Genomic DNA, 457,637 nt, shown 5'->3' on the forward strand with positions numbered 1-457,637 from the left:
GCACGCAGCTGCCGGCGGTCACCGGCCGTGCGGGCCGGGCCGTGCTGCGGCGCAGCCTGAACTACCTGCACTACGGCTCGGGGCACCTGCACCAGATCAACCTGGGGCTGGTCGAGGAACTGGCGCAGGAAGCGCCGCAGGAAACACCAAAGGATGCGCTGCCAGGTGAAAAGCTGCAGGCCGGCGGTCTGGGTGGTGATCTGAGTGGCGGCGGCCTGGACGGCATGCTGCCCGAACCGGTGCGTGAAGTGCACCGGCTCATCGCCGACATCGAGCGCGACGCGCTGCATCGGGAGGTGCTGCGCACGCAGGGCACCTTGGCCACGCGCTACGCGCTGGACGCGCTGGGCCGGCGCACGGGCAGCTGGACACGCTCGGGCGCGGGCCTGCAGGACGCGGCGGGCGAGGACTGGCGCGCGGCATGGCAGCAGCAGGTGGAGGCGCTGGCCCAGCGCGGCCCCTCGGCGGCCGTGGGGCTGCTCAAGCAGTACCGCTACGACGCGGTGGGCGAGCTGCGCGAGAGCGTGCACAGCCACAAGGGGCGCACGAGCTGGCGCTACGACGCCACCGGGCGGGTGGAGCAGGCGCTGCGCGCAGGCCCCGGGGCGCAGCCGGGTGCGGGCGTGCAGGGCCGCTCGGAAGAAGTGTTCCGCTACGACCCGGCAGGCAACCTGCTGGATGCGAGCCTGGCATCGCGCATGGCGGCCAACGACGGGAGCCCCGGTGGACCCGGCACGGGCTCCACGGGCTACCTGCGCGACAACCTGGTGCGGGTGTACGAGGACAAGCGCTTCGCCTACGACGGCTTCGCGCGGCTGCGCGAGAAGCGCATCGGACGGCACACGGTGCAGCGCTTCGAATGGGACGACGAAGACCAGCTGGTGGCCGTGGAGACCACGCGCCAGCCGGGCACGGCCCAGGCCACGCGCCAGCGGGTGGAGTTCCGCTACGACGCGCTGGGCCGGCGCATCGCCAAGCAGGACGCGTTCGGGCGCACGGAGTTCATCTGGGAGGGCATGCGGCTGATCGAGGAGCGGCGCGGCTCCAAGGTGGTGAGCTACGTGTACGAGCCGGGCAGCTATGTGCCGCTGGCGCGCATCGATGCGGACGGGCAGCGGCTGGAGGGCAGCGGGCATGGCGGGCTGGTGGGCGGTGACGGTGCGGGCCAGGCAGGCACCCAAGGCCCTCCAGGCAGCCAAAGCAGCCGCTACGCCGCGCTGAACCCGATGGCTGCGCCCGGCAGCAGCGCGGCAGTGCATGCCGCTTCTGCCTCAGCACAAGTCGCGGCACACGCCCATGCCCAAGCCCAGAACCCGGCCGAATCCCGCCTGCGCGCCAGCGCCCAGGTGAGCTACTTCCACAACGACCCCTCGGGCCTGCCGGAAGAGGTGACGGACGAGGCCGGCGAGGTGCGCTGGCGCGCGAGCTGGCGCACCTGGGGCAGTGCGCTGGAGGAGCGCTGGGAGGCCGTGCGTATCGACGGCAGCGCCATTCCCGCGGTGCAGCAGCGGCACAGGAACGAGGACACGCTGGAGCAGAACCTGCGCCTGCAGGGCCAGTACCTGGACCGCGAGACGGGGCTGCACTACAACACCTTCCGGTACTACGACCCGGATGTGGGGCGGTTCATCAGTCCGGATCCGATCGGGCTGGCGGGTGGACTCAACCTGCAGCGGTATGCGGCCAACCCCATATCGTGGATCGATCCGCTGGGTCACGAAAATTATGTGATTATTGGGGAAGGGCAGGATGCCGTAAATAAATATGCAAAAATCATGTCGGACAACCCAAACCTCAAGGGGCATGAATTCAGAACGATTCAGGATGACTGGAAGCCGATGATGAAAAAGTCCGGAGCAAGCCGCCTGGAGTTCGGCAGCGCGGAATGGGAGCGCAAGGCAATTCAGGCGAATGTTGACTGGATCAAGGACAGACATGCCGAAGGGTATAAATTCATCGACATTGGCGAAGACGGATCTCCAAACAGAAGTTCTTTCTACAAGGCAGAGAAGGACGCGCTCTCTGCGCTGGGTGTAAAACCCATGAAGGGGAACTCCACTCACATCGCAGCAGCCCGGGCAGCTGCGAAACCCAGTGGAAGACCGCCGTCAAAAACAGGATGCTGAAATGCTGGATTTCTCTGAAGATGGTTTTGAGACTTATATTCATGTGCCCATCCACCCGGACCGGGAGCCCATGATGAATAACTATTATCGCCGCGTCCTGGGATTTTCGGGTGAGTACAGTGAATTCTGGGTGCGGGAGGACGGTTCGCTGAGGCTTCAGTTCAAGGACGTCAAAAATATCGATGAAATCAACAGGCTTGGAGCCCCCTCCCTCGCGAGCATCTTCATGCCGGGCGACTTCATTGGCCTTTGCGATCGCTGGGTGCGTGCCGGGGCGAAAATCGAACTGCTCCTCCTCGATCCGGTCGGTTTCACTGCTGTTGTCGTTGATCCTGCAATGAACCGCCTCGAATTCAGAGGCGACAACAATCCCGGAAATTCAGATATCGATATAAGCGCCTGGGATTTTTTCAGAAGTCTCTGATGGCGGGTTGTGCAGGTAAAGCTGTAAACCGGATGACAGGTTCGGAGCGGGGTTGGATTTTTGATGATTTCATCCATTTTTCCCAATCTGTTTTTTCCAGATGCCGGGCTGTTGGTTCGATTCTACGTTGTGGAGCTGTCGCTTTTTGAAGTTTCAATCGATTATGGAATGGACTCATGTTTGATCGTCGCGAAAGGCAATCCGCATTTTGGATTGGTTGTTTCCGAGGGCGATCCAGCTCCTGTTTCTTCCCGGCCCCTGTTCACCATGGGCGTGACAGAAATCGAGACTCTTTTCCACAGGCTGGCGAATTTCAATTTCTCGACAGGGAGCGAATTGCTGACAAAGCGATCCCTCTTCGAGTGGCCTCTGGGCCAGAGCATGACCTTGAAGGATCCCGCGGGCAATATTTTTATTATCGAACGCCCTTACGCTGCCTGATGTGCTGAAGCATCGCCACCGTCACCGCCACGCTGAGTACGCTCAAAATGGCGGTGGCAGGGGATACTGCCACCAGCGGCGAAACCAGCTGATGAATTCCCCGCATCGCCCGTCACCCCACAGCCCAGGAGTTCCTGTCCATGCCGTCATCCATTTCACCGGACCTCATCACCGCCCTGGCGCCCACCGGCCGGCTCCGCGCTTCCATCAACCTGGGCAACCCCCTGCTCGCCCATCGGAAGACCGATGGCGAGCCGGACGGGGTGTCCGTGGACCTCGCCCGTGGATTCGCACGCCAACTGGGCGTGGAGCCTGAGTGGCTGGTGTTCGACAAGGCGGCCGAATCGGTCCAGGCTGTCAGGCAGGGCCAGGCGGACATCGGCTTCTTCGCGGTGGACCCACTGCGCGGCGAGGGCATCGCCTTCACCGCGCCCTACGTGCTGATCGAGGGCGCCTATCTGGTGCGGGACGGCTCGCCCATCACGGACAACGCGCAGGTGGACCAGGCCGGGACGACGGTCGCGGTGGGGCAGGGGAGTGCCTACGACCTTTTCCTGACGCGTGAACTGAAGGCTGCGCAGATCGTGCGCGCAGCCAATTCCCAGGCGGTGGTGGATACTTTCCTGGCGCAATCGCTCGACGTGGCTGCGGGCGTGAGGCAGCAACTGGAGGCCGATGCGCGGCAGCACGCAGGACTTCGCCTGCTGCCAGGGCGGTTCATGGTGATCCAGCAGGCCATGGGCCTGCCCGGGGACCGCCCGGAAACGGCCGTGCGGTACCTGCGGGATTTCGTGGAAGAAATGAAGGCCCGGGGTTTCGTGGCAGAAGCACTGAAGCGGCATGGAGTGCAGGGCGCGTCGGTCGCCCCTGCGGCAGCGGCCACTTGATCCTCTGGCGCCTGCATTCCCGCTGCGATGGGCAGCCGGCCGACATGGGGCTGCTGCCCGTGCCGACAGCCAGGTGTGGCCATGGCGCTGCAGGATGGGCGTTTTGCTTCAAGGAGAACCGCCGTGCGATTCCTGTCGCTCCTTCAACCCGTCCCGTCCCCTCGCCGCGCTCGCCTCGCCCTGGCTGCCATGATGCTGGCCTGTTCGGCGGCCGGGCCCGTCCTGGCCCAGCAGACGGCGCAGCCGTCCCGACCCACATCGGCGCCCTTGCCGGAGAAGAAGACCCAGGGTGCCTTGCGCTACACCTGCGGCGGTATCGGCCTGGACGAGTCCACGGCCATGCGCGCCGCGATGAAGGACCATCCCCTGTCGCTGCTCTTCGCGGCGGGTGGCGGCGACTATCTGGCGGACGTGCAGGTGAAACTGGTTCCGCAGGGCTGGGGCGATGCCGGGGCGCTTGCTTTCACCGCCACCGGCCCGGTCTGCCTGCTGGACCTGCCGGCGGGCAGCTATGAGGTGGAGGCCACTTCCGGCGGCAAGCAGAAGCGCCAGACGGTGATGGTGGACAAGGAGCCGAAAACGCTGGATTTCCGCTTCTGACGCCGAGTCACCGCGCTGCCAGCAGGTGCCGGACGATCTCCTCCCACTCCGCGGGCTCCACCGGGGTGATGGACAGGCGATTCCCGCGCTGCAGCACCCGCATGTCCGCCAGTGCCGGGCGCTCCCGCAGTTCGGCCAGGCCGACCAAGCGGGTTTTGCGCAGCGCCTGCACGTCCAGCAGCAGCCACCGGGGTCGGGCGGGCGTGGACTTGGGGTCGTAGTAGGGCGACGCCGGATCGAATTGCGTCGGGTCGGGCCGTGTGCGCGATGCGATTCGCGCGATGCCGGCGACGCCAGGTTCGGGACAGCTGGAATGGTAGAACAGTACCCCGTCGCCCACGCGCATGGCATCGCGCATGAAGTTGCGGGCCTGGTAATTGCGTACGCCGGTCCAGGGCACCGTGGCGCCGGGCGCGGCCAGCGCATCGTCGATGGAGCATTCCTCCGGCTCGGACTTCATGAGCCAGTAACGGGGCGCGCCGGGTTCGGCGTCGTCGTCGGGGGCAGGGGCGGGCGCTGTCATGGCCCGATTGTGCGCCGCCGGCCCGTACCGCCCCAGCGTGGATCACCATCGTCCGGAATGGCCAGGGGATTGCGCGACGGCTCCGACAAGGGGGCCAGCAGGGCGCGGAGGTCGTCTTCGCCGAATTTGGGCACGCCGGCGGTGTCGTGTCCCAGCACGCCGTCCGCCAGGGCCTGCTTGCGTGCCTGCAGTTCCAGCATGCGCTCCTCGATGCTGCCTTCGGCCACCAGGTGGTGGATGAAGACGGGCTTGTCCTGGCCGATGCGGTGGGCGCGGGCCGACGCCTGCTCCATCACCGCCGGATTCCACCAGGGGTCGAGATGGATCACCGTGTCGGCAGCCGTGAGGTTCAGTCCGGTGCCTCCGGCCTTCAGGCTGGCCAGCAGGATGGGGGCCGAACCTTCTGCGGACGGATCCTGGAACCGGCGCACCACGGATGCGCGCTGGCGTGGCGCGGTGGCGCCTGTCAGCGCCAGCCAGGGCAGGCGCAGCATGTCCAACCGCTGTCCTGCGAGTTCCAGCATGCCCGTGAACTGCGAGAACACCAGCACCCGCCGTCCTTCGGCGACCAGCGGGGGCAGCAATTCGGCCAGCCGGTCCAGCTTGGCGCTTTCCATGCCGGAGGCGTCCGGCAGCCCTTTCACCAGGCGAGGATCGCAGCAGACCTGCCGCAGCTTGAGCAGCGCATCCAGGATGGTGATGAGGCCGCCTTCGAAGCCCTGGCGCTCCAGCACGCGCCGGACCTGCTTGTCCGCGCCGGTGCGCACCGCCTCATAAAGTTCGCGCTGCCGGCCCTGGAGCGCCACGCGCTCGGTGATGGTGGTGCGCGGCGGCAGCTCCGGTGCCACATCGTCCTTGCGGCGACGCAGTATGAAGGGCCGCACGCGCAGCGCCAGCAACTCGGCGCGCAGGGTTTCGCCGTTCTCCTCGATGGGTTTGCGCCAGCGTTGCGCGAAGCTGCGCGCGTTGCCGAGAAAGCCGGGCATGAGGAAGTCGAAATGCGTCCAGAGCTCGCCCAGGTGGTTTTCCAGCGGCGTTCCGGTCAGGCACAGCAGATGGTCCGCGCGCAGCCGGCGCAGCACGCGTGCACCCCGGCTGCCTGCATTCTTGGCCATTTGCGCCTCATCGAGGATGAGCAGGTGCCAGGCCTGCGCCGCCAGGGCATCGGCATCCCGCCAGAGCAGGGGATAGGTGGTGAGGACGAGGTCGCTGGCGGCCGCGCGCGGAAAGTCGCGGGCCCGGTCGGGGCCGTGCAACGCCAGCACGCTCAGGCCGGGTGCCATGCGCGCGGCCTCGGCCTGCCAGTTGAAGAGCAGGGAGGTCGGCACGACCACCAGCGCCGGCCGCCGCAGCCGGCCCGCTTCCTTTTCCGCCAGCACGTGCGCCAGGGCCTGCGCGGTCTTGCCCAGGCCCATGTCGTCCGCGAGGATGCCGCCCAGGCCCTGGGCGCGAAGGTACTGCAGCCAGGCCAGCCCTTCGCGCTGGTAGGGGCGCAGGGTGACGGCCAGGCCGACCGGCTCCGGTACCGGCTGTGGCGTGCCCTCATCCCGCAGCCGCTGCGCGAGTTGGGCGAGTCCTGCGTCGCCCAGCAGTTGCCAGCCGAGATCGTGCCCGGTGTGTGCCTGCCGGCGCGCCACGCGGCCGGACTGGTCCAGGGCCGCACGCAGCGCCTCGATGCGCCGTGCTTCCCATGCGCCGAGCCGAAACGGATCGCCTGGCCGCCGCTGGTGCAGGGCCGGGTCGGTGAGCAGATCCACCATGGCTCCCACGATGGCCTTGAGCGGCGCGGCGGGCGCATCGATGCGGCGGCCACCGGGCGCGCGCAGCTGGACCGTGGAGTGGTCATCGATCGCCGCCAGCGCGCGGGCATCCAGCCATCGGTGATCACGGCGCAACAGATCGGCCACCATGGGCGCCAGATCCAGGGTTTCCCCGTCGATGTCCACACCCAGGCTCAGCAGCCACGCCCCTTCACGCTCCGGCAGCCGCAGCTTCTGCACGGGCCGCGCGCGCGGCGCCACGGTATCGGCCTCCCTTCCGAGCACCTCGCCCGTGGTGGGGTCCAGGATGAGCCGCCAGCGCAATACGGGCGTACTTTCATGGGCGAACCCGGGGGCCACCACCACCGACCACCCGGTGGCCCGCAGGCGCGGTACCACATCGGCCCAGAAGTCGCCGAAAGCCGCTTCCTGCGGCAGTGTCCATGCCGGCCCTGGAGGTATGGCGGCCACCGCAGAGCCGTCTGGCCCAGGGACCTCTTCCGCCAGCGCACTGCCCACGAGGCCCAGTGTGTCGCCCGGCCCGCGCCATTGCAGCCGATCCGCGGGGACCGGCACGAGCCCCGTATCGCGCAGGGCGTCCATGGCATCGGCCTCGGCATGCACATCGCGGTGCAGCCACCCGCTTGCGGCGCCCGGCACCGCCACGCACGCAGGCGGTCGCGTATTGAGGATGCTGGTGGGGGCGGGCACCGTCCACAGGGATCCATCCCCCAGCCGGTAGGTCCAGTCCACCCAGGCCAGCGTCACCTGGCCACCCCGGGGGCCGATGCCGCCATGCGCCCGCATGCCCAGCAGCCCGTCGCCACGGCCCAGCGTGCGCAGGGTGAGCCGGGGCTGGAATGTGGGCCCGCCCTCCAAAGCTTCCGCGCCGAGCGATGCGCCCGGCGCGTCCACCCAGGCCTGCACGGCGGAGTCATCCGGCGCGGTGGAGGATGGAGTGGACGGCAGCGGCGCGCCGGGAGGACGGGGCATGGCCGCATTGTGCAGCCGGGCCAGGGTGCCTGGGCCCCCCCCGGGGCCGCCTCAATGCTCTGGCGGCGCACCCTCGCCGGGGGCGGGCAGCAGCAGTCCTGCAGCCTTGGCCACCTGCACGCAGTCGCGCAGGTGGAGTTCGCCCAGGTAGCGCAGCGTGGCGTAGCCCAGGGCGGCGGATACGGCCTGGCCCGCCAGGGGTACGAACTTGGCTGCCTGCTGGGCCGTCAGGCGCACCCCGATGAGGCGCAAGGCGCGCATCACCAGTTCCCGCGTGACGATGCGGCCGATCAGTGCGGAGCCCACCATGCCCACGGCCTTTTGCACCTGCTCGCGCTTGTGCGGCGTGAGCCGGTCGATCTGTTCGGGCGTGAGGCCGAACTCGGCGTTGATTTCCGGGATGAGGCGGGTGAGCAGGGCCGCGTCCACCGCCCAGTCGAGGCCGGGTACGGGCACGACGCCGGCCGCGGCGGCCATGAGGGCGCGGCGATGGAGGAGCTTCCGGCTTCTCCGCACCGCCGATTCCAGCGCAGGATGGCCGCTGGCCATGGCGCGGGCATCCGGTGCCGGAGCGGGCCCGGCGGCCCGTGTGGAGTCGCGGGAAGTGGAGGGAGACGGACCGGCCATTGTCTGGTGGTGCAGCGGCCGGTTCAGGATTTGCTGCGGATCATGCCGTAGAGCACCAGCAGCACGATGGCGCCGACGATGGAGGCGATCCACCCGGCGGCTTCACCCTGCTGGTACCAGCCCATGGCGACACCCACGTAGGTGGCCAGGAAGGAGCCTGCCACGCCGAGCAGGGACGTCATGATCCAGCCGAGCTTGTCATCTCCCGGCTTGAGGGCACGGGCGAGCAGACCGACGACGAGCCCGACGAGCAGGGTACCGATCAGGGAAAACATGGCGTGTGATCGCTTTCGATGGAAAAAGAGGACGGAAGGAGGGCCCGCACGCGTTGCCGCGTGCCTGCACTTCAATCTACCCGGCCCGGCAGTACCATCGTGTCGGACAAGGCGCATAGCGGCCGATGAAGGCTTTCCGTCGAATTTCGGATGCCCGGATGTGGTGCGGTGTCGGAGCCTTCCCACATCCGAACGGGAGGCCTTCCGGTGGCTGGGGACGGGGCGGCTGTCTATCGTTTGAACCAGTGCAGACCCATGGTCTTCTGCCCAGGCTGAGAAGCCGCAGCAGGGTTCGAGAACGAGGAGTCGAACCGCGGATCGTGGGAAACCGATGCCCTCACCGGGGCGAGGAGATGACCGGATGGCCTGCTGCGCAGCAGAACCAGAACGCCCGGCAGAGCCGGGCGTGGAAAGGCGATCAGTTCAGCGGATTCTGAGCCGACGCGGACGGGGTGGTGGCCGCCTGGTCTTCGCTGAGCACGCGGCGGGCGCCATTGAAGCGGCGCTGCCAGTACGAAGCGCTCATGTCTTCCACGCGGACTTCCGCACCGCTGCGGGGCGAGTGGATGAACTTGCCGTCGCCCAGGTACAGGCCCACATGGCTGTAGGCGCGGCGCATGGTGTTGAAGAAGACGAGGTCTCCGGGCTGGAGATCCTTCTTGTCGATGGTCTCGGTGGCTGCGGCCTGCTCATTGGCCCGGCGGGGAAGGGCGAGGCCGATGGTCTGGCCGTAGATCGCACGGATGAAACCGCTGCAATCGAATCCGCTGTCGGCCGTATTGCCCCCACGGCGGTACGGGACGCCGAGGAAGCCCATCGCGGTGGAGATCAGTTCGCCGGTACGGTCCTGGACGCTGGCCCGCACTTCGCGCAGCTGATTGAGCACCTGGTGCCTGTCGATGAGGAATCGGTCCAGGTCATCAGGCGCCGAAGTGGCTGCGTTGTTGTGGGGAGCGGCATGGGCGGTGGCGCAAACCAGTAACAAAAGGCAAATCCAACGTGACATGGGGCGCGAGGGTATCACGCGTTGGCCTTGTTTTAATTGCAAAAAATGTAGCCGCAGGTCTTTTTTCATGGCCTGGGGCTATCGTCGAGCACGTTTCTGCAGCCTGTTACCCAGTAACACCGGGGCGGTGAAACGGCACCCTGTCCCACACGAGGAAGCGCTTTGGAATCACGAAAAATCGGTGCAATTGCGAAAATTTCGCTGGCGTTCGCCGCATTTTGCTGGGGCTTGACGGCAATGGGCGGGAGTGCCACGGCAGCGGAAACGGCCCTCTCGCCGGTCCGCCCCGTGGAATCGGCCGTGTCTGTCACGGTTGATGACATCACGGATGGGCTGTCCAACCCCTGGGGGCTGGCATTTCTTCCTGATGGCCGTTTCCTCGTGACGGAACGGATCGGCCGCTTGCGGGTGGTGGAAGCCGACGGCAGGAAGGGTGCTCCGCTGCAAGGACTGCCTCCCATCGCTGCGGGTGGCCAGGGCGGGCTGCTCGACGTCGCGACGGATGCGCAATTCGAGCGCAACCGCCGCATCTTCTTCTGCTTCTCCGAGCCGGACGGGCGCAATGGCGACGTCAACGGCACGGCCCTGGCCAGCGCCGTGCTGCCCCCCGGCGAGGAGGGTTTGCAGGATGTGCGCATCATCTTTCGCCAGCAGCCCAAGGTGGCGAGCCGCCTGCATTTCGGATGCCGCATCGCCCAGGCGGGAGATGGGTCGATCTTCCTCACGCTGGGTGAGCGCTGCGAACGCAAGGACGATGCGCAAAAGCTGGACAACCACCTGGGGAAGGTCGTGCATGTCATGCCTGACGGCTCGCCGGCCCCCGGCAATCCGTTCGTCGGTCGTTCCGGGGGGCTGCCCGAGATCTGGAGTTGGGGACACCGCAATTCCCAGGGCGCGGTGATCGGGCCTGATGGCCGGCTGTGGATGCATGAGCACGGCCCGCAAGGCGGCGACGAAATCAACGTGCCGCAGGCCGGCCGCAACCATGGATGGCCCGTGGTCACCTTCGGCGAGAACTACGGCGGCGGAAAGATCGGGGAAGGGCTGACGCAGAAGGCCGGCATGGAGCCGCCGCTGCATTACTGGGTGCCGTCGATCGCTCCTTCGGGCATGGCGTTCCTGACGAGCGATCGCTACGGGCCTGCATGGAAGGGCAGCCTGTTCGTCGGTTCGCTGAAGTTCGCGCGCCTGCACCGACTGGAACTGAAGGACGGCAGGGTGGTGCGCGACGAGTTCCTGCTGTCGGGCCTGGGCCAGCGGATCCGCGATGTGCGGCAGGGGCCCGATGGCTGGCTTTACGTGCTGACGGACAGCCCGCAGGGCCGGCTGCTGCGGCTGCGTCCACCCGGCTCCTGATGGGTACCTTTCCGGGAAGGCCGGCCATATTGCGACAATGCACCTCTCCTTGTTCATGGCTTGCCTTTCCGACCGATGCTGCTTGATGCCCTCGAATCCCAACTCGTGCTGGTGGACTACCAGGAACGCCTGATGCCCGCCATCTCCGACGGCCCGTCCGTGCTGGCCAACGCACGGCTGCTGGCGCAGGTGGCCCGCGCGCTCGAGGTGCCCGTGTGGGGCACCGAACAGAATCCCTCCCGGCTGGGCCCGAACGATGCCGCGCTGCGGTCGCTCTGCCGCAAGACGCTGGCCAAGATGCAGTTCAGCGCGGCGGAAGAAGGCCTGGGCGAATGGCTGCGTCCCCCGGCAAGGCCGCAGCAGGGCGGCAACGCCCGCAGCCTGCCGCGCCACCTGCAGAAACCCGCCCAGCAACAGGCCGCCGCCGACGCGCGCGGCAGCATCGTGATCGCTGGCTGCGAGGCGCATGTGTGCCTTTTGCAGACGGCGCTGGACCTGCTCGAGGACGAGTTCGAGGTCTGGGTGGTGACCGATGCGTGCGGGTCGCGCACCGAGCGCAACCGCGACGCCGCCTTCGACCGGCTGGCGGGGGCGGGGGCGGAGCTGGTCACCACGGAAATGGTGGCGTTCGAATGGCTGCGGGGCTGCGAACACCCGGCGTTCAAGGAAGTGCTGGCACTCGTGAAGTAGCGCGTGGCGGCGCGGCTGTCAGGCTGCCGCAAGCGCAGGGTGAATGATGCTGTCTGCAAGCCCGCGTGCGAACATGCGCGGGCCATAACGACAAGCAGGAGACACCCATGGGCCGCTATGCCGACTTCCACCGCCGCTCCCTGCAGGAGCGCGATGCTTTCTGGGCCGAGCAGGCCCGCCTGATCGACTGGCAGGTGGCGCCCCGGCGCATCTGCAACTACGACCGGCCACCGTTCGCGCGCTGGTTCGAGGGCGGCACCACCAATCTCTGCCACAACGCGGTGGACCGGCACCTCGCGCAGCGCGGCAGCGAAGCGGCGCTGATCGCGATCTCGTCCGAAACCGACTCCGAGCGCATCTACAGCTTCGCCGAGCTGCACGCGGAAGTGCAGCGCATGGCGGCCGCCCTGCGGTCCCTCGGGGTACAGGCGGGGGACCGGGTGCTGATCTACATGCCGATGGTGGCCGAGGCCGCGTTCGCCATGCTGGCCTGCGCCCGCATCGGGGCGCTGCACTCGGTGGTGTTCGGCGGCTTCGCGTCGGGCGCGCTGGCTTCGCGGATCGACGATGCCGAGCCGGTGGCCATCGTCAGCGCGGACGCGGGCTCGCGCGGGGGCAAGGTGGTGCCCTACAAGCCGCTGCTGGACGAGGCGCTGCGGCTGTCTCGCCACCAGCCGGGCGCGGTGCTCCTCGTGGACCGCGGGCTGGCCCCGATGGAGCTGCAGCCGGGACGCGACCACCCCTGGGAGGAGTTGCGGGCGCGGCATCTGGACGCGCGGGTGGACTGCGAATGGCTGGACGCCGCCCATCCGAGCTACACGCTCTACACCAGCGGCACCACCGGCCGGCCCAAGGGCGTGCAGCGGGATACGGGGGGATACGCGGTGGCGCTGGCGGCCAGCATGCGGCATATCTTCGATGCCGGGGCGCAGGGTTCCGGTGGCGCGCAGGCCCCGGGCGTGTTCTTCGCCACAAGCGACATCGGCTGGGTGGTGGGGCACAGCTATATCGTCTATGGCCCGCTCATCGCCGGCATGGCGACGGTAATGTACGAGGGCCTGCCGATCCGTCCGGACGCGGGCGTCTGGTGGCGCATCGTCGAGCGGCACCGCGTGACGCACATGTTCTCGGCGCCCACGGCCGTGCGCGTGCTGAAGAAGCAGGATCCGGAGTGGCTGCGGCGCCATGACCTGTCGAGCCTGAAGGCACTGTGGCTGGCGGGCGAGCCGCTGGACGCGCCCACGGCGCAATGGATCGGCGAGGCGCTGGGCGTGCCCATCGTGGACAACTACTGGCAGACCGAGACCGGCTGGCCGATCCTCACGCTGGCCAACGGGGTGGAGCCGCAGGCGTCCCGTGCGGGCAGCCCGGGCAAGGCCATGTACGGCTACGACGTGAAGCTGATCGACCAGGCCACGGGCGAGGAGCTCACGGAGCCGGACCGCAAGGGCGTGCTCGCCATCGAGGGGCCGCTGCCTCCGGGCTGCATGCAGACCGTGTGGCGCGACGACGAGCGCTTCGTCCAGACGTACTGGAAGAGCATTCCCGGGCGCATGGTGTACAGCACGTTCGACTGGGGCATCCGCGACCGGGACGGCTACTACTTCATCCTGGGGCGCACCGACGACGTGATCAACGTGGCCGGGCACCGGCTGGGCACGCGGGAGATCGAGGAGGCGATCGCCGCCCATCCTCAGGTGGCGGAGGTGGCCGTGGTGGGCGTGGCCGATGCGCTCAAGGGCCAGGTGGCGATGGCCTTCGCGGTGGCGCGCGATCCGGCGGCCGTGGCCGACGCGGCGGACCGCCGGCGGCTGGAAGGGGATGTGATGCAGATCGTGGACCAGCGGCTCGGCGCCGTGGCCCGGCCATCGCGCGTGCATTTCGTGTCGCTGCTGCCCAAGACGCGCAGCGGCAAGCTGCTGCGCCGCGCGCTGCAGGCCGTGGCCGAGCGCCGCGACCCCGGGGATCTCACCACCATGGAAGATCCCTCGGCGCTGCAGCAGGTGAGGGATCTGCTGGCCGGAGCGGCATAGTGCGGCAGGGCGGTGGTGCGGGGCGGTGCATGCTCCTCCGCCCCGCGGTTCATCCGGCGGTGCGCAGCTGCGCGCGCAGGATCTTGCCCACGGGCGACTTCGGCAACTGCGCGCTGAAGACGATCTGCCGGGGCACCTTGTAGGCCGTGAGCTGCGTGCGGCAGTAGCGCTCGACGGCCTCCGCATCCAGCCCGGTGCCGCGGGGCACCACGTAGGCCCGCACGGCTTCTCCGGTGGCGGCATCCGGTACACCGACCACCGCCGCCTCGAGGATGCCGGGATGCGCCGCGAGCACGTCTTCCACTTCATTGGGATAGACGTTGAAGCCCGACACGAGAATCATGTCCTTCTTGCGGTCCACGATGCGCACATGCCCGTCGGCATCCATCTGCGCGATGTCGCCCGTGCGGAGCCAGCCATCCACGATGGCGCTCGCACTGTCCTGCGGCGAATTCAGGTAGCCGGCGGCCACCTGGGGCCCCTGCACGAGCAGTTCGCCGCGTTCGCCAACGCCCAGGTCGTTGCCGTCGGCATCGACGATCCGCACCTGGCACCCGGGCATGGGCAGGCCCACGGTGCCCGTGCGGGGCGCCCCGGTGGGTGGATTGCAGGACACGATGCAGGTGGTTTCCGTCATGCCGTAGCCTTCCAGGATGGGGCAGACCAGGGCCGTCCACGCCTGGGCCGTGGAGGGGCGCAACGCCGTTCCGCCCGAGAAGGCGAAGCGGAGCTTCGGGGGGCGCTCCTGGAACCACGGCTCCGCGAGCAGCCCGGCGTAGAGCGTGTCCACCCCGGACATCCAGTCCACCTCGAAATCCTCGAAGGCGCGGCGCAGGTGGGCGACCGGCCGGGGATTGGGCACGAGCAGGTTTCTCGCGCCGAAGGTGAAGAACACCAGGAAATTCACCATGAAGGCGAAGATATGGTAGAGCGGCAGCACGGTCAGGATGGTCTCGCCGCGGCGTGGGCCGTCGTACGCCTGCAGGAAGTCCCGCGTCATCTGGAGCGTCGCGAGGATGTTCCGGTGGGTGATCACCGCACCCTTGCTGCGCCCCGTGGTGCCGCCCGTGTATTGGTACAGCGCGACCGGGTGGTTTCGCCAGATGGGCTTGCTCAATGATTGCCCTGCCTGCAGGGCGTCCGCCATGCGGGTGGGCGCCGGTGCCGGGCGGCCGGACTCCGGCAGCGCATCGCGGATGGCCGAGGCGACGGGCTCCGCGAAGAAATCCCACGGGCTGGCCGCCATGAGCCGCAGCCCCAGTTCCGCGGCGACGGGCTGCGCCACCTGGAGGAACAGGTCGGAGGCCAGGAGCAGCTTCGCACCGGAGTCCTGCAGCTGCAGTTTCAGCTCCCGCCCGGTGTACAGGGGATTGACGTTCGTCACGATGAGTCCGGCCTTCCAGGCGCCGAAGACCGCGATGGGGTAGTGCAGGCACGTGGGCAGCTGTACCGCAATGACTTCGCCGGCTTCGAATCCCATCTCGTGGACCAGGAACGCCGCGAAGGCGTCGGACAGCGCATCCACTTCCTGGAAACTGTGGAAAGTGCTGGCACCCGTCGGGAGCACGAGCCCGAACGCGGCTTCGGACTGGCAGCGCGCCGCGGCTTCGGTGGCCAGCGTGGCTGCATTCGCGGGCAGGGACGCGAGGTCCACGCGGTAGCCGCGCAGGCTGGGGGGAAAGGAGGCTTCCCAGAGCTCTCGGTGCAGGGCGGTCATGTCTCTTTTGTCTCCATTCTTTTTCTGGTGGGTTCCGGCGTCAGGCACTGGCCTTGAAAGCGGGCATGCTGTCGCCGAGGCGCCTGCCCATTTCCGCTCCCAGGGCCTGCAGGCCGCTCAGCGGGCGCACCATGACCTCGAACTCCACGATCCGCCCCTCGTCGTCGAAGCGGATGAGATCGATGCCCTTGAGGTCCTTGCCGGCGACGCTCGCGCTGAATTCCAGCACCACGTTCAGGCCGTCGCCGCTGACCAGCTGGCGGTGGTAGGTGAAGTTCTCGAAGACCTGGATCACGGTGGTCAGCGCCAGGATGAGCGCCGGGGCGGATGCGTAGGCCGTGTGCGCCATCGGCGAGCGGAACACGGCGTCGGGGTGGACGATGGTGTGCAGGTCGCCGAGATCCTTCCTGGCGATCATGGCGTGCCAGACATCGAGCGATCGGGCGATCTCGGGATGGGCGTGGGGTGGGGATTGCGTCATGGGAATGTCTCCTCGGTGGGGTGGAACGAAGGGGATGGAAGCCGCCCGCGGATCAGATGCGCGCGGCGAGGGTGGTGCCCTGGAGAATGGCGCGCTTGGCGTCCAGCTCGGCGGCCACGTCGGCGCCGCCGATCAGGTGCACGGAGCAGCCCGCGTCGCGCAGCGCATCGTGGAGCTCGCGCAGCGGCTCCTGGCCGGCGCAGACCACGATGTTGTCCACCTCGAGCACCTGCGGCTGGCCGTCCACGGTCATGTGCAGGCCTGCGTCGTCGATGCGTTGGTACGACACTCCCGATGTCATGGCGACGCGCCGTGCCTTGAGGGAGGTCCGGTGGATCCAGCCGGTGGTCTTGCCGAGCTGGTCTCCGACCTTGGTGGCCTTGCGCTGCAGCAGGTGCACCCGGCGCGCGGGCGGCGCGACCTGGGCGCGGCCCAGGCCACCCGGCTGCGCATAGGTGGTGTCGATGCCCCATTCCTCGTAGAACCTGGCGGGGTCGACAGCGCCGCTTTCTCCGGCATGCGTCAGGAATTCGCCCACGTCGAACCCGATGCCGCCCGCGCCGATGACCGCCACGCTATGGCCCACGGGCTTGCCGTCGCGGAGCACGTCCAGGTAATTCAGGACCTTGGGATGCTCCACGCCGTCGATGGCGGGAATGCGCGGCGCGATGCCCGTGGCGAGGACGATCTCGTCGAAGCCCGCGCCGGCCAGTTCCTCTGCGCCGATGCGCGTGCCCAGCTTCACGGTCACGCGGTGCAGTTCGAGCTGGCGCTGGAAGTAGCGCAGCGTTTCATGGAACTCTTCCTTGCCCGGCACCTTCTTCGCGATGTTGAGCTGGCCGCCGATCTCTGCGCCGGCATCGAAGAGGGTCACGTCGTGGCCACGCTGCGCGGCCGTGACCGAGAACGCGAGGCCGGCCGGGCCCGCACCGACCACGGCGATGCGCTTGCGCGCGCGGGCGGGTTCGATCACCAGTTCGGTCTCATGGCAGGCACGGGGGTTGACCAGGCAGGAGGTGATCTTGCCGCCGAAGGTGTGGTCCAGGCAGGCCTGGTTGCAGGCGATGCAGGTGTTGATCTCGTCGGCGCGGCCCTGGCGCGCCTTGCGCACGAAGTCCGCATCGGCCAGCAGCGGGCGGGCCATGGAGACCATGTCCGCATACCCTTCGGCCAGGAGCCGCTCGGCCACTTCGGGCGTGTTGATGCGGTTCGACGTGACGAGCGGGATGCCCACGTGGCCCATGACGCGCTGCGTGACCCAGGCGTAGGCCGCGCGCGGCACCTTGGTGGCGATGGTGGGAATGCGGGCCTCGTGCCAGCCGATGCCCGTGTTGAGGATCGTCGCGCCCGCCGCTTCGATGGCCTTTGCCAGTTCGATGACTTCTTCCAGCGTGGAGCCGCCCTCGACCAGGTCCAGCATGGAAAGCCGGTAGATGATGATGAAGTCCCGGCCGACCCGCTCTCGGGTGCGGCGCACGATCTCGACCGGAAGGCGCATGCGCCGGGCATGGCTGCCGCCCCATTCGTCGCTGCGGTGGTTGGTGCGCGCGGCGATGAACTCGTTGATCAGGTAGCCCTCGGAGCCCATGATCTCCACGCCGTCGTAGCCGGCGTATTGCGCCAGCGCGGCGCACCGCGCGAAGTCCTCGATGGTCTGCTCGACCTCTTCGGAGGCCAGCGCATGCGGCGTGAAGGGATTGATGGGGGCCTGCAGCGCGCTGGGCGCCACGAGCTGGGGGTGGTAGGCATAGCGCCCGAAATGCAGGATCTGCATGGCGATCTTGCCGCCTTCGGCATGAACGGCCCGCGTGACGATGCGGTGGTGCTCCGCCTCGCCTTCGTCCACGAGCATGGCGCCGCCCCGCATGGGCCGGGCCCGTTCGTTGGGGGCAATGCCGCCGGTGACGATGAGCCCGACCTCGCCGCGCGCGCGTTCGGCATAGAAGGCCGCCATGCGCTCGAACCCGTTGGGAGCTTCTTCCAGGCCCACGTGCATGGAGCCCATGAGCACGCGGTTGCGCAGGACGGTGAAGCCCAGATCGAGCGGAGCATGCAGGTGGGGGTAGGGGGATCGTGGGTCCATCGTGGTCTGCTTTTCGAAAGTTATCACCGATAAGATTTGGGCGGGAAAAACACGCCCGGCGCTGGCGCATCGGGACGCGGGCCCATGTTAGGACTTAATCTTACTGATGTAAAGATTCCTGCCTGTGCTAAGTTCCGCCACCCATGAAGACTTCCGCTCCACGCTCCCGAGATACCTACCACGTGGGCAATCTCGCCCCACGCCTGCTGGGGGCGGCGCGCGAGATGCTGGAAGAAGTGGGGCCCACGAAGCTCTCGCTGCGGGCGGTGGCCGAGCGGGTCGGCGTGAGTTCGGCCGCGGCGTACCACCATTACGCCCACCGGGCGGAACTCATCGGGCATTTGGCAGGGCAGGGCTTTCGCGAGCTGGCCCAGGCCCTCGCCGCGCGTGACAGGCGGGCCTCCGGCGTGCGCAAGGTGCGCGACGCCAGCCTGATCTACTTCCGCTTCGCGCGCAGCAATCCGGCCCTGTACCAACTCATGTTCGGCGCGGAGTTCGCCACGGGCGAGATGATTCCCGAATTGCGCTCCGCGCGGGAGCTGGCCTTCGGCGAACTGAGGAGCACGATCGCCGAGGTGCTCGGACAGGATGCGCAGACCCCCGAGGTGCGCCGCGCCGCGCGCGCAGGCTGGTCCTATACGCACGGGCTCACGTCGCTCGTGATCCATGGTGTGTTGCACATCCCGGCAGGCATGACGGAGGAGCGTTTTCTGGACGGCACGCTGCAGGGCCTGGCGCATCTCTTCCAGACGGGAGCCCAGGGCGGCTCCGGGGCGGGCTGACCGCATTGCGTGGCCTGGAGGCGGCCACCGGGCAGCCTCACACCACCACGGGCGGGCGCCAGGTTTCCGGGGCGCGCCACTGTGCCATCCATTCGGGAAATTCCTCGGGCGGCATGGGGCGGGAGATACAGTACCCCTGGGCCAGGTTGCAGCCCAGGCGCATCAGGGTCAGGCCCTGGGCTTCCGTCTCCACGCCCTCGGCCACGATGGAGTAGCCGAAGGAGCGCGCGAGACCGATGACGCCCTGCACGATCGCGTAATCGCCCCGGTCGCTCATCATGCCGTGCACGAAGCTCCGGTCGAGCTTGAGCGTGTCCATGGGCAGCCGGCGCAGGTAGGACAGCGACGAGTAGCCCGTGCCGAAGTCGTCGAGCGACACGGTGATGCCGAGTTCGCGCAACTGCGTCAACTGCGGCGCCACGTGGTCCATGTCGTAGAGTGCCGCGCTTTCGGTGATTTCCAGGTCGAGCAGGCGGTGCGGTATGGCGGGCCGCCGGGCCATGCGGCCTGCCAGCCATTGCGCGAATCCTGCCTGCTGCAGGTGGCGCGCCGAGATGTTCACGCTCACGGGCAGTTCCAGGCCACCTGCGCGCAACTGCTCGATCAGGTCCAGCGCCGAATCGACCACCCATTCACCGAAGGCGGCTTCGAGTTCCGCGCCTTCGATGAGGTGCAGGAAGGCCCCTGGCGCCAGGATGCCCTGGTCGGGGTGCTTCCACCGTGCCAGGGCTTCCGCGCCGACGACCGCGCCGGAGCGCATGTCCACCTTGGGCTGCAGGTAGAGCATGAACTGTCCCCGGGCCAGGGCTTCGCGCATGCGCTCGGCCTGCTCGCGCAGCGTCTGCCGGGCGCGCTCCTGTGCCGCATCGAAAGGTTGCACGCGGTTGCGCCCGCCCTGCTTGGCGCCGTACATCGCATGGTCGGCATGGCGCAGCAGCGTGTCGGCATCGGAGGCATCCTCGGGGTAGAGCGTGTAGCCCACGCTGGCGGTGACCGTGACACGCTCCGTGCCCAGCGTGTAGGGCGCGGCGAGGTTGTCCATGAGGCGGCGCAGCAGCTGTTCGGCATCGGCGCGCGATTGCAGCTCGGGCATCAGCAGCACGAATTCGTCCCCGCCGAGCCGTGCCACGCAATCCACGGGCCGCAGGGCCCGGGTGAGCCGGCCCGCCACGATCACCAGGAGCCGGTCGCCCGCGCTGTGGCCCAGCCGGTCGTTCACCGGCTTGAATCCATCGAGGTCCAGGTAGGCCACGCCCAGCTGCCATCCGCCGGCGCGCGCCTGCGCCATGGCCTGTTCCAGGCGGCGTGCGAGCTGCACCCGGTTGGGCAGGCCCGTGAGCGCGTCGAAGTGGGCCAGTTGCTGGAGCATGTCCTCCTGCACGCGCTGGCTGGTCACGTCGATGGAGACGCCGAGCATGCGCCCGGGGCGGCCCCGCTCGTCGTAGCCCACGATCTTGCCGAGGTTGCGCACCCAGCGGCCCGCGGAAGCTCCCGGAGGGGCGGACGGGCCGGACGCCACCTGCCAGGTCGCATCGAAGTGGGTATCGGGACGGGCGACGTGCCGCTCCAGGGCATCGGTGACGTTCTCGATGTCGGCGGGCGCCATGCCGCTGGTCCAGTGCACCCCTGCGCCCGCCGGCGGCTCGGCGGTGCCCGCCATGCCGTGCAGTTCGCGCCAGCGCGCATCGCCCGTGACCGTGCCCGTGGAGATGTTCCAGTCCCACAGGCCGAGGGAGGCGGCAGACAGGGTGAGCGACAGCAGTGCCTCGCGGTCGCGGATGAGGTCTTCGTTGCGCTTGCGTTCGGTGATGTCGTGCGCGGAGACCAGCCAGACGGGCGTTCCGTCGAGCTCGGCGGCATGCAGGGACTGCAGCAGGGTGCGGTCGCCACCGGTGCGCGGGTGGATCGTGACTTCGAGCGCGTTGTGCACGGTGCGGCCGCTCATGGTGTCGAGCAGCTGCCGGCGCCCCTCTGCCGAAAACAGGCCCAGCTCCACGGCGGTGCGGCCCAGCGCCTGCTCGCGCGGGATGCCGGTCAGCCGCTCCCAGGCTTCGTTGACCATGAGGTAGGCGCCATCCGCGCGCCGCGACATGAGCACGGGGTAGGGCATCAGCTCGAAGATGCGCATGAAGCGGTCTTCGGACTGGCTCAGCCGCTCGGCCGCGCGCTTCCACTCGTCGATGTCCTGCATCACCCCCCGCACGCCGGTGACGGCGCCGGCTTCGAGCACCGGTTCGGCGTGGACGCGCACCCAGACCGCGCGGCCGTCGTCCGCCCTCAGGATCTGCGCCTCGCAGGACCATCCCACGGCATTCTGGTGGCCGCGCCGGAACAGGTCCGCCAGGGTGTTCCTGAACGGCGCGGCGACGAAATCGCGCAGGTATTCGACCGGCCCGGGCAGCAGGGCGCCGCGGGGCAGGCCGTGGATGTCGAAGCACACGTCCGACCAGTACACCAGCCCCTGGCCGTGCCGGTGCTCCCAGACTCCCAGGCCCGCCATGCGGCCGGCCTGCACCAGCAGGCCGTGGGCGGCGGCCAGCTGGTCGTGCGCGCGCTGCGTGGCGGAAATATCCTGGAAAACCGAAACGATGCATTCCTCGCCGCCGATGCCGGCACGGCTGGCCGAAAACAGGCCCGGCACGATCCTCATGCCCGCGACCTGCACCTGGATGGGCATCCTCTGCACGCGGCCTTCGCGACGCAGGATGGCCAGCATGTCCTCCCGTGCCTGCCGTGACGGCCAGAGCCCGAGTTCGAGCGAGGTGCGGCCGACGGCGGCGGCGCGGGGGATGCCGAACAGCACCGAGAAGGCTGGGTTGATGTCGATGCAGCGACCATCTTCCAGGCGGGTGATGCAGGCCGGATCCGGCAATATCTGGTAGACGACGGAGTGCTGCTCTTCGGAGACCCGGACGGTGTCCTGCACCTGCCGCAGGGCCGTCGCGTCCAGGTGGATGCCGGCCATGCGGAGCACCTTCCCCTGGGCGTCGCGCTCGCATACCTGCCCGCGGGAGATGATCCAGCGCCAGCGGCCCTCGGTGTCGCGCATGCGGTATTCCACGCTGAAGGTGGCTTCGAGCCCGGCCACCATGTGCTGGAGCTGCGCCGCGAGCCGTTCGGTGTCGTCCGGATGGCGCAGGGCCGTCCAGCGGTCCACGTGGCAGCCTTCGCCGCCGGGCTCGATGCCGAGTGCTTCATAGACAGGGCCGTGGCAGACGAGGCGCCGCTCCTGGACGAACCATTCCCAGCGCCCCCCGCCGCTGGCGTCCAGCATCGCGTTCAGGTCGGCCTGGTGGCGGCCGAGGGCAGTGACGGCGCGCGCGCGGCCGAGCACCAGTTTCGCGCCTCCCCCCAGGAGCAGCACGCCCGCGAACTCCAGCCAGGGCGCTTGCCCGCCCCATGCGTGTGCCACGAAGGCCAGCATGAGCCCCAGGCCCGCCAGGTCCAGCCACGCCATCCGGGGCGGCAGGCGGCCCTGCGCCATGCGCCATGCGAGGCCCAGCACGCAGGCCGCTGCGAGCAGGCCGGCCGCCTGCGGCGTGGCCGCGGGCAGCAGCACGGCGCTGCCCAGGGCCGCCACCAGGGCACTCACCGCACCGGCCTGCAGGCCGAAGCAGAGTGCCGCGACGGCTGTGGGGACCGTGTCCATCCACGCGGCGTTGGCCAGAGGTCCCCATGAGGCCGTGCCTGCGGCCAGGCCTGCGAGCACGGGAAGGATGCGCCGGGAGGACGCATCGGCGAGAAGGCGCGAAGGCACGGCGGCCAGCAAGCCCACCAGTGCCAGGTGGAGCCAGAAGGAGAGGTCCGCGTCACCCGCCATGGAGCGCCCCCCGTGCAATGCCTGGTCCTCCGGACCGGGCGGCCGGGAGTGCGCGGGCTTGGCGGGCAATGTCGGGCATATGGCCGAGTTTAGGCGCTCGCGGAGCGATCCTGGCGGCAATTGCTGCCGCGGTTCCACAAATTGTCGGGCAGCCGTAGCGCGAGGCGCCGCAGCCTCCGGATCAGCGCCCGCGCGGGCGCACCAGCCCGGTGGAGAGCATGGTTCCGCACACGATGACCGCGCCGCAGCCGACCATCCACGGCGTGACGGATTCGCCCAGGAACAGGGCACCGTAGGCCACCGCGAACACGGGGGCGAGGAAGGTCACTGCGAGCGCCCGGCTCGGTCCGGCATGCGCGATCAACCGGAAATACAGGATGTAGGCGATGCCCGTGCACAGCACGGCGATGGCGATGACTGCAGCCCAGGCCCCGGGGCCCGGAGCCCGCGCCGGCCAGGACCACAGCGCGGGCAGGGCGAGCGCGAGGGTGGCGCCCAGCTGGCTGCCCGTGGCGGTGGCCAGCGGCGGCAGCCCGATCAGGCGCCGCCGGGCATAGCTGGCACCCACCGCGTAGCAGGTGGTGGCCAGCAGGCAGGCGCCGACCGCCCAGATGGCATGGCCCGACTTGAAACCGATCGCCGCGGGCGCGCGCCAGGCCAGCAGTGCCACGCCCGCGAAGCCGATCGCCAGACCGGCCCACCGCAGCCGGCCGATGCGGTCGCCGAGCCATGCCCACGCCACCAGCGCGCCGAACAGCGGCACGGTGGCATTCAGGATGGACGACAGCCCGGTGGTGATGTGCAGAACGGCCCAGGCATAGAGCGCGAACGGGATGGCGGAATTGATGACGCCGCCCAGCAGGATGGGCTTCCAGTGGCGGCGCAGTGCGGGCCACTGGCCCTGGCGCAGCAGGATGGGCCAGAGGAACAGGGTGGCCAGCGACACGCGCAGCCCCGCCGTGGGCAGGGGGCCGAATTCGGACGCGCCCAGGCGCATGAAGAGGAAGGAGGCTCCCCAGAGGGCGGAAAGCAGCAGGAATTCGCCGAGCCAGTGGCGGGCGGGCAGCACGCCAGCCGCCGCGGTCACGCCGCCACCCCGGCGCGCGGGCCGCCGATGCTGCAGCCCGCGGCGTCGCCTTCAGACCAGAGGGGCAGGGTGCGCAGGTGGTCAGGAAGCGCTCCTTCCAGCCTGAGCAGGGCAGTCTTGCGCGGCAGGCCTCCGGCATACCCGGTCAGGGTGCCGTCCGATCCGAGCACGCGGTGGCACGGCACGATCACGCTGACCGGATTGCGTCCAACCGCCGCGCCCACGGCCCGCACGGCGAGCGGGCGGCCCAGCGCGCGGGCCAGGGCCGCATAGCTGGTGACGGCGCCATGCGGTATCTCCACGAGGGCTTGCCAGACATCGCGCTGGAATGCGGTGCCGGCCGTGAGATCGAGCGGGATGTCGAACAGGCTGCGCCGGCCTTCCAGGTATTCGCGCAATTGCGAGGCCGTGGCGACCAGGACAGGATGCGAAGGGTCGTGCGGCCAGGCTCCCGGGCCATCGAGGCGGTCGGTGGGCTGGTGGCGCTGGCCGTCGAACCAGATACCGGCCAGGCCCGAGGCGGAGGCGGCAAGGCGCATGTCGCCGAGCGGGCTGGGGATGCGCATCTGGACGAGGGCAGAGGGGGAAACGGTGGGAAGCGGCATGGCGGGAGTCTGTCGATGGAAAGAAAGGAAGGGGGCGCAGGGCTGCAGCGTGGCGTGCGCTCAGGGGACCGTGCGGGCAGGGGGAGGCGGCCGGGTTTCGGCCGGCTCCGGGCGGCTGGTGCCGGCCCAGGCACGCACGACGGCGTAGCTGCGCCACGGCCGCCATGCCTGGGATGCGTCCTCCGCCGCACGCGAGGGCCGGGGGGCAGACTGCACCGCCAGTGCCTTGTGCAGCGCGACGTCGCCCGCGGGAAAGGCGTCGGGCCACCGCAGTGCGCGCATGGCGATGTACTGCGCCGTCCAGTCGCCGATGCCGGGCAGGGCGCGGAGGGCCGCGATGGTGGCCTCCACATCGGCCGCGGCGTGCAGTGCGAGACGGCCCTCCGCCACCGCCCGGGACAGCGCCAGGATGGCCGCCTGGCGCTGGCGCACGATGCCGAGCCGGCCCAGCGCCTCGCCATTGCAGCCGGCCAGCACCGATGGCGCAGGGAACAGCCGGCTCAGATCCGGCCAGGGCGTGGCGACGGGTTCGCCCCAGCGTTCCACCACGCGCTGCGCCAGCGTGCGTGCCGCGGCGACCGTGACCTGCTGGCCGAGCACGGCACGCACGGCCAGCTCGAAGCCGTCCCACGCGCCAGGAACGCGCAATCCGTCGCCGTGCGGAAAATCGCCGTGCAGCACGGCATTGATCGCCTCGGGGTCCGCGTCCAGGTCCAGCATGCCGCGCACGCGGGCGATGACACCCGGCAGGGCCGGCAGGAGGCTGCTGGAGACGCTCAGCACCACATGCGGCTTCGGCGCACCGCCCCGCGCGGCTGCCGTGCCGCTGTCGAAGCGTGCTGCCAGCCAGCCGATGCACTCGCGTCCTTCCGCGTCAGGCAGCCTGGCGGTGCGGCGCAGTTCGAGACCCGCGGCCGCATCCACGGCTTCCATGCCGTGGATGCGGCGCTGCGCGAAAAAGTCCAGCAGGGCCGCGATGTCCAGCGGCGGCCGGTAAGCCAGGCGTACCGCGCCGGAGGCCGGGCCCGCCGCGGCCTGGCTGCCCGCGCGGCGCAGCGCGGTGGGTTGCAGCCGGTAGTGCCCGGAAAAGGCGGCATTGAACCGCCGGACGCTCCCGAAGCCGCTGGCCAGAGCGACCTGGGTCACGGGCAGGTCGGTATCGGTGAGCAACTGCTTGGCCGTCAGCAGCCGGCGGGTTTGCAGGTACTGGAGCGGCGAGATGCCCAAAGCCGCCTCGAACACCCGGCGCAGGTGCCGGTCGCTCACGCCCAGGCGGGCCGCCAGGCGCTGGACGGGAGCGCTGCCGCCGGTTCCCGCAGCGGCCGCGTCCCATGCGCCTTCCGCATCCAGGAACCGCAGGGCCTCGCGCACCAGGATGCTGCGCGCATCCTGTACGGACCAGGCGGGCACGCGCGGCGCAAGTTCGGGCCGGCAGCGCAGGCAGGGCCGGAAACCGGCGCTTTCCGCCTGGGCGGCCAGTGCAAAAAAGCGGCAGTTCTCGCGGCGCGGCGTGCGGACCGCACAGACGGGCCGGCAATAGATGCCCGTGGACGTGACGCCGGTGAAGAACCGTCCGTCGAAACGCGCGTCGCGTGCCGCGAGGGCCAGATAGCGGCCGTCGTCCAGCGCTTCGGCAGTGGGCGGGGCGGCAGGGGCGTCGGGCGATTGCATGCAGGCCATCATAGGCGCCGGACAGGGCGGCGCTGGCCGTTTCCGGACCTGTGCCTGCCGCTTCAGGGGGCCGGGCCGGCGGGCGCCAAGATGCGGCCTCCGCCTACGCATGGCCCGGCCGCCGGGCGTGTGCGCGACGCCTACAATCCCCGCGAATCCGCAGATGGCGCGCTTCCGTTACCGGGAGCGCGCCGCATCCGCTCCACCGGCCCATGCACAGCCGCGCCGGCGCCATCCGGGCGCCCTGGCCGCATTGCGGGCCTGACAGCAAAGGAACCATCCCGTGCAGCTTCATTCCGCCATCTTCAAGGCCTACGATATCCGCGGCGTCGTGCCGACCACCCTGACCGAAGATGTGGCGCGCGCCCTGGGTCGTGCATTCGGCACGGCGGCCCGGCGCGAAGGCCAGACCACCGTCGCGGTGGGGCGTGACGGGCGGCTGTCCGGCCCGGCGCTGTCCGGCGCGCTGATCGAAGGGCTGGTGGATGCCGGCATCGAGGTGATCGACGTCGGCGCCGTGACCACGCCGATGCTGTACTTCGCGGCCCACACCCTGTGCCAGAGCGGCATCCAGGTGACGGGCAGCCACAATCCCAAGGACTACAACGGCTTCAAGATGGTGCTGGCCGGCCGTGCCATCTACGGCGAGGAAATCCAGGGCCTGCGCCGCACGATGGAAGAAGAAAGCTGGCAGCTGCAGCCCGGGGGATCGGTGCGGCAGGCCGACGTGCTGGCCGCCTATGTGCAGCGCATCACGTCCGATGTGAAGCTCGAGCGCCCCATCAAGATCGTGGTGGACAGCGGCAACGGCATCGCGGGTGCTTCGGCTCCGGGAATCTTCCGCGCGCTGGGCTGCGAGGTGATCGAGCTGTTCTCCCAGGTGGACGGCAATTTCCCCAACCACCATCCGGACCCCAGCAAGCCCGAGAACCTGCGCGACCTGATCCGCGCGCTGCAGGAAAGCGACGCCGAACTGGGCCTGGCCTTCGACGGCGACGGCGACCGGCTGGGCATCGTCACCAAGGACGGGCAGAACATCTTCCCCGATCGCCAGATGATGCTGTTCGCGCGCGACGTGCTGTCGCGCGTGCCGGGCGCTCCCATCCTGTTCGACGTGAAGTGCACCCAGCGCCTGGCGCCGGCCATCGAGGCCGTGGGCGGACAGGCGGTGATGTACAAGACCGGGCATTCGCTCATCAAGGCCCGCATGAAGGAGCTCGATTCCCCTCTGGGCGGCGAGATGAGCGGCCACATTTTCTTCAAGGAGCGCTGGTTCGGCTTCGACGACGGCACCTACGCCGGCTGCCGCCTGCTCGAGATCCTGAGCCGCCATGCCGACCCGAGCGCGGTGCTCAACGACCTGCCCACCAGCCATTCCACGCCCGAGCTGAACGTGGCGTGCGAAGAGGGCGAGCCCCACCGCCTGACGGCCGAGCTGCAGGCGCTGGCGCAGAGCGCCTTCCCGGAGCCTGCGCGCATCAGCACCATCGACGGCCTGCGGGTGGACTGGCCGGACGGCTTCGGCCTGATCCGCGCGAGCAACACCACGCCCGTGCTGGTGCTGCGCTTCGAGGGGCATACGTCCGAGGCCCTGCATCGCATCGAAGCCGCCATGCTGGAGCTGCTGCAGCGCGTGAAGCCCGGCGCCGCCCCGGGCGCGGCCGCGCATTGAGCACCGCGGCCATGCGCGTCGCGGCGGCCCAGGTCTCGTCGCTGCCCGGCGGGCCGGCAGCGAATACCGGCAATCACCTGCGCTTCGCCGAGGCCGCGGCGGCAGAGGGCGTGCGACTGCTGGTTTTTCCCGAACTGTCGCTGTCCGGCTACGACCTGCCCGGCCTGGCGCAGTCGGCTGTCCAGCCGATGGATGCAGCGCTCGCACCGTTGCGCAGTGCCGCGCGTCGCCATGGCATGGCATTGGTGATCGGTGCGCCGGTTCCCGCCCCGCGGCCCGGCGGCAAGCCGGGCATCGGCGCCATCACCTTCCTGCCGGACGGCGGCGCCAGCGTGTACCGCAAACGCCATCTGCACCCGGGAGAGGAACTCTATGCCGGGCCGGGAACGGAAGAGGCGCAGGTACACCGCTTCGAGGGCCTGCCTGTGGCCATGGCGGTGTGCGCCGACGTCTCCCATGCATCCCATGCCGATGCGGCAGCCCGCGCCGGAGCGGCGCTGTATGCCGCGGGGATGGTGATTTCCCGTGGCGGACATGCGCACGACACGGCATGCGCCCAGGGCCATGCGAAGCGCTGCGGCATGGCGGTGCTGCTGGCCAATCACGGTGCACCGACCGGAGGCTACGACTGCGTGGGCCGCAGCGCATTCTGGGCACCTGGGGGCGAGTGCATGGCCGAAGCTCCAGGCACGGGGGACTGGCTCGTCATCGCGGAACGCACCACGGCGGGCTGGACCGCATCCACGTGCCGCGTGGCGCCGTGAGCTTCTCCCGCACCGTTTACTCCGCGCTCATGTGGTGCGCGCGGCCCCTGCTGCTGCGCAAGCTCCGCCGCCGTGCCGTGGCCGAGCCGGGCTACGGCCATGCGGTGGAGGAGCGCTTCGGGCACTATGGGCCGGCTGCGACCGCGGCAGCGGCAGCGGCAGCGAAAGGGGATGCACCGGCCGGGCCGCTGGTCTGGATCCATGCCGTGTCGCTGGGTGAAACCCGGGCCGCCGCCATTCTGCTGAACGCGCTGCGCACGCAATTGCCCGGCATGCGCCTGCTGCTGACGCACGGCACCGCCACAGGGCGCGCCGAAGGGGCCAAACTGCTGCAGCCCGGTGACTTGCAGGCCTGGCAACCCTGGGACACGCCTGGAGCTGTGGGCCGCTTCCTGGAGCATTTCCGGCCGGCGATGGGCGTGCTCATGGAAACCGAGATCTGGCCCAACCTGGTGGCGGGCTGCCGGCGGCGCGGCATTGCGCTGGTGCTGGCCAATGCGCGGCTCAACGAGAAGTCGCTGGCCGGCGCGCGCCGCTGGGCTTGGCTGGCGCGGCCCGCCTATGCGGGACTGTCGGCGGTCTGGGCCCAGACCGAGGCCGATGCCGAACGCCTGCGCGCGGCCGGTGCCCGGGTGGAGGGCGTCTTCGGCAACCTGAAATTCGACGTGGTGCCCGATGCAGCGCAGCTGGCGCAGGGCAGGGCATGGCGCGACGCCAGCCCGCGCCCGGTGGTATTGCTCGCCAGCAGCCGCGAAGGCGAGGAAGCGCTGTGGCTGGATGCCTTGCAGTCCACCCCTGAAAGCATGGCGAATGACGGCGTGCAGTGGCTGGTCGTTCCGCGCCACCCGCAGCGCGTTGCCGAGGTGCGCCAGCGCATCGAGGCGGCCGGCCTCACCGTCTCCAGCCGCAGCGGCTGGGCCATCACGCCCGGCGTGGCAGACGTGTGGCTGGGCGACTCGCTGGGCGAGATGGCGCTCTACTACGGGCTGGCACACGCGGCGCTGCTGGGCGGCAGCTTCGCTCCGCTGGGTGGGCAGAACCTGATCGAGGCCGCGGCCTGCGGCTGCCCCGTGGTCGCCGGCCCGCACACCTTCAACTTCGCCGAGGCGGCGCGGCTCGCCTGCGAGGCGGGCGCCGCGCTGCGCGTGGCCGACATGGCCGAAGGCGTTGCGGCCGCCCAGGCCCTGGTGCACGATGCCGCCGCGCTCGCCGCCACCCGGGAGCGTGCGCTGGCTTTCACCCAGATGCACCGGGGCGCCGCGCAGGCCACGGCAGCGGCCGTGGTGCAGCAGCTGAAGGGGCGCTGACGCCCGGCCGGTTGCAGTGTGCCGCTGCGCTGCCGTGTGCCGCGGCACCCATCGCCCGGAAGACATCTGCAGGCCTTGCCCCACCGGACACATTGGCGCGTCCATATCAGCACAGCCTGGCAGCGACCGGGTTGCTATCGTGGCCTGAAGCGGCAGGCGCCCTGGTGCGTTCGCCGCCTTCCGCCCCACAGTGGGCGCGCCAACTCTCTCCGATAGGAGCCGCTCCTCCATGAACCAGCACGTCCGGCGAGACCGGCTCTACGTGCAGGGCCGACAGGTTCCGTTCGATGCAAGGCTGACTTCCGACGCTGACCCTGGGCGGCGGTCTCAAGGTAAGCAACGGATTCAAGGACAACGCGCGCATCAACCTGCGGCTGCCGCACGTTTTCTGAAGGCGCGCAGAAAAGGGCGATGGCGCCTTGCCAGAAAGCACTGCCCCGGCATCCGCCCGCCCGGATCGACCCGGATCAGCGGGGCAGGGTGAGAGGACTGTGGGGGAGCGAGTTCTCACCCGAGAGCTTGAACACCGCCACCGCCTGGAGCAGTTGCTGCGCCTGGCTCCTGAGGCCTTCTGCCGCCGCCGCGCTTTCCTCGACCAGGGCGGCGTTCTGCTGCGTCATCAGGTCGATCTGGTGCACCGCATCGACCACCTGCGAGATGCCCACGCTTTGCTCCACGCTCTGCGACGTGATTTCGCCCACGATGGCGTTCACGCGCTGGATGGAGCCGACGATCTCGTCCATGGTCTGCCCCGCCTGGGCCACCAGCTGCGAGCCCTGTTCCACCTTGTCCACGCTGCCGCCGATCAAGGCCTTGATCTCCCTGGCCGCCTCGGCGCTGCGCTGGGCCAGGCTGCGCACTTCGCTGGCCACCACGGCGAAGCCACGGCCCTGTTCGCCCGCCCGCGCGGCTTCCACCGCGGCATTGAGCGCCAAGATATTGGTCTGGAAGGCGATGGAGTCGATCACCCCGATGATGTCGCCGATCTTGCGGCTGCTTTCGGTGATGCCCTGCATGGTGGCGACCACCTGGCCCACGACTTCGCCGCCATGGGCGGCAACGGCGACGGCGCCCTGGGCCAGCTGGTAGGCCTGTTTGGCGCTTCCGGTGTTATTGCCCACGGTGCTGTTCATCTGCGCCATCGTGGCGGCGGTCTGCTGCAGCGCGCCGGCCTGGTTTTCGGTGCGTTCGCTGAGGTCCTTGTTGCCCTGGGCGATCTGCACGGACGCCGTGGCGACACCTTCGGAGTTGCGGCGTACGGCGCCGACGACACTGGCCAGCGATGCCTGCATGGCTGCCAGGGCCCGCAGCAGCGGGCTGAACTCGTCTTTCGCATCGTCTTGGATGCCAGCGGTCAGATCGCCGTCGCGGATGTGGTCCGCCACCGACTGGGCCTGCTTCATGCGCCGCCGCAAGATCCGGCCCGCATACCAGGAGAAGAGCGCCAGCACTGCCGCCACGGTGGCCGTCAGCGCCGCGAGCACGGCACGCAAGGTGCCGGCCTTGTCCTGGATGCGGCCGATCTGATCCAGCAAAAGCCGGCTCTGCACCTCTTTCTCGCCGGCCAGCCCGTCGAGCCAGGTCTGCAGGGCCCGGCTCGTCTTGTCGTTCAGGTAGGCAAAGGCCGCTTCCCTGTCCCCCGCCTGCATCAGCTGGATGTTGGCCTCGGCCGCCGCCCAGAAATCGGTCTTGTAGTTGACGGCGCGGGCGAAGAACTCTTCGCCTTCCGGCGTGGTGATTTCCTTCTTGTAGTCCACGAAGATGGGGCCCAGCGTCTCATTGGCCTTGGCCAGCTGCGCCTGCATGGCGGCCACCGCGTCGGGATTGCGGGTGTCGAGCAAGGTATTGCGCAGTTGCGCCGATATGCGCGTGAGCAGCAGCTCGACGCTGGCGATGCGCTGCAGCTGCTGCACGCGGACGCTGGCGGTCCTTTCCGCCATCGTGGACATCTCCCCCAGCGACTGCCACGCGGCGAGGCACACCCCCATGAGCGCGAGGACCAGCAGGCCGCTGACCAGATTGAGGCGGAAGATGATGCCGAGGCGCATGGGGCGGGCTCCTTGTGAGTCTGTGCGAAGGTCGATGGGAACAGGGGGTGCGTCACGAAAGCAAGGGCTCGCCCAGCCGCTCAGCCGGGATGTGCCTGCGCCGCCTCCTGTCGCCGCAGCAGGAAGCGCTGGATCTTTCCGCTGGGTGTCTTGGGCAGCTCCTGCACGAAGGCGATCTCCCGCGGGTAGGCGTGGGCGGAGAGGCGCTTGCGCACGTGCTGGCGCAGGGCTTCGGCCAGGGTGTCGTCTGCCTGGAAGCCGGCATGCAGCACGACGAAGGCCTTGATCAGTTCGGTGCGCTCGGGGTCGGGCTTGCCGATCACGGCGGCCTCGACGACGGCGGGGTGCTCGATCAGCGCGCTTTCCACGTCGAACGGGCCGACCCGGTAGCCCGAGGTGGTGATGACGTCGTCCGCGCGGCCGACGAAGCTGATGCTGCCGTCGTCGTTGAGCTCCACCGTGTCGCCGCTCAGGTAGTAGTGGCCATGGAACGGCTGGCGCGCCGTGCCCTCGTAGCCGCCGAACCAGAAGAGCGGCGACTGCGACACGTCCACGGCCAGGGTGCCCGGCTGGCCCGGCGGCAGTTCCCGGCCCTCGTCGCCCAGCACCACCACGCGGTGGCCGGGCGAGGCGAAGCCGGCCGCGCCACGCCGTACCGGGTGCGCGAGCGCATGGTGGTTGCACAGCACCATGCCCAGTTCGGTCTGGCCGTAGTGGTCGTGGATGGTGCAATCCAGCCCTTCGGAGAACCAGCGGATGACCTCGGGCGTGAGCGGCTCGCCCGCGCTGCTGACGGCGCGCAGCTGCCCGCGCAGCGCGGGCTCCACCACGTCGCGCGATGCCATGAGCAGGCGGTACGCGGTGGGCGAGCCGGCCAGGTTGGTGATGCCCAGCTCGCGGATGACGCGGAAGGTGCTTTCCACGGTGAAGGGGCCTTCGTAGAACGTGGTGGCCTGCCCCAGGGCCAGCGGCCCGGTCACCGCGTAATAGAGGCCGTAGGCCCAGCCCGGATCGGCCAGGTTCCAGAAGCGGTCTTCGGGCCGCAGGTCCACCGCGTCGCGCATGTAGCCGACGAAGGCGACGATGGCCTTGAGCGGCACGGCCAGGGGCTTGGCCGGGCCGGTGGTGCCGGAGGTGAACATCAGCAGGAACGGATCGTCCGCGCTGCGCAGCACGGGATCGAAGTGGGGCGGGTAGGCATCCAGCAACTGCCAGAAATCGCCGTCCACGGTGAGCACGGGAGGCGCACCGGCCACGTCGTCCATCTTGGGGCGCTGCGCGGTGTCGGTCACCACGAGCTTCGACGCTGCTATCTGCACGCGGTGCTCGATGGCCTTGGGGCCGAAGGCGGTGAAGAGCGGCTGATACACCGCGCCGATCCGCCAGGAGGCCAGAATGGTGACGAGCAGTTCCGGCGTGCGTGGCAGCAGGCCCGAGATGCGGTCTCCCGCCCGGATGCCCTGCGCGTGGAAATGGCCGGCGAGGCGGGCCGAAGCCTGCTGCAGTCGCTCGAAAGTCCATTCGGACCGCTGGCCGTCGCGGCCGATCCAGTGCAGCGCGACCGCACCTGCGCCGGCGTGGCGGTCGCAGCATTCGACGCACGCATTCATCGCCTCGGGGCGGCCCGAGAGCACGTCGCGCGCCATGCGGGCGGCATCGAAGTCACGGATCCGGGTGGCATAGTCCTGCATGAAAAGAGTCTCCTGTTTTGTGTTGGGTTGTGGGGCGCCTGGCGGTGTCTGCGCCATTCAGCCCGGCGCCGGGCGCGCGGCTTCCGGGCTTCGCCCCGGTACTGGATGCCGAAATAGGCCATCACCACCGGTTGCAGGTCGGCCAGCGGACGCGCCACCCACATCGGGAAGGGCGGCTGGTCATCGTCTGCCACGCGCCGCGAGAGCGAGCGGGGGCATTGCAGGCGCGGGGGGATCGCTGATTCCATGTGAAGGCTTCTTGTGGGTACGGGTTTCACGGCCCGGGCCGGTCGCCCGTGTGCTCCTCGCTGCGTTACCGTGGATGTGCCTAAGGTATGTCCGCTGCGGCCGGCGCACTGGACTGGCGAGGACGCACCATTTGTCCGGGAAGGACATTGGGTGCGGCATGCCGCCATGCGGCAGCGGCGCCATGCATTTCAGCAAGGCCTGGCAGGATGTATCGATACGAGGAGGAGCGGCCTGCAACGTGGCGGGCCGCGGTGCAGGCTTGTCAGCCGCGGATCAGCGTGTGCGGCGCGCAGCCGAAGGTCTTGCGGAATGTCCGGCTGAAGTGGGACACGTCGGAGAAGCCGTGGTCGAACGCGGCTTGCGTGACGCTGCGGGAGCGCCCTTCGGCGAGGGCGCGCTGGCTGGCCTCCAGGCGCAGTTGCCAGACGAGGCCCATGGGGGTCTGCGCATGGCGCGCGAACGCCCGGGTGACGGTGCGCGACGATACGCCATGCGCGGCCGCCAGACTGTCCAGGCACAGTTCCGGATCGTCGAAATGGCGCTGGATGTAGGTGACGATGCGGCCATGGAGATCGTGTTCGCCCGGGCGCCCCGCGTCGCCGCCCATCTGCAGCTCGAGTGCCACGGCAACCAGGTCCAGCAGGGTGCTGCCGACCTGGGCGGCTGCATGCGCCCGGGTACGGTCGAAGTCGATGGAGGCCGCCTGCTCGATCATCGTGCGCAGCGGGATGGCCGCGGGCTGGCTGGCGTCGATGACCTGCGCCGTGAAGCGCTCGGCGCCCGGGCAGCGCTGCAGCAGGGCGCGGCGCGGCAGGCGCAGCAGGTGGAGGGAGCGGGTGGAGAGCGTGAAGCCGAAGGGCCGGGCCGCGTCGTACAGCACCATGTCGCCCTGGCCCATGACCGCGCACCGGTCATGCTGCCGAATCCCCGCCTCGCCGTCGGCCATGAGGGCGAGCCACAGGTCGTCGTCCGGGCCGCTGCGCAGGTGGCTGTCTGACCGGGTCCAGTGGTGGAGCGGCGCCGCCATCGAGCTCACGTCCACGGCTCCCAGCGAGCGCACCTGCAGCCGGGCATCGAAGGGACCATGGCCGAGCATCTTGCTCGCGGCGGGGACGCAATGTCGGCAGACAACGTCATTCCAGTAGTCGAAGCGACGTTCGGCCTCGACATTCGATGTGGAATAGTCAAGCACACCCATGGGCTGGCTCAAAAAAGAAGTAGCTGATCGACATCGCGCAACGGCCCCTGCACCAGGATGGCCCTCGCGCTCTGCAGTAGCGTGCCATTAAGCAGAATCCGTGCCTTGCCATCCATCCGGAGTTACCCCGGGAATGCGGCTCCGGCCCTGTGCACGCGTTCTGACACCGCGCAGCCCACAGCGATTCGCGTGGCGCACAATCGACGGCAGACCGTTCCTTGTCCCGCGCCTTCTCCGCGGGGCCGCCGCCCGCCATGCTCGACAAGCACTACCTCACCCCGTTGTTCGCGCCCAGTTCCATCGCCGTGCTGGCGGGGCGCGCGGACGCACCCGAGACCCTCAGCCCCGCCGCGCGCGCGCTGCACGAGGCGCTGCGCGCGCAGCGCTTCACGGGCACGCTGCAGTTCCTCGACATCCATACCAGCGGCACGCTGGCCGATCTGGCGCAGACGCGCGCCGATCTGGCCGTGATCGCCCAGCAGCCGGAGGACACGGCCGCCGCGCTCGAAGTCGCCGGCCGCATCGGCTGCCGTGCCGCGCTGGTGCTGTCGCACGGCGTCGATGCCGACGGAGCGCTGAAGCTCAAGAAGATCGCGCGCCGCGAGGGCGTGCACCTGCTCGGCCCCAACTCGCTGGGCCTGCAGCGGCCGCACCTGCAGCTCAACGCGAGCGCGGCCGGGCCGCTGGCGCGCGAGGGCTCGCTGGCGCTCATCTGCCAGTCCGGCGCGCTCACCGCGTCCATCCTCGACTGGGCGCACAAGAATGCCGTGGGCTTTTCCACCGTGGTGTCGCTGGGGCCGAACACCGACGTGGACATCGCCCAGGTGCTGGATTTCCTCGCCAACGACGGGCGCACGCAGAGCATCGTGGTGTACATGGAAGGCATCGGCAGCGCCCGGCGCTTCATGAGCGCGCTGCGCTCGGCCGCCAATGCCAAGCCGGTGGTGGTGCTCAAGGCCGGCCGCAAGCCCGCCGGCAACGAGGCGGCCCAGACCCACAGCGGCACCATCGTGGGCAGCGACGACGTGTTCGATGCCGCGTTGCGCCGTGCCGGCGCGGTGCGCGTGCGTTCGTTCGTGGAGCTGTTCTCCGCGGCCAAATGCCTGGCGTCGCGCTACCGGCCGGTGGGCCGGCGCCTGGCCCTGATCACCAACGGCGGCGGCCCGGGCGTGCTCGCCGCCGACTGGGTGAACGAGATCCTGCTGGAAATGGGGCGCCTGTCGCCCGACGCCGCGCGCGCGCTGGCGCCGCAGCTGCCACCCCTGGCCTCGCTCGCCGACCTGATCGACCTGTCGGAGGAGGCCGGGCCCGCGCACTACCGCGCCGCCATCGAGGCGGCCGAGAAGGACCGGCAGATCGACGGCGTGCTGGCCATCCACTCGCCCAAGCCGGGCACCGACTCCACGGAAGTCGCGCAGGCGCTGGCCGATGCCAAACGCCTCATGGGCAAGCCGCTGCTCGCCTGCTGGATGGGCGATGCCACCGTGGGGCCGGCGCGCGAGGTGCTGCGCGCCGCCGCCATTCCGAACTTCCGCACGCCGGAAGCCGCGGTGGGGGCGTTCGGCAACATCGCCTCGTTCTACCAGAACCAGCAGTTGCTGCAGCAGACGCCGCCGCCGCTCTCGGCCCTTTCCAAGCCCGACATCGAGGGCGCGCGCCTGATGATCGAAAGCGTGCTGGCCGAGCGCCGCCATGTGCTGACCGAAATGGAGTCCAAGACGCTGCTCGCGGCCTTCCAGGTGCCGGTCACCAAGACGCTGCTCGCGCGCAGCGCGCACGAGGCGATGATGATCGCCACGCAGCTGGGCTTTCCCGTGGCGCTGAAGATCGATTCACCGGACATCGCGCACAAGTCCGACGTGGGCGGGGTGGCCCTGGACATCCATTCGGGCACGGCCGCGCGCGATGCCTACACCGACATGGTGCAGCGGGTGGCCCGCCTGCAGCCCGGCGCCCGCATCAACGGCGTGACGGTGCAGAAGATGGCGCGGGCGCGGCGCGGGCGAGAAATCTGCATCGGCCTGGTGACCGACGACCCGTTCGGGCCGGTCATCACCTTCGGCGCGGGCGGCACCATGATCGAGCTGATCGACGACCGCGCGATGGAGCTGCCGCCGCTCAACCAGTTCCTGGCGCGCAGGCTCATCGAACGCTCGCGCGTGGCCGAAACCCTGGGCGAATGGCGCGGTGCCAGCGCCGTGGACCGGGACGCGCTGGAGCAAACCCTGCTGCGCGTCTCGGAAATGGTGTGCGCGCTGCCGCAGTTGCGCGAAATGGACATCAACCCCCTGATCGTGGATGCCGGCGGCGTGGTCGCGGTGGATGCGCGCATCGTGGTGCGCGACACCGCCCAGGGCGCCACCGGCCGAAGCGAGGGCTACGGGCACCTGGCGATCCTTCCGTACCCGGCGCGCTACGAGCAGGTCTGGCCGATGCGTGGCGGGGGCGAGTTCCTGGTGCGGCCCGTACGGCCCGACGACGCGCAGATGCTGCAGCGGCTGGTGAAGGAACTGTCGCCGGAGAGCCGGTATTTCCGCTACATCTCGCAGATCGCGGAGCTGCCCGCATCCATGCTGGCGCGCTTCACGCTGATCGACTACGACCGGGAGATGGCCCTGGTCGCCGTGCACCGCGAGCGCAGCGCGGGTGAGGACGGGGAGATACGCAACACCGAGCGCATCGTCGGCGTATCGCGCTACGTGACCAATCCGGACCAGACCAGTTGCGAATTCGCGCTGGTGGTGGCCGACGATTTCAACGGTCGCGGACTGGGCTCGCGGCTCATGCTGAGCATCATGGAGGCCGCGCGCGACAAGGGCCTGACCGAAATCCAGGGACTGGTGCTGGCCGGCAACCCGAGCATGCTCAAGCTGATGCGCCGGCTGGGCTTCGAGGTGCGCTCCTATCCGGACGATCCGGACTTCAAGCTGGTGGCGCACCAGTTGTGACGCACCCGGCCCGGAGGCGCTTCGGCGGCGGGTGCGGCGCTTCGGGCGGGGGATGGCGCGGCACTGCCGCCATCGCTGCAATCGGGGCCTCCTTCAGGACACCGCTCCACCACGACCATGGCAGGCCTGCCTCCGCTCTCCATTCCATCAGTACGCCCGGCCCGTGAGGGCGAGGGGTACGCCAATCCGGAGGCGGACCCTCCAGGCCCGCCGCGCCTGCCCGGTCCGCAGTCCCTCGCCCATGTGCCGTTGCTGGCGCGCCGGCGTGGGCTGTTCGGCGAGGGCCCATCGGCAGAAGGCGCGCCGCGGCTCACGCCGCTCGATGCGCTGCGCCGCGCCAGCACTTTCGTCATCCCGCGCTCGCCATCGTCTTTCGACCATGGAGGGCGGTCCGGCGCGCGGCGCGCCGGACCCTCGCACGGTGCGGGCAGCAGCCAGCCGTCCTCGCTGGCATCCCTGCTGGACCCTTCCACGCCGATAGCCCGGGACCGCGACGGTACATGCTGGAGCCCCGTCCGCGCGCTGAGGCGGGAGCGCCGGATGCAGGCGGAATTGCGTGCCTCCTCGGGGGCCGGCGTTCTGAGCCCGCACGTGGTGCATTCCATGGGCAGCCCGCCCGGCTGGGAAGCGCGGCTGGCGGCGCTGAGGTCGGGCGCGGCCGAGGTGAGACAGGGGTTCGAGCGGGTCGATCTCGATGCGGGCTGGGAGGCGCCGGACGCTGCCGGACCGGCGTGGCAGCGTATCGGGGGCGGAGCATCCGGGGAGGTGTACGCCGTCCGGCTGGCGAGGAATTTCATGCAGGGCGGAGAGGACCACGGACGGGACTTCGTGTTCAAGGCGATGCTCTCGCTCGATCCTGCGGACCGGCTGCCCCCGCGCCTGCATGCGCAACCGCAGGAGGACGGCGAGGCGCTGCGCCAGGCCATCGAGGCACACAAGGACCGCATCCACCAGGAGTTCCAGGTGGCCATCGCGCTGCGGGGAACCTCCCAGGTCATGCAGGTGCGCGGGCTCGTCCAGATCGGGAACCGGCTGGGCATCCTGTCGGAGTGGATCGACGGCGCGCCGGCGGGCGAGCTGATCGGCGAGGCCCCGTACGCCCTGGAAGACGGCGACGTCACGGCGCCGGCGCACCTGGAGATGGCGCGCACCATGATCGCGGACGTGCTCATCGCCCTGGCGCGGTTCCACGACGAAGGCGTGGTCCACCAGGACATTTCCCACAACAACGTGATGTACGACCGGCAGCGCGGCATGTTCCGGCTGCTGGACATGGGGCAGGGCGGAGAGTCGGGTGGGCCGAGGGCACAGGGCACCCCGGGCTACATGGACATGCACGCCGCGCGGGCGGACCACCGCAGCGATGTGTATGCAGCAGCCCAGTTGCTGGTGCGCCTGCTCAGGTCGCCCGGCTACCGGCCCGGCATGGTCGGCATGTCCGGATCGCGGACCGTGGAGAGCTTTCCGTTCGCGCCAGCGTTGAGGGCGCTCGCGCCGGACCGGCTGGACGCGGCGGTGCGGTTCATCAACCGCATGATCGGCCAGCAGCTGGACGCACGCGGCACGGCCGAGGAACTGCTGGGCGACCCGTTCCTGCAGGGACTGGAGCCCCGCGTGCAGACGCGCGCCACGGTGGAGCGGGTACTCAACCCCGAAGCGCCGCCGCGCTGAGCGCGGGCCGCCCGCCGGCCTCTGACCCAGGGCGGGTCAACGCGCGGTGATCGCGTCCACGGCCTGCAGGTCGTCGGGCGCCAGCGTGCCCGCGGCCTGGCGCAGCTTGAGCGTGCCCAGCAACACGTTGTAGCGCGCCTGGGCCAGGTCGCGCTTGGTCTGGTAGAGCTGGCTCTGCGCATTGAGCACATCGATGTTCACCCGTACGCCGACCTGGTAGCCCAGCCGGTTGGCGTCCAGCGCGCTCTGGCTCGATGCCTCCGCGGCCTCGAGCGCACGGACCTGGCCCTGGCCGGACTGCACCCCATAGAACGCACTGCGCACGGCCTGCGCCACGGTGCGGCGGGCGTTTTCCAGGTCGGCTCGTGCCTTGTCTTCCAGAGACAGGGTTTCGCGGATGCGGTTCTGCACCGCGAAGCCCGCGAACAGCGGCAGTGTCATCTGCACGCCGACCGTGGCGGCGCGGGCGGTGGAGTGGATGTGCGGGAGCGTGGTGGTGCCATTGGGGTTGCGGACCACGTTGTAGCCTGCCTGCAGGTCCACCGTGGGCAGGTGGCCGGTCTCGGCCTTGCGTGTTTCCAGGCGTGCCACATCCAGAGCGATGGCGGCCTGGCGCAACTGGGGCTGCAGTTCGTCCGCCGTCCGCACCCACGCTTCCGCGTCGGCCGGCGCCACGGCGGGCAACTGCACGGGCTGCGCCAGGGGCAGGGGCGACACGCCCGGACGGCCGACCAGTTGTTCCAGCGCGAGCTGCTTGACGCGCAGGTCGTTGTCCGCCGCGATCTCCTGGGCCTCGACGAGATCGAAGCGTGCCTGGGCCTCGCGCGAGTCGGTGATGGTGGCGTTGCCCACCTCGAAATTGCGCTGCGCCGACGCCCGCTGCTCCGACACCGCGGCTTTCTGGGCCCGCAGGAAGGTGAGGGTGTCCCGGGCCGCCAGCACGTCGAAATAGGCCTGCGCCAGCCGCACGACGAGGTCCTGGCGGGCGGCCTCGACCCGGGCCTGGGCGATGTCCGCGCCGCGCTGCCCCTGCTCGAACGCGATGCGGTTGGCGGGGCGGTAGAGCGGCTGAGAGGCCGTGAGGCCCGCTGCCTGCTGCGGCGTGCCGATATCCAGCGGCGGGCGGTTCACGTCGGTGCGGGTGTAGGAGGTGCCCGCCGAGAGCCCCGCGCTCGGAAGCAGCCCGGCGCGCGCCTGTTCCGCGCGGCTGCCCGCGGCCTGCGCATCGGCCAGCGCCGATTGCAGCGGGGCGTCGTAGCCCTGCGCGATGTCATAGAGCGCCGGCAGGCTCTGGGCGGAGACGGCCCCGGCCGCCGCCGCGAGGACGAAGGCCAGTGCGCCGGCGGCGCGGCGGGAATGCAGTTGCGTGCGTCGGGAAGTCATGGCGGACAAGCGTCTCTTTCCTGGCTGATGAACCGTTGGGCGGACCGTTCGGGCGGCAGGCATCCCGCCCGGCCTCCAGGAGGACGGGCGCGGAGCCGGTACCACGATGTCAGTAGCGGGGCACCCCGGGGTCGCGCTCGTGCGACCAGGCGTCGATGCCGCCGGAGATATTGGCCAGCCGCTGGAATCCGTGCTGTTCGAGGAAAGCCGCCACCCGCAGGCTGCGCACGCCGTGGTGGCACAGGCAGGCGACGGGGCGCTCCGCCTCCAGGTCGTCGAGCCGGGCGGGGATCTCGCCCATGGGAATGGCGGCGATGTCGAAGCCGCCGCCTTCCGGAGCGCGCACGCTCGCGGTCTGCAGTTCCCAGGGCTCGCGCACGTCCAGCACCAGGGGGCGTCCACCGCCGGCCTGGGCGGAGAACCATTCGTCGAGCTGGGCGGGACGTACGTGGTCGATCATGGAGGAGAGGTCCTGAGTCAGAAGGTGAAGCGGGGGCGCTCCGGGAAGTGCAGCAGGCGCGACGCGTTGGTGTCCCATGGGTACGTGGTCGCGAAGCGGTCGCCCGTGCGGTGCACGAAAGTGGCGCGCATCACGGGCTCGTCGCCGATGATCGCTGCCAGGCGGCCGCCTTCGCGCAGCAGCGCCAGCAGGTGCTGCGGCACTTCATGCACCGATCCGCTCAGCACGATGACGTCGAACGGGCCGTCCGGGATGGCGTCGCGCGCGCCGTCGCCCTGGCGCACCGCCACGTTGTCGATGCCGGCACTCAGCAGGTTCTCGCGGGCGAATTCCACCAGGTCGGGCACGATCTCCAGCGTGACCACATGCTCGGCGCGGTGCGCGAGCAGGGCCGCCATGTAGCCGGAGCCGGCGCCGATCTCCAGCACCCGGTCGGTCGGCTTGACCTGCAGGTCCTGCAGCAGGCGGGCTTCCACGCGCGGAGCCAGCATGCACTGGCCCAGGCGCTGGGCTTCCTCGGTGGAGGGGTTGAGCGGAATCTCCATGTCCATGAACGCCATGCCCCGGTAGGCGGGGGGCACGAAATCCTCGCGGCGCACGACGTTCAGCAGATCCAGCACATCGGCGTCGAGCACATTCCACGGGCGGATCTGCTGCTCGATCATGTTGTAGCGGGACAGCGTCACGGGATCGCTGGCGTCGGCGGTCGTGTTGTAGGGAAGGGTCATGGGGGATTTCTCCGGTGCACGGGATCAGGACAAACCGTCGATTTTAGGCGCGCGGGCCGGCGGCTGTGCCTGCGGCACGGCGGCGACCCGGTCCTGCCGCACGCAGAAGCCTGCCAGCAGGTTGTCCACCTGCGCGTCGATGAAGCGCTGCGGCGTCACGTCGCCCGACTCGGGCATGCAGACGCCCGAATGGCGCCACATCATCATGAACACGAGCGGCGCGGCCACCACGTGCACGGCGCAGTCGAGGTCGAGTTCGCGGAACTCGCCCTGCTGCACTCCACGTTCGAGGATGCGGCGGATGAGGCGGTGGCTGGGAAGCACGACCTCGTCGCGGTAGAAAGCCGCGATGTCCGGAAAGTTGTGCGCCTCGCTCAGCACGAGCTTGGAGATGCCGGAGGCCTTGGTGGATCCGATGTGCGTCCACCAGAGTTCGTAGGCATGGTGCAGCAGTTCGGACGTGCTGTGGGGGTAGTGCTCGATCTCCACGTCCCAATCGGCGAAGTGCCGTCCCAGGTTGTGGCGCACGACTTCCTTGAAGAGGTCTTCCTTGCTCGGGAAATACAGGAACAGCGTGCCCTTGGACACCCCGGCCCTCGCCGCCACCTCGTCCACCTTGGTGGCGGCATAGCCGCGCTCCACGAACAGGTCGAGTGCGGACTCGAGCAACTCGCCCGGACGCGCTTCCTTGCGGCGGGCGCGGCGGGGCGATGGCGCGGAAGACAGAGGAGGGGCGGGAGAGCGGGAGGCCATATTAATGACTGACTGGTTAGTAATGTAGCGACCGGCTTCGGCTGCGTCAACCGGTCTCCGGGCATACGCGGCCGAAACAGGCAGGACGACCGCGTCCTACTGCAACCAGGCGTGCCGATCGCTAGCATGGCGGCACACCGCTGGCGTCGGGGATATGCTGCCGCGGTGGTTCCGCCACCCTCCACAGCACAGGAAAACCATGGAAAGCCATAGCAACACTTCATCCGAAACGATCACCCTGGGCGGTGGCTGCTTCTGGTGCACCGAGGCCGTCTTCGACCGCGTGCGCGGCGTCACGGACGTCGAGAGCGGCTATGCCAATGGCCAGGTACCGCATCCGACCTACGAGCAGGTCTGCTCGGGCAGGACGGGCCATGCGGAAGTGGTGCGGCTGACCTTCGACCCCGAAGTCATCGGCCTGCAGGAGATCCTGGAAATCTTCTTCGCCACCCACGATCCGACCACCCTCAACCGGCAGGGCAACGACGTGGGCACCCAGTACCGCAGCGGCATCTACACCACCACGCCCGCGCAGCAGGAACTGGCTGAGGCCATGGTGCGGCAGATGTCGCAGGACCGGCTGTTCGGCGCGCCGATCGTCACCGAAGTGCAGCCGCTGGAGTCGTACTGGCCGGCCGAGGACTACCACCAGGACTACTACCTGAACCATCCGGAGCAGGGCTATTGCGCCTTCGTCGTGGGGCCCAAGGTGGAGAAATTCCGCAAGACGTTCGCGCGCTACCTCAAGCCCGAATAGCCATCCCCGGCCGCTGGCGCGCGGCCTGGGTGCATAATGCAACACGATTGCATTAACAGGCCGCATGCCATGCCGATTCCCGCCGCATCCACGGACCCGTCCGCGCCATCGTCCTCCGCGGCGCAGCGTGCGCTGCCCCAGGGCATGCGCTCCACGCGGGCCGTGCGGGCCGTGCTGGCGCTGATGGAGTCCGATCCTTCGGCCGCGCGCTCGGGCACGGAGGTCGTCGCGGCGCTGGAGCGGCGCGGCGTGCCGGCCAACCGGGTCACGGTCTATCGCCTGCTGGACCGCCTTGCCGTGGCCGGGCTGCTCGATCGCCATGTGGATGCGCAGCGCGTGACACGCTACACGCTGGCGGGCAGTTCCCAGGAGCGCTGGGGCGCGCGCTTCGAATGCGCCGGATGCCACCGCCAATTCCGCATCGCCGACGGGGCGGCTCCGCTGCGCGCTGCCATGCGCCGCGTGCTCCAGGCCCTGGCGGAAGCCGGCCACGCCGAGCTGGCCGCGGATGTCTCCGTGCGCGGCCGGTGCGCGGAATGCGCGCGCACCGGGCCCGGGGAGACCCGCGGATGATCCGGTCGCGCGGGCTGGAATTCACCCATTCCAGCGGCCCCTCCCTGCGTTTTCCCGACGTGGACCTGCCCCAGGGCGGCTGCCTGCTGCTGCGCGGGCCTTCGGGCTCCGGCAAGTCCACCTGGCTGGCGCTGGCCGCCGGCCTGCGCTCCGCATCGGCCGGCACCCTGGTGGTGGCGGACCGAAATCTGGCCGGGGAGGGCCGGCCCGGCCAGTCAGCACGCGACGCGTGGCGCGCGCGCACCGTCGGCTTCCTGCCGCAGGCGCTGCATCTGTCGCCTGCGCTCACCGTCTCCGGGAACCTTGCGCTGGCCTTCTTCGCGGCCGGACTGCCCCGGGACGACGGGGCGATCGCCTCGGTGCTGGACCGGCTGGGTCTCGGCGCGCTGGCCCGGCGCCATCCGCACCAGCTCTCCGGCGGCCAGGCCCAGCGGGTGGCGCTGGCGCGCGCCGTGCTGCTGTCGCCGCGGGTGCTGCTGGCCGACGAGCCCACCGCCAGCCTAGATGACGAGGCCGCCGCCGCTGCCCTGGCGCTGCTGGCCGGCAGCGCTGCCGGCTGCGGGGCCACGCTGGTGGTCGCCACGCACGACCGCCGTGCGATCGACGCGCTCGCGCCCCGGGCCGCCACGGTGTCGCTGGAGCGGGAGGCACGGGCCCCGGCCGTGGGGGCCGGACCATGAGCGCGGCGGCCCGTGCGGGCGAACTCCTGTGGCTGTCGTGGCGCTACCTCTGGTCGCGCCCGCTGGCATCGGCGCTCAACCTGTTGCTGCTGACGCTGGGGCTGGCCGCCGTGGTGCTCGTGCTGCTGGTGTCCGAGCAGGTGGACCGGGGCTTCGAGCGCGATGTCCAGGGGATCGACCTCGTGGTCGGCGCCAAGGGCAGTCCGCTGCAGCTGATCCTGGCAGGCGTGTTCCACATCGATGTGCCGCCCGGCAACATCGCGCTGCAGGATTTCGAGGCGCTGCAGCGCAATCCGCTCGTGGCGCAGGCGATTCCGCTCAGCCTGGGCGACAGCTTCGCCGGCTACCGCATCGTCGGGACGACGCCGGAGTATCCGGCCCACTACGGTGCTGCATGGGCGGCCGGGCGCGTCTGGAGCCGCCCCATGGAGGCCGTGCTGGGTGCCACCGTGGCAGGGGCGATGCGGCGCGCAGCCGGTGATGCCGGACGCACCCTCGGCGGCGGGGCGGGCGGGCTGCTGGGGCAGTCCTTCGTCGGCACGCACGGTCTGGCCCCGGGCGGGGAGGCGCATGGCGACAACCCCTACACCGTGGTGGGCGTGCTGCAGCCGTGCGGCTGCGTGCTCGACCGGCTGGTGCTCACCGCCACGGAATCGGTGTGGAAGGTGCATGAATCCGCGCAGGCCGACGACCCGGACGATCTGGAGGTGCTGCGCCAGGAGCGCGAGGTCACGCTGGCCCTGGTGCGCTACCGCAGCCCATTGGCGGCGGTGACGCTGCCGCGCGCCATCAACAGCGGCACGCCCATGCAGGCCGCATCGCCCGCGGTGGAGATCACCCGGCTCGTGGGACTGCTGGGGGTAGGGGCCGACGTGCTGCGCGCCTTCGGCGGCGTGCTGCTGGGCGTGGCCGCGCTGAGCGTGTTCATCGCGCTCTGGAACGCGGTGCGCGAGCGCCGGGCCGACCTCGCCATGCTGCGCATGCTGGGCGCACCGCCGGCCCGCGTGGGCGGGCTGCTGCTGTGCGAGGCGTTGTGGCTCGCCCTGATCGCCTCGCTGCTGGGCCTGGCCTGTGGGCACCTGCTGGTCGAAGGGGTAGGGCGTTTGCTGGCCGCGCGCAATGCCATGCCCGTGACCGGCTGGGTCTGGCTGCCCGGGGAGTGGGCCGTTCTCGCGCTCGCGGCGGCGCTGGCCGTGCTGGCCGCCTTGCTGCCGGCCCTGCAGGCCTACCGCGTCGATGCGGGCGAACTGCTGGGGCAGCCCTGAACCCCCGATGGTCCGTTTCCACAACCTTTGTTTTTTCCATCTTCGAAAGGAACCTCCATGCACCGCACTTTCCGATCCGCCGCCATTGCCTTCGCCTGCGCGCCGCTGCTGGCCCTGGGCGCTCTGTCCGCCCATGCCCAGGACACCAAGGAGCATGCGCATGGCGACAAGGAGATCCAGGCCGACATCCAGCGCCACCGGGCCATGGCTGCGGCACACGAGGCCGCCGCCAAATGCCTGGAGGCGGGCAAGGGGCACGACCAGTGCGTGAAGGAACTCCAGGCCGCCTGCAAGGGTCTGGCCATCGGCAAGTTCTGCGGGATGAAGCACCAGCATTGAGCACGCCGGTACCGGGCCCGGTGCCGCATGCGATGATCTCCCCGCGAACACCGTGTATCCGATGAAATTCCCGCTTTCGTTCCTCGCCTGTGCCCTGGCCTGCACGGGCACCCTGGCCGCGCAGGAGTCTGCACCGGCCCCCGGTGGCGGGGGCGCGGGCGGCCCTGTGCTGTCGTCGCCGCTCGGAGCGCCCGCGGGCGGCCTTCCCGGCGGCCCGCCCGGTGCCGGGGGGCTGCCTGCCGGCTCGGGGCCCGGCTACCACAGCCCGCAGAGCCCGATCAAGCCACTGCCGCGGCGCGACGATGTCGTGCCGTGGTCCACGCTCACCAACCTCACCAAGAAGACCCTGAAGACGCGCATCGCGCCCGTCTTCAATGCCGAGCAGAAGGCGCTGGATGGCAAGGTGCAGCGCCTGCAGGGGTTCATGGTGCCCATGGACACGCGCCCGCTGCAGCGCCATTTCCTGCTCACTTCCGTGCCGCTGACCTGCGCGTTCTGCATTCCCGGCGGGCCGGAGAGCATGGTGGAGGTGAAGGCCTCCGTGGGCGTGCCCTATTCGCTGGAGCCCATCGTGGTGCAGGGCGAATTCAAGACCCTGGGCAATGACGAGTACGGCCTGTTCTACCGCATGGTCAACGCCGAGCCCGTGAAGTGATCCTGTCCGCCGCCACGCTCCGCCGCTCCATGGGCGCCCCGCCATCGACGGGCTCCCGGTGGAGGCGCGGCCGTGCTTTCGCGCTCTGGATGTGGCTGGCGGCGGCCCTGGTGCTCGCTCCCGTGCTGGGCCGCGTGCACCAGGTGGTGCACGGGCCGGTGGCGGCCATGGCGTCGCAGGCCGCCGGCGCGGCGCCGTCCGATGACGGCCTTGCCGCGTCCCCGGGGCAGGCCCAAGGCGCGGGCCTGCTGGAGGCGCTGTTCTCCCACCATGCGGACAGCGACTGCCATCTGCTGGACCAGTCGCTCTTCGGCGCGGCCCTGCTGCCGGCATTGTTGCCGGTAGTGATGCCGGCGGCGGCGCCGGCACCTGACGACCCGCCCGCCACGGGCGTGGGCGCGCGGCCGCAGCGCGCCTTCCTGGCCCGCGCGCCGCCGCATTCCCGCGCGGCCTGATCCGCCCCCCGCCGCTCGACCCGGCAGGGTGCTGCGGCCTTCCTCCTTTTCAGCATCCGCTGTGTGCCCGCCGTGGCGCCTGCATGCCTGCACCGGGCATGCAGGCATGACGCGCGCGGCGCCGTGTTCCCTTCCTTTTTTCGTCGTCCGCCATGAATTCCAACGCTTTCTCCCTCCCGGGCCGCTCCCGCCGCGCCGCGCTGCATCCGCTCGCCTGTGCCGTGCTGCTGCTGGCGGCCTCCGGTGCCCGTGCGCAAACGGCCGACACCGACAACACCTCCGCCACGCCCCGGGCGCGCCTGCCCGAGGTGACCGTCACCGGCAATCCGCTGGGTACCGACACGGTGGTCGTGCCCGCTGCCCAGCTGTCCGGCGACGATCTCACCCTGCGCACCGAATCCACCCTCGGCCAGACGCTGGACGGCCTGCCGGGCGTGAGCAGCACCTACTTCGGCCCCAACGCCAGCCGGCCCATCATCCGCGGGCTGGACGGCGACCGCATCCGCGTGCTGCAGAACAGCGGCGCCACGCTGGATGCATCGGCGCTCAGCTTCGACCATGCCGTGCCCACCGAGGCCCTGACCACCGAGCGCATCGAGGTGCTGCGCGGCCCGGCCGCATTGCTGTATGGCGGCAGCGCGGTGGGTGGCGTGGTGAACGTCATCGACAACCGCATCCCGCGCGAGCCGCTGAACGGCGTGGACGGCAAGGCCGAAGCCTCGGCCGCCACCGGCAACGGCGAACGCGCGGGCGCGGCGATGGTGGAGGGCGGCAATGACCGCTTCGCGCTGCACGCCGACGTGTTCGACCGCAATACGGACGATGTGCGCGTGCCCATCGACCTGGCCTGCGAGAAGCCCGGCTCTCCCGGCCTGGCGCGGCGCATCTGCAACTCGGCCAGCCACACGCGCGGCGGCGCCGTGGGCGGAACGGCGTTCTTCGACCAGGGCTACCTGGGCCTGTCGGCCAGCACCTACCGCAGCGACTACGGCACGGTGGCCGAGGACGACGTGACGATCGGCATGCGCTCCAACCGCTACGCGCTGGACGGCCTGTGGCGCTTCGGCGCGGGCCCGCTGCAGAGCGTGCGCGTGCAGGCCAGCCACACGGACTACCGCCACACCGAGTACGAGGGCGGCGCTCCCGGCACCACGTTCCGCAACGGTGGCAACGATTTGCGGGTGGAGGCGAAGCACGCGCCCATCGGCCGGCTGCAGGGCGTCATCGGCCTGCAGGCCGAGGCCTCGCGGTTCTCGGCCGAGGGCGAGGAGGCCTTCGCGCCCCGCAGCCGCAGCCGCAGCACCGCGCTCTTCCTGCACGAGGAGCTGGGCATGGACTGGGGCAAGCTGACTTTCGGCGCCCGCGCGGAGCGGGACACGGTCGAATCCTTCGGCAGCCCGGAGGTGGACCGCTTCGCCGTCGGCAAGCACGATTTCCATCCGCACAGCGCCGCCGTGGGCGCGCTGTTCAACCTCACGCCCGCCTGGCAGCTCACGTCCAACCTCTCGTACACCCAGCGCGCGCCGAAGGATTACGAGCTGTTCGCCAATGGCCCGCACGTGGCCACGGGGGCCTGGGAGACGGGCGATCCGGGCCTGGGCCTGGAGAAGGCGACCAGCGTGGACGTGGGCGCTGCGTGGAAGAGTGGCCCGAACCGCTTCGCCGCCACGGCCTTCCTGAGCCAGTTCTCCAACTACATCGGCCTCACGCCCACCGGGCTGCTGCGTTCGGAAGAGGGGGACGTGGTGCCGGCCGGAACGGACGGCGCGCTGCCCGAGTACCGCTACCAGGGCGTGCGCGCGCGCTTCTACGGCCTGGAGGCCAGCGGCAGCGTACGGCTGGTGGGCGAAAGCGGGGTGGTGGCCCCGGCGTCCCGCCTGCTCGGCGACGGCTCCACGCTGGACCTGCAACTGCGTGGCGACATCGTGCGCGCCACCAACCGCGACACCGGCCAGCCGCTGCCGCGCATCGCGCCCCTGCGCCTGGGCAGCACGCTGCTGTGGGCGAGCGGCCCCTGGCGCGCAGGGCTCGGTTTCGACTACCTGGCCGCCCAGGACCGCGTGCCCGACGACGGTACGCGAGCGACCGGCGCCTACACGCTGTGGAACGCCTCGCTTGGTTACCGCACGCAATGGCAGTTCGGCGCCACCCGGAGCACCGCACTCTGGTACGCACGGCTGGACAACATCACCGACAAGCTGGCCTACAGCCCCACCTCGATCCTGACGACCACGGCGTTCCCGAAGGCGCCGCTGCCCGGACGCAGCCTGAAGGTGGGCGTGAAGGTGGACTTCTGACGTAACCCGGTGGGCAGGGGCGCCTGCCCCTGCTCAGGACAGCCTGTCCTTGAGCCGGTACCAGGCGCCGACGAGCGGCAGGAACCAGGGCTTGCCGAAGTGGCCGGGAATGGCCGGCCAGTCGAAGTCCTTCCAGGGGTTGAGGTCGGTGCGGCCGTCCATGACCTCCGCCATGATGGAGCCCATCAGGGTGGACATCTGGGTTCCGTGGCCGCTGTAGCCCATGGAGTAGTAGATGCCGTTGCGCTCTCCGGCGCGCGGCAGCCGGTCCCGCGTCATGTCCACCATGCCGCCCCAGCAATAGTCGATGCGTGCCTGGCCCAGCTCGGGGAAGATGCGGCGCAGCGAGGCCTGCAGGATGGCCCCGCTCTTGCGGTCGGACGTCTCATTGGACACGGCGAAGCGCGCCCGTCCGCCCAGGAGCAGGCGGTTGTCCGGCGTGGCGCGGAAGTAGGTCACCATGTGGTTGGTGTCCACGGCCATCCGGCGCCGGGGCATGATCCGGTCGAGCACCGCGACGGGCAGCGGCTCCGTGACGATCAGGAAGGCCCCCACCGGCACGATCCTGCGGCGTATCCACCCCAGCGGCCCCGTATGGGAGGTACCGCTCGCCAGCAGGACCTGCGCGGCCTGCAGGCGGCCCCGGGGCGTTTCGATCACGTGGCCGCCGCCGGATGCGGGGCTCAGGCCGGTCATCGGCGTGTGCTCGTGCATCTCCGCTCCGCGCCGGGCCGCAGCCTCCGCGAGGCCCCGCACGAAGCGCCCCACGTGCATGCCCGCGCTCTTGCGGTAGAGCAGTCCGCCATGGAAGCTGTCCGAGCCCACTTCGGCTGCCAGGTCCGCACGGGCCACCATCGCGGTGTCGGGATCGACGCTGGCGGCCAGCAGGGCCTGTGCGCGCACCAGCTTGTCGTAATGTTCGGGCTTCGCCGCGAGCTTGATCTTGCCGACGCGCGCGAAGCTGCAGTCGATGTGCTCTTCCGCGACCAGCCGCTCCACCAGATCGACGCCCGCGTCGAAGGCCCGGTAGAGCCGGCTGGCAGCCTCGGGCCCGAGCCGCGCGGACAGCATGCCGTAGTCGTGAGCGCAGCCGTTGTTGCACATGCCGCCGTTGCGTCCCGACGCGGCGTTGCCGATGGTGGAGGCTTCGAGCAGCACCACTTTCGCCCCTTTCCTGGCGAGTGCCAGGGCGGCGGAGGAACCCGTCAGCCCGCCGCCGATGATGGCGACATCGCAGTGGCCCTCGACGGGCCCGGAGGCAGCGCTCCGGAAGGGTTCCGAGGTGTCGAGCCAATAGGATGCGAATCGCATGGCATCTCCGGAAAAAGGGGTGCGCTCAGTGGAAGGACTGGTTGGCGAGCGCGAACAGCTGCTCCGGCCCCGCCGCCGGCTTCCGGGGGCCGAGGACCATGGTGGTGGCGCCGCCGACCCGATGCAGCCCGGTGGTGTCGAGCCAGTCGCCGAGCTGCAGCGCCACGGGGGTGTCGATGCGGACGAAAACGCGCCCCAGGCGGGCGAGCGCCGCCGCCACCAGGGCCCGCGCATCCGCCGCGCCGGGCGCCACCACCGGGCCGATGACGTGTCCCCGGCCGAAAGGGCGCGACAGGGCGTATCCGCAGGCCTGTCCGCCGCGCTCGAGCACGTGGCCATCCGCCACCTGCATGAGCGCTCGCAGCATGTCCGGCCTGTGCCATCCCGTGGCCGCGTGGTCCAGGCGGGCGATGGCGGCGAAATCCGCCGGTCGTATCGGCCGGAGCGCCATGCCGGAGGGCATTTCCGGGATGGCGAGGGGAACGCCCTGGTACTGGGCGATTTCGCCAGTCCGCACGAAGCCGCGCCGCTCGTACAGCGCAAGGCCCTCGGCCGTCGAGTTGAGCGTGATGGTGCGGGGCCCGGCCGCCGCGAGCAGCGCGTCCATCAACCGGGCCCCGTAGCCGTGCCCCTGGGCGGCCCCGGCGACGATGACCATGCCGGCGGACGCATGCGTCTCGCCGTAGGCCCACCAGGCCGCGGTACCCAACACCTCCTGGCCGTGCTGCAGCACGAAGCCCTGGCCCTGGTCGAGCGCAAAGCGCCAGTCTTCCAGCCGGTAGGGCCACGACATTTCCCGGGAGAGCTTCCAGGCGCCCTCCAGGTGCCTGTGCGAGAACACGGCGAGTTCCGGGTGCATGGTCGCCTAGAAATCCGCGACCTTGCCCCACGCCGAGTTCCGGAACCGCTCGGGATCGTAGGGGCGGGGGTCGAAGAGGGGGGTGTCGCCGCTGGCGAGGTCGGCGATCAGGTGGCCGGCCCCCGGCCCGATGCCGAAACCGTGGCCGGAGAAACCGGCAGCGAGGATGAACCCGGGGATGCCCGGCACCTCGCCGATGCCCGGCACGCCGTCGGGCGTGCTGTCCACGTAGCCGGCCCAGGCGTTGGCGATGTGCGCTTCCCGCAGGGCGGGCAGCAGGGCGACGGCCCGGCGGTGGGTTTCCCGCACGGCCGCAGGGTCCGCCTTCGGATCGAGTACGCGCATGCGCTCCATCGGCGTCGGCGCATCGAGGCGCCAGCGGCTCAGCGTTTCGTGGCCGCTCCGGATGCCTTCCAGGCCGCCCGGGAACACATTGCGCCAGCGCTTGGCGAACATCGGGACGAACTGCGGTGCGAAGCGCAGCAGCTGCGGCGTCGGGTCCACCCGGCCACGCCCGCTGATGGCCAGCGTGTAGCTGCCGTCGCTGCGCCGGGTGAGGGACACGCCTGCCGTGTGCAGAGTGTCGGGTAGCGCCTCGGCGATGGCCGAGACGCGCACGATGGACTGGCGGACCGTCGCCTGGGGGAAGCGGATTCCCAGCTGGCGGCAGAACGAGGAGGCCCATGCGCCCCCGGCGTAGATCGCGATGCGCGTGCGGATGGTTCCGGCTTCGGTGACCACGCCGCTGACGCGCCCGCCCTGCAGCTCGATGCCCCGGGCGGCGCAGTTCTGGTGCACGGTGCCGCCGAGCTTCATGAATGCGGAGGCGGCAGCCGGAGCGGCCTTGGCGGGATCGGCCGTGCCGTCGCTGGGGGAGAGCACGCCGCCTTTCCAGGGCCGGCCGGTCGCACTGCCGCGCCGAGTGGCATCCTCGGCGCTCAGCATGTGCGTGACAACGCCGGCGGACTTCGCGAAGACGCCCCAGCGCGCCCAGCGGTCAAGTTCGGCCTCGTCGTTGCTCAAGTAGAACAGGCCGCAGCGCCGGAAGCCCGTGTCCTCCCCGGACTCGGCGGCGAACTGCTCCCAGAGTTCCAGGCTCTTGGTGGCCATGGGCAGTTCCCGGGCGTCGCGGTTCTGCTGCCGGCACCAGCCCCAGTTGCGGCTGGACTGTTCGGCGCCGATCCAGCCCTTTTCGACCAGGGCGACCGACATGCCCCTGCGCGCCAGGTAGTACGCGGTGAAGACGCCGATGATCCCGCCCCCGATCACGACGGCATCGGCGCTGGTGGGCAGGGGGGACGACGTCTCGATGAGGCGCAGCGGCTGTTGCATGGAAGGATCTCGCTTTTCGGTCGGAACGGAACGCAGGGACGGTGCGGGGCGCCGGGGCGGCGATGCGGCGGTCATGCGTCCGGCTCCCCGGCCCAGCCCAGGATGGCCTTGGTTTCCAGGTACTCGTGGAGCCCCTCGACGCCGTACTCGCGCCCGTTGCCCGATTGCTTGTAGCCGCCGAAGGGAGCGTGCGGGCTCCAGGCGGGGTTGTTGATGTGCACCTGCCCGGCACGGATCCGCATCGCGACCGCCCGGGCCGCCACGGGATCGGCGCCCTGCACGTGGGCGCCCAGGCCGTAGATGGTGTCGTTGGCGATGTCCACGGCTTCATCGACCGTGTCGTAGGGAATGAGGACGAGCACCGGTCCGAAGATTTCTTCCTGGGCGATCCGCATCCGCGGATGCACATCGGAGAAGATGGTCGGGCGCGCGTAGAAGCCGCGCTCCAGGCCCGCCGGGCGGCCGGGGCCGCCGCAGACCAGGCGCGCACCTTCCTCGATCCCGGCGGCGATCATCTCCTGCACCCGGTGGAACTGGGCCTGGTTGGCCACCGGGCCGTGCGTGGTCCGCTCCGACCGGGGATCGCCGACCACCATGCGCGACACCGCATCGGCCGCCTGGCGCTCGGCCTCGGCCAGGCGGGCGCGCTCCACGATCATGCGCGTCGGTGCGCTGCAGGACTGGCCCACGTTGCGCATGCCCGCCGCCACGCCGGCCGGCACGGCCACCGAAAGATCGGCATCCGGCAGGATGACATTGGGAGACTTTCCGCCCAGCTCCTGGGCCACGCGCTTGACCGTGGGCGCGGCCGCCTGTGCCACGAGGACGCCGGCCCGCGTGGAGCCGGTGATCGAGACCATGTCCACCTCGGGATGGGACGCCAGCGCGGCACCCACCTCCGGCCCTTCGCCCGCCACGAGGTTGAACACCCCGGCAGGCATCCCGGCGTCCTGCATCGCCTCGGCGAAGAGCATCGCGCTGAACGGGGACAGCTCGCTGGGCTTGAGCACCACGGTGCATCCCGCGGCCAGCGCCGGCCCTACCTTGGCAGTGATCTGGTAGAGCGGCCAGTTCCAGGGCGTGATCAGGCCGCAGACGCCGATGGCCTCGCGCACGATGGCCATGCCGTCCCGATGGGTGACGAACGGGTGGCTGGCCGCCAGGTCGCGGGCCACGCGCAAGTGCTCCGCGGCGATCGGCACCTGCGCGGCGCGCGCCACGGCGATGGCGGACCCCATTTCCAGCGAGATCGCCTGGGCGAACGATTCCGCACGCTCCAGGACCAGGGCATGCAGCCGGCCCAGCAGGGCGGCACGCTGCTGCGGCCTGGTTGCCGACCAGGCAGGAAAGGCGCGCCGCGCCGCGGCGATCGCAGCCGCCGCGTCCCGGGCATCGCCCAGTGCGATCTCCGCCAGTGGCTGCTCGGTGGAAGGGTCGATGACGGTCGCGCGGGACGTTCCCTCCGGCCGCCGCCAGCCGCCATCGACGAAGATCCGGTCCAGGCGGCCGTCGCGGGCCAGGCGTTCGATGAGGGGAGAGGTCATGGGAACGATCGGCGTCATTGCAGGCAATTGCACCATGCGGCGCCCCACGGCCGGTTGGGAAAAGCGGGGCGCATAGCGATGAAGCTGCGGTTTTTGGGGGGCTCGGCGGCATGCCATGCGGCGGGCCGGCACGCGGCCTCCACGCGGGATAATCCTCCGTCGCGCGACGCCCCCTACCTTTCCAGATGACTCCCCCACCGCTCCATTCCGCCTTTGCCTTCGTTCTGGCCCTGTTCGCGTCGGCGCACGCCGCAGCCCAGCCCGCCGGACCGATACCGAAGGAGGAACTGCAGATCCTCGCCAGCGTGTACCGCGAACTGCAGACTTCCCTGGTGGAGAAGCCTGACGACCGCGCACTGCTCGTCGCGGCGACCAAGGGCATGGTGCGTGAGGCGGATCCGGACAGCGGCGAGTACTTCACGGCCGCGGAGCTTGAAGCGCAGCGCCAACCTGCAGCCCCCGACGCAGAGGCCATCGGGGTCCAGCTCCGTTACCGCGACCACCAATACCAACTCGTGCCGCTGGAGGGCAGTCCGGCCGCGCAGGCGGGCATCGCTTCCGGCGACCGGCTGTACGCGGTCGATGGCGCGCGGGTGAAGGGGCTGGAGGGCGCCAGGGTCCGCCAGCTCCTGTCCGGTCCCGCCGGCAGCACGGTGGCGCTGACCGTTTTCCGGGAGTCCTCGCTGTCCGTCCTCACCATTGCGGTCGAGCGACGGGCCTATGCGGCCCCCAGGGTGTCGCTGTCGCGGCCGGCACCGGGCATGGCGCAATTGCGCGTGCCGCACTTCAACGCCTCGGCGCTGCAGGAGGCCGCGGAAGCGATCGCCGGGGCGTGGCAGGTGGAACCGTTCAACGCCATGATCCTGGATCTGCGCGGTTGCCCGGGAGGCCTCGTCGAATCGACGGTGGGCATTGCCTCCATGTTCCTGCCCAGGGATACGGTGGTCATGAAGACCTCCGGCGCGGGGGCGCAGGCCGGCGCCACCTACCTGGCCACCCCCGATGCCTACCGGGGCGCAGGCCGGCAGGATCCGCTGGAGAACCTGCCGCCGCAGATCCGCACGATGGCGCTGGCGGTATTGGTGGATGCCGACACGGCGTCGGGCGCGGAAATCGTCGCGGCCGCCCTGCAGGACCACCGGCGGGCACGGGTCTTCGGCCGGCCCACGGCGGGGCGCGGCAGCATCCAGACCATCCGCCCGATGCAAAAGGGTGCGATCAAGTTCACGACGGCCTACTGGATGTCCCCGGGCGGCCGGAGCATCCAGGGAAACGGCGTGGCGCCGGACCAGATCGTGGCCGATCCCTCTGCGCAGAGCACGCTGCAGGCGGCGATGGCGTCCCTGCAAAAGTGACTCGCATCCGCCTGTGAACTCTCCCGTCTTCGCCTCCCTCGTTCCCGTCATCCTGTGCATCGCCATCGGATTCTTCGCGGCCCGCATCGGCTGGGTGCGGGCCACGGCCATCAAGGACCTCTCCAACATCGTCTTCCTGGTGCTCACGCCGGCACTGCTGTTCCGCACCATGGGCGCGGTGCGGGTCCAGGACCTCAACTTCGAGCCGGTGGCGCTGTATTTCCTGGCGGCGAGCCTGGTGTTCATCGTCACTATGGCCTTCGCGGGCTTTTCCACCCGCGCGGCGGCACGCGGCCTGGCCAACATGTTCAGCAACAACATAATGATCGGCGTGCCGCTGGTCGGGCTGGTGTACGGCAAGGAAGGGCTGGTGACGCTCTTCACCCTGATCTCGCTGCACGCGCTCGTGCTGCTCACGGCTGCCACGGTCGTGTTCGAACTGGCCGAGGCGCGCGAGAGCCAGCGCTCGGGCCGCAGCGCGCCGCGCCCGGTGCTGCACACCGTGCTGCAGGCGGTGCGCAACGGCATCGTGCACCCGGTGCCGCTGCCCATCCTGGCAGGCCTGCTGTTCGGCCAGACAGGATTGGTATTGCCGGAGGTGATCGACAAGCCGCTGCAGGTGCTGGGCACCGCGCTCGGCCCCATGGCGCTGCTGCTGGTGGGGGTGACGCTGGCCTACACCAAGGTCGGCCACCATGCACGGGAGGCGCTGGGCATCGCCGTGGTCAAGAACATCGCCCACCCGCTGCTGCTGTTCGCGCTGGCCTGGGGCATGGGCCTGTCCGGCCTTTCGGTGGCGGTGATGTTCACGGCCGCGGCGCTGCCCGTGGGGGCCAACGTGTTCCTCTTCACCCAGCGCTACGGCACCATGCAGGACGAGGTATCGGCCAGCATCGCGCTCTCGACCGCGCTGGCGCTCGCCACCGTGCCGGTCATGCTGCTGCTGGCCCAGCGGCTCTGGCACTGAAACGCCACGCCACCGGGACGCTCCGGCCGCCGCGCCCTGCCGCTTTCACAGGGCCGTGGAAAGGGTCACGGTGCGAGGCGCTCGCGCATCCAGGTGCCCTGGGTTTCCGCCCGATAGCAAAGGCGATCGTGCAGGCGGCTCTTGCGTCCCTGCCAGAACTCCCAGCGGTCGGGCTGGAGCCTGTAGCCGCCCCAGTGCGGCGGGCGGGGCGGTTGCAGCAGGAACTGCGCACCGTATTTCGCCGCATTGGCCACCAGCACGCCCCGGCCGGAGATCACCTCGCTCTGCGGGCTCGCCCAGGCGCCGATGCGCGAATCGAGCGGCCGGCTGGCGAAGTAGGCGTCGCTTTCGGCATCGCTCACTTTTTCGACCCGGCCCTCGATGCGCACCACGCGCTCGAGCTCGATCCAGTGGAACTGCAGGGCCGCGAACGGATTGCCGGCCAGCTGGCGGCCCTTGCGGCTTTCGTAATTGGTGTACCACACGATGCCGCGCTCGTCGTAGCCCTTGATGAGCACCACGCGCGTGCTCGGGCGCAGGTCCGCGCCCACGGTGGCCAACGTCATGGCATTGGGTTCGGGCACCTGGGCGGCCACGGCTTCCTGCAGCCACTGGTCGAACTGCCGCAGTGGATCGGCATGCGAGGCCTCCTCGCCGAGCTCGGCGCGCTCGTAGCTCTTGCGCAGGTCGGCGATGGAGGACGACAACGGGGAGGAGGGGGAAGACATGCCGCGATTGTGCATGCCTTCCGCCCGCCGCCGTGCCGCGCAGGGCCTGCCTGCGTCACACCGGTGCGGAATGGCGGCCCCGTTCTGCCATGCGCTGCATCAGGTCGCGCGTATCCACCTGCTCTCCGGGGCGCTCGTCGGGCACGCCGCGGAGGGCGCCCCAGCAGCGTGCGATCAGGTCGGTCACCCCGTTCATCGTGTTCACGATGGCCCGGCCAGCCGGGAAGGTCAGCGCCATGGCGGGGTGCTCGATGGCGCGCAGCTCTTCCTCGGTGATCTGGATGCTGGAAGTCTGCCCGGGCCGGGCCTGTGCCTGCTCAAGGCGCGCTATCGCCTTGTTGACGATCAGCTCGGTGATGAGGTTGTTTTTCTCTTCATCCGTGGTGAGACCGAAGACCCCCCCGAGGTGGTTGGCGGTCAGGATGCCCGTGCCCATGCTGAGCACCTCGGTGGGCGTGTTGACCATGATGGTGACGATCTTCTGCACCACCGGCTTGAGCACGTGGGTGCGGGACATGGTGTCGAAGGGCACGAAGCCGGCCAACAGGCTGATGACCGAACCGATGCCCATCGAGTTGATGGCCAGCCCGTGGCCGGGCGCCACTTCCAGGGCGCCCTGCGTGTCCGCCATGGCATGGTCTGCCAGCGCGCGCCGGGCCTGGGCCTCGCTGGATCCCGCGGCCAGCGCCACGTCGGGGGGCGGCAGGAAGCCATCGTTCATGCGCTGCAGGACCCCCGCCGCCATTTCGCCATGGGCCTGCGCGACTTCCCGCGGCACCATCGCCCCCGAGGTGGAGGCGGCGATCTGGTTGGTGGCCATGGTGACAGGCTCCATGGCCCATTGCTGCGTCAATTCGGCGACGTTGTTGGGAATCGCCCCGACGGCCGCGATGGATCCGGAGACCGCGGAGTCCTTCAGGTCGTCCATGAATTGCGCGAACGTTTCCGGCAGCAGGGGTTCGCCCTGGTATGTGCCGATCAGCCGCTTGATGATGAGGGAGTCCACGGTTTCCGCGAACAGCGCCGTGAGGGACGCCAGCAGCGCTTCCGTCATCTGGGTGGCGGGGTGGTCCTCGCCGAGCGCGGCGGCTACCTGCGCCTTCACCGCGCCCCAGGCCGCGACGTCCAGCAACAAGGCCAGCCCGCCGGCGCCCACGACGCTCGCCGCCATGCCCCAGCCCAGTGCGGGCGTGAATTGCTTGCGGCTCAGCACGGCATTGACGGCCTGTGCGCCCAGGCGCCCGCGGAGCTCGAGTGTGACGGGATCGCTGGCCCCCAGGCACCGGTTGACCAGCGCCTGCAGGCCCTCGTGGTCCGACTCGGCCCGGTAGCGCACGCCCTGCAGGAAGGCGAACGGGTGCTTTTCCGGGTTGCCCTCCAGCCCGGGAGCCGGAGCGGTGTGCGCGTCCTCGGCTTCGCTGGAAGGGTCCACGTCCTTGACGCTCACCGGGCGCAGCCGGGCGCCCTCGCCGAAGGCCGCCGTCCCTTTCTTGATCGCTTCGCGCGCCACGTAGGTGGAGAGCTGGATGTCGGCTTCCTCCGTTTCGCCGTCGGCGAGGCGGATCTCGCGCACCCGGCAGCCGGCGGAGAACTCCCAGGCGTTCAAAAGGATGTCCGCCTCCAGCGGCAGCCGCAGTTCGGTGAGATCCTGCAGATCCAGACGGGCGGCCTCCTCGGGGTGCTTCGCCTGCACGTAGTTCAGGACGGCCTGGATCACCTTGTTCCGGGATGTCAGGCGCTGGTCCGGCCCGCGGCCGACGATGCCCTCGATCGCCATGGGGTGCTGGAACTGGTCGGTGGAAATCACTTCCTTGAGCCGTGCGACGTAGGTATCCCGCTGCTCGCGGTTCAACTGCGCCTTCAGCACGGCCTGGCGCGCCAGCGTGGTCATGCGAATCTTCGCCTTGGCGGTCTGGAGGTCCTTGCCGGTGCAGCTGCGGTCCGCCGCCTTGAGACGAACATCCCCGAGCGCTGTCTCCCCTGCCAGCAGCCACCGGATCCGCGGCCGGACATGGCTCGAAGACTGGCCAGCCGGGGATGCCGGCTCGCCCGGCTCAGCCCCGGGGCGCTGCCGCAACAGCGGCTCGGTCAGGCCTCCGGGCGCATGCCGGCGGCTGCCGGCGGCCGCGGAGCGGGGCGAGGATGGCGGCGAAACGGAAGAAGGCGAAGCCTCCCCGGCAGGACTGCCCGTGCGGCGGAGAGAGGGAAATTGCAGAAAGGTCATGGTTTTCTTATCGGAAGGATCAGGCTGCGGGGCCGGCCTCTTGCGAGGCGCCGGGGAACGGCCGGACGGGCCGCCACAGCCTTGTTGATTGGCCGTTTGCCGCAATCTATTCCGATAGGTGAAATCTTCCCGCGCCCCGGCGAAGCAATGGTCGCGGGAGCGAACGGCGCCGGTGGCGCAGGCCGGTCAGCCCGGGCTGGAATCCTGCGGGGAAAACCGCAGCAGCCGCGCGAGCGCGCGGTCCTCGATCCCCAGGCGGCGCAGGCCGTCGTAGGTGGCCTGTGCATACTGCAGCGTCGTGCCGTACCGACCGCTCGCTTCCGAGAAGATGCGCCGGTACTCGGCCTCCGACAACTCCCCCGTATGGTTGGGGCTGCTGCGCGAGAGCGTGAACGCCAGCGCCCGCACCGTGCCCAGTGGCGTGGAGCAGGGCAGCCAGCGCGGGTCGTATACGCCCGTGGGCATCTCGCGATGCCAGAGGTTGACCATCACCTGCCGCGCATGCGCCCGCTCCACGCGGAAGACCATGCCCCGGCAGCTGCCGCCGGGGAACATGCCCAGCACCAGGCCCGGGCATTCGGGCGTGCCGCGGTTCACGCGGCTCCACATCTTCAGCGCGCGGTGCCAGCCATGCACGCGCGCGAGGCGCTGTTCGGCGAACTCGAAATCCGGGCGCCAGATGAGCGAGCCGTACCCGAAGATCCAGAGGTCCTGCGTGCCGCCCCATTCGGCGAGGGCGCGTTCCAGCATCGGGGCCGGATCGCGCAGCGGAGAGGGAAGGGCGGCCTGGGCCGCGCCACTACAATTCGCGGTTTCGTCCATCCCACCATTATTCATCTACGGAGTTTCCCATCATGGCCTTCAGTTCTTCCGACGACGACAGCCAGCAACGCTTCGCCCTCGGCTTCCTGTTCGCGATCATCGCCATCGTGGTGTCCGCCGTGGTGGGTACCGTGGTGGTCCAGCGCGGCATCGCCCGCCCGGCGGCGGATCCCGCGCCTGCCGCGGAAGTGGTGGCGCCTGCCGGCACGCTCGACATCGCCGGCAACGAGGTCGCGCGCGTGGTGGTGGCCGGCAGCGTGGTGAAGTTCTACTTCGCCTCCGGCCGCGCCGACCTCACGGCCGATGCCGCCCCGGCCATCGCCGACGTGGTGCGCGCCGTGAAGGACGGCAACCGCCGCGTGGTGATCTCGGGCTTCCACGACGCCACGGGCGACGCCGCTGCCAACGCCGAGCTGGCCAAGCAGCGCGCCCAGGCCGTGCGCGACGCACTGGTGGCTGCCGGCGCGCCCGAGGACCGGATCGAGCTGCGCAAACCCGAACTCGCCCAGGGCGACGGCAATGCCGCCGAAGCCCGCCGCGTGGAAGTGACGCTGGGCTGAGCCGCCGGCCGGTGCAGGAATCCATCGCAATGACCGCCGTCAGGGCCTCGAAGGCGCTGCTGGTGCTGCTGGTGGCGCTGTTCTGCCTGCTCGTCGGCTACAACAACATCGTCGATTACGGGTCGAACTTCGAGTTCACCCGGCACGTCCTGCTCATGGACACGACGTTTCCGGGCAACCGGCTCATGGGGCGCGCGATCTCCTCGCCGCTCCTGCACCATGCCGCCTACTGGCTCATCATCGCAGGGGAACTGGTGACCGGAGCGTTGTGCCTGGCCGGTGCCATCGCACTCTGGCGGCAGCTGCGCGGTGCGCCCCCGGCCTTCGCCCGGGCCAAGGCGCTCGCGGTCTGCGGCCTGACGCTCGGCCTGGTCGTCTGGTTCTTCGGCTTCATGACCGTCGCGGGCGAATGGTTCCTGATGTGGCAATCGACCCAGTGGAACGGCGTCGAATCCGCCTTCCGCTTCATCGTGTGCATTGGCGTGGTGCTCATCTACGTCGCGCAGAGCGAGAACGGCTAGCCGCTCCGCCGGGCTTTTTCGCCGGGCCGTACGCGCCCCATGTCAGGTGCTGCCACGCACGACCAGTTCGTAGTCGAGCGACACGCAGTGCCGTGCAGGCGGCGTACCGTGCATCAGCCCCAGCAGCATCGTGGCGCCCGCCCGCCCGACCTCGCCGCGTGGGGTGCGCACGGTGGTCAGGGGCGGCACCATCTGGTCGCTGCCGGCCAGGTCATTGAAGCCGGCCACGGCCACCCGTTCCGGCACCGGCACGCCGCAGCGGCTGGCGGCCAGCAGCCCGCCCTGCGCGATGTCGTCGTTGCAGAAGAAGATCGCATCCACGTCCGGCGCGCGCCGCAGCGTTTCCTCGAACAGGCGCGCGCCCAGCGCGATGGAAGAGTCTTCGGGGCTCAGCATTTCCAGCTGCGGGTCGTACACCCCGGCCTCGCGCAGCGTGCGGCGGTAGCCCTCGGCGCGCTGCAGCGTGCGCGGGTCGAGCTGGGCGGCGCAGAACGCGATGCGCCGCCGGCCGCGCTCCAGCAGGTGGCGCGTGATGGCAGCGCCCGCTTCCAGCTGGGAGAAGCCCACGCAGTGCACGCCCGGCGCATCGCTGGTTTCCATGAGATGCACGCACGGCACGCCGCTGCGCGCGATCAGCTGGCGGGCGGCCTCGCTGCGGTCGAAACCGGTCACGAGCAGGCCTGCGGGCCGGTGGGGCAGGTAGGTGCGCAGCAGCACCTCTTCCTCGGCCGCATCGTAGTGGGTCACGCCGATCAGTGGCAGAAAGCCCTGCGGGAACAGCGTGCGATGCACGGCTTCCAGCAGATCCACGAACAGCGTGTTCGACAGCATGGGCACCAGCACGAGCACCTGGGTGCTGCGCTGCGAGGCGAGGGCACGCGCCGCCGGATCGGGCACATAGCCCAGTTCCTGCGCGGCTGCCTGCACGCGTTCTGCCAGGGCCGGGTCCACGCTGCGCTCGCGGCGCAGCGCGCGCGAGACCGTGATCGGACTCACGCCCGCCAGCCGGGCCACGTCGTCCAGGGTGACGCGGCCGCTGGCGCGGCGGGTCCGTCGGGGGCGGGGCGGGGCGGAATCGTTCAAGGGTTAATCCGGATCGGTCTGGCGCTTATTGTGGTCTAGGATAGCGCTATCTTGCTCAGGGTTAACGACAGGGCAAGGCGATTGACCTCATCCATTCGACGGAGACGACGCGGCAGGTTCCCAAAAGAGGCCTCCGCGATTTTTATGAACTCAACGGATAGCGCTATCCAAAGCAGGCACCTGCCCGCCGTGGTAGTGATGGGCGTCTCCGGCTGCGGCAAATCCAGTGTCGCGGCCGAGGCTGCCGCGCTGCTGGGCTGGACCCTGCACGAGGGCGATGCCTACCACTCGCCCGAAAGCGTCGCCAAGATGCGCGCGGGCCAGCCGCTCACCGACGAAGACCGGGCCGGCTGGCTGGACCGGCTCGCCCAGCTCCTGGCCCACGCTGTCCACCCCCGCGATGGCGCAGGGCAGGGCGGCATCGTGCTGACCTGCTCGGCGCTGCGCCGCCGCTACCGCGACCACCTGCGCGCCGCCGCGCCCGGGCTGCGCTTCGCCTTCCTGGAGCTCGACTACGACGAAGCGCTTGCGCGCGTCAGCCACCGGCCGGGCCACTTCTTCTCGCCCACGCTGGTCGCCAACCAGTTTGCCACGCTGGAGTCGCCGCGCGGCGAGCCCGGCGTGCTGGCGCTGGACGCCACGCGGTCCATCCACGACCTCGGCAGCGCCATCGCGCACTGGATGCACGGCGACGGCGGCGCGGAGGCTGCCGCGCCATTTTCCCCCGCCCCCGGCGCCCCTTGCGCGCCGGCCTCCTCCGGAGACACCCCATGAACGACCACCCCGGCGCAGGCGCCCCCGCGCGCCGCAAACCCGCGCTCCAGCGCATCGCGGAGCATTTCATGGTGCTGGCCCTGGCCGGCATGGTCGTGGCCGTGTTCGTGAACGTGGTGCTGCGCTACGCGTTCGGCACCAGCATCGTGTCGTACGAGGAGATCTCGCGCCTGCTGTTCGTCTGGCTGGTGGCCGTGGGCGCCATCGTGGCCGCGTTCGAGGGCAAGCACCTGGGCTTCGACATGCTCACCGCGCGCCTTTCGGGTGCGCCGCGCAAGGCGCTGTTCTGGGTGAGCCAGGCCCTGGTGGCGCTCTGCATGGTGCTGCTGCTCAAGGGTTCGTGGGCGCAGGTGGTGGCCGGCATGGAGAGCTACAGCACCGTGCTGGGCTACCCGCTCGCGCTCGGCGCGGCGGCCACGCTGGTACTGGCGGCGGGCCTGCTCGTGGCGCTGGTGCTGGATCTCGTGCGCGGCCGGCCGGCCGGCGACGATGCGGGTGGCGACGCCACCATCGAGTGAAGGAACCGCCATGGTCGTGACCCTCATTTTCCTCGGCGTGCTGATCGGCGGCATGGCCATCGGCATGCCGATCGCCCAGTCGCTGATCCTGACCGGCGTTGCCCTGATGTGGCACCTGGACTTCTTCGATTCCCAGCTGCTGGCGCAGAACCTGCAGGCGGGCTTCGACAACTTCCCGCTGCTGGCGGTGCCGTTCTTCATCCTCGCAGGCGAGCTGATGAACGCGGGCGGGCTCTCGCGCCGCATCATCGACCTGGCGCGCGCCTTCGTCGGCCACATCCGCGGCGGCCTGGGCTTCGTGGCCATCGGCGCGGCGGTGCTGCTCGCATCGATGAGCGGCTCGGCCATCGCCGACACGGCGGCGCTCGCCACCATCCTGCTGCCGATGATGCGCCAGCAGAACTACCCAGCCAGCTACAGCGCCGGCCTGCTGGCCTCGGGCGGCATCATCGCTCCCATCATTCCGCCCTCGATGCCGTTCGTGATCTACGGCGTGACCACCAACACGTCGATCAGCAAGCTGTTCCTGGCAGGCGTGTTCCCCGGGCTGATGATGGGCGTCTTCCTCATCCTCGCCTGGTGGTGGATCGCCCGCAAGCACCAGCTGCCGGCCATGGAGCGCGTGGCCTGGGGCGCGCGGATGCGCGCGCTGCTGCACAGCTTCTGGGCCATGATGATGCCGGTCATCATCCTGGGCGGGCTCAAGGGCGGTATCTTCACGCCCACCGAGGCCGCCGTGGTGGCCGCCGTGTATGCGCTCATCGTCTCGATGTTCGTCTATCGCGAAATGACGTGGGCCCGGCTCTACGAGGTGTTCCTGGCCGCCGGCAAGACCACCGCGGTGGTGATGTTCCTCTGTGGCGCGGCGACCGTCACCGCCTACATGATCACCCTGGCCGACCTGCCCAACCTGCTGGCCGACAGCTTCGCCGGCGTCATGGGCCACCCCATGCTGTTCATGGCGCTCATGATGGTGTTTCTGCTGGTGGTGGGCACGGCCATGGACCTCACGCCCACCATCCTGATCTTCGGCCCCGTGTGCGTGCCGCTCGCCGTCAAGGCCGGCATCGATCCGGTGTACTTCGGCTTCATGTTCATCTACGTGGGCTGCATCGGCCTCATCACGCCGCCCGTGGGCACGGTGCAGAACGTGGTGGCCGGCGTGGGCCGGCTGCGCATGGAGACCGTCATCCGCGGCACCACGCCGTTCCTGCTGGTGTACGTGCTCCTGCTGGTCCTGTTCGTCATCTTCCCGCAGATGATCACCGCGCCGCTGGGCTGGATGCACTGAAACCGCTCGGCCATCCATCCGCCATCGCCACCCCATTTCCCTGTTTTCGCTGCTTCCCGCTTTTTTCAGGAGACAACACCATGCGCATCCGTTTCGCCCTCGCCACCCTCGTGGCCGCCATCGCCGCCAGCGGCGCGTCCGTCGCCCAGGCCCAGGACTTCAAGCCGCGCATCGTGCGCTTCGGCTACGGGCTGGTGGACAACTCCAACCAGGGCCGCGCCGTGCGCTTCTTCGCCCAGGAGGTCGAAAAGGCCACGGGCGGCAAGATGAAGGTGCGGGCCATCGGCAACGCCTCGCTGGGCTCCGACACGCAGATGCAGCAGGCGCTCATCGGCGGGGCTCAGGAAATGATGGTGGGCTCCACCGCGACCCTGGTCGGCATCGTGCCCGAGATGGCCGTGTGGGACACCCCCTTCCTCTTCGCCAACGTGAAGGAAGCCGACACGGTGCTCGACGGCCCCGTGGGCGAGAAGGTGAAGGCCAGGCTCGAACCGAAGGGCATGGTCGGCCTGGTCTATTGGGAGAACGGCTTCCGCAACCTCACCAACAGCAAGCGGCCCGTCACGAAGCTGGAGGATATGGGCGACATCAAGCTGCGCGTGATGCAGAACAACGTGTTCCTCGACAGCTTCAAGGCCCTGGGTGCCAACGCCGTGCCGCTGCCGTTCTCCGAACTGTTCACCGCGCTGGAGACACGCGCCGTGGACGGGCAGGAGAACCCCTTCAACACCGTGGTGTCGAGCAAGTTCTACGAGGTGCAGAAGTACCTCACCGTCACCAACCACGTCTACAGCCCGTGGATCGTCACGGTGAGCAAGAAGTGGTGGGACACCCTCAGCCCGGCCGAGAAGAAGGTGCTGCAGGACGCCGCCGTGAAGAGCCGCGACTTCGAGCGCAAGGACACGCGCGAAGAAGCCGCCAAGGCCCTGGCCGACCTGAAGACCAAGGGCATGCAGGTCAACGAACTGCCCGCCGCCGAAGCCAACCGCATGCGCGAGAAGCTCACCTCGGTGAACGCCGGCATCGCCAAGTCGGTGGGCCAGGAGACCTGGGACGCGGTGCAGGCCGCCGTCAAGCAGGCGCGCGGCGGCCAGTAAGGCGACGGCGCGGGCCGGGCAGGGCGCGCGAACCAGTCAATGCGGCCGGGCCCGGCCGCATGCGGCAGCGGCCCTCGCATCGGCCTACACTCGTGGGTCATGCGAAAGGCGTACGATTCCTGACAGGGAGCCGCGGCCCTCCAGCGGCCTTCCTTCCCTCTACATATCGATCCTGCAAGGCACCGCCCCACACACCGCCATGCCACTCCACGATACCGTCCACTCCGTCACCGAACGCATCCGCGAGCGCAGTGCGCCCACGCGCGCGGCCTACCTCGCCCAGCTCGACTTCCACGCGCAGCGCGACCGCGGAGCCGACCGCCTGGGCTGCGCCAACGTCGCCCATGCCTTCGCAGGCATGCCCGGCAACGACAAGTTCCGCGTCGTCGCCGAGCGAGCGCGCAACATCGGCATCGTCAATGCCTACAACGACATGCTCTCGGCCCATGCGCCGCTGCGCCACTACCCCGACCTGATCAAGGAGGTGGCCCGCCAGCACGGTGCCACGGCCCAGGTGGCGGGCAGCGTGCCGGCCATGTGCGACGGCGTCACGCAGGGCACGCCCGGCATGGAGTTGTCGCTCTTCAGCCGCGACGTGATCGCCATGGCCACCGCCGTATCGCTGTCGCACGACGTCTATGACGCCGCGCTCATGCTCGGCGTGTGCGACAAGATCGTGCCCGGCCTGCTGATCGGCGCACTGCACTTCGGCCACCTGCCCACCGTGTTCGTGCCGGCCGGGCCGATGACCTCGGGCCTCTCGAACAGCGCCAAGGCCAAGGTGCGCGAGCAGGCCGCCCAGGGCCTGGTCGGCCGCGAAGAGCTGCTCGCCGCCGAATCCGCCGCCTACCATGGCGAGGGCACCTGCACCTTCTACGGCACCGCCAACAGCAACCAGATGCTGATGGAAGCGATGGGCCTGCACGTGCCCGGCACCGCCTTCGTGAACCCGGGCGAGGCGCTGCGCACCGAACTCACGCGCGAAGCCGCCCGCACCGTGCTCGGCCAGCCCGGTGCGCCGTGCGCGCCCATCGGCCGCATCGTGGACGAGCGCTGCATCGTCAACGCCATGGCGGCGCTGCTCGCCACCGGCGGCTCCACCAACCACCTGATCCACTGGGTCGCCGTGGCCCGCGCCGCGGGCATCGCCATCGGCTGGGACGATTTCGCGGCGCTCTCGGCCGTGGTGCCGCTGCTCGCACGCGTCTATCCCAACGGCAGCGCCGACGTGAACCAGTTCCAGGCCGCGGGCGGCCCCGGCTACGTCATCCGCGAACTGCTGGACGCCGGCCTCATGCACGAGGATGTGCTCACCGTGCGGCCCGGCGGCCTGCGCGAATACACCCGGCTGCCGGTGGAGGATGCCGCGGCCCCCGGCACGGGCAGGCTTTCCTGGGCCCCCATCGGTGCCAGCGGCGACGACGGTGTGCTGCGCCCGGCGGATGCGCCGTTCAGCCCGATCGGCGGGCTCAAGCTGCTCGAAGGCAACCTGGGCCGCAGCGTGATCAAGATTTCGGCCGTGCCCGAAGACCACCATGTGATCGAGGCACCCGCGCGCGTCTTCGCCTCGCAGGCCGAGTTGCAAAAGGCCTTCCAGGCCGGCGAACTGGACCGGGCCTGCGAGGCCCACCCGTCGCACGGGCTGGTCTGCGTGGTGCGCTGGCAGGGCCCGCGTGCCAACGGCATGCCCGAGCTGCACAAGCTCACGCCGCCGCTGGCCGTGCTGCAAGGCAAGGGCTATCGCGTGGCGCTGGTCACGGACGGCCGCATGAGCGGCGCGTCCGGCAAGGTGCCCGCCGCCATCCATGTCTCGCCCGAGGCGCTGGCAGGCGGGCCGCTGGCGCGCGTGCAGGACGGCGACATCGTGCGGCTGGACGCCGTGGCGGGCACGCTGAATGCATTGGTGGACCCTGCGGAATGGGCGGCCCGTGTGCCTGCCACCCAGCCCGAGGAACTGGCCCGTGCCGATGGCCACGGCTGGGGCCGCGAACTGTTTGCCGGATTCCGGCGCAATGCGCTCAGCGCGGAAGAAGGAGCCTGCACATGGCTGTGAACGAACGCGATGCCTTGACCGCGCAGGAGGTGATGCGCGACGCGCCGGTGATCCCGGTCATCGTGCTGACCGAGGTGGCGCACGCCGTGCCCATGGCGCGCGCGCTGGTGGCGGGCGGCATCCGCATGCTGGAAGTGACGCTGCGCACGCCCCAGGCCCTGGCCTGCATGGAAGCCATCGCCAGGGACGTGCCCGAGGCGGTGGTAGGCGCCGGCACCGTGCGCAGCGCGGCCGATGCCCAGGCCGCCGCCCGCGCGGGCGCGCGCTTCGCCGTGAGCCCGGGCTTCACGCCCGCCGTGGGCCGCGCCTGCCGCGACCTCGGCCTGCCGCTGCTGCCCGGCGTGGCCACCGGCAGCGAGATCATGATGGCGCAGGAAGAGGGTTTCAACGCCCTCAAGTTCTTCCCGGCCGTGCAGGCCGGCGGCCTCGCCATGCTCAAGGCCTGGCAGGGCCCCTTCGGCGACGTGGTGTTCTGTCCCACGGGCGGCATCCAGCCGGGCAATGCGGCGGATTTCCTGGCCCTGGGCAACGTCGCCTGCGTGGGCGGCTCGTGGCTGGTGCCCGGCGACGCGCTGGCATCCGGCGACTGGGCGCGCATCACCGAACTGGCCCGGGCCGCCGCGGCATTGCGTCCGGCACGCTGACGGCAGGAAAGGAAATGTCGCCGGCCCGCTGGGTTGGCGATACTGTCGCCATGAAAACCATCGACGAGATGCTGAACCTCGAGCTGCTCACCCCCGAGCAGCACCACCAGATCGATGCCTGGATCGCCCAGGCCGATTCGCCGGAAGACATCCTGCGCATGCCGGCACCGCTCTGGCAGGCGGTCGAGCGCGCCAGCGAGGCCATGGGGGTCAATGCGGACCTGTTGCGTCCGCCCGCGCTCGACGCAGGCCACGCGCCGTAAGGCGCATCGCCCGGAGCGAAGTCCGCGTCAGCGCAAGCCGGTACCCGCGCCCACGTCGTTCTTGCGCTCGATCAGCTCGATCTTGTAGCCGTCCGGGTCCGTCACGAAGGCGATCACCGTCGTGCCGCCCTTGACCGGGCCGGCCTCGCGCGTGACGTTGCCGCCCGCGGCTTTGATCTTCTCGCAGGCCGCGTAGGCGTCCGGCACGCCCAGGGCGATGTGGCCGTAGGCCGTGCCCATGTCGTAGCTCTCGGTGCCCCAGTTGTAGGTGAGTTCGATCTCGGCCTGGCCCGGGTTCCCGCCGTCGAATCCCAGGAACGCCAGCGAGTACTTGTACTCGGGGTTCTCCGACGTGCGCAGCAATTGCATGCCGAGCACCTGGGTGTAGAAATCAATCGAGCGCTGGAGGTTGCCAACGCGCAGCATCGTGTGGAGGAATCGCATCCGTCGATTGTGCCGCGAGATCGGAAACCCCGGCGGGTGCGCGGCCTGGGCGGCTGCTCGCTGCCGCCGCTCAGCCGCCCACGGGCACCGTGTAATTGAGCGTCATGCGCCCGCCGTCCACCGTGACGATCTCGCCCGTCACGTAGCTGGCGGCATCGCTGGCCAGCCAGGCCACCACGTCGGCGATTTCTGCAGGCTCGCCCAGCCGGCCCATGGGCGTGCGGCTCATGATGCGGGCGCGGGCGTCGTCGCTGGTGAGCACGGCCTGCGCGGCCAGTTCCGTCGCGATGGTGCCCGGCGCCACGGCGTTCACCCGCACCCCGCGCGCAGCCAGCGCCAGGGCCATCACGCGCGTGAGCTGGTTGATGCCGCCCTTGCTCACGTTGTAGCTGGCGATGGTGGGGATGGCGAGCACGCCGTTCACCGAGCTCATGTTCACGATGGCGCCGCGGCCCGCAGCCACCATCGCACGGGCCACCGCCTGGCCCACGAGGAACGAGCCCTTGAGGTTCACGCGCAGCACCGCGTCGAAGTCTTCCTCGCTCACTTCCAGGAAATCCGCCGCCCGGAAGATGCCGGCGTTGTTCACCAGCACGTCGATGCGGCCGCAGGCCTCCAGCACGCGGGCGACCAGCGCATCCACCTGGGCCTTGTCGCCGACGTCGCAGCGCACGTACAGTGCCTGCGGGAGCTCCGCCGCCAGGGCGCTGCCGCGTGCGTCGTCCACGTCGGCGACGACCACCCGTGCGCCTTCGCGGGCGAAGCGCCGCGCGCAGGCTTCGCCGATGCCCTGGGCGCCTCCGGTGACGATGCAGATGCGGTCCGCGTGGCCGAAGCTGACCGCGCCGGGAAGAGAAGAGGGCGTAGGAGAGTGGTGCATGGCCCGATGTTAGCGGTGGTGTCTCAGCCTGCGAACCCGTAGGGTGCGAACCGGCTGTGGTGCTCGTCCACCTCCAGCGCGCGCCCCACGTACGGGAATGCGCGCTGGGGGCAGGCTTCGCGCTCGCACACCTTGCATCCCATGCCGATGGGCGTGGCCGCCTCGGGATCCTGCAGGTCCAGGCCCTTGGCGTACACGAGGCGCGGAGCGTGCCGCACGTCGCAGCCGAGCCCGATGGAAAAGGTCTGGCGCGGAGAGCCATAGCCATGCTGCCCGCGCGAGACGGTGCGCGCGATCCAGAGGTAGCGCCGTCCGTCCGGCATCGCCGAGAGCTGGGCCAGGATGCGCCCCGGCTGGCCGAAAGCCTCGTACACGTTCCACAGCGGGCAGGTGCCGCCCGTGCGGCTGAAGTGGAAGTGCGTGGCCGACTGCCGCTTGGAGATGTTGCCCGCGCGGTCCACGCGCACGAAGAAGAACGGCACGCCCGGCGCGCCCGGCCGCTGCAGGGTGCTCAGGCGGTGGCAGACGGTCTCGAACCCGACCTGGAAGCACTGCTGCAGCAGTTCGATGTCGTAGCGCAGCGCCTCGGCCGCCTCCAGGAAGGCCGTGTAGGGCAGCAGCAGCGCGCCCGCGAAGTAGTTGGCCAGGCCGATGCGGGCCAGCTTGCGCGAGGCGGCATCCCCGGCGAACTGCGGCAGGTCGATCAGCCGCTCGATGGCGCCGGCATGCTCCAGCAGCGCCAGCTGAGTGCCCAACTGGAATGCCCGCTGCGCATCGTCCAGCCCCGGCGCGAGCTGCAGGATCTGGCGCTCGGGAGAAAAGCTGCGCTTGCTGTGCCGCGCATCGTCCGCGCGCTCGACGCGCACGCCCCGTTGTCCGAGCCGCCGTATCAGCCATTCGGCCAGGCTCCCCCCTTCTGCGCGGGCCTCGGCTGCCAGGGATTCGGCGGCACGGTCCAGCGCATCGAAGTGGTTCTGGTGGGCGAAGAAGAAGTCCCGCACGACTTCGAAGGGCATGGCGACGGGCAGGGTGGCGTCCGGGCGTCCGTCCCCCAGCCGCAGCGACAGCATCTCGTTGCGCTCGACCGCCTCGAGGTGGCGGCGATGCAGCGCCAGCACGGCGCGCCCGAGTGCCGGCATCTGTGCCGCGACTTCCTGCAGCTCCGGCAGGGCGATGGGCTCGGCGGCGTCCGCCAGCGCCTGCCGGAGCCCGGCGACGAGCCGCGCCTCTTCGTCCTCGGAGAACTCCTGGATGTCCACCCCGAGCGTGCGGTGAATCTTCAGCAGCACGGAGACGGTGAGCGGCCGCTGGTTCTGCTCGAGCTGGTTCAGGTAGCTCGGAGACAACCCGAGCGCATGCGCCAGAGCGATCTGCGACAGCCCGTGCTCGGCGCGCAGCTTGCGCAGCTTCACGCCCATGAATGTTTTCTTCATCGTATGTGTTCCAGGTATTTCGGCCACGGTTCACAAAATTCGCAACCAGGGCCAACCTGTTCGCAAAAATTCGCTTTTTCAGTCCTGTTCCAGCGTCCAGGTTCTGCGTAAATTGCGAATCATGCCAACACCTCAGGGAACTGTCGAATTGCGGGAACTGGTGCTTCCATCGCTGACGAACCACCACGGCACGCTGTTCGCGGGCCAGGCTCTGCAGCTGTTGGCAAAGTGCGCCTTCCTGGCGGCGCGCAGCCTGGCGCAGCGCGAGGTGGTGATGGCTGGCGTCACCGGCGTCCACTTCCTGGCCCCCGTGGCCGTGGGCCAGCAGCTGCTGTTGCGTGCCTGGGTCGGCCGGGTCGGCCGCAGTTCCATGACGGTGTGCGTGACCGGCCTGGCCGACCTGCCCGGCATACCCGCCGAAGAAGTCCTCAAGGGGGTGTTCGAGATGGTGGCGGTGGACACCGCCGGCCGCCCCGCGCCCATCGACCGTTCCTATCTGAAACCGGAGACACGACCATGAGCATGAGCACCACCACCGCCGCGGAAACCGGCACCGTCGCCGCCTTCAAGCCCAAGAAGTCCGTCGCCCTCTCGGGCGTCACGGCGGGCAGCACCGCGCTGTGCACCGTCGGCAGAACCGGCAACGACCTGCACTACCGCGGCTATGACATCCTGGACATCGCCGAGGTCTGCGAGTTCGAGGAAATAGCGCACCTGCTGGTGCACGGCACGCTGCCCACGCGTTCCGAGCTGAAGGCCTACAAGGCGAAGCTGAAAGCCTTGCGCGGCCTGCCCGACGCCGTGGTCGGCGCGCTGGAAGCCCTTCCCGCGGCGGCCCATCCCATGGACGTGATGCGCACCGGCGTGTCCGTGCTCGGCTGCGTGCTGCCCGAGAAGGACGACCACAACCTGCCAGGCGCCCGCGACATCGCGGACCGGCTCATGGCGTCGCTGGGTTCGATGCTGCTCTACTGGTACCACTTCTCCCACAACGGCAGGCGCATCGACGTGGAGACCGACGACGACTCCATCGGCGGCCACTTCCTGCGCCTGCTGCACGGGCAGCCGCCGGGCGACGGGTGGGTGCGAGCCATGCACACCTCGCTGAACCTGTACGCGGAGCACGAGTTCAACGCATCCACCTTCGCCTCCCGCGTGATTGCCGGCACCGGCAGCGACATGCATTCGGCCATCGCCGGTGCCATCGGCGCGCTGCGCGGCCCGAAGCACGGCGGCGCCAACGAAGTGGCGTTCGAAGTCCAGAAGCGCTACGACACCCCCGACGAAGCCGAAGCGGACATCCGCCGCCGTGTCGAGGCACGCGAGGTGGTGATCGGCTTCGGCCATCCGGTGTACACCGTGAGCGACCCGCGCAACGTCGTCATCAAGGGCGTGGCCCGGCGCCTCTCGCAGGAGGCCGGTTCGACGAAGATGTTCGACATCGCCGAACGGCTGGAGTCCGTGATGTGGGAGGCCAAGCGCATGTTCCCCAACCTGGACTGGTTCAGCGCCGTGAGCTACCACATGATGGGCGTGCCCACCGCGATGTTCACGCCGCTGTTCGTGATCGCTCGCACCAGCGGCTGGGCTGCGCACGTGATCGAGCAGCGCATGGACAACAAGATCATCCGCCCCAGCGCCCACTACACCGGCCCGGAAGACCGCACCTTCGTTCCCATCGAAGCACGCGGCTGAGCACGCCCCATGATGAACACAGCCCATCGCAAGCCCCTGCCGGGCACGGACCTGGAATACTTCGATGCGCGGGAAGCCGTCGACTCCCTCCGGCCGGGCGCCTGGAACAGCCTGCCCTATACCGCGCGCGTGCATGCCGAGAACCTCGTGCGCCGGGCCGATCCGGCGCAACTCGAAGGCTACCTGCGCCAGCTGATCGAGCGCAGGCGCGACACCGACTTCCCCTGGTATCCGGCGCGCGTGGTGTGCCACGACATCCTGGGCCAGACGGCGCTGGTGGACCTGGCCGGCCTGCGCGACGCCATCGCGCAGCAGGGCGGCGACCCGGCGGCGGTGAACCCGGTCGTGCCGGTGCAGTTGATCGTGGACCACTCGCTGGCGGTGGAGTGCGGCGGCTCCGACCCCGACGCCTTCCGCAAGAACCGCGAGATCGAGGACCGCCGCAACGAGGACCGTTTCCATTTCATCGAGTGGACGAAGAAGGCGTTCGCCAACGTCGAGGTCATCCCCGCGGGCAACGGGATCATGCACCAGATCAATCTGGAGAGGATGTCTCCGGTGGTCTGCGTGCAGGAGGACGGGGAAGGGCGCGTGGCCTTCCCCGACACCTGTGTCGGCACCGACAGCCACACTCCGCACGTGGATGCACTGGGCGTGATCGCCGTCGGCGTGGGCGGCCTGGAGGCCGAGAACGTGATGCTCGGCCGCGCCTCGTGGATGCGCCTGCCCGAGATCGTGGGCGTGGCGCTCTCGGGCCGGCGCGCGCCGGGCATCACCGCCACCGACATCGTGCTCGCGCTGACCGAGTTCCTGCGCAACGGCAAGGTGGTGGGGGCCTACGTCGAATTCCACGGCGAGGGGGCCGAGAGCCTGTCGATCGGCGACCGCGCCACCATCTCGAACATGTGCCCCGAATACGGCGCTACCGCCGCGCTGTTCGCCATCGACGCGCAGACGCTGGACTACCTGCGGCTCACCGGCCGCGACGCGCATCACGTCCGGCAGGTCGAAGCCTACGCCCGGGCAGCCGGGCTCTGGGCCGACGACCTGCGCGGCGCGTGCTATGACCGGGTGCTGGAGTTCGATCTGTCGGCGGTCGTGCGCAACATGGCCGGGCCCTCGCACCCGCACCGCCGCCTGCCCACGTCCGCGCTGGCGGAGCGCGGCATCGCCGGCGCGCCGCAGCTGCAGGCGGCCCGCGCGCAGGAGGCGCAGGGACTGATGCCCGACGGCGCGGTCATCATCGCCGCCATCACCAGCTGCACGAACACCAGCAACCCGCGCAACGTGATCGCCGCGGCGCTGCTGGCGCGCAATGCCAACCGCCTGGGCCTGGCGCGCAAGCCCTGGGTCAAGACCTCGCTCGCGCCCGGATCGAAAGCCGTGGAGCTGTACCTGCAGGAAGCCGGGCTGCTGGGCGACCTGGAGGCGCTGGGCTTCGGCATCGTCGCGTTCGCCTGCACGACCTGCAACGGCATGAGCGGCGCGCTCGACCCGAAGATCCAGCAGGAGATCATCGACCGCGACCTCTACGCCACGGCCGTGCTCTCGGGCAACCGCAACTTCGACGGCCGCATCCACCCCTATGCGAAGCAGGCCTTCCTCGCCTCGCCGCCGCTGGTGGTGGCCTACGCGATCGCCGGCACGATGCGCTTCGACATCGAGCGGGACGTGTTCGCCGTGGTGCAGGGCCGGGAAATCCGCCTGGCGGACCTCTGGCCGGCCGACGAGGAAATCGACGCCGTGGTGCGGGCCGCCGTCAAGCCTTCGCAGTACCGCGCCGTGTACGAGCCGATGTTCGCCCTGCATGGCCAGGATGGCGGACGCGTGGCGCCGCAGTACGATTGGCGCCGCATGTCCACCTACATCCGCCGCCCGCCGTACTGGGATACGGAGGGCGTGGGCGCCCTGGCCGCCTTCCCGCGCACGCTCCGGGGCATGCGGCCGCTGGCGCTGCTGCCCGACAACATCACCACCGACCACCTGTCGCCATCGAATGCCATCCTGCCGGACAGCGCGGCGGGCGAATACCTGGCGAAGATGGGCCTGCCGGAAGAGGACTTCAACTCCTATGCCACGCACCGCGGCGACCACCTCACGGCCATGCGCGCGACCTTCGCCAACCCGCAGCTCGTCAACGAGATGGCCGTGGTGGACGGCGCGGTCCGCAGGGGGTCGCTGGCGCGCATCGAGCCCGAGGGCAGGGTGGTGCGCATGTGGGAGGCCATGGAGACCTACCTGGAACGCCGCCAGCCGCTGATCGTCATCGCCGGTGCGGACTACGGCCAGGGCTCCAGCCGCGACTGGGCGGCCAAGGGCGTGCGCCTGGCGGGCGTGGAGGCGGTGGTGGCGGAGGGCTTCGAGCGCATCCACCGCACCAACCTGATCGGCATGGGCGTGCTGCCGCTGGAATTCAAGCCGGGCGTGAACCGCCGCACGCTGGGCCTGGACGGCACCGAGACGTACGACGTGGCTGGCGAACGCACCCCGCGCGCCGACCTCGTGCTGGCCATCCACCGCAGGAACGGCGAAACGCTGCGGGTGCCGGTGACCTGCCGCCTGGACACGGCCGAGGAGGTTTCGGTCTATGAAGCGGGCGGGGTGCTGCAGCGCTTCGCCCAGGACTTTCTCGCCAGCCACGGCACAGGAGCGTGAATGACTTTCGCACCGCAGACCAGGATTGCAGCCACCTACATGCGCGGGGGAACCAGCAAGGGCGTGTTCTTCCGCCTGCAGGACCTGCCCGAATCCGCGCGACAGCCCGGCGCCGCGCGCGACGCGCTGCTGCTGCGCGTGATCGGCAGCCCGGACCCGTACGGCAAGCAGATCGACGGCATGGGCGGGGCAACCTCGTCCACGTCCAAGGTGGTGATCCTCTCACCCTCGGCCCGGCCCGGCCATGACGTGGACTACCTGTTCGGGCAGGTGGCCATCGACAGCGCCTTCGTGGACTGGAGCGGCAACTGCGGCAACCTGTCGGCTGCCGTCGGGCCCTTCGCCATCGCGGGCGGGCTGCTCGCACCGGAGCGCATTCCCGCCAACGGGACCTGCACCGTGCGCATCTGGCAGGCCAACATCGGCAAGACCATCGTGGCGCACGTGCCCATCGCCGGCGGACAGGTGCAGGAGACGGGCGACTTCATGCTCGACGGTGTGGCTTTTCCGGCGGCGGAGGTGGCGCTCGAATTCCTGGACCCGGCGGAGGAGGGCGGGGAGGGCGGCGGGGCGATGTTCCCGACCGGCAACGTGGTGGACGTCCTGGAGGTGCCGGGTGTCGGCAGCTTCCGCGCCACGCTCATCAACGCCGGCATTCCCACGATCTTCCTGGACGCGCGCGACATCGGCTGCACCGGCACCGAACTGCAGGGGGACATCAACGAGGACCCGGCCGCGCTGGCGCGCTTCGAGGCCATCCGGGCCTGGGGCGCCGTGAAGATGGGCCTCATCCGGGACGTGGCCGAGGCGGCCCGGCGCCAGCACACGCCCAAGATCGCCTTCGTCGCGCCGCCTGCGGGCTACGTGGCGTCCAGCGGCAAGGCCGTGGAGGCGGCGGACATCGATCTGCTGGCGCGCGCCCTCTCCATGGGCCGGCTGCACCACGCCATGATGGGCACCGCGGCCGTGGCCATCGGCGTGGCGGCGGCCGTGCCCGGCACGGTCGTCCACCGCGCCGCCGGTGGAGGCACGCGCGATGCGGTCCGCTTCGGCCATCCCTCGGGCATGCTCCGCGTGGGCGCCGAGGCCCGGCAGGAGAACGGCCGGTGGACCGTGGCCAGGGCGCTCATGGGCCGCAGCGCCCGCGTACTCATGGAAGGCTGGGTGCGCGTGCCCGGCGATGCTTTTTGAATCACGGAGGCTACGGCGCATGTCCACCCGCAAACGACTCAAGCAACTCGCCGAGGCCCGCAGCGGCCTCATCGTGCCCGGCGCCTTCAACGCGCTGTCCGCCAGGGTGATCGCCGACCTGGGCTTCCAGGCGATCTACGTCACCGGCGCCGGCGTGACCAACATGTGGTTCGGCATGCCCGACCAGGGCTTCATGGGCCTGGCCGAGATCGCGGACCACACGGCCCGCATCCGCGACGCGGTGGACGTGCCGCTGCTCGTCGATGCGGACACGGGCTTCGGCAACGCGCTGAACGTGGTGCACACCGTGCGCACGCTGGAGCGCGCGGGCGCGGACTGCATCCAGCTCGAGGACCAGGTCGCGCCCAAGCGCTGCGGCCACTTCTCGGGCAAGGAAGTCATCGCGCTCGACGAGGCCGTCGGCAAGATCAAGGCCGCCGTCGATGCGCGCCGCGATCCCGACCTGCTCATCATGGCCCGCACCGACGCCGCCGCCACGCACGGCTTCGAGGCCGCCGTGGAGCGCGCGCAGCACTTCGCCGAGGCGGGCGCGGACATCCTGTTCGTCGAGGCCGTGACCCGAGCCGAGGAGGTGCGCGCGCTGCCGCAGCGCCTCGCCAGGCCGCAACTGATGAACATGGTGATCGGCGGCAGGACGCCGATCTTCAACGCCGAGCAACTGGGCGCCATGGGCTTCGGCATCGTCCTGTACGCCAACGCCGCCCTGCAGGGCGCCGTGGCGGGCATGCAGAGGGCCCTGACGGTGCTGCGCGACGACAGGGAAGTGCAGGAGTCCAGTGGCCTGGTGACGCCCTTCGAGGAGCGCCAGCGCCTGGTCGGCAAGCCCGCATGGGACGCGCTGGAAAAGCGCTACACCTGAACGGCCCCCGCTTCAGCGGCCTCCCCGTGCCAGCTCGATGAAGGCCCGCACGTAGTCGATGGCGGTATCCGCCTCGCGCGCGCCCAGGAAGATCTGCTTGGCGATGCCGCGCGCGCCCAGCCGCACGGGCACGACATCCATCCGGGCCGCGTATTCCTCCACCAGCCACCGCGGCAGGGCGGCCACGCCGCGGCCGCTGGCCACCATCTGCAACATGATGTCGGTGGTCTCGATGGTCTTGTGTCGCCGGGGCGTGACGCCGGCCGGCAGGAGGAACTGGTTGTAGATGTCCAGCCGCTCGATGTCCACGGGGTAGCTGATGAGCACCTCCCCGGTCAGCTGCTGCGGCTTCACGTAGGCCGCCGAAGCCAGGGCATGGTCCCTGGCGACGACGAGCACCTGCTCGTAGTCGAACACGGGCTCGAACTGCAGCCCGGGCTTGTACAGCGGGTCGGGCGTGACCAGGAGGTCGATCTCGTAGCCGAAAAGGGCGCCGATCCCGCCGAACTGGAACTTCTGCTTGACGTCCACATCGACGTCGGGCCACGCGGTCAGGTAGGGCGACACCACCTTGAGCAGCCATTGGTAGCACGGGTGGCATTCCATGCCGATCCGCAGCGCACCGCGCTCGCCCTGCGCGAACTGCCCCAGCCGCTCCTCGGCCAGTTCCAGTTGCGGCAGCACGCGGTTGGCCACGGCCAGCAGGTACTGGCCCGCCTGCGTCAGGCGCAGGCTGCGGCCTTCGCGCAGCCAGACATCGGTGCCCAGTTGCTGCTCGAGCTTCTTCATGCTGTGGCTCAGGGCCGACTGGGTGAGGTTCAGCACGCCCGCGGCGGCGGTCAGCGAACCTTGTTTCTCGACCTGCTGGACGATGCTGAGGTGGATGCGCTCCAGCATTTCAATGAAACCTGCTCATGAATTGTTGAAATAAAACCATTTTACTTCATTGATTCAGGCGCCTACCATCCGCCCGAACCAATGACAGGAAGGAAAGAAATGACACGTCCACTTCGTCTGGCCGCAGTCTCCGGCGGGCTGCAATCTCCCTCCAGGACCGCCGCCCTGGCAGAGCACCTGATGGACCTGGTCGCCCATGCGCTGCCGTGCGAACAGCATCTGGTCGAACTGGGCCGGCTCGCGCCGCAGTTCGCGGGCGCAGTCCGCCGGTCCGAACTGCCCGATGCGGTGGAGCGGGAACTCGCGGCAGTGGAGCAGGCCGATGCCCTGGTGGTGGCGACACCGGTGTACCGCGGCGCCTACAGCGGGCTGTTCAAGCACTTCTTCGATTTCATCCACCAGGACGCCCTCATCGACAAGCCGGTCCTGCTGGCCGCCACCGGCGGCAGCGAACGCCATGCGCTGGTGATCGACCACCAGCTGCGGCCGCTGTTCAGCTTCTTCCAGGCGCGCACGTTGCCGCTCGGCGTCTATGCGACCGACAAGGATGTCGTGGACTACCAGGTTCACGACGAAGCCCTGATCGCGCGGGCCCGGCTGGCCGTCGAAAAGGCATTGCCGTTGCTGGAACTGGCGTGCTTCGCCAGCCCGCGTCCGGCCGAAGCACTGGCCGTGGCCTGAAGCACGGATCCACCCACCTCTCAAGAACCCGGTTACTGGAACTGCGATGCACCAAGAACTCCATTTCACGCTCAAGAGCATCTGTTTCGATGAGGACTACCAGCCATCGGACAGCACGCGCATCACCACCAACTTCGCCAACCTGGCCCGGGGAGCGAACCGGCGGCAGAACCTGCGCAACACGCTGCGGATGATCGACAACCGCTTCAATGACCTCGCGCATTGGGACAACCCGGCGGGCGATCGCTACGCCGTCGCACTGGAGATCGTCTCCGTCGAAATGAACATCGATGCCACCGGCAGCACCGGCACATTCCCGTTGATCGAGATCCTGAAAACCAGCATGTTCGACAGGCAGGCGAACCGGCGCATCGACGGCATCGCGGGGAACAATTTTTCCTCGTACGTCCGCGACTACGACTTCAGCGTCCTGCTGCCGGACTACAACGCCGGCCGCGCGGAATTCGGCACTCCGGACGACTTCGGGGACCTGCACGGAAAGCTGTTCAAGCAGTTCGCCCACTCGGACACCTACCGCGGGCACTTCACGAAGCCGCCCGTCATCTGCATCAGCGTATCGACCAGCAGAACCTACCGGCGGACCGGCAACCGGCATCCCGTGCTGGGGGTGGAGTACCGGCAGGACGAGCTGTCCTCGACCGACCGGTACTTCGCCAAGATGGGGATGCAGGTCCGCTTCTTCATGCCGCCGGGCGGCGTGGCACCGCTGGCGTTCTACTTCCACGGAGACCTGCCGAACGACTACACGAACCTGGAGCTGATCGGCACCATCAGCACCATGGAGACCTTCCAGAAGATCTACCGCCCGGAGATCTACAACGCCAATTCGGCTGCCGGGGCGATCTACCGACCGAGCCTGAGTCACCAGGACTACTCGCTGACGCAGATCGTCTATGACCGGGTCGAACGCAGCCAGCTCGCGGTCCAGCAGGGAAAGTTCGCGGAGGAGCACTTCATCAAGCCCTACAGGAACGTGCTGGACCGATGGGCGGCCGCCTGCCCGCTCTGAACGCAGCCCTGACCATTTCTCTTTATTTGAAAGGATTCCTTCCGATGTTCGAAACCTCCATCGCCGGCAGCCTGCCCAAGCCCGCCTGGCTGGCCGAAACCCACAAGCTCTGGCCCCAGTGGAGGGCCGAGGGCGAGGCGCTGCGCCAGGCCAAGGCCGATGCGACCCTGCTGTGGATCAAGGCCCAGGAAGACGCCGGCCTGGACATCGTGTGCGACGGCGAGCAGTCGCGCCAGCATTTCGTGCACGGCTTCCTCGAGCAGGTCGAGGGCATCGACTTCGAGCACAAGGTGAAGATGGGCATCCGCGACAACCGCTACGACGCGATGGTGCCGCAGGTCGTGTCTGCCCTGCGGCTGAAGGGCCGCGTGCATGCCTTCGAGGCGCAGCTGGCGCGCGCCCACACGAAGAAGAAGCTGAAATTCACCCTGCCGGGCCCGATGACTATCGTCGATACCGTGGCGGACCGCTTCTACGGCGACAAAGTGAAAATGGCTTTCGCGTTCGCGGAACTGCTCAACCAGGAAGCGCTCGCCCTGCAGGCCGATGGCGTGGACATCATCCAGTTCGACGAGCCCGCGTTCAACGTGTACATGAAGGATGCCGCCGACTGGGGCGTGCAGGCGCTCGAGCGCGCGGCGCAGGGCCTGACCTGCACGACGGCAGTGCACATCTGCTACGGCTACGGCATCCAGGCCAATACCGACTGGAAGAGCACCCTGGGCGACGAATGGCGCCAGTACGAAACGGTGTTTCCCGCGCTGGCCCGGAGCAGCATCGACCAGGTGAGCCTGGAATGCATCCACTCCCACGTGCCGCCGGACCTGATGCGGCTGCTGGCCGGCAAGGACGTGATGGTCGGCGTGATCGACGTGGCCACCGACGTGGTCGAGACGCCGGAGGAGGTGGCCGACACCATCGGCCGTGCCCTCGAGTTCGTGCCGAAGGAGCGCCTGTTCCCCTGCACCAATTGCGGACTCGCCCCGATGGGGCGGGACGTGGCATGGCGCAAGCTGCAGGCGCTGGCGGAAGGCACGCGGCTGGCGAAGGAGCGGTTCGCTACGGCGTGAGCCCGTCGCGCCGGGCCAGCGCATCCTGCAGCGCGGCATGGAAGCGCCCGGCCGCCACGTCGAGCGGCCAGGGCTCCCAGGGGGTGTCGCCGTATCGGGCCGCCAGCGGGTCGATGCCCACCACGGGCGCATCGATGCGCAGGATGTCGCGCACCTCGTCGTGCGTCCAGCCCACGCAATGCACGGCCTCGCTGGCTGCGGCGGCCAGATCCGCCGCCTTGTGCAGCCGGTGGCCCTCCGGTGTCCAGTCCGGCAACCCGTAGCGCTGGGCGACCGCCTGCATGAGCCGGTCCGCCACGGCGCGGAAGGGTTCGCCCAGTACCGCCTTGAGCGGCGAGATGCAGTCGAAGCCCAGAAAACCTTCCTCCGCGTCGTGCAGGATTTCCTGCAGTTCTTCCCCGGCACTCAGCGGCCTCGGAGCGGCGGCCTGCCGGAGCTCCAGCACCAGCAGCGAGTGCTGCGCGACCGACAGCGGCAGCGGCCAGGCGGATTCGCCGCCCCAGCGGGCCGTGCGCGACAGGCGCACCGCCAGGTCCCTGTCGGTCCATGCGCCAGGGTCCGGATCGATCAGGTCGAGGTGCGCGCCGGAGGGAAGCCGCATCCAGGCGCGGGGAAGCAGGGGGCCGGAGTTCATGCGTGCATTGTGCGGGGCACTCAGGAACGGCCGGGCGGTGCCTTGGGGTCGAGCAGGTGCGCCGCCTGGCTCGATCCGGTCGAACGGAAGTACCCCATGACGGTCGCCACGCTGCGGTGCCCCGTCATGGCCATCGTGTCGGCCAGGGGGACGTTCTGGGACGCCGCCTCGGTGACGAACCCCGACCGCAGCGAATGCGCGGAGTAGTCGTCGGACAGCCCGGCGGCCCGGGCACGTTCCTTGACGATGTCGCGCACCGCGGCAGGGGACAGCGCACCGGCCGGCTTGCCGCCCTTCAACACCCGCCGGAACACCGGCCCCTCCGTGATGCGCGCGGCCTCCAGCCACGCCTGCAGGGCTTCTCCGGCCATGCCTTCGATGGGTTTGTAGTTTTCCGGCCGGTCCGCCGCGTGCTGGTTGGTCTTGGAGTGGGCCAGCACGAACGTGAACGACGACGCCCCATGGCGCCGCAGGTGCTTCATCTCGGCGCCGGCCACCTCCGAACGGCGCCGCCCACCGCTGGCGAACGCGAAAAGAAGCAGGGCGCGGTCCCGCAGGCCCTTGAGCGTTGACAGATCGCAGGTTTCCACCATGGCCATCAGCGGGTCCTTCGTCAGCGCGTCCTTCTTCCTGGGCAGGTCGCCGCGCTTGCCGTAGGCACGGCGTGTCTTGGCCAGCAGGTCGCGGACTTTCGCGTCCTGGCAGGGGTTCTCGACTTCCTTGAGCTGGTGGGTTTTCGAGAGCACCGCGATGCGGTGCACCAGCGTATTGAGGGCCATGGGGCCGGGCTTGCCCTTGAACCCGGCCTGCACCAGGACCGCATCGATCGCGGGCGGCAGTTCGTGCAGCAGCCCGTCACTGGAGCTGCGCTGGGCGTGGTCCACGATGAACTGCAGCACCACGGCCGAGGGCACGGGAAGCGCGATCGGCTGCCCGTAACGCAGGTTGAACCAGGCCGCCCAGTACCGCAGGGCAGAGCGGTAACTCGCCTGGGTGTTGGCCGATTCGCCTTCGCGCATCAGGTCCTCGACGGCCCGCGCCGTGGCATCGGAGAGCAATTCCGGCTGCAGCGCGGGCACGTTTCCCGGCGTCGGCAGGCGCATGGGCAGGCCAGAAGCGGGTGGTTTGGATTTTTTCATACATACAATGTATTGTTTTATACATTCCATGTCACTTTATTCACGATAAGAACCTCTTATCGTAGATAATTATTGAAAGGGGAGAGGGCGATGCCAGCCAAAATGCTCAGAGGGCCGCGGGGCGTGCAGATGGAAGAGGTCTGGGCCGCAGCCGATGCGGTGCTTGCCCTGGGCGAGCGCCCCACCGTCGAACGGGTGCGGCACCAATTGGGCAGGGGGTCGCCGAACACGGTGGGGCCCATGCTCGACGGCTGGTACGCGACGCTGGCCAGGCGGCTGCAGGCGCCGGCAGATCCGTCGGAGCCAGGGGAAGGCTCCGGGGAAGCCTTGCCCGCACCCGTTGCCAGGGCGGCGAAAGCACTGTGGGGCCGGGCCCTGCAGCAGGCGGACGAATCGGCGGCCGCCCGTCTCGCCCAATCCCGCGCCGAACTGGAGGCACAGGCCGAAGCCCTGCGCCTCGCCCAGGACGAACTGGCGCGGGAAAAGCAACGCCTGGACGACCGCGAGGAGGCCTACGCAGTCGCCCTGCAAGCCCGAGACGCCCAGATTGCCGAGGCGGCGCGGCAAGCCCGGGACCTGCAGCAGCAACTCCTGGCCTGCCAGCAGCAGCTGGACACGGCCCGCTCGGACAACACGCAACTGCGCAAGGCCGCGGATGCGGAACGGAAACGCCAGGAGGCCCGGGAAGCAGACCACTTGGCCGAACGTGCCCGCATCGAAGAACGGGCGCAGGCCCAGGAACGCCGGCTCCACGCCGAGGTGGACCGGGCCCGGCAGGAATCCCGGCGGCTGGCGCTCCAGGCGGAAGCCGAACAGAAGAAATCCGCCAAGGCGCTCTCCGATGCCCAGGACCGGGCGCGGGCACTCGAAACCCGGGTGGGCACGCTGCATGCCGACAACGCCAGGCTCGCGGAGGACCTGCAGGCGGTCCGGGATGAAGCCCGGCAACTGCAGCTCAAGCTCGACGACCGCAGCAGCGAGATGCTGGCCATGCTGAGTGAACTGAGGGACAGGCTGCCGGTCAATTCCCGGAAGAAAAAGATGGCGACGCCGGCAAGGGGCAGGAAGACGAAAGAGTGAAGGGCCTGGAAGGCGGCCTTGCCGGGCTACAGCCAAGCCTTGGCTGACCACTTGCGACTCGCACTGGAACATCCTGTTTTAAGTCTTTGTTCGCAAATGGTTGGCTATTGCGACCTGCAACTTGGGTGCGAAGCCGACTATCACCCGATATCGCTACAAACGAGCCCCTGGGACCAACATTAGCTGCGTCTCGGGTTCCAATCTCACGACAATGCGGTTTCCACCTTGCCGGTGCAGTAGCTCACGCCTCCCACCCGACAAGGCAACAGCCCACCCGCTCTAGCCGGCCCGGTGACAAGCTGACAGCTTGCCCACAGAGTGCTCCCAGCTAACTCCGGAGCGATTCAGTCTCAGGCTAGGCACTCACCAGGAAGGCTGCTCACTTCCGGCCTCGAGGCGCCACATACGAGCCGTGCTCGGTATACCTGCGATTACCGACACCAGCATCAAACCCCGCGTAGAGCATCTTCGAATCCGCCAAGTAGAGCAGCACCAGCACCTCTTCGCCACGTAGGGGCACGCACTGCTCCAGCACTTCGTAGCGGCCGGCATCATCGTTGGCGAACCAGGTGTCCCCGGACTGCTTTCCTAGCGCACGGCATTCCTTGCCACTGAACAGCAGGTCGTAGGCGAAGCTGTCTTCGTCAACCTTGTCCTTCAGGTACCAGCGCCTGGGCACGTGTTTCGCGGCGGCATGCCACCGCAGGCCGTTGCGCGTGTAGCAGGCGATGATGGCCGGCAGCGTATCGACCCCCACCAACCGAAGCGCCGTTGCCGTCAGGCTTGTATCAAAGGCCGCCGCGACATCTCCGAGTTGCTTGAAGTTCGGCTGCCCGTAGGGCCGGATTGCATCATTGAACATGCGAGCGGGCATCAGCAGATGTGAGGCGAAGGTGTCCGCTTCTTTCTCCAGCGAACCTGTCGAAACGAAGTTCTCCTCTAGTTGGTCCACGCGGCAGCGGAACGAACGACCTCGGTGCAGTTTCCAGTGCCCAACCTCATGAGCGATGGAAAAGCGCTCCCGACCGCGGTACGGCGAGGGGTTGATGGTCGCAATCGCATGGTCCCCCACACCGACGAGAGTCGCTTCGCAACCGGTCATGGGCTCATACAGGACCTCAACGCCTGCGTCATAGGCGATGGCTTCTACGTCCAGCTCGGCTATCTGGGTGATGCCGAGGTCCTCAATGATGGCTTCCGCCGCCTGGGCGGGCGTCATTCGTCGCGTCCCTTGCCAGCATCCTCTAAGCGCTTCATCTGGAAGTAGAGCCTGAGCACCTCCTCGTCGGACATCTCCCCCAGTTTGCGTGCCGCCAAGGTATACCTAGAGTCGTTCTGCGCCTCGGCAATAAAACGTCGGGCGTCGGTAGCTGACACTGTCGACAACTGCACGCTTGGAGACGACACCTGCTTTCGCAAGCTGCCGACGCCTGCCTTGGCAGCGGCAAGGCGCCTGCGCCCAGCCTCCGCCCGGGCCGATTTGAGCAAAGTCTGAGCATCGGCCTGAAGCTGTGCCACATCTCGCCCCTCGAGCACCTGTTCATCGGGCATGTCGATGAGTTCCTGTGTCAGGACATCGACAAAATTCTTGAAGTTCGAGGGCTTGGTCATTTCAATCTCCGGTCAGGGTCCAGTGCGTCTAAACGGCGGTTGAGCCGTTTTCGAGCTGCCTCGTACTTCTTCTTGTCCCAGTCCAACTCCTTGGCCGCTTCATCGCCGCGAAGTCCGTCCGCCCAGACCATCACCAGCAATTCCAGTTCCTCTTCGCCGGCGACCACCGCGTAGGCGGCCGCCAACTGCTCCTTACCGGAGAGGTCGTCTTCCGGCGTCAAGGTCGACGCGCCATGTACCCGCCGGCGGGTGTCAGCCGAATCCAGGTCTACCTCTGCAGTGGCCAGCGCGACGGTCTCATCGACCGGGCTCAGGACATTGCGCTTGCGCATGTCACTGGCCAGGCTGCGCATGGCGCTTTTGAACACCACCAGCGGATGCACGCCACGCGGCCAGGCACGCCGGCCCTGGTAGAAGCGCACCACAGCCTCGCTCAGAAGGTCGTCGCCGGTTAACCCGGTGACCCCAGCTGCCAAGGTGGAGGCGATGCTCCGCAGCCGGGCAAAGTCGGCCGGCGAGCCCAGAAGGGCGCGAATCTCCTTGTCGACATCTTCGGCCTGCAACCGTTCATACCCGGTTTCCTGCCCAAAAGGTTCGTCTGGTTCCTCAGTCATGTACGGGAGCTCCCTCCGATATAGACGCCGCTGACCGGCTTCACGGACGCCGACCGAAATATTTCTTGGCGGCGCGTCCGCGGTGACATTTTCGGGCGTCTTAGGGGGTGTGGGACCGGGATTTAGCCCAGCCAACTCCCAACTTCCTCGCCAGAAAGGGGCGAACAGAAATGACGACACAACAACAGTTCTTGGACATGTTGTCCGAAATCGAGCCATCGGACTCGACCGTGGCCGCCTGTTCCAGCGCGCACAACACCCTGCGCGACGCCCTAGCTGAGCACGATGATTTCTCGGAGGTTCACGTCCGGACCTTCCTGTCCGGCTCTTATAAGCGCGATACCGCCATCCGACCGACTCGTGTAGACGGCGTCCTGCAGCGCGCAGACGTGGACATCATCGCGGTCACCAACCACACCTCGGAAGACGACCCGAAGGTCGTCCTGGACGCGGTTCACCAGGCGCTCGTCGACGCCGGCTACAAGAACCTGACCATCAACCGGCGGTCCATCAACGTGAAGCTGGTGACCGTCGACATGGATGTGGTGCCTGTCATCGAAAACGGCGATGCCTACCTCATCCCTGACATCCATCTTGAAGAGTGGCTGGACACGAACCCTGACGCTCATACCGACTGGACGATTGCAACCAATGCCAAGGCCGGCGGTCGGTTCAAGAAGCTTGTCAAGCTCTTCAAGTGGTGGCGCCGCTTGCACATGCCTGCGGACCTCAAGCGGCCGAAGGGCTTCATCCTCGAGTGCTTGGTCGCCAAGCACATGAGCTACACAGAGACCAACTTCGAAACGCTCTTCGTCACGCTGCTGGAGTCCATCCGCGACGCCTACTACCTGACAGTTCTGCTGGGTCAGGTACCGTCCCTCGAAGACCCGGGCGTGGCGGGCAACAATGTTTTCTCAGCGGTGAAGGCTGAAGAATTCAAAACGTTCTACGACAAGCTGTCGGAACACGCGGCGCTTGCTCGCAAGGCGAAGGACGAAGCTGACGACAAGGAGGCGTTGAAGCTCTGGCGGGACGTGCTGGGCTCCTGCTTCCCGGCCTCGGCCAGCCAGCGCTCGGACTCTGAAAAGGCGACGTCGCTGCTGCGTCCGGCGGTCGGCGCAGGGCTCACCTTCCCGGCGACCGCTGTCTACCCGAACAAGCCAGGGGGCTTCGCCTGATGCGGCTGTTAAACGAGCAGGGCGCGCGGATGGCGCTCGAGCGTCGCCTGCTGGAGGAGCACGCCCGCGCGACCGCTGGGCTCACGGTCCAGAGTTGGAGCGCGACGCCGAGCGGCGAGTTGTGCGTGAACTTCGAGCTCAAGCTGGTCAAGGGCGTGTTCGCAGGAGTCTTGGTATACCCGGAGCTCTTTCCCGATGTCCCAGCGTTCGTCCGCCCTCAAAAGTCCGGTGAGTCCTGGAGCGGTCACCAGTACCGGGGCTCTGGCGTCCTTTGCTTGCAGTACGGACCTGACAACTGGCATCGCGATATCACCGGCGTGGACCTGGTCCAAAGCGCCTGCGCGCTCATTTGGGGCGAAATCCTGCACGGGCTCGTTCCAGATTTTGGACCTGTGCCGTCTCGCCATCGAGCATCAGACGCACACCGCCTCAGCGCCAACGATGAGCGGCTCATCGTGACGCGGTCGCTCAGAGAGCTTCTGACCGGCCCTGGCCGGAACACTCCGGTGCAGATTCAGGCTGTGGTCGATTGGCTGAGAGGTGAGTCGGTTGCTGTCGTGCTGCAGGCCGGTGACCCGCTCGTCGCTCTGGGTGATGTGCCGGACGTGCTGTCGCAGGGGCCGGGCATCCAGGTCCCTGGAGTGGCGGTGCCCGTGCCCAGTGCCGGCGTGCTGAACTCGGCCAAAAATGCGCAAGACCTCCAATCCTGTCTTGGCGCTGCATGGCCCTGGGACGAGGGCCTTGCCGAAAAGCTGCAGTTCCTGATTGCACATGACGAAGACGGTCAGCTGTATGCCTTACTGCTCAAAGGGGGCAGCACGCCAATCTTCCAGCGATACCACGTGGCCGACTTTTCCGCGGACGAGCCACAGCGGCTTCCTGAGACCTTCAGCAAGCTGTCTGGCGCTTCCGTCGCCATCGTCGGCATGGGCTCACTGGGAAGCAAGATTGCCGTGTCGCTGGCTCGTGCCGGCGTCCGAAATTTTGTGCTCGTCGACGACGATGTGGTGGGGCCGCACAACCTCGTGCGCAACGAACTCAACTGGCACGACGTCGGCTTCTCTAAGCTAGCGGCGGGCACCCGCGCGCTCAAGCTCGTTGCACCAGGCGCCTTGGTCACCGCCTGGCCGATGAAGATTGCCGAACAGGCCAATCCGTCGGTCTCTGCGATGGTGGCCAACGCGGTGGTGTCCTGCACCTTGGTAGTTGACGCGACGGCCAATCCGAGCGCTTTCCTCGCTCTCGCAGCCATCACGAAGCGGGCAGGGCAGGCAATGGTCTGGGGCGAGGTCTTCGGCGGGGGCGGTGGCGGGCTGATGGCACGCAGCCGTCCGGGCGTGGACACAGATGCGCTGGGCGTGCGCACGCACCTGTACGGCGTGATGAAGGAAATGGCGCCGGCGCCCAAAGGCAGGGAAGCAAACTACGGCATCGAATCGGAAGAGAAGGTCTACGTTGCCTCGGACGCGGACGTGGGGTCTCTTGCCGCGTCAATGACTCAGTTCTGCCTCGACACCTTGTGTGCAGAGCCCTCGGAGTACCCAGCCGCCGCGTACCTCATCGGCTTTCGCAAGTTCTGGGAGTTCCGCTGTCCCTTCGACGTCATTCCTGTCACCTGCCCGGGCGCGGCACCGCAGGAGCCCCAGACGCTGTCCGAGCAGGACCAGCAAGAGGTTGCTGCTATTCGGAGACTCATCGACGAGGGCGCCAGTGCTGCGAATTACAGTGCCTCCTGACATTCAATCCAAGCTGCACGTGGCGCTGCGCGCAGCTGGAGCACGAGAGTGTGGCGGCGTGCTGATGGGCGAGCATGTCGACGTGAACCACTTCGCTGTACGCGCGTTGGACATTCAACGTCCTGGTGCCATCGCATCGTTTATGCGAAGTGTGGCTGGGGCAGCTCGAGCCATCCGCGCGTTTTGCCTCTCGAAAGGCAACGACTATCGGCGCTTCAACTACCTCGGGGAGTGGCACAGCCACCCACTGTTCAGCGTTCAGCCGAGTTCTCGCGACCACGCGACGATGCGGGAGCTTGCGACGGACCCCCGGGTCGGTGCCAACTTCGTCGTCTTGCTCATCTTCCGACTCAACGGCGCGGTGCTCGAAGGCAGCGCCCACACTTACCTGCCGGACGGCAGCGTTCATGGATCCCATCTGGACTTGGAGACAACAATATGACGGCTGGACTGCTAGATAAGGAGTCAACCGGAGGCGCGACCGCTCGCGTGGGCTTTGAATACCAAGACGCGTATGTCCTTCAGAACCTGCCAAGGTGGCTGGCGCAGAGTGCGTTCAGTCACGTAGTCAGCGAGGCATTCGGTGATGTTCAGGTCTGCTACTACGGGCCAGCGGGGGCGGTTCGTCACCTGATGGTTGAGGCGAAGAACCATAGTCTCACTGCACCCAAGTTCTGGGATGAGGTCACTCGCTTCAAGGAGGCCCACGACGCCTCTGCGCTTGAACACGTTCGGTTCGCCCTGGTCTGCCCGGCGTACAACAGTAAGACTAGCCCCTTCGTTGCCATGCTTTCGCGCATCCGCGGCGTCGGTTCTGCATATCAGTCACACTCGTCCATCCTGAAGCGCGACCTTGAAACGGTGCTAGCTTGGGCTGAACAGCAAGACGTGCCGAAAGACCTGGCCGAGTTCGCGCTGCACTACGTCGAATTCGAAACCTACTCGGCTGAGAGCGCTGACGCAGCGTTCGCAGGGGAAGTTGAGCGCCACCTTCCGGGCATCGACCTTACTGGCAAGCAAGCCTCTCGTCTTCGCGACCGGTTCAAGGAGCACATCGCCAACTCTTCCCATGGCCCCGTGCGCCGTGCCGAACTCGAGGCCGACCTCATGGAAGTCTTGGCTGGTGACAGTGGGCGATGGGTCGACACCCCCACAAGTATTGCCCTGAACGGGGAGGGCGCGACCCTGGAGCAACTCGCACTTCCCGCGTATGAGTTCGTTGGTCCCAAGCGCTCTGCGAAGGTCGCATCGGACTGGCAAAGGCTGTCAGTGGCAGCCCAAGACATCGCAGCGTTCCTGGCGAAAACCACCAAACGACGAAGCGTCGCGCTCGACGGACGGCAGGGCATGTCGGCCGCCTGCCTGCTGGGCCATGCCCTTCGCGCAACAAACAACTTCGTTCTGCATGTCGAGCACAACGGGGTGGTGTACCGCACCGACAACTACGAACAGGCAGAAGGCCCCTTCTTCAACTGCTCACTTCAGCCGGGCGAGCCTGCTGCAGCGCAGGGCGCGGTGTCAATCGCGTTCACGACGGAGGTCGGTGCTGACCTGGACTTGGCTCGGGTGGGCATTCCGGGAGGTACCGCCATCTTCTCCCTCCGCGGCAGACCCGTCGCAAGTCATGCCGAGATGAACTTGGCTGTTGCGGAGGCAAAAGCGGCCCTGGTGAAGTTCCGCTCGGAGGCCCGCCTTCAGTTGCTGCATCTGTTCATCAAGGGCCCTGCGGCGTTCGCCATGCTGCTGGGGCATCGCCTCAACGGGGTTTGCACGGTCCAGCTGTACGACTGGGTAGATGGGAGCTACCGGGCCACCGCATCGCTGGATGCGTAGGCTGCCTGCCAACGCCGAGATGCTTGCGGAGAGTCGTGGCGGCGCCGTTTTTCCAAGCCACTGCCAATTGGCAAACGCCTGGAAATTTCTGCCAAAGCGAGTCAGGCTGCTGCTCACGGTGCCAGCTTGTGCCGGAGCATGCTCTGTGAGCGCAGCGACGACATCAGTGATGATGGGCTGGTCACCCGGTTGAATACGCTGAACCCAGTTCGCCGCTCAAGCGCAGTTGGCGTTGCTTCGCGCGATGGATGCGTCCAGTGACTCTGTCGATGTGAGAAGGCCGCTCGCGCCTAGCAATCCGCTCTTGCGAGCGGCGGTCGAAGGCTCGGGGTTCCGAGAGTCCCTCAACCTGGGAGCTAAGCCGGCAGACACCAGCGCCTCCTCTGATGCGAAGGCGACACGCCGGTGGCTCCGACAGACCCGATACAAATGAGGCGCAGGACACCCCTCACTTGAAATCCCGCTTGGTTTTTCCCCGGGGCATCGCTGTGGTGCCTGGCGGCGAAGGTTGCCCATGTTGCAACGGCCAGAGTGGGGGCTGTGCTCGCCCTACTTGCCGACGTGACTGAGCAGCACCGCATCCGAATTTGGACCACCGAACCGTCGACAGTTGCGAGAGCAAAGGAGCAGTTCGAACTGTCGGCTGCAGATGCGAGCGCGCTCCTGCTGCCCTTAGACGCCGCTGACATTGAGCAACGACAGCACATGAGCTTGGGCCTGCGCTGGTGCCCGCAGTGCCTTGAATGCTGGTACCACTGTGTCCACTTCCAGGACCGGCGCATTCGACTGTGCCCATGGCATCGGGCGCGACTCCTCGACGTCTGTCCGCACTGTGCAAGGGCCGTGGACCCGCTGGGCCGGCCATGGCGATGCGACCATTGCGGCAACTCGTTGGCGACGGAGCCTGAACATTGGCTGACGGGGCTCAAGGTCACACCGAGCCATGACGGGCGCTGGCCGCGTCCCGCTCCCAGTGATGTGCTGGCATACGAAGAGCTGGAACGCGGTGTCCGCTACCGGCCCGACGAGGAAGGCGAAAGCCTGCTCCTTCGCGTTCACCGTCGAGGACTTGAGTACTGGGAAATGGTGCAAGTCTATGAGTCAGCGGCAGTTCTCTGGGACACCATACTCGGCGAGCACAGGGACTGCGCACTGCAGGAGAAGTACGGCTACCAGAATCACCACTACTGCCTTGAGTTCGCATGTCCGGTGGCCGCCGCAGGGCTTGCGGTGTTTGGACAGATGGGAATCACCGGGACCTTGTCGGGACGTTGGCCCTCAACGGCACTGCACATGACGGCATACCAAACCTTGCCGCCTCCCGGGACAATCTCTTTGGAGGCACGAAGAGCGTTGCTTCGCGAGCTTCCCCGAGCTTGGGTCGCCGATGCGCTGATGCAGTTCGGAGAAGCAGTCAGGGCAGGGCGCACGCGCGCTCCCAAGGGCTAAAGGCGCCCTACTTGTAACGAAACGGCCTGAAAGTTGGCTGGCTGCCACGGCTGGTTTTAGCTCGGCAGCGTGCCCCAAACCATAAAGCGTTGCAGGTCGACTGGGACCCAACTAAGCTGCTGCTGGCGTAGCCGGAACTCACTGTAGGTTGCTTTAAGCCGCGGAAGGCCTGGCCCCGCGGCTTTGGGCGCTTCAGGTGACACCTACATCAAGGGTCTTTCCACTCATCCGTGCGATATCTCAGCGTTCCCACCCGTACTTGCAGTAGCTCTTTTCTCACGCAGCGGCGGAACAGGAGTTCCGCCGGAAATCAAGGGCTTAGGCGGGAAAGTTCTAGTGCATCCACCCAGCTTCCTGCGAGTTCAAGGTGGTCAGCCAAACCTTCAGCCCGTAGAACACTTGTTATTTGACATAATATACATCGTATCTAGTAAAGTGGCGGCTGGCACTTGCGGCTCGGCGCTGACGCCCGCGCCCAGCTTATCAGGCGTTTCCGGGCCTTGTCCCGTGGCCAGCGCTCGACTTGGAAGATGGACGATGCATCAGGAAACCGAGCGCAAGCACCGACCGGGCCGTTCACTCGCCGGCGGTTGCGGCCCGGGATGCCTGGAACCAGTCCGGCGCGGCTTCGGCGCATGCCGCTGTCAGTTCATCCACTTCGCGGTCGGGTGCATCCTCGACATATTGACGCGCACGGTCCAGGTAAGTCATGCGCTTTTCTTCGCTGGAGGTATTGATCTCCCGCTTGATGTCCATTCGGTGTGCGCGGTTCCTTTCCAGGCGTTGAAGCAGACTCTCATCACTGCGGTTGCCGATCGGCTGGTGCAGTTCCGCAGGCCTGTCCGCGAAAGCTTTCTTGACAGCGCTTATCGACTGGGCATGCTTGAAGAAACCGGGAGGCATGATGGCATGGGCATCGACGATGCGTTGGGACCCCGGGGCGCTTGCGTTGTCCCAATGGTGCGCGTCGAGAAACCCACGCTCGCAAACCATCTTGGAAGCCGCATGCAACGCGAATATGGGGCAGTCAACCTTGTTCTTCTGGGAATCGTGAACGAGCACCTTGATCGATGCATGGGGCGGCAGGTGCCTTGCCATTTCTGCGAGGCTCGTCCGCAACAGCTCCCTCGTTGAAGGATGGTCCACGGGCTCAGGGATAAGTATCGAAGTCGTCTGCCCGAGTGTCTTGATATCTGCCGCCACCACATGTTCTCGGTCCGGCCGTAGCCGGAATATGGCGCGTCCAGCGGTCAATTCGCCGCGACCGATGGCGTCGCAGAACGCATGCAGGTCGGGAAAATGGTGCAATGGCAAGTGCGGATCGCCCGCCATCGCAGCCTTCCGGGCCGAGCGTGCATTTTCAGCCCTGACCGCGATCGGCAGCATGGCCGCGTCCAGCTGGAGGATGTCAATGTGGTCGAGCATGGCTCCCATGGACCGAAAATCGCCCAGGATTGATTTGATATTGTCGAGATCGTCCGCCAATGGCCGCCTTGGTGCGAGCGAACTGGTCTCTGCATTGGGCCGTGCTGAACGACCGGGATTCAGGCCCTCAAGTTCTTCGAGGTGCCCGCCGGCCGCACCTGCCCCATAGACCCGCCCTGCATGACCGGCCAGGTTACTGGTGCCCCCCGCCGCTTCCGTAGCGTGCCGTGACCTACCCGAGCTTCCGCCCAATCCTGAAATGCAGCCCCCCATGTTCGACTCCTTGAATGGAAGCCGATACTCTCCTCAACAGTCACTCGAAACGCCGTCTCGCATGCGAAGCCATGCCCGCTTTCGCGAAGAGCAGGACATCGCCGCGTTCTCGAGCTTGTTCTCAGCAGTTGCCCAGCTCGCATCAGTACCCGTCCCCTACCCTTTACCCCCTTCCCGTCATTGCTTGCCAGATGCCATCAACCCCAGCTCCGCAAGATCCGTGAAAGTGTCGTCCCCATTGTTGGCCGTGATGTTGAACCGGTAGTACCGATAGGCCGCCGGCTGCGCGACCGCATAGGTCTTGACCTCGTAGCGTTCTGCGAATTGCTGGGCGCCCTGCACGTCCAGCGTGGTCCAGGTCGCTCCGTCGTTGGAGCCCTGGAACTGCCAATCCTTCGGGTCTCGGGCCACCTTGTCGAAGGAGCTGGTCACGGTGTAACGCTCCGCGGCACGTGCGCGGTCGAGGTCGTACCGCAGCCAGCCAGTGGTGCTCGGGTGGAACCACTGCGTCGCGGAGTTGTGGTCGAACGCGTTCCCGGCATTGGTGGCGTTGCCCGCGCTGTCCGATGCCGTGCCGCCCACGGAGATGTTCACCACGGACTGGAGATTTACCGGAGTGGCACTGTCCTGGGACGAGTTGCCGCTCGTGCCGGCGGAGTTGGCCGCGGTGACGGTGTAGTAGTAGGTCACGCCATTGCTCACGGAGGTGTCCGTGTACCGGGTACCCGCGACGCTCGGCGCGATGACCTGGTAGGGACCGCTGCTGGAGGTGGCGCGATGGACCGCATAGCGGGTGGCGCCGAAGGATGCCTGCCAGCGCAGCGGCACGGCGCCGTCGCGCCCGGCGAGGCGAGCAGCATGGCGGGGGCTTCCGGGACGGTGGCGGGCGCGCCGCCGTCGCCGCCGGTGATCTGGACATGGCTGAAGGTGGAACGGTTCAGCGTGCCGTTGGCGTTCGAGGACACCACCAGGCCCGCATAGATCGTGTCGGGCACCGGTGCATCGATGCGGCCGACATCCGTGGCGGCCCAGTTGGTGCCGTCGGGAGAGACATAACCGGTGATCATGTTGCCGATGCGCTCGAGCTTCACCCAGTACGACGACGCCCCTTCGGGAAGGTCGTGCGCCTTGTTCGCGTAATACGATCCGCCATAGACGACGAGCTTCGCCATGTTCTGCTCGACCTGCCTGCGGCTGGTGAGCGCCATCCACGCACGGGGCGCGCCCGGCTCGAGGCCGGTGCGCATCATCACGCCCGCCTTGGCCGCGGTGCCGGTGTTCTGCACCGACTCGACCTTGGCGATGATGGTGCCGTCGCCGGAGATGGCCTTGTAGCTGAAATGGCCGCTGTCGCTGTCTGCCCAGATGTCGGAGCCCGCTCCCTGGACCGTCCATCTCCCGCCGGCGTAGGTGGCCGTTCCGGGCGGACTGGCGCCGCCGATGTCGGCGCTGGCGAAGCCTGAAGTGACCGATGCCGTGTCCGGAAAGGCCAGTGCCGGTGCGGACGCTGCCTCGGACGTATCGGCCTCCTTGAGGAACATGAAGCTGGTGCCGTCCACCGGCATCCAGAGGCGCCTGCGGGCGATGAACGGTGCCTGCTGTCCCTTGCGCAGCACATAGGCGGCGTGGATCTGCTCGAGCGTGATATTGCCGCCGTTGCCTCCGCGCCAGCCGTGCCCCGTGGCGTCGGAAGCGTAGTAGCGGTCCGTGGTGCCGAAGGGCAGTGCCGCCGTCGGGACGAGTTCGTTCACCCGTGCGAAATACTCGCCCGCTGCCAGGAGACGGTCGTCCAGGTCGGAATAGATGTCGATGCCCTGCTTCCACAGCGCCTCGGCGAGCATGGTCAGCGACCGCAACTGCCCATAGGCGTGCCCCTGGTCACGAAGGGTGTCGCCGAGCATCCCGATGTCGTTGGAATTGCGAAGGCCGATGTGCGCAAGCGTGCGGGCCTGGTAGACCACCTTGTCCAGGGCTTGCGCATCGTCGTTGAAGATGGACAGCAGCCCCAGGGAAACGAGGGCCAGCGCGCCCTTGTTGGCCGCCCCGAACTGGTTCTCTCCATACGGGTTGGAGGCCGGCATCAGGACATCCTTGAAGTATTTCTTCACCGTGGCGGTGTCGGATTCCCTCCATCCCGGCCAGGTGCCGCGCAGGATGTCCGCGCCACCCACGAACATGTAGGCATAGTCGCCCAGGTCGAGCATCGACTCGCGGCCGGAGAACTCGGTGTGCCGGGTGGCCCAGGCCAGCAGGATCTCGCGAGCCTTCCTCGCATAGTCTTCGTTGCGGGTGAAATACCACATCCGCGACAGGTTCCAGATGGCGACCATGTCATCGCGCCAGGGCCAGAGATTCTCGTTCGGGGCGCGGCTCACCTTGGCGAACGGGCCATGCATGCGGTAGGTCAACTGGGCCTTGCCGTCCTTCGACAGGAGGCCGAAGGCGGATTTCCAGGGCTCCCGGCCCTGATCGACGTGCGACCTGAGCGCCTCGAGATCCGCCCGGGTGAGCGGCGCACCGGGATGGGCGAAAACGCGAGCCTGGACGGTTGGCCCGGCCTGGATGCTCTTCGTCTCCTGCGGGCATTCCGTGCCGGCGGACGGCTCGGCGGCAGTGGCGGCCTCGGCGCCGGCCGAGATGGAGGCGCCCTGCCCTCCACCGCACCCGGCAAGCAGGGACGAGCACAGCAGGAATGACGCTGCGGCAATATGGATTCATCGGATCATGGAATTCCCTTGTTGGAATGATTGTGGAAGTCGCGGGGCCCCTTTCGACCGGGACGGGCGGATTCTGGCATTGGGGGCCGCAATCCATGTCCGGATGGACAAGCAATTTATCTACTGAAAATCCACTTTGATAAATGCCACCAATAATTATCTGCTTGCGCCAATTTGCATGATTTTTATTTATAAATTTAATAATTTCCATTATCGACAGTGACCAGCCCTCGTACCAGGGCGGCGGCCAAATGCCAGGGGCAAGTGCCGAGCAATCGCGACGCCCACAACGGCAAGGCCAAATACAAGGGCAAGAGTTGGCGTGCTGCGGCGCAAGGGGGAATCCCTGCCTGGACGCCTCTTCGCATGTCCCGCTGTCGTTTCGCGCAGCATGAATGGCAAATCACGCTGCCTGGCCAAGAATGTTTTCAGAGCGTGCCTCGGATCCACAGGCATGAATGAACATTCGCCAAAATCACCATGACAACCACCACCACACCGTCTGCCACCAGGGCTGCGCCTGGATTGACCCGCAGGCCTGGCCACGACGCCGATATCCAGGACACACGACATTCGCAATCGAGCAGGGCACCGGCGCTGCCACCAGGCATTCCCCAGCCGCTGGTCAACCTCCGGCCGCTGGGTGGAGTGCTGCCACCGCGCAGCGGGATGTCCCGCATCCACATGCCGCCGGCCCAGGCTCTCCCGCCCCCGGTGTCCTCCCGATCACTGATTTCTGCCTGCCCAGGCCCCGGGCAGGCAGCCTCCAGGTTACCCATCATGATCGGGGCGAGGATGCCTGACCCGATCGACCTGGATCATCCGGAGTGGGAGAAGCTTTCTGCGTTCGCTTATGCACGGGTTACCGCGCGCTTCGATCAGGAAAAATGTTTCAGCACCCATGGAATCGATGGGCAGTCTGCCTGTGTCGGCCTGTCACTCCAGTGGCTGCAGATGATCGACGGCCGGAGGATCACCTCCGGTGGCGCGGAAGAGCGGCTGACCCGATTGGCCTCCTTCGACAACACGGTGCATGCGCGTATCGCCCATGGCCTCTACAGCGCGGAACATCATCACGCTTACGACGAGGCGGTCGACAACGCCGGAGAAATCAGTATCTTGCAGGCTGCGGGAATGAAAGGTTTGCAGTTGGACTGGAAACCTGACACCGGGGGCCGGTCCTCAGAAGACGCAGCCCGCCTGATGGCGACAGCAGGGCGCGGCGTTCTGGTCATGGAATCAGGATCCCAAGCACATGCGATTGCTTTTGCCGATGTCGGGCATGGGCGCATGATTACCTTCGATCCTGCACTGGGAGAATTTGAAGTCGCCCATGGCGAACTGGCACCCATGGTGGATGAAATGGCAAGCCACATGCCATTGACGAAAGTCGAGGTGCTGGCGCTGCGCTAGGCGCGTGCGGCTGCAGCGGACCGGTGGATTCCACCAGTTGTCATTCGCCTGCTGCTGCAGAACCCGGGACCACCCGCGGCATGGCCCGGGTTCCGCCTCGCCGCTCCACCACCCGCCGTGCGCAGGCCACCAGTTCCTGCACGAATGCCAGCCGCGCCGAGGAACGCAGCCACAGCATGCCGAAGCGGCGTGACTGGCTGGCGCCGGGCAGGGGCAGGCGCACGACGCTGCGGCCGTCCGGCCAGTCCAGGGCGGTGTCGGGCACGACGGCCACGCCGAGGCCGCGGTCCACCATCATGGCGATGGCCACGAGCGAGCTGAGTTCGAAGCGCTCCTGCGGCACGATGCCGGCCTCGCGCAGGTAGCGCTCCACCATCTGGCCGCCGCCCAGGCTGCGGTCGTAGCGGATCAGCGGCTGGGTGCGCAGCAGTTCGTGCGCGTCCTGCGCGGCCAGGTGGCGCGGCGCGAGCAGGACGAGGGGCTCTTCGCGCAGCAGGGCCCAGCCGAAGGTCTTGGACAGGGTGAAGCTGGGGTGCAGGCACACGGCGGCGTCCAGCCCGCCCTGCTGCACGGACTGGTAGAGCTGCTGGGTGGTGCCCGACTGCAGGAAGACCCGCACGTGGGGCAGGCGCTGCGAGAAATCCGCCAGGATGTCCGGCAGCAGGCTGTGCAGGGCCGTGTTGATGGTGCCGATCGCGAGTTCGCCGGAAGCGCCGGCATCGTTCACATGCGCCCGGGCCTGGCCCAGTTCGCGCAGCAGGACCGGCGCGCTGCGTGCGAGGCGGTGGCCCGCGGGGGTCGGTGCCACGGTGCGCCCCGCGCGCGCGAGCAGCGGCACCTGGAATTCGCGCTCCAGGCTGTGCATCTGCTGGGCCACGGCGGCGGCGGTGAGGTTCAGCCGGCGCGCGGCTTCGGCCATGGAGCCGGTCTCGACCACCAGCATGAAACTCTGCAAGTAGCTGGTTTCCATAAAGCAATATTTTCTATCTTCTGAAGAAATATTGCATGTGTTTATCTATGCTTTCCACGGCCCAACAATGGGCGCATGAGAAGCAAGCTGTTCGTTCCGGCATCGCGGCCGGAGCTGTTCCCCAAGGCCCTGCGCAGTGCGGCCGACGGCGTGTCGTTCGACCTGGAGGATGCCGTGGCGGAAGCGCGCAAGGACGAGGCGCGCGCCCTGCTCCATGACTTCCTGCAGGCGCTGGCGCCGGATGGCGGCGGCAAGACCGTGATCGTGAGGGTCAACGCCATGGACACGCCGCATTTCGAGGCCGACATCGCCGCGTCGGTACATCCCGGCGTGCACCTGATCAACCTGCCCAAGCCGGCGAGCGCCGCGGCGGTGCAACAGGCGGCCCAGGCCATCGCCGAGGCTGCCCGCAACCGCGGCATGGCGGACGCTCCGGGCCTGCTGCTCAATATCGAGACGCCACGCGCCCTGCGCACTGCTGCGGAGCTGGCCGGCGCGCACCCGAGCGTGCGGGCACTGCAGCTGGGACTGGGCGACCTGTTCGAGCCCTTCGGCGTGGCCCGCCGCTGCCGCGAAGCGATCGCCCAGGCGATGTTCGCCGTGCGCATGGCCGCGGCAGAGGCCGGCATCGATGCCTACGACGGTGCCTTCGCCGACATCCAGGACGCCGCAGGCTTCCAGGCCGAGGCGGAACTCTCCAGAAGCCTCGGGTTCGCGGGCAAGACCTGCATCCATCCCAGCCAGATCGCCATGGCGAACGCGGTGTATGTGCCGTCGGCCGCCGAGCTGGACGCCGCCCGGCAGGTGCTGGAAGCCGCGCAGTCCGCCGATGCCCGGGGTGTCGGCGCCTATGTGGTCAACGGGAAGATGGTGGACAGGCCGTTCGTGCTGCGGGCGCAGCGCACGGTGGAAGCCGCGCGCGCCGCAGGGCTCTGCTGACCTGCCACCCCGCGCCAGGCTCGGCCCTGCTGGACCGCGAACGGCAGGCAACCATTACGACACAAAGAGACAGGAGACACACGACATGGCCGACACGAATTCCCGCCGCGGCGCGCTGCGGCGCACCTGCGCGATGGCGGCAGCCGCCGCGATGGCTGCCGCCGCCCTGCCCGCATGGGCGCAAGGCAGCTACCCCAGCCGCCCCATCACCATGGTCGTGCCCTACCCGCCCGGTGGTTCCAACGACCTGTTCGCCCGGCAGGTGGCCAAGGAGATGGGCGACCTGCTGCGGCAGCCGGTGATCGTGGACAACCGGGCAGGCGCCAGTGGCACCACCGGCACCGCGTTCGTGGCCAAGGCCGCTCCCGACGGCTACACGCTGGTGGCGGTGTCCTCGAGCCTGACGACCAACGCCGCGATGCAGGCCAGCCTGCCGTTCGATCCCGCCAGGGACCTGCAGCCGGTGGCGATGCTGGCCAAGGGGCCGCTGGTGGTGGCGGTCAACAACCAGTTCCCGGCCGGCAACCCGGCCGAACTGCTGCGTACCATCGCGGCCCATCCGGGGAAGTTCAACTACGCGACCTCGGGCACGGGCAGCGTGAACCACTTCGCGGGCGAACTGATGCGCTCCATGGTGCCCGGCATGGACATCGTGCACGTGCCCTACAAGGGCCAGGGGCCCGCCGTGACGGACGTGATCGGCAACCAGGCGCAGATGCTGATCTCCAGCGGTCCGTCGATCCTGCCGATGGTGCGCAGCGGCAAGCTCAAGGCCGTGGGCATCACCAGCCTGGCGCCCAGTCCGATCGCCCCGGAACTGGTGCCGATGTCCACCGCCATTCCCGGCTACCAGTTCGAGCTGTGGTGGGGCCTGCTGGCGCCGGCCGGGGTGCCGCCTGCCACGGTGGCGCTGCTGAACCAGGCCGTGAACCAGGTGCTGGCCAAGCCCGGCATCCAGGCCCAGTTCCTGCGCGAGGGCGCCATCGCCACCCCTTTGTCGCCGCAGCAGTTCGGGGACGTGATCCGGCAGGACCTCGCGCGCTGGAAGCAATTGGCCAAGGCCCGCAACATCGTCGCCGACTGACCGGCTGAACCAGGAGGATGGAATCCATGAGTTTCGTACCAGGCGGGCGCCAGGGCTCCCCGGGCCCGCTGAGCGGCGTGCGCGTGCTCGACCTGAGCGCCTATATCGCCGGCCCCTATGGCTGCTCGCTGCTGGCGGACCAGGGCGCGGAGGTCGTGAAGATCGAGCCGCCGGACGGCGACAACCTGCGCAAGTACCCCTCGACGCTGGAGGCCGAGAGCCGGGCCTTCCTGGGCGTGAACCGCAGCAAGTGGGGGATGGTGCTGGACCTGAAGCAGGAAGCCGACCACGCGACATTCCTGCGCCTGGCCCGCGAGGCCGACGTGCTGGTGCACAACTTCCGCCCGGGCGTGCCCGAGCGGCTGGGCATCGGGTTCGAGCGGCTGGCACAGATCAATCCACGGCTGGTGTATTGCAGCGTGACCGGCTACGGCAGCCGCGGGCCGCTCAAGGCCAAGGCGGGCTACGACCAGGTGCTGCAGACCATGACGGGGATGTGCGCGATGCAGGGCAAGGCCGGCGGGCCGCCGGAGATCCTGTACGGATCGGTCGTGGACTACTACGCGTCGGCGCTGGTGGCCGGCGGCGTGGCCTCGGCGCTGTACGAGCGTGAACGCAGCGGCCTCGGCCAGCACGTGGGCGTGTCGCTGCTGCGGGCCGCGCTCACCATGCAGTCGGCGCGGCTGGTGTGGGCGGACGGAGAGCCGCGCGAGGTGGGGCGGGACATGCGCTCGGGCGGCATCACCGGCCTGCACCCCACGCGCGAGGGCTACCTGTACCTTTCGGCCAATACGCAGCATTTCTGGGCCGCGCTGTGCCGCAAGACGGGCCTGGATGCCCTGGCTGCGGATACGCGCTACGACACGGTGCGCAAGCGCGCCCAGCACAAGGATGAACTGGTGCCCGTGCTGCGGCAGGCCCTGGCCCGGCGCAGCGCGCTCGAATGGGAGGAGTTGTTCGGCGAGGAAGTGCCGTGCGCGGCCGCCCGGGCGGTGGAGGACATGTTCGCGCATCCTCAGGTGGAGGCCGAGGGCATGATCACCCGCTTCGACCATCCGGTGCTGGGAGGCTACCGGGGATTCGCCGGCGCGGTGGAGTTCGGCCGCACGACGGGCCCGCAGGCCTTCGCCGCGCCGACCCTCGGCCAGCACACGGATGCGATCCGCCAGGGGCTGGGCCCGGACGAGACGCCATGAACGGCACGACGGCCCTGCCCGGCCTGCCCGAGGTGCTGGAACTTCCGGCCGGGGCCTGCGATGCCCACCTGCACGTGTTCGACGGCCGCTTTCCCGTGGCAGCGCCCCATGCGATGCAGGCCGCGGCCACGGCCGCGGACTACCTGCGCCTGCGCACGCGCCTGGGGTTGACCCGCGCGGTCGTGGTGCAGCCGCGGGCGCACGGCGTGGACAACCAGGCCACCCTGGACGCGATCCGCGCGCTCGGCCCGGACAGGACCCGGGGCGTGGCCGTCGTGCGGCCGGAGATCACAGACGGGCAACTGGAGGCGCTGCATGCCGGGGGCATCCGCGGGCTGCGCTTTTCGCTGCACTCCGACCGCGACGCCGCGGTGGAGCTGGACATGCTGCGCCCGCTGGCGTCGCGCATCCATGCCCTGGGCTGGCACCTGCAATTGCACTGGCGGGCCGACCAGATCGTGGCGCAGCGCGGCCTGCTGGGCGGCCTGCCCTGCCCCCTGGTGTTCGACCACATGGCGCGCGCGGGCGGGACGGGACGCGAGGCGCAGTCCGCGTTTTCCCTGGTGCGCGACCTGGTGCAGGACGGCCGGGCCTGGGTCAAGCTGTCGGGTCCGTACCTCAACAGCACGCAGGGCCTGGGAGCAGGCTACGCGGATTGCGAGGCGCTGGTACAGGCATGGGTGCGCGAGGTGCCCGGGCGGCTGGTCTGGGGCAGCGACTGGCCCCATGTGACCGAAGGCGAACGGCGCCCCGGCCCGGAACTGCTGCTGCGGCTGCTGGCGCGCTGGCTGCCCGATCCGGCCCTGCGCCGGCAGGTGCTGGTCACCAATGCCTGCGCGCTGTACGGATTCGGCGACTGAGTTTTTCCCATCAAGAAAGGACCGAGGAGATGAAGCAGATGAAGCAGATGAAGCAGATGAAGCAGGCAATCTGGCTGGCGGCCGCAGCCGCCGCGCTGGCCCATGGCGCCGTCCGGGCCGCGACCTACCCCGAGCAGCCCATCACGCTGGTGGTGCCGTTTTCCGCGGGCGGGGGCGCCGACAATGCCGCGCGCATCCTGGCCAAGGGCCTGGGCGAGGTCTCGGGGCAGAGCGTGATCGTGGACAACAAGCCCGGCGCCAGCGGCTCCATCGGCGGCGCGGCCGTGGCGCGGGCCCGGCCCGACGGCTACACGGTGCTGTTCGATGCGTCGTCGTTCGCGATCAACCCGGCGCTGCGCAAGCTGCCGTTCGATCCCGCCAGGGACCTGGTGGCGGTGTCGCAGATCATCAGCGTGCCCAATATTCTCGTGGTGGCGCCCTCCTCTCCCTACAACACGCTGCCGGACTTCGTGGCCGCGGCGCGCGCGAAGCCCGGCAAGCTGACCTACGCCTCCTACGGGCCGGGCAGCCTCGCGCAGATGGCCATGGAACTGCTGCGGATCGACGCGAAGTTCGATGCCGTGCACGTGCCCTACAAGGGCGGCGCGCCGGCCATCATGGACGTGATGGGCGGACAGGTCGATGTGTACTTCGCGAACGCGGCCTCCAGCCTCAGCTACGTCAAGAGCGGCAAGCTCAAGGCCCTGGCCGTTTCCTCCGCCACCCGCATGAAGGAACTGCCCGCGGTGCCCACCGTGCAGGAAGCGGGCATCAAGGGCTACCAGGTGATGGAATGGAACGGCCTGTTCGTGCCCGCGGGCACGCCGCCGGCGGTGATCGCACGCCTGCAGGAGCTGTCGCAGAAGGCCCTGGCGCTGCCGGACGTGCGCAGCAGCCTGGACGCGCTGGGACTCACGCCGGTGGGCAGTTCCGCCGCGGAATTCCAGAACTTCGTGAACGCGGAACGCAAGCGCTGGGACGCGGTGGTGAAGACCAACGGCATCACGGCGAACTGAGCCTGGAGGCGCGCCGCACAGGGCGCGCGGATATGCTGTCCGGATCTCCCTTCTCCGGAGTCCCGGATGCCCTCTTCCACGCCCATGCCGCCGCTCGGACGGCGCACCTGGCTGCTGCTCGCGGCCTCTGCCCTGGCCACTGCCTGCACCACGTCCCCGGATCGCTTCCAGGGTACGTTCCTGCAGCCCTGGAAAAGTTACGAGTCGCTGTCGTCCGAGGAATGGCGCCGCCGCCTGCGGGCCACGCGGGCACTGGGCTGCGACGAGATCGTGCTGCAGTGGAGTGCCACGGAGGGCGGCGCGCACCCCTGGGCGCTGCCGGATGCGCTCATCGCGATGCTGTTCGACGAGGCCGGGCGCGAGGGCATGGGGATCCGCGTGGGCCTGCCCTACGACGAGCGATGGTGGACCGTGCTCGCATCCCGCGATCCCGGCGCGCTGCCGGCCTTCCTCGCGGCCACGCAGGCGCGCTGCCTGCAGTACCTGGCGACAGCGCCCTGGCCCCGCCAGCAGGGATTCCGTGGCTGGTACCTGCCCTATGAACTGGACCAGTACAACTGGGCCACCACCGAGCGCCGGGCACTTCTCGTGCCCTGGCTGCAGGCCATCGCCGCGGGCGCGGGCAGCCACGCGCCGCTGGCGGTGTCCACCTTCTTCAGCAAGCTGCAGACGCCGGGCACCCTGACCGCCCTGTGGACGGACATCCTCGACAAGGTGGCGTTGCGGCCCATGCTGCAGGACGGGGTCGGCGTGGCCGGCATGGGCAACTATGCGGGGCTCGAACCGCTGCGCGCTCTGCTGCGCCAGCGCGGCGTGCCCTTCGACCTGATCATCGAACTGTTCGAGCAGTTGCCGCCGGAACCAGGCACGGGCGACGCCTTCCGCGCGCGTGCCGCGACGGCCGCCCGGGTGCGGGCGCAAATGGATGTCGCCCGGACGTACGGCGCCGAGCGGGTCATCGCCTTCGCAGTCGATCCCTGGATGCTCGGGGACACCCCGGAAGCCCGCCAGCTGTGGCTGGAATGGCAACAGGGACGTTGAGCTGGCGCAAACATGCGGTCCGTCGGCCCGCAGGCTATTGTCTTATCAATAAAAACTATCGAAAATCGATGGAACGCAGAAATTGACAAAACAATGGGCCTCGCAGACACCACCGCCGATGCCGTGCCCGGCGCGCCGGACAGCCCTTCGCCTTGCGCCGTCGCGGCCTCCCACGCAGACGCCGTGGACCGGGAGGGGCGCCTGCCCACTGAGGCGCTGGACAGCCTGCGCTGCCGCGAGTGGCTGGGCCTGCTCGTGCCGCGCCGGCATGGCGGCCCGGAATGGTCCCTGCGCGCGGTGGCGAACCTCTGCCGCGAACTGTCGGAGTCGTGCGCTTCCACCGGCCTGATCTTCGCGATGCACCATTCGCAGGCGGCCGTGGCGGTGCGGCAGGCCGGCGAGAGCGCATGGCACCAGGACCTGCTGGGGCGCATGGCACGGGAACAGTACGTGGTCGCGTCCGCCACCACGGAAGGCGCCACCGGAGGCTCCATCCGCACCAGCGCCTGTTTCCTGGACCGCCGGGGCGACGCCCTCCATCTGGACAAGCAGGGCTCGGTCATTTCCTATGCCCGTGCTGCCGACGTGATCCTGGTGTCCGCGCGGCGCGCGGAAGATGCCGCCCCTTCCGACCAGCAGCTGGTCGCGGTCCTGCGCGAGCAGTTCCGGCTCACGCCCCAGGGCCGCTGGAATCCCATGGGCATGCGCGGTGCCTGTACCGACCGGTTCGACCTCCATGCGGAATGCGGCGCGGAGCAGGTCTTCGACGGCTCCTTTGCCCAGGCGATGTCCGAAGCGATGCTGCCGACCTCCCATATCCTGCTGGGTGCCGTCTGGCTGGGTATCGCCGTGTCCGCGCTGTCGCGCGCCCGGGCCTTCCTGCGCATGCGCAACCGCAGCGGGCAGCCGCAAAACCCCGTCGCCAACCTGCGGCTGGCCGAGGGCGAGAGCCTCGTGCAGCAGTTCCGCGCCCTGCTGGCCGCCAACGTCGCGTTGTACGAGGATGCGGCGGCCCGGGCCACTGCCCACGAACGGCTGGTGAGCTACAACGCATTGAAGGTGGGCGCGTCCGAGCTGGTGGTGCGCATCACCGACATCGCGCTGCGCATCTGCGGCATCCAGGGCTACATGGACGATGCCGGCGAGTTCTATCTCAGCCGGCATATCCGCGATGCCCATTCCGCGATGGTGATGGTCAACGACGACCGCATTCTCGGCAACATCGCCCCGATCGCGCTGGGCGTGCCGCTCGGGCGCGATATCTGAGTCCGCCGCCGTCTTTTCTTCCCGCCTGGTCCACCGATACCGCCCTCCTCCACCATGACCCCCTCCGAAATCGAAGCCCAACTGGCGGACATGATCCAGGCCGCCGTGCTCAAGAAAGTCTCTCCCGATACGCTGCTGCTGGAGTCCGGCCTGCTCGACTCGGTCGCTGCCGTCGATCTCATGCTGGCCATCGAGGGGCGGTTCGGCTGCACGGTGCCGATCACCGAGGTGGAGGAGCACCTGCGCTCGCTGCGCACGCTGTCCACCTACGTCGCGGCCCACTGCTGAACGCAGCCGCCGGCCGCCATGCATTTCGATTTCGACTCCGGGGAATTCCGGGACACCTCCGTGCGGCCCGATGCGCTGGCCGTGATCGCCCACGACCGCAGCCTGAGCTGGCAGGCGCTGCAGGCCGAAGCCGCGGCCTGGTGCGGGCAAGCCCGGGCCCTGGGCCTGGGAGCCGGTGCGCCCATCGTCATCCGCGGCCACAAGGAGGCCGCCTTCATGGTGGCCCTGGCCGGCGCGCTGATGCTGAAGGCCCCGTTCGTGCCGGTCGATGCCGTCTATCCGGCCGAGCGGCTGCGCAGCATCATCGGCACGCTCGATGCCCACCTGATGTTCGATGCCGCCGCCGGCCGCTTCGAGGTGCTCCGCCCCGGCCCCGCCCCGGAACTGGCGGAGAAGGATCTGGGCTACATCATGTTCACCTCGGGCACGACCGGGCAGCCCAAGGGCGTGCAGATCGGGCGCGAGGGGGTGCGGGGCCTGATCGACTGGATGCGGCTGGATTTCGATCTCGGGCCGGCGCCGGTCTTCCTGAACCATACGGTGTTCAGCTTCGACGTGTCGCTCTACGACGTGTTCGGCACGCTGGTGCTGGGGGGCAGCATCCTGATGCTGGACCGCGCACGGGCGGCCTCCTCGCAGGAGGTGTCGGCGCTCATCGCGCGCCACCGGGTGACGACCTGGGTATCCACGCCATCGTTCGCGCAGCAGCAGTTGATCAATCCCGCGTTCTCCCAGGCCGCCCTGCCCTCGCTGCGCACCTTCCTGTTCTGCGGGGAACCGCTGCCGGTGCCGCTGGCGCGCCAGTTGCGCAAGCGCTTTCCCGGCGTGCCGATCCTCAACACCTACGGCCCGACCGAGGCCACCGTGGCCACCACGCTGCTGCGCGTGGACGATGCGCTGCTGGCCACCGACGCGGTGATGCCGATCGGGCATGCCAAGCGCGATTCGCTGGTGTACAGCGATGGCGGCGAGCTCTGCATCGTGGGTCCGCACGTGATGCGGGGCTATATCAACCGGCCGGACCTCAATGCCACCCGCATGTTCGTGCGCGACGGCCAGCGCGGGTTCCGCACGGGCGACCTGGGCACGGAGGCGGAAGGCGGCATGCTGTTCTGCCAGGGCCGCATCGACGACCAGATCAAGCTCAACGGCTACCGGCTGGAGTTGCTGGAAGTGGACGCCGCGCTGGCCACGCTGCCGGGCGCGCGCGCCGGGGCCGCCGTGGCCCTGCGCCGGCCGAACGGCACGGTGGCACGCCTCGTCGCCTTCGTGGAGACCGGCGACGACGGCACGGCCGCCCTGCCGGAGGAACTGGAGGGCTGGAAGGACCTGCTGGCCGCGCGGCTGCCGCACTACATGCTGCCCACCGAGTTGCTGCCCTGCGCGCGCCTGCCGGTGTCGGTCAACTACAAGATCGACCGCGCGAAGCTGTCGGAGATCTACCAGGCGCTCAACGCCTGACGCTGTCCGTGCGGCTGGGCTGCATGGCGAGCACCGGCCGGGCCGCCGGCCCGGTCAGGAACAGGCTGAGGTGGTCGCCGGCCTGCAACGGTGGCAGCGCCCGGGCGGCCGTGGCCGCCGCATCACCGCAGCGTGCCGACAGCCGGGCCTGCACCGGGTTCACCTGCCGCGCGGCCGAGGTGTCCGGGGCCACGTCGCGGAACACCGGCGTGCCTGCGGGCGACAGCACCAGTTGCGCCGTGCCGCAGCCTTGCGCGAGGTTGTAGAAGCGCAGTTCGGCCTTCAGGGCATCCTGCGTGTCCGTCGTATCGTCGATGGGGGTGAAGGCGTATTTGCCGCCCTCGCGGCGCAGCACGAGCGTGCTGAAGCTGCCGGGCCGCACCTCCAGGCTGGCCGCGGGCCGGCCATCCACTACCACCGCGAATGCCTTGCCGCCGCCCACGATGGCGTAGCTGGTGGCAGGTGTTTCTCCGCCGATGCGCTGGGCCTCCCCCTCTGCCACGCGCACCAGCAGCGCGCCGGGCAAGGGGTTGGCCACCCGCACAAAGGCGGCGCCGGCCGGCGGGCGCGCGGCATAGAGCTGCGACAGCACGCCCTCCTGGGCACCCGCACCGGCCGTGGCGAGGACCAGGGACAAGGCAGCGGCCAGTCGGCGAAACAAGAGAGGGAAAGCAGGCATGTGCGGGTCCGTGGATCAGAACTGGAAATAGAGGAAGCGCGTTTCCCGGTGCAGGTTGGCCAGGCACAGGAACAGCACGGCCAGCGTGGCGGCGAGCCACGCGGCGCTCGGCTGCCAGCCCATCCACGCCGGCCGGGCCTCCTGCGGGCGCGCGAGCGCGGGCGAGAAGTGCCCGAGGATCTGGTGCGAATTCGGGGCCAGCCACACGATGGCCAGCAGCAGCGGCAGGTACACCGCCAGGAGGTGCCGGCCCGCAAGCACCCGCCACGGCAGTTCACCGGACCACGCCAGCTCCAGCCCGCTGCCCAGCGGCTCCACGCCCTGCAGGCCGGCCATGCCGCGCAGCAGGTCCAGTGCATCCTGCACATGGGCGGCTCGGAAGAACGCATGCGCCACCATCACGGCCACGAAGGTCAGCAGCACGCAGAAGGCACGCCACAGCCAGCGGCTCCACGCCCTGGAGGGCGCGATGCGCCCACCCGCAACGATGCGCCAGGCGTGGTTCACGCACAGGTAGCTGCCGTGCAGCAGGCCATAGATGAAGAACTGCAGGCCCGCGCCGTGCCAGATGCCGGCCAGGCCCATGGTGTAGAGCGTGGGCACGGCGATCATCATCGCGAAGCCGCCGGGCGTGCGGCTGCCCGCGGAGCCCACCGGCAGGCCGCGCCGGCTGCGCCACCGCGACAGCTGCATGGCCATGGGGTAGTACAGGTACGCGGTGAGATAGCGCGTGAGCGTCATGTGCCAGCGCGACCAGTACTCGATGATGCAGGGTGCCTTGAAAGGTGAATTGAAGTTCAGCGGAAAGCGGATGCCGAACATCTTCGCCAGGCCCAGGGCCATGTCCGAATAGCCCGAGAAGTCGAAATACAGCTGCATGGCATAGGCCAGGCTGGCGCCCCAGGCGCCCCAGAACCCCAGTTGCGCGGGCGCGGCGAACCCTGCATCGGCATGGGGGGCGATGGTGTCGGCAAGCAGCACCTTCTTGGCCAGCCCGATCACGAACAGCGTGCCGCCGATCGACAGGTTTTCCGCCCGGAACCGGTAGTTCTGCGCGTCGGCGAACTGCGGCATCATCTCCTTGTGGTGCAGCACCGGCCCTGCGATCAGGTGGGGAAAAAAGGTGACGAACAGCGTGTGGTTGAGCAGGCTGGGCGACTTGACCATGCCCGCCTTGCAATCCAGCAGGTACCCGATCTGGGTGAACGTGAAGAACGAGATCCCCAGCGGCAGCAGGATGTCCTCCACCGGGCCCTGTCCCACGCCCCACTCCCGCAGCAGGCCGAGCAGCGCGGCGAAGTACTTGTAGTGGAACAGCAGCGCCAGGTTGCAGGCGATGCCGAAGGCCACCGTCCACCACTGCAGGCGGGGCCGGGGTGCGTTGCGCACGATGAGCAGGCTCACCAGGTAGTTGAAGGCGATCGAGGCCGCCAGCAGTAGCACGAAACGCGGGTTCCACCAGCCGTAGAACACGAACGACACCACGCACAGCCACAGGGCCGCCCACCGCAGGCGGACGGCGCCCAGCGCGTAATAGCCCGCCAGCGCCACGGGCAGGAAGAGGAAGAGGAACAGGTAGGAGTTGAACAGCATGGCGGCTCGTTCAGGGCAGCGCGGCCAGCGCGCGCCGCTCCTCGGCGCTCAGCGGCAGCGAGAGCGAGAGTTCGGAGAACTGCCAGACCACCAGCCGGAGGCTGGCGGGCCAGCGTTCCTGCCGCGCGAGCGCCGAGAGCATCGCGCCCGAGAAATAGCCGCCATCCTGGCTCTGGTTCCACACCTCCCGCCCCAGCCGGCGGCCAAGGCGCTCCGCAAAATCGCTGCGCAGGCCGTTGGAGTCGCCCAGCAGCAGCACCTCGGCCTGCGGGCCTTCGTCCAGCAGCCCGCCCGCGTGGACTGGCCGCACGTGTTCTGGGACGACCCGCTCCAGGGGCGGACGCCAGCCGTCCGGCGCATGCTCCAGGCCGGCCAGCACGATGAGGTCGCCCATGCGCGGCTCCGGCGCCGTGCCCCGCTGTGCCTCGAACACCTGGCCGCCCGGCCCTCCCAGGAGCGGCAGCGCGACCTCGGCCGCACGCGCCGCCGCGGCCTCGGCGCCCCGGGGCGCCATGTGGACATCCGTGCGGTAGAAGGCTTGCGGCAGGCTGGACAGCGCCGGGCGCAGGTCTGCGAAGGGAACGCCTCCGGCGGCCAGCGCCTGCTGCCAGGCATCCAGCCGCGCCTGCAGGGGCCGGGACACCTCCAGGCCGCACAGGTGCGCGGATTCGATGCGCGACTTGTCGGGCACGACGGCGACCACGGTGTGGATGCCCGATTGGCCGAGCCGCCCCGTCCAGTGGCGCATGAGCTTCAGGCGCTGCGAGAAGGCATCGCCCTGGCCGGGCTGCGGCTGCAGGCCGTCGCGGTAGAACAGCCAGTCCGGGCAGCCCTCCCGCACCTGGGGCCCCAGGTCGCCCAGGAGCCGGTAGCGCAGCGCAGCGCTCCACAGGTCGATGCGGCCCTGGCCCGGCAGCGTGCCCAGCGCCCGGTTGAGCTGGTTGCCGGCCCGGCCGTCCACCCAGTGGTCCGGCTGCCATTCGGACGGATCGATCTGCATCCGGGCCAGGCGTGCCGCGCTCCAGGCACAGCCCGCGGCCAGCACCAGGGTCACGGCGACGGCGAACCACCGGTGGCCGGCCCAGCGATCGCCGTCCGGGGGCGTCTGCGGTGCGTCCATGGCTCAGCCGCCCAGCGCGGCCTGGAGCCTGCGGTTCCAGTCCGCGTCGCTGATGAGCGCCGGGCCGTCCCAGAGCCCGCGGGCATCGGGCCCCAGGTGGAAGTTGGGCTCGAACAGCTGCCAGACGAGCACCTGCGGCGGCTGCCTGCGGAAGCCTTCCGATTCCAGGTACTCCATCAGGACGGACCAGAAGCCCACGTCACCCGGCTTCCAGTTCACCGACACACGCCGGTCGAGCAGGTTCGAGAGTTTCTGGGCGAAGCCGAAGTACGGCTGCACCATGCTGTTGCCCGTCACGTGCACGGGGGCCGGGATGTCGGCCAGCAGGCTGTCGGCTTCCACCGCGCGGCGCACGGTGAAGGTCTCCCGCCCGACGGCCTTGCGCTGCTCGGGCGAGAGAAAGCGGTCCGCCAGGTCGCCGTAGCGGCGCTCGTTGGAGAGGCTGCCCAGCGGTAGTCCCGTGCCCGGATCGCCGGCCAGCTTCGGCACCAGGCTGCGGATCAGGTCGGCGGTGGCCTGGGCCGTGGCGTCCGCCGCGGGCTGGGCCCAGTGCTGGTCCGTACGGTAATAGACGGGCTGCCCCGCCGCGCGCAACGCGCGCAGGGGCGCTTCGTCGTCGAAGGTGGGAATGTCCGCGGCGCGCATTTTCTCGACGATGCGCGCATAGCGGGTGCGCATCTCGGGGGCCAGGGCCATGCCTTCGGGCAGCTTGTCCTCGTAGATCACCATCTTGTCCGGAAGCACGGGCGCCACCAGCAGGATGCCTTTCGCCGCCAGCCTGCGCCGCACGTCGGCCACGCGGGTGACCGTGGCGTCGATGCCGGCCCAGTCCGGCACGGCCGCATTGCCCCAGCCCGCGAACAGGTAGTTGTCCCTGCCCGTCACGGCCAGCGTCGCAGCCTGCTGCTGGGCGGCGACGGGCAACGCGAGCGCCAGCGGCCAGGCCAGCAGGGAGCGCCGGCGCAAGGAACGGCACGGAGCACATGCCGGGAAAGCGGACGGATTCGTCGTCATGGCGAAGGTTTCAGTAGGAATAGGACAGGTTCATGAACACGCCGCGCGCGCGGCTCGCGTCCCCGCCGCCGAGGTTGGCGCGGTACTGCAGGCTCCAGTCGATATGCGAGCGCTGGGCGGTGTAGCGGTCGCCCGCGAGCCAGTAGCGGAAGTTCACGCCGGGGCCGGCCGCCACCGACCAGGAACGGCCGTTGCCCGCCAGGTCGAAAGAGCCGAAACCTGCCACCGGAACGCCGGAGGCCCGGTTGCGGTTGGAATACCAGTCCGCTGCCACGCTGACGTGCGGGAAGATGACCAGGCGGTCGCTGTAGGGTGTCAGGAAGCTTCGGCCGGCGCGCACCTCCCCGGCGACGAAGCCCTGACCCCGCTTGAGGCGGCCCTCCCCGGTGGCCAGGACATCGCCCGAGGTGTTGCGCACGGCGTAGCGCACGGGCGTGTCCAGCAGGGTGTAGCCGGCCTGCAGGTAGCCTTCCATCGTGAACCAGTCGCTCGCGTCCAGGCGCAGGCCCGTGCCGTCGTAGAAGCCGTAGAGCATGTAGGCCTGCCAGCCACCGGTACCCCGGCTGGACTGGTAGTTGACGGCGCTGGCCTGGTTGTTCAGCTGGCAGCGCACATCGTCCGCCGCGGGGTTGAGGGCGCCGCTGCGGGACGCGCTGCCCAGCAGGAACTGCCGCTCGATGCCGAAGGTCAGGTTGGTGGCCGCCGACGGGGTCAGGCGCGCGCCGATCGCACCGGTGGTGGACGGCAGGCCCGACACGCCGCGGGTGCGGGTCTCGGCGACATCGATCGTGCCGCCGCAGGGATTGCTCACCACCTGGGCTCCGGTCACGTCCGTGCCGCTGCGCAGCGTATTCGACACCCGGCCATAGACATCGAAGGTGGTGTTGCTCGAATTGAGGAATTGCGGCGGCCTCCAGTACACCTCGGCGGTGGAGAAGACCGAATCGCCGGGCACCGACACGGGCTGGCCGACCAGGGCATTGGATGCCGAGCGGGCGCCGCGATAGCCCACCGAAGCGTTCACGCCCCATTCGCGCGAGAAGTTGCCGACGGCGCTGCGGGTGTCGAAGCGCTGCTGTGCGTCCAGTGGCAGCTTGCCGGCGTCCGCGTCGTCGATGGCCTGCCGCAGCATGGCGGCGGCCGCGGGGCGGTTGCCCGTGGCCGCGGTGGCATAGGCTTCGTCCAGCACGTTGGTGGCCGGGGCCTCGCCGGTGCTGCGCGCCGCCACGAAATCCTGCAGCGCCAGCTGCGGCCGGTCTTCGGCGAGGTACAGGTACGCGCGCTGCCGCAGCAGCGTGGCGTCCGCGGGCTGGGCCTGCAGGGCGGCGTCCAGGCGCTGCAGCGCCTCCTGGCGCTCCGCACGGTCGCCCGCGGCCAGCGCGATGGTCAGCAGGTTCTGGTTGGCCGCGTTGGCCGGCTGCTCCGCCACGGCCTTGCGCGCGAGCACGATGGCATCCGCATAGCGCTTCTGCCCGTAGGCCGCGTAGGCACGCGCGGCGGGATTGTCAGTGCCCGGTGCATCCCAGGGTTGCAGTTCGCAGGTGGTGCCGTAAGGCGTTTCGCGGCACATCTGCAGCGGCGCATAGGCCGTGACGTCGCCCGGCACGGCCGACCGGCCCCACCGCGTGGCCTCCCCGGCACGTGCGCGCCGGGCGGCCGCCTGCGCATCGTCCGCGGGCAGCGGGTCGAGCAGCGCGAGCGCCTGCGCGGGCCGGCCCGCGGCCAGGGCGAGGTCTGCGCCGATCAGCCGAGTGTCGCGGCGCTGCGCATCGTCGATCCAGTCGTGCCCGAGCACTGCCTGGATGTCTTCCTGGGCGGCGTCGGAGCGCCCCAGTTGCTGGCGCAGGTAGGCCCGCAGCAACTGCACGGCGGTGTTCTCCTCGTCCACCTGCAGTGCCGCAGTGGCGGCCTGCTCCGCCCCAGCGATGTCCTGGGTGCTCTGCAGGATGCCGATGAGCAGCATCTGGTGGCTGGGCACGTCCGGGGCCAGCCGCGCGGCCTCGCGGGCATCCGCCACGCCCTCGAGCGGCTTGTTGCGGGCGATGGCGTCGTAGGCCTTCTGCGCGTGCCGGTTGGCGATGGCCTGCCGCGCGAGCCGCACGCGGGCCTCGATGTCGTCCCGGTTCGGCGCGCCCAGCGCCATGGCTTCGGCTCCCGCGCGGATGGCATCCTCGTAGCGCTGCCCGTCCTGGAGCGCATCCAGCCACAGCAGCACCCAGGGACCCTGGCTGGGGTCCAGCCGCACCGCCTCCTCGGCCGTGCGCGCCGCCTGGGCGTAGTCGCCCCGGTTGTACTGTTCGTAGGCCTGCGTGGCGACGGGAAAACCGCGCCGGTACGCTTCCGTGGTGACCACGCCTTGCGCCGCAGGCTGGGGCCGCAGGTTGGCCACCGCCGCCTCCAGTTCGGGACTGGAGGCCCCCCGCGCCACCGCCTGCTCCGCGGCGCGCAGCGCATCCTCGTTGCGGCCCAGCTTCTGCAGCGCATAGACGCGCAGCAACTGCAGCCGCGCGACGTCCGGACGCAATTGCAGCGCCGCGTCGGCACGCTGCAGGGCGCGCTCGTAGCGGCCGCGTGCATAGGCCCGGTAGCCTTCGTTGGCCAGGCGCCAGGCCCGGCCGCGCAGCACCGGCCCGCGCGCGGCCTTGCGCTTGCGCAGCACGGAGCGAGCCCCGGCCGGAGAGCCTGCATCGGCGTGCGTCGCGGGCGAGCGCTCGGTCCTTCCCTGCGCACGCCGGGCAGGCTCCACCGGCTCTGCAGGCAGGAAAACCGGCGGCGGCCGGTTCGATACGGCATAGAGGCGGGCCGGCCACCACGGCAGCGGCGGCGGCATATCCACGACGATGTCGGCCTTGCCGGAACGCGGAACATCGGCATCCGCCTCGCGGTCCGCCGGCCCGCGTCCGGCGCCCGGATCGCCGTGCAGCGCCAGCTCCATCCGCATGCGCCGCGCCATGGCGTCGCGCGGATCCAGCAGCGTGTGGGCGGCGTGGACCACCGGTTCCTGCGGCAGGTCGGGCAGGCGGGCCGGGCGCGGCAGGCTGAGGCTGTAGCTCATGGCGAGCCGCAGCGGCGGATCGTTCTGGCCCTCATCCATCGTCGCGGCATGCTGCAGGCCGGCCGTGGCCATGGCGGGCGCAACGGGCCACAGGGCGGCCAGGGAAACCGCCAGGATCGTGCGGTGGCTCAGTCGGTTCATGCGGTTCGGGCCTGCGGGGAGGCGTGGGAAAACTCTGCGGCATGGGCCGACTCTTCGCGCTGGAAGGAAATCGCCTCCTCCAGCGTGCCCTCGTCGAGCCAGCCGTTCTCCAGCAGGATGGTGCCCAGGGGCCGGCCCGAGGCGCTCTGCAATTGCAGCGCCTGGTCCAGGTGGGCCTCGTCGATCGCGCGCCAGGACAGCAGCACCTCGCCCAGGCGCCGGCGGCGCTGCACCAGCTGGTCCGCCGAGGGGAAGTCGTGCATCGTCTTGTCCCAGACCAGACGGGTGCCGAACAGCTTGTTGGACAAAAAGAGCCGCCACGCGCGCGCCGCCGCCATGGCGTTGATGCAGTTGCCCACGATCATGCGCGGCACCGACAGCAGCCCGTGCTCCCAGCCGTACATGCTGGTCACGAAATAGGCGCGCTGCACCACCCGCAGCATCAGTGCGAAGGCGTTGAGGCCCATCACCGTCATGAGCCATCCGCCCGGCGAGAACACCGAGGGGTAATAGACGGTCCACCAGCCCAGCGCATCGGCGATGAAGAAGAGCAGGAAGTTGAACATCAGCAGGTAGCCGAGCATGGCCATGAAGGACGTGACCAGCCCCTTGCGGTCGCGGAAGAGCAGGTATTTGGTCGCCAGCGATCCGCTCCAGCCCACCTGCTCCCAGCCCTGCAGGCCGATGCCCAGCGTCCAGCGCGCCTTTTGCCGGTAGGCCGTGCGGAAGGTGTCGGGGAAGAATTCGCGCACGCCCAGGGGCATCTGGATCGTGCCGGTCTTCTCGCGTCCCAGGCCGAACCAGCCCACGCGGCGCGTGACGTAATCGACGCCGAACTTGCCGAAGATCTGCTTCATTCCCATGCGGCTCAGGCGCGTGCCGATGTCGTAGTCCTCGGTCAGGCTGTCCACATTGAAGGGCTGGTTGTCCATGGTGCGCGACAGTTCCTGCAGCGCACGGTGCGAGAAACACGTGCCCACCCCGGCGGACGGCACCATGCTCGACATGCTCTCGCGCACCACGAGGTCCTTGCTGTGCCACTCCGCGAATTCGTCCATGTAGGTGCCGGCGACGATTTCGAACCAGCTGCGCTCCAGCGAGGTGACCGGCAGCTGGATGAAGTCCATGCGCGGCAGCAGGTAGTTGTAGTACTTGAGCTCCAGCGGGTGGAGCACGTCTTCGCTGTCGTGCAGCACCACCCCGGCGAACGGCTGCGGCATGTGCTGTTCGTGCCGGAAGAGCGCCTGCACGATCCAGTTGAGGCAGTCGGCCTTGCAGGTCGGCCCGTCGTGCGGCACCTCCACGCGCACCAACTGGCGGTAGCGGCGGCGCATGCGCTCCACCTCCGCGATGGTGCGGGCGTCGTTGCGGTAGGTGCCGACGAAGATCGTGTAATCCTTGTATTCCAGCGTGGACACCATATTGCTCAGCATGGGCGCGATCACGTCGTACTCCAGCCAGGCGGGCACCATGATGGCCATCGGCTGCTCGGGCCGGTCGCGCAGCTCCTGAGCGGTCAGGCGCTTGTACCGGCGCCGCACCGTCACGCTGCGATAGGTCTGCCGCGTCCAGTACCACACGTCGATGAACAGGTCATCGATGCTCGACAGCAGGATGACCACGCTCACGACCGCCGTGAGCATCTCCAGGCAGCGGTAGTAGTCCGCGAAGAAGTAAGGCCAGTACAGCGACATGCCGGCTCGGTCCGTGCAGCAAACGGCCTCAGGACGACCTGCGCTGTTCCGCGCGGCGGCGGGCACGGTAGGCGGCCACGAGCACCAGCAGCACCACCAGCAGCACGATGCTCAGCAGCGGCACCCCCCAGGACAGGTAGCGGCGCCATTCGTAGAAGGCGCTCTCCCCTGCGCCCGGCGGCAGGCTGGCCGACGGGTTGCTGCTGTCCACCCAGCTCACCGGGCCGTCCGCGCCGATGAGCGCGATGTCACCGCGATTGAGCACGAAGGCTTTTTGCACTGCAGCCGTCTGCTCGCCCAGCGGCTGCCAGACCAGGCCATGCTGCCCGTTCGAGCGGCTGACCTCCACCGCGGCGAGGCGGGCCAGCCCGTCCACGTCCAGCCACGGCGCCTTGCGCCCGTTGATGCGCAGGTGCGCGTCCTGGATCTGCACTTTGGGCTCCGTGCCCTGCACCGGCACCTGCAGCGCGAGGAATGGCCGGCCGGGCGCGAAGGGTTTGCCCTGCTCCACCACCGCGAACTCGGCGCGCACCGGCGTCACGCCCGCCGCGACGGCGATGCGGATGAGGCGCGCGAGGGACTGCGGAGCGTCCGCCAGGTACGAGGCCGGCACGGCCACCACCGGCGTGCCCGACATCAGGGGCAGCAGGCCGACGAAGGTGCCGTCGGGCTCGGAATCGCCGGCGCGCACGTAGCTCGTGGGCAGCACGTTGACCGGGAAGCCCTGCGGGGTCTCGTTGCAATCGTTGGAGTACGGCTGGCGCTGCACGGACACGCGCACCACGTTGCTCAGGCCCAGGGCATAGCCCGGAACGCGCGCATCGAGCCGCTCGGGCCGGCCGTCGGCCTCCAGGCGCTTGGCAGAGAGCAGCACGTTGTTCCAGAACACCGAGGCCACCGGCCGGGTGGACGAGGCCCCGGGCGCCGCGGCGATGTCGATCACCAGGTCGGACGGCATGCGCCCGTTCACGGCGACGGCGGCCAGCGGCAGCGAGGCCGTCCAGTCACCGCGGGACACGACGTCGAAGCTGGCGTCGCTGCCGAAGCCCGCGAGACGGATCACCGTGCGGTCCTCCGCGTCGGGCGCGTCCGCACGGGCCACCGTGGCCTGGCGCGTCACCAGGATGTTGCGCCAGACCTCCGCGAAAACGCCGGCCGCCTGTGCGCCCGCGTCCTCGGCCACGGCGATCACCGGGCGCGCGCCCAGCGTCGCCAGCCGGATCTGGTGGGAAGCCAGCCCGCCGGGGGCCGCCATGGTCTGCAGGTTGCGCCAGGCGGTGAAGGCACGCGCGCCGTCGGCATCGCCCGCCAGTTGCGTGCCCAGCGCGTCCAGCGCCCTGCCGATCTGCTGCTGCAGTGCGCCATCGGCCACCGCGATGTCGCCGGTGGCGGACACCGCGCCCAGCACGACCAGGGCGCCGATCTCGGCGTCGTCCTTGAGCACGTAGCGGGCATTGCCTGTGGACAGCCCCGCGAACGCGGGCAGGGATGCGAGCCCGGAAGGCACCTGCCAGCCGGTGGTGTCCACCGTGTCGCCCGGCACGGGGAAGGCCTTCACCACCACACGGCGATTGGCCTGCTCCAGTGCCGCGCCGATGCGCCACGCGGTGTCGTAGGATGCCTTGGAAAGATTGCGAGAGGCCACCAGCAGCGTGGGCCGCGCGGGCAGCGTCACCCAGGCATCGGCCAGGCTGGTGAGCGCCCCGCTGCTGAAGCGGTAGTTGAAGCGCGTCTCCGCCGCGACCGACAGGACGTTGCCCGTGGCGCGCTCCACCTCGCAGATGCGGTGGGCCACGTTGTTGAGCCAGTTCACCCCCAGGCGCAGGAAACCGTTGGTGCGCACGCTGGTGTCCACCTTGAGCGTCTGGCTGGCGTCGCCCTCGGGCGATTCGATGCGCCGCGAGAACACCGGACGGCCGTTGACGGACAGCAGCATCGACGTGCGGCCCTCTTCCGCCTTGTAGTAGCGGCCATTGAAGTCGATGCTCGCCTCCGCGAGGGGCAGCGTGCGCGGCACGGGCAGGAAAAACTCCTGCCTCGCGTCGAAGCCGTTGAGCAGCACCGCATCGGTGAATCCCAGGTCGGACAGCGCGAAGCTGCGCGTGACCCAGGTATCGCCCTGCAGGCGCTGCAGCGCATCGCCCGCGGGGCTCGCCATCGCGAGGAGCGGGACACTCAGACCCATCATGCAGATCAGTCTGGAAGCGCGCGGCAGGCGCAGGGGGCTGGGGACCATGGAAATGCTCCGGGGTGACACGGGAAGGGAAAAATGAAGGGCTGCAGGGCCCGGCTCAGGGCGCGAACTCGTCGAACGGGCGCCCGCACAGCGCATCGACGATGCGGCGGCATGCCTGCCCGTCGCCGTAGGGATTGCCGCGCCAGCCGAACTCCGCGTGGAACGCGGAGTCGTCCAGCAGGCGGCGTGCTTCGTGCAGGATGCGCTCGCGCGAGGTGCCCACCAGGCGCACCGTGCCGGCGGCCACGGCCTCGGGGCGCTCGGTGACGTCGCGCATCACCAGCACGGGCTTGCCCAGGTAGGGCGCCTCTTCCTGCACGCCGCCCGAATCGGTCAGGATCAGGTGGGCGCGGCGCATGAACCAGACGAAATCCAGGTAGTCGAGCGGCGGGATCAGGTGGACGGAGGGCAGTCCCGAAAGCGTCTCCGTGACCACATCGCGGACGTTCGGGTTCAGGTGCACGGGATAGACGATCTGCACGTCGTCGCGGCCCGCGAGCTCCGCCAGCGCGGCGCAGATGCTGCGGAATCCGCTGCCGAAGTTCTCCCGCCGGTGCCCGGTGACCAGCACCAGCCTGCGGCCCGCGTCGAGCCATCCATAGCGGCCGGCCACGGCAGCCTCGATGGCGGGGTCGGCGTCGAAGCGCGCGACGGTCGCGGCCAGCGCATCGATCACCGTGTTGCCGGTGACCCATGCGCGGCCCGGCACCTGCTCGCGCGCGAGCGCATCGCGGGCCGCGGGCGTCGGAGCGAACAGCCAGGTGGACATGGAATCCACCACGCGCCGGTTCATCTCCTCCGGGAAAGGCGACTGCAGGTCGCCGCTGCGCAGCCCCGCTTCCACGTGGCCGATCGGTATGCGGCGATGGAACGCCGCCATGGCGCAGGCCGCGGCGGTGGTGGTGTCGCCATGGACCAGCACGCAATCGGGGCGCACCGAGGCGAGCACGTCGTCCACGCTGCCCACGAGCCGGGCGAACAGCCCGTTGAGACCCTGGTCCGGTCGCATCACGTCGAGGTCGTGGTCCGCCTGCAGCCCGAACAGCGACATGACCTGCGCCAGCATTTCCCGGTGCTGGCCCGTGACGCACACGGTGTTCTGCAGCCGGGCCTCCTGGCGCAGTGCAGCCACCAGGGGCGCCATCTTGATGGCCTCGGGCCGGGTTCCGAAAATCGACAGGACGTGCATTCGAGGTGTCAGCAGGAATGCCGGCAAAGGCCTTCCGCGGCTGTCGCGGCGGCGCCTGCACAGGCAAAAAACTGGGAGGCAAGGCGCTTGGTGCGCCCCGGGCGGGACCGATCTGCGTCGTCTGACCCTCGATGCGTGGATGTTAGCAAATGTCTCCTCGGGTCAAACGGTATTTCAATAGATTTAATGCTTTCGATAGTCAAAATTGTTGGCCGGATGCGACTGCGCTCCATTGGTCGGCAATGCGGGTAAATTGGCAGCCGATCTTCTCCCTTGCTCCTCCTGTGACTGATGACGCAGCGCCTGCGCGCGTGCCGCCGCCCATGACTTCCACGACCGCATCCGCATCCGACTTCCATTCTCCCGGCGTGCTCCGGCTCCGCCAGGATCTCGCGCTGGCTTTGCGCGCCGCAGCCCACCATGGCCTCGGCGAAGGCGTCTGCAACCATTTCAGCGTGGAACTGCCCGACCGCTCCGGCCGCTTCCTGCTCAACCCGCGGGGCCTGATGTGGAGCGAGGTGTTCGAGGACGACATCGTGCTCGTGGACGCGCAGGGCGCGGTCCTCGCCGGAAGGCATGCGGTCGAACCGACGGCGATGTTCATCCACGCGGCCCTGCACCAGGTGGGCCGGCATGCCTGCGTGCTGCACACGCACATGCCCTTCGCCACGGCCCTGACGCTGACCGGCTGCGGGGGCCTGGACACCGCGCTGTCGCAGAACGCGATGCGCTTCCACGGCCGGGTGGCGATCGACCGGCAGTACAACGGGCTTGCCCTGGATGCGTCCGAGGGCCGGCGCATCGCGGCGGCCATGGGCGGCTGCGACGTCGGCTTCCTCGGCAACCACGGCGTGGTGGTGTGCGGCGCGCGCATCGACCATGCCTACGACGACCTCTACTACCTGGAGAGGGCCTGCCAGGCCGAGGTGCTCGCCCGCTCCACGGGCATCCCGCTGTGCCCGGTCGCACCATCGCTGGCGGCCGATGTGGCGCGGCAGACGCTGGGCGAGCGGATGCAGTCGGAGCTTTTTTTCGAGGCACTGCGGCGGACGCTGCCGGCGGCTTCCGCTCCCAGGGGCTGACACCGCGACCGGAAGCACAGCGATGTCCCTGCGCGCCGCCTCGCCCGCATTGGCCGCCGCCGTACTGTTCGGCGCCAGCACTCCGTTCGCGAAGCTTCTGGCCGGCGATGTGCCGCCCCTGCTTCTGGCCGGACTGCTCTACCTCGGCAGTGGACTGGGGCTGGGCGCGCTGCTCCTGGCGCGGCGGCTGGCGGGCAGGCGGCAGCACCATCCTCCGGGCGATACGGCGCGAGTGTCCCGCGCGGACCTGCCCTGGCTGGCGGGGGCCGTCTTCTTCGGCGGCATGCTGGGCCCCGCACTGCTCATGGGAGGACTGGCTGGAACGTCGGGCGCGGCGGCGTCGCTCCTGCTCAACCTCGAAGGGGTGTTCACCGCCCTGCTGGCCTGGATCGTCTTCCGGGAAAACGCCGAACGCCGCGTCGTGCTGGGGATGGCCGCGATGGTGCTGGGAGGCGTGCTGCTGTCGTGGGGGCCGGGAGGTTCCGTGTCGCTGCCCCATGCCCTTCTCATCGTGGCCGCATGCCTGTGCTGGGGCGTGGACAACAACCTGACCCGGCAGGCGTCCGCGGGCGATGCCATGGCGATCGCCTGCTGCAAGGGGCTCTGCGCCGGGGCCTGCAACACGGGCCTGGCCCTGTTCCTGGGGGCGCACTGGCCGTCATGGACCTCCGTGGCCGCCTGCATGGCCGTCGGCCTGCTGGGCTACGGACTCAGCCTCACTTTGTTCGTGGTGGCCCTGAGGACCCTGGGCACCGCGCGCACCGGCGCCTATTTCTCGACCGGTCCCTTCTTCGGGGTGCTCCTGTCGCTGGCCCTGTGGCCGGAGGTTCCATCCCTGTTCTTCTGGCCCGCCGCCGCCCTCATGGCCGCCGGGGTCTGGCTGCACCTGGGCGAGCGGCACGAGCACGAGCATGTCCACGAGGCCCTGGAGCACGCGCACAGGCACGTGCACGACGAACATCACCAACACGGCCACGGTCCGGAGTGGGACGGCACCGAACCCCACGTCCATGCCCACCGCCACGAAGCGATGGTCCACCGGCACCCCCATTACCCGGACATCCATCACCGCCACGCGCATTGAGCAGGCCGCCGCGGCCCTTCGTCATTCCGTGCGGACCGGCCAGTCCAGCTGCCGGCCGCTCTCGAACCGGCGCTCGCCGCCCGTGACCGGGTCGGTGAAGGCGATCGCCTGCGCCAGCAACTGCAGCGGCTGCGAGAAATCGCCCTCCGGCGGATCGTTCACCTCGGGATAGAAGGCGTCGCCCCGCAGCGGCAGGCCCAGGGCCGCCATGTGGACGCGCAGCTGGTGGCGCCGCCCCGTCACCGGGGACAGGCGGTAGCGCGCCCAGGCGCCGTCCACGTCCAGCACCTCCATGCGGGTGAGGCTGTTCGCCTCGCCCGGCACCTCGTGCATGCGGAAGAACTGCGGGCTTTCCTCGATCCGGCTGGCCCGCTCCCGGGGAAAGGCCACGTCCGCCCGCCAGGGCGCGACGGCCTCGTAGGTCTTGTCCACCGCCCGGTCGCGGAACAGCGCCTGGTAGCGGCCCCGCGTGGCGCGCTGCACCGAAAACAGCACCAGCCCCGCCGTGTCCCGGTCGATCCGGTGCGCGGGCGACAGCTCGTCCAGGCCCAGGCGGCGCTTGAGCCGTACCAGCAGCGTGTGCTGCAGGTAGCGCCCGGTGGGCACCACGGGCAGGAAGTGCGGCTTGTCGGCCACCACCAGGTGATCGTCCTGGTAGAGCACCGCTTCCTCGAAAGGGATGACCGCCTCGCTCGGCAGCTCCCGGTAGTAATAGATCCGCAGGCCCGGAACGAACGGGCGAACGGCGGTGACCGGGCGCGCGTGCTCGTCCACCACTTCGCCGCGCTCCATGCGCTGCAGCCATTCCGCCCGGTCCACCACGGGCAGCCGTTCGGCCAGGAAGTCGATCAGCAGGCCGCCGCCCTGGCTGGGCGTGACCACGCAACTGGGGCTGACGCCCTCGCGCACGGGCAGAACGCGTGGATCGTGGGAGTTGTGCATGGGCGCGCATTCTAGGCAGGCCCCGCCGTCCGCCATCGCCGTGTAGGACAGGGGCGCGTGGCACATGGGATGCCTGCCGTCGCCGGGGCCGTCCGGCGCACACTAGGATCGGACGCAGGCTCTTGCCATCCCGATCCACGCTCCGCTGCCATCCATGCGCCCTTCCACCCTGCTCCCCTCCCACCGTTTCCGCGCGGCACGCCGGCAGCACGGGCGCGCCCTGAACTGGCTCCTGGGCCTGCTGGGCGCCCTGGTCGCCCTGGCGCTGATCGCCCTCGTGGTCCTGCTCACCTTCGACTGGAACCGGGCCCGCCCCTGGATCAACGAGCGCGTGAGTGCGGCGACCGGGCGGCATTTCGCGATCGAGGGCGACCTCACGGCCCGCTGGCACTGGCCCCAGCCGGTGGACATGGAAACCGGCTGGCGGCGCTGGGTGCCCGGCCTGACCGTGCAGGCGGAACGCATGGTGCTGGGCAACCGCGCGGACTTCGGGCGCTACGGCGCGGTGGGCATGGATGCGGAAAATGCCGACGCCCGGGTGGTGGAACGCCGCGCCGCCGCGGCGTCTGCGGCATCGGCCCCGGCGTCGGCAGCCAGCGCTGCGGCGGCCGCTCCCGCCCCGGAATCCGGCTCCCGGCCTCCATCCATGGCCACGGTGGGCCGTGCCACCGCATCCCTGAAACTGCTGCCCCTGCTGGTGCGGCACGTGTCCATCGGCACCCTGTCCATCCAGGCGCCCGACGTGGCGCTCGCGCGGCGTGCCGACGGCAGCAACAACTGGACCTTCGACCGCCCCGCTCCCGACGGCAGCGCCAGCCCCAACCCCTGGACGGTGAACGTGGCCCGGCTGGTGGTCAACGATGGCCGGCTGGCGCTGGCGGATGCCCAGAAGGACCTGGCCTTCGTCGCGCACCTGGCGACCCAAAGCCGGCCCGGCCCCTACGGCGTGCGCTTCGATGTGCGCGGGCGCTACGCCAAGGCCCGCATCGAAGGCAGCGGCCAGGCGGGCAACGCGCTGTCGCTGCGGCAGCAGGACGTGCAATACCCCCTGCAGTTCAAGGCACGCGCCGGCACGGTGCGGGCCGAGGTGGAAGGCACGCTGGCCAATCCGCTGGCGCTCGCCGGCATGGACCTGCAGGTGCTGCTGCAGGCCGAGAGCATGGCCGACCTGTACCCGCTCACCGGCATCGTGCTGCCGAACACGCCGCCCTTCCGTACCAAGGGCCACCTGGTCGGCAGCCTGGAGCCGGGCCGCGCGGTGTGGGATTACCGGGACTTCACCGGCACGGTGGGCCAGAGCGACCTGCGCGGCCAGCTCACCTACACCTCCGGCCAGCCGCGCCCGCGCCTCACGGGCGAGATGGCTTCGCGGCAACTGCGCCTGGCCGACCTGGGACCGGTGGTCGGCGCGCCGTCCGGCGAGCGTCCGCAGGAGAAAGGCACGTCCAAACGCGCGGGCAAGGTGTTGCCCGACGCTGCCTTCGCCACCGACCGGTGGAACGCGATGGACCTGGACCTGAAGTTCAAGGGCGAGCGCATCGTGCGCGATGAAAGCCTGCCCGTCGAGAACCTGGACGTGCATGCCCGCATGGACAACGCGCAGCTCACGCTCTCGCCCCTGCGCTTCGGCGTGGCACAGGGCAAGATCGATTCCAACGTGGTGCTCGACGGCCGCGACGGACCGCTCAAGGCCCAGTTGCGCGGCAGCGTGGACGGGCTCCGCCTGTCGGCCCTCTTCCCCAAGGTCGAGCTGATGGAAAAGAGCTTCGGCCGGCTCGACGGCGCCATGGCGGTGAACGGCACGGGCAATTCGATCGCGAAGATGCTGGGCACCAGCAACGGCGAGGCGCGCGTCTATATCCGTGACGGCCGGTTCAGCAAGCAGATGCTCGACCTGGCGGCGCTCAACGTGGGCAGCGTCGTGGTGGCCAAGCTCTTCGGCGAGAACAAGGAAGTGCAGCTGCGCTGCGCCGTGGCGGATTTCGGCATCAAGGACGGTATCGCCCAGACCCGCTCGGTCAAGCTCAACACCGAAGAGGCCGTGGTCGAGGCCATGGGCACGATCGACCTGGGCCGCGAGTACATGGACCTCTACATCAAGCCCGAATCACTCAAGTGGAAGTTCTTCTCGCTGCGCACGCCCCTCTACGTGCGCGGGAATTTCGCGGACCCGAAGGTCGGCATCGAAGCCGGCCCGCTGCTGCTGCGCGCGGGCGCCGCCGTCGCGGCCGCGGCCGTGGCCCCGGTGGCGCTGGCGCTGGTGCCGGTCACGGTGCCCGCCGCGGAGGACGACGAGAACTGCGCCACCCTGCTGGCCCATGCCGACCGCAACGTGCAGGCGAGCAAGGCCGGGGCAGCGCCCAAGCCCGCGGCTTCGGCCCCTGCCCGGCGCTGATCTAGTGGAAATCCCGGCTGCCCTCCAGCGCGGGGGCGAGCCGGCCGAGCAGCGGGGTCAGGTCCTTGCAGCGCTGCAGCACCAGGTGGCGCACCACGGCGGCGCCCGGGGCGGCACCATCGGGACGGTGGCACTGCCAGAGGCCCTCCACGGCCAGCAGGCGCGAGCGCAGCAGCGGATTGCGCCAGGTCTCGACGAGCGCAGGCCAGACGATGACGTTCACCGTGCCGGTCTCGTCCTCCAGCGTGACGAACATCGTGCCCTTGGCCGATCCCGGCCGCTGGCGCACGGTGACGATGCCGCAGGCACGCACGCGCCGCCCGTTCGGCACGGCCTGCAGCGCCTGCGCGGCCTGGATGCGCCAGCCGGCCATGCGTTCGCGCAGCAGCGCCATGGGGTGGCGGCGCAGCGTGAGGCCGGTCGCGGCATAGTCGAAGACGATCTCCTCGCCCTCGGGCGCCTCGGGCAGGGCCAGCGGGGCCTCGTGCACCGGGGCCTCCTGCAGCAGCGCCGGCGCGCGCCGCTGCGCGGCCGCATCCCACATCTGCTGGCGCCGGTGCCCCGCCAGGGAGCGTAGCGCATCGGCCGCCGCCAGCGCCTGCAGGTCCTGCCGGTCCTGGCGCGCGCGCAGGGCCAGGTCCTGCACGTCGGCGAAGGGGCTTGCGGCCCGTGCGTGCATGAGCCGGGCCGCCGCCTCGGGCCCGTACCCGGCCACCAGGCGCAGGCCCAGCCGCACCGCGGGCTGCGCCTGCTGCAGGCCGGGCAGCGGCGCGGCCGGCCCTTCGAGGGTGCTGTCCCAGTCGCTGTGCGCGGCATCGGCGGGCAGCACGCGCAGCCCGTGGCGGCGGGCATCCTGCACGAGCTGCGAGGGCGTGTAGAAACCCATGGGCTGCGAATTGAGCAGGGCCACCAGGAAACAGGCGGGCTCGTGGCGCTTGAACCAGCTGCTCGCATAGGCCAGCAGCGCGAAGCTGTAGGCATGGCTTTCGGGAAAGCCGTATTCGCCGAAGCCCAGCATCTGCTGGTAGATGCGCTGGGCGAAATCGTCGGAATACCCGTTCTTGCGCATGCCCTCCATCAGCGCCTGCTCGAAGCGGTGCACGCCGCCTCGCCGCTTCCAGGCGGCCATGGACCGGCGCAGGTCGTCGGCCATGCCGGGCGTGAAATCCGCCGCGATCATCGCGATCTGCATGACCTGCTCCTGGAAGATGGGCACGCCCAGCGTGCGCTCCAGTGCGGGCCCCAGTTTCTTGTGCTCCAGCACGAAACCGTCTCCCCGGGCCACGCTTTCCCTCGCCTGCAGGTACGGATGCACCATGCCTCCCTGGATCGGCCCGGGCCGCACGATGGCCACCTCCACCACGAGGTCGTACAGCTCGCGGGGTTTCAGGCGCGGCAGCATGCTCATCTGCGCGCGGCTCTCGATCTGGAAGACGCCCACGGTGTCGGCGGCGCAGATCATGTCGTAGGTGGCGGGATCCTCGCGCGGGATGTCCGCCAGCTCCCAGGCCTGGCCGCGCAGCGCGGCGCGCAGGTCGAGCGCGCGGCGCAGCGCACTCAGCATCCCCAGTGCCAGCACGTCCACCTTCATGAGGTGCATGTCGTCCAGGTCGTCCTTGTCCCACTGGATGATGGAGCGCCCGTCCATGCTCGCGGGCTCCACGGGCACGAGGCGCGTGAGCTTGCCTTCGGTGAGCACGAAGCCGCCTACGTGCTGGCTCAGGTGGCGCGGGAAGCCGCGCAGCCCGTCGGCCAGCTCCAGCCATAGCGCGGCCGTGTGCGCCGCGATCGGCGCGCCCAGGCCGGCCGCCAGCTCCTGCAGGCGCCCGGCGGCGATGTCCTCGTCGAACCAGTGGTGGTCCTTGGCGAAGGCATCGACCACGGCCGGCGCCACGCCCAGGGCCTTGCCCACGTCGCGCAGCGCGCTGCGCGTGCGGTAGGTGATGACCACGGCCGCGATGGCCGCACGCTCGCGGCCGTACTTGCGGTAGATGTACTGAATGACCTCCTCGCGCCGGTCGTGCTCGAAGTCCACGTCGATGTCCGGCGGCTCGTCGCGCTCCTTGCTGATGAAGCGCTCGAAGAGCAGGCGGGTCTTGGTGGGATCGACCGCCGTGATGCCGAGGCAATAGCACACCGCCGAATTCGCCGCCGAGCCCCGCCCCTGGCAAAGGATGCCCAGCCGGCGCGCCTCCCGCACGATGTCCTGCACCGTGAGGAAGTACATCTCGTAGCGGCAATGGGCGATGAGTTCCAGCTCTTTCGCGATCTGCGCACGCACCTCCGGGGGCACGCCCCGTGGATAGCGCTCCCGCGCACCGGCTTCCGTGTAGGCCGCCAATGCCTCGCCCGGCGTCATTCCATCGGGCACGTTCTCGCGCGGATAGCGGTAGCGGATCTCGTCGAGGCTGAAAGTGCAGCGCGCGGCCACCTCCAGCGTCGCCGCAAGCAGCGCGGGCGGGTAGAAGCCCGCGAGGCGCATGCGTGGCCGCAACCGGCGCTCGCCGTGGGCCTGCAACGCGAAGCCGCATTCGGACACCGGGCGACCCAGCCGTACGGCGGTGATCACGTCCTGCAGTGGCTTGCGCTGCAGCACATGCATGTGGACATCGCCGGCCGCTACCAGGGGCAGGCCCAGCGCCCGGCCCGCGCGCTCCAGCGCCTCGAGCCAGGCGGCATCGTCCGGCGCCGTGTGCAGCTCCACGGCCACCCAGGGGTGGATGCCTTGCGCGCGCAGCGGCGCACAGGCTTGCGCCACCGCGGCCTCCACGCCACCCGGGTCCAGCGCGGACAGCCGGTCCCGGCGCGGGGCGATCAGCACCTCGCAGCCCTGCAGGCGGGCAAAGTCGCTGCCCGCATGGACACGGTAATCACCCTTGGGCGCGATGCGCCGCGCATCGCTGATGAATTCGCACAGGTTGCCCCAGCCGGTCTCGTTCCGCGCCAGGGCCACGAGCCGCACGTCGCCGCACGCGAACTCGCTGCCCACGATGAGCTTGAGGCCGCACCGGCGGGCTGCGGTGTGCGCGCGCACCACGCCGGCCACGGAACATTCGTCCGTCAAAGCCAGCGCCGCATAGCCGAGCTCGGCCGCACGCTCCACGAGTTCGAAGGGGTGCGAGGCCCCCCGCTGGAAGCTGAAATTGCTCAGGCAGTGCAGTTCGGCATAACCGGGCAGTCCGGATGCCGCGCCGCCGCCCTCCGCCGGCTCTGGAAGCGGCTCCGCGCTCATGCATACACCCCGTGCCAGAACCATTGAAGGTGCCCGCTCGAGGCGCCCCCCCGCCATTGCCGGTAGATCCACACCGTGCCCACGGCGGCGTTCGACGCCACGAAATAATCCCGCCGCTCCGTGCAGCCGTCCCACCAGCCGCCTTCGAACCGGTGGGGCCCGGCCAGCAGGCGCAGAGGCCCCTGCAGGCAGGGGCGGTCGCCCTGCAGGGCCAGGGGCCGGGGTGGATGCACCAGCCAGCCCGGCCAGAAGGCGGCATCGGCGGATGTGCCCGCGGCCTCGGCCGGCGCTGCGGCCGGGACAGCGCCCTGGCGGCGATCCGCCGGCGGGCCCTGCGGGCGCCGCGGCAGGTTCTGCGCGGCGGCCTCCCACCGCTGCATGCGCTCGGGCCGGTGATCGGCCTGCAGCACGGGCACGCGCACCTGCCCGGCCCCCCAGCGGGCGGACATCCGCTCCACCCACTGGTGCCAGCCCTCGCCCTCCCCGCCTTCTTCGGGGCCCGGCGGCAGCAGGCTCTCGCTGGCCTGCGGCAAGGCCGCCGTATCGGCCGCGCGCAGCACGAGGCGATTCACCGGCGCCGCCAGGGGCCGGCGCGACAGGTGTTCGGCCAGCAGGCGGCGCAGGTGGGCGAGGTCCTGCGTCGCCTCGGCCGTGCGCACCGCCAGATGGTCGCCCGGCGGAAGATCCTTTCCGTCGAGCCGGCGCAGGTCGTGGCGCCACGACAGCTCCAGTGCGAGCACGCCCCGGTGGCGCGCCTGCAGCCAGTCGCGCAGGGCCCCCAGCAGGCGGTTCGCGGTCCACAGCAGCTGTTCGGCCGATGTGGCCGGCGCGGGCAGCTCGGCCGGGAGCTCGAAGTGCTCGGGCAGTTCCAGCCATGGCAGGGCATGGGGTACGTCGCCCCAGGCCTGGTCCAGCGCCCGCAGCGGCTCGGCGCCGAACCGCCGGGCCGCGCCGTCGCGCGGCAGTGCGCGCACGGCGCCCCACGTGCGGCAGCCCATGCGCTCCAGGCTGGCGGCATGCGGCCGCAGGGCGGTGAGCGTGACGAGCGGCAGGCCGTGCGGCAGCCGGCGGGGCAGTGGCCTGCCCTCCGACTGCAGCCGCAGCAGGGCCAGGGCCTGCAGGGCCGTGGGGGCCTGGGCCATGGGCGCATGCTCATCCACCCAAGGGGGTTCTTCGCCAGGGTCCGGGCCGCCGCCGGCCGATGCACCGCACGGAGTCGATGGTGGAAGGGCCCCCTGTCCCTGCCTCAGCAGGGCCAGCAGGTGGGCACGGCCGCCCCAGAGCCGCTCGGTGCAGGACACCTCCAGCAGCACGGCTTCGTCCAACAGCGCCACGCGGGGCGTGAAGCGCAGTGCCCACCAGCCGGCTGCCGCAGCGGGCATGCCCGGTGGCAGTTCAGCCTGCAGGGACGGCAGTGCGATCCAGTGCATGGCCGGCCTCCGGTCGCTCGCCCCGTGCCCGCAGGCGCGATGGTGCGGTGCGCGCCGCCATCCCTTCCCGCCAGGCGGCCAGGTGCCGCTGCTTCGCACCGCTCGTGGCTGCCAGGGCCATGGCCAGGGCGGGGCCATGCGCGGGCACGGCCACCGGCGACAGCAGCGGCGCGCCGCGGCGCTTGAGCACGTGCACCTGCAAGGCGCACTCGCCCTCCCCCGGCCGTACCCACAGCCGCAGCGGAGCGGGCGATGCCTGCAGCCTCCGGGACTCGGGACGGAAGACCCACAGCAGCGGGCCGCGCTGCGCCGCCGCCAGCTGCAGGCGCCTCAGCATGTCGGCGTGGGCGGCCGGCAGCCAGGCCAGCACGGCCAGCACGTCCCGGCAGCGCAGCGCCTGCTCGCAGGCCCAGGCGGCCGCGGCATCGCGGCCATCCGCGGGCGGTGCCACCCAGCACAGGCGCCCCGCCCGCAGGCCCGCCGCATGCAGCACGGGCGCGAAAGGCTCGAACGGCGGGGCCACCAGCACCACCTGACCGGGGCGCGCCGCCGCACCGGCCAGCGCCGGCAGCAGCAGGGGCCATTCGGGCCGGCCCTGTCCCGCCAGCAGCACCTCCGACATCGCGCCCCGCGGCCAGCCGCCCCCGGGCAGCTGCGCATCCAGCGCGGGATGGCCCGAAGGCTGCACCTGGGCTCCTGCAGCCCCATCGACCGGGCGCAGCGAGTCGCCCCGCCACACGCCCGGCACATCCACCCACGCCTCTCCCGCCCCAGGGCGGGAGAGGACCGGAGAAACCGGCGGGGAGAGCGGGACGGATGCGGCCATGGCGTCTTTTCGAATACTGTTCAAATATACAGCATTCATTCCGAAGCGCCAGCAGGGCAACCACCCTTTCCGTGCCGCAGCATGGCAGGCCGCGTGGGCCGCCGCTGCCTGGGCGCGTCTTCAGGACCGGGCCGTTGTCAGGCGGTGGAAAGCAGCAGCGCGCAGTGCGCGCACCACTCCGCGACCGCCGCGTCCGCCGGATCGGCAGGGGCCTGCATGCTCAGCGCCGGCCAGCGCCGCTGCGTGGCATGCACGATGCTGCCCAGTTGCCAGAGCGCCTCGCCCCGCACCAGCGCCAGTTCCGCCAGCCCCTGGGGATCGCCCTGCAGGTGCTCCCGGATCTCGCCTTCCTGGTCCGGATGGCCGCCGGCTTCCACCAGCGATTGCTGCAGCGCCTGCAGGCGCTGATCGACGAAGGCCGCGGGATGCCGGTCGCCACGGTCCAGCACGGAGGGCGGCAGTTGCGGGCGCAACCGGGCCCAGCGGTCGAATGCACCGCCCAGCGTGTCCAGCATCCGGCCAGCCTCTTCCGGAGGCGGAGACAGGGCCACCGCGGAACCACCGCCATCGGCGAGCAGCGGCAGCAGCAGCGCGGACAGCTCGGGGGGAAATTTCCGGTGGTTGAGCCGCAGGCTCAGCGACAGGCGCTGGGCCGCGAGCGCGCTGTATTTCTCGAAGAAGGCGGCGGCCACTTCCGACAGCATCAGGATCCGCCCCATCGGCGAGATGTCCGGCCCGCGCAGGCCGCGCGGATAACCCGTTCCGTCCATGCGTTCGTGGTGCTCCAGGACGGCCGCCTCCACCGACGCCGGATAGGCCCCCTGGGCGCGCAGCAGCAGCATGGCGGTGATCGGATGGGCCACGAGGTGCTTGCGGTCAGGTCCGGAAACCTTGTGGTCGGGGTCGTTCCACATCGGGTCCATGTGCATCACCCCGATGTCGTGCAGCAGCGCGGCCTCCGCCAGCAGGGCCGTTTCGCGTGCGGCCCATCCGCTGCCCAGGGCGAGGTGGACCGCCAGCACCATCATGCGCACGCTGTGCGCGAACAGCTCCGGCCGCTGCTCGCGCATCACCGTGAGCTTGAAGGCCATGGGCCCGGGCAGCATCATGCCGCGCAGCGGCGCGAGCAGGGGCTCCGGCCCGCCATGCGCCCGCGACAGCAGTTCCACCAGACCGCAGCCTCCATCGGAGCCGCCCCCGCACTGCTGCAGTGCCGCAGCCTCGATGGCGGCCGCGTCCACGGTGCGCTCGGTGCCCAGCAGGCCGTCGATCGGATCGCGCAGCGTGTGGCGCACCAGGCGGTCGTACAGGCGGCTGTCGATGCGCACGCCCTTTTCCACGAGCTTGATGCCGCTGTCGGTGTAGATCGCATCCCGGGTGACCACGGGGCAGCGCTCGGCCATGTCGGTCACGCTGCGCAGATAGTGGGTGCCGTCCCGGGCCAGTTCCTGCGCGGCGGCCAGGGCCTGCTGCGCGGCGGCAGCCGACATCGCGGCGGGCGCGCCGGGACCGCGTCGGTCGTGATCGTTGTCGTTGTTCATGCCCGCCTGAATATACGGTGCCATGGCGGTCCCCCGGGCGCAAAAAAAGCCTGCGGGCGCACAGCCGGCAGGCTTTTCCCGGGGTGCCGGCCGGGTGCCGGCAAGGGGGCGGAGTCATCCTCCGCCCCGGTGCATCAGCCCTGGGCCTTCTGGTAGCTGGCGACGCCGTCGGTGATTTCCTTGTGGGCGGCATCGACGCCTTCCCAGCCGAGCACCTTCACCCACTTGCCCTCTTCCAGGTCCTTGTAGTGCTCGAAGAAGTGGCTGATGGCCTTCAGGCGGACGGGGTTCACGTCGTCCACGGTCTTCCAGCCCTCGTACATCTTGAGGATCTTGGTGGTGGGGACGGCCAGCACCTTGCCGTCCACGCCGGCCTCGTCTTCCATCTTCAGGATGCCCAGCGCGCGGCAGGGCACGACCACGCCGGGATGCAGCGGGTACGGCGTGATCACCAGCACGTCCACCGGATCGCCGTCGCCAGACAGGGTCTGGGGCACGTAGCCGTAGTTGCAGGGGTAGTACATGGCCGTGGTCAGGAAGCGGTCCACGAAGACCGCGCCGGATTCCTTGTCCACTTCGTACTTGATCGGATCGGATTCCGCGGGAATCTCGATGACCACGTTGAAGGTTTCGGGAAGCTTCTTGCCAGGGGTGACGTTGTTGAGGGACATGGTTGGGATGGTGGTGGGAATGCGATGGATACGCTGCCGACTTGACGGCCGCGCAGGGCGGCCGCAGGTGGCGCATTCTAGGGCGAGTCGCCCGATGCTCCCGCGGCGGCCGGCCGCGGCCTGCCTGCCACGGCCCCAAGCCGGGATGCGTGAAACGGGCGGTTTCAATGCCCTGCGGAAACCCGCTTATGCTGGCACGGCCTCCGAGATAATCCCCATGGCCATGGAATTTCGGCCCGGGAGGCGCTGTATAAAAAATTATTTCTGCGTCAAAAGATTATTTTCATGCTTGATTCGACCTTGAAACTCGCGGATCCGGAGGACGTTCCCGGCGCGCTGAAATCGGCGGGTGCGGAAATCATCCGTTTCGTCGCCCTTCCCTCGGGCATCGTGCTGTCCGAGTGGAGCTGCCACAACACCCTGACCGACTACAAGAGCGCTTCCGAGAACGTCCTCAGCATTTACCTCTCCGGCGGGGAAAACTGCAGCCAGATGCGCCAGCAGCAGATCGTGCGCAGCGGTTTCGAAAATGCCACCTGCCTTTTTCCCAAAGGCGGTGGTGAATCGCGGTGGCGGATCACGGGGCGGCTCAATTTCCTGCATATCTATTTCGATCCGGAAAAATTCGGCCCCGCGATGCAGCAGTCGCTGCGGCAGCCCCCCGAGGCCTGCCAGTTCCGCGAGGTCTTCCAGGAGGCCTCGCCCGTGATCGGCTCGGCCGCCCGCAGCATCGCGCTCACCGACTGGAACGACACCGCGCTGTCCACGGGCATCGAAGGGCTCACGAGCTGGATCATCCTCCACGCCATCCGCGACTATGCCGTGCCCGGCCTGGAGAAGACGGAGACCCGCGGCAGGTTCTCGGCGCGACATGCCCGCCTGCTGCGGGATTACCTGGACGCCCACCTCGGCGCATCGGTGCAGCTCGACGACCTGGCCGGGCTGGTCAACCTGAGCCGCTACCACTTCCTGCGCAAGTTCAAGAGCACCTTCGGTCAATCGCCGCACGCCTTCCTCACCGAACTGCGCATGGCGCGCGCCCATGACATGCTGCAGCACACCACGCAGAAGATCGCGGCGGTGGCCTTCGAGTGCGGCTACAGCCAGCAAAGCCATTTCACCGCGGCCTTCCGGCGTTGCTATGGCTACCCACCCAGCGCGGTCCGGCGGCGTTGACACGCCCTATGCCGCCGTCCGGGCAGCCCGGATCGCCTCGGCGACGCCCGGGGCCCTGAGCTTGCGGTGCGACAGGGCCGGCACGCCGAGTTCGGAGGCGAGTGCGCGCACCTGCGCCTTGAAGCCGGCCTTGAGGTTGTCGTGGAAGACGACCGCATCGACCCCTCCCGCGATCGAGCGGGCGCAGGCCAGCATGTCCGGCAGGCGGCCGTCCGCGTCGTAGCCATGCGCCACCAGCCAGTGGTTGGGCAGCACGTGGGACAGGGCCAGGCCTTCGGCGGCCCCGAGTTCGCGCAGCGGCTGGGTGAATCCCGGCTCGAAATGCACGCCCCCGACGCACAGCAGCGACACCGCGGCCTCCTCCCATCCGGATGCGCAGAGCGCCACCAGGGCCCGCGCGAGCACCTCGGCCGCGGCAGGATCGGACCATGCCTCGGGGGTGCTGCCGATCTCCAGGTCGATGACCGAGGGCCTCAGTTCCGAAAGCAGCCTGCCCGGCTGGCCCCGGTAGAGCGGCCCGGACCAGTGCGTGGCCTCCATCCAGGTGGCATAGGCGTCCAGCCCGGCGCGCTGCCGCTCCGCCTCCACGCACAGGAACAGGGCCCGCGTGAGGGCGGGATCGACCGGGCTGAAGCACCCGCTGTCCATGTCCCCGGTCGTCTGCACGGTGAAGATGCGGTCGGGCGCGTTCCGTCCCTCGTGCCAGTTGACGACGACTACCGCGTCCGCGTCGCCGAACCGTTCATTGACGAGGGGCGCGTACCGCAGGTAGTCGTGGCTCAGCACATCTTCGAGCTGCAGCAGGTGGCATCGCGTCTCGCCGATGACCGCGGACAGCACGGGATGCCCATCGACGTGCCCCGCCCCGGCGTCCTGCCAGGGAATGCCGGACGACAGCAGGCGGCCGAGGACGTGCGAAGCGACAGGATCCTTGAGGGGATCGGTACAGAAGGCCAGTACGAGGTGTCTCATGCGTTCGCCTCCCGTGCGGCCGCGGGCCGTGGCAGGGAGAGTTTCCGGAAAGCCTTCCTTCATCGGACGGGCTCCTTGCCGGCGCCGCGCGCTACCGGCCGGCGGCGCCATCCACGGCCCAGGTGGTGGGCCAGTTCGACGAGCGGTCCGCGGTCCCGCATGCGATAGAGCCGGCCCCTGGGCTCCTGCGGAGCGCTGTCCCAGGTGGACACATCGGGCGTGCGGCGCAGGCGGGCGACGAGATGGTCGATGGCCGCCTTCTCCGCCCGCGAGTACAGCGTCTCGGAATTGTCGCCTTCGGCGGGCTGCACACAGTGCCGGCTGACGATGTCGCCGGCATCGAGTCCGGCGGAAACCCGGTGGATGGTCGTGCCGAGCCGGTCGTGGCGCCCTTCGTGGAGCGCGAAGAAGAAGCAGTGGTTGCCCTTGTAGTCCGGCAGGTAGCCGCCGTGGATGTTGAGGATGCGGCCTGCGGGAATGGCAGATAGCACGGCGTCCCCGATCTTCTTCGTGCCCATGACGATATAGGCGTCCGACACCCCGCCGCGCAGGACCTGCCCCACGAGGGGATCGTTGATCGACGGGGTGTCGTGGAACTCCACATCCGGCTCCTGGCTGAGCGCGGTCCAGGTGCGCGGCCCCTCCGTGCGGGCGAAATACCGCTTCCGGTAGGCCTCGTAGCCGAACAGCTTGCGGCGCAGGCCGTGGTAGAGCGTCCAGAGATAGGAGCGGTAGTGGCCGCTTCGGCGCAGCGAGGCGGCCTGGTCGTGTCCGGACTCCACGATGACCCGCAGGCTGCCGAACGCCTTCAGCAGTTCGGCGGCCAGATAGAGGTGGTGCGGACCATCGGAACAGAGCAATGTGACGCGGGGCATCATTGGATCCTCCTGAAGCGGGTGTCGAGTTCGCGGCGGGACGCTTCGAAGCGCGCTGCCGCAGCGAGTTGGCGAATACCGCAGCGGCGCAGCCGGCCGTGCAGTTCGGCGATGGCCTCGCGCGTGGACGAGGCCGCGGGACCGCCGCCGGAGCGCAGGCGGCCGAAGGGCTGCCCGTGGTCCAGTTCGGTCCGCAGTTGCGCGAGCAACCCGGAGGCCCGTGCCGCCAATGGGCCGGAATCCTCCGTGGGCGCCTGCGCGAGAAGGCGGCCCACCGTGGTGTGGGCCTCCCGGAAGGACGCCCGGCCCTCTTGGACCAGGGCCTCGGCGGCGAGCGTGGCATGGGCATCCCCGGCGCCGAGCGCGCGGCGGATGGCGGGCTCGTCGAACCGCATGCCGGCAATGGCATACGTGGCCACGGTGCACATGTCGCCCAGGCTCCCCGCGAGGTCCGCAATGGACTCCACGGCGCAGCGGCTGGCCTGGTAGGAATTGCCGGTGGGCAGGTGAGACAGCGAGGACAGCAGGCCGGCGAACTGCCCGGCATGGCGGTCATGGTGCAGCCGCAGCCATTCCAGGAGGTAGGGGTTGCGCTTCTGCGGCATGTTCGACGAACCGCCGTACATGGCCTCCGGCAGCTGGACGAAGCCCGTTTCCCGCATCGTCCAGAGTTGCAGGTCGGTGGCGAGCCGGTTCAGGTGGCCGCTCAGTTCGATGAACAGGTAGGCGCAGCGCAATGCCGGCGTCTTGTCGCTGATCGCGGCCAGGGAATTGGAGGGCCCGCGCACGCAACCCAGCAGGCGGGCGGTTTCATGGGGGGCCGTGCGGAAGGTGGTGCCGGCACCCGCGCACGCGCCGAGCGGCGAGGTGTCCAGGCCGCCCTGCAGCGACGCCAGCGCCTCCATCGTGCCGAGCAGGACCGTGGCCTGGGCCGCCAGGTAGTGGCCCGCCGTGCCGGGCATCGCCACCTGGTACTGGCTATGGATGGGCCATGTCGTTTCCACCGTGGCTTCGGCGCGCTGCAGCAGGGCTTCGCCGAGTTGCAGCGCGCGGTCCATGGTGCCCGAGATGGCCTGCCGGAGCGCCAGCAGCAGGTGCGTCGCATTGATGTCGTTGCGCGAGCGCGCGGCCTGGACCATGCCGCCCGTGGCTTCTCCGCACCGGTCGATGACGTAGTGCTCGTAGTCGAAGTAATCGCCGCGGCCGGAGGCATGGGCACGCAGCAGTTCCGGCTCCGCCTCGGCCGCCAGCACCGCCTTCCGGAGCGCGCCGAACTGCCCGGCGGACAGGATGCCCTGGCTGCGCAGCATCAGCAGGTGCGCCTTCTCGATCGGGAACAGGCTGCCCGCCAGGCTGCCGGGGCGGAATGCGCTGCGTTCGCCCAGCGCGATGCCGCGGACCGTGGCCGCATCCGGCAGGGGAGCCTCCGGTGGTGCGTAGAGGACCCGCGACCGGGCCCGCAGCGACAGCGCCGCGCGCAACGCCGACGACGCCGTGCGGCCGCCGGCGATCACGTAGCCGGCGCGGTCGGAGAAGTCGAAGCGGCCCTGGTTGGTGCCGCCCTCCCCGAATGCACCGGCATCGGTGGCATCCTCCGGAAAATCGATGCCCAGGTAGCGGCGCCCGGCATCGGGGACGATGAAGGCGACGGCGGCATGGAGGGCGGGCTCCGGCACGGCGAACTGGCAGCGCCCGGCCAAATGGCTGCGCACGTACAGGTCGGCGACGGACCAGCCGAAAGCGAGCTCCAGCAGGCGCGGGATCATGCCGCCCGCGAGCCGGGCATTGATCTCGATCACCGTGGCGACATCGCCCTGGAGCTTGACCTCGGTGTGCGCAGGCCCGAAGGCGTAGCCGACCGCGTCGAGCGCCCGGGTGACGGTCTCCACGATCCTGCGGGCCGCGTCCGGGCCGATGTCCGCCGGGAGCACGTGCGCGAGCTCCAGGAAGTGCGGGGGCCGCGTGAGGTACTTGCGCGTGACCGCCAGCACGTGGTGCCCGGCGGCGTCGCTGAAGGTCTCCACCGAGAACTCGGTGCCTTCCACGAAGCGCTGCGCGATCCAGGGCCCGTCCTGCGCACCGGGCATGCCGCGGGCCTCGGTGACGAGCCGCACGCCGATGCTCCCGGTGCCCTGCCGCGGCTTGACGATCGCGGGGAGCCCGATGCTGTCCATGTCCCCGGCAGAGCGCACCTCCCGCGTCGCCGGATACGGCACGCCACGGAACTGCAGCACCTCCCCCAGCCGCAGCTTGTCGCGGCACAGCGCGATCGCGGCGGAAGGATTGCAGGGCAGGCCCAGCCGCTCCGACAGGCGCGCGGCCATCTCGATGAAGCCGTCGCTCGTGGAGGCGACGTACCGGATGGGACCGATGCCGGACACGGCCTGCACCAGTGCATCGAGCGATTGCGTATCGCAGGCGATGGTGGACAGCCCCGCGGGCAGCCGGCCGGCGAAACCATAGCGGGCCGGGTCCCGGACCAGCCAATAGACCGCGCCGTACCGGCACGAGGTCTCCAGCAGCCGGTGGCCGAAGCCGGTGGTGTTGGACTCGATATAGACGATCGCCATGGCTCAGCCGAACGCGTGGATCTCGGAACGGTTCCATGCCATGCAGGCCCAGTCGCTGCCCGCCCTCTCCGACCGCGGATGCCGGACCTGGACCGGCTGGACCCCGAAGTGGTCCGCGCACGGAGGGTCGCTGGCATAGGTGGAGTCCACGTAGCGCGACCCGTCGTCCGGGCTCACGAAGACGATGGGCGTGGACGGGTACTGCGCCTGCAGGCTTCCCGCCACGGCATAGGCCGCTCCCGTGGTGGGTCCGCGGAAATGGCCTGTGGTCTTGTAGAGGTGGCGGGTGTAGTGGTCGGCCAGGGGGGCGCTGATCCAGTGGACATGGTCGAACATCGAATGCTTCAGGTTGCCCGGCATCACGGTGTTGCCCAGCCCGCGCAGCGGGCGCGGGCCGTCGGGCTGGCCGAACAGGATGCTGTTGAACGTGTCCACCCCGACCAGCGTGCAGTCGGCGCCGGCCGCGCGCAGCGCCCCGGCGAGGCCGCAGCTCGAACCTCCGGAGCCCACGGGCGCCACGAGGACGACCGCGTCGCCGACCAGGTCGCGCAGCTGGCGCCCGATGCCCTCGTAAGCCAGCGAGTTGTCCTCGTTGTCGTACTGCCGGCACCAGAACGATCCGGGTTCGGACTCCAGGATCTCGTGGAGCCTGTCCAGCCGGGCCTTCTGGTAGCCCTGGCAGCCCTTCTTGTCGGTGACGATCTCCACGCGCCCACCCAGCATCTCGAGCTGGCGCCGGTAGCTGTCGTCGATCGCCGGGTCGCTGATCGCGATGAAGCGCGAGTTCATGCGATTGCAGACCATCGCCATGCCGAATGCGAAATTTCCGCTGGAAGTCTCGATGACGCTGCCGCCGGGCTTCAGGTCGCCGCGGGCGATCGCCTTGTGGATGATGAAGTGCGCGGGCACGATCTTCATCGCCTTGAACGCCAGCATGTGCATTCCCTCGTCCAGGGGAAAGACGACGGCGTCGCGCATGGCATCGAGGGGGGATTCGTAACGGAGCATCTGCGATCTAGGCGGTGGTGTAGAGGTGGGTGGAGATGTCGAGGGCCTGCAGCCGCTTCTGGGCATGGAAGGCCTTGGCGGCGCACTCGGGATCGCGCGCGCCGTAGAGCAGCCCGATGTAGGTGCCCGAATGCGCGGCCACCATGCCCAGGGCGCCGGTCTCTTCCTTCAGGGCGCGGAGGTGGCCGATGTGCGGATGGGGGTTGAAGGCCTGCGAGATTTCGCAGCTGCGCGTCGCGACCTCACCGATCCTGCGCAGGTCCACGGCACGGGCGGCGGACTTCATGTCGTCGAGCAGCGCGTGGTACTCGGAGCACAGGGCACTGGAGACCGCGCACCGCGTCCGGTTGAACTCGATCGTGTCGCATTCGCCGCCGCGGTCGGTCCCGACGATCATGAGCTCGGGCGTCTCGCCCAGCTGCTCGTCGAGCTTCACTTCCCGGTGGTAGAAGGAGACGATGCCGTCGTACATGACCCCGTCGGTGGGTTCGATGCCGCGGAGGATGGACTCGATGGTCTCGGCCTCCGGTTCCCGCCCGTGCGCGCGGGCCGTCGCCCGGATGACGGCCACCATGTCGGCGGAGGAGCTCGCGAGCCCCTTGCCCGCCGGGAAGACCGACTGGAAGTGCAGCCGCCCGCCCGGCGGCAGGCCATGCAGGCGCAGGTAGTCCTGCGCGGCGCGGCAGGCCTTCGTGCGGCAGGCGATATTGCAGACCACCGCGGGCCCGTCCGTCACCTGGAATTCGACGATGGACATGAGATTGACCGGCAGGGTCACCAGGAAGTGCCTGCCCCCCGGCAGCACCCCCTGCATGAGCTCGCCGAAGGTGCCCCGGCACTGGCCGGTGGCCCGCAGCGGCGGCCAAGTGGCGGACTGAAGCGCTTCTCCTCGTTCTTGCGGAACCATGTTTCTCCTTGTTGTGCGGGCTCCCAGTCCCTTTGGCCAACAAGGCTAAACGCCGGGAGACGGCGTTTTTTTCCAAAGATTGCTCAGTCCTGTCGAGAAATTGCTGTGCCGCGGCGCTCTTGCAGCCGGCTTCCGGCCGGCGTACATTGGGACGGTTGGCCAATCGTCTCCACCCGCCTTCGCGGGCCGATGGGCGCGAGGAAGCAACGCAGCGGAAACACCGCGATGCGTTGCGTGTTTCCCTTTCGTGCATCCCTTGGAAAGGAGACGACGATCATGGCGACATCCCCCCTCTTCCCCCCTGCCCTCTGGCTGGCATTCCTCTGCGGCGCGGCCGCCGTGGCCTACGGACTCTGGGCACGCCGCTGGATCCTCGCCCAGGACGCCGGCAGCGAGCGCATGCAGGCCATCGCCGCCGCGATCCAGGCCGGCGCGGCCGCCTATCTCGCGCGGCAGTACCGCACCATCGCCGTGGCGGGTGCCGTGCTGGCCGTGCTCATCGGCTTCTTCCTGGACCTGCGCACGGCCGCCGGCTTCGTGCTGGGCGCGGCGCTCTCGGGCGCCTGCGGCTTCATCGGCATGAACATCTCGGTGCGCGCCAACGTGCGAACCGCGCAGGCGGCGGCACGGGGCATCGGTCCGGCGCTGCAGGTGGCGTTCCGCGGCGGAGCCATCACCGGCATGCTGGTGGTGGGCCTCGGGCTGCTGGGCGTGGCCGGCTTCGGTGCCTTCCTGCTGCATGCGGGACCGGCAGCGCCGGCATCCGGCGCGGGGATCGCGGCGCAGCTGCATCCGCTCATCGGCTTCGCCTTCGGTGCGTCGCTGATTTCCATCTTCGCCCGGCTGGGCGGCGGCATCTTCACCAAGGGCGCGGACGTCGGGGCGGACCTCGTGGGCAAGGTGGAAGCCGGCATTCCCGAGGACGACCCGCGCAACCCGGCCGTGATCGCCGACAACGTGGGCGACAACGTCGGCGACTGCGCCGGCATGGCGGCCGACCTGTTCGAGACCTACGCGGTCACCCTGATCGCCGCCATGGTGCTGGGCACGCTGCTGGGCCTGCCGTCCATGCTGGCCGTGGCCTACCCGCTGGCGCTGGGCGGCGTGTCGATCCTGGCCTCGATCGCGGGCTGCGCCGTCGTCAAGGCGTCGCCGGGCATGACCGACGTGATGCCCGCGCTCTACCGGGGCCTGGCCGTGGCCGGAGGGCTGTCGCTGGCGGCTTTCGCGCTGGTCACGTTCTGGCTGTTCCCCGACGCCGCGCTCTTTCCGCAGGCCACCGCCGGGCGGCTCTTCGGCGCCTGCGCCACGGGCCTGGCACTCACCGCCGCGCTGGTCTGGATCACCGAGTACTACACGGGCACCCAGTACGCACCCGTGCGCCACATCGCGCAGGCCTCCACCACCGGGCACGGCACGAACATCATCGCGGGGCTGGGCGTGTCGATGCGCTCCACCGCCTGGCCGGTGGTGTTCGTGTGCGTGGCGATCCTGGTCTCCTACACCCTCGCGGGCATCTACGGCGTGGCGGTGGCCGCGACGGCGATGCTCAGCATGGCCGGCATCGTGGTCGCGCTGGACGCCTACGGCCCCATCACCGACAACGCGGGTGGCATCGCGGAGATGGCCGAACTGCCGGCCAGCGTGCGCGCCGTGACCGATCCGCTCGACGCCGTGGGCAACACCACCAAGGCCGTCACCAAGGGCTACGCCATCGGCTCGGCCGGCCTGGCCGCGCTGGTGCTGTTCGCCGACTACACGCACCAGCTCGGCGTGCAGGGGCAGGCGCTGCGCTTCGACCTGTCGGATCCGCTGGTGATCGTGGGCCTGTTCATCGGCGGCATGGTGCCCTACCTGTTCGGCGCCATGGCCATGGAGGCCGTAGGCCGCGCGGCGGGCGCCGTGGTGGTGGAAGTGCGGCGGCAGTTCTCCACCATCGACGGCATCATGGAAGGCCGCGCGCAACCCGAATACGGCCGTGCGGTGGACATGCTCACGGCCGCTGCGATCCGCGAAATGGTGATACCCAGCCTGCTGCCGGTGGCCGTTCCCATCGCGGTGGGCCTGCTGCTCGGGCCGCGCGCGCTGGGCGGCCTGCTCATGGGCACCATCGTCACGGGCCTGTTCGTGGCCATCAGCATGTGCACCGGCGGCGGCGCCTGGGACAACGCCAAGAAGTACATCGAGGACGGCCACCACGGCGGCAAGGGCAGCGAGGCGCACAAGGCCGCCGTCACCGGCGACACGGTGGGAGACCCCTACAAGGACACCGCCGGCCCGGCCGTGAACCCGCTCATCAAGATCATCAACATCGTGGCGCTGCTCATCGTGCCCCTCGTGGCGCGGCTGCACGGCGGAGGCTGAGCCGACGGCCCGGCGCCGCGCGGCCATAGCGGCCGGCCCTGGGAGCCCGGAGACCATGGGGATGGGCCGCCCGCAGGTGACAAGCCAGGGGCCTGGCCCGGGGTAAGGTGGCCCTCTCCCCGGTCCTCCCAGGAAAGGCTGTCCGATGCCGCTGCACGCATCCCCTCGATCCCTCCCCGCTTTCCGCCAGCCGCCCGCCGGCTGGAAACCCGTCCTGGCGGCCGTGCTGGCGCTCGGCGCGCTCGCCGCCGGCCCGGCCTCCGCCCAGGCCAACGCACCGCAGCCCGGCGCCAGCCCGGCCATGCAGGACACGCTGCAGGCCGTGCGATCGGCCCCGGCGGTGCGGCAGGTGCTGGACGACCTGCGCACCGACCACGACCGCTCCATCGCCGAACTGCGCCAGCTGGTGCAGATCCCGGCGCCACCCTTCAAGGAACAGCGCCGCGCCGAATATGTGGTGAAGCGCTTCCGGGAACTGGGCCTGGCGGACGCCGCCATCGACCGGGAGGGCAATGCCGTGGGCGTCCGCAAGGGCACCGGCAACGGCCCCAGGCTCGTGGTTTCGGCCCATCTCGACACCGTGTTCCCCGAAGGCACCGACCTCACCGTGCGCGAGGAAGGCGGCCGGCTGTACGCCCCCGGCATATCGGACGACACGCGCGGCGTCACCGTGCTGCTCTCCTGGCTCAAGGCGCTCGGCGAACGCCGGCTGCAGACGGTGGGCGACATCGTCTTCGTGGCGAACGTGGGCGAGGAGGAGCTGGGCAACCTGCGCGGCATGAAGGCCCTGTTCCGCGAGCATGCCGATATCGACGGCATGGTCGGCCTGGAACCCGGCGACGGCGACGGCATCCTCAACCAGGGCACGGGCAGCCACCGCTACGAAGTGGCTTTCAAGGGGCCGGGCGGCCACAGCTTCGCGGCGTTCGGGCAGGTGCCAAGCGCCATCCATGCGATGGGCCGCGCGATCGCGCACATCGGCGACGTCCAGGTGCCGGCCGATCCCAAGACCACCTTCACCGTGGGCAAGGTGGGCGGCGGCACCTCCGTGAACACCATCGCGGGCGACGCCACGATGGCCGTGGACATCCGCTCCAACGCCCTGCCCTCGCTGCTGCAGGCGGAGAAAGACATCATGGCCGCCATCCAGCGCGGCGTTCAGGAAGAAAACCGCCGCTGGAACACCGCCGCGCAGATCACGGCCGAGCCGAAGATGATCGGCGACCGCCCGGCCGGTGCCACCGCCGCCGACCAGCCCATCGTGCAGGCCGCCGTGGCCTCGGTCATCGCCTCGGGCGGCAAGCCCACGCTGCGCGCGGCCAGCACCGACGCCAACGTGCCCATGGGGCTGGGCATCCCCGCCATCATCCTGGGCAGCGGCGGCAGGACCGGCGGCTTCCACGCGCTGGGCGAGTGGTTCGACCCGGCCGACGCCTGGAAGGGCGCGCAGACCGGGCTCGCCACGGTGCTCACGCTGGTGGGCGTGCAGGGCGTGAGCGAGCCGGTCCTCGCCCGCCGCCCGCGCCGCTGAGGGACAGGCCCCGGGTCAGGCCCGTGCCGGCCGGCCCGGCCGCTCGTTGAGGCGCACCGGGCCCGAGCGCGCCTCGACCGCCGCCTGCACCTCGCGACGCAGCCCGAGCACGAAGCCGATCTCGGCCGCCACGAAAAGCGGCCCGACGATCAGGCCCACGAGGTCGTCCACGAAGGCGGGCTTGCGGCCCTCGTAATAATGGCCCACGAACTGGATCACCCAGCCGACCACGAACAGGCCAAGGCCCGCGCCCAGCCACAGCGCGGTACCCTGCGCCGCCAGCCACTGGCCCACGGCCAGCATGGCGGCCAGCACCGCGGCCATCGCGAGCCCGTAGCGCGCATCGAGCCGGAAATAGAACAGGCTGGCGGCCAGCGCCGCGACCAGGGCGGGCGATACCGGCAGCAGGCCGGCCGCCGGCCACGCCGGACGCGACAGCAGCACCGTGACGGCCAGCATGATCATGGGCACGCCGGCGAAATGGGTCTGGATATTGCGCGGATCGCGGTGGTAATCCGCGTACTGCGACAGATGGTCGATCAGGGTTTTCATGGAGCGTCTCCTGCGTGGCGGCCCTCTCGGTCGGGGTGCCTGGGGCGAATAATCCGCAGTGGCCGCCGCACCGTCTGTCGGCCAGCCGACACAAACCCGCCGGAGCGGCCGCCCCCGATCCCCCGCATGCCCGACGCACTGACCTCCCCCGCGGACCATCTCGCCACGCTCGCCTCGGGCCGGTGGTTCGCCGCCCTGCCCCCGGAGCTGGCCGGCGCGCTCGCCGGCATGGCACACATGCGCGCGCTGCAGCCCGGACAGGCGCTCTTCCTGCGGGGCGATCCACCGTGCGGGCTGTATGCGGTCGTGCGCGGCGCCATCGACATCTCCGGCGTGGGCGGCCCCGACCCGCAGCCGCGCTCCGCCCTGCTCACGCGGCTGGAGCCACCCGCCTGGTTCGGGGAGATCGCGGTCTTCGACCGCGCTGCGCGCACGCACGACGCGCATGCGGCCGAGCCCGGAACGCTGTTGCTGCACGTGCAGCAGGCGCCCCTGCTGGCCTGGCTGGCGCAGCATCCGGCCCATTGGCACGCCCTGGGCATGCTGCTGGCCGACAAGCTGCGCACGGCCTTCGTCGCGCTGGAAGAGCTCGCGCTGCTGCCCGCGCCCCAGCGCCTCGCGCGGCGGCTGGTGCTCATGGCCGAGGGCTACGGGCAGTGGGCCGGCGAAGGGCGCTCGCGCCGGCTGCTCTCGCTGTCGCAGGAGCAACTGGCGCTGATGCTCGCGCTCTCGCGCCAGACCACCAACCAGATCCTGCGCGACCTGCAGGCCCGTGGCCTGCTGCGCATGCACCGCGGCGGCATCGAGATCCTGGACCTGGCCGGCCTGCGCGCGGCCTGCGGCTGACTGCCGGGGCGTGCGTGTCGCACAATGCCCCGCATGCAATACCACCACATTGCCAATGCCGCGGTGCCCTCCACCGGCGGCCGCACCCTGCCGGTGATCGACCCTTCCGACGGCCAGCCCTACGACGAGATCCAGCGCGGCACGGCCGAGGACATCGACGCGGCCGTGCGTGCCGCGCGAGAGTGCCATGACACCGCCTGGCGCAAGCTCGCACCGGCCGAGCGCGGCCGGCTGCTGATGCGCCTGTCGCAGGTGGTGGCGGACCATGCGGAGGAACTGGCGGACATCGAGCGGCGCGACTGCGGCAAGCCCACCCGGCAGGCACACGCCGATGCCGCCGCGCTGGTGCGCTATTTCGAGTTCTATGCCGGCGCCTGCGACAAGCTCCACGGCGACACCATCCCCTACACGGACGGCTACAGCGTGCTCACCTGGCGCGAGCCGCACGGCGTGACGGGGCACATCGTGCCCTGGAACTACCCCATGCAGATCTTCGGCCGCTGCGTGGGCGGCGCGCTGGCCGCCGGCAACACCTGCGTGGTCAAGCCCTCGGAAGACGCCTGCCTCTCGCTGCTGCGGGTCGCGCAGCTGGCCACCGAGGCGGGGTTTCCGCCGGGCGCGATCAACATCGTGACGGGCTACGGACACGAGGTGGGCGAGGCGCTGGCACGCCACCCCGGCATCGACCACATCAGCTTCACCGGCAGCCCGCGCATCGGCACGCTGATCCAGCAGGCGGCGGCCGAGCGGCATTGCCCGGTCACGCTGGAACTGGGCGGCAAGAGCCCGCAGATCCTCTTCGCGGATGCGGACCTGGACGCTGCCCTGCCCGCCGTCGTCAACGCCATCGTGCAGAACGCGGGCCAGACCTGCTCGGCCGGCTCGCGCGTGCTCATCGATGCCCTCATCTACGAGCGGGTGCTGGAGCGGCTGGCGGGCCTGTTCGAAGCGCTGCGCGTCGGGCCCGCGGCGATGGACCTGGACCTGGGGCCGCTGATCCGCCAGAGCCAGCAGCAGCGCGTGTGGGATTTCCTCTCAGACGCACAGGTGGCGGGCATCCCCGTCATGGCCCAGGGCTCCGTGGTGGACGGCGCACCGCAGACAGGCTTCTACCAGGCGCCCACGCTGCTGCGCGACGTGCCGCCGGACCATCGCCTCGCGCAGGAGGAAATCTTCGGCCCCGTGCTTTCGGCCATGCCCTTCGAGGACGAGGAACATGCCGCGCAGTTGGCCAACGCCACGCGTTTCGGCCTCGTGGCCGGCGTATGGACGCGCGATGGCGGGCGCCAGTTCCGCATGGCACGGCGCATCGCCAGCGGCCAGGTGTTCATCAACAACTACGGCGCCGCCGGGGGTGTGGAACTGCCTTTCGGCGGCGTGAAGTCCAGCGGCCATGGCCGCGAAAAGGGCCTGGAGGCGCTGCACGGTTTCACCACGCTCAAGACCGTGGCCATCCGGCACGGGTGACGCGTCAGCCCAGCGCGGTATCGAGCAGCATCATCAGCACGAAGCCGATCATGAGCCCGCCGGTGGCCCAGGCCTCGTGCCCCTTGCGGTGCGACTCGGGAATGATCTCGTGGCTGATGACGAACAGCATCGCCCCGGCGGCGAAGCCCAGGCCCCAGGGCAGCAGCCCGGCCGACAGGCCGATGACCGAGGCGCCGAGCACCGCCCCCAGCGGCTCCACCAGGCCCGAGGCCATGCCCAGCAGCACGGCCAGCCAGCGCCGGTAGCCTGCCGCGAGCAGCGCCACCGCCACCACCAGCCCCTCCGGCACGTCCTGGATGGCGATGCCGGCCGTGAGCGTGCCGGCCTGCAGCGGGCTGGTGCCTCCGTAGGCCACGCCGATCGCCAGCCCCTCGGGCAGGTTGTGCAGCGCGATCGCGAAGACGAACAGCCAGGTGCGCCGCAGCGTGCGCGGCGAGGGGCCTCCCTCCACCCCCTTGATGAAATGCTCGTGCGGCAGCAAGCGCTCCATGGCGAGCAGCGCCAGGCCGCCCAGCAGGATGGATGCGCCGATGATGCCGCCGGCCGCCCAGGAGCCCGCGCCGTTGGCTTTCGCGGCGTCCAGCCCGGGGATGATGAGCGAGAAGGAGCTGGCCGCCAGCATCACGCCGGCCCCGAAGCCGAAGAGCGTGTCCTGCACGCGCTCCGACAGGCGCTGGGAGAACACCACGGGCAACGTGCCCAGCGCCGTCGCCAGCGCCGCCACGAGACCGCCCTGCCAGGCCTGGGCCACGCGTGGATTCGCCTGCAGGAACTGCGTGAACTGCAGCGCCAGCACCACGGCGCCCGCCACGGCGATGGCCAGGCCCAGCCAGCGGCGGGTGCTCCAGGCGGGGCGGCGCAGGGAAAGCGAGTTCTGGGCGGGCATGGGCGGAGGCTCCGGCTGGGTTTTCACGGTGGAAGATCCCGGTGCATTCGGGGCGGACGGGACTGTGCCGGCGGGATCAGCCGCGCGCCTGCGCATACCGGCGCGCGACCTCGTCCCACCGGATCACACGATAGAACGCGGCGATGTATTCGGGACGCCGGTTCTGGTACTGAAGGTAGTAGGCGTGCTCCCATACATCGAGTCCGAGGATCGGCGTGTGGCCGGACAACAGCCCTGCCATGAGCGGACTGTCCTGGTTGCCGCTGCTCTCGACCGCGAGCCGGCCGGCACCATCGACCACCAGCCAGGCCCAGCCGCTGCCGAAGCGGGTGAGCGCCGCCTTGGTGAAAGCCTCCTTGAACGCATCGAAACCGCCCAGGTCCCGGTCGATGGCCTCGCCGAGCGCGCCGCCCGGCTGCCCGCCGCCGCCCTGCCCTTCAGGGGCCATCACGGTCCAGAACAAGCTGTGGTTCGCATGGCCTCCGCCGTTGTTGCGCACCGCCGTCTGCAGCGATTCCGGCAGCGACTGCAGGGCCGCCACGAGCGCGTCCACCGGGGTATCGGCATGCGGCGTGCCTTCCAGCGCCGCATTCAGGTTGTTGACGTAGGTCTGGTGGTGTCTGGTGTGGTGGATCTCCATGGTGCGCGCATCGATGTGCGGCTCCAGGGCGTCATAGGCATAGGGCAAGGCGGGAAGCGTATGCGGCATGTGGCTCACTTTCGGGCAAATGGACGGAGGAAAGATCAATAGATTTTGAATGATAATTATTCCTATTGTCATTTGCGTCAAGTAGGAAATTGCCCTTCCGTGACAGGCCGGGCTCCCGGCCACTGCCCTGCCGCCGGCCCTGCAGATTGGCAGCAGACCGGCAGGCGGCCTGTGGCTGCCCCCGGCGTCAGGCCAGGGGCGGCAGCAGGTTCATCAGCATCACCATGGCCAGCCCCACCAGGGCCACGATGGACTGCACTACCGAAATCGTCTTGGTGGCCTCGCCCATGTCCATGCCGAACGACTCCTTCACCAGCCAGAAGCCGGCATGGTTGGCATAGTTGAAGAAGAGCGATCCGCAGCCGATGGACAGCGCGAGCAGCGGCTGGTTCACCGCCGTGCCGGAAGCGGCCAGGGGCGCCAGCAGGCCTGCCGCGCCCACGATGCCGACGGTCGCCGAGCCGGTGGAGACGGACAGCAGCATGGAAATCAGCCAGCCCAGCAGCAGCGGGGACACGGGCCACTGCTGGCTCAGGTGGACGATGGCGTCGCCCACGTGCGCGTCGGTCAGCACCTGCTGGAAGGCACCGCCGCCCGCGATGATGAGCAGCACGTTGGCGATCGGCTTGATGCTGTCGCCCAGGGCCTTGCGCACGGCCTCGGGCCGGCCGGGCCGCAGCGCCAGCACGGCGAAGAGAACGCCCAGCAGCATGGCGATGATGGGGTGGCCCACGAAGGCAGCGAAATGCAGCAGGGCAGAACCCTTGGCCAACAGCACCTCGCCCAGCGCGTGCAGCAGCATCAGCAGAGCGGGCGCCAGGGCGGCCAGGATGCCCAGGCCGATGCCTGGCGGGTTCTGGCGCGCGGGCTGCGCCGCAGGGCTCCCCGCATCGGCGGCATCGGGCGCGTACTGGGCGATCAGCGCATCATCAGGGCGCACCTTCAGGCGCCGGGCGATGAACGTGCCATACACCGGGCCTGCCAGCACGATGGCCGGAATGGCAGCGATGAAGCCGTAGATCATGGTGGCGCCGACGCTGGTCTTCAGCGTGGCGATGGCCGTGAGCGGGCCGGGATGCGGCGGCACCATGCCGTGCATGGCCGCCAGCGCGGCGATCACCGGCACCCCGACATACACATAGGCAGAACCGCTGCCCTTGCGTCCGGCCTCCAGCTTGCGGGCCACGCCGAAGATCAGCGGCAGCAGCACGACCAGCCCGACCTCGAAGAACATCGGGATGCCGATGACGAAGGCCACGCCCGCCATGGCCCACGGCAGCATCTTCGTGGAGGCGCGTTCCAGGATGGCGCTCGCCAGGCGGTCGGTGACCCCCGAGTCCGCCAGGATCTTGCCCAGCATCGCCCCCAGCGCCACGACCAGCCCGACCGCGCCCAGCGTCTTGCCCGCTCCTCCGGAAATGGCCCCGACGAGCTTGTCCAGCGGCATGCCGGTGAACAGGCCGGCGGCCACCGAAACGATGAGCAGGGCCAGCAACGGATGCAGCCGGAGCCGGGACACGATGAGTGCGACCAGCCCGAGCACGCTGGCCAGCGCCGTGACCAGCAGTTGAATGTCCTGAGAGTTCATGGAAGAAGCCGGGGTGCGGAAAAAACGCGTGGACGTGCATCGTACCGGCCGGGCCCATCCCTCCGGCCTCCCGGATGACGGCCATGGCAGCGTCGGGTGAAACCCTGGGCCCTGGTTCATGCAAAATCCGCACAATGGAACGGCCACGCCCCGTCGGTTCCGGCGGGTGCGCAGGCGACGACAGACCAACGACGACCGGCCGGCAGCCGGCACGGCCAGCAAGAGAGAGGGTTCCCATGCAAGACAGCACATCTCCCGCCTCCGGAGCGGGTACGGATACGCGCATCGTGCGCGCCGCCATCCACCCCGCCATCGGCATCGCCCGCGTGGGCAACAGCCGGGAGGATTTCTACATCGGCCCGCAGGTCACCCATCCCGCCCCCCGGGAGCCCGGCTTCTACCGAGATCCCACGGGAGCGCTCAAGCGCGAGGCAGCCGAGTTCCGCATCTATGGCTACAACGCCGCGGGCGAGGTGGTCCGCGAACTGTCGTCTCCTGCGGACGACATCACCTGGGAGGTCCACGTCGCCAACCGCAAGGCGGCCTGGTACCAGTGGCAGATCGCCATGGACATCCCGGAGGCGGCCAAGGTCGTCCTGCCCCGCCGCAATGCCAACGTGACGGCGCCCGCGCGCAATACCCTGGCCATCGACGCCGGCGCGCAGCGCATCCAGGGACCGCATGCCGCCGCCGTCGCGTGCACGGGCCACTTCACCGGCGTGGCGGTGCAGATCGGCGAACTGCGCACGGACGGCCAGGGCCGGCTGCTGTTCCTGCCCGGCCACGGCGTCTCCGCCTCGCCCACGGGCAGCCCGATCTTCATCGAGGGGGACGACAACTCCTTCATCAATGCCGACGGCTGGTACGACGACACCTGCGACGGCCCCGTCTCCGCCACGGTGCGCATCGACGGGCAGCCGGTCCCGGTGGAGGGCGCCTGGGTGGTCAGCGCCCCGCCCAATTACGCGCCCCAGGTCAAGGCCGAACGCACGCTGTACGACCTGCTGCACAGTCTCTACGTGCAGGCGGGCTGGCTGCCCTTCCCAAGGGAGATCTCGTTCACGCGCGATGTGTACCCCATCCTGCAGCGGCTCTCCGGGCTGCAGTGGGTCAACCAGGGATTCGCGACGCAGTTCGGCCACAACGGGGTGTTCGACTTCGAGCACCCGGCGTTGATCGAGCGCCTCGCCGCCCTGCCCCCGGACGGCGCCTACGACCCGAATGCGGAAGTGCGCCGGCAGGTGTTCAACAGCTTCCGCCCCCCCGAGCCGGCAGACGGAAACCAGATGCCCTGGCCCTGGATCTATGGCGACGCCATGACCAACCCCGCGGGCCAGAGCCCGCGCCAGAACGCCGCCATCAGCCAGACCCAGAGCGACATCCTGGCCCGCTGGGCGGACGGCCGGTTCACTGCGGACTGGGGCACCGTGCCCGCCCCTGCGGACCACATCGACGCCGTGCCGCTGCAGGAGCAGCCGGCCATGCTCGACCGGGCCGCCCTGGAATTCTGCCTGGCCGATGCCTTCCACCCCGGCTGCGAACTGACCTGGCCGATGCGCCACCTCACCCTCTACAGCGCACCGTTCCGCATCCGCCGCCGGCCGGTGGGCGAAGTGGAGCGGGACTACGGCAACACGCTCGACCAGGCGACCGCGCTCTCGGCGAACGGGCCGCTGTATGCGCAGGGTCCCGGCGACCTCAATCGCTGGATGGGCCTGCCCTGGCAGGCCGACACCGCCTTTTGCCGCGCGGGCTACGACACGCGTTACGACCCGTTCGCTCCCGCCTTCTGGCCGGCCCGCGTGCCCAACCAGGTGCTTGCCGAACAGGACTACGCCATCGTGGTGGACTCCGGCCAGCCGCCAGAGCGCCGCGTGGAGGCGTTCACCAACCGCACCGACTGGAACAAGCCGCTGCCCGGCGACACCGCCGAAGCGATGACGACGATGGTGCGCATCTTCGGATCCATGGGCCTGCTGGAGGTGCGCCCGGGCGTGCAAGGCGATCCGCGTTTTCCCGCCACGATGATGGTGGCGTCCTACGGCCCCGACGTGGCACCCGCCGACGCCCGCAGCACTGCCGGCACGACCGCCGCACCGGCCGGCGATGCGGTGCGGCCCATGGGCCTGCAGGCCGTGGCACCCGCAGGGGGAGCGGCCCGCCCGCTGCCATCCGGCGCCAACTTCCGTTCGCACGACGATGCCCGCAGGGCGCCCCTGCCTGTCCGCAAGGGCCCGCCCCTGGCATGAATGCGGCCGGTGCGGTCTTCGACGCGGCGATCGCCGGTGCAGGCCCCGCGGGCTCGGCCTGCGCGGCGGTGCTGGCGCGCGCGGGCTGGCGCGTGCTCCTGGCGGACACGGAGGGCGAGCGGAACGCGCGCATCGGGGAGAACCTGCCGCCCGCGGTGTTCCACCTGCTGGCGGAACTGGGCCTGAGCGAAGCGGTGCGCGCCGATGGACACCGCCCATGCCTGGGCAGCTGGTCCAGCTGGGGCGAGTCGTCCGGCCGAGCCAGTGACACCCTACGGCAACTGCAGGGCGACGGGGTGCAGCTGGACCGGGCCCGCTTCGACGCGCGCCTGCGGGCGGCCGCCCTTCTGGACGGCGTGCGGTTCTGGCCATCCACCCACCTGCAGATCGACCGGCCCGCGGAAGACGGCCATCCCCACGCGATCCGTGCCCGGGCGACGGGCGGAGGAGACACCGTGCAGGTCGCCACACGCTGGTTCATCGACGCCACCGGGAGGGCGGCCGCCCCGGCCTGCCGGCTCGGAGCCCGGCGCCAGCGCCATGACGCCCTGCTCGCCTTCCACCTGCGCCTGGAGAGCAGCGGCCCCCGTGACCGCGACGGCCGCACATGGATCGAAGCCGTCGAGGACGGCTGGTGGTACAGCGTGCTGCTGCCCGGCGGGGAGCGGGTCGTTTCGTTCCTGGGCGACGCCGATCTCGTCGATCGCCGCGCGCTGCTCTCCAGCGACGGCCTCTGGAGCAAGCTCCAGTCCACGCAGCACCTGCGCGCACTCTGCGCAGGACATGGTTACCGGCCCTGCGCCGCCGTCCAAGGCGCGGACGCCTGCAGCTCCGAACTCGACCAGCCCGCAGGCCATCGCTGGCTGGCCGTGGGCGATGCCGCCCAGGCCTTCGACCCGCTGTCGTCCAAGGGCATCGGCAACGCGCTCCATACCGGGCTGTGTGCTGCCAGGGCGATGCTGGCGGCCGAGAGCGGCGATGCGGGGGCCGTCGGGCGATATGCCGCCCATCTGCGGAACATCCACCGGGTGTACCGGGCGCAACTGGCGACCGTCTATGCCCAGGAACGGCGCTGGGCCGGCGAGCCGTTCTGGGCACGCCGCCATGCACGGGCCGGCACGGCGGCCCAGCCGCCCATGGCCGCTACACTGGCCTGAGCGCCGGGCCATCCCCCGGCCACCCGGCCCCCGAAGGAGTCACAGGCCATGCGCGTTCCAGGCAAATCCACCATCGTCACCGGCGCCGGCGGCGGCATCGGCGAAGGCATCGCGCGGCGGCTCGCGGCCGAAGGCGGCCTCGTGATCGTGAACGACATCCGGCCCGACGCGGCCGAACGCGTGGCGGCCGCCATCCGCGCCGACGGGGGCACCGCCCAGGCCTTCGCGGCGGACGTCACGCGGTCGGACGAGGTGCGGGCCCTGGTGGCCGAGGCCGTATCCCGGCACGGCGGGCTCGACGTGATGGTCAACAATGCCGGCTGGACACACCGCAACCGCCCCATGCTCGAAGTGAGCGAGGAAGAATTCGACCGGGTGTACGCGGTCAACGTCAAAAGCATCTACCTGTCGGCGCTGCACGCGGTGCCGGCGATGCGCGGCAACCCGCAGCGGCGCGGCGGCTGCATCATCAACATCGCATCCACCGCCGGACTGCGGCCGCGGCCCGGGCTGACCTGGTACAACGGATCGAAAGGCGCAGTGATCGTGACCAGCAAGTCCATGGCGGCCGAACTCGGCCCGGACAACATCCGGGTGAACTGCATCAACCCGGTGTTCAATCCCGATACGGGCCTGGCGGCGGAGTTCGCGGGCGGCGAGCTCGACGATGCCCGGCGGGCGAAATTCCTGGCCACGATACCGCTCGGCCGCTTTTCCACGGCGCTGGACGTGGCGAACGCGGCGCTCTACCTGGCGAGCGACGAGGCCGCCTTCGTGAGCGGCACCTGCATCGAGGTGGACGGGGCCCGCTGCGTCTGACGCAGTCAGGCGAAGGTGTTGAGGCGCGTGCCCAGCGTGCCGAACGTCGCCAGGGCCGGTTCGGCGAACGGCAGCGATTGCAGCACGGTGGCCTCCAGCGTGCCGGCGGTGGCCAGCGTGGGGTCCAGGGAAGGCAGCGGGTCCAGCAGGCTGTCTTCCAGCGTCCCGAAGGGCACGAGGGAGGGACCGTTGATGGACTCGGACTGCAGCAGGGCCGACACATCGGACTCCTGCACGGCGAGCGAATTCCGGAGGGCCCCCGCGGCGCTGCCGTTGCGGTCCTGGTAGGCAAAGCTGGCCGTGTTCACGATGGATTGGTAGATGGAGACGTCCATGTCAGCTCCCGATGTCGCCGGTATCCGCATTGTGCCCCCGCCGGCGTGCAGGTGCCAAGGCCTCTGGCGCTTGGAGGCACGGGCCGGCAGGAGGTTCCCCGGGCGCCGGCGGAAATGACGGGCGTCCATATTCCGCCGTCTTCCATACCCCTACTGCGGCCATGCGGCAGAATCCCGCCATGGCCGAACGTGTGATTCCGCTCGTGGACCAGCGCATCGCCGCGCTGCGTCCCCGCATGCCCGACGGCCCCTTCGCCGGACCCGACGGTCGCCTGGCCGACGCGCTGGGCCGGCCCCTGCGCGACCTGCGCATCAGCGTCACCGACCGCTGCAATTTCCGCTGCAGCTACTGCATGCCCAAGGAAGTCTTCGGCAAGGACTATCCCTACCTCTCCCACGGCGACCTGCTCAGCTTCGAGGAGATCACGCGCCTGGCGAGGGTCTTCCTGGCCCATGGCGTGCGCAAGATCCGGCTCACCGGCGGGGAGCCGCTGCTGCGGCGCCACCTGGAGAACCTGGTGGAGCAGCTCGCGGGGCTGCGTACCACGGAGGGGCGCGTGCCCGACCTGACGCTGACCACCAACGGCTCGCTGCTCGCCCGCAAGGCCCGAGCCCTGCGCGATGCGGGCCTGGCGCGGCTCACCGTCAGCCTGGACAGCCTGCAGGACAGCGTTTTCCGCCGCATGAACGACGTGGACTTTCCCGTGGCGGAGGTGCTCGCCGGCATCGAGGCCGCCCAGGCGGCCGGGTTCGAGCACATCAAGGTGAACATGGTGGTCAAGCGCGGCACCAACGACCACGAGATCGTCCCCATGGCGCGCCACTTCCGGGGTACCGGCATCACGCTGCGCTTCATCGAGTACATGGACGTGGGCGCCACGAACGGATGGCGCATGGACGAGGTGCTGCCGTCGGCGCAGGTGATCGACCGGATCCGGCAGGAAATCCCCCTGGTACGGTTGCCGCCTGCGGCCCCCGGGGAGACGGCCGAGCGCTGGGGCTATGCAGACGCCCTGGGCCGGCACGATCCCGCCCTGGGGGAAGTCGGAACGATCAGCAGCGTCACCCGGGCGTTCTGCGGCGATTGCAACCGCGCCCGGCTGTCGATGGAAGGCCGGCTCTACCTCTGCCTCTTCGCCACACAGGGCTGGGACCTGCGCGCGCTGCTGCGCGGCGGGGCCGCCGACCCCGATCTCGCCGCGGCCATCGCCGGCATCTGGCAGGGCCGCACCGACCGCTATTCCGAACTGCGCGGCAGCCTGCCGCCGGCCACCGGCGCCCCGGCCGCGCGGCGCGTCGAGATGAGCTACATCGGCGGATGAGCCGCGGGGTGCCATGGTGATCGCCCGCGCGGACATCGCCGGCCTGGTCCTGGCCGGCGGCCAGGGCTCGCGCATGGGCGGGCTGGACAAGGGGCTGCAGGCATTCCGGGGCCGGCCGCTGGCCGCGGTCGCATTGGAGCGGTTGCGCCCGCAGGCCGCTCCAGGACAACTCGCGGTCAGCGCCAACCGCCACCAGGACCGTTACGCCACGCTCGGCGTTCCCGTACTGGGCGACGCCCTGCCCGGCCATCCAGGCCCCCTGGCCGGCATCCTGGCGGGCCTGCAATGGTGCGGCACGCCGTGGCTGCTGGCGGTGCCCTGCGATACGCCCTGCTTCCCGCCCGACCTCGGCGCCCGGCTGGCCGAGGCCGCCATGGCGGCTGGCACGGACATCGCCATGGCAGCTGCCCCCGAATCCGTGCCCCCATCCCCGCCCACCGGCGGGCCGGTGCCGATGCGCGTGCACCCCGTGGCCTGCCTGCTGCGCGCGGGCCTGCAGGACGACCTGCGGCGCTATCTGGAGGGCGGTGGGCGCAAGGTGCTGGACTGGATGGGCCGCCATGCCCCGGCCACGGCCGCTTTCGACCGGCCCGGGGACGATCCGAACGCCTTCCGCAACGCCAACACCCTGGACGAATTGCACCGACTGGAAGCCGACACTGCATGAGCCACTCCCAGCCATCCCCCGCCGAGCCGACCCCATCGATGCCGCAGGCAACGCCTCCCGGCGCCCCGGTGGCGCACGACCTGCCCGTGGAGGCGGTGCACGCACGGCTCGCCGCACTGGCCGAACCGGTGCGCGGGACCGAACAGGTGGGCATCTTCGCCGCGCTCGACCGCGTGCTGGCCGAGGATGTCGTCTCGCCCATGGACGTGCCGCCGCACGACAACTCCGCCATGGACGGCTTCGCCTTCGACGGCGCGGCCCTGACGGACGGCCGGCCGCTGGCCCTGCAGGTGGCCGGCACCGTGCTCGCCGGCCATCGCTGGGAGGGGCGCCTCGGCCCGGGCCAGTGCCTGCGCATCATGACCGGCGCGGTGATGCCGCAAGGAGCGGACACCGTGGTTCCCCAGGAAGCCGCCCTGCCCGCGTCTCCCGCAGGCGGGCCGGAGAGCATCACCATTCCCCCGGGCGCGGTTCGCCGGGGCGACCACCGGCGGCGCGCGGGCGAGGACCTGGCGCGCGGCCGGACCGCCCTGGCGAAGGGCACACGGCTCACGCCCGCCGCGCTCGGGCTGCTGGCGAGCCTCGGGCAGGCCACGGTGCCCGTCGTCCGCCGCCTGCGGGTGGCGTTCTTCTCCACGGGAGACGAGATCCTCAGCCTGGGAACACCCTGGCGCGAGGGGGCCGTGTACGACAGCAACCGCTACACCCTGTTCGGGCTGCTGGCACGCATGGGCGTGGAGCCCATCGACCTTGGCGCCGTTCCGGACGAGCCGCAGGCCCTGGAAGCCACGCTGCGCGCGGCGGCGGCGCGTGCCGATGCCATCGTCACCAGCGGTGGCGTCAGCGCGGGTGCGGCCGACCACACGCGCACTTTGCTGGACCGCCTCGGCCAGGTGGAGTTCTGGCGCATCGCCATGCGGCCGGGCCGCCCGATGGCCGCGGGCCGCATCCCGCGCCCGCAGGGAGCCGGCGGCGAAGCCGGTGCGGACAGCGCCGCCGTGCTGTTCGCGCTGCCCGGCAATCCGGTGGCGGCGATGGTGGCCTTTCTCGTGTTCGTGCGGCCGGCGCTGTGGCGCATGATGGGCTGCGAGCCCACGGCACCCCCCGCGCTGCGCGCACTCGCGGCCGGGCCGCTGCACAAGCGCCCCGGGCGCACCGAATACCAGCGCGGCATCGTCTTCCAGGATGCGGACGGCACCCTGTGCGTGCGCACCACCGGGCCGCAGGGCTCCGGGCTGCTGAGTTCCATGGTGCAGGCCGACGGACTCATCCTGCTGCCGCATGCCCGCGGCCCCGTCGCCGTGGGCGAGCCGGTGGACGTGCTGCTGTTTGACGGCATGCTCTGACACGGGAAGGCCCGGGCCGGGCGTACCCTTGCAGCCATCCCCCCACCGACCGGAAAACCCCATGCCCTATACCGCCCAGCATCTCGCCGAAGCCCCCGCGCGGGAGGACATCGACCGCCTGCAGGGCGCGTCCGTCCTGGAATTCGGCACGCCCTGGTGCGGCTACTGCCAGCGTGCCCAGCCGCTGATCGAAGCCGCCCTGAAGGACCAGGACCACGTACAGCACATCAAGGTCGAGGACGGCCCGGGCCGGCCGCTCGGCCGCAGCTTCGGCGTGAAGCTCTGGCCCACCCTGGTATTCCTGCGCGACGGCAAGGAAATCGACCGGGTGGTCCGCCCGCAGGACGCGACGGCGCTGCATTCGGGGATGCAGGCCATCGCCCATGCGCCGGCCATCAGCATCGGCCCGGCCTGAAGCGCGGGTGCCGGACGCCCTGCGGCCCTAGCCGCGGCCCAGGGCCTTGTCCACGCCCTTGTTGGCGAGGGCGTCGGCGCGCTCATTGCCGGGATCGCCCGCATGGCCCTTCACCCACTTCCAGTCGATCACGTGGCCGCCGCCGGCTACCAGGTCGTCGAGCCGCTTCCACAGCTCCACGTTCTTCACCGGCTGGCCGGATGCCGTGCGCCAGCCCTTTTTCTTCCACCCCTGGATCCACTCCGTGATGCCCTTGCGCACGTACTGGCTGTCGAGATAGAGCGTGACCGCGCACGGACGCTTGAGCGCGCCCAGGGCCTCGATCACGGCCAGCAGTTCCATGCGGTTGTTGGTGGTGCCCAGTTCCCCCCCGAACAATTCCTTTTCCAGCGCGCCCGAGCGCAACACCACCCCCCAGCCGCCGGGACCCGGATTGCCCTTGCAGGCCCCGTCGGTATAGATCACAACCTGATTCAAAACTCGCTCGCTTCCTTTGTCGTCATTCATAACTTCCGCTTCTTCATCGGCCATCGCGCCGACGCGGCACGCCGCCCGGCCCAGGTCCGGCGCGCTGCGCCACGGGCATCGTGGCGGCACGCGCCTGCGGGGCCTGGCCGGTGCGCCAGGACGGCTCCAGCAGGCGCATGCCATGCACGCGCTTGACGGCCACCACCATGTAGGCGGCCCCGAGTATCGGCCACCAGCGCGCCCCCACGGCATCCAGCCACTCGTACCGGTCGAGCCAGCGCGCGCTGCGCACTGCGGGACGGTAGGCGCCGAAGCTGATGGTCTCGATCTCGAAGTTCAGCAGCCGCAGCCAGTCGCGCAGCCGCCAGTGCCCGATGAACTCGCCCACGTCGGGCAGGTAGAGCTGCCCCCCGGCCCCCAGGCGCTGGTACAGCCGCACGCGGCGCTGGCGCAGGCCCCAGAGGCTCACCGGATTGAGCCCGCTCACCACCAGCCGCCCTTCCGGCATCAGCACCCGGTGCACTTCGCGCAGCGCGGCATGCGGATCCACGCTGAGTTCCAGCGCGTGCGGCAGCAGCACCAGGTCGAGGCTGTTCTCGGGAAACGGCAGTGCCACCGGGTCGGCCAGCAGCGCCGCGCGCACGGGGCCGTCCGCCGGTCCGGGTTCGGACTCTGCCGGTGGCGGCCACAGCAGCGCCTCGGCGGCGCCGAGCGCCAGCCAGCGGTGCGGCATGCGGTTCGCGCGCAGCCCCTGCAGGCCGGGCATGCCGAGCTGCAGCGCATGGAAGCCGAACACGTCGGCCACCATCTCGTCGTAGCGCTCCTGCTCCCACGCCAGCAGGTAGCGGCCGGGCGGTGAGTCGAACCAATGGTGCAAACCTATAATTTCGTCGCTCATGAACTTGCTGCCGCTGCCCGCTTTCACCGACAACTACATCTGGATGCTGCACGACGGCCGCTCGGCCGCCGTGGTCGATCCAGGGGAGGCCGGCCCGGTGCTGCAGGCCCTGCAGCACCATGGCCTGGCACTGCAGGCGATTCTAGTCACGCACCACCACGGCGATCATGTCGGCGGCGTGGCGGCGCTGCGCGAGGCCACCGGCGCGCCGGTGTACGGCCCGGCGCGCGAGTCCATTCCCCAGCCGGCGCAGCCGCTGGCCGATGGCGACACGCTGCAGGTGCTGGGCCTGCGCCTGTCCGTGATCGACGTGCCCGGCCACACCGCGGGGCACATCGCCTACTATGCCGCGGACGCCGCAGGCGGCCCGCTGCTCTTCTGCGGCGACACGCTGTTCTCGGGCGGCTGCGGCCGGCTCTTCGAGGGCACGCCCGCCCAGATGCAGCATTCGCTCGACCGGCTCGGCGCGCTGCCGCCGCAGACGCGGGTGTGCTGCGCCCACGAATACACACTTTCGAACCTCGCTTTCGCGCGGGCCGTGGAACCCGGCAACGCGGCGCTGCTCCAGTACAGCCATGACTGCGAGGCACTCCGCGCCACGGGACAGCCCACCCTGCCCTCGCGGCTCGGCATGGAGCATGCCGTCAACCCCTTCCTGCGGACGCGGGAGCCCGGCGTGGCCCGTGCGGCGCAGGCCTTCGCACCGCGCACCGACACCGGCGACCCGGCCTCGGTGCTGGCGGCGCTGCGCCAGTGGAAAAACGAATTCCGACCGACCTGACCCCATGAAACTCCTGCACATCCTGGGCCTCGCGAGCGTGCTCTGGCTCACCGGCTGCGCGGCGCCCGGCACCCCCGGCAAGGACGCCCCGGCCACCCCCTCCAGCACGGGCGGCACCGCGGCCACCCCGCCCACGGCCGGCTCCCCTCCGCTGCGCCCCATCACCGCCGCGGACGCCAGCCACTTCGGCGTGACCTCGCTGGCCGCGCCCACCGACCTGTGGGACCGCATCCGCCGCGGCTTCGCCATGCCCGATCTCGACCAGGACCTGGTGCGCGACCGCGAGCTCTGGTATGCGACGCGTCCCGACTACATGCAGCGCATGACCGAGCGCTCCAGCAAGTACCTCTTCCACATCGTGGAGGAACTCGAACTGCGCGGCATGCCCACCGAACTGGCGCTGCTGCCCTATATCGAGAGCGCCTTCAATCCCATGGCCGTGTCCAGTGCCAAGGCGGTGGGCATGTGGCAGTTCATGCCCGCCACGGGCAGCGACTACCAGCTCAAGCAGAACGCCTTCCGCGACGACCGGCGCGACGTGCTCGCGTCCACCCGCGCGGCGCTGGACTACCTGCAGCGGCTCTACGGCATGTTCGGCGACTGGCACCTGGCCCTGGCCGCCTACAACTGGGGCGAAGGCAATGTGAGCCGCGCCATCGCCCGCAACCAGAAGATGGGCCTGGGCACCAGCTACACCGAGCTGAACATGCCGGCGGAAACCCGCATGTACGTGCCCAAGCTGCAGGCGGTGAAGAACATCGTCGCGCACCCCGAGCGGTTCAACACCGAGCTGCCGCTGATCGAGAACCACCCCTACTTCCAGACGGTGGACATCACCCGCGACATCGACGTCTCGCTGGTGGCCAGCTTGGCGGGCGTGCGCGAGCAGGACTTCCGCGAACTCAATCCTTCGCTGCACAAGCCCATCATCCTCGCGGCCGGCATGCCGCAGATCCTGCTGCCCTGGGACAACGCGCAGGTCTTCCGCAAGAACCTGGAGGCCTACACCGAGGGCCAGTACGCGAGCTGGACGGTCTGGAGCGTGCCGACCACGATGAGCGTGTCGGCGGCAGCACAGCGCGTCGGCATGAGCGAGGCCGACCTGCGCAACGTGAACAAGATCCCGCCGCGCATGCTCATCAAGGCCGGATCGGCCCTGATGGTGCCCCGCGGCAACGCGACGCAGGCGGACGTGCCCGGACAGCTGGCGGACAACGGCCAGGTCGCCTTCACCCCCGAGATCGTCACCCGCCGCACCACGGTGCGCGCCGGCAAGCGCGATTCGGTGGCCACGATCGCCCGGCGCTACAAGGTGACCACCGCGGACGTCGCGACCTGGAACGACGTGAAGTCCACGGCCTCCTTCAAGGCCGGCGAGGCGGTGGTGGTGTATCTGCCGGTGCGCATGACCTCCGGCGCCTCGGCCAGCAGCGGCAGCCGGAGCAGCCGGCAATCGGCCGCGCCGTCGAAGGGGAGCGCGAAGAAGGCATCGGCGCCCGCGCCCTCCCGCAAGGGCGGGACCCCGTCGCGCGTGAAGAAGCGCTGACGAAGTGCGCTGGCGGAGCGCCGCCCGCGCCCGTCAGATCCTCAGGTTGTGCATGCCCACCAGCCCGAGCACGCCGATGAGGATGAGGTAAAGCGCCACGATGAAGTTGAGCAGGCGCGGCATCACCAGGATGAGGATGCCGGCGATGAGCGCCACGAGCGGGCCGATGCTGAGGTTCAGTGTCATGGGAGAAGTTTCCTCGGGAAACAGGATGGAAGGCTGCATGCAGGCGTCCGCGGTGCGGCCGGCCGGTGCCCGGATGCCGATTGCCGGGCAGTGGCCGGAATCTAACGCCGAGCCGTGGCGCCGCGGTGTCGGACCATGGCGCCACTTGGAGCCCTGCCGGCGTTCTCAGGCGTTGAACTTCGCCTTGGCTTTGCGTGCGTATTCATTGGTGTAGGTGCGTCCCAGATCCACCTTCGAGGCAGCCCATTCCGGCCGCAGCCGGGCCAGCGCGCGCAGGGCCGTGGCGGGGCCGTCGTCGGGCATCATGCCGTCGGGCGAGAAGGTGTCGCGCACCTTGTGGAACGCCGCCATGTAGGCGCCGCGGTCGCCGAGCAGGTCGTCCTGCGGCACCACGCGCATGAGGTCCGTGGCACTGGCCGTCTGCAGCCACTTGAGCGCATGCACCATGGCATGCACGAGCGCCTGCGACACGGCGGCATGCTGCTGCACGAACGCCCGGGGCGCATACAGGCTGGACGCCGGCATGGTGCCGCCGAAGAGCTCCTGCGACGCCTTGAGGGTGCGCGTGTCGCACAGCAGCCGCACTTCACCGTGCTGCTCGAGCACGCTCACCACGGGGTCGGCATGGCACAGCGCATGGATGCGGCCCTGGCGCAACGCGGCCAGTGCACCACGGCCGGAGGCGCCCACGCCGACGAAGGAAATCCCCTCCAGCGATGCACCGTTCTGCGACAGCGCCAGCTGCGCCAGCATGTGCGTGGACGAGCCCGGCGCCGTCACGCCCACCCGCAGGCCCTTGAAGCTCTGCACGCTGCGCACGGGCCAGTTGCGCGCGGAAGCGGCGAACGCCAATTGCGGTGCCCGGCCCTGCAGCACTAGGGCGCAGTAGTCCTGCCCCTGCAATTGCCGGCGCAGCGTATGGTCGTAGCCCCCGCAGCAGACATCCGCCGCGCCCTGCTCCACGGCCTGCAGCGCGAGTGCCCCACCGGCGTAGTCCTGGATCGTCACGTCCAGTCCTTCGGCACGGAAGAAGCCCAGCTGCCACGCCACGGTGAGGGGCAGGTAGTACAGCAGGCCCGCCCCGCCCACGGCCACCCGCACCCGCCCCTGCGATGCCGCGCTGAATGGCGGTACCAGCGCGTGCGCGCCGGCACCTGCCAGGCCGGCCAGCGGCAGGGACAGGGCCATGGCGCCCAGGCGGCGGCGGCTGAAGGACGACGGGATCATGGAACGAGGCGTGATTTATGCTGCACTGCAGCAATCGTGCCCGAAAAGCCTCCCGCCGGCACCGGGGAAAATCCCTGTGAACCGCAAGGAAAAGCAGGGAACCGAAGCCGTACCGGCTTCGCCGCACGGCCATTGCCGCGCGGCGGGCTGCAGGCCCGTCAGCGGTAGCCGAGGAAAAAGATGGCCGCGTTGACCGCGAAGGCGCCCAGCCAGACGGCGCTGCGGATGGTGGGCATGTCGGAGACGTACATCAGCACGTAGAACATCCGCAGCATCACGAAGGCCAGCGCCAGCAGGTCCAGCAGGGTCTGCGCGGCACCCAGCTGGTGCGCGACGATCACCGCGCCGATGAAGAACGGCAGGCATTCGAAGGTATTGGACTGGGCTGCCAGCGCGCGGGCGCGCCAGTCGGTCTGCCGCGCTGCCCAGCCGCGCGGATCGCGGTTGTCCGCGGCCCTGAACCCGCCGCGCTTGGCCAGCATGGCACAGGCGACCGGCATGAGCGCCATCGCGAAAACGCACCAGTACGCCACGGTGAAGCGGGCGATGTGCAGGGAATTCATGTCGATCTTCCAGAAAGCCTGGCGCAGTACGGGCTACCGCCGGTCCACGAGGGCATGGGCGATGGTGCCCAGGTCCACGTATTCCAGCTCGCTGCCCACCGGCACGCCGCGCGCCAGGCGCGTCACGTGCATGCCGCGTGCCTTGAGCGTTTCGCTGAGGGCATGCGCGGTCGCCTCGCCCTCGGCCGTGAAATTGGTGGCGAGGATGACCTCCTGGACCACGCCGTCGCCCGCACGCTCCAGCAGCTTGCCGAAACCGATGTCCTTGGGGCCGATGCCGTCAAGCGGGGACAGCTTGCCCATCAGCACGAAGTACAGCCCGCGGAAGGCCCCGGTGCGCTCGAGCGCGGCCTGGTCCGCGGGGGTCTCCACCACCGCCAGCCGGGAGGCATCGCGCGACGGATCGAGGCAGGTCGAGCAGACCTCGCCCTCGGTGAAGGTATGGCAGCGCGCGCAGTGCCGCACCGATTGCGCGGCGTCGTGCAGCGCGCGCGACAGCACTTCCGCGCCCTGGCGGTCGTGCTGCAGCAGGTGGAACGCCATGCGCTGGGCCGACTTCACGCCCACGCCCGGCAGGCGCCGCAGCGCCTGCACGAGGGCATCGAGGGAATGCATGTCGGAGCCGGATGCCATGGCGCGCACGGTACCGGTCAGAACGGGAACTTCATGCCGGGCGGCATGCCGGGCATGCCGGCGGTCAGCTTGCCCATCTTCTCCTGCGAGGTTTCCTCGGCCTTGCGCACCGCGGCATTGAAGGCGGCGGCCACCAGGTCTTCCAGCATGTCCTTGTCGTCCGACAGCAGGCTCGGGTCGATGGTGACGCGCTTCACGTCGTGCTTGCAGGTCATCAGCACCTTGACGAGGCCGGCGCCGGATTCGCCCTCGACCTCGATCAGGGCGAGTTCGTCCTGGGCCTTCTTCAGGTTGTCCTGCATGGCCTGGGCCTGCTTCATGAGGCCGGCGAGTTGTCCTTTGTTGAACATGGGGTTCCTTTTCTCTGAGGGTCGAAGACGAAAGCGAAAAATCAGGCGGGTCCGGCGGGACGGTGCGCCAGGCCGGTACCCCGGACCGGGCGGTGCGTCATGCGGGCCTTCATGCGGGTTTGATGCTGCCAGGGACGATTCTCGCCCCGAAGTCCCGCACCAGCGCCTGCACATAGGGATCGTTTTCCACGATCTCCTGCGCGCGCCGCTGGCGCTCCGCGGCCGCATGGGCGTTGCGCCGCGCGGGGCTGTCGATGACCGCGCCCACCTCCACGCTGATCTGGCGGGCGAAGCCGGCCGCCTCCAGCGCGGCGCGCAGGCGCTCGCGGGCCGTGGGCTGGTTGAGGGACTCGCGCTCCACGCGCAGCAGCCAGTGGTCGGCGTCGCGGGCCACCAGCTGGGACTGCAGCGCGAGTTCGCGCACCAGGGCATTGATGGCCTCGGCCGCGACGAGCTGCATCACGGTGGCGTGCCAGACATCGCCCTCTTCCGTCGGCGTGTAGCGGGCCGAGGCCGGCAGGGCGCCGGGCGCGGCCGCCGGCTGCAGCCGCATGCCGGGCTCGGGCGCGACCCGCACGGGAATGGCCACGAAATCGGGGGGGCTGGCGGCAGGCGGCGCGGCCTCGGCAGGCCGGTGCGCCTGCAGGTCGGCCGGCGTCCTGACCGGCAGGCGCACGGCCGCCGCCACGGCGGCGTCGGGGGGCGACTCCTGCGCAGAAGCCGGTGCCTCCATGGTGGCGGTGGCCAGAGGTGGGGCATCGTCCGCCCAGGGGTCCTCGCCGGAGGGTGGCTCCTGCGGCGTGGGGGACGGCGGCACGGGCCCGGGCGGATGGGCTTCGGCAGGCCGGGCCTGCGCCTCGGGCAGTGCCGCGGCGGCGGGCTCCACAGGCAGGGGGGCCGCTCCGGGTGCCGGAACGGGAATGGAAGGTGCAGGTTCCGCGGCGGATGCCGTCTCCGGCTCAGGCGCCGGAGGCTGCGCCTGGGGCGGTTTCAGTGTTTTTTTTTCCGCCGGGGGCGTCCCGCCCTCCGCAGCAGGCTTGAAGGCCAGCAACCGCAGCAGCGCCATGGTGAGGGCCGCGTACTCGTCGGGCGCGAGGCCGAGCTCCGTGCGTCCGTGCAGGCAGATGCTGTAGAGCAGCTGCGTCTCGTCGGCGGGCAGCGTGCCGGCCAGCCGCGCGATTTCGGAGACCTCCGGATCGGCAGGGTCCACGGCGTCGGCCATCTGCGGCACGGCCTGGAACACCGCCATGCGCTGCAGCACGGCGCTCATTTCCTCGAGCGTGGAGGCGGCGGACAGCCCATGCATGCGCAGGGATTCGGAAGTCTCCACCACCGTGCGGCCGTCGCCGCGGGCCAGCGCGGCGATGAGGCGGAATACATAGCTGCGGTCCACGCTGCCCAGCATCTGCCGCACGCCGGCTTCCTGTAGCTGGCCGCTGCCGAAGGCGATGGCCTGGTCGGTGAGGGACAGCGCATCGCGCATGGAACCGCGCGCCGCGCGCGCCAGCAGCCGCAGCGCCTGCGGCTCCGCCGGCACGCTTTCCTGGGCGAGCACCCGGGTGAGGTGCTCCAGCACGGTTTCCGGCGCCATGGGCCGCAGGTTGAACTGCAGGCAGCGGCTGAGCACGGTGACCGGCACCTTCTGCGGGTCGGTCGTGGCCAGCACGAACTTCAGGTATTCGGGCGGCTCCTCCAGCGTCTTGAGCATCGCGTTGAACGCGGTGTTCGTGAGCATGTGGACCTCATCGATCATGAAGACCTTGAAGCGGCCCTGCACCGGCTTGTAAACGGCCTGTTCCAGCAGGCCCTGCACTTCGTCCACGCCGCGGTTGGAGGCGGCATCGAGCTCGGTGTAATCCACGAAACGGCCGGCATCGATGTCCCGGCACGCCTGGCACACGCCGCAGGGCGTGGCCGTGATGCCACCCTGCCCGTCCTCGCCCTGGCAGTTGAGCGACTTGGCCAGGATCCGCGACACCGTGGTCTTGCCCACCCCGCGCGTGCCGGTGAACAGGTACGCGTGGTGCAGGCGCTGCTGGATGAGTGCGTTCGAGAGCGCCTGCACCACATGTTCCTGCCCGACCATCTCCGAGAAGGTCTTGGGGCGGTATTTGCGGGCGAGCACGAGATAGGACATCCGCGGGATTCTACGGGGGTCGCCGGCCCCTGCAGGGCGCGCCGCGCCGCTAACATTTCGTGACAAGGGGCCGCCGGGCATTTCCGCATCGGCCACCCGTACCTGAAAAGAGGCCATCATGGACAGAAACACGCCTTGGCTCGCCCGCATGGGCATCGCACGCCGCCTGGGCCTGCTGATCGGCTTCGCCCTGCTGGGTATCGCGCTGATCACCGCCGTACTGCTGGCCTCCGAGCGGAAACTCATCATGGAGGAACGCCAGGCCGGCGTGCGGCAGACGGTGGAAGTCGCCCACAGCCTCGTCGCCCGCTACCACGCCCTCGCCGCGGAGGGCAAGGTCAGCGATGCCCAGGCCCGGCAGATGGCCATGGACGCCCTGCGCGCCATGCGCTACAGCGGCAGCGAGTACCTGTGGATCAACGACATGGGGCCGGTCATGCTCATGCACCCCATCCGCCCCGAGCTGGAAGGCAAAAACCTGGCGGACAACAAGGATCCGACCGGCAAGCACCTGTTCGTGGCTTTCGTGGACATGGTCCGGCAAAGCGGCGCGGGCTTCGTCCCCTACCTGTGGCCCAAGCCCGGCGCCACCGAGCCGGTGCCGAAAATCTCGTACGTCAAGGGCTTCGCCCCCTGGGGCTGGGTGATCGGCTCCGGCGTGTACGTGGACACGGTGGCCTCCACGGTGAATGCGCGCATCCTGCGCTTCGGCCTGGGCGCGCTGGTGCTGGCCGGACTGCTGCTGGCGCTGGGCCTGCTGATCGCGCGCAGCCTGGTGCGCGAACTCGGCGGCGAGCCCGGCGAAGCCCTGCGCATCAGCGAGGCCATCGCGCAGGGCCACCTCGCCCAGCCGATCGCCCTCAAGCCGGGCGACCAGTCCAGCGTGCTGCACGGACTGGAGCGCATGCGCCAGAGCATTGCCCACATCGTGGCCGAGGTGCGGTCCGGCACCCAGTCGATCAACACCGCATCGGCCGAGATCGCGGCCGGCAACAACGACCTGTCCGCCCGCACCGAGCAGCAGGCCGGGGCCCTGCAACAGACGGCCGCCTCGATGGAACAGCTCACCAGCACCGTGCGCCAGAACGCCGACAACGCCCGCCACGCGGCGCAGCTGGCGGGCTCCACGTCCGAGGTGGCGCAGCGCGGAGGCGCGATGGTGGGGCAGATGGTCAGCACCATGGGCGCGGTGACCGATTCCTCCCGGCGCATCGTGGACATCATCGGCGTGATCGACGGCATCGCATTCCAGACCAACATCCTGGCGCTGAACGCCGCCGTGGAAGCGGCCCGGGCCGGCGAGCAGGGCCGCGGCTTCGCGGTGGTCGCCAGCGAGGTGCGCAGCCTGGCCCAGCGCTCGGCCTCGGCCGCGAAGGAGATCAAGCAGCTGATCGACACGTCGGTGCAGCAGGTGGGCGAAAGCTCCCGCCTGGTGAACCAGGCCGGCACGACCATGGGCGAGGTGGTGGAGAGCGTGCAGCAGGTGGCGCGCCTGATCCAGGAGATCGCCTCCGCCAACCAGGAGCAGGCCGCCGGCATCGACCAGGTGAACCAGGCCGTGGCCCACATGGACCAGGCCACCCAGCAGAATGCCGCGCTGGTGGAAGAGGCCACCGCCGCGGCCCAGTCCCTGACCACCCAGGCCTCGCGGCTGGAGCAATTGGTGGGCGTTTTCCGGATCACGGCCACCGCGGACGGGAATTTGCCCGGAGGCGTTGCCGGCATTGGGTACAATCCGACGTGACGGGCCTCCCCGCATGGGGAAGCGGCCAACCGGGTCAGGTGGGGAACCAAGCAGCCCTAACCGTGGAGCCAGTGCCGGGGGTAAGGCTCGTCAACTTCATTTCTCTTCCTGCAGCCATTGCAGAACGCCCTGCCCCGCCACCGCGCCGGTGGCCATGCAGGCGGTGAGCAGGTAGCCACCCGTCGGGGCTTCCCAGTCCAGCATCTCTCCCGCGCAGAACACGCCCGGCCAGGCCGCGAGCATGCCGTGCGCGTCCATCGCCTCGAATGCGACACCCCCGGCCGTGCTGATGGCCTCGTCCAGCGGCCGACAGGCCACCACGGTCACCGGCACGGCCTTGATGGCGTGCGCGAGCGCCCGGGCATCCTGCATGCCTTCCTTGCCCAGCTGTTCATACAGCACCGCGGCCTTGATGCCGTCGAGCCCGAGGCGGCTTTTGAGGTGGCTGCTCAGGCTGCGCGAGCCGCGCGGATGCCGCACTTCCTTCTCCACGCGCTCGGGCGTGTGGTCCGGCAGCAGGTCCAGGTGGAAGGTGGCATGCCCATGGGCGGCGATCTCGTCGCGCAGCAGGGCGGATGCCGCATACACGAGGCTGCCCTCCACGCCGGACGCGGTGGCCACGAACTCGCCGCGGCGGTGGAAAGACCGCCCCCGGCTGTCCGTGAAATGCAGGGCCACCGACTTGAACGGCTGGCCGGCGAAGCGCTCGGCGAAGTGCGGCGTCCATCCCACCGGCGGAGCACCGCGCCCCAGGAGCGCCTGCAGGAAGTCGCGCCGGCTGGCGTCGGCCGGCGCGCCGGGGCCCAGGACATCGAAGCCGCAGTTCGCCGGCCGCAGCGGCGCCACCGCCACGCCCCGGGCCTCCAGCCACGGTACCCAGGCCCCGTCGGAGCCCAGGCGCTGCCAGCTCGCGCCACCCAGTGCCAGCACGGCAGCGCGCGCCTGCACCTGCACCTCGCCCGCCGGGGCCGCGAAGCGCAGCGCGACCGGCCCTGGCGTGTCGTCGCCGCCAGCGGCGGCCTCCGGGGCGACCTCGGAGCCGAGCCAGCGGTGCCGCATGTGGAACTGCACGCCCATGCCGCGCAGCCGGTGCAGCCAGGCCCGCAGCAGCGGCGCGGCCTTCATGTCCACCGGGAAGACGCGGCCGGAGGTGCCGACGAAGGTTTCCACGCCCAGCCCCCGCGCCCACTCGCGCAGAGCGTCGGGACCGAAGGCACGCAGGCCGGCATCCAGGGTGCCGGACCGATCACCATAGCGCTCCAGGAACGGGTCGAACGGTTCGGAGTGCGTGAGGTTGAGCCCGCCCTTGCCCGCCAGCAGGAACTTGCGCCCCACCGAGGGCATCGCGTCGAACACATGCACCGACAGGCCGCGCGCGGCCATCACCTCGGCCGCCATCAGGCCCGACGGCCCGCCGCCGACCACGGCCACATCACAGGTCGGAAGGCCGGAGGCCGGCAGGGAAGATGAAGAAGACGACATGGCAGTGCGAACGGTGGCGTGGGGTGGAGGAAGGAACCGGGCGGGCCGGGCACGCTGCCCGGATCCATGGATCAATCGAACAGCGAGCCCTGCACGGGCTGCGGCCCCGATGGAGGGGCCGCGGCGGCTGCGGGCGATGGGCCGGCCGCCGGGGTGGGCGATGGTAAGGGCGGAACGGGCGCCGGCACGCCCCGGGCGGAAGAGTCCACCTCCACCATGCGGCCATCACCGGTCAGGAAGGCCGCGCGCACGGGCTCTACGGGGAACTGGCCCTGCACGGCCTCGCGGTAGCGCCGCATCTGCTCCACCAGTTCCGCCTGCCGCTCGGGATTCGCCGCGCTCTTGTAGTCCAGCACCCACCATTCTCCGCCGCGGCCGGTGGAGCGCCGCACGAGCCGGTCGATGCGCAGGGTCTGCCCGCGGTGGACGATGGGGGCCTCGTCCATGGCCAGTTCGATTTCGGCGCTGTTCCAGGCCCAGGCGCCCTCGCCCTGCAGGATGCGGGCCGCCATCACGGCGGCGTGCTCGGCCAGTTCGGCAGGCAGCTCGAAATCCCGCGCCAGCTGCAGCAGGCGCGCGCGTGGCCAGCCGGCAGAGCCCCCTGCGGCACTGCCGGGCAGCGCGCCCGCCAGCCCCGCCTGCTCCAGCAGCTGGTGCATGGCCTCGCCCTGCCTGGACACCGGCGTGGAGGGCGCACGGCGCTCCCGGGGAAGTCCGGCAACCGCCGCTTCGGCCTGTGCACCGGCCTGTGTACCGGCCTGTATGTCGGCCGCGGGCGGCAGCCCCATCGGCAGCGGCACGGCGTCCTGCCACCCGGGCAGTTCCGGCAATTGCGCGTCCATCGTGGCGCTCGGCCCGTCCTCCATGCCGCCCATCGGGCCGGATAGGTCCTGCGGCACGTCGGCCGCCAGGGGCGCGACCCGGTTCCACCAGCTGCCCGGCGCGGATTGCGACACACGCACGCACGACAGCGCCAGGCAGTGGCGCGCGCGCGTCATGGCCACGTACAGGGTATTGATCTCCTCGCGCTGGCGCTCCGCCAGTTCGGCGGCCAGCGCATCGGCGGCGCTCGGCGGGGGCGATGCCTCGCTCGCCAGGAACACGAAGCGGCGCGGGGCCGGCAGTTCGCCAGGCCAATCCACCAGCACGCCCATGGTCTCTGCCTTCTGGGCGCGGCCATCGGTGTCCAGCAGCAGCACGGCGTCCGCCTCCAGCCCCTTCGCCCCGTGGATGGTCAGCAGGCGCACGGCATCGGCGTCCACGCGGCCCGGCGCCCGCTGTCCCGGCCGCTTCAGGGCGCGCACGAAGGCATAGGGCGTCAGGTAGCGGCCGCCGTCCTGCTGCAGCGCCGCCGACAGCAGCGCGCGCAGGTTCGCCAGCACGCCGGCCCGCAGCGGCGCGGGGGACGCGGCCGCATACCGGGCCAGCACGTCGCGGTGCCGGTAGATCGCGTCCAGCGCGTCGTGGGGCGGCCATTGCTCCACCCAGTGGCGGTAGAGCCGCAAATCGTGCGACAGCCCGGGCATCTCTGCGTCCAGCAGGGCCCGGTCCGCCAGCAGCTCCATCCATCCCGGCACGCCGCTTTCCTGCGGTCCGCGCTCCGCGTCCCTGCGGGCCACCGCCACGCGCACCAGCAGGGCGTCGTCCACGCCGAACAAGGGGGAGCGCAGGGCACGGGCGAGGGACAAGTCGTGCCCCGGAGAGACCAGCACATCCAGCAGGGCCACCACGTCCTGCACTTCCGGGGCTTCGCACAATTCCACCTTTTCGGGCTGCACGCACGGCAGGTGCAGGTCGCGCAGGGCATCCTGCAGGGCCGACAGGCGGTCGCGCTTGCGCGCCAGCACCATGATCTGCCGCGCCGGCACGCCGGCCGCGATCCGGTCGGCCACCCAGCGGGCGGCCTGCTGGCACTCGCGCATGCGCAGCGTCTCCTCCGCTTCATGGCGGGGCTGGACCAGGCTGTCGCGCCAGGCCAGCGGATCGGGCCGCGCATCCGGCGCCCCGTCCCCATTCTCGTCCTCGTCCGCGGCGTTTTCGATGGGCGGCAGGCGCAGCAGCACGCCCACATCGCGCGATTCGGTCGTATGGTCGCGGAAGCCCGCATAGTCGCCCTGGGCCTGCGCGGCACCCATGACGGCATTGACCGCGGCGATCACTTCCGGGGTATTGCGGCGCGTGTGGTCGCAGGCCAGCAGGTCGCCGCCCAGGCCCTGGCGCACGAAGGCCTGCGCCGCGCGGAACACCTGGGGCTCGGCGCGGCGAAAACGGTAAATGCTCTGCTTGGGGTCGCCCACGATGAACACGCTGGGGGGATGCTGCCCGCCTCCGGTGCCGACATAGCCGGCGAGCCAGGCATGCAGCGCCTGCCATTGCAGCGGGTTGGTGTCCTGGAATTCGTCGATGAGCAGATGGCGCACCCGCGCATCCAGGCGCTCCTGCACCCAGCCGCTGAGCACGGGGTCGGACAGCATCACCAGCGCGGTGCGCTCCACGTCGTTCATGTCCACCCAGCCCCGGTCGCGCTTGAGCGCGCCGAAAGCCGCCACCAGCGCGCGGGTCAGCCGCGCCATGCGCCGCTGGTGCAGCCAGGCCTCGTGCTGGCGCCGCGCCAGGCACAGCGCCTGCAGCTCCCGCTCCGCCTCCTGCGCGGCGGCGAATTTCTCGAGATGGCGGGTGAGCCGGTCCTCCCTGGCGACGAAGAGCGCGCTCCGCAGCGCCTCCAGCCGTTCCTGCAGGTCCGCGGTGTCGCAGAACGCCGTGACGATGGCGTCCGCAGCTTTCTGCGGTGTCTTGCCGGATTCCGCCCCCAGCGCCGCGGCCCAGGCCAGCCAGCGTGCACGGCAATCCTCCGCCGCGAGCGCCTGCGCGGGGTGGTCCAGGTCCGCCCACTGCGGCGACTGCGCATGGAACGGCGGGACCGACGCATCGACCACGCCGCCCTCTTCCGCCAGTTCGAACTCCACGCGCTTGGCCAGAGCCGACTCCAGCGCCTTGCGGGTCTGGGAGCGGCCGTGCAGGGCGACGGACTCGGCGAAATCCGCCCCCAGGCCGGCATCGGCCGCCACCTGCTGCAGGAACAGCGGCCACACCCGGCGCACGGCCTCGGCATCGTCCTCCAGCAGCTCGAAATGCAGCGGCAGCCCGCGCGACTGCAGCACGGCCAGCGGCGCGGTACCGAGCAGCGCGGCGAACCAGCTGTGGAAGGTGCGGATCTGCACCGGCCGGCCCGCACCCAAGACCTGCAGGAACAGGCCTTGCAGGCGCGCACAGGCGTCGTCCGTGGCCTGCTCCGCCGGGATGCCCCGGGCCTGCAGTTCCCCCCGCAGCGCCGGCAGCGGCGTGCGGGAGAAAGCCTCCAGCCATTCCAGCAGGCGCTGCCGCATCTCGCCCGCGGCCTTCTTGGTGAACGTGATCGCCAGGATCTCGTGCGGCTCGCAGCCTTCCAGCAGCGCGCGCAGGATGCGGGACACCAGCATCCACGTCTTGCCCGCGCCCGCGCAGGCCTCCACCGCCACGCTGCGGGCGGGGTCGCAGGCTATGGCGTAGAAAGCCTCCCGCTCCACGGGCCGGCCGTTGTGTTCATAGGCAGCCTGCACGGATTGCCCCAGGGCGTCGGACCTATTCACTCCAGAAATCCTTGCGGCACAGGCCGCGGGCGGCGCAGTAGTCGCACACCGCCCCCTCGCCGAGCGCGGGCAGCGGAGCACCGTCCGCGATGCGGGCGAAGTCGTGCAGCAGGCCCTCGACCAGCTGGTCGCGCAGCGCCACGACATCTTCCTGCTCGAAGCCGCGGGTCTCGCCCCGCTCGCCGACGTTCACGTAGAGCGCGCGCAGGGTGTCGTCGCCCAGCAGCGCGGCATAGAAGGCCAGTTGCGTGTCCTCGGTACCGGCGGCGATGCGGCGCCGGGTCGCGGATTCGCCTTCGGTCTTGTAGTCGATCACCATCACCGTGGGCGGATCGCCAGGTGTCTGGCCGCGCACCGCGTCCACGCGGTCCAGGGTACCGATCAGTTCGAGGGGCCCGAGCGGCTGCACACAGCGCCGCTCCGCCTCGCGGAAACGTGCGCCCCCCACCTCGTGCCCCGCCAGCCAGCGCAGGTAGCCTTCGCGCAGGGCCGGCCAGCCGGCCGAGAACGGCAGGAACTCCCCCGCCGACAGCCGCTGGGCACGGGTCGTGGCCTCGGCCGCGGCATCCAGCAACTGGCGGCGCGTGGCGGCGTCCTCCACCGGCGCATCGCGCAGGCCCTCGTGGAAGCGCTGCAGCACGGCGTGCAGCCAGTTGCCGAAGTCGCGCTTGTCCACCTCCGCGCCCAGTTCGTCCGACTCCTGCAGGCCCAGCAGGCGCAGGGCAAAAAAACGGTAAGGACAGTGCCGCAGGTCCGCATAGGCCGACGAAGACACCCGCGCCAGGGGCAACGCATCGCCGCGCGGCAGCGGGCGGGGCACCGGCGACGGCGCCACGGCACGCAGCTCGCGCGGGTCGGTTCCCGCACGGCGCCCCCCTTCCGCCTGCAGGGCCAGCACCAGCGGACTGGCCAGCAGCGGCTCGCCCCCCTCGTCGCCGATGCGCCACAGCACGTCCACGTGGCCGACCGACAGCGCGTGTGCCCAGGCGGCGCGCTGCGCGGACTCCAGGTCCTGGCGCGTGGGCAGTCCCATTTCCCTGCGCTGCTCCTTCGTCCAGGCACCGGGAGGCTCCGGTGCAGCCTGCAGGCGCTTCTCGTCGCATCCGGCAGCGACCAGGGCCGCGAAGGGCCGCGCCAGCATCTGCGGCAGGGGCACCACCACGGCGTCCGGGGCCCCGTCGCCACCGAATTCGGGGCGGAAGCGTCCCGCCTCCAGCACCTCGTCCGCCCAATGCACGAACTCGGCCAGCGCCATCGGCCGGCCGGAGGCATCCAGCCCGCGCCACTCGCCTTCCTGGGCCAGGTCGAGCCGCAGTTCCGCCAGCACGCGCAGCCCCGCCGCATCCTCCTGCAGCCGTTCCCACTGGCCCGTGGCCTGCAGCAGCGCCCGCAGCGCAGCGAGCCAGCCCGGCAGATCGCGCGGAGCCTGCATCGCAGCGCGCCAGGCCTCCGTGCGCCGCACCAGCGTACGCCAGCCCTCCGCGGCATCGCGACCTGGCGCGTCCGGGCCCTCCGCATCGGTCATGTCCTGCACCGGCCCCGCCGCCAGCCCGACGCCGCGCACGGCCGCCGGCCAGTCGCCCATGCCCGTGCGCCGCAGCCAGCGCTCGACCAGCCGCAGCGCCTCGGCGTCGGCGGCGGGAACATGCTTGAGCCAGTCGAGCACCGCATCGCCGGAGGCATGCGCCATGCAGGCACGCAGGGCCGCCATCACCTGCGCCCCCGCCCGGGTGGTGGACAGGGTCCAGCCGTTCTCGTCGTGCACCCCCACGCCCCGCCCCGCGAGCAGCGCACTGATGCGCCGCGTCAGCGCCCGGTCGATGGCCGCCAGGGCCACCGGCGTGCGGCCTTCGGCCACGTGCCGCAGCACGCACGCGGCCGCCCTCTGGGCCTCGTCCTCCGCGTCCGCCGCGGCATGCAGCGCCACGTTGCCAGCGGCAGCCGATGCATGAGCCACAGCCGTGCCGCCCGCTCCGGGGGCGGGACACAACGGCAGCACGCAGGCGCGATCCGCCCCCCAGAGGGCACACAGTGCATGCGCCAGGGGATCGGGCTGGAACCCGTCCAGCACCACCAGCACCGGTGCGGACGAGCGCACGCGCGGTTCGAACAGCACGTCGGTGGCCTGGCGCGTGGCCAGGGCCCATTCCAGTGCGATGCGGGCGACCGCCGCTTCGTAGCGCAGTGCCGCGCCATCGGCCGCTGGGGGCAGCAGGGGCCGCACCCTGCCGGCCCAGGCCTCGCGGCCCGCGGGAGGCACCGCCGCAACCGCCGGCGCCAGCTGGCAGGCGGCGTCGAGCAGCGGCCCCGCCAGCACGTCGCGCTGCCCGCCCAGTCCCGCACGGTCCAGCAGGGAGCGGGCGGTGAGCGTGTCCCGCGCCGTATCCCGCGCCAGATCGTCGCCCTCGGGCACGAAAGGCGCCAGGCGCGCGGCCCAGTTGCGGGTGGTCTCGAAGCGCGGCGCGAAACCGTCCGGGAAGGCCCTCGCCCAGCGGCGCTGGGCTTCCCCCATGAGCTGGGCATAGGGCACGAGCACCACCGCAGCGCCCGCAGGCTGCCCGGTGCCGCGCACGAAGCTGTCCAGACGGCCGAGCAGCGCCTCCCAGGCATCGTCCCGCGATTCGGTTTTCGCTATGACTGTCATAGCGCCTGAGTCGCTATCCACCACATCGAGCAGGGAATGTCTTTCTGTCACAATCCCAGGACTGTATCCGCACCTTTCCCCACAATCCATTTCTTCGCCTCCACAAGGAACGCGCCATGGCCAGCGAACTGATCAAACACATCTCCGACGCCAGCTTCGAAGCCGACGTGCTGCAACCCGGCACCACGGTACTGGTGGACTACTGGGCCGAATGGTGCGGCCCGTGCAAGATGATCGCCCCCATCCTCGACGAAGTCGCCGATTCCTACCAGGGCAAGCTCACCGTCGCCAAGATGAACGTGGACGAGAACCGTGAAGTGCCCGCCAAGTTCGGCATCCGCGGCATCCCCACGCTCATGCTGTTCAAGGACGGCCAGCTCGCCGCCACGAAGGTCGGCGCGATGAGCAAGGCGCAGCTGACGTCCTTCATCGACCAGCAGCTCGCCTGAGCCGCTTTTCGGCCCCCCGGTGCGCCAGGCCTGCATGCCGCTTGCGCACCGGCCCTCCCCCTTCCGGCAGGCACTCGCCGGCACCCGCGCAGAGACCCTGATGAGCGGGCGTCTTTTCCTGTCATAATCCGCATCGATCACCGGGCCAGCCCAGCAACGGCCCCCGTCGCAGATCCCCCAGACCCGCCTGGACGCCATGAGCAGTCCCCACGGCTTGCGGTCTCCCCCTGAATTCCTATTTACTCCGTTCCGGAGTCACCCCCATGCATCTAAACGAACTCAAGGCACTGCACGTGTCCGAAGTGCTGAAGCAGGCCGAAGAGCTGGAGATCGAGAACACCGGGCGCATGCGCAAGCAGGAGCTGATGTTCGCGATCATCAAGAAGCGCGCGAAGGCGGGCGAGCAGGTCTTCGCCGACGGCGTGCTGGAAATCCTGCCCGACGGCTTCGGCTTCCTGCGCAGCCCGGACACGAGCTACACCGCGAGCACGGACGACATCTACATCTCCCCCAGCCAGGTGCGCCGCTTCAACCTGCACACGGGCGACATGATCGAGGGCGAGGTCCGCACGCCGAAGGACGGCGAGCGCTACTTCGCGCTGACCAAGCTCGACGCCGTGAACGGCGGCCCGCCGGAGCAGAACAAGCACAAGGTCATGTTCGAGAACCTGACCCCGCTGTTCCCCAAGGAGCAGATGAAGCTCGAGCGCGACATGAAGGGCGACGAGAACATCACGGGCCGGATCATCGACATCATCGCTCCCATCGGCCGCGGCCAGCGCGCGCTGATCGTCGCGCCGCCCAAGAGCGGCAAGACGATGATGATGCAGCACATCGCCCACGCCATCACGGCCAACAACCCCGACGTGCACCTCATGGTGCTGCTGGTGGACGAGCGCCCTGAGGAAGTGACCGAGATGCAGCGCACGGTCAAGGGCGAGATCATCGCCTCCACCTTCGACGAGCCGGCCGCCCGCCACGTGCACGTGGCCGAGATGGTGATCGAGCGTGCCAAGCGCCTCGTGGAACTGAAGAAGGACGTGGTGATCCTGCTGGACTCCATCACCCGCCTCGCCCGCGCCTACAACAACGTCGTGCCCTCTTCCGGCAAGGTGCTGTCCGGCGGTGTGGATTCCAATGCGCTGCAGCGTCCCAAGCGCTTCTTCGGCGCCGCGCGCAAGGTGGAAGAAGGCGGCTCGCTCACCATCATCGCCACGGCCCTGGTGGACACCGGCAGCCGCATGGACGAAGTGATCTTCGAAGAATTCAAGGGCACCGGCAACAGCGAAATCCACCTGAACCGCCGCCTCTACGAGAAGCGCGTGTTCCCGGCGATCGAGCTCAACAAGAGCGGCACGCGCCGCGAAGAGCTGCTGCTGCCCCCGGAAATCCTGCAGAAGACGCGCATCCTGCGCCAGTTCCTCTACAACATGGACGAGATCGAAAGCATGGAGCTGATGATCAAGAACATGAAGGCCACCAAGACCAACGTCGATTTCTTCGACATGATGCGCCGCGGCGGCTGATCCGCGCCACGCGCTCCTGCGAAGGGCCTCGGGGCCCCGCCACGGCAACGCGGCGGGGCCCTTTCGTATTCCGGCATGCCGGCGTCAGGTGCCGCCGGCCACGGCGAAGCGCCGCTCCAGCGCGCTGTAGCCCAGGCCCACGCCCTTGCGCACGCGGATCTGCACGGGTATGCGCTCCTTCACGGCTTCCACGTGGCTGATGATGCCGATGGTCTTGCCGCCGGACTGCAGGCTGTCCAGCGCATCCAGCGCGACTTCGAGCGTGTCGCCGTCGAGGGTGCCGAAACCTTCGTCGAGGAAGAGCGAGTCGATGCGCGTCTTGTGGCTCACGAGATCGGACAACGCCAGAGCCAGTGCCAGGCTCGCCAGGAAGCTCTCGCCGCCGGACAGGGTGCGCGTGTCGCGGGCCACATCGGCCTGCCAGGTATCGATCACCTCCAGCTCCAGGTCGCCGCCCGCGCGCCGCGCCAGCAGGTAGCGCCCATGCAGCCGCTGCAGCCGGAGGTTGGCCAGGTGCACCAGGTGGTCCAGCGTGAGGCCCTGGGCGAACTTGCGGTACTTGGCCCCGTCGGCGGACCCGATCAGCCCATTGAGGTGCTGCCAGGACTCGGCCTCGGACTCCTGCGCCGCGATCTCCGCCAGCAGGGCCTGCAGGCCTTCCCGGCGCAAGCCATCCTCGTGCAGCTGGCCGGCGATCGCCCCCTGGCGCTGCGCTGCCGCCAGGCCCTGCGACTCCCAGGCCGCCAGTTCCTCGTCCACCTCCGGCAGGCCGCGCTGCGATGGCGCAGTGGCCAGCAGACGCTCCAGCGCCTGCCCGGCCTCGGTGTGCAGCGCCTGGGCAGCCACCCATGCCTGCCGGGTACGGTCCACGGACTCCTGCAGCGCCTGCCGCTCGGCGGGCTCCATCCGGGCGTCCAGGAAAGCCTGCGCATCCGCGAACGGGCTGGCCGCCAGCGCGGCCTCCCAGGCAGCGGCCCGCTGGCGGACCTGCCCGGCCGCTTCGGCCTCGGCCCGCTGTAGTTCGCGCTCGGTGCCACCCAGCGATGCCAGGGTGTCCTCGCAGGAACGCACCGACTGCGCCGCCTGCTGCAGCCAGCCTTCCAGCCGTGCCACGTCCCGGACAGCGCCGGCATCGATGGCACCGTCCCCGGCTTCCCCGTCGCCAGGCCGCGCAGGCGATGCCGGCAGCGCGGCCAGCCGCTCCGCCCACTGCCGCGCCACCGCCGCGGCGTTTTCGGCGGCATCGTGGCGCAGGGGCAGTTGTGCCTGCAGTTCCTGCCGTCGCCGGCAGGCCGCATCCCAGGCCTGCACATCGCGGCCGCGTTCGCGCAGCCAGGGTTCGGGATCCTGCGGCAGGGTGTATCCCTGTCCGGCCAGATCGCGCTCCAGGTTCTGCCGCCCCGATTGCAGCGCGGCAGTCTGGCGCTCCAGGGCCTCGTCCAGGGCCTGCAATTCGCGGCCCGCCACCTGCACATCCTTCTCCGCCAGCGCAAGGGCCTGTTCCGCCGTGGCGGCCTCCCGCTCGGCCTGCTGCACGCTCCGTCGCGCCGCCTCGGCCCTGTCCCGCGCCGCGCCCAACGCAGCCACCTGCGTGCGCGCCTGCTCCAGGAGTCCGGCATGCCGGCGCTGCGCCGCATCCAGTGCAGCCCCATCGAGCTGGTCGGCAGGCCATGCCAGCACCGCGCACCGCGCCGCCCATTGCGCCTGCCATTCGTCCTGGGCGCGCCCGTCCTCGGCCTCGTCCTCGCCAGCCCGGGTCTCCTGCGCGCGCAATGCCGCCAGCTCGGTCTCTGCCGTCCGGCACTCGTGGTCCAGTGCCTCCAGGGCCCGCCTGGCGTCCTCCAGGCGGGTTTGCGTCACGGAGACATCCAGGGCTTCGTAGGCACCGATGGCGGGATGCTCCCCGGAGCCGCAGAGCGGGCAGGCCTCGCCCGGGCGCAACTGCCGGCGGTGGGACTCCAGCGACTGGATGCGCCGCTCCTGCTCCAGCAGGCGCTCCAGGTCGCGCAGGCCCTGCTGCAGTTCCCGCCGCCGGCCGTCCAGCCCGCGCAATGCCGTCTCCAGCGCGCTCATCCGGGCCTGTCGGTCCGCCCCCGCCTTCACGCGACGGCTCCGCTGCGCCGACAGTGCCTCCCTGCGGGCCAGGAGATTCCGGGCGTCTGTCCAGGCATGGCCTTCTTCCACGAGGCGCAGGGTTTCCTGCTGCCAGTGGGCCTCGTCATGGCCGGCCAGCTGCCGGAGGTATTCGCCCTCCGCCTGCTCCAGGGCCTCGCGGGCACCCGCGAGGGCTGCCTGGGCCTGCAGGCGCGCCTCGGCGGCGGCCTGCTGCCGCTGCCGCTCCTGCGCGCGGCGGATGGTCTGGCCCTCGCGCTGCCCCTCCAGGCGGTGGATGTCTTCCTGCAGCCCGGCCAGCGCCTGGAACCGTGCGCTCCACTCGCCCAGCCGCGCCGCGAGCGCCGCATGCCGCGGATCATCGATGCCTTCCGCCTCCAGCCCGGCCAGCGCGTCACGGTCCGCCTGCCACCCGGCATGCCGCAGGGCCGACACCTGCCGCGCCAGGGCCTCGGCCCGGCGCAGCACCGCCGCATGCCGGGCCCGGGCCTGCTGCGCCTGCATCCCGGTCTCCTGCAGGCGGGAAGTTACCGTCCGCTCGTCCTGCACCGCGGCCAGCCAGGCCGCGTGCAGGGGTTCGAGCCGCATCGCGGGCTCCGCGCGCAGCAGGCGCTGTACATCGGCGTCCCGTGCGGCCCAGGCCGCGCCCGCATCGCGCACCTGCCGGTCCGCATCGGCCACGCGTTCCCGCGCACGCTCCACGGCCACCAGCGCGTCGCGCTCTCCCTGGGTGGCCGCACGCCGATCGCGCAAAACCCGCAACTGCTCTTCCAGCGCCTCGGACTCCTGCGCCAGCGCGTCGCGTTCCGCGGTGTCCAGCAACGCCACGCCGCCCGCCCTGGCACGCGCCGCCTCCAGTGCCGACCGGGCGTCCCGCGCGCATTCATGAACGCGCTGCGAGATCTTTCCGTAGATGTCCGTGCCCGTCAGTTCCTCCAGCAGTTCGGCGCGCTTGCCGGCCGGCGCCTCCAGGAAGGCGGCGAAGCCCCCCTGGGCAAGCAACATCGACTTGGTGAAGCGCCCGAAGTCGAGTCCGGTCAGGGTCTCGACCTGCTGCAGCTTTTCCTGCACCTTGTGCGTCAGCGGCCGCGCGGCACCGTCGGCCGACAGCACCTGCGCCAGCTCCACCTGCGGAGGCTGCAGCGCGCCACCGGGCTTGTCGCGCGCCCGCCGCTGGCTCCAGAACGCGCGGTAGCGGCTGCCACGCACCTCGAACTCCACCTCCGCGAGGCAGTCCGCGGTATGCCGCGTCATGAGTTCGTTGCCGCCCTGGGACACGCCGCCGATGCGCGGCGTCTGGTGGTAGAGCGCCAGGCAGATCGCATCCAGCAGCGTGGTCTTGCCCGCGCCCGTCGGCCCGGTGATCGCGAACAGCCCACCCTCGGAGAAAGGAGGCGCCGTGAAGTCGATGCGCCACTCGCCCTTGAGGGAGTTGAGGTTCTTCAGGCGCAGTGCCAGGATCTTCATGCGGCGCCCTCCTCCCGCAGCCCGGACAGTACCCGGCCGTGCAGCGCCGCCAGCCGCTCCCGGAGCGCTTCGTCGATCGATTCCGCCCCCAGCCGGCGCTGGAACACCTCGGCGGGATCGAGCTCATCCAGGGTTTCGCGGGCCACCGGGGCCCATGCAGGGACCGCTCCCGCCCGTGCCCGGCGTACGCGCAGCACCTCCACCGGCAGGCCTTCGGCCATCGCGGCGATGCGCGCCTGCAGGCTGGCGAGGTAATCGTCCCCCACCACCTCCACGTCGAGCCAGACGGGACTCTCGGCCGTGCCCGCCCCTGCAGCCTGCCCCAGCGCGGCAGCCAGCTCCTGCAGGTTGCCCCGCAGGGATGCCATGGGCTGGAAGCACGGCACCGGCAGCGCGGTGACCGCCTGCAGGCCCGCCAGGTCGAAATCGACCTGCAGCACTTCCTTGCGCTGGCCCGCCTCGTCGAATCCCAGCGCGATGGGCGAGCCGCAATAGCGGATGTGCTCCTGGCCACCGACCTTCATCGGCTGGTGGATGTGCCCCAGCGCGATGTAGTCGGCCGGCGGGAAGGCGTCCGTCGGAAAGGCCTCCAGCGTGCCCACGTAGATCTCCCGCACGGCCTCGCCGCCCGAGGCGCCCACGGTTGCCAGGTGCCCGGTGGCCACGATCGGCAGGCCGCCCAGGGATTCGCTGCGCTCGCGCGCCAGGTCGAAAAGGGCGTGGTAGTGGCCGCGGATGGCCTCCTGCAGGGCCTGCCGCTTGTCCAGGGCGCTCTCGCCGGGCAGGCTCAGCAGCAGCTCCCGGGCCCTCAGGTAGGGTACGGCGCAGAGCACCGCGCCCGGCCCGCCCGTGCGCTTGTGCAGCACCAGGACCTGCTCGTCCGGGCTGTCGGCCGCGCACGGAACCACCCGCGTGCCGAGCTGCGCGAGCAGCGCGCGGCTTTCGCCCAGCACCGCGACCGAATCGTGGTTGCCGCCCAGCACCACCAGCGCGCACCCCGCTTCCCGCAGGGCCAGCACGGCGTGATGGTAGAGTTCGCGCGCATGGCTAGGCGGGGCGGCGGTGTCGAACACGTCCCCGGCGACCAGCACGGCATCCGCTTGGCAGCCGGCCGCCCGCCCGGCCAGCCAGTCGATGAACGCACGGTGCTCGGCCTGGCGGCTCTTGCCCATGAAATGCTGGCCCAGGTGCCAGTCGGAAGTGTGCAGCAGACGCAAGATGGAGGGGTTCCCATGGAAGGCCCCGTGCCCGGGGCTGGCGCTTCATTGCGCGGTTATGCGATAATGGTAGGCTTTTTCGAAGCGGAAAGTGCGTCGCAATGGGTGCGGCGTGGCTACCGCAGCAGCCCCCCAGAAAGGACCATGCCATGAAAGAAGGCATTCACCCCAACTACCGCGAAGTGCTCTTCGTGGACCTGTCCAATGGCTTCAAGTTCGTCACCCGTTCCTGCGTGAACACCAAGGAAACCGGCAAGACCGACGACGGCCGCGAACTGCCGCTCTTCAAGCTGGACACCTCCAGCGAATCGCACCCTTTCTACACCGGCACGCAGAAGTCGGTGGACAACATGGGCGGTCGCGTCGAGCGCTTCCGCAACCGCTTCGGCAAGACGGCCGCCGCGAAGTAATCCAGCGGTCCACCGGACCCGGGGCGGCACGGATGGCCGCATGGCATTCCACCCCCGCATCCCGCCAAAGGCAGCCCGGCACGTCCGCGCTGCCTTTTTTACTGCCCGGCATCCCGGCTGGCCCCGCGCAGGCTTTTGCCTTTATTCTCGATCGATTTTTTCGGCACTGAACGCGTGAATCCTCCGACCCCCGCCATCGTGACCCAGGACGCCGTGCGGCCGCTGCCGCGCTGGGCGCTGCTGCTGCTGTGCCTGGCCTATGTCGTGCCCGGCTTCGTGGCCCGCTCGCCCTGGAAGAACGCGGACGTGACCGCATTCGGCTACATGATGGAACTGGCCCGGGGGAACACGCCCTGGATGTCTCCGGCCCTGGGCGGCATGGCGCCCGACACCGACGGACTGCTGCCCTACTGGCTCGGCGCGCTGGCCGTGCGGGCCGCACCCGACTGGCTGTCCGCGGACATGGCCGCCCGGTTGCCATTCGTCGCACTGCTGGCGCTCACGCTCGCCGCGACCTGGTGGGGCATGTACCACCTCGCGCGCAGCCCTGGCGCGCAGCCCGTGGCCTTCGCCTTCGGCGGGGAGGCCTCCCCGTCGGATTACGCGCGGGCCATGGCCGACGGCGCGCTGCTCGCGCTGCTGGCCTGCCTGGGGCTCGCCCAGCTGTCCCACGAGGTCACCAGCTATCTCTCGCAGCTGGCCTGCACGGCACTGCTGTTCTTTGCCGCGGCCAGCCTGCCGCGCCGCCCGCCCATTGCCCTGGCGGCCGCCAGCCTCGGCCTGCTCGGGCTGGCCCTGAGCGGCGCACCGACCATGGCGGCCCTGCTCGGTGGCGGCAGCGCGCTGCTGGTGGCCTGCACCGCCCGCGATCCTGCCGAGCAGGATTCCCTGGGCCCCACACGGCCCGGGTGGGTGTGGGGACTCGCCCTGGCCTTGCCGGTCCTGCTCGTGGCGGCGCTGTCCACGGCGCTGGACCTGTGGCGCTGGCGCATCCTTCCGGCCAGCGAGGTCAAGGAGTGGGGCAGCCTCGCACGCCTGCTGGTCTGGTTCGCGTGGCCCGCATGGCCCCTGGCCCTGTGGACGATCTGGCGCTGGCGCCGGCAGATCCTGAGCCGTACGCTCCACCGCCACCTGCTGCTCCCGCTGTGGTTCGTGGGTGTCACCGTCGCGGGCTGCCTGACGACGAGCCCCGCCGACCGGGCCCTGCTGCTCGGGCTGCCCGCCCTGGCCACGCTGGCTGCGTTCGCGCTGCCCACGCTGCGCCGCGCCATCGCTTCGCTGATCGACTGGTTCACCCTGCTGTTCTTCAGCGTGTCGGCCATCACCATCTGGGTGATCTGGGTGTCCGTGCAGACGGGCGTGCCCGCGAAGCCGGCAGCCAACGTGGCCAAGCTCGCCCCCGGCTATCCCACGGGTTTTTCCGCCATGGCTTTCGGCGTGGCGCTGGCCGCCACTGCCGTCTGGTGCGCACTGGCATGGTGGCGCGCCTCGCGCAACCGCACGGAAATCTGGAAGAGCCTCGTGTTGCCGGCCAGTGGTGCCACGCTCGCATGGCTGCTGCTCAACACGCTCTTTCTTCCCATACTGGACTACGGCCGCAGCTACCGGCCGCAGGTGGAGAATCTTGCGCGCGTGCTTGGCCCCGAGCCGGGGTGCGTGCTCGTCTATGGCCTGAGCCGTGCCCAGATCGCCGGGCTGCAATACCACGGCGGCTGGAGCCTGCAGCCGGTGGCGCTTCCCTCGGAAGTGCGGGAAAGCCCGTGCGAGTGGCTGGTGGCCGACGCCGGCGTGCAGGCCACGGTCCACGAACTGGCCCGCGGCCGCGGGTGGCACCGTGCCGCGGTGCTGCCGCGCCCGACCGACAAGAACGACCAGCTCCTGGTGCTGCGCCGCCGGCCCCCCGCGGCCGGGCAGCCCTGATGCCGTCCGAGCGCGCCCAGGTCGCGCGCCACGCGGCCACCGTGCTGGCGGGGCAGCTCGCCGTGATGGCGTTCGGCGTGACCGACACCATCGTCGCCGGCCGCCATGCGCCCTCCTCCCTGGCCGCGCTCTCGATCGGCTCGGCCGTCTATGTGAGCGTCTATGTCGCCCTCATGGGCGTGCTGCAGGCGCTGCTGCCCATCTGGGCGGAGCAGCGCGGCGCGGGCCACACGGCCGAGATCGGCCGCACGGTGCGCCAGGCCCTGTACCTCTGCGCCCTCGCGAGCCTGCTGGGCATCGCCGTGCTGCTGTCGCCCGGCGCCATCCTGCGCTGGACGGAGGTGCCCGCCGATCTGCGCACCGAGGTGGGCCGCTACCTCACGGTGCTGGCCGCGGCCCTGCCGCCGGCCCTGGCCTTCCGTCTCTACACCACGCTCAACCAGGCCCTGGGACGTCCGCAGCTGGTCACCTGGCTGCAACTGGGTTCGCTGGCCGTGAAGATCCCCCTGTCCATCGGCTTCACCTTCGGGTTCGCCGGCCTGCCCGCGCAGGGCGCCGTCGGGTGCGCCTGGGCCACGCTGGTCGTGAACTACCTGCTGCTGGGCATCGCGCTGTGGCTGGTCCGCTCCTCGCCGATGTACGCGCCGCTGGCGCTCTGGAAGCGCATGGAGCGCCCCGACCCGGCGCAGATCGGGCGCTTCGCGCGGCTGGGCGTTCCCGCGGGGCTGGCCGTGATGGTGGAGGTCACCTCCTTCACGCTGATGGCGCTGTTCATCGCCCGGCAGGGCACGGTGGCGGCCGCGGCCCACCAGATCGCCTCGAACCTCACCGCCGTGCTCTACATGGTCCCGCTCTCGCTGGCCATCGCCACCAGCGCCCGGGTCAGCTACTGGCGCGGCCGCGCGGACGAGGCGGTCGCCCGGAGGGTGGCCTGGATGGGCTTGCGCATGGCAGGCACCATCGCCCTCGTGCTGTCCGGGCTCCTCCTCCTGGCACGCGACGGCCTGGCCGGCCTCTATACCTCCTCCCCCGATGTCCTGGACATGGCCCGCGGGCTGCTGGCCTGGGTCGCGGCCTACCATGTCGCCGATGCGCTGCAGACCTTCTGTGCGTTCGCCCTGCGCTGCTACCGGATCACCATCGCTCCGCTGGCCACCTACGGAGTGCTGCTCTGGGGCGCCGGGCTTCCTGCAGGCTATGTCCTGGCCTATGTGGGCTTTGCCGGGCATCCGCCGCAGCAATCGCCCGCCGCCTTCTGGATCGGCGGGGCGCTGGCGCTGGGCCTGACGGCCGCGGTGTTCATTGCGATGCTGGCGAGGGCATTGCGGAAGGCCCGCTCGCCGGACTTGCACCCGGCTTCGGCAGGGCAGGCTTAGCCGGTGCGCTGCGCACCGCGGCACCGCGCTGGATGCGGTGCGGCGGGAACGTCACGGAAAACACGGAGCCCTTGCCCACGGTGCTCTCGATGCCCAGCGACGCCGAATGGCGCTGCACCACGTGCTTGACGATGGCCAGGCCCAGCCCGGTGCCGCCGGTGTCGCGCGAGCGGCTGCGGTCCACGCGGTAGAAGCGTTCGGTCAGCCGCGGGATATGCACGGCCTCGATGCCGGGCCCCGTGTCCCGCACCGAAAAGCGGCCGCTGCCGTCGGCCAGCGTCTCCCATGCCACGGTGATGCGGCCGCCAGCGGGCGTATAGCGCACGGCATTGCCGATCAGGTTCGCGAGCGCGCTCTGCAGTTCGGCCGCCACCCCGACCAGTTGCCCGGCGCCCTGCAGCGCCTCGGCCGGCGGAAACTCCAGCACATGGCCCGCCGACTGGCTGCGGGTGAGCAGCGCGGACAGGCCGCGGGCCTCGTCTTCGCAGCGGCGCAGCAGCGCATCCACCGGCGTGCATTCGGTCAGGCCCGGCGGCGGGCTGCCCTCCAGGCGCGACAGGGTCAGCAGGTCCTGCACCACGCTCTGCATCCGGCCGGCCTGCTGCGACATCATGTTCAGGTAGCGTGCGCGTTCTTCAGAGGACAGCGGCAGCGTCTGCAGGGTTTCCACGAAGCCCATGAGGACGGTGAGCGGCGTGCGGATCTCGTGTGACACGTTGGCCACGAAATCGCGGCGCATGGCCTCGGCCTGCTCCAGCGCCGTCACGTCGCGCGACAGCAGCAGCTTGCGGCCGTCACCGTACGGGTGCAGGTGGACGGAAATGCGTACCGGCCGCGAAGCCGTGCTCTCGCGCCCCTGCAGCACCACGTCCCTGGAGAAATCCTGGGCGGCGTAGTAGGCGCTGAATTCAGGGTCGCGCAGCAGGTTGCCGATCGATTGGCCCATGTCGCGCGCGGCGTCCAGCGCGAACTGCGTGACCGCGATCTGGTTGCACCACTCGATGTGTCCCTCGGCATCGAGCAGCACCACGCCATTGGGCGTCGCCTGCAGGGCCGCGAGGATCTCCTGCAGGCGCGCATCGCTGGCGGCGATGTCGGCCTGGTTCTGGCGCAGCAGGCGGCGGGTCCTGTCGGCGACCTCGCCCCAGACGCCCTTGAGCGAGGGGCAACTGGCCAGGTCCCCGTCGCGCAGCCAGCGCAGCACGCGGGAGCCGCGCCAGAGATCCCAGAGGAACCAGAGCCAGACGCCCGCGAAAACGGTCGCCACCGCGCCATGGAAGCCACCCCAGAACCAGCCGAGCAAGAGGCCTGCGACCTGGAAGGACAGGAAGAAGATGCAACGCCAAACCATGGAATCCGGGAGGCTCCGCGGGGCCCCACCCCGTCCGCACTCCGCTGCCTTGTTGTCAGATAACGAAAAGGGGGGCCGCCCGCGGGCGGCCCCGGCCGGCGGTCAGGCCCGCATCAGGGCGGCAGGCTGGGCCGTCAGCCGGTAGCCCGCGCCGCGCACGGTCTCCACCATGGCGCCGGCGACGCCCAGGGCCTCGCGCAGGCGCTTGACGTGCACGTCCACCGTGCGCTCCTCGATGAAGACATGGTCGCCCCACACCTTGTCGAGCAGTTGCGCCCGGCTGTGGACGCGTTCGGGATGCTTCATGAGGTAGTGCAGGAGCTTGAACTCGGTCGGGCCGATCTTGAGCTGCTGCCCCTGGTAGGTCACGCGGTAGGTGCCTGCGTCCAGGATCAGGTCGGAGATGGCCACGGTGTCGGTGGCCTGCTCGGGCGCCCGGCGCCGCAGCACGGCGCGGATGCGTGCCAGCAGTTCCTGGGTGGAGAACGGCTTGGTGATGTAGTCGTCCGCACCCGCGTCGAGCCCGGCCACCTTGTCGGGCTCGTCGCCACGCGCCGTGAGCATCAGGATGGGAATGGGCTTGGTGCGCGCATCCGCGCGCCACTTGCGCGCGAGCTGCAGGCCGCTTTGGCCGGGCAGCATCCAGTCCAGCAGGATGACGTCGGGTAGAACCGCATCCAGCTCGCGCTGGGCGGACTCGCCGTCCTCGGACCAGATGGGCTGGAAACCGTTGTGGCGCAGGTTGACGGCGATCAGTTCGGCGATGGCGGATTCGTCTTCGACGATGAGTACGCGGGGAAGTCTCTTCATGGAGGGACAGGCCTTTCAGAGCACGGCCGACTCGATCTCCTCGAGGGCCGTGTGGCGCACGTCCTTGCCCTTGACGAGGTAGATGATGAGTTCGGCCACGTTTTTGGAGTGATCGCCGATGCGCTCGATGGCCTTGGCCAGGAACAGCAGGTCCAGGCTCGCGGAAATCGTGCGAGGGTCTTCCATCATGTAGGTGATGAGCTTGCGCACGAAGCCGTCGAACTCGCGATCGATGAGGTCGTCTTCCTTCAGGATGGCCACGGCCGCCTTGGTGTCGAGGCGGGCGAACGCATCCAGGGCCTTGCGCAGCAGGCCCGACGCCAGGTCGGCCGCGACGCGCAGGTCGGTGGTGGGCAGCAAGCGGGCGGAGCCGCTCTCGATGATGGACTTGACCATGCGGGCCATCTTGTTGGCCTCGTCGCCCATGCGCTCGAGGTTCGCCGTGGCCTTCGAGAAGGCGATCAGCAGGCGCAGGTCGCGGGCCGTGGGCTGGCGGCGCGCGATGATGGACGAGAGTTCATGGTCGATCTCGACCTCCATCGCGTTCACGCGGTGCTCGGTGGCGGAGACCTGGTCGGCCGCCTCCACGCTGAACTGCGACAGTGCGTAGATGGCCTGGCGGATCTGGGATTCGACCAGTCCGCCGAGCTCCATCACGCGGGCGGAGATGCTGTTGAGTTCGCTGTCGAACTGGGAGGAAAGGTGTTTCTCGGGCATGCGGAGTCTCCTCGTCCGTTCAGCCGAAACGGCCGGTGATGTAGTCTTCGGTTTCCTTGCGCTGGGGCTTGAAGAACATCTGTTCGGTCTCGCCGAACTCCATCAGGTCACCCAGGTACATGTAGGCCGTGTAATCGCTGCAGCGGGCTGCCTGCTGCATGTTGTGCGTGACGATCACCACGGTGTATTCGTTCTTCAGTTCGGCGATCAGTTCCTCGACCTTGGCCGTGGAGATCGGGTCCAGCGCCGAGCACGGCTCGTCGAGCAGCAGCACTTCGGGCTTGATGGCGATGCCGCGCGCGATGCACAGGCGCTGCTGCTGCCCGCCGGACAGGCCCGAGCCGCTCTGGTGCAGCTTGTCCTTGACCTCGTTCCAGAGGGCGGCCTTGCGCAGCGCCCACTCCACGCGGTCGTCCATGTCCGTGGCATTGAGGCTTTCGAACAGCTTCACGCCGAAGGCGATGTTGTCGTAGATCGACATCGGGAACGGCGTCGGCTTCTGGAACACCATGCCGACCTTGGCGCGGATCAGGGCCACATCCTGCTTGCTGGTCAGCAGGTTCTCGCCGTCCAGCAGGATCTGGCCTTCGGCGCGCTGCTCGGGGTAGAGCTCGTACATGCGGTTGAAGGTGCGCAGCAGCGTGGACTTGCCGCAGCCCGACGGGCCGATGAATGCCGTGACCTTCTTCTCGGGAATGTCCAGGTTGATGCCCTTCAGGGCATGGAACTTCCCGTAGTAGAAGTTCAGGTCGCGAACCGTGATCTTGGAGGTGCCGGCGGCGCCGGTGTTTTTCGTGGACATGGGAAAGGGTCCGATCTGTGGCGGATGGGTTTGTCTCAGGACTTCTGGCGCGTCAGCACGCGGGCCAGGATGTTGAGGCCGAGCACGGCGAGGGTGATCAGGAACACGCCGGCCCAGGCCAGCTCCTGCCAGTTCTCGTAGGGGCTCATCGCGAACTTGAAGATGGTCACCGGCAGGCTGGCCATGGGCTTGGACAGGTCGGCATTCCAGAACTGGTTGTTGAGCGCGGTGAACAGCAGCGGAGCGGTCTCGCCGGCGATGCGGGCCACGGCGAGCAGCACGCCGGTGATGACGCCGGCGCGGGCAGCGCGCAGCGTGACCAGGATGATCACCTTCCACTTCGGCGTGCCGAGGGCATAGGCGGCTTCCCGCAGGCTGGCGGGCACGAGCATCAGCATGTTCTCGGTCGTGCGGATCACCACCGGGATGACGATGAGCGCCAGGGCCAGGATGCCGGCATAGGCGGAGAAGCTCTTGAATCGGGCGACCACCACGGCATACACGAAGAGGCCGATCACGATGCTGGGTGCCGACAGCAGGATGTCGTTCACGAAGCGGGTGGACGAGGCCAGCCAGCTGCGCTTGTCGTATTCGGCGAGGTACACGCCGGCCATGATGCCGATGGGCGTGCCCACGAACGTGGCCAGCACCACCATCACGACGGAGCCGAAGATGGCGTTGGAGATGCCGCCGACCTCGTTGGGCGGGGGGGTCATCTGCGTGAACAGCGTCACGCTCAGGCCGCCCACGCCCAGGCGGATGGTTTCCCAGAGGATCCAGATCAGCCAGAACACGCCGAACGCCATGGCCGCGAGGGACAGGCCCAGGGCGATGGTGTTCACGCGCTTGCGGCGGGCATAGCGCGCTTGGCGGTCGCTGGCCAGCTGGGCCGCGGAAATGAGTTGCTGCGAGGTGCTCACGAGCGGGCTCCTTCGTTCTTCTGCAGGCGCGACAGCAGGATCTTGGACAGCGACAGCACCACGAAGGTGATGAAGAACAGCACCAGGCCCAGGTAGATCAGCGACGCCTGGTGCAGGCCTTCGCCGGCTTCCGCGAATTCATTGGCCAGCGCCGAGGTGATGCTGTTGGCAGCCTGGAAGACCGACAGCGAATCGAGCTGGTTCATGTTGCCGATCACGAAGGTGACGGCCATGGTTTCGCCCAGGGCGCGGCCCAGGCCCAGCATGACGCCGCCCAGCACGCCGGTCTTCGTATAGGGAAGGACGACCTTCCACACCACTTCCCAGGTCGTCGAGCCCAGGCCATAGGCGGATTCCTTGAGCAGCGCGGGAGTGACTTCGAACACGTCGCGCATCACCGAGGCGATGAACGGGATGATCATGATGGCCAGGATGATCCCGGCCGAAAGGATGCCGATGCCCACGGGCGGGCCGGACACCAGGGCGCCCAGGTAGGGAACGCCCGACAGCAGCGACTGCAGGGGCTGCTGCACCCAGGTGGCGAGGATGGGGCCGAACACCATCAGCCCCCACATGCCATAGACGATGGAGGGCACGGCGGCCAGCAGTTCGATGGCGGTTCCCAGGGGCCGCTTGAGCCAGGCGGGGGACAGTTCCGTGAGGAAGAGCGCGATGCCGAAGCTCACGGGCACGGCGATGAGCAGCGCGATGATCGATGTGGCCAGCGTGCCGTAGATCATGACCAGACCGCCGTAGTCGTTCTGCACCGGGTCCCACACGCTGCGGCCGAGGAAGCTCACGCCGTATTTGTGGATGGACGGCCAGGCGCCGATCACGAGCGAGACCAGGATGCCGATCAGCAGCGCCAGGGTCAGCATGGCAGCGCCCCGGGCGAGCCACGCGAAAATGCGGTCCGCCACCGCTCCGGAGAGCAGTGGCGCGCGGGACGGTGGAGTGGTTCGGGGAGCGCTGGCGCTGCGCTGCAGCGGCGTCGCGGGAGGTGCGGACATGGTGCTGGACACGGAGGGTGGCCTTTTCAGGTTTGCGGCCGCCCCGCCTGCGCGGCAGGGGCGGCCCGGGGACTTACTTCAGCGGGATGGCCTTGCCGGAAGCGTCCTTGATCTCATCCCAGGACTTGACCACGATGGCCTTCACGCTGTCGGGCATGGGCACGTAGTCCAGGTCGGCGGCGGTCTTGTCGCCGTTCTTGTAGGCCCAGTCGAAGAACTTCAGCGACGTGGCGGCCTGGGCAGGCTTGTCCTGGACCTTCTGCAGCAGTATGAAGGTGGCACCGGTGATGGGCCAGGATTCCTTGCCCTTCTGGTTCGTCAGGATCTGGTAGAAGCTCTTGGACCAGTCGGCCCCGGCGGCAGCGGCCTTGAAGGCGGAATCGTCGGGCGAGACGAAGGCGCCGTCGGCGTTCTGCAGCTGCACGTAGGTCAGCTTGTTCTGCTTGACGTAGGCGTACTCGACGTAGCCGATGGAGTTCGGCAGGCGGCCGACGAACGCTGCGACGCCTTCGTTGCCCTTGCCGCCCGCGCCGGTGGGCCAGTTCACGGCCGTGCCTTCGCCCACCTTCGTCTTCCACTCGTCATTCACCTTCGACAGGTAGTTCGTGAAGATGAAGCTGGTGCCGGAGCCGTCGGCGCGGCGCACCGGGGCGATCTGCGCGTCCGGCAGGTTCACGCCGGGGTTGAGGGACTTGATGGCCGGGTCGGACCAGTTGGTCACCTTGCCCAGGTAGATGTCGCCGAGCACCTGGCCGCTCAGCTTGATCTGGCCGGGGGCGATGCCCTTGATGTTGACCACCGGCACGACGCCGCCGATCACGGTGGGGAACTGCACCAGGCCCTTCTTGGCCAGGTCTTCGTCCTTCAGGGGGGCGTCGGATGCGCCGAAGTCCACCGTCTTCGCCTCGATCTGGCGCAGGCCGGCGCCGGAACCCACCGACTGGTAGTTGATCTTGACACCGGTTGCCTTGTTGTAATCGGCCGCCCACTTGGAATACAGCGGAGCGGGGAAACTGGCGCCGGCGCCCGTGGCCTCCTGCTGGGCCCACGCGGCGGAGAACGCACCCGCCGAGACGACACCCGACACCAGAATCCGAATCACAGACAGTTTCATGAGGGAACCTCTTGGTTGAAAAGAATCAGTGGTGCGGACTGTAGGAGTGCTTTATGACAGGACTGTGACGCGCCGTCCAGCGTGTCACGGATGGCTTGCCGAGGGAAAGCGGCTGCCTTTCCGCACCCGAAAGTCACGCGAATGTCATGATTTCGCCTTACTCTGGACATCCGCGACAAGGCTGCATGCCGGCGCCGGCCACCTGGGCCACCCGCCGTGCGGCACCCACCGACCACCCTCCGGGCAGGCCTTGCCCGCGGGTGCGCACCCGCTTTGCCTCCGGCACGGGAAAAGGGAGTGCTATGCTGCGCCGCCAGAAAAACCAGCGCGCAAGGCGCGACAACATGCACGACGGAACATTGCTCGCCGCGGTGGATCTCGGATCCAACAGCTTTCGCCTCGAAATCGGACGCTTCGAGCACGGGCTGGTACGCAGGATCGAATACCTGAAGGAAACCGTTCGCCAGGGCAACGGCCTGGACGAGGAACGCAACCTCACGCCCGAAGCCATGCAACGCGGCTGGGACTGTCTCGCGCGTTTCGCCGAACGCATCAAGGGATTTCCGGCCGAAAGGGTGCGCGCCGTCGCCACCCAGACGCTGCGCGAGGCGCGCAATCGCGACGCCTTCCTGCAGCGCGGCAGTGCCTTGCTGGGCCACCCGATCAACGTCATCTCCGGCCCCGAGGAGGCCCGCCTGATCTACCAGGGCGTGGCCCACCTGCTGCCGCAGTCGGACGAACGCCGGCTGGTGGTGGACATCGGCGGCCGCTCCACGGAACTGATCCTGGGCCATGGCTTCTCGGCCGATACCGTCGCCTCGTTCCGCGTCGGCAGCGTGGCCTGGTCCAGCCGCTACTTCCCTGACGGAGCCTTCACCCCGGAAGCCTTCCGCACCGCGGAGATCGCCGCCAAGGCCGTGCTGGACGAGGCGCTCAACACCTACCGGCCCCAGGCCTGGGATGTGGCCTATGGCTCTTCCGGCACCGCCGGCGCGATCGGCGACATCCTGGCCGTTCTGGGCGGCCCGCCCGGCCTGATCACGCGCGCCGGGCTGGACTGGCTGCAGGAGCAACTGCTGCGCGCCCGCACGGTGGACAAGGTGCGGCTGGAGGGCCTGAAGGAGGACCGCCGGCCGGTGATCGGTGGCGGCCTGAGCGTGCTGCGTGCCGTGTTCGACCTGCTGGACATCCGGGAGATGCAGGTGGCCCAGGGCGCATTGCGCCAGGGTGTGCTGTACGACCTGCTCGACCGCGAACTGCATGCGGGCGATGTGCGCTCCTCCACCGTGCTCGGGCTGATGGAGCGGTTCCGCGTGGACGCGCGGCATGCCGGACGCGTGTCCCGCACGGCCGCCCTGCTCCACCAGCAGGCCTGCCCCGGCGGCGCAGAGCAGACCCACAGGGAACTCGTCTGGGCCGCGCAACTGCACGAAATCGGCTGCATCGTCTCCCATGGCGACCACCACCACCATGGCGCCTACCTCCTGGACCACACCGACGCGGCGGGTTTCTCCGTGTCGGAACTGCGCCACCTCGCCCGGCTCGTGCAGGGCCACCGGGGCAAGGTGCGCAAGCTCGAGGCCGACCTCGACGATCCGCGCCTGGCCCACCAGCTCGCCTGCCTGCGCATGGCCGTCGCCCTGTGCCATGCCCGCCGCGATCCGGACCTGGAAGGTGTGGCACTGGTACGGGACGGCCACCGCTTCGTCGCGTCCGCCCGCCCCGGCTGGGCCGCAGCCTATCCGCAATCGGCCCACCTGCTGCGCGAGGAAGGCACCGCGTGGCAGAGAACCGCCTGGGAATTCGTGGCCGAATTGCCCTGACGCCCGGCAGCACAAAGCTGCAAAAACATGCAGACTCATCCATAACGGTATAAACTGTTTATATCGTTTTACTCTGGATGGCCTGCCATGTCCGACACCACCTCTTCCGCCCCCGTCCCTGCTGCCGCCGAAGCGGCCTCCATGCCGGCAGCTGCACCGGCATCCGCCACGAAGTCCGTCAAGAACGAGAAGGCCGCCAAGCCCCCCCGTGCGGCAGGCAAGCGCAGCAGTGCACCCGCGGCAGCCAAGAGCAAGCCCGCCGTCAGGCAGGAACCCGCCGTGCGCGAGGCCAAGGCGAAGAAGCCCAAGCTGGTGCGCGACAGCTTCACGATCCCGAAGGAAGAGTACGCCGCGATCGAAGGGCTGAAGCAGCGCCTGGCGCTGCTGGGAACACCCGCGAAGAAGAGCGAGCTGCTGCGCGCAGGCCTCGTGCTGCTGGCCGGCCTGTCCGATGCCGCGCTGGCCAGGGCCATGCAGGCCATTCCGTCCATCAAGACGGGCCGCCCGAAGTCCGAGCCGGCCGAGACCGCAGTGGCAGCCAAGCCTGCCAAGGCCCCCAAGGCGCGCACCGCCGGCAAGGCCTGACAGCCTGCCCGTACTACAGGAAATCCGGCGCCTGCACGGCCATGAGGATGGTTTCCGCCACCTCGGCGCGCGCGCGCCGGCGCAGCCACCACACGGCGCCCTTGCGGATGGCGCAATCCGGTGAGCGCAGGCCGAGGAGTTCGGCCGCGGCCTGCCCCAGCATGGGCTGGTGCCCCACGACCAGCACCGCGCCGCGCGCGTGCGGCCACTGCACCAGTTCCAGCAGGTCCGCCGCGGTACCTCCGGGCAACAGTTCCGCACGCAGCTTGTATTTGCGCCCCAGCGCCTTGGCCGTGGCCTCGGTCCGCACGGCCGGACTCGCCAGCACGCGCAGGCCGTCCGGCAGCTGGCGGTCCAGCCAGGCCGCCATGCGCGCGGCCTGCTTCTCGCCGCGGGGCGTCAACGGCCGCTGCAGGTCCTCATCGCCTTCGCGAGGCTCCTCCGCCTCGGCATGCCGCCACAGGATCAGGTCCATCATGTCCGGGCCGCCGAGGGCGCAGCGCCGGACGGGCCGTAGCGCAGCATCAGCGCCTGCTGCGCGCCATGGCCCGATACAGGGTGCGGTGCCCGCGCATAGGAGCCGTCGGACTGCAGCGTCCATGCATCCTTGTCGTCGTGCAGGTAGGCGACCAGGCACTCGTCGATGATCCGCTGGCGCAGTTCGGGATCGTCCACCGGCCAGGCGAGCTCCACGCGCCGCAGCATGTTGCGGTTCATCCAGTCGGCGCTGGACAGCAGCAGTTGCTCCGTGTCGCCCGCCCGGAAATAGAACACCCGCGTGTGCTCCAGGAACCGCCCGATGATGGAGCGGACGCGGATGTTGTCGGTCACGCCCTCGCGCTGCGCCGGCAGCATGCAGGCACCGCGCACGATCAGGTCGATGCGCGCACCTTTCTGCCCGGCGACGACGAGCGCGTTCATGATCGCCTCGTCGGTCAGGGCATTCATCTTCGCCACGATGCGCGCGTCTTCCCCGCGCGCGGCGGCATCGCCCACGGCCACGATCATTTCCTGCAGTTGCCGGTGCAGGTGGAAAGGCGCCATCACCAGGCGCTTGAGCCGGGGCAGCTTGTTCTGGCTGGCCAGGTGGTTGAACACGGCATCCATGTCGGCCGTCGTGTCCGCATCGGCCGTGAAATAGCTCAGGTCGGTGTAGAGCCGTGCCGTGCGGGGGTTGTAGTTGCCCGTGGAGAGATGCCCGTAGCGGCGCAGCTGCTTGCCCTCGCGGCGGGTCACCAGCAGCATCTTGCCGTGCGTCTTGAGGCCCACCACCCCATAGACCACCTGTGCACCGATGGACTCCAGCGCCTCCGCCCAGTTGATGTTCGCTTCTTCGTCGAACCGCGCCTTCAGCTCCACGACGGCCATCACTTCCTTGCCGCGGCGCACGGCTTCGCGCAGCAGCTCCATCATCTCGGAATCCGCGCCCGTGCGGTAGATGGTCTGCTTGATGGCCAGCACCTGCGGATCGTTCACGGCCTCGCGCAGGAACTGCAGCACCGAGTCGAAGCTCTCGAACGGCTGGTGCACCAGGATGTCGCGGCGCCGGATCTGCTCCATGAGCGGCGAACCCGCCTGCACCTGCCGGGGCCAGGCCGCCCGCCAGGGCGGAAACAGCAGCGTCGGCTCGTTGACCAGGTCCAGCAACTGCGTGAGCCGCACCAGGTTCACGGGGCCGTGGACGCGGAACAGCGCCGCATCGGGCAGCGCGAACTGCGACTGCAGGAAATCGGAGAGAAAGCGCGAGCAACTGGCCGAAACCTCCAGGCGGACGGCCTGGCCGTAATGGCGGTGCTGCAACCCCTGGCGCAACGCCGTGCGCAGGTTGCGCACATCGTCCTCGTCCACGGCCAGGTCGGAATGGCGCGTCACGCGGAACTGGGAGAACTCCGTCACCTCGCGCCCGGGGAACAGCTCGCTCAGATGTGCCCGCACAATGCTGGACAGACTGACGCAATGGGCCCCCTGCGGTGCCACCTTGACGGGCAGCCGCACCAGCCGCGGCAGCACGCGCGGCACCTTGACGATGGCGATCTCGTTCTCGCGTCCGAAAGCGTCGTTGCCCTTGAGCCGCACGATGAAGTTCAGCGACTTGTTCGCCACCTGCGGGAACGGGTGGGCGGGATCCAGACCCACGGGCACCAGCAGCGGGCGCACCTCCCGCTCGAAATACTCGCGCACCCAGCGGCGCTGCTCGGGAGAGCGCTCGCCATGGGAGACGATGTGGATGCCCTGCTCCGCGAAGGCGGGCATCAGCGACTCGTTGTAGAGCGTGTACTGGCGGGCCACGAGGTCGTGCGCCTTGGTGGACAGCGCCTCGAAGGACGCCACCGTATAAGGGCCCTTGGTCTCGCCGCTCTGCGCCGCCGTGATGTGCGGCGCGGCGCGCACCTCGAAGAACTCGTCGAGGTTGGACGACACGATGCACAGGTAGCGCAGTCGCTCCAGCAGGGGCACGTCGATGCGCGTCGCCCAGTCGAATACCCGCTCGTTGAATGCCAGGATGCTGTGGTCGCGATTGAGTAACGCGATGCCGGATGCATCGGACAGGGGCTCGGAGACCGCCAGGAGGTCCTGCGCGCCTGCGGAGGAAGCCGGTTCTGGGGAGAGCGTGGGCGAAGAGTGCATGGGAGGCAAATTGTCAGTACCGGAATCAGTTTTAGTATTAGTCTCGACCATGACATTTTCATGACATGTCATCGACGCTGTCACGAACAGATTTGCAACGATCATCCCGGCTCCGTGCACCGGTCATCCAAGGAAGTGCTTGCGGTAGCGGGAGGGAAGATCCTCGATGCGCATCAGCATCGGCAGGTCGGCGGTGTTGAAATCCGGATCCCAGGCAGGCGCGCCGAGCACCCGGGTGCCCAGGCGCAGGTAGCCCTTGATCAGAGCAGGCGGCTCCACCGGCAGCGAGCCGTCGAGCTGCTCCACCGGCAGCGGCAGGCGGGGCTGCACCTCGTATTCGGGGGACGCCATGTAACCGGCCTTGAGCTGGTTCCAGATGCTGGCGGCAGCGTTTCCGCTGAGCACGCCGTTGTGCAGCATGGGGATGCTCGCGCAGCCGATCATCATGTCCAGCCCGTTGCGCACCATGAAGTCCGCCAGCGCACCCCACAGGGTCATGATGACGCCACCATGGCGGTAATCGGGATGCACGCAACTGCGGCCCAGTTCCACCATGCGCCCGCGCAGGTGGTCCAGTCGCGACAGGTCGAATTCGGTGTCGCTGTACAGGCCGCCCGCGCGCTGCGCCTGGGCGGGCGTGAGCACGCGGTAGGTGCCGATCACGGCCCGCGTCTCCACGTCGCGCACCAGCAGGTGCTCGCAGTAGGCGTCGAACGCATCCACGTCGTGGCCGGGAACGGACGTGCTCAGGCGCGCGCCCATTTCCCCTGCGAACACGAGGTATCTCAGGCGCTGGGCTTCCCGGACTTCGGCAGCGTCGCGCGCCCAGGAAGCCTCGATGGGCGCCACCGCGCCCTGGCCTTGCCTTGGCGCTGGAACCTCCCCAGGACCCGGTCGATGAAGCGACCTCCGGAAAGGCATATCGGGGGACAGTGACAGGGTGGGGACAGGAAGGTCGCTCACGAATTACTCCCGGTGAACCGTTGAACCATCGCAGCCCTGCCCGGCAAGGCCGCGCTGGACAATGTCGCAGCGGCGCATGACATGTCGGTGTCGCTGCGATGGCGCGTTCATGACAGCCACCTCTCGCCACGGCCCGTCCCACCCGCCGGAGTGATCCCGCGCGCAGCACGCCCCCTTTCTCTACTGGATTGCCCTGTCCGCCCGGCGGTGGCCCGCTGCTACACTTTGTGACCCCTGCCGGCCGCCCGAGGCCGGCACCCCTCGCCATGTCCTTCACCAAAGTCCGGTCCCTGCCTGTCCTGGGAACATCTGACGGCCCTGCCGTGGAGCGACTCCTGCGCGAGCAGCAGACGCTGCTGGACAGCGCCGGCGTGGGCATCGTGTTCATCCGGCAGCGGCAGGTGGTGCGCTGCAATCCGCGCTACGCGGAAATATTCGGCTACGCATCGACCCGCGAGGCGATCGGGCTGAGCAGCCAGAGCCTCTACCCCAGCTCCGCAGCCTTCCGGGCCCTCGGCCGGGCGGCCTATCCCACCCTGTCCCTCGGGCTGCCGTACCGGTGCGAGTGCCAGATGCGGCGCAAGAACGGCCGCCTCTTCTGGGCCAGCCTCACGGGCCGCCTCATCAACCCGCTGGACACGTCCGAAGGATCGATCTGGATCGTCGACGACATCGACGAGCAGCGCCACGCGCAGGTCCGGCTGCACGCGGCCATCCGGGAGAAGCAGGCGCTGTTCGACCATGCCATGGTGGGCATCGCGTTCGTGCGCAACAACCGCCTCACCCGCTGCAACCGGCATTTCGAGCAGATGCTGGGCTACGCACCGGGCGAACTCTCGGAAGGCTCGGCCCGCCAGCGGCATTTCAGCGACGACGACTGGGAAACCATGGAGCGCCACAGCCGCAGCGGGCCGGACGGCGCGGGCACGGGCTTCACCGGCGAGGTGGAATTGCGCGCCAAGGATGGCAGCACCGTCACGTGCGAGGTACGCAGCCAGCCGCTGGATCCGCTCTTTCCCGAGCAGGGCTGCATCTGCATCGCCATGGACGTGAGCGCGCAGCGCAAGACGCAGGCGGAACTCGCGCGCATGCATGCGGAACTGGAGCACCAGGTGCAGGAGCGCACGCGCCAGCTCAGCGAAACCGTCGAGAGCCTGCACCGGGAGATCAACGACCGCAAGCACGACCAGGAGCGCATCTACTGGCTGGCGCACTACGACCCGCTCACCGGCCTTCCCAACCGCACGCTGCTGGCCGAGCGCGCCCAGCATGCGATCCGGGTCGCACAGGAGAACGGCACGCCGCTGGCGGTGGTCTTCCTCGACCTGGACCACTTCAAGCACGTGAACGATTCGCTGGGCCACCGGGTCGGCGACGCGCTGCTGGTGGAGATCGCCAAGCGCCTGCGCGCCGTGGTGCGCGACCGGGACACGGTCTCCCGGCTGGGCGGCGACGAATTCATCCTGCTGCTGCCCGGCGCCAATGCCCATGGCGCGGCGCGCGTGGCCACCAAGCTGCAGCAGGCTTCGCGCCAGCCCTACCAGATCGGCCACCACGAACTCACCATGGCGCCCTCGATGGGCATCGCCCTCTTCCCCGACGACGGCAGCGACTTCGACACGCTGACGCAGTCCGCGGACGTGGCCATGTACCGCGCCAAGCTCGACGGCCGCAACACCTACCGCTTCTTCACGCCGGAGATGCAGGCGCAGTCCGTTCGCGCCCTGCTGCTGGAAAACGCGCTGCGCCGTGCCCTGGAACGCGACCAGCTCCACCTGCACTACCAGCCCCAGATCACCATCGCCAGCGGCGAGATCCGCAGCGTGGAGGCCCTGCTGCGCTGGGACCACCCCGAGCTCGGGCCCGTGTCCCCGGCCGAATTCATCCCGATCGCGGAGGACAGCGGTCAGATCCTGCAGATCGGCGAGTGGGTGATGCGCACGGCCCTGGCCCAGTTGCAGGCCTGGCACGGCATGGGCCTGGAATGGCTGTCCATGGCCGTCAACCTGTCGGCCCTGCAGTTCCGGCAGCCCCTGCTGCCCGAACTGGTCAGCCGCATCCTGGACGAAACCCGCCTGCACCCCCAGCGCCTGGAACTGGAGCTGACCGAAGGCGTCGCCGTGGACGACCCGCGCTCGGCCATCGCCACCATGGACCAGCTCCACGCCCGGGGCGTGCGCATGTCGATGGACGACTTCGGCACCGGCTACTCGTCGCTGAGCCAGCTCAAGCGCTTCCAGATCTACAAGCTGAAGATCGACCAGTCCTTCGTGCGGGACCTGGGCGTGGACAGCAACGACCGGGCCATCGTGAGCGCCATCATCCGCATGGCCCAGGCCCTGGGCATGCGCACCACCGCCGAGGGCGTGGAAACGGCCGAACAGCTGGAGTACCTGCGGCAGCAGGGGTGCGACGAGGCCCAGGGTTACTATTTCAGCCGGCCGCAGACCGCGGAGGCCATCACGCCGCTGCTGCGGCAGCGCAAGATCCAGCCCACGGGCTGAGCCGCGGGCGCGTCGGCGCACTGCCCACCCCACCCCGGACGGTGGCTGTGGACGGGCCTTTCTAGCCCGCCCGGGCCGCGTCGGCCAGCTGGTGGGCGAAATGGCTGGCGCGGTCCGCGTCGGAGGTCTCGACCATCACGCGCAGCAGCGGTTCGGTTCCGCTTGCCCGCACCAGCACGCGCCCCTGCGCGCCCAGCTCGGCTTCCACCGATTTCAGGGCGTCCTGCAGCACGGTGTTGGCCTTCCAGTCCTGGCCGGGCAGCAGCCGGACGTTGACCAGCACCTGCGGGAACAGGCGCACGTGCTCCAGCGTGCGCGCCAGGCTGCGGCCGCTCCGCACGCAGGCCTGCAGCACCTGCAGCGCGCTGATCAGGCCGTCGCCCGTGGTGTGCCGGTCCAGCGCCAGCAGGTGGCCGGAGCTCTCGCCGCCCAGCAGCCAGCGGCGGCGGGCCAGTTCCTCCAGCACATAGCGGTCCCCCACCTTGGCACGGACCAGCTCCACGCCGTCGGCCTTGAGCGCGAGTTCCACGGCCATGTTGGTCATCAGGGTGCCCACCACGCCAGGAACGTTTTCCCCCCGCGACAGGCGGTCCGCCGCCAGCAGGTAGAGCAGTTCGTCGCCGTTGTAGAGCCGGCCGGCGGCATCCACCATCTGCAGGCGGTCCGCATCGCCGTCCAGGGCCACGCCGTAGTCGGCACGGTTGGCGCGCACCGCGCGCACCAGCGCATCGGGATGGGTGGCGCCCACCTGGTGGTTGATATTGAGCCCGTCGGGCGAGCAGCCGATGGCCAGCACTTCGGCTCCCAGCTCGTGGAACACCTTGGGCGCGATGTGGTAGGCCGCACCATGCGCCGCATCCACCACGATCTTCGTGCCCTTGAGGGTGAGATCCTGGGAAAAGGTGCTCTTGCAGAACTCGATGTAGCGGCCGGCCGCATCCTCCAGGCGCCGGGCCTTGCCCAGGGAGGCCGAATCGGCCCAGGCCGGAGCCTCGTCGAGGGCGGCTTCGACCGCCAGTTCCCATTCGTCGGGCAGCTTGGTGCCCTGGGCGCTGAAGAACTTGATGCCGTTGTCGGGGTAGGCGTTGTGGCTGGCGCTGATCACCACGCCCAGGCTGGCCCGCTGAGCGCGCGTGAGATAGGCGACGCCGGGCGTGGGCAGCGGCCCCAGCAGCACCACGTCCACCCCGGCCGAATTGAAGCCGGACTCCAGCGCGCTCTCGAGCATGTAGCCGGAAATGCGCGTGTCCTTGCCGATCAGCACCGTCGGCCTCTCCTCCGTACGCCGCAGCACCCGGCCCACCGCGTGCGCCAGCCGCAGGACGAAATCCGGCGTGATGGGGGCCTGGCCCACCGTTCCACGGATGCCGTCCGTCCCGAAATATTTACGAACCATGTCTTGTTCCTGCTGGTTTTTATGGGCTGCCAGGCGCTCCGCGAAGGCGGCTACGGCCGCGCCTTGACGAATGCGGGGCTTGCGCCGCCATCCTCCGATGGTATCCGGGCCGCGCACCAGATCCTGAGCGCCGCGGACGTTTCCGCGACATCGTGCACGCGCACGATGCGGGCGCCCCGCTCCACCGACAGCAAGGCCGCGGCAACGCTGGGCACGAGCCGCTCCTCCACCGGCAGCCCCGTCACCGCGCCCAGCGACGACTTCCGCGACCACCCAGCCAGCCAGGCATGGCCGTCCGCAGCCAGTCGCGCCTGCTGCGCCAGCAGGGAGAAATTCTGCTCCACCGTCTTGCCGAACCCGATGCCGGGATCCAGCACGATGCGGTCCCTGGCCACGCCCTGGCCGTGCAGGGCATCGGCCCGGCTGCGCAGGAAGGCCTGCACCGGCGCCACCACGTCGCCCTCCATGGGCGCCACCTGCATGGTCTGCGGCTCGCCGTGCATGTGCATCAGGCAGACGCCGCATGCGCCGTGGCGCACCACCGCCTCCTCTGCACCCGGCTGCCGCAGGGCCCATATGTCGTTGACGATGTCCGCGCCCAGGTCCAGCACCGCCTGCATGACGGCGGGCTTGTAGGTGTCCACCGAAATGGGCACGCCCCAGGCGACGGCCTCCTTCACCACCGGCACCACGCGGGCCAGTTCCTCCTCCAGGGGCACCGCAGGGCTGCCGGGGCGGGTCGATTCCCCCCCGATATCCAGGATGTCGGCGCCGTCCTGCACCAGGGCCTCGCCGCGCCGCAAGGCATCCCGCAGCGAGGCATGGCGCCCGCCGTCGGAAAACGAGTCCGGCGTCACATTCAGGATGCCCATGACCTGGGGGCACGAGAGATCGATGCGGAAGCGGGATGTCTGCCAGTGCATGGAAGGAAAGTGACCGACGTGGTGAAGTCTGTTGAGAAAGAGCCGCTGCAAACGCAAAAACGGGGCCGAGGCCCCGTTTCGGTGCACTGCCCCGCGGCAGGCCGTTGCGCCTTACGCCACCGTGGGAGCAGGATCGCTGGACACCGGCGCGGGCGTTCCGCCGCCGGATGAGTTGTCACCGCCGGACGACGGCGTGCGGGGCGTCCAGTCCTTGGGAGGACGCGGCGGCTTGCCCGCCATGATGTCGTCCAGCTGCTCGGTGTCGATGGTTTCCCATTCGAGCAGCGCATGCGCCATGGCGTGCATCTTGTCCTGGTTGTCCTCGATGAGCTTGCGCGCCAGGGCGTACTGCTCGTCGATGATGCGGCGGACTTCGCCGTCCACCTTCTCCATCGTCTGCTCGCTCATGTTGTTCGTCTTGGTGACGGAACGGCCGAGGAAGACTTCGCCTTCGTTCTCGGCATAGACCATGGGGCCCAGGGCCTCGGTCATGCCGTAGCGCGTGACCATGTCGCGGGCGATCGAGGTCGCGCGCTCGAAGTCGTTGCTGGCGCCGGTCGTCATCTGGTTCATGAAGACCTCTTCCGCGATCCGCCCGCCGAACAGCATGCTGATCTGGTTGAGCATGTATTCGCGGTCGTAGCTGTAGCGGTCCTTCTCGGGCAGGCTCATCGTCACGCCCAGCGCGCGGCCGCGCGGGATGATGGTGACCTTGTGGACGGGATCGCACTTGGGCAGCAGCTTGCCGATGAGGGCGTGGCCGGCCTCGTGGTAGGCCGTGTTGCGGCGCTCTTCCTCGGGCATGACCATGCTCTTGCGCTCGGGGCCCATGATGATCTTGTCCTTGGCCTTCTCGAAGTCCTGCATCTCCACCGTGCGCGCATTGCGGCGGGCGGCCATCAGCGCGGCTTCGTTGCAGAGGTTGGCGAGGTCGGCGCCGGACATGCCCGGCGTGCCGCGGGCGATCACGGCGGCGTTCACGTCCTGGCCCACGGGCACCTTGCGCATGTGGACGTTCAGGATCTGCTCGCGGCCGCGGATGTCCGGCAGCGTGACGTACACCTGGCGGTCGAAGCGGCCGGGGCGCAGCAGGGCGGCGTCCAGGATGTCCGGGCGGTTGGTCGCGGCGACCACGATGACGCCCAGGTTGGTCTCGAAGCCGTCCATCTCGACCAGCATCTGGTTGAGGGTCTGCTCGCGCTCGTCGTTGCCGCCGCCCAGGCCGGCGCCACGCTGGCGGCCCACGGCGTCGATTTCATCGATGAAGATGATGCAGGGAGCGTTCTTCTTGGCATTCTCGAACATGTCGCGCACGCGGGCCGCGCCCACGCCGACGAACATCTCGACGAAGTCGGAACCGGAGATGCTGAAGAACGGCACCTTGGCCTCGCCGGCGATGGACTTGGCCAGCAGCGTCTTGCCGGTGCCGGGAGGGCCGACCAGCAGCAGGCCGCGCGGGATGCGGCCGCCCAGCTTCTGGAACTTCTGCGGGTCCTTCAGGAAATCGACGACTTCCTTGACCTCTTCCTTGGCCTCGTCGCAGCCGGCCACGTCGGCGAAGGTCACGGTGTTGTTGTTCTCGTCGAGCATGCGCGCCTTGCTCTTGCCGAAGCTGAAGGCACCGCCCTTGCCGCCGCCCTGCATCTGCCGCATGAAGTACACCCACACGCCGATCAGCAGCAGCATGGGGCCCCAGCTGACCAGCAGGGTCATGAGCAGGGAACCTTCCTCGCGGGGCTTGACGTCGAACTTGACGTTGTTGTTGATGAGGTCGCCGACCAGGCCGCGGTCGAGATACGTGGCCGTGGTGCGGACCTTGCGGTCATCGTTGGTGGTGGCGACGATCTCGGTGCCGCCCTGCCCTTCCTGGATGGTGGCGTTCTTGATGCGGCCGCCACGCACTTCTTCCAGGAACTCCGAATACCCGATGTTGCCGGCGCTGGCGCCCGCACGGGTGTCGAATTGCTTGAACACCGTGAAAAGCACCATGGCGATCACGAGCCACACGGCAATTTTCGAAAACCATTGATTGTTCAAAGCGGGGCTCCAGAATCGAGGGGGAGAACAATGGCCGGATCAGACGCTCACCGGGGGCATGTTCCAGCGCATTTAGGGCGCATTTTAGGCCTTTCAAGGCGAGCGCCACCTTGCCTTTACCCCAACCGCGGCTATGGTCACCATAGCTCGGGCATCCGGCCGGCCCGCCCGCGGCATGGCCGCCTGCACGGGGGCGGGAAAAATTCCCGCCGGGTTATTTGCGCAAACCCATTCCGACGAGAAAGGTTTCGGACGATTTGTCGCGCGATGCCTTGGGCTTCATCGGTTTGACAGTACGGAAGTGTTCCTTGAAAAGCTGCACCAGCTGGGCGTATCCGCTGCCGTGGAAGAGTTTCACCACCAGCGCACCGTCCGGCTTGAGATGCTGCTGCGCGAAATCCACCGCCAGCTCGATCAGGTGGGCGATTCGCACGGCATCGACCGACTCCACGCCCGACAGGTTGGGTGCCATGTCCGACACCACCACGTCCACCGGCCGGCCCTGCACGGCCTCCTGCAGCCGCGCGAGCACGTCTTCCTCGCGGAAGTCGCCCTGCAGGAAGGTGACGCCCTCGATCGGCTCCATGGGGAGGATGTCGAGCGCGATGAGCGTGCCGTTGAGCTGGCCGGTGGCCGCGCCGGCGGGCGCCATGCGCCTGCGCAGGTACTGGCTCCAGGCGCCAGGCGCGGAACCGAGATCGACCACCACCTGGCCCGGGCGAATGAGCCCGAGCGTTTCGTCGATCTCCTTGAGCTTGTAGGCGGCGCGTGCGCGGTAGCCCTCTTTCTGGGCGAGCTTGACGTAGGTGTCGTTGACGTGGTCATGGAGCCACGCCTTGTTCACCTTCTTGCTTTTCGTGTTGGCTTTCATCCTGCCTCGATAATACGGCCCATGCCCCAAATCCAATTGACCCCCGCGGAGCGCCGGGAACACCGCGCCAACGCCCACCACCTGGACCCCGTGGTGATGATCGGCGGCGACGGCCTCACCGCAGCGGTCCAGAAAGAGGTCGATGCCGCGCTGTCGGCCCACGGCCTCATCAAGGTGCGCATTCTCGGTGACGACCGGGCCGCGCGCGACCAGATCTACCAGCAGCTGGCCGATGAATTGAATGCCGCGCCGATCCAGCACATCGGCAAGCTCATCGTGCTCTGGCGCCCCCCGGCGAAGAAGGCCAGGGCGATCGACGAAGACCGCATGCCCGGCCCGCGGGACGTGAAGGTCCTCAAATTCAGCAAGCGCGGCGGCCAGCGGCCGGAAGTGAAGCAGCTGCGCGTGCTCGGCAACCAGCGCCTGACGCCCGGCGGCCAGATCAAGCGCGCCAAGAAGCCGAAGCAGACCTCCGTGAAGAAGCGGCAGGCGGATTGATGCAGGGGAACTGACGCGATGGGCACGGATACCGGCGCCGCGCAGGTGCAGGGGTTGGCACATGCCCCCCAGCGCCACATCCTCTGCATGAAGTGGGGCACGAAGTACGGACCGGAATACGTGAACCGGCTGTACGCCATGGTGCGCCGGCATCTCTCGGGCCCGTTCCGCTTCATCTGCCTGACGGACGATTCCCGGGGCATCCGGCAGGAGGTGGAGTGCTTTCCCATTCCCGCGCTCGAGCTGCCTGCGGGCATCCCGGAGCGCGGCTGGACCAAGCTGGCCACCTTCCACCCCGAGCTGTACGGGCTGCGCGGTACGGCGCTGTTCCTCGACGTGGACGTGGTGGTGGTCGGCCCGCTGGACGATTTCTTCACCCAGCCGGGCGAGTTCGTCATCATCCACGACTACAAGCGACCCTGGCGGATCACCGGCAATTCATCCGTCTATCGGTTCGAGATCGGCGCGCACCCGGGCGTGCTGGAGTATTTTCGCGAGAACTTCGAATCGATCCGCGCGCAATTCCGCAACGAACAGGCCTACCTGTCGGATTTCCTGCACCGCCAGGGCAAGCTCAGCTACTGGCCCGCGGCCTGGTGCCCGAGCTTCAAGTACCACAGCATTCCGCGCTGGCCTGCCAACTACTGGCGGCCACCGGCGATTCCGCCCGGTGCGCGCGTGGTGATCTTCCACGGGGAATGCAATCCGCCGGACGCCCTCGCAGGCCGGCGCAACCGCCGGTTCCGCCATATCGAGCCCACGCCCTGGGTGGCGGAGCACTGGCGGGAGTGACGCCACGGCAGGCGCGTCCGTCGGCCGCCCTGCCTGCGATGCGCGGGCCGGTACGTTCTAGCGCGGCGCGGAAGCGCGCCACAGCACCCGCAGGGCGCACAGCCACTGCAGGGCATACATCACCGTTCCCACGCTGTGCCACAGCTTGAGCTGGGTGCGTGCCACGATGCGCGGCGCCACGCCGTACTGCACGAGCAAGGCCAGCAGCAGGCCGCCGATGATCCAGGGCATCGCCTCCCTGGCCCAGGCCTCCTGCGGCGCGTCGCCCCTGCGCTGCGATGCCAGGAGCAGGCCCATGCCGCAGGCGGCGGAAACGAAGGTCTGCGCCTCGAACAGGCGGGCCGCCATGTTCCCGGCCATGGCGGGCGTCGGCAGGTGCGCGAACAGCATGGGCACGGCCAGGAAGCCGATCGCGGAAAGGCTGCCCCACCACAGGGCGGCCAGCAGGATGGGCAGGCGGTGGCGCATGGCGTGCTCGGCGGCGCGGGGAACCGTGTCGCTTACTGGTAGCGGACGGCCACGACCTCGTAGCGGCGCAGGCCGCCGGGTGCCTGCACTTCGGCCGTATCGCCCTCTTCCTTACCGATGAGCGCGCGTGCGATCGGGCTGGACACGTTGATCAGGCCCTGCTTGAGGTCCGCCTCGTCCTCGCCCACGATCTGGTAGGTCACCTGGTCGCCGGACTCCTCGTCCTCGAGATCGACCGTGGCACCGAACACCACCCTGCCGCCTGCGTCCAGTTGCGCGGGATCGATCACCTGCGCGGCGGACAGCTTGCCCTCCACCTCCTGTATGCGGCCCTCGATGAAGCCCTGGCGGTCCTTGGCGGCTTCGTACTCGGCGTTTTCGCTCAGATCGCCCTGCGCGCGGGCTTCCGCGATGGCATTGATGACGGCGGGCCGCTCGACGGTCTTCAGGCGGTGCAGCTCCTCCTTGAGCTTTTCGGCGCCGCGCTTGGTGATGGGAATGGTGGCCATTGAATCAGTCTCCACGTTCAACTCATGCCGCGCGCACGCGCGGCCTACCGGCGCAGCAGACCGCGGATGGGTTTGGCTGCGCCCCAAAAGCAAACCGCCGCGCGTTGCCGCGCGGCGGTCTTGAATAGGTCACCGGCAAATTATGCCGGTTTTTCATGCCCGCACGCACCTGGAGCCGCACGGTGCAGGCCCGTGCGGGACAGGCGTGCGGACGGCGTCACGCGGCGGTCAGCTGCGCATGCAGTTCCTGCACCGAATACACGTCCAGGTTCTGCAGGTGCTTCATGCCTTCCACGGCCGCTTCCGCGCCGAAGATGGTCGTGAACGTGGTCACGCGCGCCAGCAGCGAGCTGGTGCGGATCGCGCGGGAGTCGGCGATCGCGTTGCGGCGCTCCTCCACCGTGTTGATGACCATCACGATCTCGTCGTTCTTGATCATGTCCACGATGTGGGGACGGCCTTCCGTGACCTTGTTGACCACCTTCACCGGCACGCCGGCATCGGAAATCGCCGCGGCCGTGCCCTTGGTGGCCACGAGGTCGAAACCCATGGCGGCGAGTTCGCGGGCGATCGCCACGGCGCGCGGCTTGTCGCTGTTCTTCACCGTCAGGAACACCCTGCCCGAAGTGGGCAGCTTGGTGCCGGCACCGAGCTGGCTCTTGACGAAGGCTTCGCCGAAGGTCTTGCCCACGCCCATCACCTCGCCGGTGGACTTCATCTCGGGGCCGAGGATGGTGTCCACGCCCGGGAACTTCACGAACGGGAACACCGCTTCCTTCACGCTGAAGTACGGCGGCGTCACCTCTTCGGTGATGCCCTGGGATGCGAGCGACTGGCCGGCCATGCAGCGCGCGGCCACCTTCGCCAGCTGGATGCCCGTGGCCTTGGAGACGAACGGCACCGTGCGCGAGGCGCGGGGGTTCACTTCCAGCACGTAGATCACGTCCTGCCTGGTGCCGTTCTCTTCACGCTCCTGGATGGCGAACTGCACGTTCATCAGGCCCACCACGCTCAGGCCCTCGGCCATGGCGGCGGTCTGGCGCTTGAGCTCGTCCACCGTGGCCTTGGAGAGGTAGTACGGCGGCAGCGAGCAGGCGGAGTCGCCCGAGTGCACGCCGGCCTGCTCGATGTGTTCCATCACGCCGCCGATGAACACCTTGCCTTCGGGGTCGCGCAGGCAGTCCACGTCGCACTCGATCGCATCGTTCAGGAAGCGGTCCAGCAGCACCGGGGAATCATTGCTCACCTTGACGGCCTCGCGCATGTAGCGCTCGAGGTCGCGCTGCTCGTGCACGATCTCCATCGCACGGCCGCCCAGCACGTAGCTGGGACGCACCACGAGCGGGTAGCCCAGGGTGGCGGCCTTCTCCAGCGCCTCGGCTTCGGTGCGGGCCGTGGCGTTGGGCGGCTGGCGCAGGCCGAGGTCGCCCAGCAGCTTCTGGAACCGCTCGCGGTCTTCCGCGGCGTCGATCATGTCGGGGCTGGTGCCGATGATCGGCACGCCCTCGGCCTCCAGGCCCAGCGCGAGCTTCAGCGGCGTCTGGCCGCCGTACTGCACGATCACGCCGGTGGGCTTTTCCTTGTCCACGATCTCGAGCACGTCCTCGAGCGTGAGCGGCTCGAAGTACAGGCGGTCGGAGGTGTCGTAGTCGGTGGACACCGTCTCGGGGTTGCAGTTGACCATGATGGTCTCGTAGCCGTCCTCGCGCATGGCGAGCGCGGCGTGCACGCAGCAGTAGTCGAACTCGATGCCCTGGCCGATGCGGTTCGGCCCGCCGCCCAGCACCATGATCTTCTTCTTCGAAGACGGCGCGGCCTCGCACTCTTCCTCGTAGGTCGAGTACATGTAGGCGGTGTTGGTGGGAAACTCGGCGGCGCAGGTGTCCACGCGCTTGTACACGGGGCGCACGTTCAGCGCGCGGCGCGCCTCGCGCACGGCCTTCTCGCTGGTCTTGAGCAGCTTGGCCAGGCGGCGGTCGGAGAAGCCCTTCTTCTTGAGCACGCGCAGCGTGTCGGCGTCCAGCGCGGCCAGCGCGCCCTCGCCCTTCTCGTCGTAGAGCCGGTCGAGGTCGAGCTCGATCTTCACGATCTCCTCGATCTGCACCAGGAACCACTTGTCGATCTTGGTGAGGTCATGCACCTCGTCCACCGACAGGCCCATGGCGAAGGCATCGCCCACGTACCAGATGCGCTCGGGGCCGGGCTCGCCCAGTTCCTTTTCGAGCAGCTCGCGGTCCTGGGTCTTCTCGTTCATGCCGTCCACGCCGACTTCCAGGCCGCGCAGGGCTTTCTGGAAGGACTCCTGGAAGGTGCGGCCCATGGCCATCACCTCGCCCACGGACTTCATCTGCGTGGTCAGGCGGCTGTCGGCCGCGGGGAACTTCTCGAACGCGAAACGCGGGATCTTGGTCACCACGTAGTCGATCGAGGGCTCGAACGAGGCCGGCGTCGCGCCGCCGGTGATGTCGTTGCGCAGCTCGTCGAGCGTATAGCCCACGGCCAGCTTGGCGGCCACTTTGGCGATCGGGAAACCCGTGGCCTTGGAGGCCAGCGCCGATGAGCGCGACACGCGCGGGTTCATCTCGATGACGATCATGCGGCCGTCCTTCGGATTCACCGAGAACTGCACGTTGGAGCCGCCCGTGTCCACGCCGATCTCGCGCAGCACCGCGAGCGAGGCGTTGCGCATGATCTGGTATTCCTTGTCGGTGAGCGTCTGCGCGGGCGCCACGGTGATCGAGTCGCCCGTGTGCACGCCCATCGGGTCCAGGTTCTCGATGGAGCAGACGATGATGCAGTTGTCCTTCTTGTCGCGGACCACTTCCATCTCGTACTCTTTCCAGCCGAGCAGCGATTCCTCGATCAGCAGCTCGTTGGTGGGCGAGGCTTCCAGGCCGCGCTTGCAGATGGTCTCGAACTCTTCCGGGTTGTAGGCGATGCCGCCGCCGGTGCCGCCCAGCGTGAAGCTGGGACGGATCACCGTGGGGAAGCCCACGCTGCGCTGCACGGCCCAGGCCTCGTCCATCGAGTGGGCGATGCCGGAGCGGGCGGAGCCCAGGCCGATGCGGGTCATCGCGTCCTTGAACTTCAGGCGGTCCTCGGCCTTGTCGATGGCCTCGGGGGTGGCGCCGATCAGCTCCACCTTGTACTTGTGCAGCACGCCGTTGCGCCACAGGTCGAGCGCGCAGTTGAGCGCGGTCTGGCCGCCCATGGTGGGCAGGATGGCGTCCGGGCGCTCCTTGGCGATGATCTTCTCGACCGTCTGCCAGGTGATGGGCTCGATGTAGGTGACGTCGGCCGTGGCCGGATCGGTCATGATCGTGGCGGGGTTGCTGTTGATCAGGATGACCTTGTAGCCCTCTTCGCGCAGCGCCTTGCAGGCCTGCACGCCGGAGTAGTCGAACTCGCAGGCCTGGCCGATGATGATCGGGCCGGCGCCGATGATGAGGATCGATTTGAGGTCGGTGCGCTTTGGCATTACTTCTTCTCCATCAGCGCGGTGAAGCGGTCGAACAGGTAGGCGATATCGTGCGGGCCGGGCGAGGCTTCCGGGTGCCCCTGGAAGCAGAACGCAGGCTGGTCGGTGCGCTCCAGGCCCTGCAGCGTGCCGTCGAACAGGCTCACGTGGGTGGCGCGCAGGTTGGCGGGCAGCGAATCGGCCTCCACGGCGAAGCCGTGGTTCTGGCTGGTGATGCTCACGCGGCCGTTGTCCAGGTCCTTCACGGGATGGTTGGCGCCGTGGTGGCTGTTGTCCATCTTGAAGGTCTTCGCGCCGCTCGCCAGGGCCATGATCTGGTGGCCCAGGCAGATGCCGAAGGTGGGCACGCCGGCATCGATGATCTGGCGCGTGGCCTCGATGGCGTAGTCGCAGGGTTCCGGATCGCCGGGGCCGTTGGACAGGAACACGCCGTCCGGGCGCATCGCGAGCACGTCGGCGGCCGGGGTCTTCGCCGGCACCACGGTGAGCTTGCAGCCCCGCTCGGCCAGCATGCGCAGGATGTTCTTCTTCACGCCGTAGTCGTACGCCACCACGTGGAAGCGGGGAGCCTCCTGCCGGCCGTAGCCTTCGCCGAGCTTCCACTCGGTCTGCTCCCAGACGTAGGAAGACGGCGTGCTCACCACCTGGGCGAGGTCCAGGCCCTTCATGCTGGGCGCCGCCTTGGCGGCCGCCAGGGCTTCGTCGATGCGCGCCTGCGTCACCGCCTCGCCGGCCGCCAGGCCCAGGATCGCGCCGTTCTGCGCACCCTTGTCGCGCAGCAGGCGGGTGAGCTTGCGGGTGTCGATGTCGGCGATGGCCACCGTGCTCCCGCGCACGAGGTATTGCGACAGCGTTTCGGTGCTGCGGAAATTGCTGGCCAGCAGGGGCAGGTCCTTGATGATGAGACCTGCGGCATGGATCTTGTCGGCCTCGACGTCCTCCGTGTTGACACCGTAGTTGCCGATGTGCGGATACGTCAGCGTGACGATCTGCTGGCAATAGCTGGGGTCGGTGAGGATTTCCTGGTAGCCGGTGATGGCGGTGTTGAACACCACTTCACCGACCGTGGTGCCGGTGGCACCGATCGAGCGACCAATAAAGACCGTGCCGTCTGCGAGCGCCAGGATGGCGGGAGGGAAGGTTCCCTTGAGAGACAAAAGCACTGGGTTCTCCGGATGGTTACGGGTCGCCCGGAGCCCTCGGGATGGACCTGAGGACTGCTCTTTATGGAAGGATTGCTTTGGTTGCGGCCGGGCGACGTTTTTGCGGGAAAGCCTCCAATTGTAGCCTCACCCGGGTGCCGCGGGAGGCTGCAGGCCAATCCCCGCCACCTTCAGAGGATGTTGCGCGGGCGCCGGGACATGTCCGCGAACGCGGTGGTCAGTGCGCTGAACTCGTTGGCGCCCACCGTGCCGTCGGCATTGCCTGCGGCGCCGCGGTCGAGCAGCTTCAGGAGGGACTGAGCGAACTCCCCCGAACCCTGCGGGCCCGCCGTCTGGGCGAGGCCCTGGAGGAATTCGTCGCGCGTGATGGTGCCGTCCTTGTCGGCGTCGAAGCCCGCCGTGAGCTGCTCCTTCTGCGCGTCCGTGGCGCCGAAGCGCGTGAGCAGCGCCTGGAAGTCTTCCTTCGGCACGGCGCGGTTGGACGACAGCGCCTGCAGCGCACCGCCGGCCGATCCGCCCGTGGCCAGCACGCCGGCCTGAGACTGTGCCGTGGACGCCATCACGCCCTGGCCGGCCAGGCGGGCGAGGCCGCCCGCATCCTGGCTCAGCGTCACGACCGCCGAGGGGTCGGGCAGGGAGGAGGTGTCGGCACCCTTGCCTGCCGGGCCGGAGGACGACCTGGACGAGGAGGCTGCGTTGTACAGCATGGACGCGACGGACGCGAGACCGGAAATGATGGGGGACATGGCCGCAGGCTCCTCAGGAATGGCGCCCGCCGCCCGGGCACCCTGCCCGGAGCGAAACCGCATGCGCTCCCGGGAAGGTTACGCAGCCTGCGGCGCGCCGATCCCCGGAAGAAGGCGGCAAGCGCCCGGCTTTTCGGACAGCGCGGCACGATGCCGCGCCCCGCGAGGGCCCGGCGCCGCCCTCTCTGGAACGCCCTGCGCGTTCAGCGGCTGGAAGCCGGTCCGGGCACCGGGCCCGGAGCCATCCCCGTGTCGCCGGCCAGCGCAGCCGCCCGGCGGGACCCGGGGCGCAGCAGGCTGTAGGCCGCCCCCAGCAGCACGAACCAGAGCGGGGTCGCGATGAGCGCCTTGCGCGTGTCCGACTCCAGCGCCAGCAGCCCCAGGATGAACACGAAGAACGCCAGGCAGGCCGCGCACATCGCCACGCCGCCGGGCATCCTGTAGATGGATGCGGCGTGCCGCTCCGGACGGTTGCGCCGGTAGGCGATATAGGACAGCAGGATCAGCGACCAGGTGAACATGAACAGGATGGCCGACACGGTGGTGACCAGGGTGAACGCTTCCACGAGGTCGGGGATCACCCACATCAGCAGGGCACCGGCCAGCAGGCAGGTGCACGAGAACAGCAGGCCGCGGGACGGAACACTCTGCTTCGACAGGTGGCGGAAGGCCCGGGGTGCATCCTCTTTCAGCGCCAGTCCGTAGAGCATGCGGCTGGTGGAGAACACGCCGCTGTTGGCCGACGAGGCGGCCGAAGTCAGCACGACGAAGTTGATGATGCCTGCAGCGGCCGGAAGCCCGGCGAGCACGAACAGTTCCACGAACGGGCTCTTGCCGGGCACGACCTCGCGCCATGGCGTGACCGCCATGATGGCGACCAGCGCCAGCACGTAGAAGACGATGATGCGCACGGGAATGGAGTTGATGGCCCGCGGCAGGCTGCGCTCCGGATCCTGCGCCTCCGCCGCGGTGGTGCCCACCAGCTCGATGCCCGAGAAGGCGAACACCGCGATCTGGAAGCCGGCGAAGAAGCCCATCAGCCCGTGCGGGAACATGCCGCCATCGTTCCAGAGGTTGCTCAGGCTGGCCTGGTGCCCCGCCGGGGCGACGAAGCCCGCGCCCACCATGTACAGGCCGGTGGCGACCAGCGCCACGATGGCGACGATCTTGACCATGGCGAACCAGAATTCGATCTCGCCGAAGAGCTTGACGGTGAGGAGGTTGAGCGACAGCAGCAGGCCGACGCAGGCCAGGGCCGGCGCCCACTGCGGAATGTGCGGAAACCAGAACTGGGTGTATGCCGATATCGCGATCACGTCGGCGATGCCCGTCACGATCCAGCAGAACCAGTAGGTCCAGCCGGTGAAGAACCCTGCCCAGGGCCCGAGCAGGTCGGCGGAAAAATCGATGAAGGACTTGTAGCGCAGGTCGGACAGCAGCAATTCGCCCATGGCGCGCATCACGAAGAACAGCACGAAGCCGATCACCATGTAGACGAACACGATGGACGGGCCCGCGAGGCTGATGGTCTTGCCGGACCCCATGAAAAGCCCGGTGCCGATCGCACCGCCGATGGCGATGAGCTGGATGTGCCGGTTGGTGAGGTTGCGCTGCAGGTGGTCGTGCCCCGCGGGGTCGTGCCCTGGGGGCGTGGCCTGAGGTGTCATTCAGGGAACTCCAATGGAAGAGACTGGGGAAACCGGCCCGCGCGCATCGCCGCTCGAGGCGGACGAAGCCGGGCAAGGGCCGGAAAGGAGCCGCCCGACAGTGCGGGCGGCGTGTGGTTCCGCTGGCCGGAAAGCGCGGATCTTAGACCCAACTCGCGCCACTTTTGCCGGCACCCGGCCGGCGGCACGCGGCAGCTCATGCGGTGGCCGGCTGCACGGCCGCGGGAACCGGGGCGGCTTCCGGCACGGCATGCGGCGCGGCGGGCTTCCATTGCACCGCCGCGAAAAGCGACTCCATCCAGGCCTGGGTTTGCGGCGGGGCCGCGGTGGCGACGATGCCTGCCAGCGGCAGTGCATCGGTCCGGTAGGTGACCCTTCCGGGCAGCGGCGCGCCTGGCGGGAGCTCGCTCCAGCCGACCACCGCGTCGCTGCGCCGGAACACGGCGATGCCCTCGAGGCCGGGATGGGTGGCGCAACCCAGGTGGTGCCCGGGCACGGCGAACCAGCCGTGCCAGCACCGCCCCGGATCGGCGAAGCCGGCCTCCCGCCCCAGGGGAGGTGCTTCGTTCTCCCCGGCCTCGCCGAGCAGCCGGTGCAGCTCCACCGACGGCAGATGGATGCCCGTGGCCCGCTCGAACGTGGCGATGCCGTGGGGGACATCGACGGGATGGTCGATCTCCAGGAAAACCAGGTCGCCACCCTGCTCGATCGCCTCCAGGTGGAAGCAGCCATCGCGCATGCCGAGCCCCTCCAGGGCGCGTGCGACCCAGTGGCGCATGCGCTCGTCCAGGGGAATGTGGATGGAACCCAGCGGCGCTCCGCGGGCATAGTCCAGGCAGGTATTGAGGTAGCGGCTGGCGGCGAGCGCGAAGACCGTGCCGCCTGCGACCACCCCGTCGAAGTGCAGGACGGGCCCTTCCACGTACTCCTCCACCTCGAAGTCACCGCAGGCGTCCACGGCCTGCAGGGCGTCCAGCCGGGGAATGCCGGAGCAGAAGCCCAGCACGGCGGCCCGGGCCTCCGAAGCGGTCGCGAAGACGGCCACGTCTTCGCTGGCCGCGCCGCTGTGGGGCTTGAGGACGGTCCGACCCTGCCAGGGAGGGCCATCCCGGCGGGCGAGGAAGGCGGGAAGGGACGCGAAGCGCGGCACGCGCAGCCCTGCGGCGGCGACGGCCTGTTTCATCCAGAGCTTGTTGCGCAGGGCCGCGACCTTCTCGGACCGGTCGCCCGGCAGGCCCAGCCATTCGCGCAGGCGGGCGGCCTCGAGGCGCTCCCCCTCCGACAGGGCGATGACCCGGTCGAACACCACGGAAGGATGGGCCGCCATCCAGGCACGCGCCTCTTCGCAGGCCCCGGCGGCGCCGGGGCGCGCGACCCTGCTGCAGCGCAGCCCCTCGGGCACCGTGTCCAGCGCCTCCACAGGACCGAAATAGGTCACGTCGTGCCGGGAATGGTCGATCCCGCGGTGGTACTCCACGTGCGGATAGGGAATGGAATGGAAGATGAGAATGTTCATGGGACCGCGATCTCGACAGCCATGGCATGCGGGCAGCGCCCCCGGCCGGGAGATGGCGACTGGCAGCGCATGCACGTCTCACACCGACCTGCGCGGCGCATGGCCCAGGCGCCGCGGCGACACGGCACGCGGCATGCTGGCGCGACGCACGCAGCAGGCTCCTTCAGGAGTGCACAGCCCCGTCAGCCGCAGCGCTTCCCCTGCCCCTACCCTCGAAATCTTCTGGAATGCAATGCAGGGATGATTGCACGCCTCCGTGCACGGACCTTGATCTGACAGGTCATGCAGACCATTAATGTTTCTTTGAATTGAAACACCCCGTATCAGGCGGGCATGAGCCTCGGAGCCTCCTGTTGGCCGACCTCCTTGAGGAAATCCCAGACGGCCTGGGTACGCGCCTGGTATTTGGCCTCGGCCGGCATGCTCATCCAGAACGTGCGGGTGAAACGTGCCTCCTCGGGCAACACGCGCTCCAGCAGTGGATCGCTGTCGGCCAGGAAAGCCGGCAGCACCCCCAGTCCGGCCCCGGCACGCACCGCCTCGCACTGCGCCGCGACGCTGGTGCTGCGGAACGCGAAGCGCTCGGGTGGCACGAGCTGGTCCAGGAACTGCAGTTCCTTGGTGAACAGCAGGTCATCCACATAGCTGACGAATGCATGGTGGCGCAGGTCCTCGCGCCGGGTGATGGCCGGCCTGCGGGCCAGATATTCCTTCTGGCCATACAGGCGCAGGGTGTAGTCCGCCAGTTTGGACACGATCACGGCGCCGCGCGTGGGCCGCTCCAGCGAAATGACGATGTCCGCCTCCCGGCGGGACAGGTGCAGCATGCGGGGCAAGGCCAGCAGGTCCACGCTGAGGTGCGGGTACTGCAGCGTCAGCCGCGCGAGGTGCGGAGCGAGCACCTGCGTGCCGAAGCCCTCCGTGGCGCCCACGCGCACGAGGCCTGCAGGACCGATGCCGCTGGGCCGCACCCGCTCGACGCCGAGCACGGCCGTCTCCATCGCCTCGACGGCCGGAAGCAGGTGCCGGCCCGCTTCGGTCAGCCGGTGCCCGCCGGCCTCGCGGGCGAACAGGGATTCGCCCATCTGTTTCTCCAGGGCCTGGATGCGGCGCGCGACGGTGGTGTGTTCCACGCCGGTTCGGCGCGCAGCGGCGGCCAGCGTGCCGGTCCGGGCCAGTTCCAGGAAATAGCGCAGGTTTTCCCAATCCATAAGGCGGTGACGTGGTGTTCGATGTGGGGATTGTGCTGTGCAATTTCGCAAAGCACCCGTGCGATTTTTCTCTATTGATCTTGCAATTTCGCACGGATAGCATGTGCCGGCGCGCTGGGCCAGCGCCGGCGCACTTATTCCAACCCCGACAGGAGACAAGCGCATGAATGCCCCCCAATCCACGGCCATACTGGCGCCCACGGTCAAGCTGCTCATCGGCGGCAAGTTCGTCGAATCCAGGACCACCCAGTGGCGCAACGTGGTGAACCCCGCCACGCAGGAAGTGCTCGCGCGCGTGCCTTTCGCCACGCCGGAAGAGATCGATGCCGCCGTGGCCTCCGGCAAGGAAGCCTTCAAGACCTGGAAGAAGACCGCCATCGGCGCCCGGGCACGCATCTTCCTGAAATACCAGCAGCTCATCCGCGAGAACATGGCCGAGCTGGCCGCACTGCTGACGGCCGAGCAGGGCAAGACCCTGCCCGATGCCGAAGGCGACGTGTTCCGCGGCCTGGAGGTGGTGGAGCATGCCAGCGCCATCGGCAACCTTCAGTTGGGCGAACTGGCCAACAACGTGGCTGGCGGCGTCGATACCTATACGCTGATGCAGCCGCTGGGGGTGTGTGCGGGCATCACGCCGTTCAACTTCCCGGCCATGATCCCGCTCTGGATGTTCCCCATGGCCATCGCCACCGGCAACACCTTCGTGCTCAAGCCCAGCGAGCAGGACCCGATGGTGACCATGCGCCTGTGCGAACTGGCGCTGGAGGCCGGCATCCCGCCCGGCGTGCTGAACGTGGTGCACGGCGGCGAGGATGCGGTGAATGCCATCTGCGACCACCCCGACATCAAGGCCATCAGCTTCGTGGGCTCGACCAAGGTCGGCACGCACGTCTACAACCGCGCCAGCCTGAACGGCAAGCGCGTGCAGTGCATGATGGGCGCGAAGAACCACGCCATCGTCATGCCCGACGCCAACAAGGAGCAGACGCTCAACGCCCTGGCCGGCGCGGCCTTCGGCGCCGCGGGCCAGCGCTGCATGGCGCTGTCGGTGGTGGTGCTGGTGGGCGAGGCGCAGCAGTGGATTCCCGACCTGGTCGCCAAGGCCAGGACGCTCAAGGTGAATGCCGGCACCGAGAAGGGCACGGACGTGGGACCGCTGGTCTCCTGCGCCGCCAGGGACCGTGTGGAGGGCCTGATCGAGCGCGGCATCGCTGACGGCGCGACGCTGGAGCTGGACGGCCGCAAGCCCCAGGTGGCGGGTTACGAGAAGGGCAACTTCGTCGGACCGACCATCTTCAGCGGCGTGAAGCCCGGCATGTCCATCTACGACCAGGAGATCTTCGGCCCCGTGCTGTGCCTGGCGGCGGCCAAGGACATCGACGAGGCGATCGAGTTCATCAACGCCAATCCGAACGGCAACGGCACCGCCATCTTCACGCAGTCGGGCGCGGCGGCGCGCAAGTTCCAGGAAGAGATCGACGTGGGCCAGGTGGGCATCAACGTGCCGATTCCCGTGCCGGTGCCGCTGTTCTCTTTCTCGGGCTCGCGCGCCTCCAAGCTCGGCGACCTGGGACCTTACGGCAAGCAGGTGGTGCTGTTCTATACCCAGACCAAGACGGTGACGGCGCGGTGGTTCGACGACAGCACGATCGGCCATGGCGTGAACACGACGATAAGCCTGAAATAACCCCCTGAGCCGCTGCGCGGCTGCCGCTGGCCTGGGCCGCACCAGTATCTGGTGCAGTGGTACAAGCGAAGGATGGACATTCTCAAGATTTGGCAACGACCGACCGAGGCATTCAGAGTCGCTGTAGCCCTCGCCGTTTTGATGTGCAGTGCCGGCGCGCATGCCCAGGCGGGTGCGGCCTGCCAGCCCGGGGGCACGGTCGCCGAAACCAATGCCTGTGCGGTGCAGGCCTGGCAGCAGGCGGATACCGCCATCGCGATCCTGTACGGCGACGTGATGCGGGCGCTGTCGGCGCACGAGCGGCCGCAGCTGCGGCAGGAGCAGGCCGCGTGGCAGCGCGAGCGCGTCACGCGGTGCAAGCAGGCGACGCGGGCGACCGAAGCGCTGCCCGAAGGGCCGCGGCTCTACCACGAGTGCCTGGCGGCTGAAACCGAATCGCGGCGCCGGGGCCTGATGCGCTGGCTGACACTGGAGCATCCATCCGCGAAACCCTAACGGGGACGGCGCATCCACGTCGCCCACCAGGACGGCAAAGACAAAACAATGAGCAGGACGAGACACGTACCATGGATTTCGAGCTGACCGAAGAACAACGCGCCTTCGCCGACACCGCCCGGGAATTCGCCCGGGCCGAACTGGCGCCCCATGCCGCGCACTGGGACGCGGAAGGCATCTTCCCGCGCGAGGCGATCGCGAAAGCCGGCGCCCTGGGCTTCTGCGGCCTCTACGCACCCGAGAACGCCGGCGGCCTCGCCCTGCCCCGGCTGGACGCCACGCTGGTGTTCGAAGAGATGGCCGCCATCGACCCCTCCACCACCGCCTTCATCACGATCCACAACATGGCGACCTGGATGCTGGGCACCTGGGCCACCGATGCGGTGCGGGACCGCTGGGGCCCGCTGCTCACCAGCGGCGAGAAGCTCGCCAGCTATTGCCTGACCGAGCCGGGCGCGGGCTCGGACGCGGCCTCGCTCAAGACACGCGCCGAGCGCGCCGGAAACGAATACGTGGTCAACGGTGCCAAGGCCTTCATCAGCGGCGCCGGCAGCACCGATGTGCTGGTGCTCATGGCCCGCACGGGCGCGCCCGATTCCGGCGCGGGAGGGATCAGCGCCTTCGCCGTGCCGGCGGATGCGGCGGGCATCCACTATGGCAGGAAGGAAGAGAAGATGGGCTGGAACAGCCAGCCCACGCGCACCATCAGTTTCGACAACGTACGCGTCCCGGCCGACCATCTGCTGGGAGCCGAGGGCGAGGGCTTCAAGATCGCCATGAAGGGCCTGGACGGGGGCCGCATCAACATCGCCACCTGTTCGGTGGGTGCGGCCCAGGGCGCGCTGAACGCCGCACGGCAATACATGCAGGACCGCAAACAGTTCGGCAAGGCCATCGCCAGCTTCCAGGCCCTGCAGTTCAAGCTGGCCGACATGGCAACCGAGCTGGTCGCCGCGCGGCAGATGGTGCGGCTGGCCGCCAGCAAACTCGATGCCGGTGCGCGCGACGCCTCCACCTACTGCGCCATGGCCAAGCGCTTCGCCACCGATGCGGGCTTCGCCGTGGTGAACGAGGCGCTGCAGTTGCACGGCGGCTATGGCTACATCCGCGAATATCCGCTGGAGCGCCTGCTGCGCGATGTGCGCGTGCACCAGATCCTGGAGGGCACGAACGAGATCATGCGCGTCATCATCGCCCGGCGCATGCTGGACGGCGACGCGCCGGACGCGATCCGCTGAGCCCTGCCGCACCATCGGTTGAAGCGCCGTCAGATGCCTGTCCGCCCCCTCTCCGACGAGACACTGCACCTCATCGATGCCGTGCGCGATGCGCTCGCGCAGCGGTGCGGCCCCACGGCAATGGAAGAACGCACGCTGTTCGGTTGCCGGGCCTTCTTCGTGGACGGCAAGCTCTGCATCGGCGTGAAAGGTGCGGAGCTGCTGGTGCGACTGCCACCGGAGCGCCACGGCGAATTCCAGGAAATGCAGAACACGCGCGAGCTCTCTCCCGGCGGCATGCAGGGCTACTTCTGGATCGAGCCGCACGGCTATGCGCGTGCCGCGCAATGGGCCTTCTGGCTGGATGAAGCCCTGGCCTACAACCCGCGCGCCAAAGCGAGCCCGAAGCGCCGCAAGACTGCCCCGACTGCGGCCCCGGCCTCGAAAGCACCGCCGGCCAAGACAGCCCCGCGGCGCCACAGCATTTTCGAGGCCGATGACTGAAGGGACGCGTCCCGTCCACCGGCCTGCACACCGATTCACCACCCCAAGGAGACAACACATGAAGATCGCATTCATCGGCCTGGGCAACATGGGCGGCCCCATGGCCCTGAACCTGCACAAAGCCGGCCATGACGTCGGCGCTTTCGACCTGTCCAGGCCCGCCTGCGACAGGCTGGCGGCCGACGGGGTGCGCATCGCCACCGATGCCGGCGCCTGCGTGGAGGGTGCCGAGGTGGTCATCAGCATGCTGCCGGCCAGCCCGCACGTGGAGGCGCTTTTCCTGGGAAGCGGCCAGCAGGCCGGCCTGCTGCCCCAGTTGCCCGCCGGCACGCTGGTGATCGACTGCTCCACCATCGCGGCGGCCACATCGCGCAAGGTGGCCGATGCCGCGCGGGAACGCGGCATCGCCTTCATCGACGCGCCCGTCTCCGGCGGCACGGGCGGTGCCATCGCCGGCACGCTGACCTTCATGGTCGGCGGGGATGCGGCCGATCTGGAACGCGCCCGCCCGGTGCTGGAGAAAATGGGCGCCAACATCTTCCACGCGGGTGGTGTGGGCGCGGGCCAGACCGCCAAGATCTGCAACAACATGCTGCTGGGCATCCTGATGGCCGGCACCAGCGAGGCCCTCGCCCTGGGCGTCGCCAACGGCCTGGACCCGGCGGTGCTGAGCGAGATCATGCGCCGCAGTTCGGGCGGCAACTGGGCCCTGGAGAAATACAACCCCTGGCCCGGCGTCATGCCCCAGGCCCCGGCGAGCAAGGACTACGCGGGAGGCTTCGGCACCGACCTGATGCTCAAGGACCTCGGGCTCGCGCAGGAGAACGCCACCGCAGTGAAAGCGGCCACACCTCTGGGGGGACTTGCGCGCAGCCTTTATGCGGCGCATAGCCTGGCCGGCCACGGCGGACTGGATTTCTCCAGTATCCTGCGGCTCGTCCGCAAATCCGGCGCCTGAGCCCCTTTCCGGGATGGCGCGGCTGCCGCTGCCGGAGGCCCAGCCGGGCTCCCCGGGCGGTTGTCCTACGCGGCAGGCGGAAATCGCGCCGCATGCTGCTCGGGTGCCGCGGCCCTGCATTGCAGGGCCTTTTGTCCTTCTACACCGACCGCCGACCATGACCCTGCACCTGTTCCGCCCGATCCCCTCCTCTCTCCGTCTCCTGCGCCCGGCCGCCGCGCTGGCGGCTGCGGGTGCCGCGCTCGCCCTCGCGGGTTGCGGTGCCCAGGGCCCGGGCCAGGCACAGGGCACGCCCGCCGCCCACGCCGTGGAAGCTGCCGGCAGCGCCACGAAGATGCCGGTACCCGGCCCGGAGCGCGCCACGGCCTCGGCCCGCCTGATGACCGCGGACGGCCAGCCTGCGGGCACGGCCGTCCTGACTGAAACGCCCAGCGGCGTGGAAATCGCCGCGCAGGTGCAGGGGCTTTCCTCCGGCCTGCACGGCTTCCACATCCACGCCAATGGCCAGTGCGCTCCCGGGCCGGATGCCGCCACCGGCAAGACCATCCCCTTTGGCGCCGCGGGCGGGCATTTCGACCCCGGCATGTCCCACCAGCACGGCCAGCCCGGAGCGCCCATCGACAAGGCCCATGCCGGCGAGTTGCCCAACATCACCGTGGGCGCGGATGGCCGCGGCACGCTGCGCTACCTGAACACCAACGTCACGCTCACCCCGGGCAAGGCTTCCATCATGGGCCGTGCCCTCGTGGTGCACGAGAAGGAAGACGACTACAAGAGCAATCCGGCCGGCAACTCCGGTGGCCGCGTCCTGTGCGGCGTGATCGAGCCGGCGCAGCCCAGCAGCGTGGTCGGCCAGGCCCCGGCGCCGCGCAGCTGATCCGCATGCGCGGCATAGCCCCTCTCCAGAACGCGGCCCTCTTCCTTTCGCCCTCCGGCCCCGCCGCCCGTGCTTCGGCGCCGGTCTGGGCGGTCGTGGCCGGCTGTGCGCTGTGGGCCGGCAGCCCGCAGGCAGCCATGGCCCAGGCCGCCGGCCCCGGCCCCGACCCCGCGCTGCCGGCCGTCGAGGTGTCCGGCGGCCAGGCGGCGGCCCAGCGCCGCTTCGATGCCGCCGCGAGCCATACGGCCATCGCCCTGGACCCTTTCACCGCCACGACGCCGCTCGTGAACCTGTCCGAACTGCTGGCCGGCCAGCCCGGCGTGGCGGTGTCCGACCGCCAGAACTACGCGCAGGATCTCCAGATCGCGGTGCGCGGCTTCGGGTCGCGCTCCACCTTCGGCGTGCGGGGCGTGCGCATCCTCGTCGATGGCATCCCGGCCACGATGCCGGACGGCCAGGGCCAGGCGGCCACGGCCCAGCTGCCATCCGCCTCGCAGGTGGAAGTACTGCGCGGGCCGCTCGCCCAGCAGTACGGCAACGCGGCGGGCGGCGTGCTGCAGGTCACCACGCGCGATCCACGGGAAGGCGGCGGGGCCTCGGCCTCGGTGGCCGCGGGGTCCTACGGCCAGCGCATGGCCGAGGCATCGTTCGACGCGGGCGACCGGACCCTGGGCGGGCTGGTGGACATCTCCCGCTTCGAGACCGACGGCTGGCGGGACCACGGCGCCGCGCGCCGCACGCACCTGAACGCCAAGGTGGTGGCACGGCCCTCCGGCGACACCCGCGTCACGGTGCTGGTGAACCTTTTCGACCAGCCGCTGGCGCAGGACCCGCTCGGCCTGACGCGCGAGCAGTGGCGGGCCGATCCCCGCCAGGCCCCGGCGGTGGCGTACAGCTTCGACACCCGCAAGACCGTGCGGCAGAACCAGCTCGGCCTGGTGGTGGAGCATGCGCTGAGCGCCACGGACAGCGTGCGCGCAAGGCTCTACGGCGGCACCCGCAGCCTGTTCCAGACCCTGTCCTTCTCCGGCGGGGCCGCCAACAGCGCCGGCGGCGTGGTGGACCTGGACCGCGACTACTACGGCCTCGGCGCCGCCTGGACGCACAGCGACCGCACTGCCGCGGGCCTGCCCTGGTCCTGGACGGTGGGGCTGGATGCCGACCGGCTCTCCGAGCACCGCCAGGGTTTCGTCAACGATACGGGCGTGCCCGGCGCGCTGCGGCGCGACGAGCAGGACCGTGCGGGCAACACCGACCTCTTCGCCCAGGTGGACGCCTGGATCGCCCCCACCGTGCGCGCGATCGCCGGGCTGCGAGCGACCCGGGTCCGGCTGGCCGTGGACGACCGCTTTCCGGCCAGCGCCGCCAACCCCGACGACAGCGGCGAGCGCACCTGGCATCGCACCAGCCCGGCCGTGGGCCTGGTCTGGGCCGCTTCGGAGCACCTGAACCTGTATGCCAATGCCGGTGGAGGCATCGAGACGCCCACGCTGGCCGAGATGGCCTACAGCCGCAGCAACAGCGGTCCGAACTACGGGCTGGAAGCCGCGCGCAACCGCCAGTTCGAGGTGGGCGCCAAATGGCAGGGCGGCGTGCACCGCCTGGAGGCCGCCTGGTTCGACGCCCGCACGCGCGGAGAGATCGTTCCCGCGGCGACGGTCAATGGCCGCACGGTGTACCAGAATGCCGACCGCGTGCGGCGCCGCGGCATGGAACTGGGCTGGAGCGCGCGCATGGGCGCCTTCGTACCGCGCGCCGCCTACACCTATCTGGACGCCTTCTTCGCCAGTCCCTACACCGGCGCGGGCGGCGTGGCGGTGCCTTCCGGCAACCGCCTGCCGGGCACGGCGCGCCACACGGCCCGCCTGTCGCTGGACTACGCGCCCGACGCACGGTGGACGCTGGGCGCCGCGGTGGACCTGTCCTCCCGGGTGCAGGCCAACGACGCCAACACCGAGGCGGCCCCCGGCTATGCCGTCGCCGGACTGCAGGCCGGCTATGGATGGAAGACCGGAGGCTCCGTGCGCTGGCAGGCCTGGGCGCGGCTGGACAACCTGTTCGACCGCCGCTACGCAGGCTCGCTGATCGTCAACGACGGCAACGGGCGCTTCTTCGAGCCCGCCGCCGGCCGTCGCATCATGGTGGGATTGCGCGCGCAGTTGCTCTGACCGCGCCCCGGCCTCAATCGGCCTTCACGTTCGCGGCCTTGATGACCTGGGCCCATTTCTCGACCTCGGCCTTCTGGAAGGCTGCGATCTGGGCGGTGGTCAGGTCCGCCGGCTCCATGCCGAAGCCCCTGAGCCGGGCCTGCATGTCGGGCTGGGCAAGGATCTTGCGGATCTCGTCGTGCAGCCGGTTGACGATGGGCGCGGGCGTTCCCGCGGGCACGAAGATCGCCTGCCAGGACACCACCTCGAAGTCCTTCAGGCTGGCCACGCCCGATTCGGCCACCGTGGGCACGTCGGGCATGGACGCCAGCCGCTTCGCCGAGGTGACGGCGATCGCGCGCAGCTTGCCGCTCTGGATGTGCGGCGCCGCGACCACGGTGGTGTCGAACATCATGTCCACCTGGCCGCCGATCACGTCCTGGATCGCAGGTCCGCTTCCTTTGTAGGGCACGTGGGTGAACTTCACGCCCGACCTGTAGGCCAGCAGTTCCAGGGCCAGATGCTGCGAGGTACCCGTGCCGGCCGAGGCCGACGAAAGCCCGCCAGGCTTGGCCTTCGCCGCCGCGAGCACGTCCTGCAGCGTCTTGTAGGGGCTGCCGGCGGCCACCACGAGCACCACAGGATTGGTGCCGATCAGCGTCACGGGCGCGAAGGATTTGACCGGGTCGTAGCCCAGCTTGGGATAGAGGCTCACGTTGATCGCGTGCGAGCTGATGGTGCCCCCCAGCAGCGTGTAGCCGTCCGGGGCGGCCCGTGCCGCGATCTCGGAACCCACGCTGCCGCCCGCCCCACCCTTGTTGTCCACGACCACCGTGGTGCCCAGGGCCGTGCCCAGCTGCTGGCTGATCAGCCGGCCCAGCGTGTCGGTCGTGCCACCCGCCGCGAACGGCACCAGGTAGGTGATGGTCTTGCCTGCGGGCCACGGCGCCTGGGCGAGGGCCGGCAAGGCGCCCAGGGCGCTACCTGCGCCGAGGGCCAGGGCATGGAGGGTGAAAGTCCTGCGCTGCATGGTGGTTGTCTCCTTGTCGTTAAAAGAATGCGAGGTGGGCGCAGCGCCCGGGCAGCCGGATGCGTCCGGTCGGTCAGGTCACGGGCGCGGGATTGAACAGCACCAGGGCGTTGGCGAGCTTCCAGTGCTCGGCCCAGGTTTTCCTGCGGCCGCTGGCCACGTCCAGCATCAGGCGGAACATCTCCCAGCCCATCTCCTCGATGCTGGCCTCGCCGTCGGCGATGCGCCCGGCGTTCACGTCCATCAGGTCGTGCCAGCGCCGCGCCAGGTCGCTGCGCGTGGCCACCTTGATGACCGGTACTTCGGCCAGCCCATAGGGCGTTCCCCGGCCGGTGGTGAAGACGTGCAGGTTCATGCCCGCGGCCACCTGCAGCGTGCCGCAGATGAAGTCGCTGGCGGGGGTGGCGGCATAGAGCAGTCCCTTCTGCCGCGCCTTCTCGCCGGGTGCCACCACGCCGCTGATGGGTGCGCTGCCACTCTTGACGATCGAGCCCATGGCCTTCTCGACGATGTTGGACAGGCCCCCTTTCTTGTTGCCCGGCGTGGTGTTGGCGCTGCGGTCCACACGGCCCTGGCTCAGGTAGGCGTCGTACCAGGCCATCTCGCGGATCATGGCTTCGGCCACCTCGGGCGACGCCGCGCGGGAGGTGAGCTGGTCGATGCCGTCGCGCACCTCGGTCACCTCGCTGAACATCACCGTGGCGCCCGCGCGCACCAGCAGGTCGGTGCAGAACCCCACGGCCGGATTGGCGGTGACACCACTGAACGCATCGCTGCCACCGCATTGCACGCCCACCACCAGCTCGCTGGCCGGCACGGTCTCGCGGCGGCGGCGGTTCAGGCGCTCCAGATGCAGTTCGGCCTGGCGCATCACCGAATCGACCATGGACATGAAGCCCACATGGGCCTCGTCCTGCAGGCAGACCACGTCGAGCGGGGCCTCCTGCAGCGTGCGTTCGTCCACCAGCGGTATGGCACCGGGCGGCAGCAGGCGCTCGGGCTGCAGCTTCTCGCAGCCCAGGCTGACCACCATCACCTCGCCGCCGAAATTCGGGTTGAGGCTGATGTTGCGCAGCGTGCGGATCGGGATCACCGCATCGGGCGCATCGATGGCCACGCCGCAACCATAGGTGTGGGCCAGGGCCACCACGTCATCAACATGCGGGTACTTCGGCAGCAGTTCCGCCTTGATGCGCTGCACGGCGAATCCGGTCACGCCGGCCACGCACTGCACGGTCTCGGTGATGGCCAGGATGTTGCGCGTACCCACCGAACCGTCGGCATTGCGGTAGCCCTCGAAGGTGTAGCCCTCCAGCGGCGGCAGGGCCGGCGGCCTGGCCGTGGCGATGGGCAGGCCTTCGAGCGAGCGCGCGTCGGGCATGTGCAGCAGCTTTTCGTGCACCCAGCTGCCGGCCGCGATCGGCCGGATGGCATAGCCGATGGGCACGTTGTAGCGCCGCACGGCACCGCCCTCGGGGATGTCCGCGAGCGCCACCTTGTGGGCCTGCGGCACGTGCTCGCGCAGCGTGATGCCCGAGGGCAGCGGCGTGCCGGCAGGCAGGCCGCCGTCGTTGGCCACGATGGCGACGTTGTCGGCATCGTGCATGCGGATGGTCAGGGGCGTCGTCATCGCAATGCGTCCCTCAGCGCACGACCATGAACATGCCGGGCAGCCAGGTCGAGAACGACGGCACGAAGGTGACCAGCGCGAGCGCGAAGATCAGCGCCCCGTAGAACGGCCAGATGGTCCGCATCACCGTACCGACCGACACCCCGCCGATCGCGCAGCCCACGAACTGGGTCGTGCCCACGGGCGGCGTGTTCAGGCCCAGCGCGCAGTTGATCAGCATCACGATGCCGAACTGCACCGAGCTCATGCCGTAGTGCTGCGCGATCGGCAGGAAGATGGGCGTGCACAGCAGGATGGTCGCCGCCATGTCCAGGAAGGTGCCCAGCACGAACAGGATGACGTTGATCAGCAGGAAGATCACCCAGGGCGTGCTGGTCACCTGGGACAGCATCTCGCCCGTCAGCTCCGCCACGCCGTAGAGGCTGATGAGATAGCCGAAGGTGCTGGAGATGCCGATCAGCAGCAGGATCACGCCCGTGGTGCGCACGGCCTTGGAGGCGGCCTTGATGAAGTGCTCCCGCGTCAAAGTGCGGTAGAGGAAGATGGTGAGCGCCAGCGCGTAGAGCACCGCCACCGCCGCCGACTCCGTCGCGGTGAAGATGCCCGAGAGGATCCCCCCCAGGATCAGCACGACGATGAAGAGGCCCGGCAGCGCCGCCGCGAACGAACGGGCCACGATGTGCCAGCCGGGAAACGTGCCCTTGGGGTAGCCGCGCTTAACGGCCACGAGATACGCCGCCGCCAGATTGCTGATCGTGAGCACCAGGGCAGGAATCAGCGCCGCGAGGATCAGCGCCGCGATCGAGACCTTGCCGCCTGCGGCGAGCGAGTAGATGATGAGGTTGTGGCTCGTCGGCATGAGCGCGCCCACCAGTGCCGCGTGCGTCGTCACGTTCACGGCGTAGTCGGCGTGGTAGCCCTCTTTCTTCATCATTGGGATCATCACCGCGCCCATCGCGGACACGTCGGCCACCGGCGAGCCCGAAACCCCGCCGAACAGCGTGCAGGCCACGACGTTGGACATGCCCAGTCCGCCGCGCACGTGGCCCACCAGGGCCCGCGCGAAGTTGACGATGCGGTCGGCGATGCCGCCATACAGCATGAGCTCGCCCGCGAAGATGAAGAACGGGATCGCCAGGAACGAGAAGATCCCCATGCCGGAGGTCATCTGCTGGAAGCCCACCTCCAGCGGCAGGCCTTCGTAGGCCAGGGTGGCCAGGGCCGAGAGGCCGATGGAGAACGCCACCGGCACGCCCAGCAGCAGGAAGAGCGTGAACGACACGCACAGGATCAGGAGTGGCACGGTCATGGATCAGCCCCAGGCGGGTTCGACTTCGCGGCCCTGGGCCAGCGCGATGATGTGCTCGATGGAGAACAGCACGATGAGCACGCCGGCGATGCTGGCGGGCACGTATTTCCAGCCCTCGGAGATGAAGAGCGTGGGCAGGCGGTATTCCCACACCGACTGGGCGAGCGATGCGCAGTTCCAGGCCATGGCCGCGCCGAACACCAGGATGAGCACGTGGATCAGGTACTCCATCTTCAGGCGCAGCCAGTCGGGCGCCAGCACCAGGAAGGACTCGAGCCCGATGTGCCCGGCATCCCTCACGCCCACGGCCACGCCGAACATGGTCACGTAGAGCACCAGCAGCAGGGCCAGGCTTTCCGCCCAGGTGGGCGTGTTGTTGAGGACATACCGGCCGAACACCTGCCAGCTCACGGCGCAGATCACCGCCACGAGCCCGAGGATGCCCAGCCACATGCAGGCACGCGCGAGCGTGCGGCAGATTTGGGTGTACATGTTGATCGGGGATGAAAAAATCCCCGGGCTTCCGTTGGGACGGCCCGGGGATGGGAGGATCACTGCGTGTCCTGCACGCGCTTGACGAGGTCCTTCAGCTTCGCGTCGGTGATGAACTTGTCATACACGGGCTTCATCGCGGCCTGGAACGGGGCCTTGTCGATCTCGATGATCTCCGCGCCGCCGGCCTTCACGGTGGCGAGCGACTTCACCTCGCGCTCGGCCCATTGCTTGCGCATGTAGGGCACGGACTCCTTCGCGGCCTGGCGGATCCAGCCCTGCTCCTGCGGCGAGAGGCGGTCCCAGGCGCGCTTGGAAAAGAGCAGCATTTCCGGGGCCATGGAATGCTCGGTCTTGCTGTAGTACTTGGCAACCTCGAAGGAGCGCGAGCTTTCGTAGGTGGGGTAGTTGTTCTCTGCGGCGTCGATCAGGCCGGTCTTGAGGCCCGTGTACACCTCGCCCATGGGCATCGGCGTGGCATTGGCGCCCATGGCCTCCAGCATGGACACCCACAGGTCCGACTGCTGCACGCGCACCTTCATGCCCTTCATGTCCTCGAACTTGCGCACCGGCTTCTTGGCCGTGAACATGGAGCGCGCGCCGCTGTCGTAATAGGCCAGGCCCACGAAGCCCTGGCGTTCGCAGGCCTTCAGGATCTCCTCGCCCACCGGGCCGTCCAGCACCTTGTGCAGGTGCTCCACCGAGCGGAACAGGAAGGGCATGGTCGGCACCACGGTCTCTGGGCAGATGTTGTTCATCGCGCCGATGTTGATGCGCACCATCTGCAACGCGCCGATCTTCGCCTGCTCGATGGCATCCTTTTCGTTGCCCAGGGCGCCGCTGCTGTACACCTTGATGGTGTGCTTTCCGCCCGACAGCGCCTTCAGGCGCTCGCCCATGAACTTCACCGCGGTCACGGTGGGGTAATCGTCGGGATGGATGTCGGCGGAGCGGAATTCCGTCGCCTGCGCCGCGAAGGCCGTCAGGCAGGCCGCCACGGCAGCCAGGGTGGTCTTGATGAACTTCATGCTTTCTACCTCTTGGAGATGTCTGTCAGCTGAAAAGGGGTCACTCCGCCGCGGGATCGAACTCGGGTTCCGGCAGGCCCTGCGTGCCCGGATGCAGCGCGAACACGCCGCCGGCCAAGGGCTGGTCCGCCAGGTCCGCCTCCGCGCTGGGCCGGATCGAGGTGACGAAGAGCGTGTCCAGCCGCGGCCCGCCGAACGCGCACATCGCCGGCTTCTTGACCGGCACCGCCAGCGAGCGGTCCAGCCGGCCGTCCGGGGTGAAGCGGTGCACCAGGCCGGCATCGTTGCCGCAGATCCAGTAGCCACCGTCCACGTCGATCGCCGCGCCGTCCGGGCGTCCCGGCAGCGGCGCCATGTCCACGAACAGGCGGCGGCGGTGCGGGGTTCCCGTGGCGGTGTCGTAATCGAACGCCCAGATCTTCTGTACCTGCGGGTGCGAATCCGACAGGTACATCGTCCGCCCGTCCGGGCTGAAGGCGATGCCGTTGGGCACGATCAGCGGCCCGGGATCCAGGTTCGTGGCGCTGCCGGCAGCCAGCTCCCTGCCGCCGAAGCGGAAGACGGCCCCCACCGGGGAGGCGGCCGCCATGTCCATCAGCATGGTGCCCGCGATGAAACGCCCCTGCCGGTCGCACCGGCCATCGTTGAAGCGCATGCCGGGCGAGGCATGCGCCACCCCGGCCAGGCGCTCGGCCGCCAGCGCACCGCCGACCTGCGGAAGATCCAGTGCGAACAGCCCCGTCTCCAGGCCGGCGATCCAGCGGCCCGGCCGGCCGGCCCAGGCCGCCATGCAGGCCACCATCTCGGGCGCCGGCCATTCCGTCCTGGTGCCCGTGCGCGCCGACCAGCGGTGCAGCACGGCACGGGGAATGTCGGTCCAGTACAGCGATTCCTCCGCCGTGCGCCATACCGGGCTCTCGCCCGTGGTGCAGCGCGCATCCAGCACCAGTTCAGCCTGGCTCGAAGGTATGCCCTGCATGCCGCTCATCCCTCGAACGGCCCCTGGGCCGTGAAAGCGCCCCCCTGGTAGAGGGCCACGGGGTCATCCGGCGCCGGGGCGGGCTGCGCCTCCACCTTCGAGCGGAACGGCTCGGAACTGTCCTTGGGCGCATACCCCAGGTGCGAAGCTGCATGGTTGTCCCACCACAGGTCGCGGTTGGCCGAAGCCCCGTACACCACCGTGTGGCCCACGTCCGGCGTGAACAGCGCCGTCTGCACCAGCTGCGTCAGGTCGTCGTAGCTCAGCCAGGTGCTCATCATGCGCCGGTCGCGGGGCTCGGGAAACGACGATCCGATGCGCAGGCTCACCGTCTCGATGCCATAGCGGTCGTGATAGAAACTCGCCATGTCCTCCCCGAACGACTTCGAGAGGCCGTAGTAGCCATCGGGCCGGCGGCGTGCCAGGGCATCGATGTGCTCGTCCTGGCGGTAGAAGCCGATGACGTGGTTGGAGCTGGCGAACACCACCCGCTTCACCCCGTGGCGGCGAGCCCCTTCGTAGATGTGGAAGACGCCCTTGATGTTGGCCTCGAGGATCTGTTCGAACGGCCGCTCCACCGATACCCCGCCCAGGTGCACGATGGCGTCGCAACCGGCCACCAGTGCATCCACGGCAGCCTTGTCGGCCAGGTCGCAGACCACCACTTCCTCGGAACCGTCCCGCGCGGGCTCCATCTCCGCGATGTCGGACAGTCGCACGATCTCCGCGAAAGGCCGCACGCGCTCTCGCAGAACGTGCCCCAGACCACCGGCGGCGCCGGTCAGCAGCAGTCGCTGGAATCGGGAAGACGGACTCATGGCGTTTTCTTTACAGGTATTTGTCATATGTTGTCGTACAACGCGACGGGATTATGATCATGGCCATGGCCGCCTCGACAAAGGGATTACCCTCACCCATCGCTCCCGCCGACCGGCCCGTGCCGGCCGCCCCGCCCGTGCGCCGCGCGCGGGGCCTGGCCCATGCGGTGGTCGAGGATTTCTCGGGCAGGATCCGCGACCGGATCCTGGTACCGGGCGACAAGCTGCCCACGGAGTCCGAAATCATGCGCGCGCATGATGTCAGCCGTACGGTGGTGCGCGAGGCGATCTCCCGGCTGCAGGCCGCCGGGCTCGTGGAAACCCGCCACGGGATCGGGACCTTCGTGCTGCAGCCGCGTGCGGGCGGCGTGTTCCGGCTCGATCCTTCCGAACTCAGCACGTCGGCCGACGTGCTCGCCGTGCTGGAACTGCGCATCAGCCTGGAAACCGAATCCGCGGGCCTGGCCGCCATGCGGCGCAGTGACGCACACCTGCAGGCCATGGCCCAGGCACTGGACGATTTCGAGCGCAACGTCCGCAGCGGGGGGGACACGGTGGCGCACGATTTCCGCTTCCACCTGCAGATCGCGGAAGCCACGGGCAACCCGTATTTCGCGGACATCATGAACCACCTCGGCACCACGCTGATACCGCGCACCCGGATCGCGGCCCTGCGCGTGCAGCGCAGCACCGAGTACCTGGACCGCGTGAACCGCGAGCACGAGGAAATCTACTCGGCCATCGCGCGGCAGGACCCCGACTCCGCGCGCGCGGCCATGCGCATCCACCTCACCAACAGCCGCGAACGCCTGCGCCTCGCCCAGGAGGCAGCCAGGAGCCAGGCCGACACCGAGCCCGCCACGCCACCTTCCATGTGACGAAACGCCCACGGGCAGCGCCCCCTTGTTTTCTTCGGACCCAGTTGTATGATGACGTACAACAAAATCCAGGAGACAGAGACCATGCCCTTTTCCCGACGCACCCTGCTGCACGCCACCGCCCTGGCCCTCGCCAGCGCGTCCGCCGCTGCGCAGACGGCGGCGCCCTGGCCCGCCAAGCCGCTGCGCATCGTCGTTCCCTACCCGCCGGGCGGCAGCTCGGACATCATCGCCCGCGCCATCAGCCAGCCCCTCTCGGAAGCCCTGAAGCAGCCGGTGGTGGTGGAGAACAAGCCCGGCGCCAACGGTAACCTGGGTGCGGACTTCGTGGCCAAGGCCACGCCGGACGGCTACACGCTGCTGCTGTGCGACGTGGGCGCCCTGGCGATCAGCCCCTCGGTCTATACCAAGCTGCCTTTCGATCCCTCCAAAGATCTGCGCGGCACGACGATGCTCGCCTACTCGCCCCACATGCTGGTGGTGCATCCCTCCGTGCCGGCCCGCAACCTCAAGGAGCTGATCGCGCTGTCGCGCACGAGCGACCTGAACTTCGCCGTGACGGCCACGGGCAGCGCGCCGCACCTGGCCGGCGTGGCCCTCGCCGCGGCCAGCGGCGCGCGCTGGCAGTACGTACCCTACAAGGGCGGTGTGACGGCCATCCAGGACACCATGGCCGGCCAGACCCAGGTGCTCATGAACGGCATGCTCGCCACCCTGCCCCACGTGCAGAGCGGCAAGCTGAAAGTGCTCGGGCTTTCCAAGGGCACCCGCATGCCCCTGCTGCCCGACGTGCCCACCATCGCCGAGCAGGGCGTCCCGGGCTTCGAATCGGGCACCTGGCAAGGCGTGCTGGTGCCCCGCGGCACGCCCGAGGCAGTCGTCCAGCGCATCAACGCCGCACTCATTTCCGTCATCCGCACCCCCGACATCCGCTCGCGCCTGACCGGCCAGGGTGCCGAAGTGGTCACGATGGCGCCCGCCGAGCAGGACCGCTTCTTCGAAAAGGAACGTGCCCGCTGGGCCGGCGTCGTGTCCGCGGCGCAGATCCGGCTGGACTGACGCACCGCCCCCTGCAGGAATTTCCCCATCCCCACCACCCTACCCGCTTTCCGAACCACTTCCGGGCTTTCGCCATGCAACCTCAAGAACTCAAGACCATCATGGGCTCCGGCCTGCTTTCCTTCCCGCTGACGGACTTCGACAGCGAAGGCAACTTCAATGCCCGCGGCTACGCCGAGCGCCTCGAATGGCTCGCCCCCTATGGCGCCAGCGCGCTCTTCGCCGCCGGCGGCACGGGCGAGTTCTTCTCGCTCACCGCCGACGAATACCCCGCCATCATCGAGACCGCCGTGCAGACCTGCCGCGGCAAGGTGCCGATCATCGCGGGCGCCGGCGGGCCGACGCGTTTCGCCATCCAGTGCGCCCAGGCCGCCGAGAAGGCCGGCGCCCACGGCATCCTGCTGCTGCCGCACTACCTCACCGAGGCCGGCCAGGAGGGCCTGGCAGCGCACGTCGAGGCCGTCTGCAGGAGCGTGAAATTCGGCGTCATCGTCTACAACCGTGGCCAGAGCCGCTTCACGCCCGAGACGCTCGCGCGCCTGGCCGAGCGCAACGCCAACCTCGTGGGCTTCAAGGACGGCGTGGGCGACATCGAGCTGATGAACTCCATCTACATGAAGATGGGCGACCGCTTCGCCTACCTGGGCGGCCTGCCCACGGCCGAGGTGTACGCGGCGGCCTACAAGGCGCTGGGCACGCCCGTGTATTCCTCGGCAGTGTTCAACTTCATCCCGAAGACCGCGATGGACTTCTACCACGCGGTGGCGAACGACGACCAGGCCACGCAGCACCGCCTGCTGCGCACCTTCTTCATGCCTTACCTGGAACTGCGCAACCGCATGCCGGGCTACGCGGTGAGCATCGTGAAGGCCGGCGCGAAGATCGTCGGCCACGACGCAGGCCCGGTGCGTGCGCCGCTCACCGACCTCAAGCCCGACGAGATGGCCGCCCTCAAGGCACTCATCGACCAGCTCGGGCCGCAGTAACCCGCGCCGCAACGACCGGACAGCGGGCAGGCCGTCCGCTTCCGGCCAGGGCCCCCGGGCCGTTCTAAACTGCGCGCATGCCCTGCCACGCGCGTTCCCGCCAGCCATCGCACCCCGCCTGCCGGTTCTGCCTGCTGCTGGCCTGCGCGCTTCCGGCAACGGGCATCGCCCAGACACGCGACATCACCGGCGAGCTGGCCGTCAGCAGCGGCCTGATCGAGCGGGGGATTGTCGTGGGCAGGCCCCGGCCCATCGTCCAGGGCCTGCTCAGCCTCTACGACGCGCGCGGCTGGTCCGTCACCACCGCGCTCGGCATGCAGACCTACGGGTCGCAATCCACGCGCGCCATCGTGCGGGGCGCCTACGACGGAGTGATCGACAACGACTGGCAGTACCAGGCGTCGCTGCAGTACTACGCCTACCCGGGGGATGCGTTTTTCCGCCTGTACGACCGCGCCGAGGGCACGCTGAGCGCCAGCTTCCGGGATGTCTTCACCGTCGGCCTGTCCGCCTTCCACTACGTCCATACCCGCGACGAGATTTCTCCCATGCGCTGGGCGCTCGACGCTGGTGCGCGCTGGCCGCTGACGCCCCAGCTCTCCCTGGTCGGCTCGCTCGGGGTCTCCGCCGTCCGCCCCCGCGGCCAGTACCTGTATGGCGGCGTGGGAGCCGCCTGGGCCGACGGCCCCTGGCGCGCCGAACTGAATTACCTCGCCTCGGACCGCTGGGCGCAGCGCCACATCCTGGGAGCCAGCGCAGGCCGCTGGGCCGTGACCGTCATCCGCAGCTTCTGATACGGGCCGGCCTGCAACCTTTTCACCGCGCAGACGCACCCACCGCAACCAGAACGACACGTTTTTCCTCTGGTGGCCCATGACCGTTCACTATCCAGACAATTCCCACGACCTCGCGCTGCTGCACGCGATCGCGGCGGGCGACCGCGATGCGCTGGCCACCCTCTACCGCGGCTACCATCGGCGCCTGGGACAGTTCCTCACCCGCCTCACGCGCAGGACGGACCTGATCGAGGAGATCATCAACGACTGCTTCTGGGTGGTCTGGCAGAAGGCCGGTACGTTCCGCGGGGATTCCCGCGTATCCACCTGGATCATGGGCATTTCCTACCGATGCGGGCTCAAGGTGCTGCGGCAGAGCGGCGCACTGGACGCGAGCGACGGCGTGGACGACGAAACGGCCGCGGAACGGAACCACCCCGGCATCAACCCCGGCGATGACCGCGAACTGAGAGATTGGCTGGCCAAGGGCCTCGCCCGGCTGTCGGCGGACCAGCGCCTCGTCCTCGAGCTGGCCTACACCCACGGCCACTCGATCGAGGAGATCGCCGTCATCACGCAAGCCCCCGTGGGCACCGTCAAGGCCCGCATGTTCCATGCGCGCGTGAAGCTGCGCAACCTGCTGCCCGGCCTGGCGGCAGGCAGCACCGGCACCAAGGATATCCAACCATGACGACATTCCCTCCCGCATCCGCCCACGGCCCGGACCAGGACCGGTCCCACCTGCTCACGCAGGAACTGCTGCCATGGATCGTGAATGGCACGGCCACCGACGAACAGCGCGCCGCCGCAGCGGGCCATCTCGCGGCCTGTGCGGACTGCCAGGCCGAACTGGCGCTGCAGGAGCGCATCCAGGCAGGACTGCGGCTGCAACCGGCCATCGCCCTCCCCGACACCGAGGAGGGACTGCAGCGGCTCATGCAGCGCATCGACATGGACGCCTTGTGCGACCAGCCCGTCCCGCAGGCACCGCAACCCGCACCGCAGCAGCGCCGCCACGGATGGCCCACCTATGCGCTGGCCGCCGTGGCAGTGCTCCAGACCGTCGCCCTGGCGCTCATCGGCTGGCGCACGGCGGACCAGGAGCCTGCGCAGTACCGCATGTTCAGCAGCCCGCAAGCCCCTGCCGGCACGGGCGAGGCACAAGGCACCATCCGGGCGGTTCCGGACGAGCAGCTCACGCTGGCTGCCTGGAATGCGGCGCTGGCCGGCTCGGGCCTGCAGGTGGTGGCCGGTCCCAGCGCCATGGGTGCCTATACGCTGGCGCCCCTGCCCGGCACCTCGGGCACGCAAGCGCTCGCGCAACTGCGGGCCACGTCGGGCATGCGGCTCGTCGAGCCCGCGGGAGACGCGCCGTGAAGCATGCCCTGAAGCGCGCCGCGCAAAGCCTGCGCCGGCCCGCGCTGCTGCCGGCGCTGGCCCTGCTGGCAGCCTGCGCGGGCACGCCTCCCGGAGCGGCCGATACGCCATCCAGGGCCGCGGCGGCCAGTGGAGCGCAGGCGGCCGACCTCGCCATGCGGGAAGACAGCAGCCGCTACGTCATCGTCGCGCTCGCCAACCCGCTGCAGCGGGTGCCCGTGCGGGCGGCCACCAGCCTGGCAGGCTATGGAGCACCGCCGAGGTACACCACCGGCATGCAGGCCGCCACGCTCGTGGAACAGATCGCCCGGGAACACGGGCTCGCCCAGGCCGATGCCTGGCCGATCCCCTCGCTCAAGGTGCATTGCATCGTGTTCGAGATCCTGGGCCACCGTCCGCGAGAGGAAGTGCTCGCGGCCCTCGCGAAGGATGACCGCATCGCCCTCGCGCAGCCCCTGCAGGACTTTTCCGTCCAGGCGCAGCCCACGGAGGCAGATGCCTCCGCCGTGGCCTACAACGACCCCTACGCCCCGCTGCAGCGCGGCTTCATCGGAATGTCCGCCGCGCAGGCCCACCGCATCACCACGGGCCGCGGCACGCATGTCGCGGTCATCGATACCGGCGCGCAGACCGGCCACCCGGACCTGGAGGGCCGCATCCTCGAAACCCGCAACGTCGTGGACGACGATGCCGCCGCCTTCCAGAAAGACCGCCATGGAACCGAGGTGCTGGGCATCATGGCGGCCACCGGCAACAACCTGCAGGGTATCGTCGGCATGGCTCCCGGCGCCCGGTTCAGCCTCTACAAGGCCTGCTGGTACCCGGCCCAGCCCGCCGGCAGCGGCGCGCGCTGCAACTCCTTCACCCTCGCCAAGGCGCTCGTCGCCGTGATGTCGTCGGATGCGCGCATCGTCAACATGAGCCTCGGCGGCCCGAGCGATCCCCTGCTCGGGCAACTGCTGTCCCAGCTGGTCGGCCAGGGCCGGATCGTCGTCGCCGCGGTGCCCTCGGGCGGCCAGCGCAGCGGCTTTCCCGCCGGCGTGCCCGGCGTGCTGGCCGTGGACTCCGCCGGCGCCGTGCGTACGCAGCCTGCCGACGGCATCCTGCTCGCCCCTGGCAGGGACATCCTCACGCTCCAGCCACAGGGCCGGTATGACTTCGCCACGGGCTCGTCCATGGCCGCGGCCCACGTGAGCGGCATGATCGCGCTGCTCCAGTCGGTGGAGCCCCGCCTGGACCGGGACACCATCGAACGCCTGCTGCTGCGCAGCGAAGTCCAGGACGGCACGCAGCCCCTCATGGTGAATGCGGATCGGGCCCTGGCGACCCTGTCCTCCTCCACCGCACGCGTCGCCGCCCGCTGAACACGCGGCGAGCATCCCGGTCCCCCGCACCTGTACACCGGCCCGCTGCTGCGGCGTCGCACTTGTGCGTGCGCGTGCGCATGCGCGTGGACAGGCAGCTCCATGCAGACACGGCATTGAGCCGGCCAATGAAAGCGATCAATGAAACCGATCGCCCATCCCGCGCACAGGGCAGCAAAAGGCAGCACCCACGACCGTCCCTTTTGATGGCCGAGCCCTCCCATGTTTATCAAGAACGCACTGGTTTTCCTCCACCTGCTGGCCATGGCCGTCGCCATCGCGAAGATGCTGGAATACGACTTCCGATTCCTCAGCCTGGTCCACCGCCCCATCACCCCTGAACGTCGCGAAGAACTGCGGCGCACCAAGGCCGTCATGACGGGTGCGCTGTGGCTGCTCTGGGCCACGGGCGCCCTGTTCGTCCATACCGGCTACGCACAGGATCCCGCCTATGTGATGAACGAAAAGCTCTGGATGAAGATCCTGGCGGTGAGCGTGCTCACGCTGAACGGCATGCTCATGCACCGCTTCGCATTTCCGCTCATGATGCAGGGCGGCATCTTCCTGGAGTTCCCGCTCGCAAGGATGCTCGGCCTCACCCTGTTCGCCACGGTTTCCTCCGTCTCGTGGCTCTACGCATCGTTCCTGGGCATCGCGCGCTCGTGGAACCACGTCATGCCCTTCCAGCACGCGCTGGCCATCTACGTCGGGTTTCTGCTGGTTGCCGGTTGCGGCTCCGTGGCGCTGATGGCCACCCTGCGGCACCTCTACCGGCGCGCACCGGATGCATTCGCCCTGCCGATGGGCGCCTGGAAAAAGGAGGCGCCCTCCAGCACCACCTGACAGCCCCGGTCCCGCCAGCGGGTCCGCCGCATGGCCGGGTATTCTTGCCGCCATGTCCATGCGGGAAGACTATTTCGATCTCCAGTGGCGATTCGCACAACATTACGCGGATGCCGCCCACCTTCCGCTGGACCAGGCCATCGCCCGGTGCACCAACCTGCGTCGGCGCATGAACCTCTGGGGGCCTGCCGGAGCCTCCCGCTGGGAGGCATTCCTGTCGGCCATACGGGCATCGGGGCCGGACCACCCGTCCGGGTTCCGCCTGTACCTGGCATTCCAGGAGGCCGGACCATCATCCCCGCAAACCCGGGCCTTCGGCTGCTTTGCGCATGACATCCCCGACCCGGCGGGTGTGCTGCGCATCCACTTCATGCCGCAGCGCGGCATCGGCCGCAGCCCGCTGGCCTCCTGCAGCATGGCCGAACGCATGGACGAACTGCGGGCGCTCTTCCGTCAGGTGCGGCAGGAATACCCCGACGCGCGGTCGGTAAGGGGCATCTCGTGGCTCTACCACCTCCCGGCCTATCGCCGGCTGTTTCCGCCGCAGTACGGCAATTCCGTGCGCCCCGCGGACTTTCCTTTGCACCTGACCGGCAGTTCCACCTGGGGACAAGTGCTGGATTGGCGCCAGCAGGTCAAGCCAGCCATGCGCGATGCGGTGCTCCTCCGCCTTGCGGATCTGGACCCGCAGGCCCCCTGGAAGGTCTTCCCCTACCAGCCGCTGGTCGCAGCGTGCAGCATCGGGTGCTTCCATGACTGGTTCGCATGAACCGGCGCATGCGGCCGCTCAGGCGGGCCGCACCAGCAGGTGCAGCGCCACGGCCAGTGAAAGGGCCACCGCCACGGCGCCGGCCAAATAGACCGCGCCCACGCCGTGCGCGGCCGCCAGGAGCCCGGCAGCAGGTCCGGTGATGCCCAGCGAGACATCCAGAAAGGCCACGTAGGCCCCCATCGCCACGCCCCGCGCGTGGGGCGGCGCACGCCGTACCGCCTCGACGCCGAACGCGGGGAAGGCCAGCGAATAGCCGAAGCCGGTCAATGCGGCCCCCGCTGCGGCGACCGGCAGGCCGTCGGCACCCCAGAGCAACAGCTGGCCCAGCACTTCCACCAGGATGCAGGCCAGGGCCACCCGGGCGCCGCCCAGCCTGTCCGGGAGATGCCCGAAGAACAGCCGCGCCCCGATGAAGGCCAGGCCGAAGGCGGTGAACGCCAACGATGCCGGGCCCCATCCGCGCGCGGCGAACAACAGCGCCGCGAACGCGGTGATGACGCCGAATCCCGTACTGGAGAGCGCCAGTCCGAGCCCGGGTACCCACACCGCTCCCAGCACCTGGTAGAACGGGGTTCGCCGGTGCGCGGCAGGCGGCATGGCCGGCAGCCCCGCGACGATGGCCAGCGCCGCCAGCGGAATCAATGCGGTCGCCACCGCGATGCCCGTGAAGCCCCAGCGCGCATCCACCGCCACGCCGGCAGGGGCGCCGGCCGCATAGGCGCCGTACATCGCGATGCCGACCCAGGCCATGACCTTGCCCGCATGCTGCGGCCCGACCTGGGCCATACCCCAGCCCAGCGCGCCGGTCACGATCAGGCTCTCCGCACAGCCCAGCAACAGCCTGCCGGCCAGCAGCGCCCACACCGCTGCCGGTGAATTGCCGAAGGACAGCGACAGCAGATAGGCCAGCCCCGATGCCGCCGCCACCAGCAGGCCCGTCGCCATGGCCCGCCGTGTTCCCCGGGTGTCGGCCAGCGTGCCGGCCCAGGCCCGCGACAGCAGGGCCGCCCCGAACTGGGCGCCCACGAGCACGCCCACGCCGAGTGCCCCCAGACCCAGGTGGTGGCTCAGATGCAATGGCAGCACGGGCAGCGGCAGGCCGATCGTGAGGAAACCGATGAAGACCGCCAGCGTCAGCGGCAGCAGCCGGATGAAGACCCTGGCCGGTACCGCGGCGGCCGGCTGGTGGGCCTGGTGTGCCGTTTGGAACGAAGGCATGTGACACTCCCTTTCAATGCGAGTAAAAACTCATTTCACATGCCAGGGAGAATAGGAGCCATGGCCCGTCCCGGAAACTCGCATTCACCGGCAGCGCACCGCGCGCTGCCACAGCCCCGCAAGGCGCCGCGTCAGGCGCGCTCCCAAGCCATGGTCGAGGCCATACTCGAAGCCACGGCTCGCGTTCTGGCCGAGCGCGGCTATGCCGGCACCAACACCAATGTCGTCGCGGAGCGCGCGGGCGTCAGCATCGGCTCGGTGTACCAGTACTTTCCGAACAAGGATTCGCTGGTCACGGCCCTGCACGAGCGGCATGGAGCGCAGATGTATGCCGCCATCGCCGCCGTGCTCGCGGCGGAGCGCCCGGACGGCCTGCGCGGACATGTGCGCGCCATGGTGCGGGCGCTGCTGGCCGCCCACCGCGTGGCGCCGAAACTGCACCGCGTGCTGGAGAAGGAATTTCCTTTCTTCGACGCACCGCGCGAAGAGAGCGCGGCCGATGGCGGCATCTTCCGGCAGGTGCGCGCGCTGCTCGAAACCCACCGGGGCGAGATCGCCCCCGACGACCTCGACCTCGCCACCTGGATGGTCCTGCAGACCATGGAATCGCTGGTGCACGCGGCGGCCATCGACCCGCCGGCCATGTTTCCGCCCGAGGCGGTCGAGGCCGCCATCGTGCAGGTGCTCATGGGCTATCTGACCGCTACGCCCACGCAGGCGTAGCCGTGCCGGGCGCTCGGGAAGCCGCCGGCTCCGGCCGGGTACCGGCGCCGCCGGACGCCGCGGGGATCAATGCCCCAGCTGGAAGCGCGACGCCATTTCTGCCAGCCGCAGTGCCTGGTCCTTCATGCTTTGGGCCGCCGCCGCCGATTGCTCGACCAGGGCTGCATTCTGCTGCGTCATCTGGTCCAGCTGCCCCAGTGCAACGTTGACCTGCCCGATGCCCTGGCTCTGCTCGTTGGCCGCGGTGCTGACTTCACCGATCAGGCTGCCGACCTTTCGCACACCGTCCATCAATTCAGCCATCGTCGTGCCGGCAGTCTCCACCAGCCGGGCACCGCTGCCGATGCTGGCCACGCTGTCTCCGATCAGTTGCTTGATTTCCTTCGCGGCTACGGCAGATCGCTGCGCCAGCTGCCGGACTTCGCCCGCCACGACAGCGAAGCCGCGCCCCTGCTCCCCGGCCCGCGCGGCCTCCACGGCAGCATTGAGCGCAAGAATGTTCGTCTGGAACGCGATGCCATCGATCACGCCGATGATGTCGGCCACCTTGGTGGACGTGGTGTTGATCTCGCCCATCGTCGCCACGACGCGGGAGACCACATCACTGCCTCGCTGGGCCACCTGGTTGGCCGCCGAAGCCAGTTGGGTGGCCGTCGCGGCAGACGCCGCGCTCTGCGTCACCGTGCTGGTGAGCTGTTCCATGGAGGCTGCGGTCTGCTGCAGGCTGCTGGCGGTCTGTTCGGTCCTGCTGCTCAGATCGACGTTGCCGGAAGCCACCTCGGTGCTGGCCGTCTGTATGCTGTCGGACGCCTGCCGGATCTGCCCGACCAGCTTCTGCAGGTTCTGCTGCATCTGGGCCAGTTCCGAGATCAGGCTGCCGGCGTATTGCGTCGCAGGCACGGACACCGACAGATCGCCGGCAGCGATGCGGCGCAGCGCGTCGCGCGCATCTGCGGGCTCGCCCCCCAGTTCCTTCTGCACGTTGCGGTGCATGAGCCGTCCCAGCGCCACGGCGACTGCGACGGCCAGCACTGCCAGGATGGCCGCGAAGGCCACCGCCTCGCGACCACGGGCCTGTGCATCGGCATGGGCATCCTGGGCTGCCGCCCGGGCCTTCTCGCGCTGCTCCACGAGCTCTGCGCGCAGCTTCCGCCATGCCGGGGTCTCTTCGGTGTTCAGCAGCGCAGCGGCGGCACGCTGGTCGCTGGAGAGCAGCGCCAGCACCTTGTCCGCTGCCATGATCTGCCGTTCGCGCAATGTCGCGATCAGCTCCAGATTCCTGGAAAACGGCGTGCCGGCGGCAACCGCCCCCGTTTCCTCGAGTGCCTTGCGGAAAGCCTCCTTGGAGGCCTTCAGGTTTTCGTAGGCGCGCGCGTTGGAGGGATCCAGTACGGCATTGCGCAGGGCCTGCCCCGACTGGAGACCCTGCGCATACATCTCCGACAGGCCATCCGACAGCTTCTGGTCCGTGGCCATGTATTTGTCGAATTCGCTCTGCGTGCGCGTGGAACCCCACACGCTGGCGCCGATCGCCGCAACGAACAGCGCAGCGGGCGCGACGAAGCAGATGGTCAGACGGGCGGAAAAGCGCATACGACCCCCCTTGTGAAACCACGGGGAGCCTGTACGCCCCCTTTATGGAAGTCTCGGCACGTCTTCCCTGCCATGAATGGCATCTATTCGACGATTCCATTTTCCTTGTCGCACATACGCACCACCACCTTGCCGAACGCGCCCCGCGCGAGATGCGCGAAGGCTGCAGGCGCCTCATCGAAACCGTATTCGGCGGCGATCACCGGCGCCAGGCCGTTGACATCGACGGCACGCACCATGCGGTCCAGCGCCGCACGGTGGCCCACGCTGATGCCCTGGATCGTGGCCCGGCGGCCGATCGCGTCGAAGGTGAAGTCCGGCATCTCGCCGCCTTCCAGCACACCGATCACCGATATGCGCCCGCCACGGGCCAGCGCCTGCAGCGACCGGCCGATGTTCGGGCCGCCCACGGTCTCCAGCACCTGCTCCGCCCCTCGTCCGCCGGTCAGCCGCACCACCTCGGCTGCCCAGTCGGAATCGCGTGCCAGCACATGATGGGCCCCGAGGGCGAGCGCCTGCGCCTGCTTGTCCCCGCTGCCCGAGACCACCACCACCCGGGCGCCATGCAACCGCGCGAACTGCAACCCGAACAGGGCCACGCCGCCCGTGCCGTGGATCAGCACGGTCTGCCCTGCGTGCAGGCCACCCTCCTCCACCAGCGCGAACCAGGCCGTCAGCGCAGCGCAGGGCAGCGTGCTGGCCTGCGCCGCATCAAGCGTACCGGGTGCCGCCGTGGCCCACTCGGCATCCAGCACGACATGGGAAGCCAGCACCCCCGGCCCCGGCACGCCCAGTGTCATGCTCGCCGCCGGGGCAGAGCCGTCCGGCCAGCCCGCGACGAAGGTACTGATCACGCGCTCGCCGCCATGCCAGCGCTGCACCCCCTCCCCCACCGCCAGCACCGTGCCGGCCATGTCGGACGCGGGCACGAAAGGCAATGGTGCCGCCCAGCGGTAGGTATTGCCGGCGACGAGCAGGTCGCGGTAATTGAGCGAGGCCGCTTCCACGCGCACGAGGATCTGGCCCGGTCCGGGCGTGGGCAGCGGGGCCTCGGACCGCTCCAGATGCTCGAGGCCATAGCCGGTGAACTGCCAGCGCTGCAGGGTGGATGGATAGACCATGTGACAACTCCGTATGAATGACGATGCAGCCATGCTATTGAAGTGCCACAATCTCCAGTGGAGCATTTCTCTCCACTGAATGGATAGATAAATTCACCAATGAGCGAGCGACTGGCAGGTATCGAAGCTTTCGTGGCCGCAGTGGAGGCCGGCAGCTTCGCTGCGGCGGCCCTGCGCCTGCAACGGACGCGCTCCGCGGTGGCCAAGAGCGTGGCGCGCCTGGAAGCGCGCCTGGGCACCCGCCTGTTCCAGCGCAGCACGCGCAGCCAGAGCCTGACGGAGGACGGCCAGGCCTATTACGAGCACTGCAGACGCGCGCTGGCGGAACTGGATGCCGCCGATGCCGCCGTGGAGGCCGGCCGCACGGCGCCACGCGGCACGCTGCGCGTGACCTCGCCCATCCTGCTGGGGCGCGAGCTGGTGGCCCCGCTGCTGCTGGAGATGACGGCCACCCATCCGGGCCTCGTGCTGGAGATGGTGTTCAGCGACAGCGTGATCGCCCTGGTGGACGAGCGCATCGACCTGGCCGTCCGCAGCGGCCCGCTGCCGGACAGCAGCGTGCTGGCTGCACGGCCCCTGGGCCGGCAATGGATGGGGGTCTATGCCGCGCCGGCGTACCTGAAGGAGCATCCGGCGCCCGCCGGTCTGGACGCCCTGTTCGCGCACGCCGATCGGCACCGCTTCATCGGCTATGCGCGCGACACCGGCCCGCACCCATGGCAGTTCCGCGGCGCGGACGGCCGGGTGCGGGCCTTCGATCCATCCACGTCCATCGCTTTCGGCAGCAACAGCCTCGAAGCCAACAAGCTGGCCGCCATCGCCGGGATGGGGCTTGCCCGCCTGCCGGCCTGGCTGGTGGCCGATGCGCTTGCCGCCGGCACGCTGGTGCAGGCCTTCGCCGAGCCCCAGCCCTACGGCTACGCGCTGCAGGCCGTATGGCCCCACGCCCGGGCGTTGCCGCTGAAAACGCGCGCGGCCATCGATCTGCTGGCCCACCGCCTGCCGGCCCTGCTGGCGGCGGGCGGCCCTGCAGGCCCACCGCCCCTTGCGACAGGAGACTGATGTCCAGGTTCGTGGAAGCCACGTATCCGCAATAGCAAACGTCCGCCCGCCTGGCAAGGCATGGCCATGCATGCATCGCATGCCGGACCGCATTGGCAACGCTGGCATCGGGACCGTTTTCCATGCGATGCTTTGCCCCCCTCAACCAGACCGCGAACGAGTGCCCATGCACAAACGCCGTTTCCTCACCCACCTCGGCCTCGCCGGCATGCTGCCCGCCGGTTCGGCGCTGGCCCATGCGCCCGCCCAGCCCCAGCCCGCGCTGCTCACCGTCGCCGGCGCGATCCAGTCCCCCAACCGCGGGGCATTGAACCCCACGGCGGACCTGCTCGCCGCCAAGCAGGGAGTGCAGTTCAGCCGGGCCCGCAGCTTCGATGCCGCGGCGCTGCAGCACCTGCCGGCCGTCTCCATCAGCCCCACGCTCGAATACGACGGCCAGCGCCACACCCTCGAAGGTCCGCTGCTGACCACCGTGCTCGCGGCAGCTGGCGCACCGACCCAGGGCTCGGCCACCGTGGTGCTGCGCGCCGTGGACGGCTACAACGCCTCCCTGACCGTCGCCGACGCGGACCGCTACCGCATGATCGTCGCGCTGCGCATGGACGGCGCTCCCCTGCCCCTCGGCGGGCTGGGCCCCCAATGGGCGGTCTATGACGCGGACAACCTGCCGCAGTTCAAGGACAAGCCCCTCAAGGAACGTTTCGCGCTGGCCCCCTGGGGCCTCTATCTGATCGAAGTGCGCTAGGGCGGCCCGGAATTCTGCCCCGCGGCGAGCCCCGGGGGTGGCGTTGGCGCTATGATCCAGCGCGTTCACGCCCCCCCACAGCCCGCGACAAAGACAGCATGAAGAGTTTGAAGACGCTGCTTGCAGAGCAAGCAGCCTTGGATGCAGAAATCGCCCGCGAGAAAAAGCAGGCAGCAGCACAGGCGCTGAGCCAGATCCAGGCCTTGATTGCCGAGTTCGGTTTCACCGCCCAGCAGGTGTTTCCCTGGCAGCCTGCCAAGAAGCACGTTCCCGCCAAGTACCTGGATCCGAAAACCGGTGCCACCTGGACGGGCCGCGGCAAGCCGCCCGCCTGGATCGCCGGGAAGGACCGCGACCAGTTCCTGATCGAAAAGACGGTGACGCAGCCGGCCCAGCAAGGGCCTTTCCTCGCCGAGATGGCGGCGGCTGCAGCGGAGGCCCGGAACCAAAGGCGCTGATCCGCGCACCGGCCCTTTCCTGGTTCAGGCCCGCCCCTGAACCAGCACCCAGCCACATGCGACGGCGGCAGCCAGGCCGCCTTTGACCGGGCCCGCATGGCCCGGTCGCGCCGCGCACTGCCATGCATGCCGCGGATGCGGATCACCACGCATCCGAAGCGGACTCCCATGTCCGCAGGCAGTCCTTGACGATTTCCTGACGGGCGCTTTCCGACACTGCGCGCAGTTTCACTCCCTGGAAATTGCGTGTGTTTCAACGTCTGACATCCATCCGGCTCCACCCGGTGCAACTGGGCTGGTTCGCTGCCCTGTTCTTCACCACCCTGGGCAACGCAGTGCTGTGGCGAACGCTGTGGTCCACCGTGGAAGTGGACAGCCTGCGCGGCCTGTGGTTCTTCATCAGCCTGCCGGTCTTCCTGTTCTGCCTCCTGAACCTGCTGCTCGCGGCGGTCCTGGCCGTGCCGTATGTGCGCAAGCCCCTCCTGGCGCTGCTGGTCGTGGTGAGCGCGGTTTGCAGCTACTTCATGCTGCATTACAACGTGCTGATCGACCGCGGCATGGTGCAGAACGCCTTCGAAACCAACCGGGCCGAACTCACGTCGTACCTTTCCGCCCCGTTGCTGCTCACCATCCTCGTGATGGGTGTCCTGCCCGCCGCCGTGATGGTCCTGCTGCCGACCGGATCGAGCGGGCGCCCGCTGCATGGCGCCCTGTGGTGGCTGGGCAATGTCCTCGCGACCCTGGCCGTGCTGGCCGCGGTGACCATGGCGTTCTACAAGGACTACGCCTCGCTGCTGCGCAACCACCGGCAGATCAGGGACCAGGTGCTGCCGTTCAACTTCGTGCGCAACGCCAACGGCTACCTGAAGCGCAGGTACATCGCGAAGCGGCAGGTCCTGCGCACCGTCGGCGAAGACGCCGTGCGCCCGGCGGCCACCGCGGGCGGGCGGCCCCTGCTTCTGCTGATCGTGGTGGGGGAAACCGCGCGGGCGCGGAATTTCCAGCTCAACGGCTATCCGCGTGCGACCAACCCGTCGCTGTCGCAGCGCGAGGGCATCATCAGCTTCAGGCACGTGGCATCCTGCGGCACCGCCACGGCCGTTTCCCTGCCCTGCATGTTCTCCCGCATGGGACGGGCGCAATACGATGGCGTGCATGCGGCGACGGAGGAAAACCTGCTCGACATCCTTCGCCGCACCGGCATGCACATCCTCTGGCGCAACAACAACAACGGCGGATGCAAAGGGGTATGCGAGCGCGTGGACACCGACGACATGCCCACCCTGAAGCCCTCCGGACACTGCACCAACCCGGACGGCACCTGCCATGACGATGTGCTGCTGCACCAGCTCGGCGCACGCATCGATGCCATGCGGGGCGACGCGCTGATCGTGCTGCACCAGCTCGGCAGCCACGGGCCCGCGTACTTCGAGCGCTATCCGGCGCAGGACAAGGTCTTCGCCCCCACCTGCGACACCAACCAGATCCAGAAGTGCAGCAGCGAAGCGCTGGTCAACACCTACGACAACACGCTGGTCCATACCGACAGGGTGCTGGACAGGACCATCGACCTGCTGCAGCGCCATGCGGATGAACGCGACGTGGCCATGCTCTATGTCTCCGATCACGGCGAATCGCTCGGAGAGCGCGGGATCTACCTGCATGGCACGCCCTACCCCATCGCGCCCGACGAACAGACGCAGGTGCCCATGGTGATGTGGTTCTCCCCGGCCTTCGCACAGCGCACCCGCCTCGACCTGGCCTGCCTGCGCGCCAACGCGTCCCGCCAGGACTACAGCCACGACAACCTCTACCACTCCGTGCTGGGCCTGCTGGATGTCCGCAGCAGCGTGTACCGGCCCGGACTGGACCTGTTCGCCCCCTGCCGCCAGTCCGTGCCGGCGGCGCCGCACACCATCGCCACAGCAAGGCCCGCGCAAAGCGCCTGAACACCCCATGCCAAGAATCACCGTGGAAAAACATGTCGCCGGCACGCTCGAACGGAGCTTCGAGGTTCCCGCCCCGCTCGTCCGCGTGGCCGCCCGGGTGCTTCCGGCGTCCGCGCTCACCCGTTTGAAAGACCGTGGCATGGACATCCAGGCCATCCTGCAGGCCTGGAAATCGGGATCACCCTACGCCTCGTCGATGGAGGTCACCGAAGACGGCGTGCAGAAAAAGGTGTGCCTGCGGGTCTCCTGAAAATCCCGGGACTCCCCTCCAGGCCCGGCATGGAAGTCAGGCCGGGCCGCGCATGTCCAGCGTGAACCGGCAGCCCCTGTCCGAGCTTTCGACCGCCATGCGCCATCCCAGGTGCTCCACGATACGCTGCACGATGGACAGGCCGAGCCCCTCGCCGCTCTGGCGGGCACTGGGCAGAAAGCGCTGAAACTGCCGCGGGTCGATGCTGGCGGGCAAACCGGGCCCCGTGTCCGAAACGACCAGCGTACTGCCATGCAGGGCGATGCGCACCTCGCCTTCGTCGGTGTATTGGCAGGCATTGCGCAGCAGGTTCCAGACCACGCTGCGCGCCAGTTCGGCATGGGTGTGCACATGGATGTCCACCGGCGCGTCCAGCACCAGGGCCACGGGCTTGTTCGACAGCCAGGGGGCGCAGCGCGCCATGCATTCCTCGATCAGGGGGCGCAGGGGCACGCCGGTCCGCGCCAGGCTCTGCGGATCACGCGAGAGCAGCAGCAGGCAGGCCAACTGGCGCTGCATTTCCTCCGTGGTGCGCACGATGCGCTCGGCACTGGATGCCAGGTGGCTGCCGGCAGGCAACTGGTGCGCGATGGTTTCCGCGGCACCGGCGATGATCGCCAGGGGCGTGCGCAGCTCGTGGCTGGCATCGCCCGCGAAGCACCGCTCGCGCTGCAGGAACTGCTCCGCCTCGTCACTGTGCCGGGCGAAGGCCCGTGCCAGCACGCCGATTTCGTTGGGCGCATCCTGGAACGGAAAGGGTTGCTGCTTGCGCTGCACGGCTTCGGCCAGGCGCCTGATCGGGGTGACCACCCGCTCTGACGTCAATCGCCCCATCCAGAACGCGCCCAGCATGCACAGCAGGATGACCAGCGGGGCAAAGCCGTCGATCATGTGCTCCAGGTAGCGGTAGTGCGATCGGTCCCGGAGCAGGTAATAGCGCTGGCCGTCGAACTCGAACACCAGCAGGTGCCGGCCGCCCGGCTCGCTCGCGGCGTGGTAGCCCGGGGCGTGACCGCGCAGGGCATCGGGCACCGTTCGCGCGTCGTGGAACGCGCTGCCCTCGGGCATGGCGGGAACGCTGCCGCGGGCGATATCCGGCTCCAGCCGCCGCGCCTCTCGGTGCAGGCTTTCGGAGACGCCGTAGGCCCGCCACTCGTCGTAATCCACCTGCTCCGCCAGCACCACGAACGCCATGACGGCCGCCATCAGCAGCACGAACGACACGGTGATGCGGGTCCTGAGCGTCATCCGATGGAAGGTGGGTCGCATGAAGTCACTCCGCTCCTGGCACGTCGCTATGGCACGGCCTCGGTGCGCCCCTGCAGGCGCCAGCCGATGCCGTGCACCGTTTCTATCAGCGCGTGCGTGAAGTTTTTGTCAACCTGCTGGCGCAGGTCGTGGATGTGGGTGCGCAAGGCTCCGCCTTCCGGAGGCTCGTCACCCCAGAGCAGGTATTCCATCTCCTGCCTGCGCACGACCACGGGAGCGGCACGCACCAGGCACATCATCAGCTTGTGGGTGGTGGGCGTCAGGTGGATGGTCCGGCCCTGCCGCCACGCGCGGGGCGCACGCGTGTCCACCTGCAGGTCTTCCCAGGCCAGCATTCCCTGCACCTGCCGCCCCTGGGCGCGGCGCACCAGCGCCTGGATGCGGGCGTCGAGCTCCCTGAGCGAAAATGGCTTGACCAGGTAATCGTCAGCCCCCGCCGCCAGGCCCTGCACGCGATCGTCCACCGGATCGCGCGCGGTCAGCATCAGCACCGGCACGGGGTTCTGGTGCTCCTCGCGGAGCTTGCGGCACAGCGCCATGCCATCGAGCCGCGGCAGCATCAGGTCCAGCAGGATGGCGTCGTAATCGTGCTGCGTGGCCATGCGCAGGCCGGTGGCGCCATCGCGTGCATCGTCCAGCACGTAGCCCAGCGGCTCGAAAAAGCCGTACAGGTTGGCCACCAGCTCGGGGTTGTCTTCGATGATGAGCAGGCGTGTCATAGGTGGTCGGCATCTTAGCCAGCGCGGCTGCCGGCCCTCCAGGCGAGGCGGCAACCGGCCGCGGCTGCGCTAGGCGCCTGGCCGCCGCGCTCCGGCCATTGCACGCGTCCGCCCGATCACCATCGCCATCCCTGCCGCCGCCAGGCAGGCCGCCCCCGCGCCATACAGCGCGGGCGTATAGGTCAGCAGCAGCGTGCGGGTCAGGCCCGCACCCCATGCGGCCGTGGCAGCGCCCAGCTGATGGGCTGCGAAAATCCAGCCGAAGACCAGGCCCACTTTCTGGGGACCGAAATGCTGCGCCGTGAGCTTGACCGTGGGCGGCACGGTGGCGATCCAGTCCAGGCCGTAGAACATGGCGAACAGGCCCAGGCCGTAGAAGGTGAACTCCGAATGCGGCAGCCAGAACAGCGACAGCCCGCGCAGCCCGTAGTACCAGAACAGCAGCTTGCGGTTGTCATGGCGGTCCGACAGCCAGCCCGACAGCACCGTCCCCACGAAGTCGAAGGCCCCCATCATGGCCAGTACCGACGCAGCCGGCACGGCCGACATCCCGCGGTCGCCGCAGAGCGAGATGAAGTGTGTCTGCACCAGGCCGTTGGTGGACAGGCCGCAGATGAAGAAGGTGCCCGCCAGCAGCCAGAACGTCCGGTGGCCCGCTGCTTCGGCCAGCACCCTGAACGGCGTGGCCAGCGTCATGGCCGAGGGCTGGACCGCACCCGCGGGCGCAGGCTCGCCGCCATAAGGCGCCAGGCCGACATCGGAGGGCCGGTCGCGCACCAGGGCGAAGACCAGGAGCGCGACCAGCGCGCCACCCGCGCACACGGGGACCGTGGCGGAGCGCCAGCCCCAGTGCTCGATCATCCAGGCCGCCATCGGCAGGAAGGCCAGTTGGCCCGTGGCCGCGCTGGCCGTGAGCACGCCGACGACCAGCCCCTTGCGCGCCACGAACCAGCGATTGGCGACCACGGCACCCAGCACCAGGGCCGTCAGCCCCGTACCGATGCCCAGCAGCAGGCTCCAGAGCACGAACAACTGCCACAGCTGCGTGGCCTGCGTGACCAGGGCCATGGCGGCGCCGACCAGCAGCAGCCCAGTCACCATGACGGCACGCAGGCCGAATCGCTCCATGAACACGGCGGCAAACGGGCCCAGCAGGCCGAACAGCGCAAAGCGCAATGCCAGGCTGCTCGATATCTGCTCGGTGCTCCAGCCGAACTCGCGCGAGAGCGGCTGGAGCATGGCGCCCGGCAGGCCCAGGGCGGCCGACATGGTCAGCATGGTCAGGAAGGTGACGGCCGCGACCAGCCAGCCATAGTGGATGCCATGCCGCTGCATCCAGCGTGCCGTGGGGGTGGAGAACATATCGGTTCCTTCCGGTGGGCGGATGTCTGTGTGGCAGGCTATTCGGACCGACGGGCCGCGCCTTCGCCGTCGCCATCGAGCAGGGCCAGGCATTCATCGATCAATCCATGCAGGGCCGCCACGCGCCCGGCACCCAGGCGCGCATTGAGTTCGCCTTGCGCGGCCTTCCAGCGCTGCTTGGCCTCCTCGCGCTTGATGCGGCCCGCCTCGGTGATGTGCACCAGGCGGCTGCGCTGGTCTTCGCCCTGGCCCATGCGCACCCAGCCCGCATCGACCAGCGGCTTGAGGTTGCGCGTCAGCGTCGAGGCATCCATGCGCATGAGCCGTGCGAGGTCCACGGGCCGCACGGGGCCGGCGGCCAGGACATGGCTCAGCAGCGTGTACTGCGTGATGCGCATGTCGGCGTCGTGAAGGTGGGCGTCATAGACCAGCCCCACGCTGCGCATGAGCTGGCGCACACGGTGGTTGGTGCAGCCCGAGGGCACGGAAGACGGGTCGCGGTTGCTCGGCATGGCTTTATTATTGCATATACAACCATTGTATATACAATTAAATACGTGCCGCCAGCCCGGTGGCCCGATCAAAAGGAAAGACCGACTCCATGGAGCAGCACACCCCACTTTCAGAGGGCGCCCCGCCGTCCGCCCTGCAGGCCTGGCTGGACGAGGAAAGCGCCGTCCGGGCCCGTCTCGATGCAGGTGCCGGTCCCGGCGTGGTGCGGCCGGAGCAGGCCGCGGGCCGCAGCGGACTGGAACTGATGCAGGCCATGCTGCGCGGCGAAGTCCCCTACCCACCCATCGCGCAGACGCTGGACTTCCTGCTGGTTGCCGTGGGCGAAGGCAGCGCCGTATTCCAGGGCAGGCCCGGCACGGCGCACCTGAACCCCATGAACGGCATACATGGCGGCTGGTTCGCCACGTTGCTGGATTCGGCGCTGGGATGCGCCGTCCACACCCGCATGCCGCCCGGGCGGGGATACACCACGGCCGAACTGAGCATCAACTTGGTCAAGGGCCTCACGCCGCGCGTGCCACGCGTGCGCGCCGAAGGCCGCGTGCTGCATTGCGGCCGCCAGCTCGCCACGGCCGAGGCACGCCTGGTGGGTGCGGACGGCACGCTGTATGCCCATGCCACCACCACGTGCCTGGTGTTCGACATGCCGGGGCCCCGCTGACTTCAGGGCTCCCGGAGACCCGCGAAGCAACGGCATGGCCGAAAGAAAGCTTCTTCATCCGATCCCGCCTAGCTGAATCGAAAGGCTCGGTAGAACGCCAGTGCGGCATGGCTGCGGCTTAGGCACTTGAGCTGATCGCGCCTGACTGGCCAGCCTGGCAGTGCGCGCAGCAGGGAACTGCCGACGCCGTTACGTAGGAGACCGGTGGCGACAAATAGGTGATGGACGAACTGGGTGGGTTCTCAAACCGATACAAAGCCCAGCAACTGGCCTGCTCTATCCTCGGCTACCAGCAGGAATTCGTCGCGGGCTTGAGCATCGAAGTCGTCCAGCACTAAGGTTTCGCGGCGAGTGGGCAGTAACAGTTCGCGCTGGACAGGAAGGTGGGCCGCGCTCGCGCCGCGTGTGCACACAAGTCGCATCGCTCTTATCTCGTGGCTATGGCGAACGACGGTGCACCCCCAAGGCAGACTCGCCACTACCAACCTTTTTCTCTAGCCTGTACGCAGATGATTTCAAATTCGAAGGCAATTTTTTCTATGGAGATTTTTTGATTCTCTCACATAACCATTTTACTCCGCTAATAGCAGACGCGGTTGACAAGCCAGGGTAAAGACGCTTGATTTCCTTCACGGCTTTTCCAACCGCCCCGGATGCAGCATGAGCTTTCAATTCCTCAGTAGCAATTACAGGATGACCTAAACCGATGGGCGCACCCTGCGGACTCCAGCCCCTCCAGTCCAGCGAGCGAGGGAAATGTCCCCACTTTTCATTTTCAAGACCGCAGACATAACCTCGAATAGAGTCATTGGTTAGATACGAACAGCTAGTGCATTTTCTCGGAACGAAGAGCGGCCTGGGGGGCTCCTTACCGGTCCTTTGAACTGGATCAGTTGGGCCAAGTACAGGGCATGGACCATAATCCAGCTGCTGATAGTCCTTAACAACATCAACAGCCCGAGTGCAGCCACCTTCGAATAGGAAATCACAGCTTCTACATTTAGCTGGAACCGCTCCGCGCAAGGTCAAGTGCACGAATGGCACTGGCTCCAAGCTGCCTTTTACTTTGCAAGCGGGGAATGAATTTCTATACATTGCATTACCCCCCAACCAGCGCGGTAGCAATTGATGCAGAAGACATAGCGATAGCTCACAGAAGCATGCAGAGGACTGCCAGACAGGGAGTCCGCATAAAACGATCGTTCAAGCTGGTTGCGCATGCACATACACTTGAATTAATTGTAGTCATGTCATCCATTCGCTTTTCAGACGTATCAGCTTCGACAGACAACTCGGGCAACCTTGCTGCACTCTCCAATCAGTCAGAAGCGTGCCAATACCGCCACATGACTGACAAGCCGAAGCCAAGGTTCGAGCAGTTTTTTCTTCCAGCCAAACAGGCAAAATACTTTCAACAGAAATCCATTCATTTACCTCGTTAGCCCCTTGGTTTACGGTATTTTTCTTGGGTTTCCAACTCAATATATTGGAACGCTTTGGGCCAAATACGGGATTGGGACGTTTATCGTAGGGGGCGATAGTTACTTTCACCCCAATTCTTGCAAGATCTTTGCTAATCAAGTGTGCCTGCGATTCCGCCAAAGATTCTTTGTAGACGAAAGGCAATTTAGATATTTTTCTGGCCACTTCTTCAATTTTCACTTCACGATCCATTTTATGTAGGCGAAGCATTAAAGATGCCTTGGATTGTGGAGGAAATTCTTCGACAGATACTCTGAAAATCTCGTAGAACTCTGGCCCTCGGTCTTCAAGGGCAACGATGATTTTATGCTGAATCGCGCAGCAACTGCAGATCGCCAACAGGACTCCCCCATATCCATCCGAGAAATCATGAAGATGATATCCACCAACTGAAAAATTTAGATTGCAATCCATGCATTCAAAATCGGAAACCATGGTTCATTACACTATTGCTAATTTTCCGTACACTGTGGGATGTGAGGCAGACGATAGACTGAAAAAAGACATACTGCTACAAGTTAAACTGGCTTAAAAACAGTTGGCAGACGCTTTACCGCAGAGATTGAAAATTTTTCCAAGCTGGGTGCTGGCTCCTGAGGACGATGACATGCACCAATGACTAACCGCACTGTTTGGCAGTACGCTCACTGCCGAAGGAGACAGGGCCCGAAAGCGCTTTTTCATTATCTCGCCCATAACGAAAAAGCCCTCGATCTCCAAGAAGATCGAGGGCTTGCGAGGCATCAGGCGACACCGCCGCGTGACAACCTTACATGTTGTCGATCATCACCTGGCCGAAGCCCGAGCAGCTCACCTGCGTCGCGCCTTCCATCAGGCGGGCGAAGTCGTACGTCACCTTCTTGCTCAGGATGGACTTCTCCATCGAGCTGATGATGATGTCGGCGGCTTCGGTCCAGCCCATGTGGCGCAGCATCATTTCGGCGGAGAGGATTTCGGAACCGGGGTTCACGTAGTCCTTGCCGGCGTACTTCGGTGCCGTGCCGTGCGTGGCTTCGAACATGGCGACGGAGTCGGACAGGTTGGCACCGGGGGCGATGCCGATGCCGCCGACCTGGGCTGCCAGCGCGTCGGAGACGTAATCGCCGTTGAGGTTCAGCGTGGCGATCACGCTGTACTCGGCGGGGCGCAGCAGGATCTGCTGCAGGAACGCATCGGCGATGCTGTCCTTGACCGTGATTTCCTTGCCGGTGCGCGGGTTCTTGAACTTCATCCACGGGCCGCCGTCGATGAGTTCGGCGCCGAATTCCTTGGCAGCCAGGTCGTAGGCCCAGTCACGGAAGCCGCCTTCCGTGAACTTCATGATGTTGCCCTTGTGGACGATGGTCACGCTGGGCTTGTCGTTGTCGATGGCGTACTGGATGGCCTTGCGCACCAGGCGCTGCGTGCCTTCCTTGGACACGGGCTTCACGCCGATGCCGGAGGTCTCGGGGAAGCGGATCTTCTTGACGCCGAACTCTTCCTGCAGGATCTTGATGAGCTTCTTCGCCTTGTCGGACTCGGCTTCGAACTCGATGCCGGCATAGATGTCTTCCGAGTTCTCGCGGAAGATCACCATGTTGGTCTTCTCGGGTTCCTTCACGGGCGAGGGAACGCCCTTGAAGTACTGGATGGGGCGCAGGCAGACGTAGAGGTCGAGCTCCTGGCGCAGGGCCACGTTCAGCGAGCGGATGCCGCCGCCCACGGGCGTCGTCAGCGGGCCCTTGATGGACACGACGTAGTCGCGCACGGCATGCAGGGTTTCTTCCGGCAGCCAGACGTCGGGGCCGTACACCTTCGTGGACTTCTCGCCGGCGAAGACTTCCATCCAGTGGATCTTGCGCTTGCCAACGTAGGCCTTGGCCACGGCAGCGTCCACCACTTTCAGCATCACGGGGGTGATGTCGAAGCCGGTACCGTCACCCTCGATGTAGGGAATGATGGGCTGGTCCGGCACGTTCAGGGACATGTCGGCATTGACGGTGATCTTCTGGCCTTCGGCAGGGACCTTGATGTGCTGGTAGCTGGTCATGGAACGGTTATCTCCGGTGGAATGGCGTCCGGGGCGGTGCCCGGCCGGCCTGTGCGACAGGCACAAAACGCAATGATTTTAGCGATAAAAATTTGTAGGTCCTGTCTGTCAACGCCCCGGGCTGCGGTATCGTTGTGTCAGGGCTTCGCGGGCCTACGCGGGGCTCGCAAACCTTCCGAAACTCTCAAGGAAACGGCCAAATGAAAAAACTCCTCGCTGTCCTGATCGCCGGTCTGTTCACCGCCGGCGCTTTCGCCCAGGCTCCGGCCCAGGCCCCCGCCACGACGTCCGCCCCCATGGCCGCCGATACCGCCGCCCCCGCTCCCACCGCCCAGGCCAAGAAGGCCGGCAAGGGTGCCAAGCACAAGACCGCCCACAAGAAGAGCAAGAAGCACAAGGCTGCCGCCTGAGGGTTGCCTTCTCCCGTGCAACGGGGATGACCGCCCTGGCGCCGTCCCCGCTCCGAAGCCCGCTTTACGCGGGCTTTGCTTTTGGCTGATAGGCTTTGGAACAGCCCTTTCCCAATGGATGCCCCACCCGCCATGAACCACGCTCTTTCGTACGGACCGACGCCCCGCGCCCTTCGCCGCCTGGCGGCTTCGCTGGCCCTCGCCGCGGCCTGTTTCGGCACGGCCCAGGCCCAGGAGGGGCCGCAACTCGACCTGCAGCGGGTGGACCTGGCTGCCGGCATGCACCGCATCGACGCGCAGCTGGCGGTGACGCCCCAGGAGCGCGAAACCGGTCTCATGCACCGCAAGGACATGCCCTCCAACGAAGGCATGCTGTTCGTGTTCTCGGTGCCGGCCGTGCAGTGCTTCTGGATGAAGAACACCCTGCTGCCGCTCACCGCCGCCTTCGTCGCGGACGACGGCACCATCGTCAACCTGGCGGACATGAAACCGCAGACGCTGGATTCCCACTGCTCCGACAAGCCCGTGCGCTTCGTGCTGGAGATGAACCAGGGGTGGTTCGCCAGGCGCGGGATCAAGCCGGGCTCGAAGCTGTCCGGCGCACCGTTCGCCAGGCGCTGACGCGTCGGCCCCTGCGAACGCACAAAAAAAAACGGCCCGCCAGGGCCGTTTTTTCATGGAGCCCGGCAGGCCGGGCCGCGGGATCAGCCCGCGAAATTGCTTTCCGCGAACTTCCAGTTCACCAGCTTGTCGAGGAAGGTTTCGACGAACTTCGGGCGCAGGTTGCGGTAGTCGATGTAGTAGGCGTGCTCCCAGACGTCCACGGTCAGCAGGGCCTTGTCGGCGGTGGTCAGGGGCGTGCCGGCGGCACCGGTGTTCACGATGTCCACGCTGCCGTCCGCCTTCTTCACCAGCCAGGTCCAGCCGGAGCCGAAGTTGCCCACGGCGCTCTTCACGAAGGCTTCCTTGAAGGCGGCATAGCTGCCCCACTTCGCCTTGATGGCATCGGCCAGCGCGCCGGAGGGCTCGCCGCCGCCATTGGGGGCCATGCAGTTCCAGAAGAAGGTGTGGTTCCAGATCTGGGCTGCGTTGTTGTAGATGCCGCCGCTGGACTTCTTGATGATCTCCTCGAGGGGCATGTTCTCGAATTCGGTGCCCTTCTGGAGGTTGTTGAGGTTCACCACGTAGGCATTGTGGTGCTTGCCATGGTGGTACTCCAGGGTCTCCTGGCTGTAGTGCGGGGCCAGGGCATCGATGGCGTAAGGCAGCGGTGGCAGGGTATGTTCCATGTGCGGTCCTCGTGGGTGGTTGGTGATTCTTGCGTGTGCGACGCCGCGATGTGACATGCGACGCAACAGGGCGGCATTGTAGGAAGTTAATCGTGCCCGCGTTGTAGGCGACGGCGCAGATCGCCGGGACTCAGAGCAGGCGTGGAGCAGCCACCGTGAGATCGATCTCGCCGTCCGATACGGCGGCGCGCACGGCGTCCCCGGCGCGTACCTGGGCGGTGCGGGTCACGGGCAGGCCTTCGCTGTCGGTGAGCAGTGCGTAGCCGCGCTGGAGCACGAGGCGCGGGTCCAGCAGCTCCAGGCGCAATGCCGCATGGTCCAGCCGCTGGGCCTGCCGGGCCACGCCCTGCGCCACGGCCTTGGGCAAACGGTCCGCCAGGCCGTCCTGCCGCTGGGCGGACCGCTGGGCCGTCCAGGCCGCGCCGTGGCGCAGCTGCTGCGCGAGGCGCGCGAGACGCAGTTCCTGCCGCGCGACCAGCCCCGAAGGACGTCCCAGGCGCTGGGCTGCCATGTCCAGCCGCTGGTGGCGCCCGTCGATCTGGCGCTGCAGGCTGTCCGAGAGGCGGCCGGCCAGCGCGTCCATGCCCGCCAGCCAGGTGGCCTGGGGCTGCGCGACCAGTTCGGCCGCGGCCGTGGGAGTCGGGGCCCGCAGGTCGGCGCAGAAGTCGGCGATGGTGAAATCCGTCTCATGGCCCACACCGGACACCACCGGCACCGGGCTCTGCACCAGCGTGCGGGCGACCTGCTCGTCGTTGAAGGCCCACAGGTCCTCGATGGAGCCGCCGCCGCGCACCAGCAGGATCACGTCCACCGGCGGATGCCCTTCGCCGTCGCCGGACGGTTCGGCCATGCGGTAGAGCACGCGCAGTGCGGCGCAGATCGACGCCGGCGCGGCCGCACCCTGCACCAGGGCCGGGGCCAGCACCACGGGCAGGTGCGGGACACGCCGCCGCAGGGCGGTCACCACGTCGTGGAGCGCGGCAGCGCCCGGCGAGGTGACCAGCCCGATCGAGCGGGGCATGACCGGCAGGCCGCGCTTGCGGGCGGAGTCGAAGAGGCCTTCCGACTCCAGCCGGGCCTTGAGCCTCAGGAACTGCTCGAACAGCGCCCCCTGCCCGGCACGTTGCAGGCTCTCGACGATGAGCTGCAGGTCACCCCGGGCTTCGTAAACCGCCAGCCGCCCCCGCAGCTCGACCATTTCCCCGTCCCGCGGCGTGCCGTCGAGCAGCATGGCTGCGCGACGGAACATGGCACAGCGGATCTGTCCCTGGCCGTCCTTGATGGAGAAGTAGCAATGCCCGCTGGAGGCCCGCGAGAAGCCCGTGATCTCCCCGCGCACCGCGACAGGATTGAACCGTGCCTCCAGCGCATCAGCAACGGCGCGGCACAGCGCCCCGACGTCCCAGATCCGCGGCGCCGTTGCTGGGTCCGGCCGCTCAAACATCGGCGCCGCCGGGGTTTGCGGGGAGCACGCCCGCCCCAATAGTCCACAAGCCGCACGGAGCAGCGCAAGGGCTGGAAGCGTCGGCCGGATGTGCGCGCAAGCCACGAAATTCCGTGCAACCTGTTGATTTACAACGATTTTTTGCTGCGCAATTTTTCATCAATCTGTCAAAGTCACGATTTGGCGCCATGTAGAAGGTGTTACACACCCGGTTGCCCACAAAGTTATCCACAGAAAATGTGGGTGGCTGTGAAAAACGACGCCTATGCGGCCGGTGAGCCCGGCCGATGCCTCCGCAGCCGCCGGACCGCCATGGCACTGGGCCATAATCGCGGACTGCTTCCATCTGCGCGGAGAGAGAATTGCTGTCGATCATACAAGCCGCAGGCTGGCCGATCTGGCCCCTCATAGCCTGCTCCATCCTGGCGCTGGCACTGGTGGCGGAGCGCTTCGTCGCCCTGAAAACCGCCAAGGTCGCCCCGCCGAAGCTGCTGGACGAGGCCATCTCCGTTTCCTCGCGTGGACTGCCCACGCCCGACGTGGTGAACCAGCTGTCGCAGAACTCCGCCCTGGGCGAAGTGCTGGCCAGCGGGCTGCGCACGCTCAACAGCCATCCCCAGAGCAGCGAGGCGGATGTCCGGGCCGCCATGGAAGGCACGGGCCGCGCCGTGGCGCAGCGGCTCGAGAAGTACCTCAACGCCCTGGCCACCATCGCCTCGGCCGCTCCGCTGCTCGGCCTGCTCGGCACCGTGATCGGCATGATCGAGATCTTCGGCTCGCAAGGGTCGTCCGCCACGGGCCAGGGCAATCCGGCCCAGCTGGCTCACGGGATCTCCATCGCGCTCTACAACACGGCCTTCGGCCTGATCGTCGCCATCCCGACGCTGATCTTCTGGAGGTATTTCCGCAGCCGCGTGGACGCCTACCTGCTCACGCTGGAGCTCGCCTCCGAGCAGTTCGTCCGCCATCTCCTGCGCCTGCGCAAGTGAGCGCGCGATGAATTTCCGCCCCCGCCCCAAGGAAGAGCCGGAGATCAACCTGATCCCGTTCATCGACGTGCTGCTCGTGATCCTCATCTTCCTGATGCTCTCGACCACGTACAGCAAGTTCACCGAACTGCAGCTCACGCTCCCGGTGGCGGATGCCGAGCAGCAGCGTGACCACCCCAGGGAAGTGATCGTCGCGGTGGCCGCCGACGGGCGTTATGCCGTCAACAAGGCCGCCGTGGAAGGCAAGGGCGTGGAAGCGATCGCGCAGGCCCTCGGGGCCGCCGCGCAGGCCGGGCGCGACAGCGTGGTGATCATCAGCGCCGACGCCAGCGCGCCCCACCAGGCCGTGATTTCCGTGATGGAAGCCGCGCGCCGCGTGGGCCTGTCGCAGATCACCTTCGCCACGCAATCGTCCGCCAGCGCGGGCCGCTGACCCGCATGGCGCAGCCACGCCGTGGCGGGCCGGCACCGCACGGGATGCCGTCCTCCTCGGCGGGAGGACTGCAGCGGGCATGGCGCCACCGCGGCGCGGTCGCCTGGATGCTGGCGCCCGTTTCCCTCCTCTACGGCGCACTGGCCGCCATGCGCCGGCTGCTGTATGAACGGCGCGTTCTGCGGGCGGAGCGCATGCCGGTTCCCGTGGTCGTGGTGGGCAATGTCGTGGCCGGTGGCGCCGGCAAGACCCCCGTGACCCAGGCCGTCGTGCACGCGCTGCGGCAGCGCGGCTGGCATCCGGGCGTGGTCTCCCGGGGGTACGGGCGCAGCACTTCCGACTGCCGCGAGGTATTGGCGGACAGCAACGCCGCCGAGTCCGGTGACGAGCCGCTGCTGATCGTGCGCTCCACCGGTGTGCCGGTATTCGTCGCGCCGCGCCGTGCGCAGGCGGCCCGTGCCCTGCTCGAGCGCCATCCGCGGACCGACGTGCTCGTCTGCGACGACGGCCTGCAGCACTGGGCGCTGGCGCGGGACGTGGAACTGTGCGTATTCAACGAGGAAGGCATCGGCAACGGATGGCTGCTGCCCGCGGGTCCGCTGCGCGAGCGCTGGCCGCGGCATGTGGACGCCATACTGCATGCGGGGCCGGCGCCGGAGGGGGCGGACCGCGCGCCCATGGGGGTGTTCGCCCTGCGTAGATCGCTGGCCTCCCATGCGGTGGACGCCAGCGGACGCACCACGCCGCTGTCGAGCCTGCGCGGAGTGCCGGTGCATGCCGTGGCCGCGATCGCCCGGCCCGCCGCATTCTTCGCCATGCTGCGCGACCAAGGGCTGGCCCTGGAGAAGGCGAGCGCCCTGCCCGACCATGCCGACTTTTCGGATTGGCATGCGGCCACGCCACCCGACATGCCGCTGGTCTGCACCGAGAAAGATGCCGCCAAGCTGTGGCACACGCACCCCGAGGCGCTGGCGGTACCGCTGGTGGTGGACATCGCGCCGGCCTTCTTCGACCGGCTGAATGCGCGGCTGCAGGCGCTGCGCCAGCCCTCGCTATGATCGGGCTCCATTTTCCCGAACTTGCTTGCCACGCCATGGATCCCAAACTGCTCGAACTGCTGGTCTGCCCGGTCACCAAAGGTCCCCTGACCTACGACCGCGAGCGCGACGAACTGGTGTCGCGCAGCGCACGCCTCGCGTACCCGGTGCGCGACGGCATTCCGGTCCTCCTGGAAACCGAGGCCCGCACGCTGACCGACGCGGAGCTGGAGGCGTGAGCGGCCCGGCCGCGTCCGCTGGCTTCACCGTCCTGATTCCCGCCCGGCTGGCATCGACCCGACTCCCCGACAAGCCGCTGGCGGATATCGGCGGCGTCCCGATGGTCGTGCGGGTGGCGCAGCAGGCCGCCCGCAGCGCGGCCGCCCGCGTGGTCGTGGCGGCCGACCACCCCCGCATCCTGGAAGCCTGTGCGGCGCACGGGGTGCAGGCCGTCGCGACGCGCGCGGACCATCCCAGCGGCAGCGACCGGCTGGCCGAAGCCTGCATGCTGCTCGGGCTGGCCGACGACGACGTGGTGGTGAACGTGCAGGGCGACGAGCCGCTGATCGCACCAGCCCTCATCGACGCGGTCGCCAGCCTGTTGCCGGCCCGCCCCGAAGCGGACATGGGCACGGCAGCGCATGCCATCCATGCGCTGGAGGACTTCGCCAATCCCAACGTGGTGAAAGTGGTGCTCGACGCCCGCGGCCTCGCGCACTATTTCAGCCGGGCACCGATTCCGCATGCGCGCGGCCACGCGGACACGGCATGGTGGCAGGGCGGGCTCGCGGGCGTGCCTGCGGGCTTTGCGCCGCTGCGCCATATCGGCATCTACAGCTACCGGGCAGCTTTCGTGCGGGCGTTTTCCGCGCTGCCGCCGGCCCCCACGGAAGCCCTGGAAGCGCTGGAGCAATTGCGCGCCCTGTGGCACGGACACCGCATTGCAGTGCATGTGGCGGACACCGCGCCAGGGCCGGGCGTGGACACGCCGGAAGACCTCGAACGGGTGCGCTCGCTGCTGCGCTGAAACCGCACGCCGCATGCCGTCACGATGGTGTCGCGGCTGTCAGGCTGACGGAAGGACCCGCATGCTATCCTTGCCCGCGATTGAAGCGCCACCCCGGGCCTACGGCAAGCCCCGGGCTTCCGGCGCTGGCTGATTTCAACACTTAGAGGACCTCCATGAGACTGATTCTTTTGGGCGCGCCCGGCGCCGGGAAGGGCACGCAAGCCGCGTTCATCTGCCAGAAATACGGCATTCCGCAGATCTCCACCGGCGATATGCTGCGCGCCGCCGTGAAGGCCGGCACGCCGCTGGGACAGCAGGCCAAGGCCGTCATGGATGCCGGCAAGCTGGTGAGCGACGACCTCATCATCAATCTCGTGAAGGACCGCATCGCCCAGCCGGACTGCGCCAAGGGCTTCCTCTTCGACGGCTTTCCGCGCACCATTCCCCAGGCCGATGCCATGAAGGCAGCGGGCGTCAAGCTCGACTACGTGCTGGAGATCGACGTGCCGTTCGATGCCATCATCGAGCGCATGAGCGGCCGCCGCTCGCACCCGGCCAGCGGCCGCACCTACCATGTGAAGTTCAACCCACCCAAGGTGGAAGGCAAGGACGACGTCACCGGCGAGGACCTGATCCAGCGCGAGGACGACAAGGAAGACACGGTGAAGAAGCGCCTGGAGGTGTACAGCGCGCAGACGCGCCCGCTCGTGGAGTACTACTCCACCTGGGCGAAGAACGATCCGGCCCATGCCCCCAAGTACCGCGCCATCAGCGGTACCGGCACGGTCGAGGAAATCACCCAGCGCGCGCTGGCCGCCCTGGCGGACTGAGCGCCTGGCACAGGGACGGCGCCTGGCCGGCCCGTGATCGACGCCGCCCTCCGGGCGGCGTTTTCGTTTCCGGGCTGGGGGGCGCCCTAGGCCCGTGGCTGCGCCAGCCGCTCCAGCAGCAGTTCCACCCGCGCCTTCACCACGCTCAGCCCCTGGGCGGCGGGCAGCGTGTCGCCAGGACGGGGCAGCAGCTGGCCCAGGGGGCACCGCGTGGCCACCCGCACGGCCACGCCAGCGGCCTGTGCCCGCTCCAGCGCGGCCTGCAGATGGCGATGCAGCGTGCCGTTGCCGGTGGCGGCCACGGCCAGCCCGTGCACCCCGTCGGCCACCAGCAGATCCACAACGCGTCCGGTCGCGCCCGCATGCGACAACACGACTTCGACGCGCGGCCACTCCGCGCCGCTGCGCAGCGCCTTCAGCGCCGCGGCAGCTTCGGCCGATGATCCGGAGGATTCCGCCGCGGGCCATCCGGCGGCGAGCCGCACGCGCCCCTCCTCCACCCAGCCCAGGGGGCCCGCCTCGCCGGACGCGAAGGCATTCAGCCGGTAAGGATGCACCTTCTGTACCCGCTGCGCCCCGTGCACCTCCCCGGCGGCCACTGCCACGACCCCGCGCGCGCCCGGCGTGGCGGCCACGGCGACGGCGTCGAGCAGGTTCTGCGGTCCATCGGGCGCCAGCGCGGTGGCCGGGCGCATCGCAGAGACGAGCACCACGGGCTTGTCCCGCGCTCCCGCGAGCACGCGGTGGAGAAACCACGCGGTCTCCTCGAGGGTATCGGTGCCGTGCGTGACCACCACGGCACGCACACCGGGATCCGCCAGTGCGTCCTCGCAGCGCAGGGCCAGCGCACGCCATACGGCCCCGTCCATGTCCTTGCTGTCGATCTGCGCGACCTGTTCAGCCTCCAGCCGCGCGCCGCCGGCGGCGCGCGCCAGTCCGGGCACTGCTGCCAGCAACTGGTCGATGCCGACCTGCGCGGCGGTGTAGCCGATGTTGTCTTCCGCGTTTCCGGCCGTACCGGCGATGGTTCCACCGGTGCCCAGCACCAGGATTTTTCCTGCAACCACTTGCATTGCCTTTGAAAACTGTTTAAAAATACAGTGACTGGATCGATCCACAGGTGAATCGATCCGCCCAGCGCCCGTCCGGCGCGATCTTCCTTCACTGGAGTGCCCCGCATGCTCGACAGCCCCAAGCTCACTGCCCGCCAACAGCAGATCCTGGATCTCATCCAGACCGCCATTGCACGCACCGGAGCGCCCCCCACCCGGGCGGAAATCGCCGCGGAGTTCGGCTTCAAGTCCGCCAATGCGGCCGAAGAGCACCTGCAGGCACTGGCACGCAAGGGCGTCATCGAACTGGTGAGCGGCACGTCGCGTGGCATCCGGCTGCGCGGCGAGGCCGTGCGGTCCATCAATGCGGCCCGCGGCACCCAGTTCCACCTGCCCATTCCCGGCATCTCGCAACTCATGCTGCCGCTCATCGGCCGCGTCGCCGCAGGTTCACCGATTCTCGCCGAGGAACACGTGGACCAGACCTACAGCGTGGAAGGCAGCCTCTTCCAGCACAAGCCCGACTACCTGCTCAAGGTCCGGGGCATGTCCATGCGCGATGCCGGCATCATGGATGGCGACCTGCTCGCCGTGCAGTCCACCCGCGAGGCGCGCAATGGCCAGATCATCGTCGCCCGCCTGGGTGACGAAGTCACCGTCAAGCGCCTGCGGCGCACCGCGGGTGCCATCGAGCTGCTGCCCGAGAACCCCGACTATCCCATCATCACCGTGCAGCCCGGCGAATCGTTCGAGATCGAGGGGCTGGCCGTAGGCCTCATCCGCAACACCATGCTGATGTAGCCGGCTGCGGGCCGTCCGGCGCATGGCGCCGGAGCACGGTTCGCGCCCTGTTTCCCCGTTTGGCGTTGCCCAGGTGGCGGGCGTCTGGCTTTCCTCTTCGTGTGGATGGTCAACCCTGCGGCATCGCCCTGCCCGTCTAAAGCCAATCCTGCCAGTGTTCAACCCATTCTGACCGCTGGAGTTTTTCCATGGCAAAGGCTTTGCTCGATCTCGCCACCCTCTCGTCCTGCCTGCAGCCGCTGCACGGCCTCGTCCGCTGGCTGCGGGGCACTTCCTCGGGGAATGCGTCCGTCCGCCCCGCCACACGTTCGCGCTGGCCGGATTGTCCGGCCCACGGTCGCGGGGCATCCGACACGTCCATGGCCGACCACCACCCCTCCGACGGCCCGCCAGCCGCTACGGTCCATGGCAGCGCAAAGGCCGGTGCCGCCGCATCCGTGGCACTGCCTGCAGATGCCTCCACCGCACTGCACTCGATCGCGGTGGAGCGCCCCGCGCGCGCGCCGGCCGGCAGCCAGCGCACCTGCGCGGCGCGGGTGCCGGGCGCAGTGCGGGTGGTGCAGCGCCGGCAGGCGGGTACGCCGGAGCGCTTCGTGATCTCCGGGCGCATGGCCGATGTGCGGGCGGAACTGGAGCGCTGGGCCGCCGCGGAAGCCGTGCTGCAATGATCTGCAGCGCGCGGCACCCGGCCGCCCGCCGCGTCAGCTGTTGATCTGTGCCCAGAGCTTGTCCAGGCGCTTCACGCTCACGGGTTGCGGCGTGCGGAGTTCCTGGGCGAAGAAGCTCACCCGCAGTTCCTCCAGCAGCCAGCGGAACTCCTGCATGCGCGCATCCACCTGCCCCTTGCGCTCGGCCACGAGCCGCCAGTAGCGCTGCTCCTGGGGGCGCAGTTCCGCGAGCCGCGTGGCGTCGCGTGCAGGATCGGCGCGCACCTTGTCCAGGCGCAGGGTGATGGCCTTCAGGTAGCGAGGGAAGTGCGCAAGCTGCGACCAGGGCGCCACCGCCAGGAAGTTCTTCGGAATGAGCCTTTGCAGTTGCTGCTGCGCGTCCTGGGTGGCCTCGGGTGCACCTTTCGTATCCTTGATCTTGCGCGCCGCCGCGGCGTATTCGAGCAGGATCGCACCGGCCAGCCGCGCGACCTCGTTGGCGATCAGCGTAAGCCGCCCCCGGCCTTCCTGCACGCGGCGCTGGAAGTCTGCCTCGGTCGTGGGCAGGGGGTCGACCAGGAAAGCGCGGTCCAGCGCGACGTCGATGATCTGCGCGCGCAACTCTTCCTGCGTGCCCAGCGGCATGTAGGCGACCGCCATCTTCTGCATGTCCGGGATGTTCTTTTCCAGGTACTTGAGCGCATCCTTGATCTGCAGCGCGAACAGCCGGCGCAAGCCCGCGCGGTGGCGCGCTGCGGCCACCCCGGGTTCGTCGAACACCTCGATGGTCACCGCATCGCCGCCATCGATGAGCGCCGGGAAGCCGATGAGCGTCTGCCCGCCCTTGCGGATTTCCATCAGCTCGGGCAGTTCGCCGAAGGTCCAGGCCGTGTAGCGCTGGCCCGCCGGCACGGCTGCCGGTGCGGGCGCAGCCGCCGGGCCGGCACTGGCCGGTTTGCCGGCAGCGGAAGCCGCACGGCCATCCGCGTGCCTGCCATGCGCCTCCCCCTGGCCGGCCCGGGCAGCGGGGACGTCCCCGGCAGGCGCCGCGCTGCGCTCGGCATCCGTGGCAGCCCCCCCGAGCTTGAGCCCCGCCAGGGCCTGGAACGCGCCCCGGGCCTTGGCGCCCCATTCGGCCTTGAGTGCGCCCAGATTGCGCCCCTGGCCGAGCTGCCGGCCATCCTCGTGCACCACGCGGAAGTTCATGAACAGGTGCGGGCTCAGCATGTCGAGCTTGAAATCCGCCCGCTTCACGTCGAGCGAGGTCTCGTCACGCACCTGCTTGAGCAGCACGTCCACCAAGCTGCCCTGCCCGAAGCGCTCGGGCGTGCCCAGCAGTTCGGCCAGGCGCGCAGCGTTGTCCGGCAAGGGCACGAAGCGGCTGCGCGGGCGCTGCGGCAGGCTCTTGAGCAGTGCCTGGATCTTGTCCTTGAGCATGCCCGGCACCAGCCATTCGCAGCGCTCTTCGCTGACCTGGTTGAGCACGAAGAGCGGCACCGTGACGGTGACGCCATCGCGCGGATCGCCGGGTTCGTGCAGGTAGGTGGCCGCGCAGTCCACGCCGCCCAGCCGCACCACGCGCGGGAAGGCGCTGGTGGTGATGCCGGCGGCCTCGTGGCGCATCAGCTCATCGCGCGTGAGCTTGAGCAGGTCCGGCTTCACGCGGCTGGCCTCGCGGTACCAGGATTCGAAATCGGCGCCGGTGCAGATGTCGGCGGGCACCTGCTGGTCGTAGAAGGCGTAGATGAGCTCTTCGTCCACCAGCACGTCCTGGCGCCGCGACTTGTGCTCCAGCTCCTCCACCTTGGCGATCAGCTTGCGGTTGGCCGTCAGGAACGGCAGGCGCCGCTCCCAGTCCTGCGGCCACTGGTCGCCCACCAGCGCCTCGCGCAGGAAGATTTCCCGGGCGGTGCGCGGGTCCACCTTGCCGAAATTCACGCGGCGGTTGTTGTAGATGACGATGCCGTAGAGCGTGGCGCGCTCCAGCGCCGTCACCTGCGCGGCCTTGCGCTCCCAGTGCGGGTCCAACATCTGCTTCTTGAGCAGGTGGCCGCCCATCTCCTCGATCCACTGCGGCTCGATGGCAGCGATGCCGCGCCCGAAGAGGCGCGTGGTCTCCACCAGTTCCGCCGCCACGATCCAGCGCCCGGGCTTCTTCGACAGGTGCGCCCCGGGATGCTTGTAGAACTTGATGCCGCGCGCGCCGAGGTACCAGTCTTCCTCCTCGCTCTTCACGCCGATGTTGCCCAGCAGCCCGGCGAGCATGGAGCGGTGGATCTGCTCGTAGCTGGCCGGCTGGGTGTTGAGGCGCCAGCGGTGCTCGGTGACCACGGTGAGCAATTGCGTGTGGATGTCGCGCCATTCGCGCAGGCGCCGCACGCTGATGAAGTTCTGGCGCAGCAGCGATTCGTACTGCCGGTTGCTGAGCTTGTGGGTGGGTGCGGAGGCCGGCACGGACGCCGCGGCGGCCACTGCGGGCGCGGCTGCGTCGGCACTGCCGCGTGCCTGGCGCTGCGCCACGGGCAGCACGGCCTGCGAGGGTGCCCCCTTGCGCGCGGCATCGCGCTGCGCCCGTGCCGACGGCAGGCTCGGCGCGCCGCCGCGGGCCTCGTTGATCCACTTCCAGAGCTTGAGGTAGCCGCTGAATTCGCTCTTCTCGTCGTCGAACTTGGCATGGGCCTGGTCGGCCTGCTGCTGGGCTTCGAGCGGCCGGTCCCGCACGTCCTGCACCGACAGGGCCGAGGCGATCACCAGCACTTCGTCCAGTGCCTGGCGGTCGCGCGCCTCGAGAATCATGCGGCCCACGCGCGGGTCGAGCGGCAGTCGCGAGAGTTCCACGCCCATGGGCGTGAGTTCATTGGCATCGTCCACCGCGCCCAGTTCGGCCAGCAGCTGGTAGCCGTCGGCGATCGCGCGGCCCGAGGGTGCCTCGATGAACGGGAACTGCGCCACGTCGCCCAGGTGCAGCGACTTCATGCGCAGGATCACACCGGCCAGCGAGGAGCGCAGGATTTCCGGGTCGGTGAAGCGCGGCCGGCTGTTGAAGTCGGGCTCGTCGTAGAGCCGGATGCAGATGCCGTTGGCCACGCGGCCGCAGCGGCCCGCCCGCTGGTTGGCTGCCGCCTGGCTCACGGGCTCGATCAGCAGTTGCTCGACCTTGCTGCGAAAGCTGTAGCGCTTCACGCGCGCGGTGCCGGCGTCGATCACGTAGCGGATGCCCGGCACCGTGAGCGATGTCTCGGCCACGTTGGTGGCCAGCACGATGCGGCGGCCGGTGTGGCCTTCGAAGATGCGGTCCTGCTCGGCCTGCGAGAGGCGCGCGAACAGCGGCAGCACTTCGGCGCCGCGCATCACCGGCTGGTGGGCCAGGTGCTTGCGCAGGTGGTCGGCCGCCTCGCGGATCTCGCGCTCGCCCGGCAGGAAGACCAGGATGTCGCCCGCGGCGTTGCCCGCCCAGAGCTCGTCCACGCCGTCGGAGATGGCTTCGTTCAAGCCGTAGTCGCGGCTTTCCTCGAAGGGCCGGTACCGCTGCTCCACCGGGAAGGTGCGGCCGGACACGTAGATGACGGGTGCAGGCCCCTTCGCCGACTCGAAGTGCTTCGCGAACCGCTCGGCATCGATGGTGGCCGAGGTGACCACGATTTTCAGGTCGGGCCGGCGCGGCAGGATCTGGCGGAGGTAGCCGAGCAGGAAGTCGATGTTCAGGCTGCGCTCGTGCGCCTCGTCGATGATGATCGTGTCGTAGGCCGTCAGCAGCGGGTCGGTCTGCGTCTCGGCGAGCAGGATGCCGTCCGTCATGAGCTTGACGGAGGCATCGCGCGACAGGCGGTCCTGGAAGCGCACCTTGTAGCCCACGACGTCGCCGAGCGGCGTCTGCAGCTCTTCGGCGATGCGCTTGGCAACGCTGCTGGCCGCGATCCGCCGCGGCTGCGTATGGCCGATCAGGCGGCCCTTCTCGCCCGGCCTGGCGTTGCATTTGCCGCGGCCGAGCGCCAGCGCGATCTTGGGCAGCTGCGTGGTCTTGCCCGAGCCGGTCTCGCCGCAGACGATGATGACCTGGTGGGCCTGCATCGCGGCCATGATCTCTTCGCGCTTGCCCGAGACCGGCAGGCCGGGCGGGAACTCGATGCGCAGCGGTGCGGCCGGGGCCTCACGGCGTGGCGGTGCGGACGGGGCGGGCTGGGGGATGGGGGATTTCGGGGGCGCGGAACCTGTCATAGAGACCCGCATTATCCGAACGATCCGTTGGCGTGGTGCAACGCAGGCCATCCGGCAGCCTTGCGTGCACGCGGCGGCACCGGAGAAAATCCGCAGCGCCGCTTGCGCCGGCCTGGCCCAGGCCCGCCTCCGGCACGCATCCGCCCCATTTCGCCACGGCAACGAGCAACCTTGCCGCGGTGCCCCACAGGACAGGAGCTTTCCCCATGACCCTTTCGTTCCACCGCATCGACTGACCACGGTTCCCCACGCCCCGGCTGGACCGTGTGTTCCGTTTCACACACCGTCCGGCACGAGGCCGCGCTGCCCTCCCATGGAGTGGCAGGCACGCGAAGCCCCGGCCGTCCAGCCGGGGCTTTTTTCGTTGTGAGGAACCGCACGCATGAGTGCACAGAAACGCTCCCGCGCCTACGAGGCAGGCCGGGTGAAGGCATTGCGCCGCATGAAGCAGCCGATCGCGCTGCATGTCGAGGCCAGCGCGCCGCCCCGCAACCCCGTCGCGCGCGCCCTGGCGGCGCGCAGCCTGGGGGGCGGCGGAGGACGCCACATCCGCAGCCAGGGCGCTCAGCGCCGCGCCGACCGCATGGCGTTGCAGCAAGCACTGCGCCGCGGCTGGGACGGCTGAAGCCCCGTGCGCCGCCGTCCTGCCCTTGCACGGCGGCGGCGCCCCACCGATTCCGTGGACAATGGCAGCACCGGGACGCCCATCGGTCCCTGCCCGCGCCGCGATGCCCATCCCCCTCTCCCCTGATTTCTCTCCCTCGTCATCTGCATCTCCGGTGCCGGCCCGGGCCGACCGGCGGCGCCATGTCGCCGTGATCGGCGCAGGCATCGTGGGCACGGCGTGCGCGATCGAAATCCTGCGCACCGGCCGCTCCGTGACGCTGCTCGATCCCCATGCACCCGGCGGGCCGGAAGCCACGAGCTACGGCAACGCGGGCTGGCTGTCGTCGCATTCCATCCTTCCCCCCTCGGGCCCGGGCATGTGGAAACAGCTGCCAGGCTACCTGCTGGACCCGCAGGGCCCGCTCACCGTGCGCTGGGGCTACCTGCCCCGCGCCCTGCCCTGGCTCTGGCGCTTCCTGCGCTCCGGGCGCACGCCGGGCCGGGTGGCCCGCACCGCGCATGCGCTGCGCCAACTGCTGCGGGACGCGCCTGCGCTGCACGCGCGGCTGGCAGCTGAAGCCGGCGTGCCGCATCTGGTCGCGCAGCGGGGCCTGCTGCATGTCTATCGCTCGCGCGCGGACTTCGAGGCCGACGCGCTCGGCTGGCGCCTGCGCGGCGAGGAAGGGATCGCCTTCCGGACGCTGGAAGCCGGCGGGCTGCGCGCGCAGGAGCCCGAACTGGCCCCGGAGTACGGCTTCGGCGTGCGGGTTGACGAGGCGGGCCACTGCGCGAACCCGGGCGCCTATCTGGAGGCCCTGGCCGCGCATGCCCAGTCACTGGGTGCGCGCCGCGTCGCCGCACGCGCCACCGGCCTGCGCATCGCATCCGGCCGCCTGGCCGCCATCCGGACCGACGCAGGCGACGTGCCCTGCGATGCCGCGGTGATCGCAGCCGGCGCCTACTCCCGCCCCTTGCGCGCGACGCAGGGGACCGGGTGTGGCTGGATACCGAACGCGGCTACCACGCGATGCTGGACGTGCGTGCCCTGCCGGGCGAGGCACCGCCTCCCGGACCGCGCACCTCCACCATGGTGATGGACCGCAAGCTCATCGTCCACCAGATGGCGCATGGCCTGCGCGTGGCGGGCCAGGTGGAGATCGCCGGACTGCAGGCCGCGCCGGACTGGCGCCGCGCGCGCATCCTGCTGGAGCATCTGTTCGCGCTCTACCCCGCCCTGCAGCGCCCAGCACTGGAAAGTGGCGCCCGGTTCTGGATGGGCCGTCGCCCGAGCACCAGCGACGGCCTGCCCTGCATCGGCCCCGCGGCCGGCTGCGCGGACGTGGTCCACGCCTACGGGCACGGCCATGTCGGACTGGGCTCGTCGGCGCGCACGGGCCGCGTGGTGGCGCAACTGCTGGACGGCTGCCCGCCGGAGATCGATATCGCGCCTTTCAGCCCCGGGCGCTGGCGACGATAATCCGGCGCGCACCGCACGGCGCCCGCCTCCCCGACAACCACCGCCTGCCCGACCGCGCAGGCTCCCGGCCCCGCCCCTTCATCTTTCCGCCATGTCCGCTGTCTTCAATTTCACCTTCGTGCCCTGGTTCCGGTCGGTGGCGCCCTACATCCACAAGTTCCGCCACCAGACCTTCGTGATCGCGCTCACGGGCGAGGCCATCGCGGCAGGCAAGCTGCAGGCGATCGCGCAGGACCTGGCGATGATCCAGGCCATGGGCGTGAAGATCGTGCTGGTGCATGGCTTCCGGCCACAGGTGAACGAACAATTGGCGGCCAAGGGGCATGCGGCGCGTTATTCGCACGGCATCCGCATCACGGATTCCGTGGCACTGGACTGCGCACAGGAAGCGGCCGGGCAACTGCGCTACGAGATCGAGGCCGCATTCAGCCAGGGCCTGCCCAATACCCCGATGGCGGGCTCCACCGTGCGCGTGATCTCGGGCAACTTCATCACCGCGCGCCCCGTGGGCATCGTGGACGGCGTGGATTTCAAGCATTCGGGGCTAGTGCGCAAGGTGGACGTGGCGGGCATCCGCCGTTCGCTGGAGATGGACGCGCTGGTGCTGATCTCGCCCTTCGGCTTCTCGCCCACCGGCGAGGCTTTCAACCTCACGATGGAGGAAGTGGCGACATCCGTTTCCATCGCGCTCAAGGCGGACAAGCTCGTCTTCGTCTGCGAGGTGCCGGGCATTCGCACCGACCCCGACCAGCCCGAGAGCGAGGACAACCCCATCGATACCGAACTGCCACTGGCGCAGGCACGGCAGATGCTGGCCCGCGTGCCCCCGGGCCAGAAGCCGACGGACACGGCCTTCTACCTGCAGCACTGCGTGAAGGCCTGCCAGAACGGCGTGGAGCGCAGCCACATCATTCCGTTCGCGGTGGACGGCGCGCTGCTGCTGGAAATCTACGTGCACGACGGCATCGGCACCATGGTGGTGGACGAAAAGCTCGAGGAACTGCGCGAGGCCACGCCGGACGACGTGGGCGGCATCCTGCAACTCATCGAGCCGTTCGAGAAGGACGGCACGCTGGTCAAGCGCGACCGCACCGAGATCGAGCGCGATGTCGCCAACTACACCATCATCGAGCACGACGGCGTGATCTTCGGCTGCGCCGCGCTCTACCCGTATCCGGAAGCCGGCACCGCCGAGATGGCCGCCGTCACGGTGTCGCCGCAGAGCCAGGGCACGGGCGACGGGGAAAAGCTGCTCAAGCGCATCGAGCAGCGCGCCCGCGCGATGGGCCTGAAGAGCCTGTTCGTGCTCACCACCCGCACGATGCACTGGTTCATCAAGCGCGGCTTCCAGCCGGTGGATCCGGACTGGCTGCCCGAGGCCCGCAAGAAGAAATACAACTGGGACCGCCGCAGCCAGGTCCTGGTGAAGACGCTCTGAGGTCTTCCAGGGGGATGGTCAGCCCCTGACCGCGGGGGCTGCGCCCTCCAGGGCCCAGCGTGCGGCCAGCGTGCCGACCCGGGCGATCGCGGCATCGCGCCGCTCCGCGGGCGCCGGGCTGCCCGTCAGGTAGCAGCTCACCATCACCGCACTGCGGTCCGGCGGCCAGAACAGGCCGGCGTCGTTGCTGGTCCCGCGCGGACCGGTGCCCGTTTTCTCGCCGATGCGCCAGCCATCCGGCATGCCGGCCCGCAGGCGCCGGTCGCCTGTGCGGTTGCCCACGAGCCAGGCGAGCATCCGCGCGCGCGCCGCGGCGGAAAGCGCCTCCCCCTGGGTGACGGCCCACACGGTGTGGGCCATGGCACGGGGCGTGGTGGTATCGCGCACCTCCCCGGGGGGCACATCGTTGAGCCCGGGCTCCATGCGGTCCAGCCGGGTCTGTGTGTCGCCCAGCGACCGCAGCCAGGCCGTGAGTTCGAGTGGCCCGCCCTGCGTGCCCAGCAGCAGGTTGGCGGCCGTGTTGTCGCTGAGCGTGACGGCCGCCTCGCACAGCTGCTCCACGGTCATGCCATCGCCGTCCGCATGGCGCTCCGTCGCCGGCGAATATTCCACCAGGTCGGATTGGCGGTAGCTGATGCGGCGGTCCAGCCGTTCCTGCCCCTGGTCCACGCGCCGCAGCACGTGCGCCGCGAGCAGCAGCTTGAACGTGCTGCACAGGGGAAACCGTTCGTCGCCCCGGTGCGCGTCCTGGCGCCCGGTGGCCATGTCGAGCAGCGCCACCCCCAGGCGTCCTCCCACGGACGCTTCGACCTCCTGCACCGCGCGGGCGAATGCGCCCGCAGCGGACCCCATGGATTTCTTGCCCTCGGCCCACGCGTCGGGCACCCACGGGGCCGCTGCCCCACACACCGCCGCCACCATCCACGTCCGTCTCAGCACCGCCATTTCGTCGCTCCATTGTTGAACAATGGCCGCAACGATATCGGCCCGCTCGCCCGGTGACCATCGACAATAATTGGCATCTCTCCCCAGAAAAACTTCACCCTCGCACCCATGCACCTGCCGCTCAATGCCCTGCGAGCGTTCGAAGTCTCGGCGCGGCACCTGAATCTCACCCGCGCGGCGGAAGAGCTGCACGTGACGCAGACCGCGGTGAGCCAGCACATTCGCAATCTCGAAGAGCGTCTGGGCAAGCCGCTGTTCCGCAGGTTGCCGCGCGGGCTGGCGCTCACCGACGAAGGGCTGGCGCTGCTGCCGGCGCTGGCGGACGCGTTCGGCCGCATCGAGCGCGCGTTGGCGCAGTGCAGCGATACGCGCCCGCGCGAGGTGCTCACCGTAGGCGCCGTGGGCACCTTCGCCGTGGGGTGGCTGCTGCCGCGGCTGCAGGCGTTCCAGCAGCAGTGCCCGTTCGTCGATCTGCGCCTGCTTACCAACAACAACCGGGTGGACCTCGCGGGCGAAGGATTGGACTGTGCGATCCGTTTCGGCGACGGGGCCTGGCACGGCACCGAGTCGGACCGCCTGCTGGAAGCGCCCCTCACGCCCATGTGCTCGCCCGCACTCGCCGCCCGGCTGCGCGTCCCCGCGGACCTGGCGCGGGAACCGCTGCTGCGCTCCTACCGCGCCGATGAATGGGCCGCCTGGTTCGGTGCCGCGGGCGTGGCCTGCCCGGTGGTGCGGGGTACGGTGTTCGACTCGTCCCTGGCCCTGGCCGAAGCAGCGGCGCAGGGCGCGGGCGCGGCCCTGCTTCCCGCGCGCCTGTTCGAGCGCGAATTGCGACAGGGCCGGCTGGTGCGGCCGTTCGGCCACGAGATCGCGCTCGGGGCCTACTGGCTCACGCGGCTGCGGTCACGCGCTGCATCCCCCGCGCTCACGGCCTTCCGGGAATGGCTGCTGCAAGCCTGCGCCGTGAGCGGCGCGCCCATGGAGCCGTCGGCGTCTCCGGCCGTGGTGCCGTAGCCCCCCGGCTTATCATCCCCGCCCCATGCCCCAGATCCTGACCGCTGCCCTCTACCACTTCGCGACGCTGCCCGACTGCGAGGCGTTGCGCGGGCCCCTGCAGGCCGAATGCGACCGCCATGGCGTGCGCGGCCTGCTGCTGCTGGCCCCGGAGGGGGTGAACGGCACCATTGCCGGTACGGCGGAGGGCGTGCAGGCGGTGCTGGCCATGCTCCGTGCCCAGGCGCCGCTGGCCGGCCTGCGGCACAAGGAAGCCTGGGGCGACCGCATGCCCTTCTACCGCATGCGCGTACGGGTCAAGCGCGAGATCGTCACCCTGGGCGTTCCTGGCGTGGACGCGGCCCGCGATGCCGGCACCTATGTGAAGCCCGGAGACTGGAACGCGCTCATCGATGACCCCGACGTGGTGGTGATCGACGTGCGCAACGGCTACGAGAGCGCCATCGGCAGCTTCGCGCGTGCGGTGCGGCCCGAGACCCGGAGCTTCACCGAGTTTCCCGCCTGGGTGGAGGCGCAGACCGCACCGGGCGGCCTCCTGGCTGGCAAGCCGCGCGTCGCGATGTTCTGCACCGGCGGCATCCGCTGCGAGAAATCCACGGCGCTGCTCCGCATGCAGGGGTTCGGCGAGGTCTATCACCTCGAAGGCGGGATCCTGCAGTACCTGGAAGACGTACCCGCCGAAGGCAGCCGCTGGGAAGGCGACTGCTTCGTCTTCGACGAACGGGTCTCCGTGTCCCATGGCCTCGTGCCCGGAACGCACCGGCACCTGTGCCGGTCCTGCCGCATGCCGCTCGGCCCGCAGGACCTGGCCTCGCCCGACTACCTGCCGGGCGTGCGGTGCCCGCACTGCCGCGGCACGCGGCCCGCCGAAGAAGAACGGGCGCTGGCCGAGCGGGAACGGCAGATGGCCCTGGCCCGGCAGCGCGGCACGGAGCACCTGGGCGCCCGCCTGCCCATGCCGTCCCGCGCTGGCCAGGCCAGCAGCTCCGCTGCGCAAGACCATGGCCAGGACCCCGCGGAAGCCGGCACATCGCTGCCGGTGCTCTACAGCTTCCGGAGGTGCCCCTATGCGATCCGGGCACGCATGGCGATCGCTGCCAGCGGACAGTGCTGCGAATGGCGGGAAGTGGTGCTGCGCGACAAGCCGGCGGCGCTGCTGACGGCGTCGCCCAAAGGCACGGTGCCCGTCCTGGTGCTGCCCGGGGGCCGGGTGCTGGAGCAGAGCCTGGACATCATGCGGTGGGCATTGGCGCAGCGTGACCCCGCGGGCTGGCTGCAGGTGGGCGAGCCGGACGACGTGGAAGCGCTGCTCGCCTCCTGCGACGGACCTTTCAAGCAGGCGCTGGACCGGTGCAAGTACCCTGAACGCCATCCGGAGGTACCACGCGGCGCGGCGCAGTCACAGGCCCGGGCATGGCTCGAAGGCCTGGAGGACAGGTTGGCCCGCGGCGCATTCCTGTGCGGAAGCCGCGCCGCGCTGGCCGATGTGGCGCTCATGCCCTTCGTGCGCCAGTACGCGGCCATCGACCGCACCGCCTGGGACGCCCGGCCCTGGCCCCGACTGCAGGCGTGGCTGGCGGCATGGGAAAGCGGGGCGCTCTTCGAACAGGTGATGCACAAGGCTCCGGCGTGGCACGAGGGGCAGCCCGTACAGCTCTTTCCGTCCGGCCCGGCACTGGCGCCTGACGGCTCGCAAGCGTCCGGCGACTAGCCGGCGGGCGCAGGACCCGGCAGTCCGGCGGCTCAGGCCGCGGAAAACCCGCCGCGGCCGCGGCGCGGCGCACGGACCAGCATCACCAGGAGCACCAGGGCCATCACGACGAAGCAGACGAAGGACCAGTTGGCGATGCTGCCGCCCAGGAAGGTCCAGTCGATGGCCGCGCAATCGCCGGAGCCGCGGAAGATCATGGGAATGGCGCGGCTGATCGGAAAGTTCTCGATCATCCCGTAGAAGTCGCGCCCGCAGGTGGCGATCTCGGGCGGATACCACTGCAGCCAGCTCTGGCGCGCCGCCACGAAGGCGCCGAAGCCGGACAGCAGCAGCGCCAGCACGCCCCAGGTCATCCACCAGCCACGGCCACCGCGCAGGCTGCCCAGGCCCGTGAACACCGCCACGCCGATGAGCGCGTAGCGCTGCACGATGCACATGGGGCACGGCTCGAGGCCGACCACGTGCTGCAGGTACATGCCGAAGGCGAGCATCGCGATGCAGGCCGCGGAGATGAGGGCCAGCACGCGGCGCGGTGCGGCATCCAACCAGTTCGAAACCATGGAATCCTTGTCCTTGAAAACCCGGGCGCCGCAGGCGGCATCCGGCAAGGATGCAGCGTGTCAGATGCCCGCGGCGTGGTCCAGAAAAACGCGGGCGCGGCGCGGCGTCACCACCAGCGTTTCACCCTCCCTGAAACCCGCATCCCGGAACTGCTGCGCCGGTATCTGCGCTTCGATCAGGGCTTCGGGCTCCGCATTGTCCGCTGATTTGTGATCGGTATCCGGGATAAGTTCCAGGCGCGCGATCGGGCCGACCACGATGGCGCGGGACAGTTGCGCCACGATGCCGCGGGGACGGCCGTCGGCGCCCACGCCCTGCCCCGGCGAATAGCGCTCCACGTCCAGGTCGTGGGGGCGCACATAGGCGAAGGCGGCGGCATTCTGGGCGGAGGCATGCTCGGGCGAATCGATGGCCATGCCCTCCACGTGCACCAGGCCCTCGTGCGCCCGGCCGTGGAACAGATTCACGTCGCCCAGGAAGCCATAGACGAAGGGGCTCGCCGGCTGGTCCCAGACCTCCTGGGGGGAGCCGCTCTGCTCGATGCGCCCCTGGTTGATCACCACCACGCGGTCCGCCACCTCCAGCGCTTCTTCCTGGTCGTGCGTGACGAAGATCGAGGTCACGTGCAGTTCGTCGTGCAGCCGGCGCAGCCAGCGGCGCAATTCCTTGCGCACCTTGGCATCCAGCGCGCCGAAGGGTTCGTCCAGCAGCAGCACCTTGGGCTCCACGGCGAGCGCCCGCGCCAGGGCGATGCGCTGGCGCTGCCCGCCGGATAGCTGCGAGGGATGGCGGTCGGCCAGCCAGTCGAGCTGCACGAGCTTGAGCAGGTCCGTCACCTTCTGGCGGATCTGCGCCTCGGACGGGCGCTCGGAGCGCGGCTTCACGCGCAGGCCGAACGCCACGTTCTCGAACACCGTCATGTGGCGGAACAGCGCGTAGTGCTGGAACACGAAGCCCACGCCCCGGTCGCGCACGTGCACGTCGGTCGTGTCTTCGCCGGAAAAGTGGATGCTGCCGGTGTCGGGTGTCTCCAGCCCCGCGATGATGCGCAGCAGCGTGGTCTTGCCGCAGCCGGACGGCCCGAGCAGCGCGATGAGCTCGCCGGACTGGATGTCCAGGCTCACGTCCCGCAGGGCCTGGAAGTCGCCGAACTGCTTGCTGATGTTGCGGATTTCGATGCTCATGTGTGTCTCCCGGTCCTGGGTCAGCGGGTCGTCGTGGCGGAAGCGGCAGGGAAGGGGGTGGGCCGCTCCGGCGGAAGCTGGGCTGCGGCCTTGCGCTCCTGCTCGCTGCGCCACTCCGCGAAGGTCTTGATCACCAGGGTGACCAGCGCCAGCAGGGCCAGCAGCGAGGCCGCAGCGAAGGCCGCGACGGACTGGTACTCGTTGTAGAGGATTTCGACGTGCAGCGGGATGGTGTTGGTCTGGCCGCGGATATGCCCCGAGACCACCGACACGGCGCCGAACTCGCCCATGGCGCGTGCATTGCACAGGATCACGCCGTACAGCAGCCCCCACTTGATGTTGGGCAGCGTCACATGCCAGAAGGTCTGCCAGCCGCTCGCGCCGAGCACGATCGCGGCCTGCTCCTCGTCGCTGCCCTGCGCCTGCATCAGGGGAATGAGCTCACGCGCGATGAAGGGGAACGTGACGAAGACGGTCGCCAGCACGATGCCCGGCACGGCGAAGATGATCTTGATGTCATGCGCGGCCAGCCACGGGCCCAGCCAGCCGTTGGCGCCGAACAGCAGCACGTACACCAGGCCCGCCACGACGGGCGAGACGGAGAACGGCAGGTCCACCAGCGTCGTGAGGAAGGCCTTGCCGCGGAACTCGTACTTGGCGATGGCCCAGGCAGCCGCCACGCCGAACACGAGGTTGAGCGGCACCGCGATGGCCGCGGTGATCAACGTGAGGCGGATGGCGGACCAGGCGTCGGGCTCGCGCAGCGCATCCAGGTAGGCTCCGACGCCCTTGCGCAGCGCCTCGGTGAACACGGCCGCGAGCGGCAGCACGAGGAACAGCAGCAGGAAGGCCAGCGCGACCCCGATCAGCGTCCAGCGGACCCAGGGGGCTTCGGTGGTGCCGGCCTGGGCTCGGCGGACAACGCGTGTCGAATGGTTGTTCAAGGGCATTCTCCAAAGCGCACGGCACCCGTTGCAGGCACGGCACAGGCCAGGGCAGCCGTGGAACGGGCTTTGCCCGGCCACTGGCTGCGTCCCCCCTGGGGGGAAGGCGCGAAGCGACTCAGGGGGGACATCACTGGCTCTTGCGCTGCCAGGCCTGCAGCGCGTTGATGATGAAAAGCAGCGCGAAGGAGATGACCAGCATCACCACGGCCACGGCCGTGGCACCCGCGTAGTCGTACTGCTCCAGCTTGCCGATGATGATGAGGGGCGTGATCTCGGACACCATGGGCATGTTGCCGGCGATGAAGATCACCGAGCCGTATTCCCCCACCGCGCGCGCGAACGCCATGGCGAAGCCCGTGAGCAGCGCGGGCGTGATGGAAGGCAGGATGACCTTGGTGAAGATCTGCCACCGGGTCGCGCCCAGGCTGGTCGCGGCTTCCTCCAATTCCTTCTCGGCGTCCTCCAGCACGGGCTGCACGGTGCGGACCACGAAAGGCAGGCCGATGAAGATCAGGGCGATGACCACGCCCGCGGGCTTGAACGCGAGCTGGATGCCCAGGGGCTCCAGGTACTGCCCCACCCAGCCGTTGCCGGCCAGCAGCGCGGTGAGGGAGATGCCCGCCACAGCCGTCGGCAGCGCGAACGGCAGATCGACCAGGGCATCGACGATCTTCTTGCCGGGAAACCGGTAGCGCACCAGCACCCAGGCGATCAGCAGTCCGAACACGAGGTTGACCAGCGCAGCCAGGAAGGACGCGCCGAAAGTGAGCCGGTACGAAGCCAGCACGCGAGGCGCGCTGATGGCCGACCAGAACTGGTCCCAGGTGAGCGTGAAGGTCTTGAACAGCAGCGCCGACAGCGGGATGAGCACGATGATGCTCAGGTAGAAGAGCGTGTAGCCCAGCGTGAGTCCGAAGCCGGGCAGCACGCGGCGGGAGCCGCCACTGCGGGCACGGCCGGTCGCGGGCGCCCGGGCGCCCGGGGAAGGGATGGCCGCGCCCATGGATCAGCGGCCGCCGGGCGTGTAGAGCTTGTCGAACTGGCCGCCGTCGTTGAAGTGCACCTTCTGCGCTTCACCCAGCGATCCGAAGTACTTGGCGACAGTGAACTGCTTGACCGGCTTGAAAACGTCGGCGTGCTTCTTCAGCACGGCTTCGGAGCGCGGGCGCAGCGCATGCTGGGCGGCGATTTCCTGGCCTTCGTCGGAATACAGGTAGTCCAGGTAGGCCTTGGCAAGGTCGCCAGTGCCCTTCTTGGCCACGGTGCGCTCCACCACGGCGACAGGGTTCTCGGCCACCACGCTCACCGAGGGATAGACGGCATCGACCTTGCCCTTGCCGAACTCGCGCTCGATGGACAGCACCTCGGATTCGAACGTGATGAGCACGTCGCCCGTGTTGCGCTGCAGGAAGATGCTGGTCGCGTCGCGCCCGCCCTTGCCCAGCACCGGCACGTTCTTGTAGAGCTTGCCGACGAACTCCGCCGCCTGGGCATCGGTGCCGCCCTTCTCGCGCACGGAGCCCCAGGCAGCCAGGTAGGCGTATCGGCCGTTGCCGCCGGTCTTGGGGTTCACCACCACGACCTGCACACCGGGCTTGACCAGGTCGTCCCAGTCCTTGATGTTCTTGGGATTGCCCTTGCGCACCAGGAACAGCATGGTGGAGGTGGTGGGCGAAGCGTCGTTGGGGAATTTCTTCGCCCAGTCCTTCGCCACCACGCCGTTGGCAGCGAGGAAGTCGATGTCGGTGGTGGTGTTGAAGGTGACCACATCGGCGGCGAGGCCGTCGTTGACCGCGCGGGCCTGGGCGCTGGAGCCTCCGTGGGCCTGGTCGATGCGGACGTCCTGGCCGGTGGTCTTCTTGTAGTGGGCAACGAAGGCCTGGTTGTAGTCCTTGTAGAACTCCCGGGCGACGTCGTAGGAAACATTGAGCAGCGTGGCCGTCTGCGCGGATGCCACGCCCGCCGTGGCGGCGAGGGCCAGGGCGGCCAGGAGGGTCTTGAGTCTCGTCCGGGAATTCATGTGTGCGTCACCCAGGTTGTCTGTGAATGCAACCTATTGTGAACGTCCCTGCTTCCAACTCAAAAGAATAGATTCTTGTTAATTAATCAGCTGGGTGCATAAAGCACCGGGAAATGGGCCCTGCGCACTCACGCCGCAGAGCGCACCGGCTCCACGCCGCCGCCCGGTCCCCAGGCCACATCCTCCGTGAGAGAGTGCAGCAAGGCCCAGCCGAGCGGCCACTCGCCATGGCCGGAATCCACGTTGATGTGCCCTGCCTGCTGCAGCCGTACGAATTCGCTGCCCCAGGCCCGTGCATAGGCACCTGCCAGGCGGATGGGGCAATACGGATCGTTGCTGCTGGCCACCAGGATGCTGCGGTAGGGCAAGGGCGCATAGGGCACGGGGGCGAAATCGCTGAGCACGGCGCGGCGCTCCGGGTCGGCGGGCGCCACCAGCAGGGCACCGGTCACGCGGGATCGGGCCTGCGGGCCCATGTGCGCGGATGCGATGCAGCCCAGGCTGTGGGCGACGATCACCACCGGGTGGGGAGCCTCCAGCACGGTGCGCTCCAGCGTCCGGACCCAGGCTTCCCGCGTCGGGGTGATCCAGTCGTCCTGCACGACCCTGCGCGCCCCGGGCAGGCGTTCCGCCCAGAGCGTCTGCCAATGACCCGGGCCGGAGTCGCGCCAGCCCGGCACCACGATGATGGAGCGGTCCGCGCCGTTCATGGCAGCCTCCGCACGGAGGTCCTCCGGACGGCCGGCGACGCCGGGAAGGACTGGCAGGGACGCTGCCGACACGGAGGTTCGCTGTGGGGGACTGCTGCAGCCATGGGCATTGCTCCTTTGCATGCATGAATGGAGCGATTCTGGTGGGGCAGCTATAAAACCCAAACGAATATCTGGTTCTGAATTTATGAATATCTCATCTATTCAGAGGGGCTGGCGACGATCACCCGCATGCCGCAGCAGCAGGAGAACCTGCCACTGGGCCGCCACCAGGGCGAGGTAGGCGAACAGTTCCGCCCACTCCTCCACGACCACGGCCCGGCCCGCAAGGAAGCGCGCGACCGGCAGGCCCAGATGCCCTTCGGCATAGGTGCTGAGCGTGGCGGCGAGCAGCAGGATGGCCAGTTCCGCCCATGCGAATTGCCGGGAGCGCAGCAAAGCGGGCACGGCACGCAGGACCCGCGAACGCAGGAGCACCCAGGCGCACCACGCCAGCACGAGGAGCGCCAGAGGGGCCACCGCGGGCTTGTACCAGAGCACGGAGGAGGAATAGACCGGGCCCTCTGCAGAAAAACCTATCGGGGGCAGCAGCGCGGCCCCCCAGCTCAGTTCGCGTGCCGCCATCAGGCACCAGACCGGTGCCGAGGCCAGCGCGAGCCCTTTGGCCACAGAGCCTGCGGCGCGTCCGGCGGTACGCCCGCGGGCGACCAGCACGGCCATGCAGGCCCCCGCCAGCAGCACCACCACCTGGATATCTTCAAGGAGGCCGTTCTCCCAGCCGGCGGAGACGGGAAGGAGGGACGCGACCGCGCCGCTGACCGCCAGCCCCAGGAGCATGAAGGCCAGCCGCAGGCGGCGCCAGCGGACGGATTGCGGAGGAACGTGGAACGTCACCGGGGACGGGCAGGCAGCGGTGTTCATGGGCGGGCGATGGGACTGGCAACGAAGGCCCTGCGTGGCAGGGGCTGCGCACGCGTGGAGGGATTTGCGGCCCTGCGGTTCCCGCACCGGGATGCCGCTGCGCGTACGTGACTTACCGAAGAGTCCATAAAGTGACCAATCAGTTACGAATGAGTGTACGGCAAGTGTGTAAAGCGCGTGTAATGCCATGCGCGTAGTGATCAGGCAGTGCGCGTATCGCCGCGCCGGCAGACCACCTCGTTGTGCCCGGGAACGGTTTCGCCCAGGAAGTCCAGGAAGCGCCGTACGGCCGGGGCCAGGCCGCGGCGCGACGGGAACACCGCATGCACCACGCCGCGCGGGGTGGACCAGCCGGGCAGGATGCGCACCAGGCGCCCTTCGCCCAGTTCGGCCTGGCACATGTAATCGGGCAGCCAGCACAAGCCGGTGCCTGCGAGTGCGGCGAACTTGAGGGTGAGCAGGTCGTCCGCCACGTACCGGGGAGTGAGCTGCACCACCTCTTCCTGGCCCTCCGGCCCGACCAGCCGCAGGCTGGATCGGCCATCCATGGCGGACATGGCCATGCTGTCCAGCCGCGCCAGTTCGGACACGCTGGCCGGCGTTCCCTGCCGGGCCAGCAGGGCGGGACTGGCCACCAGTACCTGCCGGGCATCGTCCAGCCGCTTGACGACCATGCTGCCGCTGTCGTCCAGGTTGGGCCGTACGCGCAGGGCCACGTCCACGCCCTCTTCCACCAGATCGACGGCCCGGTTGGTGACCTGCATCTCCACCCGCACCTGGGGATGGCGCTCCAGGAAGATCGGCATCAGCTCGCCGAGCACCGTCTGGGCGAGCGTGACCGGGCAGCTCACGCGCACCGTGCCGCGCGGCTCCGTCTGGACCTCGGCCACCGCGTCGGAGGCAGCCTGCGCGGCCTCCCGCACCGCCTGGCAGTGGCGCAGGTAGGACTCGCCGATTTCGGTGAGCGACAGCTTGCGGGTGGTGCGCTGCAGCAGGCGCACGCCCAGCTGCGCCTCCAGGTCGGACACGCGACGCGACAGCCGGGACTTCGGGATGCCGAGCGCGCGGCCCGCGGCAGCGAAGCCGCCCCGCTCCACCACCTCGGCGAAATACAGCATGTCGTTCAGGTCTTGCATGGCCATGGCCCCCTGTTCATCGTCTCATGGATGGAACGATCTATCGTAAATGCTCTGCCTTATCAATGCATCCACACCGCCGCACAATCCAATCAACGCCACATGGTGTGGCCACTTACCCGACATCAGGAGAAATACCATGCAACTGCTGCACATCGATTCCGCCATCACCGGCAACGCATCCGTTTCGCGCCAGCTCACCGCCAAGACCGTGGCCGCCTGGGTGGCCGCCCATCCCGGCACCGAGGTGCAGTACCTCGATCTCGTGGCACAGGCTCCCGGCCATTTCACCATGGACGCGATGGCTCCCCGCACGGGGCAGACCGACGGGCTGAGCGAGACGCAGCAGCGCGAAAACGCCGTGTCCGAGTCGCTGGTGAGCCAGTTCCTCGCGGCCGATGTGGTCGTGGTCGGCGCACCCTTCTACAACTTCGGCATCCCCACGCAGCTCAAGGCCTGGATCGACCGCATCGCGCAGCCCGGCCGCACGTTCCGCTACGGCGCGAACGGCCCCGAAGGCCTGGCGAAGGGCAAGACCGTGATCGTAGCCTCGTCGCGCGGCGGGGTGTATTCCACGAGCGATGCCGGCCGGGCCCTGGAGCACCAGGAGAGCTATCTCCAGACGGTGTTCGGTTTCTTCGGCATTACCGATGTGCGCTTCGTGCGCGCCGAAGGCGTGGCCATGGGACCGGACGCCCGCGCCCAGGCGCTGGCGAGCGCGGATGCCGACATCCAGGCCCATGCCGCGGCACCCGCTGCCGCGCTGGCCGAAGCGGCCTGACACCGCGCTGTGGTGTGCGGGCGCCCTGCCCGCCCGGTGCCGCCCGGGTGCAGGTCTCCGGTCAGGCCTGTGCGTGGCGGCGAACCCAGGCCGCGTACTTGTCCACCCAGGTCTGGATGAACTGCCGGCTCGACTCGCCGATGCTGCCATCATCGGCGAACAGGCCGTCCTTGGCCTGGATGAAGGCTTCGGGCTGGCCGAGCGTGGGAACGTCGAGGTAGGCCAGCACGTTGCGCAGGTGCTGCTGGGCGAGCGCCGTGCCGATGGCACCGACGGACACGCCGATCACGCCCGCCGGCTTGCCGCCCCAGACGCTCTGGCCGTAGGGGCGGGAGGCATGGTCGATGGCGTTCTTGAGCACGCCCGGGATGGAGCGGTTGTACTCGGGCGTGACGAACAGCAGGCCCTGGGCCTTCGATATCTCGGACTTCAGCCGCAGCACGGATTCGCTCTGGTGGCCGTCGTCGTCCTGGTTGTACAGCGGCAGGTCGTCGATGCGCACCTGGGTGAGCGTGAAATCGGGCGGCGCCAGCCTGGCCAGCGCATCGGCCATGCGGCGGTTGAACGAATCCTTGCGCAGGCTGCCGACGAGGACGGCGATGGTGTATTGGCTCATGAAGACTCCTTGAGTGGCTGGTGAAAGCAGCCGGGCCGCGCTGTGGCGCGGCCCGGCAGTTCTCCATGATCACGGCCCCGCGGGAGCTTGCCTGTCAGGCAAGCGCGCATTCGGGGCGTGGCACCTCACCAGCCGGCGAGCACCGCACCCTTGAACTGGGTGTCGATGTACTGGCGCACTTCGTCGGAGTGGTAGGCCTTCACCAGCCTGGCCACCCAGGGCTTGTCCTTGTCGGCCTCGCGCACGGCGATGATGTTCACGTAGGGGCTCTTGGCGCTTTCCTGGGCGATGGCGTCGGTCTTGGGGTTGAGGCCGGCGGACAGCGCGAAGTTGGTGTTGATCGCGGCGGCGTCCAGGTCGTCCAGCGAACGGGCCAGCTGGGCGGCGTCCAGCTCCACGAACTTGAGCTTCTTCGGATTGGACGTCACGTCCAGCGGCGTGGCCTTGAGGCCGGCGCCGTCCCTGAGCTTGATGAGGCCCTTGTCCTGCAGCACCAGCAGCACGCGGCCGCCGTTGGTCGGGTCGTTGGGAATGCCGAAGCGCGCACCTTCCTTGAGGTCTTCGAGCTTCTTCACCTTCTTCGAATACAGGCCGATGGGGAAATTGACCGTGTAGCCCACGGACACCAGCTTGTAGCCGCGGTCCTTCACCTGGGCATCGAGGTAGGGCTTGTGCTGGTAGCTGTTGGCGTCGAGGTCACCGGCCGACAGCGCCGCGTTCGGCTGCACATAGTCGCTGAATTCGACGATCTGGATCTTCAGGCCGTCCTTCTCGGCCACTTTCCTGACCTGCTCGAAGATCTGCGCATGGGGGCCGGCGGTCACGCCAACCTTGATGGGCTTGTCCTGGGCCATCGCGCCAGGGGCCAGCAGCAGGGCGATCGACGAAGCAACGAGGGAGCGGAGAAGAGAACGCTTGTTCACAGGAGTGACTTTCCAATCGAAATGTGTGGAGGCGGATCGTATCGGCACGGGCCCGTTCCGCCAAAGAACGGGTTGTCATTTCCTCATGCCGGAAACGCCGGCCCGGCCCGGTCAGGCGGCCAGCTTGAAGACGCCCACGGCCTGCGCCAGGTGGGCGGCCTGCTGCTCCAGCGTGCGCGAGGCAGCGGCCCCCTGCTCCACCATGGCGGCGTTCTGCCGCGTCGATTCGTCCAGCTGAGCGACGGCCTCGCCCACCGATGCGATGCCGCCGGTCTGCTCCGCCGTGGAGGCGTTGATTTCGGCGATGAGCTGGGCGACGCGTTCCACCTGCCCCACGATGTCGGCCATGGTGGAGCCTGCCTGGCCCACCAGGCGGGACCCGTCGTCCACACGCGCCACGCTGTCCTCGATGAGTGCCTTGACCTGCCGCGCGGCCTCGGCACTGCGCTGGGCGAGGCTGCGCACCTCGCTGGCGACCACCGCGAATCCGCGGCCCTGCTCACCCGCGCGCGCTGCCTCCACGGCCGCATTGAGCGCGAGGATGTTGGTCTGGAACGCGATGCCGTCGATCACGCCGATGATGTCGGCAATCTTGCCGGAGCTCTCGGCGATCGCGGTCATGGTGGCCACCACCTCGCCCACGACCACACCGCCCTTGCCTGCCGCGGCGCTGGCCGACGCCGCCAGTTGCGCCGCCTGCCGCGCGGATTCGGCATTGCCGTTGACGGACAGGGTCATGCGCTCCATCGATGCCGTCGTGTGCTCCAGGTGCTGCGCCTGCGCCTCGGTGCGCTGCAGCAGGCCGGAGTTGCCCTCGGCGATCTGCAGCGCGCCATGCGCCATGGCCTCGGAAGCGCTGCGCACCCGGGCAACCACCGACGACAGGTTCTGCTGCATGCTGCCCAGCGAGGCCAGCACGCTGCCTGCGCGCGCCGCGGCAGCCCCCTGGACGGAGCCCAGGTCGCCGGACGCCACCAGGCCCGCGACCTCCGCCAGGGCCTGCGGCTCTGCGCCCAGCTGGCCGGCGATGCTGCGCGATACGGCCCAGGCCACCAGCACGCTGGCGGCCAGCGCCAGGACCAGAGCGCCCACCATCACGGCGCGGAATCCCCCCGCCTGCGCCATGGCCGTGGCGTTCTCGGCCTGGATGCGCGCCTCTTCGAAATCGATCAGCCGGTTGATGGCCGCCAGCCACTGCACGTACTGGGGCTTGGCCTGCGTCCAGAGCACTTCGCGCGCCTGCGCGCTGTCCTGGCCTGCGAGCGCCACGATGCGCTGCGTGGTCGCCACGGCCTGCGCCTCGGCCCGCTGGATGTCGGCATAGAGGGGCGCCAGTTCCGGGCCCGCTCCGGGCGAGCCGATGATGCGTTCCAGAGGACCCGCGGACTGTGCATAGAACGCCGCGAGCGAGGCGATGACCGCCACCTCGTGCTCCCGCTCCTGCTGCGTGGCAGCGAGGACGACATCGCGCACGGCGATCGAGCGGTCGTGCGCGGAACCCCGGAAATTGATGGCGTAGCGCTGGATCGGCACGTGCTCGGAGCCATTGGCGGCCAGGGCCCTGTCGATGGCCTGCACCTTGACGAGGGCGATCGCCGCCACCACGACCAGCAGCCCCACGACGATACCGAAGGCGACGGCCAGCCGCCGTGCGACGGTCATGCGAGAAAAACCCATTGCGTCTCACCTGCTTGATTGAATGTGACTCAATGTTACGCATGCGGAAGGCAGCGCGTGCGGCGGGTTTTTCAATCACGCACATCGGCGCCGGCTATCCGGGGGAGCTAACGGAAAAGCGAGAGATCGATGGCATCGGCCATGGCCTGGTAGCCGGCGTCGCCGGGGTGCAGGTGGTCGCCGCTGTCATAGGCGGCCCGCATTCTGGACGGGGCGGCCGGATCGCGCATGGCGGCGTCGAAATCGATGACGCCGTCGGCCTGCGGTGCCCCGGAGCGGATCCAGTCGTTCACGCGGGCGCGCCTGGCGTCTCCCGCCTGGTCGTAGTACGGGGACGGTTGCCCGTCGGGGCCCAGTGCATGGTCGAAGGGCAGCAGCGTGCCCAGGATCACCTTGAGCCGTGCGGCCCGCCCGCGCTGCACCAGGGTGGCGAGGCCTGCGATGATCTCGTCCGCGGTGACCGCTTCCGAAGGCACAAGGTTGGAGAAGCCGATGTCGTTGATGCCGATGAGCACGATCACGTGCGTGGCACCGGACAGTTGCAGCACATCGCGGTCGAACCGGCCCAGGGCGCGGGGACCCGCTCCGTCGTGCAGGATGCGGTTGCCCGAGATGCCCGCGTTCGCCACGCTGAAGCCGCGCAGGGACGGATCCGCCGCCAGGCGCCGCGCCAATGCATCGGGGTAGCGGCGCGAACCGTCCAGCGTGGAGGCCAGCCCGTCGGTAATCGAGTCGCCGAAGGTGACGATCGTGCCCTGCGCGGATGTATTGCGCACGTCGATTCCGCTGATCCAGTAGTAGGAAGTGGTCGGCGCATCCGCCGGCGCCACGTCCTCGGCCGTGGCCACGTTGCCGGCGGCCATGTACGTGTTGCGCATGCCCAGCTGGTGGTAGGTGCCCAGGGGCGTGCGCGGCCCCACGTAGAGCGAGACGGCCACGTCGGACAGGCTGTCGAGCGGAATCGCGACCACGTCGCTCCACAGCTCCTGCCCGGCCGGGATGGTGACCGACGCCTGGCCACCGAAGGTCAGCGCCACGTCGGTTCCCGGTACGGTGCGCGTGCCGCCAGCGCTGCGCGCGATGCGCAGTGATCCCACCGCCAGCGCGCCGGGACCGAACAGGTTGGAGACCCGCACCCGTACGCCGTCGCCTCCCGCGGCCAGGCGCATCACCTGGCGGATGGTGCGGTCCTGGATGAACGCCGGCGCCGGGCTGCCCAGGGCCGAGGAGGCGTTGTAGTCCGATACCGCAGCGCTCCAGGCGGCCTGCAGGGCCGGGAGGCTGCTGCCGCCGCCCCCTCCCCCGCCGCAGCCCTGCAGGATCGCGCCCGCGCACAGCGCACCCAGCAGGGTGCGCCGGCGGATGGGCAGGGAGGAAGAAGGAATCTGCGCAGTCGCCATGAAGTGTCTCCTGTCGTTGTTCACCGGAATCCGGGTGGCAGGCACGGTAGCAGCGGGGCCGCGGCCGGGTCTTTCAAAAACGTGCGGCCGCATTCAAAAATCCACCCAGGGAACACCCTGATCCGCTGGCGGTGGCGCTGTCAGCTTCCGCAAAGCCTGGCTTCCTAACATGCGTGCATGGATGCTCCCGCCATCTGCTCCGCCACCCCCTGCGCGAACCCGGTGGAACGCACGCCCTCCGCCTGGCCCGGCCCGCCCATGGGCTGCTTCCGGCTCGAGCGGACGGGCACCACCCAGATCGGCATGGTGCCGGTGGACACGGTCACTCTCTGGACCGGCGGAACCTGCGACGTCGAAATGCGCTGCGACGGCCAGCGCCGCAACTGGCGCCGCACGAGCGGCATGGTGGATCTGCTGCCGGCGGGCGCGGTGGTGAGCGACGTGCGCTGGAGGGGCGATGCCATGGAATGCACCTGGCTCCACCTGGACGGCGCGCTGGCGCAGGGCCGGGAAGGGATGCCGGCACGTACCGGCGTGCGGGATCCGCACATCACCGACCTGATGCAGCGGCTGCAGGCCGAGGCACTGGCGGGCATGCCACTGGGAGCGGCCTACGTCCAGGCCCTCGCGCTCACGCTGGCCAGCTACCTGCGCGGACGCTACGGGGACGGCTCCGGCCACGGGCGCCTGGCGGCACCCTCCAGCGGGCCGCAGCTGCGCGGGCAGTGGGAGCGCCTGCGGCTCTACATCGACGAGCACATCGGGCAGCCCATCTCCGTGGCCGAGATGGCACGCACGACCGGCTACAGCACGCACCACTTCGCCCGGCTATTCCGGCAGTGTTTCCAGAAGTCGCCGCACCAGTACGTGATCGAGCGGCGCATCGAGCGGGCCCGGCAGCTGCTGCTCGACCCGGGCCGGTCCGTGGCGGACGTCGCCGCCGAGTGCGGGTTCGCCACCCAGGCCCACCTGAGCAGCGCATTCAGGCGCCGGCTGGGCCTCACCCCGGGCGAGTTCCGCGCGGGGCGGGCGTGAAACGCACGTTCCGTCAGCGGTGGCTCAGCCGGCGCACCGCCCAGTCGCCCAGGCTCTGCACGGCCTGCACGAAGAAGATCAGCACGACCACCACGGCCAGCATGATGTCCGGCAGGAACCGCTGGTATCCATAGCGGATGCCCAGGTCGCCCAACCCGCCGCCGCCGATGGCGCCCGCCATGGCCGAATAGCCGGTCAGGCTGACGAAGGTGATCGTGAGGCCGGCCACGATGCCGGGCAGCGCCTCGGGCAGCAGCACCTTCCAGACGATCTGGGAGGTGGTCGCGCCCATGGCCTGGGCGGCCTCGATCAGGCCCGGATCCACCTCGCGCAGCGAGGCCTCGACCAGCCGGGCGACGAAGGGCGCCGCGGCGATGGTGAGTGGCACCACGGCCGCCGCGGTGCCGATGGACGACCCGGTGATGAGCCGCGTGAACGGGATGATGGCCACCAGCAGGATGATGAACGGCGTGGAGCGCACGGCGTTCACGATCCAGCCCACGGTCTTGTTGACGGGGCCGTTCTCCAGCACGCCGCCGCGGTCGGTCAGGCGCAGGAACACGCCCAGGGGAATGCCGATCAGCGCCCCGACCACGCCCGAGATGCCCACCATGACGAGCGTTTCCCACAGCGAGGTGGCGAACAGCTCCAGCATCATTTCCGTAAAGTTCTCGAACATCGCCTCAGCCTCCCGCTTCCACTTTCACTTCGTCCACCACCACGCCCTGGGCGCGCAACTGCGCCACCGCGGCCGCCAGGCGCGGGGGCTCGCCGCTCGCATACACCGCGAGGGAGCCGAAGGTCTGGCGCTGGATCTCGTCGATCTGGCCGTGCAGGATGGACAGGTCCAGGCGGTGCTCCCGGATCAGTCCGGAGAGGATCGGCTGGTAGGCCCGCTCGCCCGAGTACGACAGGCGCAGCAGCTCGCCCGTCTCGCCCTCGGGCAGCTGCGCGGCCAGGTGGCGCACGTGGTCGAGCACGCTGGCGGGCAGTTCCTGGGGGACGATCTCGTCGATCAGGCTCTTGGTGATGGGCTGCCGGGGCCGCGTGAACACGTCCAGCACGGGGCCGATTTCCGCGATGCGGCCGGCATCGATCACGGCCACGCGGTCGGCGATCTGCTTGACGACCTGCATCTGGTGGGTGATGAGCACCACCGTCAGGCCGAGCTCTTCGTTCACCTGCCGCAAGAGGGCCAGGATGGAGCGCGTGGTTTCCGGGTCGAGCGCCGACGTGGCCTCGTCCGAGAGCAGCACCTTCGGCCGGCAGGCCAGCGCCCGGGCGATGCCCACGCGCTGCTTCTGCCCGCCGCTGATCTGCGCCGGATAGCGGTCTGCGAGGTGCGACAGGCCCACCAGTTCGAGCAGCGGGTTCACGCGCTCGCGGATGGCGGCCTTGTCCATGCCGGCCAGTTCCAGCGGCAGCGCGGCATTGCCGAACACCGTGCGCGAGGACAGCAGGTTGAAATGCTGGAACACCATGCCGATGTCGCGGCGCGCCGCGCGCAGTTCGGCGTCGCCGAGCTTCGTGAGATCGCGGCCCGCCACGATCACCTCGCCGGCCGTGGGCCGGTTGAGTAGGTTGATGACGCGCACCAGCGAGCTCTTGCCCGCGCCGCTGCGCCCGATGATGCCGAACACTTCGCCCGGCTGGATGTGCAGGTCGATGCCCCGCAAGGCTTCCACGGGCCCGCTCGGCCCCTGATAAATCTGGGTGATGCCCCGTAAGTCGATCATGGCGATGCGATCCCTGGTTTTTCCGGCAGCGGGCGGCCCGGGAGGGCCGTCGCACGGGAGCAGGGTCGGTTCTGGAGAAAAGGAAACGGTGAAGAGTGAAGGAGCACGGCGCCCGGGGACGGCACCACGGCGGTGCCCTGGGCGCGGAACCCGCGACTCTACGGCCTGTGCGGCGGAATGCCAAAGAATCAGAGGTTCGATGCAAAGACGCCGCGGTTATGAGGGAGCGCATTGTGCAACACGCGGCCCGCCCCGCCACCGCCGCGGGGTTTCGCGGGCTCGCCGGGGTTTCGCCGGTCCGCGCGTTCAGCGGCCGGGCGTGCCCACCATGTCCAGCACCTTCTGCACCAGCGCCTGGGCATCGAATGGCTTGACGATGAGCTCCATCCGGTGGGTGGCCAGGAAGCCGGGGTCCATGGCGGCCTGCTCGGCGTAGCCCGTCATCAGCAGCACCAGGATGCCGGGCAGGCGCTCGCGCGCGAAGTCCGCCACCTGCCGGCCGTTGGGCCCGGGCAGCCCCACGTCCGACACGAGGAGGTCGAAGTGGATCGCGCCCGACAGCATCGCCATGCCCTCGGCCCCCGTTCGGGCCGACATCACCTGGAAGCCGAGGTCGCGCAGCAGTTCGCAGACGAATTCGCGCACCGTGGCGTCGTCCTCCACCACCAGGACCGAGTCCGGGCGCTTGCCCGCCTCTGCGCTGTCCAGGCTGGCCGGCGCGTCGCCGCTGACCTGTTCGGACGAGCGCGGGAAGTAGAGCGACACGCAGGTGCCGCGCCCCACTTCGCTCTCCAGCGCCACGGCGCCGCCCGACTGGCGCATGTAGCCGTAGATCATCGACAGGCCCAGCCCCGTGCCCTGGCCGATCGGCTTGGTGGTGAAGAACGGATCGAAGGCCAGGTCCAGCACTTCCTTGGACATGCCGTGGCCCGTGTCGCTCACCTGCAGGCGCACCAGGTCGCCCGGCGGCAGCCCGAGCGCCTCGCGCTCCTGCGGCGGCAGCGCCTGCGCTTCGCCGATGTTGCCCCCGGTGATGCGCAGCCGGCCGCCCTCGGGCATGGCGTCGCGGGCGTTGATGGCGAGGTTGAGCACCGCGCTCTCGAGCTGGTGCACATCGGTGAGCACGGGCCAGAGCTCCGCGGGAAGGTCGATATCCAGCCGCGTGTTCTCGCCGCAGGTATTGGCCAGCATGGGCTCGAGGTTGCGGATGGATGCGGCCACATCGACGGGCCGCACGTCCAGCGGCTGGCGCCGGGAGAAGGCCAGCAGCCGCTGCGTGAGGGCGGCGGCGCGCCGGGCCGACGACAGGCCGGCCTCCACGTAGCGGGGAATGTCGTCCATGTGGCCGCGCGCATGGCGCTGGCCGATCAGTTGCAGCGGCAGCACCACGCCCTGCAGCATGTTGTTGAAGTCGTGCGCGATGCCGCCCGTGAGCTGGCCGATCGCCTCCATCTTCTGGCTGTGCCGCACGCGCTCCTGGGACTGCAGCAGGGCCTCGGTGCGGGCGCGCTCGTCGGTCACGTCGCGGCCCACGGCCTGCACGAAGCCGTCGCCGGGCACCGCCGTCCAGTCGATCCAGCGGTCGGCACCACTGCGGTGGCGAAAACGCAGCGTGGCCTGGTGCCGCACGGCCTCGGCCAGGCGCTGCACGTCGCCCGGCACGCGCACCGCCTCGTCGTCATGGATGAAGGAGAGGATGCGGCGGCCGATGGTCTCGTCCTCCGGGTAGCCCAGGGTGGCCTGCCAGGCGGGATTGACGGCGGCGATGGTGCCGTCGAGCCGCGTGACGACCAACATGGCGTCCGACAGCAGCCAGAGCCGGTTGCGGTCGGCCGTCCGGTCGGCCACCTGCTGCTCCAGCGTGGCGGCCAGGTCCTGCAGCCGCTGCTGGGCCAGGAACTTGCCGGTGGTCTCCACGACCGTGTCCATGAAGCCCACCACGGTACCGGACCCATCGCAGACCGGGCTGTAGCAGAAGGTGAAGTAGGCCTGCTCGTCGTAGTCCCGGCGGCGCACCACGAGCGGAAAATCCTCCATGAAGACCGATTCCCCGGCGAGCGCGCGCCCGGCCAGCGGCCCGATCGTGTCCCATGCCTCGGCCCAGACATCGAAGAAAGAACGGCCCAGCGCTTCCGGCTTGGCCCCCAGGATGACGCGGAAGGCGTCGTTGTAGATGGAGACCATTTCCGGCCCCCAGGCCAGGCACTTGGGGAAGCGCGACGCCAGCACCATCTGCACCGCCACCCGCAGCGCCTCGGGCCAGGATTCCATGGGGCCGAGCGGCGTGGAGGACCAGTCGTGCCTGCGCACCCGCTCGCTCATCTCGCCGGCGGTCCGCAGGAAGTCGGAATGCGTGGGGGAAGGAACACTCATGTCGGGGGCGATGATGACATGGCCAGGGCCCCCCTCCGCCCCGGCCGCCATGGCAGCCCCAGGGGCAAGAGGCCTGTTCCGCCGACCGGAACACTGCCGGGCATGCGCCCTGGCACGGACGCTGCGGTGGCTCAGCCCCGGGCAGCCCGGCCGCGCGCATCGGCCATGCGCACGGCCAGCGCGCCCGCACTGGCCAGCGTGGCCAGCAGGGCCACGCCGGACCAGCCCCAGCGGGCCATGGCCAGTGCGCCGAGCGCGGATCCCGCGGCCATGCCGATGAACACGCCGGTGAACAGCAGGGCATTCAGCCGGCTGCGCGCGGCGGGCTCCAGGCCATAGACGAGGGTCTGGTGGGCCACCAGCGCCGCCTGGATGCCGAAATCGAAGCCGATGGCGCTGGCCACCAGCAGGCCGAGCTGCGCCCAGCCGGGAAGCCATTGCGCGGCCAGCAGCGAGGCGAACGAGACCAGTGCCAGCCCCGATCCGAGTCGCGTGACCAGGCCGGGCCCGCGGCGGTCGGCCAGACGGCCTGCCAGCGGCGCTGCGAGCGCACCGGCCGCTCCGGCGAGACCGAAGGCGCCCGCGGCCGCACTGCCCCAGTGGAACTCGCTGTGCAGCATCACGGCGAGCGTGGACCAGAAAGCACTGAACGCGACCGACAGCAGTCCCTGTGCCAGCGCTGCGCGGCGCAGCGGGCGCTGCGACCGCCACAGCCCGGCCATGGAGGCGAGCAGCGCGCCGTATCCCAGGTGGGTGGTGGGCGCGAAGCGCGGCAGCCAGCGCCAGGCGGCCACGCCCAGCAGTGCGACCGCGGCGGCGGCAGCGCCGTACACGGCACGCCAGCCGAACGCTGCCGCGCCCAGGCCGCTCACCACCCTGGACAGCAGGATGCCCAGCAGCAGGCCCGTCATCACCGTGCCCACCACCTTGCCGCGTGCATGCGGCGCCGCCACCGTGGCCGCGGCCGGCACCACGTCCTGCGCGAGCGTGGCGGACAGGCCGATGGCCAGGCTGGCGGCCAGCAGCGCGGCGATGCCGGGGGCCATGGCGCTGGCCATCAGCGCCGCGGCCAGCAGCGCGGCCTTGGCGAGGATGATGCGGCGCCGGTCGTACCGGTCGCCCAGCGGGGCGAGCAGCAGGATGCCGAGCGCATAGCCCAGTTGCGTGAGGGTGGGCACGAAGCCGACGGAGCGCGCGTCCGCATGGATGTCCGGTCCCAGCACGCCGAGCATCGGCTGGCTGTAGTAGAGCGACGCCACGCTCACGCCGGCGGTGGTGGCCAGCAGCAGGACCAATGCCGCCGGCACCTCGGCGGGCTGCACGGCACCGCCCGGGGATGCCGGAGCCGGACCGGGGGAGTTATGCGCTGGATGAATGGAAGTCATAGGAATACGCCTGGGAAAGACAACGGCTGCAGTGTCTCCACTCCTTAGGATATGCGGTAGCCCAGCGGCGCGCAGATCCGATATACGCTACACGCATGACCAACCCGTCCCTGCTCCTGAACGGTGCCGACCGCATCGAGTTGCTGCAGACCTTCGTCCGCATCGTGGACAGCGGCAGCCTGTCCGCGGCGGCGCGGCAGCTCGGCACCACCCAGCCCACCGTCAGCCGCCGCCTGCAGGCACTGGAGCGCGGCATGGGCCTGCGGCTGCTGCAGCGCTCCACCCACGGCATGAAGCTCACGGAAGATGGCGAGCGCTGCTTCACCCACGCCAGGGAACTGCTGGAGCAGTGGCAGGCGATGGAGTCGGACCTGCGCGGCGCGCACGACACGCCCCGCGGCCTGCTGCGGGTGCAGGCCCCGCACGCCTTCGGTCAGGACCAGCTGATCGCGCCTCTGGCGGCCTTCCTGCGCCGGTACCCCGAGGTCTCGGTCGAATGGCTGCTGCACGACCGCCAGCCGGACTTCATCACCGAGGGCATCGATTGCGCGATCCAGGTGGGGCCGGTGCGGGATCCGTCCGTCGTCGCCACGTACGTGGCCGAGGTGCCCCGCATCGTCGTGGCCTCGCCAGGCCTGCTGGAGGCGCACGGCGGCGCCCCGCCGCACCCGCAGGGCCTGGGCGCCCTCCCCTGGCTGGCCCTGCGCACCTATTACCTGCGCGAGGTGGAGCTGCATCCCGAGGCAGATGACGCCCCCGCGCCGGCCGCCACGGCGAAGCCGGACGGCACCGCCGGGCCGCAGTCCATCGCCATCCGCCCGAGGATGGCCACCGACAGCCTCCATGCGCTGCGCAACGCGGCACTGTCGGGCCTGGGCGCGGCCCTGGTGTCGGCCTGGGTGGTGCAGGACGACCTGCGCGCGGGCCGCCTGGTGCATGTCGTGCCGGGCTGGACGGCCGCCCCCCTGCCCGTGCATCTGGTCTATCCGCCCACCCGCCACCCGCCGGCGCGCCTGCGCGTCTTCCTCGAGGCGATGCGCGAAGCGATTCCGTCGATCGCCGGCATGCAGGCGCGGCGCGTGGCACCATCCGGCCCATCCTTGCGACCACGACGATGAGCCCCCCCCACACCGTCTCCCCTTCCCGACCTGGCCCCGCTGCGGGACCGGATGGCCCAGTCCTCCCATGCCCCCGTGCGCATCCTCATGGTCTGCATGGGGAACATCTGCCGCAGCCCCACGGCCCACGGCGTGCTCGAGAAAATGGCCGCGGATGCGGGCCAGGAGGGCAGGATCGAGGTGGATTCCGCCGGCACGCACGACTACCACGTGGGCGAGCCGCCCGACGAACGCGCCCGGGCCCATGCGCGGCGCAGGGGATACGACCTGTCCGCCCAGCGTGCCCGGCACCCAGGGCCTGTTAACGCTATGCAAGGGGATCGCGTTGCTTCGCGAAGGGGCTGGGTGCGAGGCGCCGGGGCGTAGCAAGGCCGGGGCCTTGCAAGCACGGGCAACGCTGCAAGCGGCCCCTTCGTGAAGCAACCCGAAGGGAAGCCCATCACAGCCCGCCCCCCGGCGTTGCGCTCCTTGTACGTGTGGACACACGCACGGCGTCGCGCGCCTTGATGGGCGGGCTGTGATGGGCTTCGCGACCCCTTGCATAGTGTTAACAGGCCCCAGGCCGCCAGGACTTCGAGGATTTCGATCTCGTGCTGGTCATGGACGCCAACAATGAGGCCGTGGCGCGCGCACTATGCCCGCCTGCACGGCGCAGCCGCCTGCACCGCCTGACCGATTTCCGCCAGGCCCTGCCGGCGCACGAGGTGCCGGATCCGTACTACGGCGGGGCCGACGGTTTCGAGCACGTGCTGGACGTGGTGGAGGATGCATGCGCGGGCCTGCTGGCAGCGCTGCACCCCGGCCTGACGCGCCTGCGAGACGTCCTCCGCCCGTTGCAGCGCCCTCCTGCCGGTCTCAGGGCGCCGCGCCCCCGGGCTGCAGAGCGGCCACGGGCCAGGGCCCGCGTTCGGCCAGCCCGCCACCCAGCGCCTTGTAGAGCGCCACCGCATTGCCGAGCTCCGCGCGGCGCAGGTCCAGCAGCGCCTGTTGCGCCGCGTACTGCTGGCGCCGGGCGTCCAGCAGTTCCAGCCGCCCTTCCGTGCCCGCCCGGTAGCGCAGTTCCGACAGTTCCACGCGCCGGGCGGCGCTGGCCACGGTGCGCGCCTGGGCGTCGATCTGCCGGCCGTAGGTGGCCGCTCCCGCGAGCGCATCGGCCACCTCGCGGAAGGCGACCTGGATCGCCCGTTCGTACTGGACCACCGCCTCGGAGCGCCGCACTTGGGCGAGGCGCAGTTCCCCGCGCAGGCGACCGCGGTCGAACAGCGGCTGGGTGATCTGCGGCGCGAAGCGCCAGGTGCCCCAGCCCGCGTCGAACAGGCCGCCCAGCGAATCGCTGGCACGGCCGACGGACGCGGTGAGCGCGATCCGCGGAAAGAACGCCGCCCGCGCCGCGCCGACATCGGCATGTGCGGCGACGAGCGCCTGTTCGGCCTGCAGCAGGTCCGGCCGCGCCAGCAGCAGGCCGGAGGGCAGCCCTGCCGGCAAACGTGCGGCGACAGGCCGCGCTTCCAGCGACAGCGGCTCAGGCAGGCCTGCCGGAGGATCGGAACCCAGCAGCAGCCGCAGGGCGTTGTCCGCCTGGTCGAGCGCCCGCTGGCGGGCCTCCAGGTCGGCCTCCGCGGAGGCGACCTGCCCTTCGGCCTGCACCACGTCCAGCCCGCTGCTCTGCCCAGCCTGCCGCCACAGCCGCGCCAGTTCCAGGGACTGCCGCCAGTCGGCGAGCGTGCGCCCGGTGAGCCGGAGCTGCTCCTGCGCCAGCCGCTGGGCGAAATACGCGTCCGCCACCGCGCCCACCAGGGCGATCCGCGCGGCGCGGTGGCCATGCTCGCTGGCCAGGTACCGCGCCAGCGCCGCATCGGACAGCGACCGCACGCGGCCGAACAGGTCCAGCTCGAACGCGCTCACGCCCACGCTCAAGGCCGCCTGCCCGGAGACCGCCGCGCCTGCGGCTCCTGTGGATCCTGAAGATCCGGCCGCATCGGCTCCAATGCCGGATCGGGCCCCGCGCTCGCGCGACGCGGAGGCGTCCAGCGCCACCTCGGGCCAGCGCGCGGAGCGCTGGATACGGTACTGCGCCTGCACGGCTTCGGCCTGCAGCGCCGCCAGCCGCAGGTCGCGGTTGTGCTGCAGCGCCGCAGCGATCAGCCGCTGCAGGCGCGGGTCTTCGAACATGTCGCGCCAGCCCAGGTCGGCAGCGGACACGTCCGAACGCCTGGAGGCACCTGGCGAGGGAGAGGCGGCGGCAACGGCATGGCCGCCGTAGTCCGGGAAGACCGCGGGCACCGGAGGGGCCGGCCGCTCCAGCGGAGGCGCCAGCGTGCAGGCCGACAGCAGCGCCAGGAGAGGCATCATCGCAAGGGTGCGCATGGCTCATTGCCCTCCCGTGGTGGATGGTCCGCCCGGTGCCGGCAGAAGCTCCGGCGGGTTGCGGCGGGCCCGCCACGCGGCCACCCGCTCCTGCAACCCCATCACGAAGACGAAGAATACCGGCACGAAGAACACCGCCAGCACCGTGCCGCTCACCATGCCGCCGAACACGCCGGTGCCGATGGCATGCTGCGTCTCGGCACTGGCGCCCGAAGCGAGCATCAGCGGCACCACGCCCAGCGCGAAGGCCAGCGAGGTCATCAGGATCGGCCGCAGCCGCAGGCGCGCCGCGGTGACCGCCGCATCGAGCAGCCCCCTCCCTTCGGCATGCAGCTGCCGGGCGAACTCCACGATCAGGATCGCGTTCTTGGCCGAAAGGCCGATGATGGTGATCATGCCGACCTTGAAGAACACGTCGTTGGGCAGGCCGCGCAGCATGACTGCCGCCACCGCCCCGACCAGGCCGAGCGGCACCACCAGCATCACCGCCAGCGGGATGGACCAGCTTTCATAGAGGGCCGCCAGCACCAGGAAGACCACCAGGGCCGATAGCGCCATGAGCAACGGCGCCTGTGCGGCCGACTGCCGCTCCTGCAGCGACTGGCCCGTCCATGCCGCGGCGAAGCCCAGGGGCAGTTGCGCCACCAGGCGCTCCATCTCGGCCATGGCCGCGCCGCTGGAAACGCCGGGCGCCGCGCCGCCGGCGATGCGCGCCGCGGTGAAGCCCTGGAAACGCATCATCTGCTGGGGCGATTCGGTCCAGACCGGGGTGGTCACCTCGCCCAGCGGCACGAGGCCACCCGCGGCATTGCGCACGCGCAGCTTCAGCACATCGCCCAGCTGCATGCGCGCGGGGGCGTCGGCCTGCACGATCACCTGCTGCATGCGCCCGGCGTTCGGGAAATCGTTGACGTAGGCCGAGCCCATCGCGGCCGAGAGCGTGGTGCTGATCGCATTGAAAGACAGCCCCATGGCCTCGGCCTTGCGCCGGTCGATGTCCAGGCGCACGCTGCCTCCCGGCGGCAGGCCGTCGGGATAGACGTTGCGCAGCAGCGGGCTCTGCGCCGCCAGTTCCATGAGCCGGGCCTGCGCGGCCGCCAGGGCCTCCGCCCCGCGGCCGGCGCGGTCCTGCAGGAACATCGTGAAGCCCGACGAAGTTCCCAGCTCGTCGATGGCGGGCGGCAGCAGGCTCATCACCGTGCCTTCCGGCGCATGGCGCATCGCCTCCTGGGCCCGCTCGGACTCATCGCGCGCGCTGGCGCCATCGCGCTTGCTCCAGTCCCTGAGCATGGTGAACGCCATCGCGGCATTCGGCCCGGAACCCGAGAAGCTGAAGCCCTGGATCACCAGGTTGGACGCCAGGCCCGGGCGGGAGGCGACGTGCGACTCGAAGGCCTTCACCACGTCCAGCGTGCGCTCGCTGGTGGCACCCGTGGGCAGCTGGATGGAGGTCATGAAATAGCCCTGGTCCTCTTCGGGAAGGAACGATGAGGGCAGCTGGCGCGCCGCCAGCACGAGCACCGCGCAGACCAGCGCGAAGGCGACCATCATGCGGCCGCTGCGACCCGCCAGGCGCCCCACGCGGGCCGCGTAACCCTGCGACAGGCGCTCGAAGCCCCGGTTGAAGGCCCCGAAGAAACCGCGCCGTTCATGGTGGCCGGGACCGACCGGCCGCAGCAGCGTCGCGCAGAGCGCGGGAGTGAGCGTCAGGGCCAGGAAGGCCGAGAACAGGATGGACACGGCCATCGACAGCGTGAACTGCCGGTAGATGACGCCCACCGAGCCGGTGGCGAACGCCATGGGAATGAACACGGCCGTGAGCACCAGGGTGATGCCCACCACCGCCCCGGTGATCTCCCGCATGGCCCGTACGGTCGCATCCCGGGGCGACAGGCCTTCGGCGGCCATCAGCCGCTCGACGTTCTCCACCACCACGATGGCGTCATCGACGATGATGCCGATGGCCAGCACCATGCCGAACATGGTCAGCACGTTGATCGAGAACCCGGCCACCAGCATCACGGTGAACGTGCCCAGCAGCGCGATGGGCGCGACGATGGCCGGGATGAGCGTGTAGCGGATGTTCTGCAGGAACAGGAACATCACCGCGAACACCAGCACCATGGCCTCCACCAGCGTGTGGAGCACCTTCTCGATGGAGATCTTCACGAAGGGCGCGGTGTTGAACGGCACCGACATCTCCATGCCCGCGGGCATGGTGCGCGCCAGTTCGTCCAGCCGGTCCTGCACGGCCTGCGCGGTGCGCACCGCGTTCGCCCCGGGCGACAGCTGGATGGCGGCGCTGGTGGCCACCCGCCCGTTCTCGCGGTTGGCAAAGGCGTACGACTGTGCGCCCAGTTCCACCCGGGCCACGTCGCGCAGCACCACCTTCGAGCCGTCGGTGCCGGCCTTGAGCACGATTGCCGCGAACTGCTCCGGCGTGGACAACTGTCCCTGCACCGTGAGCGGCACGGTGACGCGCTGGCCCGGCAGCGTCGGCGCATCGCCCACGCGCCCGGGGGCGACCTGGGCGTTCTGCTGCTCGATCGCCTGGGTGACGTCGCCCATCGCCAGGCCGTAGGACAGCAGCCGGGCCGGATCCACCCAGACGCGCATCGCCTGCTCGGCGCCGAACAATTGCACGCGCCCCACGCCGTCGATGCGGCGCAGCTCCTGCACGATGTTGCGGGCCATGTAATCGTTGAGTCCCACCTCGTCGTAGCGGCCGTCGCGCGAGGTCATGCCGACCAGCATCAGGAAGCCGGACGAGGCCGACTCCACCTGCAGGCCGCTCTGGCGCACGGCTTGCGGCAGGCGCGGCTCCACGGCCTTGATCCGGTTCTGCACGTCCACCTGCGCCAGTTCAGGGTTGGTGCCGGGCTTGAAGGTGGCGGTGATCTGCGCCGAACCCGAGGTATCGACCGACGACTCGAAGTACAGCAGGTTCCTGACGCCCGAGAGCTCGCGCTCGATCAGGCTGACCACGGAATCGTTCAGGGTCTGGGGCGTGGCGCCCGGATAGGACGCGAACAGGCTCACGGCCGGTGGCGCCACCGCCGGGTAGCGCGCAATCGGCAACTGCGGGATCGCGATGGCGCCGAACAGCACGATGAACAGGGCGATCACCCAGGCGAACACCGGGCGGCGGATGAAGAACTGGGGCATGGTCCGGCTCCTGCTTCAGCGGCTGGCCGCGGGCGCGGGAGGCGATGCGGGCGCCGATCCGGGTGCGGCCCAGTCGCGCTGCTGCACTTGCGCACCTTCGGTCAGGCGCTCGGCGCCCTCCACCACCACCCGCTGCCCTGCCTGCAGCCCGGCGGCGATGCGGTAGCGCCGATCCACCAGTTCCCCCAGCTGCACGGGCACCGCATGCGCGCGCCGCTGTGCATCGACCACCCAGACGCTGGCCTGCCCCTCAGTGCGCACCACCGCCTGCTGCGGCACCGTGAGCGCCCCGGCATAGGCCGCCCGCGGCACGCGTGCCTGCACGAACATGCCGGGCAGCAGGCGCCGCTGCGGGTTGTCCACCAGGATGCGCAGCAGCACCTCGCCGGTGCCGGCATCCACCGTGATGCCGGAAAACAGCATTCGCCCTTGCATCCCGGAGGGCTCGCCGTCGCCGCGCAGGATCTGCACGGCGGCCTCCTGCGGGCCGCGTTCCGGCCTGGCCGCCGCCCGCAGCCCATCCAGCGCCGACGCCGGCTGGCGCACGTCCACATACACCTGTCCGATCTGCTGGATGCGCGCCATGGGCGAGGCATCGGTGGGCGAGACCAGCGCGCCTTCCGTCACCAGCGCCTGGTCCACCCGCCCCGCGATCGGCGCCTCCACCGTCGCGAACCGCAGGTCCAGCCGCCGGCGCGCGAGCGTGGCGCGGGCCTGGGCCACCTCGGCCGCGGCCTGGTCACGCTGCGACACCGCATCGTCGTAGGCCTGCCGGCTCACGGCATCGGCCCGCACCAGCGGCTCCAGCCGATCGGCCTGCAGGCGTGCCCGGGCCCAGGCCGCCTGCGCGCGCTGCAGTGCCGCCTCCGCCATGTCGGCATCGGCCTGGAACGGTCCGGGGTGGATCCGGAAGAGCGGCGCGCCCTGGCGTATCTCCGCCCCCTGCTCGAACAGCCGGCGCTGCACGATGCCCCCGACCTGCGGCCGGATCTCCGCCGTGCGCACCGCGGCCACCCGGCCGGGCAAATCGTCGGACACCACGAGATCACCGGGCACCAGCGTGGCCACGGACACCTGCGCCGGCGGCGCGGGGGCGTCCTGCGCCTCGTCGGTGCCGCAGGCCGCCAGTACCAGCGTGGCCAGCGCCGCCGCCATCATCGCGGCCTGCCGCCGTCGGGGGGTGTGCATATGCAGGGAATCCTTCGCGTGCAAAAAAGGCGCCACTGTGGCGCTCCACGGCTGCGAAGGATTGGGCGTTGTGTGGAGATGCGATGGAGCCGGAAAATCTCGGTAGAGTGCGCGGCGTGTCGATCCCACCCCATCGCATCTTCCGGGAATCCGCGACCCAGGCGCTCGTGCTCATCGCGGAGGACGAGCCCGAAATCGCCGAGATCCTCGCCGCCTACCTCGCGCGCGGCGGCCTGCAGACCGTGCATGCGCCGGACGGCCAGGCCGCGCTCGCGATGCACCGGGCCCTCAAGCCGGACCTCGTCCTGCTCGACGTGCAGATGCCCCGCGTGGACGGCTGGAAGGTGCTGAGCGAAATCCGCCACCGCGGCGACACGCCCGTCATCATGCTGACGGCCATGGACCAGGACATCGACAAGCTCATGGGCCTGCGCATCGGCGCGGACGACTACGTGGTCAAGCCCTTCAACGCTGCAGAGGTCGTGGCCCGCGTGCAGGCGGTGCTGCGCCGCAGCCGGGGGGGTGCGGGTGGAGCGGGGGGTGAGAGCGCCCAGGCGGTGCTGCGCGCCGGCATCTTCCAGATCGACCCCGAGACCCACGAGGCCAGCGTGCACCTGGACGGGCAGCGCCACCTGCTGGAACTGACGCTCACCGAATTCAAGCTGCTCGCCTGCCTCATGCGCTCGCCCCGCCGCGTCTTCAGCCGGCTCGAACTGCTGGAAGCCTGCCTGCCCGAGGGCGACGCCCTGGAGCGCACGGTGGACAGCCACATCAGCAAGCTGCGCAAGAAGCTGGAGCCGCTGGGCGTGGAAGGCCTTCCCGTCAGCGTGCGCGGAGTGGGCTACCGCCTGGGGAGCGGCGAATGAGCAGTTCTCCCGGCCTGCGCCGGCAGGTCATGCTGTCGCTCGGCATCATGGCGCTGGGCATCATCCTGATCTCGGTGATCGGCTCCTACGGCTTCTACGCCGTGCTAATGGCCTATTCGCCGTCGAGCATTTCCGAGACCTGGATGCCGTCCCGGGTGGAGCTGGTCTGGATTCTGGCGACCATGCTTGTCGCGCTGGCCATCGCCATCGCCGTCGCCGTGCGGCTCTCGCGCCGCATCCTCACGCCGCTGAACGCGGTGGCCGAAAGCCTGCGCAAGGTGGCCCAGGGCGACCTGCAGGCCCGCGCCGCCACCGACGACCACTCCATGGGCGAGACCGCCCAACTGGTGCGCGACTTCAACGCCATGGCCGAACGCCTGCAGGCCATGGAAAAACAGCGCACCTTCTGGAACGCGGCCATCGCCCACGAACTGCGCACCCCCGTCACCATCCTGCACGGGCGCCTGCAGGGGCTGACGGAAGGCGTGTTCGAGCCGCGGCCCGAGTTGTTCCAGGGCCTGCTGCGCCACGTGCAGGGCCTGAGCCGGCTCATCGAAGACCTGCGCATGCTGGGCCTGCGCGACAGCGGGCACCTGGAACTGGAGCAGATGCAGGCGGACCTGGCGCAGGAAGTCGCCTCCGTCGTGCATGCCTTCGGGCCCGACCTGCATGCGCGCGGCTTCACGGTGCAGGCCGACATCGCATCGCCCTGCACCGTCACCTGCGACCCGGTGCGCATCCGCCAGGCCCTGATCGCCCTGCTGGAAAACGTGCGCAAGCATGCCGACCCGGGCCGGGTGCGGATCCACGCGCACGTGGCGGACGGCCGGTGCCACCTCGGCGTGGAAGACGAGGGCCCGGGCATGACCGAGGAACTCGCCGCCCAGGTCTTCGAGGCCTTCCACCGCGGGGACCCCGGCCGCCCGCAACAGGCCGGCGGCAGCGGCCTGGGCCTGGCCGTGGTCAAGGCCATCGCGGAAGCCCACGGCGGCCACGCCACCTGCCAGGCCGCGCCCGGCGGTGGCTCCGTGCTCACCCTGCACTGGCCCACGTGAAAGTAGCGCTAGAATCCAGCCCGTCGTGCGCCGCAATGGCGCCACGCGCGGGTGTAGTTCAATGGTAGAACGGCAGCTTCCCAAGCTTCATACGAGGGTTCGATTCCCTTCACCCGCTCCACATTCCTTTCCCCCCTCTGCGGGCGCACCGCCCTCCTGCCGCTGGCCGCCCCGCCCCAGGCAGGCCCACACGGCCAGCGCCGTCACGGCCGTCACCACCGCCAGCCCCTGCGCCAGCCGCGAAAACGCCGCTTCGTAAGCCTCCACCAGCGCATGCGGGGCCACCGCCGGCACCAGGGCCATCGCATCCTCCAGCCGCCCCGCCCCCAGCAACTGCGCCACCGGATGCCCCTGCGCGGCGCCGGGCAGTCGGGCCTGGATCAGCCCCGCCAGCACGGAACCGACCACCGCCAGCGCCACGCCCTCCCCCGCCACCCGCGTGGTGCTGAAAATCCCCGCCGCCATGCCCGCGCGCTCCGGCGGCACCACGCTGACCGCGAGGCCATCCATCAGCCCCCAGGGCAGGCTGATGCCCGCACCGATCACCACCATCGCCGGCAGGGCCTGCACGCCCGTATGCGCCGCGGTCAGCCACAGCAGGCCGGCCGCGCAGGCCAGCAGCCCCACGCCACACAGCACGGCCGGCGACCACCGGCGTGCCAGCCGCCCTGCCACCAATGGCAGCACCAGCAGCGGCGCCGACAGGGCCACCATCATCCATCCCGCACGGCCCGCGCCCATCCCCTCGATGCCCGCGAAGCGCATCGGCAGCAGCACCAGCAGCACGACGAAGGCATAGGCCGGTGCAGCAGCCAGCAGCTGGATGCCGAGGAAACGCCGGTAGCGCAGCAGCGACAGATCCAGCAGCGGCGCTACCCCACGCTGCTCGATGCGCGCGAAAACGCCGAACAGCAACCCTGCCACCGCGAGGCCGCCGATCACACCGGGATCGGCCCATCCCGCCTGCGCTGCCGCGAGCACGGCGCAGGTCAGCACGCTGAGCGCCAGCGTGAACGCCACCGCGCCGCCCGTATCGAAGGCGTGCGCCGCTGGCGCCCGGGTTTCCCGCAGCGCGCCCCGGCCCAGCAACACCGCCACGCCCATCACCCCCATCACCAGCCCGAAAATCGCCCGCCACCCGAACGCCCCCGCCAGTGCGCCGGCCGTGACCGGCCCCAGCACCAGCCCGATGCCGAACGCCGTCCCCAGCCAGCTGAACGCGCGGGTGCGGGCCTCGCCGTCGAACTCCTGGGCCAGCGCGGCGGCGCCACCCGCGAACACCGCCGCACCCGCCAGCCCTTGCAGGCCGCGCAGCGCGTTGAACACCGCCATGCCCGTGGCGAACGGCAACGCCGCCGATGCCACGAGGAACAGCCACGCCCCCGCCATGAACACCCGGCGGCGCCCCATGCGGTCCGCCAGCGCCCCGGCCGCCAGCAGGCAACTGCCGAAGGCCAGCATGAAGGCATTCGTCACCCAGGCCAGGGACGCGGCGGACGCGTGCAGCGCGTCGGCGATGCCGCCCAGCGCCACGGCCGGCCCGGTAAACACCATCGGCATCGTCGCCGAAGCCATGCAGACGCAGGCGAGCACACGCAGGCGCCGGCCCCGCTCCGGATCGAGCGGGGTGCCGGGGGAAGCGGTAGAGAAAGTCGGGGTGTCGGAGGACAGTTGGGACATGGTGGAAGAGCGCCCGAAGGCAGCACAGGAATGCGAGACGGCCAATAAGGGAAGGACAAGGCCACGGCACCAAGCGGTACCAAGCCGGATGTGGCGAAGATAGAACTTCCGCATTCGATGAAAAACAGGCCCCGCCTCCGATCAATCCGGAAGAAAATTCCGCAATCAACGCGCCCAGCGCAGTCCCACCAGAACCAGGCCACCACCCATGGACACCCCCTCCAGCCTCTCCGCCCTCCTGGCCTTCGTGCGCACCGCGGAGCTGGGCAGCTTTGTCGCGGCCGGCCGCGCGCTCGGCATCTCGGCCTCGGCCGTCGGCAAGGCCGTCGCGAAGCTGGAGCAGGAACTGGGCGTGCGCCTGCTCCAGCGCAGCACCCGCCGCATCGCCCTGACGGAAGAAGGGCGGCAGTTCCACGAACGCTGCCGCCGCATCCTGGACGACCTGGACGACGCCCGCGCCATGGTGTCCCAGTCGGCCGCCGTACCACGCGGCCGCCTGCGGGTGAGCGTACCCATCGTCACCTACCACCTGCTCCTGCCCCTGCTGCCGGAGTTCCTGGAGCGCCATCCCCAGGTGGAACTGGACATCGACTTCAACGACCGCATCGTGGACCTGATCGGCGAAGGCGTGGACATCGCCATCCGCAGCGGCGACCTGCCCGATTCACGCCTCAGGAGCCTGCCCCTGCGGCACTACCGGTCCCTGCTCTGCGCATCGCCCGACTACTTGGCGCGGCGCGGCACCCCGGCCACCGTGGGCGACCTCGCGGACCACGACGGCATTGCGTTCCGCTATCCCAATTCAGGGCAGTGGCTACCCTGGCCGCTGCCGGGAACCGGAGGGGCCACGGTGCCAGAAGAGCCGCCTCCACCGCTGTCGATGTCGTCGGCGCCATCGCCATCCCCCCTGCCCCGCCTGCGCCGGGTCCTCGGGTTCAACAACATGGAGGCCGTGCGCGGCGCGGCGCTGGGCGGCCTGGGGATCGGGTGCATGCCGGATTTCCTGGTGGAGGGGCCTTTGCGGGACGGGGCCTTGCGGCAGGTGCTGCCGGATCCAGAGGGACGGCCGGCGGGACGGTTCCGGGCGGTGTGGCCGGCGAGCCGGCAGTTGTCGCCGAAGGTAAGGGTGTTTGTGGATTTTTTGAGGGGGAGGTTGGGGGATCGACAAAGAACCATTAAATCGATGGCTTGAATTTGAAAAGCACGCCGATTACCGTCTGTGAAAGCGGGGCAACTTCAAATTCAGCTGCACTTCAGGTTTGAGACCGCCGCATGAAATGCTTTTTCTATTCATAGTTAGGCGCATAGGGGAATTTTTTTCTAAACTTATCAATCCACCCTCTCACAGAGGGATTATCCCTATTTGACCCAACCTCTATCTCATTCCCATTTTTATCATACTTTACCCAATCAAGCACCCGGCCAAATTCGCAGTGAGACTTTTGAAAAACAAATCCATTTTCATACCACTCTATATTAGGACCGTGAGCCATCCCCGCAAATGACACCCACTCTTGGCTTTTTTTCCCATTCTCGTACCACCATTCACCTGGACCATGGACCATACCATTCAAGTATGACCGCCGAGATTCCAAACGGCCATTTTTATAATAAGAAACAGCAATACCAGAAAATGGAATACCATTATACTGAAATCCATAATGATCATCTTCCAGATCATCAATATGAACCTCTTTTTTTGGTGCCTCACGGCTCCAATCGTAAGAATCATCATGGCTGGACATAGTGGACACCATTCAAGATATAGTCACAATGGGGGCATGCCGGCTTATACGTACCACGCATTGCAGCCGCTTTAGTCTCTATAGTAGAGACGGCTATTTCACTCAGTTTAGCACCAGGTCTCGCCAGAAGCAACTCATTCACAGCATAAATCTCCGAATGAGACCCCGCTGCAGCAGACTTTTGATAGCCTAAAAGAACTTCTTCCGGCATTTTATCAAGCCGCGAAGTCAATGTTTCATCCATAACAGCTGGAATAGCTCCTCCCTTATTATTCAAGCCAAAACTAACCTGACCAGTCACCATATCTTGAGCGACAGTAAATGCAGGTTTCAGACTATTTAGAGATTTCCCAGCAGCTTGCATTTGCTCATAAGCCGCCACAGTCAGTTCCTTCAGAGCTTCTGCCTGCTGAAAAGTCATATCGGCTGCATTTGCATTTGACCGGAAGGCTTGAGACATCTTTATAAGAGCCCCCTCAATGCCTTCCCCAATAGCGCCACCAGCAGCTCCGAGATCTGCATTCCCAATACGCCCTAAAGCAATGCCAGCGACCACATTAAATTTGAGAGACCCGCCTGTTTGTGCTAAGTTATCGTTCTGAATTACCGGCGCCAGATTGTATACCTCACTCGATCTAAATCCTGCAAACTCTCCCTCAGCAACAACGCCTGATTTTTCTAGCAAGATGCTATAGCCATCAAGACTAGTTTTCAGCCCATTTACCGCACCATTAAATGCATCCACCCCAAAGTTAACAAAACCATTGCGAACACCTATCAATCCATCCTTCGGACTTCCAAAAACTGCAGAGCTCATACTACCAAGAGCGTATCCCACCCCCCAAACTCTGCGCTATACGAGCAGTTAAATACAGCGTTGGCGACTTAATATCAACAGCGTTATCCTGAATACTCTTCCAATATCGATTTATAGAATCTTGAAAAGATGATCCACTTGATTTACGAGGTCCCAAACTCCCAAAAATCGAAGCCAACGGATTAGTGATCTCTGGCTCTGGCTGTGCGGATTCCTCTCTCAGATTCGTCCGGGCTTGCTCTGCGCCCCCCGACGCCACCGCCCATGGAGCCAGCGCCGTGCCTACCGGCAGGTCATGTTGCAACACCTGGTTTGCCCGCGCTCCACTATCCCAGTCCGTATATTGCGACCACTCGTCTTGGTAAACCCCATTGCGCATTTTTCCGCCCCCCATCATCTGCGAGTCTGCAATGAGCCAAGGTAAATAGGAACTCGCGGCTTGGTCACCGTAGTATTCCAGCGCATTACCGAATGTCATCGATGACTGGGGATGCGACTGCATGTAGTCGTATGCCGGCATGATCGGATCAACTCCGGCAGCTTGATAACGCTGCGCGATGGACTGGTTCGGATTGCCGCCGGGTTGCTGAGTCTGCGCACCTGCCAAGGCATTAGCGCCGGTATCAAGGATGGCGGCGCCCATTTGTTGTCCCAGGGCGTTCCCGAAAGCGTCCACAGCCACTTGCTGGATGCTCACCCGCCCGCCTCGCGCCACGGCCGCGGTCATACCCGCAGCCATCCCGCTGAGCGTCCCTCGGGCCCAGGCGGCTCCCGTCTGGCCAAGCCCATCGAGCCACGTAGCTCCCTGCAGCGCACTCCCGGCCGCGCTGCCCGCAGCCGCGCCCGCCGCGCTCGCGGCCACACCCCGCCAATCGAAGCGGTCTTGCAACCCCGTCGCAACGCCAATGCCCTGCGTAATCAGGTTCGTCGTGCCCATCTGCACAGCGGCGCCCTGCCAGCCCGCACTGGCTCCGCTGAAGCCCGATAGGTACTCCACTCCCGAGGCAACGCCTGCACTGATCGCCGACAACGCGAGACTCTTCCAACTGATGCCGTTCTGGGACCCCACCAGGTTGCCCATCATCTGCCCTGCGAGGTTGCCAATGACGGGGCCAGCAAAAATGCTGACCACGACACTGACGACGACCACAATGATCTGCCCGACGATCCCGCAGTCTCCCCCGTTCGCCGGCACCGGCAACACCGGATCCATGCTCCCCATCGCCTGGCTCGGGTCGTACGGCTGGAACGTCTCCACGCTGTTCGCGTTCAGCGCCAGCTTGGGCACCGTCAGCGTCTGCCCCGCCGTCAGCGCCCCGTCGCCCGACACCGCCAGGCTGTTGGCGTCCGCGATGCGCCACCACAGGCTCGCGTCACCCAGCACGTTGCGCGCGATGTCCTTGAGCGTCTCGCCACCCACTACCGTGTAGGCCACCGGGTCCAGGCTCTTGTGGCGCGGGCGGATCTGCGCGGCCTGCAGGCGGAAGTCCGCCGTGTCCACGTACGCCGGGTTGTTGGCCTGGGGCGTGTTCTCTTCCTGGGTGGGTGCGTCGCCGTAGCGCGCCAGCACCTCGCCGTTGGCGACCAGTTGGCGCTGCACGTGGCCGGGGGTCAGGGCACTGCCGGTCACCCCGCCCTGGTAGCCCGAGGCCGGGTTGGCGATGCTGCTGTTCACCTCGCCTTGCGCGTTGAACCCGCCCTGGTCGCCGCCGCGGCGCGTGAGGGCCGCGCTCTGCTGCCAGCTGCCGTTCAAGTACGTGTACTGGTGGGAACCTCTCAAAACCCCGATCCCGGGGACATCGTGCTCTTAAAAATCAACGAGTTACGGCGCTCCAGCCTGCGAATTCGGAGGTTTTGAGAGGTTCCCTGGTAGGTCGTCGTGGTGGTACCGCCGTCTCCGTCCTGCCGCACGCCTTTCAGGTTGCCAGCCGCGTCGTACCCCAGGCCCGTCACGCCGCCGGCATCGTGGTACGCCACATCCGAGCGCTGCGACACTTTCTGATTCCGACTCCTGAATTAGGGGTCGATCTCATGTTGAGCCTCCGGGGAACTCGAAGCGGCTTACACGGTGCTGGACTGCGCCCAAAAGGCGGTGGCGATAATCGCCCGCTCATCATTGCTGGACCAGCGATAACGTGAGGCGATCCTCAGGCTGAAGTGTGTATTGCAAAATTATCCGAGGCTCAGGCGTTGCACTTCAAATTTGAGACCGCCCCATATATCCGGGGCGAAGGCGGAGCACCCGTTCCGGGTGATCAAGCAGCAGGTCGGTCACGCCAAGGTGCGCTATCGGGGGGCTGTCCAAGAACAAGGTCAGGTCACTTCGGCGCCAGTTTCGGGGGCAAAGAGTTCAACCAAGGAATTTCATCGTCTTCCTTGTCTTGCAGTATGGCGGCCATCTCAGCTGCGGTCAGCCAAACACCATGAGCATCTACATAGAATGCCTCTCCATTTACGAGAGATACCTCCTTGGAAATGGCTCGAAGATTTCTCCTAACAAGAAGTTCATTTGAGACCCTCTCCGTAAATGAAAACAATCCTTCGACCGTTGGCATCTCGCGCTCGTCCTGCAGAACGAAGCTTCGGGAACCTGTGGCTGACTGGATCAGAAGCAAACGATAGCGTTGGTCACTACAAATATCTGACGGCTTCCACATCTTGCGCTCCTTCAAAACCGGACACCAGGGAATGCCGAGGATTGCTCGCCAAGGCTCCAAGGCATACCAGAGTATACGGGTGTTCCGTCTTGGAAGGTCGCGGAACGAACGTCTCTAACAACACCGCGCATGGTCGAGAAATTAATCGCGCCACCTTGATGCTGAATCTCCGCCAAGCGCGCCAAGGCTTCTGCGCGTTGAGACCCAACCACGCCAAGCTCGTGAATCCCCTCATGAATAGCTGTGGATGCAACCTCGGCATTCGATGAGTGCGCAGGCAAATATACCTTGGCCTTCGTCTCAAAGGCATAGCCCTTCATTCCAGTGTCGACTGTGCCGTTAACTCCTTGCTGGAAATAGCTCTTGGAAAACTCGAGCCTAAATCGATTGGTTTGTGCGGCATGGAGAACCTGCCTGCCAATTTCAGAAGTCGCCATGTTGTCCAGCACAGCCTGCTGATCGAACCACGAAACATTTCGGCTGAGGCTTCCATCCCGCGTGACAATGGAGGCCGCAGTGTTTGTATTACCGAATTGCAGTTGAGGCCTAGTTTTAGCACCAAGGTCAACTGCAGAAGCCTCTGTTTGGACCAAAAAGCTCCGCGTAGCAGGCGTACGCGTAATCCCCATAGGAACAACGGCCGCTCCCGCAAAATTTAAGCCGAGCCCGAGGCCCTCCCGCGTCAACCCACGCACATCACCGTTCATCGCGGCAGTGGTCAAGCCGTAGGCACCGGTGCCCGCGTGGTAAACCATCCCGAGCGGCGAGACATTGAAAACGTTCACTCCGGTGGCTTTGATACCTTCCCAGGTACCTGCATCTCCATTCACCACGCTGTCGGCATAGGAACTCAACGGGATTATTGGCTTGTAATCCCCTGTAACTGCGCCGTGCAACGCCTTCAAGCCGGTCTGCGCCAAATCGGCGAGCGGTGCGACCGTGAGGTCCGCCAACCCCACTATCATCCCTGCCATAACATCACCGACACCGCCAGCGATCGCGCGCAACATCGGGGGAATCTCGATTGTGAAAGGCTCGAAGATCGGCGTCACGGTTTCGCGAATCACACTATTGCGGTTCAATGCCGCTGTTATTTCTTCATCGCGCAACCGATCAAGATCTTTCATGTCGGCTTTAGCCTTAGCCAGCATTGCATCAACGGAGGGCCCAGCCCCCTTTTCGGTGATGTATACCGTACGCCCACGCTGCTCGATCGAGACAGGGCCGCGTCCCATCGTGAATCCATCACCGGCTGCCAGCAGTACGTCATTGCTGCGATCCACCGGCGGCGTCGAGCCATCGCCGACGGCGCCCACGAACTACTGCATCTGCGGGAAGTTTGGCTCATACGGCTTGCCAAATACGATGTGTTCGCCGGTATCCGGGTCCACATACGGACTGGATCCAGTTCCTTGGCCTCGATAGCTGCCACCATTGCTTGCTGTCGCCAGAGAGTTCCCCAATGCATTCCCAAACGCATCAGTCGCCACCTGCTGCACGCTGACACGCCCGCCCTTCAGCACCGCCGTGGTCATCCCTGCAGCAAAGCCCGACACGGTTCCACGCGCCAACCCCGTCGCGAAATCGCTGCCCCAGCTTCCGAACGCGTTGGCTTTGTCCAGAGCGCTGCCTACGGAAGCTCCCACGCCGGCGCCGATAGCGCCAGCCACCACCCCCTTCCAGTCGAAGCGTGGCTGCAGGCCCAGCACGGTGCCGATGCCTTGGGAGATCGTGCCCGAGACAGCCTGCTTCATCGCCGCATTGCCGAAGGTGCCCAGGTCGGACAACCAGCTGGGGTTGCCCAATCCCGCGGTCACTCCGCTACTCACGGCTGCGAGCCCCACGCTTTTCCAATTGAAGCCCTTCTGCGCGCCAATGGCGATGCCAACAGCCTGGCTGGCGACCGATCCCACGGCCCCGGCGACCGCTCCTTCGGCGATGGTCATGCCTCCAGGCAACATGGCCTGGGCGCCGGCCACGAGCGTCTCGCCCAAGGCTCCGGAAGCCCCGGTGAGCAACCCCGCCGTGTAGATCGTCGCGACCACTGCGATGACGATCATGATGATCGCCCCGATCCCCCCGCACCCGCCCCCGTTTGCCGGCACCGGCAACACCGGGTCCATGCTCCCCATCGCCTGGCTCGGGTCGTACGGCTGGAACGTCTCCACGCTGTTCGCATTCAGCGCCAGCTTGGGCACCGTCAGCGTCTGCCCCGCCGTCAGCGCCCCGTCGCCCGACACCGCCAGGCTGTTGGCGTCCGCGATGCGCCACCACAGGCTCGCGTCGCCCAGCACGTTGCGCGCGATGTCTTTCAGCGTCTCGCCCCCCACCACCGTGTAGGCCACCGGGTCCAGGCTCTTGTGGCGCGGGCGGATCTGCGCGGCCTGCAGGCGGAAGTCGGCCGTGTCCACGTACGCCGGGTTGTTGGTCTGGGGCGTGTTCTCCTCCTGGGTGGGTGCGTCGCCGTAGCGCGCCAGCACTTCGCCGTTCGCGACCAGCTGGCGCTGCACGTGGCCGGGGGTCAGGGCGCTTCCCGTCACCCCGCCCTGGTAGCCCGAGGCCGGGTTGGCGATGCTGCTGTTGACCTCGGTCTTCTTGTTGAACCCGCCCTGGCTCACGAACACCGCCGTGCCGTTGGCGTCGTTCACGAACATGCGGTCGTAGCGCGCGTCGTTGCTCGTGGCCTGCGTCGCCTGGTTCGTCAGCGCTGCCGCCAGGCTTCCGTCCGGGGCCTGCGCCGCGCTGCCCGTCACCTTCGGCTGGCGGATGCCCACCACGAAGCCGTTGGCGTCGCGCTGCGTGATCGTGCCCACCACGTCGCCCTGCCGGGTGATGGAGAGAAGCTGCGGCTGGTTGACGAGGTTCCGCAGGCTCTCAAGGAACTATGAGCGGTTACCAGAGGTGCTTGGCGGACTGCATTTCTGGTCTTCGCAGTGCTCATGTTGCCCGCCGCCGTGAGCGTACTGGCTACTGCGTGAAGCTCATAACATGCTCTAAGGAAGGTCTGCATAAACCGCCCCACGACATGCTTGGCATTGTCGTGAAGCCCTGAGACGATACGTCGCATGAAACAGCACAGCTTGGGCCTGGGAATGACGGCGAAGCGAACGCGGCGGCGGGAATTCCTGGATGAGATGGAGAAGGTCGTACCTTGGGCTGAACTGGTGGCCCTGGTGTCGCCGTACCTGCCCGAAGGCAAGCGGGGGCGTCCTCCGTTCCCGTGCGAGACCATGCTGCGCATCCATTTCATGCAGCAGTGGTTCGCGCTGAGCGACCCGGCCATGGAAGAAGCGCGGCACGACATGCCGGTGTTCCGCGAGTTCGCAGGGCTCGAGGGCTGGGATGAGCGGCTGCCCGACGAGAGCACGATCCTGAGGTTCCGACACCTGCTGGAGAAACACAAGCTGGCGGCGCAAATCCTGCAGACCGTCAACGATCTGCTCAGCGCCAAGGGCGTGATGCTCAAGAGCGGCACGGTGGTGGACGCCACCTTGATCGCAGCGCCCAGTTCGACCAAGAACAGCAGCGGCGAGCGCGACCCGGAGATGAAGCAAAGCCGCAAGGGGCAGCAGTGGTACTTCGGTATGAAGTGCCATATCGGAGTGGACGCCGACTCGGGCCTGGTACACACCGTGCGCGGCACCAGCGGCGCGGTCAATGATGTGATCGAGGCCAACAGTCTAGTGCGCGCAAGCGACCACGATGTCTATGCCGATGCTGGCTACCAAGGTGCCGGCCAACGCCCTGATGCCAGGCGCGACGTGAACTGGCACATCGCCATGCGGCCGGGCAAACGTCGCCTGCTGGATCCGGCCAAACCGATCGAAGCCTTGACCCGGCAACTCGAGCGCGTGAAGGCGGGCATCCGCGCGCGGGTCGAACACCCGTTCCGCGTTCTCAAGCGCCAGTTCGGGCATGCCAAGGTGCGCTACCGAGGGCTGGCCAAGAACACGGCACAGCTGCACACGCTGTTTGCGTTGGCCAATCTCTGGCTGGTGCGGCGCAAATTGCTGGCTGCCTTGGCATGAGTGCGCCCGCAGTTCGCCAAGCAGGCCACCTCGGCTGCCAATCCGCAGCCGCGGACGCTTGAACTGGGGTGAAATAGGCCTTTGCCGCGTTGCAGATCGATAGGTTTAGACGTCAGCACGCTTATGCGTGTGTTGTGCAGACCTTCCCTAAGGTGTGCCACCCTTATTGCGTTTGAGCCAATAGTCAATTGCTTGTTGTTGGTATTTTTTGAAACTAACAAACATTTGATTAAAATCTTCGAACTCTTCAACCAATTCATTAGTAACCCACAGGACCTTGGGCTGCACCTGTCCGCGCTCCCGAATCATTAGCAATAAGTCGGTACTAGAAGAACTCTTTGCAATGGGCAGCATGCTAGAGCGCTGCTTTGCGTAGCTGCCTAGTGCTCCTCTATGCATCATATTTACCCACTCCTGCGCTTGTCGAAATCGATTGGAGCCGCAGAAATCAGGAGTACCAAACAAATCTATGTCTGCAGAGAAATTATTCCATCCATTTGCATGCAGCAAGAAATCAACATGTTGACAATCAAACCTTCCCGCAATAGCTCTTTCTGCCGCGTCGATATCGACTGGCATAGCATGAGCTTCGAATGGTAGTGCTTTAATGACTCCATTAGACGCAAGCTCCTCTTCTTTGTGCAATCGATCAAAATCCAATAACTCAACTGCCCAATTAATCATTACATCCCCTTGAGAACAAAACCACTTGGCTTAAATCCTATTGGATAACGTCCTGCCTGCCCGCCAAGAGAGCTATTTACGCGCCAGTCTTGATCTATCCAGCGGTAAGCACCTGGCTTACCAGTCCAAGTTGTATCTGGGCCGTGCCCAACAACACCTTGATATGGCCGCCCTTGCTGTTCCGCCAAAGCCCTCTCAGCAGCGATTGCTCGGTTGGCTTCCATCCGTAATGCCCCGTTTGTAGAAACCCTTCCCGTTGGCGACAAATAGCCTGCATTCAGGGCTTCATTTGCAACTTGGGTGTACAGATTATAGTCTGCTTTCTGTGCTGCGGTTGCCCAGAAAGGAACACGTACTTCGACTATGCCGGACATTTTCAATCCGGTTGGCACAAGTCCAGAGCCTAGCGTACCTGCCACACCTGCATAATTATAATTAAATGGATTAATTAAGTAAGTGGCGCGATCAATAAAATTAGAAGCCTGAATTAATCCATTAAATGCCGAATCTGGCAACGCATTGACTGTATAGCGCATCCCTGCCCCAACTCCTTTTGCGCCAATGCCAACACCCCACCCCAAAGCGGCCCCGGCAACTTGTTCGCCCAAGAAGCCACCTTCCATTGCTCCAGCGGTAGCAAATTCGCCACGCCGGGAATTAACAAACATTTGGCGCACACTATTCTGCATACCATATGCAGCACTCTCTAGTGCCTCCAAAGGGCGTGTAGTCAAGCCATATAAATACTTTGGAATATTGGGTAAGGTTTCAGCAAAAAATCCCACAAAACCTTTGACCGCACCACCTACATAGTTACTTGAATATTCCCATATTTGTGTGAACCCAAGCTCTGGACTTACACCTAAGCCCATCTGCGAAGACAAACGCAATTTGGATATTTCTAGCGAGTAATCAGCATTGACACTGTAGTCAGAATTTGATTTATACGAAAATGGATTAGTCCCCACCTTAAGGCCCGACCCGGAAAGCCCTGCCTTGCTATTGAGCTTGAGCGACACTTCCTCAAGGCTCCAGTCATCACCATACCCGGCCTGCTGCATGCGGTAGGCCATCATTTCGGCGGGGGTGACTGAATCACTGATGGAGGAACCACCCCTAGCTAGTATGTGTTCTTTCTGACGAGAGTAGTAAGCGTTGTCGCTCTCCAAATCTGAGCCATTGACGTAATCCCGTTCAGACCATGGTCCTATGCCCTGCAGCTCATCGGGCTGCGTGCCGGGCTTGCTCATTACGTCCGCGAGTGAGTGTCCCAACGCATTGCCAAACGCATCTGTGGCTATTTGCTGAACGCTGATTCGCCCGCCTCTCGCCACAGCAGTGGTGAGTCCTGCAGCAACTCCACTCAACGTCGCTTTGCCAATAGATTCCAATCCGAACGACTGGTCGATCCGCACGCCGTTAGCGTCCGTCAAGCCAAACGCATTGTTCATGCCCCAGCCCACGCCGGCTCCCGCAGCGCTTGCCGCCACGCTCTTCCAGCTGAAGCTGCTCTGCAGGCCCGTGGCCACGCCGATGCCTTGCGCGAGCACACTGCTCGCAGCAGCCCGGGCCACCGTCACCCCGAGGGTCGTTCCACCCAGCAGGCTGGTGCCCGCCAGTCCTCCGGACACCCCTCCGCTCAATGCAGACAGCGCCACGCCCTTCCAGCTGAAGCCATCCTGCGCACCGATCGCATTGCCGACCGCCTGGCTGACGATCGACCCCATCGCGCCGCCTGCCACGCCGGCAGCTATTCCTGCACCTATGCCGGCTCCGCCTCCCAAGACACTGGCCCCTGCGGCCATGGTGGCGGCAAACCCTCCACCAGTAGTGGTGCCCGCCAATGTTGCTGCGCCCAGGGCATTCGAGCCCAGCGAGCCTGCGGCAGCCAGTGCGCCAGCCGTATAGATCGTCACCACCACGGCGATGACGATCATGATGATCGCCCCGATCCCCCCGCACCCGCCCCCGTTCGCCGGCACCGGCAACACCGGATCCATGCTCCCCATCGCCTGGCTCGGATCGTACGGCTGGAACGTCTCCACGCTGTTCGCATTCAGCGCCAGCTTGGGCACCGTCAGCGTCTGCCCTGCCGTCAAGACGCCGTCGCCCGACACCGCCAGGCTGTTGGCGTCCGCGATGCGCCACCACAGGCTCGCGTCGCCCAGCACGTTGCGCGCGATGTCTTTCAGCGTCTCGCCGCCCACCACCGTGTAGGCCACCGGGTCCAGGCTCTTGTGGCGCGGGCGGATCTGCGCGGCCTGCAGGCGGAAGTCGGCCGTGTCCACGTACGCCGGGTTGTTGGTCTGGGGCGTGTTCTCCTCCTGGGTGGGGGCGTCGCCGTAGCGCGCCAGCACCTCGCCGTTGGCGACCAGCTGGCGCTGCACGTGGCCGGGGGTCAGGGCGCTGCCCGTCACCCCGCCCTGGTAGCCCGAGGCCGGGTTGGCGATGCTGCTCTTGACTTCGCCGATATCGTTGTAGCCGCCCTGGCTCACGAATACCGCCGTGCCGTTCGCGTCGTTCACGAACGTGCGGTCGTAGCGCACGTCGTTCAGCTTGGGCCGGTTCAGCTCTGCCATGATCCAGTCCGTTCCCCCCTGCGCTTCCGCCTTGGGCTGGCGGATGCCGACCACGAAGCCGTTGGCGTCGCGTTGCGTCACCGTCGCTACCTGCGTGCTGCCGCGGTTCGTCACCGCCGCGCTCTGCTGCCAGCTGCCGTTCAAGTACGTGTACTGGTAGGTCGTCGTCGTGGCTCCGCCGTCCCCGTCCTGGCGTACGCCTTTCAGGTTGCCTGCGGCGTCGTACCCCAGGCCCGTCACGCCACCCGCATCGTGGTACGCCACATCCGAGCGCTGCGACACCTCCTGGTTGTCGCCCGTCTTGGAACTGCGCACCACGGTGTGCACGTCCTGCAGCTTGCCCGTGGCGTCATACTGGTTGTAGCGGTACTCGTAGCTGCCGCCGTCCTCGCCGATCAACGTGCGGGCTACCACCTGCCGGCCCGCGCCGTCGTACAGGATACGGTCCATTTGATCGCTCGCGCCATCGCCGCGGTAATAGTCGATGCGGTGCAGATCGTCATAGGTATAGGTATAGGTCTTCTTGAGCTTGCCGTCCGGAGACCCGGGGTTATTGTCCGTTTTCGGAATGGGTGGCCCGCTGTAGGTCTGGTCCATGATGCGGTTGCCCGCCAGGTCATAGCTGTACCTGTGGGTCTCGATGGCGCCAGTGACGGAGGACGTCTGCCGGCTCCAGATCTGCCGGTTCATACCGTCGTACAGGAAGTCCGTGGTGTCGGTATGCACCACCTGCCGCTCCTGCAGTCCGCCCTGGTCCGTGGTCGTGCGGATCGTGTTGATGACGTGCGTCGTCACCTTCTGGCGGTTGCCCCCCAGGTCATAGGTGATGCGCACGTCCGAGCGCCCGTCGAACACCGCCCGCAGCCGGTGCTGCGCGTCATACACCAGGTGGTTGTCCTGGTACACCACGTCGTCCAGCAGCCCGGAGGTGAGCAGCGTCTTCTGCGACATCTTCTCGGCCACCCGGTTGCCGGCGAGGTCGTATTCGTAGCGGGTGGTCTGGCCGAGGTAGTTGTCCCGGATCTCGATCAGCTGGCCCGCTCCGTCGTAGCGGTAGTCGATGTTCTTTTTCTTGCTGGTGGCCGCGGCCCCGCCCACGCCCGGTTCCACGCGGGTGTTGTCCTCGTGCACGAGCTGGCCCGCGAGGTTGTAGGTGTAGTTGAAGTCCACCGGCGCGCCGCCGCCCGACTGCGCATCCGTGCGGCCGATCAGGTGGCCGAAGATGTCGTAGTTCCACGCCTGGGTCATGCCCATGGCGTCCGTCTGGCCGACCTTGCGGCCCTGCGCGTCGTAGCGGTAGCGCATGGTGTAGGCCAGCGGGGCGGTGGCTCCGCCTGCGCCCCGAATCGTCTCCTGGCCGCTCAGCACCACGTTGCCCATGCGGTCGTAGCGGTAGCGCGTGGACTCGTCGTTGCCGTTGGTCACCCGCACCTTGCGGCCGGCTTCGTCGTACTCCACCGTCTCCAGCACCGTCATCTTGGCACTCTTGACTCCGGAATCGTTACCGGACACGACACCGTTGCCCTTGTCGTCGTCGGCGGAGTACAGGTTCCCCGCCACCGCACCGTTCATGTTGCCATCGACCCAGTAGCGGGAAATGGCCTTGTCCAGCGAAGTCTGCGTGAGCCGAGACATCTGGTCGTAGGTGTACTTCGTCTTCACGATGCGCCCGGCGCTCATCGTCTCGGCCGAACTTGCCTTGTCGCCGAAGGCGTTGTAGGTGTAGTCCATGCGACCGCCGTCGGCGTGCCGCTCCTGCACCACGTTGCCCGCCAGGTCGCGCACCTGCGCATTCAGGTTGCCCAATGCATCGCGCACGCCCACCTGCCGGCCCATCGCGTCGTAGTACACCTTTGTCGTCGCCCAGGACTGCGCGAAGTTCACGTCCTCGTGCAGGCGCGACTGCTCGATCACCTGGTTGTTGGCGTCATAGCGCATCGTGGCCGTGCGCACCAGCGTGCCCACGCCCAGGCCCTGGGTTTCGTCGATGGTGGTGACGTTGTTCCAGCGGTCGTAGCCGCGGATGGTCGCCGGGCGGTTGGTCAGATTGTTCTGCCCGCTGTTCTGCGCACGGAATTGGGGCGCATACACAGGGGTTGTGTTCTGCAGCACCACGGGGCCATTCACGCCGCCAGCAGGCACGACAATCGTCACATTCGCCTGCTCAATATAGGGGCCGCTGAACATGGTGGCCGCATGCTCGATGACGATCTTCACCTGATAGGTCGCGCCCGGCGTGAGCCCGTCGAGCACGAAGCCCTGCTGGGCCGCGCTGCCCACGAATTGGGAGCGACCGTCGCCCTGCCAGAACAGGCGTGGAGGTGTTGGCTCACCAGGAATGGATGGACTTGTGGTCACGACGGCCCGCCCCCCCATCTCCGGAAGGTTCCATTGCAGAACGGGATGCGTGATTCCATCGATGACGGCCAGGCCAGCGGAAAGCGTCAGCTTTGCCTTGGCAGCCGTACCGTCCCTACCCGGGGGGTCGGTGTTCATCATGCCGACGCCGGTCACTTCCTTCTCGGAAGTGGTGGTAAGGTAATCGCCCAGACCCTGATTGCCGAACGAATTGCCGTCATAGACGGCGTACAGGGGTTTGGTGCCTTCTTCCGGTGCGGTGAGGATGTAACCATCCCGCTGGTAGCCATTCTGGTACCAGCGACCTGGCTGGAAATCGACCGGAGACTTATCGTTCAATACGATGAAGTTTCCGTCATTGACAGCCCTGGGGTCCGAAGCCAGACGGTAGACATTGGTATTCCCATACTTGTACTGGTACAAAGCTTGGCTGGTGCGCCTGCTCGGCAGAACATCGACGTACCCCAGTACACCCTCGTACTTCATGTCCCCCCGGGCGACCAGGTCATTCATCTGCTGGATTACATCGTCATCCGCGGTAGTGATGTGGTGATCGTTGTTCTCGTAAGTGAAGTAATAGCGGTGTAGCGGCTTGCGGGTTCCGTTCGTGCCTGGATCAGTCCAGACATAACCCAAAATGCCCAGGTTCTCGACGTTATTGCTTTTCTGGAGGATCGGAGGCGTCGTGTCGATCAGACTCACGCCCGGCACGGTCATCACGCCTTCGGAGCGGCGCACGGTGGCACCGGAGGCGTCGCTCACCACGACCTCGTATTGGTAGATGCCGCCGCTCATGTCCAGCGCCACGCCCTGGTAGCCCGCGCCGAAGCCGGTGGTGCGCCCGTCGCCTTGAGTGAACACGCCCCTGCCTACCGAGCGCGAGCCTTCCCAGTCGGCGCTGTCCTTGGGCTTCCATTTGAAGGTGACGTTCTGGTCCGGAGCGGCCTGCTGCCAACGCATTACCTGCTGCGCCCGGCTGTCGATGGCAGCCCGTATCACGCCCAGGTCCTGCACCGGCGGGAAGCTGATGGTGTCGGTCACGCCGTTGCCGTAGAGCGAGAACGTTCCCGTACCGACCTCCCGTACGTCGGTGTCCTGCACATTGCTCATGCGGTATTCATAGCCGCCCACCGTGACGGCTTGGCCGCTGTCGTCCCAGACCAGCTTGTTCAACTCGATGCGGTGTGCAGAGCCGAAGGTGTGCTGGGCATTGGTGAGTCGCACTGCACGCCACTCCCCTCCGCTGGCGGAGCGTACTTCCATGCGCAACCGGGTCACGAGGTTCTGCGGCAGGCTGACTTCGATGGTCTGGGCCGCCATGGCTCCATATAAGGTGACAACGCGACCGATGCTGCCCTTGCTGCCGCTTGACAGCCCCTGCAGCAGCGCCCGTCGATCGCTGAGCGAGGTAGTGTAGAGCCCGTCTTTCCACTCCGTATCCCCGTTGTCGGAGATGTGGTGTTGCAGGGCGTAGAGCTTGGTCATGCCGGCAGGCGCCGCGGCCGAGCCTGCGACTCCCACGTAGCCGTCGATGCCCCGGTCCTCCCAATCGCTGGCCCGCAGGTTGTTGAACTGGTTGACATCGGTCGTGTAAACCGAGACGTTCGAATTCTTCTTGACCAACCGGTAGAGCGCCGTCAGGCCCGCCGCAGGCTGCTCGGCCACGTAGCCTGCGATGCCCTCGTCCAGCCAGCCGGAACCCTGGCCCAGCCACTTCTGCCGGTCCGCCGTGTCGGTGCTGAAGAAATGGGTTTGGGTATAGCGGTTGTAGTAGCGGTAAATGGGCTTGCGGCCCGCGCCCGGCTCGTTCCAGATCAGGCCGGGGCTGGGTTGCTCGGTCCAGGCGATCGGGCCGGGCTTGCTTTCGCGCGTGTCCGCATCGTAGATCGTGGTCCAGTTGCCGAAGATGTCGAGCTTCTCGACCTTGATGTTCTGGATGCTCTGGATGCCCACGGACGTGCTCTGGCTCGCCGACTTCCACTTGAACGAGTACCCGTTCACCGACTCTTCCGCACCCACCACGATGCTGCGGGATGCTGCCTCGTTGCTGGTGTTCATGTAGTTCAGCGTGACGCGCACGTCGCCGCTGCCGAGGTCCTGCAGCGAGTTCCATACCAGATCCACCTGGTTCTGGCCGAAGTTTTCCGTGACCTGGATGTCCTGAGAGTTGTTGTAGGTAGTGCGGACTTCCGTGCCAGTGATCACCCCATACACCAGGTTCTGGCGCGTGGTAATCCCCATGGCCTTCTCGCTGGCGCGCTCCGGTGCGAGGGTCTTCACCAGCCGGCCCAGCAGGTCGTACTGCATGTCCGTGCGGCGGAACTCTCCGGTTTCCCCTGCCTTCACGACCAGTGTCTGCTGCACGCCCAGCGCCTGCTGGGTATTGTCATAGCTGTCCAGCTTGAACCGCCCTGCCCCCACCAGCTGCACCGTCTGGCGCCCCTGCAGGTCGTAGGCCCAGATCTTCATCACCCCGTCGCCCGCATTGCTGCGCCACACGCGGCCGGCGTTGTCGTAGTCGTAGACCTCGTCGCCTTCCATACGGGTGCCGTCGGGTGCCATCATGCCCAGCGTGTCATCGGCTTTTTCACCAGGCTCCAGGGGCTTGCTCAGTTGCCGCACGATCTTGCGCGTCACTTCGCCGAAGCCGTTGTACTGCAGCTCCGTATCGCCCAGCCGCAGGCTAGCCGGGTCCGGACTGTCCTGCAGCGGCGTGTAGGTGTGGGTCTGCCGCCCCAGCGCGTCGTAGCGGTAGGCGCGCCAGAGGCTGTGCACCTGCTTCGCGCCCGCGTCGTCCACGTAGCTGACGTTCTGCCACTCCTTGGCCAGGCGCCCCTGCGCGTCGTAGGCGTAGTAGTGGCTCTTGCCCGCTGCATCGATGGTCTCCAGCGTGTGGCCCTGCGCGTCGAAGCGGGTGTAGCTGGTGCGGTCCGCCAGGCTGCCCGGCGCGGCGTTGGCGGTGTAGCTCCGGCCATCGCCCGACACCGTGGCGCCACCCGCGTATTGCACGGTGGAGACCGCGTTGCCGTGCGCATCGCGCCGGAACTCGGTGAGCGGGCTCACCGGGGCTGCGCCCTGCTGGTTGGCCGCCACGCCGATGTTCACGGCCGGCGTCACGATAGCGCGTACGCGGCCCAGCACGTCGTAGAACTGGTAGGTAGTCGCGCCCAGCGCATCCGTGGTGCGCAGCAGGTTGCCCAGTGCGTCGTAGGCGTAGAGGGTGACCAGGTCGTCGCGGGCGTCCGTGAGCACCCCGCCAATGTCCGCGGCGCCGGCGTTCACGCGCGCATACCCCACGCCGCGGCGTGTCTCCACCATCTTGCGGCCGAGCACGTCGTAGTCGGTGTCGATGACGCGGTCGCCCGCGGCCGGGTCGGTGTCCGTGCCGATCGCCACGCCCTGCTTGTAATACTCCGCGTGCCGCACGACGTTGCCCGCCGTGTCGTACCTGTCGGTAGTGAGGTAGCCCAGCGCATCGATGGTCGAGGTGCGCCGGCCCAGCACGTCATAGCCGTAGTGCGTGGTCGCCCACTGGCTGGCGCCCACGTTGGTCGCCACGCTCGTGAGGTTGCCCAGCGCGTCGTAGCTGTTGCGTGTGGTCTTGCGGCCCCCGCCCTGCTCGCCCGTGGCGCTGTCCACGAAGAAGACGTAGGGCTCCTGCACCTCCTTCACCCGGCCCAGGCGGTCATAGCCGGTGAGGATGTCGCGGTCGGTGCTGCCCGCCCTGGCGGTGATGGCCCCGCGCACTTCGTCTTCGCGCATGAGCACGCCATCTGTGCGGGTGGTGATGTTCTGCGCATAGCGCACGAGCCGCTCGGCCTCGCCGAAGGCGTTGCGCGTGTAGCCCGTCACGTAGCCCAGCGCGTCCACGTCCCACGCGACCTGGCCCGCGCGGTCGTAGGCCTTGTAGCTCCACGCGCTGCTGCCGGCAGCTCGCCCGGCCACGGCGCGGCCCAGCGTGTCGTAGCGCGTCTCGCTGCTGGTCTCCACGGTCTGCTCGGTGCGCGTGCCCGCCCCGCTCCTGCCGTTGGCCAGCAGGTTGGCGCCCTCGTCCTGGTAGACGCTCACCGGCGGGAAGAGGGTCTTCACCTGCCGGCCCAGCGCATCGTATTCGTAGCGCGTGGTGCGCTGCTCGTTGCGGCCCGCGGCCTCGGTGCGCGCCGTGAGGTGGCCCAGGGCGTCGTATTCCATGCGCGTGACGACGCTCGCCAGGGTGGCATTCTGGCCATCGGACAGCATCACCTGCGGCGAGGTCTCCTGCACCAGCTGGCCCGCCGCGTTGTAGGCGTATGTCCAGGTGCTCTGCGCCTTGTTGGTGAACGAGGTCTTGCGGCCCGCGCCGTCGTAGGCGGTGGTTTCCGTCTTGTTGTCGGCGTCGGTGCTTCCGGTCAGGTTGCCCGCCGCGTCATAGGCCATGCTCTCGCGGTGGTCCAGCCCTTGCGTGAACCCGGGGTTGGGCATGAGCGCGTAGTCCACTTCGGAGCGGCTCAGGCTGTGGAAGTGCCGGCCCGTGCCGTCCACATTGAGCTGGTAGAGCGCCGTGTTGCCGCTCGAGGGCGCGATGTCGATGTAGCCGATGATGCCTTCGTCCACCCACCCGAACTGGTTCTTGGCGAAGGCGCGCTGCTCTTCGCTGGCGGTGTAGTAGTGGTTGGTGCTGCTGCTGCCCGGAGGGCGCAGGCGGTAGAGCGGCGCCGTGCCGCTGGCCGGCTGGCTGCCCACGTAGCCGACGTTGCCCTGGTCCTTCCAGCCGCTGGCGATGAGTTGCGCGCGCTCGTCATCGCTCGTGGTGTACAGGTGGTCGTTGACGCCGTCCGGGCCGCCCAGGCGATAGAGGGGCTTGAGGCCATCGCCACCGCCCGTTCGGGTGAAGCCGGTGATGCCCTCTTCGACCCAGTAGTCCGGGCTCTGCTCGCGCATGTAGAGGGTGCGGCTGGTCGTGCGGCCCACGCCGTCGTAGGTGTAGCCCTGCAGGTGGCCCAGCGCGTCGCGCGTGAAGGCCAGGCGCCCCGCGGCGTCGTAGTAGTTGCGCGTGTTGCGGTCGTTGGCGCTGCCCGGCATCTGCTGGTTGATGGCGCTGCGGCTGAGCTCGCCCGTTTGCGCGCGCAGGCTCTCCAGTTGCGCGATCTGCGTGTCGGTGAGCTGCGTGGCGACCTGGCGCACGCGCAGCAGTTGCCCCGTGCCGTCGTAGAAGCGCTCGGTGGCACCGCCTTCGGCGTCGATGGTGAGCGTCTCGCGCCCCGCGCGGTCCAGGAAGTGGCGCGTGGTGCGGTCGCCGCTGCTGGCCACCGGCGTGGGCTCGGCCAGCAGCATGGCGCCGGCCTGCGCGTTGCGGTAGGTGGTGGCGGGGACCGCCAGGCGCGTCTCGCGCACCAGACGGCCGGCCGCGTCGTAGTCGTAGGTGCTCACGGCACCGCTGGCGTCCACTTCCTTCGTGAGCCGCCCGGCCTTGTCGTAGACCTTGCGCACGAAGGCGTCCGAGTTGCTCGCCTGCGGCACGGGGATGAGGGTGCCGTCCACCTCCGCGCGGCTGGTGGTGTAGCGGTTGGTGTTGTGGCCCTGCAGGTTCAGGCGGTAGAGCGCCGTCGTGCCCTGCGTGGGCGCCGTGCGGATGTAGCCGACGACGCCCTCCACGCTCCAGCCCGCGATGGTCCGGACGAGCTCCAGGTTCTTCGTGTCGGTGGTGTAGAAGTAGCTGCCGTCGGTGTTGCGCGCCAGGTACAGGGCCGCGTTGCCTGCAGCCTGGGTATCGTCCACGTAGCCCAGGATCTCTGCGGGCTGGCCGTCGGCGCCGAAGGCGCTGATAGCGTGCTGGCCGGCCGCGGGCTGGGTGCCCACGAAGCCGGTCGTGCCCTCGTCGCGCCATGCGAAGCCGCCCGTGGGGGTGGCGTAGCGCGTGCTCTGCAGCAGGTGGCCGGCCTTGTCGTAGAGGTACTGCGAGACGCCGCCCGCGCCGTCGGCGCTCAGCGTGAGCCGCCCGGCCGCGTCGTAGCGCATGCGCGTGTGCTCGTCGCGCTGCGCATCGAAGATGTAGACCAGCCGGAGTTCCATCTCCGACTCGCTCGGGTGGGCCGAGAGGGGCTGGCTGGCGAGGTCCAGGCGCTTGGCGTACCGGATGCGCTGGGTGACGTTGCCGTTGCCGTCGTAGCGCTGCGAGACCACCGCGCCCGTGCCGTCGATGCTGTAGCGCACCCGGCCGGCCGCGTCGTACACGGTGCGCGTGACCAGGTCCGGGGAGTTGGCCGCGTCCGTGCCTGGCTGCGGGTCGGTGCCCACGGCCCAGCTGGCCATGTCCAGGCGCCTGGCATAGGCCGTGCGCTGGATGACCCGGCCCGCGCCGTCGTAGGCGAAGCGCACCACGTCGCCCGCGCCGTTGACCGTGGCGGTGACGCGGTTGTCCGCGTCGTAGATGCGGTGTTCGGTCTGGTCCTGCGCCGCGTTGGGGCGCTTGAGGCCGTTGAGCTGCGCTTCCGTCGCATTGGAGGGCAGGCCGTCCGGTGCCGGGACGACCGCGGCGTAGCGCGTCTGGCGCACCACGCGGCCGGCCGCGTCATAAGACGTCTCGGCGAGGTTGCCGGCCGCATCCAGCACGAAGCGCTGGCGCCCTTCGGCGTCGTAGGCGTAGCGCGTGGTGTGGCCTTGCGCATCGGTGGCGCTGGTGACGTGGCCCAGCGCGTCGTAGGTGTAGCGCCTGGCGAGGTTCAGGCCCGCGTGCGTGGCGGTGGACGGGTCCACCACTTCCAGCACCCGGCGGCCCAGGGTGTCGTATTCGTAGCGGGTCACCGTGCCGTTGGGGTCGGTGACGCTCACCTGCCGGCCGGCGCTGTCGTAGGCGAAGGTGGTGACGAGGTTCAGGCCCGTGGGGTCCACCGCCTGGCGGATGAGCTGGCCCTTGGCGTCGTAGCCGAACTGGGTGACCACGCCCTGCGCATCCGTCACGCTCAGCTGGTTGCCCAGCGCGTCGTAGGTGTAGCGGGTGACCAGGTTCAGGCCCAGCGGGTCCACAATGCGGGTGAGCACCCGGCCGGCCGCGTCGTAGGCCAGCGAGGTCATCACGCCGTTGGCGTCCGTCGCCTGGATCAGGCGCCCGGCCACGTCGTAGAGGCCCGTCGTGCGCGCGAGCGGCGTCTGCACCGCCGTCTGGTGGCCGTCGGCGTCGTATTCGTAGCGGGTGGTCGCGCCGCTGCCGTCCGTGACCGAGACGGTCTGGCCCAGGCGGTCGTGCACGGTGGTGACGCGGACGCCCTCGGGCGTGATGACGGTGAGGCTGAGCTCGTCCGGGTTGTAGGCGTAGGTGGTCGTGTGGCCCAGCGCGTCGGTCTGGGTGACGGTGCGGCCGAAGGCGTCGTAGCTGCTCGTGCTGCGGCGGCCCATCGCGTCCGTGAGGACGATGGTGCGGCCCAGGCGGTCGTAGGCCTGCGTGCGTGTGGCGCCCATCGCATCGGTGCTGGCCGTCACGCGGCCGAAGGCGTCGTAGGTGACGGAAGTCGCCGCCTTCAGGCCATCGGGGTCCTGCACGGTCTGCACGGCCAGGCCGCGCCGGTCGTAAGTGGTGGCGACCGTCTGGCCGCCGCCCGTGCGCCGCACTTCCTCGCCGAAGGTGTTGTAGACGTAGTTGCGCGCGAAGCCCAGGGCATCGCTCACCTGTGCCAGCGTGCCCGTGGCGTTGTAGCGGTAGCCGGTGGTGCGATCGGCCGTGTCGTTGCGCGCCTGGTCGAGCGCGGCCAGCACGCCGGCGTTGGTGACGCCCCCGGGCGTGCCGGAGGCGTTGGCCAGGGCGAAGAGATCGAGGCGGTTGGCGTGGCGGATGCTCGCCTGCACCTGGCCGAAGGCGTCGTAGCGGGTTTCCGTGACCTCGCCCTGGGCGTTGACGGTGTGCGTGAGGCGGCTGGCGGCATCGTAGAAGAACTGCGTCTTCAGGCCGTTCTGGTCGGTGGTGCTGGTGCGCCGGCCTGCCGCGTCGTAGGTGTGGCTCAGGCCGTACTGCTGCCAGATCGCTTCGAGCTGCGCATCGCCCTGTCCGGCTGCCCGGGCACTCGCCAGTTGCGCCGCGCCCTGCGCGGAGAGCTCGCCCACGAGGCGGCCCTGGGCGTCGTAGCGCATGCCGGTGGTGCGCGCTTGCGGGGTGCCCGCTGCCTGCACGGTCTCCACCAGCCGGCCCATGGCGTCGTAGCGGTAGCTCGTGGCGGTGCCTTCGGCGTTCACCGACAGCACCACGCGGTTGAGCGCATCGTAGGTGCGCGTGCTGACCTGGTCCTGCGCGGAGATGCCGGGCAGGAGGCTCTCCAGGCGCGTGGCGGCCGTGACCTGCGCGGCCGTGGTGGCCCCCACCGCCGTCGCGTAGCGCCGCACGGTGGCAAGGTTGCCGTTCGCGTCGTAGCTGCTTTGCGTGAGGTAGCCCTCGGCATCGAGCTCGCCCACGCGCCGGCCCTGGGCGTCATAAAAATAAGCCGTATGCGCGTCGCCCACGCTGGCCGCCGGGCGCAGGCCCGAGAGGGATCCTGCGCGCGCCGCAGCCAGTCCGGCGGCCGCGCCGCCCGCCACGGGCTGGGCGTAGCGCACGCTGCCGATCACCCGGCCGGCCGCGTCGTAGCGGTATTCCGTCAGGTACCCTTCGCCGTCCACCGTGCCCAGCAGCAGGCCGTCCCGGCCGTGGATCTGGCTGGCCGTGCGGTCCTGCGTGCTGCGGACCAGCGGAGACACCGTCTCGCCGGAGATGGCCTGGCCGCCCAGCGTGGCGGACGTGCTGCCGGCATGGGCACCATCGCCGAGGTACACGGCGCGGAAGCGATCCAGGACGGAAGGCGGATTGCCGACTTCCAGTACCGCCAGGCCATAGGCCAGATCGACGGTGCCGAGCAGCTGGTCGCCGTTGTAGAAAGCCACCCGGCCGCCGGGCTGGTCGCCCGAGACCTGAGCGCTGAGCAGTGCGCCCAGGCCCTGGGGCGTGCGGGTCGACGTGGCGCTGAGGGCCACGGTCGTGGAGCCTTGCGATGGCGTGAGGGTGAGCGCGAAGCCGATTTGCGCGGACGCGAAGCCGCTATCTGCCGCATAGTGGGCCGTCAGCGTGTGTCCGCCGGCCGCCAGGCCGCGGGTGGACAGGATCGCGACGCCGTTCACCACGCGGGCGGTGGCGACGACGGTGTGACCATCGACCAGGGTGACGGAACCGCCTGCGCCACCACCCACCGTGATGGAGATGTCCTGCCCCTGCGCCAGGGTGGCATCGGACGCGAGGCCGAGCACGACCGTTCCGGCCGGGGTGACGGCCTGCGCCAGCGCCGCGGAAGCACTCGCTGCATTGCGGGCATCCCCTTCGTATCGGGCGCGCAGTTCATGCGTGCCGGGCGGAAGTCCACCGACCACGAGGCGGGCCACGCCATCGACGACCTGTGCGGTTCCCAGCACCGTGTCGCCCCGCAGGAAGATGACGGTGCCGCCAGGCTGCCGGCCGTCGATGCGCGCGCTCAGCGTGACGGACGCATCCGCGCCCACGCTCGCGGCGGAACTGGACAGCGCGATCGTGGTGGCGGCGGCCAGCACGAAGGAAGTAGCGGCCTGCGAAGTGCTGCCGGAGAAGCCCTGGAATCCGTCGTACACCGCGGTCAGGGCACCGGAAGAGACATCCGCAAGCGTGATTCGGGCCACGCCATCGGTCGCCTGCGCAGTACCCACGAAGGTACTGCCGGCATAGAAACGCACGGTGCCCGCGATGCCGGCGGTCCGGCCGCCGGACGTGATGGTGGCGTCGAGCACCAGCGGAGTGCCCGCGGCCAGGGTGCTGCGGGACGTCGTCAGCACCGTCTGCGTCGCCATGCCGGTGATGGTCAGCGGCGCGGAGGCGCTCTGGCTGGCGGGCTCGCGCTCTGTGTTGCCGGAGTAGGCGGCGGTGATGGTGCGGGAGCCCACGGGAATGGCCGATGACACCAGCGTGGCCACGCCGTTGGCCTGCACGGCGGCCACGCCGACCAGCAGCTCGCCCGCGTAGAAGGTGACGGTGCCGGAACTGGAGTTGCTGTAGGGGGCTGTGGCGCTCAGGGTGACGGGGCTGCCATAAGACGCATTGACAGGCGATGGTGCAGTCACGGTAACCGTGCTGGCCGAGCGCAGGCCGAGGGCCAGCGCATCGGACGTGGCCGCGCCGTTGGAGGCGTCGCCGGAGTAGCGGGCTGTGATGCGGGTGGACCCGGATGGCAGCGTGACCGACAGGGTGGCGACGCCATCCACCACGGTGGCCGTTCCGCCGCCGATGGGTGCGTCGTTGTTGTAGAAGGTGACGGTGCCACCGGGCCGCAGGCCCGCCACGCGCGCGGCGAGCGTGACCGTCGCCTCGCTGCCGGAACGGCCGGTGACCGTCGCCGCCAGGCTGACGCCAGCGCCCATGGCAACGATGCTTCCGCCGACCGCCGATGAATTGCTGGGTGCGGACTGCGCATCGCCCGTATAGACCGCGCGCCAGGCGTAGGCCCCCACGGGCAGGTCCCTGGACTTCCAGACGGCCACGCCGTTGGCCAGCGCGGCCACTCCGAGCGCCTGGTCGCCGTTGAAGAAGGTGACGAAGCCGGAGGCGTTTCCGGAGACCGTCGCGGTGAGCGCCACTTCCTGGCCGCGCGTGGTGGCCGCCGTGGACGTGATCAGCGAAGTGGTCGTGGATGGCCGGCTATCCTGCGCGGACTTGACGGCCAGCACCAGAACCGATGAGAAACCCGCCGCGTTGTATGCATCGCCTTCGTAGGTGGCCGTCACGTTGGCTACGCCGGCCGCGGTGAGCCCTTGCGTGGTCAGGCTGGCCACGCCGTCCACCAGCGTGGCCGTGCCCAGCACCGCGCCGCCGCTGTGGAACGTCACCCGCCCCGTCGCCACCGGCTTGGCGCTCAGCGCCACCAGCGTGCCCGCCGCATCGCGAAATTCCAGCCCCGACACCGACGAGCCCGGTGCGTAGAACGACGAATCCAGGTACAGCGGCTGGCTGATCTGCACCGCATCGCGCCGCCATACCACGCCGTTCTTCGAGTACGACAGCACCCCGTTCTCGTAGCCCAGCGCCAGCACATCGCCGGCCACGATGCTGCCCAGGGTGGCCACCCGCGAGCCATCGTGGTAGAGCTCCACCGTGCTGCCCGTCACGTGGATCGCCCAGTCGATCGAGGACGCATCGTTGTCCGTCGCCGGGTCCGTGTTCAACCCGACCATGTACCGCTGGTCCGGCTGCCCCGACACCGTGAAGCGCACGCTGGCGCCGCCCGCGTAGCCCACCGTGCTGCGCACGGAGGCATCCCACTGGCTCGCGGTGCCGGTCTTGCTGACCGCACCCGATTCGAACGACACGCCCGATGCCATGGCGCTCGGTCGCTGGTTCATGCGCGCCGCCAACGTCACCGCATCGCCCGCGGTCACGCTGGTGCTGGATGCGCTCAGGCCGATGGAGTCCGTCACCGCCATCACCGTGGCCGCGGATGTCGCCGCCGCGTTGCCCGCATCGCCGCTGTACACCGCCGTGATCTGCGCCGTACCCGCCGCGAGCGCCCCGGTCGTGAGCCGCGCCACGCCGTTGACCACGCTCGCGGTGCCCAGCACCTGCCGGCCGTTGAAGAACGTCACCGTGCCCGTGGGCGCGGCCGCCGCGTTCAACGGCACCTCCTGGCCCGTGGCATTCCTGAATTTCAGCCCCGCGATCGCGCCGCCCGTACCGTAGAACGAGGTGTCCAGATAGAGCGGCTGCGTGATGTTGGCCGACTCCTGCCGCAGCACCGCGCCATTCTTGCGGTAGCTCACCGTTCCATTCGCATACTCCACGCTCAGCACGTCGCCCGTCGTGTAGGTGCCCAGCGAGGCGACGTAATCCCCGTTGTGGTACGCATGCATCGCGCCGTCGTAGGTGATGTAGATCGCCCAGTCGATGCTCAGGTAGTGGCTGTTCGTGCCGGGAGCCGTGCTCAGGCCGACCATGATGGCCTTGTTGGTCTGGCCCGCGCTGAAGCTCACGCTGGCCCCGCCGCTCACGCCCACCGTGCTGCGTATGGAAGACTCCCAGTCGGCAGTGCTGCTGGTCTTGGTGACCGTGCCGTCGATGATCGCCACGCCGTTGACGATCGCACCGGCCGGCACCACCACGCCGTTGACCAGGGCGCTGGTGGCACTGTTGACGCTGGCCGTGAGCGCCAGCGGCGTACCCGCAGCCACCGAGTTGCCGGAGACGGCCAGCTCCACGGCGTCGGCCACCTGGATGGCCAAGGCCGCCGAAGCGGCCCCCGCCCGATTCGCATCGCCCGCGTACACCGCCGTGATGGAGTGGCTGCCCGCCCGGGTCAGGGCCTTGGTCGTCAGGCTCGCCACACCGTTGACCGCGCTCGCGCTGCCCAGGTACACCGAGCCGTCGAAGAAGTTCACCGAACCCGTGCCGCTGCCCACGTTCGCCGACAACAGTACCGGGTTGCCCGACACGATCTTCGGCGACGAGACCGACAGCACCGGTGCATTGGCAGCCGTGGCTGATTGCGAATCACCACCCGACACCACGATGGCCAGCGGCTGCGACTGCGCCTTGGTGCCGTCGGTATCGCTTTCATACATGGCGGTGATGCTGGCCACACCGGCCGCGGTGAGCCCTTGCGTGGTCAGGCTGGCCACGCCGTCCACCAGCGTGGCCGTGCCCAGCACCGTGCCGCCGCTGTGGAACGTCACGCGCCCCGTGGCCGCCGGCTTGGCGCTCAGTGCCACCGCCGTGCCCGTGGCATCGCGGAATTCCAGCCCCGACACCGACGAGCCCGGGGTATAGAACGACGAGTCCAGGTACAGCGGCTGGCTGATCTGCACCACATCGCGCCGGAACACCACGCCGTTCTTCGAGAACGACAGCACCCCGTTGTCATAGCCCAGTGCCAGCACGTCGCCGGCCACGACGGTGCCTACGTTGGCCACCAGTATGCCGTCGTGGTACAGCTCCACGGTCTCGCCCGATACATGGATCGCCCAGTCCAGCGACGCCACTCCGTTGTCCGAGGCCGGGTCCGTGTTCAGGCCGATCACATAGTTCTGATCGGACTGACCGGCCACCGTGAAGCGCACGCTTGCGCCGCCCGCGTAGCCCACCGTGCTGCGCACGGAGGCATCCCACTGGCTGGCCGTGCCGGTCTTCCGGATCGCACCCGACTCGAACGAAACGCCCGAGGTCACCACACTGGGCTGCGCGTTCATGCGCGCCGTCAGCCTCACCGCATTGCCTGCGGCGATGGTGGTGGCCGATGCGCTCACCCCGACCGCATCGTTCACCGCCACTGCGTTCGCCGCCGAGCTCGCTGCCGCATTGTTGGCATCGCCGCTGTAGACCGCCGTGACCTGCGCCGTACCCGCCGCGAGCGCCCCGGTCGTGAGCCGAGCCACGCCGTTGACCACGCTGGCCGTGCCCAACACCTGCCGGCCGTTGAAGAAAGTCACCGTGCCCGTGGGCGCGGCCGCAGCGTTCAGCGGCACCTCCTGGCCCGACCCGTTCCTGAATTTCAGCCCCGCGATGGATCCCCCCGTTCCGTAGAACGAGGAATCCAGGTACAGCGGCTGCGTGATGTTGGCCGACTCCTGCCGCAGCACCGCTCCGTTCTTGCGGTAGCTCACCACCCCGTTCGCATACTCCACGCTCAGCACGTCGCCCGTGGTGTACGTGCCCAGCGAGGCCACGCTCGTACCGTTCTGGTAGGCGTACATCGCACCGTCGTAGGTGACGTAGATGGCCCAGTCGATGGTCAGGTAGTTGTCGTTCGTGCCAGGGTCCGTGTTCAGGCCGACCATGATGGCCTTGTTGGTCTGCCCCGCCCTGAAGCTCACGCTGGCACCACCGCTCACGCCCACCGTGCTGCGGATCGAAGACTCCCAGTCGGCCGTGCCGCTGGTCTTGGTGACCGTGCCGTCGATGAGTGTCACGCCGTTGGCGATCGCACCAGCCGGCACCGCCACGCCGTTGACCAGGGCGCTGGTGGCGCTGTTGACGCTGGCCGTGAGCACCAGCGGCGTGCCCGCCACCACCGAGCTGCCGGAGACGGCCAGTTCCACCGCGTCGGCCACCTGGATGGCCACAGCCGCCGAAGCGGCCCCCGCCCGGTTCGCGTCGCCCGCAAAGACCGCCGTGATCGCATGGCTGCCCGCCTGCGTCAGCGCCTTCGTGGTCAGTCTCGCAACGCCGTCGGAAACGTTCGCGCTGCCCAGGTACACCGAGCCGTCGAAGAAGCTCACCTGTCCCGTGCCGCTACCCACGTTCGCCGACAGCACCACCGGGTTGCCCGACACGATCCGCGGGGAGGATACCGATATATCCACGCCCGAAGAGATCGAAACGGCCAGCGACGGCGAAACGGCACCGACGACATCGCCCGTGTAAACCGCCGTGATGTTCGCGGCTCCCGCGTTGCGCAGCGCGCTGGTCGTCAGGGCCGCCACCCCGTTGGCGAGCACGGCCGATCCCAGGAACGACGTGCCGTTGAAGAAATCCACGCGCCCCGAGGGCGCCGCGCCACCCGCAGCAGGCGCGACGGTGGCGGTGAAGGTCAGGGCCGCTCCGGCCACCGCCTGCACAGCGGAAACTCCGAGCGCCACGGTGGCGGGCGCGGGCACGATCCGCAGGCTCTGCGCCGCGGATGTGGCTGCGGCGTTGCGTGCGTCGCCCGCATATTGCACGGTGATGGCATTCGCGCCGACGTCCAGAGTACTCACACCCAGCGACGCCTGCCCCTGGGACAGCATGGCCGTGCCCAGCGCCAAGCCGTTGGCATAGAAGGTCACGCTGCCCGTAGGGGGCATGGTGCCGTCACTGCCGGAGAGCGTCGCCGTCAGCACCACGGCCGCGCCGCGCACGGCCTGCGTGGAGGACAGCGACAGGGCCATGCCCGGTGCCGTGGGTGCGACCGTGAGGCGCACGGGCTGAGCGCTGGCGACGGCCGGGTTGGCAGCGTCGCCAGAGTACAGCGCCTGTACATCGAGAAGGCCCGCTTCCAGCGGCGTGAACGACAGGACCGCCTTGCCGTCGGCCAGGGAAGCCGAGCCGAGGATCTTGCCGCCGCTGACGAAGACGACCGATCCCGTGGGGCGGTCGCCGGCGACGGTGGCGGTCAAGGTGACTACGCCACCCTTGGCCACGTTGGATGCGGAAGCGGAAAGGGCGAGCGTTCTGGCGCCGCCGCCGGGTGTCGCGATGTCCGGCCCGTTGGCGACCGCCATCACCGAAGCGGTGGCGGAGGTGCTGCCGGCATCGGCGGTATCACCGCTATAGACGGCGCGATAACCATGGCTGCCCGCTCCGACGCCCGTCACACTGAAACTGGCCTGGCCATTGGCGAGAGCGACACTGCCCAGGCGGGTATCGCCATCGAAGAACGTGACCGTTCCTCCCGGGGCTGCCGCAGGGTCCGCCACCGCCGCGATGCGCGCGGTGAGGGTCAGGCCGCCGCCGGTGGCGACCTGGACGTGCGAGGTCGCCAGCACCGCCGTGGTGGCGGCCGGGGGCAGGACGGTTTGCGCGAAGGTGGCTGAGCTGCTGCCGGCCACCGAGTCATCCCCCTGGTAGACGGCCGTGATCGCATGCAAACCGACGGGCAGTGCGGAGGTGTTCAGGACGGCAAGGCCCTGGCCATCCAGCGTGGCGGTGCCCAGCAGTTCGCTGCCGCGGTAGAACGCCACCGATCCGGTCGGCTGGGCCTGTCCGCCAGGCACGGACACGCGCGCGCGGACTGCAAGCGGTGTGCCCGCGGTGGAGGGCGTGGCACTGCTGTCGAGCGCGATTTCGCTGCCGCGCCCCACCTTGACCGTTGCGGAGGAAGCCGTGACGGCCTGCGCGTTCGCCGCGTCGCCCGAGTACACGGCGGAAATCGCATGGTTCCCGAGGTCCTGCGTGCTCCAGGCCAGGGTCGCGTTGGAAATGCCCCCTGCGGTCTGCACCACGGCGCTGCCGATCACGGTGGCGCCATCGAAGAACGTCACGGTTCCGCCGGGAGACGTACCGGTGATGGTCGCCTTCAAGACCGATGCCCGGCCAGCGGCCAGCGTGGCGGGCAATGGGTCGAGAGTCACCCTGGCCGCCTGGAGCACCGTGGCAGAGGCCGCTGCCGAGGTGGCGGCCGCGTGGGTGGCGTCGCCTTCGTAACGGGCGGTGAACGCATAGGTGCCCGTGGCGAGGGTGCCCAGCGTCAGCCGTGCAATACCGTTGGAAATCTGTGCCGTTCCCAGCACGGTGTTTCCGCTGTAGAAGGTGACGGTACCTGCGGGCTGGCTTCCGGAGACGGCGGCTTCCAGCGTCAGTGCCGATCCCGCCGGAACGCTCGCCGCGGAAGTCCGCATGGCGATGGCCGTGGCGGCCAGACCGGCGCTGTCCATGCGCACCAGTCCCGCGCCCCCCACCAGGAAGGCCGAGCCATCGCCCAGCATCGCCGTATCGATGGGCGTGGCCAGCCGGGTGACAGCCACCACGCGCGAGGCCGCGTCGTACTCCGTCTGCGTCACCGCCCCGCCCGCATCCACCTGCCAGGCCAGCCGCTGCGCGCTGTCGTACAGCCGCCAGCTGCTGCGGTCGCCCGCCGACGCCAGCGCGCGGATCGCCTCCAGCTTCGGCGCTTCGGGCAGCCCCGCCAGGCGGGTCGCGTACTCGATCGTCTGCGTGAGCTGGTCGTTGGCGTTGTAGCGGTATTCCCTGGCTGCCCCCGTGCCGTCCACGTCCGCCACCTTGCGGCCCGCTGCGTCGTACACCACCCACTGGCGCACGCCCGTCGCGTCCTGCGTCATCACCAGCCGCCCTGCCGTGTCGTAGGCGTAGCGCGTGATGCCCAGCGTCGTGCCCGCGCTGCTCTGCAGCACGCTCGTGAGCCGGCCCGCCGCGTCGTAGTTCGAGACCGTGCTCAGCCCGTTGGCCAGCGTCACCGTGGTGGTGGTGTCGCCGTAGCTCGTGATCGTGGTGTTCGCGCTCGTGCCGTCGGACGACGGGGCGCTCGCCACGATCACCCGGCCCAGGCCGTCATACACATATTGCGTGATGCTGTCCGTGCGCGGCTGCACGGTCTTGAGCAGCTCGCCCGCCTGGCTGTAGACGTACTGCGTCACCGCCGGGTCGCTGCCCGCGCCGGACGCATCCAGCGTGCCGTAGGCGATGCTCTGCGCCAGTTGCCCGCGGAAGTCGTAGTGCAGGTCGGTTCGCTGGCCGCCGCGCAGGTCCTGCCCGGCCGCCCAGAAAGCCATCTGCGCTTCCGTGGGCACGCTGGTGGAGCCCAGGGAGGCAAGGTCGTAGGCCGCCGCCGCGTAGGCAAGCGTGGTCTCGCGCTGGCCCAGGCTGTTGTAGCGGTATTCGGTGACCCGCCCCTCGGCGCTGACCACGAAGCGCAGCTGACCGCGCTCCTGGGCGCTGTAGATGTAGCGCGTGGTGCTGTCGGGTGGGGTGCCGGGCGAAGTGCTGCCGCCGAACACGGGGGTGGTGGCCGTGTTGTTGTTGCCATCGCCTGCACGCAAGGTCTCGGTCAGGAGCTGGTTGCGGTCGTCGTAGGTGCGCACCACGGTGTTGCCCAGCGGGTCCACCTTGAGTGTCTGGTTGCCGTGCGCGTCGTACTGCATCGCGATGCTGCGGCCCAGCGCATCGGTCATCGCCGTGACGTTGCCCTGGTCGTCGTAGCGGTAGTAGAGCTGCGAGAGCCCGGCCGGCTTCGCCTCGGTGATGCCCGCCTGCACGCGCAGCAGCTGGCCCTTGTCGTCGTAGGCGTAGCGGCTCGCCACGTTGAGCGGGTCGGTCACCGTGGTGGTGCGCGCGGCCGTGTCGTAGGCGTAGCGGGTGGTCAGGCCCAGAGCGTCCTGCACGCTCGCCACGCGGTAGTCGCCATCGACCAGCACGTAGCCGATCGCCAGCCGCGTGCCGTCCGATTGCGCCACGGTGGCCACCCGGCGGCTGTCGCCGTCGTAGGTATAGGTGGTCTGGTACACCTTGCCGTCGGCGATGTCGTTGTCGCCCGGGGTCAGGTCCACCGTGACGGAAGCAAGACGGTTGAGCGCGTCGTACGCGTAGTGCACGCGCGTGCTGGTGGTGGTGCCGTCCTTGGCCACCACGCGGATCTGCGACAGGTTGCGGCCGGCGTAGTCGTACCAGGTGGTCTCCCCGGACGCATCGACCACGCTCGTCAGCAGGCCGTCGGCGCCGTACTGGTAGCGGGTGGTGTTGCCGTGCGCGTCCGAGCGCGAGACGAGCCGGTGGTCGCCGCTGCCCTCGTAGCGCTCCTGCGCGCCGCTGTCGCCATCGGTCCACACGTATTGCCCCGCCGCGTCGTCCCAGCGCAGGGTGTCGTAGGCGCCCGCGCCGTCCGTGCCCACGTACAGACCCTGGGCCGCATCGAAGGCGTAGTCCGAGCGTGCGCCGTCGGCCGCCGTGCGCGTGAGCACGCTGTCCGCCGCATTGCGCGTGCCCGACAGGCGCAGTGGCTGGTTGTAGATGCCGATGGACCAGTTGTCCGCGTTGTCGTCGTCCAGCAGTCCCTGGCTGTTGTACGTGCGCACCACGTCCATGCCCAGCCCCTGGCTGGCCACGAAGTCGTCGCGCCGCTGCAGCACCAGGTTGCCGTTGGCCAGGTTCACGTACGCCTGCTCGCCCCCCCGGCCCTGCGCCGCGTTGCCGAACACCCCCTGCTGCCCCAGTGTGGCGAGCGAGCCCGTGCTGAGACCCAGTCCGTTTGCGCTGACGTTGGCGACCATATCTGCCCTGTATCCGTGTATTGGCTGTGGTTGTCCGCCACCGGCGCTGCGCCCTCCCCTCCCCGGGCCGGGCCGCCGATGGCGAATGCTTTCAGGCAATACATCCGGCGATTTCCGGATTTGTTGAGCGGGAAGCCCTATAGCCTACCGGGATACAGGGGCAATACCTCCACCCATTCAACAATTCGCGCACCGTGTGGATATATGGGTGGCACGGCTATGCTGTGCGACCGTTTTTTTCCTGTTCCCTGCTTCCCCGGGAAGCCGCCACCATGTCCACTTCTTCCGCCCCGATGACGCCCGCGCTGGAGCGCGCCCTGGCCGCCAGCGCCGCCGGCCACGTGCAGGAGGCCGTCGCTCTCTTCCAGCAGGCGGCCCGCGAGCAGCCGGATTCCGCCGTGCCGCATTTCCTGATGGGAGCCGAATACGCGACCCAGGGCCAGGTGGACGCGGCGGAGCGGTGCTTCAGCCAGGCAGTGCTGCTCGCGCCCCAATGGCCGATTCCGCGTTACCAGCTGGGACTGCTGCAGTTCAGCGCGGGGCGCGCCTCCACCGCCCTGCTCACATGGCAGCCCCTGCTGGCGCTGGGCGACGACAGCCCGCTGCCCCACTGGATACGCGGTTTCGCGGCCCTGGCCGGGGATGATTTCGCCCACGCGCGCGCGGCCTTCGAGGCCGGCCTGGAGCGCAATACCGACCACCCACCCATGTCCGCCGACATCCGCCTGGTGCTGGCGCGCATGGATGCGCTGGGGCAAGGCTCCGCTGCGCCTGCGCCGGACGCCGGAGACGCTGCGGCGGCCGACGAGGAAGCCACGCACGTGCTGCTGTCCAACTACCAGCAACAAGGGCCCGTGCATTGACCCGCATCGATCCGACGGTCCAGTGGAGCGCCCTGCTCCGCGCCCGGCTGGAGCAAATGGGCCGGCCGCGGCCGGACGGCGCACCCGCCTCAGCCAAGGCATCAGAGCCGGAACGCGGAGCGCGAGAGCCGGGGGCCGGCACGGCTTCCACGGCCCTGCGGCTGCGGGCGATCCGGCACGACGACCCGGAGCGGCGGCGCAAGGCGTTCCGCATCTTCATGGAAGCCACGCTGCGGGATGAGTTCGGCCGCCTGCTCCAGGATCCGGCCGAATTCGACGGACTGGTGGAGCAGGTGACCGCGCAGATGTATGCGGATCCGGATCTGCGCGGCGCCTGCGACGCGGCCGCCGATGCCCTGCTGGAGGCATCGGCCCAGGCCTAGCGCCTGGCGCGCAGCGCGCGCATCACCACGTCCAGCATGCCGGCGCCGCCGGGCGCGGTCTGGCTGCCGAGCAGGCGCTCTGCGAGCCGCGCGAAGTTGTCCGGTGCCGTCTCTCCGCGCAGGATGGCCTCGGCGAAGCGGCCGGACAGGTTGCTGCCGCCCAGCCGGGCGGCCCTTTCGATGTGCTCCCGGGCGGCGGCTTCGTCCTGCCGGAGGGCGAGGACCACCGCCAGGCCCCCATGGCTTTCCCCGAAGTTGCGGTCCAGGGCCAGGGCCTGCTCGAAACTCGCCAGGGCACCATCGAGGTCGTGCTGCACCAGTTGCGCCCAGCCGAGGCCGTGCCAGGTTCCGATATGGCCCGGCATGGCGGAGAGGGCCGCGTGGAACTGCTGCACCGCGCCCGCCACGTCGCCGGCCAGCATGTGCGCGAAGGCCAGCGCGGAGCGCGCGCGGCCGTCGCCGGGCTGCCGCTCCAGGGCAGCCTGCGCATAGGCGCCGGCCGTGGCGGCGTCCGCGTCGCCCAGCGCCAGGGACGCACGGGTGACCAGCGCCTCGGTCGTGACCGCTTCGGTCCCGGCGGCCAGGGCCCGCTCCGCCCAGCGGGCGGCATCGGCCACCTGCTCGGCATCGAGCGCCGCCAGCCCGGCGATGCCGGCTGAGGCCGGCGCCAGGGCGCCGGCCTGCTCGCGCGAGGCCGCCCAGCGCACCGCGCGCTCGATGTCGCCCGCGCGGTGCAACGCCCTCAGCCACAGGACGTCCATCGCTGGCGGCGTGGCCACCCCCTGCCCCGCCAGAAGTGCATCCATGCGCGGAGCCAGGCGCTCCACGCATTCCGCATGGCGGCCCTCCTGGAAATCGGCGAAGGCGAGGTTGTGCAGCACGGCATCGGCGAAGGCCTGCGGCGTGCCCGGCAGCGCCTGCATGCCTGCCAGGCTGCGGCGTGCGCTGTCCATGTCGCCCCGGGCCAGTGCCGCTTCCGACTCCCGCAGCAGCCAGGCCAGCGAATCCGGCCAGAGGGCGCGCGCGTGGCGCAGGTGGAATTCCGCGCGGTCCCATGCGCCGCACTGCAAGGCGGCGGAGAACGCCTCCGCCAGCAGGGATTCGTTGGCGGGGTCGCCGCGCAGGTAGGTTTCCAGGCGGTCCAGCCGCGCGAGCTGGGGGGATGCGTCGGGTGAGAGGGCAGAAGAAGTCATGGAATCGATGGTCGGGAAGTCCGCAAAAAAGGGGTGCGCGCCTGGTGGGAAAGCCCGGCTACCAGGCTACATCGCAGGGCGGCGCCTGGGCCAGCGCGTCGCGCAGGCGAGCCAGGCCCCGGCGGTGCAGTTGCGATATGCGGCTGCGCGACACGTCCAGCAGGCATGCCACTTCGTCGAAGGGCATGCCGTGCAGGTAGTGGCAGCGGATCACCCGCCGCTCCTGCTCGGGCAGGCGCTGGACGAGATCGCGCAGCAGGGCCTGCCAGTGCTGCTGCTCACGCTTGCGGAAGTAGATTACCTCGGGCGACAGGTCCTGGGGCGCATCCTCGGGCTCCCCACTGCCGATCATGCCCGTGCCTTCCAGCAGCACGCCGAGCGCCAGGCCGATGCCGACTTCGGCCAGGCGGGCCAGAAGATCCTGCGCGGAACGCCCGGCCCCGGCGGGGCCGGCGGGCTCGTGGTCACCTTCCTGCGCCATGCCCGCCGACTGCGCGGCGGCATCGAGCCGGTCGCGCTCCAGGCGCTTGCGCAGGGCGGCCTGCTGGCCGGTCTCCGTGAATCGCTCAAGGCCGCTCAGGATCGCACCGCGGATGCGGTGCGTGGCATAGGTGCGGAAATGGGCGCCCTGGTCCGGCTGGTAGCGGTCCACGGCCTCCATTAGCCCGATGCAGGCCAGTTGCTGGTAGTCGGCGAATTCCACGCCACCGTGGTAGCGCGACTTGAAGCTGACGGCAGCGAGCATGCGCGCGTACGGCAGATAGTGCTCGATCAGCGCGGCCCTGGCCGCTGCGTCGCCCTGCTCCCGCCAGCGCAGCCACAGCGCCGCCTCGCCCTCGGGCGATAGCGGGGCAGCGGGTGCGGCCAGGGAGCCGGCGCAGGACTGCATGGCCGCGGCTGCCTCAATGGAAGCTGCCGACCAGGGCCTTGAGCAGCAGGCTCCAGCCGTCGATCAGGATGAACATGAGGATCTTGACCGGCAGCGCGATCGTCGTCGGCGGCATCATCATCATGCCCAGCGCCATGAGCACGCTGGAGACGATCAGGTCGATGAGCAGGAACGGCAGGAACACCACGAAGCCGATCTGGAAGGCGGCCCGCAGCTCCGAGAGCATGAAGGCCGGGATCAATTGCACGTTGCTGATGTCGTCCATGGATTGCGGCGGCGGCGCCTTGGACAGTTCCACCATCAGCGCGAGGTCCTGCTCGCGGGTCTGGCGCACCATGAAATCGCGCAGCGGTGCGATGCCCTTGTTCAGGCCCTGCTCCATGCCCAGCTTGCCCGACATGAACGGCTGCAGCGCTTCACGGTTCACCTGTTCCAGCACGGGGGACATGGTGAAGAGCGTGAGGAATAGCGCCAGGCCGATCAGCACGGTATTGGGAGGCGTCTCGTTCATGCCGATCGCATGCCGCAGCATCGACAGCACCACGATGATGCGCAGGAAACTGGTGATGCACACGAGCAGCGCCGGCAGCACGGCCAGCACGGTGAGCCCGATCACGATGCGCACGGCCTGCGAGGTGTCCGACCCGCCCAGCCATGCCGCCGCGGGAGCCTGCTGCGCCGCCGCGGCGCCACAGGCCCCGAGCAGCAGGGCCAGGGCGCCCCCCGCACACAGCGCGTTGCGCACGCGGCCCCGGATCCCGGCGAAGGAAGAAGGCTGCAGCCGGCTCAAGATGGCACCTCCGCCGCCAGCGGATCCGGGCGGCCGGGATCGGCCGCCCCGGGCGCAGGCGCTTCCGACAGCACGGAGATCGATTGCGGCGCGCAGCCGACCAGCAGGCGGCGCCCCTGCCATTGCACCTCGTGCAGGCTGTGCTGGGGCGTGAGGCGCGTGCTGGAAACCAGTTCCACGGACCTTCCGGAGCGTTGCTGCACGCGGGCCATCCAGCGGCCCAGCGATCCCCGGGCCGCGGGCGACGGTGGCGTTCCGCTCCGGGCACGGTGCTTGCGCCATGCGACCACGCTGAGCGCGATCAGGAAGACGAACAGCCCCATCCAGGCCAGCTCCGCCGCGGGTACCGGCGCGCCCGCCCCTTCGGGCTCCCGGCGCAGCGGGATCGATTCCGGCAATGCCATGGCGTCAGGCGGCCGAGGGCTGCAGGCTCAGAGGCGCGGGTAGCTCGGTGAGCTTCACGGCGAACCGGTCGCCCACGGCCACCAGCAGTCCGCGTGCCACCACCTGCCCTTCCAGCACGAGGTCCACGGCCTGGTCCACGCCGCGGTCCAGCACCAGGACCTGCTGCGCCTGGGCCGCGAGCAGATCGCCGACCGTCACGGTGGCGGAACCGACGCAGACCTGCAGCGTGGTCCGGACCTGGTGCAAGGGCTGGAAGCTGGGGAGCAGCGGCTCCGTGGCCGCGGTGGCCGCGGTGGCTGCGGGTTCGGCGAGCGGTGGGAGCGCGATGGGCTGCACCTGCGGCGTGTCGTTGGACGGGGCCGGGGTGGGCGCAGTGCCCGGGATCGAGGAGGATTGCGGCATACGAAGAAGACAAAGGCGGAAAAAGCGGGAAACGGGTCAGGAGGCTTCGGGATGGAGTTCGACCGCCAGATGCCCTCCGGACTGGCCGAGCCAGGCCGCGCACAGCGGTTTCGCGGGCTCCCGGCCGCCAGCCGAAAGCCGGGCGGCCGCGGGAGCCGCCAGCGGGTGGTCGAGCGCGATCACGTCGCCCACGGCCAGCGACTGCAGCTGCCCGAGGCTCAGGGTGAGCGGCTGCAGGTGGATGTGCATCGCCACGCGATGGCCGCGCAGGGCCTGGTCGAGCGGCGCCAGCGCGGCGCGCGGGGTGGCCGGCCCCTGCCCGGTGCGAGCTGCACAGCCGGAGGACGGAGGTTCGTGCCGGCCCAGCAGTGCCTGCACGCAGTCGCCGTCCAGGCGCCAGGCCCAGGATTTGCCGCCCCAGGGAAACAGCACGGCCAATGCGCCGGACCAGGCGGCAGGTGCCTCGGCAGCGTCACGGGATTCGCGTGCTTCGGGGGCCAGTCCCGCCAGCGCGGACTGCAGGGCTGACCAGGCCTGTGCAGCGATGTCGGCGGCCATGTCCGGACCCTCCGCCGCGCCGGACGCCGGGGCGTCGCCGAACAGCCACCCGCGCAGCACCTGCGAGGCGGCGGCGCAGCCCAACGCACCCGGGGCCATGGCGGCCTCCACGACCTGCACCGGCGCTTCCACCAGTCCCCAGTCGCGGCACCATGCGCCATAGGCAGCCTGGCAGGCATCGCGGACCACCGCCTGCCGGGCGGCGCTCCAGGCGCGCAGCGGCCTGGCCTGCGTGCGCGAGGCTTCCGGCGACAGCCACTCCCCGGCCTGCGGCGGCCGATCCGTCCTGGCATCCATGGCTTAGCGGCTCTTCATGGAAAAAAGCTCCTGCAGCATCTCGTTGGCGGTCGAGATGACCTGGGAGCTGGCCTGGTAGCCGCGCTGCATGATGACGAGGTCGCTGAATTCCTGCGACAGATCGACGTTCGAGATCTCGATGTAGCCGGAACGCACCGACCCGAAGGCGCCACCGGCCACGCCCGTGTGCCAGGCACTGCCGTCGAGCGCTTCGAATTCGTTGTCTCCGGCGGAGCCCACGGCCTCACTGGTGTCGAAGCGGCCCAGGGACAGGCGCGTGCCCTTGGCGGTCTGCCCGTTCGCATAGGTCAGGACCAGGGTCCCGGTGGCATCGAAGGATGCGGAGCTCAGCTCGGCCGGCGCGAAGCCGTCCTGCGAGGCGAATGCGAGGGTGGACAGCGTGCCCGACGCGAAGGAGGTGACGTCCGCGCTGAAATCGAGCGTCAGCGGCACGGCGGCCTGCCCCGCCGGCGTGTACGTGAACGACAGCTTGGACGTGGCCGCAGTGGGCTTGCCGTCCTGGAAGATCAGCTGGCTGGTGCCGACCAGCGTGTTGCCGTCCATCAATTCGACCTTCCAGCTGCCCGGCGTGGTGCTGTTGGTATTGGTCAGTTTGACGCTCAGCAGGTGCTCGCCGCCCGCGGCGTCGTACACGCGCACGCCGCTCACGGTCTGGTCGGTGCCGGAGCTCGACAGGTTGCCGGTGAACTTGGCCACCGCCGTCGCCTTGCCGGCGGAGGTCTTCAGGTTGGCGATGCTGATTTCCGAGGGGGAGCCGTCCGCGCCGACGCCCATCACCTTCGCGCCGGTGCCCTGGGTGACGAGCGTGCCGTCGCGGTTGAACTGGAACTGGCCCGCGCGCGTGTAGCGGATGCTGCCGTCGGCCCCCTTGAGCATGAACATGCCCTGGCCGTCGATGGCGAGGTCCAGGCCGTTGCCCGTCTGCCGCAGTTCCCCGGATTTGAAGGACATCGACGTGCCCATGGTGCTCACGCCGTAGCCCATCTGGCCGAACTGCCGCCCGGCGTAGCCGCCGCCGGCATAGAAGGCATCCGAGAAGCGCAGCGAAGAGCTCTTGAACCCGGGGGTGTTGAGGTTGGTGGTGTTGTTGGCGATCACCCGCAGCCCGCGCGAGAAGCTGGAGAGGCCCGTCATGCCGACGTAGATGGACTCGATCATGGAAACTCCTTGGATTCCTGGGAGAAAGCGGGTGCTCAGCGCACGGCCAGGATCTGGCTCAGGCTGATGTCCTGCAGGGTGGAGCCGGCGCTGGTGCGCAGCGTGATCAGCGGCGACTCTCCCGACAGCGACAGCGACACCACGGTGCCCGTCAGAGTGCCGCTGGTGGAGCTCACATCCACGGTGCGCCCGATCAGCCCGACCGATTGCAGCGCGGCCTGGTTGCCGATCAGCGTGGCGATCTTGCTGTTGAGCTGCTGCGTCTGCTCCAGGCTCGTGAACTGGGCCATCTGGGCCATGAACTGCTGGTTGTCCATCGGCTTCATGGGGTCCTGGTAGGTGAGCTGGGTCAGCAGGATCTTCATGAAGTCCTCCTGGCCCAGCGCGTTGGCGCGCAGGCTGGGTGTCGCGCTGCTGATGCCGTTGATGCTCATGGGTTGCCCTCCTGGAAAATGGAAGAAGAAAAAACGTTGCGCGCACGCGGCGCGATGCGCTGCGCGGCGGTGGAAAACACATCGGTGAAGCGGGACGGCCCGGCGGCCTGCCGCGAAGCCGGCGCAAAGGCATCGAACACCACGCGGCCATTGCAGACCACGCGCACCAGCCGCTGCCCCTGCTCGCGCAGGGCGCGCTCCAGCGAGGGAACCACGGCAGCGGCCTGGTAGCCGACCTGGTCCGCGGTGCCGTCCATCCCGAGCCAGAGCTGCGCGCCCGCATCGGACCATTGGGCATGCACCCGCATGCCGGTGGAACGCTGCGCTTCGGCAGGCAGGGACCGTGCGGCGCCAGGCGCAGCGCCCGATGCCGTACGGCCGCTGTGCTCCGCCGGACCGTCGCCGGACTCCATGGGCGCGGACGTGGAAGCAGCCGCCAGTGCCGCCGGCAGCGGGACCGCCAGAGGACGCACGCCATCCGGCCGCCAGGCAGGCGCCATCGCACGGTCCACGATGGCTGCCGCCCTTTCCACTGCGCCGCTGCCGATGGCCGCCGTGGCCTGGTCAGCGGCAGCGATTCCTGCGGATGCCGCAGCGCCGCGGCCCGCCAACGCACTGGCGAGGGGCATGGGCGCGGATGCGCCGGCCAGGGCCGGATGCGGCCATGCGTCGCCGCCGGCACCCGGGGCAGGCGCCGCACGCATGCCGTCGCTCCCGCCCCGGTCCGGCATACCCAGGGCACCGCCATCGGAATGCCTCGGTCCGGCGACGCCACCGGCGACCGCAGAACGGTCGGCGGATACGGTGCCCGGAGCATCCTCCCCGGAGGCCGATGCAGGCATGCTGCCGCGGTTGGCCGGGGGCACCGGCATCGCCCGGTACGCCGCTGGCAGGCCACTGGCCGCGCGCGCAGCGGATGGCATCGCGGTGGGCAGGCCCTGGGACGGCCGGGCCGCCGCGCCGGAGGGCTGCGGCATGGCCGCCGGGGCGAAAGGCTGGAACCATCCAGCCAGCTGGGCGCGCTCCATCTCGCGCAGCCACGCCTGCCGCAAGGCAGGTGACAGCCCCGGCGGTTCGCGACCTTCGGCCGCATCCCGCCCACCGCGTGCGCCCGGGCCTGCCAGCAGGCCCGCCATGGCCGAGTCGATGCCGGTCATTCCATCACCTCCGGCGCGTGGTTGGACGATGCGGCGCGCAGCGCCATCCGGCCAATCCAGTCGCGGTCCGCTTCCGCGGCCGCCAGGCGGACCGCTTCCAGTGCGTAGTCGCGCACGGCATCCGCGCGGTGCTCCTGCAGCCCGTCGATCGTGCGCTGCTGGGCGATGCACTCGGCCTTCAGCGCCACCCGCTGCGCGTGCAGCGCTTCGAGTTCGCGGGTGTGGTCCGCGATGCGGCGGCGCGCATCCGCCAGATAGGCGAGCCCGCGCTGGTGCAGGCGGGGGTCCAGCCTCACCTGCATCCACTGCTGCATCTGCTGCGCCTGGGCATCGAACTGCGCCTGCAACTCGCGGCCCTGCTCCACCGCCCTTGCGATGTCCTGCAGCAACCGGGCCAGCCGGGCTTCCAGGCGCTCGAGCTGCCACTCCTGCTTGCGCAGATAGGGCTCCAGCGGATAGGTGAAGCCGCGCAGGTCCACGGAAGCCGGCGCGGGGGCCGCGGTCCGCGTCATTGCCGGCCTCCCTTGGCCGCGGCTCCCAGCGAGTAGCTGAACTTGTGCGGCATGTTCTGCGTGGCTGGCGCAGCCGGTCTCGCGGTGGGCGCCGAGGGCACCGGGGTGGCCGCCAGAGGCCGGTCGGGCCACAGCAGCGCACGCAGGGCGCGCAGGCCCTCCGCGCGCGGCACGCCCCCTTCCTGCTGGCACAGCCATGCCTGCAGCCCGGGAGCGAGCGCCAGCGCCTGGTCCAGCTCGGGATTCGCGCCCTTTTCGTAGGCGCCGATGTCCACCAACTGGCGGTTGCGGTGCAGCAGCGCCAGATGGCGCACCGCGTCGGAGACCAGCTCCCGCTCCTCGGCGGTGGTCAGGTCCGGCAGCAGCCGGCTCGCGCTGCGCAGCACATCGATGGCGGGGTAGCGCCCCTCGTGCGCGATGTCGCGCGACAGCACGACGTGCCCATCCAGGATGGAGCGCAGGCTGTCGGCGATGGGTTCGTTCATGTCGTCGCCCTCCACGAGGACGGTGAGCAGCGCCGTGATGGCCCCGCCCGAAGGGGCCGTCCCGCACCGCTCGCACAACTGGGGCAGCTCCGCGAACACGGATGGCGTGTAGCCGCGGGCGGTGGGCGGCTCGCCGGCCGCCAGGCCCACCTCGCGCCGGGCCATGGCCAGGCGGGTGACCGAATCCATGGTGAGCAGCACCTGCTGCCCCGCGTCGCGGAAGTACTCCGCGATGGTCACGGCGGCATGCGCCGCGCGGATCCGCGCCAGCGCGGGCTGGTCGGAGGTCGCAACGACGACCACCGAGCGCTTCAGGCCTTCGCCCAGCTGCTTGTCGATGAACTCCTTCACCTCCCGGCCACGCTCGCCGATGAGCGCGATCACGTTGACGTCGGCGCTGACGTGCCGGGCGATCATGCCCAGCAGCGTGCTCTTGCCCACCCCGCTGCCCGCGAAGATGCCCACGCGCTGCCCCTGGCCCAGGGTCAGCAGCCCGTCGAGGGACCGCACGCCCGTCTGCAGCACCTGGTGGATGCGGGGGCGCTGCAGGGGATTGAGTGGCCGCGCATGCAGGGGACGCTGCAGCGGCGCGACCGGGTCGGGCAGGCCATCGAGCGCATGCCCGAAGCCGTCGATCACCCGGCCCAGCAGACCTGGACCCACCCCGAAATCCGACCGGCGGCCGAGCGCGACCACCTCCGCCCCTGCAGCCACGCCCTGCAGGCTGCCGTAGGGCATCAGCGTGAGACGGTCGCCGCTCAGGCCGACCACCTCGGCCAGCACGCCGCTGCCGGTACGCCCGTTGTCCGCGGAGCCGGAGCGCGGCTGGATACGGCACAACTCGCCCACGGTCGCATCGGGGCCCTGGGATTCGATGGCCAGTCCCTGCATATGGCGCACCCAGCCGATGCGCCGCGTCAATTCGGCGTCGCGCACGGCATCCCGGTAGGACGCAAATCCTGCCAGCGGGGTGGGCAACCGGGCGTTCATGCCGCTTCCCCGCCCGCGATGCCATCGGCGCCGGCGGCCTGCTGCCGGCGTCCGGCCCGCGTCTCGGCCAGGCGGGCCGCCAGGGCCTGCAGCTGCCGCTCCAGCCGGGCATCCAGCGCGCCTTCTGCCGAGCGCAAGAGACAGCCTCCCATGCGGACCTCGGGGTCGGCCACCCAGCGCACGCTCTCGCGGCCGGCATCGAACCCACGCGACGCCAGCACCTCCAGCGTGGCGGCATCCTCCCTGAGCATCGCCGCGTCGTCCGGGTGCAGGTGCACGCTCAGCGGATGCCGCCCGTGCCACGCCTCCAGGGAACGAGCCAGCAGTTCCCGTGCGCCGTCGCGGGTGACGGCACGGTCTCCGGCGATGCGGCAGACGGCTTCGAAGACGATGTCCAGCATGTCGTCCTCGGCGCCCTGGAGGAACCGCACCCACTCCTGCGCGAGCTGTCCGCCCAGCTGTTCCAGGCGTTCGGTGCGCCGGGCCACCTCCTGCGCGGCGGACTGCCGCTCCTGCGCCTCGCCGTGCTTCTGTGCCTGCTCCGAGGCGCGCAACTGTTCCATCGCCTCGCGCACCTGTCCGGCCACCACATCGCGGGCCAGCACCTCTGCCCGCGCCTGGATGTCTTCGTCCACCATGCGGCGCCCCTCGGCCAGGCCTTGCGCATGCCCTGCGCGCCGTCCCTCTTCCTTCCATTGGGCCTGCAGGCGGGCGAGGTCCTGTGCCGGGACTTCGGCGGCGGGAAAGCCGTCGGGAACACCGTCGGGGGTGGCCGCGGAAGGCATGGCGGCCCGGTCCGGGCCTGCGGCCAGTCCGTGGGTTGCGGTATGGCGCGGAGCGGATACAGCCGCTTCGGCCACGCCATGCCCGGCTCCCGCGCCACGGGGCCTGCCCACGGCAACGGCCTGCCCGTGCCATGCGGCGGAGCGCAGGATCTTCACGTCGTCGCTCATGCCCCGCCCTCCTTGCGCCGCCAGGGCCAGCGCCAGCCGCCGAACCGGCCGCGGGCCTGGTTTCCGGCGGCCCGGCCATCGCCCTGCCCGGCACCAGCCGCCGGCACCGCTGGCGCCTCGCAGCAGCGCCGCATGCTGTCCAGCATGGCGGAGGCCAGGGCGGGGGCAGTGGAGGGTCCGCTGGAAACGTTGCCGAGCAGGTCCATCACGCGCCGGCGCTGGAGGGCAGGCAACTGCTCCAGCAGCGTGGCACGCCAGGGCCAGGGACGCAGGCACAGGGCCTGCGCCACCATCAGGGGAGGCTGGGCGCGCCAGGCGCGCGCAAGCAGCGCGATGCCCGGAGCACCGAGCGCCATCAGCGGGTCGGACTCCGGGCCGGAGGATGCCGCCTCGCCAGAGGGCACAGGCCCACGGGCGATCGAGGCAGCTGCGGCTGCTCCCAGTCCGTCCAGCCCGGCCGGATCGGGCGGGATGCCGAGCGCTTGCAGTTCGGAGAGCAATGCCTGCAGCGCATCGCGCTGCGAAGGTGCCATGCGTTCCAGCACCCAGGCACGGTCCGCGGGCGCCATGGCATGCAGCACCAGCGCGGCATGGCGTGCCTGCGCCGCCGGGGATGAGGGCGCGGACGGCTCCGCCAGCCCCGGGAAATGCAGGTTCATGCGCCGTGCCCTCCTGCAGCTCCGGAGGCCGGCGCGGTCTCGCCCGCGCGCATCCAGGCCTGCACCTTGTGCAGGGCCGCCTCGCGCTCGGCCTCGCTCAGGCGCCGGCCTGGTGCAGCGGAAGCCGGAGCGCGGCGGCGCGTGGCGGCCAGCACCGCGCCCGCCAGGAGCAACAGCAGCCCGATGCCGGCAGCGGCCCACCACGGGTCCAGGCCAGGACGTGACACGGCGGCGCCCTGCCCCGCTCCATCGGCCTGCCCGGCAGTCTCCGTCGAGATGTCCTGCAGCGCCCCGGGCACCTGGCCGGAAGCATCGGGCGCGCCGGCAGCCGCGGCAGTTCCGCCCGCCGCGGCCGCGGACGGCACCAGGGCCTGCAGGGACTGCACCACGACCAGGTCACCCCGGTCCGGGTTCGCGCCCACCGCGGCCGCCAGCAGGCGGCGCAGCTTGTCTTCCTGTGCGGCGTCCAGCGCCTGGCGCACCACTGCCACCACCTGGATGCGGCGCACCGCGCCCGCCTGGCTCACCACCTGCTCCACCCGGCGGCCGACCTGGTAATCCACCTCCCGCTGGGTGCTCGCGCCCGCGCCGCCCCCGGCGCGCGCGGCATCGAGCGGCGCCTGGCCGCCGTCGCGCACCGATTCGCGCTCCTTCACGATCACGCCCCGGCTGTCGGCCGTGCGCGAAGGGGCAGGAATCACGTCTTCCGTGGTGATGCGCACCTGGTCCATGTTCAGCGTGACATCCACGCTCGCCATGGCCTGGCCCGGTCCGAAAGCGCGGTCCAGCACCGCCGCGGCTTTGCGGGCCAGCTGCGCCTCGGTGTCCTTCTTCAATTCCAGGCGGCCGGATCCACCCGCCATGCCCGCGGCGGCGTCGGCACCCTCGTCGGCCGGGCGGCTGAGCGCCACGCCCTGCCGGTCCACCACCGTCACGTCCTGCGCGGTCATGCCCGGCGTCGCGGCGGCGACCAGCCGCTGTATGCCGCTGACCTGCTCGGGGCGCAGCACCCGGCCTTCGCGCAGCGTCACCGTGATCGCGGCCTTCGGGCGGGCGTGGGCCTGCTTGAAGAGCCCCTGCTCCGGCAGGGCCAGGTGCACGCGGACGTCGCGGATCTCGGACAGCGACAGGATGGTGCGCGTGAGCTCGCCCTGCAGCGCGCGCTGGTAGTTGATCTTCTGGGCGAACTCGGTCATCCCGAAGTCGGTGTTGTTGAACAGCTCGAACCCCACCGCGCCATGCAGCGGCATGTCCTGGCCCATCAGCTTGATGCGCGTGGAATGCACCTGCGGCCGGTCCACCAGGATCGATCCGTTCGCCTCGTCGAAGCGGTAGGGGATCTTGAGCTTGTCCAGCTCGGCGCTCATGGCCGCAGCGTCCTGCGGCTTCAGGTCCGAGAAAAGGACCTGGTAGTCCGGCCGCATCAGCCACCATGCCAGGGCGGCGGTCAGCAGGACGATGGCGATGGCGCCGGCCACCAGACCGGCGCGCGCGGAGCGGCCCAGGCCCTCCCAGAAAGCGTTCATGGTGCGGTGTTCCCGATGCGTTGCTCGATGTGGCGTGTTGCGGATCGCCGGTTCACAGCTGCATCCTCATCACGTCCTGGTAGGCCTCCAGGAGCCGTCCACGCACCTGCATCATGAGCTGGAAGGACAGCCGGCTCTCCTCCAGCCGGATCATCACCTGGTGCAGGTTCTGCACGTCGCCCGCGGCCAGGCGCTGCAGATCCGTCTGGCTCGTCAGCAACTGCTCGTTGACGCGCCCCAGCCCCTGGGCGACCATGTCCGAGAAGCCGGCGCCCGGCACTGCAGCCGCACCTGCGGCAGCGGCGGGCCCGGCGGCAGCGAAGGCGGGTTGCGGCTCGGCGATGGCCGGCAGCGCGGATGCCGCGATGGCGGCAATGGCCTCGGCGCTCATGCGTTGCCCCCGATCTCCAGGGCCTTCAGGGCCATGTTGCGCGACGTGTTCATCGCCGCCACGTTGGCCTCGTAGGAACGCATGGCCCCCATGAGCGTCACCATCTCGGTGGCAGGGTCCACTCCGGCATAGGCCACGAATCCGCGGCCGTCCGCCATGGGATGGCCGGGCTCGTACACCATGCGCGGGGGCTGGAGCGTGGGCTCCACCGAGGCCGTCGGCACGGCGGCCAGGCCCTGGGCGACCGTTTCGCCGAAGGAAGCGCGGGACACCACCCGCAGCGGCTGGTAGGTCCTGCCCTCCGGGCCGGCCACGGTGTTGGCGTTGGCGAGGTTGAGCGACGCGACCTCGACGCGCGTGCGCTCCAGCGTCATGCCGCTGGCGCTGATGGCAAAGGCTTGTGAATAGTCCATGGGCGGTGCCGGAAAAATCGTTCGGGAAAATGATCAGCGCTTGCCGTCGGAGACGGCGGACGACAGGATGGCCATGTGGCGCGACAGCCCCTTGAGCAGGGCCTGGTAATGGACGGCGTTCTGCGCCATGCGTGCGACTTCCGTGTCCAGTTGCACGCGCGCGGGCAGGCCGTCCGGCCCCACCATGGGGCGCATGCGCACGCCTTCTTCCGCCACCGGGGCCAGCTGTGCCGCGTCCAGCCGGCGGCCCTGGGCGAGCTGCACGCGCGCGGATTCCATCTGCGCGGCGAAATCCACGTCCACCGGGACATACCCTTCGGTGGACGCGTTCGCGATGTTGCGGGCGATGGCCTGGTGACGCAGGGATGCGGCGTCCAGTGCCAGGGACAGGCTGGCCTGCGTGATCGCTTCGATGCCTTCGGTCATGGTTCGCTCTTCTTGGGATTACTGGATGAGGAGTTCGGCGTGCAGCGCGCCCGCGGCCTTCACGGCGCGCAGGATGGAAATGATGTCGCGCGTCGGCGTCTTCAGCCGCGCCAGCGTCTGCACCAGGTCGGCGACGGTCGTGCTGCCGGTGACGAAGCCGGGACCGTTGCGCTCGTCCACGTCCACGCGGGTGTTGGTCACCAGCGCCGTGCGCACGCCATCGCCCGCCTCGCCGATGAAATAGGGTTGCGACGCCGTGGTCTCGTTGCGCACGGACAGCTTCAGGTCGCCGTGCGATATCGCCACCTTCGAGATCCGCACATCGCCGCCGGACACCACGGTACCCGTGCGTTCGTTGACGACCACCTTGGCGCGGCGGTCCGGCTCCACCGTGATCGCCTCCAGCCCGGCGACGAACGCCACGAGCTGCCGCTGCTGCGCCTCCGGTACCTGCAGATCGATACCGGACGCGTCGCGCGCCAGCGCCATGCCCGCGCCGTAGCGGCGGTTGATGGCCTCCGCCACGCGGTTGGCCGTGGTGTAGTCGGGCTCGTTCAGCACGAAGGTCATCCGGTGGTCCTCGGACACCATCTGCGCGGTCACCCCGACCTCCACCGTCGCGCCGCCCGGGATGGAGCCGACGGTCGGGTGGTTCTTCTGCACCACGTTGCCGTTGGCGTCGTAGCGGTAGCCCCCCACGGACAGCGGCCCCTGGGCGAGCGCATAGACGCGGCCGTTGGCGGCCTTGAGGGCCGTGAGCACGAGGCTGCCGCCGACCAGGCTGCGCGCGTCGCCGACGGAGTTCACCGTCACGTCCAGCGTATCGCCCTCGCGCGAGAACGGCGACAGCGCCGCGCTGACCATCACCACCGCCACGTTGCGGCTCTGGATCTGGTCCGGACCGATGTTGAGGTTGAACTGCGACATCGCATTCGACAGCGCCTGCCGCGTGCCGCGGTTGGAGGGCGAATCGCCCGTGCCGGCCAGGCCGGTCACGATGCCGGTGCCGACCAGCGCGTTCTCGCGCCAGCCCTGCAGCTTGCCCAGGTCCTTCACGCGCACGGGCTCCGCATGGGTCACCCCCACACCGCACACCGCCAGTGCCACCAGCCAGCCGGCGAGCGCCCTGCCCGCCCACGCCTGTATCCGTTGCCCCATCTCAGAACCCCATCATGTCGAGCAGGTTGCGCCACCAGGGACGCCGGTTGCGCTCGGCGATGTCGCCCTCGCCCACATAGCTGATGCGGGCATCGGCCAGGCGGGTGGACAGCACGACGTTGCCGTCGGAAATGTCGAACGGCCGCACCCGGCCTTCGAGCGTGACCTTCTGCGGCTCCTGGTTGACGGTGAGCAGTTGCTCGCCCGCCACCCGCAGGTCGCCGTTGGGCAGGACCTCCTGCACGGAGACCGTCAGCGTCGCCAGCACGCGGTTGGTGCGCTGCGTCCGGCCGCCGCCGTCGAAGGTACCGTTCACCCCGATGCCCGTCTGCCCCACCGTGCCGCTGCGGTGCGACAGTTCGGCCGACAGGCCGTTGCCGCGCCGCGTGCCGGTGTCGGCACTGGTGGTGGCGCTGGAGTTCTCGAAGACCTGCACCGTCAGCGCGTCGCCGACCCGGAACGCCCGGTTGTCGGCCGTGAGCGGGCGGTAGGTCTGCTCCTGGTAGAGGCTTTCCGCATGCGCCACGCCCGCAGCCAGCAGGGCCGCGCAGCACATCGCCGCCGCGGTGCGGATTGCCGGGCGGCCGCGCGGCCGCCATGCCATCGGCGCCGTCATGGCTGCAGCTCCAGCTGGCCCGGGCCGACCACGCGGGCCAGCAGCGCTTCGCCGGCATGCGGCGGACGCACCTTCACGACCTGGCCGACCTGGCCGTCCTGCAGCGATTCCGCGCGGCTCTCCAGTGCCAGATCGCCCGTGCGCGCCGTCAGCCGCACCCACTGGCCCCGGGCCACGGCGGGCGCCGGGCCGATGCGGTCCTCGGTGACCACCTCGCCGCCCGACAGGCGCCTGCGGGCCTGCACCGTCCCCTGCCCGCTTCCTTGCACGGGCCATGCGGCCGGCGCAGCGGAGGAAGGCAGGCGGGCCATGTCCACTTCGCGCACGACGACTCCGTCCGCGGGGATGTCGCTGCCGGCGGCCAGCGCCTGCCTCGCCACGGGCGCCATCGCGAACAGGGCCACCTCGAAACGCACGGGAATCGCGCGCACGTGCCGCTCGCCCGCGAAGACATCCACCCACACCATCATGCGTGCCGCCAGGGGCACCTGCGCCAGGGGCCGCACGCGCAGGACGGCGCCAGCCGCGGGCACTTCCAGCGATGGGGGCAGCGAGACCGGCTGCAGTTCCACGCGGGGCTGCACCAATCCCTTCTGCCGGGCGATGCCCTCGAGGTGCGCGGCCAGGGCCTCCCGGGCCTGCGCTGCCACGGCATCGCCCGCCACTTCGCGCACGGCCATCCGCACGGACGTGGCCCCGGCGCCCTCCCACTCGATCTGCTCGTCCCGCAACCCGGTGCGGCTGCGCAGCCACATCCGCAGCCGGCCGCCATCCAGCGCCACCGGCTCGCCCGGGCGGGGGGCCTGCCCCAGCGGCACGGCCATCGCGCGGCGCAGCGTCTCCAGGTCCGGGCTGCTCAGCAGCGCCACATCGCCCAGCCGGACATCCGGCCGCTCCACCTGTACCTGCGGTCGCAGCGCAACGCGCAGCAATGGCGCGCCGGCTTCGTCTCCGGGCATCGCCTGCACGGCGCAGCACCATGCCGTGGCGGCGAGCACGGCAGCGCACCCGATGGCCAGGCGCCGTGGCACCCACGGCCTCTCTGCACGGTACATGCTCACCGCCGCAACCCGTTCACCAGCCCGAGGATCTCGTCGGCGGCCTGCACGATCTTGGCGTTGGCTTCATAGGTGCGCTGCGCCACCATGAGGTTCACCATCTCATCGACCATCTTCACGTTGGAACCCTCCAGGTAGCCCTGGGCGATCCGGCCGGCACCTTCGTCCCCCGACCGCACCGGCATCGCCTCGCCCGAAGCGCTGCTGCTGCGGTAGATACCGTCGCCCTGCGCCAGCAGCCCCTGGGAGCTGGTGAAGCGCACCAGTTCGATGCGGCCCAGGTCCAGGGTGTTGGTCTGGTTCGCCACGCGTGCCTGTACGCGCCCGTCGGGCTGCACCAGCAGGGCCTGGACATCGTCCGGGACCTGGATCGCCTGCTTCAGCGGCAGGCCGCCCAGCGTGGCCAGCTGGCCATCCTTATTGACCTTCCAGGTCCCCCCGCGGGTATAGGCCGAGGTACCGTCCGGCATCAGCACTTCGAAGAAACCATCGCCCTGTACCGTGATGTCGAACGGAGCGTCGGTCTTCCTGGCATCGCCGGTGTCGAACAGGCGGGACACGCTGGCGATACCCACACCCGTGCCCAGGCGCAGCGCGGGCTGCAGCAGGCCGGCATCCGTGGCGTCACCCAGTGCAGCCGTGCGCGCGGGGTCGCGGGCCACCAGGTCGGAAAAGCTCACGCGCGCCCGCTTGTAGCCGGTCGTGTTCACGTTCGCCAGGTTGTTGGCGATCGTCTCGACATTGAGCTGCTGCGCCTGCATTCCGGTGGCGCCGATATACAAAGCATCGAACATGGGAAAAGGATCCTGGAAGTGATGGAGCGGCCCTGCCCGGGCCGGCGATGGAAGCGGCGCGGCCGCGCGTCAGGACAGCTCCCCGAGCTTGCGGATGGCCTGGCCGGTCATCTCGTCGTAGCCGAGCGCGACCTTATGCATGGATTCGAAGTGCCGCATGGTCTGCACCAGCTGCACCATCTCCTGCATGGAACTGACATTGGAGTTCTCGAGATAGCCCTGGCGCACCTGGACGTCTGCATCGGGCACCAGCGCGACCGACCCTTCGGCGCGCATCAGCCCGTTGCCGGTGTGCGCCATGCGGCCAGAGCCTTCAGGTTGCACGATCTTCAGCTGGGCCAGCGGCAGCGCGCCGCCCGGGCCGGAGCCTTCGGGCGCCAGCAGGTTGCCCGCGGCGTCGATGCGCGGCGCGGCGCTGCCGGGATAGATCTCGCCGCCCCGGCCCATGACGGGATAGCCCATGGCCGTGACCAGCCGGCCCTGGCCGTCCAGGCGGAAGTCGCCCTGCCGGGTATAGGCGGGCCCCTCCGGCGTGCTGACCTCGAAGAATCCCGGCCCGGCCAGCGCCACGTCCAGGCCCTGGCCGGTGGACCGGAGGGTGCCGGGGCGGGCATCCGTGCGGATCAGCAGGCCAGGCGCCGGAGCGAGCGAAGGCGCGCTCCCTCCGGCCGTCGCCGTGCGCTCCATGGCCCCCACCACCGAGGCGAAGGCCAGCGGGCGTGCCGCAGCCACCTCGCGCTGGTAGCCCGGCGTCAGCGCGTTGGCGAGGTTCGTGCCGATCCGGTCGAGCCGCTGCATGTCCGACTGCATGGACTGCAGAGCGAGGGCGAGTACTTCCTGCATGGTGTCAAAAATATCCGGTGCAAAAACGGTGGGGCGGCGCGCTACAGCGCCACCACCGCGTAGGACTTGAGTTCGATGGCATGGGGCACCTCCGCCATCGACAGCACCCGCAGGTGCGGCATCATGCGTTCGGACAGCGCCCGCACGTGCCGGCGCAGTTCCGGCGCGCACAGCAGCACGGGCAGCAGGTTGCTTTTCATCATGCGTTCGGCCTGCTGCATCAGCTTGACCATGATCTGCTCGGCCAGGCGGGGCTCCAGCACGAAGCCCGGCGCGGGTGCGGGCGCGGCGCCCTCTTCCCCGCGGGCGCCGGCCTGGGCCGCCTGGATGTTCTGCAGCAGCTGGCTCTCGATGGCCGGGTCGAGCGTGATGACGTGCAGCGCGTTCGCCTCGCCCACCAGGCCCTGGCAGATGGCATGGCCCAGCCGCAGGCGGACCATCTCCGTGAGGTAGGCGGCATCCTTGGACTGGCGCCCGGCATCGGCCAGGGTCTCCAGGATGGCGTCGATGTGCCGGATCGACACCTTCTCGCGCAACAGGTTCTGCAGCACCTTCTGCACGTCGCTCACCGACAGCACGGTGGGAATGAGTTCCTCCACCAGGCTGGGCTGCTGCTGGCGCACCCGCTGCAGCAGGCGGTCGGCCTCGGCGCGCGTGAGCAGCGTGGCGGATTCGCGCCGCAGCACTTCCGTCAGGTGCGTCATGAACACCGTGGGCGCATCCACCAGCGTGTACTTGCCCGCCACGGCGGCGGCGCGCTGCTGCTCGTCGATCCACAGCGCCGGCAGGCCGTAGGTCGGGTCGCGCGTGGGCTCCCCGGGCACGCCGTCCATCTTGCCCGCGGGGTGAATGGCCAGCACCTTGTCGGTGCGGACCTCGCCGCGCCCGCACACCACGCCGTCCAGATGGATCTCGTAGCGGTCCGCCCCCAGCCGCACGGCATCCTTGAAGCGCACGCGCGGCAGCACCAGCCCCAGGTCCTGCGCGTGCTGCTTGCGGAACGACACGATGCGGTCCATGAGCACGCTGCCCGGCTGGTTCACCATGGCCGCCCACTGGCTGCCCACATGGACCTCGATGGGTTCCACCTGCAGGGAGGCGTAGGGGTCCTCGTCGGTCTTTGCCGTGTCGGCCGGGCCGTCCGCATCCTGCGCATCCCCTGCCGCCGGCGCGCCGTCCGCAGTCTGGCGCGCAGCCCCGCGATAGACCACCCAGGCCACGGCGGCCACGCCCGCGATGAGAACCAGCGTCGGCAGCGCCGGGATGCCCGGCAGGAACAGCAGGCCCGTGAGCGCCGCGCCCACGAGCAGCAGCGTCTTGGGAAAGGAGGTGATCTGCCGCAGCACTTCCTGGCTCAGGTTGCCGTCGGACGCGGACCGGGTCACTATGATGCCGGTGCCCACGGCAATGATCAGCGCCGGCACCTGCGTGACGATGCCGTCGCCGATGGTCAGCAGCGAATAGGTGCGCAGCGCCTGGTCCCAGGGCAGCTTGTGCTGCATCACGCCGATCACCAGGCCACCCACGATGTTGATCAGCAGGATCACGATGCCCGCGATCGCGTCGCCCTTCACGAACTTGCTGGCGCCGTCCATGGCGCCGTAGAACGCGGCTTCCTTCTCGATGTTCTTGCGCCGGCGCTGCGCCTCGGCCTGGTCGATGAAGCCCATGTTCAGGTCCGCATCGATGCTCATCTGCTGGCCGGGCATGCTGTCCAGCGTGAAGCGCGCCGCCACCTCGGAAATGCGCTGGGCGCCATTCGTGACCACGACATACTGCACGACGATCAGGATCAGGAAGACGATCAGCCCGATCACGTAGTTGCCGCCGACCACGTAGGAGCCGACCGCGCCGATCACCCGCCCCGCGTCGCCATCGGAGAGGATGAGCCGCGTCGCGGCCACGTTGAGCGAGAGCCGGAACAAGGTGGCAATGAGCAGCAGCGACGGGAAGGTGGAAAACTCCACCGGCCGGGCCATGTAGAACGTCAGCAGCAGGATCAGGAACGCGAAGCTGAAATTCGTCAGGATGAGGAAGTCCAGCAGCGGGCTCGGGATGGGCGCGAACAGCACCACGAGAACGCCCAGCACCAGCAGCACCATGGCGATGTCGCTGTGCCGGCCGAAGAAACGCTCCAGCGCCTTCATGCCGCGCCCCCCGGAGCCATGCCCGCGCGGCGCTCCCGCATGGCGAACACCCAGACGATGATGCGGGCCACGTCCGCGAACAGCTGCGGCGGCACGTAGTGCTCCACGTCCAGCTCCTTGAACAGGCGCCGGGCCAGGGCCGGGCTGCGCACCACCGGAATGCCGTGGCGGGCCGCGATCTCGCGCATGGCGGCCGCGAGGTGCCCGGCCCCCTTGGAGACGACCTGCGGGGAATCCATCTCGCCGTGCACGTACCGCAGCGCGATGGCCAGGTGCGTGGGATTGGTGAGCACGACATCCGCATTGCGGGTCTGGCGCAGCGACTTGCTGCGCTTGCGCGCCTCGCGGCGCAGATCGCGCATGCGGGCCCGCACGCGCGGGTCGCCTTCGCGCTGCTTGTGCTCGTCCTTGATCTCGCGACGGCTCATCCGCATCTTCCTGGCGAACTCGCGCCGCGTGAACATCCAGTCCAGCGCCGCGATGATGGCCAGCAGCAGCGCCATGCGGAAACCCAGCGAACCCAGGTCCGCCACGAGCAGGTGCAGATAGCTGGTCGGCGACTGGCTGGCCAGGCTGTAGAACTGCGTCGAAAGATCCTCGAGCGCGTAATAGGCCATGCCCGACAGCAGCAGCAGCTTCGCGCTGGCCCTCCCGGCATCGAAGAGCGAACGCATCGACAGCACCCGCTTGAACCCGTTGGCAGGGTTCAGCCGGCTGAAATCCGCCGTGACCGGGTCGAAGGAGAAGATGGGGCCGGTCTGCAGCACATTGCCCAGCACCGCCGCGAGCACCACCGCGGCCAGGAAAGGCGCCAGCCACAGCAGCGTGTCGCGCAGCAGGCGCGAGACCAGCGGCCACAGGCCCGCCCCGCCCGGATCGGCGAACGCGCCCTGCAGCAGCACCATGCGGTCGAGCCGGAACTGCGCCAGCGCCATGTCGGCGCCCTGCGAGCTGAGGTAAGCCACGGCCACCACCAGCACCAGGGCCGACACCACGTCCGCGCTCTTGGAAGCCTGGCCCTTTTCCCGGGCCTTCTGCAGCTTGTAGGGGGTGGCCGCTTCGTTGCGGTCGAGATCCTGCTCCGCCATTGCCGTCCCCTTACCGGCTCCCGGGCAGCGGCGCGTGCGCGGCCGCCTGCAGGAACATCGCCTCCCACATGGCGTAGATGCTGGTGTACACGCGCTGCATCGCGCCGCCCATCCCGGCGAACCACAATGACAGCACTGCCAGGCCCACCACGATCTTCACGGGGATGCCGAGCACGAGCATGTTGATCTGCGGCAGGTTGCGAGAGATCAGGCCGAGCGCGAACTCCACCAGCAGGATGCAGAACACCACCGGCGCGGCCAGCGCGAACCCCAGGAGGAACAGCCCGCTGGCCTGCCGGAACACCGGTGCCGCCATGTCCGCGGGCTGCCAGCCGGCGCCGGGCGGGAACACGTCGAAGCTATAGGCCAGTGCGCGCAGCAGCAGATGGTGGCCGTCCGCCGCCATGAAGCCGATCACGGCCACATAGTTGAATGCGGACACCAGCAGCGGCGCCGCGCGGTTGCCCACGGGATCGAACACCTGGGCGATGCCGAACCCGATCTGCACGTCCAGCAGGTTCCCGGCCAGCGAGAAGGCGGCAAACGCCAGCAGCACGCCGAGCGCCATCGTGGCTCCCAGCGCCAGTTCGGCCATGGCCATCTGCAGCAGTTCCCCCATGCCGGACGGCGGCAGCGGCGCGGACGGCGCCAGCGCCTGGGCCAGCACCCAGGACAGCGCCATCACCACCAGCAAACGCACGCGGTTGGGCACGGGCATGGCATAGAGCACGGGCGTCATGGCCAGCACGACCGCGACCCGCAGCGACGGCAGGAAAAACGGCCCCCAGAGGCCGAAGGCACCGGTGCCGCCCAGGGCCTGGACAGGCGGGGAAAGCAGCGAACTCATGCCGGGGCCTCAGAACATTGCGGGAATGTTCGTCCAGAGCTGGGTGGCGAACTGCCCCAGTTTGCGGAGCATCCACGGGCCGAAAAGCACCATGACGCCGCCGGCGACCAGCAGCTTGGGCACGAACGTCAGCGACATTTCCTGCACCTGGGTCACCACCTGCAGGATGCTGATGAGCAAGCCCACGAGCAGCGTGAGCCCGAGGATGGGGAGGCAGACGAGCAGGCCGGTCCAGAACAGGTCGGCCATCATCCGGAGTGCAAGATCGCCCGTCATGGTGCGGCGGGCCGCTCAACGCCATATCTCGACACTCGGAACCCCTCCAAAAAGTTACAAATTATTTGAAAATTATACAAAAAGAGCGTAATTCCTACGCGCACGCTTGCGGCACGTAGCGTGAATCAAACGGGCACTTGACGGCGAGTGGCGTAGTCCTTTTCCTACAGACCAACACGACTTCGCACCCACACGCCATGCTGCCGCGCGTGTGGACGATGGACGGGCCGCAAACATCCGGGCCCCCGAGCCGCCGAGCGGGGTCCGCGAAGAGCCGGCCGCCGCATGGCGGCTCCGCGCTTCCCGCCGGAAAGGACCCCTCCCATGACCACCAACTTCCAGGACCTGCAGGCGAAGGCCATCGCCTGGTGCAAGGATTTCGAGCAATACAAGGACGAATGCGTCGTCCTGGCGCAGCGCCTGCGCGTGGAGTTCATCGCCCACCTGGGCGCACGCTCCGGCGACGTGGAGTTCCACGCGCTGGACGAGCGGCTGGAACGCATCGGCGACGAGCGCACCTCCCTTTGGCCGCGACTGCAGGTGGGCGATGACGGCTTCTTCTATTTCGGCCTGACGCTGTTCTTCCGCGCGGACGCGCACTGTCTGGACGAGCACATCCGCGTGGGCATCCAGAAATCGCGCACGCACTGGCGCGTGCGCTGGAACCAGAAGGAGTCGGTGTATTCCACGACCGGCTCCAACACCGCCTTCTTCGACAAGGTCACGGCCATCACGCTGGAGAAGTTCTCCACGCCGTTCCGGCGCATGAAGGGCCAGCTCGGTTTCGTGCCCACGCTGCAGAGCGATCACCACGCGGTGGCCTCCGCGCCGCCCAGCCCCGCGACCGGCACCGGGGCCAGCGCGCCGCAGGACAGCGGCGAGAGCTGATCGGCGAGCCCACACCGCCAGCCCGGCTGGCCGCGGTGTTGCACATGGCGTGCGATCGCCTGCCGCCACCGGCGCCGCGGCCGGTGCGCGTCCTACAGCCTGCGTGCCGCGGCAGGGCTAACGTCGTCCGCACCGCGTGCGCCGGCATGTCGCCGCCGCGTCGCCCAGGAGAGTCCGCAATGGCCGAGAAGACAACCCGCACCTCCCCCTCCCGCAGCGCCTCCGCTCCCGCCGCGTCCTCGCGGGCCGCCAAGGCCGACAAGGCCGACAAGGCGTCTGGCGGGCAGGCCCCCACGTCCACCCGTGCACTCTGGAAGGGCGCGATCAGCTTCGGCCTGGTCCACGTGCCCGTGGGCCTGTATTCGGCGACACAGGACAGTGGCATCGATTTCGACTGGCTCGACAAGCGCAGCATGGATCCGGTCGGCTACAAGCGCATCAACAAGAAGACCGGCAAGGAAATCACGGCGGAGAACATCGTCAAGGGCGTGGAGTACGAAGACGGCCGCTACGTGGTGCTCACGCCCGAGGAGATCGCGCAGGCCTACCCGAAGACCACCCAGACCATCGAGATCGAGGCGTTTCTGGATGCCGACGAGATCCCGTTCGTCTATCTGGAGCGGCCCTACTACACGGCGCCGCTGCCGCGCGGCGAGAAGGTCTATGCCCTGCTGCGCGAGGCGCTCAAGGCGAGCCACCGCGTGGGCGTGGGCAAGGTGGTGATCCAGACGAAGCAGCACCTGGCGGTGCTCATCCCCTGCGGACGGGCGCTGGTGCTCAACCTGTTGCGGTGGGGCGGCGAGATACGCTCGTTCCAGGAACTGAACCTGCCTCCTGCCGGAGGCAAGGCCGTCGGGCTCAAGGATGCCGAGATGCGCATGGCACGGCAGTTGATCGACGACATGACGCAGGCCTGGGATGCGGACCAGTTCCGCAACTCGTTCTCCGAAGAGATCATGAAGCTCGTGGAAGCGCGGGCCCAGGCCGGCGACATCGCCGAGGTCGAGCCGCTGGAGGCACCGTCGGACGCTGGCGGCGCGGACGTGGTGGACCTCACCGCCCTGCTGCGCCGCAGCCTCGAAGGCGGGCGGCGCAAGGCTCCCGCCGCTGCGGACGACAAGGGAGAGGGCGGCGAGGATGAAGCGGAAGGTGGTGCCAGGGGACGGAAAACCTCGAGCGTGCGGCACCTGCCGGCCAAGCCTGCCAAGGCACGCGCCGCATCCGACGGCGGCGCGAAGGGCAAGGCCAAGGCCCCCGCAAAGCGCGCGGCCGCCAAGTCCTCCGCGAAAAGCGCTCCTGCAGGCCGCAAGGCCGCCTGAGTCCGCACGCCATGGCACGACGCTCCAGGACCTCCGGCACTGCGCAGGAAGCGCCGCAGAAAGCGCAGAAAAAGGCGCCACCGGACGCCCTCGCAGACTACGCCCGCAAGCGGGACTTCCGCAACACCCCCGAGCCCGGCGCGGAGCCGGGCGACACGCTGCCCCGGGGCGCGCTGCGCTTCGTGGTGCAGAAGCACTGGGCCAGCCGCCTGCACTATGACTTCCGGCTGGAAATCGACGGCACCATGAAGAGCTGGGCCGTGCCCAAGGGGCCGAGCTTCGATCCCAGGGACAAGCGCATGGCCGTGCAGGTGGAAGACCATCCGGTCGCCTACAACCGCTTCGAGGGCCAGATCCCCGCGCGGCAGTACGGCGCGGGCCGCGTCATCATCTGGGACAAGGGCTACTGGGTGCCGCTGGAGGACCCGGCCCGCGCGTGGAGCGCCGGCAAGCTCAAGTTCGAACTGCACGGCCACAAGCTCCAGGGCCGGTGGACGCTGGTGCGCATGCACGGCCGGGGCAACGAGCGCCAGCCGCCGTGGCTGCTCATCAAGGAACGCGACGGGCTGGAACGCGACGCCGTCGAGTACAGCGTGGTGGACGCGCTGCCGGACAGCGTGAAGTCGCTGCCCGACCTGCCTGAACCCGCGCCCGCGCAGGGCAGGCAAGCCCCTGCCCCTGCCGGCTCATCCCCCGCCCGCGGGACGGCCGCCCGCGCCAAGGCGGCGGCCTCCCCGCCGGCACTGGAGCCGGCCGCAGGCCGGGCTGTCCGGGCCGGCACGCCCCCGCGCCCGAAGAAGGCGGCCCTGCCCGCGGCGCTGGCGCCGCAACTGGCTACGCTGGTGGACGGCCCGCCCACCGACCTGGCGGACTGGACGTTCGAGCTCAAGTTCGACGGCTACCGCATCCTCGCGCGGATCGAGGGCGGCGAGGTGCGCCTCATCACCCGCAACGGCAACGACTGGACCCACCGCATGCCCGGCCTGGCGCGCGCCGTGCGCGCCCTGCCGGTGGAATCCGGCTGGATCGACGGCGAAATCGTGGTGCCCGACCGGCACGGCATTCCCGACTTCCAGGCGCTGCAGAACGCCTTCGAGAGCGGGCGCCGGCCCGGACGCAACGCGGCGGGCCCCGCGGATGACGGCGCGGTGGACCGCAGTGGCCTGATCTTCTATGTCTTCGACCTGCCCTTCCTCAACGGCCACGACCTGCAGGGCCTGCCGCTGGCAGAGCGCAGGCAGGCGTTGCGCACGCTCGTGGCCGAGGCCGGCAGTGATACGGTGCGCTTCAGCGACGCGTTCAAGGCGTCGCCCGGCGAGCTGATCGCTTCTGCCTGCCGGCTCGGCTTCGAGGGCGTGATCGGCAAGCGCGTGTCGTCGGCCTACGTGTCCGGCCGGTCGGCCGACTGGATCAAGCTCAAGTGCGGGCAGCGGCAGGAGTTCGTGATCGGCGGCTATACCGACCCGCAGGGCACGCGCACCGGCCTCGGCTCGCTGCTGCTGGGGGTGCACGGGGACGACGGGCAACTGCACTATGCGGGCAACGTGGGCTCCGGCTTCAGCGAACGCACCTTGACGACGCTGCTCGGGCTGCTGCGCTCACTCGCCGCAGACCGCAGCCCCTTCGCCGAAGGCACGCAGGTGGGCCGCAAGGCGCACTGGGTCAAGCCGCAGCTGCTCGCGGAGGTGGCCTTCGCGGGCTGGACGCAGACGCGCCATGTCCGCCAGGCGGTCTTCCGCGGCCTGCGCGAGGACAAGCCCGCGCGCGAGATCGTGCGCGAAACAACCACGCCGGCCGCCGCGGTGGAGGCCCCGCCCTCCGCCCCGCCTGCCTCCCCGCGCCGTGCCCCCACCGAGACCACGCCCTCCAGGGTCCGCTCCACCATGACCTCCCGCCGAACCGCATCCGCCCCGTCCCCTGCCGCCCCGCCCTCCTCGCTGCGCGTGACCCACGGCGACCGGGTGATCGATGCCGCGAGCGGGACCACCAAGCTGGACCTGGTGCGCTACTACGCGCTGGTCGCGCCGCTGATGGTGGAGCATCTGCGCCAGCGCCCCGTCTCGGTCGTGCGGGCCCCGGAAGGCGTGGGCGGGGAACTCTTCTTCCAGAAGCACCCCGAGCACGGCTCGGTGGACGGCGTGCGCACGCTGGACCCGGCGCTGGATCCCGGCCACCCGCCCCTGGCCGAAATCGCGGGGCCGGAAGGCCTGCCGGCCTGGGCCCAGATGAACACCATCGAGTTCCACAGCTGGAACGCCCGCAGCGACCGCATCGACCGGCCCGACCGGATGGCCTTCGACCTCGACCCCGGCGAAGGCGTGCCCTGGGACAAGGTGCAGGAGGCCGCCACGCTGATGCGCGTGATGCTGACGGAACTGGGCCTGCCGGGCTTTCTCAAGACCAGCGGTGGCAAGGGGCTGCATGTGGTCGTGCCCGTCAAGCGCCTGCACGGCTGGGACACGGTGAAGGGCTTTTCCCAGGCGGTGGTGCAGCACATGGCGCGCACGATCCCGCAGCTGTTCGTGGCCAAGAGCGGGCCGCGCAACCGCGTGGGAAAAATCTTCGTGGATTACCTGCGCAACGGCTTCGGCGCCACCACCGTGAGTGCCTGGTCGGCGCGGGCACGGCCGGGGCTCGGCATTTCCGTGCCCCTGCGCTGGGATGAACTGGGCGCGCTCTCCAGCAGCACCGAATGGACGGTGGCCACGGTGGAAGACCGGCTGCGCGAAGGCAACGCGCCGTGGGACGGCTACGACAAGGCGGCGGTCTCCATCACGCAGGCCATGAAGATGCTCGGGTACGAGGCGCCACGCGGGGGGCGGTGATCGCCCTCCTGCCCGCCCTCAGGCGGCGTGGTGGTGCAGGTCGTGGGGCTCGGTGGAGGCCACCTGCCGGCCCTTCATCCCCAGCTTGGCGAGCAGCTGCACGTCGGCGTCCACGTCCGGGTTGCCGGTCACCAGCAGCTTGTCGCCGTAGAAGATCGAATTGGCCCCGGCCAGGAAGCACAGCGCCTGCACGGCATCGCCCATCTGCTGGCGGCCCGCCGAGAGGCGCACGCGCGCACGCGGCATGGTGATGCGCGCCACCGCGATCACCCGCACGAAATCGAGCGGATCGACCGGATCGCTGTCGGCCAGCGGCGTGCCGGGCACGCGCACCAGGCTGTTGATGGGCACGGATTCCGGGTACGGGTCCAGGTTGGCGAGCTGGGCGATCAGGCCCGCGCGGTGCACCGGCGCCTCCCCCATGCCGATGATGCCGCCGCAGCAGACGCTGATGCCGGCCTCGCGCACATGGCGCAGGGTGTCGAGCCGGTCCTGGTAGGCCCGGGTGCTCACCACGTCGGTGTAGTACTCGGGGGCGGTATCCAGGTTGTGGTTGTAGTAGTCCAGCCCCGCGCCCTTGAGCGCCTGGGCCTGGTGCGGCTCCAGCATGCCCAGGGTGGCGCAGGTCTGCATTCCCAGCCCCTTCACGGCGGAGATCAGTTCGCCCACCTTCTCGATGTCGCGGTCCTTGGGGGCGCGCCAGGCGGCGCCCATGCAAAAGCGCGTGGCCCCGGCGTCGCGGGCGGCGCGGGCGGCGGTGGTGACCTCCTCCACGCTCATGAGCTTCTGCGCCTTCACGCCCGTGTCGAACTCGGCGGACTGCGGGCAATAGCCGCAGTTCTCGGGGCAGCCGCCGGTCTTCACCGACAGGAGCGTGGCCAGTTCCACGTCGCCCGCGGGCCAGTGCTCGCGGTGCACGGATTGCGCGCGCCAGAGCAGGTCCATGAACGGCAGGTCCAGCAGTTCCTGCACGGCCTGGACGCTCCACGTGCCGGCCGCTGCGGCGGGGGCGCGTGCGGGGCGGTGCAGTTGGACGGGAATGGCGGGGGTTTCGGGACGGGTGTCGGAAAGAGTGGCGGTCATGGCAGTGGGTACGGACACAAGGTACACGTTGGCGTTGCGGCGAATTCTGGAAGAGAACCGGGCCGCATGCCAAGCCTTTGCCGCCAAAAACCCGTGCTGCCCGCGGGTGGAACAACGGGCGGCATTTTCACAGGACGTTGGCGGCAGGATGCAGCCAGAAGGCTGCTCTTTGAAGGGAGTTGGAAAACCGCCGCCCTGTGCCATTGCCATCGGCATCGATCACGCTGCCATCTGCTGCCAACCTTCCGCCCGGGGCGGCCGGCAGGTGCCGGAAATCGCCGCAATTGGCACCCGACAGGCACCGCATCGGCGCCGCGTTCAAGCCCCCAGCAGGCCGCGGAGCCTGCGCACGGCGCTGTCCACCGTCGTCAGCACCGGCAGGCCGCTGGCCTGCGCGCAGGCATCGCGTGCGCGGGCCATGCTGAACTGGGCCAGCGCGATGCGGGTGCATCCCCGCCCGGCCAGCGCACGGGCCTGGCGGGCAATGAGTGCGTCGTGCGCCGGGCCGTCCCCGGCATTCAGCGCGCCGAGCGCGCCCTCGGCCAGTGCCATCTCCAGCACGGTGCCGGGCGGGAACTCCGCCGGCATGGAGCGCAGCGTGGGCGCGAAGGTGGCGATCAGCCCCAGCGGCCCATGGCCCTGCATGGCCTCGTCGATCATGGCCTCGTTGGGCCGCAGCACGGGCATGGGTGCATGCGTGCGTGCCACCGCGTCGATGCATGGGCCGAAAGCCGAGCAGGTGAACAGGATGCCCTCTGCGCCCGTGTCCACCGCGTACCGCGCCAGCCGCGCGAACCGTTCATGCATGGCGCCGTCGAGCCCTCCGCCCCCGGCCGCGAGATCGGCAGAAAGGCTGTCGTCCAGCAGGTTCATGCGCACGGCCTGCGGCCAGTCGCGCTCGAAGGCGCCGTTGATGGGGGCCACCGAATGGGCCAGGGCGTGGATCAGGGCGATGCGGGGCATGGGGAACTCAGAGTCCTTTGTCGGAGGGGTGGGCGAAGGCGTCCCGGGTCTCGGCATTGAGCGGATAGCCGATGTTCACGCCGCGCGGCGGAATGGGCGACATGAACCACTTCCGGTAGAGCCGCTCCATCTCGCCCGATTGCATCATGCCCGTCACCACGCGGTCCACCAGGGCCTTGAAGGCCGGGTCGTCCTTGCGGAACATGAGGGACTGGTTCTCCGTGCGCAACGGCTCGCCGGTGATGAGGAAGTCCTTGGGGTTGCGCGCCGTGGCGACCAGGCCCGCCAGCAGGATGTCGTCCAGCACGAAGGCCTGGGCGCGCCCGCTCTCTATCAGCAGGAAGGAGTCGGCATGGTCCTTGCCGGCCATCTGCTGGATGTCGAGGTTGCGGCCCTTGTCGGCTTCGCGCAGCAGCCGCAGCGACGTGGTGCCGCTGGTGGCCACCACCGTCTTGCCCTGCAGGTCCGCGACGCTGCGGATGCCCGAATCGGCGCGCACCAGCATGCGCACGTTGTAGCGGAAGATGTCCGGCGAAAACGCCACGAGCTTCTGGCGCTCCACCAGGTTGGTGGTGGAGCCGCACTCGATATCGACGGTGCCGCCCGCCACCAGGGGAATGCGGTTCTGCGAGGTGACGAGCTGGTAGCGGATCTCCAGCTTCGGCAGCTGGAGTTCGGCCTTGATCGCATCCACGATCTTCATGCAGATGTCGATGCTGTAGCCCACGGGCGTGCCCGTGCCGGCGTTGTACGAAAAGCCGAAGGACGACTCGCGGTGGCCCAGCGTGATGGCGCCGGTGTCCTTGATCTTTCGGAGGGTGGAGGCAGCCTCCTGCGCAGGGGCCTGGGTGGCGAGCGCGCATGCGGCGGCGAGCGCCAGCATGGCGCGACGGGAACGGGACATGGGAGGACTCCTTGCGGGAACGATGGAAACGGTGGGCAATCAGGCGGCGGTGGCGGCGTCCACCGCGTCGGCCAGGCGGCCCGCGATGTCCTGCAGTTCCGCGCGCGAGGCGATGAAGGGCGGCGCCAGCAGCACGTGGTCGCCCACGCGCCCGTCCACCGTGCCGCCCATGGGGTAGCACAGCAGCCCGCGGGCCATCGCCTCCTTCTTGGTGCGGGCATGCACCTTGCGCGCCGGATCGAACGGCGTCTTGCCGCCACGGTCCTGCACCAGCTCGACGCCCCAGAAAAAGCCGCGCCCGCGGATGTCGCCCACGCGGGCATGGCCGCCGAGCGCCTGCCGCAGCGCCTCCCCGAAGAACACGCCGTCGTCCCGCACCTTGGCGAGCAGGCCGTCGCGCTGGATCACGCGCTGCACGGCCAGCGCCGCCGCGCAGGCCACCGGATGGCCCAGGTAGGTATGGCCGTGCTGGAAGTAGCCGCTCCCTGCCGCCATCGCCTCGACGATGCGCTTTTGCGCCAGCACCGCCCCCACCGGCTGGTAGCCACCGCCCAGGCCCTTGGCCACGGTGACGAGGTCGGGCACCACGCCCTCCTGCTCGCAGGCATAAAGCGTGCCGGTGCGTCCCATGCCGCACATGACCTCGTCCAGGATCAGCAGCACGCCGTGGCGGTCGCACACCGCACGCACCGCGCGCAGGTAGCCGGGCACGGGCGTGAGCACGCCGGCCGTGGCACCGCCGACCGTCTCGGCCACGAAGGCGATCACGCGGTCCGCCCCCTGCGCGAGGATGGCCGCCTCCAGCTCGTCCGCCAGGCGCTGGCCATACTGCTCGGGCGTTTCCTGCGCGCCCTGCTCGCGGTAGGGGTAGCAGGCCGACACGTGGGTGGCGGGCGCCAGCAGCGGCGCGAAAGGCTCCCGCCGCCAGGCATTGCCGCCCACGGCCAGCGCGCCCAGCGTGTTGCCGTGGTAGCTCTGGCGCCGCGCGATGAAATGCGTGCGCTGCGGCTGCCCGATCTCCACGAAGTACTGGCGCGCCATCTTGAGCGCCGCCTCCACGGCTTCCGATCCACCACTGACCAGGTACACGTGTTCCATGCCGGCGGGTGCCCCGGCCACCAGCACGTCCGCCAGTTCCTCCGCCACCGCCGTGGTGAAGAAGCTGGTATGGGCATAGGCGAGCCGGTCGATCTGCGCATGCATGGCGGCGATCACGTCCGGATGCCCGTGGCCCAGCGAGGAGACGGCCGCGCCGCCCGATGCATCGAGGTAGCGGCGGCCCCCGGCATCCACGATGGTCATGCCCTGGGCGGCAACGGCGACGGGTGGCGTCTGGTGGAGATGCCGGTGGAATACGTGTGTCATCTGCAATGTTTGTGGATCAAATGTTCCATGCATTGTGATTTGGAACATTCGTTTCGTCAAAAATGATTTTCAGAACATGTGGAGCACCTGCCGTTTCGGTACAGTCGCCGCATCCGCCCCGCCTGCCTGCCCCAAGCATCCGTCCATGCCCCCCTCCATCCAGGAACACATCCGCCAGCGCTACCCCGAACTCAGCCCCGCGCTGCAGGACATCGCGCGCTACCTGCTCGACCATCCGGCCGAGGTGGTGACCTCGTCCATGCGCCACGTCGGCGTGCAGTCCGGCGCCACGCCGCCCACGCTGGTGCGCTTCGCGCAGCAGGTGGGATTCGACGGCTGGCCGGCCCTCAAGGCCGCCTTCGCGGCCGACCTGGGCCTGGGGGGCGACGCCTACGGCGCGCGGGCGCAGCACCTCGTGGCCCGGGCCGGTGAGTCCGGCGGGCTGACGGAGGAAATGTTCGGGGTGCAGCGCCGCAACCTGGAGGCCACCCAGGCCCAGAGCGGCGCGCGGCTGGACAAGGCCTGCGCGCTGATCGAGAAGGCGAAGGCCGTGCACGTGGCCGGCTTCCGGGCGAGCTACCCCATCGCCTTCGGCCTGGTGTACCAGTACCGCCTGTTCCGCCCGGACGTGCACCTGCTCGACGGCCAGGGCGGCACGCTGGAAATGCAGCAACGCGCCGTGGGCAAGGGCGACGTGCTGGTGGTGGCGAGCTTCTCGCCCTATTCCCACGAGGCGCTGCAGGTGGCGGAGGCCGCGCGCGACGCGGGCGCGCGCATCGTGGCACTGACCGACAGCCTCGCCTCTCCGCTCTCGCTGCTGGCGCAGCAGACGCTGCTCTTCAGCATCCACAGCCCCTCGTTCTTCCCCTCGGTGGCCGCGGGCCTGGCGCTGGCCGAGGCCCTGGTGGAATTGCTCGCCAGCCGCGCGGGCGGCGCGGCGGCACGGGCCATCGGCCATGCGGAGCAGCACCTGCATACCAGTGGTGCCTACGTGCGGCCACCGCGCGGCCGGCCCGGGAACTGACCCGCCACCACGTCCGCCACGCAGCGCCGGCAACCGCCGCCCGGCACGGCGGCACGGGCGCGGTCCGTCAGCCCAGCGCGGCGATCACGTCCGGCGGCGCCTGCACCAGTTCGATCAGCACGCCTTCGCCCGCGATGGGAAACTCCTCGTTGCCCCGGGGGTGCAGGAACGTGATGTCGTGGCCCGCGGCCCCCTTGCGGATGCCGCCCGGCGCGAAGCGCACGCCCCGCGCCGCGAGCCATTCCACGGCGCGCGGCAGGTCGTCGATCCACAGGCCCACGTGGTTCAGCGGCGTGGCGTGCACGGCGGGCTTGCGCTCGATGTCGAGCGGCTGCATCAGGTCCACCTCCACGGCATGGGCGCCCTGCCCCATCGAGAGGATGTCCTCGTCCACGTTCTCGCGCTCGCTGCGAAACGTACCGGTCTGCTGCAGGCCCAGCATGTCCACCCACAGCGTCTTCAGCCGCTGCTTGTCGGTGCCGCCGATGGCGATCTGCTGGATGCCGAGAACCTTGAAGGGGCGCGTATCGGAAGTCATGAGGGGCTCCTGGAAAAAACCGGCCCGGGAGGGGCCGTGGTGGGTTCAGATCTCGCGCAGCGCCCAGCTGCTGAGCATGGCGAAGTATTCGCGCAGCCAGGCGTTGTAGCGCGTGGTGATCGGCGTCGGGGCACCGACCGGCACCACGACGGCGAGCCCCTGGCGGCGCGCGATGCGCGTGGCACGCATGAGGTGGAAGTCGCTCGTGACGACGGCCGTGGGCGCTGTCGCGTCCACCCCGCGCGCCTGCAGCAGCGGACGGCTGAGCGCGATGTTCAGCTCCGTGCTGGTGCTCTCGCGCTCCTGAACGATCCGGCCCGGCGCGATGCCGTGGCGCTCGCGCAGGTAGCGGGCCATGATCGCGGCCTCGCTCTCGGTCTCGCCCAGGTCGATGCCGCCGCACACGGCGACGAGCGCCTGCGGCTGCCGGCGCGCCAGCTCGGCGGCCGTGTCCAGGCGGGCGGCCAGCGTGGGCCGCGGCTGCCCGTCCAGCGTGCCGGCGCCCAGCACCACGATCGCCTGCACGGGTGGCACCTCGGCCGGCGGCACGCCGTAGCCGCGCAGCCAGGCCCAGAACCACGCCACCGACACCATCCACAGGCCGACCGCGCACCAGGCCATGCGCCACGCCAGCGTGCGGCCCCGGTGCCCGCGGCGCCAGCGGGCCGCCTGCTCCCAGCGCAGCGCCAGCACCAGCAGCGCGCCGCCGCAGACCGCCGGCAGCGCCACGCCCAGGTTGAACTGGCGCAGCGCCATGAGCCACAGGCCATCGGCGAGCAGCACCGCGCCGGCCAGCGCCAGCGGCAGGCGCGCCCCGGGCAGGCGCCATCGCGCCCCCGCGGCGGCGGACGTCGCCGTCCTCACTGGAACTCGAGGATGACGTCGTCCACGGCGAGCGAAGCGCCCCGGGTGGCCACCACCTTGCCGACCACGCCATCCTGCGCAGCGAACAGGATGTTCTCCATCTTCATGGCCTCGATCACCGCCAGCTTCTCGCCCGCCTGCACTTTCTGGCCCTCCTGCACCGCCACGTCCACCAGCAGGCCGGGCATGGGCGAGAGCAGGAAGCGCGACAGGTCCGGCGGCGCCTTGTAGGGCATGAGCCGGTGCAGCCGCGCGCCGAGCGGCGACAGCACCATGGCCTCGATCTGGGTGCCGTTGTGCGCGATGCGCAGCGACAGCGGGTTCTTCCCCGCGCCCCGCTCCACCTGGGCGGTGAAGCCCACGCCGTTGCACTGGCCCTGCACGCGGATCTGGCCCAGCGTGGCGGCGCTGCCGATCTGGTAGTCCTTGCCGCCCACGCGCACGCTGCTGCCGCCGGACGGATCCTGGAAGTCGGTCACCGACACCTCGTGGTGCACGTGCTCGCCCCCGGCCCCCAGCACCACCACCACGAACTGCTCGCCCACCTTCACCTCGTGCCCCGACAGCTGGCCGCTGATGCCGCTGGCGCGCGCGCGGTAGCGGCGGTGCATGTAGGCGGCCAGCGCCACCAGGAAGAGCGGATCGTCGTGCGGCACGTCCTCGGCATGGAAGCCCTGGCCGTAGTGCTCCGCGATGAAGCCCGTGTTGAACTGCCCGGACACGAACTTCGGATGCGCCAGCAGCGCCGCCTGGAACGGGATGTTGCTGCTGATGCCGCGGATCACGAAGCCGTTGAGCGCCGCGCGCATCTTGTGGATCGCGTCCTCCCGGTCCGTGCCGTGCACGATGAGCTTGGCGATCATCGAGTCGTAGAACATCGGGATCTCGCCGCCTTCATAGACGCCCGTGTCCACGCGCACGCCCAGCTTCTTCTCGGTATCGGCCTGGAACATGCTCTCCAGCGGCGGCTGGAAGCGCACCAGCCGCCCGGTGGAGGGCAGGAAGTTGCGGAACGGGTCTTCGGCATTGATGCGGCATTCGATGGCCCAGCCGTCGCGCTTCACGTCCTCCTGCGCCAGGGGCAGCGCCTCGCCGGCCGCCACGCGGATCATCAGTTCCACCAGGTCCAGCCCCGTGATGCACTCCGTCACCGGATGCTCCACCTGCAGGCGGGTGTTCATTTCCAGGAAGTAGAAGTCCTGGTCCTTGCCGACCACGAACTCCACCGTGCCGGCGCTCTGGTACTTCACGGCCTTCGCCAGCGCCACGGCCTGCTCGCCCATGGCCTTGCGCGTCGCATCGCTGATGAAGGGCGATGGCGCCTCCTCGATCACCTTCTGGTGGCGGCGCTGGATCGAGCATTCGCGCTCGTTCAGGTAGATCACGTTGCCGTGCGCGTCGCCCAGCACCTGGATCTCGATGTGGCGCGGCTGCTGCACGAACTTCTCGATGAAGATGCGGTCGTCGCCGAAGCTGTTGCGGGCCTCGTTCTGGCAGGCGGTGAAGCCTTCGAGCGCCTCCTTGTCGTTGTAGGCCACGCGCAGGCCCTTGCCGCCGCCGCCGGCCGAGGCCTTGATCATCACCGGGTAGCCGATGTCGCGCGCGATCTCCACCGCGCGTTCGGCCGACTCGATGGCGTCGTTCCAGCCCGGGATGGTGTTGACCTTCGCCTCGTTGGCGAGCTTCTTGGACGCGATCTTGTCGCCCATCGCCGCGATCGAATGCGCCTTCGGGCCGATGAAGGCGATGCCTTCGTCCTCGCAGCGCTGCGCGAAGGCCTCGTTCTCCGACAGGAAGCCATAGCCCGGGTGGATCGCCTGCGCGCCCGTCTGCTTCGCGGCCGCGATGATGCGGTCCGCCAGCAGGTAGGACTCGCGCGAAGGCGCAGCGCCGATGTGCACGGCCTCGTCGGCCAGCCGCACATGGCGGGCGTCCTTGTCGGCATCGGAATACACGGCCACCGTGGCGATGCCCATGCGGCGGGCGGTGGCGATGACGCGGCAGGCGATCTCGCCGCGGTTGGCAATGAGGATTTTGGTGAACATGGTGCGTCGAAAATGGGGTTGTGGGCGGGCGTTGTGGACGTGCAGGTCAGGCGTTCAGGCGGTGCGGTCGATGGCCGGGCTCATGTCTTCCATCCAGAGCACGTTGTCCGAATACGACTGCAGATCGGGCGACAGGCTGGTCGCGGAGCCCGACACCCACACTTCCTTGTGCAGTTCGGACTTCACGTAGGAGATCGCATCCTCGAAATCGCCGTCTCCCGCGGAAAGGATCAGACGGTCGTACACGTTCTGCGCGGCCAGCTTGATGATCAGCGTGGCGATGCCCACGTCCACACCCTTCTGGACCCACCGGTCGGACGAGTGGCCGCATGCCGCGCAGTTCATGTGCATCTTCTTCAGCTTGTAGAGCTGCACCCGGAACTTCGGCCCATGGGGAGGCGCGGTCTTGATCCACGAATGGAACGCGTTCTGCGCATCCGTGGCAGGGTCGCTCACGGAGTTCAGGTAGTAGCTCTCGCGGATCGGCCCGCCGTTCAGACGGGTGATCTCGTTCTTCAGCTTGAGGTAGTCGAAGGGCCTGCTCTTGCCGTAGTTGAAGAGGTAGGCACCATCGACGATCCAGACAGTCTTCATCGTGCTCCCGAGGGGTTCGTCCGAGCGGCCGTGCATGGCTTCGCGGTGCGGCGGCTCACAGCGGAATGTTGCCGTGCTTGCGCCACGGGTTTTCGATCTTCTTGTTCTGCAGCATCACCAGGCTGCGGCAGATGCGCTTTCGCGTCTCGTGCGGCAAGATCACGTCGTCGATGAAGCCCCGGCTGCCCGCCACGAAGGGGTTGGCGAAGCGGGCCTTGTACTCGGCCTCGCGCGCGGCCAGCTTGGCGGGGTCGTTCTTGTCCTCGCGGAAGATGATCTCCACGGCGCCCTTGGCGCCCATCACGGCGATCTCCGCGTTGGGCCAGGCCAGGTTCACGTCGCCGCGCAGGTGCTTGGAGGCCATCACGTCGTAGGCACCGCCATAGGCCTTGCGCGTGATCACGGTGATCTTGGGCACGGTGGCCTCGGCATACGCGTACAGCAGCTTGGCGCCGTGCTTGATGATGCCGCCGTATTCCTGGCTGGTGCCGGGCATGAAGCCGGGCACGTCCACGTAGGTCACGATGGGGATGTTGAAGGCATCGCAGAAGCGCACGAAGCGCGCGGCCTTGATGCTGGACTTGATGTCGAGGCAGCCCGCCAGCACCAGCGGCTGGTTCGCCACGATGCCCACCACCTGGCCGTCCATGCGGCCGAAGCCCACGACGATGTTGCGCGCATAGTCGGGCTGCAGTTCGAAAAAGTCGCCGTCGTCCACCGTCTTGGCGATCAGCTCCTTCATGTCGTAGGGCTTGTTGGGGTTCTCGGGCACCAGGGTGTCCAGGCCCAGGTCCTTGCGGTCGGCCGGGTCGGTGCTCCTGCGCACCGGGGGCTTCTCGCGGTTGTTGAGCGGCAGGTAGTTGTACAGGCGCCGCAGCATCATGAGCGCCTCCACGTCGTTCTCGAAAGCCATGTCGGCCACGCCGCTGCGCGTGGTGTGGGTGACGGCGCCGCCCAGTTCCTCCGCCGTGACCTCTTCGTGCGTCACGGTCTTCACCACCTCGGGCCCGGTGACGAACATGTAGCTCGAATCCTTCACCATGAAGATGAAGTCCGTCATGGCGGGCGAATAGACGGCGCCGCCCGCGCAGGGGCCCATCACCATGCTGATCTGCGGGATCACGCCCGAGGCCATCACGTTCTTCTGGAACACGTCCGCATAGCCGCCCAGGGACGCCACGCCTTCCTGGATGCGCGCGCCGCCCGAATCGTTCAGGCCGATCACCGGGGCGCCGACCTTCATGGCCTGGTCCATGATCTTGCAGATCTTCTCGGCATGCGCCTCCGACAGCGCGCCGCCGAACACGGTGAAGTCCTGGCTGAAGACGAAGACGAGGCGGCCGTTGATCATGCCGTAGCCCGTCACCACCCCGTCGCCGGGGATTTTCTGGTCCTGCATGCCGAAGTCGGTGCAGCGGTGCTCGACGAACATGTCCCATTCCTCGAAGGTGCCGTCGTCCAGCAGCAGCTCGATGCGCTCGCGCGCGGTGAGCTTGCCCTTCTTGTGCTGCGCCTCGATGCGCTTCGCGCCGCCGCCCTGGCGGGCCTGCTCGCGCTTTTTCTCCAGCTGTTCCAGGATGTCTTGCATGGTCTTCCTTCCAACGATCCGTGAGGTTGTCTGTGCGATGTCCGTGTGGCGCCCGCTGCCGGCGCGTGGCTGGTCAGGGGGGCGCGAAGCCGCCCGCCTGCAGCAGGCTGCGGGCCGCCGTCGATGCCGCGATGCGCCCGGCGAGCACGTCCTCGCGCAGGCCCGGCAGCATCGCCTGCACCTGCGGCTGCATGCGAAACGCCTGCTTCAGGCCGGCATCGATGCGCTCCCACATCCAGGCCTGCGCCTGCTGCCGGCGCCGCGCCGCGAGATGCCCGTTGGCCGACTGCACGCGCCGGTAGTCCTCCACCGCCGCCCAGAAGGCGTCCACGCCGCGGCCCTGCAGCGCGCTGATCTGCAGCACGCGCGGATGCCACAGCGCCGTGTCGTGCCGCGCATGCCCGGGGTGGCCGTGCTGGCCGAACAGCCGCAGGCTGGAGGTGATCTGCGCCTCTGCGCGCGTGGCGGCATGGGCATCGATGTCGGCCTTGTTGATCGCCACCAGGTCCGCGATCTCCATCACGCCCTTCTTGATGGCCTGCAGGTCGTCGCCGGCATTGGGCAGCTGCATCAGCACGAACATGTCCGTCATGCCCGCCACGGCGGTCTCGCTCTGGCCCACGCCCACCGTCTCCACGATCACGATGTCGTAGCCGGCCGCCTCGCAGACCAACATGGCCTCGCGCGTCTTCTCCGCCACGCCGCCCAGCGTGCCGCTGGACGGGCTCGGGCGGATGTAGGCCTGCTCGTGCACCGACAGGCGCTCCATGCGTGTCTTGTCCCCCAGGATGGAGCCGCCCGACACGCTGGAGGACGGGTCGATGGTCAGCACCGCCACGCGGTGGCCCTGCGCGATCAGGTGCAGGCCCAGCGCCTCGATGAAGGTGGACTTGCCCACGCCGGGCACGCCGCTCAGGCCCAGGCGGAAGGCCTTGCCGGTGTGCGGCAGCAGCGCGGTGAGCAGTGCGTCGCCCTGCGCGCGGTGGTCGGCGCGCGTGGATTCGAGCAGCGTGATGGCCTTGGCGATGGCACGGCGCTGCACGGGGCCGGCCGCGCCGGTGATGCCGGCCAGGAGGGGATGGGGGGGCGCATTCATGGCCGCGCTCCCGGCGCCGTGCCGTCCCACGACGGGCTCCAGCGGTACTCCAGGTCGAAAGGCTCCTCGGCCACCTGCCGGAAGCCGTGGCGCAGGTAGAAGCGGTTGGCGTCGCTGCCCTTGAGCGCGCACAGCGTCACGTCGCAGCCGCGCGCACGGGCCTGTGCCTGCACCCAGGCCATGGCCCAGCTGCCGGCGCCCGCGTTCTGCGCGCCCGGGCGCAGATAGAGATGGTGCAACCGCAGCGTGCCGTCGGCCGCGCGCGGCAGCAGCGTGAGGTAGCCGATGCGCTCGCCGTCCCGCACGATGTGGCGCATGCCTTCAGGCACGAAGGCATCGCGCAGCCGTTCCCGCACGCGCACCGGATCGAAGCGGCCCAGGCGCTCCAGGCTCTCGCGCAGGGCCTCGGCCCGCAGCTCGGCCATGGCGGCGAAGTCCCTTTCGGAGACGGCCTCCCAGCCCAGGCCGGAGAGTCCCGGTGGTGGTGAAGACGACGAGGCGACAGGCATCGCGGGCGCGCGCATCCTCAGGCGGCCACGGCCTTGCGGATCTGCTCCAGCACGTCTTTCGCGCTCGCCGGGATCGGCGTGCCCGGGCCGTAGATGCCCTTCACGCCCGAGTCGTAGAGGAAGTCGTAGTCCTGCTGCGGGATCACGCCGCCCACGAACACGATGATGTCGTCGGCGCCCTGGTCCTTGAGCGCCTGGATGATGGCGGGCACCAGCGTCTTGTGGCCGGCCGCGAGCGTGGAGACGCCCACGGCGTGCACGTCGTTCTCGATGGCCTGGCGAGCGCATTCCTCGGGCGTCTGGAAGAGCGGCCCCATGTCCACGTCGAACCCCAGGTCGGCGAAGGCCGTGGCCACCACCTTGGCGCCGCGGTCGTGGCCGTCCTGGCCCAACTTGGCGATCATCACGCGCGGGCGGCGGCCCTCGATTTCCGCGAAGGCGTCGATCTCGCCCTTGAGCTTTTCCCAGCCCTCGGCCGAATCGTAGGCGGCGGCATAGACACCGGTCACCTTCTGCGTGTCGGCACGGTGGCGCCCGAACACCTTCTCCAGCGCATCGCTCACCTCGCCCACCGTGGCGCGCAGGCGGATCGCCTGGATGGACAGCTCCAGCAGGTTGCCGGTGCCCGATTCCGCGGCCGCGGTCAGGGCGTCCAGCGCCTGCTGCACGGCGGCACCGTCGCGCGTGGCGCGGATGCGTTCGAGCCGCGCGATCTGGCCGTCGCGCACTTTCATGTTGTCGATCTGCAGGATGTCCACCGGGTCTTCCTTGGCCAGGCGGTACTTGTTCACGCCCACGATCACGTCCTTGCCGGAATCGATGCGCGCCTGCTTCTCCGCAGCGGCCGCCTCGATCTTGAGCTTGGCCCAGCCCGAATCCACCGCGGCGGTCATGCCGCCCATGGCCTCGACCTCCTCGATGATCTTCCAGGCGGCGTCGGCCATGTCCTGGGTGAGCTTTTCCATCATGTAGCTGCCGGCCCAGGGATCGATCACGTTGGTGATGTGCGTCTCTTCCTGGATGATGAGCTGCGTGTTGCGCGCGATGCGGGCCGAGAACTCGGTGGGCAGCGCGATGGCCTCGTCGAAACTGTTGGTGTGCAGGCTCTGCGTTCCGCCGAACACGGCCGCCATGGCCTCGATGGTGGTGCGCACCACGTTGTTGTAGGGGTCCTGCTCGGTGAGCGACCAGCCGGAAGTCTGGCAGTGCGTGCGCAGCATCAGGCTCTTGGGGTTCTTCGCGCCCGTGCCCTTCATGATGCGGCACCACAGCAGGCGCGCGGCGCGCATCTTGGCCACCTCCAGGTAGAAGTTCATGCCGATCGCCCAGAAGAACGACAGGCGCCCCGCGAACTCGTCCACGTCCAGCCCCGAGGCGATCGCAGTCTTCACGTACTCCTTGCCGTCGGCCAGCGTGAATGCCAGCTCCAGCGCCTGGTTGGCGCCCGCCTCCTGCATGTGGTAGCCGCTGATGGAGATGGAGTTGAACTTCGGCATGTTCCGCGCCGTGTAGCCGATGATGTCGCCGATGATGCGCATCGAAGGCTTGGGCGGGTAGATGTACGTGTTGCGGACCATGAACTCCTTGAGGATGTCGTTCTGGATGGTCCCGGAGAGCTGGTCCTGCCGCACGCCCTGCTCTTCCGCGGCGACCACGTAGCCGGCCAGCACGGGCAGCACGGCGCCGTTCATCGTCATGGAAACGCTCACCTTGTCGAGCGGAATGCCGTCGAAGAGGATCTTCATGTCCTCCACGCTGTCGATGGCCACGCCCGCCTTGCCCACGTCGCCGGTCACGCGCGGATGGTCGCTGTCGTAGCCGCGGTGGGTGGCGAGGTCGAACGCCACCGAGACGCCCTGCCCGCCTGCCGCCAGCGCCTTGCGGTAGAAAGCGTTCGACTCCTCCGCCGTGGAAAAGCCCGCGTATTGCCGGATCGTCCAGGGCCGCACCGCATACATGGTGGCCTGGGGACCGCGCACGTAGGGTTCGAAGCCCGGCAGGGTATTGGCGTGCGGCAGGCCCGCCACGTCCTCCGCCGTGTAGAGCGGCTTGACGGTGATCCCGTCCGGCGTGACCCAGTTCAGCGCGGAGACATCGCCGCCCGGTGCGGACTTGGCCGCCGCCTTCGCCCAGGCGGCGAGATCGGCGGGCTGGAATTCGGGCGGGGGCGTCTGGCTGCTGCTCATGGATGGCTCGCGTCGGGGTTTTGCTGGTCGATCGGAGGTTCCGCGCCGGCTTGTCTCCTGGCGTGCGCGGGAAGCAAGGGCTAGTCTAGCCGATTCCGTAATTATTAATTCATCATTTTTTTGACGTACCATTCCGCGCCATGTCCACCGCCTCGCTCACCCCGCGCGCCCTCTACGAAGAGGTGGCGGAGCAATTGCGCCAGCGCATCTTCCGGCGCGAGCTGCAGCCCGGCAGCTGGATCGACGAGCTGAAGATCGCCGAGGAATTCGGCATCAGCCGCACCCCGCTTCGCGAAGCGCTGAAGGTGCTCGCGGCCGAGGGGCTGGTGACGATGAAAGTGCGCCGGGGGGCCTATGTGACCGAAGTGTCGGACAAGGACCTGCGCGACGTCTATCACCTGCTGGCCCTGCTGGAGAGCGACGCCGCCCGCGTGGTCGCTCAAAGCGCCACCGATGCGCAGCTGCGCGAACTGGAGGCACTGCACGCCGAGCTGGCCGCCTGCGTGGACGACCGGGACCGCTTCTTCGGCGTGAACGAGCGGTTCCACATGCGGCTGCTCGAGCTGGCGGACAACCGCTGGCGCAACCAGATGGTCGCCGACCTGCGCAAGGTCATGAAACTCAACCGCCACAACTCCCTGCTGCGCCAGGGCCGCATCGAAGAGTCGCTGCGCGAGCACGCGGACATCCTGGGCGCCCTGCAGGCCCGGAACGGGGAACGCGCCGCGGCCGCGATGCTGGACCATTTCAGCCAGGGACTGCAGGCCGCGGCCTGACCAGTCCCTTCGCCCCCCGACCCATCCCACGCCCGTCCCCCAGGCCCGGCGGCTGACACGGACCTTGCCACGTCGCATGCATGCTGCGGCACGGGATATTGCGAGGGCGACTTGTCGCGGGGCGACGCTCACCGCATCATTGGGGCCAGAGAGCGAAAAAAAGCAGCACCGCCCAAGAAGGTCTGCGGCCATCATCGACACCTGGGAGGAGCATTGCGCATGCTGGAACTGGAGCGTTTCTTTCTTCTGGACGGGGCCGACGGGCTGCCCGCGGGCGCCCTGCTCACCGGCAGCCACGATCCCGCGCTCGTCGCCCTCTCGGTCGCTGTCGCGGTGCTGTCCTCCACCCTCGCGCTCTACCTCTCCGGCCAGACCCGCGGCGCCCAGATCACGTTGTCGCGCGTGCTCGCCCTCACCAGTGCCGGCGTGGCGCTCGGCGCGGGCATCTGGGCCATGCATTTCATCGGGATGCTGTCATTCACGCTGTGCGCCGCGGTGCATTACGACGTGGCGCTCACGATGTTGTCGATGTTTCCCGGAATGTGCGCCTCCTGGCTGGCGCTGTCGCTGCTGGCACGCCCCGAAGTGCGGCCGCGCCAGCTCGTGCTGGGCGGCGTGCTCGTGGGCGCCGGCATCGGCGCCATGCACTACATGGGCATGGCGGCCATGCGCATGGCCCCTCTGCTGCGGTACGACCCGCTGTGGTTCGCCGCCTCGCTGGTGGTGGCCGTGGCGCTGGCCAACGCGGCACTGTGGGTGCGCTTCATGCTCAAGCGCCGCCTCGGCATGGCGCCATGGAAGGCCAACCTGCTCGGCGGCGCCATCATGGGCTGCGCGATTTCGGGCATGCACTACACCGCCATGGCCGCGGCCCGCTTCGTCGGCACGGCCGAGCCGGGCGGCGGCGGGGGACGCGAGTGGGTGCAGATGATGGCGATCACCGTGACCCTGGTGACCGCCTGCGTGGGTCTGTTCGCCGGCGCGGTGAACGGATTCATCCTCTACCGCGATCTCTACCGCCAGGCGCGGCGCAGCGAATCGCGCCTGCGCGCGCTGGTGGACACGGCCGTGGACGGCATCATCACCATCGACGGGCGCGGCATCATCCAGAGCTTCAACCAGTCGGCCGAGCGCATCTTCGGCTGGACCGCCGGCGACGTGCTGGGCCGCAACATCCGCATGCTGATGCCCTCGCCCGACAGCGAAGCCCACGACGGCTACCTCCAGCGCTACCTGGCCACCGGCGAGGCCCGCATCATCGGCACCGGCCGGGAAGTGGTGGGCCTGCACCGCGATGGCAGCGCCCTGCCGCTGCGCCTGTCCATCGGCCGCGCCAACGCGCCGGACGGCCCCCTGTTCGTCGGCTTCCTGATCGACCTGCGTGGCGTGAAGGAGGCCGAAATGCGCCTGAGCATCGCCGCCAGCGTGTTCGAGCACAGCTACGAGGCCGTGCTGATCCTCGACTCGGACCACCACATCGTGGATGCCAACCCTGCGTTCGAGCGCATGACCGGCATCTGCCGGCAGGACCTGCTCGGCACCCCGGTCGAGCAGCTCTACCCCGGTTCGGAAGACCCCCCGGAGGACGGCGCCGCTGAAGACCGCGCCCTCGACCGGCCCCGCTTCGCGGCGATCTGGCGCACCATCCAGTCGCAGGGATACTGGCAGGGCGAGATCCTGGGGCGCGGCCTGGGCATCGCCATGCCGCAGCGCATCTCCATCGCCAGCGTGCTGGGCAAGGAAGGCTATCCGCACCACTACATCGTGGTCATCACCGACATCAGCCAGATCAAGGCGCACGAGCAGGAACTGCAGCACATCGCGCTCTACGACAGCCTCACGGGACTGCCCAACCGGCGCCTGCTGGCGGACCGCCTCGTGCAGGGCATCGCGCAGGCGCAGCGCAGGCACCAGCTGCTGGCCGTGTGCTATCTCGACCTGGACGGATTCAAGCGCGTCAACGACCAGCACGGCCACGCCGCCGGCGACCAGCTCCTCATCGAAGTCGGCCGGCGCATCCAGGCCCAGCTGCGCGCGGAGGACACCCTCGCCCGGCTGGGCGGCGACGAGATGGTCGTGCTCATCAACGGACTGCAGACCCCAGAGGACTGCACGCCCCTCATTGACCGCATCCTGCAGGCCGTGCGCCAGCCCGTGCCCCTGCCCAAGGGCCAGGGCTTCGTCTCGGCCAGCATGGGCCTGAGCTTCTACCCGATCGACGGCGACACGCCCGACCTGCTGCTGCGGCAGGCCGACCATGCGATGTACGAAGCCAAGCAGGACGGCAAGAACCACTGCCGGCGCTTCGGGAGGGACACCGCCGATGCGCCGGGTGGCGGCGGCGCCAGGGCCGATTGACGCGGGTGGGACCGCGTTGCCTCTTCAGTTCGCGGATTCCGGGCCACCGTTGGCGGGCATGCCGTCCCGGCGGTGCGCCATGCTGTAGATCAGCGGGAGCACCAGCAGCGTCAGGATGGTGGAAGACAGGATGCCGCCGATCACGACCGTCGCCAGCGGGCGCTGCACCTCCGACCCGGTCCCCGTGGCCACGGCCATGGGAATGAAGCCGAGCGATGCCACCATCGCCGTCATGAGCACCGGCCGCAGGCGCTGCACCGCGCCGGCACGTACCGCCTCGGGCAGCGGCATGCCCTCTTCGCGCAGCTGCCGGATGAACGACAGCATCACCAGGCCATTGAGCACCGCCACCCCGGACAGCGCGATGAACCCGATGCCCGCGGAGATGGACAACGGGATGTCGCGCAGCCAGAGCGCGAGGACCCCGCCCGTCAGCGCGAACGGTATCCCCGTGAACACCAGCAGACCGTCCTTCGCGTTGCCGAACATGGCGAACAACAGCACGAACACCAGGCCGAGCGATACCGGCACCACGATCTTCAGGCGGCTCGCCGCGGACTGCAGGTTCTCGAACTGGCCGCCCCATTCCACCCAGTAGCCGGAGGGCAGCGCGACCTGCCGGATCGCCGCCTGTGCCTCCGACACGAAGGAGCCGAGGTCCCGCGAGCGCACATTGGCGCTGACGACGATCCGGCGCTTGCCGTTTTCGCGGCTCACCTGGTTGGGCCCCGGCGCGATGTCCAGGGAAGCCACCTCGCCCAGCGGGATGAAAGACGTCGCGGCACTGCCGTTCCTGGGCAGGGCGATGGGCAGCCGGCGGATCGCCTCCAGGTCGGTCCGGACATCCTCCGGCAGGCGCACCAGGATGTCGAAGCGGCGGTCGCCTTCGAACATCGTGCCCGCGCGCCGGCCGCCCACGGCCGTCGCCGGGGTGCCCTGCACGTCCGCGATGTTCAGGCCATAGCGCGCGGCCCTGGCGCGGTCGATGCCCACCGTCAGGACGGGCAGGCCCGTGGTCTGCTCGACCTTCACCTCCGACGCGCCATCCAGCCTCGCGAGCACGGCCGCGGCTTCGGCCGCCGTCCTGTCCAGCACGTCCATGTCGTCGCCGAAGATCTTGACCGCGACGTCGCTGCGGATGCCGGAGATGAGTTCGTTGAAGCGCAGCTGGATGGGCTGCGAGAACTCGTAGCTGTTCCCGGCGATCTTCCCGACCTCCTCCTGGATGGCATCCCGCAGCTCCGCCGGGGTCTTGCGCGGCTCGGGCCAGTCGCTCACCGGGTTCAGCATGATGTAGCCGTCGGAAATGTTCGGCGGCATCGGATCCGAGGCGATCTCCGCAGTTCCCGTCCGCGCGAAGACACGCCGGACCTCGGGGAATTTCGCCTTCACGGCGACCTCGATCTTCTGCTGCATCGCGACCGATTCGCTGAGGCTGGTTCCCGGAATGCGGATGGCCTGGATCGCGAGGTCTCCTTCGCTGAGGTTGGGGGCGAACTCGGTGCCCAGGCGCGTCGCCATGAGCCCGCACAGGACGATGGCCGCCATGGCCGCCGTGAGCACCACCAGCTTCGCGCCGAGCGCCCGCTCCAGCAGCGGTTCATAGCGTCCGCGCAGCCAGGCCATCATCCGGTTTTCCTTTTCCGCGACATGCCTGCCGATGAAAAGCGCGACCGCGGCCGGAACGAAGGTCACCGACAGGATCATCGCGCCGAGCAGCGCCATCACGACGGTGAAGGCCATGGGATGGAACATCTTCCCTTCGACCCCCGTCAGCGCGAAGATCGGCAGATACACCACCATGATGATGAGCTGGCCGAAGATCAGCGGGCGCCGGGCTTCCCGGGCGGCCTCGAACACTTCGGCGAACCGCTCCTTCAAGGAGAGCGCCCGCCCCGATGCCTGCTGCACATGGGCCAGTCGCCGAACGCAGTTCTCCACGATCACCACAGCGCCGTCCACGATGATCCCGAAGTCCAGTGCTCCGAGGCTCATGAGGTTGGCGCTGACCTTCTGCGAGACCATCCCCGTGAAGGTGAAGAGCATTGCCAGTGGAATGACCATGGCGGTGATCAGCGCCGCGCGGATGTTTCCGAGGAATGCGAAGAGCACGGCGATCACCAGGATCGCGCCCTCAAGGAGGTTCTTTTTCACCGTGGCGATCGCCTTGTCCACGAGCACCGTGCGGTCATAGACCGTCACGGCCTTCACGCCCGCAGGCAGGGTCCGGTTGATTTCCTCCATCTTCCGGTCCACGGCCTGCGACACCGTGCGGCTGTTCTCTCCGATGAGCATGAACACCGTGCCGAGAACCACTTCCTTGCCATTGTCCGTGGCCGCTCCGGTGCGCAGCTCCCTGCCGACGATCACCTCGCCCACGTCGCCGATGCGGATGGGAACGCCCGCCACGTTGCTGACGACGATGTTTCCGACATCCTCGATGGTCCGCACCTGGCCGGGCGCCCGGATCAGGTACTGCTCGCCGCGGCGCTCGATGTAGCCGGCCCCCACGTTCTCGTTGTTGCGCTCCAGGGCCGTGACGACATCGGCGAGCGTCAGGCCATGGGCATGGAGCTTTTCAGGACTCGGCGCCACCTGGTACTCCTTGGCGAATCCTCCGATGCTGTTGATCTCGGTCACGCCCTTCACATTGCGCAGTTGCGGCTTGATGATCCAGTCCTGGACCTCTCGCAGATCGGTGGGCGTGTACGCCTTGCCGTCCGGGCGCCGTGCGCCCTCCTCGGCCTCCACGGTCCACAGGTAGATCTCGCCCAGGCCCGTCGAAATCGGTCCGATCACGGGTCCCACGCCTTCGGGCATCTGCTCGCGCACGGCCTGGATGCGTTCGTTGACCAGCTGGCGGGCGAAATAGATGTCCGTGCCGTCCTCGAAGATCACCGTGACTTGCGACAGCCCGTAGCGCGACAGGGACCGGGTCTGCTTCAGTCCCGGGAGCCCCGCCATCACCGTTTCGATCGGATAGGTGATCCGCTGCTCCGTCTCCAGCGGGGAGTAGCCGGGTGCCGCCGTGTTGATCTGCACCTGGACATTGGTGATGTCCGGCACCGCATCGATGGGCAGGCGCTGGTAGTTGTAGATGCCCAATGCGGCCATGCCCGCGACGGCGAGCATCACGAGCCAGCGATGGGCAATGGAGAAATGGATGATTCGCTCGAACATGGTGCTTCTCAGTGTTCGTGGCCCGAGGAGCCCTTGCCCTGCTGTGCCTTGACGACGAAGCTGCCCCTGCCGGCATAGACGGTGCCGGCGGCCAGTCCGTCGAGGATCTCGACGCGCCGGCCATCGGCGCGGCCGGTCTTGACAGGTCTCGCCTCGAATCCGCCGTCCACCTTCGCATACACGGTCGGGCGGTTCTCCACCGTCTGGATCGCGTCCGCAGTGACGGTGACGGGCGCGGCCGTCTTCCCGGTGACCAGTTCCACCGTGACGAACAATCCGGGACGCCACGCCATCTCGGGATTCGGCAGCGTCGCGCGCGCCGTGGCGGTGCGCGTCTGCTCCCCGATGAGAGCGCCGACATACGACACCTTGCCTGTCGCCTCATGCTGGAAGCCCGTCGCCTGGATGGCCACGGGCTCCCCGACCTTCACCAGCGGCAGGTTGGCCGCCGTCACATTGATCTGGGTCCACACCGTGGAGAGGTCGGAGATGGTGAACACATTCGCGTCTTCCTTCACCGACTCGCCCGGCGCAATGTGCTTTTCGACCACCATGCCATCGAAGGGCGCCCGCAGTTCGAACCGCGCAAGATCGCCGGAGCTGGCAGCCGCTCCCAGTGCCCGCAGCTTCTGGCCGGCGTTCGCGACGGCGATCTCCGCCTCGTGCAGAACCTGCTCTGCCTGCAGGACATCCTGCTGGGCCGAAATCTTGTCCTGGAACAGCCTGCGCTCGCGGTCCGCGGTGGTACGGGCCAGGGCCAGGCGCTTCTGTGCGGCCAGCAGTTCGCTGCGCTGCTCGGACAGCGCCACGCTGGAGATGACGGCCAGAACCTGGCCCTTGCGTACCTGCTGCCCCAGATCGGCGCCGACGCTTTCGACGACACCGGCGACGCGGGGGACCACGTGCGCCGTGCGGTCCTCGTTGAACCGGATTTCACCGGGCAGCCGGGTGCGGGTCTCGATCACTCCCGGCCCGCTCGTTTCGACGGCCACGCCGGAGGACTTGACCTGCTCGTCCGAGAAGGCGATTCGGCCTTTTTCATGGCCCTCCTCGTGGCCATGTTCCTCAGGTTCCCCGGCATGGCCCTCGCCATGCTCGTCGGCGGGCCGCGCGACGGCCGCGTGCCCATCGGCGCCACCGGGTTTCGCGGGGCGGAGGATGAAGAACCCGGCAATGGCCGTCAGGAAGACCAGGACGATGGCCAGGACCACATGGCTGGCCTGGACCTTGCCCGTGGAAGTATCGGTATTTTTTTGCATGGCGTTCAGGGCCTGGAAGGATTCAGGAGGGTGGACGACGCGTCCGTGATGTGGAGCAGGCGCTCCAGTTCGGCTACGGCTCGGTAGGTATCGAGCAGCGCGCGAAGGAACTGGGCCTGGGTGCCGACCAGGGTGCGCTGGGCATCCAGCGTTTCCAGGTAGCTGAACTTGCCCAGCTGGAATCCCCGCGACGCGGCCTCGTAGGCTTCTCGCGCACCGGGAATCGCGTCCTGCTGCAATGTCTGCGCCTCGGCACGGGCGGACCGCAACTGCTCCCGGGCCTGCGCGATATCGGACGCGAGCTTCAGTTCGACCGCATTCAGCTCTTCGCGGGCCTTCTCCTCGCGTGCCAGCGCTTCGGCGAGGTTGCCCTGGTTCCGGTCGAACACCGGCAGAGGCACGGTCAGGCCCACGACGGCAGCCGTCACCCCGTTCTCCTGGCTGCGCTTGACACCGACGGACACCGCGACGTCCACGACCTGGCGCGAGCGTTCGAGCGCCACGGCGGCCTGCGCCCGCTCCAGCTCGAGCCGGGCACGCAGGAGTGCCGGCGATGCGGCCATCCGCGCGAACACCGCCTCGTCGGCAAGGCCTTCGGCCGGCAGGTCCAGGTGGCCGACCAGCGCCGTCCCGCTGCGGCCCATGTCGCCCCAGAGAGAGAACAGCCTCTGGCGGCCGGCGCGCAGGGCGCCTTCCGCCTGCGCCACTTCTGCCAGCGCCGCGGCACGCGCGACCTTCGCCCGCGTCTCCTCCAGCGGGGCGATCTTGCCCGCCTGCACCCTTTTGCCGGTCGCTTCCGCATCGCCGCTGGCCAGTTGCAGCGCAGACTGGGCCAGCCGCAGGCGTTCCTGGCCGACCAGCACTTCATGAAAGGCGACGATGGCCTGGGAACGCACGTCCGCACGGGCCTGCTCGATGTCGGCAGCCGCTTGCGCGCTGATCCGCTCGGCGACAGCTGTCCGGCTGGCCCGCTTGCCGCCGAGCTCCAGCGACTGCGTGATCTGGACGGTGGACGTCCGCCGCCCCTGTTTGAAATCCTCCTGCTGAACGGACAGCTCGGGGTTCGGGCGCATGCCGGCCTGCAGCACGGCGCCGCGCGTCGCATCGAACTCGCGCTGCGCCACGGCGATGGCAGGGTTCCTGGCGAGCGCCAGCGCAATGGCTTCCGCCAGAGCCAGGGAAGGGGCCGCCGATTCAGTGGACGTGGTCCCGCGCGGGGTGATCAGGGACTGCGCATGGGCGGGCGCAGGAAGGATGGGCACGCCGGCCAGCAGGGCGGCGCAGGCCGTTGCGATGAATGGTCTGGTATGGGACACCTGGGTCTCCGAAGTGAAGAAAACTTCGGTGGACCGCAGGGGCGCAGTCAATCAGGCGATCGTTCTCCCGCCGTCCACCGTCGATGGAGCGAGGAAGGGCCATTTGGGGCGCTCGATATCGTCGGCAGCACCCGTGCCCTGGTGCCGGAGATGCCTGGGAACGACCCACGCATTCGAGGCCTGCTGCGTGGGGCACCACGGATTCGGCAGGTCGCCGACCGCCGAGGGTTGGGCGACGTTGTGGAATGGACAGGGAATGCCGCGGTCTTCGGAAAAATGAAGGCTGCCCGCCTCGTCGGCGGTCTTCTTCTGGACAGAGGCAGCCCCCTTCGCGACCGACTCGGCAGACGAAGACGACCCATGGAACTGCGCTGCCGTCCATTGGAGCGGCAGCAGCAAGAGCATGAAGACGATGACGATCCGGCGAACCATTGTCAGGGGGGGACATGCCCGGTGAGCGCCGCGAGGAGGGCGCCCTTGGATAGGCAATTTTCGGGAGCGGATTCTAGAGCGTTTAGCCGGGACGCGTACGCGTCGCCCCTTTGCGGCACAGGCCGATGTTCGTCCGGGCCGCGCGCACGATCTCCAGGTAGCGCTCCGCAAGGGAAGGCGTCCAGCCATCCACCGCCGCATCATCGTCCTTTGCCGCATCCTCTGCATATCTGGCGAGTGTCGCCAGGCATTGCGCATGAAGCCCGTTGCGGTATTGCGTGATGGCCAGGTCGTTCCGAATGGCCCCCTCGTCTTCCCAGTCCAGGGTCACCGAACAGTTCTCCAGCACAGGAGACAGGGTGGCGAGGGCCGCCTTGAAGTTTCTCTGGTCGTAAAGACGCTGGAACGCAGCACGCGTGTGATCGACTTCGTCCCTGCCGCAGCCTTGCTTCACCCGCAAATACCGTCCAGCGAAACTCCCGTTGTAGCCACAGAAATCCCTGCACTCGGCCGGAGTAGCGGCCTTGACATCTACCTCCCGTGCGTTAACGCCAAAGCCCACCATGCAGGAAGAGCGCCCACCGTCTTGCCTGGCGATGCCCTGCCCCCGGTCGATGGTTCCATCGAGCGTGCACAGGTTGTCACCCGTCGTCGTTTCGAGCGAAAACGCCATCACGCCTCTCTCGCTCTTGAGCACAAGGCGCCCCCAGCCCCGCTCCGTCATGTATTCACCCGGCTGCAAAGTACCGCTTCCGTATGGTGCCGGCTGCCCGGTGGCATCCCCCGCGCAGGCCGACCACGACATGGTCAACAGCACAGTGATCGTCGCCAGCAGCCGCGATGCCGCCGGCTTGGGAAAGTGATGGGGTGGCATGGTGGTCGCAGTCTTCGCGGAAAAATTCCCTGTTGCAGCATGGAACCCTGGGCACCGGGCCAGCAGGTCCTGCCCATGATAGGGCCGTGCTGCATGCCCTCAGGCTGGCGGCAGGCTGCCCCGTTGCGCCCGGGCATTCAGGCATCTCTGTTGAATCTGGTTGCATCCATATTCCGCGGCCGGGTTCTAATGCCCACCTTCCACCGGCGCGCGCCGCGCAGCGCCAGCCCCGGGGGGGTTGGCTTCCAGTTCAGCCCCATCGCAACCTGTTCAACAAGGAATCTGAGATGTCCCGCCTCTGCCCTATCCTGGCTGCCTTGCTCACGATCGCATGCCTACCGCTGGCGCAAGCGCAGGGCGTCAGCGAATTCAACAAGGAAGCGATCAGGTCCACCGGCGAAGCGGCAGCGATGGCTTTCGTGTGCGGCAAGCTCAACCAGGCCCAGGTCGATGCACACAAGGAAAAGACGCGCCGGCTCTACCTGGCAGACGGCGTCTCCCAGGCGACCTTCGATACCCTCTACGCCGAGGGTTTCAAGGACGTGCAGGCCAAGGCCAAAGCCAACCATGTGCAGGCAGGCAGCCCCCAGTGCCAGCTTCCCGTACCCGGCGCAGGCAAGCCGGACTGAGACAGGAAAGCATGCACATGAAGTTCCATACGACCTGCCCCCTGCTTCTCACGGTATTTATCGCGGTCTCGAGCCTGCATGCCCAGACCGCATGCCCCTCCGGCGTGGCCGCCGGAAGCGCGCGCTGCGGTCCGAGCGGCGATAGCGGAGACAGTGCGCTTCCGCGGCCGACAGGCCATTGGGTGAAAACCTGGGGAGCCCTGGTGAGTTCCAACCAGGCGGGTGGAGCCTGGTCCTCCAAAGGCAAGAACTCGGAAGCAGACGCACGCCAGGATGCCCTGACAAGATGCCAGGCCCAGGGCGCATCCGACTGCAAGGTGGACGCGACGTTCTTCAACCAGTGCATTGCCGTCTCCGGCTCCAGCGCGCAGCGTGGTGTTTTCACGAACACAGGAAAGAACAAGGAGGTTGCCGGATCACGGGCCCTCAAGGACTGCCAGGACAGCGGCAGAGCGAACTGTGCAGTGGTGTTCACCGAATGCACCGATCCCTATTTCGTGCGGTACTAGTCCTTCAGTCCCGGTAAAAGAGAAACTGCGATGGATATGCAACTCATCCACCCACACACTGGAAAATCTGCCAAACTGGCTATTGCTACACTTTTCATAGCATGGGCCGCGGCGATATCCGGATGTTCAACCCTTGCCCCGGAGCGGGAGGCCGCAGAGAACCTCATGGGGAAGAACATTGCGGAAGCCTACAAGGTATTCGGCAACCCCTGGCTTGTGGGTACCGAAACCAAGGTCGATCCCAGCAGCAAGTTCTACGGCCATAAATTCTATTTCTTCGAAAAACGCAGGGGAGCCTACGATCAGCAAAAGCTGGTGGGCTCGTCCATGGATACTTCACAAGGGCGCCCGGTATATGTGGAGCACTACCGGACCGAGCGTGTTCAGCCGGCATGCCAGATCGGATTCTGGGCCGACAAGAACACCAACATCATCGATTACTACCAGGTCAAGGGGGATTGTGGCTGGGGAGGATTGGGGCTCGGGCAAACCTTCCGGTAAATCACGGCAGATCCGGCTCGCCTCGTGAGAACCTCACCCGCCGCGCACCTTCCGCCACCCCGCGCAGTTCAGGCGCCATCGATGCGAACACCGCGCAACTTGGCGATGAGCTCCACGCGGTTGCGGGCCTCGAGCTTCTGCAGGATCGCCGTGAGATGTTCCTTCACGGTGTGCTCCGAGAGGTGAAGCGAGGAAGCAATCGGCTTGTTCGGCAGACCGTCCAGGACGAGCGCGAGGATTTCACCCTGTCGGGGTGTCAGACCGATATCGGCAGGCGACAGGCGGATCTCGCGAGGCGCCATGCACCCGGCCGAAGGCCGTGAGGGCAAGGCTGACGCGTCCGCATCGAACCAGACCTGGCCACGGAGCACCGATGTCACGGCCGCATGGTAGGTCTCGGGGGATTCGCTCTTGTGCACGAACCCATGGGCACCGCTGGCACGGGCCTTCAACGCGATGGCCGGATGCGCGTCCGCGCTCGTCACCAGCACACGGGTCCCCGGAGACATCGCCACGAGGTTGGCGATGAACGAGGTCGACGCGCCCTCGGCGAGCCAGAAATCCACGAGAGCCAGCACGGGGGGGCCCTGCGCGGCGACGATGCGCAGTGCGCTGGTGGCATCGAAGGCATGGCGGGTCTCGGCGACAGCCGCGTGCAGGCCCAGAAAATCGGCCATGCCCTGCGCGACGAGTGGATGGTCATCGACGACCAGCGCATAGCAGGCCGGATGGAGGCGCGAAAAAGGAGACAGGGACATTGAGACGATTCGCCGGTGCAGCCGAATCGACAAAATGCAATGCGACAGTTGAGCAGAGCGTAACCGCCCGCTACTTGATTTCTGATGAAAAGCCCCTTCCGGCGCCGCGGATGCAACGCAGGTGACTGGCAAGTCCCCATCTCGTGGGATATGAGGAGGAGCGAGTGGATCAGCCCGAAGCGTGTCCACCCCGGTGCCGGACGGGACGTGTCAGCTGCTCCAGGGCGCCAGCGCCCGGTCGGTGCTCGAAAAGATGGGCTGGCCCATGCCTGCATGCTCCAGCTTGAAGATGCCCACGGCCTGTACCAGGTCTTGCGCCTGGGCCCTGAGGCTGGCGGCTGCGGCTGCGATTTCCTCGACCAGCGCGGCGTTCTGCTGGGTGACCTGGTCCATCTGGATGACGGCTTCGCCGACCTGGTTGACGCCGGCGCTCTGTTCCCCGCTGGCTGCACTGATTTCGCCCATGATCTCGGTCACCCGGCGAATGCTGCCGACCACCTCGCCCATGGTGCTGCCAGCCCGATCCGCAAGCTGTTCGCCCATCTCGACACGCGCGACGCTGGTGTTGATGAGGTCCTTGATTTCCTTCGCCGCCTCGGCGCTTCGCACGGCCAGGCTGCGCACCTCTCCAGCCACCACCGCGAAACCGCGTCCCTGCTCCCCCGCGCGGGCTGCCTCCACCGCCGCATTCAGCGCGAGGATGTTGGTCTGGAACGCAATGCCGTCGATGACATTGATGATGTCGGCGATCTTCCGCGAGCTTTCGCTGATGCCCTTCATCGTCTCCACCACCTGGGACACCACCTCGCCTCCCCGCGTCGCCACCACACTGGCGTCCTGGGCAAACTGGTTGGCCTGCCGTGCGTTGTCTGCATTCTGCTTCACGGTAGAGCCCAGTTGCTCCATCGACGCGGCGGTTTGCTGCAGCGCACTGGCCTGGCGCTCCGTCCTCACCGAAAGGTCGGAATTGCCCTGGGCGATCTGGGTGCTCGCGGCAGCCACCGATTCGCTGCCTTCGCGCACCCGCGTGACGACATGCGTCAGCGATTCGTTCATGGATTTGAGACTCAGCAGCAGGGTGCCGACCTCGTCCCGGGCGGCGACATCGATGTGCGTGGTCAGGTCGCCGTCTGCCACAGCCTGCGCCACGTCGAGGGCCTGTGAAACCGGCCTGGTGATCGACCGGATGACCCACATTCCAAGGAGCGCCGCCATGGCCACTGCCAATGCCGACCCGCCGAACTCGAGCATCAAGGTAGTGCGCCGGGCACCGTCCAGCGCGTCGGAGCGAACCGCGAGCAGGTCCTGCTCCATTTTGTTGAAATCCCCTTCGAGCGCACGGAATCCATCCATGGCGGCCTTATCGAGGCCCTTCCTGAACTCGGCCAGGAAATCTTCCCAGGAAATTGCGCCGCTATTGACCTCCCTGCGGAGCCCCTGCATTTTCTCGACAATGGAAACGAACTCTGCCTTCCGGGTCCGCATGTCCTCCAGGCGCTTTTGCTGGGCTGGATTATCGGAAGTCAGGGATTTTGCCTTGTTCCAGGCGGCATCGAAGCTCTTGATGCCGGCGGCCCAGGGTTCGAGAAACCGGTCCTCCCCTGCCAGCAGGAAACCTCGCGCACCCGTTTCCATGTTCACCATGCTCTCGAGCATCTCCTGCCCGACACCCAGGACCACATAGGTGTGCTGATTCATTTCATCAGCTTTCTTGAGCTCGTTCTGGCTCTTGATCGCCACGCCGATAACCACCAGGAAAACCCCGATCACGCCAGCGAATGCCAGGGAAAGCCGGCGAGCGAGAGGCCAGTTCGACAAAACCATGATATTCCTCCAGTAGACGTTATTATTCGCACTGACGAGCCAGTGCATTTTTTCACCCGGGAACCGCATAATTACAGCGAGCAAGGACATGCTGGACCGCGGCGTCGCGTCGCCCTGCTGCGGCAATCATGTTAAAAAATATTCACTGGCCATGCAATGGGGTCATGAAACCCGACAATGCAGTTTCCTCGCTAGCGTTGAGCAAAATCTAATACGCTGAGAGATGATTCGATCACAGCCTTCGGTTCGTTTCTAACAATTCCCCATGGCAGATTCGCTGTTGCGCCATGCAATCAGGCAAAAGCATTCAAGACGCCATCGCGCAACAGCAAAACGCGCTCAGTCACCGAGACCACAAACTCCCTCTCGCACAGCGGAGCCATGCTCTCCAGGCGGGGTTCCGCAAGGGCATGCCCTGTCCATCACTCGCTGAGGTTGGCATACATCCGCTTGAGGAATTCCAGGAGTTGCGTCTTCTCCGCATCGGAAAAACCGGAAAGCGACGTGTCGTTCCCCGCCTGGAGCACTTCCTTGCTCCTGGGCAACACCTTCAGCGCTTCCGCAGTCAGTTCGATGCACTGAACGCGCTTGTTGGCGGGATGGACGGTCCGCCGGATGAATCCGTCGCGCTCCAGCCGGGCCAGGGTCTGCGCCATGGAGGGCTGCTCGACGCGCAGCAAACGGGCGAGTTCGGCCTGGGTCGTCGCCTGCCCGGTCCTGAGGGCCGTGAGCACCGGCAGGGTTCCCATGCCCACGCCCATGGGCCGCAGACCGGCTTCGGCACGCCTGCCGAGCTCCTGGGCAACCAGCTTGATGAGAAACGAAGGCGCCGCGAGGGGGTCCGGTTCGGGCGAATGCGTGGTCTTGTTCGGTGGCATGGGAAAGCGGGGGAATATGCTTACCCCTGCCATTTTCGGAGCGCGTGCAGAAGGCCTGCGCTGGCCAGGGTCTGCGGTTCCGTGTCGCCGACATATGCCACATATCCGTCCGGCCGGACCAGAAGGCAGGTGAATGGAGGCACGGTGCCGATGGCAGGAATGTGCCATCCCGCAGGCGCAATGACATCCACCCTTTCGACTCCAGGCAGAGAAGCGGCCATCGCGTCCGCAGGCCCGATGCCGGCCTGGGCCTGCAGCCACAGGAACTGCCCGGGCATCCTGGCCATCAGGGAGAAGACGTCCGCACCGAGGACAGACCTCGGTGTGGGCAGGTTGGGCACGCGCATACCCAGCAGGAGGTGTCCGCCGTCGCCCCAGCCATAGCGCAACGAAAGGCCGCTGAGGGCACCGGCATACCTGCGCGCGACTTCCGGCGCCGCGAGCATGTCTGCCACCACGCCGCGCAAGGCGTCCACCTGCCGCCCCGGCTTGATGAGCAACGTCTGGGCCCTGGCAAGCTCCAGCACCCCTTCGGCAACCGGATGCCGCTCTTCCTGGTAGGTGTCCAGCAGCGCGTCCGGCGCGCCGTGGAGGGCCACCCGGGCGAGCTTCCAGCCCAGGTTGGCTGCGTCCTGGATGCCGAGGTTCAGGCCTTGCCCCCCGATGAGCGAATGCGTGTGCGCCGCATCGCCGGCGAGGAAGACCCTGCCCCTCCTGTATCGAGCGGCCTGCCGGAAGCCATCGGTGAACCTCGACATCCAGCGCGCGGACCGGAGGCCGAAGTCCGTGCCGAGACCATCCGACATGGCCTCGCGAAGTTCGCCCAGCGTGACCTGCGCCTTGCTGTCGACGGGCGGGCCGATCTTCATCATGCTGACCCGGTGCCAGCCAGGCTCGACCGGCGATACCTGGTACGTACCGATCTTGCTGTTTCGTCCGAACGCCTGTTGCTCCGTTGGCGGTGCCGCAAGCTCGACGTCGGCCACCAGCCAATGCGATAGCGGGTCATCCCCGTCGAAGGAGATGCCCAGGCTGCGGCGCACGACGCTGTGGCCTCCATCCGCTCCGACGGCATAGTCGGAGCACAGCGACCAGGTCTTTCCAGACCCGTCGGCCACCAGCAGGTGCACGCCCGTCTCGTCCTGTGACGCGTGCAGGAGTGCAACGCCCCAGCGGATGTCCACGCCCAGCCCGATGGCACGCTCCGTCAGGATGCGCTCGGTCTCGTGCTGCGGAAGAATCAGAGCGTCCGGCCAGTCTCGGTCAAAGGCCTTCGGAGCCATGGGAATGCCCGAGAAGAGTACTGCGGACAAAGGACGGCCTCTCTGGATGAACTGTCCCGCGAGCCCCCGCTGGGCGAAGACCTCCATGGTCCGTGCATTGATGCCCGGCGCACGGGATTCCCCCGAGGTGCCTCGAGGGCGCCTCTCGATGAGCACCACATCGACGCCCATCGACTTCAATTCGCAGGCCAGCATCAGCCCGGTCGGCCCGGCGCCCACCACAACGACATGTGCATCGCTCATCGGAGCCTCACAGTTAATACATAGGCACCTATTATTAACTGCTGCGCCTGCCCGGTCAAACGAGCCGCGATGGCTCCCCCACGATGCGGTGGGCCGGGAAACTACCGGCCGAACTCGTCGAACAGCGAGCGCAGGACCGGTGTCCCGGGCATCCTGTCCAGCGGGATGCCGGCCTGTTCGAACCAGCTCCTGTCCGCCTCGGGGTGCGGACTGCTGAGGACGACGGTGCCCCGGCCGAAGGTGTAGCGGGCGGCGGCCACGTCGCCATTGCCATAGGTGGCGAGCGCGCGGAAGCCGCGCCGGGCGCTCTTCTGGAAATAGGGGCCGTCCTGGAAGAAAATGCTCTCGAGCCGGCCCTTCCAGCGCACCGACACGGCCACTTCATCGCTGGTGGTGACCGGGAAACCGGGACGGCCGACCTCGCCATCGACCTCGTCCTCAATCAGGCCCATGTTGTCGCGGTCGGCCAGATAGGCGCCCATGCACAGGCCCAGATAGCCGCCACCCCGCGACACGAAATCACGGACGGCGGCGATCCGCCGTTCACCCATTGCCCGCAACGCGGCCGGGATGTCCTGCCCACCACCGGGTTGCACGTAGATCGCATAGCCGCGCAAGGTGGCAGATGTGACGTCGCGCGCCTCCTTCGGGCCGATGAAATCGACCTTGTAGGACGGCCCCATGGCCTCGATCGCTTCCCTGGCGGTCTCGGAGCAATCGTCGCAGCCGGCAGCGCCGAGATAGACCGCGACATGGACCACGGGCTGCGCAGCCGCCGTGCAATGGCAGGACGCCGCAAGGCAGAACGACGCGGCGAGCCGCCATGGCAGTTGCATTTGGGAGTCGTCCTTGCGCGGGTGGACGATTCAGCCCGAGAGAGGGCACACGCCGGAAGCGCCATTGTCCACGCCTGGGGCCTGCAGCGCGGCGCGGGAACACCCGGTGCCGTTTTCGGCCACGCTGACATAATCCTGGACCAACTCCCACCGGAGTCACTTCTCGGCCACTTTTTCGGCTGCCGGCCTGCGCCAGCCGGCTCTGAGCCGTACCCACGGGCACGCATCGGCCTTTGCCGCACCATGCAGCGCCCTGATAGCAAAAGTGGGCCAACCCGTCGAAAACAGGACCAGCCAAGATGTTGCCGAACCCGACGCAAGTCGTTGATACACAAGGAAACCCGCAGGAATCCAGCCCCTGGCGGCTGTCCGTCGCCCCCATGATGGACTGGACCGACCGCCACTGCCGCTACTTTCATCGGCTGCTGAGCCGCCATGCCCTGCTCTACACCGAGATGGTGACGACCGGCGCGCTGGTGCATGGCGACGTGGAGCGGCACCTGCGCTTCAACGCCGAGGAGCACCCGGTCGCCCTGCAGCTGGGCGGCAGCGAGCCGGCCGACCTCGCGCATTCGGCGCGGCTGGGCGAGCGCTGGGGCTATGGCGAGATCAATCTCAACTGCGGATGCCCCAGCGAGCGCGTGCAGCGCGGGGCCTTCGGCGCCTGCCTGATGAACGAGCCGCGCCTGGTGGCCGACTGCGTGAAGGCGATGGTGGATGCGGTAAGCGTGCCCGTCACCGTCAAGCACCGCATCGGCATCGGCCGCAGCGAGGAGTACGCCTTCGTGCGGGATTTCGTCGGCACCGTGGCCGAGGCCGGCTGCCGCGTGTTCATCGTGCATGCGCGCAATGCCTGGCTCGAAGGCCTGTCGCCCAAGGAGAACCGTGAAATCCCGCCGCTGCGCTACGACGTGGTGCACCGGCTCAAGGCCGAGTTCCCGGATCTCGTGATCGCGATCAACGGGGGTCTCGCGACCGATGCCGCGGTGCAGGAAGCATTGGGCGGCGGGCTGGACGGCGCGATGATCGGCCGCGAGGCCTACCACAACCCCTGGTGGCTCTCCCGCTGGGATGCGCTGTACTTCGGCGATGCCGCGTCCGGACTCACCCGGGAGGCCGCCGAAGAGGCCATGGTGGACTACATGGCGCGCGAGGCGGCGCAGCACGGCACCTCCTGGTACTCCGTCGCGCGCCACATGCTGGGCCTGCGCAACGGGTTGCCCGGCGCGCGGCGGTGGCGGCAGGTCTGGAGCGACCACCGCCTCAAGCACCTGCCCGCGCACGAGGTGATGGCCATCGCACGCACGCCGCCGCGGGTCGCGGCGGACGCCCTGGCCGCCTGACTACCTCGGGCCGCGGTTCAGACCGCCGCGGCACCCACCTGCGTGTCGATCCACTCCTTGAGCGGCAGGGGGTGGGCGTACAGATAGCCCTGCATCGCGTCGCAGCCGTGCCGGGCCAGGAATTCCGCCTGGGTCTCGGTTTCCACCCCTTCGGCCACCACACGCAGGCGCAGGTGCTGCGCCATGGACAGGATGGCGCGCACGATGGCCGCATCGTTGGGATTCACCGGCGCGTCCTGCACGAAGCTCCGGTCGATCTTGAGTTCATAGAGCGGCAGCCGCTTCAGGTAGGCCAGGCTCGAATAGCCCGTGCCGAAGTCGTCGATGGAAAAGCGCACCCCGAAACGCACCAGCTCCGCCATGCGCTGCGCGGTATCCTGCCAGTTCTCCACCAGCAGGGTCTCGGTGACTTCCAGAATCAGCCGCGACGCCGGCGCACCGCTGTAGGCCAGTGCATCGCGCACGTAGGCGACGAAATCGTCCTGGCGGAACTGGCGGGCGCTCACGTTGACGGAAATCGTCATGTCCAGCCCCGCCGCATGCAATTGCGCCAGCGCGTCGCAGGCGCGGCGGATCACGCGCGCGCCCAGGCGCAGGATCAAGCCGGACTCCTCCGCGATGGCGACAAAGCGGGCGGGCGACACATTGCCGTGGGCCGGATGCCTCCAGCGCAGCAGCAGTTCGCCGCCGCACACGGCCCCGTCCCGGTCCATCTGGGGATGGATGTGGATCTCGAGCGCATCGTCGGCGATCGCCTGCGCCAGGTCCTGCTCCAGCGACAGCCGCTCCTGCGCGGCCGCCTGCATGTCCGCCTCGAAGAATCGCACGCGGTGGGCGCCGGACGATTTCGCGCGGTACATCGCGGTGTCGGCTTCGCGCAGAAGATCCTCCACGGTTTCGCCGGCCTTGGGAAACAGCGTCACCCCCGTGCTGGCGGTGACGGAATAGTAGGTGCTGCCCAGGTCGTACGGCGCCTCCATTCCCTCGCGCAGCCGCGCTGCCATGGCTCCCGCGGCATCCACGCCGGCCTGCATGCCGTTGGCGATGCGGGGGATGAGCACCACGAACTCGTCGCCCCCGATGCGCACGACGCTGCCGAAGCCCTGCAGCAGGCGCTCCAGCCGCCGTGCGACCTGCACCAGCAGGCGGTCGCCCGCCGCATGCCCCCGGGCATCGTTGAGCTGCTTGAAATTGTCCAGGTCGATGAAGAACAGGGCGCCGATGCGCCCGCCACTGCGGGCCTGGTCCAGCGCGTCCTGCAACTGCTCGAACAGCAGGCGCCGGTTGGGCAGGCCCGTGAGCGCGTCGTAGTACGCCATGCGGTGCATGGCCGCCTCGGCATCGCGGCGCGCCGTGATGTCCCGGGCCAGGGCCACATAGCGGGAGGTGCCGCCGCCCTGCCCTGCGGCGGAGTCCACACCGAGCCGGCGCGCCACCGACAGTTCGAACCAGCGCTGCCCCATGGCCGTGTCCTGGTGGTATTGCCGACCCAGCGACACCCCCTGGGATTCGGCTTCGCGCAGTGCCTGCATGAACTCCGAGGCCACGCCCGGCGGCAGGACCTCCGCCAGCATCCGGCCTTCGAATGCCTGGCTGGGTTCGGCCGACAGGTCGGACCGGGCCGAACGGTGGTAATGGATGCGTCCACCGGCGTCCAGTTCGAACAGCAGGTCCGGAACGGCCTGCAGGATGCCTTCCAGGTTGTCGCGCGCGGTGCGCAGCTCGCTCGTCATCGACTGGGCCAGGGCCAGCGCGCGCTGGTGGCCGGTGGCCTGCATGGCGATGAACCAGCCCGCCAGCACGCTGAACAACGCCCCCAGCCAGGCGATGAGCGCGTAGTTGTCGCGGCCCAGGCGGTGGTCGAACGCCGGCAGGGGCTCCATGGTGAGCGTCCAGGGCCGGCCGCCCACGATCAGCACGCGCGCCGCCCGCAGCCGCTCGCCGGACAGATGGGGGGCCGGCTCCGCCGCATCGCGGGAGTTGTAGAGTTCTCCCACGTCCGCATCGGCATTGCCGCCGGCCAGGCCATCCTGGATGCGCAGCGACACGCCCGGGTCCAGCTCGCCCAGCAGGGCGCCGGCCACGGCCGCCACGCGGAACGGCGCCGCCACCCAGCCCCGGATGGCCGCGCGCCGCGCTTCCTGCGTGGCCGGCGTTCCCCCGCCGGCATAGACGGGCAGGAACATCATGAGACCGGGATCGTCGTCGCCCCCCACGCTCCAGAGGCCGGACAGCGCCAGGGCCCCCGAATCGCGCGCGCGGTCCAGGGCTTCGCGGGCAGCGGGCAGGCTGGCAACGTCGAAGCCCAGCGCGGTCAGGTTGCCCCGGGTGCGCGGTTCCACCCGGGAGATGACGGCATAGGCGCCGCGGTCCCCGCGCGAGCGCACCTCGTAGCGGTCCAGCCCCTGCGCCCGCATCGCCTGGACATGCGCCCGCAGGCCTTCATACGGCACCTGCTCGAGCAGGCACAGGGCCTGCAGGCCCGGCCGCGTCTGGTCCATCTGCAGCGCATGCACGTAGGCGGAGAATTCGCCCTGCTCGATCGACGTGGAGCCATCCACATAGCCCTTGAGGCCGCGCAGCACCATTTCGTAGGCGCCCATGCGGTCGCGCAGCGCCGACACCACCCGCTCGGCCGCCGCGTCGAAGTTCTGGCGGCGCCGGGTTTCCTGCAGCTGGTCGGCATGGTGCCAGTACAGGTAGGTGATTCCCAGCAACGCCGCCGACAGCAGCGGCGCGAACGCCAGGCGCACGTGCCAGAACCGCGTCGGACTGCCTGGGGAGCGCTGGCCCGGACGGCGGAGGAATGGAAGGGGGCTCATGCGCAGCGCAGCGTGGCACGGCCGGCCTGCGCTGGCAAGCCCCCGCAGGGCAACGGCGCAACGGCACGCGCCGGTGCGCGGCACGGATTGCAGCGCCCGCCTGCCGGCAGGCGGTATCCTTCGCCCTGCAGCCTTCGTTCCGGTACTTTTGCCTTTTTCATGCCGTCGCTCGATTTTTCCAGGGAAGAAAGAGGCTTCGAAGCCTTCTATGAGCAGGAGCTACCCGCCCTGCAATATGCCTGCGCCTCCTATATCGCCCTGCTGCAGTCCATCCTCTCGCGCACGCCCCACCTGGATATCACCAAGGTGGAAGGCCGCGTCAAGGACCGTCTGGAATGTATCGCGAAGTTCTCCCGCAAATACCGTGCGGCGCTGGAAGAAAGCAACACGCCCTATGAAATCCGGCACTACATCACCGACCTGATCGGGGTGCGGGTGGTCTGCCTGTACGAGGACGAGCTGGAAAAAGTGGCCCAGGCCGTACGGTCGCATTTCGACGTGATCGACGTGACCGACAAGGTGTCGGCCATGGAAAGCACCGAGGGCTCGTTCGGCTACAAGGGATTGCACCTGGACCTGCGCCTCAACGCCGCCCAGGCCGGCCTGCCGGAGCATGCGGCCTACGCCGCCCAGCCCTTCGAGCTGCAGGTGCGCACCATCATCCAGGACTCCTGGAGCGTGCTGGACCACAAGATCAAGTACAAGAAAGCCATTCCGGGCCAGCTCAAGCGCCGCATCAACGTGCTTTCGGCCCTGTTCGAGCTGGCCGACCGGGAATTCCGCCAGATCCGCGACGAGACCGAGGCCGGACTGCGGCATGCCCCGGACGAAACCGAGCTGCCGGATGCCACGGAGCCGGAAGCCGCCGCGGCCGGGCCCCAGGAAGAGCGGCCGGCGCCGCCCGGCAGCGAGCTCAACGCCTTCACCTTCCTGAAGATCGCCAACCATTTCTTCAAGGACAGCGATTTCGATCCGCGCAAGGTGGACCTGTTCGTGGCGGACATCCGCGGATGGGCGCCCGGCATCACCCGGGCGCGGTTCAACACCCTGCTGCGGGCCACGCTGGGCACCGTGAAGCGCTACAAGCAGCATTTCGAGGAAGCCAACCCGCAGACCAGCTTCAATGCCTACACCGTGATACGGCACTGCCTCTACCTGGGCGACCGCACCACCTTCCGGCGGGCGCTGCGCAACAGCTCGCGCGAGGCATTCGAAGCGTGGCTGCGCGACCACGCCTGACCTCCCGGAGGCCCAAAAGGCACGCCCACCGCGTGGTTACTTCAGCTTACAGCTATCAAAACAGTAGCAACCATCCGTTGCTGGATCGATGCATCCGACTGTCGCATTGGCGACTCCTTATCCGTAGTTTCACGCCACACGCCCGGCGCGAACTGCTGCTATATTGCACTGCAACATTTTTCGCCGAGCCGCCCCCATGCTCTACAACCTCTACGAAACGCAGCGTTCCCTGATGGAGCCGTTCGCGGAACTCGCGCAGACCGTCTCCAAGATCTACAGCAACCCGGTCTCGCCGTTCAGCCACACGACCTACGCCCAGCGCATGTCCGCCGGGTACGACCTGCTGTACCGGCTGGGCAAGGACTACGAGAAGCCGGTGTTCGGCATCTCCACCGTCCAGGTGGACGGCCACGAGGTGGTCATCCACGAACGGGTGGAGCTGGACAAGCCCTTCTGCGAGTTGCGCCGCTTCAAGCGCTTCTGCGACAACCCCGGCACGCTCGAGACCATCAAGCGCCAGCCCGCGGTGCTGATCGTGGCCCCCTTGTCGGGCCACTACGCCACGCTGCTGCGCGACACCGTGCGCACCATGCTGCAGGGCCACAAGGTCTTCGTCACCGACTGGAAGAACGCCCGCCTCGTGCCGCTGTCGGAGGGTGAGTTCCACCTGGACGACTACGTGAACTACGTGCAGGAATTCATCCGCCTGCTGCAGTCCCGCTATGGCAACTGCCACGTGATGAGCGTGTGCCAGCCCACGGTGCCGGTGCTCGCGGCCGTCTCCCTCATGGCCAGCCGTGGCGAGAAGACACCCCTGTCCATGACCATGATGGGCGGCCCGATCGACGCGCGCAAATCGCCCACGGCGGTGAACAACCTCGCCACGCAGCGCAGCTTCGAGTGGTTCGAGAACAACGTCATCTACCGCGTGCCGGACAGCTTCCCCGGCGCCGGGCGCCGCGTGTACCCGGGCTTCCTGCAGCACACGGGCTTCGTGGCCATGAACCCGGACCGCCACGCCAAGAGCCACTACGACTACTTCAAGGACCTGGTCAAGGGCGACGACGCCAGCGCCGAGGCCCACCGCAAGTTCTACGACGAATACAACGCCGTGCTCGACATGGACGCGGACTACTACCTCGAGACCATCAAGACGGTCTTCCAGGACTACGGCCTCGTCAACGGCACCTGGGACGTGCGCTCGCCCGAGGGCCAGCCAGAGCGCGTTCGACCGCAGGACATCCGCAGCACCGCCCTGCTGACCATCGAAGGCGAACTGGACGACATCTCCGGCTCGGGCCAGACGGAAGCCGCGCACGGCCTGTGCACGGCCATCCCCGAGAAGGACCGCCGCCACTTCGAGGTCAAGGGCGCGGGCCACTACGGCATCTTCAGCGGCCGCCGCTGGCGCGAGATCGTCTATCCGCAGGTGCGGGACTTCATCCTCGCCCACGATCCGCAGCCCGCCACCACGGTGGACAGCGCCTCCGTGCCCAGCGAAGACGCGCCCCGCCGCCGCACCGGAGCTGCCGCCGCGCCCGCGGACCTGCTGTCCGAGGAACTGCCGACCGCCACCGCCGCACCGCAGGCGCGCAGCCGGCGCAGCGCGCCCAAGAAGGCTTGACGGCGTCTCCCGCCGCTGCCGCCATCCCACGCGGCGGCCTGGCGGCCCGGATCGATGCGGCGTTGCCGCAGACGCAGTGCACCCGTTGCGGGTACCCCGACTGCGCCTCGTATGCGGATGCGGTCGCTGAAGGAACGGCGGACATCAACCGGTGCCCGCCGGGAGGCGCCGAGGGCGTCGCGCGCCTGGCAGCGCTCACCGGGCGCGCGCCGCTGCCGCTCGACCCGCAGTGCGGCGCCGAAAGGCCCCGCGGCCTCGCCGTGATCGACGAGCTGGCCTGCATCGGTTGCACCCTGTGCATCAAGGCCTGCCCCACGGATGCGATCCTGGGCACCCACAAGCGCATGCACACCGTGATCGAGGCCCATTGCACCGGATGCGAGCTTTGCATTCCCGTGTGCCCCGTGGACTGCATCGCGATGGAGAACGCCACCGGCGATGCCACGGGATGGGCCGCATGGTCCGCCACGCAGGCCGGCCGGGCCCGGCAGCGCTACCAGGTGCACCGCCTGCGCACGGCCTCGGACGCGGAGCGGGCCCCAACGGCCTCCGCCCTGGAACCGGACCATGCCACCGCAGCGCCCGCGGTCCAGTCCGGGCACGCGCCATTGCAGGAAGACATTCGCCCTGCGTCGCCGGCCTCGAGCATCCAGCCGTCCGCCGAAGACCGCCGCGCTGCCATCGCGGCAGCCCTGGCACGCGCCCGCGAGCGCCGGGGCGGCGGAACGCAGTGACTGCCGCGCGGTGGGCACCAGCCGGTGCCCGCACCGTGGTTCATCCCCGGGCCGCGAGCGACTTGTACACGCCGCAGCCCAGGTACGCGCCCTCCAGCGCCTGCACATAGGACATCTTGGTCTGCACCTTGCCCGTGGCCGGGTTGGTGATGTCGTACTCCACCCAGCCGGGTGCGCGCTCGGCCTGCGCCACGATGTCCTCCACCAGCCGCGCGCCATCGATGCCGGGGATGTCCTGCACCCGGGTGCCCACCTTGGCGGGATTGCCGCCGAAAGCCAGGTAGGTACCGGCCCGGTCCAGCACGAAGACATACATGTCCCGGTCATGGAAGGGCTGGGCCGGATCGGTCAGCTGCCGCAGGAATGCCTCCCGGGACCCGGCGGCCGCGCGCTGCGCCGCGGCACGCGCCACCAGGGCCTGCGCCTCGTCGGCCGTCCCCTGCTGCAGCCGGAAGGCCTGCACCGCCTTCGCCAGCGTGGCGGCGCGGCTGCCGAGCGCCTCCGCCTGCTGCACGGCATGGCCCACCATGCGCGCGTTGTGCTGGGTGACTCCGTCGATCTGCTGCACGGCCGCGCTGACCTCCGCCAGGCCGGCACTCTGCTGGGCGCCCGAGCCCGAAATTTCGCTCACGTGGGCGGCCACGCCGCGGATGCCCTCCGCCATGCCGCCGATGCCGTCGCCCGCGGCGCGCATGAGCGCGGCGCTCGCCTCCACCTGCCGCACGGAATCGCCGATCAGGTCGCGGATCTCGCGCGCCGCCTGGCCCGAGCGCTGGGCCAGCGTGCGCACCTCCGCCGCCACGACCGCGAAACCGCGGCCCTGCTCGCCCGCGCGGGCGGCTTCCACGGCCGCATTGAGCGCCAGGATGTTGGTCTGGAACGCGATGGAATCGATCACGCCGGTGATCTCCGCCATGCGCCGTGCGCCCTGCTGGATCGCCTGCACCGAATCCACGGCGCGGCCCATGGCCTGCGTGCCCTCGTCGGCCGCCGCGCGCAGCTCCGACGCCCGCCGGTCCGCCGCCTGCGCCGTCTGGGCGTTCTGCTGCACGGCGGCCACCAGTTGCTCCACGCTGGCGGCGGTCTGCTCCAGGCTCGCGGCCTGCTGCTCCGTGCGCTCGGCCAGGGCCCGGTTGTCCACGGCCAGACTGTGGCCGGCATGCGCGACCAGCGCCGCATTGCTGCGGATGTCGGCCACCATGGAGGAGAGCGTCACCACCATGCGGGCCAGCGACTGCGCCAGCATCGCCGGCTCGTCCCGTCCGCCGGACGGCACGGAGCGGGACAGGTCGCCGCGCGCGGCCGCCTCCATGGCCTCGGCCACGCGGCCCAGGTCATCCGACAGCCCCGCCGCCAGCGCCAGGCCGAGATAGACCAGGATCGCCCCCCATGCCGAGGCCATCCCGGCGCCGGCAGCCGCGCCCCATGCGGCGCAGGCCCACACGGTCAGGCCCAGCGCAGCCAGTGCCACGCCCGTGCACAGCGCCAGCTTGGCGGGAATCCGCAGTCCGCGCAGAAGCCGGACGCCCGGACGCAGCGGCAGGAAGGCAGCCATGCTCTTGTCTCCTCTTTTCTCGTCATCCATCGTAGTGGCCCTCCGCATGGTATTGGCGGGCACTTACGGACGATTGACAAGGCGGGAATACGCCGAGCCCGCCCGGGCGACGTCCCGCGCAGCCCCGATAATGGCGCCCCATGAATCCCCTGCTCACCCATTTGCAGCCCTATCCGTTCGAGCGGCTGCGGCAGCTCTTCGCGGGGGTGCAGCCCCCCGCCGGCCTCCCGGCGATCAGCCTCGGCATGGGCGAACCCCGCCATCCCACGCCGGCCTTCATCCGGCAGGCCCTGACGGACCACCTGGGCGGTCTCGCCAGCTACCCCGCCACCGCAGGCGATCCCCGCCTGCGCGAAGCCTGCGCGCAATGGCTGCAGCGCCGCTACGGCATCGCGGTGGATGCCGCGACGCAGGTCCTGCCCGTGAACGGCTCCCGCGAAGCCCTGTTCGCGTTCGCCCAGACCGTGATCGATCCCACGCGCGAAGGCGCGACCGTGGTCTGCCCCAACCCGTTCTATCAAATCTACGAAGGCGCGGCCCTGCTCTCGGGCGCCCGCGCCTACTACGCCCCCAGCGATCCGGCGCGCAATTTCGCGGTGGACTGGGACGGCGTTCCCGAGGACGTCTGGAAACACACGCAGTTGCTCTTCGTCTGTTCGCCGGGCAATCCCACGGGGGCGGTCATGCCGCTGGCCGAGTGGGAAAAACTCTTCGCGCTCAGCGACCGCTACGGCTTCGTGATCGCCTCCGACGAGTGCTACAGCGAGATCTATTTCCGGGACGAGCCCCCGCTGGGCGGGCTCGAGGCCGCGGCCCGGCTCGGACGGACGGATTTCCGCAACCTCGTGGCCTTCACCAGCCTCTCCAAGCGCAGCAACGTGCCGGGCCTGCGCAGCGGGTTCGTGGCGGGCGATGCCGCGCTGATGAAGGCCTTCCTGCTCTACCGCACCTACCACGGCAGCGCCATGGGGCCGGCCGTGCAGGGCGCGAGCATCGCCGCCTGGAGCGACGAGGCGCACGTCCAGGAGAATCGCGACCTCTACCGCCGCAAGTTCGAGCAGGTCACGCCGCTGCTCGCGCAGGTGATGGACGTCGCCCTGCCGGACGCCGGCTTCTATCTCTGGGCCGGCGTGCCGGAACGCCTCGGCATGGACGATGCGGCATTCGCCCGCGCCCTGCTCGCTCAATACAATGTGACCGTGCTGCCGGGCAGCTACCTCGCGCGCGAATCCGGCGGCCGCAATCCCGGTGCCGGGCGCGTGCGCATGGCGCTCGTGGCCGAGGTCGAGGAATGCCTCGAAGCCGCGCGCCGCATCGTGCAATTCATCCAATCCCATCCCTGATTCCCGAACGGACCATGACCCAACAACTGCAGAACATCATCGACACCGCCTGGGAGAACCGCGCCAGCCTCTCGCCCTCCGCCGCCCCGCGCGAGGTGCAGGATGCCGTCGAGCACGTGATCGCCGAACTCGATGCCGGCAAGCTGCGCGTGGCCACCCGCGAGGGCGTCGGCCAGTGGACCGTGCACCAGTGGATCAAGAAGGCCGTGCTGCTGTCGTTCCGCCTGAAGGACAACGAGCTGATCGAGGCCGGCAGCCTCGGCTTCTACGACAAGGTGCCGACCAAGTTCGCCGGCCGTTCGGCCGCCGAGATGGCCGCCACCGGCGTGCGCGTGGTGCCGCCGGCCGTGGCGCGCCGCGGCAGCTTCATCGCCAAGGGCGCGATCCTCATGCCCAGCTACGTGAACATCGGCGCCTACGTGGACGAAGGCACCATGGTCGATACCTGGGCCACCGTCGGCTCCTGCGCGCAGGTGGGCAAGCACGTGCACCTGTCCGGCGGCGTGGGCCTCGGCGGCGTGCTGGAGCCCCTGCAGGCCAACCCGACCATCATCGAGGACAACTGCTTCATCGGCGCGCGCTCGGAGATCGTCGAAGGCGTGATCGTCGAAGAGAACTCCGTCATCTCCATGGGCGTGTACATCGGCCAGAGCACCCCCATCTACGACCGCACCACCGACACCGTGAGCTACGGCCGCGTGCCGGCGGGCTCGGTGGTGGTGAGCGGCAGCCTGCCCAAGGGCGACGGCAAGTACAGCATGTACGCGGCCATCATCGTCAAGAAGGTGGATGCGAAGACCCGCTCCACCACCAGCCTGAACGACCTGCTGCGCGACTGACGGCCGGCGCCGCGGCCCACGGCACCCGCCGGGCCGCGGCCACCCGACCCTTCCACCACCTTCGCAAGGGACACCCCATGAGCACGATGGAGCGGATTCTCCGGCTGATGGCCGAAAAGCGGGCCTCGGACGTCTATCTCTCGGCCAACGCCCCGGTCCTCATCAAGATCAACGGCGAGTGCGTGCCCGTCAACAGCCAGCTGCTGCCCTTCGATGCACCGAAGAACCTGCTGGCCGAAATCGTGCCGCCGGACCGCATCGAGGAGCTGGAGGAAACCGGCGAGCTCAATATGGGCGTGCCACTCACGGGCGTGGGCCGCTTCCGCGTGAGCGCCATGCGCCAGCGGGGCAGCTACGCAGTGGTCGTGCGGTTCATCGCGCAGCACATCCCGGAGCTGTCCAGCCTCAACCTGCCGCCCATCCTCGGCGAACTGATCCTCGAGAAGCGCGGCCTGCTGCTGGTCGTGGGGGCGACGGGCTCGGGCAAGAGCACCACGCTGGCCTCGATGATCGACAGCCGCAACACGCAGCTCACGGGCCACATCCTCACGGTGGAAGACCCGGTCGAGTACCAGTTCAAGAACAAGAAGTCGATCATCAACCAGCGCGAGATCGGCTCCGACACCCAGTCCCTGCAGACCGCACTGAAGAACGCGCTGCGCCAGGCGCCCGACGTGATCCTGATCGGCGAGATCCGCGACCGCGAGACCATGTCCGCGGCCATCGCGTATGCGCAGTCGGGCCACCTGTGCCTCGCCACCCTGCACGGCAACAACAGCTACCACGCGCTGAACCGGATCCTCAGCTTCTACCCGGTCGAGGTGCGCCCCACCATGCTGGGCGACCTGGCCTCGGCCCTGAAGGCCATCGTCTCGCAGCGCCTGGTGCGCTCTCCCGCCGGCGAGCGCCTGCCCGCGGTGGAAGTGCTGCTCAACACCAAGCTCGTGGGCGAGATGATCGAGCAGGGCAATTTCTCCGGCGTGCGCGAGGCCATGGAAAAATCCATGGCCGAAGGCTCGCAGACGTTCGAGCATGACCTGGCCCGCCTGGTCATCGAAGGCCGCATCGACCGCAAGGAAGGCCTGGCCTATGCCGATTCGCCCACCAACCTGATGTGGCGCCTGCAGAACGACTTCTCGATCGCCGCCAAGGCCGCGCGCGACCGCAAGGACGCGGGCGCGCAGGACGACGAAGACCAGCCCTCTTTCACCGAGATCGTCCTGGACGTCAAGCCCCAGTGATCCAGCGCGCCGTCCCGGGCCCGTACTGCGGGCCGCGGGCGGCGCCTTTTTTCCAACTTTCTTCCGGAGCGCGTTCCAGTGCGCTCCGCGTCCACGATGTCCCGTACCCTGATCCTGGCTGAACAGCTCATCTCCCGTCCGTCCGTCACGCCCGAGGATGCCGGCTGCCTCGAACTGCTGGCCGAGCGCCTGGCCCCGCTGGGCTTCACCTGCGAGCGCATGGACAGCGGGCCGGACAGCTTCCGCGTCAGCAACCTCTGGGCACGCCGGGCTGCGACCGGCGGCGCTACCGCCCCCGCGCGGACCCTGGTGTTCGCGGGCCACACCGACGTGGTGCCCACCGGCCCGCTGGAGCAGTGGAACAGCCCGCCGTTCACGCCCTCCCACCGGGATGGACGGCTCTACGGCCGGGGCGCCAGCGACATGAAGACCTCCATCGCCGCCTTCGTCGTGGCGGTGGAGGAATTCCTGGCCGCCACGCCCGAACCGTCCATCGCGCTGGCCTTCCTGCTGACCAGCGACGAAGAAGGCCCTTCGGTGGACGGCACCAAGGTGGTGGTGGAAGAGCTGGCCGCCCGTGGCGAGACGCTGGACTGGTGCATCGTGGGCGAGCCCACCTCCGTGCGCAAGACCGGCGACATGATCAAGAACGGCCGTCGCGGCACCCTGTCGGGCAAGCTCACCGTGCGCGGCATCCAGGGCCATATCGCCTACCCCCAGCTCGCCCGCAACCCCATTCACCAGGCGCTGCCGGCACTCGCGGAACTGGCCGCCACGGAGTGGGACCGCGGCAACGACTACTTCCCCCCCACCAGCTGGCAGATCAGCAACATCCACGGCGGCACGGGTGCGACCAACGTCATCCCCGGCACCGTGGTGGTGGACTTCAATTTCCGCTTCTGCACCGAATCCACGGCAGAAGGGCTGAAGACCCGCGTGCACAACCTGCTGGACCGGCACGGACTCGAATACGACCTCACCTGGACGCTCGGGGGACAACCCTTCCTCACGACGCCCGGCGAGCTGGTGGCTGCGGTGCAGCAGGCGATCACGGAGGAGACCGGCATCGCCACCGAGCTGTCCACCACCGGCGGCACCAGCGACGGGCGCTTCATCGCCCGCGTCTGCCCGCAGGTCATCGAACTGGGCCCGCCCAACGCCACCATCCACAAGATCGACGAGCATGTCGTGGTCGCCGACGTGGAGCCGCTCAAGAACATCTATCGCCGCACGCTGGAGCGGCTGAACGCACAGGCCGCCGCAGCATGAGCACGACACCCCGACCCGTCCCGCCCGCGGGCCCCGTGCGCGGCGATACCGTGCCGGAACTGGTCGCGAGCGCAGCCGCGCGCCTGGACGCTGCCGGCGTGGCCTTCGGGCACGGCACCACGAATGCGCACGACGAGGCCGCCTGGCTGGTGCTGTGGCGCCTGGGCCTGCCGCTGGACACGCCGCTGGAAGATGCCGCCAGCGTGGCGCCCGACCGGCAGGCGCAGGTCGCGGAGCTGATCGAGCAGCGCATCGCCTCCCGCAAGCCCGCGGCCTACCTGACGCAGGAGGCCTGGCTGCAGGGCGTGCCGTTCTATGTCGATGAGCGCGCCATCGTCCCGCGCAGCTTCATCGCGGAACTGCTCGCGGACGGCAGCATCGACGGCTTCCTCGGGGAGCATACGCGCGACGTGCTCGACCTGTGCACCGGCAACGGCAGCCTCGCCGTGCTGGCGGCCATGGCCTACCCCGACGTGCGCGTGACCGGCGCGGACCTGTCCCCGGATGCCCTCGACGTCGCCCGCATCAACGTCGAGCGCCACGGCCTCCAAGGCCGCGTGGCGCTGGCCCTCTCGGACGGCCTCTCGTCCGTTCCCGGCCCGTGGGACCTGATCCTCTGCAACCCGCCCTACGTGAACGCGGCCAGCATGGCGGCGCTCCCGCAGGAGTACCGCGCCGAACCGGAACTGGCGCTGGCGGGCGGCGCCGACGGCATGGACTTCGTCCGCAGGCTGCTGGCGGATGCGCCGGCCGCGCTGCGCGAGGACGGCGTGCTCATCCTCGAGATCGGCAACGAGCGCGCGCATTTCGAAGCCGCTTTCCCGCATCTGCCGGCCTTCTGGCTCGAGACCAGCGCGGGCGAGGACCAGGTGCTGCTGCTCACGCGCGAGGCGCTGGTACTGGCCCCGCCGCCCTCCGCCGCCTGACCCCTGTCCCCTGCGTCCCCGGGCTGCACGCCGCAGGCCGCGCGGGCGCATTCCACCGCATCCGCTACCATGCGCGGTTGCTTTGTCGCGGGCCCCACGGGCGGCCCGCTGTGATTCGATCATGATCCTTCTGAACAATGTCACCTTGCGCCGCGGCGCCAAGGTGTTGCTGGACAGCGCCAGCGTCACCCTCAACCCCGGCGAGAAAGTCGGCCTCGTGGGACGCAACGGTGCCGGCAAATCCACCCTTTTCGCGTTGCTCAACGGCTCGCTCCACGAGGACGGCGGCGACTTCTCGATGCCCCCCACCTGGCGCATGGCCCAGGTGGCGCAGCACATGCCCGAGACGGAGGAATCCGCCACCGACTTCGTGCTGAACGGCGACACGCGGCTCAGCGCGCTGCGCGGCGAACTGCAGGCTGCGGAAGAATCCGGCGACGGCATGGCGATCGCGCAGGCCTACGCGGACCTCGGGGATGCCGGCGAGCACGATGCCGTGCCACGCGCCCAGGCGCTCATCCTCGGCCTGGGCTTCAAGGTGGAGGAACTGGGCAGGCCCGTGAACAGCTTCTCCGGTGGCTGGCGCATGCGCCTGCAGCTCGCGCGGGCCCTCATGTGCCCGAGCGACCTGCTGCTGCTGGACGAGCCGACCAACCACCTGGACCTCGACGCCCTCGTCTGGCTGGAAGCCTGGCTGCAGCGCTATGCCGGCACCCTGATCGTCATCAGCCACGACCGGGAGTTCCTGGACGCCATCACCACGGTCACGCTGCACATCGACAACGCGCGGCTGACGCGCTACGGCGGCAACTACAGCCGCTTCGAGGAACTGCGCGCCCAGCAGATGGAACTGCAGGCCGCCAGCTATGCCAAGCAGCAGGACAAGATCGCCCACCTGCAGAAGTTCATCGACCGCTTCAAGGCCAAGGCCAGCAAGGCCAAGCAGGCCCAGAGCCGGGTCAAGGCGCTGGAGCGGATGGAGAAAATCGCCCCCGTGCTCATGGGTGCGGAGTTCACCTTCAGCTTCAAGGAGCCCGCCAACCTGCCCAACCCGATGCTGGCGATCACGGATGCGTCCTTCGGCTACCTGGACGAGGACGGCGGCGCCCCCAAGACCATCCTGCGCCACGTGAACCGCTCGGTCCTGGCAGGCCAGCGCATCGGCATCCTCGGCGCGAACGGCCAGGGCAAATCCACGCTGGTCAAGACCATCGCGCGCACCATGCGGCCGCTGTCCGGCAGCGTGACCGAAGGCAAGGGCCTGTCCATCGGCTACTTCGCCCAGCAGGAACTCGACGTGCTGCGGCCCGCCGACAACCCGCTGGAACACATGATCCGCCTCGCGAAGGAGCTGGGCGCCCAGTCGCGCGAGCCCAGCCGTGAGCAGGACCTGCGCAACTACCTGGGCACCTTCAACTTCTCGGGCGACATGGTCAAGCAATCCGTGGGCACGATGAGCGGCGGCGAGAAGGCCCGGCTGGTGCTGGCGATGATCGTCTGGCAACGCCCCAACCTGCTGCTGCTCGACGAGCCGACCAACCACCTGGACCTCGCCACGCGCGAAGCACTGTCGATGGCGCTCAACGAGTTCGAGGGCACGGTGATGCTGGTGAGCCACGACCGGGCGCTCCTGCGCGCGGTCTGCGACGAATTCTGGCTGGTGGGACGCGGGGCCGTGGGCCCCTTCGACGGCGATCTGGACGACTACCAGCGCTACCTGCTCGACGAATCCAAGCGGCTGCGCGACGAGGCCCGCGCACTGGCCTCCGCCCCGGCGGCGCCCCGGGAAGACTCCACTGCCCGGCCTCCCGCACCCGTGGCCCCGCCGGTGTCCGCACCTGCGGCCGCTCCCGCCGCGGCACCGAAGGATGCCCGGGAACAACGCAAGCTCGGTGCCCAGGCCCGGCAGCAGCTCGCGGAGAAAACCCGCCCCTTGCGGCGCGAGCTCGACCAGATCAACCAGCGCCTGGCTGCCCTGGCCTCGGAAAAGGCCGAGCTGGAACAGCGCCTGAGCCAACCCCTGCCCCCCGCCGAGATCGCCGACTGCGGCCGCCGCCTCAAGGCCTGCGGGGACGAAACCGGTCAACTGGAGGAACGCTGGTTGGAACTTTCCGAATCCATCGAGGCCCTGGAACAAGGGGCGGACAAGTAAAATGCTGTAACGGTGCGCTGAAATTTCCCGCAAACACCGTTACAGCCCATAACTTGATTGCTCCTTTTTTAGGAGCAAAAGAAAAGCCTTCGGCTGGTTGCATTTTTTTTCGTTCTACTGTCAACGCTCCGGGAAGACGCCGCGTTGTGGATGCATCCAAGGAGCTAACGATGAACACCTCTGCAATCCTGTCCGCATGGCCTGAAGACGAACGCGACCGCAAGCGCGCTCCCGGCCGTTTCTGAAAAGGCGGGCACCAGACAGCAGTCGGACACAGGCGGAATCCCAACGGGTTCTGCCGAGCCCGGCGGGCGCGGACCCTGACCTTCGTTCCATTCCCTTCTTACTCCCCCAATAAAAAAACCCCGCCGTAGCGGGGTTTTTTTCCGTGCGGGGAATCCTGGGCGTCAGCCCATGTGCAGGCCGCCGTTGACCGAGAAATCGGCCCCGGTGGCGTAGCCCCCTTCTTCCGACGCCAGCCACGCGATGATCGAGGCGATCTCGCTGGGTTCGCCCAGGCGCTTGACCGGCACGGTGGCGACGATCTTCTCCAGCACGTCGGGCCGGATGGCCTTGACCATGTCGGTGCCGATGTACCCCGGGCTCACGGTGTTCACCGTCACGCCCTTGGTGGCGAGTTCCTGCGCCAGCGCCATCGAGAAGCCGTGCATGCCGGCCTTCGCTGCCGAGTAGTTGGTCTGGCCGGCCTGGCCCTTCTCGCCGTTCACGCTGCTGATGTTGATGATGCGGCCCCAGCCCTTTTCCACCATGTCGCCCACGACCTGCTTGGTCACGTTGAACATGCTGTTGAGGTTGGTTTCGATCACCGCATCCCAGTCCTCGCGGGACATCTTCACGAACATGCGGTCGCGCGTGATGCCGGCGTTGTTCACCAGCACGTCGATGCTGCCGTGCTCGGCCTTGGCCTTGGTGAAGGCCGCCACCGTGGAATCCCAGTCGCCGACGTTGCCGACGGACGCATGGAACGTGAAGCCCAGGGCCTTCTGCTCGGCCAGCCACTTGGCATGGTCCCGGGTCGGGCCGCAGCCCGCGATGACCTTGAAGCCATCCTTGTGCAGCCGCTGGCAGATGGCCGTTCCGATGCCACCCATGCCCCCAGTGACATACGCTACTTTCTGATTCATGTGATTTATCTCCTAGTCAACGATTCACGCAACCACTCTACCCAAGATTCCGCGCCCCACTGTTGAGGAAAACACCCAGCCGCTGCCGGGTGTGCGAGGTTCCTGGACAGGCGCGGCCGCCGGATGGCGCCCCGCCGCCGCAGCCTGCAAAAAAGCCGCACCACGTGCGGCTGCAGTACGGCGGGCCGTCCGGAAAACTCAGATCCGCTCCACCGCGAGCGAGACGCCCATGCCCCCCCCGATGCACAGCGCAGCCACGCCCTTGCGGGCGCCGCGGCGCTGCAGTTCGTGCAGCAGGGTCACCAGCACGCGGCAGCCCGAGGCGCCGATCGGGTGGCCGATGGCGATCGCGCCGCCATTCACATTCACCTTGGCGGGATCGATGCCCAGCTGCTGGTTGACGGCGCAGGCCTGCGCGGCGAAGGCTTCGTTCAGCTCGAACAGGTCCACGTCGGCCGCGGTCCAGCCGGCGCGCTGCAGCACCTTGCGCGTCGCGGGCACGGGGCCCAGGCCCATGGTGGCGGGATCGAGGCCGCTCGTGGCGTAGGCGGCGATGCGCGCCAGCGGCTTGAGCCCCAGGGCCGCAGCCTTCTTCGCGCTCATCACCACCACGGCGGCCGCGCCGTCGTTGAGGCCCGACGCGTTGCCGGCCGTCACGGTGCCGGCCTTGTCGAAGGCCGGGCGCAGGCCCGCCAGCGCCTCGGCATTGGTCTTGCGATTGAGGTACTCGTCGGCCTCGAAGACGATGGGGTCGCCCTTCTTCTGGGGCAGGCTCACGCCGACGATCTCGTCCTTGAAGCGGCCCGCGTCCTGCGCAGCGGCGGCCTTCTGCTGGCTGCCGAGGGCGAGCGCGTCCTGTTGCTCGCGGGAAATGCCTTCCTGCCTGGCGACGTTCTCGGCGGTGATGCCCATGTGGTACTGGTTGTACACGTCCCACAGGCCGTCCACGATCATCGAGTCGGTCATCTTCCAGTCGCCCATGCGCTGGCCCTCGCGCGAGCCGTTGAGCACGTGGGGCGCGAGGCTCATGTTCTCCTGGCCGCCCGCGACCACGATCTCGCTGTCGCCCGTGGCCACGGCCTGGGCCGCGAGCATCACGGCCTTGAGGCCGGAACCGCAGACGGCGTTGATGGTCAGCGCCGGCGTTTCCTTGGCCACGCCGGCCTTCATCATAGCCTGGCGCGCGGGATTCTGGCCCACGCCTGCCGTGAGCACCTGCCCCATGATCACTTCACCCACCTGGTCCAGCGGCACGTTGGCACGGGCCAGCGCCTCCTTGATCACGATGGCGCCCAGCTCGGTGGCCGGGGTCTTGGCGAGCGCGCCGCCGAACTTGCCCACGGCCGTGCGGACGGCCGAAACGATGACGATGTCTTCCATGTCGATCCTCAAAGGTAATGATGGGAAAAGGGGTGGAGCGGCGCCTCAGGCCCGCTCGCGCACATAGCGTCCCGGCGCCGGCTCGATGGCCTGGAACCGCGCGCCCTTGCCGTAGCGCTTGGGCGCGGCCACAAGCGGGCCGGCATGGCCGCGCAGCCAGGCAGCCCAGTCGGACCACCAGCTGCCGGGGAGCTCCGTCGCGCCGTCCAGCCATTCGGGCAGCGTGGCGGGCAGGACGCCGTCCTCGCGGACCCAGTGGCTGCGCTTCTTCTTGGCGGGCGGATTGATGACGCCCGCGATGTGGCCGGACGCCCCCATCACGAAGCGCTTCTCGCCAGGCAGCACCTGGGTGGATGCGTAAGCGGCATCGACGGGGACGATATGGTCCTCGCGCGATCCGTAGATGTACACAGGCAGGTCCACGAGGTTCAGGTCGATCGGCTCGCCGCACACGGTCAGGCGGCCGGGCTTGCGGAGGTTGTTCTCGAGGTAGAGGTTGCGCAGGTACCAGGCGTAGAACGGCCCGGGCAGGTTGGTCGAATCGCTGTTCCAGTAGAGCAGGTCGAAGGGAGGCGGCGTCTCGCCCTTCAGGTAGTTGCCCACCACGTAGGTCCAGACGAGGTCGTTGGGCCGCAGGAAGCTGAACGTGGAGGCGAGGTCCTGCCCCTTCATCAGGCCGCCCTGCCCCATCTGCAGTTCGCGGAAATGCACGAAGCTCTCGTCGATGAAGACATCGAGGATGCCGGTTTCGGCGAAATCGATGAACGTGGTGAGAAAGGTGGCGCTGGCCACGGGCTCCTCGCCCCGGGCGGCCAGCACGGCCAGGCCGGTGGCCAGCATCGTGCCGCCCACGCAGAAGCCGAGCGCGTTGATCTGGTCGCTGCCGGCGATCTCGCGGACGGTGTCGATGGCGCAGAGCACCGCGTCCTCGATGTAATCGTCCCAGGTGGCGTTCGCCAGGGACTGGTCCGGGTTGCGCCAGCTCACCACGAAAGTGCGGTGCCCCTCGGACACCGCATGCCGGATGAGCGAATTCTCGGGCTGCAGGTCGAGGATGTAGAACTTGTTGATGCAGGGCGGCACCACCAGCAACGGGCGCTGGTGCACCCTGGGCGTGAGCGGCTTGTATTCGATGAGCTGGAAGAGCGCGTTCTCGTACACCACGGCGCCCTCGGTGGTGGCCACGTTGCGGCCCACCTCGAAGACACTTTCATCGGTCATGGACACATGGCCCTGCCGCATGTCGTGCAGCAGATTGGCGATGCCCTTGGCCAGGCTCTCGCCCTGGGAATCGATGGCCTTCTTCTGCGCCTCGGGGTTGAAGACGAGGAAATTGCTGGGCGCCATGGCGGCCATCCACTGCTCCACGCCGAAGCGGATGCGCGCGCGCGTCTTGGGGTCGGTCTCCACCGCATCGGCCAGTCCCATCAGGGTGCGGGCATTGAGCAGGTAGGACGCGGCGGCGAAGGCCGCCATGGGGCTCTCGGCCCAGGCGGGAGCGCTGAAGCGCCGGTCTTTCATGGCAGCCGGCTGCAGCGCCTGGCTCCAGAGCTCCGACGCTTCCTTCAGGTACTGCTGCTGCACATCGGCCAGCTTGTCCGGGGAAAAGGCGATGGCCGGGCGAGCCTGCGTGGAAGCAGCGCCGGGAGCGGCAGGGCCGCCGGCCTGCCGGAAGGCTTCCAGCGCCTGCATCCAGCTTTCGCTCAGTTTCTGCTGGATCTGCCGGGTACTGCCGGCCCAGCCTGCGTCAAAATCCATGAACTTGTCTCCTCGCACCCATCCATCATGCCATCCCGGCAGCGCCTCCGGAGGGAATCGCGCGGTGGCCATGGCATTGTTGCCGAGCGGACAGTCCGGAAGCAATGCCGCTTTCGCTTTTTCACGATATAGCTCAGTTTTCGGGAAGACGGCCCCATGTATCTGGTAATCATCGGCTGGTTGTACGTCACCGTGATGATGGCCGCCGCCGAGGCCGCCAGCCCGCAGGGCAGCCTGCTGGGCGCGGCGGTGACCTTCGTGCTCTATGGGCTGGTGCCCCTCTCGATCGTCGCCTACATCCTCGGCACCCCGGCCCGCAAGCGCGCCCTGCGGGAGCGCGAGCAGCGCGAGCGGGAAGAGGCCGTGCGCCAGGCGGGCCGGGACGCACCTCCGGCGAGCGCTGCCTCAGCCACCGCGCGATCCGAGCCAGATGCATGCGGCGAAACGCCCGCCGGTGCTGCCGAACCGCTGCACGGAGGCGCGGTGCGAAAAGAACCGTGAGGCCTGGCGCACGGTGCACCAGCCGTCGCCCCCGTCGTTGCCCCACACGCCCGCCACGCCCAGCGCACCGAGCCGCCGCCGCGCCAGTCCGGGCAGGTCGGCCAGGTACTTGCCCCCGCCCTGCGGGGAGAAAAGCGTGCCTGCTCCGGCATCCTGTGCGCAGAACGCTTCCCGCACCTCCTCGCCCACCTCGAAGGCGGTCGGACCGATGCACGGGCCCAGCCAGGCCAGCACGCCGCCGTCCGCATCCAGGCGCGCGAGCGCCTGTTCCAGCACCCCGCCGGCCAGGCCGCGCCAGCCGGCATGCGCCGCCGCCACGGCGCAACCCTGGCGGTCGGTCAGCAGCACGGGCAGGCAGTCCGCGACCATGATGGTGCACGCCCGGCCCGGCAGGCGGGCGATGCAGGCGTCGGCCTCCGTGCCGTCCGGCACGCCGCGGTCCAGGTCCGCCACCGCCGTTCCATGCACCTGCCGCAGGAAGATGGGCGCCACCGCGGGCCCGCCACCGAGGTCCGCCAGACGGGCTCGCAGGTACTGCCGGTTGGCCCGGACGGCATCCGGATCGTCGCCGACGTGGTCGCCCAGGTTCAACGCGGCCCAGGCGTCCCGGCTCACGCCGCCCGGCCGTGCCGTGCAGACCGCATGCACGTGGCCGGGCGCGGGCCAGTCGGGCCGCAACCAGCCGTCCGGCAGGGAAGCCGCTGCGGGCGGCAACGCGTCAGCCCCCGGCATCGGGGCATGCGGAAGGATGGGCTGCCTGGAACGCCGGCAGCGCGGACGCGGCCTCCCAGGCCGCCATGGTGCGCGGCAGCCCGGCCAGATCGACCTCGAAGCGCTGCGCGTTGAAGATCTGCGGCACCAGGCAGCAGTCGGCGAGCGTCGGGGCATCGCCCCAGCACAGCCGTGATGGCGGCAGGCCCGCCGCCTCCCTGGCACGGGCCAGCAGGCCGAGCTGCCGCTCGAACGCCTCCAGGCCGCCGCGCGCCCAGTGGCGATACCAGGCGGTCTTCTCCGATTCGTCGTGGCCCAGCGTCTGGGTCAGGTACTTGAGCACCCTCAGGTTGTTGACCGGGTGGATCTCGCAGGCCACCATCTGGGCCAGTGCCCGCACGTGGGCCCGGCCGGGCGCGTCGCCGGGCAGCAGCGGCGGCTGCGGATGCGTTTCGTCCAGGTATTCGATGATCGCCATCGACTGCACGAGCGTGCTGCCGTCGTCCAGTTCCAGCGCCGGCACCAGCGCATCCCCGACGCGGTCCGCGTAGCCGGGCGCGCGGTGTTCCGCGCGCACCAGGTGCACCGGCACGTATTCGTAGGGCAGCCCCTTCAGCGCCAGGGCGATGCGCACCCGGTAGGACGCCGAAGAGCGGAAATAGTTGAACAGCTTCATGGTCCGTCAAGCATAACGTCCGTGCATGGCACACTCTGGCCGGGGCCTGCCGACGCCTGCACGGCGCGCGCAGGCCACCGCCCTCCACCGAGACAAGGCCCGACATCCACCATGAACTACGTGATTCCTCCTGCGCCCATTCCCAGCGTGCCCGTGGCGGGCACCGCAGACCGCTTTCCGGTGCACCGCATCTACTGCGTCGGCCGCAACTACGAGGAGCACGCCAAGGAAATGGGCTTCACCGGCCGGGAGCCGCCCTTCTTCTTCCTCAAGCCGGCGGACGCCATCGTCGCGGTGGAAGCGGGCGAAACGGGCCGCATGCCCTACCCCACCCTGACGGCCAACCTGCACCACGAGATCGAGCTGGTTGTCGCCATCGGCCGCGGCGGCCGCGACATCCGCGCGGCCGATGCGTTGCAGCACATCTTCGGCTACGCCATCGGCCTGGACATGACCCGCCGGGACCTGCAGAACGACATGAAGAAGCAGGGACGCCCCTGGTGCATCGGCAAGGGTTTCGAGCACAGCGCGCCGATCGGCCCGATCACGCCGGCCGCGCAGGCGGGCGACGTGTCCAGGGCCCCCATCTGGCTGCAGGTGAACGGTGCCGACCGGCAGCGCAGCACGGTCGCGCAGCTGATCTGGAACATCGCCGAGACGATCGAGCACCTGTCCGCGGCCTGGGAGCTGCAGCCCGGCGACCTCATCTTCACCGGCACGCCCGAGGGTGTGGGCGCGGTGGTGCGCGGCGACGTGCTGGAAGGCGGCGTGGACGGACTGGGCACCCTGCGCGTGGAAATCGCCTGAACATGACCACCCGCAGGCCGATCAAGCACTGCCGTGAATGCGGGGCCGCCGTGGAGTACCGCGTGCCCGACGACGGCGACACCAAGCTGCGCGCCGTCTGCCCGGCTTGCCACACCATCCACTATGAAAACCCGCTCAACGTGGTCGGCACGGTGCCCGCGCTGGGGGACAAGGTGCTGCTGTGCAAGCGCAACATCGAGCCCCGCTGGGGCAAGTGGACGCTGCCGGCGGGCTTCATGGAGCTGAACGAGACCACCGCCGAGGGCGCGGCCCGCGAAACCGACGAGGAGGCCGGCGCGCAGATCACCATGGGCCCGCTCTTTTCCGTGCTGAATGTGCCGCGCGTGGGGCAGGTGCACCTGTTCTATCTGGCCCGCCTGGAGAGCGACCAGTTCGCCCCCGGCTACGAGACCATCGAGGCCCGGCTTTTCGCGGAAGACGAGATCCCCTGGGACGAGATCGCCTTCCGCACGGTCAAGGTGACGCTCGAGAAATACTTCGCCGACCGCCGCTCGGGCGCTTTCGGCATGCATTGCGTCGATATCGATTGACCCACCCGGGCCTTGCGGCCCGGTTCCCCGGACACCATGACCGATGACCTGCAGCGCCTGCGCGCTGGCGACCTCGCGGGTGTGCGCACGCTGCGCATCGCCGCCGACCTGGAGCACTTTCCACGCGAGGTCTTCGACCTGGCCGATACGCTGGAGGTGCTGGACCTCTCCGGCAACCGCCTTTCGGCACTGCCCGCCGACCTGCATCGGCTGCACCGGCTGAAGGTGTTCTTCGCTTCGTCCAACCGCTTCAGCGAACTGCCCACCGCACTGGGCGACTGCCCGCAACTGGAGATGGTGGGCTTCAAGGCCAACCGCATCGCCGACGTGCCGGCCCGGGCGCTGCCTGCTCGGCTGCGCTGGCTGATCCTGACCGACAACGCCATCACGGCGCTGCCCGATGCCCTCGGGGACCGGCCCCGCCTGCAGAAGCTGATGCTGGCCGGCAACCTGCTGCGCACCCTGCCGGATACGCTGCGGCAGTGCGGGTCGCTGGAACTGCTGCGCGTCGCCGCCAACCGGATCGACCACCTGCCGGACTGGCTGGCCGGCCTGCCCCGGCTGGCCTGGCTGGCCATCGGCGGCAATGCGTTCAACGAAGCCGCCGAGGAACTCGCGCGCGGCAGCCAGGCCGCCGGCCACGTGGACTGGAGCTGCCTGCAGCTGGGCGAATTGCTGGGAGAAGGCGCCTCCGGCCGCATCATGGCGGGCAGGCTGGAGAGCGCCACCGGCATGCGGGAGGTGGCCGTCAAGCTGTTCAAGGGCGAGGTCACGAGCGATGGCTGGCCGCTGACGGAGATGGCGGCCAGCCTGGCCGCCGGGCGGCATCCGCGGCTGATCCCGGTGCTGGGGCGGCTCGACGGCCATCCGACCGGCGCGCAGGGCCTGGTGATGGAGCGCGTCTCCGCGCAATACCGCACGCTGGCCGGCCCGCCCGGCTTCGAGAGCTGCACACGCGATGTCTATCCGGCCGGCCTGCGGCTGCCGGCCTCCGTGGCACTGCGCATCGCGGCGGATGTGGCCTCCGCGCTCGCGCACCTGCATGGCCGGGGGCTGGTGCACGGCGACCTGTACGCGCACAACCTGCTGTGGCGCCCGGATGCACCTGCCGGCCAGGCGGCCGGCCTGCTGGGGGACTTCGGCGCCGCCGCTTTCGCGCCCCCCGGAGCGCTGGGCGATGCGCTGCGCCATATGGACGTGCGCGCCTTCGGCGTGCTGCTGGCCGAACTGTGCGCCCATGCCGACGGACCGTTGCCCGACGGCAGCGCTCCCGCGCTGGCGGCAGCCTGCCTGCACGAAGACCCTGTCGCCCGGCCCGGTGCCGACGCACTGGCCGCACGCACGGCGCAGTGGGCGCCGGGCTGAACGGCTGCGCCCGTAAGGTCAGTACAGGCCATGGCGCACGGCGTGCGCGTAATGCGCATCCGCATCCGAGGCCTGGGCCTCGCTCCATCCCAGCACCGCGGCCTTCATGCGTCCGGGCGTGGGCAAATCGCGCCGGTCCAGACGGGACTCAGGCGCCCACAACTGCGCCCGGTGGACGGCCTTGCCGCAGTGGAACAACGTCTCGTCGATCGCGACGACCACGCCCAGCTTGGGACTTTTGCCGTGCTCCCCGAGCCGTGCCAGCAGATCCGGCGCCAGCGACAGCCGCGCGCGTCCGTTGATGCGCAGGAAGATGTCCAGCCCCGGGAACAGAAACAGCATGGCCACCCGCGCATCCTCGCCCAGGTTGCGCAGCGAGGCGATGCGGTTGTTGCCCGGCCAGTCGGCGAAGGCCACCGTGCGCTCATCGAGCGCATGCACGAAGCCGGGCGGCCCGCCACGGGGCGATGCATCCAGCCCATCGCCTCCTGCCGTCGCCAGGCAGAAGAAAGTGGCGACACGCAGGTACTCGACGTGGAAGGGCGTCAGCACCGGCAGCACGCCCCGGGTAATGGCGTCGGAGGGAGCGTCGTAGAGTGCGTCCAGGTCGATGGCGGGAGCGCCATCCGGCGCGAGGGAATCGGAGCGGGAGGTCATGGGTCCATGCTAGTGAAGGCCACGCCGGCCTGCTAAGCTGGCGGCGCCATTCGATAGCGCGATCACGCCATGCCCGACACTGCTGCATGGGTCGACCTGCACGACGACGACGCCGGCCCGCTGGTGGTCGGCCGCGCCGGTACGCAGGAAAACCACGATACCGCCCCGCACAGCCACTGCCGCGGCCAGTTGATCGGCTGCGCGCGCGGCGTGCTCAGCGTGGGTGCCGAGACCGGCCAATGGGTGGTTCCGGCGCGGCATGCGATCTGGCTGCCGCCGGCCCGGCCGCATTCCGCACGCATGCATGGCTCCTTCACCGGCTGGTCGCTGTACGTGGCGGGCCCCGCCTGCCAAAGCCTGCCGGATTCCCCATGCACCGTGGCGGTCAGCCCGCTGCTGTGGGAGGCCGCGCTGCGCTGCGCCGAGCGCGCCACCGCCCTGCCCGACCCGGCTCAGGATCGGCTGGCGGCCGTCATCCTCGATGAGCTGCACCACATGGTGCCGAGGCCGCTCGGCCTGCCCATGCCGAACGACGCACGCCTGCTGCGCATCGCGGGCGCGCTGCTGGCGGACCCGGCGCGGCGCCGCAGCCTGCAGGCATGGGCCGACTGGGCCGGACTGTCGAGCCGCAGCCTCAGCCGGCGCTTCGTGGCCGAAACCAGCCTGAACTTCACGGCCTGGACACAGCGCGTGCGGCTGCTGCGATCGCTCGAGTGGCTGGCCGACGGCCTTCCGGTGACGCAGGTGGCACTGGAGCTGGGCTACGACAGCGTGAGCGCCTTCATTGCCCTCTTCAAGCGCGAACTGGGGCGCACGCCGGCAGCTTACTTCGGGCGGCAGGCGCCGCCTGCCGGGCGCAGGGGCCCGAAGCTCACTTGAGCCACTTGTCGGCCGCCTGCTTGAGCTGGCCGCGGGCTTCCATCAGGCCCCAGACGAACTCCATCACGCGCGAGTAGTCCGCGTCGTCCTTGGGCAGCATGAACCCCAGGGTGTTCTGCGGCGTGAGCGGCGCGGCGACGAAAGCCGCATGGAGGCGCGGGTCGGCCTTGGCGTAGTACAGGGCCTCGTACGTCTCGGTGATCATCACGTCGCCCTTGCCCTCGGCGATGAGCGCAGGGATCTCGGCGTTCTTGTCGTGCGTGCTGACCTCGGCCGCCTTGAGGTTCTCCAGCACGAAGGTTTCATTGGTGCCACCCGGGTTCTTGATGACGCGCACGCCCGGCCGGTTCAGATCGGCCAGGGTCCGGAACCTGTCCTTGTCGGTGGTCCGCACCAGCGCCACCTTGCCGAACGGCGCGTAGCCCGGCAGCATTTCGATCTGGCGGATGCGCGTGACGTTGCGCGTGATGCCGCCCACGGCCACGTCGAACCTGTCGGCCTGGATGTCCTTCATCAGGTTGGGCCAGGTCGTGGGCACGTATTCGACCTTCACGCCCAGTTCCTTCGCCATGGCCTCGACCACATCGATGTCGTGGCCGGCATAGCCGCCATCGGCCTTGATGGCGAAGGGCCGGTAGTCGCCGGGCGTGCCGACGCGCAGCACCTTGGTGTCCATGATCCGGTCGAGCCGGGGCCCGGCATGGGCGGCTTGCAGGAAGCTGGCGGCCGCCAGGGCGGCGGTGGCGATGAGGGTGGCGACGGACGTGCGCTGCATGCGAGGGGGCCTTCGAGGGTTCGTTGCAAAAGGGATGGAGGTCCTGGAAAAATGCCGCGCTCCGAAGATCCGCAGGGACTCTGCCCGGCCACGGCCGCGCCAGCATACCGCGCCGGGTCTCGCAGGAAACGTGCCCAGCGGAGCCGAAGGCGCGGATCCGCTCCGCGGAACCGCAGCGCCCGTTGCACGCGCTCAGGGGCGCGATTCGACGAAGAAAGGCTGCTGCGCGCCCCCCGGCACGATGGTGCCGCGCTGGACGGGCGCCACCTCCACGCCGGCGCCTGCGCCACCTCCGGCAGACCCGCTCGCCGCACCGGAGGGAGTCACCGCGGGCGCCGTGCCCGGCACGGTGGATCCCGGCGGATCGGTCGTCACGGGCGGAAGCGCGCGGCTGCCGCCGAAGACGGCCGCGGGCGCCGCGGAATCCCCGCTTTCCGGCGGCAGGTCCACCTCGGCCGGGGGAACATACGGCACGCTGGGCGTCGCATCCTGCAGCGGAGTCAGCGGCGCCTCGGTGATCTCGGGCCGCGTGTCCGCGGGTGCGCTGGCCGGTGCACTGGAAGACGGCACAGGCGCCTTCGCTGTCGGCTCCGTGCCCGCGCCCCCGGCCTGCACGTCGGTGCGCCGCCCGAACAGGTCATAGACGGAGAGCGCCCACTGCCGCACGCCATCCACCGCCTGGCCGACCCAGCTGCTTTCCTCCTGGTCGATGAACTTCTCTCCGGGGTCGATCACGCGCGAGCGCAAGGCCTGCTGGAAAACGTCGCCGACCATCGGGAGCGCGCTGTGCGCCCCCTGCCCCCAGTAGTCGCTGCGCAGCGTCACGCGGCCATCGTTGAAGCCGGCCCAGGCCCCCGCCACCAATTGCGGATGCATGAGCAGGAACCATCCATCCGCCGCATCCTGCGTCGTGCCGGTCTTGCCCGCAACGTCCGCGGTGATGCCGTAGCGCGACCGGATGGCGGCGCCCGTGCCCTTGTCCACCACAGCGCGCAGCGCATTGCGCAGCATCTGCGCCGGGCCCAGCCCCAGCGCGCGCTCCGGGGCCGCCGGGCGGAAGTCCTCGAGCACCTTGCCGTCCTTGTCCTCGATGCGCGTGATGACCGTGGGCGCGATGTAGCGGCCCGCCTCGGCAATGGTCCCGTACGCCGCCACCATCTCCTTGAGCGTCACAGGGCTCGTGCCCAGCGCCAGGGACGGCACGGCATCCAGCGGGGACTCCCGCACGCCCATGGCACGCGCCAGGTCGGCCACGCGTTCCGGCCCGACCTGCTGCATCAGCTGCGCGGTGATCGTGTTCTTGGAATAGGCCAGCCCGTCGGTCAGCGTCATCGGCTCGCCGCTCGGCGCGGCGCCTTCGTCCGTGGGGCGCCATACACGGCCGCCGCCCAGCGGGATCTCCACGGCCTGGTCGATCAGCGTATCGGTGGGCAGCGCCCCCTTGGCGAAGGCCGCCCCATAGACGAAGGGCTTGAAGGTCGAGCCCGGCTGCCGCCGCGCCGCCTGCACGTGGTCGAACGGATCCTGCGCGAAATCGCGGCTGCCCACCCACGCGCGGATCTGGCCGGTGCGGGGATCCATCGCCAGGAAGCCCGCCTGCACGCGGGTCTTTTCCTGGCGCAGCTTGCGCATGAAGTCCGCGTCCGCCAGCAGGGTCTTGAGGGCGTCGTCCTCGGACGTGCCCTTCGCCACGGCAGCGGCATACTGGGGCGATTCCCGCACGAAGGCCTGCACCAGGGGACTCCTGGCGTTCCAGACCCGCGGCCCCCACGCCGCGTCGGCCACCGACTGCAGTTGCCGGCCCTGCCGGGCCACCGCCTGGTTCGCCAGGGTCTGCAGGCGGAAATCGATGGTGGTGCGTATCACCAGGCCGTCGGCATACAGGCTGTATCCGTTGCGGTCGGCCCAGTCGATGAGCTGCTTGCGCAGTTGCTGGGCCAGGTGGGGTGCAGGGCCCGCGGCCTCCAGCTGGCGCTCGAACCGGATGCGCAGGGGCCGCTTCGACAGGGTCTCGAAATCCCTGGACGAGAGCTTGCCGCGCTTTTCCATCTGCGCCAGCACCACGTTGCGCCGCGCCTGGGCGCGCTCCGGATTCAGCACCGGGTTGTAGTAGCTGGTGCCCTTGAGCATGCCGATGAGCGTCGCGCTTTCCAGCACCGTGAGCTTGTCGGCCGACTTGTCGAAATAGGTGCGCGCCGCCATCTCGATGCCGTAGGCGTTGTAGAGGAAAGGCACGGTGTTGAGATAGGTTTCCAGGATCTCGTCCTTGGAATACAGCGCCTCGATCTTCAGCGCCGTGATCGCTTCCTTGAGCTTGCGCGTCAGCGTGGGCGCGCGGCCTACGTCCTCGGGATAGAGGTTGCGGGCGAGCTGCTGCGTGATGGTCGATCCGCCCTGCTTGTCGCCCCCCAGGGTGCGGATCAGGGCCGAGCCCGTGCGCCGCCAGTCCAGGCCGAAATGGTCGTAGAAGCGGTGGTCCTCGGTGGCGATCAGCGCATCCACCACCGACGGAGCGATGTCCTCCAGCGCCACCCATTCCCGGTTCACCCAGCGGTACTCGGCCAGCAGGCGGCCATCGGCCGACACGAGCTGGGCCGGCTGCTCGGTCTTGGCCTTGCGGATGTCGCTGATCGCGGGCGTGAAGGGCCAGAGCAGCAGCGTGTACACCACCAGCGCCGCCGGCACGGCGGCCAGCGCCCACAGCAGCATCCGGGCCGGCCGCCGGGCAAGGAACCAGCGCAGCGAGTCGCCAACGCGGCGGGCCAGCGAGGAGAACGGCCCGCTGGACAGCCAGGAGCGCAGGGAAGCGAGCAGGGAAGCAATCACACGGTCAGGAGGTAAATACCCATTGGCGCAGCGGGCGGGCGTTGGGCCGGCCTGGCGCGGCATCGCGGCAGGCGGACCCGGCGAAAAAGGCATGCACGGCAACGCTGCCGATGCACATTCCGCGGGCGCGATGGTACCGGGTCCGCGGAAGCGGTCCCGGCATCCTGCGGATGGGAGTCTTTCCCGCCGGGCTGGTTCCCCTCGAGCCGGCCAGGCACTTCCCCTGCACGGCGCATGGGACGGCGGTCCGGCCGGCCGGGATCAATCCAGCGCGAACACCATCACCTTGAGCGACCGCTCGGCATCCACGTCCGCGAACACCGCCGGATTCGCGACCCGCTCCACCCAGCGCAGTTCCGGCGCCTGCTCGCCCATCTGGCCGAGGAGGAAATCCGTGCCCAGCTCGGGCGCGTTCAGGCACAGCAGTGCATGCCCTCCGGGCGCGAGCAGGCCGGGCAGGCGCCGCATGAGCCGCGCGTAGTCCTTCGTCGCCACGAAGCTGCCCTTCTGGTAGCTCGGCGGGTCGGCGATGACCAGGTCATAGGGCCCGCCGCGGCCGATCTTGCCCCAACTGGAGAACACGTCGTGCGCCAGGAAGCTCGCGCCCTGCTCCAGCCCGTTGAGCCGGTGGTTCTGCTGCCCGATGGAGATCGCGCCCTGCCCCATGTCCACATTGACCACCTGCGCCGCCCCGCCCTGCAAGGCCGCGACGGAGAACGCGCAGGTGTAGGCGAAAAGATTCAGCACCCGCGGCCCGCGCCCGCCGGCGGCACGCCGCGCCGCCATGTGTTCGCGCACCCAGCGCCGGCCCTCGGCCATGTCGAGGAACAGGCCATGGTTCTGGCCCCGCAGCACATGCATCCGGTAGCGCGCACCCTGCTCCGTCACCACATGCGGCTCCGGCACCTCGCCGGCCATCAGGCGCGTCCCGGTCTTTCCCGGGTACCTGCACTGGAACACCCAGCACAGCGGCTCCCCGGGAGCGATCTCCGCCCAGCGGGCCTGCAGCGCCGCGCCGATGGCGGCCAGGGCGTCCTCTTCCACCGGCAGGAAGCTCGTGAGCACGAAGGCGGGCGGATACGCATCCAGCGACCAGTGCTCGCAACCCGGATACAGGCCGCCCCGGCCGTGGAAGATGCGCCGTGCATCCGGACAGGTTGCCATCTCGGCGATGGCATGCAGCAGGGCTTGCATGGAAGATGGGGACCGTCGCTTTCCGCACGTTGAAAGCGCGGCGCGTTCCGGACCAGAAGTGGCTGGGGCGTCGATTGTGCCTTGGCGGGCCGCTACCATTTTCATATCGCTGCAGCGCGGCATCCGGCAAGCGCTCCTGCTGCCGCTGCGGACGGGTGCGATACACAACGCTGCAGTGGGCCGCAGCCATACCGGATACAGTGCTGGCGGCGCGGGCCGGCCACGGCCCGTTCCACGGGGCGGCTCCGAGGAGTCGCCCGCCTCCAAAACCAATGCATAACAGGGGAAGAGCAATGAAAAAGCAGTTGGCCGCGGCCATCGTAGGTATCGGCCTGTCCATCGGCGCCTGGGCGCAAGGCACGGAATCGGACCGGCAGGCACAGATCGAGGCAAAAGTGAAAGCGCTTCACTGGATCGACCAGGGGCAAGGGGAGATCGGCAGCCAGGCCACGATCCGGATTCCAGGCGGCTACCGCTTCCTGGGCGAAAAGGACACGGCCAAGCTGCTGGAACTCTACGGGAACCCGCCTGCGCCCGACCACTACCTGATCGCGCCCGGCACGCTGAAATGGTTCGCCGTGTTTTCCTTCGACGACACGGGATACGTCAAGGACGACGAGAAGATCGATGCCGCGGAACTGCTGTCCTCCATGAAGGCATCGGATGTACAGAGCAACAAGCAGCGCAAGAAGCTGGGGATGGAAGCGCTCTACACGGAGGGCTGGCAGGTCGAGCCGCATTACGACACGCAGAGCAAGCGGCTGGAATGGGGCCTGCGCCTGCGCGACGAAAGCGGCCACAAAGCCATCAACTACACCTCGCGCATTCTCGGGCGCACGGGGGTGATGAGCGCCGTCCTGGTGTCCGATCCCGATGCCCTCGCCCAGGACACCGAGGAATTCAAGCAAGTGCTCACCGGCTTCAAGTACAACAGCGGCCAGTCCTATGCCGAATTCAGGAACGGCGACAAGATCGCACAGATCGGGCTGGGCGCCCTGGTACTGGGAGGCGCCGCCGCGGTCGCCACGAAAAAGGGGCTCTGGGCCGTGATCGGCGGCTTCATCGCCGGGTTCTGGAAGCTGCTGCTGGCCGGGGCAGCCGGCCTGCTGGCGGGCATCGGCAAGCTCTTCGGCCGCAAGAAGGACGCCTGACGCCGCAAGGGGCGGCCCTGCGCCCCGTCGCCCGCCCATCCATCGCAGCACCGATGTCCGACAATCTGCCGTGTTCCCGCTGATCAGTCCCGAGGCGCAGGTCATGCTGGCCATCTGCGCGTTCTATGCGTATGACGCCTGCATTCCCCTGGCCGAGGACGCCGGACTGGTGCGCCGCCCAGGCCGCACGCGCTGGCACGGCATGCTGGCCACCCAGGGCTTCGAAGTCCGCTGGGCCTACCTCGCATGGCCTGCGCTGCTGTCGCCGCACCAGCCCGTGTACCTGCTGCGCTGGCAACCGGACCAGGTCCGGTTGCCGGGCGATGCCGCCGCGGTTCGGCGCCTCCGGGCGCATGCGGACAGCTTTCGCCATTTCGCGCTGCCGCTCTACGGGCTGGGTGCATCCCTGTTCCTGCTGCTGCCGGCAGCGCTGTTCGTGTGGCCAGGTGAAGCCATGCAACTGGCTGCTGCAGGGATGATTTACTTCTTCTCCGCGTGGACTGCAGCACGGGCATGGTGGCATGGCGCCAAGGGACACTCGCCACGCTCGGTGGCCCGCTCGGTGGCCGTCCAGGCCCTGGCGTGCCCCCCTTTTGCGCTGAACTCCGTACGCAAGCTCGCGGCCGCCCACGCTCCCGGCATGGATCTGCTGCAGGCTGCGCACCAGTTGCTGGACCCACCCGGATGGCATGCGCTTGCGCAGCAGGCCCAGGCCGTCATCGAGGCAGACATCGAAGCTGCAGAGGCGCAAGGGCCTGCGGTCACGACAGGGTTGCAGCGGCTCTGCGGCGCATTGCGCCAGCTGCAGGCCCACATGCCGAAGGTACCTGGCACCGAGACTCCATGACAGGGCCGCCGGGCGGCGTTCACCGTGCAGTGCAGATTCCGGGGAGGCAGCCGGCCCCGCTCCCGCAAGGCGCCGTCAGTCCACCGAGGCGCCGGACTGCTTCACCGCCTTGCCCCACTCCACGATCTCGCTGGCGACGAACTGGTCCATCGCCTCGGGCGTCGTCGGGGCGGGCTCGGAGCCGCGGTCGCGGATGAACTTCTGCATGTCCGGGCTGTTCAGGATGTCCACCACTTCGCGGTTCAGGCGCTCCACGACGGGCCGGGGCGTGCCCTTGGGCGCCATCAGCCCGAGCCAGCCCACGGCCTCGAAGCCCTTGAACTCCGGCAGGCCGCTCTCGGCGATCGTGGGCACCTGGGGCAGTTGGCTGGAGCGCGTGGCGGAGGTCACGCCCAGCGGCACGGCCTTGCCCGCCTGGATGTTCGCCAGGCCCGCCGTGACCGAATCCACCATCAGCGGCACCTGTCCACCCAGGAAGTCGGACTGCGCAGGACCGCTGCCCTTGTACGGGATGTGTTCGATCTCGATGTGGGCACGCGCCTTCACCATCTCGCCGCTCAGGTGCTGCGTGCCGCCGATGCCCGCGCTCGCATAGCTCAGCTTGCCGGGCTCCGCACGCGCGCGGGCCACCAGGTCCTGCATGCTGCGGATGCCTGACGCCGGGTTGGCCAGGAACACCAGCGGCACCTTGGCCACCAGGCTGATGCCCTGCAGGTCCTTGCGCGGGTCGAAATTCACCTTGCGGTAGAGCGTCTGGTTCACCGCCATGGCACTGCCCGCCATCACCAGCGTGTAGCCATCGGGCCTGGAACGCACCACCTGCTCAGTACCGATATTGCTGCCGGCCCCTGCCTTGTTGTCCACCACCAGCGGCTGCCCCAGGCGGGTGCCCAGCCTTTCCGCCAGGGCCCGCGCGAAGATGTCGGTGGCCTGGCCCGGGGGAAAGGGGACGACCAGGGTGATGGGCCTCTCGGGCCAGGCGGCCGAGGCGGCACCGCACAGGGCCAGAAGCAAGGCGGGAAAGCAATGGCGAGTGCGCATGGGTGGTTGTCTCCAGGGAAGCGATATGCACAAGCATCATAGGCGGCGCCTGCTGCGGCCGGCGGCTTGAGCGGCGTTGCCACCCATTTTTTGAAGATCCGTCCCTCTTTTTCCATGACTTCCCTCGATGGCATCCGTCTTCCTGGATATCCGCACCGATCCTTCTCTCTCGTTTGCCATAATACGCGCGTCATCACCTACATGCTGCACGGAAAGCGTCCAGATCTCCGCAGGATTACCGCCAGATGGAATACAGGAAGGAGATAGACGGATTAAGGGCATTGGCGGTTCTGCCTGTCATTTTTTTCCATGCGGGGTTTACCACGTTCAGTGGCGGATTTGTAGGCGTGGATATTTTCTTCGTCATCAGCGGCTACTTGATAACCGCCATCATCGTGGAAGAGATGGACCAGGGTACGTTCTCTGTGTCCAGTTTCTACGAACGCAGGATCCGAAGAATCCTGCCGGCCCTCTTCTTCATGATGCTGTGCACGCTTCCATTCGCGTGGCTTTGGATGCTGCCGCACGAATTGAAAATTTTCTCAGAGAGCCTGGCAGCTGTCCCTCTTTTTGTTTCCAATGTTCTTTTCTACCCGACAAGTGGTTACTTTGGCACAGCCTCCAGACTCAATCCTTTACTGCATACGTGGAGCCTGGCCGTTGAAGAACAGTTCTATATCCTTTTTCCTGCGTTCCTGATGCTGGCCTGGAAGCTGGGAAAGAAATGGATCATATTCCTGCTTCTTCTGGCTGCAGTTGCGAGCATGCTTTTTGCCCAATGGGGAGTGGCAACACATCCGTCTTTCACATTCTACCTGCTGCCGACGCGTGTTTTTGAAATACTCATTGGCGCACTGATATCACTGCACGCCAACCACAAAAAATTCGTCGCGCCAGCCAGCCATCCGGCAAGTGAATGGGCCGGCCTGGTCGGACTGGCACTGGTGCTTTATTCAATATTCGCATTCCATAAAAACACCCCATCCCCCAGCCTTTACTCGCTCATTCCGACAGCAGGCGCCGGCCTCATCCTGGCCTTCTCGAACCACCAGACCCTTGCCGGAAAACTACTGGGCTGCAGATTTTTGGTGGGAATCGGATTGATCAGCTACAGCGCATACTTGTGGCATCAGCCATTGTTTTCATTTGCGAGGTTGAGGAGCATGAACGAGCCGGGCATGCTGCTTTTTGGGATGCTGGCGCTCCTCTCCATCCTGCTTGGGTTTATCAGCTGGAAATACATCGAAACGCCATTCCGGACCCGGCAACCCGGGAACCGCAGAAAAACATTCATTCACGCTGCCATCGGAAGTTCGTTCTTCGTGGCCATTGGGGCTTTCGGATACTTCGCAGACGGTTTTCCGCAGAGGTTGCCCGCCAGCTCATCTCCATTTCTCTTTGCCATCGACGACAGGAATCCCAGGCAATCCGAATGCCATTTCGGAGCGGCGACATTTCCGCGACCTGCGGATTCATGCATGCTGGGAGACCCCAGAAATCTCCAAGGCGCACTGCTTGGAGATTCGCATGCTGACGCCATTTCTTTTGAGCTGGAGAAGGAATTGAAGTCGAGGAATCTCGGATTCCTCAGCCTTACCTACAGTGGATGCCCCCCGGTGGAAGGCATCTACAGAGCAGACACTTCTTTGGCGAACAGATGCTTCGAATACAACCAGCAGACGTTCAAATTTCTAATCGACAATAAAAACATCCACTACGTCATTCTATCAGCCAGATGGACCCAATACCTGGAAAGAAATGAATACGACAATGGCGAAGGGGGCATAGAGAATGGAGAGCATGGTTTCATCGACGTCGTTACCAATGGCGACAAAAAAATCCATGATGAGCCGGAAAGAAAAACACTGATAAAGCAGCGCTACCGCGCATCCATCGAAAAATTATTGCAGTCCGAGAAAAAAGTCATCATCATTTACCCGATCCCGGAGGTCGGATGGGATGTTCCAGTTACGCAGCTCAAGAAACTGTTGTTCACCGACAAAGAAGCCGAACCGCTCACCACAGCTTATGCCTCTTTCAAGGCCAGGAATGAATCGACCATAGCGACACTCGATTCCATCCCGGAAAGGGAAAACCTTATCCGCGTGAGGCCGGACAAGATATTTTGCGACACTTTCATTCCGGGCAGGTGCGTCACTCAAATTGGAAACCAGGTGCTCTATTACGACGACGATCACCTGTCCAGTAAAGGCGCCCGATTGGTGATCGAGGAGGCCATGAAATTCGTCAAGTGAGCGATGCATTGCTTCCCGGCGGCTCCCCGGCACGACGGTTTTGACGAGGAGACGATGCGCGCGGCCCACGCCCATCGCTCTGTCGCAGCAGACTGATCCACCTGATGCCCGGGCAGGTGGCAGCAGGGTGGCCAGTGGACAAATGGAAAAGGCGGCCGGAGCCGCCCTGCTTTCCCGAATGGGTCGCGGTATCTACCGCGACGCTCCAAGCTTCACTTCTTCTGCGGCGGAACATCCGTGCAGGAGCCGTGCGCGATCTCCGCCGCCATGCCGATGCTCTCGCCCAGCGTCGGGTGCGGGTGGATGGTCTTGCCGATGTCCACGGCATCCGCGCCCATCTCGATCGCCAGGGCGATCTCGCCGATCATGTCGCCCGCGTGGGTGCCCACGATGCCTCCGCCCAGGATCCTGCCGTGGCCATGGGCCTCGGGCGAATCGTCGAACAGCAGCTTCGTATAGCCCTCGTCGCGGCCGTTGGCGATGGCGCGGCCGGAGGCCGTCCAGGGGAACAGGCCCTTCTTCACCTTGATGCCCTGGGCCTTGGCCTGGTCCTCGGTCAGGCCCACCCAGGCCACCTCGGGGTCGGTGTAGGCCACGCTCGGGATCACGCGGGCGTTGAACGCAGCCGAAGCCAGCGCCTTGTCGCCCGTGAGCTCGCCGGCGATGACTTCGGCCGCCACGTGCGCTTCGTGCACCGCCTTGTGCGCCAGCATGGGCTGGCCCACGATGTCGCCGATGGCGAAGATGTGCGGCACGTTGGTGCGCATCTGCACGTCCACGTCGATGAAGCCGCGGTCGGTCACGGCCACGCCGGCCTTCTCGGCGCCGATCTTCTTGCCGTTGGGCGTGCGGCCCACGGCCTGCAGCACCAGGTCATAGACCTGCGGCTCGGGCGCCTTGCCGCCCTCTTCCGCGGCGGCGAACGTGACCTTGATGCCTTCGGGCGTGGCCTCGGCCCCCACCGTCTTGGTCTTGAGCATGATGTTGTCGAAGCGGTGGGCATTCATCTTCTGCCACACCTTGACCAGGTCGCGGTCGGCGCCCTGCATCAGGCCGTCCATCATCTCGACCACGTCCAGGCGGGCGCCCAGCGTGGAATAGACGGTGCCCATTTCCAGGCCGATGATGCCGCCGCCCAGGATCAGCATGCGCTTGGGCACTTCCTTCAGCTCCAGTGCGCCGGTCGAATCGACCACGCGCGGGTCCTGGGGCATGAACGGCAGGTGCACGGCCTGGGAGCCGGCGGCGATGATCGCGCGCTTGAACGCCACCACCTTCTTGCTGCCCGTCTTCTCCTGGCCCTTGGCGCCGGTGGTCTCTTCCACCTCGAGGTGGTTGGCGCCCACGAACTGGCCCACGCCGCGCACGGTGGTCACCTTGCGCATCTTGGCCATGGCGGCCAGGCCGCCGGTCAGCTTGCCGATGACCTTTTCCTTGTGGCCGCGCAGGGTGTCGATGTCCACCTTCGGCGCACCGAACTCGATGCCCGCTGCCTTGAGGTGGCTCACCTCGTCGATCACCGCCGCCACGTGCAGCAGCGCCTTGGACGGGATGCAGCCCACGTTCAGGCAGACGCCGCCCAGGGTGGAATAGCGCTCCACGATGACGACCTTCAGGCCCAGGTCGGCCGCACGGAAGGCCGCGCTGTAGCCGCCGGGGCCACCACCCAGAACGAGCACGTCGCACTCGATGTCGGCATTGCCGCCGAAGCTCGCCGCGGCCGGAGCCGGCGCAGCTGCGGCCCTGGGGGCCGGGGCGGAAGCCTGGGCAGGCGCTGCAGCCGCCGCAGGTGCGGATGCGGGCGCCGGTGCCGGAGCGGCCGCCGCATCGGCGGCCTCCAGCGTCAGCACCACCGAGCCCTCGGCGACCTTGTCGCCGACCTTCACCTTCACCTCCTTGACGACGCCGGCATGGCTCGACGGGATTTCCATCGATGCCTTGTCGGATTCGACGGTGATGAGGCTCTGTTCCACCTTGATGGTGTCGCCGGCTTTCACCAGCACTTCGATCACGCCCACTTCGGAAAAATCACCGATGTCGGGCACCTTGATGTCGATCACTGCCATGTCGGGTTTCCTTTCACAGCAGGATGCGGCGGTAGTCCGCCAGCACCTGGCCCAGGTAGGCATTGAAGCGCGCGGCGGACGCGCCGTCGATCACGCGGTGGTCGTAGGAGAGCGACAGCGGCAGCACCAGGCGCGGCACGAACTGCTTGCCGTCCCACACCGGCTTCATCTGGCCCTTCGAGAGGCCCAGGATGGCCACTTCTGGCGCGTTGATGATGGGCGTGAAGTGCGTGCCGCCGATGCCGCCGAGCGACGAGATCGAGAAGCAGCCGCCCTGCATGTCGGCCGCGCCGAGCTTGCCGTCGCGGGCCTTCTTGGCGAGTTCGCCCATTTCCTGGCTGATCTGAAGGATGCCCTTCTTGTCGGCATCCTTCAGCACGGGCACCACGAGGCCGTTGGGCGTGTCCGCCGCGAAGCCGATGTGGAAGTACTGCTTGTAGACGAGCGTGTCGCCGTCCAGGCTGGTGTTGAACTCGGGGAACTTCTTGAGCGCGGCCACCACGGCCTTGATCACGAAGGCCAGCATCGTCACCTTCACGCCGGACTTCTCGTTCTCCTTGTTGGTGGAGACGCGGAAGGCTTCCAGCTCGGTGATGTCGGCCTCGTCGTTGTTGGTGACGTGGGGAATCATCACCCAGTTGCGGTGCAGGTTGGCGCCGCTGATCTTCTTGATGCGCGAGAGATCCTTGCGCTCCACGCCGCCGAACTTGGTGAAGTCCACCTTCGGCCAGGGCAGCAGGTCCATGCCCACGCCGGAGCCGCCGCCGGCGGGTGCCTTGGCGGCCTGGGCCCTGGTCTGCACGCCGCCCGCCATCACCTGCCTGGTGAAGGCCTGGACGTCTTCCTGCGTGATGCGGCCCTTGGGCCCGGAGCCCTTGACCTCTTCCAGCGGCACGCCCAGTTCGCGGGCGAACTTGCGCACCGAGGGCGAGGCATGCGGCAGGCCGATGGGCGCGGCGCCTGGAGCATGCGGCGCGGGTGCCGGAGCAGCAGCGGCCGTGGCACCTGCCTGCGGAGCGGCCTCCTCGGCCGGCAGCTGGCGGGGAGCGCGCGTGTCGGGTTCGGACTGGGCTGCCGGGCGATCCACGGGGGCTGCGGCGGGTGCCGCCGACGGTGCCCCGACCGCGCCTTCCAGCACGGCCACGAGGTCACCCACGTTCACCTTGTCGCCGATCTTGATCTTCAGCTCCTTCACCACGCCGGCGGCGGGCGAGGGAATCTCCATCGAAGCCTTGTCGGATTCGACGGTGAAGAGCGACTGCTCCTCCTTGACGGTATCGCCGACCTTCACGAGCAGTTCGATCACGGCCACGTCCTTGAAGTCGCCGATGTCCGGCACCTTCACGTCGATCGGGCCGGCGGCAGCCGGCGCGGGTGCAGGCGCAGCAGGTGCCGGCGCGGATGCGGCGGCCGGTGCGGGAGCAGGCGCTTCCGCCTTCGCGGCGGGTGCCGCGGCGGGCTGCGCGCCCTCGCCTTCGGCCTCGACCACGACGATCACCGAGCCTTCGCTCACCTGGTCGCCGATCTTGACCTTGACCTCCTTCACCACGCCGGCGTGGCTGGAAGGGATCTCCATGGAAGCCTTGTCGGACTCCACGGTGATGAGCGACTGCTCGGCCTTCACTGTGTCGCCGGGCTTCACCAGCAGTTCGATCACGCCGACGGCGTCGAAATCCCCGATGTCCGGGACCTTGATGTCAATCAGTGCCATATTCGTGTCTCCGTGGGGTCAGGCGTGCAGCGGGTTGACCTTGTCGGCCTGGATGCCGTACTTCTGGATGGCCTCGGCCACCTTGGCGGCGGGCAGCTTGCCGTCCTCGGCCAGGGCCTTGAGCGCGGCCACGACGATGTAGTGGCGGTCCACCTCGAAGTGCTCGCGCAGCTTGCGGCGGAAGTCGCTGCGGCCGAAGCCGTCGGTGCCCAGCACCTTGTACGTCCGGCCCTTGGGCACGAACGGACGGATCTGCTCGGCGTACGCCTTCATGTAGTCGGTGGAAGCGATCACCGGGCCTTCGGTCTTGCCGAGCTGCTCCTCCACGAACGACGTGCGCGGCGTTTCCGTGGGGTGCAGCAGGTTCCAGCGCTCCGCCTCCTGGCCGTCGCGCGTCAGCTCGTTGAAGCTCGGGCAGCTCCACACGGATGCGGCCACGCCCCAGTCCTTCTCCAGCAGTTCCTGGGCGACGAACGACTCGCGCAGGATCGTGCCGCTGCCCAGCAGCTGCACGGCCGGCGCGCCCTTCTTGAGGGCCGGTGCCTGCCTGCAGAGGTACATGCCCTTGATGATCTGCTCTTCCGTGCCGGGCTGCAGGCCGGGCATGGCGTAGTTCTCGTTGAGCAGCGTCAGGTAGTAGAAGACGTTCTCCTGGCGCTCGACCATGCGCTTCAGGCCGTCGTGCATGATGACGGCGACCTCGTGCGCGAAGGTCGGGTCGTAGCTGATGCAGTTCGGGATGGTGTTGGCCAGGATGTGGCTGTGGCCGTCCTCGTGCTGCAGGCCTTCGCCGTTCAGCGTGGTGCGGCCCGACGTGCCGCCCAGCAGGAAGCCGCGCGCCTGCATGTCGCCCGCCGCCCAGGCCAGGTCGCCGATGCGCTGGAAGCCGAACATCGAGTAGTACACGTAGAACGGGATCATGATCCGGTTGTTCGTGCTGTACGACGTGGCCGCGGCGATCCAGCTGGACATGCCGCCGGCCTCGTTGATGCCTTCCTGCAGGATCTGGCCGGCCTTGTCCTCGCGGTAGTACATCACCTGGTCCTTGTCCACCGGGGTGTACTGCTGGCCGTGCGGGTTGTAGATGCCGATCTGGCGGAACAGGCCTTCCATGCCGAAGGTGCGGGCCTCGTCCACCAGGATGGGCACCACGCGCGGGCCGATGGCCTGGTCGCGCAGCAGCTGCGTGAGGAAACGCACGTAGGCCTGCGTGGTGGAGATCTCGCGACCCTCGGGCGTGGGATCGAGCACGGCCTTGAAGGTCTCCAGCGACGGCACGGTGAAGCTCTCGTCGGCCTTCGTGCGGCGGTGGGGCAGGTAGCCGCCGAGGGCCTTGCGGCGCTCGTGCAGGTACTTCATTTCCGGGGTGTCGTCGGCCGGCTTGTAGAACGGCAGGTCGGCGATCTGGCTGTCGGGAATCGGAATGTTGAAGCGGTCGCGGAAGGCCTTGATGTCCTCGTCGCCGAGCTTCTTGGTCTGGTGGACGGTGTTCTTTCCCTCGCCGATCTTGCCCATGCCGAAGCCCTTGACGGTCTTCACCAGCAGCACCGTGGGCTGGCCCTTGTGCTCGTTGGCCGCCTTGAATGCCGCATAGACCTTCTGCGCGTCGTGGCCCCCGCGGCGCAGGTTCCAGATCTCGTCGTCGCTCATGTGCTCGACCATCTTCAGCGTGCGCGGATCGCGGCCGAAGAAGTTCTTGCGCACGTAGGCGCCGTCATTGGCCTTGAACGACTGGTAGTCCCCGTCGTTGCACTCCATCATGATCTTGCGCAGCGCGCCGTCCTTGTCGCGGGCCAGCAGGTCGTCCCAGCCCTTGCCCCACAGCAGCTTGATCACGTTCCAGCCGGAGCCGCGGAATTCGCCTTCCAGCTCCTGGATGATCTTGCCGTTGCCGCGCACCGGGCCGTCCAGGCGCTGCAGGTTGCAGTTGATGACGAAGATCAGGTTGTCGAGGTTCTCGCGGGCGGCCAGGCCGATGGCGCCCAGGGATTCCACCTCGTCCATCTCGCCGTCGCCGCAGAACACCCAGACCTTGCGGTTCTCGGTATTGGCGATGCCGCGGGCCTGCAGGTACTTCAGGAAGCGGGCCTGGTAGATGGCCATCAGCGGGCCGAGGCCCATCGAGACCGTGGGGAACTGCCAGAACTCGGGCATCAGCTTGGGGTGCGGATAGCTGGACAGGCCCTTGCCGTCCACTTCCTGGCGGAAGTTCAGCAGCTGTTCCTCGGTCAGGCGGCCTTCCAGGTAGGCGCGTGCGTAGATGCCGGGCGACACGTGGCCCTGGATGTACAGCAGGTCGCCGCCGTGGTTCTCGCTCTCGGCGTGCCAGAAATGGTTGAAGCCCGCTCCGAACATGTTGGCCAGCGAGGCGAAGGAGCCGATGTGGCCGCCCAGGTCGCCGCCTTCGGGCGGGTGGTGGCGGTTGGCCTTGACCACCATCGCCATGGCGTTCCAGCGCATGTAGGCGCGCAGGCGGGCTTCCATCTCGAGGTTGCCGGGGCAGCGCGCCTCCTGGCTGGGCTCGATCGTGTTCACGTAGCCCGTGTTGGCGGAGAACGGCATGTCGATGCTGCTCTGGCGCGCGTGCTCGAGCAATTGCTCGAGCAGGAAGTGGGCCCGCTCAGCGCCTTCGCGGTCGATCACGGCAGACAGTGCGTCCATCCACTCGCGGGTTTCCTGTTGGTCTGTGTCGGGGGTGGACGTAGCGGTTTTTCCGGCCTGAGGGTCGGTCTGAGCAGTCATGCCTGTCTCCTTGATAAGTCGCTGGCGTTGGGGGTAAATCCGGCGAAGTTTCGCATACTTTCGCGACATTTCGAATGGCGCGCACCAACACCACAATGTGAAAAAATGCTGCACCTGCACATACCCTGATCGGGCGATCCCGGACGCTCCCCTACACTCGCGGCATGGACCGCCCTTCTCCCGCGCCCCCCGCCCCGGCAGAGCCTTTCGTGGTCACCGCGCCGGCCCGCTGGTGGCGCACCTGGTGGCGCAGCCTGTCACCCACGCGCCAGGACCGCCTCGCGGCCCTCGCGCCCCTGGCCGCCGTGCTCATGTTCCTCGCCGCGATCGTGGCGGCCTTCTGGTACCTGCGCGCCGAAGAAGGCGAGCGCGAGCAGGAAGCCCTGCGCCGCGACGTCGAATACGCGCAGCAGCGCGTGCGCCTGCGCCTGCTGGAACGCCAGGAACAGATCATGCGCATCGCGCGCGACCTCTCCAACCAGGATTTGGAGCGCACGGATTTCGTCGCCCGGGCGGAAGGCCTGATCAGCCAGTACCCCGAGCTGCAGGCCATCACCTGGATCGACGACCGCCGCCGCATCCGCGCCAGCCATGCGGCGCCCACGCTGCCCAGCAGCCAGTTGCGCGTCGCAGGCGAGGTGCTGCGCAACGGCGACACGGCCGACACCTTCGGCATCGCGCGCGATCTGCAGCAGCCCGTGTACGCGCAGCCGCTGGCCGACCCGGGCAGGGGTGAGGCCGCCCCCCTGCTGCAGTTGCAGGTGCCCCTGGTGGCGCAGGGCAAGTTCACGGGCGTGGTGCTGGCCGAATACTCCGTGGACAGCCTGCTGCGCTACGGCACGCCCACCGAAGTGCTCGCGCGCTACGCGGTCACGATGCTCGACGGCCGCGACCAGTTGCTGGCCGGAACGCCGCTGCCGCAACGCGGGCGCGCCTCGCCCTGGCAGCCCTGGGCCACCCGTGCCAACCAATATGAGGTGTTCGTGTCCCCGGTGGGCAATGGCCTCGTGCTGCGCGCCCAGGCCTACCGCACCTCCCTGGGGGTGGTGGGCAGCGGGCTCTTCTGGCTCGTTGGCACGCTCAGCGCCATGACGGCCTGGATGCTGATCGCCAACTGGCGCCACACCCGCCGCCGCCTGCGCACGCAGGAGGCGCTGGTGGCCGAAACCAACTTCCGCCGCGCCATGGAAAACTCCATGGTCACGGGCATGCGCGCGCTCGACATGAACGGCCGCATGACCTACGTGAACGCCGCCTTCTGCCAGATGACCGGCTGGAACGCGGAGGAGCTGATCGGCCAGTCCCCGCCCTACACCTACTGGCCGGAAGCCGACCACGAAGTGCTGCATTCGAAGCTGCGCGACGAGCTCAGCGGCAAGCAGACGGTCGGCGGCTTCCAGGTGCGCGTGAAGCGCAAGAACGGCACGCTGTTCGACGCGCGGCTGTATGTGTCACCGCTCATCGACGCGCACGGGCAGCAGACCGGCTGGATGACCTCGATGACCGACATCACCGAGCCCAACCGCGTGCGCGAACAGCTCACGGCGTCCCATGAGCGCTTCACCATCGTGCTGGAATCGCTGGACGCTTCCGTCTCCGTCGCGCCCCTGGGCAGCGAGGAGTTGCTCTTCGCGAACAAGCTGTACCGCCAGTGGTTCGGCTCGCAGACTGGCGGGCACCTGCAGCTCGTCGCCCAGGCGGGCGTCCTGCCGGCCGGCAGCTCCAGCGCGGGCAGCATGGACGACGAGGATGCCCTCATGGGCCTGCCCACCGACACGCTCACCGACGCGCGCTCGGAGAACGCCGAGATCTACCTGCCCGACCTCGGCAAATGGCTGGAAGTGCGTTCCCGCTACCTGAACTGGGTGGACGGCCGCCTGGCACAGATGGTGATCGCCACCGACATCACCCCGCGCCGCCAGGCCGAGGAGCAGGCCGCGCGCCAGGCCGAGCGCGCACAGTCCGTGAGCCGGCTGATCACCATGGGCGAGATGGCCTCCAGCGTGGCGCACGAATTGAACCAGCCGCTCACGGCCATCAGCAACTATTGCAGCGGCATGGTCTCGCGCATCAAGAGCCAGCAGATCACGGAAGACGCCCTGCTCTCCGCGCTGGAGAAGACCGCGCACCAGGCGCAGCGCGCGGGCCAGATCATCCAGCGCATCCGCGCCTTCGTGAAGAAGAGCGAGCCCAACCGCACCCTCGCCGACGTGCAGCACATGGTCAGCGAAGCGGTCGAGCTCGCGGACATCGAGCTGCGCCGGCACAACGTGCGCCTCACCCACTACGTGGCCGCGCGCCTGCCGCCCGTGATGGCCGACACCATCCTGATCGAGCAGGTGCTCATCAACCTCATGAAGAACGGCGCGGAATCCATCCAGCAGGCAGGGCGCCCTCCGGCCCGCCGCAGCGTGGAACTGCGCGTGGTGCCACGCCCGCTGGACAGCCAGGACGGCATCGAATTCGCGGTGCAGGACACCGGCAAGGGCCTGGCCCCGGAAGTGCTGGAGCACCTCTTCGAGGCCTTCTTCTCCACCAAGCAGGAAGGCATGGGCATCGGCCTGAACCTGTGCCGCAGCATCGTGGAATCGCACCAGGGCCGGATGCAGGCGGAGAACATCTACAATGGCCCGGAGGTTACCGGCTGCCGATTCTCCTTCTGGCTTCCCCTGGCCCAGCCTACGGATGACACTACGAATTCTGTAGCAAAAGCATCTATCCCAAGGACTCCCGCATGAGTTTGACTCCCAAAAAAGGTACCGTCTATGTCGTGGATGACGACGAGGCCGTGCGCGACTCGCTGCAATGGCTGCTGGAGGGCAAGGACTACCGCGTCCGCTGCTTCGACTCCGCCGAATCCTTCCTGTCGCGCTACGACCCGCGCGAGGTGGCCTGCCTGATCGTGGACATCCGCATGGGCGGCATGACCGGGCTCGAACTCCAGGACCGCCTGCTCGAACGCAAGTCCCCCCTGCCCATCGTCTTCATCACCGGCCACGGCGACGTGCCCATGGCCGTCAACACGATGAAGAAGGGCGCGCTGGATTTCATCCAGAAGCCGTTCAACGAGGACGAACTCGTCAGCCTCGTGGACCGCATGCTCGACCGGGCCCGCGAGTCCTTCGCCGGCCACCAGCAGGCCGCCAGCCGCGACGCCCTGCTCTCCAAGCTCACCGGGCGCGAGGCGCAGGTGCTCGAGCGCATCGTCGCCGGCCGCCTCAACAAGCAGATCGCCGACGACCTGGGCATCAGCATCAAGACCGTGGAAGCGCACCGCGCCAACATCATGGAAAAGCTGAACGCCA

Annotated in this window: 370 protein-coding genes, 1 tRNA gene, 1 other RNA gene and 5 pseudogenes (2 of these 377 only partly in view); 165 read left to right on the plus strand and 212 right to left on the minus strand. The window is 68.9% G+C overall.

The features are described 5' to 3' along the window. From ACGHC0_RS12775 to ACGHC0_RS12795, 5 genes are all read left to right on the plus strand, one after another. Nucleotides 1-2,126, plus strand: partial view of an RHS repeat-associated core domain-containing protein gene (locus ACGHC0_RS12775; RefSeq protein ID WP_415265754.1) — the 3' end only. It extends 2,899 nt beyond the left edge of the window; only the last 2,126 of its 5,025 coding nucleotides appear in the window; its start codon lies beyond the left edge, outside the window; the stop codon is at nt 2,124-2,126. Between the two features lies 1 nt (nt 2,127). Continuing rightward, the gene (locus tag ACGHC0_RS12780; RefSeq protein WP_415265755.1) at nt 2,128-2,550 is read left to right on the plus strand and encodes a hypothetical protein; all 423 of its coding nucleotides are present in this window, start codon (nt 2,128-2,130) and stop codon (nt 2,548-2,550) included. 63 nt (nt 2,551-2,613) lie between these two features. Continuing rightward, a complete protein-coding gene (locus ACGHC0_RS12785) occupies nt 2,614-2,991 on the plus strand; it encodes a hypothetical protein (RefSeq protein ID WP_415265756.1) in 378 nt (125 codons plus the stop codon). Between the two features lie 140 nt (nt 2,992-3,131). Continuing rightward, nucleotides 3,132-3,878, plus strand: a complete 747-nt coding sequence (locus ACGHC0_RS12790; protein ID WP_415265757.1) for an ABC transporter substrate-binding protein — start codon at nt 3,132-3,134, stop codon at nt 3,876-3,878. 123 nt (nt 3,879-4,001) lie between these two features. Continuing rightward, nucleotides 4,002-4,478 carry a carboxypeptidase regulatory-like domain-containing protein gene (locus ACGHC0_RS12795; protein WP_368355548.1) on the plus strand — a complete coding sequence of 159 codons (477 nt, stop codon included), beginning with the start codon at nt 4,002-4,004 and terminating at the stop codon, nt 4,476-4,478. Between the two features lie 7 nt (nt 4,479-4,485). Here the strand turns inward: ACGHC0_RS12795 and ACGHC0_RS12800 are convergent, their stop codons facing one another. From ACGHC0_RS12800 to ACGHC0_RS12820, 5 genes are all read right to left on the minus strand, one after another. Next, nucleotides 4,486-5,001: an EVE domain-containing protein gene (locus tag ACGHC0_RS12800; protein WP_415265758.1), complete on the minus strand. Its 516-nt coding sequence runs from the start codon at nt 4,999-5,001 to the stop codon at nt 4,486-4,488. Then, a complete protein-coding gene (locus ACGHC0_RS12805) occupies nt 4,998-7,754 on the minus strand; it encodes a DEAD/DEAH box helicase (protein WP_415265759.1) in 2,757 nt (918 codons plus the stop codon). The genes ACGHC0_RS12800 and ACGHC0_RS12805 overlap by 4 nt, the downstream gene beginning before the upstream one ends. Nucleotides 7,755-7,805: 51 nt before the next feature. Then, the gene (locus ACGHC0_RS12810; protein WP_368355637.1) at nt 7,806-8,303 is read right to left on the minus strand and encodes a hypothetical protein; all 498 of its coding nucleotides are present in this window, start codon (nt 8,301-8,303) and stop codon (nt 7,806-7,808) included. A gap of 101 nt (nt 8,304-8,404) precedes the next feature. Beyond that, nucleotides 8,405-8,656, minus strand: a complete 252-nt coding sequence (locus ACGHC0_RS12815; protein WP_013594825.1) for a GlsB/YeaQ/YmgE family stress response membrane protein — start codon at nt 8,654-8,656, stop codon at nt 8,405-8,407. A 418-nt stretch (nt 8,657-9,074) separates the two neighbouring features. Further along, a complete protein-coding gene (locus ACGHC0_RS12820) occupies nt 9,075-9,662 on the minus strand; it encodes a C40 family peptidase (protein ID WP_019701984.1) in 588 nt (195 codons plus the stop codon). A 237-nt stretch (nt 9,663-9,899) separates the two neighbouring features. On the opposite strand from ACGHC0_RS12820, the gene ACGHC0_RS12825 reads away from it, so the two are divergent. The 3 genes from ACGHC0_RS12825 to ACGHC0_RS12835 all read left to right on the plus strand — a co-directional run bounded on the left by ACGHC0_RS12825 (nt 9,900) and on the right by ACGHC0_RS12835 (nt 13,741). Beyond that, complete coding sequence (locus ACGHC0_RS12825; RefSeq protein WP_415268412.1) at nt 9,900-11,018, plus strand: PQQ-dependent sugar dehydrogenase; 1,119 nt, start codon at nt 9,900-9,902, stop codon at nt 11,016-11,018. 75 nt (nt 11,019-11,093) lie between these two features. After that, nucleotides 11,094-11,708 carry an isochorismatase family protein gene (locus ACGHC0_RS12830; RefSeq protein WP_415265760.1) on the plus strand — a complete coding sequence of 205 codons (615 nt, stop codon included), beginning with the start codon at nt 11,094-11,096 and terminating at the stop codon, nt 11,706-11,708. A gap of 65 nt (nt 11,709-11,773) precedes the next feature. Further along, nucleotides 11,774-13,741, plus strand: coding sequence for a propionate--CoA ligase (locus ACGHC0_RS12835; protein ID WP_415265761.1), 1,968 nt, complete (start codon nt 11,774-11,776; stop codon nt 13,739-13,741). Between the two features lie 49 nt (nt 13,742-13,790). Here ACGHC0_RS12835 and ACGHC0_RS12840 read toward each other — a convergent pair whose 3' ends face one another. The 3 genes from ACGHC0_RS12840 to ACGHC0_RS12850 are packed head-to-tail and all read right to left on the minus strand — an operon-like array spanning nt 13,791 to nt 18,022. Beyond that, the gene (locus ACGHC0_RS12840) at nt 13,791-15,458 is read right to left on the minus strand and encodes a long-chain-fatty-acid--CoA ligase (RefSeq protein ID WP_415265762.1); all 1,668 of its coding nucleotides are present in this window, start codon (nt 15,456-15,458) and stop codon (nt 13,791-13,793) included. Nucleotides 15,459-15,498: 40 nt separating this feature from the next. Further along, a complete protein-coding gene (locus ACGHC0_RS12845; protein WP_415265763.1) occupies nt 15,499-15,939 on the minus strand; it encodes a nuclear transport factor 2 family protein in 441 nt (146 codons plus the stop codon). Nucleotides 15,940-15,991: 52 nt separating this feature from the next. After that, the gene (locus ACGHC0_RS12850; RefSeq protein WP_415265764.1) at nt 15,992-18,022 is read right to left on the minus strand and encodes an FAD-dependent oxidoreductase; all 2,031 of its coding nucleotides are present in this window, start codon (nt 18,020-18,022) and stop codon (nt 15,992-15,994) included. 143 nt (nt 18,023-18,165) lie between these two features. Here ACGHC0_RS12850 and ACGHC0_RS12855 point away from each other — a divergent pair, with 143 nt between their 5' ends. Then, the gene (locus ACGHC0_RS12855) at nt 18,166-18,804 is read left to right on the plus strand and encodes a TetR/AcrR family transcriptional regulator (protein ID WP_415265765.1); all 639 of its coding nucleotides are present in this window, start codon (nt 18,166-18,168) and stop codon (nt 18,802-18,804) included. A 37-nt stretch (nt 18,805-18,841) separates the two neighbouring features. Here ACGHC0_RS12855 and ACGHC0_RS12860 read toward each other — a convergent pair whose 3' ends face one another. The 4 genes from ACGHC0_RS12860 to ACGHC0_RS12875 all read right to left on the minus strand — a co-directional run bounded on the left by ACGHC0_RS12860 (nt 18,842) and on the right by ACGHC0_RS12875 (nt 25,999). Next, a complete protein-coding gene (locus ACGHC0_RS12860; protein WP_415265766.1) occupies nt 18,842-22,624 on the minus strand; it encodes an EAL domain-containing protein in 3,783 nt (1,260 codons plus the stop codon). 181 nt (nt 22,625-22,805) lie between these two features. Further along, nucleotides 22,806-23,711 (minus strand): DMT family transporter, encoded by a 906-nt coding sequence (locus ACGHC0_RS12865; RefSeq protein WP_415265767.1) that lies wholly within the window; start codon nt 23,709-23,711, stop codon nt 22,806-22,808. After that, nucleotides 23,708-24,316, minus strand: coding sequence for a methylated-DNA--[protein]-cysteine S-methyltransferase (locus ACGHC0_RS12870; protein ID WP_415265768.1), 609 nt, complete (start codon nt 24,314-24,316; stop codon nt 23,708-23,710). Before ACGHC0_RS12870 ends, ACGHC0_RS12865 begins: the two co-directional genes overlap by 4 nt. 60 nt (nt 24,317-24,376) lie before the next feature. After that, a complete protein-coding gene (locus ACGHC0_RS12875; RefSeq protein ID WP_415265769.1) occupies nt 24,377-25,999 on the minus strand; it encodes a DNA-3-methyladenine glycosylase 2 family protein in 1,623 nt (540 codons plus the stop codon). 271 nt (nt 26,000-26,270) lie between these two features. Here ACGHC0_RS12875 and ACGHC0_RS12880 point away from each other — a divergent pair, with 271 nt between their 5' ends. From ACGHC0_RS12880 to ACGHC0_RS12890, 3 genes are read left to right on the plus strand one after another with little or no spacing between them, the layout of a single operon-like run. Further along, entirely contained in the window at nt 26,271-27,659 is a 1,389-nt protein-coding gene (locus ACGHC0_RS12880) for a phosphomannomutase/phosphoglucomutase (protein ID WP_415265770.1), read from the plus strand. 11 nt (nt 27,660-27,670) lie between these two features. Then, a complete protein-coding gene (locus tag ACGHC0_RS12885; RefSeq protein WP_368351302.1) occupies nt 27,671-28,423 on the plus strand; it encodes a carbon-nitrogen hydrolase family protein in 753 nt (250 codons plus the stop codon). Nucleotides 28,424-28,452: 29 nt separating this feature from the next. Beyond that, nucleotides 28,453-29,730 carry a 3-deoxy-D-manno-octulosonic acid transferase gene (locus ACGHC0_RS12890; protein WP_415268413.1) on the plus strand — a complete coding sequence of 426 codons (1,278 nt, stop codon included), beginning with the start codon at nt 28,453-28,455 and terminating at the stop codon, nt 29,728-29,730. 467 nt (nt 29,731-30,197) lie between these two features. Here the strand turns inward: ACGHC0_RS12890 and ACGHC0_RS12895 are convergent, their stop codons facing one another. From ACGHC0_RS12895 to ACGHC0_RS12910, 4 genes and pseudogenes are all read right to left on the minus strand, one after another. Continuing rightward, entirely contained in the window at nt 30,198-31,778 is a 1,581-nt protein-coding gene (locus ACGHC0_RS12895) for a methyl-accepting chemotaxis protein (protein ID WP_368351303.1), read from the minus strand. An 80-nt stretch (nt 31,779-31,858) separates the two neighbouring features. Next, the gene (locus ACGHC0_RS12900; RefSeq protein ID WP_415265771.1) at nt 31,859-33,469 is read right to left on the minus strand and encodes an AMP-binding protein; all 1,611 of its coding nucleotides are present in this window, start codon (nt 33,467-33,469) and stop codon (nt 31,859-31,861) included. Between the two features lie 83 nt (nt 33,470-33,552). Continuing rightward, a pseudogene (locus ACGHC0_RS12905) lies at nt 33,553-33,717 on the minus strand (phenylacetaldoxime dehydratase); the annotation flags it as partial. 263 nt (nt 33,718-33,980) lie between these two features. Continuing rightward, entirely contained in the window at nt 33,981-34,916 is a 936-nt protein-coding gene (locus ACGHC0_RS12910; protein ID WP_368351305.1) for a helix-turn-helix domain-containing protein, read from the minus strand. Nucleotides 34,917-35,170: 254 nt separating this feature from the next. Between ACGHC0_RS12910 and ACGHC0_RS12915 the strand changes: the two genes are divergently transcribed. Together ACGHC0_RS12915 and xopAU are read left to right on the plus strand one after the other, a co-directional pair. Further along, nucleotides 35,171-37,864 (plus strand): GNAT family N-acetyltransferase, encoded by a 2,694-nt coding sequence (locus ACGHC0_RS12915; RefSeq protein WP_415268414.1) that lies wholly within the window; start codon nt 35,171-35,173, stop codon nt 37,862-37,864. Nucleotides 37,865-37,981: 117 nt separating this feature from the next. Next, the gene (xopAU, locus tag ACGHC0_RS12920) at nt 37,982-39,535 is read left to right on the plus strand and encodes a XopAU family type III secretion system effector serine/threonine kinase (protein ID WP_415265772.1); all 1,554 of its coding nucleotides are present in this window, start codon (nt 37,982-37,984) and stop codon (nt 39,533-39,535) included. A 36-nt stretch (nt 39,536-39,571) separates the two neighbouring features. Here the strand turns inward: xopAU and ACGHC0_RS12925 are convergent, their stop codons facing one another. The 4 genes from ACGHC0_RS12925 to ACGHC0_RS12940 all read right to left on the minus strand — a co-directional run bounded on the left by ACGHC0_RS12925 (nt 39,572) and on the right by ACGHC0_RS12940 (nt 42,859). Continuing rightward, nucleotides 39,572-40,918 carry a TolC family outer membrane protein gene (locus tag ACGHC0_RS12925; RefSeq protein ID WP_368351307.1) on the minus strand — a complete coding sequence of 449 codons (1,347 nt, stop codon included), beginning with the start codon at nt 40,916-40,918 and terminating at the stop codon, nt 39,572-39,574. A gap of 109 nt (nt 40,919-41,027) precedes the next feature. Further along, on the minus strand, nt 41,028-41,378 hold the full coding sequence (locus ACGHC0_RS12930) for a rhodanese-like domain-containing protein (protein ID WP_368351308.1): 351 nt from the start codon (nt 41,376-41,378) through the stop codon (nt 41,028-41,030). A gap of 17 nt (nt 41,379-41,395) precedes the next feature. Beyond that, the gene (locus ACGHC0_RS12935) at nt 41,396-42,106 is read right to left on the minus strand and encodes a protein-L-isoaspartate O-methyltransferase family protein (RefSeq protein WP_415265773.1); all 711 of its coding nucleotides are present in this window, start codon (nt 42,104-42,106) and stop codon (nt 41,396-41,398) included. Between the two features lie 24 nt (nt 42,107-42,130). Further along, complete coding sequence (locus ACGHC0_RS12940) at nt 42,131-42,859, minus strand: TetR/AcrR family transcriptional regulator (protein ID WP_415265774.1); 729 nt, start codon at nt 42,857-42,859, stop codon at nt 42,131-42,133. Between the two features lie 199 nt (nt 42,860-43,058). Between ACGHC0_RS12940 and msrA the strand changes: the two genes are divergently transcribed. From msrA to ACGHC0_RS12980, 8 genes are all read left to right on the plus strand, one after another. Further along, nucleotides 43,059-43,616, plus strand: coding sequence for a peptide-methionine (S)-S-oxide reductase MsrA (msrA, locus tag ACGHC0_RS12945; RefSeq protein ID WP_368351311.1), 558 nt, complete (start codon nt 43,059-43,061; stop codon nt 43,614-43,616). Nucleotides 43,617-43,685: 69 nt separating this feature from the next. After that, nucleotides 43,686-44,189, plus strand: a complete 504-nt coding sequence (locus tag ACGHC0_RS12950) for a transcriptional repressor (protein ID WP_415265775.1) — start codon at nt 43,686-43,688, stop codon at nt 44,187-44,189. Next, nucleotides 44,186-44,869 (plus strand): ATP-binding cassette domain-containing protein, encoded by a 684-nt coding sequence (locus ACGHC0_RS12955; RefSeq protein WP_415265776.1) that lies wholly within the window; start codon nt 44,186-44,188, stop codon nt 44,867-44,869. The genes ACGHC0_RS12950 and ACGHC0_RS12955 overlap by 4 nt, the downstream gene beginning before the upstream one ends. Further along, nucleotides 44,866-46,134, plus strand: coding sequence for an ABC transporter permease (locus tag ACGHC0_RS12960; RefSeq protein ID WP_415265777.1), 1,269 nt, complete (start codon nt 44,866-44,868; stop codon nt 46,132-46,134). The genes ACGHC0_RS12955 and ACGHC0_RS12960 overlap by 4 nt, the downstream gene beginning before the upstream one ends. Nucleotides 46,135-46,191: 57 nt before the next feature. Continuing rightward, nucleotides 46,192-46,473: a hypothetical protein gene (locus tag ACGHC0_RS12965; protein WP_368351315.1), complete on the plus strand. Its 282-nt coding sequence runs from the start codon at nt 46,192-46,194 to the stop codon at nt 46,471-46,473. Nucleotides 46,474-46,534: 61 nt separating this feature from the next. Further along, complete coding sequence (locus ACGHC0_RS12970) at nt 46,535-47,128, plus strand: DUF3299 domain-containing protein (RefSeq protein WP_415265778.1); 594 nt, start codon at nt 46,535-46,537, stop codon at nt 47,126-47,128. Continuing rightward, nucleotides 47,125-47,583: a hypothetical protein gene (locus ACGHC0_RS12975; protein WP_415265779.1), complete on the plus strand. Its 459-nt coding sequence runs from the start codon at nt 47,125-47,127 to the stop codon at nt 47,581-47,583. The genes ACGHC0_RS12970 and ACGHC0_RS12975 overlap by 4 nt, the downstream gene beginning before the upstream one ends. A 152-nt stretch (nt 47,584-47,735) precedes the next feature. Next, nucleotides 47,736-49,880 carry a TonB-dependent receptor gene (locus tag ACGHC0_RS12980; RefSeq protein WP_415265780.1) on the plus strand — a complete coding sequence of 715 codons (2,145 nt, stop codon included), beginning with the start codon at nt 47,736-47,738 and terminating at the stop codon, nt 49,878-49,880. 33 nt (nt 49,881-49,913) lie between these two features. Here ACGHC0_RS12980 and ACGHC0_RS12985 read toward each other — a convergent pair whose 3' ends face one another. The 4 genes from ACGHC0_RS12985 to ACGHC0_RS13000 all read right to left on the minus strand — a co-directional run bounded on the left by ACGHC0_RS12985 (nt 49,914) and on the right by ACGHC0_RS13000 (nt 54,926). Then, nucleotides 49,914-51,191, minus strand: a complete 1,278-nt coding sequence (locus tag ACGHC0_RS12985; protein WP_415265781.1) for an NAD(P)/FAD-dependent oxidoreductase — start codon at nt 51,189-51,191, stop codon at nt 49,914-49,916. 25 nt (nt 51,192-51,216) lie between these two features. Further along, complete coding sequence (locus tag ACGHC0_RS12990) at nt 51,217-52,050, minus strand: GNAT family N-acetyltransferase (RefSeq protein ID WP_415265782.1); 834 nt, start codon at nt 52,048-52,050, stop codon at nt 51,217-51,219. Between the two features lie 6 nt (nt 52,051-52,056). After that, the gene (locus ACGHC0_RS12995) at nt 52,057-53,382 is read right to left on the minus strand and encodes an NAD(P)/FAD-dependent oxidoreductase (protein ID WP_415265783.1); all 1,326 of its coding nucleotides are present in this window, start codon (nt 53,380-53,382) and stop codon (nt 52,057-52,059) included. Between the two features lie 71 nt (nt 53,383-53,453). After that, nucleotides 53,454-54,926 carry an aldehyde dehydrogenase family protein gene (locus ACGHC0_RS13000; RefSeq protein ID WP_415265784.1) on the minus strand — a complete coding sequence of 491 codons (1,473 nt, stop codon included), beginning with the start codon at nt 54,924-54,926 and terminating at the stop codon, nt 53,454-53,456. 185 nt (nt 54,927-55,111) lie between these two features. On the opposite strand from ACGHC0_RS13000, the gene ACGHC0_RS13005 reads away from it, so the two are divergent. After that, a complete protein-coding gene (locus ACGHC0_RS13005) occupies nt 55,112-56,281 on the plus strand; it encodes a S41 family peptidase (RefSeq protein ID WP_415265785.1) in 1,170 nt (389 codons plus the stop codon). Nucleotides 56,282-56,294: 13 nt separating this feature from the next. Beyond that, a complete protein-coding gene (locus tag ACGHC0_RS13010) occupies nt 56,295-57,248 on the plus strand; it encodes an AEC family transporter (RefSeq protein WP_415265786.1) in 954 nt (317 codons plus the stop codon). 65 nt (nt 57,249-57,313) lie between these two features. On the opposite strand, the gene pdxH is transcribed toward ACGHC0_RS13010, so the two are convergent. The 3 genes from pdxH to ACGHC0_RS13025 form a co-directional block, all read right to left on the minus strand. After that, a complete protein-coding gene (gene pdxH, locus ACGHC0_RS13015) occupies nt 57,314-57,991 on the minus strand; it encodes a pyridoxamine 5'-phosphate oxidase (RefSeq protein ID WP_368351325.1) in 678 nt (225 codons plus the stop codon). A 40-nt stretch (nt 57,992-58,031) separates the two neighbouring features. Continuing rightward, nucleotides 58,032-59,867, minus strand: a complete 1,836-nt coding sequence (locus ACGHC0_RS13020) for a hypothetical protein (RefSeq protein WP_415265787.1) — start codon at nt 59,865-59,867, stop codon at nt 58,032-58,034. Between the two features lie 519 nt (nt 59,868-60,386). After that, on the minus strand, nt 60,387-61,037 hold the full coding sequence (locus ACGHC0_RS13025) for a gamma-glutamylcyclotransferase (protein ID WP_368351327.1): 651 nt from the start codon (nt 61,035-61,037) through the stop codon (nt 60,387-60,389). Nucleotides 61,038-61,054: 17 nt separating this feature from the next. On the opposite strand from ACGHC0_RS13025, the gene ACGHC0_RS13030 reads away from it, so the two are divergent. Both ACGHC0_RS13030 and ACGHC0_RS13035 read left to right on the plus strand, forming a co-directional pair. Beyond that, nucleotides 61,055-61,582: an OmpA family protein gene (locus ACGHC0_RS13030; protein ID WP_415265788.1), complete on the plus strand. Its 528-nt coding sequence runs from the start codon at nt 61,055-61,057 to the stop codon at nt 61,580-61,582. A gap of 29 nt (nt 61,583-61,611) precedes the next feature. After that, on the plus strand, nt 61,612-62,103 hold the full coding sequence (locus tag ACGHC0_RS13035; protein ID WP_415265789.1) for a DUF2165 family protein: 492 nt from the start codon (nt 61,612-61,614) through the stop codon (nt 62,101-62,103). Nucleotides 62,104-62,145: 42 nt separating this feature from the next. Here ACGHC0_RS13035 and ACGHC0_RS13040 read toward each other — a convergent pair whose 3' ends face one another. After that, a complete protein-coding gene (locus ACGHC0_RS13040; protein WP_415265790.1) occupies nt 62,146-63,186 on the minus strand; it encodes a LacI family DNA-binding transcriptional regulator in 1,041 nt (346 codons plus the stop codon). A 144-nt stretch (nt 63,187-63,330) separates the two neighbouring features. On the opposite strand from ACGHC0_RS13040, the gene ACGHC0_RS13045 reads away from it, so the two are divergent. The 7 genes from ACGHC0_RS13045 to ACGHC0_RS13075 all read left to right on the plus strand — a co-directional run bounded on the left by ACGHC0_RS13045 (nt 63,331) and on the right by ACGHC0_RS13075 (nt 69,826). Next, nucleotides 63,331-63,960: a gluconokinase gene (locus ACGHC0_RS13045; RefSeq protein ID WP_415265791.1), complete on the plus strand. Its 630-nt coding sequence runs from the start codon at nt 63,331-63,333 to the stop codon at nt 63,958-63,960. Next, on the plus strand, nt 63,957-64,478 hold the full coding sequence (locus ACGHC0_RS13050; protein ID WP_415265792.1) for a TRAP transporter small permease: 522 nt from the start codon (nt 63,957-63,959) through the stop codon (nt 64,476-64,478). Before ACGHC0_RS13045 ends, ACGHC0_RS13050 begins: the two co-directional genes overlap by 4 nt. A 10-nt stretch (nt 64,479-64,488) precedes the next feature. Next, nucleotides 64,489-65,769, plus strand: coding sequence for a TRAP transporter large permease (locus ACGHC0_RS13055; protein ID WP_415265793.1), 1,281 nt, complete (start codon nt 64,489-64,491; stop codon nt 65,767-65,769). An 80-nt stretch (nt 65,770-65,849) separates the two neighbouring features. Then, nucleotides 65,850-66,866 carry a TRAP transporter substrate-binding protein gene (locus ACGHC0_RS13060; protein WP_415265794.1) on the plus strand — a complete coding sequence of 339 codons (1,017 nt, stop codon included), beginning with the start codon at nt 65,850-65,852 and terminating at the stop codon, nt 66,864-66,866. A gap of 199 nt (nt 66,867-67,065) precedes the next feature. Then, entirely contained in the window at nt 67,066-68,919 is a 1,854-nt protein-coding gene (edd, locus tag ACGHC0_RS13065; protein ID WP_415265795.1) for a phosphogluconate dehydratase, read from the plus strand. Continuing rightward, nucleotides 68,910-69,563 carry a bifunctional 4-hydroxy-2-oxoglutarate aldolase/2-dehydro-3-deoxy-phosphogluconate aldolase gene (eda, locus tag ACGHC0_RS13070; RefSeq protein ID WP_368351336.1) on the plus strand — a complete coding sequence of 218 codons (654 nt, stop codon included), beginning with the start codon at nt 68,910-68,912 and terminating at the stop codon, nt 69,561-69,563. The genes edd and eda overlap by 10 nt, the downstream gene beginning before the upstream one ends. A 50-nt stretch (nt 69,564-69,613) precedes the next feature. Beyond that, nucleotides 69,614-69,826, plus strand: coding sequence for a hypothetical protein (locus ACGHC0_RS13075; protein WP_368351337.1), 213 nt, complete (start codon nt 69,614-69,616; stop codon nt 69,824-69,826). Nucleotides 69,827-69,853: 27 nt separating this feature from the next. Here the strand turns inward: ACGHC0_RS13075 and gloA are convergent, their stop codons facing one another. The 3 genes from gloA to ACGHC0_RS13090 form a co-directional block, all read right to left on the minus strand. Further along, nucleotides 69,854-70,270, minus strand: coding sequence for a lactoylglutathione lyase (gloA, locus tag ACGHC0_RS13080; protein ID WP_011795880.1), 417 nt, complete (start codon nt 70,268-70,270; stop codon nt 69,854-69,856). A 70-nt stretch (nt 70,271-70,340) separates the two neighbouring features. After that, nucleotides 70,341-71,150, minus strand: coding sequence for an SDR family NAD(P)-dependent oxidoreductase (locus ACGHC0_RS13085; RefSeq protein WP_415265796.1), 810 nt, complete (start codon nt 71,148-71,150; stop codon nt 70,341-70,343). A 23-nt stretch (nt 71,151-71,173) separates the two neighbouring features. Continuing rightward, on the minus strand, nt 71,174-72,583 hold the full coding sequence (locus tag ACGHC0_RS13090; protein ID WP_368351339.1) for a short-chain fatty acyl-CoA regulator family protein: 1,410 nt from the start codon (nt 72,581-72,583) through the stop codon (nt 71,174-71,176). 121 nt (nt 72,584-72,704) lie between these two features. Here ACGHC0_RS13090 and ACGHC0_RS13095 point away from each other — a divergent pair, with 121 nt between their 5' ends. Genes ACGHC0_RS13095 through ACGHC0_RS13115 form a run of 5 tightly spaced genes read left to right on the plus strand, consistent with a single transcriptional unit; the run spans nt 72,705 to nt 79,004 of the window. Beyond that, a complete protein-coding gene (locus ACGHC0_RS13095; protein ID WP_368351340.1) occupies nt 72,705-73,103 on the plus strand; it encodes an acyl-CoA thioesterase in 399 nt (132 codons plus the stop codon). Between the two features lie 2 nt (nt 73,104-73,105). Continuing rightward, nucleotides 73,106-74,278, plus strand: a complete 1,173-nt coding sequence (prpC, locus tag ACGHC0_RS13100; RefSeq protein WP_368355640.1) for a 2-methylcitrate synthase — start codon at nt 73,106-73,108, stop codon at nt 74,276-74,278. A 12-nt stretch (nt 74,279-74,290) separates the two neighbouring features. Continuing rightward, entirely contained in the window at nt 74,291-76,933 is a 2,643-nt protein-coding gene (gene acnD / locus ACGHC0_RS13105; protein WP_415268415.1) for a Fe/S-dependent 2-methylisocitrate dehydratase AcnD, read from the plus strand. Continuing rightward, on the plus strand, nt 76,934-78,124 hold the full coding sequence (prpF, locus tag ACGHC0_RS13110; protein WP_415265797.1) for a 2-methylaconitate cis-trans isomerase PrpF: 1,191 nt from the start codon (nt 76,934-76,936) through the stop codon (nt 78,122-78,124). A gap of 19 nt (nt 78,125-78,143) precedes the next feature. Beyond that, on the plus strand, nt 78,144-79,004 hold the full coding sequence (locus ACGHC0_RS13115) for an isocitrate lyase/PEP mutase family protein (RefSeq protein ID WP_415265798.1): 861 nt from the start codon (nt 78,144-78,146) through the stop codon (nt 79,002-79,004). A gap of 12 nt (nt 79,005-79,016) precedes the next feature. Here ACGHC0_RS13115 and ACGHC0_RS13120 read toward each other — a convergent pair whose 3' ends face one another. Then, nucleotides 79,017-79,901, minus strand: coding sequence for a LysR family transcriptional regulator (locus tag ACGHC0_RS13120; RefSeq protein WP_415265799.1), 885 nt, complete (start codon nt 79,899-79,901; stop codon nt 79,017-79,019). Between the two features lie 99 nt (nt 79,902-80,000). On the opposite strand from ACGHC0_RS13120, the gene msuE reads away from it, so the two are divergent. The 3 genes from msuE to ACGHC0_RS13135 are packed head-to-tail and all read left to right on the plus strand — an operon-like array spanning nt 80,001 to nt 82,682. Continuing rightward, nucleotides 80,001-80,582: an FMN reductase gene (msuE, locus tag ACGHC0_RS13125; RefSeq protein ID WP_415265800.1), complete on the plus strand. Its 582-nt coding sequence runs from the start codon at nt 80,001-80,003 to the stop codon at nt 80,580-80,582. Between the two features lie 46 nt (nt 80,583-80,628). Further along, on the plus strand, nt 80,629-81,612 hold the full coding sequence (locus tag ACGHC0_RS13130) for a DUF1852 domain-containing protein (RefSeq protein ID WP_415265801.1): 984 nt from the start codon (nt 80,629-80,631) through the stop codon (nt 81,610-81,612). 44 nt (nt 81,613-81,656) lie between these two features. Continuing rightward, nucleotides 81,657-82,682: a methionine synthase gene (locus ACGHC0_RS13135; protein ID WP_368351346.1), complete on the plus strand. Its 1,026-nt coding sequence runs from the start codon at nt 81,657-81,659 to the stop codon at nt 82,680-82,682. On the opposite strand, the gene ACGHC0_RS13140 is transcribed toward ACGHC0_RS13135, so the two are convergent. Both ACGHC0_RS13140 and ACGHC0_RS13145 read right to left on the minus strand, forming a co-directional pair. Next, entirely contained in the window at nt 82,672-83,316 is a 645-nt protein-coding gene (locus ACGHC0_RS13140) for a phosphohydrolase (RefSeq protein WP_415265802.1), read from the minus strand. The genes ACGHC0_RS13135 and ACGHC0_RS13140 overlap by 11 nt on opposite strands. Before the next feature lie 20 nt (nt 83,317-83,336). Continuing rightward, a complete protein-coding gene (locus tag ACGHC0_RS13145; protein WP_415265803.1) occupies nt 83,337-84,419 on the minus strand; it encodes a site-specific integrase in 1,083 nt (360 codons plus the stop codon). A gap of 165 nt (nt 84,420-84,584) precedes the next feature. Here ACGHC0_RS13145 and ACGHC0_RS13150 point away from each other — a divergent pair, with 165 nt between their 5' ends. Further along, on the plus strand, nt 84,585-85,535 hold the full coding sequence (locus ACGHC0_RS13150) for a DNA-binding protein (protein ID WP_415268416.1): 951 nt from the start codon (nt 84,585-84,587) through the stop codon (nt 85,533-85,535). A gap of 379 nt (nt 85,536-85,914) precedes the next feature. Here the strand turns inward: ACGHC0_RS13150 and ACGHC0_RS13155 are convergent, their stop codons facing one another. From ACGHC0_RS13155 to ACGHC0_RS13165, 3 genes are read right to left on the minus strand one after another with little or no spacing between them, the layout of a single operon-like run. Beyond that, entirely contained in the window at nt 85,915-86,754 is an 840-nt protein-coding gene (locus tag ACGHC0_RS13155) for an ImmA/IrrE family metallo-endopeptidase (protein WP_415265804.1), read from the minus strand. Then, entirely contained in the window at nt 86,751-87,146 is a 396-nt protein-coding gene (locus tag ACGHC0_RS13160) for a hypothetical protein (RefSeq protein WP_415265805.1), read from the minus strand. Before ACGHC0_RS13160 ends, ACGHC0_RS13155 begins: the two co-directional genes overlap by 4 nt. Continuing rightward, nucleotides 87,143-87,760 (minus strand): hypothetical protein, encoded by a 618-nt coding sequence (locus ACGHC0_RS13165; RefSeq protein ID WP_415265806.1) that lies wholly within the window; start codon nt 87,758-87,760, stop codon nt 87,143-87,145. Before ACGHC0_RS13165 ends, ACGHC0_RS13160 begins: the two co-directional genes overlap by 4 nt. A gap of 170 nt (nt 87,761-87,930) precedes the next feature. Between ACGHC0_RS13165 and ACGHC0_RS13170 the strand changes: the two genes are divergently transcribed. The 4 genes from ACGHC0_RS13170 to ACGHC0_RS13185 are packed head-to-tail and all read left to right on the plus strand — an operon-like array spanning nt 87,931 to nt 92,507. Then, entirely contained in the window at nt 87,931-88,938 is a 1,008-nt protein-coding gene (locus tag ACGHC0_RS13170) for an SMODS domain-containing nucleotidyltransferase (RefSeq protein ID WP_415265807.1), read from the plus strand. Then, nucleotides 88,938-90,674 (plus strand): ThiF family adenylyltransferase, encoded by a 1,737-nt coding sequence (locus ACGHC0_RS13175; RefSeq protein WP_415265808.1) that lies wholly within the window; start codon nt 88,938-88,940, stop codon nt 90,672-90,674. The genes ACGHC0_RS13170 and ACGHC0_RS13175 overlap by 1 nt, the downstream gene beginning before the upstream one ends. Continuing rightward, a complete protein-coding gene (locus ACGHC0_RS13180; RefSeq protein WP_415265809.1) occupies nt 90,664-91,116 on the plus strand; it encodes a Mov34/MPN/PAD-1 family protein in 453 nt (150 codons plus the stop codon). The genes ACGHC0_RS13175 and ACGHC0_RS13180 overlap by 11 nt, the downstream gene beginning before the upstream one ends. Beyond that, the gene (locus ACGHC0_RS13185; protein ID WP_415265810.1) at nt 91,113-92,507 is read left to right on the plus strand and encodes a dsDNA nuclease domain-containing protein; all 1,395 of its coding nucleotides are present in this window, start codon (nt 91,113-91,115) and stop codon (nt 92,505-92,507) included. Before ACGHC0_RS13180 ends, ACGHC0_RS13185 begins: the two co-directional genes overlap by 4 nt. Nucleotides 92,508-94,532: 2,025 nt before the next feature. Here ACGHC0_RS13185 and ACGHC0_RS13190 read toward each other — a convergent pair. From ACGHC0_RS13190 to ACGHC0_RS13200, 3 genes are all read right to left on the minus strand, one after another. Continuing rightward, on the minus strand, nt 94,533-95,441 hold the full coding sequence (locus tag ACGHC0_RS13190; protein ID WP_415265811.1) for a YopJ family acetyltransferase: 909 nt from the start codon (nt 95,439-95,441) through the stop codon (nt 94,533-94,535). A 390-nt stretch (nt 95,442-95,831) separates the two neighbouring features. Further along, nucleotides 95,832-96,356: a discoidin domain-containing protein gene (locus ACGHC0_RS13195; RefSeq protein WP_368351432.1), complete on the minus strand. Its 525-nt coding sequence runs from the start codon at nt 96,354-96,356 to the stop codon at nt 95,832-95,834. Next, nucleotides 96,353-98,050 (minus strand): alginate lyase family protein, encoded by a 1,698-nt coding sequence (locus ACGHC0_RS13200; RefSeq protein WP_368351433.1) that lies wholly within the window; start codon nt 98,048-98,050, stop codon nt 96,353-96,355. The genes ACGHC0_RS13195 and ACGHC0_RS13200 overlap by 4 nt, the downstream gene beginning before the upstream one ends. A gap of 1,116 nt (nt 98,051-99,166) precedes the next feature. Between ACGHC0_RS13200 and ACGHC0_RS13205 the strand changes: the two genes are divergently transcribed. Next, nucleotides 99,167-99,784 (plus strand): YopT-type cysteine protease domain-containing protein, encoded by a 618-nt coding sequence (locus tag ACGHC0_RS13205; protein ID WP_368351434.1) that lies wholly within the window; start codon nt 99,167-99,169, stop codon nt 99,782-99,784. Nucleotides 99,785-99,824: 40 nt separating this feature from the next. Here ACGHC0_RS13205 and ACGHC0_RS13210 read toward each other — a convergent pair whose 3' ends face one another. Further along, on the minus strand, nt 99,825-100,754 hold the full coding sequence (locus tag ACGHC0_RS13210; RefSeq protein ID WP_368351435.1) for a LysR family transcriptional regulator: 930 nt from the start codon (nt 100,752-100,754) through the stop codon (nt 99,825-99,827). Nucleotides 100,755-100,829: 75 nt separating this feature from the next. Between ACGHC0_RS13210 and ACGHC0_RS13215 the strand changes: the two genes are divergently transcribed. The 9 genes from ACGHC0_RS13215 to ACGHC0_RS13255 all read left to right on the plus strand — a co-directional run bounded on the left by ACGHC0_RS13215 (nt 100,830) and on the right by ACGHC0_RS13255 (nt 109,905). After that, nucleotides 100,830-101,693, plus strand: a complete 864-nt coding sequence (locus ACGHC0_RS13215; RefSeq protein ID WP_368351436.1) for an HpcH/HpaI aldolase/citrate lyase family protein — start codon at nt 100,830-100,832, stop codon at nt 101,691-101,693. A gap of 85 nt (nt 101,694-101,778) precedes the next feature. After that, the gene (locus ACGHC0_RS13220; protein WP_368351437.1) at nt 101,779-102,777 is read left to right on the plus strand and encodes a tripartite tricarboxylate transporter substrate binding protein; all 999 of its coding nucleotides are present in this window, start codon (nt 101,779-101,781) and stop codon (nt 102,775-102,777) included. A gap of 26 nt (nt 102,778-102,803) precedes the next feature. Then, nucleotides 102,804-103,973: a CaiB/BaiF CoA transferase family protein gene (locus tag ACGHC0_RS13225; protein ID WP_415265812.1), complete on the plus strand. Its 1,170-nt coding sequence runs from the start codon at nt 102,804-102,806 to the stop codon at nt 103,971-103,973. After that, nucleotides 103,970-104,833: an amidohydrolase family protein gene (locus ACGHC0_RS13230; RefSeq protein ID WP_415265813.1), complete on the plus strand. Its 864-nt coding sequence runs from the start codon at nt 103,970-103,972 to the stop codon at nt 104,831-104,833. Before ACGHC0_RS13225 ends, ACGHC0_RS13230 begins: the two co-directional genes overlap by 4 nt. Before the next feature lie 38 nt (nt 104,834-104,871). Further along, nucleotides 104,872-105,849, plus strand: a complete 978-nt coding sequence (locus tag ACGHC0_RS13235; RefSeq protein WP_415268417.1) for a tripartite tricarboxylate transporter substrate binding protein — start codon at nt 104,872-104,874, stop codon at nt 105,847-105,849. 66 nt (nt 105,850-105,915) lie between these two features. After that, nucleotides 105,916-106,890 carry a DUF4434 domain-containing protein gene (locus ACGHC0_RS13240; protein WP_415265814.1) on the plus strand — a complete coding sequence of 325 codons (975 nt, stop codon included), beginning with the start codon at nt 105,916-105,918 and terminating at the stop codon, nt 106,888-106,890. A 93-nt stretch (nt 106,891-106,983) separates the two neighbouring features. After that, nucleotides 106,984-108,156, plus strand: coding sequence for an acyl-CoA dehydrogenase family protein (locus tag ACGHC0_RS13245; RefSeq protein WP_415265815.1), 1,173 nt, complete (start codon nt 106,984-106,986; stop codon nt 108,154-108,156). A gap of 54 nt (nt 108,157-108,210) precedes the next feature. Further along, entirely contained in the window at nt 108,211-108,444 is a 234-nt protein-coding gene (locus ACGHC0_RS13250; protein ID WP_368351443.1) for an acyl carrier protein, read from the plus strand. An 18-nt stretch (nt 108,445-108,462) separates the two neighbouring features. Next, nucleotides 108,463-109,905, plus strand: coding sequence for an AMP-binding protein (locus ACGHC0_RS13255; RefSeq protein WP_415265816.1), 1,443 nt, complete (start codon nt 108,463-108,465; stop codon nt 109,903-109,905). Here ACGHC0_RS13255 and ACGHC0_RS13260 read toward each other — a convergent pair. Genes ACGHC0_RS13260 through wecB form a run of 8 tightly spaced genes read right to left on the minus strand, consistent with a single transcriptional unit; the run spans nt 109,895 to nt 122,626 of the window. Then, complete coding sequence (locus tag ACGHC0_RS13260) at nt 109,895-110,542, minus strand: alginate O-acetyltransferase AlgF (RefSeq protein ID WP_415265817.1); 648 nt, start codon at nt 110,540-110,542, stop codon at nt 109,895-109,897. The genes ACGHC0_RS13255 and ACGHC0_RS13260 overlap by 11 nt on opposite strands. A gap of 57 nt (nt 110,543-110,599) precedes the next feature. Continuing rightward, nucleotides 110,600-112,177 carry an MBOAT family O-acyltransferase gene (locus ACGHC0_RS13265; protein WP_415265818.1) on the minus strand — a complete coding sequence of 526 codons (1,578 nt, stop codon included), beginning with the start codon at nt 112,175-112,177 and terminating at the stop codon, nt 110,600-110,602. A 10-nt stretch (nt 112,178-112,187) separates the two neighbouring features. After that, nucleotides 112,188-113,297: an alginate O-acetyltransferase AlgX-related protein gene (locus ACGHC0_RS13270; RefSeq protein ID WP_415265819.1), complete on the minus strand. Its 1,110-nt coding sequence runs from the start codon at nt 113,295-113,297 to the stop codon at nt 112,188-112,190. Between the two features lie 3 nt (nt 113,298-113,300). Beyond that, nucleotides 113,301-114,263, minus strand: a complete 963-nt coding sequence (locus ACGHC0_RS13275; protein WP_368351448.1) for an alginate O-acetyltransferase AlgX-related protein — start codon at nt 114,261-114,263, stop codon at nt 113,301-113,303. Between the two features lie 58 nt (nt 114,264-114,321). Beyond that, on the minus strand, nt 114,322-117,507 hold the full coding sequence (locus ACGHC0_RS13280; RefSeq protein ID WP_415265820.1) for an NfrA family protein: 3,186 nt from the start codon (nt 117,505-117,507) through the stop codon (nt 114,322-114,324). Next, nucleotides 117,504-119,201, minus strand: coding sequence for a glycosyl transferase family protein (locus tag ACGHC0_RS13285; RefSeq protein ID WP_368351450.1), 1,698 nt, complete (start codon nt 119,199-119,201; stop codon nt 117,504-117,506). The genes ACGHC0_RS13280 and ACGHC0_RS13285 overlap by 4 nt, the downstream gene beginning before the upstream one ends. 28 nt (nt 119,202-119,229) lie before the next feature. Further along, nucleotides 119,230-121,437, minus strand: coding sequence for a hypothetical protein (locus ACGHC0_RS13290; protein ID WP_368351451.1), 2,208 nt, complete (start codon nt 121,435-121,437; stop codon nt 119,230-119,232). A 55-nt stretch (nt 121,438-121,492) separates the two neighbouring features. Then, on the minus strand, nt 121,493-122,626 hold the full coding sequence (wecB, locus tag ACGHC0_RS13295) for a non-hydrolyzing UDP-N-acetylglucosamine 2-epimerase (protein ID WP_368351452.1): 1,134 nt from the start codon (nt 122,624-122,626) through the stop codon (nt 121,493-121,495). Nucleotides 122,627-122,949: 323 nt separating this feature from the next. Between wecB and ACGHC0_RS13300 the strand changes: the two genes are divergently transcribed. Continuing rightward, nucleotides 122,950-123,708, plus strand: a complete 759-nt coding sequence (locus ACGHC0_RS13300; RefSeq protein WP_415265821.1) for an aldolase — start codon at nt 122,950-122,952, stop codon at nt 123,706-123,708. 22 nt (nt 123,709-123,730) lie between these two features. Further along, nucleotides 123,731-124,792 (plus strand): DMT family transporter, encoded by a 1,062-nt coding sequence (locus ACGHC0_RS13305; protein ID WP_415265822.1) that lies wholly within the window; start codon nt 123,731-123,733, stop codon nt 124,790-124,792. Between the two features lie 21 nt (nt 124,793-124,813). Here ACGHC0_RS13305 and ACGHC0_RS13310 read toward each other — a convergent pair whose 3' ends face one another. Further along, nucleotides 124,814-125,734: a pseudouridine synthase gene (locus ACGHC0_RS13310; RefSeq protein WP_415265823.1), complete on the minus strand. Its 921-nt coding sequence runs from the start codon at nt 125,732-125,734 to the stop codon at nt 124,814-124,816. A 154-nt stretch (nt 125,735-125,888) separates the two neighbouring features. Between ACGHC0_RS13310 and ACGHC0_RS13315 the strand changes: the two genes are divergently transcribed. Continuing rightward, nucleotides 125,889-128,129, plus strand: coding sequence for an AsmA family protein (locus tag ACGHC0_RS13315; protein WP_415265824.1), 2,241 nt, complete (start codon nt 125,889-125,891; stop codon nt 128,127-128,129). A gap of 1 nt (nt 128,130) precedes the next feature. Here ACGHC0_RS13315 and ACGHC0_RS13320 read toward each other — a convergent pair whose 3' ends face one another. The 5 genes from ACGHC0_RS13320 to ppa form a co-directional block, all read right to left on the minus strand. After that, on the minus strand, nt 128,131-131,361 hold the full coding sequence (locus tag ACGHC0_RS13320; RefSeq protein WP_415265825.1) for an error-prone DNA polymerase: 3,231 nt from the start codon (nt 131,359-131,361) through the stop codon (nt 128,131-128,133). Further along, nucleotides 131,358-132,791 carry a DNA polymerase Y family protein gene (locus ACGHC0_RS13325; RefSeq protein ID WP_415265826.1) on the minus strand — a complete coding sequence of 478 codons (1,434 nt, stop codon included), beginning with the start codon at nt 132,789-132,791 and terminating at the stop codon, nt 131,358-131,360. Before ACGHC0_RS13325 ends, ACGHC0_RS13320 begins: the two co-directional genes overlap by 4 nt. Continuing rightward, nucleotides 132,757-133,617: a translesion DNA synthesis-associated protein ImuA gene (gene imuA / locus ACGHC0_RS13330; RefSeq protein ID WP_415265827.1), complete on the minus strand. Its 861-nt coding sequence runs from the start codon at nt 133,615-133,617 to the stop codon at nt 132,757-132,759. The genes ACGHC0_RS13325 and imuA overlap by 35 nt, the downstream gene beginning before the upstream one ends. 137 nt (nt 133,618-133,754) lie before the next feature. Next, a complete protein-coding gene (locus tag ACGHC0_RS13335; protein ID WP_415268418.1) occupies nt 133,755-135,107 on the minus strand; it encodes an HD-GYP domain-containing protein in 1,353 nt (450 codons plus the stop codon). Between the two features lie 185 nt (nt 135,108-135,292). Then, nucleotides 135,293-135,829, minus strand: a complete 537-nt coding sequence (gene ppa / locus ACGHC0_RS13340) for an inorganic diphosphatase (RefSeq protein WP_368351461.1) — start codon at nt 135,827-135,829, stop codon at nt 135,293-135,295. Nucleotides 135,830-136,114: 285 nt separating this feature from the next. Between ppa and ACGHC0_RS13345 the strand changes: the two genes are divergently transcribed. Next, nucleotides 136,115-137,005, plus strand: a complete 891-nt coding sequence (locus tag ACGHC0_RS13345) for a helix-turn-helix domain-containing protein (protein ID WP_415265828.1) — start codon at nt 136,115-136,117, stop codon at nt 137,003-137,005. A gap of 6 nt (nt 137,006-137,011) precedes the next feature. Here ACGHC0_RS13345 and ACGHC0_RS13350 read toward each other — a convergent pair whose 3' ends face one another. The 5 genes from ACGHC0_RS13350 to ACGHC0_RS13370 are packed head-to-tail and all read right to left on the minus strand — an operon-like array spanning nt 137,012 to nt 143,337. Continuing rightward, the gene (locus ACGHC0_RS13350) at nt 137,012-137,977 is read right to left on the minus strand and encodes a D-aminoacyl-tRNA deacylase (protein WP_368351463.1); all 966 of its coding nucleotides are present in this window, start codon (nt 137,975-137,977) and stop codon (nt 137,012-137,014) included. A 59-nt stretch (nt 137,978-138,036) separates the two neighbouring features. Further along, nucleotides 138,037-138,852 (minus strand): formyl transferase, encoded by an 816-nt coding sequence (locus ACGHC0_RS13355; RefSeq protein WP_368351464.1) that lies wholly within the window; start codon nt 138,850-138,852, stop codon nt 138,037-138,039. After that, a complete protein-coding gene (locus tag ACGHC0_RS13360) occupies nt 138,852-141,422 on the minus strand; it encodes a lyase family protein (RefSeq protein ID WP_368351465.1) in 2,571 nt (856 codons plus the stop codon). The genes ACGHC0_RS13355 and ACGHC0_RS13360 overlap by 1 nt, the downstream gene beginning before the upstream one ends. A 3-nt stretch (nt 141,423-141,425) precedes the next feature. Beyond that, nucleotides 141,426-142,430 carry a pyridoxal-phosphate dependent enzyme gene (locus ACGHC0_RS13365; protein ID WP_368351466.1) on the minus strand — a complete coding sequence of 335 codons (1,005 nt, stop codon included), beginning with the start codon at nt 142,428-142,430 and terminating at the stop codon, nt 141,426-141,428. A 7-nt stretch (nt 142,431-142,437) separates the two neighbouring features. Continuing rightward, nucleotides 142,438-143,337: a GHMP kinase gene (locus ACGHC0_RS13370; RefSeq protein WP_368351467.1), complete on the minus strand. Its 900-nt coding sequence runs from the start codon at nt 143,335-143,337 to the stop codon at nt 142,438-142,440. Nucleotides 143,338-143,613: 276 nt separating this feature from the next. Between ACGHC0_RS13370 and ACGHC0_RS13375 the strand changes: the two genes are divergently transcribed. Then, a complete protein-coding gene (locus ACGHC0_RS13375; RefSeq protein WP_368351468.1) occupies nt 143,614-145,701 on the plus strand; it encodes a sodium-translocating pyrophosphatase in 2,088 nt (695 codons plus the stop codon). Nucleotides 145,702-145,846: 145 nt separating this feature from the next. Further along, nucleotides 145,847-147,232 (plus strand): M20/M25/M40 family metallo-hydrolase, encoded by a 1,386-nt coding sequence (locus tag ACGHC0_RS13380; protein ID WP_415265829.1) that lies wholly within the window; start codon nt 145,847-145,849, stop codon nt 147,230-147,232. A gap of 15 nt (nt 147,233-147,247) precedes the next feature. Here the strand turns inward: ACGHC0_RS13380 and ACGHC0_RS13385 are convergent, their stop codons facing one another. Next, nucleotides 147,248-147,784, minus strand: a complete 537-nt coding sequence (locus tag ACGHC0_RS13385; RefSeq protein ID WP_368351470.1) for a DUF962 domain-containing protein — start codon at nt 147,782-147,784, stop codon at nt 147,248-147,250. Between the two features lie 126 nt (nt 147,785-147,910). Here ACGHC0_RS13385 and ACGHC0_RS13390 point away from each other — a divergent pair, with 126 nt between their 5' ends. Both ACGHC0_RS13390 and ACGHC0_RS13395 read left to right on the plus strand, forming a co-directional pair. Further along, nucleotides 147,911-148,630 (plus strand): Crp/Fnr family transcriptional regulator, encoded by a 720-nt coding sequence (locus ACGHC0_RS13390; protein ID WP_415265830.1) that lies wholly within the window; start codon nt 147,911-147,913, stop codon nt 148,628-148,630. Between the two features lie 33 nt (nt 148,631-148,663). Beyond that, the gene (locus ACGHC0_RS13395) at nt 148,664-150,097 is read left to right on the plus strand and encodes an aldehyde dehydrogenase family protein (RefSeq protein ID WP_415265831.1); all 1,434 of its coding nucleotides are present in this window, start codon (nt 148,664-148,666) and stop codon (nt 150,095-150,097) included. Between the two features lie 4 nt (nt 150,098-150,101). On the opposite strand, the gene ACGHC0_RS13400 is transcribed toward ACGHC0_RS13395, so the two are convergent. From ACGHC0_RS13400 to ACGHC0_RS13410, 3 genes are all read right to left on the minus strand, one after another. After that, nucleotides 150,102-151,004 carry a ZIP family metal transporter gene (locus ACGHC0_RS13400; protein WP_368351473.1) on the minus strand — a complete coding sequence of 301 codons (903 nt, stop codon included), beginning with the start codon at nt 151,002-151,004 and terminating at the stop codon, nt 150,102-150,104. 76 nt (nt 151,005-151,080) lie between these two features. Next, entirely contained in the window at nt 151,081-151,713 is a 633-nt protein-coding gene (locus ACGHC0_RS13405) for a superoxide dismutase (protein ID WP_368351474.1), read from the minus strand. A gap of 187 nt (nt 151,714-151,900) precedes the next feature. Next, nucleotides 151,901-153,301, minus strand: a complete 1,401-nt coding sequence (locus ACGHC0_RS13410) for a GntP family permease (protein WP_415265832.1) — start codon at nt 153,299-153,301, stop codon at nt 151,901-151,903. 236 nt (nt 153,302-153,537) lie between these two features. On the opposite strand from ACGHC0_RS13410, the gene ACGHC0_RS13415 reads away from it, so the two are divergent. Genes ACGHC0_RS13415 through ACGHC0_RS13425 form a run of 3 tightly spaced genes read left to right on the plus strand, consistent with a single transcriptional unit; the run spans nt 153,538 to nt 157,526 of the window. Next, entirely contained in the window at nt 153,538-155,550 is a 2,013-nt protein-coding gene (locus ACGHC0_RS13415; protein WP_415265833.1) for a LodA/GoxA family CTQ-dependent oxidase, read from the plus strand. Then, complete coding sequence (locus ACGHC0_RS13420; protein ID WP_415265834.1) at nt 155,547-156,707, plus strand: NAD(P)/FAD-dependent oxidoreductase; 1,161 nt, start codon at nt 155,547-155,549, stop codon at nt 156,705-156,707. The genes ACGHC0_RS13415 and ACGHC0_RS13420 overlap by 4 nt, the downstream gene beginning before the upstream one ends. 48 nt (nt 156,708-156,755) lie before the next feature. Beyond that, a complete protein-coding gene (locus tag ACGHC0_RS13425; protein WP_415265835.1) occupies nt 156,756-157,526 on the plus strand; it encodes an SDR family oxidoreductase in 771 nt (256 codons plus the stop codon). Between the two features lie 5 nt (nt 157,527-157,531). Here ACGHC0_RS13425 and ACGHC0_RS13430 read toward each other — a convergent pair whose 3' ends face one another. Then, nucleotides 157,532-157,861 (minus strand): hypothetical protein, encoded by a 330-nt coding sequence (locus ACGHC0_RS13430; RefSeq protein WP_415265836.1) that lies wholly within the window; start codon nt 157,859-157,861, stop codon nt 157,532-157,534. 179 nt (nt 157,862-158,040) lie between these two features. Here ACGHC0_RS13430 and moaA point away from each other — a divergent pair, with 179 nt between their 5' ends. The 4 genes from moaA (at nt 158,041) to ACGHC0_RS13450 (ending at nt 161,611) form a co-directional block, all read left to right on the plus strand. Continuing rightward, nucleotides 158,041-159,183 carry a GTP 3',8-cyclase MoaA gene (moaA, locus tag ACGHC0_RS13435; RefSeq protein WP_368351480.1) on the plus strand — a complete coding sequence of 381 codons (1,143 nt, stop codon included), beginning with the start codon at nt 158,041-158,043 and terminating at the stop codon, nt 159,181-159,183. 13 nt (nt 159,184-159,196) lie between these two features. Further along, nucleotides 159,197-159,850 carry a molybdenum cofactor guanylyltransferase MobA gene (mobA, locus tag ACGHC0_RS13440; RefSeq protein ID WP_368351481.1) on the plus strand — a complete coding sequence of 218 codons (654 nt, stop codon included), beginning with the start codon at nt 159,197-159,199 and terminating at the stop codon, nt 159,848-159,850. Nucleotides 159,851-159,888: 38 nt separating this feature from the next. Next, nucleotides 159,889-161,196, plus strand: a complete 1,308-nt coding sequence (gene glp / locus ACGHC0_RS13445) for a gephyrin-like molybdotransferase Glp (RefSeq protein WP_415268419.1) — start codon at nt 159,889-159,891, stop codon at nt 161,194-161,196. Nucleotides 161,197-161,257: 61 nt separating this feature from the next. Next, nucleotides 161,258-161,611 (plus strand): thioredoxin family protein, encoded by a 354-nt coding sequence (locus tag ACGHC0_RS13450; protein WP_415265837.1) that lies wholly within the window; start codon nt 161,258-161,260, stop codon nt 161,609-161,611. A gap of 27 nt (nt 161,612-161,638) precedes the next feature. On the opposite strand, the gene rnhA is transcribed toward ACGHC0_RS13450, so the two are convergent. Both rnhA and ACGHC0_RS13460 read right to left on the minus strand, forming a co-directional pair. Beyond that, the gene (rnhA, locus tag ACGHC0_RS13455) at nt 161,639-162,088 is read right to left on the minus strand and encodes a ribonuclease HI (protein ID WP_415265838.1); all 450 of its coding nucleotides are present in this window, start codon (nt 162,086-162,088) and stop codon (nt 161,639-161,641) included. 43 nt (nt 162,089-162,131) lie between these two features. Further along, entirely contained in the window at nt 162,132-162,977 is an 846-nt protein-coding gene (locus tag ACGHC0_RS13460; RefSeq protein WP_415265839.1) for a class I SAM-dependent methyltransferase, read from the minus strand. Here ACGHC0_RS13460 and gloB point away from each other — a divergent pair. Together gloB and ACGHC0_RS13470 are read left to right on the plus strand one after the other, a co-directional pair. Further along, complete coding sequence (gene gloB, locus ACGHC0_RS13465; protein WP_415265840.1) at nt 162,976-163,758, plus strand: hydroxyacylglutathione hydrolase; 783 nt, start codon at nt 162,976-162,978, stop codon at nt 163,756-163,758. The genes ACGHC0_RS13460 and gloB overlap by 2 nt on opposite strands. A 4-nt stretch (nt 163,759-163,762) precedes the next feature. Continuing rightward, nucleotides 163,763-165,304, plus strand: a complete 1,542-nt coding sequence (locus ACGHC0_RS13470; RefSeq protein ID WP_368351487.1) for a transglycosylase SLT domain-containing protein — start codon at nt 163,763-163,765, stop codon at nt 165,302-165,304. Between the two features lie 33 nt (nt 165,305-165,337). Here ACGHC0_RS13470 and ACGHC0_RS13475 read toward each other — a convergent pair whose 3' ends face one another. From ACGHC0_RS13475 to dnaX, 6 genes are all read right to left on the minus strand, one after another. Further along, on the minus strand, nt 165,338-165,490 hold the full coding sequence (locus ACGHC0_RS13475) for a DUF3096 domain-containing protein (RefSeq protein ID WP_011795745.1): 153 nt from the start codon (nt 165,488-165,490) through the stop codon (nt 165,338-165,340). Nucleotides 165,491-165,655: 165 nt separating this feature from the next. Further along, the gene (locus ACGHC0_RS13480; RefSeq protein ID WP_368351488.1) at nt 165,656-166,717 is read right to left on the minus strand and encodes an ABC transporter substrate-binding protein; all 1,062 of its coding nucleotides are present in this window, start codon (nt 166,715-166,717) and stop codon (nt 165,656-165,658) included. Nucleotides 166,718-166,875: 158 nt separating this feature from the next. Next, nucleotides 166,876-167,280, minus strand: coding sequence for an MAPEG family protein (locus tag ACGHC0_RS13485; RefSeq protein WP_368351489.1), 405 nt, complete (start codon nt 167,278-167,280; stop codon nt 166,876-166,878). Nucleotides 167,281-167,313: 33 nt separating this feature from the next. Beyond that, nucleotides 167,314-167,913: a recombination mediator RecR gene (gene recR, locus ACGHC0_RS13490; protein ID WP_013594970.1), complete on the minus strand. Its 600-nt coding sequence runs from the start codon at nt 167,911-167,913 to the stop codon at nt 167,314-167,316. Nucleotides 167,914-167,930: 17 nt separating this feature from the next. After that, nucleotides 167,931-168,263, minus strand: coding sequence for a YbaB/EbfC family nucleoid-associated protein (locus ACGHC0_RS13495; RefSeq protein WP_011795741.1), 333 nt, complete (start codon nt 168,261-168,263; stop codon nt 167,931-167,933). A 109-nt stretch (nt 168,264-168,372) separates the two neighbouring features. Further along, entirely contained in the window at nt 168,373-170,400 is a 2,028-nt protein-coding gene (gene dnaX, locus ACGHC0_RS13500; protein WP_415265841.1) for a DNA polymerase III subunit gamma/tau, read from the minus strand. 118 nt (nt 170,401-170,518) lie between these two features. Between dnaX and ACGHC0_RS13505 the strand changes: the two genes are divergently transcribed. Beyond that, a complete protein-coding gene (locus ACGHC0_RS13505) occupies nt 170,519-172,144 on the plus strand; it encodes a methyl-accepting chemotaxis protein (RefSeq protein WP_415265842.1) in 1,626 nt (541 codons plus the stop codon). Next, nucleotides 172,143-172,239: signal recognition particle sRNA small type (gene ffs / locus ACGHC0_RS13510), an RNA gene on the plus strand. Before ACGHC0_RS13505 ends, ffs begins: the two co-directional genes overlap by 2 nt. 1 nt (nt 172,240) lies before the next feature. Here ffs and ACGHC0_RS13515 read toward each other — a convergent pair. The 3 genes from ACGHC0_RS13515 to ACGHC0_RS13525 all read right to left on the minus strand — a co-directional run bounded on the left by ACGHC0_RS13515 (nt 172,241) and on the right by ACGHC0_RS13525 (nt 179,899). Next, a complete protein-coding gene (locus ACGHC0_RS13515; protein WP_415265843.1) occupies nt 172,241-173,626 on the minus strand; it encodes a TIGR03862 family flavoprotein in 1,386 nt (461 codons plus the stop codon). A gap of 71 nt (nt 173,627-173,697) precedes the next feature. After that, nucleotides 173,698-177,255: a UvrD-helicase domain-containing protein gene (locus tag ACGHC0_RS13520; protein ID WP_415265844.1), complete on the minus strand. Its 3,558-nt coding sequence runs from the start codon at nt 177,253-177,255 to the stop codon at nt 173,698-173,700. Further along, entirely contained in the window at nt 177,248-179,899 is a 2,652-nt protein-coding gene (locus tag ACGHC0_RS13525) for a PD-(D/E)XK nuclease family protein (RefSeq protein WP_415265845.1), read from the minus strand. Before ACGHC0_RS13525 ends, ACGHC0_RS13520 begins: the two co-directional genes overlap by 8 nt. Before the next feature lie 116 nt (nt 179,900-180,015). On the opposite strand from ACGHC0_RS13525, the gene trxA reads away from it, so the two are divergent. Further along, nucleotides 180,016-180,348 carry a thioredoxin TrxA gene (trxA, locus tag ACGHC0_RS13530; protein ID WP_013594976.1) on the plus strand — a complete coding sequence of 111 codons (333 nt, stop codon included), beginning with the start codon at nt 180,016-180,018 and terminating at the stop codon, nt 180,346-180,348. 263 nt (nt 180,349-180,611) lie between these two features. Beyond that, the gene (gene rho / locus ACGHC0_RS13535) at nt 180,612-181,874 is read left to right on the plus strand and encodes a transcription termination factor Rho (protein ID WP_011795734.1); all 1,263 of its coding nucleotides are present in this window, start codon (nt 180,612-180,614) and stop codon (nt 181,872-181,874) included. An 84-nt stretch (nt 181,875-181,958) separates the two neighbouring features. Here the strand turns inward: rho and ACGHC0_RS13540 are convergent, their stop codons facing one another. Both ACGHC0_RS13540 and sbcD read right to left on the minus strand, forming a co-directional pair. Next, on the minus strand, nt 181,959-185,453 hold the full coding sequence (locus ACGHC0_RS13540; RefSeq protein WP_415265846.1) for an AAA family ATPase: 3,495 nt from the start codon (nt 185,451-185,453) through the stop codon (nt 181,959-181,961). Next, nucleotides 185,450-186,670 carry an exonuclease subunit SbcD gene (sbcD, locus tag ACGHC0_RS13545; RefSeq protein ID WP_415265847.1) on the minus strand — a complete coding sequence of 407 codons (1,221 nt, stop codon included), beginning with the start codon at nt 186,668-186,670 and terminating at the stop codon, nt 185,450-185,452. The genes ACGHC0_RS13540 and sbcD overlap by 4 nt, the downstream gene beginning before the upstream one ends. Nucleotides 186,671-186,819: 149 nt before the next feature. Here sbcD and ACGHC0_RS13550 point away from each other — a divergent pair, with 149 nt between their 5' ends. From ACGHC0_RS13550 to ACGHC0_RS13560, 3 genes are all read left to right on the plus strand, one after another. Then, nucleotides 186,820-187,080: a type B 50S ribosomal protein L31 gene (locus tag ACGHC0_RS13550; RefSeq protein ID WP_013594980.1), complete on the plus strand. Its 261-nt coding sequence runs from the start codon at nt 186,820-186,822 to the stop codon at nt 187,078-187,080. Nucleotides 187,081-187,254: 174 nt separating this feature from the next. Further along, complete coding sequence (locus ACGHC0_RS13555; protein WP_415265848.1) at nt 187,255-189,000, plus strand: hypothetical protein; 1,746 nt, start codon at nt 187,255-187,257, stop codon at nt 188,998-189,000. Next, nucleotides 189,000-190,376: an MATE family efflux transporter gene (locus tag ACGHC0_RS13560; protein ID WP_368351498.1), complete on the plus strand. Its 1,377-nt coding sequence runs from the start codon at nt 189,000-189,002 to the stop codon at nt 190,374-190,376. The genes ACGHC0_RS13555 and ACGHC0_RS13560 overlap by 1 nt, the downstream gene beginning before the upstream one ends. On the opposite strand, the gene phoR is transcribed toward ACGHC0_RS13560, so the two are convergent. The 7 genes from phoR to pstS form a co-directional block, all read right to left on the minus strand. Next, nucleotides 190,300-191,727: a phosphate regulon sensor histidine kinase PhoR gene (gene phoR, locus ACGHC0_RS13565; RefSeq protein ID WP_368351499.1), complete on the minus strand. Its 1,428-nt coding sequence runs from the start codon at nt 191,725-191,727 to the stop codon at nt 190,300-190,302. The two genes, ACGHC0_RS13560 and phoR, sit on opposite strands and share 77 nt — an antisense overlap. Nucleotides 191,728-191,829: 102 nt before the next feature. After that, nucleotides 191,830-192,537 (minus strand): phosphate regulon transcriptional regulator PhoB, encoded by a 708-nt coding sequence (gene phoB, locus ACGHC0_RS13570; protein WP_013594984.1) that lies wholly within the window; start codon nt 192,535-192,537, stop codon nt 191,830-191,832. Nucleotides 192,538-192,552: 15 nt separating this feature from the next. After that, nucleotides 192,553-193,254, minus strand: coding sequence for a phosphate signaling complex protein PhoU (gene phoU, locus ACGHC0_RS13575; protein WP_107129544.1), 702 nt, complete (start codon nt 193,252-193,254; stop codon nt 192,553-192,555). 19 nt (nt 193,255-193,273) lie between these two features. Further along, nucleotides 193,274-194,056, minus strand: a complete 783-nt coding sequence (pstB, locus tag ACGHC0_RS13580; protein WP_013594986.1) for a phosphate ABC transporter ATP-binding protein PstB — start codon at nt 194,054-194,056, stop codon at nt 193,274-193,276. 35 nt (nt 194,057-194,091) lie between these two features. After that, complete coding sequence (gene pstA / locus ACGHC0_RS13585) at nt 194,092-194,976, minus strand: phosphate ABC transporter permease PstA (RefSeq protein WP_368351501.1); 885 nt, start codon at nt 194,974-194,976, stop codon at nt 194,092-194,094. After that, the gene (pstC, locus tag ACGHC0_RS13590; RefSeq protein ID WP_225980150.1) at nt 194,973-195,986 is read right to left on the minus strand and encodes a phosphate ABC transporter permease PstC; all 1,014 of its coding nucleotides are present in this window, start codon (nt 195,984-195,986) and stop codon (nt 194,973-194,975) included. The genes pstA and pstC overlap by 4 nt, the downstream gene beginning before the upstream one ends. Nucleotides 195,987-196,059: 73 nt before the next feature. Then, complete coding sequence (gene pstS, locus ACGHC0_RS13595) at nt 196,060-197,100, minus strand: phosphate ABC transporter substrate-binding protein PstS (RefSeq protein ID WP_368351503.1); 1,041 nt, start codon at nt 197,098-197,100, stop codon at nt 196,060-196,062. A 344-nt stretch (nt 197,101-197,444) separates the two neighbouring features. Here pstS and ACGHC0_RS13600 point away from each other — a divergent pair, with 344 nt between their 5' ends. Together ACGHC0_RS13600 and ACGHC0_RS13605 are read left to right on the plus strand one after the other, a co-directional pair. Beyond that, nucleotides 197,445-198,923 carry an exopolyphosphatase gene (locus tag ACGHC0_RS13600; protein ID WP_368351504.1) on the plus strand — a complete coding sequence of 493 codons (1,479 nt, stop codon included), beginning with the start codon at nt 197,445-197,447 and terminating at the stop codon, nt 198,921-198,923. Between the two features lie 87 nt (nt 198,924-199,010). Beyond that, nucleotides 199,011-199,508: a hypothetical protein gene (locus ACGHC0_RS13605; RefSeq protein ID WP_368351505.1), complete on the plus strand. Its 498-nt coding sequence runs from the start codon at nt 199,011-199,013 to the stop codon at nt 199,506-199,508. A 13-nt stretch (nt 199,509-199,521) separates the two neighbouring features. Here ACGHC0_RS13605 and ACGHC0_RS13610 read toward each other — a convergent pair whose 3' ends face one another. From ACGHC0_RS13610 to ACGHC0_RS13620, 3 genes are all read right to left on the minus strand, one after another. After that, nucleotides 199,522-199,986, minus strand: a complete 465-nt coding sequence (locus ACGHC0_RS13610) for a SixA phosphatase family protein (RefSeq protein WP_053845258.1) — start codon at nt 199,984-199,986, stop codon at nt 199,522-199,524. Further along, on the minus strand, nt 199,983-202,136 hold the full coding sequence (gene ppk1 / locus ACGHC0_RS13615; RefSeq protein WP_368351506.1) for a polyphosphate kinase 1: 2,154 nt from the start codon (nt 202,134-202,136) through the stop codon (nt 199,983-199,985). Before ppk1 ends, ACGHC0_RS13610 begins: the two co-directional genes overlap by 4 nt. 123 nt (nt 202,137-202,259) lie before the next feature. Beyond that, nucleotides 202,260-203,099 (minus strand): GNAT family N-acetyltransferase, encoded by an 840-nt coding sequence (locus ACGHC0_RS13620; protein ID WP_368351507.1) that lies wholly within the window; start codon nt 203,097-203,099, stop codon nt 202,260-202,262. A 266-nt stretch (nt 203,100-203,365) separates the two neighbouring features. Here ACGHC0_RS13620 and ACGHC0_RS13625 point away from each other — a divergent pair, with 266 nt between their 5' ends. After that, the gene (locus ACGHC0_RS13625; RefSeq protein ID WP_368351508.1) at nt 203,366-205,603 is read left to right on the plus strand and encodes an EAL domain-containing protein; all 2,238 of its coding nucleotides are present in this window, start codon (nt 203,366-203,368) and stop codon (nt 205,601-205,603) included. Nucleotides 205,604-205,664: 61 nt separating this feature from the next. Here ACGHC0_RS13625 and glmM read toward each other — a convergent pair whose 3' ends face one another. The 4 genes from glmM to ACGHC0_RS13645 all read right to left on the minus strand — a co-directional run bounded on the left by glmM (nt 205,665) and on the right by ACGHC0_RS13645 (nt 210,830). Beyond that, a complete protein-coding gene (gene glmM, locus ACGHC0_RS13630; RefSeq protein WP_415265849.1) occupies nt 205,665-206,999 on the minus strand; it encodes a phosphoglucosamine mutase in 1,335 nt (444 codons plus the stop codon). Nucleotides 207,000-207,049: 50 nt separating this feature from the next. Beyond that, the gene (folP, locus tag ACGHC0_RS13635) at nt 207,050-207,922 is read right to left on the minus strand and encodes a dihydropteroate synthase (protein WP_415265850.1); all 873 of its coding nucleotides are present in this window, start codon (nt 207,920-207,922) and stop codon (nt 207,050-207,052) included. 111 nt (nt 207,923-208,033) lie between these two features. Next, nucleotides 208,034-209,959 carry an ATP-dependent zinc metalloprotease FtsH gene (ftsH, locus tag ACGHC0_RS13640; RefSeq protein WP_368351511.1) on the minus strand — a complete coding sequence of 642 codons (1,926 nt, stop codon included), beginning with the start codon at nt 209,957-209,959 and terminating at the stop codon, nt 208,034-208,036. A gap of 214 nt (nt 209,960-210,173) precedes the next feature. After that, the gene (locus ACGHC0_RS13645; RefSeq protein WP_368351512.1) at nt 210,174-210,830 is read right to left on the minus strand and encodes an RlmE family RNA methyltransferase; all 657 of its coding nucleotides are present in this window, start codon (nt 210,828-210,830) and stop codon (nt 210,174-210,176) included. A gap of 21 nt (nt 210,831-210,851) precedes the next feature. On the opposite strand from ACGHC0_RS13645, the gene ACGHC0_RS13650 reads away from it, so the two are divergent. Both ACGHC0_RS13650 and ACGHC0_RS13655 read left to right on the plus strand, forming a co-directional pair. After that, nucleotides 210,852-211,328 carry a YhbY family RNA-binding protein gene (locus ACGHC0_RS13650; RefSeq protein WP_415265851.1) on the plus strand — a complete coding sequence of 159 codons (477 nt, stop codon included), beginning with the start codon at nt 210,852-210,854 and terminating at the stop codon, nt 211,326-211,328. A gap of 18 nt (nt 211,329-211,346) precedes the next feature. After that, on the plus strand, nt 211,347-212,120 hold the full coding sequence (locus tag ACGHC0_RS13655; protein ID WP_415265852.1) for a glycosyltransferase: 774 nt from the start codon (nt 211,347-211,349) through the stop codon (nt 212,118-212,120). A 57-nt stretch (nt 212,121-212,177) separates the two neighbouring features. On the opposite strand, the gene ACGHC0_RS13660 is transcribed toward ACGHC0_RS13655, so the two are convergent. The 8 genes from ACGHC0_RS13660 to ACGHC0_RS13695 form a co-directional block, all read right to left on the minus strand. Further along, nucleotides 212,178-212,588: a DUF4149 domain-containing protein gene (locus tag ACGHC0_RS13660; protein ID WP_368351515.1), complete on the minus strand. Its 411-nt coding sequence runs from the start codon at nt 212,586-212,588 to the stop codon at nt 212,178-212,180. A gap of 32 nt (nt 212,589-212,620) precedes the next feature. Further along, a complete protein-coding gene (gene greA / locus ACGHC0_RS13665) occupies nt 212,621-213,097 on the minus strand; it encodes a transcription elongation factor GreA (protein ID WP_415265853.1) in 477 nt (158 codons plus the stop codon). A 217-nt stretch (nt 213,098-213,314) separates the two neighbouring features. After that, the gene (gene carB, locus ACGHC0_RS13670; RefSeq protein WP_368351517.1) at nt 213,315-216,575 is read right to left on the minus strand and encodes a carbamoyl-phosphate synthase large subunit; all 3,261 of its coding nucleotides are present in this window, start codon (nt 216,573-216,575) and stop codon (nt 213,315-213,317) included. Beyond that, the gene (gene carA, locus ACGHC0_RS13675; RefSeq protein ID WP_368351518.1) at nt 216,575-217,738 is read right to left on the minus strand and encodes a glutamine-hydrolyzing carbamoyl-phosphate synthase small subunit; all 1,164 of its coding nucleotides are present in this window, start codon (nt 217,736-217,738) and stop codon (nt 216,575-216,577) included. The genes carB and carA overlap by 1 nt, the downstream gene beginning before the upstream one ends. 170 nt (nt 217,739-217,908) lie before the next feature. Next, entirely contained in the window at nt 217,909-218,484 is a 576-nt protein-coding gene (locus tag ACGHC0_RS13680; protein ID WP_368351519.1) for a hypothetical protein, read from the minus strand. 203 nt (nt 218,485-218,687) lie between these two features. Continuing rightward, nucleotides 218,688-220,151, minus strand: coding sequence for a D-serine/D-alanine/glycine transporter (gene cycA, locus ACGHC0_RS13685; protein WP_415265854.1), 1,464 nt, complete (start codon nt 220,149-220,151; stop codon nt 218,688-218,690). Between the two features lie 196 nt (nt 220,152-220,347). Further along, on the minus strand, nt 220,348-221,667 hold the full coding sequence (locus ACGHC0_RS13690) for an ATP-grasp domain-containing protein (RefSeq protein WP_415265855.1): 1,320 nt from the start codon (nt 221,665-221,667) through the stop codon (nt 220,348-220,350). 323 nt (nt 221,668-221,990) lie between these two features. After that, nucleotides 221,991-222,878 (minus strand): LysR family transcriptional regulator, encoded by an 888-nt coding sequence (locus ACGHC0_RS13695; protein ID WP_415265856.1) that lies wholly within the window; start codon nt 222,876-222,878, stop codon nt 221,991-221,993. Nucleotides 222,879-223,041: 163 nt separating this feature from the next. Here ACGHC0_RS13695 and ACGHC0_RS13700 point away from each other — a divergent pair, with 163 nt between their 5' ends. The 7 genes from ACGHC0_RS13700 to ACGHC0_RS13730 all read left to right on the plus strand — a co-directional run bounded on the left by ACGHC0_RS13700 (nt 223,042) and on the right by ACGHC0_RS13730 (nt 230,784). Continuing rightward, the gene (locus tag ACGHC0_RS13700) at nt 223,042-224,565 is read left to right on the plus strand and encodes a CoA-acylating methylmalonate-semialdehyde dehydrogenase (protein WP_368351523.1); all 1,524 of its coding nucleotides are present in this window, start codon (nt 223,042-223,044) and stop codon (nt 224,563-224,565) included. Nucleotides 224,566-224,637: 72 nt separating this feature from the next. Further along, on the plus strand, nt 224,638-225,060 hold the full coding sequence (locus ACGHC0_RS13705) for a lysozyme inhibitor LprI family protein (RefSeq protein ID WP_415265857.1): 423 nt from the start codon (nt 224,638-224,640) through the stop codon (nt 225,058-225,060). Nucleotides 225,061-225,131: 71 nt separating this feature from the next. Continuing rightward, nucleotides 225,132-226,298 carry an acyl-CoA dehydrogenase family protein gene (locus ACGHC0_RS13710; RefSeq protein WP_415265858.1) on the plus strand — a complete coding sequence of 389 codons (1,167 nt, stop codon included), beginning with the start codon at nt 225,132-225,134 and terminating at the stop codon, nt 226,296-226,298. Between the two features lie 33 nt (nt 226,299-226,331). Then, nucleotides 226,332-226,781: a TfoX/Sxy family protein gene (locus tag ACGHC0_RS13715; protein ID WP_415265859.1), complete on the plus strand. Its 450-nt coding sequence runs from the start codon at nt 226,332-226,334 to the stop codon at nt 226,779-226,781. A gap of 58 nt (nt 226,782-226,839) precedes the next feature. Next, nucleotides 226,840-227,739: a 3-hydroxyisobutyrate dehydrogenase gene (gene mmsB / locus ACGHC0_RS13720; RefSeq protein ID WP_368351527.1), complete on the plus strand. Its 900-nt coding sequence runs from the start codon at nt 226,840-226,842 to the stop codon at nt 227,737-227,739. A 157-nt stretch (nt 227,740-227,896) separates the two neighbouring features. Then, on the plus strand, nt 227,897-228,616 hold the full coding sequence (locus tag ACGHC0_RS13725; RefSeq protein ID WP_368351528.1) for a superoxide dismutase family protein: 720 nt from the start codon (nt 227,897-227,899) through the stop codon (nt 228,614-228,616). Nucleotides 228,617-228,621: 5 nt separating this feature from the next. Beyond that, nucleotides 228,622-230,784, plus strand: a complete 2,163-nt coding sequence (locus tag ACGHC0_RS13730; RefSeq protein ID WP_415265860.1) for a TonB-dependent receptor family protein — start codon at nt 228,622-228,624, stop codon at nt 230,782-230,784. A 13-nt stretch (nt 230,785-230,797) separates the two neighbouring features. Here the strand turns inward: ACGHC0_RS13730 and ACGHC0_RS13735 are convergent, their stop codons facing one another. From ACGHC0_RS13735 to ACGHC0_RS13765, 7 genes are all read right to left on the minus strand, one after another. After that, a complete protein-coding gene (locus ACGHC0_RS13735) occupies nt 230,798-231,793 on the minus strand; it encodes a Bug family tripartite tricarboxylate transporter substrate binding protein (protein ID WP_368351530.1) in 996 nt (331 codons plus the stop codon). A 73-nt stretch (nt 231,794-231,866) separates the two neighbouring features. Further along, a complete protein-coding gene (gene garD / locus ACGHC0_RS13740) occupies nt 231,867-233,423 on the minus strand; it encodes a galactarate dehydratase (RefSeq protein WP_415265861.1) in 1,557 nt (518 codons plus the stop codon). Between the two features lie 13 nt (nt 233,424-233,436). After that, on the minus strand, nt 233,437-234,732 hold the full coding sequence (locus tag ACGHC0_RS13745) for a TRAP transporter large permease (protein WP_107160104.1): 1,296 nt from the start codon (nt 234,730-234,732) through the stop codon (nt 233,437-233,439). A 3-nt stretch (nt 234,733-234,735) separates the two neighbouring features. Further along, nucleotides 234,736-235,224, minus strand: a complete 489-nt coding sequence (locus ACGHC0_RS13750; protein ID WP_013595022.1) for a TRAP transporter small permease — start codon at nt 235,222-235,224, stop codon at nt 234,736-234,738. Nucleotides 235,225-235,283: 59 nt separating this feature from the next. Further along, a complete protein-coding gene (locus tag ACGHC0_RS13755) occupies nt 235,284-236,252 on the minus strand; it encodes a TRAP transporter substrate-binding protein (protein ID WP_368351532.1) in 969 nt (322 codons plus the stop codon). 40 nt (nt 236,253-236,292) lie between these two features. Beyond that, on the minus strand, nt 236,293-237,231 hold the full coding sequence (locus ACGHC0_RS13760; RefSeq protein WP_415265862.1) for an SMP-30/gluconolactonase/LRE family protein: 939 nt from the start codon (nt 237,229-237,231) through the stop codon (nt 236,293-236,295). Between the two features lie 5 nt (nt 237,232-237,236). Further along, nucleotides 237,237-238,049: an NAD-dependent epimerase/dehydratase family protein gene (locus ACGHC0_RS13765; RefSeq protein ID WP_415265863.1), complete on the minus strand. Its 813-nt coding sequence runs from the start codon at nt 238,047-238,049 to the stop codon at nt 237,237-237,239. A gap of 65 nt (nt 238,050-238,114) precedes the next feature. Between ACGHC0_RS13765 and ACGHC0_RS13770 the strand changes: the two genes are divergently transcribed. From ACGHC0_RS13770 to ACGHC0_RS13810, 9 genes are all read left to right on the plus strand, one after another. Next, entirely contained in the window at nt 238,115-238,927 is an 813-nt protein-coding gene (locus ACGHC0_RS13770; RefSeq protein WP_368351535.1) for a FadR/GntR family transcriptional regulator, read from the plus strand. 84 nt (nt 238,928-239,011) lie between these two features. Beyond that, nucleotides 239,012-239,986, plus strand: a complete 975-nt coding sequence (locus tag ACGHC0_RS13775; RefSeq protein ID WP_415265864.1) for a Bug family tripartite tricarboxylate transporter substrate binding protein — start codon at nt 239,012-239,014, stop codon at nt 239,984-239,986. A 74-nt stretch (nt 239,987-240,060) separates the two neighbouring features. Then, nucleotides 240,061-240,972 (plus strand): 5-dehydro-4-deoxyglucarate dehydratase, encoded by a 912-nt coding sequence (kdgD, locus tag ACGHC0_RS13780; RefSeq protein WP_415265865.1) that lies wholly within the window; start codon nt 240,061-240,063, stop codon nt 240,970-240,972. Nucleotides 240,973-241,049: 77 nt separating this feature from the next. After that, nucleotides 241,050-241,766 carry a hypothetical protein gene (locus ACGHC0_RS13785; protein WP_368351538.1) on the plus strand — a complete coding sequence of 239 codons (717 nt, stop codon included), beginning with the start codon at nt 241,050-241,052 and terminating at the stop codon, nt 241,764-241,766. Between the two features lie 79 nt (nt 241,767-241,845). Further along, nucleotides 241,846-242,439 (plus strand): RNA polymerase sigma factor, encoded by a 594-nt coding sequence (locus tag ACGHC0_RS13790; protein WP_415265866.1) that lies wholly within the window; start codon nt 241,846-241,848, stop codon nt 242,437-242,439. Next, nucleotides 242,436-243,125 carry a hypothetical protein gene (locus ACGHC0_RS13795; protein ID WP_368351540.1) on the plus strand — a complete coding sequence of 230 codons (690 nt, stop codon included), beginning with the start codon at nt 242,436-242,438 and terminating at the stop codon, nt 243,123-243,125. The genes ACGHC0_RS13790 and ACGHC0_RS13795 overlap by 4 nt, the downstream gene beginning before the upstream one ends. Then, a complete protein-coding gene (locus ACGHC0_RS13800) occupies nt 243,122-244,489 on the plus strand; it encodes a S8 family peptidase (protein WP_415265867.1) in 1,368 nt (455 codons plus the stop codon). Before ACGHC0_RS13795 ends, ACGHC0_RS13800 begins: the two co-directional genes overlap by 4 nt. 222 nt (nt 244,490-244,711) lie before the next feature. Next, nucleotides 244,712-245,332 carry a hypothetical protein gene (locus ACGHC0_RS13805; RefSeq protein WP_415265868.1) on the plus strand — a complete coding sequence of 207 codons (621 nt, stop codon included), beginning with the start codon at nt 244,712-244,714 and terminating at the stop codon, nt 245,330-245,332. 52 nt (nt 245,333-245,384) lie between these two features. After that, the gene (locus tag ACGHC0_RS13810; protein WP_415265869.1) at nt 245,385-246,101 is read left to right on the plus strand and encodes a hypothetical protein; all 717 of its coding nucleotides are present in this window, start codon (nt 245,385-245,387) and stop codon (nt 246,099-246,101) included. Nucleotides 246,102-246,119: 18 nt separating this feature from the next. On the opposite strand, the gene ACGHC0_RS13815 is transcribed toward ACGHC0_RS13810, so the two are convergent. Then, on the minus strand, nt 246,120-247,322 hold the full coding sequence (locus ACGHC0_RS13815) for an arabinose transporter (protein ID WP_415265870.1): 1,203 nt from the start codon (nt 247,320-247,322) through the stop codon (nt 246,120-246,122). Nucleotides 247,323-247,382: 60 nt separating this feature from the next. On the opposite strand from ACGHC0_RS13815, the gene ACGHC0_RS13820 reads away from it, so the two are divergent. Then, nucleotides 247,383-248,045 (plus strand): TetR/AcrR family transcriptional regulator, encoded by a 663-nt coding sequence (locus ACGHC0_RS13820; RefSeq protein WP_415265871.1) that lies wholly within the window; start codon nt 247,383-247,385, stop codon nt 248,043-248,045. 66 nt (nt 248,046-248,111) lie between these two features. On the opposite strand, the gene ACGHC0_RS13825 is transcribed toward ACGHC0_RS13820, so the two are convergent. Next, nucleotides 248,112-249,638: a methyl-accepting chemotaxis protein gene (locus ACGHC0_RS13825; protein WP_415265872.1), complete on the minus strand. Its 1,527-nt coding sequence runs from the start codon at nt 249,636-249,638 to the stop codon at nt 248,112-248,114. 83 nt (nt 249,639-249,721) lie between these two features. Next, nucleotides 249,722-250,759, minus strand: a complete 1,038-nt coding sequence (locus ACGHC0_RS13830) for a zinc-dependent alcohol dehydrogenase family protein (RefSeq protein ID WP_415265873.1) — start codon at nt 250,757-250,759, stop codon at nt 249,722-249,724. Between the two features lie 99 nt (nt 250,760-250,858). Between ACGHC0_RS13830 and ACGHC0_RS13835 the strand changes: the two genes are divergently transcribed. The 5 genes from ACGHC0_RS13835 to ACGHC0_RS13855 all read left to right on the plus strand — a co-directional run bounded on the left by ACGHC0_RS13835 (nt 250,859) and on the right by ACGHC0_RS13855 (nt 255,223). Next, nucleotides 250,859-251,821, plus strand: a complete 963-nt coding sequence (locus ACGHC0_RS13835; protein ID WP_415265874.1) for a LysR family transcriptional regulator — start codon at nt 250,859-250,861, stop codon at nt 251,819-251,821. Nucleotides 251,822-251,987: 166 nt separating this feature from the next. After that, nucleotides 251,988-252,566, plus strand: a complete 579-nt coding sequence (locus ACGHC0_RS13840; RefSeq protein ID WP_415265875.1) for a molybdopterin-dependent oxidoreductase — start codon at nt 251,988-251,990, stop codon at nt 252,564-252,566. 98 nt (nt 252,567-252,664) lie between these two features. After that, nucleotides 252,665-253,024 (plus strand): H-NS family nucleoid-associated regulatory protein, encoded by a 360-nt coding sequence (locus tag ACGHC0_RS13845; protein ID WP_415265876.1) that lies wholly within the window; start codon nt 252,665-252,667, stop codon nt 253,022-253,024. 248 nt (nt 253,025-253,272) lie between these two features. Beyond that, a complete protein-coding gene (locus tag ACGHC0_RS13850) occupies nt 253,273-254,973 on the plus strand; it encodes a phosphoethanolamine transferase (protein ID WP_415265877.1) in 1,701 nt (566 codons plus the stop codon). Nucleotides 254,974-254,980: 7 nt separating this feature from the next. After that, nucleotides 254,981-255,223 (plus strand): hypothetical protein, encoded by a 243-nt coding sequence (locus tag ACGHC0_RS13855; protein WP_415265878.1) that lies wholly within the window; start codon nt 254,981-254,983, stop codon nt 255,221-255,223. Nucleotides 255,224-255,259: 36 nt separating this feature from the next. Here ACGHC0_RS13855 and ACGHC0_RS13860 read toward each other — a convergent pair whose 3' ends face one another. From ACGHC0_RS13860 to ACGHC0_RS13875, 4 genes are all read right to left on the minus strand, one after another. After that, nucleotides 255,260-256,492, minus strand: a complete 1,233-nt coding sequence (locus ACGHC0_RS13860; RefSeq protein WP_415265879.1) for a sensor histidine kinase — start codon at nt 256,490-256,492, stop codon at nt 255,260-255,262. A gap of 26 nt (nt 256,493-256,518) precedes the next feature. Next, nucleotides 256,519-257,211 (minus strand): response regulator transcription factor, encoded by a 693-nt coding sequence (locus ACGHC0_RS13865; protein ID WP_415265880.1) that lies wholly within the window; start codon nt 257,209-257,211, stop codon nt 256,519-256,521. Nucleotides 257,212-257,280: 69 nt separating this feature from the next. After that, a complete protein-coding gene (locus ACGHC0_RS13870) occupies nt 257,281-258,573 on the minus strand; it encodes an MFS transporter (RefSeq protein ID WP_415265881.1) in 1,293 nt (430 codons plus the stop codon). Between the two features lie 38 nt (nt 258,574-258,611). Next, nucleotides 258,612-259,085: a MarR family winged helix-turn-helix transcriptional regulator gene (locus ACGHC0_RS13875; RefSeq protein ID WP_368351555.1), complete on the minus strand. Its 474-nt coding sequence runs from the start codon at nt 259,083-259,085 to the stop codon at nt 258,612-258,614. Between the two features lie 89 nt (nt 259,086-259,174). Here ACGHC0_RS13875 and ACGHC0_RS13880 point away from each other — a divergent pair, with 89 nt between their 5' ends. After that, nucleotides 259,175-259,747 (plus strand): PaaI family thioesterase, encoded by a 573-nt coding sequence (locus ACGHC0_RS13880; RefSeq protein WP_415265882.1) that lies wholly within the window; start codon nt 259,175-259,177, stop codon nt 259,745-259,747. A 1,245-nt stretch (nt 259,748-260,992) separates the two neighbouring features. Here ACGHC0_RS13880 and ACGHC0_RS13885 read toward each other — a convergent pair. Then, nucleotides 260,993-261,664, minus strand: a complete 672-nt coding sequence (locus tag ACGHC0_RS13885; protein WP_415265883.1) for a hypothetical protein — start codon at nt 261,662-261,664, stop codon at nt 260,993-260,995. 334 nt (nt 261,665-261,998) lie between these two features. After that, entirely contained in the window at nt 261,999-263,258 is a 1,260-nt protein-coding gene (icd, locus tag ACGHC0_RS13890) for an NADP-dependent isocitrate dehydrogenase (protein ID WP_415265884.1), read from the minus strand. 200 nt (nt 263,259-263,458) lie between these two features. Here icd and ACGHC0_RS13895 point away from each other — a divergent pair, with 200 nt between their 5' ends. After that, nucleotides 263,459-263,668, plus strand: a complete 210-nt coding sequence (locus ACGHC0_RS13895; RefSeq protein WP_013595050.1) for a hypothetical protein — start codon at nt 263,459-263,461, stop codon at nt 263,666-263,668. A gap of 132 nt (nt 263,669-263,800) precedes the next feature. Further along, on the plus strand, nt 263,801-264,289 hold the full coding sequence (locus tag ACGHC0_RS13900; RefSeq protein WP_368351558.1) for a DUF192 domain-containing protein: 489 nt from the start codon (nt 263,801-263,803) through the stop codon (nt 264,287-264,289). Nucleotides 264,290-264,372: 83 nt separating this feature from the next. Here ACGHC0_RS13900 and ACGHC0_RS13905 read toward each other — a convergent pair whose 3' ends face one another. Next, nucleotides 264,373-264,957: a superoxide dismutase gene (locus tag ACGHC0_RS13905; RefSeq protein ID WP_013595052.1), complete on the minus strand. Its 585-nt coding sequence runs from the start codon at nt 264,955-264,957 to the stop codon at nt 264,373-264,375. 130 nt (nt 264,958-265,087) lie between these two features. Continuing rightward, nucleotides 265,088-266,401: an exodeoxyribonuclease VII large subunit gene (xseA, locus tag ACGHC0_RS13910; RefSeq protein WP_415265885.1), complete on the minus strand. Its 1,314-nt coding sequence runs from the start codon at nt 266,399-266,401 to the stop codon at nt 265,088-265,090. Between the two features lie 362 nt (nt 266,402-266,763). Between xseA and ACGHC0_RS13915 the strand changes: the two genes are divergently transcribed. The 6 genes from ACGHC0_RS13915 (at nt 266,764) to adk (ending at nt 270,699) form a co-directional block, all read left to right on the plus strand. Beyond that, nucleotides 266,764-267,390, plus strand: a complete 627-nt coding sequence (locus ACGHC0_RS13915; RefSeq protein WP_092834824.1) for a MotA/TolQ/ExbB proton channel family protein — start codon at nt 266,764-266,766, stop codon at nt 267,388-267,390. A 7-nt stretch (nt 267,391-267,397) separates the two neighbouring features. Further along, nucleotides 267,398-267,823 (plus strand): ExbD/TolR family protein, encoded by a 426-nt coding sequence (locus tag ACGHC0_RS13920; protein ID WP_415265886.1) that lies wholly within the window; start codon nt 267,398-267,400, stop codon nt 267,821-267,823. 5 nt (nt 267,824-267,828) lie between these two features. Next, entirely contained in the window at nt 267,829-268,881 is a 1,053-nt protein-coding gene (gene lpxK / locus ACGHC0_RS13925; protein WP_415265887.1) for a tetraacyldisaccharide 4'-kinase, read from the plus strand. A gap of 35 nt (nt 268,882-268,916) precedes the next feature. Beyond that, a complete protein-coding gene (locus tag ACGHC0_RS13930; RefSeq protein ID WP_013595057.1) occupies nt 268,917-269,099 on the plus strand; it encodes a Trm112 family protein in 183 nt (60 codons plus the stop codon). Beyond that, a complete protein-coding gene (gene kdsB / locus ACGHC0_RS13935) occupies nt 269,096-269,887 on the plus strand; it encodes a 3-deoxy-manno-octulosonate cytidylyltransferase (protein ID WP_368351562.1) in 792 nt (263 codons plus the stop codon). Before ACGHC0_RS13930 ends, kdsB begins: the two co-directional genes overlap by 4 nt. A 155-nt stretch (nt 269,888-270,042) precedes the next feature. Beyond that, nucleotides 270,043-270,699, plus strand: coding sequence for an adenylate kinase (gene adk, locus ACGHC0_RS13940; protein ID WP_107129593.1), 657 nt, complete (start codon nt 270,043-270,045; stop codon nt 270,697-270,699). Between the two features lie 86 nt (nt 270,700-270,785). Here the strand turns inward: adk and ACGHC0_RS13945 are convergent, their stop codons facing one another. Then, nucleotides 270,786-271,772 carry an asparaginase gene (locus ACGHC0_RS13945; protein ID WP_415265888.1) on the minus strand — a complete coding sequence of 329 codons (987 nt, stop codon included), beginning with the start codon at nt 271,770-271,772 and terminating at the stop codon, nt 270,786-270,788. A gap of 105 nt (nt 271,773-271,877) precedes the next feature. Between ACGHC0_RS13945 and lexA the strand changes: the two genes are divergently transcribed. Together lexA and ACGHC0_RS13955 are read left to right on the plus strand one after the other, a co-directional pair. Beyond that, nucleotides 271,878-272,552 carry a transcriptional repressor LexA gene (gene lexA, locus ACGHC0_RS13950; RefSeq protein WP_011795657.1) on the plus strand — a complete coding sequence of 225 codons (675 nt, stop codon included), beginning with the start codon at nt 271,878-271,880 and terminating at the stop codon, nt 272,550-272,552. A 188-nt stretch (nt 272,553-272,740) separates the two neighbouring features. Beyond that, a complete protein-coding gene (locus tag ACGHC0_RS13955) occupies nt 272,741-273,220 on the plus strand; it encodes a hypothetical protein (protein ID WP_415265889.1) in 480 nt (159 codons plus the stop codon). 33 nt (nt 273,221-273,253) lie between these two features. Here the strand turns inward: ACGHC0_RS13955 and hrpA are convergent, their stop codons facing one another. Beyond that, nucleotides 273,254-277,417 (minus strand): ATP-dependent RNA helicase HrpA, encoded by a 4,164-nt coding sequence (gene hrpA / locus ACGHC0_RS13960; protein WP_415265890.1) that lies wholly within the window; start codon nt 277,415-277,417, stop codon nt 273,254-273,256. Nucleotides 277,418-277,799: 382 nt separating this feature from the next. On the opposite strand from hrpA, the gene ACGHC0_RS13965 reads away from it, so the two are divergent. The 3 genes and pseudogenes from ACGHC0_RS13965 to argA all read left to right on the plus strand — a co-directional run bounded on the left by ACGHC0_RS13965 (nt 277,800) and on the right by argA (nt 280,938). After that, a complete protein-coding gene (locus ACGHC0_RS13965; protein ID WP_208941407.1) occupies nt 277,800-278,042 on the plus strand; it encodes a hypothetical protein in 243 nt (80 codons plus the stop codon). Between the two features lie 154 nt (nt 278,043-278,196). Then, nucleotides 278,197-279,500, plus strand: a pseudogene (locus tag ACGHC0_RS13970) (NAD(P)/FAD-dependent oxidoreductase). A 91-nt stretch (nt 279,501-279,591) separates the two neighbouring features. Then, nucleotides 279,592-280,938, plus strand: a complete 1,347-nt coding sequence (gene argA / locus ACGHC0_RS13975; RefSeq protein ID WP_011795652.1) for an amino-acid N-acetyltransferase — start codon at nt 279,592-279,594, stop codon at nt 280,936-280,938. An 18-nt stretch (nt 280,939-280,956) separates the two neighbouring features. Here argA and bla read toward each other — a convergent pair whose 3' ends face one another. After that, on the minus strand, nt 280,957-281,883 hold the full coding sequence (gene bla, locus ACGHC0_RS13980; protein WP_405045292.1) for a class A beta-lactamase: 927 nt from the start codon (nt 281,881-281,883) through the stop codon (nt 280,957-280,959). Nucleotides 281,884-281,991: 108 nt separating this feature from the next. Here bla and ACGHC0_RS13985 point away from each other — a divergent pair, with 108 nt between their 5' ends. Both ACGHC0_RS13985 and ACGHC0_RS13990 read left to right on the plus strand, forming a co-directional pair. Beyond that, the gene (locus ACGHC0_RS13985; RefSeq protein ID WP_368351566.1) at nt 281,992-282,897 is read left to right on the plus strand and encodes a LysR family transcriptional regulator; all 906 of its coding nucleotides are present in this window, start codon (nt 281,992-281,994) and stop codon (nt 282,895-282,897) included. 25 nt (nt 282,898-282,922) lie between these two features. After that, entirely contained in the window at nt 282,923-284,608 is a 1,686-nt protein-coding gene (locus ACGHC0_RS13990; RefSeq protein ID WP_415265891.1) for a rhodanese-related sulfurtransferase, read from the plus strand. A 32-nt stretch (nt 284,609-284,640) separates the two neighbouring features. Here ACGHC0_RS13990 and ACGHC0_RS13995 read toward each other — a convergent pair whose 3' ends face one another. The 8 genes from ACGHC0_RS13995 to ACGHC0_RS14030 form a co-directional block, all read right to left on the minus strand. Continuing rightward, nucleotides 284,641-285,168 (minus strand): disulfide bond formation protein B, encoded by a 528-nt coding sequence (locus tag ACGHC0_RS13995; protein WP_415265892.1) that lies wholly within the window; start codon nt 285,166-285,168, stop codon nt 284,641-284,643. A 60-nt stretch (nt 285,169-285,228) separates the two neighbouring features. Further along, nucleotides 285,229-286,353 (minus strand): sulfate/molybdate ABC transporter ATP-binding protein, encoded by a 1,125-nt coding sequence (locus ACGHC0_RS14000; protein WP_368351569.1) that lies wholly within the window; start codon nt 286,351-286,353, stop codon nt 285,229-285,231. A 20-nt stretch (nt 286,354-286,373) separates the two neighbouring features. Next, nucleotides 286,374-287,297, minus strand: a complete 924-nt coding sequence (gene cysW, locus ACGHC0_RS14005; protein WP_368351570.1) for a sulfate ABC transporter permease subunit CysW — start codon at nt 287,295-287,297, stop codon at nt 286,374-286,376. Nucleotides 287,298-287,427: 130 nt separating this feature from the next. Further along, nucleotides 287,428-288,303: a sulfate ABC transporter permease subunit CysT gene (gene cysT / locus ACGHC0_RS14010; RefSeq protein ID WP_368351571.1), complete on the minus strand. Its 876-nt coding sequence runs from the start codon at nt 288,301-288,303 to the stop codon at nt 287,428-287,430. A gap of 3 nt (nt 288,304-288,306) precedes the next feature. Further along, nucleotides 288,307-289,320 (minus strand): sulfate ABC transporter substrate-binding protein, encoded by a 1,014-nt coding sequence (locus ACGHC0_RS14015; protein ID WP_368351572.1) that lies wholly within the window; start codon nt 289,318-289,320, stop codon nt 288,307-288,309. A 128-nt stretch (nt 289,321-289,448) separates the two neighbouring features. Continuing rightward, entirely contained in the window at nt 289,449-290,030 is a 582-nt protein-coding gene (locus ACGHC0_RS14020; RefSeq protein WP_107129602.1) for an RBBP9/YdeN family alpha/beta hydrolase, read from the minus strand. 204 nt (nt 290,031-290,234) lie between these two features. Further along, nucleotides 290,235-290,951, minus strand: coding sequence for a hypothetical protein (locus tag ACGHC0_RS14025; protein WP_415265893.1), 717 nt, complete (start codon nt 290,949-290,951; stop codon nt 290,235-290,237). A gap of 200 nt (nt 290,952-291,151) precedes the next feature. Continuing rightward, nucleotides 291,152-292,087: a LysR family transcriptional regulator gene (locus ACGHC0_RS14030; RefSeq protein WP_107130885.1), complete on the minus strand. Its 936-nt coding sequence runs from the start codon at nt 292,085-292,087 to the stop codon at nt 291,152-291,154. A 139-nt stretch (nt 292,088-292,226) separates the two neighbouring features. Between ACGHC0_RS14030 and ACGHC0_RS14035 the strand changes: the two genes are divergently transcribed. After that, on the plus strand, nt 292,227-292,868 hold the full coding sequence (locus ACGHC0_RS14035; RefSeq protein ID WP_415265894.1) for an FMN-dependent NADH-azoreductase: 642 nt from the start codon (nt 292,227-292,229) through the stop codon (nt 292,866-292,868). A 61-nt stretch (nt 292,869-292,929) separates the two neighbouring features. Here ACGHC0_RS14035 and ACGHC0_RS14040 read toward each other — a convergent pair whose 3' ends face one another. The 4 genes from ACGHC0_RS14040 to ACGHC0_RS14055 form a co-directional block, all read right to left on the minus strand. Continuing rightward, a complete protein-coding gene (locus ACGHC0_RS14040) occupies nt 292,930-293,484 on the minus strand; it encodes an NADPH-dependent FMN reductase (RefSeq protein WP_208942668.1) in 555 nt (184 codons plus the stop codon). A gap of 125 nt (nt 293,485-293,609) precedes the next feature. Further along, on the minus strand, nt 293,610-294,407 hold the full coding sequence (locus tag ACGHC0_RS14045) for a MetQ/NlpA family ABC transporter substrate-binding protein (protein WP_415265895.1): 798 nt from the start codon (nt 294,405-294,407) through the stop codon (nt 293,610-293,612). 111 nt (nt 294,408-294,518) lie between these two features. Next, nucleotides 294,519-296,084, minus strand: coding sequence for a methyl-accepting chemotaxis protein (locus ACGHC0_RS14050; protein WP_415265896.1), 1,566 nt, complete (start codon nt 296,082-296,084; stop codon nt 294,519-294,521). A 107-nt stretch (nt 296,085-296,191) separates the two neighbouring features. After that, entirely contained in the window at nt 296,192-297,484 is a 1,293-nt protein-coding gene (locus ACGHC0_RS14055; protein ID WP_415265897.1) for an SGNH/GDSL hydrolase family protein, read from the minus strand. A gap of 177 nt (nt 297,485-297,661) precedes the next feature. Here ACGHC0_RS14055 and ACGHC0_RS14060 point away from each other — a divergent pair, with 177 nt between their 5' ends. Continuing rightward, on the plus strand, nt 297,662-298,519 hold the full coding sequence (locus ACGHC0_RS14060) for a helix-turn-helix domain-containing protein (RefSeq protein ID WP_415265898.1): 858 nt from the start codon (nt 297,662-297,664) through the stop codon (nt 298,517-298,519). 13 nt (nt 298,520-298,532) lie between these two features. Here ACGHC0_RS14060 and ACGHC0_RS14065 read toward each other — a convergent pair whose 3' ends face one another. The 4 genes from ACGHC0_RS14065 to ACGHC0_RS14080 form a co-directional block, all read right to left on the minus strand. Beyond that, nucleotides 298,533-299,198, minus strand: a complete 666-nt coding sequence (locus tag ACGHC0_RS14065) for a methionine ABC transporter permease (RefSeq protein ID WP_011795636.1) — start codon at nt 299,196-299,198, stop codon at nt 298,533-298,535. A 4-nt stretch (nt 299,199-299,202) separates the two neighbouring features. Beyond that, a complete protein-coding gene (locus ACGHC0_RS14070; protein WP_415265899.1) occupies nt 299,203-300,255 on the minus strand; it encodes a methionine ABC transporter ATP-binding protein in 1,053 nt (350 codons plus the stop codon). Between the two features lie 306 nt (nt 300,256-300,561). After that, nucleotides 300,562-302,628, minus strand: coding sequence for an ATP-binding protein (locus ACGHC0_RS14075; RefSeq protein ID WP_415265900.1), 2,067 nt, complete (start codon nt 302,626-302,628; stop codon nt 300,562-300,564). Nucleotides 302,629-302,759: 131 nt separating this feature from the next. Then, nucleotides 302,760-304,013 carry an MFS transporter gene (locus ACGHC0_RS14080; RefSeq protein ID WP_368351580.1) on the minus strand — a complete coding sequence of 418 codons (1,254 nt, stop codon included), beginning with the start codon at nt 304,011-304,013 and terminating at the stop codon, nt 302,760-302,762. A 95-nt stretch (nt 304,014-304,108) separates the two neighbouring features. Between ACGHC0_RS14080 and ACGHC0_RS14085 the strand changes: the two genes are divergently transcribed. The 3 genes and pseudogenes from ACGHC0_RS14085 to ACGHC0_RS24785 all read left to right on the plus strand — a co-directional run. Continuing rightward, entirely contained in the window at nt 304,109-305,131 is a 1,023-nt protein-coding gene (locus tag ACGHC0_RS14085; RefSeq protein ID WP_368351581.1) for a LysR family transcriptional regulator, read from the plus strand. An 87-nt stretch (nt 305,132-305,218) separates the two neighbouring features. Beyond that, nucleotides 305,219-305,419 (plus strand): annotated as a pseudogene (locus ACGHC0_RS14090) (low molecular weight phosphotyrosine protein phosphatase); the annotation flags it as partial. Between the two features lie 287 nt (nt 305,420-305,706). Further along, nucleotides 305,707-305,904, plus strand: a pseudogene (locus ACGHC0_RS24785) (low molecular weight phosphotyrosine protein phosphatase); the annotation flags it as partial. Between the two features lie 82 nt (nt 305,905-305,986). On the opposite strand, the gene ACGHC0_RS14100 reads toward ACGHC0_RS24785, so the two are convergent. From ACGHC0_RS14100 to ACGHC0_RS14110, 3 genes are read right to left on the minus strand one after another with little or no spacing between them, the layout of a single operon-like run. Beyond that, nucleotides 305,987-307,498: an efflux transporter outer membrane subunit gene (locus ACGHC0_RS14100; RefSeq protein WP_415265901.1), complete on the minus strand. Its 1,512-nt coding sequence runs from the start codon at nt 307,496-307,498 to the stop codon at nt 305,987-305,989. A 3-nt stretch (nt 307,499-307,501) separates the two neighbouring features. Further along, on the minus strand, nt 307,502-310,663 hold the full coding sequence (locus ACGHC0_RS14105; RefSeq protein ID WP_415265902.1) for a multidrug efflux RND transporter permease subunit: 3,162 nt from the start codon (nt 310,661-310,663) through the stop codon (nt 307,502-307,504). A gap of 15 nt (nt 310,664-310,678) precedes the next feature. After that, nucleotides 310,679-311,851 carry an efflux RND transporter periplasmic adaptor subunit gene (locus ACGHC0_RS14110; RefSeq protein WP_415265903.1) on the minus strand — a complete coding sequence of 391 codons (1,173 nt, stop codon included), beginning with the start codon at nt 311,849-311,851 and terminating at the stop codon, nt 310,679-310,681. A gap of 83 nt (nt 311,852-311,934) precedes the next feature. Here ACGHC0_RS14110 and ACGHC0_RS14115 point away from each other — a divergent pair, with 83 nt between their 5' ends. The 3 genes from ACGHC0_RS14115 to ACGHC0_RS14125 all read left to right on the plus strand — a co-directional run bounded on the left by ACGHC0_RS14115 (nt 311,935) and on the right by ACGHC0_RS14125 (nt 313,893). Next, complete coding sequence (locus ACGHC0_RS14115; protein ID WP_368351585.1) at nt 311,935-312,717, plus strand: response regulator; 783 nt, start codon at nt 311,935-311,937, stop codon at nt 312,715-312,717. Continuing rightward, on the plus strand, nt 312,714-313,772 hold the full coding sequence (locus ACGHC0_RS14120; RefSeq protein WP_415265904.1) for an ATP-binding protein: 1,059 nt from the start codon (nt 312,714-312,716) through the stop codon (nt 313,770-313,772). Before ACGHC0_RS14115 ends, ACGHC0_RS14120 begins: the two co-directional genes overlap by 4 nt. A gap of 47 nt (nt 313,773-313,819) precedes the next feature. Then, nucleotides 313,820-313,893 (plus strand) — tRNA-Gly (locus ACGHC0_RS14125). On the opposite strand, the gene ACGHC0_RS14130 is transcribed toward ACGHC0_RS14125, so the two are convergent. Further along, the gene (locus ACGHC0_RS14130; protein WP_415265905.1) at nt 313,860-315,452 is read right to left on the minus strand and encodes an MFS transporter; all 1,593 of its coding nucleotides are present in this window, start codon (nt 315,450-315,452) and stop codon (nt 313,860-313,862) included. The genes ACGHC0_RS14125 and ACGHC0_RS14130 overlap by 34 nt on opposite strands. A 208-nt stretch (nt 315,453-315,660) precedes the next feature. On the opposite strand from ACGHC0_RS14130, the gene ACGHC0_RS14135 reads away from it, so the two are divergent. After that, nucleotides 315,661-316,644: a LysR substrate-binding domain-containing protein gene (locus tag ACGHC0_RS14135; RefSeq protein ID WP_415265906.1), complete on the plus strand. Its 984-nt coding sequence runs from the start codon at nt 315,661-315,663 to the stop codon at nt 316,642-316,644. 94 nt (nt 316,645-316,738) lie between these two features. Here ACGHC0_RS14135 and ACGHC0_RS14140 read toward each other — a convergent pair whose 3' ends face one another. From ACGHC0_RS14140 to ACGHC0_RS14170, 6 genes are all read right to left on the minus strand, one after another. Beyond that, nucleotides 316,739-317,197 (minus strand): toxin-antitoxin system YwqK family antitoxin, encoded by a 459-nt coding sequence (locus tag ACGHC0_RS14140; RefSeq protein ID WP_415265907.1) that lies wholly within the window; start codon nt 317,195-317,197, stop codon nt 316,739-316,741. Further along, entirely contained in the window at nt 317,184-318,014 is an 831-nt protein-coding gene (locus tag ACGHC0_RS14145; protein ID WP_415265908.1) for a YwqJ-related putative deaminase, read from the minus strand. The genes ACGHC0_RS14140 and ACGHC0_RS14145 overlap by 14 nt, the downstream gene beginning before the upstream one ends. A 1-nt stretch (nt 318,015) precedes the next feature. Further along, complete coding sequence (locus ACGHC0_RS14150) at nt 318,016-319,767, minus strand: LysM peptidoglycan-binding domain-containing protein (protein ID WP_415265909.1); 1,752 nt, start codon at nt 319,765-319,767, stop codon at nt 318,016-318,018. A 565-nt stretch (nt 319,768-320,332) separates the two neighbouring features. Then, entirely contained in the window at nt 320,333-320,569 is a 237-nt protein-coding gene (locus ACGHC0_RS14160; RefSeq protein WP_415268463.1) for a hypothetical protein, read from the minus strand. Between the two features lie 113 nt (nt 320,570-320,682). Then, entirely contained in the window at nt 320,683-321,987 is a 1,305-nt protein-coding gene (locus ACGHC0_RS14165) for a hypothetical protein (protein WP_415265911.1), read from the minus strand. A 3-nt stretch (nt 321,988-321,990) separates the two neighbouring features. Beyond that, nucleotides 321,991-323,484 (minus strand): LysM peptidoglycan-binding domain-containing protein, encoded by a 1,494-nt coding sequence (locus ACGHC0_RS14170; protein WP_415265912.1) that lies wholly within the window; start codon nt 323,482-323,484, stop codon nt 321,991-321,993. A gap of 16 nt (nt 323,485-323,500) precedes the next feature. Between ACGHC0_RS14170 and ACGHC0_RS14175 the strand changes: the two are divergent. After that, nucleotides 323,501-323,649, plus strand: a pseudogene (locus tag ACGHC0_RS14175) (IS5/IS1182 family transposase); the annotation flags it as partial. Between the two features lie 87 nt (nt 323,650-323,736). Then, nucleotides 323,737-324,699 carry an IS5 family transposase gene (locus ACGHC0_RS14180; RefSeq protein ID WP_415265913.1) on the plus strand — a complete coding sequence of 321 codons (963 nt, stop codon included), beginning with the start codon at nt 323,737-323,739 and terminating at the stop codon, nt 324,697-324,699. A 147-nt stretch (nt 324,700-324,846) separates the two neighbouring features. Here ACGHC0_RS14180 and ACGHC0_RS14185 read toward each other — a convergent pair whose 3' ends face one another. After that, complete coding sequence (locus tag ACGHC0_RS14185; RefSeq protein WP_415265914.1) at nt 324,847-325,383, minus strand: hypothetical protein; 537 nt, start codon at nt 325,381-325,383, stop codon at nt 324,847-324,849. Next, nucleotides 325,383-349,028, minus strand: a complete 23,646-nt coding sequence (locus ACGHC0_RS14190; protein ID WP_415265915.1) for an Ig-like domain repeat protein — start codon at nt 349,026-349,028, stop codon at nt 325,383-325,385. Before ACGHC0_RS14190 ends, ACGHC0_RS14185 begins: the two co-directional genes overlap by 1 nt. A 272-nt stretch (nt 349,029-349,300) precedes the next feature. Between ACGHC0_RS14190 and ACGHC0_RS14195 the strand changes: the two genes are divergently transcribed. Beyond that, complete coding sequence (locus ACGHC0_RS14195) at nt 349,301-349,891, plus strand: tetratricopeptide repeat protein (protein WP_415265916.1); 591 nt, start codon at nt 349,301-349,303, stop codon at nt 349,889-349,891. Beyond that, entirely contained in the window at nt 349,888-350,274 is a 387-nt protein-coding gene (locus ACGHC0_RS14200) for a hypothetical protein (protein WP_368351594.1), read from the plus strand. The genes ACGHC0_RS14195 and ACGHC0_RS14200 overlap by 4 nt, the downstream gene beginning before the upstream one ends. On the opposite strand, the gene ACGHC0_RS14205 is transcribed toward ACGHC0_RS14200, so the two are convergent. The 26 genes from ACGHC0_RS14205 to ACGHC0_RS14330 all read right to left on the minus strand — a co-directional run bounded on the left by ACGHC0_RS14205 (nt 350,271) and on the right by ACGHC0_RS14330 (nt 372,760). Continuing rightward, complete coding sequence (locus ACGHC0_RS14205; RefSeq protein WP_415265917.1) at nt 350,271-351,467, minus strand: tetratricopeptide repeat protein; 1,197 nt, start codon at nt 351,465-351,467, stop codon at nt 350,271-350,273. The two genes, ACGHC0_RS14200 and ACGHC0_RS14205, sit on opposite strands and share 4 nt — an antisense overlap. Before the next feature lie 58 nt (nt 351,468-351,525). Continuing rightward, nucleotides 351,526-352,356, minus strand: coding sequence for a sigma-70 family RNA polymerase sigma factor (locus ACGHC0_RS14210; RefSeq protein ID WP_415265918.1), 831 nt, complete (start codon nt 352,354-352,356; stop codon nt 351,526-351,528). 13 nt (nt 352,357-352,369) lie between these two features. After that, nucleotides 352,370-353,146, minus strand: a complete 777-nt coding sequence (fliP, locus tag ACGHC0_RS14215; protein ID WP_368351597.1) for a flagellar type III secretion system pore protein FliP — start codon at nt 353,144-353,146, stop codon at nt 352,370-352,372. After that, on the minus strand, nt 353,143-353,550 hold the full coding sequence (locus tag ACGHC0_RS14220) for a flagellar biosynthetic protein FliO (RefSeq protein WP_415265919.1): 408 nt from the start codon (nt 353,548-353,550) through the stop codon (nt 353,143-353,145). The genes fliP and ACGHC0_RS14220 overlap by 4 nt, the downstream gene beginning before the upstream one ends. A gap of 4 nt (nt 353,551-353,554) precedes the next feature. Further along, nucleotides 353,555-353,953, minus strand: coding sequence for a FliM/FliN family flagellar motor switch protein (locus tag ACGHC0_RS14225; RefSeq protein WP_415265920.1), 399 nt, complete (start codon nt 353,951-353,953; stop codon nt 353,555-353,557). A 36-nt stretch (nt 353,954-353,989) separates the two neighbouring features. Further along, nucleotides 353,990-354,808, minus strand: coding sequence for a FliM/FliN family flagellar motor switch protein (locus ACGHC0_RS14230; protein WP_415265921.1), 819 nt, complete (start codon nt 354,806-354,808; stop codon nt 353,990-353,992). Between the two features lie 3 nt (nt 354,809-354,811). After that, nucleotides 354,812-355,987, minus strand: coding sequence for a flagellar hook protein FlgE (locus tag ACGHC0_RS14235; RefSeq protein WP_415265922.1), 1,176 nt, complete (start codon nt 355,985-355,987; stop codon nt 354,812-354,814). A gap of 35 nt (nt 355,988-356,022) precedes the next feature. Beyond that, nucleotides 356,023-356,421, minus strand: coding sequence for a flagellar hook assembly protein FlgD (locus ACGHC0_RS14240; protein ID WP_092835819.1), 399 nt, complete (start codon nt 356,419-356,421; stop codon nt 356,023-356,025). Continuing rightward, nucleotides 356,418-357,578: a hypothetical protein gene (locus ACGHC0_RS14245; protein ID WP_415265923.1), complete on the minus strand. Its 1,161-nt coding sequence runs from the start codon at nt 357,576-357,578 to the stop codon at nt 356,418-356,420. Before ACGHC0_RS14245 ends, ACGHC0_RS14240 begins: the two co-directional genes overlap by 4 nt. Further along, nucleotides 357,575-358,090, minus strand: a complete 516-nt coding sequence (locus ACGHC0_RS14250; protein WP_368351603.1) for a hypothetical protein — start codon at nt 358,088-358,090, stop codon at nt 357,575-357,577. The genes ACGHC0_RS14245 and ACGHC0_RS14250 overlap by 4 nt, the downstream gene beginning before the upstream one ends. Continuing rightward, nucleotides 358,087-359,565 (minus strand): FliI/YscN family ATPase, encoded by a 1,479-nt coding sequence (locus tag ACGHC0_RS14255; protein ID WP_415265924.1) that lies wholly within the window; start codon nt 359,563-359,565, stop codon nt 358,087-358,089. Before ACGHC0_RS14255 ends, ACGHC0_RS14250 begins: the two co-directional genes overlap by 4 nt. Next, nucleotides 359,562-360,518, minus strand: coding sequence for a FliH/SctL family protein (locus ACGHC0_RS14260; RefSeq protein WP_368351605.1), 957 nt, complete (start codon nt 360,516-360,518; stop codon nt 359,562-359,564). Before ACGHC0_RS14260 ends, ACGHC0_RS14255 begins: the two co-directional genes overlap by 4 nt. Next, nucleotides 360,515-361,177: a hypothetical protein gene (locus tag ACGHC0_RS14265; RefSeq protein ID WP_368351606.1), complete on the minus strand. Its 663-nt coding sequence runs from the start codon at nt 361,175-361,177 to the stop codon at nt 360,515-360,517. The genes ACGHC0_RS14260 and ACGHC0_RS14265 overlap by 4 nt, the downstream gene beginning before the upstream one ends. Further along, nucleotides 361,174-362,703 carry a flagellar basal-body MS-ring/collar protein FliF gene (gene fliF / locus ACGHC0_RS14270; protein ID WP_368351607.1) on the minus strand — a complete coding sequence of 510 codons (1,530 nt, stop codon included), beginning with the start codon at nt 362,701-362,703 and terminating at the stop codon, nt 361,174-361,176. The genes ACGHC0_RS14265 and fliF overlap by 4 nt, the downstream gene beginning before the upstream one ends. A 52-nt stretch (nt 362,704-362,755) precedes the next feature. Next, nucleotides 362,756-363,094: a flagellar hook-basal body complex protein FliE gene (gene fliE / locus ACGHC0_RS14275; protein ID WP_368351608.1), complete on the minus strand. Its 339-nt coding sequence runs from the start codon at nt 363,092-363,094 to the stop codon at nt 362,756-362,758. Continuing rightward, the gene (flgC, locus tag ACGHC0_RS14280; protein WP_368351609.1) at nt 363,091-363,507 is read right to left on the minus strand and encodes a flagellar basal body rod protein FlgC; all 417 of its coding nucleotides are present in this window, start codon (nt 363,505-363,507) and stop codon (nt 363,091-363,093) included. Before flgC ends, fliE begins: the two co-directional genes overlap by 4 nt. 33 nt (nt 363,508-363,540) lie before the next feature. Next, nucleotides 363,541-363,933, minus strand: coding sequence for a flagellar basal body rod protein FlgB (locus tag ACGHC0_RS14285; RefSeq protein WP_368351610.1), 393 nt, complete (start codon nt 363,931-363,933; stop codon nt 363,541-363,543). An 18-nt stretch (nt 363,934-363,951) separates the two neighbouring features. Further along, nucleotides 363,952-365,091, minus strand: a complete 1,140-nt coding sequence (locus ACGHC0_RS14290) for a flagellar basal body P-ring protein FlgI (protein WP_415265925.1) — start codon at nt 365,089-365,091, stop codon at nt 363,952-363,954. A gap of 1 nt (nt 365,092) precedes the next feature. Next, on the minus strand, nt 365,093-365,707 hold the full coding sequence (locus ACGHC0_RS14295; protein ID WP_368351612.1) for a flagellar basal body L-ring protein FlgH: 615 nt from the start codon (nt 365,705-365,707) through the stop codon (nt 365,093-365,095). Next, nucleotides 365,704-366,738 carry a flagellar basal body P-ring formation chaperone FlgA gene (flgA, locus tag ACGHC0_RS14300; protein ID WP_415265926.1) on the minus strand — a complete coding sequence of 345 codons (1,035 nt, stop codon included), beginning with the start codon at nt 366,736-366,738 and terminating at the stop codon, nt 365,704-365,706. The genes ACGHC0_RS14295 and flgA overlap by 4 nt, the downstream gene beginning before the upstream one ends. A 26-nt stretch (nt 366,739-366,764) precedes the next feature. Next, on the minus strand, nt 366,765-367,559 hold the full coding sequence (gene flgG / locus ACGHC0_RS14305; RefSeq protein WP_415265927.1) for a flagellar basal-body rod protein FlgG: 795 nt from the start codon (nt 367,557-367,559) through the stop codon (nt 366,765-366,767). Nucleotides 367,560-367,628: 69 nt separating this feature from the next. Then, nucleotides 367,629-368,402 (minus strand): flagellar hook-basal body protein, encoded by a 774-nt coding sequence (locus ACGHC0_RS14310; protein ID WP_415265928.1) that lies wholly within the window; start codon nt 368,400-368,402, stop codon nt 367,629-367,631. A gap of 41 nt (nt 368,403-368,443) precedes the next feature. After that, nucleotides 368,444-370,549, minus strand: coding sequence for a flagellar biosynthesis protein FlhA (gene flhA, locus ACGHC0_RS14315; protein WP_368351616.1), 2,106 nt, complete (start codon nt 370,547-370,549; stop codon nt 368,444-368,446). Beyond that, the gene (locus ACGHC0_RS14320; RefSeq protein WP_415265929.1) at nt 370,546-371,637 is read right to left on the minus strand and encodes an EscU/YscU/HrcU family type III secretion system export apparatus switch protein; all 1,092 of its coding nucleotides are present in this window, start codon (nt 371,635-371,637) and stop codon (nt 370,546-370,548) included. The genes flhA and ACGHC0_RS14320 overlap by 4 nt, the downstream gene beginning before the upstream one ends. A 10-nt stretch (nt 371,638-371,647) precedes the next feature. Next, nucleotides 371,648-372,484, minus strand: coding sequence for a flagellar biosynthetic protein FliR (gene fliR / locus ACGHC0_RS14325; protein ID WP_368351618.1), 837 nt, complete (start codon nt 372,482-372,484; stop codon nt 371,648-371,650). Between the two features lie 9 nt (nt 372,485-372,493). Then, nucleotides 372,494-372,760: a flagellar biosynthetic protein FliQ gene (locus ACGHC0_RS14330; RefSeq protein ID WP_026432641.1), complete on the minus strand. Its 267-nt coding sequence runs from the start codon at nt 372,758-372,760 to the stop codon at nt 372,494-372,496. Nucleotides 372,761-373,084: 324 nt separating this feature from the next. Here ACGHC0_RS14330 and ACGHC0_RS14335 point away from each other — a divergent pair, with 324 nt between their 5' ends. The 3 genes from ACGHC0_RS14335 (at nt 373,085) to ligD (ending at nt 377,792) form a co-directional block, all read left to right on the plus strand. Further along, nucleotides 373,085-373,648: a hypothetical protein gene (locus ACGHC0_RS14335; RefSeq protein WP_415265930.1), complete on the plus strand. Its 564-nt coding sequence runs from the start codon at nt 373,085-373,087 to the stop codon at nt 373,646-373,648. A gap of 179 nt (nt 373,649-373,827) precedes the next feature. Further along, entirely contained in the window at nt 373,828-374,967 is a 1,140-nt protein-coding gene (locus ACGHC0_RS14340; protein WP_368351620.1) for a Ku protein, read from the plus strand. Nucleotides 374,968-374,978: 11 nt separating this feature from the next. Then, a complete protein-coding gene (ligD, locus tag ACGHC0_RS14345) occupies nt 374,979-377,792 on the plus strand; it encodes a DNA ligase D (protein WP_368351621.1) in 2,814 nt (937 codons plus the stop codon). 18 nt (nt 377,793-377,810) lie between these two features. Here the strand turns inward: ligD and bioB are convergent, their stop codons facing one another. From bioB to ACGHC0_RS14365, 4 genes are all read right to left on the minus strand, one after another. After that, nucleotides 377,811-378,875 (minus strand): biotin synthase BioB, encoded by a 1,065-nt coding sequence (gene bioB, locus ACGHC0_RS14350; protein WP_368351622.1) that lies wholly within the window; start codon nt 378,873-378,875, stop codon nt 377,811-377,813. Between the two features lie 318 nt (nt 378,876-379,193). Beyond that, the gene (locus ACGHC0_RS14355) at nt 379,194-379,838 is read right to left on the minus strand and encodes an aspartate/glutamate racemase family protein (RefSeq protein WP_415265931.1); all 645 of its coding nucleotides are present in this window, start codon (nt 379,836-379,838) and stop codon (nt 379,194-379,196) included. Nucleotides 379,839-379,845: 7 nt separating this feature from the next. After that, complete coding sequence (locus ACGHC0_RS14360) at nt 379,846-380,742, minus strand: amino acid ABC transporter substrate-binding protein (protein WP_415265932.1); 897 nt, start codon at nt 380,740-380,742, stop codon at nt 379,846-379,848. 39 nt (nt 380,743-380,781) lie between these two features. Further along, nucleotides 380,782-382,107: an aspartate aminotransferase family protein gene (locus tag ACGHC0_RS14365; RefSeq protein ID WP_415265933.1), complete on the minus strand. Its 1,326-nt coding sequence runs from the start codon at nt 382,105-382,107 to the stop codon at nt 380,782-380,784. A 145-nt stretch (nt 382,108-382,252) separates the two neighbouring features. On the opposite strand from ACGHC0_RS14365, the gene ACGHC0_RS14370 reads away from it, so the two are divergent. Continuing rightward, the gene (locus ACGHC0_RS14370; protein ID WP_368351626.1) at nt 382,253-383,131 is read left to right on the plus strand and encodes a MurR/RpiR family transcriptional regulator; all 879 of its coding nucleotides are present in this window, start codon (nt 382,253-382,255) and stop codon (nt 383,129-383,131) included. Nucleotides 383,132-383,198: 67 nt separating this feature from the next. On the opposite strand, the gene ACGHC0_RS14375 is transcribed toward ACGHC0_RS14370, so the two are convergent. From ACGHC0_RS14375 to scpA, 8 genes are all read right to left on the minus strand, one after another. Continuing rightward, on the minus strand, nt 383,199-383,669 hold the full coding sequence (locus ACGHC0_RS14375) for a VOC family protein (protein ID WP_375576021.1): 471 nt from the start codon (nt 383,667-383,669) through the stop codon (nt 383,199-383,201). Between the two features lie 45 nt (nt 383,670-383,714). Further along, nucleotides 383,715-384,533 carry a YdcF family protein gene (locus ACGHC0_RS14380; protein ID WP_415265934.1) on the minus strand — a complete coding sequence of 273 codons (819 nt, stop codon included), beginning with the start codon at nt 384,531-384,533 and terminating at the stop codon, nt 383,715-383,717. Then, a complete protein-coding gene (gene accC, locus ACGHC0_RS14385; protein ID WP_415265935.1) occupies nt 384,530-386,578 on the minus strand; it encodes an acetyl-CoA carboxylase biotin carboxylase subunit in 2,049 nt (682 codons plus the stop codon). Before accC ends, ACGHC0_RS14380 begins: the two co-directional genes overlap by 4 nt. Nucleotides 386,579-386,632: 54 nt before the next feature. After that, the gene (locus ACGHC0_RS14390; RefSeq protein WP_368351630.1) at nt 386,633-387,172 is read right to left on the minus strand and encodes an NYN domain-containing protein; all 540 of its coding nucleotides are present in this window, start codon (nt 387,170-387,172) and stop codon (nt 386,633-386,635) included. Between the two features lie 55 nt (nt 387,173-387,227). Further along, nucleotides 387,228-388,760, minus strand: a complete 1,533-nt coding sequence (locus ACGHC0_RS14395; RefSeq protein ID WP_415265936.1) for an acyl-CoA carboxylase subunit beta — start codon at nt 388,758-388,760, stop codon at nt 387,228-387,230. A gap of 73 nt (nt 388,761-388,833) precedes the next feature. Beyond that, on the minus strand, nt 388,834-389,856 hold the full coding sequence (meaB, locus tag ACGHC0_RS14400; RefSeq protein ID WP_415265937.1) for a methylmalonyl Co-A mutase-associated GTPase MeaB: 1,023 nt from the start codon (nt 389,854-389,856) through the stop codon (nt 388,834-388,836). Continuing rightward, entirely contained in the window at nt 389,853-390,281 is a 429-nt protein-coding gene (locus ACGHC0_RS14405) for a GNAT family N-acetyltransferase (RefSeq protein ID WP_415268420.1), read from the minus strand. Before ACGHC0_RS14405 ends, meaB begins: the two co-directional genes overlap by 4 nt. Nucleotides 390,282-390,382: 101 nt before the next feature. After that, entirely contained in the window at nt 390,383-392,551 is a 2,169-nt protein-coding gene (gene scpA, locus ACGHC0_RS14410) for a methylmalonyl-CoA mutase (protein ID WP_368351632.1), read from the minus strand. Between the two features lie 140 nt (nt 392,552-392,691). Here scpA and ACGHC0_RS14415 point away from each other — a divergent pair, with 140 nt between their 5' ends. Then, nucleotides 392,692-393,327 (plus strand): GntR family transcriptional regulator, encoded by a 636-nt coding sequence (locus tag ACGHC0_RS14415; protein WP_368351633.1) that lies wholly within the window; start codon nt 392,692-392,694, stop codon nt 393,325-393,327. Nucleotides 393,328-393,546: 219 nt separating this feature from the next. Further along, nucleotides 393,547-395,685, plus strand: coding sequence for a bifunctional diguanylate cyclase/phosphodiesterase (locus ACGHC0_RS14420; protein WP_415265938.1), 2,139 nt, complete (start codon nt 393,547-393,549; stop codon nt 395,683-395,685). A 24-nt stretch (nt 395,686-395,709) separates the two neighbouring features. On the opposite strand, the gene ACGHC0_RS14425 is transcribed toward ACGHC0_RS14420, so the two are convergent. From ACGHC0_RS14425 to ACGHC0_RS14445, 5 genes are all read right to left on the minus strand, one after another. Next, nucleotides 395,710-398,865 carry a CusA/CzcA family heavy metal efflux RND transporter gene (locus tag ACGHC0_RS14425; protein WP_415265939.1) on the minus strand — a complete coding sequence of 1,052 codons (3,156 nt, stop codon included), beginning with the start codon at nt 398,863-398,865 and terminating at the stop codon, nt 395,710-395,712. A gap of 8 nt (nt 398,866-398,873) precedes the next feature. Beyond that, nucleotides 398,874-400,124, minus strand: coding sequence for an efflux RND transporter periplasmic adaptor subunit (locus ACGHC0_RS14430; protein ID WP_368351636.1), 1,251 nt, complete (start codon nt 400,122-400,124; stop codon nt 398,874-398,876). Nucleotides 400,125-400,129: 5 nt separating this feature from the next. Next, a complete protein-coding gene (locus ACGHC0_RS14435; protein WP_415265940.1) occupies nt 400,130-401,440 on the minus strand; it encodes a TolC family protein in 1,311 nt (436 codons plus the stop codon). Between the two features lie 51 nt (nt 401,441-401,491). Further along, on the minus strand, nt 401,492-401,872 hold the full coding sequence (locus ACGHC0_RS14440) for a hypothetical protein (RefSeq protein WP_368351638.1): 381 nt from the start codon (nt 401,870-401,872) through the stop codon (nt 401,492-401,494). A gap of 82 nt (nt 401,873-401,954) precedes the next feature. Continuing rightward, nucleotides 401,955-402,746: a hypothetical protein gene (locus tag ACGHC0_RS14445; RefSeq protein WP_415265941.1), complete on the minus strand. Its 792-nt coding sequence runs from the start codon at nt 402,744-402,746 to the stop codon at nt 401,955-401,957. 287 nt (nt 402,747-403,033) lie between these two features. Here ACGHC0_RS14445 and ACGHC0_RS14450 point away from each other — a divergent pair, with 287 nt between their 5' ends. The 3 genes from ACGHC0_RS14450 to ACGHC0_RS14460 are packed head-to-tail and all read left to right on the plus strand — an operon-like array spanning nt 403,034 to nt 404,385. After that, nucleotides 403,034-403,375, plus strand: a complete 342-nt coding sequence (locus ACGHC0_RS14450; RefSeq protein WP_368351640.1) for a hypothetical protein — start codon at nt 403,034-403,036, stop codon at nt 403,373-403,375. A 17-nt stretch (nt 403,376-403,392) separates the two neighbouring features. Continuing rightward, entirely contained in the window at nt 403,393-403,884 is a 492-nt protein-coding gene (locus ACGHC0_RS14455) for a DUF4189 domain-containing protein (protein WP_368351641.1), read from the plus strand. A 30-nt stretch (nt 403,885-403,914) separates the two neighbouring features. Next, complete coding sequence (locus ACGHC0_RS14460; RefSeq protein ID WP_368351642.1) at nt 403,915-404,385, plus strand: hypothetical protein; 471 nt, start codon at nt 403,915-403,917, stop codon at nt 404,383-404,385. 68 nt (nt 404,386-404,453) lie between these two features. Here the strand turns inward: ACGHC0_RS14460 and ACGHC0_RS14465 are convergent, their stop codons facing one another. The 5 genes from ACGHC0_RS14465 to ACGHC0_RS14485 all read right to left on the minus strand — a co-directional run bounded on the left by ACGHC0_RS14465 (nt 404,454) and on the right by ACGHC0_RS14485 (nt 410,207). Continuing rightward, nucleotides 404,454-405,143, minus strand: coding sequence for a LuxR C-terminal-related transcriptional regulator (locus ACGHC0_RS14465; protein WP_368351643.1), 690 nt, complete (start codon nt 405,141-405,143; stop codon nt 404,454-404,456). Between the two features lie 210 nt (nt 405,144-405,353). Beyond that, the gene (locus ACGHC0_RS14470; protein ID WP_368351644.1) at nt 405,354-406,967 is read right to left on the minus strand and encodes a methyl-accepting chemotaxis protein; all 1,614 of its coding nucleotides are present in this window, start codon (nt 406,965-406,967) and stop codon (nt 405,354-405,356) included. Between the two features lie 422 nt (nt 406,968-407,389). After that, entirely contained in the window at nt 407,390-407,845 is a 456-nt protein-coding gene (locus tag ACGHC0_RS14475; protein ID WP_368351645.1) for a MarR family winged helix-turn-helix transcriptional regulator, read from the minus strand. 20 nt (nt 407,846-407,865) lie between these two features. Next, nucleotides 407,866-409,371, minus strand: a complete 1,506-nt coding sequence (locus ACGHC0_RS14480; RefSeq protein ID WP_415265942.1) for an FAD-dependent monooxygenase — start codon at nt 409,369-409,371, stop codon at nt 407,866-407,868. Nucleotides 409,372-409,472: 101 nt separating this feature from the next. Beyond that, a complete protein-coding gene (locus tag ACGHC0_RS14485) occupies nt 409,473-410,207 on the minus strand; it encodes a BPL-N domain-containing protein (protein ID WP_415265943.1) in 735 nt (244 codons plus the stop codon). Between the two features lie 299 nt (nt 410,208-410,506). On the opposite strand from ACGHC0_RS14485, the gene dusA reads away from it, so the two are divergent. Next, entirely contained in the window at nt 410,507-411,550 is a 1,044-nt protein-coding gene (gene dusA, locus ACGHC0_RS14490; RefSeq protein WP_415265944.1) for a tRNA dihydrouridine(20/20a) synthase DusA, read from the plus strand. A 17-nt stretch (nt 411,551-411,567) separates the two neighbouring features. Here the strand turns inward: dusA and ACGHC0_RS14495 are convergent, their stop codons facing one another. Further along, a complete protein-coding gene (locus ACGHC0_RS14495; RefSeq protein WP_415265945.1) occupies nt 411,568-414,372 on the minus strand; it encodes an EAL domain-containing protein in 2,805 nt (934 codons plus the stop codon). A 159-nt stretch (nt 414,373-414,531) separates the two neighbouring features. On the opposite strand from ACGHC0_RS14495, the gene ACGHC0_RS14500 reads away from it, so the two are divergent. From ACGHC0_RS14500 to rsxB, 3 genes are all read left to right on the plus strand, one after another. Further along, nucleotides 414,532-415,611, plus strand: a complete 1,080-nt coding sequence (locus ACGHC0_RS14500) for a GTP pyrophosphokinase (RefSeq protein ID WP_415265946.1) — start codon at nt 414,532-414,534, stop codon at nt 415,609-415,611. A gap of 196 nt (nt 415,612-415,807) precedes the next feature. After that, nucleotides 415,808-417,235, plus strand: coding sequence for a polyhydroxyalkanoate depolymerase (locus ACGHC0_RS14505; protein ID WP_368351651.1), 1,428 nt, complete (start codon nt 415,808-415,810; stop codon nt 417,233-417,235). Further along, on the plus strand, nt 417,232-417,969 hold the full coding sequence (rsxB, locus tag ACGHC0_RS14510) for an electron transport complex subunit RsxB (protein WP_415265947.1): 738 nt from the start codon (nt 417,232-417,234) through the stop codon (nt 417,967-417,969). Before ACGHC0_RS14505 ends, rsxB begins: the two co-directional genes overlap by 4 nt. Before the next feature lie 40 nt (nt 417,970-418,009). Here the strand turns inward: rsxB and ACGHC0_RS14515 are convergent, their stop codons facing one another. Continuing rightward, a complete protein-coding gene (locus ACGHC0_RS14515; RefSeq protein ID WP_368351653.1) occupies nt 418,010-419,524 on the minus strand; it encodes a methyl-accepting chemotaxis protein in 1,515 nt (504 codons plus the stop codon). Between the two features lie 140 nt (nt 419,525-419,664). On the opposite strand from ACGHC0_RS14515, the gene dapC reads away from it, so the two are divergent. From dapC to ACGHC0_RS14545, 6 genes are all read left to right on the plus strand, one after another. Then, the gene (dapC, locus tag ACGHC0_RS14520; RefSeq protein WP_415265948.1) at nt 419,665-420,867 is read left to right on the plus strand and encodes a succinyldiaminopimelate transaminase; all 1,203 of its coding nucleotides are present in this window, start codon (nt 419,665-419,667) and stop codon (nt 420,865-420,867) included. Between the two features lie 14 nt (nt 420,868-420,881). After that, nucleotides 420,882-421,706 (plus strand): 2,3,4,5-tetrahydropyridine-2,6-dicarboxylate N-succinyltransferase, encoded by an 825-nt coding sequence (gene dapD, locus ACGHC0_RS14525; RefSeq protein ID WP_368351655.1) that lies wholly within the window; start codon nt 420,882-420,884, stop codon nt 421,704-421,706. 77 nt (nt 421,707-421,783) lie between these two features. Continuing rightward, complete coding sequence (locus ACGHC0_RS14530; RefSeq protein WP_368351656.1) at nt 421,784-422,947, plus strand: PilT/PilU family type 4a pilus ATPase; 1,164 nt, start codon at nt 421,784-421,786, stop codon at nt 422,945-422,947. A gap of 96 nt (nt 422,948-423,043) precedes the next feature. Then, the gene (gene dapE, locus ACGHC0_RS14535; RefSeq protein WP_368351657.1) at nt 423,044-424,216 is read left to right on the plus strand and encodes a succinyl-diaminopimelate desuccinylase; all 1,173 of its coding nucleotides are present in this window, start codon (nt 423,044-423,046) and stop codon (nt 424,214-424,216) included. Beyond that, entirely contained in the window at nt 424,213-425,142 is a 930-nt protein-coding gene (gene prmB, locus ACGHC0_RS14540; protein WP_368351658.1) for a 50S ribosomal protein L3 N(5)-glutamine methyltransferase, read from the plus strand. The genes dapE and prmB overlap by 4 nt, the downstream gene beginning before the upstream one ends. Before the next feature lie 121 nt (nt 425,143-425,263). Beyond that, complete coding sequence (locus tag ACGHC0_RS14545; RefSeq protein WP_368351659.1) at nt 425,264-427,294, plus strand: ABC-F family ATP-binding cassette domain-containing protein; 2,031 nt, start codon at nt 425,264-425,266, stop codon at nt 427,292-427,294. Between the two features lie 407 nt (nt 427,295-427,701). Here the strand turns inward: ACGHC0_RS14545 and phbB are convergent, their stop codons facing one another. From phbB to phaC, 3 genes are all read right to left on the minus strand, one after another. Continuing rightward, complete coding sequence (phbB, locus tag ACGHC0_RS14550; RefSeq protein WP_011795583.1) at nt 427,702-428,439, minus strand: acetoacetyl-CoA reductase; 738 nt, start codon at nt 428,437-428,439, stop codon at nt 427,702-427,704. Between the two features lie 198 nt (nt 428,440-428,637). After that, a complete protein-coding gene (locus tag ACGHC0_RS14555) occupies nt 428,638-429,819 on the minus strand; it encodes an acetyl-CoA C-acetyltransferase (protein WP_368351660.1) in 1,182 nt (393 codons plus the stop codon). A gap of 45 nt (nt 429,820-429,864) precedes the next feature. Further along, entirely contained in the window at nt 429,865-431,577 is a 1,713-nt protein-coding gene (gene phaC / locus ACGHC0_RS14560) for a class I poly(R)-hydroxyalkanoic acid synthase (protein ID WP_368351661.1), read from the minus strand. Between the two features lie 156 nt (nt 431,578-431,733). On the opposite strand from phaC, the gene ACGHC0_RS14565 reads away from it, so the two are divergent. Next, on the plus strand, nt 431,734-432,078 hold the full coding sequence (locus ACGHC0_RS14565; RefSeq protein ID WP_368351662.1) for a hypothetical protein: 345 nt from the start codon (nt 431,734-431,736) through the stop codon (nt 432,076-432,078). On the opposite strand, the gene pgeF is transcribed toward ACGHC0_RS14565, so the two are convergent. Both pgeF and maiA read right to left on the minus strand, forming a co-directional pair. After that, nucleotides 431,983-432,810 carry a peptidoglycan editing factor PgeF gene (gene pgeF, locus ACGHC0_RS14570; protein ID WP_415265949.1) on the minus strand — a complete coding sequence of 276 codons (828 nt, stop codon included), beginning with the start codon at nt 432,808-432,810 and terminating at the stop codon, nt 431,983-431,985. The genes ACGHC0_RS14565 and pgeF overlap by 96 nt on opposite strands. Beyond that, on the minus strand, nt 432,797-433,465 hold the full coding sequence (gene maiA / locus ACGHC0_RS14575) for a maleylacetoacetate isomerase (RefSeq protein ID WP_368351664.1): 669 nt from the start codon (nt 433,463-433,465) through the stop codon (nt 432,797-432,799). Before maiA ends, pgeF begins: the two co-directional genes overlap by 14 nt. Nucleotides 433,466-433,576: 111 nt before the next feature. On the opposite strand from maiA, the gene ACGHC0_RS14580 reads away from it, so the two are divergent. The 3 genes from ACGHC0_RS14580 to ACGHC0_RS14590 are packed head-to-tail and all read left to right on the plus strand — an operon-like array spanning nt 433,577 to nt 436,188. Beyond that, nucleotides 433,577-434,272 carry a fumarylacetoacetate hydrolase family protein gene (locus ACGHC0_RS14580; RefSeq protein WP_368351665.1) on the plus strand — a complete coding sequence of 232 codons (696 nt, stop codon included), beginning with the start codon at nt 433,577-433,579 and terminating at the stop codon, nt 434,270-434,272. Nucleotides 434,273-434,274: 2 nt separating this feature from the next. After that, the gene (locus tag ACGHC0_RS14585; protein WP_368351666.1) at nt 434,275-434,823 is read left to right on the plus strand and encodes an NUDIX hydrolase; all 549 of its coding nucleotides are present in this window, start codon (nt 434,275-434,277) and stop codon (nt 434,821-434,823) included. A 36-nt stretch (nt 434,824-434,859) separates the two neighbouring features. Beyond that, on the plus strand, nt 434,860-436,188 hold the full coding sequence (locus tag ACGHC0_RS14590; protein ID WP_368351667.1) for a leucine-rich repeat-containing protein kinase family protein: 1,329 nt from the start codon (nt 434,860-434,862) through the stop codon (nt 436,186-436,188). Between the two features lie 18 nt (nt 436,189-436,206). Here ACGHC0_RS14590 and ACGHC0_RS14595 read toward each other — a convergent pair whose 3' ends face one another. Further along, complete coding sequence (locus ACGHC0_RS14595) at nt 436,207-436,845, minus strand: MSMEG_1061 family FMN-dependent PPOX-type flavoprotein (protein WP_368351668.1); 639 nt, start codon at nt 436,843-436,845, stop codon at nt 436,207-436,209. 69 nt (nt 436,846-436,914) lie between these two features. Between ACGHC0_RS14595 and ACGHC0_RS14600 the strand changes: the two genes are divergently transcribed. Then, complete coding sequence (locus ACGHC0_RS14600; protein ID WP_368351669.1) at nt 436,915-437,724, plus strand: AraC family transcriptional regulator; 810 nt, start codon at nt 436,915-436,917, stop codon at nt 437,722-437,724. Here the strand turns inward: ACGHC0_RS14600 and ACGHC0_RS14605 are convergent. The 3 genes from ACGHC0_RS14605 to ACGHC0_RS14615 form a co-directional block, all read right to left on the minus strand. After that, complete coding sequence (locus tag ACGHC0_RS14605) at nt 437,717-438,499, minus strand: transporter substrate-binding domain-containing protein (RefSeq protein WP_368351670.1); 783 nt, start codon at nt 438,497-438,499, stop codon at nt 437,717-437,719. The genes ACGHC0_RS14600 and ACGHC0_RS14605 overlap by 8 nt on opposite strands. A gap of 192 nt (nt 438,500-438,691) precedes the next feature. Then, nucleotides 438,692-441,208, minus strand: coding sequence for a penicillin-binding protein 1A (locus ACGHC0_RS14610; protein WP_368355646.1), 2,517 nt, complete (start codon nt 441,206-441,208; stop codon nt 438,692-438,694). Between the two features lie 378 nt (nt 441,209-441,586). Further along, nucleotides 441,587-442,519, minus strand: a complete 933-nt coding sequence (locus ACGHC0_RS14615) for a class I SAM-dependent methyltransferase (protein ID WP_368351671.1) — start codon at nt 442,517-442,519, stop codon at nt 441,587-441,589. A 293-nt stretch (nt 442,520-442,812) separates the two neighbouring features. Between ACGHC0_RS14615 and ACGHC0_RS14620 the strand changes: the two genes are divergently transcribed. Together ACGHC0_RS14620 and ACGHC0_RS14625 are read left to right on the plus strand one after the other, a co-directional pair. Then, complete coding sequence (locus ACGHC0_RS14620; protein ID WP_415265950.1) at nt 442,813-443,670, plus strand: DUF2167 domain-containing protein; 858 nt, start codon at nt 442,813-442,815, stop codon at nt 443,668-443,670. Between the two features lie 70 nt (nt 443,671-443,740). Continuing rightward, entirely contained in the window at nt 443,741-444,517 is a 777-nt protein-coding gene (locus ACGHC0_RS14625; RefSeq protein ID WP_415265951.1) for a hypothetical protein, read from the plus strand. A 75-nt stretch (nt 444,518-444,592) separates the two neighbouring features. Here ACGHC0_RS14625 and ACGHC0_RS14630 read toward each other — a convergent pair whose 3' ends face one another. Beyond that, nucleotides 444,593-445,558, minus strand: a complete 966-nt coding sequence (locus ACGHC0_RS14630; RefSeq protein ID WP_368351674.1) for a tripartite tricarboxylate transporter substrate binding protein — start codon at nt 445,556-445,558, stop codon at nt 444,593-444,595. Nucleotides 445,559-445,803: 245 nt separating this feature from the next. Between ACGHC0_RS14630 and ACGHC0_RS14635 the strand changes: the two genes are divergently transcribed. Next, nucleotides 445,804-447,813 carry an acyltransferase family protein gene (locus ACGHC0_RS14635; RefSeq protein ID WP_415265952.1) on the plus strand — a complete coding sequence of 670 codons (2,010 nt, stop codon included), beginning with the start codon at nt 445,804-445,806 and terminating at the stop codon, nt 447,811-447,813. Nucleotides 447,814-448,025: 212 nt separating this feature from the next. Here the strand turns inward: ACGHC0_RS14635 and lpdA are convergent, their stop codons facing one another. Genes lpdA through aceE form a run of 3 tightly spaced genes read right to left on the minus strand, consistent with a single transcriptional unit; the run spans nt 448,026 to nt 454,332 of the window. Next, on the minus strand, nt 448,026-449,879 hold the full coding sequence (gene lpdA, locus ACGHC0_RS14640) for a dihydrolipoyl dehydrogenase (RefSeq protein ID WP_415265953.1): 1,854 nt from the start codon (nt 449,877-449,879) through the stop codon (nt 448,026-448,028). A 13-nt stretch (nt 449,880-449,892) separates the two neighbouring features. Beyond that, nucleotides 449,893-451,590, minus strand: a complete 1,698-nt coding sequence (gene aceF, locus ACGHC0_RS14645) for a dihydrolipoyllysine-residue acetyltransferase (protein ID WP_415265954.1) — start codon at nt 451,588-451,590, stop codon at nt 449,893-449,895. Between the two features lie 18 nt (nt 451,591-451,608). Beyond that, nucleotides 451,609-454,332: a pyruvate dehydrogenase (acetyl-transferring), homodimeric type gene (gene aceE, locus ACGHC0_RS14650; protein WP_368351678.1), complete on the minus strand. Its 2,724-nt coding sequence runs from the start codon at nt 454,330-454,332 to the stop codon at nt 451,609-451,611. Between the two features lie 164 nt (nt 454,333-454,496). On the opposite strand from aceE, the gene ACGHC0_RS14655 reads away from it, so the two are divergent. Together ACGHC0_RS14655 and ACGHC0_RS14660 are read left to right on the plus strand one after the other, a co-directional pair. After that, on the plus strand, nt 454,497-457,070 hold the full coding sequence (locus ACGHC0_RS14655; RefSeq protein ID WP_107129667.1) for a PAS domain S-box protein: 2,574 nt from the start codon (nt 454,497-454,499) through the stop codon (nt 457,068-457,070). Continuing rightward, nucleotides 457,067-457,637 carry the 5' portion of a response regulator transcription factor gene (locus ACGHC0_RS14660; RefSeq protein ID WP_011795564.1) on the plus strand. The gene runs 56 nt beyond the window's last position, so the window shows 571 of its 627 coding nt (coding positions 1-571); its start codon is at nt 457,067-457,069; the stop codon falls past the right edge of the window. The genes ACGHC0_RS14655 and ACGHC0_RS14660 overlap by 4 nt, the downstream gene beginning before the upstream one ends.

Source organism: Acidovorax sacchari (assembly GCF_042847045.1).
Taxonomy (GTDB): Bacteria; Pseudomonadota; Gammaproteobacteria; order Burkholderiales; family Burkholderiaceae_C; genus Paracidovorax; species Paracidovorax sacchari.

Bases quoted from the DNA above. Each gene is read 5' to 3' on its own strand.
- ACGHC0_RS12780 (WP_415265755.1), top strand. From the start codon at position 2,128: ATGCTGGATTTCTCTGAAGATGGTTTTGAGACTTATATTCATGTGCCC.
- ACGHC0_RS12785 (WP_415265756.1), top strand. From the start codon at position 2,614: ATGATTTCATCCATTTTTCCCAATCTGTTTTTTCCAGATGCCGGGCTG.
- ACGHC0_RS12790 (WP_415265757.1), top strand. From the start codon at position 3,132: ATGCCGTCATCCATTTCACCGGACCTCATCACCGCCCTGGCGCCCACC.
- ACGHC0_RS12800 (WP_415265758.1), bottom strand. From the start codon at position 5,001: ATGACAGCGCCCGCCCCTGCCCCCGACGACGACGCCGAACCCGGCGCG.
- ACGHC0_RS12805 (WP_415265759.1), bottom strand. From the start codon at position 7,754: ATGCCCCGTCCTCCCGGCGCGCCGCTGCCGTCCACTCCATCCTCCACC.
- ACGHC0_RS12810 (WP_368355637.1), bottom strand. From the start codon at position 8,303: ATGGCCAGCGGCCATCCTGCGCTGGAATCGGCGGTGCGGAGAAGCCGG.
- ACGHC0_RS12815 (WP_013594825.1), bottom strand. From the start codon at position 8,656: ATGTTTTCCCTGATCGGTACCCTGCTCGTCGGGCTCGTCGTCGGTCTG.
- ACGHC0_RS12820 (WP_019701984.1), bottom strand. From the start codon at position 9,662: ATGTCACGTTGGATTTGCCTTTTGTTACTGGTTTGCGCCACCGCCCAT.
- ACGHC0_RS12825 (WP_415268412.1), top strand. From the start codon at position 9,900: ATGGGCGGGAGTGCCACGGCAGCGGAAACGGCCCTCTCGCCGGTCCGC.
- ACGHC0_RS12830 (WP_415265760.1), top strand. From the start codon at position 11,094: ATGCTGCTTGATGCCCTCGAATCCCAACTCGTGCTGGTGGACTACCAG.
- ACGHC0_RS12840 (WP_415265762.1), bottom strand. From the start codon at position 15,458: ATGACCGCCCTGCACCGAGAGCTCTGGGAAGCCTCCTTTCCCCCCAGC.
- ACGHC0_RS12845 (WP_415265763.1), bottom strand. From the start codon at position 15,939: ATGACGCAATCCCCACCCCACGCCCATCCCGAGATCGCCCGATCGCTC.
- ACGHC0_RS12850 (WP_415265764.1), bottom strand. From the start codon at position 18,022: ATGGACCCACGATCCCCCTACCCCCACCTGCATGCTCCGCTCGATCTG.
- ACGHC0_RS12855 (WP_415265765.1), top strand. From the start codon at position 18,166: ATGAAGACTTCCGCTCCACGCTCCCGAGATACCTACCACGTGGGCAAT.
- ACGHC0_RS12860 (WP_415265766.1), bottom strand. From the start codon at position 22,624: ATGGCGGGTGACGCGGACCTCTCCTTCTGGCTCCACCTGGCACTGGTG.
- ACGHC0_RS12870 (WP_415265768.1), bottom strand. From the start codon at position 24,316: ATGCCGCTTCCCACCGTTTCCCCCTCTGCCCTCGTCCAGATGCGCATC.
- ACGHC0_RS12875 (WP_415265769.1), bottom strand. From the start codon at position 25,999: ATGATGGCCTGCATGCAATCGCCCGACGCCCCTGCCGCCCCGCCCACT.
- ACGHC0_RS12885 (WP_368351302.1), top strand. From the start codon at position 27,671: ATGCGCGTCGCGGCGGCCCAGGTCTCGTCGCTGCCCGGCGGGCCGGCA.
- ACGHC0_RS12890 (WP_415268413.1), top strand. From the start codon at position 28,453: ATGTGGTGCGCGCGGCCCCTGCTGCTGCGCAAGCTCCGCCGCCGTGCC.
- ACGHC0_RS12895 (WP_368351303.1), bottom strand. From the start codon at position 31,778: ATGCGCCTCGGCATCATCTTCCGCCTCAATCTGGTCAGCGGCCTGCTG.
- ACGHC0_RS12900 (WP_415265771.1), bottom strand. From the start codon at position 33,469: ATGCAGGACTATGCCACCCGGATCCGTGACTTCGATGCCGCCCGCATG.
- ACGHC0_RS12910 (WP_368351305.1), bottom strand. From the start codon at position 34,916: ATGGGTGTGCTTGACTATTCCACATCGAATGTCGAGGCCGAACGTCGC.
- ACGHC0_RS12915 (WP_415268414.1), top strand. From the start codon at position 35,171: ATGCTCGACAAGCACTACCTCACCCCGTTGTTCGCGCCCAGTTCCATC.
- xopAU (WP_415265772.1), top strand. From the start codon at position 37,982: ATGGCAGGCCTGCCTCCGCTCTCCATTCCATCAGTACGCCCGGCCCGT.
- ACGHC0_RS12925 (WP_368351307.1), bottom strand. From the start codon at position 40,918: ATGACTTCCCGACGCACGCAACTGCATTCCCGCCGCGCCGCCGGCGCA.
- ACGHC0_RS12930 (WP_368351308.1), bottom strand. From the start codon at position 41,378: ATGATCGACCACGTACGTCCCGCCCAGCTCGACGAATGGTTCTCCGCC.
- ACGHC0_RS12935 (WP_415265773.1), bottom strand. From the start codon at position 42,106: ATGACCCTTCCCTACAACACGACCGCCGACGCCAGCGATCCCGTGACG.
- ACGHC0_RS12940 (WP_415265774.1), bottom strand. From the start codon at position 42,859: ATGGCCTCCCGCTCTCCCGCCCCTCCTCTGTCTTCCGCGCCATCGCCC.
- msrA (WP_368351311.1), top strand. From the start codon at position 43,059: ATGGAAAGCCATAGCAACACTTCATCCGAAACGATCACCCTGGGCGGT.
- ACGHC0_RS12950 (WP_415265775.1), top strand. From the start codon at position 43,686: ATGCCGATTCCCGCCGCATCCACGGACCCGTCCGCGCCATCGTCCTCC.
- ACGHC0_RS12955 (WP_415265776.1), top strand. From the start codon at position 44,186: ATGATCCGGTCGCGCGGGCTGGAATTCACCCATTCCAGCGGCCCCTCC.
- ACGHC0_RS12960 (WP_415265777.1), top strand. From the start codon at position 44,866: ATGAGCGCGGCGGCCCGTGCGGGCGAACTCCTGTGGCTGTCGTGGCGC.
- ACGHC0_RS12965 (WP_368351315.1), top strand. From the start codon at position 46,192: ATGCACCGCACTTTCCGATCCGCCGCCATTGCCTTCGCCTGCGCGCCG.
- ACGHC0_RS12970 (WP_415265778.1), top strand. From the start codon at position 46,535: ATGAAATTCCCGCTTTCGTTCCTCGCCTGTGCCCTGGCCTGCACGGGC.
- ACGHC0_RS12980 (WP_415265780.1), top strand. From the start codon at position 47,736: ATGAATTCCAACGCTTTCTCCCTCCCGGGCCGCTCCCGCCGCGCCGCG.
- ACGHC0_RS12985 (WP_415265781.1), bottom strand. From the start codon at position 51,191: ATGCGATTCGCATCCTATTGGCTCGACACCTCGGAACCCTTCCGGAGC.
- ACGHC0_RS12990 (WP_415265782.1), bottom strand. From the start codon at position 52,050: ATGCACCCGGAACTCGCCGTGTTCTCGCACAGGCACCTGGAGGGCGCC.
- ACGHC0_RS12995 (WP_415265783.1), bottom strand. From the start codon at position 53,382: ATGCAACAGCCGCTGCGCCTCATCGAGACGTCGTCCCCCCTGCCCACC.
- ACGHC0_RS13000 (WP_415265784.1), bottom strand. From the start codon at position 54,926: ATGACCTCTCCCCTCATCGAACGCCTGGCCCGCGACGGCCGCCTGGAC.
- ACGHC0_RS13005 (WP_415265785.1), top strand. From the start codon at position 55,112: ATGACTCCCCCACCGCTCCATTCCGCCTTTGCCTTCGTTCTGGCCCTG.
- pdxH (WP_368351325.1), bottom strand. From the start codon at position 57,991: ATGCACAATCGCGGCATGTCTTCCCCCTCCTCCCCGTTGTCGTCCTCC.
- ACGHC0_RS13020 (WP_415265787.1), bottom strand. From the start codon at position 59,867: ATGACCACGCTGGCGCGCCAGGCCGTGCTGAAGGCGCAGTTGAACCGC.
- ACGHC0_RS13025 (WP_368351327.1), bottom strand. From the start codon at position 61,037: ATGAATAATGGTGGGATGGACGAAACCGCGAATTGTAGTGGCGCGGCC.
- ACGHC0_RS13030 (WP_415265788.1), top strand. From the start codon at position 61,055: ATGGCCTTCAGTTCTTCCGACGACGACAGCCAGCAACGCTTCGCCCTC.
- ACGHC0_RS13035 (WP_415265789.1), top strand. From the start codon at position 61,612: ATGACCGCCGTCAGGGCCTCGAAGGCGCTGCTGGTGCTGCTGGTGGCG.
- ACGHC0_RS13045 (WP_415265791.1), top strand. From the start codon at position 63,331: ATGAACTCAACGGATAGCGCTATCCAAAGCAGGCACCTGCCCGCCGTG.
- ACGHC0_RS13050 (WP_415265792.1), top strand. From the start codon at position 63,957: ATGAACGACCACCCCGGCGCAGGCGCCCCCGCGCGCCGCAAACCCGCG.
- ACGHC0_RS13055 (WP_415265793.1), top strand. From the start codon at position 64,489: ATGGTCGTGACCCTCATTTTCCTCGGCGTGCTGATCGGCGGCATGGCC.
- ACGHC0_RS13060 (WP_415265794.1), top strand. From the start codon at position 65,850: ATGCGCATCCGTTTCGCCCTCGCCACCCTCGTGGCCGCCATCGCCGCC.
- edd (WP_415265795.1), top strand. From the start codon at position 67,066: ATGCCACTCCACGATACCGTCCACTCCGTCACCGAACGCATCCGCGAG.
- eda (WP_368351336.1), top strand. From the start codon at position 68,910: ATGGCTGTGAACGAACGCGATGCCTTGACCGCGCAGGAGGTGATGCGC.
- ACGHC0_RS13075 (WP_368351337.1), top strand. From the start codon at position 69,614: ATGAAAACCATCGACGAGATGCTGAACCTCGAGCTGCTCACCCCCGAG.
- gloA (WP_011795880.1), bottom strand. From the start codon at position 70,270: ATGCGATTCCTCCACACGATGCTGCGCGTTGGCAACCTCCAGCGCTCG.
- ACGHC0_RS13085 (WP_415265796.1), bottom strand. From the start codon at position 71,150: ATGCACCACTCTCCTACGCCCTCTTCTCTTCCCGGCGCGGTCAGCTTC.
- ACGHC0_RS13090 (WP_368351339.1), bottom strand. From the start codon at position 72,583: ATGAAGAAAACATTCATGGGCGTGAAGCTGCGCAAGCTGCGCGCCGAG.
- ACGHC0_RS13095 (WP_368351340.1), top strand. From the start codon at position 72,705: ATGCCAACACCTCAGGGAACTGTCGAATTGCGGGAACTGGTGCTTCCA.
- prpC (WP_368355640.1), top strand. From the start codon at position 73,106: ATGAGCACCACCACCGCCGCGGAAACCGGCACCGTCGCCGCCTTCAAG.
- acnD (WP_415268415.1), top strand. From the start codon at position 74,291: ATGAACACAGCCCATCGCAAGCCCCTGCCGGGCACGGACCTGGAATAC.
- prpF (WP_415265797.1), top strand. From the start codon at position 76,934: ATGACTTTCGCACCGCAGACCAGGATTGCAGCCACCTACATGCGCGGG.
- ACGHC0_RS13115 (WP_415265798.1), top strand. From the start codon at position 78,144: ATGTCCACCCGCAAACGACTCAAGCAACTCGCCGAGGCCCGCAGCGGC.
- ACGHC0_RS13120 (WP_415265799.1), bottom strand. From the start codon at position 79,901: ATGCTGGAGCGCATCCACCTCAGCATCGTCCAGCAGGTCGAGAAACAA.
- msuE (WP_415265800.1), top strand. From the start codon at position 80,001: ATGACACGTCCACTTCGTCTGGCCGCAGTCTCCGGCGGGCTGCAATCT.
- ACGHC0_RS13130 (WP_415265801.1), top strand. From the start codon at position 80,629: ATGCACCAAGAACTCCATTTCACGCTCAAGAGCATCTGTTTCGATGAG.
- ACGHC0_RS13135 (WP_368351346.1), top strand. From the start codon at position 81,657: ATGTTCGAAACCTCCATCGCCGGCAGCCTGCCCAAGCCCGCCTGGCTG.
- ACGHC0_RS13140 (WP_415265802.1), bottom strand. From the start codon at position 83,316: ATGAACTCCGGCCCCCTGCTTCCCCGCGCCTGGATGCGGCTTCCCTCC.
- ACGHC0_RS13145 (WP_415265803.1), bottom strand. From the start codon at position 84,419: ATGCGCCTGCCGACGCCGGGAAACGTGCCCGCGCTGCAGCCGGAATTG.
- ACGHC0_RS13150 (WP_415268416.1), top strand. From the start codon at position 84,585: ATGGAAGAGGTCTGGGCCGCAGCCGATGCGGTGCTTGCCCTGGGCGAG.
- ACGHC0_RS13155 (WP_415265804.1), bottom strand. From the start codon at position 86,754: ATGACGCCCGCCCAGGCGGCGGAAGCCATCATTGAGGACCTCGGCATC.
- ACGHC0_RS13160 (WP_415265805.1), bottom strand. From the start codon at position 87,146: ATGACCAAGCCCTCGAACTTCAAGAATTTTGTCGATGTCCTGACACAG.
- ACGHC0_RS13165 (WP_415265806.1), bottom strand. From the start codon at position 87,760: ATGACTGAGGAACCAGACGAACCTTTTGGGCAGGAAACCGGGTATGAA.
- ACGHC0_RS13170 (WP_415265807.1), top strand. From the start codon at position 87,931: ATGACGACACAACAACAGTTCTTGGACATGTTGTCCGAAATCGAGCCA.
- ACGHC0_RS13175 (WP_415265808.1), top strand. From the start codon at position 88,938: ATGCGGCTGTTAAACGAGCAGGGCGCGCGGATGGCGCTCGAGCGTCGC.
- ACGHC0_RS13185 (WP_415265810.1), top strand. From the start codon at position 91,113: ATGACGGCTGGACTGCTAGATAAGGAGTCAACCGGAGGCGCGACCGCT.
- ACGHC0_RS13200 (WP_368351433.1), bottom strand. From the start codon at position 98,050: ATGCATGGCCCGTTCGCCAAGGTGAGCCGCGCCCCGAACGAGAATCTC.
- ACGHC0_RS13205 (WP_368351434.1), top strand. From the start codon at position 99,167: ATGCCTGACCCGATCGACCTGGATCATCCGGAGTGGGAGAAGCTTTCT.
- ACGHC0_RS13210 (WP_368351435.1), bottom strand. From the start codon at position 100,754: ATGGAAACCAGCTACTTGCAGAGTTTCATGCTGGTGGTCGAGACCGGC.
- ACGHC0_RS13215 (WP_368351436.1), top strand. From the start codon at position 100,830: ATGAGAAGCAAGCTGTTCGTTCCGGCATCGCGGCCGGAGCTGTTCCCC.
- ACGHC0_RS13220 (WP_368351437.1), top strand. From the start codon at position 101,779: ATGGCCGACACGAATTCCCGCCGCGGCGCGCTGCGGCGCACCTGCGCG.
- ACGHC0_RS13225 (WP_415265812.1), top strand. From the start codon at position 102,804: ATGAGTTTCGTACCAGGCGGGCGCCAGGGCTCCCCGGGCCCGCTGAGC.
- ACGHC0_RS13230 (WP_415265813.1), top strand. From the start codon at position 103,970: ATGAACGGCACGACGGCCCTGCCCGGCCTGCCCGAGGTGCTGGAACTT.
- ACGHC0_RS13235 (WP_415268417.1), top strand. From the start codon at position 104,872: ATGAAGCAGATGAAGCAGATGAAGCAGGCAATCTGGCTGGCGGCCGCA.
- ACGHC0_RS13240 (WP_415265814.1), top strand. From the start codon at position 105,916: ATGCCCTCTTCCACGCCCATGCCGCCGCTCGGACGGCGCACCTGGCTG.
- ACGHC0_RS13245 (WP_415265815.1), top strand. From the start codon at position 106,984: ATGGGCCTCGCAGACACCACCGCCGATGCCGTGCCCGGCGCGCCGGAC.
- ACGHC0_RS13250 (WP_368351443.1), top strand. From the start codon at position 108,211: ATGACCCCCTCCGAAATCGAAGCCCAACTGGCGGACATGATCCAGGCC.
- ACGHC0_RS13255 (WP_415265816.1), top strand. From the start codon at position 108,463: ATGCATTTCGATTTCGACTCCGGGGAATTCCGGGACACCTCCGTGCGG.
- ACGHC0_RS13265 (WP_415265818.1), bottom strand. From the start codon at position 112,177: ATGCTGTTCAACTCCTACCTGTTCCTCTTCCTCTTCCTGCCCGTGGCG.
- ACGHC0_RS13270 (WP_415265819.1), bottom strand. From the start codon at position 113,297: ATGGACGCACCGCAGACGCCCCCGGACGGCGATCGCTGGGCCGGCCAC.
- ACGHC0_RS13280 (WP_415265820.1), bottom strand. From the start codon at position 117,507: ATGAACCGACTGAGCCACCGCACGATCCTGGCGGTTTCCCTGGCCGCC.
- ACGHC0_RS13285 (WP_368351450.1), bottom strand. From the start codon at position 119,201: ATGTCGCTGTACTGGCCTTACTTCTTCGCGGACTACTACCGCTGCCTG.
- ACGHC0_RS13290 (WP_368351451.1), bottom strand. From the start codon at position 121,437: ATGGTCCCCAGCCCCCTGCGCCTGCCGCGCGCTTCCAGACTGATCTGC.
- wecB (WP_368351452.1), bottom strand. From the start codon at position 122,626: ATGCACGTCCTGTCGATTTTCGGAACCCGGCCCGAGGCCATCAAGATG.
- ACGHC0_RS13300 (WP_415265821.1), top strand. From the start codon at position 122,950: ATGACTTCCACGACCGCATCCGCATCCGACTTCCATTCTCCCGGCGTG.
- ACGHC0_RS13305 (WP_415265822.1), top strand. From the start codon at position 123,731: ATGTCCCTGCGCGCCGCCTCGCCCGCATTGGCCGCCGCCGTACTGTTC.
- ACGHC0_RS13310 (WP_415265823.1), bottom strand. From the start codon at position 125,734: ATGCACAACTCCCACGATCCACGCGTTCTGCCCGTGCGCGAGGGCGTC.
- ACGHC0_RS13315 (WP_415265824.1), top strand. From the start codon at position 125,889: ATGCGCCCTTCCACCCTGCTCCCCTCCCACCGTTTCCGCGCGGCACGC.
- ACGHC0_RS13320 (WP_415265825.1), bottom strand. From the start codon at position 131,361: ATGAGCGCGGAGCCGCTTCCAGAGCCGGCGGAGGGCGGCGGCGCGGCA.
- ACGHC0_RS13325 (WP_415265826.1), bottom strand. From the start codon at position 132,791: ATGCACTGGATCGCACTGCCGTCCCTGCAGGCTGAACTGCCACCGGGC.
- imuA (WP_415265827.1), bottom strand. From the start codon at position 133,617: ATGGCCGCATCCGTCCCGCTCTCCCCGCCGGTTTCTCCGGTCCTCTCC.
- ACGHC0_RS13335 (WP_415268418.1), bottom strand. From the start codon at position 135,107: ATGTCGGCTGCCGCCGCGCAGCAGGCCCTGGCCGCCGCGCAGGAACTG.
- ppa (WP_368351461.1), bottom strand. From the start codon at position 135,829: ATGTCCCTCAACAACGTCACCCCTGGCAAGAAGCTTCCCGAAACCTTC.
- ACGHC0_RS13345 (WP_415265828.1), top strand. From the start codon at position 136,115: ATGCTTGATTCGACCTTGAAACTCGCGGATCCGGAGGACGTTCCCGGC.
- ACGHC0_RS13350 (WP_368351463.1), bottom strand. From the start codon at position 137,977: ATGAGACACCTCGTACTGGCCTTCTGTACCGATCCCCTCAAGGATCCT.
- ACGHC0_RS13355 (WP_368351464.1), bottom strand. From the start codon at position 138,852: ATGCCCCGCGTCACATTGCTCTGTTCCGATGGTCCGCACCACCTCTAT.
- ACGHC0_RS13360 (WP_368351465.1), bottom strand. From the start codon at position 141,422: ATGGCGATCGTCTATATCGAGTCCAACACCACCGGCTTCGGCCACCGG.
- ACGHC0_RS13365 (WP_368351466.1), bottom strand. From the start codon at position 142,430: ATGCTCCGTTACGAATCCCCCCTCGATGCCATGCGCGACGCCGTCGTC.
- ACGHC0_RS13370 (WP_368351467.1), bottom strand. From the start codon at position 143,337: ATGGTTCCGCAAGAACGAGGAGAAGCGCTTCAGTCCGCCACTTGGCCG.
- ACGHC0_RS13375 (WP_368351468.1), top strand. From the start codon at position 143,614: ATGGCGACATCCCCCCTCTTCCCCCCTGCCCTCTGGCTGGCATTCCTC.
- ACGHC0_RS13380 (WP_415265829.1), top strand. From the start codon at position 145,847: ATGCCGCTGCACGCATCCCCTCGATCCCTCCCCGCTTTCCGCCAGCCG.
- ACGHC0_RS13385 (WP_368351470.1), bottom strand. From the start codon at position 147,784: ATGAAAACCCTGATCGACCATCTGTCGCAGTACGCGGATTACCACCGC.
- ACGHC0_RS13390 (WP_415265830.1), top strand. From the start codon at position 147,911: ATGCCCGACGCACTGACCTCCCCCGCGGACCATCTCGCCACGCTCGCC.
- ACGHC0_RS13395 (WP_415265831.1), top strand. From the start codon at position 148,664: ATGCAATACCACCACATTGCCAATGCCGCGGTGCCCTCCACCGGCGGC.
- ACGHC0_RS13400 (WP_368351473.1), bottom strand. From the start codon at position 151,004: ATGCCCGCCCAGAACTCGCTTTCCCTGCGCCGCCCCGCCTGGAGCACC.
- ACGHC0_RS13405 (WP_368351474.1), bottom strand. From the start codon at position 151,713: ATGCCGCATACGCTTCCCGCCTTGCCCTATGCCTATGACGCCCTGGAG.
- ACGHC0_RS13410 (WP_415265832.1), bottom strand. From the start codon at position 153,301: ATGAACTCTCAGGACATTCAACTGCTGGTCACGGCGCTGGCCAGCGTG.
- ACGHC0_RS13415 (WP_415265833.1), top strand. From the start codon at position 153,538: ATGCAAGACAGCACATCTCCCGCCTCCGGAGCGGGTACGGATACGCGC.
- ACGHC0_RS13420 (WP_415265834.1), top strand. From the start codon at position 155,547: ATGAATGCGGCCGGTGCGGTCTTCGACGCGGCGATCGCCGGTGCAGGC.
- ACGHC0_RS13425 (WP_415265835.1), top strand. From the start codon at position 156,756: ATGCGCGTTCCAGGCAAATCCACCATCGTCACCGGCGCCGGCGGCGGC.
- ACGHC0_RS13430 (WP_415265836.1), bottom strand. From the start codon at position 157,861: ATGGACGTCTCCATCTACCAATCCATCGTGAACACGGCCAGCTTTGCC.
- moaA (WP_368351480.1), top strand. From the start codon at position 158,041: ATGGCCGAACGTGTGATTCCGCTCGTGGACCAGCGCATCGCCGCGCTG.
- mobA (WP_368351481.1), top strand. From the start codon at position 159,197: ATGGTGATCGCCCGCGCGGACATCGCCGGCCTGGTCCTGGCCGGCGGC.
- glp (WP_415268419.1), top strand. From the start codon at position 159,889: ATGCCGCAGGCAACGCCTCCCGGCGCCCCGGTGGCGCACGACCTGCCC.
- ACGHC0_RS13450 (WP_415265837.1), top strand. From the start codon at position 161,258: ATGCCCTATACCGCCCAGCATCTCGCCGAAGCCCCCGCGCGGGAGGAC.
- gloB (WP_415265840.1), top strand. From the start codon at position 162,976: ATGAACTTGCTGCCGCTGCCCGCTTTCACCGACAACTACATCTGGATG.
- ACGHC0_RS13460 (WP_415265839.1), bottom strand. From the start codon at position 162,977: ATGAGCGACGAAATTATAGGTTTGCACCATTGGTTCGACTCACCGCCC.
- ACGHC0_RS13470 (WP_368351487.1), top strand. From the start codon at position 163,763: ATGAAACTCCTGCACATCCTGGGCCTCGCGAGCGTGCTCTGGCTCACC.
- ACGHC0_RS13475 (WP_011795745.1), bottom strand. From the start codon at position 165,490: ATGACACTGAACCTCAGCATCGGCCCGCTCGTGGCGCTCATCGCCGGC.
- ACGHC0_RS13480 (WP_368351488.1), bottom strand. From the start codon at position 166,717: ATGATCCCGTCGTCCTTCAGCCGCCGCCGCCTGGGCGCCATGGCCCTG.
- ACGHC0_RS13485 (WP_368351489.1), bottom strand. From the start codon at position 167,280: ATGAATTCCCTGCACATCGCCCGCTTCACCGTGGCGTACTGGTGCGTT.
- recR (WP_013594970.1), bottom strand. From the start codon at position 167,913: ATGGCATCCGGCTCCGACATGCATTCCCTCGATGCCCTCGTGCAGGCG.
- ACGHC0_RS13495 (WP_011795741.1), bottom strand. From the start codon at position 168,263: ATGTTCAACAAAGGACAACTCGCCGGCCTCATGAAGCAGGCCCAGGCC.
- dnaX (WP_415265841.1), bottom strand. From the start codon at position 170,400: ATGTCCTATCTCGTGCTCGCCCGCAAATACCGCCCCAAGACCTTCTCG.
- ACGHC0_RS13505 (WP_415265842.1), top strand. From the start codon at position 170,519: ATGGACAGAAACACGCCTTGGCTCGCCCGCATGGGCATCGCACGCCGC.
- ACGHC0_RS13515 (WP_415265843.1), bottom strand. From the start codon at position 173,626: ATGTCGTCTTCTTCATCTTCCCTGCCGGCCTCCGGCCTTCCGACCTGT.
- ACGHC0_RS13525 (WP_415265845.1), bottom strand. From the start codon at position 179,899: ATGACAGTCATAGCGAAAACCGAATCGCGGGACGATGCCTGGGAGGCG.
- trxA (WP_013594976.1), top strand. From the start codon at position 180,016: ATGGCCAGCGAACTGATCAAACACATCTCCGACGCCAGCTTCGAAGCC.
- rho (WP_011795734.1), top strand. From the start codon at position 180,612: ATGCATCTAAACGAACTCAAGGCACTGCACGTGTCCGAAGTGCTGAAG.
- ACGHC0_RS13540 (WP_415265846.1), bottom strand. From the start codon at position 185,453: ATGAAGATCCTGGCACTGCGCCTGAAGAACCTCAACTCCCTCAAGGGC.
- ACGHC0_RS13550 (WP_013594980.1), top strand. From the start codon at position 186,820: ATGAAAGAAGGCATTCACCCCAACTACCGCGAAGTGCTCTTCGTGGAC.
- ACGHC0_RS13560 (WP_368351498.1), top strand. From the start codon at position 189,000: ATGCCGTCCGAGCGCGCCCAGGTCGCGCGCCACGCGGCCACCGTGCTG.
- phoR (WP_368351499.1), bottom strand. From the start codon at position 191,727: ATGGTTTGGCGTTGCATCTTCTTCCTGTCCTTCCAGGTCGCAGGCCTC.
- phoB (WP_013594984.1), bottom strand. From the start codon at position 192,537: ATGAAGAGACTTCCCCGCGTACTCATCGTCGAAGACGAATCCGCCATC.
- phoU (WP_107129544.1), bottom strand. From the start codon at position 193,254: ATGCCCGAGAAACACCTTTCCTCCCAGTTCGACAGCGAACTCAACAGC.
- pstB (WP_013594986.1), bottom strand. From the start codon at position 194,056: ATGTCCACGAAAAACACCGGCGCCGCCGGCACCTCCAAGATCACGGTT.
- pstC (WP_225980150.1), bottom strand. From the start codon at position 195,986: ATGTCCGCACCTCCCGCGACGCCGCTGCAGCGCAGCGCCAGCGCTCCC.
- pstS (WP_368351503.1), bottom strand. From the start codon at position 197,100: ATGAAACTGTCTGTGATTCGGATTCTGGTGTCGGGTGTCGTCTCGGCG.
- ACGHC0_RS13600 (WP_368351504.1), top strand. From the start codon at position 197,445: ATGCACGACGGAACATTGCTCGCCGCGGTGGATCTCGGATCCAACAGC.
- ACGHC0_RS13605 (WP_368351505.1), top strand. From the start codon at position 199,011: ATGTCCGACACCACCTCTTCCGCCCCCGTCCCTGCTGCCGCCGAAGCG.
- ACGHC0_RS13610 (WP_053845258.1), bottom strand. From the start codon at position 199,986: ATGATGGACCTGATCCTGTGGCGGCATGCCGAGGCGGAGGAGCCTCGC.
- ppk1 (WP_368351506.1), bottom strand. From the start codon at position 202,136: ATGCACTCTTCGCCCACGCTCTCCCCAGAACCGGCTTCCTCCGCAGGC.
- ACGHC0_RS13625 (WP_368351508.1), top strand. From the start codon at position 203,366: ATGTCCTTCACCAAAGTCCGGTCCCTGCCTGTCCTGGGAACATCTGAC.
- glmM (WP_415265849.1), bottom strand. From the start codon at position 206,999: ATGGTTCGTAAATATTTCGGGACGGACGGCATCCGTGGAACGGTGGGC.
- folP (WP_415265850.1), bottom strand. From the start codon at position 207,922: ATGCACTGGCAGACATCCCGCTTCCGCATCGATCTCTCGTGCCCCCAG.
- ACGHC0_RS13645 (WP_368351512.1), bottom strand. From the start codon at position 210,830: ATGAAAGCCAACACGAAAAGCAAGAAGGTGAACAAGGCGTGGCTCCAT.
- ACGHC0_RS13650 (WP_415265851.1), top strand. From the start codon at position 210,852: ATGCCCCAAATCCAATTGACCCCCGCGGAGCGCCGGGAACACCGCGCC.
- ACGHC0_RS13655 (WP_415265852.1), top strand. From the start codon at position 211,347: ATGGGCACGGATACCGGCGCCGCGCAGGTGCAGGGGTTGGCACATGCC.
- ACGHC0_RS13660 (WP_368351515.1), bottom strand. From the start codon at position 212,588: ATGCGCCACCGCCTGCCCATCCTGCTGGCCGCCCTGTGGTGGGGCAGC.
- greA (WP_415265853.1), bottom strand. From the start codon at position 213,097: ATGGCCACCATTCCCATCACCAAGCGCGGCGCCGAAAAGCTCAAGGAG.
- carB (WP_368351517.1), bottom strand. From the start codon at position 216,575: ATGCCAAAGCGCACCGACCTCAAATCGATCCTCATCATCGGCGCCGGC.
- ACGHC0_RS13680 (WP_368351519.1), bottom strand. From the start codon at position 218,484: ATGTCCCCCATCATTTCCGGTCTCGCGTCCGTCGCGTCCATGCTGTAC.
- cycA (WP_415265854.1), bottom strand. From the start codon at position 220,151: ATGACACCTCAGGCCACGCCCCCAGGGCACGACCCCGCGGGGCACGAC.
- ACGHC0_RS13690 (WP_415265855.1), bottom strand. From the start codon at position 221,667: ATGAACATTCTCATCTTCCATTCCATTCCCTATCCGCACGTGGAGTAC.
- ACGHC0_RS13695 (WP_415265856.1), bottom strand. From the start codon at position 222,878: ATGGATTGGGAAAACCTGCGCTATTTCCTGGAACTGGCCCGGACCGGC.
- ACGHC0_RS13700 (WP_368351523.1), top strand. From the start codon at position 223,042: ATGAATGCCCCCCAATCCACGGCCATACTGGCGCCCACGGTCAAGCTG.
- ACGHC0_RS13705 (WP_415265857.1), top strand. From the start codon at position 224,638: ATGGACATTCTCAAGATTTGGCAACGACCGACCGAGGCATTCAGAGTC.
- ACGHC0_RS13710 (WP_415265858.1), top strand. From the start codon at position 225,132: ATGGATTTCGAGCTGACCGAAGAACAACGCGCCTTCGCCGACACCGCC.
- ACGHC0_RS13715 (WP_415265859.1), top strand. From the start codon at position 226,332: ATGCCTGTCCGCCCCCTCTCCGACGAGACACTGCACCTCATCGATGCC.
- mmsB (WP_368351527.1), top strand. From the start codon at position 226,840: ATGAAGATCGCATTCATCGGCCTGGGCAACATGGGCGGCCCCATGGCC.
- ACGHC0_RS13725 (WP_368351528.1), top strand. From the start codon at position 227,897: ATGACCCTGCACCTGTTCCGCCCGATCCCCTCCTCTCTCCGTCTCCTG.
- ACGHC0_RS13730 (WP_415265860.1), top strand. From the start codon at position 228,622: ATGCGCGGCATAGCCCCTCTCCAGAACGCGGCCCTCTTCCTTTCGCCC.
- ACGHC0_RS13735 (WP_368351530.1), bottom strand. From the start codon at position 231,793: ATGCAGCGCAGGACTTTCACCCTCCATGCCCTGGCCCTCGGCGCAGGT.
- garD (WP_415265861.1), bottom strand. From the start codon at position 233,423: ATGACGACGCCCCTGACCATCCGCATGCACGATGCCGACAACGTCGCC.
- ACGHC0_RS13745 (WP_107160104.1), bottom strand. From the start codon at position 234,732: ATGACCGTGCCACTCCTGATCCTGTGCGTGTCGTTCACGCTCTTCCTG.
- ACGHC0_RS13750 (WP_013595022.1), bottom strand. From the start codon at position 235,224: ATGTACACCCAAATCTGCCGCACGCTCGCGCGTGCCTGCATGTGGCTG.
- ACGHC0_RS13755 (WP_368351532.1), bottom strand. From the start codon at position 236,252: ATGAAGTTCATCAAGACCACCCTGGCTGCCGTGGCGGCCTGCCTGACG.
- ACGHC0_RS13760 (WP_415265862.1), bottom strand. From the start codon at position 237,231: ATGCAGGGCATACCTTCGAGCCAGGCTGAACTGGTGCTGGATGCGCGC.
- ACGHC0_RS13765 (WP_415265863.1), bottom strand. From the start codon at position 238,049: ATGAGTCCGTCTTCCCGATTCCAGCGACTGCTGCTGACCGGCGCCGCC.
- ACGHC0_RS13770 (WP_368351535.1), top strand. From the start codon at position 238,115: ATGGCCGCCTCGACAAAGGGATTACCCTCACCCATCGCTCCCGCCGAC.
- ACGHC0_RS13775 (WP_415265864.1), top strand. From the start codon at position 239,012: ATGCCCTTTTCCCGACGCACCCTGCTGCACGCCACCGCCCTGGCCCTC.
- kdgD (WP_415265865.1), top strand. From the start codon at position 240,061: ATGCAACCTCAAGAACTCAAGACCATCATGGGCTCCGGCCTGCTTTCC.
- ACGHC0_RS13785 (WP_368351538.1), top strand. From the start codon at position 241,050: ATGCCCTGCCACGCGCGTTCCCGCCAGCCATCGCACCCCGCCTGCCGG.
- ACGHC0_RS13790 (WP_415265866.1), top strand. From the start codon at position 241,846: ATGACCGTTCACTATCCAGACAATTCCCACGACCTCGCGCTGCTGCAC.
- ACGHC0_RS13795 (WP_368351540.1), top strand. From the start codon at position 242,436: ATGACGACATTCCCTCCCGCATCCGCCCACGGCCCGGACCAGGACCGG.
- ACGHC0_RS13805 (WP_415265868.1), top strand. From the start codon at position 244,712: ATGTTTATCAAGAACGCACTGGTTTTCCTCCACCTGCTGGCCATGGCC.
- ACGHC0_RS13810 (WP_415265869.1), top strand. From the start codon at position 245,385: ATGTCCATGCGGGAAGACTATTTCGATCTCCAGTGGCGATTCGCACAA.
- ACGHC0_RS13815 (WP_415265870.1), bottom strand. From the start codon at position 247,322: ATGCCTTCGTTCCAAACGGCACACCAGGCCCACCAGCCGGCCGCCGCG.
- ACGHC0_RS13820 (WP_415265871.1), top strand. From the start codon at position 247,383: ATGGCCCGTCCCGGAAACTCGCATTCACCGGCAGCGCACCGCGCGCTG.
- ACGHC0_RS13825 (WP_415265872.1), bottom strand. From the start codon at position 249,638: ATGCGCTTTTCCGCCCGTCTGACCATCTGCTTCGTCGCGCCCGCTGCG.
- ACGHC0_RS13830 (WP_415265873.1), bottom strand. From the start codon at position 250,759: ATGGTCTATCCATCCACCCTGCAGCGCTGGCAGTTCACCGGCTATGGC.
- ACGHC0_RS13835 (WP_415265874.1), top strand. From the start codon at position 250,859: ATGAGCGAGCGACTGGCAGGTATCGAAGCTTTCGTGGCCGCAGTGGAG.
- ACGHC0_RS13840 (WP_415265875.1), top strand. From the start codon at position 251,988: ATGCACAAACGCCGTTTCCTCACCCACCTCGGCCTCGCCGGCATGCTG.
- ACGHC0_RS13845 (WP_415265876.1), top strand. From the start codon at position 252,665: ATGAAGAGTTTGAAGACGCTGCTTGCAGAGCAAGCAGCCTTGGATGCA.
- ACGHC0_RS13855 (WP_415265878.1), top strand. From the start codon at position 254,981: ATGCCAAGAATCACCGTGGAAAAACATGTCGCCGGCACGCTCGAACGG.
- ACGHC0_RS13860 (WP_415265879.1), bottom strand. From the start codon at position 256,492: ATGCGACCCACCTTCCATCGGATGACGCTCAGGACCCGCATCACCGTG.
- ACGHC0_RS13865 (WP_415265880.1), bottom strand. From the start codon at position 257,211: ATGACACGCCTGCTCATCATCGAAGACAACCCCGAGCTGGTGGCCAAC.
- ACGHC0_RS13870 (WP_415265881.1), bottom strand. From the start codon at position 258,573: ATGTTCTCCACCCCCACGGCACGCTGGATGCAGCGGCATGGCATCCAC.
- ACGHC0_RS13875 (WP_368351555.1), bottom strand. From the start codon at position 259,085: ATGCCGAGCAACCGCGACCCGTCTTCCGTGCCCTCGGGCTGCACCAAC.
- ACGHC0_RS13880 (WP_415265882.1), top strand. From the start codon at position 259,175: ATGGAGCAGCACACCCCACTTTCAGAGGGCGCCCCGCCGTCCGCCCTG.
- ACGHC0_RS13885 (WP_415265883.1), bottom strand. From the start codon at position 261,664: ATGGTTTCCGATTTTGAATGCATGGATTGCAATCTAAATTTTTCAGTT.
- icd (WP_415265884.1), bottom strand. From the start codon at position 263,258: ATGACCAGCTACCAGCACATCAAGGTCCCTGCCGAAGGCCAGAAGATC.
- ACGHC0_RS13895 (WP_013595050.1), top strand. From the start codon at position 263,459: ATGAAAAAACTCCTCGCTGTCCTGATCGCCGGTCTGTTCACCGCCGGC.
- ACGHC0_RS13900 (WP_368351558.1), top strand. From the start codon at position 263,801: ATGAACCACGCTCTTTCGTACGGACCGACGCCCCGCGCCCTTCGCCGC.
- ACGHC0_RS13905 (WP_013595052.1), bottom strand. From the start codon at position 264,957: ATGGAACATACCCTGCCACCGCTGCCTTACGCCATCGATGCCCTGGCC.
- xseA (WP_415265885.1), bottom strand. From the start codon at position 266,401: ATGTTTGAGCGGCCGGACCCAGCAACGGCGCCGCGGATCTGGGACGTC.
- ACGHC0_RS13920 (WP_415265886.1), top strand. From the start codon at position 267,398: ATGAATTTCCGCCCCCGCCCCAAGGAAGAGCCGGAGATCAACCTGATC.
- lpxK (WP_415265887.1), top strand. From the start codon at position 267,829: ATGGCGCAGCCACGCCGTGGCGGGCCGGCACCGCACGGGATGCCGTCC.
- ACGHC0_RS13930 (WP_013595057.1), top strand. From the start codon at position 268,917: ATGGATCCCAAACTGCTCGAACTGCTGGTCTGCCCGGTCACCAAAGGT.
- adk (WP_107129593.1), top strand. From the start codon at position 270,043: ATGAGACTGATTCTTTTGGGCGCGCCCGGCGCCGGGAAGGGCACGCAA.
- ACGHC0_RS13945 (WP_415265888.1), bottom strand. From the start codon at position 271,772: ATGCAAGTGGTTGCAGGAAAAATCCTGGTGCTGGGCACCGGTGGAACC.
- lexA (WP_011795657.1), top strand. From the start codon at position 271,878: ATGCTCGACAGCCCCAAGCTCACTGCCCGCCAACAGCAGATCCTGGAT.
- ACGHC0_RS13955 (WP_415265889.1), top strand. From the start codon at position 272,741: ATGGCAAAGGCTTTGCTCGATCTCGCCACCCTCTCGTCCTGCCTGCAG.
- hrpA (WP_415265890.1), bottom strand. From the start codon at position 277,417: ATGACAGGTTCCGCGCCCCCGAAATCCCCCATCCCCCAGCCCGCCCCG.
- ACGHC0_RS13965 (WP_208941407.1), top strand. From the start codon at position 277,800: ATGAGTGCACAGAAACGCTCCCGCGCCTACGAGGCAGGCCGGGTGAAG.
- argA (WP_011795652.1), top strand. From the start codon at position 279,592: ATGTCCGCTGTCTTCAATTTCACCTTCGTGCCCTGGTTCCGGTCGGTG.
- bla (WP_405045292.1), bottom strand. From the start codon at position 281,883: ATGGCGGTGCTGAGACGGACGTGGATGGTGGCGGCGGTGTGTGGGGCA.
- ACGHC0_RS13985 (WP_368351566.1), top strand. From the start codon at position 281,992: ATGCACCTGCCGCTCAATGCCCTGCGAGCGTTCGAAGTCTCGGCGCGG.
- ACGHC0_RS13990 (WP_415265891.1), top strand. From the start codon at position 282,923: ATGCCCCAGATCCTGACCGCTGCCCTCTACCACTTCGCGACGCTGCCC.
- ACGHC0_RS13995 (WP_415265892.1), bottom strand. From the start codon at position 285,168: ATGGTTTCGAACTGGTTGGATGCCGCACCGCGCCGCGTGCTGGCCCTC.
- ACGHC0_RS14000 (WP_368351569.1), bottom strand. From the start codon at position 286,353: ATGAGCATCGAAATCCGCAACATCAGCAAGCAGTTCGGCGACTTCCAG.
- cysT (WP_368351571.1), bottom strand. From the start codon at position 288,303: ATGGGCGCGGCCATCCCTTCCCCGGGCGCCCGGGCGCCCGCGACCGGC.
- ACGHC0_RS14015 (WP_368351572.1), bottom strand. From the start codon at position 289,320: ATGAATTCCCGGACGAGACTCAAGACCCTCCTGGCCGCCCTGGCCCTC.
- ACGHC0_RS14020 (WP_107129602.1), bottom strand. From the start codon at position 290,030: ATGAACGGCGCGGACCGCTCCATCATCGTGGTGCCGGGCTGGCGCGAC.
- ACGHC0_RS14025 (WP_415265893.1), bottom strand. From the start codon at position 290,951: ATGAACACCGCTGCCTGCCCGTCCCCGGTGACGTTCCACGTTCCTCCG.
- ACGHC0_RS14030 (WP_107130885.1), bottom strand. From the start codon at position 292,087: ATGCAAGACCTGAACGACATGCTGTATTTCGCCGAGGTGGTGGAGCGG.
- ACGHC0_RS14035 (WP_415265894.1), top strand. From the start codon at position 292,227: ATGCAACTGCTGCACATCGATTCCGCCATCACCGGCAACGCATCCGTT.
- ACGHC0_RS14040 (WP_208942668.1), bottom strand. From the start codon at position 293,484: ATGAGCCAATACACCATCGCCGTCCTCGTCGGCAGCCTGCGCAAGGAT.
- ACGHC0_RS14050 (WP_415265896.1), bottom strand. From the start codon at position 296,084: ATGGGTTTTTCTCGCATGACCGTCGCACGGCGGCTGGCCGTCGCCTTC.
- ACGHC0_RS14055 (WP_415265897.1), bottom strand. From the start codon at position 297,484: ATGGCGACTGCGCAGATTCCTTCTTCCTCCCTGCCCATCCGCCGGCGC.
- ACGHC0_RS14060 (WP_415265898.1), top strand. From the start codon at position 297,662: ATGGATGCTCCCGCCATCTGCTCCGCCACCCCCTGCGCGAACCCGGTG.
- ACGHC0_RS14065 (WP_011795636.1), bottom strand. From the start codon at position 299,198: ATGTTCGAGAACTTTACGGAAATGATGCTGGAGCTGTTCGCCACCTCG.
- ACGHC0_RS14070 (WP_415265899.1), bottom strand. From the start codon at position 300,255: ATGATCGACTTACGGGGCATCACCCAGATTTATCAGGGGCCGAGCGGG.
- ACGHC0_RS14075 (WP_415265900.1), bottom strand. From the start codon at position 302,628: ATGAGTGTTCCTTCCCCCACGCATTCCGACTTCCTGCGGACCGCCGGC.
- ACGHC0_RS14080 (WP_368351580.1), bottom strand. From the start codon at position 304,013: ATGACTTCCATTCATCCAGCGCATAACTCCCCCGGTCCGGCTCCGGCA.
- ACGHC0_RS14085 (WP_368351581.1), top strand. From the start codon at position 304,109: ATGACCAACCCGTCCCTGCTCCTGAACGGTGCCGACCGCATCGAGTTG.
- ACGHC0_RS14100 (WP_415265901.1), bottom strand. From the start codon at position 307,498: ATGCGCACCCTTGCGATGATGCCTCTCCTGGCGCTGCTGTCGGCCTGC.
- ACGHC0_RS14105 (WP_415265902.1), bottom strand. From the start codon at position 310,663: ATGCCCCAGTTCTTCATCCGCCGCCCGGTGTTCGCCTGGGTGATCGCC.
- ACGHC0_RS14110 (WP_415265903.1), bottom strand. From the start codon at position 311,851: ATGCACACCCCCCGACGGCGGCAGGCCGCGATGATGGCGGCGGCGCTG.
- ACGHC0_RS14115 (WP_368351585.1), top strand. From the start codon at position 311,935: ATGGAGCCGGAAAATCTCGGTAGAGTGCGCGGCGTGTCGATCCCACCC.
- ACGHC0_RS14120 (WP_415265904.1), top strand. From the start codon at position 312,714: ATGAGCAGTTCTCCCGGCCTGCGCCGGCAGGTCATGCTGTCGCTCGGC.
- ACGHC0_RS14130 (WP_415265905.1), bottom strand. From the start codon at position 315,452: ATGTCCCAACTGTCCTCCGACACCCCGACTTTCTCTACCGCTTCCCCC.
- ACGHC0_RS14135 (WP_415265906.1), top strand. From the start codon at position 315,661: ATGGACACCCCCTCCAGCCTCTCCGCCCTCCTGGCCTTCGTGCGCACC.
- ACGHC0_RS14140 (WP_415265907.1), bottom strand. From the start codon at position 317,197: ATGTCCAGCCATGATGATTCTTACGATTGGAGCCGTGAGGCACCAAAA.
- ACGHC0_RS14145 (WP_415265908.1), bottom strand. From the start codon at position 318,014: ATGAGCTCTGCAGTTTTTGGAAGTCCGAAGGATGGATTGATAGGTGTT.
- ACGHC0_RS14160 (WP_415268463.1), bottom strand. From the start codon at position 320,569: ATGCCAACGGTCGAAGGATTGTTTTCATTTACGGAGAGGGTCTCAAAT.
- ACGHC0_RS14180 (WP_415265913.1), top strand. From the start codon at position 323,737: ATGAAACAGCACAGCTTGGGCCTGGGAATGACGGCGAAGCGAACGCGG.
- ACGHC0_RS14185 (WP_415265914.1), bottom strand. From the start codon at position 325,383: ATGATTAATTGGGCAGTTGAGTTATTGGATTTTGATCGATTGCACAAA.
- ACGHC0_RS14190 (WP_415265915.1), bottom strand. From the start codon at position 349,028: ATGGTCGCCAACGTCAGCGCAAACGGACTGGGTCTCAGCACGGGCTCG.
- ACGHC0_RS14195 (WP_415265916.1), top strand. From the start codon at position 349,301: ATGTCCACTTCTTCCGCCCCGATGACGCCCGCGCTGGAGCGCGCCCTG.
- ACGHC0_RS14205 (WP_415265917.1), bottom strand. From the start codon at position 351,467: ATGACTTCTTCTGCCCTCTCACCCGACGCATCCCCCCAGCTCGCGCGG.
- ACGHC0_RS14210 (WP_415265918.1), bottom strand. From the start codon at position 352,356: ATGCAGTCCTGCGCCGGCTCCCTGGCCGCACCCGCTGCCCCGCTATCG.
- ACGHC0_RS14220 (WP_415265919.1), bottom strand. From the start codon at position 353,550: ATGGCATTGCCGGAATCGATCCCGCTGCGCCGGGAGCCCGAAGGGGCG.
- ACGHC0_RS14225 (WP_415265920.1), bottom strand. From the start codon at position 353,953: ATGCCGCAATCCTCCTCGATCCCGGGCACTGCGCCCACCCCGGCCCCG.
- ACGHC0_RS14230 (WP_415265921.1), bottom strand. From the start codon at position 354,808: ATGGATGCCAGGACGGATCGGCCGCCGCAGGCCGGGGAGTGGCTGTCG.
- ACGHC0_RS14235 (WP_415265922.1), bottom strand. From the start codon at position 355,987: ATGATCGAGTCCATCTACGTCGGCATGACGGGCCTCTCCAGCTTCTCG.
- ACGHC0_RS14240 (WP_092835819.1), bottom strand. From the start codon at position 356,421: ATGAGCATCAACGGCATCAGCAGCGCGACACCCAGCCTGCGCGCCAAC.
- ACGHC0_RS14245 (WP_415265923.1), bottom strand. From the start codon at position 357,578: ATGACCGGCATCGACTCGGCCATGGCGGGCCTGCTGGCAGGCCCGGGC.
- ACGHC0_RS14250 (WP_368351603.1), bottom strand. From the start codon at position 358,090: ATGACGCGGACCGCGGCCCCCGCGCCGGCTTCCGTGGACCTGCGCGGC.
- ACGHC0_RS14255 (WP_415265924.1), bottom strand. From the start codon at position 359,565: ATGAACGCCCGGTTGCCCACCCCGCTGGCAGGATTTGCGTCCTACCGG.
- ACGHC0_RS14260 (WP_368351605.1), bottom strand. From the start codon at position 360,518: ATGAGCGACGACGTGAAGATCCTGCGCTCCGCCGCATGGCACGGGCAG.
- ACGHC0_RS14265 (WP_368351606.1), bottom strand. From the start codon at position 361,177: ATGAACCTGCATTTCCCGGGGCTGGCGGAGCCGTCCGCGCCCTCATCC.
- fliF (WP_368351607.1), bottom strand. From the start codon at position 362,703: ATGAACGCTTTCTGGGAGGGCCTGGGCCGCTCCGCGCGCGCCGGTCTG.
- fliE (WP_368351608.1), bottom strand. From the start codon at position 363,094: ATGAGCGCCGAGGCCATTGCCGCCATCGCGGCATCCGCGCTGCCGGCC.
- flgC (WP_368351609.1), bottom strand. From the start codon at position 363,507: ATGGACTATTCACAAGCCTTTGCCATCAGCGCCAGCGGCATGACGCTG.
- ACGHC0_RS14285 (WP_368351610.1), bottom strand. From the start codon at position 363,933: ATGACCGAAGGCATCGAAGCGATCACGCAGGCCAGCCTGTCCCTGGCA.
- ACGHC0_RS14290 (WP_415265925.1), bottom strand. From the start codon at position 365,091: ATGGGGCAACGGATACAGGCGTGGGCGGGCAGGGCGCTCGCCGGCTGG.
- ACGHC0_RS14295 (WP_368351612.1), bottom strand. From the start codon at position 365,707: ATGACGGCGCCGATGGCATGGCGGCCGCGCGGCCGCCCGGCAATCCGC.
- flgG (WP_415265927.1), bottom strand. From the start codon at position 367,559: ATGTTCGATGCTTTGTATATCGGCGCCACCGGAATGCAGGCGCAGCAG.
- ACGHC0_RS14310 (WP_415265928.1), bottom strand. From the start codon at position 368,402: ATGCAGGAAGTACTCGCCCTCGCTCTGCAGTCCATGCAGTCGGACATG.
- flhA (WP_368351616.1), bottom strand. From the start codon at position 370,549: ATGAAGGCGCTGGAGCGTTTCTTCGGCCGGCACAGCGACATCGCCATG.
- ACGHC0_RS14320 (WP_415265929.1), bottom strand. From the start codon at position 371,637: ATGGCGGAGCAGGATCTCGACCGCAACGAAGCGGCCACCCCCTACAAG.
- fliR (WP_368351618.1), bottom strand. From the start codon at position 372,484: ATGAGTTCGCTGCTTTCCCCGCCTGTCCAGGCCCTGGGCGGCACCGGT.
- ACGHC0_RS14330 (WP_026432641.1), bottom strand. From the start codon at position 372,760: ATGACGGGCGATCTTGCACTCCGGATGATGGCCGACCTGTTCTGGACC.
- ACGHC0_RS14335 (WP_415265930.1), top strand. From the start codon at position 373,085: ATGACCACCAACTTCCAGGACCTGCAGGCGAAGGCCATCGCCTGGTGC.
- ACGHC0_RS14340 (WP_368351620.1), top strand. From the start codon at position 373,828: ATGGCCGAGAAGACAACCCGCACCTCCCCCTCCCGCAGCGCCTCCGCT.
- ligD (WP_368351621.1), top strand. From the start codon at position 374,979: ATGGCACGACGCTCCAGGACCTCCGGCACTGCGCAGGAAGCGCCGCAG.
- bioB (WP_368351622.1), bottom strand. From the start codon at position 378,875: ATGACCGCCACTCTTTCCGACACCCGTCCCGAAACCCCCGCCATTCCC.
- ACGHC0_RS14355 (WP_415265931.1), bottom strand. From the start codon at position 379,838: ATGCCCCGCATCGCCCTGATCCACGCCCTGGCCCATTCGGTGGCCCCC.
- ACGHC0_RS14360 (WP_415265932.1), bottom strand. From the start codon at position 380,742: ATGTCCCGTTCCCGTCGCGCCATGCTGGCGCTCGCCGCCGCATGCGCG.
- ACGHC0_RS14365 (WP_415265933.1), bottom strand. From the start codon at position 382,107: ATGACACACGTATTCCACCGGCATCTCCACCAGACGCCACCCGTCGCC.
- ACGHC0_RS14370 (WP_368351626.1), top strand. From the start codon at position 382,253: ATGCCCCCCTCCATCCAGGAACACATCCGCCAGCGCTACCCCGAACTC.
- ACGHC0_RS14375 (WP_375576021.1), bottom strand. From the start codon at position 383,669: ATGACTTCCGATACGCGCCCCTTCAAGGTTCTCGGCATCCAGCAGATC.
- accC (WP_415265935.1), bottom strand. From the start codon at position 386,578: ATGTTCACCAAAATCCTCATTGCCAACCGCGGCGAGATCGCCTGCCGC.
- ACGHC0_RS14390 (WP_368351630.1), bottom strand. From the start codon at position 387,172: ATGAAGACTGTCTGGATCGTCGATGGTGCCTACCTCTTCAACTACGGC.
- ACGHC0_RS14395 (WP_415265936.1), bottom strand. From the start codon at position 388,760: ATGCAAGACATCCTGGAACAGCTGGAGAAAAAGCGCGAGCAGGCCCGC.
- meaB (WP_415265937.1), bottom strand. From the start codon at position 389,856: ATGAATGCGCCCCCCCATCCCCTCCTGGCCGGCATCACCGGCGCGGCC.
- ACGHC0_RS14405 (WP_415268420.1), bottom strand. From the start codon at position 390,281: ATGGCCGAGCTGCGGGCCGAGGCCCTGCGCGAGAGCCTGGAGCGCCTG.
- scpA (WP_368351632.1), bottom strand. From the start codon at position 392,551: ATGAGCAGCAGCCAGACGCCCCCGCCCGAATTCCAGCCCGCCGATCTC.
- ACGHC0_RS14415 (WP_368351633.1), top strand. From the start codon at position 392,692: ATGTCCACCGCCTCGCTCACCCCGCGCGCCCTCTACGAAGAGGTGGCG.
- ACGHC0_RS14420 (WP_415265938.1), top strand. From the start codon at position 393,547: ATGCTGGAACTGGAGCGTTTCTTTCTTCTGGACGGGGCCGACGGGCTG.
- ACGHC0_RS14425 (WP_415265939.1), bottom strand. From the start codon at position 398,865: ATGTTCGAGCGAATCATCCATTTCTCCATTGCCCATCGCTGGCTCGTG.
- ACGHC0_RS14430 (WP_368351636.1), bottom strand. From the start codon at position 400,124: ATGCAAAAAAATACCGATACTTCCACGGGCAAGGTCCAGGCCAGCCAT.
- ACGHC0_RS14440 (WP_368351638.1), bottom strand. From the start codon at position 401,872: ATGGTTCGCCGGATCGTCATCGTCTTCATGCTCTTGCTGCTGCCGCTC.
- ACGHC0_RS14445 (WP_415265941.1), bottom strand. From the start codon at position 402,746: ATGCCACCCCATCACTTTCCCAAGCCGGCGGCATCGCGGCTGCTGGCG.
- ACGHC0_RS14450 (WP_368351640.1), top strand. From the start codon at position 403,034: ATGTCCCGCCTCTGCCCTATCCTGGCTGCCTTGCTCACGATCGCATGC.
- ACGHC0_RS14455 (WP_368351641.1), top strand. From the start codon at position 403,393: ATGAAGTTCCATACGACCTGCCCCCTGCTTCTCACGGTATTTATCGCG.
- ACGHC0_RS14460 (WP_368351642.1), top strand. From the start codon at position 403,915: ATGGATATGCAACTCATCCACCCACACACTGGAAAATCTGCCAAACTG.
- ACGHC0_RS14465 (WP_368351643.1), bottom strand. From the start codon at position 405,143: ATGTCCCTGTCTCCTTTTTCGCGCCTCCATCCGGCCTGCTATGCGCTG.
- ACGHC0_RS14470 (WP_368351644.1), bottom strand. From the start codon at position 406,967: ATGGTTTTGTCGAACTGGCCTCTCGCTCGCCGGCTTTCCCTGGCATTC.
- ACGHC0_RS14475 (WP_368351645.1), bottom strand. From the start codon at position 407,845: ATGCCACCGAACAAGACCACGCATTCGCCCGAACCGGACCCCCTCGCG.
- ACGHC0_RS14480 (WP_415265942.1), bottom strand. From the start codon at position 409,371: ATGAGCGATGCACATGTCGTTGTGGTGGGCGCCGGGCCGACCGGGCTG.
- ACGHC0_RS14485 (WP_415265943.1), bottom strand. From the start codon at position 410,207: ATGCAACTGCCATGGCGGCTCGCCGCGTCGTTCTGCCTTGCGGCGTCC.
- dusA (WP_415265944.1), top strand. From the start codon at position 410,507: ATGTTGCCGAACCCGACGCAAGTCGTTGATACACAAGGAAACCCGCAG.
- ACGHC0_RS14495 (WP_415265945.1), bottom strand. From the start codon at position 414,372: ATGAGCCCCCTTCCATTCCTCCGCCGTCCGGGCCAGCGCTCCCCAGGC.
- ACGHC0_RS14500 (WP_415265946.1), top strand. From the start codon at position 414,532: ATGCCGTCGCTCGATTTTTCCAGGGAAGAAAGAGGCTTCGAAGCCTTC.
- ACGHC0_RS14505 (WP_368351651.1), top strand. From the start codon at position 415,808: ATGCTCTACAACCTCTACGAAACGCAGCGTTCCCTGATGGAGCCGTTC.
- ACGHC0_RS14515 (WP_368351653.1), bottom strand. From the start codon at position 419,524: ATGGCTGCCTTCCTGCCGCTGCGTCCGGGCGTCCGGCTTCTGCGCGGA.
- dapC (WP_415265948.1), top strand. From the start codon at position 419,665: ATGAATCCCCTGCTCACCCATTTGCAGCCCTATCCGTTCGAGCGGCTG.
- dapD (WP_368351655.1), top strand. From the start codon at position 420,882: ATGACCCAACAACTGCAGAACATCATCGACACCGCCTGGGAGAACCGC.
- ACGHC0_RS14530 (WP_368351656.1), top strand. From the start codon at position 421,784: ATGAGCACGATGGAGCGGATTCTCCGGCTGATGGCCGAAAAGCGGGCC.
- dapE (WP_368351657.1), top strand. From the start codon at position 423,044: ATGTCCCGTACCCTGATCCTGGCTGAACAGCTCATCTCCCGTCCGTCC.
- prmB (WP_368351658.1), top strand. From the start codon at position 424,213: ATGAGCACGACACCCCGACCCGTCCCGCCCGCGGGCCCCGTGCGCGGC.
- ACGHC0_RS14545 (WP_368351659.1), top strand. From the start codon at position 425,264: ATGATCCTTCTGAACAATGTCACCTTGCGCCGCGGCGCCAAGGTGTTG.
- phbB (WP_011795583.1), bottom strand. From the start codon at position 428,439: ATGAATCAGAAAGTAGCGTATGTCACTGGGGGCATGGGTGGCATCGGA.
- ACGHC0_RS14555 (WP_368351660.1), bottom strand. From the start codon at position 429,819: ATGGAAGACATCGTCATCGTTTCGGCCGTCCGCACGGCCGTGGGCAAG.
- phaC (WP_368351661.1), bottom strand. From the start codon at position 431,577: ATGGATTTTGACGCAGGCTGGGCCGGCAGTACCCGGCAGATCCAGCAG.
- ACGHC0_RS14565 (WP_368351662.1), top strand. From the start codon at position 431,734: ATGTATCTGGTAATCATCGGCTGGTTGTACGTCACCGTGATGATGGCC.
- pgeF (WP_415265949.1), bottom strand. From the start codon at position 432,810: ATGCCGGGGGCTGACGCGTTGCCGCCCGCAGCGGCTTCCCTGCCGGAC.
- maiA (WP_368351664.1), bottom strand. From the start codon at position 433,465: ATGAAGCTGTTCAACTATTTCCGCTCTTCGGCGTCCTACCGGGTGCGC.
- ACGHC0_RS14580 (WP_368351665.1), top strand. From the start codon at position 433,577: ATGAACTACGTGATTCCTCCTGCGCCCATTCCCAGCGTGCCCGTGGCG.
- ACGHC0_RS14585 (WP_368351666.1), top strand. From the start codon at position 434,275: ATGACCACCCGCAGGCCGATCAAGCACTGCCGTGAATGCGGGGCCGCC.
- ACGHC0_RS14590 (WP_368351667.1), top strand. From the start codon at position 434,860: ATGACCGATGACCTGCAGCGCCTGCGCGCTGGCGACCTCGCGGGTGTG.
- ACGHC0_RS14595 (WP_368351668.1), bottom strand. From the start codon at position 436,845: ATGACCTCCCGCTCCGATTCCCTCGCGCCGGATGGCGCTCCCGCCATC.
- ACGHC0_RS14600 (WP_368351669.1), top strand. From the start codon at position 436,915: ATGCCCGACACTGCTGCATGGGTCGACCTGCACGACGACGACGCCGGC.
- ACGHC0_RS14605 (WP_368351670.1), bottom strand. From the start codon at position 438,499: ATGCAGCGCACGTCCGTCGCCACCCTCATCGCCACCGCCGCCCTGGCG.
- ACGHC0_RS14610 (WP_368355646.1), bottom strand. From the start codon at position 441,208: ATGCTGCTGTGGGCGCTGGCCGCCGTGCCGGCGGCGCTGGTGGTGTAC.
- ACGHC0_RS14615 (WP_368351671.1), bottom strand. From the start codon at position 442,519: ATGCAAGCCCTGCTGCATGCCATCGCCGAGATGGCAACCTGTCCGGAT.
- ACGHC0_RS14620 (WP_415265950.1), top strand. From the start codon at position 442,813: ATGAAAAAGCAGTTGGCCGCGGCCATCGTAGGTATCGGCCTGTCCATC.
- ACGHC0_RS14630 (WP_368351674.1), bottom strand. From the start codon at position 445,558: ATGCGCACTCGCCATTGCTTTCCCGCCTTGCTTCTGGCCCTGTGCGGT.
- ACGHC0_RS14635 (WP_415265952.1), top strand. From the start codon at position 445,804: ATGGAATACAGGAAGGAGATAGACGGATTAAGGGCATTGGCGGTTCTG.
- lpdA (WP_415265953.1), bottom strand. From the start codon at position 449,879: ATGGCAGTGATCGACATCAAGGTGCCCGACATCGGTGATTTTTCCGAA.
- aceF (WP_415265954.1), bottom strand. From the start codon at position 451,590: ATGGCACTGATTGACATCAAGGTCCCGGACATCGGGGATTTCGACGCC.
- aceE (WP_368351678.1), bottom strand. From the start codon at position 454,332: ATGACTGCTCAGACCGACCCTCAGGCCGGAAAAACCGCTACGTCCACC.
- ACGHC0_RS14655 (WP_107129667.1), top strand. From the start codon at position 454,497: ATGGACCGCCCTTCTCCCGCGCCCCCCGCCCCGGCAGAGCCTTTCGTG.